Origin of the sequence: Thermopolyspora flexuosa (assembly GCF_006716785.1) — a bacterium.
GTDB lineage: Bacteria > Actinomycetota > Actinomycetes > Streptosporangiales > Streptosporangiaceae > Thermopolyspora > Thermopolyspora flexuosa.
Genome location: NZ_VFPQ01000001.1, coordinates 2640811 through 3100342 on the forward strand (window position 1 = coordinate 2640811; position 459532 = coordinate 3100342).

The 459532-nt window shown below is 72.9% G+C and carries 395 protein-coding genes, 1 tRNA gene, 5 pseudogenes, 3 CRISPR repeat arrays and 3 riboswitches (1 of these 407 cut by a window edge); of the genes and pseudogenes, 187 read left to right on the forward strand and 214 right to left on the reverse strand.

Annotation, left to right across the window (positions count from 1 at the left end; all coding sequences use genetic code 11):
- Positions 1–57: 57 nt before the first annotated feature.
- The 4 genes from FHX40_RS11130 to FHX40_RS11150 form a co-directional block, all read right to left on the reverse strand.
- The gene (locus tag FHX40_RS11130) at positions 58–624 is read right to left on the reverse strand and encodes a rhodanese-like domain-containing protein (protein ID WP_142259536.1); all 567 of its coding nucleotides are present in this window, start codon (positions 622–624) and stop codon (positions 58–60) included.
- 767 nt (positions 625–1391) lie between these two features.
- Positions 1392–1910 carry a GNAT family N-acetyltransferase gene (locus FHX40_RS11135; RefSeq protein WP_229788169.1) on the reverse strand — a complete coding sequence of 173 codons (519 nt, stop codon included), beginning with the start codon at positions 1908–1910 and terminating at the stop codon, positions 1392–1394.
- 104 nt (positions 1911–2014) lie between these two features.
- Positions 2015–2599, reverse strand: a complete 585-nt coding sequence (locus FHX40_RS11140; RefSeq protein WP_142259538.1) for a helix-turn-helix domain-containing protein — start codon at positions 2597–2599, stop codon at positions 2015–2017.
- 458 nt (positions 2600–3057) lie between these two features.
- Positions 3058–4221 carry a coiled-coil domain-containing protein gene (locus tag FHX40_RS11150; protein ID WP_142259539.1) on the reverse strand — a complete coding sequence of 388 codons (1164 nt, stop codon included), beginning with the start codon at positions 4219–4221 and terminating at the stop codon, positions 3058–3060.
- A gap of 106 nt (positions 4222–4327) precedes the next feature.
- Between FHX40_RS11150 and FHX40_RS11155 the strand changes: the two genes are divergently transcribed.
- Positions 4328–5380, forward strand: a complete 1053-nt coding sequence (locus FHX40_RS11155) for a tyrosine-type recombinase/integrase (protein ID WP_142259540.1) — start codon at positions 4328–4330, stop codon at positions 5378–5380.
- Between the two features lie 353 nt (positions 5381–5733).
- On the opposite strand, the gene FHX40_RS11160 is transcribed toward FHX40_RS11155, so the two are convergent.
- From FHX40_RS11160 to FHX40_RS11180, 5 genes are all read right to left on the reverse strand, one after another.
- Complete coding sequence (locus FHX40_RS11160) at positions 5734–6630, reverse strand: RNA polymerase sigma-70 factor (RefSeq protein ID WP_142259541.1); 897 nt, start codon at positions 6628–6630, stop codon at positions 5734–5736.
- A 103-nt stretch (positions 6631–6733) separates the two neighbouring features.
- The gene (locus FHX40_RS11165) at positions 6734–7918 is read right to left on the reverse strand and encodes an NAD(P)/FAD-dependent oxidoreductase (RefSeq protein WP_142259542.1); all 1185 of its coding nucleotides are present in this window, start codon (positions 7916–7918) and stop codon (positions 6734–6736) included.
- A gap of 511 nt (positions 7919–8429) precedes the next feature.
- Positions 8430–8888 (reverse strand): hypothetical protein, encoded by a 459-nt coding sequence (locus tag FHX40_RS11170; protein WP_142259543.1) that lies wholly within the window; start codon positions 8886–8888, stop codon positions 8430–8432.
- 20 nt (positions 8889–8908) lie between these two features.
- A complete protein-coding gene (locus FHX40_RS11175) occupies positions 8909–9319 on the reverse strand; it encodes an RrF2 family transcriptional regulator (RefSeq protein WP_373286846.1) in 411 nt (136 codons plus the stop codon).
- Between the two features lie 250 nt (positions 9320–9569).
- Complete coding sequence (locus FHX40_RS11180; protein ID WP_142259544.1) at positions 9570–10505, reverse strand: sulfite exporter TauE/SafE family protein; 936 nt, start codon at positions 10503–10505, stop codon at positions 9570–9572.
- A 148-nt stretch (positions 10506–10653) separates the two neighbouring features.
- On the opposite strand from FHX40_RS11180, the gene FHX40_RS11185 reads away from it, so the two are divergent.
- Complete coding sequence (locus FHX40_RS11185; RefSeq protein WP_142259545.1) at positions 10654–10986, forward strand: YnfA family protein; 333 nt, start codon at positions 10654–10656, stop codon at positions 10984–10986.
- Positions 10987–11004: 18 nt separating this feature from the next.
- Here the strand turns inward: FHX40_RS11185 and FHX40_RS11190 are convergent, their stop codons facing one another.
- Positions 11005–11691 carry a TioE family transcriptional regulator gene (locus tag FHX40_RS11190; protein WP_142259546.1) on the reverse strand — a complete coding sequence of 229 codons (687 nt, stop codon included), beginning with the start codon at positions 11689–11691 and terminating at the stop codon, positions 11005–11007.
- A 90-nt stretch (positions 11692–11781) separates the two neighbouring features.
- Here FHX40_RS11190 and FHX40_RS11195 point away from each other — a divergent pair, with 90 nt between their 5' ends.
- Positions 11782–12951, forward strand: a complete 1170-nt coding sequence (locus FHX40_RS11195; RefSeq protein ID WP_142259547.1) for an erythromycin esterase family protein — start codon at positions 11782–11784, stop codon at positions 12949–12951.
- A 55-nt stretch (positions 12952–13006) separates the two neighbouring features.
- Here FHX40_RS11195 and FHX40_RS11200 read toward each other — a convergent pair whose 3' ends face one another.
- Entirely contained in the window at positions 13007–13321 is a 315-nt protein-coding gene (locus FHX40_RS11200; RefSeq protein WP_142259548.1) for a DMT family transporter, read from the reverse strand.
- A 35-nt stretch (positions 13322–13356) separates the two neighbouring features.
- Positions 13357–13411, reverse strand: a riboswitch (guanidine-III (ykkC-III) riboswitch).
- A gap of 375 nt (positions 13412–13786) precedes the next feature.
- Between FHX40_RS11200 and FHX40_RS11205 the strand changes: the two genes are divergently transcribed.
- Positions 13787–15616 carry a potassium/proton antiporter gene (locus FHX40_RS11205; RefSeq protein ID WP_142259549.1) on the forward strand — a complete coding sequence of 610 codons (1830 nt, stop codon included), beginning with the start codon at positions 13787–13789 and terminating at the stop codon, positions 15614–15616.
- A 369-nt stretch (positions 15617–15985) separates the two neighbouring features.
- On the opposite strand, the gene FHX40_RS11210 is transcribed toward FHX40_RS11205, so the two are convergent.
- Complete coding sequence (locus tag FHX40_RS11210) at positions 15986–16396, reverse strand: DUF6157 family protein (protein WP_142259550.1); 411 nt, start codon at positions 16394–16396, stop codon at positions 15986–15988.
- 213 nt (positions 16397–16609) lie between these two features.
- Between FHX40_RS11210 and FHX40_RS11215 the strand changes: the two genes are divergently transcribed.
- Complete coding sequence (locus FHX40_RS11215) at positions 16610–17446, forward strand: TetR/AcrR family transcriptional regulator (protein ID WP_211350235.1); 837 nt, start codon at positions 16610–16612, stop codon at positions 17444–17446.
- Here the strand turns inward: FHX40_RS11215 and soxR are convergent.
- Positions 17388–17879 carry a redox-sensitive transcriptional activator SoxR gene (soxR, locus tag FHX40_RS11220; protein ID WP_142259552.1) on the reverse strand — a complete coding sequence of 164 codons (492 nt, stop codon included), beginning with the start codon at positions 17877–17879 and terminating at the stop codon, positions 17388–17390. The two genes, FHX40_RS11215 and soxR, sit on opposite strands and share 59 nt — an antisense overlap.
- A gap of 578 nt (positions 17880–18457) precedes the next feature.
- On the opposite strand from soxR, the gene FHX40_RS11225 reads away from it, so the two are divergent.
- Entirely contained in the window at positions 18458–19114 is a 657-nt protein-coding gene (locus FHX40_RS11225; protein WP_142259553.1) for a lysophospholipid acyltransferase family protein, read from the forward strand.
- Between the two features lie 131 nt (positions 19115–19245).
- A complete protein-coding gene (locus tag FHX40_RS11230) occupies positions 19246–20880 on the forward strand; it encodes a penicillin-binding transpeptidase domain-containing protein (RefSeq protein WP_229788171.1) in 1635 nt (544 codons plus the stop codon).
- Positions 20881–20905: 25 nt separating this feature from the next.
- Here the strand turns inward: FHX40_RS11230 and FHX40_RS11235 are convergent, their stop codons facing one another.
- A complete protein-coding gene (locus FHX40_RS11235) occupies positions 20906–21169 on the reverse strand; it encodes a DUF3040 domain-containing protein (RefSeq protein WP_142259555.1) in 264 nt (87 codons plus the stop codon).
- 134 nt (positions 21170–21303) lie between these two features.
- Between FHX40_RS11235 and FHX40_RS11240 the strand changes: the two genes are divergently transcribed.
- The 4 genes from FHX40_RS11240 to FHX40_RS11250 all read left to right on the forward strand — a co-directional run bounded on the left by FHX40_RS11240 (position 21304) and on the right by FHX40_RS11250 (position 26740).
- Positions 21304–22371, forward strand: coding sequence for an Rv2578c family radical SAM protein (locus tag FHX40_RS11240; protein WP_142259556.1), 1068 nt, complete (start codon positions 21304–21306; stop codon positions 22369–22371).
- 132 nt (positions 22372–22503) lie between these two features.
- A complete protein-coding gene (locus FHX40_RS25060) occupies positions 22504–22644 on the forward strand; it encodes a hypothetical protein (protein ID WP_170198798.1) in 141 nt (46 codons plus the stop codon).
- Positions 22645–22736: 92 nt separating this feature from the next.
- Entirely contained in the window at positions 22737–26081 is a 3345-nt protein-coding gene (locus tag FHX40_RS25785; RefSeq protein ID WP_142259557.1) for a S41 family peptidase, read from the forward strand.
- Entirely contained in the window at positions 26078–26740 is a 663-nt protein-coding gene (locus tag FHX40_RS11250) for a class I SAM-dependent methyltransferase (RefSeq protein WP_142259558.1), read from the forward strand. Before FHX40_RS25785 ends, FHX40_RS11250 begins: the two co-directional genes overlap by 4 nt.
- A 9-nt stretch (positions 26741–26749) precedes the next feature.
- On the opposite strand, the gene FHX40_RS11255 is transcribed toward FHX40_RS11250, so the two are convergent.
- Positions 26750–27409, reverse strand: a complete 660-nt coding sequence (locus tag FHX40_RS11255) for a WYL domain-containing transcriptional regulator (protein ID WP_142259559.1) — start codon at positions 27407–27409, stop codon at positions 26750–26752.
- A 333-nt stretch (positions 27410–27742) separates the two neighbouring features.
- Here FHX40_RS11255 and FHX40_RS11260 point away from each other — a divergent pair, with 333 nt between their 5' ends.
- The 4 genes from FHX40_RS11260 (at position 27743) to FHX40_RS11275 (ending at position 31497) form a co-directional block, all read left to right on the forward strand.
- Positions 27743–29062, forward strand: coding sequence for a glycosyltransferase family 4 protein (locus FHX40_RS11260; protein WP_142259560.1), 1320 nt, complete (start codon positions 27743–27745; stop codon positions 29060–29062).
- 194 nt (positions 29063–29256) lie between these two features.
- A complete protein-coding gene (locus tag FHX40_RS11265) occupies positions 29257–29736 on the forward strand; it encodes a fluoride efflux transporter FluC (RefSeq protein WP_229788175.1) in 480 nt (159 codons plus the stop codon).
- Positions 29733–30089: a fluoride efflux transporter CrcB gene (crcB, locus tag FHX40_RS11270; protein WP_142259561.1), complete on the forward strand. Its 357-nt coding sequence runs from the start codon at positions 29733–29735 to the stop codon at positions 30087–30089. The genes FHX40_RS11265 and crcB overlap by 4 nt, the downstream gene beginning before the upstream one ends.
- A gap of 124 nt (positions 30090–30213) precedes the next feature.
- The gene (locus FHX40_RS11275) at positions 30214–31497 is read left to right on the forward strand and encodes an isochorismate synthase (protein ID WP_229788179.1); all 1284 of its coding nucleotides are present in this window, start codon (positions 30214–30216) and stop codon (positions 31495–31497) included.
- 10 nt (positions 31498–31507) lie between these two features.
- Here FHX40_RS11275 and selA read toward each other — a convergent pair whose 3' ends face one another.
- Positions 31508–32821 (reverse strand): L-seryl-tRNA(Sec) selenium transferase, encoded by a 1314-nt coding sequence (gene selA, locus FHX40_RS11280; RefSeq protein WP_142259563.1) that lies wholly within the window; start codon positions 32819–32821, stop codon positions 31508–31510.
- A 188-nt stretch (positions 32822–33009) separates the two neighbouring features.
- Between selA and FHX40_RS11285 the strand changes: the two genes are divergently transcribed.
- Positions 33010–33909, forward strand: coding sequence for a siderophore-interacting protein (locus tag FHX40_RS11285; protein ID WP_142259564.1), 900 nt, complete (start codon positions 33010–33012; stop codon positions 33907–33909).
- 28 nt (positions 33910–33937) lie between these two features.
- On the opposite strand, the gene FHX40_RS11290 is transcribed toward FHX40_RS11285, so the two are convergent.
- On the reverse strand, positions 33938–35218 hold the full coding sequence (locus FHX40_RS11290; RefSeq protein WP_229788181.1) for an MFS transporter: 1281 nt from the start codon (positions 35216–35218) through the stop codon (positions 33938–33940).
- Positions 35219–35338: 120 nt separating this feature from the next.
- Entirely contained in the window at positions 35339–36223 is an 885-nt protein-coding gene (locus tag FHX40_RS11295; RefSeq protein ID WP_142259566.1) for an NAD(P)-dependent oxidoreductase, read from the reverse strand.
- A 97-nt stretch (positions 36224–36320) separates the two neighbouring features.
- On the opposite strand from FHX40_RS11295, the gene FHX40_RS11300 reads away from it, so the two are divergent.
- Entirely contained in the window at positions 36321–36665 is a 345-nt protein-coding gene (locus tag FHX40_RS11300; RefSeq protein WP_142261712.1) for a winged helix-turn-helix transcriptional regulator, read from the forward strand.
- Between the two features lie 189 nt (positions 36666–36854).
- Here the strand turns inward: FHX40_RS11300 and FHX40_RS11305 are convergent, their stop codons facing one another.
- Positions 36855–37322: a DUF779 domain-containing protein gene (locus FHX40_RS11305; protein WP_142259567.1), complete on the reverse strand. Its 468-nt coding sequence runs from the start codon at positions 37320–37322 to the stop codon at positions 36855–36857.
- Complete coding sequence (gene adh, locus FHX40_RS11310; RefSeq protein WP_142261713.1) at positions 37322–38839, reverse strand: aldehyde dehydrogenase; 1518 nt, start codon at positions 38837–38839, stop codon at positions 37322–37324. Before adh ends, FHX40_RS11305 begins: the two co-directional genes overlap by 1 nt.
- Positions 38840–39681: 842 nt before the next feature.
- Between adh and FHX40_RS11315 the strand changes: the two genes are divergently transcribed.
- Positions 39682–40029, forward strand: coding sequence for a hypothetical protein (locus FHX40_RS11315; protein ID WP_170198799.1), 348 nt, complete (start codon positions 39682–39684; stop codon positions 40027–40029).
- A gap of 54 nt (positions 40030–40083) precedes the next feature.
- Here FHX40_RS11315 and FHX40_RS11320 read toward each other — a convergent pair whose 3' ends face one another.
- Complete coding sequence (locus FHX40_RS11320; RefSeq protein WP_142259569.1) at positions 40084–41310, reverse strand: sigma-54-dependent transcriptional regulator family protein; 1227 nt, start codon at positions 41308–41310, stop codon at positions 40084–40086.
- A 276-nt stretch (positions 41311–41586) separates the two neighbouring features.
- Between FHX40_RS11320 and FHX40_RS11325 the strand changes: the two genes are divergently transcribed.
- The 3 genes from FHX40_RS11325 (at position 41587) to FHX40_RS11335 (ending at position 45165) form a co-directional block, all read left to right on the forward strand.
- Positions 41587–42867 (forward strand): iron-containing alcohol dehydrogenase, encoded by a 1281-nt coding sequence (locus tag FHX40_RS11325; RefSeq protein WP_229788183.1) that lies wholly within the window; start codon positions 41587–41589, stop codon positions 42865–42867.
- Positions 42868–43061: 194 nt separating this feature from the next.
- Entirely contained in the window at positions 43062–44456 is a 1395-nt protein-coding gene (locus tag FHX40_RS11330; RefSeq protein WP_142259571.1) for a MadS family sensor histidine kinase, read from the forward strand.
- Positions 44443–45165: a MadR family response regulator transcription factor gene (locus FHX40_RS11335; protein ID WP_142259572.1), complete on the forward strand. Its 723-nt coding sequence runs from the start codon at positions 44443–44445 to the stop codon at positions 45163–45165. Before FHX40_RS11330 ends, FHX40_RS11335 begins: the two co-directional genes overlap by 14 nt.
- Before the next feature lie 156 nt (positions 45166–45321).
- On the opposite strand, the gene FHX40_RS11340 is transcribed toward FHX40_RS11335, so the two are convergent.
- The 3 genes from FHX40_RS11340 to mdo form a co-directional block, all read right to left on the reverse strand.
- On the reverse strand, positions 45322–46836 hold the full coding sequence (locus FHX40_RS11340) for a VWA domain-containing protein (protein WP_142259573.1): 1515 nt from the start codon (positions 46834–46836) through the stop codon (positions 45322–45324).
- A gap of 13 nt (positions 46837–46849) precedes the next feature.
- On the reverse strand, positions 46850–48094 hold the full coding sequence (locus FHX40_RS11345; RefSeq protein ID WP_211350237.1) for an AAA family ATPase: 1245 nt from the start codon (positions 48092–48094) through the stop codon (positions 46850–46852).
- Between the two features lie 252 nt (positions 48095–48346).
- Complete coding sequence (gene mdo, locus FHX40_RS11350) at positions 48347–49639, reverse strand: NDMA-dependent methanol dehydrogenase (RefSeq protein ID WP_142259575.1); 1293 nt, start codon at positions 49637–49639, stop codon at positions 48347–48349.
- 1088 nt (positions 49640–50727) lie between these two features.
- Here mdo and FHX40_RS11355 point away from each other — a divergent pair.
- Together FHX40_RS11355 and FHX40_RS11360 are read left to right on the forward strand one after the other, a co-directional pair.
- Positions 50728–52107 (forward strand): NB-ARC domain-containing protein, encoded by a 1380-nt coding sequence (locus tag FHX40_RS11355; protein WP_170198800.1) that lies wholly within the window; start codon positions 50728–50730, stop codon positions 52105–52107.
- Positions 52101–52778 carry a tetratricopeptide repeat protein gene (locus FHX40_RS11360; protein ID WP_142259577.1) on the forward strand — a complete coding sequence of 226 codons (678 nt, stop codon included), beginning with the start codon at positions 52101–52103 and terminating at the stop codon, positions 52776–52778. Before FHX40_RS11355 ends, FHX40_RS11360 begins: the two co-directional genes overlap by 7 nt.
- 170 nt (positions 52779–52948) lie before the next feature.
- Here the strand turns inward: FHX40_RS11360 and nrfD are convergent, their stop codons facing one another.
- From nrfD to fdh, 3 genes are read right to left on the reverse strand one after another with little or no spacing between them, the layout of a single operon-like run.
- The gene (gene nrfD / locus FHX40_RS11365) at positions 52949–53953 is read right to left on the reverse strand and encodes an NrfD/PsrC family molybdoenzyme membrane anchor subunit (protein ID WP_229788186.1); all 1005 of its coding nucleotides are present in this window, start codon (positions 53951–53953) and stop codon (positions 52949–52951) included.
- A 5-nt stretch (positions 53954–53958) separates the two neighbouring features.
- Positions 53959–54729, reverse strand: coding sequence for a 4Fe-4S dicluster domain-containing protein (locus FHX40_RS11370; protein ID WP_142259578.1), 771 nt, complete (start codon positions 54727–54729; stop codon positions 53959–53961).
- Complete coding sequence (fdh, locus tag FHX40_RS11375; RefSeq protein ID WP_142259579.1) at positions 54722–57973, reverse strand: formate dehydrogenase; 3252 nt, start codon at positions 57971–57973, stop codon at positions 54722–54724. Before fdh ends, FHX40_RS11370 begins: the two co-directional genes overlap by 8 nt.
- 115 nt (positions 57974–58088) lie before the next feature.
- On the opposite strand from fdh, the gene FHX40_RS11380 reads away from it, so the two are divergent.
- Positions 58089–58829, forward strand: a complete 741-nt coding sequence (locus FHX40_RS11380; protein ID WP_142259580.1) for a GntR family transcriptional regulator — start codon at positions 58089–58091, stop codon at positions 58827–58829.
- Positions 58830–58839: 10 nt separating this feature from the next.
- Here FHX40_RS11380 and menD read toward each other — a convergent pair whose 3' ends face one another.
- Positions 58840–60495 carry a 2-succinyl-5-enolpyruvyl-6-hydroxy-3-cyclohexene-1-carboxylic-acid synthase gene (gene menD, locus FHX40_RS11385; protein WP_142259581.1) on the reverse strand — a complete coding sequence of 552 codons (1656 nt, stop codon included), beginning with the start codon at positions 60493–60495 and terminating at the stop codon, positions 58840–58842.
- Positions 60496–60673: 178 nt separating this feature from the next.
- Here menD and FHX40_RS11390 point away from each other — a divergent pair, with 178 nt between their 5' ends.
- From FHX40_RS11390 to FHX40_RS11400, 3 genes are all read left to right on the forward strand, one after another.
- Positions 60674–61942, forward strand: coding sequence for a class I adenylate-forming enzyme family protein (locus FHX40_RS11390; protein ID WP_189136120.1), 1269 nt, complete (start codon positions 60674–60676; stop codon positions 61940–61942).
- A 179-nt stretch (positions 61943–62121) separates the two neighbouring features.
- The gene (locus tag FHX40_RS11395) at positions 62122–62481 is read left to right on the forward strand and encodes a hypothetical protein (RefSeq protein WP_142259583.1); all 360 of its coding nucleotides are present in this window, start codon (positions 62122–62124) and stop codon (positions 62479–62481) included.
- Positions 62482–62821: 340 nt separating this feature from the next.
- A complete protein-coding gene (locus FHX40_RS11400; protein ID WP_142259584.1) occupies positions 62822–64378 on the forward strand; it encodes an RNA polymerase sigma factor in 1557 nt (518 codons plus the stop codon).
- Between the two features lie 71 nt (positions 64379–64449).
- On the opposite strand, the gene FHX40_RS11405 is transcribed toward FHX40_RS11400, so the two are convergent.
- Positions 64450–64851, reverse strand: coding sequence for a hypothetical protein (locus FHX40_RS11405; protein WP_142259585.1), 402 nt, complete (start codon positions 64849–64851; stop codon positions 64450–64452).
- 143 nt (positions 64852–64994) lie between these two features.
- Here FHX40_RS11405 and FHX40_RS11410 point away from each other — a divergent pair, with 143 nt between their 5' ends.
- On the forward strand, positions 64995–65612 hold the full coding sequence (locus FHX40_RS11410) for a TetR/AcrR family transcriptional regulator (protein WP_229788190.1): 618 nt from the start codon (positions 64995–64997) through the stop codon (positions 65610–65612).
- Between the two features lie 406 nt (positions 65613–66018).
- Entirely contained in the window at positions 66019–66219 is a 201-nt protein-coding gene (locus FHX40_RS11415; RefSeq protein ID WP_142259586.1) for a DUF5999 family protein, read from the forward strand.
- Positions 66220–66438: 219 nt separating this feature from the next.
- Here the strand turns inward: FHX40_RS11415 and FHX40_RS11420 are convergent, their stop codons facing one another.
- On the reverse strand, positions 66439–67071 hold the full coding sequence (locus tag FHX40_RS11420; protein ID WP_142261716.1) for an alpha/beta hydrolase family protein: 633 nt from the start codon (positions 67069–67071) through the stop codon (positions 66439–66441).
- Between the two features lie 82 nt (positions 67072–67153).
- Between FHX40_RS11420 and FHX40_RS11425 the strand changes: the two genes are divergently transcribed.
- On the forward strand, positions 67154–67507 hold the full coding sequence (locus tag FHX40_RS11425) for a hypothetical protein (RefSeq protein WP_142259587.1): 354 nt from the start codon (positions 67154–67156) through the stop codon (positions 67505–67507).
- Between the two features lie 29 nt (positions 67508–67536).
- On the opposite strand, the gene FHX40_RS11430 is transcribed toward FHX40_RS11425, so the two are convergent.
- The 8 genes from FHX40_RS11430 to clsA all read right to left on the reverse strand — a co-directional run bounded on the left by FHX40_RS11430 (position 67537) and on the right by clsA (position 78111).
- Positions 67537–68340, reverse strand: coding sequence for a tetratricopeptide repeat protein (locus tag FHX40_RS11430; protein WP_142259588.1), 804 nt, complete (start codon positions 68338–68340; stop codon positions 67537–67539).
- Between the two features lie 118 nt (positions 68341–68458).
- On the reverse strand, positions 68459–71338 hold the full coding sequence (gcvP, locus tag FHX40_RS11435; protein ID WP_142259589.1) for an aminomethyl-transferring glycine dehydrogenase: 2880 nt from the start codon (positions 71336–71338) through the stop codon (positions 68459–68461).
- Positions 71339–71402: 64 nt separating this feature from the next.
- Positions 71403–71509: riboswitch (glycine riboswitch) on the reverse strand.
- A riboswitch (glycine riboswitch) is annotated at positions 71510–71602 on the reverse strand.
- A gap of 85 nt (positions 71603–71687) precedes the next feature.
- Positions 71688–72308 carry a MerR family transcriptional regulator gene (locus FHX40_RS11440; RefSeq protein WP_189136121.1) on the reverse strand — a complete coding sequence of 207 codons (621 nt, stop codon included), beginning with the start codon at positions 72306–72308 and terminating at the stop codon, positions 71688–71690.
- Between the two features lie 324 nt (positions 72309–72632).
- Positions 72633–73103 carry a bifunctional nuclease family protein gene (locus FHX40_RS11445; RefSeq protein ID WP_142259590.1) on the reverse strand — a complete coding sequence of 157 codons (471 nt, stop codon included), beginning with the start codon at positions 73101–73103 and terminating at the stop codon, positions 72633–72635.
- A gap of 174 nt (positions 73104–73277) precedes the next feature.
- Positions 73278–73958 carry a transcriptional regulator FtsR gene (ftsR, locus tag FHX40_RS11450; protein WP_142259591.1) on the reverse strand — a complete coding sequence of 227 codons (681 nt, stop codon included), beginning with the start codon at positions 73956–73958 and terminating at the stop codon, positions 73278–73280.
- A gap of 5 nt (positions 73959–73963) precedes the next feature.
- A complete protein-coding gene (locus tag FHX40_RS11455; protein ID WP_142259592.1) occupies positions 73964–74479 on the reverse strand; it encodes a double zinc ribbon and FHA domain-containing protein in 516 nt (171 codons plus the stop codon).
- 490 nt (positions 74480–74969) lie between these two features.
- Positions 74970–77477 carry a mannose-1-phosphate guanyltransferase gene (locus tag FHX40_RS11460; protein WP_142259593.1) on the reverse strand — a complete coding sequence of 836 codons (2508 nt, stop codon included), beginning with the start codon at positions 77475–77477 and terminating at the stop codon, positions 74970–74972.
- 4 nt (positions 77478–77481) lie between these two features.
- A complete protein-coding gene (gene clsA, locus FHX40_RS11465) occupies positions 77482–78111 on the reverse strand; it encodes a cardiolipin synthase ClsA (RefSeq protein WP_189136122.1) in 630 nt (209 codons plus the stop codon).
- 245 nt (positions 78112–78356) lie between these two features.
- Here clsA and FHX40_RS11470 point away from each other — a divergent pair, with 245 nt between their 5' ends.
- Positions 78357–78959, forward strand: coding sequence for a class I SAM-dependent methyltransferase (locus FHX40_RS11470; RefSeq protein ID WP_142259594.1), 603 nt, complete (start codon positions 78357–78359; stop codon positions 78957–78959).
- A 15-nt stretch (positions 78960–78974) separates the two neighbouring features.
- Here the strand turns inward: FHX40_RS11470 and FHX40_RS11475 are convergent, their stop codons facing one another.
- Complete coding sequence (locus FHX40_RS11475; protein ID WP_142259595.1) at positions 78975–79658, reverse strand: gamma-glutamyl-gamma-aminobutyrate hydrolase family protein; 684 nt, start codon at positions 79656–79658, stop codon at positions 78975–78977.
- Positions 79659–80186: 528 nt separating this feature from the next.
- On the opposite strand from FHX40_RS11475, the gene FHX40_RS11480 reads away from it, so the two are divergent.
- Together FHX40_RS11480 and thyX are read left to right on the forward strand one after the other, a co-directional pair.
- Complete coding sequence (locus FHX40_RS11480) at positions 80187–81296, forward strand: globin domain-containing protein (protein WP_142259596.1); 1110 nt, start codon at positions 80187–80189, stop codon at positions 81294–81296.
- Between the two features lie 121 nt (positions 81297–81417).
- On the forward strand, positions 81418–82161 hold the full coding sequence (thyX, locus tag FHX40_RS11485; protein WP_211350238.1) for an FAD-dependent thymidylate synthase: 744 nt from the start codon (positions 81418–81420) through the stop codon (positions 82159–82161).
- Positions 82162–82224: 63 nt separating this feature from the next.
- On the opposite strand, the gene FHX40_RS11490 is transcribed toward thyX, so the two are convergent.
- Both FHX40_RS11490 and FHX40_RS11495 read right to left on the reverse strand, forming a co-directional pair.
- Complete coding sequence (locus tag FHX40_RS11490) at positions 82225–83385, reverse strand: amidohydrolase family protein (RefSeq protein ID WP_229788194.1); 1161 nt, start codon at positions 83383–83385, stop codon at positions 82225–82227.
- A 299-nt stretch (positions 83386–83684) separates the two neighbouring features.
- Entirely contained in the window at positions 83685–85832 is a 2148-nt protein-coding gene (locus FHX40_RS11495; RefSeq protein WP_142259597.1) for an anthranilate synthase component I, read from the reverse strand.
- A gap of 616 nt (positions 85833–86448) precedes the next feature.
- Here FHX40_RS11495 and FHX40_RS11500 point away from each other — a divergent pair.
- The 3 genes from FHX40_RS11500 (at position 86449) to FHX40_RS11510 (ending at position 90998) form a co-directional block, all read left to right on the forward strand.
- Positions 86449–88044: a CocE/NonD family hydrolase gene (locus FHX40_RS11500; protein ID WP_229788200.1), complete on the forward strand. Its 1596-nt coding sequence runs from the start codon at positions 86449–86451 to the stop codon at positions 88042–88044.
- A gap of 121 nt (positions 88045–88165) precedes the next feature.
- Positions 88166–90418: an ATP-binding protein gene (locus FHX40_RS11505; protein WP_142259598.1), complete on the forward strand. Its 2253-nt coding sequence runs from the start codon at positions 88166–88168 to the stop codon at positions 90416–90418.
- Positions 90419–90533: 115 nt separating this feature from the next.
- Entirely contained in the window at positions 90534–90998 is a 465-nt protein-coding gene (locus FHX40_RS11510; protein WP_142259599.1) for an ATP-binding protein, read from the forward strand.
- Positions 90999–91230: 232 nt separating this feature from the next.
- On the opposite strand, the gene FHX40_RS11515 is transcribed toward FHX40_RS11510, so the two are convergent.
- The 5 genes from FHX40_RS11515 to FHX40_RS11535 all read right to left on the reverse strand — a co-directional run bounded on the left by FHX40_RS11515 (position 91231) and on the right by FHX40_RS11535 (position 95324).
- Positions 91231–92202 (reverse strand): Ppx/GppA phosphatase family protein, encoded by a 972-nt coding sequence (locus FHX40_RS11515; RefSeq protein WP_142259600.1) that lies wholly within the window; start codon positions 92200–92202, stop codon positions 91231–91233.
- A 57-nt stretch (positions 92203–92259) separates the two neighbouring features.
- Positions 92260–92676 (reverse strand): DUF3592 domain-containing protein, encoded by a 417-nt coding sequence (locus FHX40_RS11520; RefSeq protein WP_170198802.1) that lies wholly within the window; start codon positions 92674–92676, stop codon positions 92260–92262.
- 122 nt (positions 92677–92798) lie between these two features.
- Positions 92799–93917: a 5-methyltetrahydropteroyltriglutamate--homocysteine S-methyltransferase gene (locus FHX40_RS11525; RefSeq protein ID WP_142259602.1), complete on the reverse strand. Its 1119-nt coding sequence runs from the start codon at positions 93915–93917 to the stop codon at positions 92799–92801.
- A 63-nt stretch (positions 93918–93980) separates the two neighbouring features.
- Entirely contained in the window at positions 93981–94781 is an 801-nt protein-coding gene (locus FHX40_RS11530; RefSeq protein WP_142259603.1) for a DUF72 domain-containing protein, read from the reverse strand.
- Positions 94782–94814: 33 nt separating this feature from the next.
- A complete protein-coding gene (locus tag FHX40_RS11535) occupies positions 94815–95324 on the reverse strand; it encodes a universal stress protein (RefSeq protein ID WP_142259604.1) in 510 nt (169 codons plus the stop codon).
- A gap of 256 nt (positions 95325–95580) precedes the next feature.
- Here FHX40_RS11535 and FHX40_RS11540 point away from each other — a divergent pair, with 256 nt between their 5' ends.
- From FHX40_RS11540 to FHX40_RS11550, 3 genes are all read left to right on the forward strand, one after another.
- Positions 95581–96015, forward strand: a complete 435-nt coding sequence (locus tag FHX40_RS11540; RefSeq protein WP_170198803.1) for a MarR family winged helix-turn-helix transcriptional regulator — start codon at positions 95581–95583, stop codon at positions 96013–96015.
- 51 nt (positions 96016–96066) lie between these two features.
- Positions 96067–96558, forward strand: coding sequence for a metallophosphoesterase family protein (locus FHX40_RS11545; RefSeq protein ID WP_142259606.1), 492 nt, complete (start codon positions 96067–96069; stop codon positions 96556–96558).
- A gap of 130 nt (positions 96559–96688) precedes the next feature.
- Complete coding sequence (locus tag FHX40_RS11550) at positions 96689–97288, forward strand: hypothetical protein (protein ID WP_142259607.1); 600 nt, start codon at positions 96689–96691, stop codon at positions 97286–97288.
- A gap of 29 nt (positions 97289–97317) precedes the next feature.
- Here the strand turns inward: FHX40_RS11550 and FHX40_RS11555 are convergent, their stop codons facing one another.
- From FHX40_RS11555 to pgm, 4 genes are all read right to left on the reverse strand, one after another.
- Positions 97318–98031, reverse strand: a complete 714-nt coding sequence (locus FHX40_RS11555; RefSeq protein WP_142259608.1) for a maleylpyruvate isomerase family mycothiol-dependent enzyme — start codon at positions 98029–98031, stop codon at positions 97318–97320.
- 61 nt (positions 98032–98092) lie between these two features.
- Positions 98093–100597: a glycoside hydrolase family 65 protein gene (locus FHX40_RS11560; protein ID WP_229788204.1), complete on the reverse strand. Its 2505-nt coding sequence runs from the start codon at positions 100595–100597 to the stop codon at positions 98093–98095.
- Positions 100598–100792: 195 nt separating this feature from the next.
- A complete protein-coding gene (locus tag FHX40_RS11565) occupies positions 100793–101905 on the reverse strand; it encodes an NDMA-dependent alcohol dehydrogenase (protein ID WP_142259609.1) in 1113 nt (370 codons plus the stop codon).
- Between the two features lie 218 nt (positions 101906–102123).
- A complete protein-coding gene (gene pgm, locus FHX40_RS11570; protein ID WP_142259610.1) occupies positions 102124–103758 on the reverse strand; it encodes a phosphoglucomutase (alpha-D-glucose-1,6-bisphosphate-dependent) in 1635 nt (544 codons plus the stop codon).
- Between the two features lie 599 nt (positions 103759–104357).
- Here pgm and FHX40_RS11575 point away from each other — a divergent pair.
- The 5 genes from FHX40_RS11575 to FHX40_RS11595 all read left to right on the forward strand — a co-directional run bounded on the left by FHX40_RS11575 (position 104358) and on the right by FHX40_RS11595 (position 109254).
- The gene (locus FHX40_RS11575; RefSeq protein WP_142259611.1) at positions 104358–105659 is read left to right on the forward strand and encodes an extracellular solute-binding protein; all 1302 of its coding nucleotides are present in this window, start codon (positions 104358–104360) and stop codon (positions 105657–105659) included.
- A 143-nt stretch (positions 105660–105802) separates the two neighbouring features.
- A complete protein-coding gene (locus FHX40_RS11580; RefSeq protein WP_142259612.1) occupies positions 105803–106711 on the forward strand; it encodes a carbohydrate ABC transporter permease in 909 nt (302 codons plus the stop codon).
- On the forward strand, positions 106708–107571 hold the full coding sequence (locus tag FHX40_RS11585) for a carbohydrate ABC transporter permease (protein WP_142259613.1): 864 nt from the start codon (positions 106708–106710) through the stop codon (positions 107569–107571). The genes FHX40_RS11580 and FHX40_RS11585 overlap by 4 nt, the downstream gene beginning before the upstream one ends.
- A gap of 85 nt (positions 107572–107656) precedes the next feature.
- The gene (locus FHX40_RS11590) at positions 107657–108409 is read left to right on the forward strand and encodes a FadR/GntR family transcriptional regulator (RefSeq protein WP_142259614.1); all 753 of its coding nucleotides are present in this window, start codon (positions 107657–107659) and stop codon (positions 108407–108409) included.
- A gap of 62 nt (positions 108410–108471) precedes the next feature.
- On the forward strand, positions 108472–109254 hold the full coding sequence (locus tag FHX40_RS11595; protein WP_142259615.1) for a CPBP family intramembrane glutamic endopeptidase: 783 nt from the start codon (positions 108472–108474) through the stop codon (positions 109252–109254).
- A 435-nt stretch (positions 109255–109689) separates the two neighbouring features.
- On the opposite strand, the gene FHX40_RS11600 is transcribed toward FHX40_RS11595, so the two are convergent.
- Both FHX40_RS11600 and FHX40_RS11605 read right to left on the reverse strand, forming a co-directional pair.
- Positions 109690–109911 (reverse strand): helix-turn-helix domain-containing protein, encoded by a 222-nt coding sequence (locus FHX40_RS11600; protein ID WP_142259616.1) that lies wholly within the window; start codon positions 109909–109911, stop codon positions 109690–109692.
- Between the two features lie 3 nt (positions 109912–109914).
- Positions 109915–110430, reverse strand: a complete 516-nt coding sequence (locus tag FHX40_RS11605; protein WP_142259617.1) for a DUF2975 domain-containing protein — start codon at positions 110428–110430, stop codon at positions 109915–109917.
- A 253-nt stretch (positions 110431–110683) separates the two neighbouring features.
- Here FHX40_RS11605 and FHX40_RS11610 point away from each other — a divergent pair, with 253 nt between their 5' ends.
- From FHX40_RS11610 to FHX40_RS11620, 3 genes are all read left to right on the forward strand, one after another.
- Positions 110684–110959 carry a DUF1876 domain-containing protein gene (locus FHX40_RS11610; protein WP_142259618.1) on the forward strand — a complete coding sequence of 92 codons (276 nt, stop codon included), beginning with the start codon at positions 110684–110686 and terminating at the stop codon, positions 110957–110959.
- A gap of 138 nt (positions 110960–111097) precedes the next feature.
- Positions 111098–111880 (forward strand): ribonuclease HII, encoded by a 783-nt coding sequence (locus tag FHX40_RS11615; protein WP_142261723.1) that lies wholly within the window; start codon positions 111098–111100, stop codon positions 111878–111880.
- A 188-nt stretch (positions 111881–112068) separates the two neighbouring features.
- Positions 112069–112923, forward strand: a complete 855-nt coding sequence (locus FHX40_RS11620; protein WP_142259619.1) for a universal stress protein — start codon at positions 112069–112071, stop codon at positions 112921–112923.
- A gap of 52 nt (positions 112924–112975) precedes the next feature.
- Here the strand turns inward: FHX40_RS11620 and FHX40_RS11625 are convergent, their stop codons facing one another.
- Positions 112976–113767: an MBL fold metallo-hydrolase gene (locus FHX40_RS11625; protein WP_229788208.1), complete on the reverse strand. Its 792-nt coding sequence runs from the start codon at positions 113765–113767 to the stop codon at positions 112976–112978.
- 452 nt (positions 113768–114219) lie between these two features.
- Here FHX40_RS11625 and FHX40_RS11630 point away from each other — a divergent pair, with 452 nt between their 5' ends.
- Entirely contained in the window at positions 114220–114591 is a 372-nt protein-coding gene (locus FHX40_RS11630; protein WP_142259620.1) for a hypothetical protein, read from the forward strand.
- A 30-nt stretch (positions 114592–114621) separates the two neighbouring features.
- Here FHX40_RS11630 and FHX40_RS11635 read toward each other — a convergent pair whose 3' ends face one another.
- A complete protein-coding gene (locus tag FHX40_RS11635; RefSeq protein ID WP_229788210.1) occupies positions 114622–117552 on the reverse strand; it encodes an FAD-binding and (Fe-S)-binding domain-containing protein in 2931 nt (976 codons plus the stop codon).
- Positions 117553–117873: 321 nt separating this feature from the next.
- Between FHX40_RS11635 and FHX40_RS11640 the strand changes: the two genes are divergently transcribed.
- Positions 117874–118848: an ABC transporter substrate-binding protein gene (locus tag FHX40_RS11640; protein WP_142259621.1), complete on the forward strand. Its 975-nt coding sequence runs from the start codon at positions 117874–117876 to the stop codon at positions 118846–118848.
- 65 nt (positions 118849–118913) lie between these two features.
- On the opposite strand, the gene FHX40_RS11645 is transcribed toward FHX40_RS11640, so the two are convergent.
- The 4 genes from FHX40_RS11645 to FHX40_RS11660 are packed head-to-tail and all read right to left on the reverse strand — an operon-like array spanning position 118914 to position 121690.
- Positions 118914–119945: a YihY/virulence factor BrkB family protein gene (locus FHX40_RS11645; RefSeq protein WP_142259622.1), complete on the reverse strand. Its 1032-nt coding sequence runs from the start codon at positions 119943–119945 to the stop codon at positions 118914–118916.
- On the reverse strand, positions 119911–120249 hold the full coding sequence (locus tag FHX40_RS11650) for a DUF4235 domain-containing protein (RefSeq protein ID WP_142261726.1): 339 nt from the start codon (positions 120247–120249) through the stop codon (positions 119911–119913). Before FHX40_RS11650 ends, FHX40_RS11645 begins: the two co-directional genes overlap by 35 nt.
- A gap of 2 nt (positions 120250–120251) precedes the next feature.
- Positions 120252–121256: a DUF3618 domain-containing protein gene (locus tag FHX40_RS11655; RefSeq protein ID WP_142259623.1), complete on the reverse strand. Its 1005-nt coding sequence runs from the start codon at positions 121254–121256 to the stop codon at positions 120252–120254.
- A complete protein-coding gene (locus FHX40_RS11660; protein WP_142259624.1) occupies positions 121253–121690 on the reverse strand; it encodes a phage holin family protein in 438 nt (145 codons plus the stop codon). The genes FHX40_RS11655 and FHX40_RS11660 overlap by 4 nt, the downstream gene beginning before the upstream one ends.
- A gap of 266 nt (positions 121691–121956) precedes the next feature.
- Here FHX40_RS11660 and FHX40_RS11665 point away from each other — a divergent pair, with 266 nt between their 5' ends.
- From FHX40_RS11665 to egtD, 5 genes are all read left to right on the forward strand, one after another.
- The gene (locus FHX40_RS11665; protein ID WP_229788212.1) at positions 121957–122574 is read left to right on the forward strand and encodes an RNA polymerase sigma factor; all 618 of its coding nucleotides are present in this window, start codon (positions 121957–121959) and stop codon (positions 122572–122574) included.
- A 216-nt stretch (positions 122575–122790) separates the two neighbouring features.
- On the forward strand, positions 122791–124104 hold the full coding sequence (egtA, locus tag FHX40_RS11670) for an ergothioneine biosynthesis glutamate--cysteine ligase EgtA (RefSeq protein WP_229788214.1): 1314 nt from the start codon (positions 122791–122793) through the stop codon (positions 124102–124104).
- A complete protein-coding gene (gene egtB, locus FHX40_RS11675) occupies positions 124101–125420 on the forward strand; it encodes an ergothioneine biosynthesis protein EgtB (RefSeq protein WP_142259627.1) in 1320 nt (439 codons plus the stop codon). Before egtA ends, egtB begins: the two co-directional genes overlap by 4 nt.
- On the forward strand, positions 125421–126131 hold the full coding sequence (gene egtC, locus FHX40_RS11680) for an ergothioneine biosynthesis protein EgtC (protein WP_142259628.1): 711 nt from the start codon (positions 125421–125423) through the stop codon (positions 126129–126131).
- A gap of 31 nt (positions 126132–126162) precedes the next feature.
- Positions 126163–127140, forward strand: a complete 978-nt coding sequence (gene egtD, locus FHX40_RS11685) for an L-histidine N(alpha)-methyltransferase (RefSeq protein ID WP_229788218.1) — start codon at positions 126163–126165, stop codon at positions 127138–127140.
- Here egtD and FHX40_RS11690 read toward each other — a convergent pair.
- The 10 genes from FHX40_RS11690 to FHX40_RS11735 form a co-directional block, all read right to left on the reverse strand.
- Positions 127115–127396: a PLD nuclease N-terminal domain-containing protein gene (locus tag FHX40_RS11690; RefSeq protein WP_229788219.1), complete on the reverse strand. Its 282-nt coding sequence runs from the start codon at positions 127394–127396 to the stop codon at positions 127115–127117. The two genes, egtD and FHX40_RS11690, sit on opposite strands and share 26 nt — an antisense overlap.
- On the reverse strand, positions 127393–127755 hold the full coding sequence (locus FHX40_RS11695) for a spore germination protein GerW family protein (RefSeq protein ID WP_142259630.1): 363 nt from the start codon (positions 127753–127755) through the stop codon (positions 127393–127395). The genes FHX40_RS11690 and FHX40_RS11695 overlap by 4 nt, the downstream gene beginning before the upstream one ends.
- 126 nt (positions 127756–127881) lie before the next feature.
- Entirely contained in the window at positions 127882–128868 is a 987-nt protein-coding gene (locus tag FHX40_RS11700; RefSeq protein ID WP_142259631.1) for a lytic transglycosylase domain-containing protein, read from the reverse strand.
- Positions 128869–128971: 103 nt separating this feature from the next.
- Complete coding sequence (locus FHX40_RS11705) at positions 128972–129463, reverse strand: hemerythrin domain-containing protein (RefSeq protein WP_142259632.1); 492 nt, start codon at positions 129461–129463, stop codon at positions 128972–128974.
- A gap of 81 nt (positions 129464–129544) precedes the next feature.
- A complete protein-coding gene (locus FHX40_RS11710; protein ID WP_211350239.1) occupies positions 129545–130207 on the reverse strand; it encodes a phosphoribosyltransferase in 663 nt (220 codons plus the stop codon).
- A 125-nt stretch (positions 130208–130332) separates the two neighbouring features.
- Complete coding sequence (gene pta, locus FHX40_RS11715) at positions 130333–132408, reverse strand: phosphate acetyltransferase (protein WP_142259633.1); 2076 nt, start codon at positions 132406–132408, stop codon at positions 130333–130335.
- Positions 132409–132559: 151 nt separating this feature from the next.
- Entirely contained in the window at positions 132560–133378 is an 819-nt protein-coding gene (locus FHX40_RS11720; protein ID WP_142259634.1) for an FAD binding domain-containing protein, read from the reverse strand.
- A 94-nt stretch (positions 133379–133472) separates the two neighbouring features.
- On the reverse strand, positions 133473–133937 hold the full coding sequence (locus FHX40_RS11725; protein WP_142259635.1) for a (2Fe-2S)-binding protein: 465 nt from the start codon (positions 133935–133937) through the stop codon (positions 133473–133475).
- On the reverse strand, positions 133934–136213 hold the full coding sequence (locus FHX40_RS11730; RefSeq protein ID WP_142259636.1) for a xanthine dehydrogenase family protein molybdopterin-binding subunit: 2280 nt from the start codon (positions 136211–136213) through the stop codon (positions 133934–133936). The genes FHX40_RS11725 and FHX40_RS11730 overlap by 4 nt, the downstream gene beginning before the upstream one ends.
- 401 nt (positions 136214–136614) lie before the next feature.
- On the reverse strand, positions 136615–137490 hold the full coding sequence (locus FHX40_RS11735; protein WP_142259637.1) for a helix-turn-helix domain-containing protein: 876 nt from the start codon (positions 137488–137490) through the stop codon (positions 136615–136617).
- Between the two features lie 160 nt (positions 137491–137650).
- Between FHX40_RS11735 and FHX40_RS11740 the strand changes: the two genes are divergently transcribed.
- Entirely contained in the window at positions 137651–138397 is a 747-nt protein-coding gene (locus FHX40_RS11740) for an SDR family NAD(P)-dependent oxidoreductase (RefSeq protein WP_142259638.1), read from the forward strand.
- A 211-nt stretch (positions 138398–138608) separates the two neighbouring features.
- On the opposite strand, the gene FHX40_RS11745 is transcribed toward FHX40_RS11740, so the two are convergent.
- Complete coding sequence (locus FHX40_RS11745) at positions 138609–139715, reverse strand: M20 family metallopeptidase (protein ID WP_229788220.1); 1107 nt, start codon at positions 139713–139715, stop codon at positions 138609–138611.
- Positions 139716–140268: 553 nt separating this feature from the next.
- Between FHX40_RS11745 and FHX40_RS25065 the strand changes: the two genes are divergently transcribed.
- The 3 genes from FHX40_RS25065 to FHX40_RS11755 all read left to right on the forward strand — a co-directional run bounded on the left by FHX40_RS25065 (position 140269) and on the right by FHX40_RS11755 (position 141475).
- The gene (locus tag FHX40_RS25065) at positions 140269–140442 is read left to right on the forward strand and encodes a hypothetical protein (RefSeq protein ID WP_170198804.1); all 174 of its coding nucleotides are present in this window, start codon (positions 140269–140271) and stop codon (positions 140440–140442) included.
- The gene (locus FHX40_RS11750) at positions 140435–140827 is read left to right on the forward strand and encodes a DUF4180 domain-containing protein (RefSeq protein WP_142259640.1); all 393 of its coding nucleotides are present in this window, start codon (positions 140435–140437) and stop codon (positions 140825–140827) included. Before FHX40_RS25065 ends, FHX40_RS11750 begins: the two co-directional genes overlap by 8 nt.
- A 225-nt stretch (positions 140828–141052) precedes the next feature.
- Positions 141053–141475: a YjdF family protein gene (locus tag FHX40_RS11755; protein ID WP_170198805.1), complete on the forward strand. Its 423-nt coding sequence runs from the start codon at positions 141053–141055 to the stop codon at positions 141473–141475.
- A gap of 139 nt (positions 141476–141614) precedes the next feature.
- Here the strand turns inward: FHX40_RS11755 and FHX40_RS11760 are convergent, their stop codons facing one another.
- A complete protein-coding gene (locus tag FHX40_RS11760) occupies positions 141615–142358 on the reverse strand; it encodes a B3/B4 domain-containing protein (RefSeq protein ID WP_229788224.1) in 744 nt (247 codons plus the stop codon).
- A gap of 29 nt (positions 142359–142387) precedes the next feature.
- On the opposite strand from FHX40_RS11760, the pseudogene FHX40_RS26055 reads away from it, so the two are divergent.
- Positions 142388–142645: pseudogene (locus FHX40_RS26055) on the forward strand (Gfo/Idh/MocA family oxidoreductase); the annotation flags it as partial.
- A gap of 83 nt (positions 142646–142728) precedes the next feature.
- Here FHX40_RS26055 and FHX40_RS11770 read toward each other — a convergent pair.
- The gene (locus FHX40_RS11770) at positions 142729–143331 is read right to left on the reverse strand and encodes a DUF4396 domain-containing protein (protein WP_142259642.1); all 603 of its coding nucleotides are present in this window, start codon (positions 143329–143331) and stop codon (positions 142729–142731) included.
- 25 nt (positions 143332–143356) lie between these two features.
- Positions 143357–144007, reverse strand: coding sequence for an ATP-binding protein (locus FHX40_RS25070; protein WP_142259643.1), 651 nt, complete (start codon positions 144005–144007; stop codon positions 143357–143359).
- A gap of 76 nt (positions 144008–144083) precedes the next feature.
- On the opposite strand from FHX40_RS25070, the gene FHX40_RS11780 reads away from it, so the two are divergent.
- Entirely contained in the window at positions 144084–145430 is a 1347-nt protein-coding gene (locus tag FHX40_RS11780) for a helix-turn-helix domain-containing protein (protein WP_142259644.1), read from the forward strand.
- 336 nt (positions 145431–145766) lie between these two features.
- Here FHX40_RS11780 and FHX40_RS11785 read toward each other — a convergent pair whose 3' ends face one another.
- Positions 145767–146102 carry a GAP family protein gene (locus tag FHX40_RS11785; protein ID WP_142259645.1) on the reverse strand — a complete coding sequence of 112 codons (336 nt, stop codon included), beginning with the start codon at positions 146100–146102 and terminating at the stop codon, positions 145767–145769.
- Between the two features lie 82 nt (positions 146103–146184).
- Positions 146185–146535: pseudogene (locus FHX40_RS26260) on the reverse strand (hypothetical protein); the annotation flags it as partial.
- 191 nt (positions 146536–146726) lie between these two features.
- On the opposite strand from FHX40_RS26260, the gene FHX40_RS11795 reads away from it, so the two are divergent.
- Positions 146727–148532 carry an alkyl/aryl-sulfatase gene (locus tag FHX40_RS11795; RefSeq protein WP_142259646.1) on the forward strand — a complete coding sequence of 602 codons (1806 nt, stop codon included), beginning with the start codon at positions 146727–146729 and terminating at the stop codon, positions 148530–148532.
- A 181-nt stretch (positions 148533–148713) separates the two neighbouring features.
- Here FHX40_RS11795 and FHX40_RS11800 read toward each other — a convergent pair whose 3' ends face one another.
- The 9 genes from FHX40_RS11800 to FHX40_RS11840 all read right to left on the reverse strand — a co-directional run bounded on the left by FHX40_RS11800 (position 148714) and on the right by FHX40_RS11840 (position 159794).
- Positions 148714–149496, reverse strand: a complete 783-nt coding sequence (locus FHX40_RS11800) for a nucleotidyltransferase domain-containing protein (protein ID WP_142259647.1) — start codon at positions 149494–149496, stop codon at positions 148714–148716.
- Positions 149497–149770: 274 nt separating this feature from the next.
- On the reverse strand, positions 149771–151633 hold the full coding sequence (locus FHX40_RS11805; protein WP_142259648.1) for a tetratricopeptide repeat protein: 1863 nt from the start codon (positions 151631–151633) through the stop codon (positions 149771–149773).
- Between the two features lie 502 nt (positions 151634–152135).
- The gene (locus tag FHX40_RS11810) at positions 152136–152684 is read right to left on the reverse strand and encodes a DinB family protein (protein ID WP_170198807.1); all 549 of its coding nucleotides are present in this window, start codon (positions 152682–152684) and stop codon (positions 152136–152138) included.
- A gap of 386 nt (positions 152685–153070) precedes the next feature.
- A complete protein-coding gene (locus tag FHX40_RS11815) occupies positions 153071–153934 on the reverse strand; it encodes a 3-hydroxybutyryl-CoA dehydrogenase (protein WP_142259650.1) in 864 nt (287 codons plus the stop codon).
- A gap of 318 nt (positions 153935–154252) precedes the next feature.
- Complete coding sequence (locus tag FHX40_RS11820; protein WP_142259651.1) at positions 154253–155629, reverse strand: FAD-binding oxidoreductase; 1377 nt, start codon at positions 155627–155629, stop codon at positions 154253–154255.
- Positions 155626–155883, reverse strand: coding sequence for a hypothetical protein (locus tag FHX40_RS11825; protein WP_142259652.1), 258 nt, complete (start codon positions 155881–155883; stop codon positions 155626–155628). The genes FHX40_RS11820 and FHX40_RS11825 overlap by 4 nt, the downstream gene beginning before the upstream one ends.
- Positions 155884–156007: 124 nt before the next feature.
- Positions 156008–158305 (reverse strand): xanthine dehydrogenase family protein molybdopterin-binding subunit, encoded by a 2298-nt coding sequence (locus tag FHX40_RS11830; RefSeq protein WP_142259653.1) that lies wholly within the window; start codon positions 158303–158305, stop codon positions 156008–156010.
- Positions 158302–159288, reverse strand: coding sequence for an FAD binding domain-containing protein (locus FHX40_RS11835; RefSeq protein ID WP_142259654.1), 987 nt, complete (start codon positions 159286–159288; stop codon positions 158302–158304). Before FHX40_RS11835 ends, FHX40_RS11830 begins: the two co-directional genes overlap by 4 nt.
- Complete coding sequence (locus FHX40_RS11840) at positions 159285–159794, reverse strand: 2Fe-2S iron-sulfur cluster-binding protein (RefSeq protein WP_142261730.1); 510 nt, start codon at positions 159792–159794, stop codon at positions 159285–159287. Before FHX40_RS11840 ends, FHX40_RS11835 begins: the two co-directional genes overlap by 4 nt.
- Before the next feature lie 200 nt (positions 159795–159994).
- Here FHX40_RS11840 and FHX40_RS11845 point away from each other — a divergent pair, with 200 nt between their 5' ends.
- A complete protein-coding gene (locus FHX40_RS11845) occupies positions 159995–160639 on the forward strand; it encodes a TetR/AcrR family transcriptional regulator (protein ID WP_229788228.1) in 645 nt (214 codons plus the stop codon).
- 45 nt (positions 160640–160684) lie between these two features.
- On the opposite strand, the gene FHX40_RS11850 is transcribed toward FHX40_RS11845, so the two are convergent.
- Both FHX40_RS11850 and FHX40_RS11855 read right to left on the reverse strand, forming a co-directional pair.
- Complete coding sequence (locus FHX40_RS11850) at positions 160685–161212, reverse strand: NUDIX hydrolase family protein (protein WP_142259655.1); 528 nt, start codon at positions 161210–161212, stop codon at positions 160685–160687.
- 113 nt (positions 161213–161325) lie between these two features.
- Positions 161326–161787 (reverse strand): hypothetical protein, encoded by a 462-nt coding sequence (locus FHX40_RS11855; protein ID WP_142259656.1) that lies wholly within the window; start codon positions 161785–161787, stop codon positions 161326–161328.
- A gap of 687 nt (positions 161788–162474) precedes the next feature.
- Here FHX40_RS11855 and FHX40_RS11860 point away from each other — a divergent pair.
- The gene (locus tag FHX40_RS11860; RefSeq protein WP_306465681.1) at positions 162475–162732 is read left to right on the forward strand and encodes a WGxxGxxG family protein; all 258 of its coding nucleotides are present in this window, start codon (positions 162475–162477) and stop codon (positions 162730–162732) included.
- Between the two features lie 203 nt (positions 162733–162935).
- Here FHX40_RS11860 and FHX40_RS11865 read toward each other — a convergent pair whose 3' ends face one another.
- Both FHX40_RS11865 and ribA read right to left on the reverse strand, forming a co-directional pair.
- Positions 162936–163811 (reverse strand): inositol monophosphatase family protein, encoded by an 876-nt coding sequence (locus FHX40_RS11865; protein ID WP_142259658.1) that lies wholly within the window; start codon positions 163809–163811, stop codon positions 162936–162938.
- A 2-nt stretch (positions 163812–163813) separates the two neighbouring features.
- On the reverse strand, positions 163814–164470 hold the full coding sequence (gene ribA / locus FHX40_RS11870) for a GTP cyclohydrolase II (protein ID WP_142259659.1): 657 nt from the start codon (positions 164468–164470) through the stop codon (positions 163814–163816).
- A 103-nt stretch (positions 164471–164573) separates the two neighbouring features.
- Between ribA and FHX40_RS11875 the strand changes: the two genes are divergently transcribed.
- The gene (locus FHX40_RS11875) at positions 164574–165353 is read left to right on the forward strand and encodes a creatininase family protein (RefSeq protein ID WP_142259660.1); all 780 of its coding nucleotides are present in this window, start codon (positions 164574–164576) and stop codon (positions 165351–165353) included.
- Here the strand turns inward: FHX40_RS11875 and FHX40_RS11880 are convergent.
- From FHX40_RS11880 to FHX40_RS11900, 5 genes are all read right to left on the reverse strand, one after another.
- Positions 165267–166343 (reverse strand): lysylphosphatidylglycerol synthase transmembrane domain-containing protein, encoded by a 1077-nt coding sequence (locus tag FHX40_RS11880; RefSeq protein WP_142259661.1) that lies wholly within the window; start codon positions 166341–166343, stop codon positions 165267–165269. The two genes, FHX40_RS11875 and FHX40_RS11880, sit on opposite strands and share 87 nt — an antisense overlap.
- Entirely contained in the window at positions 166340–167149 is an 810-nt protein-coding gene (locus FHX40_RS11885) for an SAM-dependent methyltransferase (RefSeq protein ID WP_142261732.1), read from the reverse strand. Before FHX40_RS11885 ends, FHX40_RS11880 begins: the two co-directional genes overlap by 4 nt.
- A gap of 50 nt (positions 167150–167199) precedes the next feature.
- Entirely contained in the window at positions 167200–168324 is a 1125-nt protein-coding gene (locus FHX40_RS11890; protein ID WP_142259662.1) for a glycosyltransferase family 4 protein, read from the reverse strand.
- A complete protein-coding gene (locus FHX40_RS11895) occupies positions 168324–168722 on the reverse strand; it encodes a 6-pyruvoyl trahydropterin synthase family protein (protein WP_142259663.1) in 399 nt (132 codons plus the stop codon). The genes FHX40_RS11890 and FHX40_RS11895 overlap by 1 nt, the downstream gene beginning before the upstream one ends.
- 63 nt (positions 168723–168785) lie before the next feature.
- Positions 168786–169775 carry a zinc-dependent alcohol dehydrogenase gene (locus FHX40_RS11900; RefSeq protein ID WP_142259664.1) on the reverse strand — a complete coding sequence of 330 codons (990 nt, stop codon included), beginning with the start codon at positions 169773–169775 and terminating at the stop codon, positions 168786–168788.
- A 108-nt stretch (positions 169776–169883) separates the two neighbouring features.
- Between FHX40_RS11900 and FHX40_RS11905 the strand changes: the two genes are divergently transcribed.
- Positions 169884–170645 carry a CDP-alcohol phosphatidyltransferase family protein gene (locus FHX40_RS11905; protein ID WP_373286847.1) on the forward strand — a complete coding sequence of 254 codons (762 nt, stop codon included), beginning with the start codon at positions 169884–169886 and terminating at the stop codon, positions 170643–170645.
- A gap of 238 nt (positions 170646–170883) precedes the next feature.
- Here FHX40_RS11905 and FHX40_RS11910 read toward each other — a convergent pair whose 3' ends face one another.
- Together FHX40_RS11910 and FHX40_RS26265 are read right to left on the reverse strand one after the other, a co-directional pair.
- Positions 170884–171123, reverse strand: coding sequence for a DUF3224 domain-containing protein (locus FHX40_RS11910; protein WP_142259665.1), 240 nt, complete (start codon positions 171121–171123; stop codon positions 170884–170886).
- Positions 171038–171283 (reverse strand): DUF3224 domain-containing protein, encoded by a 246-nt coding sequence (locus tag FHX40_RS26265; protein WP_142259666.1) that lies wholly within the window; start codon positions 171281–171283, stop codon positions 171038–171040. Before FHX40_RS26265 ends, FHX40_RS11910 begins: the two co-directional genes overlap by 86 nt.
- A 195-nt stretch (positions 171284–171478) precedes the next feature.
- Here FHX40_RS26265 and FHX40_RS25075 point away from each other — a divergent pair, with 195 nt between their 5' ends.
- Positions 171479–171631 (forward strand): hypothetical protein, encoded by a 153-nt coding sequence (locus FHX40_RS25075; RefSeq protein ID WP_170198808.1) that lies wholly within the window; start codon positions 171479–171481, stop codon positions 171629–171631.
- A gap of 55 nt (positions 171632–171686) precedes the next feature.
- Here the strand turns inward: FHX40_RS25075 and FHX40_RS11920 are convergent, their stop codons facing one another.
- Positions 171687–172430: an SDR family oxidoreductase gene (locus FHX40_RS11920; protein WP_142259667.1), complete on the reverse strand. Its 744-nt coding sequence runs from the start codon at positions 172428–172430 to the stop codon at positions 171687–171689.
- A gap of 132 nt (positions 172431–172562) precedes the next feature.
- Here FHX40_RS11920 and FHX40_RS11925 point away from each other — a divergent pair, with 132 nt between their 5' ends.
- Complete coding sequence (locus FHX40_RS11925; RefSeq protein ID WP_142259668.1) at positions 172563–174062, forward strand: phytoene desaturase family protein; 1500 nt, start codon at positions 172563–172565, stop codon at positions 174060–174062.
- On the opposite strand, the gene FHX40_RS11930 is transcribed toward FHX40_RS11925, so the two are convergent.
- Genes FHX40_RS11930 through folP form a run of 3 tightly spaced genes read right to left on the reverse strand, consistent with a single transcriptional unit; the run spans position 173993 to position 176396 of the window.
- On the reverse strand, positions 173993–174844 hold the full coding sequence (locus FHX40_RS11930; RefSeq protein ID WP_142259669.1) for a GNAT family N-acetyltransferase: 852 nt from the start codon (positions 174842–174844) through the stop codon (positions 173993–173995). The two genes, FHX40_RS11925 and FHX40_RS11930, sit on opposite strands and share 70 nt — an antisense overlap.
- The gene (locus tag FHX40_RS11935) at positions 174841–175542 is read right to left on the reverse strand and encodes a class III extradiol ring-cleavage dioxygenase family protein (protein WP_142259670.1); all 702 of its coding nucleotides are present in this window, start codon (positions 175540–175542) and stop codon (positions 174841–174843) included. Before FHX40_RS11935 ends, FHX40_RS11930 begins: the two co-directional genes overlap by 4 nt.
- Complete coding sequence (gene folP, locus FHX40_RS11940) at positions 175539–176396, reverse strand: dihydropteroate synthase (RefSeq protein ID WP_211350431.1); 858 nt, start codon at positions 176394–176396, stop codon at positions 175539–175541. The genes FHX40_RS11935 and folP overlap by 4 nt, the downstream gene beginning before the upstream one ends.
- A 306-nt stretch (positions 176397–176702) precedes the next feature.
- Between folP and FHX40_RS11945 the strand changes: the two genes are divergently transcribed.
- Positions 176703–177929 carry a serine hydrolase domain-containing protein gene (locus tag FHX40_RS11945; protein WP_142259671.1) on the forward strand — a complete coding sequence of 409 codons (1227 nt, stop codon included), beginning with the start codon at positions 176703–176705 and terminating at the stop codon, positions 177927–177929.
- 2 nt (positions 177930–177931) lie between these two features.
- On the opposite strand, the gene FHX40_RS11950 is transcribed toward FHX40_RS11945, so the two are convergent.
- The 8 genes from FHX40_RS11950 to FHX40_RS11985 all read right to left on the reverse strand — a co-directional run bounded on the left by FHX40_RS11950 (position 177932) and on the right by FHX40_RS11985 (position 188807).
- Complete coding sequence (locus FHX40_RS11950) at positions 177932–180808, reverse strand: DUF5682 family protein (protein ID WP_170198948.1); 2877 nt, start codon at positions 180806–180808, stop codon at positions 177932–177934.
- Positions 180809–180868: 60 nt separating this feature from the next.
- Positions 180869–181978 (reverse strand): ATP-binding protein, encoded by a 1110-nt coding sequence (locus tag FHX40_RS11955; protein ID WP_142259672.1) that lies wholly within the window; start codon positions 181976–181978, stop codon positions 180869–180871.
- Between the two features lie 13 nt (positions 181979–181991).
- Positions 181992–183350, reverse strand: coding sequence for a VWA domain-containing protein (locus tag FHX40_RS11960; RefSeq protein WP_142259673.1), 1359 nt, complete (start codon positions 183348–183350; stop codon positions 181992–181994).
- 8 nt (positions 183351–183358) lie between these two features.
- The gene (locus FHX40_RS11965) at positions 183359–184780 is read right to left on the reverse strand and encodes a hypothetical protein (protein WP_142259674.1); all 1422 of its coding nucleotides are present in this window, start codon (positions 184778–184780) and stop codon (positions 183359–183361) included.
- Positions 184780–185307, reverse strand: a complete 528-nt coding sequence (locus FHX40_RS11970; protein WP_229788233.1) for a hypothetical protein — start codon at positions 185305–185307, stop codon at positions 184780–184782. The genes FHX40_RS11965 and FHX40_RS11970 overlap by 1 nt, the downstream gene beginning before the upstream one ends.
- A gap of 116 nt (positions 185308–185423) precedes the next feature.
- A complete protein-coding gene (gene menB, locus FHX40_RS11975) occupies positions 185424–186299 on the reverse strand; it encodes a 1,4-dihydroxy-2-naphthoyl-CoA synthase (protein ID WP_142259675.1) in 876 nt (291 codons plus the stop codon).
- A 58-nt stretch (positions 186300–186357) separates the two neighbouring features.
- Positions 186358–187410, reverse strand: coding sequence for a Gfo/Idh/MocA family protein (locus FHX40_RS11980; RefSeq protein ID WP_142259676.1), 1053 nt, complete (start codon positions 187408–187410; stop codon positions 186358–186360).
- 212 nt (positions 187411–187622) lie between these two features.
- Positions 187623–188807 (reverse strand): trans-sulfuration enzyme family protein, encoded by a 1185-nt coding sequence (locus FHX40_RS11985; protein ID WP_142259677.1) that lies wholly within the window; start codon positions 188805–188807, stop codon positions 187623–187625.
- 196 nt (positions 188808–189003) lie between these two features.
- Here FHX40_RS11985 and FHX40_RS11990 point away from each other — a divergent pair, with 196 nt between their 5' ends.
- Together FHX40_RS11990 and FHX40_RS11995 are read left to right on the forward strand one after the other, a co-directional pair.
- On the forward strand, positions 189004–189711 hold the full coding sequence (locus FHX40_RS11990; RefSeq protein ID WP_142259678.1) for a 4-carboxy-4-hydroxy-2-oxoadipate aldolase/oxaloacetate decarboxylase: 708 nt from the start codon (positions 189004–189006) through the stop codon (positions 189709–189711).
- Positions 189712–189729: 18 nt separating this feature from the next.
- Positions 189730–190836, forward strand: coding sequence for a 4-oxalomesaconate tautomerase (locus tag FHX40_RS11995; RefSeq protein WP_211350240.1), 1107 nt, complete (start codon positions 189730–189732; stop codon positions 190834–190836).
- Between the two features lie 73 nt (positions 190837–190909).
- Here FHX40_RS11995 and FHX40_RS12000 read toward each other — a convergent pair whose 3' ends face one another.
- Entirely contained in the window at positions 190910–191713 is an 804-nt protein-coding gene (locus FHX40_RS12000) for an NAD(P)-dependent oxidoreductase (protein WP_142259679.1), read from the reverse strand.
- Positions 191714–192064: 351 nt separating this feature from the next.
- Here FHX40_RS12000 and FHX40_RS26060 point away from each other — a divergent pair, with 351 nt between their 5' ends.
- The gene (locus tag FHX40_RS26060) at positions 192065–194515 is read left to right on the forward strand and encodes a PEP/pyruvate-binding domain-containing protein (RefSeq protein ID WP_142259680.1); all 2451 of its coding nucleotides are present in this window, start codon (positions 192065–192067) and stop codon (positions 194513–194515) included.
- Between the two features lie 52 nt (positions 194516–194567).
- Entirely contained in the window at positions 194568–195212 is a 645-nt protein-coding gene (locus FHX40_RS12010; protein ID WP_142259681.1) for a TetR/AcrR family transcriptional regulator, read from the forward strand.
- Positions 195213–195805: 593 nt separating this feature from the next.
- On the opposite strand, the gene FHX40_RS12015 is transcribed toward FHX40_RS12010, so the two are convergent.
- The 3 genes from FHX40_RS12015 to FHX40_RS25080 all read right to left on the reverse strand — a co-directional run bounded on the left by FHX40_RS12015 (position 195806) and on the right by FHX40_RS25080 (position 198269).
- Positions 195806–196534, reverse strand: coding sequence for a hypothetical protein (locus tag FHX40_RS12015; protein WP_142259682.1), 729 nt, complete (start codon positions 196532–196534; stop codon positions 195806–195808).
- 515 nt (positions 196535–197049) lie between these two features.
- Complete coding sequence (locus FHX40_RS12020; protein WP_142259683.1) at positions 197050–197295, reverse strand: hypervirulence associated TUDOR domain-containing protein; 246 nt, start codon at positions 197293–197295, stop codon at positions 197050–197052.
- A 365-nt stretch (positions 197296–197660) separates the two neighbouring features.
- Positions 197661–198269: a MarR family winged helix-turn-helix transcriptional regulator gene (locus tag FHX40_RS25080; RefSeq protein WP_170198809.1), complete on the reverse strand. Its 609-nt coding sequence runs from the start codon at positions 198267–198269 to the stop codon at positions 197661–197663.
- Between the two features lie 42 nt (positions 198270–198311).
- Between FHX40_RS25080 and FHX40_RS25085 the strand changes: the two genes are divergently transcribed.
- Complete coding sequence (locus FHX40_RS25085; RefSeq protein WP_170198810.1) at positions 198312–198929, forward strand: hypothetical protein; 618 nt, start codon at positions 198312–198314, stop codon at positions 198927–198929.
- Here the strand turns inward: FHX40_RS25085 and FHX40_RS12030 are convergent.
- The 8 genes from FHX40_RS12030 to FHX40_RS12065 all read right to left on the reverse strand — a co-directional run bounded on the left by FHX40_RS12030 (position 198910) and on the right by FHX40_RS12065 (position 207572).
- Positions 198910–199161 (reverse strand): hypothetical protein, encoded by a 252-nt coding sequence (locus tag FHX40_RS12030; protein ID WP_211350241.1) that lies wholly within the window; start codon positions 199159–199161, stop codon positions 198910–198912. The genes FHX40_RS25085 and FHX40_RS12030 overlap by 20 nt on opposite strands.
- Before the next feature lie 92 nt (positions 199162–199253).
- Positions 199254–200216, reverse strand: a complete 963-nt coding sequence (locus tag FHX40_RS12035; RefSeq protein WP_142259685.1) for a threo-3-hydroxy-L-aspartate ammonia-lyase — start codon at positions 200214–200216, stop codon at positions 199254–199256.
- Positions 200217–200554: 338 nt separating this feature from the next.
- Positions 200555–201616 carry a sensor histidine kinase gene (locus FHX40_RS12040; RefSeq protein ID WP_142259686.1) on the reverse strand — a complete coding sequence of 354 codons (1062 nt, stop codon included), beginning with the start codon at positions 201614–201616 and terminating at the stop codon, positions 200555–200557.
- A 119-nt stretch (positions 201617–201735) separates the two neighbouring features.
- The gene (locus tag FHX40_RS12045) at positions 201736–202473 is read right to left on the reverse strand and encodes an ABC transporter permease (RefSeq protein ID WP_170198811.1); all 738 of its coding nucleotides are present in this window, start codon (positions 202471–202473) and stop codon (positions 201736–201738) included.
- The gene (locus FHX40_RS12050; protein WP_142259688.1) at positions 202470–203432 is read right to left on the reverse strand and encodes an ABC transporter ATP-binding protein; all 963 of its coding nucleotides are present in this window, start codon (positions 203430–203432) and stop codon (positions 202470–202472) included. Before FHX40_RS12050 ends, FHX40_RS12045 begins: the two co-directional genes overlap by 4 nt.
- Positions 203433–203626: 194 nt before the next feature.
- Positions 203627–204697: an ADP-ribosylglycohydrolase family protein gene (locus tag FHX40_RS12055; RefSeq protein WP_142259689.1), complete on the reverse strand. Its 1071-nt coding sequence runs from the start codon at positions 204695–204697 to the stop codon at positions 203627–203629.
- A 54-nt stretch (positions 204698–204751) separates the two neighbouring features.
- The gene (locus tag FHX40_RS12060) at positions 204752–205978 is read right to left on the reverse strand and encodes an acyl-CoA dehydrogenase family protein (protein WP_142259690.1); all 1227 of its coding nucleotides are present in this window, start codon (positions 205976–205978) and stop codon (positions 204752–204754) included.
- A gap of 157 nt (positions 205979–206135) precedes the next feature.
- Positions 206136–207572, reverse strand: a complete 1437-nt coding sequence (locus FHX40_RS12065) for an XRE family transcriptional regulator (protein WP_142259691.1) — start codon at positions 207570–207572, stop codon at positions 206136–206138.
- Between the two features lie 433 nt (positions 207573–208005).
- On the opposite strand from FHX40_RS12065, the gene aceA reads away from it, so the two are divergent.
- Positions 208006–209316 carry an isocitrate lyase gene (aceA, locus tag FHX40_RS12070; RefSeq protein WP_142259692.1) on the forward strand — a complete coding sequence of 437 codons (1311 nt, stop codon included), beginning with the start codon at positions 208006–208008 and terminating at the stop codon, positions 209314–209316.
- A 167-nt stretch (positions 209317–209483) separates the two neighbouring features.
- On the opposite strand, the gene FHX40_RS12075 is transcribed toward aceA, so the two are convergent.
- From FHX40_RS12075 to FHX40_RS12085, 3 genes are all read right to left on the reverse strand, one after another.
- On the reverse strand, positions 209484–211121 hold the full coding sequence (locus FHX40_RS12075) for a serine/threonine-protein kinase (RefSeq protein WP_170198812.1): 1638 nt from the start codon (positions 211119–211121) through the stop codon (positions 209484–209486).
- 420 nt (positions 211122–211541) lie between these two features.
- Complete coding sequence (locus FHX40_RS12080; RefSeq protein WP_142259694.1) at positions 211542–212009, reverse strand: hypothetical protein; 468 nt, start codon at positions 212007–212009, stop codon at positions 211542–211544.
- Between the two features lie 446 nt (positions 212010–212455).
- Positions 212456–213328 (reverse strand): LysR family transcriptional regulator, encoded by an 873-nt coding sequence (locus FHX40_RS12085; RefSeq protein ID WP_142259695.1) that lies wholly within the window; start codon positions 213326–213328, stop codon positions 212456–212458.
- Between the two features lie 583 nt (positions 213329–213911).
- Here FHX40_RS12085 and FHX40_RS12090 point away from each other — a divergent pair.
- The 5 genes from FHX40_RS12090 to FHX40_RS12110 all read left to right on the forward strand — a co-directional run bounded on the left by FHX40_RS12090 (position 213912) and on the right by FHX40_RS12110 (position 219864).
- On the forward strand, positions 213912–214973 hold the full coding sequence (locus tag FHX40_RS12090; protein WP_244941594.1) for a neutral zinc metallopeptidase: 1062 nt from the start codon (positions 213912–213914) through the stop codon (positions 214971–214973).
- Positions 214974–215278: 305 nt separating this feature from the next.
- A complete protein-coding gene (locus tag FHX40_RS12095) occupies positions 215279–216916 on the forward strand; it encodes an LCP family glycopolymer transferase (RefSeq protein WP_229788238.1) in 1638 nt (545 codons plus the stop codon).
- Between the two features lie 246 nt (positions 216917–217162).
- Entirely contained in the window at positions 217163–218506 is a 1344-nt protein-coding gene (locus FHX40_RS12100; RefSeq protein WP_229788240.1) for a S8 family serine peptidase, read from the forward strand.
- A gap of 50 nt (positions 218507–218556) precedes the next feature.
- Positions 218557–218811 (forward strand): hypothetical protein, encoded by a 255-nt coding sequence (locus FHX40_RS12105; protein ID WP_142259698.1) that lies wholly within the window; start codon positions 218557–218559, stop codon positions 218809–218811.
- Between the two features lie 159 nt (positions 218812–218970).
- A complete protein-coding gene (locus FHX40_RS12110; RefSeq protein WP_306465682.1) occupies positions 218971–219864 on the forward strand; it encodes an ion transporter in 894 nt (297 codons plus the stop codon).
- 69 nt (positions 219865–219933) lie between these two features.
- Here FHX40_RS12110 and FHX40_RS12115 read toward each other — a convergent pair whose 3' ends face one another.
- Positions 219934–220527 (reverse strand): TetR/AcrR family transcriptional regulator, encoded by a 594-nt coding sequence (locus FHX40_RS12115; RefSeq protein WP_142259699.1) that lies wholly within the window; start codon positions 220525–220527, stop codon positions 219934–219936.
- Positions 220528–220632: 105 nt separating this feature from the next.
- On the opposite strand from FHX40_RS12115, the gene FHX40_RS12120 reads away from it, so the two are divergent.
- Positions 220633–222228 carry an MDR family MFS transporter gene (locus FHX40_RS12120; protein ID WP_483409803.1) on the forward strand — a complete coding sequence of 532 codons (1596 nt, stop codon included), beginning with the start codon at positions 220633–220635 and terminating at the stop codon, positions 222226–222228.
- Positions 222229–222256: 28 nt separating this feature from the next.
- On the opposite strand, the gene FHX40_RS12125 is transcribed toward FHX40_RS12120, so the two are convergent.
- The 7 genes from FHX40_RS12125 to FHX40_RS12155 form a co-directional block, all read right to left on the reverse strand.
- On the reverse strand, positions 222257–224917 hold the full coding sequence (locus FHX40_RS12125) for a fumarate reductase/succinate dehydrogenase flavoprotein subunit (RefSeq protein WP_142259700.1): 2661 nt from the start codon (positions 224915–224917) through the stop codon (positions 222257–222259).
- Positions 224917–225618 (reverse strand): ABC transporter ATP-binding protein, encoded by a 702-nt coding sequence (locus tag FHX40_RS12130; RefSeq protein WP_142259701.1) that lies wholly within the window; start codon positions 225616–225618, stop codon positions 224917–224919. The genes FHX40_RS12125 and FHX40_RS12130 overlap by 1 nt, the downstream gene beginning before the upstream one ends.
- Positions 225615–226472, reverse strand: a complete 858-nt coding sequence (locus tag FHX40_RS12135; protein WP_142259702.1) for an ABC transporter permease — start codon at positions 226470–226472, stop codon at positions 225615–225617. The genes FHX40_RS12130 and FHX40_RS12135 overlap by 4 nt, the downstream gene beginning before the upstream one ends.
- A complete protein-coding gene (locus FHX40_RS12140; RefSeq protein WP_142259703.1) occupies positions 226469–227887 on the reverse strand; it encodes an ABC transporter substrate-binding protein in 1419 nt (472 codons plus the stop codon). Before FHX40_RS12140 ends, FHX40_RS12135 begins: the two co-directional genes overlap by 4 nt.
- Before the next feature lie 11 nt (positions 227888–227898).
- Positions 227899–228126, reverse strand: a complete 228-nt coding sequence (locus tag FHX40_RS12145) for a 4Fe-4S dicluster domain-containing protein (RefSeq protein WP_142259704.1) — start codon at positions 228124–228126, stop codon at positions 227899–227901.
- Positions 228127–228167: 41 nt separating this feature from the next.
- Positions 228168–228920 carry a GntR family transcriptional regulator gene (locus tag FHX40_RS12150; protein WP_142259705.1) on the reverse strand — a complete coding sequence of 251 codons (753 nt, stop codon included), beginning with the start codon at positions 228918–228920 and terminating at the stop codon, positions 228168–228170.
- A 195-nt stretch (positions 228921–229115) separates the two neighbouring features.
- Positions 229116–229481, reverse strand: a complete 366-nt coding sequence (locus FHX40_RS12155; protein WP_142259706.1) for a YybH family protein — start codon at positions 229479–229481, stop codon at positions 229116–229118.
- A gap of 99 nt (positions 229482–229580) precedes the next feature.
- On the opposite strand from FHX40_RS12155, the gene FHX40_RS12160 reads away from it, so the two are divergent.
- Positions 229581–230471, forward strand: coding sequence for a LysR family transcriptional regulator (locus FHX40_RS12160; RefSeq protein WP_142259707.1), 891 nt, complete (start codon positions 229581–229583; stop codon positions 230469–230471).
- A 100-nt stretch (positions 230472–230571) separates the two neighbouring features.
- Here FHX40_RS12160 and FHX40_RS12165 read toward each other — a convergent pair whose 3' ends face one another.
- Both FHX40_RS12165 and ptsP read right to left on the reverse strand, forming a co-directional pair.
- Positions 230572–231153, reverse strand: a complete 582-nt coding sequence (locus FHX40_RS12165; protein ID WP_142259708.1) for a P-loop nucleotide/nucleoside kinase family protein — start codon at positions 231151–231153, stop codon at positions 230572–230574.
- A gap of 33 nt (positions 231154–231186) precedes the next feature.
- On the reverse strand, positions 231187–232860 hold the full coding sequence (ptsP, locus tag FHX40_RS12170; protein ID WP_142259709.1) for a phosphoenolpyruvate--protein phosphotransferase: 1674 nt from the start codon (positions 232858–232860) through the stop codon (positions 231187–231189).
- 592 nt (positions 232861–233452) lie between these two features.
- On the opposite strand from ptsP, the gene FHX40_RS12175 reads away from it, so the two are divergent.
- From FHX40_RS12175 to cas2e, 15 genes are all read left to right on the forward strand, one after another.
- Positions 233453–234214, forward strand: a complete 762-nt coding sequence (locus FHX40_RS12175; RefSeq protein ID WP_142261741.1) for a DeoR/GlpR family DNA-binding transcription regulator — start codon at positions 233453–233455, stop codon at positions 234212–234214.
- A gap of 64 nt (positions 234215–234278) precedes the next feature.
- Positions 234279–235229 carry a 1-phosphofructokinase gene (pfkB, locus tag FHX40_RS12180; RefSeq protein WP_142259710.1) on the forward strand — a complete coding sequence of 317 codons (951 nt, stop codon included), beginning with the start codon at positions 234279–234281 and terminating at the stop codon, positions 235227–235229.
- A 62-nt stretch (positions 235230–235291) separates the two neighbouring features.
- Positions 235292–236464: a mannitol-specific PTS transporter subunit IIC gene (mtlA, locus tag FHX40_RS12185; protein WP_142259711.1), complete on the forward strand. Its 1173-nt coding sequence runs from the start codon at positions 235292–235294 to the stop codon at positions 236462–236464.
- A gap of 17 nt (positions 236465–236481) precedes the next feature.
- On the forward strand, positions 236482–236790 hold the full coding sequence (locus tag FHX40_RS12190) for a PTS sugar transporter subunit IIBC family protein (RefSeq protein ID WP_142259712.1): 309 nt from the start codon (positions 236482–236484) through the stop codon (positions 236788–236790).
- A complete protein-coding gene (locus FHX40_RS12195; protein WP_142259713.1) occupies positions 236783–237241 on the forward strand; it encodes a PTS mannitol transporter subunit IIA in 459 nt (152 codons plus the stop codon). Before FHX40_RS12190 ends, FHX40_RS12195 begins: the two co-directional genes overlap by 8 nt.
- Positions 237238–238278, forward strand: a complete 1041-nt coding sequence (locus FHX40_RS12200; protein WP_142259714.1) for a zinc-dependent dehydrogenase — start codon at positions 237238–237240, stop codon at positions 238276–238278. Before FHX40_RS12195 ends, FHX40_RS12200 begins: the two co-directional genes overlap by 4 nt.
- Positions 238279–238305: 27 nt before the next feature.
- A complete protein-coding gene (locus tag FHX40_RS12205; RefSeq protein ID WP_142259715.1) occupies positions 238306–238587 on the forward strand; it encodes an HPr family phosphocarrier protein in 282 nt (93 codons plus the stop codon).
- Between the two features lie 99 nt (positions 238588–238686).
- Positions 238687–240117: direct repeats of the CRISPR family, unit length 29 nt; unit sequence GTGCTCCCCGCGCACGCGGGGATGATCCC.
- Positions 240118–242208: 2091 nt separating this feature from the next.
- Positions 242209–245088 (forward strand): CRISPR-associated helicase Cas3', encoded by a 2880-nt coding sequence (cas3, locus tag FHX40_RS12210; RefSeq protein ID WP_170198813.1) that lies wholly within the window; start codon positions 242209–242211, stop codon positions 245086–245088.
- Positions 245078–246718 carry a type I-E CRISPR-associated protein Cse1/CasA gene (casA, locus tag FHX40_RS12215; protein WP_142259717.1) on the forward strand — a complete coding sequence of 547 codons (1641 nt, stop codon included), beginning with the start codon at positions 245078–245080 and terminating at the stop codon, positions 246716–246718. The genes cas3 and casA overlap by 11 nt, the downstream gene beginning before the upstream one ends.
- A gap of 81 nt (positions 246719–246799) precedes the next feature.
- Positions 246800–247390: a type I-E CRISPR-associated protein Cse2/CasB gene (gene casB, locus FHX40_RS12220; protein WP_170198814.1), complete on the forward strand. Its 591-nt coding sequence runs from the start codon at positions 246800–246802 to the stop codon at positions 247388–247390.
- On the forward strand, positions 247387–248580 hold the full coding sequence (gene cas7e, locus FHX40_RS12225; protein WP_142259718.1) for a type I-E CRISPR-associated protein Cas7/Cse4/CasC: 1194 nt from the start codon (positions 247387–247389) through the stop codon (positions 248578–248580). The genes casB and cas7e overlap by 4 nt, the downstream gene beginning before the upstream one ends.
- On the forward strand, positions 248577–249287 hold the full coding sequence (gene cas5e / locus FHX40_RS12230; protein WP_142259719.1) for a type I-E CRISPR-associated protein Cas5/CasD: 711 nt from the start codon (positions 248577–248579) through the stop codon (positions 249285–249287). Before cas7e ends, cas5e begins: the two co-directional genes overlap by 4 nt.
- Positions 249287–249976: a type I-E CRISPR-associated protein Cas6/Cse3/CasE gene (cas6e, locus tag FHX40_RS12235; RefSeq protein ID WP_142259720.1), complete on the forward strand. Its 690-nt coding sequence runs from the start codon at positions 249287–249289 to the stop codon at positions 249974–249976. Before cas5e ends, cas6e begins: the two co-directional genes overlap by 1 nt.
- A gap of 2 nt (positions 249977–249978) precedes the next feature.
- A complete protein-coding gene (cas1e, locus tag FHX40_RS12240; RefSeq protein ID WP_142259721.1) occupies positions 249979–250941 on the forward strand; it encodes a type I-E CRISPR-associated endonuclease Cas1e in 963 nt (320 codons plus the stop codon).
- Positions 250938–251288 carry a type I-E CRISPR-associated endoribonuclease Cas2e gene (cas2e, locus tag FHX40_RS12245; RefSeq protein ID WP_142259722.1) on the forward strand — a complete coding sequence of 117 codons (351 nt, stop codon included), beginning with the start codon at positions 250938–250940 and terminating at the stop codon, positions 251286–251288. Before cas1e ends, cas2e begins: the two co-directional genes overlap by 4 nt.
- 140 nt (positions 251289–251428) lie before the next feature.
- Positions 251429–253044: direct repeats of the CRISPR family, unit length 29 nt; unit sequence GTGCTCCCCGCGCACGCGGGGATGATCCC.
- A 63-nt stretch (positions 253045–253107) separates the two neighbouring features.
- Here cas2e and FHX40_RS12250 read toward each other — a convergent pair.
- From FHX40_RS12250 to FHX40_RS12255, 3 genes and pseudogenes are all read right to left on the reverse strand, one after another.
- Positions 253108–254111 (reverse strand): annotated as a pseudogene (locus tag FHX40_RS12250) (IS256 family transposase).
- Positions 254074–254334: pseudogene (locus FHX40_RS26270) on the reverse strand (transposase); the annotation flags it as partial. The pseudogenes FHX40_RS12250 and FHX40_RS26270, both read right to left, overlap by 38 nt.
- A gap of 122 nt (positions 254335–254456) precedes the next feature.
- Positions 254457–256985: direct repeats of the CRISPR family, unit length 29 nt; unit sequence GGGATCATCCCCGCGTGCGCGGGGAGCAC.
- Between the two features lie 215 nt (positions 256986–257200).
- Positions 257201–257740 (reverse strand): ATP-binding protein, encoded by a 540-nt coding sequence (locus FHX40_RS12255; protein WP_142259723.1) that lies wholly within the window; start codon positions 257738–257740, stop codon positions 257201–257203.
- Between the two features lie 138 nt (positions 257741–257878).
- On the opposite strand from FHX40_RS12255, the gene FHX40_RS12260 reads away from it, so the two are divergent.
- Positions 257879–259159: an NsdA family TPR-like regulatory protein gene (locus FHX40_RS12260; protein ID WP_142259724.1), complete on the forward strand. Its 1281-nt coding sequence runs from the start codon at positions 257879–257881 to the stop codon at positions 259157–259159.
- 190 nt (positions 259160–259349) lie between these two features.
- On the opposite strand, the gene FHX40_RS12265 is transcribed toward FHX40_RS12260, so the two are convergent.
- Positions 259350–260222 carry a LysR family transcriptional regulator gene (locus FHX40_RS12265; RefSeq protein ID WP_170198815.1) on the reverse strand — a complete coding sequence of 291 codons (873 nt, stop codon included), beginning with the start codon at positions 260220–260222 and terminating at the stop codon, positions 259350–259352.
- Positions 260223–260332: 110 nt separating this feature from the next.
- Here FHX40_RS12265 and FHX40_RS12270 point away from each other — a divergent pair, with 110 nt between their 5' ends.
- Positions 260333–261424 (forward strand): aldo/keto reductase, encoded by a 1092-nt coding sequence (locus tag FHX40_RS12270; protein WP_142259726.1) that lies wholly within the window; start codon positions 260333–260335, stop codon positions 261422–261424.
- A gap of 2073 nt (positions 261425–263497) precedes the next feature.
- On the opposite strand, the gene FHX40_RS12275 is transcribed toward FHX40_RS12270, so the two are convergent.
- From FHX40_RS12275 to FHX40_RS12285, 3 genes are all read right to left on the reverse strand, one after another.
- The gene (locus tag FHX40_RS12275) at positions 263498–264058 is read right to left on the reverse strand and encodes a DinB family protein (RefSeq protein ID WP_142259727.1); all 561 of its coding nucleotides are present in this window, start codon (positions 264056–264058) and stop codon (positions 263498–263500) included.
- A gap of 92 nt (positions 264059–264150) precedes the next feature.
- The gene (locus FHX40_RS12280) at positions 264151–264903 is read right to left on the reverse strand and encodes an SDR family oxidoreductase (protein WP_142259728.1); all 753 of its coding nucleotides are present in this window, start codon (positions 264901–264903) and stop codon (positions 264151–264153) included.
- Between the two features lie 528 nt (positions 264904–265431).
- Positions 265432–265887 (reverse strand): DoxX family protein, encoded by a 456-nt coding sequence (locus FHX40_RS12285; protein ID WP_142259729.1) that lies wholly within the window; start codon positions 265885–265887, stop codon positions 265432–265434.
- An 84-nt stretch (positions 265888–265971) separates the two neighbouring features.
- Here FHX40_RS12285 and FHX40_RS12290 point away from each other — a divergent pair, with 84 nt between their 5' ends.
- Positions 265972–266571, forward strand: coding sequence for a TetR/AcrR family transcriptional regulator (locus FHX40_RS12290; protein WP_229788242.1), 600 nt, complete (start codon positions 265972–265974; stop codon positions 266569–266571).
- Between the two features lie 36 nt (positions 266572–266607).
- Here the strand turns inward: FHX40_RS12290 and FHX40_RS12295 are convergent, their stop codons facing one another.
- Both FHX40_RS12295 and FHX40_RS12300 read right to left on the reverse strand, forming a co-directional pair.
- The gene (locus FHX40_RS12295; RefSeq protein WP_142259730.1) at positions 266608–267036 is read right to left on the reverse strand and encodes a hypothetical protein; all 429 of its coding nucleotides are present in this window, start codon (positions 267034–267036) and stop codon (positions 266608–266610) included.
- Positions 267037–267457: 421 nt separating this feature from the next.
- Positions 267458–267898 (reverse strand): hypothetical protein, encoded by a 441-nt coding sequence (locus FHX40_RS12300; RefSeq protein ID WP_142259731.1) that lies wholly within the window; start codon positions 267896–267898, stop codon positions 267458–267460.
- 261 nt (positions 267899–268159) lie between these two features.
- On the opposite strand from FHX40_RS12300, the gene FHX40_RS12305 reads away from it, so the two are divergent.
- Entirely contained in the window at positions 268160–269683 is a 1524-nt protein-coding gene (locus FHX40_RS12305) for a serine/threonine-protein kinase (protein ID WP_142259732.1), read from the forward strand.
- Between the two features lie 13 nt (positions 269684–269696).
- On the opposite strand, the gene FHX40_RS12310 is transcribed toward FHX40_RS12305, so the two are convergent.
- Positions 269697–270431, reverse strand: a complete 735-nt coding sequence (locus FHX40_RS12310; protein ID WP_211350242.1) for an FHA domain-containing protein — start codon at positions 270429–270431, stop codon at positions 269697–269699.
- Between the two features lie 574 nt (positions 270432–271005).
- Here FHX40_RS12310 and FHX40_RS12315 point away from each other — a divergent pair.
- Together FHX40_RS12315 and FHX40_RS12320 are read left to right on the forward strand one after the other, a co-directional pair.
- Complete coding sequence (locus FHX40_RS12315; RefSeq protein ID WP_142259734.1) at positions 271006–271350, forward strand: SPW repeat protein; 345 nt, start codon at positions 271006–271008, stop codon at positions 271348–271350.
- A complete protein-coding gene (locus FHX40_RS12320) occupies positions 271305–271979 on the forward strand; it encodes a TetR/AcrR family transcriptional regulator (protein ID WP_244941595.1) in 675 nt (224 codons plus the stop codon). The genes FHX40_RS12315 and FHX40_RS12320 overlap by 46 nt, the downstream gene beginning before the upstream one ends.
- A gap of 66 nt (positions 271980–272045) precedes the next feature.
- Here the strand turns inward: FHX40_RS12320 and FHX40_RS12325 are convergent, their stop codons facing one another.
- Together FHX40_RS12325 and rpsD are read right to left on the reverse strand one after the other, a co-directional pair.
- Positions 272046–272762 carry a cysteine hydrolase family protein gene (locus FHX40_RS12325; RefSeq protein WP_142259735.1) on the reverse strand — a complete coding sequence of 239 codons (717 nt, stop codon included), beginning with the start codon at positions 272760–272762 and terminating at the stop codon, positions 272046–272048.
- Positions 272763–272864: 102 nt separating this feature from the next.
- Positions 272865–273479, reverse strand: a complete 615-nt coding sequence (rpsD, locus tag FHX40_RS12330) for a 30S ribosomal protein S4 (RefSeq protein ID WP_142259736.1) — start codon at positions 273477–273479, stop codon at positions 272865–272867.
- An 82-nt stretch (positions 273480–273561) separates the two neighbouring features.
- Between rpsD and FHX40_RS12335 the strand changes: the two genes are divergently transcribed.
- Positions 273562–274383, forward strand: coding sequence for a DUF2470 domain-containing protein (locus tag FHX40_RS12335; RefSeq protein ID WP_142259737.1), 822 nt, complete (start codon positions 273562–273564; stop codon positions 274381–274383).
- Positions 274384–274410: 27 nt separating this feature from the next.
- Here FHX40_RS12335 and FHX40_RS12340 read toward each other — a convergent pair whose 3' ends face one another.
- Complete coding sequence (locus tag FHX40_RS12340; protein ID WP_142259738.1) at positions 274411–275580, reverse strand: ROK family transcriptional regulator; 1170 nt, start codon at positions 275578–275580, stop codon at positions 274411–274413.
- A gap of 168 nt (positions 275581–275748) precedes the next feature.
- Between FHX40_RS12340 and edd the strand changes: the two genes are divergently transcribed.
- From edd to FHX40_RS12360, 4 genes are all read left to right on the forward strand, one after another.
- Positions 275749–277605, forward strand: a complete 1857-nt coding sequence (gene edd / locus FHX40_RS12345) for a phosphogluconate dehydratase (protein ID WP_142259739.1) — start codon at positions 275749–275751, stop codon at positions 277603–277605.
- Positions 277602–278672, forward strand: a complete 1071-nt coding sequence (locus tag FHX40_RS12350) for a glucokinase (protein ID WP_142259740.1) — start codon at positions 277602–277604, stop codon at positions 278670–278672. Before edd ends, FHX40_RS12350 begins: the two co-directional genes overlap by 4 nt.
- A gap of 127 nt (positions 278673–278799) precedes the next feature.
- Complete coding sequence (eda, locus tag FHX40_RS12355) at positions 278800–279411, forward strand: bifunctional 4-hydroxy-2-oxoglutarate aldolase/2-dehydro-3-deoxy-phosphogluconate aldolase (protein WP_142259741.1); 612 nt, start codon at positions 278800–278802, stop codon at positions 279409–279411.
- A 307-nt stretch (positions 279412–279718) separates the two neighbouring features.
- Positions 279719–280639, forward strand: coding sequence for a transglutaminase-like domain-containing protein (locus tag FHX40_RS12360; protein WP_142259742.1), 921 nt, complete (start codon positions 279719–279721; stop codon positions 280637–280639).
- Here FHX40_RS12360 and FHX40_RS12365 read toward each other — a convergent pair.
- From FHX40_RS12365 to FHX40_RS12385, 5 genes are all read right to left on the reverse strand, one after another.
- A complete protein-coding gene (locus tag FHX40_RS12365) occupies positions 280629–281654 on the reverse strand; it encodes a LacI family DNA-binding transcriptional regulator (protein ID WP_142259743.1) in 1026 nt (341 codons plus the stop codon). The genes FHX40_RS12360 and FHX40_RS12365 overlap by 11 nt on opposite strands.
- A gap of 27 nt (positions 281655–281681) precedes the next feature.
- Positions 281682–283307 carry a glycoside hydrolase family 13 protein gene (locus FHX40_RS12370; RefSeq protein WP_142259744.1) on the reverse strand — a complete coding sequence of 542 codons (1626 nt, stop codon included), beginning with the start codon at positions 283305–283307 and terminating at the stop codon, positions 281682–281684.
- 172 nt (positions 283308–283479) lie between these two features.
- Entirely contained in the window at positions 283480–284382 is a 903-nt protein-coding gene (locus FHX40_RS12375) for a sugar ABC transporter permease (RefSeq protein ID WP_142259745.1), read from the reverse strand.
- Complete coding sequence (locus FHX40_RS12380; protein WP_142259746.1) at positions 284382–285383, reverse strand: carbohydrate ABC transporter permease; 1002 nt, start codon at positions 285381–285383, stop codon at positions 284382–284384. Before FHX40_RS12380 ends, FHX40_RS12375 begins: the two co-directional genes overlap by 1 nt.
- 3 nt (positions 285384–285386) lie before the next feature.
- Positions 285387–286682 carry an extracellular solute-binding protein gene (locus FHX40_RS12385; RefSeq protein WP_142259747.1) on the reverse strand — a complete coding sequence of 432 codons (1296 nt, stop codon included), beginning with the start codon at positions 286680–286682 and terminating at the stop codon, positions 285387–285389.
- Between the two features lie 495 nt (positions 286683–287177).
- Between FHX40_RS12385 and FHX40_RS12390 the strand changes: the two genes are divergently transcribed.
- Complete coding sequence (locus FHX40_RS12390; protein ID WP_142259748.1) at positions 287178–288455, forward strand: ABC transporter ATP-binding protein; 1278 nt, start codon at positions 287178–287180, stop codon at positions 288453–288455.
- Positions 288456–288530: 75 nt separating this feature from the next.
- Here the strand turns inward: FHX40_RS12390 and FHX40_RS12395 are convergent, their stop codons facing one another.
- Both FHX40_RS12395 and FHX40_RS12400 read right to left on the reverse strand, forming a co-directional pair.
- Positions 288531–289169: an ACT domain-containing protein gene (locus tag FHX40_RS12395; protein WP_229788245.1), complete on the reverse strand. Its 639-nt coding sequence runs from the start codon at positions 289167–289169 to the stop codon at positions 288531–288533.
- A 181-nt stretch (positions 289170–289350) separates the two neighbouring features.
- Positions 289351–290685 carry a NosD domain-containing protein gene (locus FHX40_RS12400; RefSeq protein WP_142259749.1) on the reverse strand — a complete coding sequence of 445 codons (1335 nt, stop codon included), beginning with the start codon at positions 290683–290685 and terminating at the stop codon, positions 289351–289353.
- A 168-nt stretch (positions 290686–290853) separates the two neighbouring features.
- Between FHX40_RS12400 and pulA the strand changes: the two genes are divergently transcribed.
- From pulA to FHX40_RS12435, 7 genes are all read left to right on the forward strand, one after another.
- Complete coding sequence (gene pulA / locus FHX40_RS12405) at positions 290854–293781, forward strand: pullulanase-type alpha-1,6-glucosidase (protein WP_229788247.1); 2928 nt, start codon at positions 290854–290856, stop codon at positions 293779–293781.
- Between the two features lie 105 nt (positions 293782–293886).
- Positions 293887–295806, forward strand: coding sequence for a carbohydrate-binding module family 20 domain-containing protein (locus FHX40_RS12410; protein WP_211350244.1), 1920 nt, complete (start codon positions 293887–293889; stop codon positions 295804–295806).
- Positions 295752–297863 (forward strand): N-acetylneuraminate synthase family protein, encoded by a 2112-nt coding sequence (locus tag FHX40_RS12415; protein ID WP_229788248.1) that lies wholly within the window; start codon positions 295752–295754, stop codon positions 297861–297863. Before FHX40_RS12410 ends, FHX40_RS12415 begins: the two co-directional genes overlap by 55 nt.
- On the forward strand, positions 297860–298069 hold the full coding sequence (locus FHX40_RS12420; protein ID WP_142259751.1) for a hypothetical protein: 210 nt from the start codon (positions 297860–297862) through the stop codon (positions 298067–298069). The genes FHX40_RS12415 and FHX40_RS12420 overlap by 4 nt, the downstream gene beginning before the upstream one ends.
- 520 nt (positions 298070–298589) lie before the next feature.
- Positions 298590–300215, forward strand: a complete 1626-nt coding sequence (locus FHX40_RS12425) for a TROVE domain-containing protein (RefSeq protein WP_142259752.1) — start codon at positions 298590–298592, stop codon at positions 300213–300215.
- Positions 300216–301355: 1140 nt separating this feature from the next.
- Positions 301356–302939, forward strand: a complete 1584-nt coding sequence (locus FHX40_RS12430) for a TROVE domain-containing protein (RefSeq protein WP_142259753.1) — start codon at positions 301356–301358, stop codon at positions 302937–302939.
- A gap of 598 nt (positions 302940–303537) precedes the next feature.
- Positions 303538–304356, forward strand: a complete 819-nt coding sequence (locus tag FHX40_RS12435; RefSeq protein WP_142259754.1) for a hypothetical protein — start codon at positions 303538–303540, stop codon at positions 304354–304356.
- A gap of 106 nt (positions 304357–304462) precedes the next feature.
- Here FHX40_RS12435 and FHX40_RS12440 read toward each other — a convergent pair whose 3' ends face one another.
- Together FHX40_RS12440 and FHX40_RS12445 are read right to left on the reverse strand one after the other, a co-directional pair.
- Complete coding sequence (locus FHX40_RS12440) at positions 304463–305674, reverse strand: DUF6716 putative glycosyltransferase (protein WP_229788251.1); 1212 nt, start codon at positions 305672–305674, stop codon at positions 304463–304465.
- Between the two features lie 11 nt (positions 305675–305685).
- Positions 305686–306726 (reverse strand): hypothetical protein, encoded by a 1041-nt coding sequence (locus tag FHX40_RS12445; RefSeq protein ID WP_229788253.1) that lies wholly within the window; start codon positions 306724–306726, stop codon positions 305686–305688.
- A 374-nt stretch (positions 306727–307100) separates the two neighbouring features.
- Here FHX40_RS12445 and FHX40_RS12450 point away from each other — a divergent pair, with 374 nt between their 5' ends.
- The 10 genes from FHX40_RS12450 to FHX40_RS26275 all read left to right on the forward strand — a co-directional run bounded on the left by FHX40_RS12450 (position 307101) and on the right by FHX40_RS26275 (position 319030).
- Positions 307101–308438, forward strand: a complete 1338-nt coding sequence (locus FHX40_RS12450; RefSeq protein WP_142259756.1) for an ABC transporter substrate-binding protein — start codon at positions 307101–307103, stop codon at positions 308436–308438.
- 96 nt (positions 308439–308534) lie between these two features.
- A complete protein-coding gene (locus FHX40_RS12455; protein WP_142259757.1) occupies positions 308535–309536 on the forward strand; it encodes a carbohydrate ABC transporter permease in 1002 nt (333 codons plus the stop codon).
- A 74-nt stretch (positions 309537–309610) separates the two neighbouring features.
- Entirely contained in the window at positions 309611–310432 is an 822-nt protein-coding gene (locus FHX40_RS12460; protein ID WP_142261748.1) for a carbohydrate ABC transporter permease, read from the forward strand.
- Complete coding sequence (locus tag FHX40_RS12465) at positions 310429–311865, forward strand: GH1 family beta-glucosidase (RefSeq protein WP_142259758.1); 1437 nt, start codon at positions 310429–310431, stop codon at positions 311863–311865. Before FHX40_RS12460 ends, FHX40_RS12465 begins: the two co-directional genes overlap by 4 nt.
- 26 nt (positions 311866–311891) lie before the next feature.
- On the forward strand, positions 311892–312917 hold the full coding sequence (locus FHX40_RS12470; RefSeq protein ID WP_142259759.1) for a LacI family DNA-binding transcriptional regulator: 1026 nt from the start codon (positions 311892–311894) through the stop codon (positions 312915–312917).
- Between the two features lie 153 nt (positions 312918–313070).
- On the forward strand, positions 313071–314408 hold the full coding sequence (locus FHX40_RS12475; protein WP_211350246.1) for a GH1 family beta-glucosidase: 1338 nt from the start codon (positions 313071–313073) through the stop codon (positions 314406–314408).
- Positions 314409–314691: 283 nt separating this feature from the next.
- Entirely contained in the window at positions 314692–315588 is an 897-nt protein-coding gene (locus FHX40_RS12480) for an aldose 1-epimerase family protein (protein WP_229788254.1), read from the forward strand.
- A 165-nt stretch (positions 315589–315753) separates the two neighbouring features.
- The gene (locus tag FHX40_RS12485) at positions 315754–317094 is read left to right on the forward strand and encodes a class II 3-deoxy-7-phosphoheptulonate synthase (RefSeq protein ID WP_142259762.1); all 1341 of its coding nucleotides are present in this window, start codon (positions 315754–315756) and stop codon (positions 317092–317094) included.
- Positions 317095–317882: 788 nt separating this feature from the next.
- Complete coding sequence (locus tag FHX40_RS12490; RefSeq protein ID WP_142259763.1) at positions 317883–318728, forward strand: hypothetical protein; 846 nt, start codon at positions 317883–317885, stop codon at positions 318726–318728.
- A gap of 128 nt (positions 318729–318856) precedes the next feature.
- Entirely contained in the window at positions 318857–319030 is a 174-nt protein-coding gene (locus tag FHX40_RS26275) for a 3-deoxy-7-phosphoheptulonate synthase (RefSeq protein ID WP_373286849.1), read from the forward strand.
- Between the two features lie 91 nt (positions 319031–319121).
- On the opposite strand, the gene FHX40_RS12500 is transcribed toward FHX40_RS26275, so the two are convergent.
- Entirely contained in the window at positions 319122–320477 is a 1356-nt protein-coding gene (locus FHX40_RS12500; protein ID WP_142259764.1) for a helix-turn-helix domain-containing protein, read from the reverse strand.
- Positions 320478–320529: 52 nt separating this feature from the next.
- On the opposite strand from FHX40_RS12500, the gene FHX40_RS12505 reads away from it, so the two are divergent.
- Together FHX40_RS12505 and FHX40_RS26065 are read left to right on the forward strand one after the other, a co-directional pair.
- Complete coding sequence (locus FHX40_RS12505; protein ID WP_268241015.1) at positions 320530–320862, forward strand: 3-deoxy-7-phosphoheptulonate synthase; 333 nt, start codon at positions 320530–320532, stop codon at positions 320860–320862.
- On the forward strand, positions 320859–320972 hold the full coding sequence (locus FHX40_RS26065) for a 3-deoxy-7-phosphoheptulonate synthase (protein ID WP_268241016.1): 114 nt from the start codon (positions 320859–320861) through the stop codon (positions 320970–320972). Before FHX40_RS12505 ends, FHX40_RS26065 begins: the two co-directional genes overlap by 4 nt.
- A 105-nt stretch (positions 320973–321077) precedes the next feature.
- On the opposite strand, the gene FHX40_RS12510 is transcribed toward FHX40_RS26065, so the two are convergent.
- Positions 321078–321479: a hypothetical protein gene (locus FHX40_RS12510; protein WP_142259765.1), complete on the reverse strand. Its 402-nt coding sequence runs from the start codon at positions 321477–321479 to the stop codon at positions 321078–321080.
- A 395-nt stretch (positions 321480–321874) separates the two neighbouring features.
- Between FHX40_RS12510 and FHX40_RS12515 the strand changes: the two genes are divergently transcribed.
- On the forward strand, positions 321875–322678 hold the full coding sequence (locus tag FHX40_RS12515; RefSeq protein ID WP_142259766.1) for a hypothetical protein: 804 nt from the start codon (positions 321875–321877) through the stop codon (positions 322676–322678).
- 112 nt (positions 322679–322790) lie between these two features.
- Here the strand turns inward: FHX40_RS12515 and FHX40_RS12520 are convergent, their stop codons facing one another.
- From FHX40_RS12520 to FHX40_RS12545, 6 genes are read right to left on the reverse strand one after another with little or no spacing between them, the layout of a single operon-like run.
- Positions 322791–323738 (reverse strand): fumarylacetoacetate hydrolase family protein, encoded by a 948-nt coding sequence (locus FHX40_RS12520; RefSeq protein WP_142259767.1) that lies wholly within the window; start codon positions 323736–323738, stop codon positions 322791–322793.
- A gap of 15 nt (positions 323739–323753) precedes the next feature.
- Positions 323754–324689: a VOC family protein gene (locus FHX40_RS12525; RefSeq protein ID WP_142259768.1), complete on the reverse strand. Its 936-nt coding sequence runs from the start codon at positions 324687–324689 to the stop codon at positions 323754–323756.
- Positions 324690–324703: 14 nt separating this feature from the next.
- Positions 324704–325699, reverse strand: coding sequence for an amidohydrolase family protein (locus FHX40_RS12530; protein ID WP_142259769.1), 996 nt, complete (start codon positions 325697–325699; stop codon positions 324704–324706).
- Positions 325696–326823: an FAD-dependent oxidoreductase gene (locus FHX40_RS12535; protein ID WP_142259770.1), complete on the reverse strand. Its 1128-nt coding sequence runs from the start codon at positions 326821–326823 to the stop codon at positions 325696–325698. The genes FHX40_RS12530 and FHX40_RS12535 overlap by 4 nt, the downstream gene beginning before the upstream one ends.
- A gap of 7 nt (positions 326824–326830) precedes the next feature.
- A complete protein-coding gene (locus tag FHX40_RS12540) occupies positions 326831–327790 on the reverse strand; it encodes a cyclase family protein (protein WP_142259771.1) in 960 nt (319 codons plus the stop codon).
- Positions 327787–328773: a fumarylacetoacetate hydrolase family protein gene (locus FHX40_RS12545; protein ID WP_142259772.1), complete on the reverse strand. Its 987-nt coding sequence runs from the start codon at positions 328771–328773 to the stop codon at positions 327787–327789. Before FHX40_RS12545 ends, FHX40_RS12540 begins: the two co-directional genes overlap by 4 nt.
- A 122-nt stretch (positions 328774–328895) precedes the next feature.
- Here FHX40_RS12545 and FHX40_RS12550 point away from each other — a divergent pair, with 122 nt between their 5' ends.
- The 3 genes from FHX40_RS12550 (at position 328896) to FHX40_RS12560 (ending at position 330844) form a co-directional block, all read left to right on the forward strand.
- Complete coding sequence (locus FHX40_RS12550) at positions 328896–329825, forward strand: LysR family transcriptional regulator (RefSeq protein WP_142259773.1); 930 nt, start codon at positions 328896–328898, stop codon at positions 329823–329825.
- A gap of 135 nt (positions 329826–329960) precedes the next feature.
- Positions 329961–330296: a DMT family transporter gene (locus FHX40_RS12555; protein ID WP_306465684.1), complete on the forward strand. Its 336-nt coding sequence runs from the start codon at positions 329961–329963 to the stop codon at positions 330294–330296.
- A gap of 5 nt (positions 330297–330301) precedes the next feature.
- Positions 330302–330844 carry a TetR/AcrR family transcriptional regulator gene (locus FHX40_RS12560; protein ID WP_170198816.1) on the forward strand — a complete coding sequence of 181 codons (543 nt, stop codon included), beginning with the start codon at positions 330302–330304 and terminating at the stop codon, positions 330842–330844.
- A 75-nt stretch (positions 330845–330919) separates the two neighbouring features.
- On the opposite strand, the gene FHX40_RS12565 is transcribed toward FHX40_RS12560, so the two are convergent.
- Positions 330920–331378 (reverse strand): thioredoxin family protein, encoded by a 459-nt coding sequence (locus FHX40_RS12565; RefSeq protein WP_142259775.1) that lies wholly within the window; start codon positions 331376–331378, stop codon positions 330920–330922.
- 395 nt (positions 331379–331773) lie between these two features.
- Between FHX40_RS12565 and FHX40_RS12570 the strand changes: the two genes are divergently transcribed.
- From FHX40_RS12570 to FHX40_RS12585, 4 genes are read left to right on the forward strand one after another with little or no spacing between them, the layout of a single operon-like run.
- Positions 331774–332796 (forward strand): hypothetical protein, encoded by a 1023-nt coding sequence (locus tag FHX40_RS12570; RefSeq protein ID WP_142259776.1) that lies wholly within the window; start codon positions 331774–331776, stop codon positions 332794–332796.
- Positions 332797–332808: 12 nt separating this feature from the next.
- Positions 332809–333642, forward strand: a complete 834-nt coding sequence (locus FHX40_RS12575) for a hypothetical protein (protein ID WP_211350248.1) — start codon at positions 332809–332811, stop codon at positions 333640–333642.
- A gap of 42 nt (positions 333643–333684) precedes the next feature.
- Positions 333685–333948 (forward strand): hypothetical protein, encoded by a 264-nt coding sequence (locus FHX40_RS12580; protein ID WP_142259777.1) that lies wholly within the window; start codon positions 333685–333687, stop codon positions 333946–333948.
- Positions 333945–334364, forward strand: coding sequence for an RDD family protein (locus tag FHX40_RS12585; RefSeq protein ID WP_211350249.1), 420 nt, complete (start codon positions 333945–333947; stop codon positions 334362–334364). Before FHX40_RS12580 ends, FHX40_RS12585 begins: the two co-directional genes overlap by 4 nt.
- Positions 334365–334495: 131 nt before the next feature.
- Here the strand turns inward: FHX40_RS12585 and FHX40_RS12590 are convergent, their stop codons facing one another.
- Together FHX40_RS12590 and FHX40_RS12595 are read right to left on the reverse strand one after the other, a co-directional pair.
- Positions 334496–336238: an ExeM/NucH family extracellular endonuclease gene (locus FHX40_RS12590; protein ID WP_142259778.1), complete on the reverse strand. Its 1743-nt coding sequence runs from the start codon at positions 336236–336238 to the stop codon at positions 334496–334498.
- Between the two features lie 182 nt (positions 336239–336420).
- Positions 336421–337020: an ABC transporter permease gene (locus FHX40_RS12595; RefSeq protein WP_142259779.1), complete on the reverse strand. Its 600-nt coding sequence runs from the start codon at positions 337018–337020 to the stop codon at positions 336421–336423.
- Between FHX40_RS12595 and cydD the strand changes: the two genes are divergently transcribed.
- The 4 genes from cydD to FHX40_RS12615 all read left to right on the forward strand — a co-directional run bounded on the left by cydD (position 336935) and on the right by FHX40_RS12615 (position 343394).
- Positions 336935–338671, forward strand: a complete 1737-nt coding sequence (cydD, locus tag FHX40_RS12600) for a thiol reductant ABC exporter subunit CydD (protein WP_142259780.1) — start codon at positions 336935–336937, stop codon at positions 338669–338671. The two genes, FHX40_RS12595 and cydD, sit on opposite strands and share 86 nt — an antisense overlap.
- Positions 338668–340425, forward strand: a complete 1758-nt coding sequence (gene cydC, locus FHX40_RS12605; protein ID WP_229788258.1) for a thiol reductant ABC exporter subunit CydC — start codon at positions 338668–338670, stop codon at positions 340423–340425. The genes cydD and cydC overlap by 4 nt, the downstream gene beginning before the upstream one ends.
- Positions 340426–340848: 423 nt before the next feature.
- Entirely contained in the window at positions 340849–342501 is a 1653-nt protein-coding gene (locus FHX40_RS12610; RefSeq protein ID WP_142259781.1) for an outer membrane protein assembly factor BamB family protein, read from the forward strand.
- A complete protein-coding gene (locus tag FHX40_RS12615; RefSeq protein WP_142259782.1) occupies positions 342498–343394 on the forward strand; it encodes a hypothetical protein in 897 nt (298 codons plus the stop codon). Before FHX40_RS12610 ends, FHX40_RS12615 begins: the two co-directional genes overlap by 4 nt.
- 106 nt (positions 343395–343500) lie before the next feature.
- Here the strand turns inward: FHX40_RS12615 and FHX40_RS12620 are convergent, their stop codons facing one another.
- Both FHX40_RS12620 and FHX40_RS12625 read right to left on the reverse strand, forming a co-directional pair.
- The gene (locus FHX40_RS12620; RefSeq protein WP_142259783.1) at positions 343501–344805 is read right to left on the reverse strand and encodes a S1C family serine protease; all 1305 of its coding nucleotides are present in this window, start codon (positions 344803–344805) and stop codon (positions 343501–343503) included.
- Positions 344806–345124: 319 nt separating this feature from the next.
- Positions 345125–346381, reverse strand: a complete 1257-nt coding sequence (locus tag FHX40_RS12625) for a cytochrome P450 (protein WP_229788260.1) — start codon at positions 346379–346381, stop codon at positions 345125–345127.
- A 175-nt stretch (positions 346382–346556) separates the two neighbouring features.
- On the opposite strand from FHX40_RS12625, the gene FHX40_RS12630 reads away from it, so the two are divergent.
- Positions 346557–348044, forward strand: coding sequence for an FG-GAP and VCBS repeat-containing protein (locus tag FHX40_RS12630; protein ID WP_142259785.1), 1488 nt, complete (start codon positions 346557–346559; stop codon positions 348042–348044).
- Between the two features lie 17 nt (positions 348045–348061).
- Here the strand turns inward: FHX40_RS12630 and FHX40_RS12635 are convergent, their stop codons facing one another.
- Positions 348062–349630, reverse strand: coding sequence for an alkaline phosphatase D family protein (locus FHX40_RS12635; protein ID WP_142259786.1), 1569 nt, complete (start codon positions 349628–349630; stop codon positions 348062–348064).
- 220 nt (positions 349631–349850) lie between these two features.
- Between FHX40_RS12635 and arfB the strand changes: the two genes are divergently transcribed.
- Positions 349851–350276 carry an alternative ribosome rescue aminoacyl-tRNA hydrolase ArfB gene (gene arfB / locus FHX40_RS12640; protein ID WP_142259787.1) on the forward strand — a complete coding sequence of 142 codons (426 nt, stop codon included), beginning with the start codon at positions 349851–349853 and terminating at the stop codon, positions 350274–350276.
- A 56-nt stretch (positions 350277–350332) separates the two neighbouring features.
- Positions 350333–350776, forward strand: coding sequence for an NUDIX domain-containing protein (locus FHX40_RS12645; protein WP_170198817.1), 444 nt, complete (start codon positions 350333–350335; stop codon positions 350774–350776).
- 54 nt (positions 350777–350830) lie between these two features.
- On the opposite strand, the gene FHX40_RS25815 is transcribed toward FHX40_RS12645, so the two are convergent.
- Together FHX40_RS25815 and FHX40_RS12655 are read right to left on the reverse strand one after the other, a co-directional pair.
- Complete coding sequence (locus FHX40_RS25815; protein WP_229788264.1) at positions 350831–351046, reverse strand: cupin domain-containing protein; 216 nt, start codon at positions 351044–351046, stop codon at positions 350831–350833.
- Between the two features lie 208 nt (positions 351047–351254).
- Positions 351255–352163 (reverse strand): ketopantoate reductase family protein, encoded by a 909-nt coding sequence (locus tag FHX40_RS12655; protein WP_142259789.1) that lies wholly within the window; start codon positions 352161–352163, stop codon positions 351255–351257.
- Between the two features lie 118 nt (positions 352164–352281).
- On the opposite strand from FHX40_RS12655, the gene FHX40_RS12660 reads away from it, so the two are divergent.
- Positions 352282–353307, forward strand: coding sequence for a zinc-binding alcohol dehydrogenase family protein (locus tag FHX40_RS12660; protein WP_373286852.1), 1026 nt, complete (start codon positions 352282–352284; stop codon positions 353305–353307).
- A gap of 15 nt (positions 353308–353322) precedes the next feature.
- Here FHX40_RS12660 and FHX40_RS12665 read toward each other — a convergent pair whose 3' ends face one another.
- Entirely contained in the window at positions 353323–354228 is a 906-nt protein-coding gene (locus FHX40_RS12665) for a TIGR03619 family F420-dependent LLM class oxidoreductase (protein ID WP_142259790.1), read from the reverse strand.
- 91 nt (positions 354229–354319) lie between these two features.
- On the opposite strand from FHX40_RS12665, the gene FHX40_RS12670 reads away from it, so the two are divergent.
- The gene (locus tag FHX40_RS12670) at positions 354320–355213 is read left to right on the forward strand and encodes a phosphotransferase family protein (RefSeq protein ID WP_229788265.1); all 894 of its coding nucleotides are present in this window, start codon (positions 354320–354322) and stop codon (positions 355211–355213) included.
- Positions 355214–355252: 39 nt separating this feature from the next.
- Positions 355253–355510, forward strand: a complete 258-nt coding sequence (locus tag FHX40_RS12675) for a TFIIB-type zinc ribbon-containing protein (RefSeq protein ID WP_142259792.1) — start codon at positions 355253–355255, stop codon at positions 355508–355510.
- A 69-nt stretch (positions 355511–355579) separates the two neighbouring features.
- Here the strand turns inward: FHX40_RS12675 and FHX40_RS12680 are convergent, their stop codons facing one another.
- The 4 genes from FHX40_RS12680 to FHX40_RS12695 all read right to left on the reverse strand — a co-directional run bounded on the left by FHX40_RS12680 (position 355580) and on the right by FHX40_RS12695 (position 360926).
- The gene (locus FHX40_RS12680; RefSeq protein ID WP_142259793.1) at positions 355580–356416 is read right to left on the reverse strand and encodes a hypothetical protein; all 837 of its coding nucleotides are present in this window, start codon (positions 356414–356416) and stop codon (positions 355580–355582) included.
- A gap of 423 nt (positions 356417–356839) precedes the next feature.
- A complete protein-coding gene (locus FHX40_RS12685; RefSeq protein WP_142259794.1) occupies positions 356840–358486 on the reverse strand; it encodes an ABC-F family ATP-binding cassette domain-containing protein in 1647 nt (548 codons plus the stop codon).
- Positions 358487–358780: 294 nt separating this feature from the next.
- Entirely contained in the window at positions 358781–360133 is a 1353-nt protein-coding gene (locus FHX40_RS12690; RefSeq protein WP_142259795.1) for a 6-phospho-beta-glucosidase, read from the reverse strand.
- 34 nt (positions 360134–360167) lie between these two features.
- Complete coding sequence (locus FHX40_RS12695; protein ID WP_142259796.1) at positions 360168–360926, reverse strand: DeoR/GlpR family DNA-binding transcription regulator; 759 nt, start codon at positions 360924–360926, stop codon at positions 360168–360170.
- Between the two features lie 133 nt (positions 360927–361059).
- Between FHX40_RS12695 and FHX40_RS12700 the strand changes: the two genes are divergently transcribed.
- From FHX40_RS12700 to FHX40_RS12710, 3 genes are all read left to right on the forward strand, one after another.
- Complete coding sequence (locus FHX40_RS12700) at positions 361060–362388, forward strand: carbohydrate kinase family protein (RefSeq protein ID WP_229788269.1); 1329 nt, start codon at positions 361060–361062, stop codon at positions 362386–362388.
- Positions 362389–362583: 195 nt separating this feature from the next.
- Positions 362584–362925 (forward strand): hypothetical protein, encoded by a 342-nt coding sequence (locus FHX40_RS12705; protein WP_170198818.1) that lies wholly within the window; start codon positions 362584–362586, stop codon positions 362923–362925.
- A gap of 182 nt (positions 362926–363107) precedes the next feature.
- On the forward strand, positions 363108–365129 hold the full coding sequence (locus tag FHX40_RS12710) for a hypothetical protein (protein ID WP_142259798.1): 2022 nt from the start codon (positions 363108–363110) through the stop codon (positions 365127–365129).
- A gap of 15 nt (positions 365130–365144) precedes the next feature.
- On the opposite strand, the gene FHX40_RS12715 is transcribed toward FHX40_RS12710, so the two are convergent.
- On the reverse strand, positions 365145–365555 hold the full coding sequence (locus FHX40_RS12715) for a hypothetical protein (protein ID WP_142259799.1): 411 nt from the start codon (positions 365553–365555) through the stop codon (positions 365145–365147).
- Between the two features lie 699 nt (positions 365556–366254).
- Here FHX40_RS12715 and FHX40_RS12720 point away from each other — a divergent pair.
- Entirely contained in the window at positions 366255–366842 is a 588-nt protein-coding gene (locus FHX40_RS12720) for a hypothetical protein (protein ID WP_142259800.1), read from the forward strand.
- A 128-nt stretch (positions 366843–366970) separates the two neighbouring features.
- A complete protein-coding gene (locus FHX40_RS12725) occupies positions 366971–367363 on the forward strand; it encodes a hypothetical protein (RefSeq protein ID WP_142259801.1) in 393 nt (130 codons plus the stop codon).
- A 101-nt stretch (positions 367364–367464) separates the two neighbouring features.
- Here FHX40_RS12725 and FHX40_RS12730 read toward each other — a convergent pair whose 3' ends face one another.
- On the reverse strand, positions 367465–368130 hold the full coding sequence (locus FHX40_RS12730; protein ID WP_170198819.1) for a TetR/AcrR family transcriptional regulator: 666 nt from the start codon (positions 368128–368130) through the stop codon (positions 367465–367467).
- Between the two features lie 113 nt (positions 368131–368243).
- Here FHX40_RS12730 and FHX40_RS12735 point away from each other — a divergent pair, with 113 nt between their 5' ends.
- Positions 368244–369614 carry an MFS transporter gene (locus FHX40_RS12735; protein ID WP_170198820.1) on the forward strand — a complete coding sequence of 457 codons (1371 nt, stop codon included), beginning with the start codon at positions 368244–368246 and terminating at the stop codon, positions 369612–369614.
- Between the two features lie 124 nt (positions 369615–369738).
- Here the strand turns inward: FHX40_RS12735 and FHX40_RS12740 are convergent, their stop codons facing one another.
- The 3 genes from FHX40_RS12740 to FHX40_RS12750 form a co-directional block, all read right to left on the reverse strand.
- Positions 369739–371619 carry a propionyl-CoA synthetase gene (locus FHX40_RS12740; protein ID WP_142259804.1) on the reverse strand — a complete coding sequence of 627 codons (1881 nt, stop codon included), beginning with the start codon at positions 371617–371619 and terminating at the stop codon, positions 369739–369741.
- A gap of 270 nt (positions 371620–371889) precedes the next feature.
- Positions 371890–372390: a hypothetical protein gene (locus tag FHX40_RS12745; protein ID WP_142259805.1), complete on the reverse strand. Its 501-nt coding sequence runs from the start codon at positions 372388–372390 to the stop codon at positions 371890–371892.
- Between the two features lie 197 nt (positions 372391–372587).
- Complete coding sequence (locus FHX40_RS12750) at positions 372588–373220, reverse strand: DUF4142 domain-containing protein (RefSeq protein ID WP_211350251.1); 633 nt, start codon at positions 373218–373220, stop codon at positions 372588–372590.
- Between the two features lie 429 nt (positions 373221–373649).
- On the opposite strand from FHX40_RS12750, the gene FHX40_RS12755 reads away from it, so the two are divergent.
- Together FHX40_RS12755 and FHX40_RS12760 are read left to right on the forward strand one after the other, a co-directional pair.
- Positions 373650–374201, forward strand: a complete 552-nt coding sequence (locus FHX40_RS12755; protein ID WP_229788272.1) for a sigma-70 family RNA polymerase sigma factor — start codon at positions 373650–373652, stop codon at positions 374199–374201.
- Position 374202: 1 nt separating this feature from the next.
- The gene (locus tag FHX40_RS12760; RefSeq protein ID WP_142259807.1) at positions 374203–374880 is read left to right on the forward strand and encodes an anti-sigma factor family protein; all 678 of its coding nucleotides are present in this window, start codon (positions 374203–374205) and stop codon (positions 374878–374880) included.
- A gap of 109 nt (positions 374881–374989) precedes the next feature.
- Here FHX40_RS12760 and FHX40_RS12765 read toward each other — a convergent pair whose 3' ends face one another.
- Together FHX40_RS12765 and FHX40_RS12770 are read right to left on the reverse strand one after the other, a co-directional pair.
- Positions 374990–375760 (reverse strand): hypothetical protein, encoded by a 771-nt coding sequence (locus FHX40_RS12765; RefSeq protein WP_142259808.1) that lies wholly within the window; start codon positions 375758–375760, stop codon positions 374990–374992.
- A 353-nt stretch (positions 375761–376113) separates the two neighbouring features.
- Positions 376114–378090 carry a bifunctional copper resistance protein CopD/cytochrome c oxidase assembly protein gene (locus FHX40_RS12770; protein ID WP_142259809.1) on the reverse strand — a complete coding sequence of 659 codons (1977 nt, stop codon included), beginning with the start codon at positions 378088–378090 and terminating at the stop codon, positions 376114–376116.
- 223 nt (positions 378091–378313) lie between these two features.
- Here FHX40_RS12770 and FHX40_RS12775 point away from each other — a divergent pair, with 223 nt between their 5' ends.
- On the forward strand, positions 378314–380065 hold the full coding sequence (locus FHX40_RS12775) for a bis-aminopropyl spermidine synthase family protein (protein WP_142259810.1): 1752 nt from the start codon (positions 378314–378316) through the stop codon (positions 380063–380065).
- A 466-nt stretch (positions 380066–380531) separates the two neighbouring features.
- Here FHX40_RS12775 and FHX40_RS12780 read toward each other — a convergent pair whose 3' ends face one another.
- Both FHX40_RS12780 and FHX40_RS12785 read right to left on the reverse strand, forming a co-directional pair.
- Positions 380532–381701 carry a TIGR03118 family protein gene (locus FHX40_RS12780; protein WP_142259811.1) on the reverse strand — a complete coding sequence of 390 codons (1170 nt, stop codon included), beginning with the start codon at positions 381699–381701 and terminating at the stop codon, positions 380532–380534.
- Positions 381702–381887: 186 nt separating this feature from the next.
- Positions 381888–382976, reverse strand: a complete 1089-nt coding sequence (locus FHX40_RS12785; protein ID WP_229788275.1) for a phosphotransferase enzyme family protein — start codon at positions 382974–382976, stop codon at positions 381888–381890.
- A 152-nt stretch (positions 382977–383128) separates the two neighbouring features.
- On the opposite strand from FHX40_RS12785, the gene FHX40_RS12790 reads away from it, so the two are divergent.
- Complete coding sequence (locus tag FHX40_RS12790; RefSeq protein ID WP_142259812.1) at positions 383129–383521, forward strand: GlcG/HbpS family heme-binding protein; 393 nt, start codon at positions 383129–383131, stop codon at positions 383519–383521.
- A 36-nt stretch (positions 383522–383557) separates the two neighbouring features.
- Here FHX40_RS12790 and FHX40_RS12795 read toward each other — a convergent pair whose 3' ends face one another.
- From FHX40_RS12795 to FHX40_RS12820, 6 genes are all read right to left on the reverse strand, one after another.
- Entirely contained in the window at positions 383558–383752 is a 195-nt protein-coding gene (locus tag FHX40_RS12795; protein ID WP_142259813.1) for a ferredoxin, read from the reverse strand.
- Positions 383753–383778: 26 nt separating this feature from the next.
- Positions 383779–384990 (reverse strand): cytochrome P450, encoded by a 1212-nt coding sequence (locus FHX40_RS12800; protein ID WP_142259814.1) that lies wholly within the window; start codon positions 384988–384990, stop codon positions 383779–383781.
- A 112-nt stretch (positions 384991–385102) separates the two neighbouring features.
- The gene (locus FHX40_RS12805; protein ID WP_280525113.1) at positions 385103–385942 is read right to left on the reverse strand and encodes a PhzF family phenazine biosynthesis protein; all 840 of its coding nucleotides are present in this window, start codon (positions 385940–385942) and stop codon (positions 385103–385105) included.
- 17 nt (positions 385943–385959) lie between these two features.
- Positions 385960–386955, reverse strand: coding sequence for a PfkB family carbohydrate kinase (locus FHX40_RS12810; protein WP_189136128.1), 996 nt, complete (start codon positions 386953–386955; stop codon positions 385960–385962).
- 80 nt (positions 386956–387035) lie between these two features.
- Positions 387036–388205 (reverse strand): class I SAM-dependent methyltransferase, encoded by a 1170-nt coding sequence (locus FHX40_RS12815; protein WP_142259817.1) that lies wholly within the window; start codon positions 388203–388205, stop codon positions 387036–387038.
- 173 nt (positions 388206–388378) lie between these two features.
- Entirely contained in the window at positions 388379–389311 is a 933-nt protein-coding gene (locus tag FHX40_RS12820; protein WP_142259818.1) for a D-alanyl-D-alanine carboxypeptidase family protein, read from the reverse strand.
- A gap of 426 nt (positions 389312–389737) precedes the next feature.
- On the opposite strand from FHX40_RS12820, the gene FHX40_RS12825 reads away from it, so the two are divergent.
- On the forward strand, positions 389738–390049 hold the full coding sequence (locus FHX40_RS12825; RefSeq protein WP_142259819.1) for a DUF6401 family natural product biosynthesis protein: 312 nt from the start codon (positions 389738–389740) through the stop codon (positions 390047–390049).
- A gap of 141 nt (positions 390050–390190) precedes the next feature.
- On the opposite strand, the gene FHX40_RS12830 is transcribed toward FHX40_RS12825, so the two are convergent.
- Positions 390191–391036 (reverse strand): mechanosensitive ion channel family protein, encoded by an 846-nt coding sequence (locus FHX40_RS12830; RefSeq protein WP_229788276.1) that lies wholly within the window; start codon positions 391034–391036, stop codon positions 390191–390193.
- A gap of 272 nt (positions 391037–391308) precedes the next feature.
- Here FHX40_RS12830 and FHX40_RS12835 point away from each other — a divergent pair, with 272 nt between their 5' ends.
- The 6 genes from FHX40_RS12835 (at position 391309) to FHX40_RS12860 (ending at position 397549) form a co-directional block, all read left to right on the forward strand.
- Entirely contained in the window at positions 391309–392883 is a 1575-nt protein-coding gene (locus FHX40_RS12835; RefSeq protein ID WP_170198821.1) for an SGNH/GDSL hydrolase family protein, read from the forward strand.
- Between the two features lie 84 nt (positions 392884–392967).
- Positions 392968–393408: a hypothetical protein gene (locus FHX40_RS12840; RefSeq protein WP_142259821.1), complete on the forward strand. Its 441-nt coding sequence runs from the start codon at positions 392968–392970 to the stop codon at positions 393406–393408.
- Positions 393409–393467: 59 nt separating this feature from the next.
- A complete protein-coding gene (locus tag FHX40_RS12845; protein WP_142259822.1) occupies positions 393468–394046 on the forward strand; it encodes a GNAT family N-acetyltransferase in 579 nt (192 codons plus the stop codon).
- Between the two features lie 256 nt (positions 394047–394302).
- On the forward strand, positions 394303–395682 hold the full coding sequence (locus tag FHX40_RS12850) for an ABC transporter substrate-binding protein (RefSeq protein WP_142259823.1): 1380 nt from the start codon (positions 394303–394305) through the stop codon (positions 395680–395682).
- On the forward strand, positions 395679–396617 hold the full coding sequence (locus FHX40_RS12855; protein ID WP_142259824.1) for a carbohydrate ABC transporter permease: 939 nt from the start codon (positions 395679–395681) through the stop codon (positions 396615–396617). The genes FHX40_RS12850 and FHX40_RS12855 overlap by 4 nt, the downstream gene beginning before the upstream one ends.
- A complete protein-coding gene (locus tag FHX40_RS12860) occupies positions 396614–397549 on the forward strand; it encodes a carbohydrate ABC transporter permease (RefSeq protein WP_142259825.1) in 936 nt (311 codons plus the stop codon). The genes FHX40_RS12855 and FHX40_RS12860 overlap by 4 nt, the downstream gene beginning before the upstream one ends.
- Positions 397550–397679: 130 nt before the next feature.
- Here the strand turns inward: FHX40_RS12860 and FHX40_RS12865 are convergent, their stop codons facing one another.
- The gene (locus FHX40_RS12865; RefSeq protein ID WP_142259826.1) at positions 397680–399866 is read right to left on the reverse strand and encodes a hypothetical protein; all 2187 of its coding nucleotides are present in this window, start codon (positions 399864–399866) and stop codon (positions 397680–397682) included.
- 164 nt (positions 399867–400030) lie between these two features.
- Positions 400031–402973, reverse strand: coding sequence for a hypothetical protein (locus FHX40_RS12870; RefSeq protein WP_170198822.1), 2943 nt, complete (start codon positions 402971–402973; stop codon positions 400031–400033).
- A gap of 245 nt (positions 402974–403218) precedes the next feature.
- On the opposite strand from FHX40_RS12870, the gene FHX40_RS12875 reads away from it, so the two are divergent.
- Positions 403219–403401: a hypothetical protein gene (locus FHX40_RS12875; RefSeq protein ID WP_142259828.1), complete on the forward strand. Its 183-nt coding sequence runs from the start codon at positions 403219–403221 to the stop codon at positions 403399–403401.
- Between the two features lie 53 nt (positions 403402–403454).
- Here FHX40_RS12875 and FHX40_RS12880 read toward each other — a convergent pair whose 3' ends face one another.
- Positions 403455–403874: a hypothetical protein gene (locus FHX40_RS12880; protein WP_142259829.1), complete on the reverse strand. Its 420-nt coding sequence runs from the start codon at positions 403872–403874 to the stop codon at positions 403455–403457.
- 219 nt (positions 403875–404093) lie between these two features.
- Between FHX40_RS12880 and FHX40_RS12885 the strand changes: the two genes are divergently transcribed.
- The 11 genes and pseudogenes from FHX40_RS12885 to FHX40_RS12935 all read left to right on the forward strand — a co-directional run bounded on the left by FHX40_RS12885 (position 404094) and on the right by FHX40_RS12935 (position 414548).
- Positions 404094–404924, forward strand: a complete 831-nt coding sequence (locus tag FHX40_RS12885; protein ID WP_142259830.1) for a helix-turn-helix domain-containing protein — start codon at positions 404094–404096, stop codon at positions 404922–404924.
- On the forward strand, positions 404909–405280 hold the full coding sequence (locus FHX40_RS12890) for a DUF397 domain-containing protein (protein ID WP_142259831.1): 372 nt from the start codon (positions 404909–404911) through the stop codon (positions 405278–405280). The genes FHX40_RS12885 and FHX40_RS12890 overlap by 16 nt, the downstream gene beginning before the upstream one ends.
- Before the next feature lie 333 nt (positions 405281–405613).
- Complete coding sequence (locus FHX40_RS12895) at positions 405614–406516, forward strand: SAM-dependent methyltransferase (RefSeq protein ID WP_142259832.1); 903 nt, start codon at positions 405614–405616, stop codon at positions 406514–406516.
- Between the two features lie 129 nt (positions 406517–406645).
- Positions 406646–407539: an SAM-dependent methyltransferase gene (locus tag FHX40_RS12900; protein ID WP_142259833.1), complete on the forward strand. Its 894-nt coding sequence runs from the start codon at positions 406646–406648 to the stop codon at positions 407537–407539.
- 220 nt (positions 407540–407759) lie between these two features.
- Positions 407760–408434 (forward strand): annotated as a pseudogene (locus tag FHX40_RS12905) (SAM-dependent methyltransferase); the annotation flags it as partial.
- Between the two features lie 292 nt (positions 408435–408726).
- Positions 408727–409041, forward strand: coding sequence for a DUF397 domain-containing protein (locus FHX40_RS12910; RefSeq protein ID WP_142259834.1), 315 nt, complete (start codon positions 408727–408729; stop codon positions 409039–409041).
- Between the two features lie 374 nt (positions 409042–409415).
- On the forward strand, positions 409416–410207 hold the full coding sequence (locus FHX40_RS12915) for an SAM-dependent methyltransferase (RefSeq protein WP_229788278.1): 792 nt from the start codon (positions 409416–409418) through the stop codon (positions 410205–410207).
- Positions 410208–410368: 161 nt separating this feature from the next.
- Entirely contained in the window at positions 410369–411289 is a 921-nt protein-coding gene (locus tag FHX40_RS12920; protein ID WP_170198823.1) for an SAM-dependent methyltransferase, read from the forward strand.
- Between the two features lie 166 nt (positions 411290–411455).
- Positions 411456–412388 carry an SAM-dependent methyltransferase gene (locus tag FHX40_RS12925; protein WP_229788281.1) on the forward strand — a complete coding sequence of 311 codons (933 nt, stop codon included), beginning with the start codon at positions 411456–411458 and terminating at the stop codon, positions 412386–412388.
- Between the two features lie 163 nt (positions 412389–412551).
- Positions 412552–413475 carry an SAM-dependent methyltransferase gene (locus tag FHX40_RS12930; protein WP_170198824.1) on the forward strand — a complete coding sequence of 308 codons (924 nt, stop codon included), beginning with the start codon at positions 412552–412554 and terminating at the stop codon, positions 413473–413475.
- A 170-nt stretch (positions 413476–413645) separates the two neighbouring features.
- Entirely contained in the window at positions 413646–414548 is a 903-nt protein-coding gene (locus tag FHX40_RS12935) for an SAM-dependent methyltransferase (protein WP_229788283.1), read from the forward strand.
- Positions 414549–414599: 51 nt separating this feature from the next.
- Here the strand turns inward: FHX40_RS12935 and FHX40_RS12940 are convergent, their stop codons facing one another.
- The 5 genes from FHX40_RS12940 to FHX40_RS12960 all read right to left on the reverse strand — a co-directional run bounded on the left by FHX40_RS12940 (position 414600) and on the right by FHX40_RS12960 (position 420712).
- Complete coding sequence (locus tag FHX40_RS12940; protein ID WP_142259838.1) at positions 414600–415004, reverse strand: aconitase X swivel domain-containing protein; 405 nt, start codon at positions 415002–415004, stop codon at positions 414600–414602.
- A complete protein-coding gene (locus FHX40_RS12945) occupies positions 415004–416281 on the reverse strand; it encodes an aconitase X (protein WP_142259839.1) in 1278 nt (425 codons plus the stop codon). Before FHX40_RS12945 ends, FHX40_RS12940 begins: the two co-directional genes overlap by 1 nt.
- A 12-nt stretch (positions 416282–416293) precedes the next feature.
- Entirely contained in the window at positions 416294–417604 is a 1311-nt protein-coding gene (locus FHX40_RS12950; protein WP_142259840.1) for an FAD-dependent oxidoreductase, read from the reverse strand.
- 66 nt (positions 417605–417670) lie between these two features.
- Positions 417671–419398, reverse strand: a complete 1728-nt coding sequence (locus FHX40_RS12955) for a dihydroxy-acid dehydratase domain-containing protein (RefSeq protein ID WP_142259841.1) — start codon at positions 419396–419398, stop codon at positions 417671–417673.
- A gap of 234 nt (positions 419399–419632) precedes the next feature.
- Positions 419633–420712, reverse strand: a complete 1080-nt coding sequence (locus FHX40_RS12960; protein ID WP_142259842.1) for an ABC transporter substrate-binding protein — start codon at positions 420710–420712, stop codon at positions 419633–419635.
- A 307-nt stretch (positions 420713–421019) separates the two neighbouring features.
- On the opposite strand from FHX40_RS12960, the gene FHX40_RS12965 reads away from it, so the two are divergent.
- Positions 421020–421826 (forward strand): ABC transporter ATP-binding protein, encoded by an 807-nt coding sequence (locus tag FHX40_RS12965; protein ID WP_142259843.1) that lies wholly within the window; start codon positions 421020–421022, stop codon positions 421824–421826.
- Between the two features lie 45 nt (positions 421827–421871).
- Here the strand turns inward: FHX40_RS12965 and FHX40_RS12970 are convergent, their stop codons facing one another.
- The 6 genes from FHX40_RS12970 to mtnA all read right to left on the reverse strand — a co-directional run bounded on the left by FHX40_RS12970 (position 421872) and on the right by mtnA (position 429475).
- The gene (locus tag FHX40_RS12970; protein ID WP_142259844.1) at positions 421872–422237 is read right to left on the reverse strand and encodes a hypothetical protein; all 366 of its coding nucleotides are present in this window, start codon (positions 422235–422237) and stop codon (positions 421872–421874) included.
- Positions 422238–422420: 183 nt separating this feature from the next.
- Positions 422421–423434: a methylmalonyl Co-A mutase-associated GTPase MeaB gene (meaB, locus tag FHX40_RS12975; protein WP_142259845.1), complete on the reverse strand. Its 1014-nt coding sequence runs from the start codon at positions 423432–423434 to the stop codon at positions 422421–422423.
- Positions 423431–425659 carry a methylmalonyl-CoA mutase gene (gene scpA, locus FHX40_RS12980; protein WP_142259846.1) on the reverse strand — a complete coding sequence of 743 codons (2229 nt, stop codon included), beginning with the start codon at positions 425657–425659 and terminating at the stop codon, positions 423431–423433. Before scpA ends, meaB begins: the two co-directional genes overlap by 4 nt.
- Positions 425656–427491, reverse strand: a complete 1836-nt coding sequence (locus FHX40_RS12985; protein ID WP_142259847.1) for a methylmalonyl-CoA mutase subunit beta — start codon at positions 427489–427491, stop codon at positions 425656–425658. The genes scpA and FHX40_RS12985 overlap by 4 nt, the downstream gene beginning before the upstream one ends.
- Positions 427492–427639: 148 nt before the next feature.
- Positions 427640–428407 (reverse strand): peptidoglycan recognition protein family protein, encoded by a 768-nt coding sequence (locus FHX40_RS12990; RefSeq protein ID WP_142259848.1) that lies wholly within the window; start codon positions 428405–428407, stop codon positions 427640–427642.
- 51 nt (positions 428408–428458) lie between these two features.
- Positions 428459–429475, reverse strand: a complete 1017-nt coding sequence (gene mtnA / locus FHX40_RS12995) for an S-methyl-5-thioribose-1-phosphate isomerase (protein ID WP_142259849.1) — start codon at positions 429473–429475, stop codon at positions 428459–428461.
- A 237-nt stretch (positions 429476–429712) separates the two neighbouring features.
- Between mtnA and FHX40_RS13000 the strand changes: the two genes are divergently transcribed.
- On the forward strand, positions 429713–430501 hold the full coding sequence (locus FHX40_RS13000) for a Clp protease N-terminal domain-containing protein (RefSeq protein WP_142259850.1): 789 nt from the start codon (positions 429713–429715) through the stop codon (positions 430499–430501).
- Between the two features lie 5 nt (positions 430502–430506).
- Positions 430507–430743: a hypothetical protein gene (locus tag FHX40_RS13005; protein WP_142259851.1), complete on the forward strand. Its 237-nt coding sequence runs from the start codon at positions 430507–430509 to the stop codon at positions 430741–430743.
- Here the strand turns inward: FHX40_RS13005 and FHX40_RS13010 are convergent.
- Entirely contained in the window at positions 430740–431561 is an 822-nt protein-coding gene (locus FHX40_RS13010; RefSeq protein ID WP_142259852.1) for a dienelactone hydrolase family protein, read from the reverse strand. The genes FHX40_RS13005 and FHX40_RS13010 overlap by 4 nt on opposite strands.
- Before the next feature lie 575 nt (positions 431562–432136).
- Between FHX40_RS13010 and FHX40_RS13015 the strand changes: the two genes are divergently transcribed.
- Positions 432137–433306 carry a DUF5925 domain-containing protein gene (locus FHX40_RS13015; RefSeq protein WP_229788285.1) on the forward strand — a complete coding sequence of 390 codons (1170 nt, stop codon included), beginning with the start codon at positions 432137–432139 and terminating at the stop codon, positions 433304–433306.
- Between the two features lie 79 nt (positions 433307–433385).
- On the opposite strand, the gene FHX40_RS13020 is transcribed toward FHX40_RS13015, so the two are convergent.
- Both FHX40_RS13020 and FHX40_RS13025 read right to left on the reverse strand, forming a co-directional pair.
- Positions 433386–433817 carry a hypothetical protein gene (locus tag FHX40_RS13020; protein ID WP_142259853.1) on the reverse strand — a complete coding sequence of 144 codons (432 nt, stop codon included), beginning with the start codon at positions 433815–433817 and terminating at the stop codon, positions 433386–433388.
- Between the two features lie 380 nt (positions 433818–434197).
- Positions 434198–435007, reverse strand: a complete 810-nt coding sequence (locus FHX40_RS13025) for a colicin immunity domain-containing protein (protein WP_170198825.1) — start codon at positions 435005–435007, stop codon at positions 434198–434200.
- Positions 435008–435663: 656 nt separating this feature from the next.
- Here FHX40_RS13025 and FHX40_RS13030 point away from each other — a divergent pair.
- Together FHX40_RS13030 and FHX40_RS13035 are read left to right on the forward strand one after the other, a co-directional pair.
- Positions 435664–437085 (forward strand): dihydrolipoyl dehydrogenase family protein, encoded by a 1422-nt coding sequence (locus FHX40_RS13030; RefSeq protein ID WP_142259855.1) that lies wholly within the window; start codon positions 435664–435666, stop codon positions 437083–437085.
- A 434-nt stretch (positions 437086–437519) separates the two neighbouring features.
- Positions 437520–438182, forward strand: coding sequence for a GntR family transcriptional regulator (locus FHX40_RS13035; RefSeq protein ID WP_211350253.1), 663 nt, complete (start codon positions 437520–437522; stop codon positions 438180–438182).
- Positions 438183–438517: 335 nt separating this feature from the next.
- Here the strand turns inward: FHX40_RS13035 and FHX40_RS13040 are convergent.
- Together FHX40_RS13040 and FHX40_RS13045 are read right to left on the reverse strand one after the other, a co-directional pair.
- Positions 438518–438595, reverse strand: a tRNA-Pro gene (locus tag FHX40_RS13040).
- A 240-nt stretch (positions 438596–438835) separates the two neighbouring features.
- A complete protein-coding gene (locus FHX40_RS13045; RefSeq protein WP_229788287.1) occupies positions 438836–440254 on the reverse strand; it encodes a glycoside hydrolase family 16 protein in 1419 nt (472 codons plus the stop codon).
- Positions 440255–440599: 345 nt separating this feature from the next.
- On the opposite strand from FHX40_RS13045, the gene FHX40_RS13050 reads away from it, so the two are divergent.
- Entirely contained in the window at positions 440600–441448 is an 849-nt protein-coding gene (locus tag FHX40_RS13050; protein WP_142259857.1) for a siderophore-interacting protein, read from the forward strand.
- 20 nt (positions 441449–441468) lie between these two features.
- Here FHX40_RS13050 and FHX40_RS13055 read toward each other — a convergent pair whose 3' ends face one another.
- Positions 441469–446055: a cation-translocating P-type ATPase gene (locus FHX40_RS13055; protein ID WP_189136131.1), complete on the reverse strand. Its 4587-nt coding sequence runs from the start codon at positions 446053–446055 to the stop codon at positions 441469–441471.
- Positions 446056–446268: 213 nt separating this feature from the next.
- Here FHX40_RS13055 and FHX40_RS13060 point away from each other — a divergent pair, with 213 nt between their 5' ends.
- Positions 446269–447846, forward strand: a complete 1578-nt coding sequence (locus FHX40_RS13060) for a phosphodiester glycosidase family protein (RefSeq protein WP_142259858.1) — start codon at positions 446269–446271, stop codon at positions 447844–447846.
- Here FHX40_RS13060 and FHX40_RS13065 read toward each other — a convergent pair.
- On the reverse strand, positions 447843–448310 hold the full coding sequence (locus FHX40_RS13065) for a helix-turn-helix domain-containing protein (protein WP_142259859.1): 468 nt from the start codon (positions 448308–448310) through the stop codon (positions 447843–447845). The genes FHX40_RS13060 and FHX40_RS13065 overlap by 4 nt on opposite strands.
- 291 nt (positions 448311–448601) lie before the next feature.
- Between FHX40_RS13065 and FHX40_RS25505 the strand changes: the two genes are divergently transcribed.
- The gene (locus tag FHX40_RS25505; RefSeq protein WP_211350255.1) at positions 448602–449396 is read left to right on the forward strand and encodes a CHAP domain-containing protein; all 795 of its coding nucleotides are present in this window, start codon (positions 448602–448604) and stop codon (positions 449394–449396) included.
- Positions 449397–449426: 30 nt separating this feature from the next.
- Here FHX40_RS25505 and FHX40_RS13075 read toward each other — a convergent pair whose 3' ends face one another.
- Together FHX40_RS13075 and FHX40_RS13080 are read right to left on the reverse strand one after the other, a co-directional pair.
- A complete protein-coding gene (locus FHX40_RS13075) occupies positions 449427–450827 on the reverse strand; it encodes an NAD(P)/FAD-dependent oxidoreductase (protein WP_142259860.1) in 1401 nt (466 codons plus the stop codon).
- Positions 450828–450939: 112 nt separating this feature from the next.
- Complete coding sequence (locus FHX40_RS13080; protein ID WP_142259861.1) at positions 450940–451743, reverse strand: SigB/SigF/SigG family RNA polymerase sigma factor; 804 nt, start codon at positions 451741–451743, stop codon at positions 450940–450942.
- Between the two features lie 511 nt (positions 451744–452254).
- Between FHX40_RS13080 and FHX40_RS13085 the strand changes: the two genes are divergently transcribed.
- A complete protein-coding gene (locus FHX40_RS13085) occupies positions 452255–453421 on the forward strand; it encodes a glycosyltransferase (protein WP_142259862.1) in 1167 nt (388 codons plus the stop codon).
- Between the two features lie 9 nt (positions 453422–453430).
- Here the strand turns inward: FHX40_RS13085 and sthA are convergent, their stop codons facing one another.
- Positions 453431–454843, reverse strand: coding sequence for a Si-specific NAD(P)(+) transhydrogenase (gene sthA / locus FHX40_RS13090; protein WP_142259863.1), 1413 nt, complete (start codon positions 454841–454843; stop codon positions 453431–453433).
- 242 nt (positions 454844–455085) lie between these two features.
- Between sthA and FHX40_RS13095 the strand changes: the two genes are divergently transcribed.
- The 3 genes in view from FHX40_RS13095 to FHX40_RS13105 are tightly spaced (at most 14 nt apart) and all read left to right on the forward strand, a layout consistent with a single transcriptional unit that may run on beyond the window.
- Positions 455086–456792 carry a PD-(D/E)XK nuclease family protein gene (locus FHX40_RS13095; RefSeq protein ID WP_142259864.1) on the forward strand — a complete coding sequence of 569 codons (1707 nt, stop codon included), beginning with the start codon at positions 455086–455088 and terminating at the stop codon, positions 456790–456792.
- Between the two features lie 14 nt (positions 456793–456806).
- On the forward strand, positions 456807–457886 hold the full coding sequence (locus FHX40_RS13100) for a restriction endonuclease-related protein (RefSeq protein ID WP_170198827.1): 1080 nt from the start codon (positions 456807–456809) through the stop codon (positions 457884–457886).
- Positions 457883–459532 carry the 5' portion of a DEAD/DEAH box helicase family protein gene (locus FHX40_RS13105; protein WP_142259866.1) on the forward strand. It continues 1527 nt past the right edge of the window, so the window shows 1650 of its 3177 coding nt (coding positions 1–1650); the start codon lies at positions 457883–457885; its stop codon lies off the right edge, out of view. The genes FHX40_RS13100 and FHX40_RS13105 overlap by 4 nt, the downstream gene beginning before the upstream one ends.

Consider the following 459532-nt stretch of genomic DNA (forward strand, 5'->3'; position numbering starts at 1 on the left):
GGGTGGTGGTGGCGAAACGGGGCCGGGGGTGCGCCGCGGTGACGGCGGCGGCGCGGGTCAGGCGCGGGGCGCGGGGCAGGCGGCGGTGGTGCCCCGGCCGCGGTTGTAGGGAAGGCGGGCGAGCAGGGCGCCCAGGGCGCAGGTGTCGGTCACGGCGCTGACGACCAGCCCGGCGCCGATCGCGGCGGCGGCCAGGCGCAGGCCGGGCAGCCACAGGTCGGCGACGAGCGCGGCCAGCACGATCGCGCCCGCGGTGAGGCGTACCTGGCGTTCCAGGCTCCACCGCGGCCGGCCGCGGACCACCGGTCCCCCGGCGGCGATCCAGGCGTTCATGCCGCCGGAGAGCACCTTGGCCCCGGACATCCCGGCCTCGCACAGCCGCTTGTGGGCGCGGGTGGCGCGTGCCCCGGACTGGCAGATGAGCAGCACGGTGCCGCCCGCGTCGGCGACGACGCGCCGCAGGTGGTCGTCGACCTGCTCGAGCGGCAGGTTGATCGCGCCCTCGATGTGCGCGGACTCGAACTCGCCGGGGGTGCGCACGTCGACGACGAGCACGTCGGGGTTGGTGGCGATCAGCGCCTGCGCGGTGACGGCGTCGACGTGTGAGGAGTGGTCAGGGTTCATGGCTCCCCCATCTCGAATACCCGTAGGGGTATCTCACTTGCCTGTCTTTATACCCTGGGGGGTACCTGACGGGCAAACGGGACCGGTCGAAACGGCCCAGCCCTTGGTGGGCCGTACGCGCGGTGTGGCCTGTGCGCGCCATGACGGGCACCTGCCGCGGCGGACCGCCGTACCGCGTGGCCGCGCGCAACCCGGGAAGCGCACCCGCCGGTGTGTGGACGTGCTCACCGGTGCCGTCATCGCTGTGCACGCGATCGGCGCAGGGAAAGGTGCGTGAGTCCTGACGCCGGGTGGGGGGACGGGCGCGGCATGCGTACGTGACGCTCTCGATCACCCGGCTCACATCGGCGAGGCCGATCCTGCGGCGCAGGCCGGCCTGCACCTTCCGCGCGCCAAGAAGACGAGTGGCCACCCCGTCAAACCCCGCTGCCGGACCTGGGAGCCACGGCGCAGTCGAGCGCTATCTCCAGAAGCCCTCTCCGGAGGGGCGCACAGGCGGCCACCTGACCGAGTACGGCACCGGAACGCCGCGTGACGGCGGCGAAGACGGGCGGGTGCGGGCGACCGCTCGGTTCACCGCATCGCGTCCGCCCGGCCAGACCGGTCACGCCGCCGGCGAACCGCGAGGCGGGCCTGCGACCGCCCGGCACCGATCGGCGCGCGCAGGCCCGCCCTGTGTGCACGCACACCCGAAGAGGGCCGGGCATCACGGGCGGTTCCGCTCTGCCGCCATGAACAATCCCATCCGGCGGCGCCCCCACGGGTGCCTACACCAGGCGCTTGTAGTAAAAGCCGGCGTCCTCCGGCACGCCGTTCGGGTCGGTCGCATATCCGGGCACCACGCCGTATCTGGTCCAGCCCGCCGAGCCGTACAGGTGATCGGCGGGGCTGCCGGCCACGGTGTCCAGCAGCAACAGGGTGAGCCCGGCCTGCGCGGCGCCCTGCTCGGCCGTGCGCAGCAGGGCGCGGCCGAGGCCCCGGCCGCGCGCGTCGGGGTGGACCATGAGCTTGACGATCTCGCCGCGGTGCGCGGCGTTCGCCTGCGGCGGCAGGGACAGGCTGACGGTCCCGGCGATGCCGGACGGGCCGCGGGCGACCCAGACGGTGAGGCGGCCGTCCGCCACCTCCGGCTGCCGCTCCCGCCACCAGTCGGCGGCCGCGCGGCGGTCGAAGGGCGCCAGGAAACCCACGGACGCGCCGCCGGCGACCACGTCGGCGAGCAGCCCGCCCAGCTCCTCCACGTGGCGGCCGAACTCCTCCGGCGACAGCCGCTCGATCGTGTGCACGGCCCTTCCCCTCTCTCCGGGCTCTGCCTCGCCGCACGGCGAGCGGTCCGCATGCCGCGCGGTACGGCCGGGCGCTCCGGTGCACCCGGCAGGACGCGGACGGCTCATGGGGAGATCACCGCCAGCAGGTAGCGGACCGGGCCGGGACCGGGGCAGCGGAACCGGGTCGGGCCCCACAGGCGGAACCGCAGGCAGTCCCCCGCCTCGACGCGGTGGACGTCGCCGCCGACGGTGACCTCCAGCACGCCGTCGAGCACCCAGATGTGCTGCTCCAGCCCGGGCACGGACGGCTCGTCGTAGCGGATGTCGGCGCCCGGCCGCAGCGTGCCCTCCACCAGCTCGCCGCGCAGCCCCGGGTGGGGCGGCGACACCGACCGCCGGACGAAACCCGACCCCTCGTCCCGCCACACCGGCTGCCGGTCGGCCGCGATCAGCCTCGGCGGCTCCTGCTCCACCTCGGCGAGCAGGCGTGACATCGTCCGCCCGTAGGCCGCGCACAGCTTGTTCAGCAGCGCCGCCGTGGGGCTGATCTGCCCCCGCTCCAGCCGCGACAGCGTCGAGCGGCTCACCCCCGTACGGCCGGCCAGCTCCTCCAGTGACCAGCCGTGTTCCTCGCGCAGCCGTGCCAGCCGCCCGGCCAGCCGCGCCTCCACCTCCGCACCCTGCCCCGCACCACCGCGATCTCCCATATCAGAGAGAATATCCCAGATATGAGAACCACGCTGGCGGGGCCGGGCGGGAGGGCGCTGCGACGGGCCCGCAGTGGCCGTGGCGTGCCGCCGCGACGAGGCGCGTGTCGGCCGGCACGCCGGCGCGAAGTCTCGGGCGAACGCCCGGCGGCGGCCGGCGCGCCACCTGTGAGCACCGAGTGGTACACCACGGCTGGAGAAGGGCGACATCGGCGGCGTGCCGGACGAGGTGCTCGAGGCGGTGGCCCGGGCCCCTGCGCCTGAACCAGGACGAACGCGCATACCTGTTCGACCTCGCCCACGCCGCCCGGGCGACCCGCCGCGTCCCCGCACGCCGCAGGGACGCGCCGATCCCGCCGCGGGTCCGGTGGCCGCTCCACTCCTGACGATGTCGGGTATCGAGGGCGCGCCGGCGCCGCGCCGCCCGATGTCCGCCGTCACGCGGTCCGCTTCGCCGCCTACGGCGTCCCGGGATCGGCCTCGGGAGCGTCGCGGTGTTCCGCTTCGGAGTGCGGCGGGCCGTCCTGGTGCCGGGAGCGGGTGCCGGCGAGGGTCGCGCGGAGCCGGTCGAGTTCGTCGCGCAGGCGCTCGGCCTCGCCGCGGGCGGTGGCGGCGGCCTGCTCGGCCACCGCTGCCGCCGTGACCGCACGCTCGCGTTCCCGCTGGGCCGTGGCGAGCGACTCGCGTGCCTCGGCGAGTTCGGCGCGGAGCCGTTCGGCCTCACCACGGGCCGAGGTTGCGGCCTGCTCCGCCGCGGCCGCCGCCGTGACGGCGCGCTCGTGGTCGCGTTGGGCGGCGGCCAATGCCTCGCGCAGGCGGGTGATCTCCTCGGCGCGGGCCTCGGCGATGCCGCGTGCCTGGTCGCGCTCGGTCTCGGCGGCGCGGGCGCGCTCGCGCTGGTCGGCCAGCTCGCGCCGCGCCGCCTCCAGCTCGCCGGTGCGCGCGGCGAGCTCGTTTTCCAGCTCGGTGATCCGGGCGGTCAGGCGGGCTGCCTGGTCGGCGGCGTGCCGCCGCTCGGCCTCGAGGTCCGCCGTGGCCTGGCGGGCGCGTTCCTCGGCGGCCGCGGCGGCGGCGCGGGCCTCCTCGGCGGCGCGCTCGGCCAGGTCACGCGCCTTGGCGTGCTCACCGGCCTGCTGCCAGGCCTGGCGGGCGCGTTCCTCGGCCCGGTCGCGCTCCTGCTCGGCGCGTTCCCGGTCCCGGCGGGCGGCGTTCACCTGCGCGGCCGCGGTGTTGGCGGCGGCCACGGCGCGCTGCTCGGCGGCCGCGGCGGCGGCGCGGGCCTCCTCGGCGGCCTGCTCGGCGGCCTCGGCCTGGGCCAGCAGGCCGCCGCTCAGCTCGGTGAGCCGTTCGCGCAGCGCGTCCTGGGCGGCCTGCCAGCGCTCGCCCGCCTCCAGCAGCGGGCCGAGCAGTTCCTGGGCGCGCGCCAGCGCACCGGCGACCGGGGCGGCGTGCGCGCTGGTGCGGGCACGGTAGGCGGCCGCGCGGCAGGCGTCACTGCAGTAGCGGGCGCGGCTGCTGCGCCCCGGGAGGGTGTTGGTGCAGCCCGGCCCGGCGCAGCGCGGCGCCGATGGGACCGGCGCGCCGTCGGCGGCGGGCGTCTCGGCGGTCTGCTCCTGCGTCACACCCGCATCATAGCGTTCCGAACGAACGAAACACGCTTGCGTGCGTTCGCGAACGCAGAAATCAAGATCGGTTAGACATTATGAGAATGCCCGTTATCATCGTGTCGTGACGAGCGTGGAACCGGACCGCACCCAGACCCCGCCCACGGGCGCCCTCGTGCCCGTCGCCACCCCGCTGCGCGGGCGCCCGCCCGCGCGCACCGCCCAGGAGCTCGCCGACCTCATGCGCGGGCTCGGCCTGCCGCAGCACGTGCTGGTCCGCACCGCCGCCTGGCTGTCCAGCGACCGGCGCCGCTCACCCCGCACCCACGACGCCTACGCCCGCGACCTGTCCTGGTGGCTCGCCTACCTCGCCGCCCGCGGCGTCGACCCGCTCACGGTGCCCGCCACCGAGGCCGACCTGTACGCCGGGGCGCTGCGCGCCGCCGGGCTCGCCGACGCCACCCGCGCCCGCCGTATCTCCGCCGCCTCCTCCTGGAGCCGCTACCTGGCCCGCCACGGCGACGCCACAGACCCCTTCGCCGGCATGGACCGGCCCAAGGCGCCCAAGCACTCCACCACCCGCGGCCTGTCCCGCGACGAGCTCGCCCGCATGCTCGACCACGCCCGCCGCCACGAGTCGGCCCGCACCTACGCGATCCTCGCCGTGCTCGTCGTCACCGCCTGCCGCGCCTCGTCCCTCATCGGCGCCGACCTGTCCGGCTACGGCAGCGACCGCGGCCACCGCACCCTCGACGCCCCGGTCAAGGGCGGCCACACCAAACGCTGGGTGCTGCCCCCGTTCGCCTGCGAGGCCCTCGACGCCTACCTCGCCGAACGCGGCACCGCCCCCGGCCCGCTGTTCGTCACCTCCACCGGCAGGCGGCTGACCCAGCCGTACCTCCACGAGATGATCAACCGGGTGGCGCGCGCCGCCGGGGTGCCGTTCCCGATCTCCCTGCACAGCATCCGGCACAGCGTCATCACCGACCTGCTGTCCGACGGCACCCCGCTGCACATCGTCCAGGACCTGGCCGGGCACGCCGACCCGCGCACCACCCGCCGCTACGACCGCGCCGCCGGCGCGCTCGACCGCTCCCCCGCCTACCACCTCGGCAGCCGGTTCGAATCCGCGCTGGCCCGACTCGACCAGGACCGGGCCGACCGCGCCGAGCCGTAAACCGCCTACGCGGCCGCCCCGTGACCCGGACCGCACGCCCGGTCTGTTGGGCGGCCCGGGCGACACCTCTCCGCCCCTATCGCCTCCGCCGCGATGGGAGAACCGGCCGTCTCTCCGGCCGCATTCGGCGGACGCGCTGAGCTCCTCACCGGACCAGAGGCTCCCTACTTGGGTGCGTTCCTCCCCGCGGCTTGGCGCTGATCTCCCTGCGGCCGCCGGGCACGCCGCCGAGCCTGCGGGGCCGGGTCTCCCGTACGGTCATCCTGGGGAGGGGCCGGGCGCGAGCCGTAGCCGTCTCCCCGCCCGCACCGAACCCGCCTCTCCTGACCCGTCCGTGCGGCCGCGCCGGTGGGTCAGCGCAGGGTGAGCGGGGTCTGGCGGTCGACGCGGGTGAGCTTCTCCGGATTGCGGACGTAGTAGATGCCGGTGATGCGGCCGTTCTCGACCCGCAACGCCACGACACCGTCCAGCTCGCCGCCGACGCGGACGACGAGCGCGGGGCCGCCGTTGAGCAGGGCGAGGTGAGCGGTGACCACGCCGTCGGCCCTGTCGAGGATGCCGGCGATGAGGCGGACCACCTTGCCGGCGCCGACGATCGGGTGCAGCGCGGCCTGCCGGAGCCCGCCGCCGTCGCCCACCCAGACGACGTCCGGGGCGAGCACGTCGAACAGGCCCTGCAGATCCCTGGTCTCGATCGCGCGCCAGAACGACTCGGACGCCTCCCGGGCCTCACCCAGCGAGGCGGCCCGGCGGGGACGGCGTGCGTCGACGTGCCGGCGGGCGCGGTGCGCGATCTGCCGGACCGCCGCCGGGCTCTTGCCGACCGCCTCCGCGATCTCCTCGTACGGCGCGCCGAACACCTCGCGCAGCACGAAGACGGCGCGCTCGGTCGGCGACAGCGTCTCCAGCACGACCAGCAACGCCATCGACACGCTCTCGGCCAGCTCGACGTCCTCGGCCACATCCGGCGAGGTGAGCAGCGGCTCGGGCAGCCACTGCCCGACGTACGCCTCCCGGCGGCGCTTCAACGCCCGCAGCCGGTTGAGCGACTGCCGGGTGGTGATCCGCACCAGGTAGGCGCGCGGGTCGTCCACCCGTCTCACGTCCACCTCGACCCACCGCAGCCAGGTCTCCTGCAGCACGTCCTCGGCGTCGGCCGCCGAGCCGAGCATCTCGTAGGCGATGGTGAACAGCAGGTCGCGGTGGGCGACGAACGCCGCGGTCGCCGCGTCGATGGCCCGCTCGCCCATGATCCTCTCTCCGGTTCCCGCACGGCCGTACCGCGGCCGCCCGCCTCCTCCGGCCCCGATCCCGCCCCGGGCCGGGGATGTCTCCCCGGCCCGGGGCAGGGGCTCAGCGCACCGGCTGCCTCTCCCGCCGGGTGCGCGCGGGCTGCCGGGTCGCGCCGCCCGCGGCCCGCCGTCCGCGCCGTGCCGCGCCGCGCGCCTCACCGGCCAGCCGCCACAGCGTGCCGCGGCAGACCAGCTCCTTCAACGCCGCCCCCGAGCGCCCGCCGACGTAGGCGCGGGTCGCGGTGTCGTCCCTGCGGCAGATCTGCACGACCCCGGCCTCCCGGCCCAGGCTGATGCACTGGGCGGCGAACCACACCTTCACCGGCGACGGGTCCGTACCCCGGATCCGGGCCAGCACGGTCTCGGCGGCCTGCGGCCCGACCTGCATCGCCGCCTGGCAGCTCATCCGGTACGGCCAGGCGGACGGCGCCGCCGCGTCCCCGGCCGCCACGATCCGCGGATCGTCGACGCAGGTCAGCGTCTCGTCGGTGACCAGGCGGCCGGCCGCGTCGGTGCGCAGCCCGCTGCGCGCGGCCAGGTCCGGCGCGACGAACCCGGCGGCCCAGATCATCACCGCCGCGGGCAGCTCACGCCCGTCGGCGAGCCGTACCCGCCCGGAGGCGACGGCGGTCACCTCGGTGCCCGGGCCGGCGAGCACCCGTACCCCGAGCCGCTCCAGCCGGCGGGCGACCGCGCGGCGGCCGGTGGCGTGCAGCGACGGGGCGAGATCGCCGCCGCACACCAGGGTGACCGGGCGGCCCTGCCCGGCCAGCTCGGACGCGGTCTCGACGCCGGTCGGCCCGCCGCCGACCACGACCAGCGGTGCGGAGACAGGCGTGGTGCGGATGTCCGCCCGCAGCCGGTGCGCCTCCTCCAGGGTGGTGATGGGGCGGGCGAACTCGGCCGCGCCGGGCACGCCCGGATCGGCGCCGACGCTGCCGACCGCGTAGATCAGGTAGTCGTAGCCGAGCGTGTCCCCGTCCGCCAGTGCCAGGGCGCGGCCCGCGGCGTCGATCCGGGTCACGGTTCCGGCCACGAGGCGGACGCCGTCGGCGAGGATGTCCCGGTACTCGACCACCGCGTCGTGGGTGCCGGCGGCGAGCTGGTGCAGGCGGATCCGCTCGGTGAAGTGCGGGCGCGCGTTGATCAGGGTCACCGCCACATCGTCACGCCCGGCCAGGCGGTTGGCGGCGCTCACGCCCGCGTACCCGCCACCGATCACGGCCACCTCGATGGTTCGCGGCATGGTCTCTCCTTCGTCTCAAGGGTTCGACCTGAAGACACCGCGCCATCGACCGGCGTGACAGGGTGTGATGCGGATCACGCACTGCGGCGCGGTCGCGGCAAACGCGGCCACCGCCTCTTCGGTGATCCGGCGTTCCGGGCCTGTCCGTGCGGCGTCGCAACGGCGCTTCGGCGGGTGCGCGGCTCGGGGCGAGCACGACCATGCGCTCCCCATGAATCGCCGGGCGCGGGCGGCCACGCCGCTGTGAACGAGCGGAGCGCGGAGCGCCGGTCGGACCCCCGCCGACACCCGCCCAGCAGGGCATGTTTGCCCGGAGCTTGAGCTGTGGCCCATGCCGGCGTGCCACCGACCGTGACGGCAGTGGTCGTACCCCCTTGGCAGGCGAGGCCTGGCTTGCGGGGACGCCGGCGAGCCGCCTCATCGCCCGAGGCCGCGCCCACGCCGATCGCCGTGCCGTACCGGGTGAGCTCCCGGGCCGCACCGGCACTTGCATGCCGTGCCGCCACGCTCATCACGCCACGGGGCGGCCGGGCCGGTCCCGGCGGATCGCGGCCAGGAAGGCCCGCACGAACGCGTCGCCCTCGTCCGGGCCGTCGAGCCGGTCGGCGAACAGCGCGACGGCCGTGCCGTGGTCGCCGATCTCCGCACGCAGCCGCCGCCAGGTCCGCAGGTTCGGGTGACGTGACCCGGGGTAGGCCTCGGCGGGCTCCAGCAGGCGGATCGCCCGGTCGAGGTCCGCGGCCGTCATCGGGATCGCCCGCACGCCGCAGCGGTAGCCGGTGACCGTGGCGAGCACGACCGCGGGCAGCAGGTGGCCGGTGCCGGCGTTGACCCGGTCGACGACGGGCCGCCCGCCGGCCTGGTGCCCGATGCCGTGGGCGACCGGCCGCCGCCAGGACGGCCCCAGCGCCGCCTCGAACTCCGCGATCTTCGCCGCGATCTGCTCGGCCGTACTCCACCGTTCCCGCACGCGCCGATCATCCCACGGGGCTAGGTCGCGCCGCCCCCGGCCGCCGCGGCGTGGGCGGAGGCGACCACGTCGGCGAGCGTGATCTCGCCGAGCAGGGCGTTCTCGTGGTCGTAGAGGCGTTCCAGGATCTCGGTCAGCGGGGCGGCGGCGCCGGAGAAGCGGGCCGCGGGTGGCTCGACGCCCTCGGTCACCCGGATCACGTCGGCGAGGGTGATCTCGTGCGCGGGGCGGGCGAGCCGGTAGCCGCCCTCCGGGCCGCGCTGGCTCACCAGCAGCCCGGCCCGGCGCAGGTGCAGCAGGATGTTGTCGCAGAACCGGCGCGGGATGTCCTGGTCCGCGGCGATCTTCTCGGCGTGCATGAGCCCGTCGCTCGCCGCCAGGGCCACCATCGCGCGCAGCGCGTACTGGGTCCGGGCGGAGATGCGCATCATGCCGCCCACCGGCACGCGGCGGTACGGCACGGCGCCGGCAGGCCGGCGGTGCGGGCGCGGCGGCCGGGACGGGCGGGTCGCAGTCGGTGGTGGGTGGCTGTCGCGGTCACGGGATCACTCCTGGTCGTCGTGCGGATCGGGCATCCGTGTCGGGTCGGGTGCGGCCGGTGCCGCCGGTGTCGAATGCGGTTCGGCCCGGCTCCGGGGGCGGAACCGGGCCGAACGAGGGGCCGTACGGCCGGGTGCGGGGTCAGGCGGGGGTGGGCTCCTCCGCCTCGCGCCTGCGCAGCTCGGCCTCGATCGCCTCGACCGACTCCTGCTCCTTGTGGCGGCGGTACTCGCGCACCGAGTAGGCGACGGCCGCGGCCCAGATCACCGCGATGGCGACGTACGCGATCGTCTGGACGTTGCCGGGCGCGTCGACCCAGTCGCTGCGCAGCAGGGTGCGGGTGTTGGTGAGGATGATCAGGCCGCCGACCGCCGAGCCGAGGATGCGCGGGGGGATGTGGCGGACCAGCCAGGCGGCGATGGGGGCGGCGATCACCCCGCCGGCGAGCAGCACGGCCACCCAGGCGAAGTCGATGTTCTCCGAGCCGAGGCCGACGAAGAAGCCGATGCTGGCGGCGATCGCGATGAGGAACTCGCTGGTGTCGATGGAGCCGATCACCTTGCGGGGCGGGATGCGGCCGCTGGCCAGCAGGGCCGGGGTGCCGACCGGGCCCCAGCCACCGCCGCCGGTGGCGTCGATGAACCCGGCGAACAGGCCGAGCGGGGCGAGGAACCGCTTGCGCAGCGGCTTGCCGAGGTTGTCACGGCTGAGGCCGAAGGCGGTGAAGCGGACGAGGATGTAGACGCCGAGGGCCAGCAGGATGATCGACATGATCGGCGCGGCGACCTCGGTCGACAGGCTGGACAGGAAGGTCGCGCCGGCGAACGCGCCGAGCGCGCCGGGGATGCCGATCTTGGCGATCACCTTCCAGTCGACGTTGTCGAAGCGCCAGTGGGAGATGCCGGAGGCCAGCGTGGTGCCGATCTCGGCGAGGTGCACGGTGGCCGATGCCGCCGCCGGGTTCGTGCCGATGGCGAGCAGCAGCGTGGTGGACGTGACGCCGTAGGCCATGCCGAGGCTTCCGTCCACGAGTTGCGCGGCGAAGCCGACAAGGCCGAGCAGGATAAGCGATCGCACCACATCCCCTTTCCCGGTTATTCCGACTTTATGGGTAGGAATAATACTCATTACGGGAGTCGCGGACGTCAAGTCACGTTCCGGTCACACCCGGGCACACGCGACCCTGCGCTGCGGCCACCCCTACCCGCCTGGTGCAATGGCCGACGTGACGATCCTGCGTTCCCTTGCGCTCTTCGCCCTCGCCGCGCTGCTGGAGATCGGCGGCGCCTGGCTGGTCTGGCAGGGCCTGCGCGAGCAGCGCGGCCTGATCTGGGCCGGCGCCGGCGTCATCGCGCTCGGCCTGTACGGCCTGGCCGCCACGCTGCAGCCCGACCCGCACTTCGGCCGCGTGCTCGCCGCCTACGGCGGGGTGTTCGTCGCCGGATCGCTGCTGTGGGGCGTGCTCGTCGACGGCTTCCGCCCCGACCGCTGGGACGTCATCGGCGCGCTGATCTGCATGGCCGGCGTGCTGGTGATCATGTACGCGCCGCGCGGCTGAGCCGCGCCGCCCGGCCGGTCAGCCCTCCCGGGCGCGCAGGTAGGCGTGAAGGCCGGCGGCGCCGGCGAGCATCGCCCGGCCCCGGGCGGACAGCCGCTCCCGCCAGCCGCGGATCGCCGACTCCAGCGGCTCCACGCCCCCGGCCGCCCGCACCTGGGCGATCAGCGGGGCGATCTGCTCCAGCAGGTAGCCGCCCCGCCGCAGCTGGTGCACCAGCCGGGCGTCCCGCACGTCGGCCGCGCCGTACACCCGGTAGCCGGTGCGCGGATCGCGGCGCGGCGACACCAGCCCGGCCTTCTCCCACTTGCGCAGCGTGGCGGGCCGCACGCCCAGCCTGCGGGCGAGCGCGCCGATGTGCACCCCACCCGGCTCGGGCGGCGGCGCGGGCACAAGGTCGCGCAGCGCGGCGTCGACCGCCTCGAGGGTGCGGCGGTCCTCCAGCAGCCGGCCGTGGCTCTCGTCGATGAGGCGCAGCGCCTCGTCGACCGCGCCCCGGTTGACCGCCTGCATGATCGCCGTGGCCGTGGCGTGCCCGTGCCCGGCCGCCAGCGACAGAAACGCCCGCAGCGCCGTGGCGTGCAGCGGGGTGTAGACGCGGTGGCCCGCGGCGGTGCGCCCGGCGGGCGGCAGGATGCCCGCGCTCTCGTAGTTGCGCACCGCCTGCGTGGACAGGCCGTGCTCGCGCGCCAGGTCCACCGGCCTCATGGCTGCCTCGACGATTGAAGGTTCACCGCCCCGAACGCCTGGAAAAGCGCGGAAAGTTTACATCGAGGGTTCAACGATACCGTAAAAGGTATGGAAATCAGGGACTCGGCCCGTCCGCTCGACGGCGCGGGCGTATCGGCCTTCCTGCGCTCGCTCCCGGCCCGGCCCGACCTGCTCGGCCTCGGCGAGGCGGTGCACTTCGTCACCGAGCTGGGCGAGGCGCGCAACGAGATCTTCCGGTACCTGGTCGAGCACGAGGGCTACCGCGCGTTCGCCATCGAGAGCGACTGCCTCAAGGGGCTGCTGGTCGACGCGTACGTCACCACCGGCGCCGGTGACCTCGACGAGGTCATGGAGCGCGGCTTCAGCCACGGCTTCGGCGCCTTCGCCCCCAACCGCGAGCTGGTGGCCTGGATGCGCGAGCACAACCGGCGGCACGGCACCAGCCTCCGGTTCTTCGGCTTCGACGGCCCGCTGGAGTACTGGGCGGCCAGCCCGCGCGAGGCGCTCGCCGGCCTGTACGCGCTGGTCGACGGCCCGCCCTGCGCCTGGGACACGATCGACGAGCTGCTCGGCCCGGACGAGCGATGGTCGGACCCGGCCACCGTGATGGACCCCGCGAAGTCGGTCGGCCAGAGCGAGCAGGCCCGGCGGCTGCGGCTGATCACCGACGATCTGGTCACGCTGCTGGAGACCCAGGCGCCGCGGCTGAGCCCCGCGGACCGGGAGCGCGCGGAGCTGTACGCGCGCACCGCCGTCGGCCTGCTGCGCTACCACCACTGGATGGCCGACACCTCCCCGGCCCGGGTGTCCCGGCTGTCGGCGGTACGGGACGCGCTGATGGCCGCCAACCTGCGCGCCATCGCCGCACACGGCCCGGTCCTGGTGTTCTCCCACAACCTCCACCTGCAGCGGAGCCGGAGCACGATGCGGCTCGGCGACCAGGAGCTGGAGTGGTGGAGCGCGGGCGCGCTCGTCGGCGCGCACCTGGGCGACCGGTACGCGTTCATCGCCTCGGCCCTGGGCACGTTCGGCGACGACGCCCCACCCGCGGGCACCCTCGAGGGCGCGCTCGCCACGCTCCCGTACGACCGCGCGCTCGCCGACGCCCGCGCCCTCGCCGCGGCGGTTCCCGGCCCCGCCAGGCGCGAGTCGCCGCACTACGCCTACTTCCCCCTCGACCCGGCCCACCTCGACCTGATCGACGGCGTGCTGTTCCTCAACCGGGCCCGCGTCCCGGACTGGCCCCGGCAGGGGTGACGCCCGGCATCCGCCCGGGCCCGTGCGGTCCGGGCGGCGCCGCCGCAGGGCGGGGTCAGTGCAGCAGCTTGAGCCCGACCACCCCGCTGATGATCAGCGTGAGGCAGATCAGCCGCCCGGCCGTGGCCGGCTCGTTGAGCATGACCATGCCGTACACCGCGGTGCCGACCGCCCCGATGCCCACCCACACGGCGTACGCGGTGCCGACCGGGATCGAGCGCAGGGCGTAGCCGAGGCCGAGCATGCTCGCCGCGAGAGAGATCCCGAACAGCACGGTGGGCCAGGGCCGGGTCAGGCCCTTGGACTCGGCGAGCGCCACGGCCCACGCCGTTTCGAGCATGCCCGACACGATCAGAACGATCCACGCCATGGGTCGGCGACCTCCGCGAGACGGCCTGCGATGATGCCGCGTCGTCTTGTCCTGCCGGGTACGACGCACTCGTCCGGGGCCTGCCCGCGCGGCCGCGGCGGCCGCCCCGACGCTATCACCCGCTATCCCGACATAGAGTGTTCTTTACATGTTGCTGCTAAATCCTCCGCAATCATGACTGGCTTCGGGCGCCGCCGCGAAGGTACGGTGAGACTGCACCACGCTGGGCCACTATGGTGTCTCCCGCCACGGGCGGGAGCGCGACCGCAGGGTGCCGGCGACATACGCCCGCCGGTCCGCAGCAGGTGCGCGGACACGGGCCGGGACGGCGGTCCCGTCCGCCACCACCGGGTGCACACCGGCCGCGCCCGCGGCGCCCGGCGATGACGCCGTCGGCATCGGCATGAGGGAGACCACGACACGATCAGCCGCCGCACGGCGGCCGGGAAGCGAGCACGCGAACGCATGAGTCTGCCGCAGCTGTACATCGTGCTGCTGGTCGGTGGCCTGGTGCTGTTCGCCGGAATCGCCGCCGTACGGACCGCCGGGCGGCTCGGCCTCCCCAGCCTGCTGCTGTTCCTCGCCCTTGGCGTGTTCCTCGGCGAGGACGGGCTCGGCATCCCGTTCGACGACGCCGCCCTCGCCCAGACGCTCGGCGCCGGGGCGCTCGCGGTCATCCTCGTCGAAGGTGGCCTCAGCACGCGCTGGAACGATATACGGCGCATGCTCGCCCCGGCGGGCATCCTCGCCACCCTCGGCGTGGTGATCAGCGTCCTGGTCACCGCGGCGGGCGCCCACCTGCTGCTCGGCATGGAGTGGCGGCTCGCCTTACTCCTCGGCGCGATCGTCTCCTCCACCGACGCCGCCGCGGTGTTCTCGGTGCTGCGCGGCCTGCCGCTGCCCCGCCGCCTCGCCGGGCTCGTGGAGGCCGAGTCCGGGTTCAACGACGCGCCGACCGTCATCCTCGTGCTCGTCTTCAGCGCCGCCGGCGCCCTGCCCGGCCCGCTGGAGATCGGCTGGCAGATGGTCTACCAGATCGCCGTCGGCATCCTGTTCGGCCTGCTGTTCGGCTGGGGCGGCGCCAAAGGGCTGCGGTACGTCGCGCTCCCCGCCAGCGGCCTGTACCCGCTGGCCACGCTGGGCCTGGGCATCACCGCGTTCGCCGCGGCGGGCGCGGCCGGCGCCTCCGGCATCGTCGCCGCCTACCTGTCCGGCATCATCCTCGGCAACTCCGAGCTGCCGCACCGCGCGGCCACCCGATCCTTCGCCGAAGGCGCCGCCTGGCTCGCCCAGATCGGCCTGTTCGTCATGCTCGGCCTGCTGGCCGACCCCAGCGACCTGCCCTCGGCGCTCGTGCCCGGCCTGGTCGTCGGCCTGGTCCTGCTGCTCGCCGCCCGCCCGATCTCGGTGGTGCTCTGCCTGCTGCCGTTCCGCATGCCCTGGCGGTCCCAGGCGTTCATCTCCTGGGCCGGGCTGCGCGGGGCCGTGCCGATCGTGCTCACCACCTTCCCGATCGTGGCCGACGTCCCCGGCGCCTGGCACCTGCTCAACATCGTCTTCGTCATCGTCGCCGTCTTCACCCTGATCCAGGCCCCGTCCCTGACCGTCGTCGCCCGCAGACTCGGCCTCGCCGAGGACGAGCAGGCCCGGCAGATCGGCATCGAGTCCGCGCCCCTCGACGCGCTCGGCGCCGAGCTGCTCACCGTCACCATCCCGCCCGGCTCCCGGCTGCACGGCGTCGAGGTCGGCGAGCTGCGGCTGCCCGCCCCCTCGGCGATCGGGCTGATCGTGCGCGACCGCCGCTCCAGCTTCGTCCCCACGCCCGACACCCGGCTGCGCGAGGGCGACGAGCTGCTCATCGTCACCACGATGGCCGTCCGCGAGGCCACCGAACGCCGGCTGCGCGCGGTCAGCCGCGGTGGCCGCCTCGCCCGCTGGTTCGGCGACGACGGCGGCCCCGAGCCGCCGAAGCGCACCGCCGCGCCGCTCCCCGCCATCGGCTCCACCGCCACCGGCCGCCGCGGCGCCAGGCCGAGCGACGGCCACGGCGACCAGGGCCGGTCCCGGCGCCCGGGCCACCCGCCCCGTCCCGCCGCGCCGCCCACGCCCGGCGAGCGGTCACCGTCCCCGCACATCCGGCCCGACGGCGCCCGTGCCCCGCACATCGCGCATCCCCCGGCCGCCCTGCCCGGCCCGCAGCAGCCCAACGGCACCGGCACGACCCCCTCCGCGCAGGGCCCGGCCGGGGAGGAGAACGAGCCCTCGGCGCGGCCCGCCGGGCATCGTCCCGGCTGACCACGAACCCCATAGGATCGCCAACGACCGTGCCGGGACGTACGGCCGAAAGGGGGCGGCATCCCGACGGTTCGTGGTGGCTCCCCAGCGGCGGGGATCGGCGTCACCCGTGGCGCAGCGGCCCGACCGACCGGCGGCGCGAGAGCCGGCGGGCCTGGTACCGGACGCCACGCCCATCCGCCCCGAGATCATCGGGCGGGCACGACCCGCCGGACCGTGCGCAACGCCGGCCCCCTCGAGGCGAACCTCGCCGCGATCCGCCACGCAGCTCCCACGCCGGAGACGCGGCCACGGTCACCGTCGGCGGCGACGGCGGCGGCGTGGCCGGCCCGTCGCTGCGCGGCACACGGCCCCGCGCCGCGGGTGTGATCAGCGGCGGGAGGTGCGCATCGCCTTCACCACCGTGTAGCCCTCGCCGCCCGCCACAATCCGCCGGTACTCCTCCGACTCCATCGGGCACAGGGCGATCCGCCCCTCGCCGTCGAACAGCAGCCCGAACCCGTACCGCTTGGGCAGCGGCGAGGCGCGCAGGCACGCCCGGCTCTTGGAGAAGAACTCATCCCGCAGCGCGGCCAGCTCGTTCTCGCCCAGCTCGCCGAAGTCGGGCCGGCGGCGCACCCAGATGAGGAACAGCACGTCCTCCTGCGTCAGCCGGTACGGCTCGGCGGCGAGCATCTCGTACTGCAGCGCGGCGACCGTCTTCCTCTCGCCGCTCGGCACGACGGAGGCGTCGACCGGGCAGTCGTCCGCCACGGCGATCAAGGTCCGGTAGTAACCCATCGGCCGCTCCAGGCAATCCGCTGGTGGTCGCTGGTCATCCGGCCGCGCGCGCCGAGCCGTACGGCCCGGCCCAGAGGCACCCCTGGAGCGCGGCGCCGCTCCAGGCTAGACGGCATCCCTGACAACCACTGACAGGTATCCGGACGGCCGGGAACCCCGGCCGGCAACGGAGTAGGGAATTCCGCCGCGGACGGCACTGGGAGAATGAGGGGCGTGACCACGGCGTACAGCGGTGGCGGCGACCCCGGCCGCACCATCGAGCTGCTCTGGGGGCTGCGCGACGCTCCCCGGCGCGGCCCCAAGCCCCGGTTCTCGGTCGCCCAGATCACCAGGGCGGCGATCGACCTCGCCGACGGCGAAGGGCTGGCCGCGCTGTCCATGCGCCGCGTCGCCGAGCGGCTCGGCATCACCGCGATGTCGCTGTACACCTACATTCCCGGCAAGGCCGAGCTGCTCGACCTGATGATCGACACGGTCTGCGGCGAGATCGAGCGCCGCGAGCCGGCGAGCGACCACTGGCGTGACCGCCTCGAGGCGATCGCGCACGACAACCGCGCCCTCTACGAGCGCCACCCGTGGCTGGCCACCGTGTCCACCGCCCGGCCCCCGCTCGGCCCCGGGGTGATCGCCAAGTACGAGTACGAGCTGCGCGCCCTCGAGGGCCTGGGCCTCGACGACGTGGAGATGGACGCCGCGCTGACGTTCCTGCTCGGGTTCGTCGAGTCCTGCGCCCGCGCCGCGGCGAACGTGCGCGCCGCCCGGCGCGACTCGGGCACCGGCGACGGCGAGTGGTGGGCGGCCTACGGTCCGCTGCTCGCCAAGGTCGCCGACCCGGGCGCCTTCCCGGTGGCGACGCGGGTGGGCACGGCGGCCGGGCTCGCCCACGGCGCGGCGTACGACCCCGACCACGCCTACCGGTTCGGATTGCAGCGCGTGCTCGACGGCCTCGCCGCGCTGATCGAGTCCCGCGCGGGCGCAGGCCGGGACGGCGTCAGCGGCAGCAGTCCCCGTCGTCCCCCGGCGGCGCCGGCCGGGGATGCTCCACCATGAGCCGCCGCGGGCCGACGCCCTCGGCGCCGAGCCGGTCCCCGGGGTTCGCCAGCTTGCACGCGCCCAGGCTCAGGCATCCGCAGCCGATGCACTCGGTGAGCGTGTCGCGCAGCCGTACCAGCTGGTCGATGCGGTAGTCGAGCTCGGCACGCCACCGCTCCGACAGCCGCTTCCAGTCCCGGCGGGTCGGGGTGCGCCCGTCCGGCAGGTTCGACAGCGCCTCCCGGATCGTGCTGAGCGGGATGCCCACCCGCTGGGACACCCGGATGAACGCGACCCGGCGCAGGGTGTCCCGGGAGTAGCGGCGCTGGTTGCCCGAGGTCCGCCTGCTGCTGATCAGCCCTTTGGACTCGTAGAAGCGCAGCGCGCTCACCGCGACGCCGCTGCGCTCGGCGAGCTGCCCGATGGTGAGTTCCTTGTCACCTACCCGCATGGGTCCCTCTTTCGACCGGCTTGGGGCCTCCACCTTAGTTGAGGTAGGGAGAGGGAGCGTTTGGGGAGGACTGGAGAGGTGGAGGCGCACCGACCGCGCGCCTTTACAAAGTAGATCACACGGGTGATGGCCACACGCGAGACGGCACGCCGACGCGGCGGGCCGCCGCACCGCGCATCGGCCCGCCGGAGGCTCCGCCCCGTGTTTTCATGCCGCCGCCGACCGGGCGCATGCCCTCCTACCTGGGAAAGCCCGGCCGATCGGGGCCGAAACGGTGAGCTCGGGACGGCGTGGCTGGAATAACCACCGATGAGAGTGAGTTAAAGTCGTGTGGCCGATGTGGTCTGAGTCCCCCGGGCCGCAACCATTGCCTTCACGGAATACCGTTCGGCTGGAGCCGTGTTGTGCCTTTCGCCGAGGAGGCGACCGCCACATCGGCCCCTTGGCGTCGTGCCCCCCGTGACAACGGTCGCGGGGGGCACTTCGCTTCCGGGGGTGCTGCGTGCGCGGCGGAGCCCCGCGGCCCCGCCGGGCACGGCCGTTAGGGTTGACTCGCCGGCCGAGATGGGGAGACACACGTGCTGTACCAGCTCACGAAGATCGTCACTGGACCGTTCCTGCACCTGCTGTGGCGTCCCCGCATCGAAGGGGCCGAGCACGTGCCCGCATCGGGCCCGGCGATCCTCGCCTCCAACCACCTGTCGATCGCCGACTCCACCTTCCTGCCGCTGATGCTGCCGCGGAAGGTCAGCTTCGTGGCCAAGGCCGAGTACTTCACCGGCAACCCGCTCACGGCCATGTACATGCGGGCCACCGGCCAGATCGCGGTCGACCGGGACAGCGCCTCGGCCGCCCGGTCGGTGCTCGAGGCCGCCGCCGAGCTGCTGCGCCGCGGCGAGCTGTTCGGCATCTATCCGGAGGGCACCCGCTCCCCCGACGGCCGGCTCTACAAGGGCAAGATCGGCGTCGCCTGGCTCGCGCTCACCACCGGCGCCCCGGTGCTGCCGGTCGCGATGATCGGCACCGACCGGGTGCTGCCGCCGGGCCGCGCCATCCCGCGCCTCGGCCGCATCGGGGTGCGGATCGGCGAGCCGATGTACTTCACCGGCGACCCGAACGACGCCCGCACCCGCCGGGACGTCACCGACCAGGTGATGCGGGCGATCCAGAAGCTCTCCGGGCAGGAGTACGTGCCGATGTACGCGTCCAGCGTCAAGGCCCGCATGAAGGAGTAGGTCGGACTAATCTGCCCGGGTGCGAACAAACCGGCGATTCGGCTCGTCGAATCTTCATATGTGGCGCCCGGACCCGCGCGGCCGGGCACGGCTAGTCTGCTGACGACACCGAGACCGGGGGGATTCGCGTGGTGCGGGGCCGTACGATCGCGATCACGTCCGTCGCCGTGGTCCTCGTCGCCGGGGCGGGGGCGGGCGGCGCCTACTACCTGCTGCGGACGCGGGGGACGCCGCAGGAGACCGCGCGGGCGTTCGTGCAGGCGTGGAGCAGGGGCGACACCGCCGCGATGCGGTCCTGGCTCGCCGACCCGTCCGTGCCGTACGCGGCGGCCTACGAGCGGCTCGCCAAGGACCTGGGGGTGACCGCCACCGAGGTACGGCTCACCGGGGTGAGCGAGCCCCGCGACGACCGCGCCGACGCCGGCTACACCGCCACGCTCACCCTGCGCGACGGCGGCCGGTGGAGCTACCGGGGGGCGCTCCCCCTCGTCGTCAAGGACCGGCACTGGCGGGTCGACTGGTCCCCGCGCGCCGTACACCCGGCGCTCGACGGCACCAACCGGCTGCGGCTGAGGACCGTCTGGCCCACGCGGGCGGCGATCACCGACGCCTCGGGCCGCCGCATCGACCAGGGCGACGCCGGCGGATCGATCCAGCAGATCGTCGGGTACGTCGACAAGGCCGACGCCAAGGAGGCCAAGCGGCTCGGCCCGCCGTACCGGGCGGGGGACCCGGTCGGCAAGGCGGGCCTGCAGGCGACCTTCCAGGAGCGCCTCGCCGGCCGGCCGAGCCTGGAGATCCAGGTGGTGGGCGAGGACGGCAAGGCCGTCCGCACGCTCGACACGATCAAGGGCGCGCCGGGCAAGCCGCTGCGCACCTCGCTCGACCTGACCGTGCAGCAGGCCGCGGTCAAGGCGGTGGAGGGGCTCGGCAAGCCCGCCTCCCTGGTGGCGATCCGGCCGTCGACCGGGGAGATCCTCGCGGTGGTGAACAACCGGGGCGGGTTCAACCGGGCGCTCGACGGCGCCTACCCGCCGGGCTCGACGTTCAAGACGATCACCGCCGCGGCGCTGCTCAACGAGGGGATCGACCCGGCCGAGCCGGTGACCTGCCCCAAGTACGTCACCGTGGGCGGCCTGAAGATCCGCAACTCCAACCACGAGGCGTTCGGCCGGGTGTCGTTCCTGGAGTCGTTCGCCCACTCGTGCAACACCACGTTCGCCCCGCTCGCGGCCGAGCGGCTCAGCGCGCGCAAGCTGCGCGAGGCGGCCGAGTGGTTCGGGTTCAACCAGACGCTGAAGATCGGCGTGCCGGCGGCGAAGGCGAGCATGCCGGAGGCGACCAGCGACGCCGAGCTCGCCGCCGAGTCGTTCGGGCAGGCGAAAATCACCGCGAGCCCGCTGGTGATGGCCTCCGTCGCCGCCGCGGTCGCGGACGGCACCTGGCGGCCGCCCACCCTGGTGCCCGGGCGCGAGCAGATCGCGTCCCCGCGGCGGCTGCCGGACGGCGTGGCCGAGCGCCTGCGCACGATGATGGCCGCCGTGGTCACCAAGGGCACCGCGAAGGAGGCGGGCCTGCCCAAGGGCACGGCGGGCAAGACCGGCACCGCCGAGTACGGCACCGGCCCCGAGCTCGACAGCCACGCCTGGTTCATCGGCTTCCGGGGCGACGTCGCGTTCGCCGTCGTGGTGGAGGGCGGTGGCGGTGGCGGGAAGGTCGCCGCGCCCGTGGCCGCGCGGTTCCTGCGCGCCCTCGACACCCCGTGACGGCTCCCGGCCCGGCGTGGCGCGGTCAGAGCGCGAGGGCGGCGGCGTCGTGCCGGAAGGCCACGATGAGCAGGGCGGTGATCAGCGTGGCGATCAGCAGCCAGCTCACCAGGATGATGATCGTGGCGCGGCTCGGGCGACGGCGGGCGGCGCGGCGGCGCGCGTTGAGCTCCCGGCGCTCGAGACGTTCGTTGAGAGATTCCAGCCGCGCTGCGAGTCGTGGATCGTCGTCACTCAGGTGACGCTCGATCTGTGCGAGCAATCGCTCCTCCTCCTGCGACCAGGCCATGCCGGACCTCCCGCAACGCAAGGTGTGTAGCGACGTTCTCCCCAAGCAGGAAGATCATTAGCCGTATCCCGACCGGCTATTTACGACCGGTTTTCGTGTTGCGGTCAACGCCGAACATGTGTTCTAATCAAGGCGTGCGCTGGGACAATCTGCGGCCGTCCGGCGCCGCCGAGCCGGGGCCGGCGCCCGCGCTGTTCCCCGAGGGGGCGGTGGCGCGGACCTTCGACGCGCCCGGGTTCCGGGGGATCACGTTCTACGAGGTCCGCGCCCGGTCGATCGTCAACCGGGTGCCCGCGACCTCCCGGGTGCCGTTCGAGTACACGATCAACCCCTACCGGGGCTGCACCCACGCGTGCGTGTACTGCTTCGCCCGCAACTCCCACTCCTACCTCGACCTCGGCACCGGCCGCGACTTCGACTCCAAGATCATCGTCAAGGTGAACGCGGCCGAGCTCGCCCGCCGGGAGCTCGCCGCGCCGCGGCTGCGCGCCGCCGACCCGCGCCCGGTGGTCGCGATCGGCCCGAACGCCGACTGCTACCAGCGGGCCGAGGGCCGCTACCGGCTCATGCCCGGCATCCTGCGCGCCCTGATCGACGCGGCCCAGCCGTTCGGCATCCTCACCAAGGGCACGCTGATCCTGCGCGACATCGACCTGCTCGCCGAGGCCGCCGAGGTCACCCGGGTCGGGGTGGACGTGTCGGTCGGGTTCACCGACGAGCGCGCCTGGCGCCCGGTCGAGCCCGGCACGCCCTCGCCGCGCGCCCGCCTGGAGGTCTGCGCCAGGCTCAACGAGCGCGGCATCGGCTGCGGCGTGCTGATGGCGCCGATCCTCCCCTACCTCACCGACGGCCCGCGCGCCCTGGAGGCCGCGGTCCGGGAGATCGCCGAGGCCGGGGCCGTCCGGATCGTGCCGATCGTGCTGCACCTGCGGCCGGGGGCGCGTGAATGGTTCATGGCCTGGCTCTCCCGGGAGCACCCCCGCCTCGTCCCCCGTTACCTGGAGCTGTACGGCCGGGGCGCCTACGCGCCCAGGGCGTACCAGGAGCGCGTCGCCGACCAGGTGCGGCGGCTGGCCGAGCGGTACGGCATCGGCGCCGCGGCGGCGCGCGACGGGGTGCGCACCGGCGGCCGGGCCGCCTCCCGCGCGGCCGCGCCGTTGCCGTCCGCGGTGTCGCCGGCCGAGCAGCTCACCCTGCTGTGAGTCAGAGAAATGCCGGGAATCATCTGATTCATGATGAAATGCGGCAATTGACCGCTTTCCTGGGGTATCAATCGCGGCGCTGTCCAGGGGGCGCGCACCGCGCCCCGGCCATCCATGCACAGGGGGGAAGGCATGGGCGACCAGCGCAAGAAGGCGAAACTGTCGGGCAAGGCGAAGAAGGCCGCGATCAAGGCGTCCCGGGAGGCCAAGCAGGCCAAGAAGATGGCGAGACGGGCGGAGATGACACCGGAGCCCGATATCAATCGGGACTGACGCGAAATCCGGCGGCCGACACCGATTCGCGACGACCGAACGCGCGTCTATAGTGTGCCGGTGACCGCCTGATCACCAACGCGAGGGAGCCGATGCCCGCCTACGTGCGCTTCCCGACGATCTTCCGGGACCTCGTCGTGTTCGTGTCCGAGGATGATCTGTGGATGGTGCCCGTGGAGGGCGGCCGCGCCTGGCGGCTCACCGCGGGCGTCGCGGAGGCGGGCTACCCTCGGTTCTCCCCCGACGGCCGGCAGCTGGCCTTCGTCGGCCGCGAGGAGGGCCCCGACGAGGTCTACGTGATGCCCGCCGACGGCGGCCCCGCCCGCCGCGTCACCTACCAGGGCGCCCGCTGCACCGTCACCACCTGGGACGACGGCGGCTCGGTGATCTACGCCAGCGACGACGGCCAGCCGTTCGCGGGCCGCAAGTGGCTGTACCGGATCAACCCCGACGACCCCGAGGACGTCCCGCACCGCCTGCCGTACGGCCCGGCGAACTCCATCTCCTACGGCCCCGGCGGCGGCGTGGTGCTGGGCCGCAACACCGCCGACCCGGCCCGCTGGAAGCGCTACCGCGGCGGCACCGTCGGCGACCTGTGGATCGACCGGAACGGCACCGGCGAGTTCACCCGCCTGATCTCCCTCGAGGGCAACCTCGCCTCCCCCTGCTGGGTCGGCGACCGCATCTACTTCCTGTCCGACCACGAGGGCATCGGCAACGTCTACTCCTGCACCCCCGAGGGCACGGACGTCCGCCGGCACACCGACCACGCCGACTACTACGCCCGCAACCTGGCCAGCGACGGCCGCCGCCTCGTCTACCACTGCGGCGCCGACCTGTACGTGCTCGACCCGGAGGAGGGCGAGGCCCGCCACGTCCCGGTACGGCTCGGCAGCTCCCCCACCCAGCGGCAGCGCCGGTTCGTGCCCGCCGAGCGGTTCCTCGACAGCGCCGCGCTCAACCACGACGGCAGCGGCCTGGCCATCACCACCCGCGGCAAGGCGTACTCGTTCGCCAACTGGGAGGGCCCGGTGCTCCAGCACGGCGAGCCCGACGGCGTGCGCTACCGGCTGCTCACCTGGCTCAACGACCGCAAGCGGCTGATCGCCGCCGCGGCCGACGAGTCCGACCGCGAGACGCTCGTGGTGCTCACCGCCGACGGCACCGCCGGGCCGGTCAAGCTCGCCCACCTCGACACCGGCCGGGCCACCAACCTCGCCGTCTCCCCCAAGGCCGACCGGATCGCGGTCACCAACCACCGCAACGAGCTGCTGCTCATCGACCTCACCGCCGAGGACCCCGCCCAGGCGACGATGAAGGTGGTCGACTCCAGCCGCTACGGCCGCATCGACGACCCGGCCTGGGCCCCGGACGGCTCGTGGCTCGCCTACACCTACCCGACCTCGGCGCAGATGACCGCGATCCGGCTGTACAAGGTCGCCACCGGCGAGACCTTCGACGCCACCCGGCCGGTGCTGCGCGACCGCCGCCCCGCCTTCGACCCGGGCGGCGACTACCTCTACTTCATCGGCGAGCGGGTGTTCAACCCGGTCTACGACTCGCTCCAGTTCGACCTCGGCTTCCCGCTCGGCACCCGGCCGTACGTGATCACGCTCCGGTCGGACGTGCCCGACCCGTTCGTGCCGCAGCCGCGCCCGCTGAAGGAGTCCGAGCAGGACGACAAGGGCAAGGAGCCGGGCGGCGGCGCCCAGGGCGAGAGCGCCGAAGCCGCCGACGGCACCGACGGCGCCGCCGAGGCCAAGGGCGGCGACGGGCCGCAGGGCAAGGACGGATCCGGCGGCTCCGCCGAGGGCGGCGACCAGGGCGACGCCGACAAGCCGCTGGAGATCGAGATCGAGGGCATCGAGCGCCGCGTCGCCGCGTTCCCCGTGCCCGAGGGCCGCTACGGCCGCATCGTCGGCATCAAGGGCAAGGCGATCTACTCGATCTACCCGGTGCAGGGCTCGCTCGGCGACGGCTTCTTCTCCGACTCCGACGGCCCGTCGGGCAGCCTGCGCATCTACGACTTCGAGAAACAGAAGCACGACCACTACATCGGCGGCGTCACCGACTTCGCCCTCGGCCCGGACTTCGCCACCCTGCTGTACCGGTCCGACCGCAGGCTGCGGGTGATCAAGGCCGGGGAGACCCCGCCGGACGACGACACCCCGAGCCGCTCCAGCGGCTGGATCGACCTCGGCCGGGTGAAGGTGTCGGTCCGCCCGGACCTGGAGTGGCGGCAGATGTTCCGCGAGGCCTGGCGGCTGCAGAAGGAGCACTTCTGGACCGAGGACATGGCCGGCATCGACTGGGAGGGCGTCTACGAGCGCTACCTGCCGCTGGTGGACCGGGTGAGCACCCGCAGCGAGTTCTCCGACCTGCTGTGGGAGCTGCACGGCGAGCTCGGCACCTCGCACGCCTACGAGATGGGCGGCGAGTACCGGCCGCGCCCGCACTACTGGCAGGGCAAGCTCGGGGTGGACTGGGAGTACCGCGACGGCGTCTACACGATCGGCCGCATCGTCGGCGGCGACTATTGGGACCCGGAGCACACCTCGCCGCTCAACCGGCTCGGCGTGGACGTGCGCCCCGGCGACGCGGTGCTCGCCATCAACGGCCAGCCGGTCGGTCCCGGCAACAGCCCCGGCAAGCGCCTGGTCAACCTCGCCGGGCAGGAGGTGCAGCTCACGGTACGGCGCGGCGACGGCCCGCCGCGCACCGTCACGGTGCGGGCGATCTCCGACGAGCAGCCCGCCCGGTACCGCGACTGGGTGGAGGCGAACCGCGCCCACACCCACGAGCGCACCGGCGGCCGCGTCGGCTACATCCACATCCCGGACATGGGGCCGGAGGGCTTCGCCGAGTTCCACCGCGGGTTCCTCGCCGAGTTCGACCGCGAGGGCCTCATCGTGGACGTGCGGTTCAACGGCGGCGGCCACGTGTCGGCGCTGCTGCTGCAGAAGCTCGCCCGGCGCCGCCTCGGCTACGACTACCCCCGCTGGGGCGTGCCCGAGCCGTACCCGCCGGAGTCGCCGCGCGGCCCGATGGTGGCGATCACCAACGAGTGGGCGGGCTCGGACGGCGACATCTTCAGCCACACCTTCAAGCTGCTCAAGCTCGGCCCGCTGGTCGGCAAGCGCACCTGGGGCGGCGTGATCGGCATCTGGCCGCGGCACCGGCTCGCCGACGGCACGGTGACCACCCAGCCGGAGTTCTCGTTCGCGTTCGACGACGTGGGCTGGCGGGTGGAGAACTACGGCACCGACCCCGACATCGAGGTGGACATCACGCCGCAGGACTACGCGCGGGGGATCGACACCCAGCTCGACCGGGCCATCGACGTCGCGCTGGAGCGGCTGGCGCAGACCCCGCCGCACACCCCCAACCCGGCCGACCGTCCCCGGCTGCAGATCCCCAAGCTTCCGCCGCGGCGATGAGCGACCGCCCGCCTCCCGGCCGTACGGCCCCGCCGGATCCGGTGGCGGCCGGGACGCGGACGGCCGCGCCGCCGTACGTGCCCGAGGTACGGCTGCGCCTCGCCGACGAGGTGTTCGGGCTGTGGGGGCGCACCGGGCGGTTGCCGTACTGGGCGTTCGCGTGGGCGGGCGGGCTGGCGCTTGCCCGGCACGTGCTCGACCATCCCGGCCTGGTGGCGGGCCGCCGCGTGCTCGACCTCGCCTCCGGGTCCGGGCTGGTGGCGATCGCCGCCGCCCGGGCGGGGGCCGCGTCGGTGCTCGCGGTCGACGTCGACCCGCTCGCCGGGTCGGCGATCGCGGCCAACGCGGCGGCGAACGGCGTGGCGGTGAGCGTGCTGGTGGCGGACCTGCTCGACGCGCCGGGCCGCGGCCCGGCCGGGGCGGAGGCGGCCGAGGTGGTGCTCGCCGGCGACGTGTTCTACGAGCGGCCGCTGGCCCGCCGGATGCTGGGGTACCTCGAGCACGCCCGGCGGCGCGGGGCCGGGGTCGTCGTCGGCGATCCGGGGCGCGCCTACCTGCCCCGGGACCGGTTCGTCCGGGTCGCCGTGCACGAGGTGCCCGGGTGCGGCCTGCTCGAGGCCGCGGACACCGTGCCGGTCACCGTCTGGCGCCTGCCCTGAGGGTCGGGCCTACCGGTCGGCGTAGGCGCGCAGCCGGTCGGCGAGCGCCCGCACCTCGGCCCGGAGCGCGTCCGGCTCGACGACCCGGAACGGGAGGCCGAGCCCGGCGAGCAGGTGCGCCACGGCGTCCAGGCGCGCGGCCTGCGTGGTGAACAGCACGCTCTGCCCGTCCGGCGTCGCCGCGAGCGTGCCCGCCGACGGCGGGATGCGGCGCCGCGCCGCCTCCAGGCTCGTGCCGAGCACCACGCGCACCCGGTACGGCGTGCCGGGCGCGGCCGGGGCGAGGTCGCCGGGGCCCGCCGCGGCGTGGATGCGGTCCCGCAGGCCGGCCGGGAGCAGCCGCTCGATCTTGGTGAGCGCGCTGCGGGCGGCCGCCTCGCCCAGCGGCAGGCCGGCCCGCTGCCCGGCGATCAGGCCGAGCACCACGGCCGTGATCTCGTCCCCGGTGAGCATGAGCGGGGGCGGCCGGTGGCCGGGCACCAGCCGGTAGCCGCCGTGGCGGCCCCGCTCCGCCACCACCGGCACGCCCATCTGGACGAGCCGGGTCGCGTAGCGGCGTACGGTGCGCTCGTCCACCCGCAGGTGGACGGCGAGCTCGGGACCGGTCATCCCGGGGTGGGCCTGGAGGAGCTCCAGCATCGCCAAGACCCGGGACACCGGGTGTTGCATGCATCGCTCCTTAGTTATCCGGACGGACCTTGTCCGGATAAACCCTACGGCCGCCGCGGAGTGCCGATGACCACGCGAGCGGCCCGCGGACCGCACCCTCCCGCCAGGTGTTCCTCACCGCCGCAACACAAAGGGAACTGGGCGCGTCTAACCGGCAGAAGATACAGCGAAAAGCGCGATCTGCCGTATCAGGGATATCAAGCAGCAGACGGGTAACTACTCTCCGTGACCGGACGTAATGGATATCCCGCCACGGACGAGGGGCACGCGGGCCGGACGGGGGCACCGCGGGCGGTCGCGGCCGGCTACAAGCGGAAAAAGGGGGCTCCGCACATGAGAAGACGGGGGCGTACGGCCGTGGCCCGCGTTGCGGCCCGGCGGGTGCTGTCGGCGCTGCTCGGGCCGCTCCACCGGTTACGCAGGCGCGGCACGCCTCCCCCGCACGCCGAGACCGTGCGCCTGCTGTTGCTGCACGCCTACGGCATGGGCGGCACGATCCGTACGGTGCTCAACCTCGCCGGTCACCTCGCCCGCGACCGCGAGGTGGAGGTGGTCAGCCTCATCCGCGAGCGGCCCGAGCCGTTCTTCCCGATCCCGCCGGGCGTGCGCGTCACGGCGCTCGACGACCGCCTCGCCCCGCGCGGCCCGGCCGCCCGCCTGCTGTCGCTGCTGCCGAGCCTGCTCATGCCCCGGCACGAGAAGGCCCGCCACCGCTGCACGCTGTGGAGCGACCTGCTGCTCGTGCGCTACCTGCGCTCGCTGCGGTCCGGGGTGCTCATCACCACCCGCCCGGGCTTCAACCTCGCCGCCGCCGCCTTCACCCGGCCCGGCGTGATCCGCGTCGGCCAGGAGCACGTCACGCTCAGGTCGCACCACCCCGACCTGGTCAGGCGCATCCGCCGCCGGTACCGGAGGCTCGACGCGCTGGTCACGCTCACCCGCGCCGACCTGAAGCACTACCGGCGCGAGCTTAAGGGGGTCATGCCGCGCCGCCTGGTGCGCATCCCGAACGCGATCCCGCCGCTCGCCGGGGACGTGTCCCGGCTGGAGGAGAAGGCCGTGGTCGCCATCGGGCGCGTGGTCCGCGCCAAGGGCTTCGACCGGCTGGTGCAGGCCTGGCGGCACGTCGCCGCCGCGCACCCGGACTGGACGCTGCGGATCTTCGGCGCGGGCACGCCGGAGAACGAGAGGAGGCTGCGGGCGCAGATCGCCGAGGCCGGCCTGGAGGGCAAGGTGCTGTTCCTGGGCAGCACCCCGGAGGTGGGCGTCGAGCTCGCCAAGGCGTCGCTGTACGTGGTGAGCTCGCGCTACGAGGGCTTCGGCATGACGATCCTGGAGGCGATGAGCAAGGGCGTGCCGGTGGTGAGCTTCGACTGCCCGCACGGCCCCCGCGAGATCATCACCCACGAGCACGACGGCCTGCTGGTCCGGCCCGGCACCCCGGCGGCCCTCGCCGAGGCGATCCGCCGCCTCATCGAGGACGAGCCGCTGCGCCGGAGGCTCGGCCGCAACGCCCTGCGCACCGCCGAGGCCTACCGGCCGGCGGCGATCATCCCGCAGTGGGACCGGCTTCTCGCCGAGCTGGTCGCCGCCCGGGGTGGTCACGAGCGGAGCGGACGGGAGCCGGCCAAAGCCGCTGCCTTTACTTTGTAGATTTCTAGCCGCGCCCCCTGCCGCCGGTGCCGTACGCCCCCGCCGACACGGTGCGCGAGGCCGACACCGGCGTGGGTTCGGGGCGGAGGACGGTATCGTGAGGGCACGGCTCCCGGGCTCCCCGGCGCCTGACGGCGCCTCTCCCCTCACGAGCCGGGCGCCGGTCACGCGCAGAGGTCCTGTCGGGGGTTGTCGTGCCGGAGGGTCCCGCCGTCCACGGGGACGCCGCCACGCGGCGCGCCGCCGAGCCGCGCTCCCGGCGGCGGGGAGACGGTACGGCGGGCGTGATCGCCGCGGTGTCGGCCGGTGGCGCGATCGGCGCGATGGCCCGGCACGCCCTCACCCTCGCGTTCCCGGCCTCCCCCGGCGCCTTCCCCTGGACGCTGTTCGCCGTCAACGTGGGCGGCTGTCTGCTCATCGGCGTGCTGATGGCGGCGCTCGGCGAGGGCCGCGGGGCCCGCCCGCTGCTGCGGCCCTTCCTCGGCACCGGGGTGCTCGGCGGGTTCACCACGTTCTCGGCGTTCGTCCACGACGTCCACCTGCTGCTCGACGCCGGGCGGCCGGGCATCGCCGCCGGCTACCTGGCGGCCACCCTCGCCGCCGGCCTCGCCGCGGTGGCGCTCGCCGTACGGGTGACCCGGCCGGCCCTCCGGCGCGGGAGGGCGGCGGGATGAGCGTGCTGCTGGTCGGGCTCGGTGCCGCGCTCGGCGCCCCGCTGCGCTACCTGGTCGACCGAGCGGTGCAGAGGCGGTTCCGCCCCGCCTTCCCGTGGGGCACCTTCATCGTGAACGTGGCCGGGTCGTTCCTGCTCGGGCTGCTCGCCGGGCTCGCCGCCGGCCCGGGCACCATGGCGTACGCGGGCGCGGGCTTCTGCGGCGGGCTCACCACCTACTCGACGTTCGGCTACGAGACGCTGCGGCTCCTCGAGTCGGGGAGACGATGGCGCGCGCTGCTCAACGTGGCCGGAAGCGTGGCCGCCGGGCTGGCCGCGGCCTGGGCCGGACTGGCGCTCGGCGGCCTGCGGTGAGCTCCGGTACGGCGGGCCCGCGCGCCGCGGGCGGTGACGCGGCGCCCCGGCACGCTCCCGGATCCCCGGGGCGTCGGCATCCCCGGTGCCGGGCCGCGGCAGGCCGATGAATAAAGTGTCTGGAGTGAGTGTCGCGCTCGGACTGACCCGCCCCCTGCTCGTACGCACCGTCCCGGTCGCGGACCCCGGCGACCTCCTCGCGCGGCTCCCGCAGTCACCGGCGTTCGCCTGGATCCGGCACGGCGAGGGCCTGGTGGGCTGGGGCGAGGCGGTCCGCCTCGAGGTGCCGCCGGGTCAGGACGCCTTCGCCTGGGCGCGTGCCAGGCTCGCGACGCTCTTCGCCGAGGCCCGCATCGAGGACGAGCTGCGCGTGCCCGGGTCCGGTCCGGTGGCGTTCGGCTCGTTCACCTTCGACCCGCGGCGGCCCGGCTCGGTGCTCGTCGTCCCCGAGGTGGTGCTCGCCAAGCGGGACGGCCGGGCCTGGCTCACCACGATCGGCGGGGGGAGCCCCAGCGCGGTGACGCCGCGCGTCGACCCCGGCCGGATCCGCTACGAGGACGGCAGCCTCACCGCCGCCGAGTGGGGTGAGCGGGTGGCCCGGGCCGTGGCGCACATCCGGTCCGGGCGGCTGGAGAAGGTGGTGCTCGCCCGTGACCTGGTGGCGCGGGCCGACCGCCTGATCGACGTGCGGGTGCTGCTCGACCGGCTCGCCCGCCGCTACCCCGACTGCTACACGTTCTCCTGCGACGGCCTGGTCGGCTCCACGCCCGAGCTGCTGGTCCGGCACACCGGCAGCCGCATCGAGTCGCTCGTGCTCGCCGGCACCACCCAGCGCGGCGCCGACGCGGCCGAGGACGCGGCCCGCGGCGCGGCGCTGTTCGCCTCACGCAAGGACCGGCACGAGCACGCCTGCGCGGTCGCCTCGGTGCGCGAGGCGCTCGCCCCGCTGTGCTCGTGGCTGCAGGTGCCCGACGAGCCCGAGCTGCTCGTGCTGCCGAACGTCCAGCACCTGGCGAGCCCGATCACCGGCCGCCTCGCCGACGGGGCCTCGGTGCTCGACGTGGTCGCGGCGATGCACCCCACCGCGGCGGTCGGCGGCACCCCGACCGGCACCGCGCTGGAGCTGATCCGCGAGATCGAGGGCATGGACCGCGGCCGGTACGCGGGCCCGGTGGGCTGGATCGACGCGCGCGGCGACGGCGAGTGGGGCATCGCGCTGCGCTGCGCCGCCGTCTCCGGGAACCGGGCGCGCCTGTTCGCCGGCTGCGGCATCATGGGCGACTCCGACCCGGAGGCCGAGCTCGCCGAGGCCCGGGCCAAGTTCCGCGCCATGCGGTACGCCCTCGAGGGCGACGCCGCCGAGGCGGGCACCCCCGGCGAGCCGGACGGCGCCGCGACCGCCGTGTGACGCCCCGGTCTCACCCGGCGACCGGCGGGCCGTCCCGCCGCGCCTGGGCGGCCACCGCCGCCACGATGAGATCGTCCTGCTCGGGCGGTACGGCGCGCAGGTCGAGCAGCAGGCGGCCGTCGGCGAGCCGGCCGACCACCGGCGGGGTGCCGGTGCGCAGCGCGGCGGCGAGGTGGCCGGGCAGGCTGACCGCGGCGCTGGGCAGGGTCACCCCGGGCGCTCCCCCGCCGCCGACCGTGGCCTGGGACGGTACGGCGTGCGCGTCGATCCCGGCCGCGGCGAGCGTGCGGGCGACCGCGCGGGCGCGGGCGAGCAGCTCCCCGGGGCGGGCGTGCAGGGCCTCGAAGGTGGGGGTGGCGGGGCCGCGCAGGGTGGCCTCGACGGCGGCGAGGGTGAGCTTGTCCACCCGCAGCGCCCGGGCGAGCGGGTGCCGCCGGCAGCGTTCGACGAGGTCGCGGCGGCCGAGCAGCAGCCCGGCCTGCGGGCCGCCGAGCAGCTTGTCGCCGCTCGCGGTCACCAGGTCGGCCCCGGCGCGCAGCGTGGTGGCGGCGTCCGGCTCGCCGGGCAGCAGCGGCTCGGGGGCGAGCAGGCCGGATCCGATGTCGACGACCACGGGCACGCCGATCCCGGCGAGCTCGGCGACGTCCACCGCGCCGGTGAAGCCCTCGATGCGGAAGTTGGAGGGGTGCACCTTGAGCACGAACCCGGTGTCCGGGCCGATCGCGTCGGCGTAGTCGGCGAGCCGGGTGCGGTTGGTGGTGCCCACCTCGCGCAGCCGCGCGCCGGTGGACCGCAGCAGCTCGGGGATGCGGAAGCCGTCGCCGATCTCCACCATCTCGCCGCGGCTGAGCACGATCTCCCGCCCGGCCGCGAGCGCGGTGGCGACGAGGACGAGCGCGGCGGCGTTGTTGTTCACCAGGTGCACGGCCTCGGCCTGCGGCACCGCGGCGGCGAGCGCCGCCAGCGCGCTCCTCCCCCGCCGCGCCCGCGCGCCCGTGGCGAGGTCGAACTCGACGTCCGTGGGCCCGGCGGCCGCGGCGATCGCCGCCACGGCCGCGGCCGACAGCGGCGCCCGGCCCAGGTTGGTGTGGAGCAGCACGCCGGTGGCGTTGACGACCGGCCGCAGCCCGGCGGGGTGCTCGGGCAGCGCCGCCACCGCCGCGTCGGCGACTTGCTCGGGCCGGATCTCCCCCCGCCTGGCCCGTTCCTGCGCCTCGCCGACGGCCTGCTTCACCAGGGCGCGGCCGAGCCGCCGCACCGCCCCGGCGAGCCGCGGGTCGGCGAGGAGTGTGTCGGTGCGCGGCACGCGCCTGCGCGGATCCATGCCCGCCCCTCTACCCCGGGGCCGCGCCGGCCGTACCCGGCCGTGTTCCCCGGTTTGAGAGTCGCCACGGATCGACCTGCGGGGATTCCTCAAGATCATGGGAAAGGTTTCACTGGGAAGTTCAATGAGACGATTGAGGTGGCATCCGGCCGGAGCCGTCAGCGTCCCATCGACGAGGGGAGTTTCCGGTGCCACGTCCGCTGCCCGTCCGCTACGTCCACGTCACCCGGGCCCGCACGCTCACCCCGCACATGCGGCGGGTCACCTTCGGCGGGGACGACCTCGCCGACCTGGTCTGCGACGGCCCCGACCAGCAGGTCAAGCTCTACTTCCCCAGGCCCGGCCAGGTACGGCCCCGCCTGCCCGAGCCCGGCCCCGACGGCGACCCGGCCCGCTGGTACACGGCCTACACCGCCATCCCGGAGGCCGAGCGGCCGTGGATGCGCAGCTACACCATCCGGAACCACGACCCGCGGGCGGGCACCATCGACGTCGACTTCGTGCTGCACGACGGCGACGACGCCGGGCCGGCGACCCGGTGGGCGAGGTCGGCCGGGCCCGGCGACGTGCTCGGCATGTTCGGCCCCTCGGCGGACTTCGCGCGGCCGGTGCCCCTTGCCGCCTCCATCGCGGCCGCCGACTGGCTGCTGCTCGCCGGGGACGAGAGCGCGCTCCCGGCGATCGGCACCCTGGTGGAGGCGCTGCCGCCCGGCCACCGCGCGGTGGCGTTCGTCGAGGTGCGCGACGCGGCCGAGGAGCAGCCGCTGCACACCCGCGGCGAGCTGACCGTGCACTGGCTGCACCGCGGCGACGCCCCGGCCGGCCGTACCGACCTGCTGGTACGGGCGGTGCGCGCCGCCCGCCTGCCGGAGGGGCGGATGTTCGCGTGGCTCGCCGGGGAGGCGGGCGCGGTGCGGGCGCTGCGCCGCCACCTGGTCGACGAGCGGGGCGTGCCCAAGCGGGCGATCGACTTCTCCGGGTACTGGCGGGTGCGGCTCACCCAGGACGACGCCCCCACCGAGGCGGACCTGGCCGACGCCGCCGAGCTGCTCGCCCGCGCCCGGGAGCTCGCCGCCGGCGGCGCGTGACCGGACCCGCGTGCACGTACACGCGCGGTCAGGCGGGCGGGGCCGGGGTGCCCGGGCTCGGCGCGGGCACCCGCGGGTCCGGGGCCCGCAGCCCGCGCACCCCCGGGGCGAGCAGCGCGGCGAAGGTGACCAGCACCATGAGCACGGCGCAGCCGATCAGCGAGGGCCGGACCCCGGCGAGCTCGGCCACCGGCCCGGCGATCATGAGCCCGACCGGCCCGAGCATGAGCGAGCCGAGCGCGTCGTAGGAGGCCACCCGGGACAGGGACTCCGGCGGGACCTCCCGCTGCATGGTGGTCGCCCACAGCACGCCGAAGACGTCGAAGCAGACGCCGGTCAGGAACGCGCCGGCGACCGCCGACCACAGCGGCGCGCCCACCCCGAGCAGCAGGCTCGGCGCGGCCGCGGAGAAGGTGAGCAGCACGCCCACGAAGATCGGCCGCCGCGGCCGGACCCGCATCGCCAGCAGCACGCCGACGACCATGCCGAACGCCTGGGCGGCGAGCACCGCCGACCAGGCGGGGGCGCCGCCCAGCTCGTCCCGCGCGAGCAGCGGCCCGAGCACCCCGTGGGCGGCCTGCAGCGCCAGCACCACGATCGAGAACTGGGCCACCACCACCCACAGCCACTGCCGGGAGAAGAACTCATGCCAGCCCGCCCGCAGGTCGGCGAGCATCGACGACCCTCCGCCGCCGCGGGCGCGGCCGCGCAGGCTGCGGCCGAGCAGCGTGGCGAGCACGGCGGAGACCGCGAACGTCGCCCCGCTCGCCGCCAGCGCCCACCCCGCGCCGAGCAGCGCCACCGCGGCGCCGCTGAGCACGGTGCCGGCGACCCGGGCGGAGTTCTGCCCGAGCCCGAGCAGGGCGTTGGCGGTCTGCAGCCGCTCCGGCGGCACCACGTCGGGGATGATCCCGGTGAGCGCCGGGTAGAGGAGCGCGCTCGCGGTGCCCGAGACGGCGCAGAGCGCGATCAGCAGCGGCAGCGGCGTGTGGCCGGTGAGCATGGCGGCGGCGAGCCCGGCGTAGGCGAGGGCGTTCGCCGTCTCGGACACGGCGATCACCCGGTGCCGGGGCAGCCGGTCGGCGACCACGCCGCCGACGAGCATGAACCCGACCATCGGCAGCGCCTCGGCGGTGAGCACCGCCGACAGGGTGGTGGCGGTGGACCCGGGCAGGCCGAGCACCCCGAAGGCGATGGCCACGGGGCCGAAGGCCACACCGAGCATCGACAGGGTCCGGGCGACCAGCAGCAGCGTGAACGGCCGGTCACGGAGAAGGCTGAGATCCTGCCGCACACCGCTGCTGGACACGAACGCTCCCCGATGGTTTGAGACATGAAGAGTGGAACGTCCCATTCTCCCGCCCCGCGCGCGGTGATCTCACCTGGTTTTCCGCGGGGTTGTGCGGCGGGGAGCGGCCCGGGGCTCGGGTCAGCGCAGCAGCAGGTCGACCACGCCGGCGGTGCCCTCGGCGGCGTGGCCCTCGGCGAGGCGCCGCTCCATCAGCCGCATGTACGGCTCGAGCAGCTCGGTGCCGACGCCCTGCTCCTCGGCGGTGCGCAGCAGGGTGGCGTTGGCCCGGACCATCATGGCGAGGTTGGAGGTCACGTCCCTGGTGTAGTCGCCGCACTCCAGGTGCTCGGCGAGCTCGCGGGCGTACGAGGCGGCCATGCCCGCGACCCAGTCGGCGAGCGGCCCGGCGAGGCGCGCCGGGGGCGTCTTCTCCCGCCGGAACAGCGCGTAGGCGTGGGCCATCCCGGACATCATGCCGAGCATCGCGCTGAGCAGGGCCACGTCGTGCAGCGCGGCCATGCCGGCGTCCTCGCCGACGTGGACGGCCCCGGCCGGTACGGCGAGCGTCTCCCGGTGGGCCTCGAAGACCTCCTTGGGACCGCTGTAGAAGACGTAGGCGCCCGAGTCCGGGACGCCGATCATCGGCGGCACGGCCATGATGCCGCCGTCGAGCAGCCGCGCCCCGCGCTCGGCGGCCCAGGCGGCGCGGGCGCGGGCCTCGCCGGGGGTGCCGGTGGTGAGGTTGACCAGGTCCTTGCCGGAGATGTCGGTGCCGGCGAGGACCTGGTCAACCGAGGCGTCGTCGAGCAGGCACACCACCACCAGGTCCGCGGCGGCCACGGCGTCGGCGGCGGTCGGCGCGACCGTCGCCCCCTTGGCGGCGAGCGGCCGGGCCTTGCCCGCCGTACGGTTCCACACGGTGAGCGGATGCCCCGCGTCCAGCCAGGCGTGCCCGAGCGCGGCGCCCATGTCGCCGAGCCCGAGCAACGACAGGGCCCGCGGGGCCGGGTCGATCGTCGTCATGGCGACTAGGCTGGTCGGCGGGCCCGAGGGCGCTCAAGTACGCACTTTGAAGTGCGTGGTTTCCCGAAGGTAAGCCTCCGGGCGGGAGGGGGTGGCGATGCGGGTCGCGCGCAGGCCCGGCGCGTACGTCTGCGGGATCGACGCGGCGATGGGCGTGATCGGCGGCAAGTGGAAGGTGCTGATCCTGTGGGCGCTCGGGGTGCGCCCGCGCCGGTTCGGCGAGCTGCGCCGCGAGCTGCCGGGGGTGACCGAGAAGGTGCTCGCCGCGCACCTGCGCGAGCTGGAGGCCGACGGGATCGTGCGCCGCGAGGTGTACGACGAGGTGCCGCCGCGCGTGGAGTACTCGCTCTCCCCGGCCGGTGAGGCGCTCAACGAGGCGCTCGGGCCGCTCGGCGCCTGGGGCCGCAGGTACGTGCTCGGCGACGCCGCGGGCGCCCACTGAGGAAGGCCCGTTGAGAAGAAGGGTGTGGGCCCGGCGCCCGCCCCGCGCCGGTGCCAGAAAAGGGAGCCCCACCCGTCGTCTGGTTGCGTGCCCGCACCGTGGGTGCGGGCGGCGCGGGGGCGGGCACCGGACGTCTCGTGCCGGGGCCGTGGCGTGTCGCGTGCCCGTGGCCGCCGGGCCCGCCGGCGCCTAGAGGCCGGCGCCGGTGGGCAGCGGGGGTTCGGCCGCGATGCGGGCGGCCTCCTCGTCGGTGAACAGCCGGGAGCGCAGCAGGAACCGCACGCCCTCGGGGGCCTCGAGCGAGAACCCGCTGCCCCGGCCGGGCACCACGTCCACCGTCAGGTGGGTGTGCGACCAATACCGGTACTGGTCGGCGCTGATCCAGAACGGGGTGTCGTGCGCGACGGTGCCGAGCAGCACGTCCGACGCGCCGACCCGGAACTCCCCCCGCGGGTAGCACATCGGCGCGCTGCCGTCGCAGCAGCCGCCGGACTGGTGGAACATGACCGGGCCGTGCCGTTCGATGAGGCGGGCGAGCAGGCGTTCGGCCTCCGGGGTGAGCCGTACCCGCTCCACGCGGCCCCCGGGGGCCTCCCCTCCTGCGCCTGCGGCGCCCGCCGGGGCCGGCTCGGCCCCGGCGCGCTCCGGTGCGGTCATCAGAAGAAGCCCAGCTTCCGCGGCGAGTAGCTGACCAGCAGGTTCTTCGTCTGCTGGTAGTGCTCGAGCATCATCTTGTGGGTCTCGCGGCCGATGCCGGACTTCTTGTAGCCGCCGAACGCGGCGTGGGCCGGGTAGGCGTGGTAGCAGTTGGTCCACACGCGGCCCGCCTTGATCTCGCGGCCGAGCCGGTAGGCGGTGTTCCCGTCCCGGGTCCACACGCCGGCGCCGAGGCCGTACATCGTGTCGTTGGCGATCTTGATGGCCTCCTCGACGGAGTCGTAGGTGGTCACCGACACGACCGGGCCGAAGATCTCCTCCTGGAAGATCCGCATGTCGTTGGTGCCGCGGAAGATGGTGGGCTGGATGTAGTAGCCGCCCTCCAGGCCGGGCACGGTGCGCGAGCCGCCGCCGGTGAGGACCTCGGCGCCCTCCTTCTTGCCGATGTCGATGTAGGAGAGGATCTTCTCGTACTGGTCGTTGCTCGCCTGGGCGCCGATCATGGTCTCCGGGTCGAGCGGGTTGCCGCTCTTGATCGCCTCGGTGCGGGCGATGCAGCGGGAGATGAACTCGTCGTAGATGGACGAGTGGATGAGCGCCCGGGAGGGGCAGGTGCACACCTCGCCCTGGTTGAGGGCGAACATCACGAAGCCCTCGACCGCCTTGTCGAGGAAGTCGTCGTCGGCGGCCATGACGTCGGGCAGGAAGATGTTCGGGCTCTTGCCGCCGAGCTCGAGGGTGACCGGCACGATGTTCTCGCTGGCGTACTGCATGATGAGCCGGCCGGTGGTGGTCTCGCCGGTGAACGCGACCTTGGCCACCCGCGGGCTGGAGGCGAGCGGCTTGCCGGCCTCGACGCCGAAGCCGTTGACCACGTTGACCACGCCGGGCGGGAGCAGGTCGGCGATGAGCTCGATCACCAGCAGGATGCTCGCCGGGGTCTGCTCGGCCGGCTTGATCACCACGCAGTTGCCGGCGGCGAGCGCGGGGGCGAGCTTCCAGGCGGCCATGAGGATGGGGAAGTTCCACGGGATGATCTGGGCGACCACGCCGAGCGGCTCGTGGAAGTGGTACGCGACCGTGTCGGCGTCGATCTCGCTGATCGCGCCCTCCTGGGCACGGATCGCCCCGGCGAAGTAGCGGAAGTGGTCGATGGCGAGCGGCAGGTCGGCGGCGAGCGTCTCACGCACCGGCTTGCCGTTCTCCCAGGTCTCGGCGACCGCGAGCTTCTCGAGGTTCTCCTCGAGCCGGTCGGCGATCTTGTTGAGGATGTTGGCCCGTTCGGTGGCCGAGGTACGGCCCCAGCGGTCGGCGGCGTTGTGCGCGGCGTCGAGGGCGAGATCGATGTCGGCGGCGGTGGACCGGGCCACCTGGCAGAACACCTTGCCGTCCACCGGCGAGGGGTTGTCGAAGTAGCGTCCCTCGACCGGGGCCACCCACTCGCCGCCGATGAAGTTGTCGTACCGCTTGGCGAAGCTGACGATGCTGCCGTCCTCACCCGGCTTGACGTAGACCACGTTGCCTCCTCGCGGGTTGGCCACCCGCCCGGTGGCCGACTCCCTGATGTGTTGCACGTCACCCTGCGCCCGCGAGGTTGCCGGAAGGTATCCGCCCCGGCACACCCCGCCACGGGGCATGCCGGGGCGCGGCGTGGGGTACGGCGAACCGGCTCCTGTCCCTCGCGGCTCAGGAGGGCCGTGGCGGTACGGCCGGAGCACGGTTCGCCGCGCCCTCCACAACCACATCCCGCACTAATGCGGCATTTTCCAATAAGCCAGGCAATTTACGAACAGCCCACATATCAGATAAAAACCGATGGGGTATTGCGTCGACGGCCTGGTTTCGGGCAACAATAAAGCGGTGCCTTTGGCGCATTCCCGGACCAGAGGCACCCGGGAAAAGGGTGAGGGGTGCCCCGGCGGTATTCGAACCGCGGCACCCACTTCAGGAGTGTGGGAGCAGAAGGATCACCGTATGGGTGCTGAGCCGCAGGAGTGTCCCCTGCACCTCGTTGTCGCTACACGATCGCCTCTCGCACGTCCCCCGCGGACGGCGATCGCCGCGGTGCACCGCCACCGCCCCCAAGAGACCAAGGCTCCCCTTCCCAGCCCTGCGGGTGATCTCCGGTAGGAATCCGATCACCCGCAAGGATCACGGCGCGCAATCCCAACGGCGCGGTCGCCGCGGCGAACAAAGCCGCCCTTCCGCCGCGCGTCCCCGGCATCTTCGTTTCCATGCTCGCCCAGAACTCCCCCGGTCCGAATTTCCGGGATCCACCGACGGGTGGAAACCAGAAACGATATCGCCCCCCGTGGAAAGGATTGAAGGTAAGACCGTGCGCAGTAGAACCCTTTCCTCCTTGGCACTGGCGTGCGCCATGATCGTGACGCCCGCCGTGGCCGCCACCCCCGCCGCCGCCTCGGCCGCGCCCAGCTACCGCGCCTGCTACGACGGGACGTGCAAGTTCACGTTCCGGAGGCCCGTGAGCTTCCGCGTCTCGGCGAGGCTCTTCGGATTCTCCAGGGTGTACGTCTCCAAGCAATACGTCGCCACCTTCGACCAGGACATGGTCGTGGTGCGGGCGGGGAACTCGACGGCATACCTGAGCGAGGGCGGCAGCGGCTGGATCCGCGCCAACCGCAAGAAGAGGCTGTCGTTCCGCGTGCTGGCCATCACCAGCAAGGGCGCCACGATCCGCTTCGGGTGATGGCGCCCTGACGATCCGGCGTCCGCGGCACGGGCGCCGTGGCCATCCCCCGCTTCAGGAGAGCGCTGCCCGGATACGGGCGGCGGCGATGCCGCGGCGGCCGTCGTCCGGGGGCAGCAGCCGGTGGGCGTGCTCGTGGACCGCCACGTCGTAGGGGTGGGCCGTGCCGTACCGGAGGGCGAGGCCGGGGTCGGACGAGGCGAGCACCGCCTCGCGTACCGCGACCTCGAGGTAGGTGCGCCACTCGACGATGCCCGGCACGTCGGACTCGGGCAGCAGCGGCCCGGTGTACGCCTCGACCGCCGCGGCGGTGTCCCCGGCGTCGAGCGCGGCGAGCACGTTCCGGGCGTCGCACTCGATCGGCTCGGTGAGCTGGTAGCGGCGCTGCGCGAGCGCGCCGCCGAGGGCACGGCGCAGGTGGGACACCTGGGCCTTGAGCGTGGCCGCGGTGACCGGCCGGTCGCCGAACAGCGCGGCCTGCAGCCGCTCCGGCGAGAACCCCTCGGGCTCGAGCGCGAGCAGGGTGAGGATCTCCAGCTGGCGCGGGCGCAGCCGCAGCGGCACCCCGCCCCGCCAGGCCCGGCCCTCGCCGAGGCAGGTGAGCCGCAGACCGGCGGGTTCGCGACGTCCGGCGTCGAGCCCAATGGTGGCGAGCCGGGACTCGATCGCCGAGACCAGGGTGCGCACCGTGGACATGGCGAGCGGGTTGGAACGATCCCAGGTGCTCGACAGGTCGAGCACGCCGAGGATGCGGCCGCCCGGGGAGCGGATCGGCGCCGAGTAGCACACCCAGCCGTGCAGCGCGGCGACCAGGTGCTCGGCGGAGAACACCTTCGCCGGCCGCCCGCGCAGCGCCAGGGACAGCGCGTTGGTGCCCATGCCCGTCTCGTCCCACCGGCCGCCGGGCGCGAAGTTCACCCGCTCGGCCCGGCGCCGCATCACCCGGCCGCCGCAGGTCCACAGGATCGTGCCGGACTCGTCGGTGACCGCGGCGATGAACCCGGCGTCGTCGGCGATCGTGCGCAGCTCGTCGGCGAGCTCGAGGACCGGGCGGCGCAGCGGGGACTCCCGCCAGCGGGCCGAGACGTCGTCCTCGACCGGGGCGCTGTCGCGTGCGGGGTCGACCAGCGGCAGGGACCGGCTCCAGGAGGCCACGATCTCGTCGCGGAGCAGCCGGTCCGGGCCGCCGCCGGAGGGCGGCAGGCGTCGCGCCGGCACGTGGCGGGACCATTCGTGTTCCAGCTCGGCGCGCCGCCTGCGAAGGGCGTCGAGACCGATCATGTGCCCCTCTCCGTCGTCCGCCCGATGGTGTCCACCGGCGGACGTCACCGGCGGTTTGCGGGTGATAATGCCGCACATACGCCGTAGGCGCACCTACCCGATCGGACAGGTGCCATGGCCCAATTTGACGGTTTTACGACTAGCCCGAGGAGGTCTACCGTCGAGAGGGCAGCTAATGGACAACTCCTCGCAATGCGTTGGTAACAAAAGGCACCGCCTTCCGGTAACGTGCCATCACCGATGGGGACGGCCCCATCGCAGCACAGGGGGGTTCCTTTGCGGCCTGTTCTGGACGGCCCCGCGGCGGCCGAAGTGGACCATGGCTGGGCGTCCCCCGGCATCCGGGACGCCTCCCTCGAGCTGACCGGCCCGCAGCGTGTGGTGCCCGTCGGCGCGCGCGAGCCGGCGAACCTCGCGAAGTTCCACGCACCCGAGATCGTGTTCGGTCCCGGGTCCCTCGCCGAGCTGGGCCACTGCGCGCTGCGCGTGGGAGCCCGGCGCCCGTTCCTGGTGACCGACCCGGGCCTGATCGAGGCGGGCTGGCTGGACGAGGCGCTCGGCCACCTGAGCGCGGTCGGGCTGCGGCCGGTGGTGTGGCACGAGATCACCCCCAACCCCAAGGACCACGAGATCGAGGCCGCGTACGGCGAGTACGCCGACAGCGGCGCCGACGTGATCATCGGGCTGGGCGGCGGGTCGTGCATCGACGCGGCCAAGGGCGTGGCGATCCTGTCCGGCAACGGCGGGTGCATCCTCGGCTACGAGGGCGTGGACAAGGTGGTGAACCCGATCCCGCCCACGGTGATGGTGCCCTCCACCTCGGGCACGGGCGCCGACGTGTCGCAGTTCGCGGTCGTCACCGACACCGCCAAGCACATCAAGATCACCATCATCAGCCGGACGCTGGTGCCGGAGATCTCGATCATCGACCCCCGGCTGCTCATCACCATGCCGGACTGGCTCACCGCCTCCACCGGGCTCGACGCGCTCACCCACGCGATCGAGTCGTTCGTGTCCCGCGCGCACAACCCGCTCACCGACAACCACGCGCTGCACGCCGTACGCCTGATCACCGAGCACCTGCGGCACTCGGTGGAGCGGCCGCGGCTCGCCGGGCCCCGGCTGGGCATGGCGCAGGGCGCGCTCGAGGCCGGGGTGGCGTTCACCAACGCGATCCTCGGCGCCACGCACGCGATGAGCCACCAGGTCGGCGGGCTGCTCGACGCCCCGCACGGGCTGATCAACGGGGTGCTGCTCCCGCACGTGATCCGGTTCAACGCGGCCGCCGACCCCACCAGGTTCGTACCGCTCGCCGAGGCGGCCGGCATCCGGGACGCCTGGCGCATGCCCCCGGCCGAGGTCGCCGACATGCTCGCCGACCGGGTGCGCGCGCTCGCCGACGCGGTCGGCGTGCCGCGCGGGCTGTCCGCGCTCGGGGTGACCGAGCAGGACGTTTCCCGGCTGGCGGAGACCACGATGCGGGACGCCTGCCTGACCACCAACCCGCGGGACGCGACCCGGGACGACATCGAGGCGCTGTTCCGCGCGGCCCTGTAGACCGGTTCCGGAGACCACCGATCGGAGCCCGATGCGACACCGTGAAGCCGCCCCCTGAGAACGGCCCCAGCGAGAACGGCACCCTGCGGCATGAGCGAGCGAGCCGACCCACCCCGCCCCTCGGGCGCACGCGCCGAGGCGGGCACGACCGCCCGTGCCCGGCACGCCCCGCCGCCCGGCCCGGAAGGCACCCGATGACGTCACCCGCCCTGGAGCCTCCCGCCCGCCCGACCGACCTCGGCGCGCTCACCGGCGTACGGTCCGGCAAACGCTCCTTCTACCCCGCCTACGTCCGCTCGATGGAACGCCTGGAGCGGGCCGTCGAGGCGCTCGACCGCATCTCCCAGGCGCTGGTGCGCTCCTCCGAGGGGCCGCGGGCGCTGGTCGAGGCCGTGGTGCACGCCGCCGCCGACCACCTGCACGCCCGCTGGCTGCTGCTCGCCGTCGCCGACGGCACGCTCCCCGCGGTACGGCCCCGCTTCCTGCTGCGCGACGGCGACCGGCTCATCGACGACGAGGCGCTGCTGCCCGCCGAGGCCCGCGAGCACCTGGCCGTGGTGCGCGACCGGCCCTGGGAGGTGGGCCGGGCCCACACCGGCGACGGCTGGGTGCGCGCCCCGATGTTCCTCGACGGCGAGCCGGTCGGCGGCATCGTGGCCCGCCCCGGCCCCGGGCTGGAGGTGGCCGCCACCGACCTGGCGATCCTGCGCGTCCTCGCCAACCAGGCGGCCGTGGCGCTGTACAACTCGTTCCTGTACGAGTCGGCCAGGCGGCTGCGCGGCCGTACCGAGCGGCTCACCGAGGCCGCCGCCCGGCAGGCACGCGACCTGGCCGCGCGGAACGCCGAGCTCGCCGAGGCCCAGCGGCGGCTGGTCGACGCCATGCACCGCCAGGCGCTCGACGACGAGCGGCACCGCATCGCCCGCGAGCTGCACGACACCGTCGCCCAGCACGTGCTGTCGGCCGGGATGACGATCGAGGTGTGCCGGGCCGACCTGGAGCGCATGGGCCCCGAGGCGCAGGAGGTGGCGCGCCGGCTCGCCCCGGCCAAGGACCTGACCCGGATCGCCGTGGAACGGCTGCGCGGCGCGATCTACGCGCTGCACAACACCTCCGACGAGCCGGCCGGGCCGCTGCCGGAGATGCTGCGCCGGCTGTCCACGGTGCACCTGAAGACCGATCTCACCGTCGAGGTGGTGGTGCGCGGGCGGCAGGTCCCGCTGCCCGCCGAGGCCGAGCGGTCGCTGCTGCGGCTCGTCGGCGAGGCCCTGTTCAACACCGCCGCGCACGCGCACGCCACCCGGGCCCGGGTGCTGCTGGTCTACCGGCCGGACGCGGTCACGGTGACCGTGAGCGACGACGGGGACGGCGACCCCGCCGCGGTACGGCGGCTGCTGCGCCTGGCGCAGACCACCGACCTGGCCGGGCGGCACCGAGGACTCGTCAACATGCAGACCCGCGCCGAGCAGCTCGGCGGGACGCTGGCGATCCGCCGCTCCCGGCTGGGCGGCATCGCGGTGCGGGTGCGCATACCGCTGCCGATACAGGGCCGAGATCGAAACGGAGTGGCACCGAATGACCGGGGGTAAGGCGACGGCGGCGCGGGCGGCCGCGGAGGCTCCGGCGGCCGTACCGGGGCAGGTGACGCACGAGCCGGGGCCGGACGGCGTGACGAGCATCGTCCTCGTCGACGACCACGCGATCGTGCGGCAGGGGCTGCGCGCGATCCTCGACCGCGAGCCCGACCTGCGGGTGGTCGGGGAGGCGAGCACGCGTGAGGAGGCCCTGGCGGTGGTACGCCGCACCATGCCGGCCATCGTGCTGCTCGACCTGAAGCTGTCCACCGGCGCCGACACCGAGGGCCTGGAGCTGTGCGGCATCCTCACCGAGCGGTACCCCTCGGTCGGCGTGCTCGTGCTCACCACGTTCCTCGACGACGCGCTGGTGATGGAGGCCATCCAGCGCGGGGCGCGCGGCTACGTGGTCAAGGACGTCGACACCACCGAGCTGGTCAACTCGATCCGGGCGGTGGCGCGCAACCAGAGCGCGTTCGACCCGCGCTCGGCGGCGGCGATGGTCCGCTCGCTGCGGGTACGGACCCGCCGGCCGGAGCTGACCGACCGGGAGCGGAACGTGCTGCGGCTGATCGCCCGCGGCCTGAGCAACCGCGACATCGGCCGCGAGCTGTTCATCTCCGAGACCACGGTCAAGTTCCACGTCCGCAACATCATGCGCAAGCTCGAGGTCACCAGCCGCGCCGAGGCGGTCTACGAGGCCAGCAAGAACGGCGTCATCTGACCGCGCGGGTACGGCGGGCCGCGCGGCGGCCACGCTCAGCCGGACGGCCCTGCCGTACCCCCGTCGGCCGTGGCCGGCAGGGGCGCCCGGGCATGACCGCCGAGCAGGCCGTACGGCCGGGCGCGGACGGCAGCGCCTCGGCCGTGCGGCCCGCGTTCAGCGGCCGGTCGTCTCGGCCGCCAGGCGGTGGGCCATGCGCTCCAGCCCGGACAGGTCCGACACCACCTGGACCCGGTCGCACATCTCGGCGTACCCCGGCAGGTCGCAGGCGCCCAGCCGCCACGAGTAGCGCGGCTCCGGGGTGAGCCAGATCGTGCGGCGCACCCGCCGGGTGATCTCCTCGAAGGTGGCGAACTCCGGGTCGTTGCCGTTGCCCCGCCCGTCGCCGAGCACGAGCAGCGTGGTGCGCCGGTTGAGCGCCCCCGAGTGCTCCGACAGGAGCGTACGGAACGTACGCCCGTAGTCGGAGGTGCCGTCCACGTCCAGCAGGCCGCCCGCGGGCAGCCCGTCGAACACCAGCCCGAGGGCGCGCTCCAGCGGGTGCTCGGCGAACAGCTCGGTGATCTCCACCGGCTCGTCGACGAACGCGAACGACCGTACCTGGCCGAACAGCGTCTGCATGCCGTGCACCAGGTGGAGGGTGAACCGGGCGGTGGCCCGCACCGACAGCGACACGTCCGCGAGCACCAGCAGCCGGGGCCGGTCCTCGCTCCGGCTGACCGTGATCGGCCGGAACGGCACGCCGTCGTAGCGCATGTTGTGCCGCATGGTCCGCGCCGGGTGCACCCTGCCGCGCCGGTTGGGGTGCCTGCGGTGGGTGAGCGCCCCGTCGAGGGTGCGGGCGAGGCGGCGCAGCGACTCCTCCATGCGCCGCCGCTCCGGCTCGTCGACCCGCTCCACCCGGCCGGGCCCGGGCGGGCCGGGCTTCTCGATCGCCAGCCCGGACAGCTCGGCGAGCCGTTCCAGGTGCCGTTTGAGCAGCTCGGACAGGTTCTCCACGAACCCGTCGACCCGCTCCCCGACCGGCCCGTCGTCCACATCGGCGGACCGGTCGGGCGGGGCGTGGTGGTCCTGGGCGACGCTCAGCTCGATCCCGTCCCGCCGCCCGGTGTCGGGGGCGAGCCGGCCGGGCACCCCGGCGTTGTGCAGCCGGTCGGTGGTGAGCTGTACGGCGGAGCGGTCCCCGCCCGCGATCCCGCCGCCCTCGGACAGCACGATCTCCTCGGTCATCCCGGCGAGGTCGATCTTGTTGGCCTCCTGGTGGAGGTTGTACCGCTGGGCGAGGTCCTGCGGGTCGAAGAAGTCGCGGATGTCGGCGGGCTTGCCGTGGCTGTGGCCCTGCTGCGGCGTCTGCGACGGCTCCTCCGAGACGGTGAACCCGGTCGTCTCGCCGAGGTCGGCCAGGTCGTCGTGCGCGTGCCCGTGCTCCTCGTCGCCGCCCCCGAAGGTGACGCGCCGGAGCGCGAAGAACGCGTCGTACAGCTCGGTGAAGATCTCGTCGTCGCGCCGGTCCTTGACCAACGTGACCCGCAGGGCCTCGCGCAGCGCGTCCCGGTCGGCGAGCAGGCCGGGCTGCGCGGCGGCGCGCATCGCGTCGGCGGCCTCGGACACCGACACCCGCATCCCGGCGAGCCGCAGCAGCCGGACGAAGCGGTGCAGGCTGCTCTCCACGTGCCCGCTCCCGCTACCGGTTCCGGCGCCCGATGGCGGCGAACGCGCGCCGTGCCTGGCCGCCGCCCGCGTCCGTCCGCGGCTTGATGCCCTGCCCGCGGCCGCCGTAGTAGTTCTCGCCGTGCCGCCCGGGCCGGTCCTTCGCCTCCCGTACGGCGGCGCCGTCGACGTCGTCGTCCACGTCGAGGACGTCGGCGCCGTGGTGCCCGCCCCCGTGGTCGTGGGCGTGATCGTGATCGTGCCCGTGACCGTGGCCGTGACCATGGCCATGGCCGTGTCCGTGACCGTGTCCGTGCCCGTGGGCCGCCTCCTCCAGCACGTTCCGGTTGGGGTCGACGAGCCGGGGCAGCGCCTCGAGCGCGAGGCCGATGTCGCGCTCGTACTTGAGCACCACGTTCACCGTGTCGGCGAGCACCTCGGCCGACAGCTCCTGCACCCCGAGTACGGCGAGCGTGCGCGCCCAGTCCACGGTCTCGGAGATGCTGGGGTGCTTGCGCAGCCGCAGCCCGCGCAGCTCGCGCACGATGCGCACCAGCTCCCGGGCGGTCGCCTCGGCGAGCCCGGTCCGCTTGCCCATCACGATCTCCAGCTCGCGTTCGGCGTCCGGGTAGTCGAGGAACAGGTAGAGGCAGCGGCGCTTGAGCGCGGCCGACAGGTCGCGGGTGTTGTTCGAGGTGAGGATCACGTACGGCGGGGTCTTGGCGGTGTAGGTGCCGATCTCCGGGACCGACACCTGCTGCTCGGCGAGGCACTCGAGCAGCACCGCCTCCAGCGCCTCGTCGGCGCGGTCCACCTCGTCGATGAGCAGCAGCACCGGCTCCTCGCTGCGGATCGCCTCGAGCAGCGGCCGGGGGGCGAGGAAGCGGTCGGAGAAGAACACGCTGTCCTGCGCGCCGATGCGCTCCACCGCGGTGGCGAGGTCGGGTGCGTCCGCGATGATCTCGCCGATCTTGTCGCGCAGCAGCTGGGTGTACAGCAGCTGCTTGCCGTAGTCCCACTCGTACAGCGCCTTGCTCTCGTCCTGGCCCTCGTAGCACTGCAGGCGCAGCAGCCTGCGCCCGGTGGCCTTGGCGAGCGCCTTGGCCAGCTCGGTCTTGCCCACGCCGGCGGGCCCCTCGAGCAGCACGGGCCGGTTGAGCCGCGCAAGCAGGAACACGGCCGTGGCGAGCCTGCGGTCGGCGATGTAGCCCTGCTCGGCGAGCCGCTCGACGACGTCCTCGACGGACGCGAACTCGGCGGTGCTGACGTTCTCGGACACGCTTCCTCCGGGTGGTACGGCCGGCGTGGACAGGGTGCGGGAAGGGGTGGGGCGCCGCCGGGCGCGCCCCGGGATGGAACCCGCCGGGGTCCGGGCGGAAGGGGACGCCCGGACCCCGGCGGGGTGCGAGCCGGCCGGCCCTGGGCGGGACGGTGCGCCGGTCGGGCCGGCCGATGGGTCACCGGTCAGGTGGCCGGATGGCCCGCCGCCCGGGGGAGACCGCGGCCCGGGCGGCGGGTACGACGGGGCGGGTCAGCTGAGCAGGTCGTCCAGGTCGCCGTGGAAGCAGTGCTCGACGACCGGCCGCACCGTCTCGAAGGTGCACTCCTTCGGGTTACCCGGGGTGCAGGCGTCGCCGAGCACGTGGTTGGTGACGCGGTCGATGTCGGCGTCGTCGCCGCGGATCACCGGGGAGTTCTCGTAGAACTTGGTGGGGCCCTTGCCGAGCCGGTTCTTGCTGTAGGTGTCCTGCTTGACGTCGACGAAGCGCTCGGGGATGCCCACGTCGCGCAGCAGCCGGATCGCCGCGGCCAGGGCCGCCTCGGCCGCCTTCACCTTGGTCATGCCGTGGGTGTCGATGCCCATCGCCTCGGCGATGTCGGCGAACCGCTCGTACATCACCGGCATGTTGAACGCCCACACGCGCGGCAGCGCGATCGCGTTGTTGAGGCCGTGGTGGGTGTCGTAGAAGGCGCTGACCGCGTGCGAGATCGAGTGGATGATGCCGAGGCCGCCGGAGTTGAACGCCTGGGCGGCGATGTACTGGGCGTACATCATGCCCTCACGGGCGGCGAGGTCCTGCCCGTTCCACACCGCGGTGCGCAGGTGCTGGGCGGTGAGCCGGATCGCGTGCAGCGCGTTGCCGAGGGACGGCTGGAAGTTCAGCCGCGACACGTACGGCTCGGAGGCGTGCGCGAGCACGTCGAACCCGCACTGCGCGGTGTAGTCCATCGGACAGTCGTAGTACAGCGTCGGGTCGTCGATGGCGAGGGTGGCGATGCAGCTCTCGTCGAACGCGACGTACTTGTGCGGGTTCTCCGGGTCGGTGGTGGTGTCGGTGATGACGTACGCCCACGAGGTCTCCGACCCGGTGCCGGCCGTGGTGGACACCGCGATGTGCGGCGGGTTCTTGGGGTTCTCCGACTTGTTGAAGCCCTCGAACTCGTTGATGTTGCGGCCGTCGTGCGCGATCGACACCCGCGCGCCCTTGCAGGCGTCGTGCGAGGAGCCGCCGCCGATGGAGACGAACGAGTCGCACTTGTGCTCCTGGTAGAGCGCGACCGCCTCCATCACGTTGTAGTCCTTGGGGTTGGACTCGACCTTGTCGTACACCACGACCTCGAGGCCGTGGTACTTCATCGACTCGACGATCCGGTGCACGATGTCGGTGCCGCGCAGGCCCGAGGTCATCACCAGCGTCCTGCGGAACCCGAGCTTCTTGGCCTCCGGCCCGATCAGCTCGTGGGCACCCGGCCCCATGAGGGCCCGCGGGAACGGGTGGAACTCCTTGATCGGGAACGGCCTGATGAGTTCTTCGACCTTCATGTTTCGTCCTCTCTGAGCAGAGACGCGCCCAGGTGACGGGGCCGCGGAGAGCCCCGCTCGTGCCGCTGTCGGCACCGGATGCCGCGACCGTAAAGTGACGTCCGTCACGCCCGGAAGATCCCGAAGGCCGATCCCGTACCGTGGGTGACCTTTTCGGTACGGCAGGCGAGGTGGGCACCTACCCGATCGGTCAGGCCCCGGCCCGGCGTACGGGGCGGCGGTTCCGGCCGCGCCCCGGCGTCATGCGACCGGGCCCGAAACCCACGTTCGGCCGCCGGGATACGCTCGCGCCCGGATTCCCCGGGGCGAGCCGGCCGGGACCGGCAGACCACATGAGCATTTCGCCATACCACAGCGTGACGATTTCTCTACGGTCCGTAGATCAACGCTGGCGACGTACGGTTTCCGAAGGAGGCTCGGATGTCCGCTCAGGGATCTCGGACCCTGCTCCGCTGCCGGTCATGGAGCGAGCGGCTGCACGCCAAGGGGTTCACCGGGGACCAGATCGCCGAGGTGCCGGCGCTGCACTACCCGTTCAGCCCGCTGCGGCTGTACCGGCTCGCGCACGGCGGACCGCCACCGGCGTCGCGGACGAGTTCAACGCCCTCGACCCGAGGGGCACGGCCTCGCTGCGCGAGGGCCGCCTGCTGGACTTCGAGCGCCGGCCCGACCGCGGCCGCCGGCCCACCAGGCGCGTCCTGGTCGCGCTCGCCCGCATCCACCAGACCGCTGCCCGGAACCTGGTGACCGAAGCCGTCCTGTCCACCTCCACACCCGGGACCACGAATAACGGAAGCTTCCCCTCATTCATGGCGAAACGGTTTAAACAACCCACAGGTAGGCGGCGCCGGCACCGTTACCACGTGCCGTCAGGAATATGGGTCGCACAGGACATCCGTTGACACGACGGGACTCGGCCGACACCCATCCAGCTCGCGGTCAGCAGCCCCGATTGCAGCCGATTCCCTCTGAGATGTCAGAGGTAACACTTTCGCCACTCTGCGCCGGGCGCTCCCAACGGACAGCAAGCTAGAAGTATGCGGAAAGACCCTTCAGCGCCAAGACACCGATCGCGGTTGGCGCGATGGGTGACGATCGCGTGGATAGTGGCGCTGGCCGCCCTGCTCGCAGGGGGGTTGATCACCTTCTTCTTCGACCCGTTTGGGCTTCCGCCCGACCTATGGGGTGCGCTGGATCAACGGGCCAGCGTGGTGAGCATGTTCATCGGTGCCATCGGCCTGCCCCTCGCCGTGGCGGCCCTTCTACATCAGATGCGCACCGGCACAAAACCTTCCGCCAAGTCCGAATCGTCCGAGCACCCCTCAGGGACTGACGCCAGCGCACCTACGGCGGCGACCACATCGAGATCCACCACCGTCTCTTCCGAGACAAGGCCGCCGGCGAAAGAGTCATTGATCCCACCCTCCCAACCCCGACTTCCGCGGACATCAACGCCGATAAACGCGGCCGATCCTCAGATCAGTATCCCCGGTGACCACTTCGCGTTCCGCGACAACATCATCGAAAAAGCTGTCGGCGTTGAACACCACCATTACCACCCTCCCCGGCCATCTCGGTCACCCGGCCACATTGTCGAAGGTGAAATCCCGCAGAAGCCACGGGGGTTCCAGCCTCGCGAGGAATTACTCCGAAGGCTCGCCGATCTCCTCGGCGGCCCGTCCACTCTACTTAGCGAGCCGCAGAACCGACATGGGAAGGAGAAAGGCACCGGCGGAGCGGTGGCGATCTGCGCAATGGCCGGCATTCCGGGGGTGGGCAAGACCATGCTCGCCGCCTCCTACGCCTGGGCGTGCCAGGACGCCGGATGGCCGGTGATCGCCTGGATACCCGCCGAAACCACCGACCAAATCGTCACCGGCTTGGCCTCCCTCGCCTCCCGGCTCGGCGAACGCCGCCCGGACGATGACACGCCCACGGCCGCCGCCCGCGCGAAGGCTTGGCTGGCAGCCACCACGCACCCGGCGCTGCTGGTCTTCGACAACGCGACCGACGTCGCCGCAGTCCGCTCATGGACCCCGGCCACCGGAGCCACTCGGGTGATCATCACCACCCGCCACGGCGCGTTTCTGCGCGCCTACCAGCCTCTAGAGGTCGAGGTCTTCACCCCAGAACAGGCGATCGCCTTTCTCCGCGAACGCACTGGGCTAACCGATGCCGAAGGCGCCAAAGCCGTAGCCTCCGAACTCGGACACCTCCCCCTGGCCTTGGCCCAGGCAGCTGCAGTGATCGCCCGCCTTCGCATCGACTATGCCGCTTACCTGGAACAGCTGCGAAGCGTCAGGCTAAGTGAAAATCTCACCGCCGAGTCCGGCGACGCCTACCCAACCAGCACCGCAGAAGCATCCTGCTCTCAGTCACTCACGCCGAGGCCACTCTTCCGATCGCCAGCCGGATATTGCCGATCCTTGCGGTTCTATCACCCGCCGGTGTTCCACTGGCCATGCTGAACACCTTGAGTGACGACGCGAACCCCCAACTTGTCGTCCGCAACATGCTTGCCGACCTAGCCGACACCTCGTTAATCACCTTCAGCAAGGATGGCACCACAGCACTGATGCACCGCTTGGTCCAACGCGTACTGCGTGAACGCGCCGCCCACCACAACGAGCTGCTTTCGGTGATAGCTCAGGCCTCCGCCCTGCTCGACGCCTTCGATAACACGCTGCCGGACGGACCACAACTTTGGAAATCCCGCACCGACGTCGAGATGCTGGTCGAACAGACCGACACCCTCTACCAGCACCTACCGAACGATGATGCCCTTACCGAAGACCTGTTGAGGTTACGCGCACGCTGTGGTCGTTACCTGTATGAGCTGGCTGACCTCAGACGGGCAATCCCCCTGTTCGAACGCACCCTGGCCGACCGCGAGCGCATCCTCGGCCCCAACCACCCCGACACCCTGGCCTCACGCAACAACCTCGCCTACGCCTACCGAGCGGCCGGGGACCTCAAACGCGCCATCCCCCTGTACGAACGCACCCTCGCAGATGCCGAGCGCATCCTCGGCCCCGACCACCCCAACACCCAGGCCATTCGCAACAACCTCGCCGCTGCACGTGCACGTGCATCGCGTTGCGGCTGGAGACATCTGCTCGCAAGACGGCGAAGCCGGTGATCGACACGATTGGGTCGGTCACCTATCCCAGGAGGCGTACGGACAATCCCCTCTGAGGGGAGAGATCCCCTAGATCTTTGTCCTGTCATCCGCCGTGCTCAGGCGACGGGGCGCACGTAGACATGTCAAGGGACGCATCAGCCGAGCACAGCATCTAACTGATGTGGTGACTACGGCATCTCAAGAGTTCCATAGATACGCTTCCGCTGCGGAACCACGGTGTAGCGCGGGTCGGCTGCAGAGGCGCGTCCGGCGCGCAGGACGGCGAACCGGGTGCAGATCGCCCCGGCGGTGAGCGCGAGCGCGGAGGCCGCGGTGAGTACGCGGTGTCTCCCGGCGAGCGGGGCGAGCGCCCCGCCTGCGGCGGCGAGCAGGCGGGCGGCGCGTAGCAGGCGTCCCGCGCTGCCGGTGGTGTACGGCTCGGCGACTATGCCGAGCCGGTGGGTGATGGCGTGCTCGGCGGCGAGCTCGATCGCCGCGCCAGCGGTGGCGATGGCTCGGGCGGGTCCGGCCTCGGGACGTGGGACGGTGAGCATGGCGAGCGCACCGGCCCCGGCGAGCGCGCTGCCCGCGAAGAGGAACGGCAGCTCGCGGCGGGCCTCGTGCCAGGCGGGTATGGCGGTGTCGCTCACCAGTACGGCGGTGTAGGTGGCCATGAGCGGACCGGTCACGGCGGCGGCGGCTCCCGCCAGATCCCCGGCGGCCGGGAGCAGGCCGGTGACGGCCGATCCGGCGGCGGCCGCGGTGAGCCCGCCCTGCAGGGCGAGGATCCACGAGCCGAGGCTCATCGGGGAGGTGGGCTTGATCACCCGGAGCATGTTGAGGAAGCGTTCGGGCCGTCCCAGCTCGGCGACGAGCAGCGCCGACCCGGCGGCTCCGGACAGTGCGGCGATGATCCGCGTGGCGAGCGCGAGGCGGTGCCGCCCGGTCGCGCGGGCCGCGGCGGCGAGGGTCGAGGAGGCCCCGGACACGCCGCCGAGGTAGAGGTAGAGCGGCATGTGCGGCTCGTGCCAGACCGGGCGCTTGAGTATCGGCTGCCCGTGGTAGGAGCGGAACTCGGCCTCGGGCACCATCGCATGTTCCGCCGACCGCCGCCGCCCGCCGCGTCCCGGCCGGGCCTCGGTGGCCGGGTCGGCCGCGTGGCCGGGCAGGTCGCCTCGTGGTGGGCGCCGCATCGCGATCACCGCCTGCCCAGGACGGCGAGGGTGGTGACGGTGGCGAGGGTGGCCGCGGCGGCCGCGGCCCAGCGCCACATCTGGGGCAGGTCGCGGGTGGGGACCACGGGGTCGGGTGGCAGGCCGTACACCTCGGGCTCGTCGAGCAGGAGGAAGAACGCGCCCGCGCCGCCGATGCCGTCGCCGGGGTCCTCGCCGTACAGCCGCGCGTTCGCCCGGCCCTCGCGGTGCAGGCGGTCGAGGCGGGCCTCGGCGCGTTCGCGCAGCTCGTCGAGCGGGCCGAACTGGATCGAGTCGGTGGGGCAGGCCTTGGCGCAGGCGGGTTCCAGGCCGCCGCGCAGCCGGTCGTAGCACAGGGTGCACTTGAACGCGCGGCCGTCGCCCTCGCGGCGGTCGATCACGCCGAACGGGCAGGCCGGCACGCAGTACCCGCAGCCGTTGCACACGTCGGCCTGCACCACGACCGTGCCGAACTCGGTGCGGAACAGCGCCCCGGTCGGGCACACGTCGAGGCAGCCGGCCTCGGTGCAGTGCTTGCACACGTCCGAGGCCATCAGCCAGCCGTCGAGGCCGTCGCCGGTCACCGGCCGGTCCGGCTCGATGAACGCCACGTGCCGCCAGGTGCTCGCGCCGAGCGCGCCGGTGTTGTCGTACGAGGTGGCGCGGAACACGAACCCGTCGTCGGGCACCTGGTTCCACTCCTTGCAGGCGACCTCGCACGCCTTGCAGCCGATGCACACGCTGGTGTCGGTGAAGAACCCCATCCGCTCAGCCATCGCCGTCCTCCCGGTAGCGCCGCACCAGCTCGCGCAGGGCCGGGCCGGTCGGGCGGCGGCCCGGGATGATGTCGCAGGTGGCGGCCTTGCTCTCCTGGATGTAGACGTTCGGGTCGAGCGCGAGCGGCAGCAGGTCGTTGGCGACGTCGCCGGTGACGAGCCCGTCGCCGCCCCAGCCCCAGTGGTACGGCAGGCCGACCTGGTGGACGATCCGCCCCTCGATGCGCAGCGGCCGCATGCGCTCGGTGACCAGCACCCGGGCCTCGATCGCGGTGCGTGAGGTGACGATCGTCGCCCAGCCGCCGTTGACCAGGCCGCGCTCGGCGGCGAGCTCCGGCGACACCTCGCAGAACAGCTCGGGCTGCAGCTCGGCGAGGTACGGCAGGGGCCGGCTCATGCCGCCCGCGGTGTGGTGCTCGGTGAGCCGGTAGGTGGTGAGCACGTACGGGAACCGGGGCGAGCGCGGCGGGTTGTACGGCGACTCGGGCCGCGGGTAGACGACCCGGGCCGGGTTGGCCTGCACGCCGTACAGCGGGTTGGCCACCGGGGACTCGTGCGGCTCGTAGTGGGTGGGCAGCGGCCCGTCGGCGAGCCCGAACGGGGCGTACAGCCAGCCCTTGCCGTCGGCCTGCATGATGAACGGGTCGGTGCCGGAGAGCGCCTGCTCGGCGCGGGCGCCCGGCGGCGGACGGTGGCCGGGCGGCTTGTCCGGCTCGCAGTCGGGCACGTCGCGGCCGGTCCAGCGGCCGGCGGCCGGGTCCCACCAGACGCACGCCTTGGCCTCGCTCCACGGGCGGCCGTCCGGGTCGGCGGAGGCCCGGTTGTAGAGGATGCGCCGGTTGGCGGGCCAGGCCCAGCCCCAGCCGGGGGCGATCCACGGGTCGGCGCCGCCGCGCGGCTCGCGGCGGGCGGGCCGGTTGACCTCCCCGGCGTAGCAGCCGCAGTAGATCCAGCAGCCGCACCGGGTGGAGCCGTCGTCGCGCAGCTCGGTGTACGAGGCCAGGGCGCGGCCGTCCGGGCCGATGCCGCCGATCTCGCGCAGCACGGCCGCGGCGGACGGCTCGGCGTGCGGGCCCTCCTCCGGGTAGTCCCAGGCGAGCTCGCGTACCGGCCGGTCGATCTCGTCGTCCGTCATCCGGGCCTTGACGCGTTTGCCGAGGTGGTAGTAGAACCACAGGTCGCTTCGGCAGTCGCCGGGCGGGTCGACGGCCTTCTCCCGCCACTGCAGCAGCCGCTGGGTGTTGGTGAAGGTGCCCTCCTTCTCCACGTGGCTCGCGGCGGGCAGGAAGAACACCTCGGTGCCGATCTCCTCGGTGCGCATCTCGCCGGTGGCGATCTCGGGGCCGTCCTTCCAGAACGTGGCGGTCTCCACGAGGGTCAGGTCGCGGACGACGAGCCAGTCGAGGTTGGCCAGGCCGAACCGCTGGGCGCGGCCGCCGGAGGAGCCGACCGCCGGGTTCTCGCCGATCACGAAGTAGCCCTTGACCGTGCCGTCGATCTGGCCGAGCACGGTGGCGTAGTGGCCGTGGTCGCCGGTGAGCCGCGGCAGGTACCCGAAGCAGAAGTCGTTGTCCGCCGTGGCGGCCTCCCCCCACCAGGCCTTGAGCAGGCTCACCAGGTAGGCGCGTTTGCGGCCCCAGAACCCGGTGTCCGGCCCGGCGCTCGCCAGGTAGGCGTCCAGGGTCTCGTGCCGCCCGGCGTGCGGCATCGGCAGGTAGCCGGGGAGGATGTTGAACAGCGTCGGGATGTCGGTCGAGCCCTGGATGCTGGCGTGGCCGCGCAGCGCGAGGATGCCCCCGCCCGGGCGGCCGATGTTGCCGAGCAGCAGCTGCAGGATGGCGGCGGCGCGGATGAACTGGGCGCCGGTGGTGTGCTGGGTCCAGCCCACCGAGTACACCCACGCGGTGGTGCGGTCCCGTCCGGAGCAGGCGACGACCGTGTCGGCCAGCCGGGCGAACTCCGCCCGCGGGATGCCGCAGGCCCGCTCCACCAGCTCCGGGGTGTAGCGGGCGAAGTGCCGCTTGAGCACCTGAAACACGCACCGCGGATGGGTCAGCGTCGGATCGACGGCCGCCGCCGCGTCGGCCGCGGCACCGCCCGAGCCGTACGTCTCCGCCTCGGCCGTCTCGGCGTGCTCGCGCCCGCGCCCGGCCCCGGAGGCCCCGCCCGCCTCGCCCGGCGGCGGCGCGTCCGCCCGGTGCGCGTACGCCCAGCTCGCCGGGTCATAGGTACGGCCGGCCGGGTCGAACCCGGAGAACAGCCCGTCGAGGTCCTCGGTGTCGCGGAAGTCCTCCGACACCAGGTGGGCGGCGTTGGTGTAGTTGAGCACGTACTCGCGGAACTCGTGCCCGCCGGACAGCACGTGGTTGATGAGCGCGCCGAGCAGCACGATGTCGGTGCCCGCCCGGATCGGCAGGTGGGCGTCGGCCATCGCGCTGGTGCGGGTGTAGCGCGGGTCGATGTGGAACACCGTGGCGCCGCGCGCCTTCGCCTCCATCACCCACTGGAAGCCGACCGGGTGGCATTCGGCCATGTTCGACCCCTGGATGACGATGCAGTCGGCGTTCGCGAGGTCCTGCTGGAACGTGGTCGCGCCGCCGCGCCCGAAGCTGGTCCCCAGACCGGGGACGGTGGCGGAGTGTCATATGCGGGCCTGGTTCTCGATCTGGATCGCGCCGAGGGCGGTGTACAGCTTCTTCATCAGGTAGTTCTCTTCGTTGTCCAGCGTCGCCCCGCCCAGGCTCGCGATGCCGAGCGTGCGCCGCAGGACCCGTCCCTCGGCGTCGGTCTCCTGCCAGGTCCGCCGCCGGGTCGCCACCACCCGGTCGGCGATCATGTCCATCGCGGTCTCGAGGTCGAGGGTCTCCCACTCGGTCCCGTACGGCCTGCGGTACAGCACCGTGGTGCGCCTGCTCGGCCGGGTGACGAGCTGGCGGCTCGCCGCGCCCTTCGGGCAGAGCCGGCCGCGGGAGATCGGCGAGCCGGGGTCGCCCTCGATCTGGGTGACGCGCCCGTCCTTGACGTACACGAGCTGGCCGCAGCCCACCGCGCAGTACGGGCAGATCGACCGGGCGACGTGGTCGGCGTCCTCGGTGCGCGGGCGCAGCGCGTCGGTGTGCGCCGAACGGGCCGCCTCCGCCCGCGGGTCCTGGCCGAGCAGCTGCCGCAGCACCGGCCAGCGGCGGATGCGGGCGCCCGGCCGTCCGTCGCGGCCGGGGCCGGGGGGTCGCTCGCGTCGGCTCATGCGCGCTCCCCTGCCCCGGAGGCCGATCCATTCACCCCGCCTGCGCCGGATTCATGTCCGGACATTACGATTTCGCTGGCCTGATCGCATCCCCCATGACCGCCCGAGGAACACGATGACCTCCGGACTCGAGTTCGACCTCGACCGGTCGAGCCCCGTGCCGCTCTACTTCCAGGTGGCCGAGCAGATCTCCGAGGCGATCCGGCGCGGCGATCTCGCTCCGGGCGCCCGGCTCGACAACGAGATCCGGCTCGCCGACCGGCTGGGTCTGTCGCGGCCCACGGTGCGCCAGGCGATCCAGTACCTGGTGGACAAGGGCCTGCTGGTGCGCAAGCGCGGCGTCGGCACCCAGGTGGTGCACGGCCAGGTCAGGCGCCCGGTCGAGCTCACCGGCCTGCACGACGACCTGCGCCGGGCCGGGCGGGAGCCGTCCACCCGGGTGCTGGAGATCACCACGGTGCCCGCGGACGAGCGGACCGCGGCCACCCTCGGCGTCCCGGCCGGGACCGAGGTGGTGCGCATGGAGCGGCTGCGGTACGCCCGCGGGGAGCCGATCGCCCTGCTGCGCAACTGGCTGCCCGCCGACCTACTCCCGCTCACCGCCGAGTCGCTGCAGCGGCGCGGCCTGTACGAGCTGCTGCGCGCGGCCGGGGTGCGGCTGCGGGTGGCGAACCAGCGGGTCGGCGCCCGGGCCGCCACCCCCACCGAGGCGCGGCTGCTGGAGGACCGCCGCGGCGCCCCGCTGATCACCATGGAACGCACCACGTACGACGACCGGGGCCGGGCGGTGGAGCACGGCTCGCACGTGTGCCGCGCCTCGCACTACTCGCTGGAGGTCACGCTCATCGAGCGCTGACCCCTGGCCGTCAGAGCGCGGCGCGGACCGCCGCCTGGGCCGCGTCGCGCAGCGCGGCGTGCACGGCCGCGTTCTGCGCCCGGTCGGTGCGGGCCTCCACGATGCGCAGCCCCTGGCCCCGGATCGCCTTGGGCAGGTCCTCGATCGACGCCAGCGGCGTGTACGGCGTGCCGGTCGCGGCGGCGAGGTACCCGATGTCCACCCCGTGCGGGGTGCCGAAGACCCGCTCGAACGGGCCGGTGAGCGCGGCCTGCGGCAGCAGCGAGAAGATGCCGCCGCCGTCGTTGTTCACCACGACCAGGCACAGGTCGGGCCGGGGCTCGCGCGGCCCGAGGATGAGCCCGTTCTGGTCGTGCAGCAGCGACAGGTCACCGAGCAGGGCGTACCCGGGGCCGTCGTGGGCGATCGCCGCGCCGATCGCGGTGGACACCAGGCCGTCGATGCCCGAGGCGCCGCGGTTCGCCATCACCCGCAGCCCGCGGCGGGGCCGCATCACCTGGTCGAGGTCGCGCACCGGCATCGAGGAGCCGCAGAACAGCAGCGAGCCGTTCGGCAGGCTCGCGGCGAGGTCCCGGGCGAGGCGGGGCTCGGTGAGCCCGCCGGCGTCGAGCACCCGGTCGATCGCGTCCCGCGCGACCGCCTCGGCACGCCGCCAGGAACGCAGCCAGCCGTCGCCGCCGGCCGCCACCGGGATCTCCACCGCCTGGGCGACCTGGGTCGCCGAGCGGGTGGGGTCGGGCCAGCGGGACAGGTCGGGCGCGACCACGATGTGCTCCTCGGCCCGCTTGAGCCAGGACAGCAGCGGCCGGGACAGGCCGGGGCGGCCGAGCGTGACCACCACGTCGGGCCGGTGCGCCTCGGCGAACTCCGGCATGCCGAGCAGGAAGTGGTAGGTGGAGATCGCGTGGTCGCCGTACCGGCCGCCGCCGTGCGGCTCGGACAGCACCGGCCAGCCCGCCATGCCGGCCGCGGCCACGTACCGGCGCACGTTGGTCGCGCCGTCGCCGACCACGAGCACGCCGCGCCGGGTCGCCGGCACGTGCAGCGCCGCGGACGGCGGGTACCTGCGCACCCGCACCCACGGGCCGGTGGCGTCGCCCTCGAGGGACTCGCACCAGCTGGTGTCGCCGTCGGGGATGAGCGGCTCGCGGAACGCGAGGTTGAGGTGGACCGGTCCCGGGTCGGCGGGACCGAGGGCGCGCTGGTAGGCGCGGGCGGCGAGCGACCGCCAGTACGCCACCTGGCCGGGGCGCTCCTCGGGCACCCCCACCTCGGCGAACCAGCGCACCGCCGAGCCGTACAGCTTGATCTGGTCGATCGTCTGGTTGGCGCCGGTGTCGCGCAGCTCCGGCGGGCGGTCCGCGGTGAGCAGCAGCAGCGGCACGTTGCTGTGGTGCGCCTCGATCACCGCCGGGTGCAGGTTCGCCGCGGCCGTGCCCGAGGTGCAGATCACCGCGACCGGGCGCTCGGAGCGCCGGGCGAGGCCGAGGGCGAGGAAGCCCGCGGACCGCTCGTCGATGCGCACGTGCATGCGCACCCGCGCGTCCTGGTGCGCGGCGAGCGCGAGCGGCGCCGAGCGGGACCCGGGGGCGAGCACCACGTCGGTCAGCCCGCACCGGGCGAGCTCGTCGATGAGGACGGTGGCGAGTGCGGTGGCCGGGTTCACCCGCCCTCCCCGACCCTGCGGGCCGGCCGGAGGGCGACTCCTGGCGGACAGGGAGAAATCCGGCCCACGCTGGTTTTCCCCTCGCCCACGTGACCCTCCTTCGCCGATCGGCCCCTGCGCTCCCTTGCGCGCGGCTCGGCCCGGGGCGGCGCCCCGGCGTGCGCCGTTTCGCGTGCTTATGGCCGCGCCCGCTGGCACTAACCTTACGACCGTGTCGACCCGTCCCGTGCACGCCCTCCTACTCCCTGCGGGGGCGGAGCTGTTCGAGGCGGTCCGGCGGGCGCTGAGCGGCGAGGGCCCGGCCGTGCTGCCGCTCTCCCCCGACCTCCCGGCCCCGGCGCTGCGCTCCGCCCTCGAGACGCTGCGGCCCACCCATCTGGTCACCCCCGACGGGGTACGGCCCTGCCCGGACGGCGTGCCCGCGGACGAGGAGACCGCGGTGATCATCGCCACCTCGGGGTCGACCGGCCGCCCCAAGGGCGTGGAGCTGACCGCGGCGGCGCTGCGCGCCTCGGCCACCGCCTCGCTGCGCCGTATCGGCGCCCGCCCCGGCGACCGGTGGCTGTGCTGCGTGCCGGTGTCCCACATCTCCGGCATGCAGGTGCTGGTGCGCTCCCTGGAGAGCGGCACCGATCCGGTCATCCACCCCCGGTTCTCCGCCGCGGACGTGCTCGAGGCGCTCGCCGCGGGCGGCATCGACCACCTGTCGCTCGTCCCCACCCAGCTGCGCCGCCTGCTCGACGCGGCCGCGGACCGCGGCGGCCTGCCCGCGTTCCGCACCATCCTGCTCGGCGGCGCCGCCGCGTCCTCCCGGCTGCTCGAGGAGTGCGCCGGCCTCGCCGCGCCCGGCGCACGGGTGGTCACCACGTACGGCATGAGCGAGACGTGCGGCGGGTGCGTGTACGACGGCCGCCCCCTTTACAAAGTAGATCTGAAGGTGGGGGACGACGGGCGCATCCGCATCCGCGGGCCGGTGCTGTTCGCCGGCTACCGGCTGCGCCCCGACCTGACCGCCCGCTGCCTGGAGGACGGCTGGTTCGTCACCTCCGACATCGGCGAGCTCGACGGCGGGCGGCTGCGCGTGCTCGGCCGCGCCGACGACGTCATCATCACCGGCGGCCAGAAGGTGGTGGCGGGCGCGCTGGCCGCCCTGCTCGCCGAGCACCCGGCGATCGCCGACGTGGCCGTGGTGGGCCGGCCCGACCCCGAGTGGGGCGAGCGGGTGGTCGCCGTGGCGGTGCCCGCCGACCCGGCCGCGCCCCCGACCCTGGAGGAGATCCGCGCGTACTGCAAGCGGCGCCTGCCCGCCTACGCCGCCCCGCGCGACCTCGAGCTGGTGCCCGCCCTCCCCCAGCTCCCCAACGGCAAGCCCGACCTCGCCGCGCTGCGCCGCGGCGCCCTCCCCGAGCCGGTCGGCGCACCCCTGCAGGACCAGGCCGAACCCTGAGGCTCTCTTTACGAGGAAGCGGGCATGATAACGCCGCGGCGCGACGCCCGGCCGGCCCCACGGCGAGCGCACGGGCCGAGCGCGCGCCGCGGGGGCGGGACGTTCCGGCCGGCGGCGGGGAACTGGACCACGTGCCGCCACGTCACACCGATTGGACGAACCCAGGGGAGGACGCGCCGATGAAACCGACCAGCAGGATGTGGATCTCCGCCGGCCTCACCGGCCTCATCCTCGCCGGAGGCGCGTCGATCGCGGTCGCGGCCTCCGCCGCGCGCATCGACCGGGCGCAGCCGCAGCCCGCGGCCGAGACCGGGCAGGACGGCCGGCCGGCCGGGCCGTCCTCCGCCAGCCCGTCGCCCGGCTCGGCCAAGCGGGAGCGCCCCGCCGGGTCCGGCTCCGCGGCGACGGCGAGAGACTCCGTGGTCTCCCGCGTGATCACGGCCGATCCGGAGGCCGTGCTGCAGTACTGGACCGACGAGCGCATCCGCGAGGCCGGTCCGGCCCCCATGCCGGTGGTCGTCGTCGACCCGACCCAGTAGCCGATCGGCGGGTCGATGGAGCAGGCCGGCTCGGCGGGACGAGCCGGCCGGATGTCAGGGCGCCCGACGGGTGCACGGGTGACGGCCGTGCCTCCTCCGGCGCCCGTTCCCCGTTTGGGCGGACGCGGCGGAGAACGCCGATACGCGTGGGCCGATGGGCCGGTACGGCCAAGCGAAGCCGATCAATGCGACAAATCGCACTAACCCCTCTCTTGGCGCAGTCGGGAACAATCTGCGCCGGAGGGCGTTATTAACACTGGTGCCGCGAACACCGAGCCCTTGCAGTCACCCCACCCGATCACCCACCACGACGGCTCCGTGACCCGGAGGAGGTGTCCTCATGCCCCGATCTGCCGCGGCGACCTCGACCGGGCGTGCGACCGGCCCGACGACCCTCGGCGAACTCCTCGATCGCGGGCGAGCCCAGGGTCACCTTTCGCTGTCGGAGCTACGCGACGCGTTCACGCGGTCCGGCATCGACTCCGCCCAGGCCCGCTCCATACTACGCGAACTCGCCGAGGCGGGCGTCCGCCTCGCCACCGAGACCGAGAACACCGGCGCGGAGGCGCCAGAGATGACCGCCAACACCACCACGACCAGCAGGACCAGGACCACCGCCCGCCGTACCAAGGGGGCGGCGAAGTCCGCCACGACCACGCGGACCGGCGCGAAGTCCGCGGCGTCGGCGGGCGGCGCCGCCGTGCTCGCCGGCCACGCCAAGGCCGCGGGCGGCGGCCGGGGCAGGGCCCGCGCCGAGCGCGTCGCCGCCGTCGACGAGCGGTGGGCGCCGGGCGAGGCCGAGCTCGACGTCCTGGCCGACGACCTCGAGGCCGCCGACGAGGTAACCGCCGTCGACGCGCCGGCCGGTGCCGTGGACGGCGCCGTGACGGACGGGACCGTCACGGACGCGGTGGCCGAGGACGACGTGGTGGCCGAGGACGTGGCGGACGACGCCGGTGACGCCGAGGACCTCGACGACGACACCTCGGTCATGGGCGACTCGGTGCACACGTACCTGAAGTCGATCGGCCGCCGCACCCTGCTCACCGCCGAGCAGGAGGTCGATCTCGCCAAGCGCATCGAGGCCGGCCTGTACGCCGAGTACAAGCTGGAGAACGAGCCCGGCCTGTCCGAGGAGGACCGCGCGGACCTGGAGTGGATCGCCGAGGACGGCCGCCGCGCCAAGGACCACATGCTCGAGGCGAACCTGCGCCTGGTGGTCTCGGTGGCGAAGAAGTACACCGACCGCGGCATGTCGCTGCTCGACGTGGTGCAGGAGGGCAACCTCGGCCTGATCCGCGCCGTGGAGAAGTTCGACTACACCAAGGGCTACAAGTTCTCCACGTACGCGATGTGGTGGATCCGGCAGGCGATCCAGCGCGGCTTCGCGGACTCGGCGCGCACCATCCGGCTGCCCGTGCACGTGCTGGAGATGCTGTCCAAGCTGTCCCGCGTCGAGCGTGACATGCACCAGCAGCTCGGCCGCGAGCCCACTCCCGAGGAGCTCGCCGCGGTGCTCGACAAGACCCCCGACCAGATCGAGGAGCTGCTGCGCACCAGCCGGCAGCCGATCAGCCTCGACTCCACGATCGGGGAGGACGGCGAGACCCGGATCGGCGACCTCATCGAGGACGTCGACTCCCCCGAGGCCTCCGAGGTGGTGGACCGGCAGCTGCTCGCCGCCCAGCTCCGCGAGGTGCTCGACAACCTGTCCCCGCGCGAGGCCAAGATCATGTCGCTGCGGTTCGGCCTGCTCGACGGCAAGCCGCACACCCTCGACGAGATCGGCAAGCGGCTCGGGCTCACCCGGGAGCGCATCCGGCAGCTGGAGAAGGAGTCCCTGTCCAAGCTGCGCCACCCGAGCAACACCCGCCCGCTGCTCGACTGGGCGAGCTGAGCTTGAAAGGCACACCGCCCCGCCCGGGCCGTACCCGGGCGGGGCGGACTCGTCCGTGGGGCCGTCTCCGGTCAGGCCGCCTTGGACGGGACCCGGCGCGGCAGGCGCGGGATCCCGGTGAGGCGGTGCCGCTCGCGCCAGGTGCGCAGGCGGTCGACCTCCGCGGTCCACTTCGCGCCCGCGGGCGTGGCCTTGGCCTTGCGCCGCCGGATGCGGTCGTCGTACGCCTTGGCGCCGAAGGTGGCGCGCTGGGCGGCCTCGGCCGCGCGCAGCGCCTCGGTGAGCGCCCGGTCAAGGGCGACGGCCGCGGCGTGCAGCTCCTCCAGGGGCCGCCGCTCCGCCTGCGCCCGGAGGAACTCCTCCTCGGCGCGCGCGACCTTCTCCAGCAGCTCCCCGTAGCCCTTCCCGACCTCCTGGTCGGCGTGGTAGCGGACCTCCGCCTCCCGGCTCACCCGCGGTCGGAAAAACGCCATCGTCAGCCCTTCCTCACCTGTCGTTCTCGCCCTCCGGCGACGTCGTCGAAAGGTAGCGTACGCCGTCCGGAAAGCGGCCGTGTCATCCGGGCCGCCCCGGCTCCGGGCGGCCGTGCGGCGCGCCGCCCTTTACAAAGTAAGCCATGGGCGGGAGACTGGGCGCCATGCCGGCGAAACGCCCACCGATCCCGCTGTCCCGCGAGCGCATCATCGAGGCCGCGCTGCACATCGCCGACGGGCAGGGGCTGCGCCGCCTCACCATGCGGCGGCTCGGCGACGCCCTCCAGGTCGAGGCGATGGCGATCTACCACCACATCCCCGGGGGCAAGGAGGCGCTGCTCGACGCCCTCGCCGAGCACGTCACCACGGTCACCGTCGACGCCGAAGGCGGTGACTGGCGGGAGCTCGCCCGCGCCTGGGCCCGGGCCTGCCGGGCCGCGCTGCTCGCCCACCCCGGCGTGCTCGCGCTGGCGATGACGCGGCCGCCGCGCGGCCGGGCCGCCGCGGCGCTGCGGGAGCACGTCGACCGGCTCGGCGACGCGGGCCTGCCCGCCCCCGCCGAGGCGCTGCGCACGATCCGCGCGTACGTGATGGGGAGCGTGGCGATCGAGGTGCAGCGGTCGGGCTGGAACGGCGAGGCGGTGGAGTCCTCCGACGAGGCGGTGGCCGCGTTCGAGCGCGGCCTCGACGCCGTCATCGCCGGCCTCGCCGCGGGCCTCGCCCCCGGCGCCGCCTCCCCCGGCGCGGCCACCCCGGTGTGAGGCCCGGCAGGGCCATCCCGGCATGATCCCCGAACCACCCGAAAGGATCATGCGAAACCGGCGTGCGGCCGTGGCCGCTGATCTAGACTGTGCCCCACTCGTGGCCCGGAACGAGGGCCGCCCGGGGCGGGCCGGTGTGATCGCGCACGTCCGGAAGAGGACGTAACCGTTCGTTTATCGGTCCGGCGGCGTGTCGCGCCCGCTCCGTTATCCTGCACGAGGCACCCTTGTGGTTTAGACCACATTGCGGTGACCCCGCGTTTGGGGCGGTGGACGACCCACCCACCGGCGACACGGAACCGTCCAAAGGGACTATGTCGCCACGAAGGTGGACGCCCCACACTGGGAATTGTCAATGTGTGGTACGCCACATTCACCACGGGAAGAGAAGACGGAGGCACGCGCTATGTGCCCGCATGAGCCGCCCTGTCCGCCCGCGGACGCAGCGGACCGCGAGGCAGCACGCACCATCGCCGCCCACCCCGAGCAGGGCTGGAGCCTGCTGTGCAACGGGGTCGTCCTGTTCGAGGACACCGGCGAGCTGCTACCGAACGGCACGATCATCGCACCACACCGGCCGACCGACCTCGCGGTGAACGCCGCCTGACACCACCGAGGCCGACCGCCGGCGGGCCACCCCGCCTGCCGGGCGTTCACCGGGGGACACCACCGGGGGGAGACACGACCGGGGGAACCACCGGGGGCATCTGGACGACGGCGTGCGAGACGAAGGGCACGCGAATCGGGGGCACCCACACGAGGCGGGCCGGAGCGACGCGGCCATGGACACGCGTCCCCGCCTCCCGGGCCTCGCATCGGGGCCCGGTCACCCGTGATCACCGGCCGCGGCGCGGCCTGCCGCGGTGACCCCCGCCAGCCCGTCCACCCATTCGGCGACGATCTCGCCCACGCGCACCGGGTTCCGGGTCAGCTCGTGCCCTTCGCCGGGCAGCACCACCACACGCGCGGCGTCGGCCGCGTCCGGCACCCCGAACGGATCGCGGTCCCCGTTGACGACGAGCACGTCCACGCCCGCCTCGCGCAGCTCCGCGGCCCGCGACCGCTCCGGGCGGCCCGGCGGGTGCAGCGGGAACGCCAGCGCGACCACGCCGATCGCGCCCGCCGCGCGAGCCGTACGGCAGGCGACCCGCGCCCCGTTGCTGCGGCCGCCCTGCACCAGCGGCAGGCCCGGGTAGCGGTCGCGCAGCGCGGCGACCACGGCCAGCCACGCCTCGTCCTGCCGTGCCGCGGATCCGGGGGCGCGCGCCCCCGCGACCCGGAACGGCTGCACGACCCGCGCCACCGTGCCGCCGATCGCCCGCACCGCGTCCCGGACCGCGAGCAGGTCGGCCGACTCCACTCCCCCGCCCGCCCCGTGCGTGAGCACGAACAGCAGCCGCGCCTCGGCCGCCTCGTCGATGTCCACCCGGGCGGGCCCGCGCGCGGTCGCGATCTCCAGGCCCCGGACCTCCACGGGCCGCAAGGTTATCGCCCCGGTTCCGGCCGCGCCACGACCGGGGGTGGCGATCTAGATTGGAGGCGTGGCAGACGATCGCCTCTCCCGTGATGAACTGCGCGCCGTGATCGACGCCCGGCGCGAACTCGGCCCCGAGTACGAACCGGCCCTGGTGGAGTCGTTCCTCGACAAGCTCGAGGACGGCATCGCCGCGAAGGTGCGCGCGGAGGTCGACGCGCGCGTTCCCGAGCGGCAGCAGGCCAGGGGGCGCAGCGACCCGTCCCTGACGATGGCCATGGGCTCGCTCGCCCTCGGCATCCCGCTCACCGGCATCGCGGCCGGCAACGGGGGCCTGACCGGCCTGCTCATCGCCTGGGGCGGCATCGTCGCGGTCAACGCGGTGCACGCCCTGAACCGGCGGCGCCGCGACCGGCGCTGAACCGGCACCCGGCCACCCGCCGGGGCCGCTCAGGCGAGGCCGCGGTCCCGGCGCAGCCGTACCTGGTGGGCGAGGCGCTCGTCCTCGTGCTCCAGGCCGTACCGCCAGACCTGTTCGGCGTCCTCGTCCCGGCCGCGCAGCGGCAGGGTGCGGGCGAGCAGCTCGATGGCGAGGGCGTCGGTCTCCGGGTCGGAGCCCTCCTCGATCGCCCCGGCGAACTCGCCGCAGGCCATGTCGAGGTGGGCGATGCCGAGCAGCACGCGCAGCCGGGGCGCGTCGGCCACGTCCGGCACCTCCAGCGCCTCCAGCAGCACGTCCGCGGCCTCCCCCGGCGCGCCCTCCTCCAGCAGCAGCTCGGCCAGCTGCTGGGCGGCGCGCGAGGCCGCCTTCGGGTCGCCGGTGGCGAGCGCGGCGCGCAGGTGCTCCTCGGCCTCCTTGCCGTCCCCCTCGCGTACGGCGAGGCGGGCGAGCGCGAGGTGCGCCATCGGCAGGTAGGCGGGGTTGCCCACGCCGATCACGGCCTGCCAGGCCGCCCGTGCCTGCTCCCACTGGCCGTCGCGCTCGAACCCGCGGGCGAGGTGGCAGGCGCCCTGCGCGGCGTACTCGGGGTGGCCGCTGGCGAGCGCGGCCCGCGCGGCCTCCCGGGCGCGCTCGTGCTCGCCGCGCTCGTCGAGCACCACGGCGAGCCCCACCGCCGCCTGGGCGTGGTCGGGGTCGTCGCGCCGCGCGGCCATCCGGGCCAGGATCTCCTCGGCGCCGGCGAGGTCGCCGGCCTCCGCAAGCCGCCGGGCCTCGTCCAGCGACTCCCGCGGGCGCAGCTCCTGGGCCGTCATCGAGGTCTCCCCTCCGCAAACGATCTCCAGGATCTTAACGGCGCCCGCGTCCGCCCGCCCGGCACACGCCGATATTCCTCACGATTCACGCGAACCGTGCCGGGCGGGCGGGTCCGGGTCAGTCCTCGAACGCCTGCGGCGGCGGGCAGGCGCACACCAGGTTGCGGTCGCCGTACGCCTGGTCGATGCGGCCCACCGGCGGCCAGTACTTGTCCCGGCGCAGCCGCGCCACCGGGTAGGCGGCCTCGGCCCGGCTGTAGGGGTGCTTCCAGTCGTCGGCGGCGACCGCCTCGGCGGTGTGCGGCGCGTTGCGCAGCGGGTTGTCGGTGCGGTCGTAGGCGCCGGAGGCGACGCGGTCGATCTCCTCCCGGATGGCGATCATGGCCTCGCAGAACCGGTCGAGCTCGGCGAGGTTCTCGCTCTCGGTCGGCTCGATCATGAGCGTGCCGGACACCGGGAAGGACATGGTCGGCGCGTGGAAGCCGTAGTCGATCAGCCGCTTGGCCACGTCCTCGACGGTGACGCCGGTCTGCCGGGTGATCTTCCGCAGGTCGATGATGCACTCGTGCGCGACCAGCCCGTTGCGGCCGGTGTAGAGCACCGGGTAGTGCGGCGCGAGCCGCCGGGCGATGTAGTTCGCCGACAGGATCGCCTGCTCGGTGGCCCGGCGCAGGCCCTCGGCGCCCATCATCCGCAGGTAGGCCCAGGAGATCGGCAGGATCGACGCCGAGCCGTACGGCGCGGCCGACACCGGCCCGGTCCCGCCGGCGGTGAGCGGGTCGCCGGGCAGGTACGGGGCGAGGTGGGCGCGCACCGCGACCGGGCCGACGCCGGGGCCGCCGCCGCCGTGCGGGATGCAGAAGGTCTTGTGCAGGTTGAGGTGGGAGACGTCGGCGCCGAACTCGCCGGGCCGGGCGAGCCCGACCAGCGCGTTGAGGTTCGCCCCGTCCACGTACACCTGGCCCCCGGCCTCGTGCACCCGGGCGCAGATCTCGGCGATCCCCTCCTCGAACACGCCGTGGGTGGACGGATAGGTCACCATGATCGCCGCGAGCCGGTCGCCGTGCTCGGCGATCTTCTTCGCCAGGTCGCCGAGGTCGACGTCGCCGCGCTCGTCGCAGGCGACCACCACCACCCGCATCCCGGCCATCACCGCGCTCGCCGCGTTCGTGCCGTGCGCGGAGGCGGGGATGAGGCACACGTCGCGGTGCCCCTCGCCGTTGGCGCGGTGGTAGGCGCGGATCGCGAGCAGCCCGGCGAGCTCGCCCTGCGACCCGGCGTTCGGCTGCAGCGACACCGCCGCGTAGCCGGTGATCTCGGCGAGCCAGCGCTCCAGCTGCCCGATCAGCTCCAGGTATCCGGCCGCCTGGTCGCGCGGGGCGAACGGGTGGATGTCGGCGAACTCCGGCCAGGTGATCGGCTCCATCTCGGTGGTGGCGTTGAGCTTCATCGTGCAGGAGCCGAGCGGGATCATGGACCGGTCGAGCGCGACGTCCCGGTCCTGCAGGCGGCGCAGGTAGCGCAGCATCGCGGTCTCGGACCGGTGCTCGTGGAACACCGGGTGGGTCAGGTACGGCGTGCGCCGCAGCAGGTTATGCGGCAGCGCGTCCCCGGCCTCGCGGTCGACCGCGTCCACCTCGGGCACGGCCGCGCCGTCCGCAATGCCTGCCGCCTCGGCGAACGCCGCCCAGACCGCCTGAAGGTGGTCGGCCGTGGTGGTCTCGTCGCAGGTGACGCCGACGTGGTCGGCGTCCGCCCGGCGCAGGTTGATCCCGCGGTCGAGGGCGGCGGCGACCACGGCGTCGGCCCGGCCGGGCACGTGGGCGAGCACGGTGTCGAAGAACTGCCCGTGCACCACGCGCACCCCGAGCCGGCGCAGCCCCTCGGCGAGCACCGCGGCGTACCGGTGGGTGCGCCGCGCGATGCGCCGCAGCCCGTCGGGCCCGTGGTAGACGGCGTACATGCTCGCCACCACGGCGAGCAGCACCTGGGCGGTGCAGATGTTGCTCGTCGCCTTCTCCCGGCGGATGTGCTGCTCGCGGGTCTGCAGGGCGAGCCGGTAGGCGGTACGGCCGGCCGAGTCGACCGACACCCCGACCAGGCGTCCGGGCAGCTGCCGCTGCAGGCCGTCCCGCACCGACATGTAGGCGGCGTGCGGGCCGCCGAAGCCGAGCGGGACGCCGAACCGCTGGGTGGTGCCCACGGCGATGTCGGCGCCGAGCTCGCCGGGGGCCTCCAGCAGGGTGAGCGCGAGCAGGTCGGCCGCGACGACCACGAGCGCGCCGCGCTCCTTGGCCTGGGCGGCGATGCGCGGCAGGTCGGGGATCGCCCCGCCCGCCCCGGGGTACTGCACGAGCACCCCGAAGACCTCGCCCTCGGGCAGGTCGCCGGCGAGGTCGGCCTCGCGCAGCTCGATGCCGAGGGGTTCGGCCCGGGTGCGCAGCACCGCCTTGGTCTGCGGCAGGGCGTCGGCGTCCACGACGAACGCGCCACCGCGCCGGGCGACCCGGCGGGCGAGGGTCATCGCCTCGGCCGCGGCGGTCGCCTCGTCGAGCAGGGAGGCGTTGGCGATCGGCAACCCGGTGAGGTCGGCGACCATGGTCTGGAAGTTGAGCAGCGCCTCCAGCCGGCCCTGGGAGATCTCCGGCTGGTAGGGGGTGTAGGCGGTGTACCAGCCGGGGTTCTCCAGCACGTTGCGGCGGATCACCGCGGGGGTGATCGTGCCGTGGTAGCCGAGGCCGATCATCGAGGTGACCACCCGGTTGCGGGAGGCGATCCTCCGCAGCTCGGCGATCGCCTCGGTCTCGGAGACCGCGGGCGGCAGCCGCAGCGGCGTGGCCGTGCGGATCGCCTCGGGCACGGCCGCCTCGAGCAGCTCGGCGAGCGAGGCGTACCCGACCGTGCGGAGCATGCGCTCGCGCTCGGCGTCGTCAGGGCCGATGTGCCGGGTGGCGAACGGCGGTGCGGCGAGTTCGGCAAGCGGTGACCGATCGGTCATCGAGACCTCCTGAGCGGGTCGGATCCGCGCCCCTGGCCGCCGGGACCGGGCGCGTGCGGTTTTCCGTTCCCCCTCTGTCATCGGCACCTGAGAGCTTCATCCCCGGATGGTCGGGGATTTGCACCTTCGGTGAGGTGTGCCCGGCCGGGCGCACCCGCTTTCCAGAGTCGCCTCGCTCACGCGGTACGGCTGCCTGAGAGTTTCCGGGGACGTTGCTCCTTCGGCGCCGCGGCCCGGGGCCGCGGTCTCTCCCGCGTGAGGTCGTCGGCCGTCGGATGTCGGTATGCGGTTGTGTGGATCCGGATACTGCGCGACGGGTGGTGCTGCGCCCGAGGTTACCGCCCCGAGGTTACCCGGTGCGGCGTACCCGCCTGCGCCGGGCCAGCTCGTCGTCGGGGTGGTCGTCCCGCTGCGCGGGGTCGGCCACCGCGCGCTCCCCGGGCAGCTCGGCCAGCGTGCCCTCCACCTCACGCCAGATCCGGCCGAGGGCGATGCCGAACACGCCCTGGCCGCCCTGCAGCAGGTCGATCACCTCGTCCGGCGAGGTGCACTCGTACACGCTGGCCCCGTCGCTCATCAGCGTGATCTGGGCCAGGTCGGCCACCCCCCGGGTGCGCAGGTGCTGTACGGCGGTGCGGATCTGCTGCAGCGACACCCCGGTGTCGAGGAGGCGCTTGACCACCTTGAGCACGATGATGTCGCGGAAGCTGTACAGCCGCTGCGAGCCCGACCCGTTGGCCGCCCGGATGCTCGGCTGCACCAGCTCGGTGCGGGCCCAGTAGTCGAGCTGCCGGTAGGTGATCCCGGCCGCGGCGCAGGCGACCGGACCGCGGTAGCCCATGTCTTCGGGCAGCGCCGAGGGCCGCTCGTCGAACAGCAGACCCTGCTCGCCCGCGCGCTCCCGCGCCGATTCGCGCTGCGCCGGATCGGGCCGGCCGGCCGTCTTGTTCTCGCCGCTGCTGACCGCCACGCGGACCTCCGGCTTTCTCTCATCCCACGGTCTGATCTGGGGGTTCGTGAGCGACAACCGTGGTTTCACATGCACCGTAGGACCGTGACCATCCGCAGTCAACGATCCCGCTCGGCGCGTCGTGAAGCGTAAATACCCGAAATGAGCAATCCACCCGGGTGGCTTTCGCGGTGGTTCCCCCCGTTCCGCGGCCGCTCGCCGGACTCGCCGCCGGGCACGCCGGAACCCCGCGCCACGCCGATCGCCCGGCCGCCCCGCCCAGGGCGCACACCGGGCCCAACCCACGGCTCGCCGCCCCCTGCCGGCGGGCCGTACCGTCCGGCCTCAGCCGGCCCGGCCGAAGTCCTCGGGGGTGACCGTGTCGAGGAACGCGCGGAACTTCTCCACCTCGTCCTCCTGGTCGTCGGGGATGGTGACCCCCGCCTCCCGCACGACCTCCTCGGCCGCGTAGATGGTGGCCCCCGTGCGCAGGGCGAGCGCGATCGAGTCGCTCGGTCGCGCGCTCACCTCCACGCCGTTGGAGAACACCAGATCCGCGAAGAAGATGCCGTCACGCAACGCCACGATGTTCACCGTGCTCAGCCGCACGCCGAGCGCCTCGAGCACGTCCTTGAACAGGTCGTGGGTGAGCGGCCGCGGCGGCGGCTCCTCCGCCTGGGCGAGCGCGATGGCCGTCGCCTCGGTCATCCCGATCCAGATCGGCAGGTACCGATCCCCGTGCGCCTCCTTCAGCAGCACGATCGGCTGGTTCGAGGGCATCTCGACGCGAACGCCCACAACCTCCATCTGCAACACTGGCGACTCCACACTCCCTGGCCGCTCAGCACCTCTCGCTTGCGTCGCGGGAAGCCTTCGCTGGCGGCATTGCCGGTTCGCTCAGCACGCCTGCTTCGCGTTCCTTTCCCGCGGCGGACCTTCGCCGCAATTCAACCTAACACCCTCTGGGGCGATAGTGCCCCGAAGGTTGACTTACCTTCCGAGAACGCCTCGAACCCCCACACGGAGCAAAGCCGTGTGCAGGTCGAGCAGCAGCCCGGCGAGCTCGCGGGCGGACTCGTCGGCCTGGGCGGCGGCGCCGGGTTTACGGCGGCGCAGCAGCGGCGCGATCGCCTGCTCGATGAGGGCCACCTGGCGGTCGGCCGCGGCGCGGATCACCCGCAGGTGCCGGGGCTGGATGCCGAACCTGGCGAGCTCCCCGGCGGCGCGCGCGATCCGCAGCGCCTCGGCGTCGTACCGGCGGCCCTTCGGGGCGAGCAGGCCGAAGGACTCCAGTTCGTCGAGGGTGTCGCCGTCGATGCCCGCCGACCGGAGCAGCTCGTCGCGGCTGAGCCGTACCGGGACCGGCGGCGGCTGGTCGTCCAGCGGCCGGGGCCGCTGGAACTGGAAGGTGCCCTGCTCGGCGTCCTCCAGGTGGTTCTTGATCACCCGGAGGGGCAGGTAGCGGTCGCGCTGCGCGGTGAGGATGTAGCGCAGCCGCTCCACGTCGGCGTGGGTGAACTTGCGGTAGCCGGACGGGGTGCGCTGCGGCTCGATGAGCCCCTCGGCCTCCAGGAAACGGATCTTGGAGACGGTGATGTCGGGGAACTCGCCCTGCAGCAGGGCGAGCACCTCCCCGATGCTCATGTACGCCCGTGCGGCCGCCTCACCCATGGGCGTTACGCCCCTTGCTGCCCGCTCGTGAGGAAGACGAGGCGGAACTTACCGATCTGCACCTCGTCCCCGCCCTTCAGGGGATGCTCCTCGATGCGCTCCCGGTTGACGTAGGTGCCGTTGAGGCTGCCCACGTCGCGCACGGTGAACTGGCCGCCGCGCCGGTAGAACTCGGCGTGCCGGCGGGACACGGTGACGTCGTCGAGGAAGATGTCGCTCTCCGGGTGGCGGCCGGCCGTGACGAGGTCGCTGTCGAGGAGGAACCTGCTGCCGGCGTTCGGGCCGCGGAGCACGACGAGGAGCGAGGTGCCCGGCCGCAGCCCCTCGAGGGCCGACCGATCGGGCATGAGCGACTGCCCGGTGGCCTCCGCGTCCAGCGCTTCGATGCCCGCGATGGAGATCGTCGAGGTGGTGTCGCCGGGAGACTCACCGCGCAGGGCGAGAGGCGACCCGCATCTCGAACAGAAACGGGCATCCCCGGGGTTGGCATGACCGCACTGCGTGCAGTAGACGCTGGGCATCGATCGGCTCGGCCTCCTACCGCGAAGTCGCGGCTACGGTGCTGTGGGCGCGCCTCGCTTCTTCGCTTCTCAAGACTTCCTCAGACTGCGAATGCCGCAACCTACGCTGATGAGGCGCAAAGGTCAAGACGGAGTGCGGAACGACCCTTGCGATGGCCCCAAAGGTACCGCCGGAAAGGGCGGGCGGTCCATGCCGCCGCGCCGCGCACATGATCCTCCCGGCGGCCGGCACGACCGCGGGAGAGCCGAGCGCGCCGGTCGTCGATGACCCTCCGGCGCCGCCCGCCGCAGGAGACCAAGCGTTCACAGCGCTCCTCGTCCGTCGTCCGCATCCGCACCACTTTCATTGATCTTATGACACGGCGGGCGCGTGCAGTATGGGGAACCGGGCGGGTGAATTTCACCACTCGCCGCGGGCCGCGCCGCCCGGCCGGCCGCGCGGCACGCGCGCAATTCCACGCCCCAATTTACCGGCGGTTTCCGGCGGAGGTCAGGAGGATCCGGCGGCCTGCTCGACCACGGCGGCCCAGCGGTCCAGCAGGGTCTGGGCGGCGTCCACGTCGTCGGCCTCGGCCCACAGGTGGGTGACCGCCTCGGCCGGGTCGGGCAGCACCAGGGCCCAGCTTCCGTCCTCCTCCACCACCCGGACCCCGTCGGTGGTGTCGAGGGTGCGGCCCTCGGCGGCCTCCACCACCGAGCGCATCACCGCGCCCTTCGCCGCCCACGGGGTGGGCACGGTACGGCGCAGCAGCTTCGCCTCGGGGATGCGGGCGTCGATCTGGCTGAGCGACAGCCGGGTGCGCGCCACCAGCCCGAGCAGGCGGAGGAAGGCCGCGAAGCCGTCCACGGTGGGGGCGAACTCCGGCACGATGAACCCGCCCCGGCCGTCCCCCGCGAAGATCAGCGCGGGGTCGGCGGAGGCGGCCGAGGTGAGCGCGTCGAGCGCGGTGGAGGTCCACCGCACCTGCACGCCGTGGAAGCGGCACACCTGCTCGGCGACCCGGGTGGTGGTGACCGGGAGGGCGACCGTGCCGCCGCGCCGCTCGGCGGCGACGAGGTCGAGCACGACGAGCAGCGCCCGCTCGTCGCTGACCAGCTGGCCCATCTCGTCCACCAGCAGGATGCGCTCGCCCACCTGGTCGAACCGCACGCCGAACGCGGCCCGGGAGGAGCCGACGAGCTCGGCGAGGCGCTGCAGGTGGCGCCGCCGCTGGGCGAGGGTCTCGGTGGGCGCGGTGTGGTCGAGCCGGTTGTTGACGGTGAGCACCTCCACGCCCACCCGGCCGAGCAGGGCGGGCAGCACCAGCGAGGCGGTGCCCCCGGCGCAGTCCACCACGACCTTCATCCCGGCCTCGCGCACCCCGCTCATGTCCACGCACCGCACCAGCGCGTCGACGTACTTCTCCACCGCGCGCGGCGGGAAGCGCAGCTCGGCGATCTCCCCGGGGAAGGCGCGCCGGTACTCCTGGCGGGAGAAGATCCGCTCCAGCTTGCGCTGGGCGGCCCGGGACAGGTCGGCCCCGTTGCCGTCGAGGAACACGATGTCCACGCTCTGCGGGTCGCCGGGCGTGGTGCGCAGCGCCACGCCGCCCGCGACGTTCTCGGCGGCGGTGTGGAACCGGGTCACCGGGAGCGGGGCGGCCTCCAGGTCGAGCACGTTGATCGCGCCGGCGGTGAGCGCGCCGATCACCGCCCGCTTCAGGGCGCGGGCCGCCCGGGAGGTGTCCCGGGAGGTGACCACGGTGTCGCCCTTCTTCAGCATGGAGGCGTACGCGGTGGCGAGCCGTACGCAGTGCTCGGGGGTGATCTCGACGTTGACCAGGCCGGAGACGCCGCGCGGGCCGAACAGGTTGCGGCGGCCGCGGGACTCCCAGATCACGCTGGTGTTGACCACCGCGCCGGCCTCGATCGTCTTGAACGGGTAGATCTTCACCCCGGAGGAGACGTACGCCTCGGCCTCGACCACGCACTCGTCGCCGACGACCGCGCTCTCCTCGATCCGGGCCGAGCTCATCACGTCGGTGTTCTTGCCGATCACGCAGCCGCGCAGGGTGGCGCCCGGGCCGATGTAGACGTTGTCGTGGATCACCGCGCGGTGCACCAGCGCGCCGCCCTTCACCACGACGTTGCTGCCGAGCACGGTGTACTCGCGCAGCTCGGCCCCGGCCTCGACCTTGGCGTAGTCGCCGACGTAGAGCGGGCCCTTGAGGATCGCCTCGGGGTCGATCGAGGCGCCCTCGGCCACCCACACCCCGGGGGACAGCTCGAACGCGTCGAACTCCAGGCGCACCCGGCCGGACAGCGCGTCGGCCTGGGCCCGCAGGTAGCTCTCGTGGGTGCCGACGTCCTCCCAGTAGCCGTCGGCGACGTACCCGTACAGCGGGGCGCCGCGCGCCAGCAGGCGGGGGAAGACGTCGGCGGACCAGTCGACCGGCCGGTCGGTGGCCACCTCGTCGAGCACCTCCGGCTCCATCACGTAGATGCCGGTGTTGACGGTGTCCGAGAACACCTGGCCCCAGGTGGGCTTCTCCAGGAAACGCTGCACCCGGCCCTGCTCGTCGACGATGATGATCCCGAACTCCAGCGGGTTGGGCACGCGCTTGAGGCCGATGGTGACCAGCGCGCCGTTCTCCCGGTGGAACCGGATCATGTCGGTGAGGTCGATGTCGGTGAGCGCGTCGCCGGAGATGACGAGGAAGCGGTCGTCGCGGAGCCGGTCGGCGGCGTTCCGCACGCTCCCGGCGGTGCCGAGCGGCATCTCCTCGGTGGCGTAGTGGAGCGTCATGCCGAGCTCCTCGCCGTCGCCGAAGTAGTTGCGGATCAGCGCGGCGAGGAACTGCACGGTGACGACCGTCTCGGTGAGGCCGTGGCGGCGCAGCAGCCGCAGCACGTGCTCCATGATGGGGCGGTTGATCACGGGCAGCAGCGGCTTGGGCTGGTTGGCGGTCATCGGCCGCAGCCGCGTCCCCTCACCGCCCGCCATCACGACGGCCTTCAACGGGTCACCCTCCGGTGGTCTGCACCTCGCCGCGCCCGCGGCCGCGCCGCTCGCCGCCCGCGTCCGCATACGCCGCGATGAGCCGGCGTACCTGTACGACATACAACACCCCGGCCCACCAATACAGACCTGTTCCCCAGATGGCGAAGGCCCAGCCGAGCACCCGGGCGGGCTCGGCGTACCAGCCGTCGTGGCCGGCGAGGAACAGCAGCGGGAAGGCGTACAGCAGGCTCGCGGTGCCCGCCTTGCCGACGAAGTGCACCGGCAGCGCCGGGCCGTACCCGAGCCTGCGCAGCACCGGGGGGATCCACAGCAGGAAGGCGTCGCGCGCCACCACGGCGGCCGCGAGCCACCACGGGATGATCCCGCGCAGGGTGAGGCCGGCGAGGGTGGCGAGGATGTAGAGCCGGTCGGCGAGCGGGTCGAGCAGCCGGCCGATCCTGCTCACCTGGTTCCAGGCGCGGGCGAGACGGCCGTCGAGCCAGTCGGACAGGCCGGCGAGGATGAGCACGAGCACCGCCCACACGTCCGCCTGCGGCCCGAGGACCAGCCACAGGAACAGGGGGACGCCGAGCAGGCGGAGCAGGCTCAGCACGTTCGGGATCGTCCACACTCGGTCTTCCGCGCCAGTCACAGCTCGACCCTATAAGGTCCGCTCCGGCGCGCCCGCGCAGGTGAAGGGCGCCGCCGCCGGAGACCCGGGCCCCGGGCGGTCCCGCCGCGGAGGGGCGGGGAAACGGACAGCGATAAAGATCTGCTCGCAAATAAGCACAGCAATGCGCGCGGAGCGGCGATCGACGCAAAGGACGGCAGGGCGACCAGAACAGTTATCTGCGGGAACCAATCCGAAATCGGCGCCGATCCCCCTACCGTACGGCCATGGCGTCGGAAGCAGCCTTCTTCCTCGGACAGTTCCTCCGCTCCCCCGTCACCACGGGCGCGATCATGCCGAGCTCGCGGTACCTGGCGGCGGCGGTGGCCACGCCGATCCTGGAGCGCGGCGATCCGGTCGTGGTCGAGCTGGGGCCCGGCACCGGCCCGTTCACCGCGGAGATCCAGCGCCGGCTGGGCGGGCGCGGGCGGCACATCGCCGTGGAGATCAACCCGCGGCTCGCCCGCCGCCTGGCGGAGCGGCATCCGCAGGTCGAGCTCGTGGTGGACGACGCGGCGCGGCTGCCGCACCTGCTCGCCGAGCGCGGGGTTCCGGCCGCGGACGTGATCGTCAGCGGGCTGCCGTGGGCGTCGTTCACCGCGGGGGTGCAGGCCCGGCTGCTCGACGCCGTGCTCCGCGCGATGCGGCCGGACGGGGCGTTCACCACCTTCTCCTACGCGCACGCCCGCCCGCTCGCCCCGGCGATCCGGTTCCGGCACCGGCTGCACGCCGCGTTCGAGGAGGTGGTGCCGGGCCGTACCATCTGGCGGAACCTGCCCCCGGCGTTCGTCTACCACGCCCGCCGGCCCCGGGCGGCGCCGGTGACCTGAGCCCGGCGCGCGGGGCTATGCAGCGGCCTCGACGAGGGCCGCGAACAGGCCGAGGTCGCCGCCGCGCTCGGGGTGCCACTGCACGCCGACGGCGAACCGGTGTCCCCGCAGCTCGATGCCCTCGACGATCCGGTCGTCGGCCCAGGCCACGGCGAGCACGTCGGCGCCGAGCCGGTTGATCGCCTGGTGGTGCCGGAACGCGATCTCGGCGCGGTCGCCGTACACCTTGCCGAGCCTGCTCGACACGCTCACCGTGAGCGCGTGCGGCGCCGCGGCGGCGTGCCGGTCGTGCCCCACCGTGTCAGGCAGCCAGCGGATGAGGGAGCCGCCCTGGGCCACGTTGAGCACGTGCATGCCGCGGTCGATGGCGAGGATGGGCAGGCCGGCCTCGACGGCGGCGCGGCACAGCGCGAGCTCGAAGAAGTCCCGGTGCGGCTGCGGCTCGGGGACGCGATCGTCCCTGGCCTCGCCGTAGGTGGCCGGGTCGACCTCGACGCCGCCGGCGAGGACGATGCCGTCGAGCCCGCGCAGGTAGTCGTCGATTCCCCCGGTGCCGAGCGGGGGGAGGATCACCGGCGCGCCCCCGGTCTTCTCCACGGCCTGCGCGTACGCGGGCGGGGACAGCACCGCCTCGCGGACCCAGGTGCCCCAGCGGGCGGCTTCGAGGTAGGCGGTGACACCGATGAGCGGTCGAGGCATGGGGTCTCCCAGTGGTTCACGCGCGGAACGCCACCCGGATCTCGGCTCCGGCACGGCGCCTGCCGGGCAACGCACCCATCATGGCGCACACCTTTTCCCAAATGTCACTCTTCTCGCGCTTTTTCCCAGCCCTTTCCCTCGGTTCCCGGCGGGCCGCCGCCCCGGCCGTTCCCCGAGGCCGGGTACGGCCAGGCCGGGAGCGCCCCGGGCCCGTTCCCGGCCCGCGCCGGCCCACCCGGCCGCCGCGGCACGCCGCACCGCCGCCCGAACATGAAACAAGAAAATTAGTCGCCTTTCTTTGTCAGGACGCGTCCCGGTAGCGGAGAGTTCATTCGCGGAATCAGATCCCCCACTACCGGACGCAGAAATTCACCCCGTTTCCCCCTGGTGCGTGCCGCGGCGTTCGGAAACGTGAAAGACTCGCCTCCAGGCGACCGGACGTGCCGGGATGTGAGAGATGTCCGTGATTCAGGCCGCCGGAAATGCACAGGGATCGGATATTCCCGATCGTGGGGGTCGTGGTGTGAAATGCCGCTGCAGCCACATCTGTTGAAGGAGAGCTTCGCGTACCTCGAACCCGTGGCGGACAAGGCCATGGCCTATCTCTACGGCCGCCTTTTCGCGGCGAAACCACAGCTTCGCGGCATGTTTCCCCCGGCCATGGACGTCCAGCGCGACCGGATGTTCCAGGCGCTCGCCCGGATCGTGCGCAGCGCCGACAGCCCCGAGGAGCTCGCCTCCTACCTGGCCGGGCTCGGCCGCGGGCACCGGCTGTACGGCGTGCTCCCCGAGCACTACGCGGCGATGGGCGAGGCGCTGCTCGCCACGCTGCGGCGGTTCGCCGCCGAGACCTGGTCGCCCGAGGTCGAGGCGGCCTGGACGGCGGCGTTCGACCTGGTGGCGAAGCGGATGATCGAGGCGGCGGACGCCGGGCCGGACGACCCGCCCGCCTGGTGGCTCGCCGAGGTTATCGGCCACGAGCGCCGCACCCGGGACATCGCGGTGCTCACGCTGCGCCCGGAGCGCCCGCTCGCCTTCCGGCCCGGCCAGTACGTGAACGTGCAGAGCGCGCGCTGGCCGCGGGTGTGGCGCAGCTACTCGATCGCGAACGCGCCCCGCCCGGACAACACGATCCGGCTGCACGTGCGGGCGCTGCCCGGCGGCTGGGTGTCCACCGCGCTCGTCGCGCACACCCGGGTCGGCGACACGATCATGCTCGGCCCGCCGATGGGCGCGATGGGCCCGCCCGAGGGGGACCGCGCCGTGCTCGCCGTGGCGGGCGGCACCGGGCTCGCCCCGCTCAAGGCGATCATCGAGCACCTCGCGGACAGCGGCCGCGCCCCGGAGATCCTGCTGCTGCACGGGGCGCGCACCGCGGCCGAGCTGTACGACCTGGCCGACCTGTCCAAGCTGGCGGGCCGCTGCCGACGGCTGCGGGTGGTGCCGGTGGCCGAGGAGCCCGGGTACACCGGCGCCCGGGGCCGGTTGCCCGACGTCGTGGCGCGGCTGGACCGGATCGCCGACCACGAGGCGTTCGTGTGCGGCCCGGCCCGCATGGTCGACCTCACCGTGCAGCGGCTCCGCCAGGCCGGCGTGCCGCCGTCGCGGATCCACCGCGACGTCGTCGTACCCGCATAGCCCCAGCCCGCGTGGCACGCCGGCACGCCCCGCCGCCCCGGCCCCCGCGGCCGGGGCGGCGCGGGGGCCGTTAGAGTGGCGGAGCGTGAGCAACGGGGTGGCAGCACGGGGAGGCGACGCGGTGAGCGCCGTGACGAACGCCGAGGAGATCGACGGCATCCGGTTCCGCAGCGACATGACGGTCGAACTGGTCAAGCACGCCGCCTCCGACGCGGACGTGATCTGGGCGGCTCGGGTCTCGACCAAGGGCGAGAGCTCGCTGGAGGAGCTCGAGCGCGACCCGGAGCGGTCGAAGGGGCTCATCCGGTTCCTCATGCGGGACCGGCACGGCACGCCGTTCGAGCACTCCTCGATGACCTTCTACGTGCGGGCGCCGATCTTCGTGTTCCGCGAGTTCATGCGGCACCGCACGTTCAGCTACAACGAGGAGTCCGGCCGCTACCGCAAGCTGCAGCCGGAGTTCTACGTGCCCGCGCCCGACCGCAAGCTGGTCCAGGTGGGCAAGCCGGGCAAGTACGAGTTCGTCGAGGGCACCGAGGAGCAGTACCGGCTCGTCGTCGAGGCGACCAAGCGCAGTTGCCGCCAGGCGTACGCGGCGTACCTGGAGATGCTCGAGGCGGGCGTCGCCCGCGAGGTGGCGCGCGGCGTGCTCCCGGTGAACCTCTACTCCTCGATGTACGCGACCTGCAACGCCCGGGCGCTCATGCACTTCCTGTCGCTGCGCACCCGGCGTGAGGGCTCGGCGTTCCCCTCCTTCCCGCAGCGGGAGATCGAGATGGTCGCCGAGCAGATGGAGGCGCTGTGGGCGCGGCTGATGCCGATCACCTACGAGGCGTTCCAGGCGGCGGGGCGGGTCGCCCCCTGACGCCCGGGCGGGCCGCGCCACCGCCTTTACAAGTAGATCCGGTACGGCGGGCGGCGCGGCGGCCTACAGCCGGTAGAGGCGGCGGGCGTTGCCGGAGCCGATCATGTGGATGATCCGGGCGGCGTCCGCCGGGCTCCACTCGCCCCGGTCGAGCCGGGCCGCGGCGGCGCGGGCGAGGCCGCGGCGGTGGAACACCGCGGCCAGGTGGCACATCTCCGCCACGCCCCGGCACGCCGAGCCGAACAGCACCTTGTGGAACGGGGCGAGCTCGAGCACCTCGCCGATGATCGCGGCCGACCCGGCGCCGGCGTGCGCGAGCGTGGGCCCGACGTCCACGTAGACGTGCGGGAGCACCGCGGCGAGGTGGGCGGCGTGCCGGTGGTACGGGTAGCAGCCGACGAGGATCACCGGCACCCCGGCGGGCCGCACCGCGCGCAGGAACCCGGTCAGCGGCGCGGGGTCGGTGCCGCCCGGGTCGGCCTCCGGGTCGCCGTGGCCGGTGACGATCTGTAGCGGCAGGCCGCGGTCGCGGGCGACGTCCACCGCGGTCCACAGCAGGTGCGCCACGAGCACCGGGTCGGCGAGCGGCGTCTTGGGGTCGGCGAGGCGGCGCCCCGCGGCGGCGATCACGGCCGCCCGGGCGGGCCGGTCCGGGCCGAGGTAGTGGCCGTGGCGGCAGGCGGAGACCGTCTTCAGGCCGACCGCGCGGGCCGACCGCGTGGCGAGCTCGTCGAACAGCCGCCCCAGGTACTCCACGGCCGCCGGGCCCTCCTCGGCGACCGCGCGCTCGACCTCCTCGACGCGCACGATCTCGTCCGCGGCGGCCCCGCCGTACCGGCCCATCTCGGCGAGCGAGAGCATCTCCGGCCCGGCCTCGGCGGTGTCGACGAGGAACGCCACCACCCCGGCCGCGGACAGCAGCCGCCGGTTCACCTCGGCCGCGCCCAGCTCGGCGCGGGCGGCGAGGTAGACCGCCGGGCTCACGTGCGGCTCCAGGCCGAGCACCGGCCCGCACCAGCGGCGGATCGCCGTCCCGGCCGGGCTGTCGAAGTGCGTGGTGCCGGGCGGCGCGGGCGCGCCGGACCGGCTGATCAGCGGCTCGAACTGGGCGCGCACCAGGTCGTCGCGCCGGACCGGGTGGCTGTGGTGGTCGAACAGCGGCGCGAGCAGCGCCTCGCGGACGGTCTCCGGCAGCCGTTCCGCGACCACGTCGTCCGCGGTCAATCCCCCACCTCGCCCTTCCGCCCGTCTCGGCGCGCGGCGGTCGCGCGCCGGTCGCCGGTGCGGAGCGCGGCCGCGCGGGCCCGGTCCGCCGCACGGCCGGTGCGGGCGCGCCCCACGCCGCGGAGAGGGGCCGCCGCGCGGGGGCGCGCCCGCCGAGGTGCTCCGCCTCGGTCCCTCGGGACGACGACTCTACGGGCCCGCCGGGGCGCGGGAGTCCGGGTTGGACGGGTCTTTACGCTGCCCGTCCGCGCCCGCCGCGGGCCCGCCGGCCGCCACCGCACCGGCCGGCGGGCGCGGGCTCAGCCGCGGGCGAGCCGCAGCACGTTGGCGATGATCTTCGCCCCGGCGCCGCCCTTGGTGGTGAGGATCGACTCGGGGTGGAACTGCACGGCGAAGCGCCGGTTCGCCGGGTCCTCGATCGCCATCACGGCCTCGTCGGGCGTGATCGCGGTGACCTCGAAGCCCTTCACGCCGGGCCGCTTGGCGTGCAGCGAGTGGTAGCGGGCCGCGACGAACTCGTCCGGCAGGCCGTCGAGCAGCACCCCGCCGCCGAGCCGGCGCACCCGGCCCCGCTTGCCGTGCTCGGGCTCGGGCAGCAGCTCGAGCGTGCCGCCCGCGTGCTCGACCATCGCCTGCAGGCCGAGGCAGACGCCGAACACCGGCAGCTTGCGGCCGTAGACCACGTCGAGCAGCGCCGAGGTGCCGAAGTCGGACGGCCAGCCGGGGCCGGGTGAGAGCACCACGAGGCCGGGGCCGATCTCGTCGATCATCTCGATCGGGAAGCCGTGCCGCAGCGTGGTCACGTCGGCGCCCTGCTGCCGGAAGTAGTCGGCGAGCGTGTTGACGAAGGAGTCCTCGTAGTCGACGAGCAGCACCTTCATGCCGTCGCCGGGGCGCTCGGTCACGGTGGCGGCCGCGGCCTCCTGGGCCGCCTCCCCGTGGCGGCCGCGCTCCACGGCGGCGAGGGCGCCGAGCAGGGCGCTCGCCTTCAGCTCGGTCTCCCGCTCCTCGGCGGCCGGGTCGGAGTCGTACAGCAGCGTCGCGCCCGCCCGCACCGTGGCGACGCCGCCGCGGATCTGCGCGGTGCGCAGGGTGAGGCCGGTGTTCATCGAGCCGTCGAAGCCGATGTAGCCGACCGCGCCGCCGTACCAGCGGCGGGGGGTGGGCTCGTGGTCCTCGATGAACTGCATCGCCCAGTTCTTCGGCGCGCCGGTGACGGTGACCGCCCACATGTGGGTGAGGAACGCGTCGAGCGCGTCGAACTCGGGGCGCAGCCGCCCCTCGATGTGGTCGACGGTGTGGATGAGCCGCGAGTACATCTCGATCTGGCGGCGGCCGATCACCCGGACCGTGCCCGGCACGCAGATGCGGGACTTGTCGTTGCGGTCGACGTCGGTGCACATGGTCAGCTCGGACTCCTCCTTGACCGAGCTGAGCAGGGTGCGGATCGCGTCGGCGTCCTCGACCGGGTTGGCGCCGCGGGCGATCGTGCCGGAGATCGGGCAGGTCTCCACCCGGTCGCCCTGGACCCGCACGTACATCTCGGGCGAGGCGCCGACCAGGTGCTCGCCGTCGCCGAGGTTGAACAGGAACTCGTACGGCGCGGGGTTGCTGGTGCGCAGGCCGCGGTAGAACGCGGTCGGGTCGGCGCAGGGGGCGTGGAAGACCTGGCCGGGCACGACCTCGAACAGGTCGCCGCGCTTGAACCGCTCCTTGGCCTCCTCGACGACCTTGGCGTACTCCCCCTTCCTCGGGTTCGGCGGGATCTCGTCCGGCACCGGGGGCAGCGGGATCGTCTCGCCGGTGCGCTCCAGGCCGCGCGTGGAGACCCCGTCCACGGTGAACTCGTAGCGGTACTCCTTGCTGGTCTCCCGCTTGCGGTCGATCACCATGATCCGGTCGGGCAGGTGCAGCACGAGGTCGCGCTGGTCGGCGGGCCGCTCCCGGGCGAGCCGTACCGGCTCGAACTGGAAGGCGAGGTCGTAGCCGAACGCGCCGTACAGGCCGAGGTGGGCGTCCGGGCCGGCGAACGCCGCGATCACCTCGCGGATCGCGGTGAACACCGTCGGGCGGCGGCTGCGCATCTCCTCGGGGAGGATGTCCTCGCTCTCCGGGATGTACACCTCGACGTGGTCCTCGGTGGGCTCACCGGTGGGCTTGCCCGCGTTGAGCAGGCAGGAGGTCACCACCGGGAGCACCACCCGGCCGCGGTCGTTGAGCGCCCGCGCGCCGATCCGGCGGCCCCGCGCGACGATCTCCAGGCAGGGATCGACGTACGCCAGGTGCCACCGGCTGTACCGGCCGGGGTACTCCATGCCGGAGGAGAGCACTCCGCCGCGCCGCTCCCCCAGGGTGTCGACGACCTCCTCGAGGACCGACTCCGGCACGTCGCGGACCTCTACCTCGACGCCGACTCCACCCGCGGTGGTATATCCGCTCGTCTCCATTCCGTCACCCCTGCGTCGTCTCGGTGATCGGCTGACGCCTGGATGGCGGACACGAAAAAGGGCCGCCCGTCCAGGCGGCCGTCTGGCTCATGTGGATGCGAAACCAACGCCGCCTAGAAGCGGCGCCACCACTGCCGGTACGGATGGTTTCGCATGGCCTGCATGCTAGCGAGCGGGGGCGCACGCGGCAACACGGACACACCCGCGCCTCAGCGGCGTCCAGCGCCCCGGAACCCGTCGCGCGCCGGGATGACCGCCGGAGGAGTCAAGCACGCCGAAAATACTCTTTTGAGCATTTAGACCAATTTCGTACGGCGATGCCCGCGTTTCCGGGCATGCCGGAACCGCCGGAATGCGCGCGAGTGCGGACCGAGCTCTGATCGGCCGCTGAACCTCCCGCGACCGGCCGCTGACCCCGCGCGGGGGAAGAACAACGGTGCCGGTCCGGCCCGGGACCGTTGCGCGACGCGGACCGGGCCGGCACGGCGCGCGGAGACCGGCCGCCACGGCGGCCACCGGCCCCGGCGGTCCGGCCGGTCGCCCGTTACGACCGGTATATCATCTGTCACAACAGGTATACCAGCGAATGGCAAACGGTCGCCGACGGGGAGGGCCCATGCCAGGGGCGGCGCACCGGGTCATCGTCAGACGCGACCTGCCGGTGCCCATGCGGGACGGTGTGACGCTGCTCGCCGACCGCTACATCCCGGCCGGGGTGGTCCGGCCGCCCACGATCCTCATCCGCTCGCCGTACGGCAGGCGCGGCGCGATCGGCCTCGCCTACGGATGGGCGTTCGCCCGGCGCGGCTTCCAGGTGGTGCTGCAGAGCTGCCGGGGCACGTTCGGCTCCGGCGGCGAGCCCGACCCGCTCGACGAGCACGAGGACGGCATGGCCACGGTGGAGTGGCTGCGCTCGCGGCCGTGGTACGGCGGGCGGTTCGCGATGCACGGGCCGAGCTACCTCGGCTACACCCAGTGGGCGGTCGCGCCGTACGCCCGCGACCTCGCCGCGATGGCCGTGCAGGTCGCCGCCTCGCAGTTCCGCGACGCCGCCTACGTCGGCGGGTCGTTCGCCCTTGAGTCGTCGCTGATCTGGACCACGCTCGCCGCCGGGCTCGGCGGGCCGCTGGGCCGGGCGCGGGCGCTGCTCGCCCCGCACCGCACCCGGCGGGCGGTGCGCACCGGGCGGCCGGTGAGCGAGCTCGACCTGCTGTGCGCGGGGCGGCCGCTGCCGTTCTTCCGCCAGCTGCTCACCCACCACGCCGACCCGTCCGCGCCGTACTGGCGCAAGCGGGACTTCTCCCCCCACGTGGGTGAGGTCGAGGCGGCGGTGACCATGCTCGCCGGGTGGTACGACGTGTTCCTGCCCTGGCAGATCAAGGACTACCTGGCGCTGCGCGCGGCCGGGCGGCGGCCGTACCTCACCATCGGGCCCTGGTACCACCTCGACGTGCGGCACTGGCCGGTGGCGCACGCCGAGGCCGTCGCCTGGTTCCGCGCCCACCTGCTCGGCGACGCCTCCGGCCTGCGCGCCAACCCGGTGCGGCTGTACGTCACCGGCGCGGGCGAGTGGCAGGACCACCCCGACTGGCCGGTGCCCGGCATGCGGCCGGCCCGCTGGCACCTGCAGCCGGGCTTCGCCCTCGCCGAGGCGAACCCGGCGGACTCCGCGCCGGACCGGTTCCGGTACGACCCGCGCTCGCCCACCCCGGTGATCGGCGGCCCGGTGCTCGTCGGCAACTCCGAGCCGCGGGACAACCGGCCGCTCGAGGCCCGGCCGGACGTGCTCGTCTACACCTCCCCGGCGCTGGGTGCGGACGTGGAGGCGATCGGCCCGGTGACCGCCGAGGTGTTCGTACGGCCCAGCCGGGAGCACGCCGACGTGGTGGTGCGGGTGTGCGACGTGCACCCCGACGGGCGGTCGCTCAACGTGTGCGAGGGGGTGCGGCGGCTCGCCCCCGGGGTGGCCCCGCCGGACGCGGACGGGGTGCGCCGGGTGCAGGTGGAGCTGTGGCCGATCGGGCACCGGTTCCGCCGCGGGCACCGGATCCGGGTGCACGTGGCGGGCGGGGCCTACCCGCGCATCGCCCGCAACACCGGGACCGGCGAGCCGCTGCTGCGCGACGGCGGCGCCATGGTCCCCACCGAGCTGGAGGTCTTCCACGACCCGCGGCGGCCGTCGGCGGTCATCCTGCCCGTGGTGCCGCGCTGAGCCCCGCCCGGTCCCGCGGGCGGGCGCGCCGGCGGAAAGTTTCACCACTGTTCCTCGCGCCGAGCAATGACGGTTTGTGATACCGGCTCGGGGATCTGTCCTGACCGGCGACTTTCGGGCGATGCACCGGAAGGGCTTACCTTTTCCCTTCTTGGGTGGATTAGGATTGGTGCCCTCCGCGATTTTCGACACACATCACGATGGGGACGAGGTGACCGGCCCGGATATTCAGCGGTGGGCGGGAAACCTGCCTCCGGACACGTCCGACTTAATCGGACGCGACGGTGAGCTGACCGAAATAACCCGGCTCCTGGCCGGCGCCCGGCTGGTGACGCTGACCGGAATGCGGGGAATCGGAAAAACCTGCCTCGCCCGTGCCGCCGCCGCGCCGGCGCGCCGGCACTTCGCGCACGGCGCCTGGTTCGTCGAGGTCTGCGGCCAGACCGACCCGGAGCTGCTGCCCCACGTGGTGCTGCGCCCGCTCCGCGCCCAGGACCAGTCGGCCCGGCCCGCCGAGGAGGCGCTCGCCGACTACCTCGCGGACAAGCGGATGCTGATCGTGCTCGACCTGCTCGACGCGACCGACGAGCTCACCGGCGCCTGCGCCACGCTGGTGGGGAACCTGCTGCGGGCCGCGCCGTACCTGCACGTGCTCGTCACCGCGCCCGCGCCGCTCGGCGTGCCCGGCGAACAGGTCCGGCCGGTGCCGCCGCTCGACCTGCCCGCGCCCGGCGCCGACCCCCGCCAGGCCGCGGCGATGCGGCTGCTGCTCGCGCGCGCCCGCGCCGCCGCGGGCGTCCCCGACCCGGACGAGGCGGACGGCGGGGCCGGGGGCACGGCCGGCGCGCCCGACGGCCGGTGGGACCCGGACGACCTCGCGGAGCTGTGCCGCATGCTCGGCGGCGTCCCGCTCGCGATCGAGCTGGCGGCCGCCCGGCTCGCCGGCCTGTCCGCGAAGGTCGCGGTGGACGGGCTCGGCGGCTGGATCGCGCGGCACGAGGACTCGCCGGGCGTGATCACCCCGGAGGGGCGGCTGCGCGCCGTGATCGACTGGACCCACGAGCTGTGCGAGCCGGCCGAGCGGCGGCTGTGGGCCGAGCTGTCGGTGTTCTCCGTGTGCTTCGACGCGCAGGCGGCCGAGTACGTGCACCGCGGCGGCGGGGCGCGGGCGGACGCGCCCGTGCCGCTCGACGGGCTGGTCCGGGCCGGGCTCGTGGTCCCCGAACGCGTCGACGCCGACGAGCCGCGCTACCGCGTCCCGGCCGCGGTCGCCGCGCACGGGCGGGAGCGGCTGCGCGAGCGCGGCGAGGAGTCGATCGTGCGGGAGCGGCACCGGGACTTCTACCTGCGCCGGGCCCGCGACGGCGAGGTGGCCTGGGCGGGCCGCGCCCAGTTCGAGTGGTACCGGCGGCTCGTCCACGACCTGCCCAACCTCCGTGTGGCGCTCCGCTACTGCCTGCGCCGCCCGGCCGAGCACGAGCAGGGCCTGCTGATGGCCTGCTCGCTGTGGTACCTGTGGCTCGCCGCCGGGCTCGTCCGGGAGGGCCGCCACTACCTCGAGCGGTTCCTGAAGGTGGCGACCGCCCCGTCGGCGACCCGCACCAGGGCGCTGTGGGTGTGCGCGGCCGTCGCCGCGACCCAGGGCGACCTCGAGCAGGCGCGCAGGCACGCCCACACGTGCGTGTCCCGGGCCGAGCACGAGCGCGACCTCGCCGCCGCCGGGTACGGCAGGCACGTGCTGGGCACGGTCGCCCTGCTCGAGCACGACGACCAGACCGCGATCAACCGGCTGACCGAGGCCATCGGGTGGCACCGCGCCACCGGCGAGCTCACCCCCGGGCTGCTCGTCGGCCTGCCGCAGCTCGCGGTCGTCTACGACCGCGCCGGCGAGCGGCAGCAGGCCAGGGACCTGCTCAACGAGGCGATCACCACCTGCAACGAGGCCGGTGAGCTGTGGGCGCGCAGCATCGCGGTGCACGTGCTGGGCGTGGTGGACTACGGGGCCGGGGATCTCGACGCGGCCTGGGCGCACGCCCGCGACGCGCTGCGCACCAAGCGGGTGTTCGGCGACGTGGCCGGCATCGCGATGTGCCTGGAGCTGCTCGCCTGGGTGTCGGCGAAGCGCGGGGACGCGGTGCGGGCCGCCCGCCTGCTCGGGGCGGCGCAGGAGAACTGGAGCCTGTACGGCCTGTCCCACGCCGGCCACGTCGGCGACATGCCGCAGCACCACGAGTGCGAGCGGATCACGCGGCGGGCCCTCGGCGAGGCCGCCTTCGCGGCGGCGTTCGAGGAGGGCAGAGGGCTCGACCTGAGCGACGCGATCGCCTACGCGCTCGGCGAGGCCGTCCCCGGGATGCCCGGCCGCAGGGGCTAGCGCGGCCCGCGCTCCGGCCGGGCCCGTTCCAGCCTGATGCGGGGAAATACCGGTGAAATCACGTTTCGGCCGCCTTGTGAGGGCATGTCGATAGATGTGCCTTCAAGGAGGTGGCATGGAGGTGATCATCACGGTGCGGCTTCCCCGGGACGCCGCGAGCGTTCCGGTGATCAGGGGTATCCTCAACGCGGCGCTCCGGGTGATCGGAGTCGCCCCGCAGGTTCGTGACGACATCCAGCTCATGCTCGCCGAGGCCTGCACCAACGTCGTGCTGCACGCGCGGGCCGCCGACGAGTACGACGTGACCGCGCGGGTCTGCGAGGACCTGTGCGTGCTCAAGGTGACCGACCAGGGCGGCGGGCTCATCGACGAGTCCGTCCCGGCGGCCGCGGGCCTCGCCGAGACCGGGCGCGGCCTGAAGATCATGGAGGACCTGGCGGACGCCATGCTCGTGGCGAATTTCCCGGAGAGAGGGCTGAGCGTCCATTTGGAAAAGGTCCTGCAGTTCGCCCCGGACGCGCTCGGGGAAAGGCTGCAGGTGGCATCCGCGAATGGGGCGAACACGCACCTGAGGCGGTAACCCGCACACGGCGGGAGGAAACCCGAGGAACGGGGCCGGCACCGCGGGGAAAACGCCGAGCCCGGGCGGGCGGGGGCGACCTGGGGAATTTCCGGCCCGCACGGCGAGGTGACGCGACACCGCGGGGTGTCCGGACGACAGGCAGGCCGTACGGCATCCGGGCGGAAACGGTCCGGCGCGCGCCGCGCCGTCGCGGACGCGCCGCCGACCGCGGGCCGCACGGCCGGTGAGATCAGACGAGCAGGGGAATCGTGACCGCGGCGCCGTTCGCCGGCGCGCCGGTCATGGTGTCGAGGCGGCGCAGGATCACGCCCTCCCGGAGCGCCCACGGGCACAGCTCCAGCTCGGGCAGCTCGAACAGGTCCATGGCGGCGTCCGCGACGATCGCCCCGGCGAGCAGCTGCGGGGCGCGGGCCGCCGACACGCCGGGCAGCTGGGCGCGCTCGGCCGCGGGCATGCGCGCCAGCCGCGCGGTCCACTCGCGCAGGTCGTCCCGGCGCAGCACCCGCTTGACGTAGGGCCCCTCGGCGGAGGGCGCGGCCCCGGTGATCCGGGCGAGCTGGCGGAACGTCTTGGAGGTGGCCACCGCGTGGTCGGGCCGGCCGTACCGCAGGATGCCGCCCGCGACCCGGCCGAGCTCGGCGCGGACGTACCGCCGCAGCCGCCGTACCTCCTCCTCCGGCGGCGGGTCGGCGGTGAGGTGGGTGCGGGTGAGCCGCCCGGCGCCGAGCGGCAGCGAGACGGCGGCGTCCGGGTCCTCGTCGATGCCGGTGGCGAGCTCGAGCGAGCCGCCGCCGATGTCCACCACGAGCAGCCGCCCGGAGGACCAGCCGAACCAGCGGCGCACCGCGAGGAAGGTGAGCCGCGCCTCGGCCTCCCCCGGCAGCACCGGGATCTCCAGCCCGGTGCCGGCGGCGATGCGTGCGAGCACCTCCGGCCCGTTGGCGGCGTCCCGCAGCGCCGAGGTGGCGAAGGCGAGCAGGTCCTCCACGCCCTTGTCCTCGGCGATGCGCAGCCCGTGCTCGATCGCCTCGCGCAGCCGCCGCTCGCCCTCGGCCGACAGCCGCTCGCCGTCCGCCATGTGCTCGGCGAGCCGCAGCTCGGACTTGTGGGAGTACGCCGCCAGCGGGCGGGCGCCCGGGTGGGCGTCGACCACGAGCATGTGGACCGTGTTGGAGCCCACGTCGAGTACGCCAAGTCTCATATGCGCAACGTACTACCCGCGCGCCCGCCGCCGATGTCCCCGGGCGGGGCGCGCCGCCTAACCCCCGAGGACGGCGATCAGGACCCCGACCGCCACGAAGATCAGGCCGAACGCCGCGAAGAGGACGCCGTGCAGGCCGCCCCTGCCCGAAAGCCGGTCGACGCGCACCTTGCCGGGGTCGGCCGGGTCGTAGAGCACGTACACCGCCTCGCCGACGAAGCCCACCGGCGGGAAGGAGGCGAAGACCGACTTCGCCTCGACCGGCGTCCCGTCGAGCGTGGTGAACGCGACCACCGGCCGGTACAGCGTGCTGGAACCGCCGCCCGAGAAACTGCTCAACTCCACGATCCGGCCGGGCACCCGTACCGCCCGGCGCCGGAACCGCCGGGCGTTGACCACGATCCACGTCCCGGCGATCACGCACGCGAGCCCGGAGAGGCCGAAGATGAGAGCGGTCTGGTACGGCTCAGGCACCACCTGCTCACTCCCGATGGCGTGGCGGCGGGTGCCGCCCGTGCCGCGGCAGGGCGGGCACGGCGGGAGGCGGGCACCCGCCGCGGGTCATCCGTCCTGCGGCCCGCCGCTGCCGGCCGCCGTCAGAGTCCGCCCCAGACCTCTTGGGCGGTCTCGACGATGAGGCGGAGCTTGGCGACCTGCTGCTCGTGGGTGAGGGCGTTGCCCTCGACCGTGGAGGAGAAGCCGCACTGGCCGGAGATCGCGAGCTGGTCGATGTCGATGTACTTGCTCGCCTCCTCGATGCGGCGCTTGAGCACGTCCTTCGACTCCAGCTCGCCGCGCTTGGTGGTGACCAGGCCGAGCACCACCATCTTGCCCTTGGGCACGAACCGCAGCGGCTCGAAGCCGCCGGAGCGCTCGTCGTCGTACTCGAGGAAGAAGCCGTCGACGTTGAGCTCGTTGAACAGCGCCTCGGCCACGAAGTCGTAGCCGCCGGAGGCGGCCCAGGACGAGCGGAAGTTGCCGCGGCACATGTGGGTGGTGATCGTCATGCCCTCGGGCTTGTTCGCGACCGCGGCGTTGATCTGCTTGATGTAGCGCAGGTGGAGGTGCTCGGCGTCCTCGCCGCGCTCGGCGATCTGGGCCCGCTGCGCGGGGTCGTTGAGGTACGCGAGGCTGGTGTCGTCGAACTGCAGGTAGGTGCAGCCGAGCTCGCCGAGCCGCCGCACCTGCTCGGCGTAGACCGCGGCGAGGTCGGACCAGAACTCCTCGATGTCCGGATAGACGGACCGGTCGATGGCGGCGGGCCCGCCACGGTAGTGGACCATGTTCGGCGAGGGGATGGTGAGCTTGGGGGTCGCGGTGGTCACCTGCTCGGCGAGGAAGGTGAAGTGGTCCCCGAAGATCGTCTCCTTCAGGTGGAGCCGCTCGCCGACGTGCAGCGCGGCCGGGGTGAACTCGATCACGCCCTGCTCGTTGCGGAACCGCACCTTGATGGTGCCGGGCGCCTTGCCGATGCCGCCGATGCGGTAGATGAAGTCCATGTGCCAGGAGTCGCGGCGGAACTCGCCGTCGGTGGCCGACTTCAGCCCGACCTCCTCCTGCATCCGCACCACGTCCCGGATCGCCTCGTCCTCGACCCGGCGCAGCTCCTGGGCGTCGATGCGGCCCGCGGCGAAGTCCTCCCTCGCCTTCAGCAGGGCGGGCGGACGGAGCAGGCTCCCCACGTGATCGGCGCGGAACGGCGGCCTAGTGCGCATGCGGCTTTTCTCCTCGACGTTCACATAATCCACAAATCGGGTCGAAGGAGGAGCCTAGAAGATTTACCGCCGCGCCGCGAGGGTGGAGATCGCCGGCGTTCGCGTCACCTCGAATCCGGCCGCGCGGGCGATCGCGGCGAAACGCACCGCGTCCCGTACGGCGGCGCCACCGGGGTCGTTGTTGAAATACACGTAGCAGTCCTGGTCGAGCGGCCGCACGCCCGTTTCGCCGGGGCCGGCGGCGCCGAGCCGGTCCACCCAGGAGCGCAGCGCGGCGTCGCCGTACGACGGCCACGGCCGCGCCCGCCCCTCGTGAAAGCGCACATAGGTCCATCCGGCGGTGCGCCACAGCGGGGTGAGCGGGCGGCCGAGCCGGTCCGACCAGCACAGCGCGGCCCCGTGGGCGGCGAGGATGTCGCGGATCTCGTCGGTCCACCAGGAGTCGTGGCGCGGCTCCACGGCCACCCGCGCCCGGCCGCGGAAGCAGGCGAGGCAGGCCGCCAGCCGGTCCGGGTCGGCACGCAGGGTGGGCGGAAGCTGCAGCAGGATCGGGCCGAGCCGGTCCCCCAGGCCCTCGGCGGCGTCGAGGAGCAGCCGTACCGGCCCTTCGGGGTCCTTGAGCCGTTTGATGTGCGTGAGAAAGCGGCTCGCCTTCACCGCCATGACGAAGTCCGGCGGGGTGCGCTCGCGCCAGGTGCGGAAGGTCTCGTGGCCGGGGAGGCGGTAGAAGGCGTTGTTGTTCTCCACGGTGGCGAACGCCGCGGCGTAGTGTTCCAGCCACCGTCGTTGCGGCAGGCCGGGCGGGTAGAGCACGTCCCGCCAGTCGGCGTACTGCCATCCCGAGGTCCCCACATGCATCGGCATGGCCGACGCCCTACCCGCGAAGCGCGGGCTCTGTCAGCTCCCGGGCGCGGGGTTCGCGGTGTGGGCGACGAGGCGGACCGGGCAGCAGGCGGAGCGGGCGAGCTCCAGCGCGGGGCACCGGTGCAGGCGGCGGGCCCAGCCGCCGCGGCGGCGGGTCCCCACGTACACGGCCGAGGCGCGGCTCGCCATGGCGATCTCCGCCAGGGCGTCGGCCGGGCGCCCGTTGGCCACCAGGAACTCCCAGTTGAGGCCGCGCGGCTCGGCCACCTGGACGCAGTGCAGCCAGGCCTCCAGCTCCAGCGCGTCCCGCCACTCGCTCACCACGGCCGTCGCGTAGGGGGCCATGAGCACCATCATCTCGGCGAGCATCGGCTCGGCGCGGACGTGCACGCACAGCAGCCGGGCCTGGGTGTCGACCGCGTCGCCGGCGGCCTCGGTCAGCGCCGCCAGCCCGGAGGACGTGCCGTCGACGCCCACCACGACGATGCCGTTCGCATGGGAGCTGTCCGTGTCACCGCTGATCGGCCGCGGCTTGGAAATCATCCGTATCACGCCCCATGTCGCGCATGCGGGGAAAAATGCATAGCATGCTATATTTCACTCTTCATAGTACGCTGTGGAGTTCGGGAGGGGAATGGGCATGCCGGTCGCGGACCCGAATTCCACCCCGGACGGGGCGGGTACCACGATCGATCCCACTCTTCCCGTGAATTCCCCCGCGACGCAAGGGGACTCACCGGGGAATCACCGGTTACCGGGCTCCGATCCGGGCGGTCATCCGGACACCGCGCCCGATACGGTGACGGACGCCGCGCCGTTCGTCGCCGCGGTGATCGACATCGTCCGCGCGGCACGCCGTACCGGATCGGCGGGCCGCGGCCTCAACGGCCAGGGCATCTCGCTCTCCCAGCTCGTCGTGCTCACCGCGGTCGGTACGGCGGGCAGCCGCGGCGTCTCGGCGATCGCCGAGGAGGCCGGGCTCGCCCAGCCGAGCGTGACGCGCACCCTCGACACGCTGCACCGCCGCGGCCTGGTGCGCCGGGACCGGCATCCGGGCGACGGCCGCAGCACCCAGGTGGCGCTCACCGAGGAGGGCGCGCGGCTGGTCGGCGGCAAGGCGGCGGAGGTCCACACCCGGCTCGCCGAGATCTGGCACGATGTGCCGCCCGAGGCCCGCGAGCACGTGCTCGCCTTCCTGTCCCGCCTCGCCAAGGTCGTGGAGACGCTGGGCTGACCCGGCACGCGCGGGGCGTGATGCGCCGTTTCGACCGGTAAGGAGTGTCCTGTGCGGATCGTCGTCCTGTCCGACACGCACGCGCCGCGCCGCTGGAAGGCGTGCCCGCCGCGGGTGGCGGAGTGGCTGCGCGAGGCGGACCTCATCCTGCACGCGGGCGACGTGTGCACGGCCGCCGTGCTCGACGAGCTCGCCGCGTACGCGCCGGTGCGGGCGGTGCTCGGCAACAACGACGGCCCGGACGTGACCGCGTGGGGCGCACCGGTCACCGACGAGTTCGAGGCCGAGGGCGTGCGCATCGCCATGATCCACGACGCCGGGCCCGCCGCGGGGCGCACCGCCCGCATGCGGCGCCGGTTCCCCGAGGCCGACCTGGTGGTGTTCGGGCACTCGCACATCCCGCTCGACGAGACCGGCGACGGCGTGCGGATCTTCAACCCGGGCTCGCCCACCGACCGCCGCCGGCAGCCGCACGGCACCATCGGCGTGCTGCACGTCGAGGCCGGCCGCCCGATAGCGGCGAAGATCATCCCGGTAACCTGACCGACGCCCCTTCTCCCCCTCCGGGTCATCTGGTTGGGTGGTATCTGGAGGTTTGCTTCGTTCCCCCCATCGGTGTGCCGTGCGGCGAATCGGGCGGGAGGGGGAGCGGAGACGACAGGGGGAGGAACCAATGCTGGAGCTGGTCGGCGCCGTCGCCTCCCTGGGGGTGACGCTGGTCCTGGTGCTGGGCGCCATGCTCGTGGTCTCGGTGATCATGCTGGCGTTCATGGCGGCCCTCATCGCGGGCACCTACCTCACCCCGTCGGCGATCCGCCGCCGTCTCCTCCGGCTGCGCCGGCTCCTCGCCGGCCTCCGGGACCTCCTCGGCGGCGGCCTCCGCGAGCAGGGAGGCGGTACGGCGTCCGGCGGCCCGGCGGTCCCCGCCTCGGGTCCCGCCACCGGGCAGGCCGGTGAACGGTCCTTCGCCCGCACCGCCGCGGGCCCCATGACCGCGCGCGGCACGGCGGGCGACGCCGCAGGGCGGCCCGTCGCGGGCGCCGCGGATCGCCCCGCCGGTACGGCCGGCGCGTCGTGGCCGGCGGCCGCCCCCGCCGCGTCCGGCCGGAGCCCGGAGAGGTTCGCCGGGGCCGGGGTCGGGCCCCTGCCCAGGCGCCGGCCCAAGCTGCCGCCCGCCCCGGCGCCGGAGCCCGCGACCGCGCCGGAGGCCCGCCAGGAGCGGACCGCCACCCGCCCCGGCGCCCCGGACGACGCCGAGCGCCCCGCGGCCTGAGCCGCGCCTCCGCCCCGGGCGGGGCGGTTTCAGGCGAGCACGCGCAGCACCGCGGCGAGCTCGGCGGGAACGGCGCCGCCGGGCAGCCGGCCGACCGTCGCCTCCACGAACATCTGCGGGCTGAGCAGCACCTCGTGCCCGGCGCCGCGCACCAGCACCCCGCCGTCGGCGGACTCCACGCGGACCGCGGCGCCCCGCTCGGCGAGGGCGAACATCCCGACGCGGGTCCGCCAGTGCAGCCGCCCCTCGCGCTCCTCCTCCGCGACCGGCGCCCCCACGTCGTCGGCGTGCGTGGCGTACTCGGAGTCGTAGTGGAAGGTCTGCAGCCCCACCGGGTACGGCCCGACCGAGGTCGGCAGCAGGGCGTCCCGCCCGAGCTCGCGCATGCGCCGCCGGGTCTCGGCGTTCTTCTCCCGCCACTCGGCCAGCACCCGCTCCACGGGCAGGCCGCGCCGCCGCCGTACGCACCAGTCGTTGAACGCGTCGTACCCGCCGGTGACGCCCTCCCGCTCCAGTCGCGCGAACAGCTCCTCCAGCTCGTCGTCGAGGCAGGCGTGGTTGTACAGCTCCTCCCCCGCCAAGTGGGCGAGCACGTCCCGCACCGACCAGCCCCGGCACCGGGAGGGGCGGGCCCAGCCCTCCTCGTCGAGGGTGGCGAAGTACGCGTCGAGCCGGGCCGCCTCGGCGTCGAAGATGGCGAAGGGGTCGAGGTCGGCCAGCGTCCTGCCGGATACGTCCCTCATGACCCGTCCGCTACCCGGCGGCACCCCGCTCACGCCACCGGCGCGACCGGCCCGATCCGGCTCAGGACCCGGCCTCCTGTACGGCCCCGCGCCGCCGCGGCTCGCGGCCGGGCGGCTGGGCGGGCCGCGGGTGGTGGGGCGCGGGCGGGATCGGCCGGCGCACCTCGCGCGGGCCGAGGATGAACCGCTCGCCGTGGTGCCCGATCTCGTACGGCTCGCCCTCGACCAGCTCGTAGACCGCCTCCTGCGGGGTCACCGTGACCCGGATGAGCCGCCCCCGGTAGCGCACCCGGAAGGCGAGCCGGGTGATCGCCGACGGCAGCCGGGGCGCGAAGTCGAGCCGCCCCCGGCTTGCCCGCATGCCGCCGAAGCCCTGCACCGCGGCGATCCAGCCTCCGGCGAGCGAGGCCATGTGCAGCCCGTCGCGGGTGTTGCGGTGCAGGTCGTGCAGGTCGGTGAGCGCGGCCTCGCCCAGGTAGTCGTGGGCGAGCTCGAGGTGCCCGACCTCGGCCGCGATCACCGCCTGGGTGCCCGCGGACAGCGAGGAGTCGCGCACGGTGATCGGCTCGTAGTAGGCGAAGTTCCGCACCTTCTGCTCGAAGGTGAACGCCTCCCCGCACACGTGCATGGCGAGCACGAGGTCGGCCTGCTTCACCACCTGCTTGCGGTACAGGTCGAAGTAGGGGAAGTTCAGCAGCAGCGGGTACTGGTCGGGCTTGGTCTGCTCGAAGTCCCACACCGCGTGGTCGGTGAACCCCTCGCTCTGCGGGTGCACCTGCCGCAGCTCGTCGTAGGGGATGTACATCGAGTCGGCGGCCTGCCGCCACGACTCGATCTCGGTGGGGGTGACGTCGAGGTCGGCCGCGACGTCGGGGTGCCGCTCGGCCACGTCCGCGGCCCCGCGCAGGTTCCGCTGCGCCATGAGGTTGGTGTAGACGTTGTTGTCCGCGAGCGCGCTGTACTCGTCCGGCCCGGTCACCCCGTCGATGCGGAACCGTCCCTGGGCGTCGTAGTGGCCGAGGCCGCGCCACAGCCGGGCGGTCTGCACCAGCAGCTCCAGGCCGGTCTCCCGCTCGAACCGCACGTCCTCGGTGGCGTCCACGTAGCGGAGCACCGCGTCGGCGATGTCCGCGCCGATGTGGAACGCGGCGGTGCCCGCCGGCCAGTACCCGGAGCACTCCTGGCCGCGGATGGTACGCCACGGGAAGGCGGCCCCCGGCAGCCCGAGCTGGCGGGCGCGCTCGGCGGCGAGCGGGAGCGTCATCTGCCGCCAGCGCAGCACGTCGGCCGCCGCGGACGGCCGGGTGTAGGTGAGCACGGGCAGCACGAACGACTCGGTGTCCCAGAAGGTGTGGCCGTCGTAGCCGGTGCCGGTGAGGCCCTTGGCGGCGATCGGGCGGCGCTCGGCGCGCGCCCCGGCCTGCAGGATGTGGAACAGGCCGAACCGCACCGCCTGCTGCACCTCGTCGTCGCCCTCGATCTCGACGTCGGCCCCGGCCCAGAACTCGTCGAGGAACGCCCGCTGCTCGGCGAGCAGGCCCTCCCAGCCGGTGCGCTTCGCCCCGGCGAGGGCGGCCACCACCTGGTCGTGCAGGGCGGGCCGGGACCGCTGGCTCGACCAGCCGTAGGCGACGAACTTCACCAGGCGCAGCCGTTCCCCCGGCCGCAGCACGCAGGCGATGGTGACCCGGCCCACGTCCTCGGTGCTCTCCACCTCGACCGCGGTGGGGGCAGGGCTGTCGATCACATGGTCCATGCCGGCGGCGACGCGCAGCCCGCTCACCTTGGTGCGGTGCACCATGATCACGCCGGCCCGCCGGGCCACGTGCTCCTCGCAGACCAGCGGCGACTCCAGGGCGGCGGCGACGCGTGGGTCCTTGCCGGGCTGGGGCAGCGACTCGTTCGCCACCAGCGCGGACTGGACCACGAGCCGCAGCGGCTTGCCGATCGGCTCGACCTCGTAGCAGATCGCGGCCACGGCGCGCTGGGTGAGCGACACCAGCCGGGTGGAGCGCACCCGCACGGTGTCGTCGGCCGGCGAGGTCCAGGTCATGTCCCGGAACAGGGTGCCGGCGCGCATGTCGAGCACCCGCTCGTGGGAGTGGAGCGTGCCGTACCGCACGTCGAGGGGCTCGTCGTCGACGAGCAGCCGGATCAGCTTGCCGTTGGTGACGTTGATGATGGTCTGCCCGGACTCGGGGTAGCCGTAGCCCGCCTCGGCGTACGGCAGGGGCCGGATCTCGTAGACCGAGTTGAGGTAGGTGCCGGGCAGGCCGTGCGGGTCGCCCTCGTCGAGGTTGCCGCGCAGGCCGATGTGCCCGTTGGAGAGCGCGAACACCGACTCGCTCTGGGCGAGCGTGTTGAGGTCGAGCTCGGTCTCCCGCACGCACCACGGCTCCACCGTGAACGGCGACCCCGGGTGCCGCCGGATCTCCCCCCGGGCGGCCGCATCCCCGGACCGTGCCGTGTCCGTCGACGCGGCGTCCAACGCGGCGTCCAACGCGGTGTTCGACACAGTGTTCGACACGGTGTTCGAACCGGCGTCCTTCGCCCAGCCGTCGCGCACCGATCCTCCCCCTCCGCCGGGGCACCGGACCTGCCAGGCCCTGGGTTGGTCTCCCCCTCCAGGCCTACTGTGCCAGGTCCGGTGCCCGGTCGCGGCGGTTCTCCCGAATCGCGTGTTTCTCCCGCGGCACGGGCGCGGTGGCCCGTGGCGGTACCCGGGCCCGCGGCCGCGGGCCCGGGGCGACGGCCGGGACGGTCAGTCGTCGAAGCGGATCAGGCCGCGGATGTTCTTGCCCTCCATCATGTCCGCGTAGCCCTGGTTGATCTCCTCGAGCGTGTAGGTCCGGGTGATCATCTCGTCGAGCAGGATGTCGCCCTTGCGGTACAGCTCGAGCAGCTTGGGGATGTCGGCACGCGGGTTGGCGCCGCCGAACAGGCCGCCGCGCAGCTGCTTCTGGAAGAAGGTGAGGTCGTGCAGCTTGAGGCTGACCTGCTCCTCGTAGTGCGGGGCGACGGCGGTGACCACGGCCCGGCCGTTCTTGGCGACCAGCGACATGAGCGGGCCGATGTGCGCGCCGCGGGCCACGCCGACGGTGAGGATGGCGACGTCGGCGAGCTGGCCGCGGGTGAGCTCGACGAGCGGCTCGAGGGCCGCCTCCATGCTCTCGGCGACGTGGGTGGCGCCGAGCTTGAGGGCCATCTCCCGCTTCCACGGCACCGGGTCGATCGCCATGATGTACTTCGCCCCGGCGTGCCGCGCGCCCTGCAGCGCGGCCGCGCCGATGCCGCCGATGCCGACCACGACCACGGTGTCGCCGGGCCGGGTCTCGCCCAGGTAGACCGCCGAGCCCCAGCCGGTGGTGACGCCGCAGCCGACCAGCGCCGCCTTGTCGAGCGGGATGTCGTCGTCGATCTTCACCACGGACGTCTCGTGCACCACGCAGTACGGGCTGAAGGTGCCGAGGATGCACATGGTGCTGACGTCCTGGCCGCGGGCGTGGATGCGGAAGCCGCCGCCGATCTCCTCGCCGATCATCAGGTAGGCGCCGAGGTCGCACAGGTTCGAGTGGCCGGTCGCGCACCACCGGCAGCGGCCGCAGGCGGGCACGAACATCAGCACCACGTGGTCGCCCGGCTTCACCGTGGTGACCGCGCTCCCGACCGCCTCGACCACGCCGGCGCCCTCGTGCCCGCCGACCATGGGCAGCCGGACCTGCAGGTCACCGGTGCGCACGTGGTCGTCGCTGTGGCACAGGCCGCTGGCGGCGAGCTTCACCCGCACCTCGTGCGGGCCCGGATCGTCGAGCTCGACCTCCTCGACGCTCCAGTCCGAGCCGTACTCCCACAGCACCGCTGCCTTGGTCTTCATGCTCATCCCTCCGGCTTCGTGCGCAAGCGCCTCAGCGGGCATGCCGGACCGCGCCGCGGCCCGGCCGTAGGCGAACCGCGTTCGGTTCACGGTGCCCGCCATCATCGCCGCTCAGATCACCGGCGGACAAGAGGCAAATCACCGTACGGGAAATATTCCGGAAATATGCCTCCAATCCTGACCTTTCTCTGCGAAAGGCTCGGCCGTGGAACCCGCCCTCAGAGGGCGGCCGCGACCACCTCGCGCGCCTCCTGCTGCACCCGGGCGAGGTGGTCCGGGCCGAGGAAGGACTCGGCGTAGATCTTGTAGACGTCCTCGGTGCCGGAGGGGCGGGCGGCGAACCAGGCGTTCTCGGTGCAGACCTTGATGCCGCCGATCGGGGCGCCGTTGCCCGGGGCCGTGGTGAGCACCGCGGTGATCGGCTCCCCGGCGAGCGTGCCGGCCGTGACGTCCGCCGCGGACAGCCGCGCCAGCCGGGCCTTCTCCTCCCGGGTGGCGGGCGCGTCGACGCGGGCGTACGCGGGCTCGCCGTGCCGTTCGGTCAGCCGCCGGTACTGGACGCTCGGCGACTCGCCGGTGACCGCGATGATCTCGGCGGCGAGCAGCGCGAGCAGGATGCCGTCCTTGTCGGTGGTCCAGACCGAGCCGTCGCGGCGCAGGAACGAGGCCCCGGCGCTCTCCTCGCCGCCGAACCCGAGCGACCCGTCGAGCAGGCCGGACACGAACCACTTGAACCCGACGGGCACCTCGACCAGCCGCCGCCCGAGCTCGGCCGCGACCCGGTCGATCATGCCGCTGCTCACCAGCGTCTTGCCGACCGCGGCCGCGGCGGGCCACTGCGCCCGGTGGGTGAACAGGTACGAGATCGCCACGGCGAGGAAGTGGTTGGGGTTCATCAGCCCGCCGTCGGGGGTGACGATGCCGTGCCGGTCGGCGTCGGCGTCGTTGCCGGTCGCCACCTGATACGCCTCCCGGCCGGCGATGAGCGAGGCCATCGCGTACGGCGAGGAGCAGTCCATGCGGATCCGGCCGTCCCAGTCGAGGGTCATGAACCGCCAGGTCGGGTCGACCTCGGGGTTGATCACGGTGAGGTCGAGCCGGTGGCGCTCGGCGATCTCCCCCCAGTAGCGCACGCTCGCCCCGCCGAGCGGGTCGGCGCCGATGCGCACCCCGGCGGCGCGGATCGCGTCCAGGTCGAGCGCGGCGGGCAGGTCGTCGACGTACGCGCCGAGGAAGTCGTAGCCGCCGGTGGTGTCGGCCTTGAGCGCCCGCTCGTACGGCATGCGGCGGACCTCCTTCAGGCCGCCCGCGATCAGCTCGTTGGCCCGGTTCTGGATCCAGGAGGTGGCGTCGGTGTCGGCCGGCCCGCCGGTGGGCGGGTTGTACTTGAACCCGCCGTCGGTGGGCGGGTTGTGCGACGGCGTCACCACCACGCCGTCGGCGAGGCCGGCGGTCCGGCCCCGGTTGTGGGTGAGGATCGCGTGGGACAGCGCGGGGGTGGGCGTGTAGCCGCCCGCGGCGTCGACGAGCACGGTGACCCCGTTGGCGGCGAACACCTCCAGCGCGGTGGCCCGCGCGGGCTCGGACAGCGCGTGGGTGTCGGCGCCGAGGAAGAGCGGGCCGGTCACCCCCTGCATCGCGCGGTACTCGCAGATCGCCTGGCTGGTGGCGAGGATGTGGTCCTCGTTGAAGGAGGCGGTCAGCGAAGAGCCCCGGTGCCCGGAGGTGCCGAACGCCACCCGCTGCTCGGGTACGGCGGGATCGGGATGCAGGGTGTAGTAGGCGGTGACGAGACGGGCCACGTCCACCAGGTCCGCGGGCTGGGCGGGCCGTCCGGCACGCTCGTGCGCCATCGAAACTCCTCCACGCCGGTTCTCGGGGGTCCTCCGCGCCCGGGTCGCGGTGGCGGAGGATCGGGCTGGACAGCTGTGCAAGCACCGTAGCGGGTCGCGGCGGGGCCGGGCCGCGTGCCGCGCTCTGGCTTCCTTCCCCAGTGTGCGGTGATCCACTCGCCCGGGTTCGCGGGCGGCCTCACCGACCCATGAAGTTCATACCTCTTTATTACCTTTGTCGCTTTTATCGTTGGACGACCGGCGCACGCCGGCCGAGGACCGCCGCGTCCGCGGGCGCCCGGAGGCCGGGCCGGGCGCCTGCGCACCCCTCCCCCATCGCCGCAGGCCGCGGGCATCGGAACCCGCGTTCGGCACGAAAATTTGCGTTGCCTGGTAACAGCTCTACAACGGGGCGTTGACCTTGCGGAAACGCGACTGTAGCGTCAGCGGCGACATCAGAAACTATCGGAATCCTTCCGAAAGTTTCAGAGCGGACTTTCGGGCCCATCCGTCCCCCAACCACATAGAGAGCCTCACCCGCGAGGAACCGTCCGGCACCCCGGAGCACAGCCCGGAGTCCTAGCCGGTTCCTCGATGGGCACGTGAGGAAGGAGAATGCGATGAGGTGGCGTCGGCGCGGTATCGCGCTGTTGGCGGCGGCCTCGATGCTGGTGCTCACCGGCTGTGGTGGCGACAGCGGTGACTCCGGCGGCGGGCAGTCGTCCGGCGGTCAGGTGACCATCGACTTCTGGCACATCGGCACCCAGGAGCCGTTCCGGTCGCTCCGGGTGAAGCAGGCCAAGGAGTTCGAACAGGCCCACCCGAACGTGAAGATCAACGTTCAGGCCATCGAGAACGACGCCTTCAAGTCGAAGATGACCACGGTCTCCCAGACGGGTGACCTGCCGGACATCTTCCACAGCTGGGGCGGCGGCGTGCTCAAGCAGCAGATCGACGCCGGCCTGGTGAAGGACATCACCAACGACATCTCCTCCTGGTCCGACACCCTGACCCGCAGCTCGCTGGTGCCGTACACCTTCGACGACAAGATCTACGGCGTGCCGTTCAGCGCGGGCATGGTGGGCTTCTGGTACAACAAGAAGCTCTTTGCGGAGGCCGGCATCGAGAAGCCCCCGGCCACCTGGTCGGAGCTCCTCGACGCGGTCAAGAAGCTCAAGGCCAAGAACATCACGCCGATCGCCCTCGCCGGCGCCGAGTCCTGGACCGGCCACTTCTACTGGGCGTACCTGGTGCTGCGGATCGGCGGCCTCGAGGCGCTGAAGCAGGCCCAGGAGACCCGCGACTTCAGCGGCGACGCCTTCGTCCAGGCGGGCCAGAAGCTGAAGGAGCTCGTCGAGCTGGAGCCGTTCCAGAAGGGCTTCCTCGCGGCCAAGTACAACACCCCCGACGGCCAGGCCGCCACGGTGGGCAACGGCAAGGCCGCCATGGAGCTGATGGGCCAGTGGGCGCCGAGCGTCCAGAAGGAGACGTCCGGCAAGGGCCTCGGTGAGGACCTCGGGTTCTTCCCGTTCCCGGCGGTCGACGACGCTCCGAACGGTGACGCGAACGCGAACATCGCGTTCGGCGGCGCCGACGGCTACGCGGTCGCGGCGGACGCCCCGCCGGAGGCGATCGAGTTCCTCAAGTCCATCTCCACCCTCGAGTCGCAGAAGGAGCTCGCCGCCCAGGGCGTGATCCAGCCGGTGGTGAAGGGCGCCGAGGAGGCCCTCGAGGACCCGAACCTCCGCCAGCTCGGCGAGGTCCTGGCGAGCGCGTCCGGCTTCCAGCTCTACCTCGACCAGGCCTTCCCGCCGGAGGTCGGCAACCAGGTGAACGACAGCGTGGCCGCGCTGATCGCGGGTAAGGCGACGCCCGAGGAGGTCGCGCAGGCCATCACCAAGACGGCGAAGGAAGCCGAGTAACCCGCGTGGTCGGAATCCGCAGAGGGGCGGGCGGGCGCCAGGACACCCGCCCGCTCCCCGCAGAACAACACCCGCAGCGGTCGGCGTCCCCCTCCACGGGGGGCGCCGACCTCCGGTCGGAACGTCGCCGCCGACGGGCGGGAATGTGGCTGACCATCGTCCTGTTCCTGCTCCCGGGCCTGGTCCTGTTCGGGCTGCTGGTCCTGCTGCCGATCCTGATCGCCGGCTACCTCAGCTTCTTCAAGTGGAACGGCCTGGGCGGTCTGCCCGAGCCGGGCAGCGATCGGTTCATCGGGCTGCAGAACTTCGAGCGCCTGCTCAGCGACGAGATCTTCATGGGCGATCTGCGCCACATGGTGATCCTGATCGTCCTGTCGCTGCTGATCCAGCTGCCCCTGTCGCTCGGCCTCGCCCTGCTGCTCAACCAGAAGATGCGCGGCCGGGCGATCTACCGGACCATCTTCTTCGCGCCCTACGTGCTCTCCGAGGTGATCACCGGTGTGCTGTTCACCATGGTGTTCTCTCCTGAGCACGGGCTCGTCAACAGCCTGCTCACCGCGATCGGGCTGGAGGGCGCGGCCGCGGAGTGGCTCGCCGACCCGGACACGGTGCTCTACTCGCTGTTCGCGGTCATCACCTGGAAGTACTTCGGCTTCCACATGATCCTCTACCTGGCGGGCCGGCAGGGCATCCCGAACGAGCTGCTCGAGGCCGCCGCGATCGACGGCGCGAACGCCTGGCGGCAGTTCTGGCACGTGACACTGCCGCTGCTCGGGCCGACGATCCGGATGAGCGTCTTCCTGTCCATCATCGGCACCATCCAGCTCTTCGACCTGGTGTGGGTGCTCACCCGCGGCGGCCCGGTGCACGCCTCGGAGACGATGGCGGTCACCATGTACATCTTCGGCTTCGAGCGCAACCAGTTCGGTTACGCCAGCGCGATCAGCGTGGCCATGTTCCTCATCAGCCTCGTCTTCGCGCTGGGCTACCAGCGCTGGGTGATGAGGCGGGACACCGAAGGAGCGATCACCACGATGCGAGACCAGCGATGAGCGCCGCGACTCACGCCCGGCCGGCGGGCCCCGGCAGGAGGAAGCTGATCCGGTCGACCGTCCTGCACGCCACGGTCATCGCGCTCGGCGCCTTCATCGTGGTGCCGATCGTCTACGGCGTCCTGGGCGGGTTCAAGGACACCGGCCAGCTGTCCACCAACCCCTTCGGGCTGCCCGACCCGTGGAACTTCCAGAACTACGCCGACATCCTCAAGTCGTCGTTCTTCTGGCGTCCGCTGCTCAACAGCACGTTCATCGCGATCGCCACGGCGCTGCTCGTGGTCGCGGTCTCGGCGATGGCGGCGTTCATCTTCGCCCGCTTCGCCTTCCGCGGCCGGGAGCTGCTGTTCACCCTGTTCGCGACCGGGCTGATGTTCCCGTTCGCGGTGGCGATCCTGCCGCTGTTCGTGCTGCTGCGGATGCTCGGCCTGCTCGACAACCCGCTCGGCGTCATCCTGCCGCAGGCCGCGTTCGGCATGCCGATGACGATCATCATCCTGCGGACGTTCTTCCGGTCGATCCCCCGTGAGGTGGAGGAGGCGGCCACGCTCGACGGGTGCAGCGCCTTCGGCTTCTTCTGGCGCATCCTGCTGCCGATGGCGCGCCCGGCGATCGCCACGGTGTCCGTGATCGCGATCGTGACGAGCTGGAACAACTTCTTCCTGCCGCTGGTCGTGTTCAACGACGTCGACTGGTGGACGATCCCGCTCGGCGTGCAGCAGTTCAACGGTCAGTACACCGAGGACACCGCCCGCGTGCTGGCCTACGTGGTGCTGGCGATGGTCCCGGCGCTCGCGTTCTACTCGATCGCCGAGCGCCAGCTCATCGGCGGCCTGACCGCAGGCGCCACCAAGGGCTGACGACAGGCGGCGGGCGGGCCCCGCGCCGGGCCCGCCCGCCGTACCGCTTAGGCGAGCCCGTCCCGAGAGTGGAAGCCCCTCGACCATGAGCGAACCCCGACAGGCGGCGCACACTCCGCCGTGGGCGCGGCGGACCGAGAAGGTCTCCGTCGTCGTCGCGCGGGAGATCGTGCGCGACATCGTCCGGCAGCGCCTGGCGCCGGGCAGCACGCTGGAGCCCGAGGGCGCGATGCTCCGGCGGTACCGGGTCGCCCGCGCCTCCCTCCGCGAGGCGCTGCGCATCCTGGAGACCCACGGGCTCATCCGGATCAAGCCCGGGCCGGGCGGCGGCCCGGTCGTGGCCGAGGTCGACAGTGGCGATTTCGGCCGCATGGCGAGCATGTTCTTCCAGGCCCTCGGCGTGCGGATCGCCGAGCTCGTGGACACCCGGCTGATCCTCGAGCCGCTGCTCACCCGGCTCGCGGCCGAGCGGCGCGACCCGGAGTGGGACCAGCGGCTGCGCGCGGCGGTGCAGGCCGGGTTCGACGCCTCCGACGCCGACGAGTGGGCCCGGGCCGCCCAGGGCTTCCACTCCCTCATCCTCTCCATGGCGGGCAACCGGCCGCTCAACCTCATGGCGCTCGCGGTGCGGGACATCCTCGCCGACCGGCTCGCCGGCCTCGTCTACGCCGACCTCAACCGGGAGGAGACGCGGCGGGTGCACGCGGCGATCGCCGAGGCGATCCTCGCGGGCGACGCCGACAAGGCCGAGCGTCTCATGCGCGAGCACATGCACGACTACGCCGACACGGTCGCGGTGCACTCCGGGCTGCTCGCCGAGACCGTCGACTGGCGCTGAGGTCCCGCCCGCCGGGCCGTACGGCTCCGCGCGGCCGTCGCCCGCCCACTACGCTCCCTGGCATGCCCACCCGCCGCCTAGAGATCGACACGACCCTCCCCGGCCCCCGGCTGCTCGGGGCCGAAATCCTCGTGGTCTTCGCGGTGTCGCTCGGCGCCTCCGCGCTGTTCTCGCTGATCCGGCTGATCGGCGCGCTCACCGCGCCGCGCGCCCTGCAGGGGCAGCAGGCCGTACTGGTCGGCTCGCGCGCCCCCGGGCGGCCCTGGCTCGACCTCGCCCTGCAGCTCGCGGACATCGCGGTCTCGGTCGCGCCGGTGGCGCTCGTCGCCTACCTGCTCGCCCGCTCCGGCGAGTCGCTGCGCACGATCGGGGTGGACCTGCGCGAGCCGGGCCGCGACCTGCTCCGCGGGGCGGGCCTCGCCGCGCTCGTCGGCGGCACCGGGCTCGCCTTCTACCTCGCGGTGTGGGCCGCGGGGGTGAACCTCACCGTGGTGCCGGGCGCCCTCCCCGACGTGTGGTGGCGCATCCCCGTGCTGCTGCTCGCCGCCGCGGAGAACGGCGTGCTGGAGGAGGTGATCGTCTGCGGCTACCTGCTGCACCGCCTCGGCCAGCTCGGCTGGAGCCCGGTGCGCTCGGTGGCGGTCTCCTCCGTGATCCGCGGCGCGTACCACCTCTACCAGGGGTTCGGCGGCTTCGTCGGGAACGTGGTGATGGGGCTGCTGTTCGGCTGGCTCTACCTGCGGTGGCGGCGCGCGATGCCGCTCGTGGTGGCGCACACGCTGATCGACGCGGTGGCATTCGTCGGCTACGCCCTGTTGCGCGGCAAGGTGAGCTGGCTGCCCTGACACGCCCGCGAGGAAAACGGCCGCCTGTCCTTTTCATCCGGCTATCTTCATCGGATTTCGAGCCATTCGCTTTATCTCCATTTACTTCTTTTTTCGGGTATTACCAGCCATGGGAGCGCTCCCAATAATGCGCACGCGTTCTCTCCCCGTCCGCCGATGGGGCAGGCGGTGATGGCGTGCCGCGCCCGCTCCGTCCGGCCCGCGGCCGGCTCCCGGACGGCAGCTCGCCGAGGCCGCCGGGCAGACCGCGCCGCAGACGGTCCTCGAGACCGGGCTGGCGGTGGTGCGCGACGGCGTCACCATCGTCGGCTCGGGCCAGGCCGGGCGGCCCGGCCCGACCGGCACGGGCCACACGTGTCGCGGGGTGGGAGGCCGCTCGGCCGCCCACCCCGCGTGCCGTCGGCTGCGCGCGGACCGCCGGTGTGGCGGCCCGGCTCACTCGCCCACGGCGCCGTCGGGCTCCCAGCGCAGCAGGTCCCCCGGCTGGCACTCGAGCACCTCGCAGAGCTTGGCGAGCGTGGTGAAGCGCACCGCCTTGGCCCGGCCGTTCTTGAGCACCGCGAGGTTGGCGGGGGTGATGCCGACGCGTTCCGCGAGCTCCCCCACGGACATCTTCCGCTTGGCCAGCATCACGTCGATGTCGACGACGATCGGCATCGGTCAGATCACCCCGTCCAGCTCGGCCCTCATCCGCTCGGCCTCGACGTCGAGGGCGATCGCCTGGGCGAGCAGCATCCGGAGCACGAGCACGATGAGCGCGACCCCCAGGAGTCCCACGGAGACCCCGCAGATGAGCAGGACGATGCCCGGTGCCACGGCGTCCTCCGGGACCCGATGGTTGGCGCTCGCCAGGAAGGCCGCGAGGGCGAACACCAGGACGGCGGCCGCCACGAAGGCCCCGATCACGATGTGCACGTACCGGAACGCGCCGGGGGAGAACACCGTGCCGCGCCGCACCATCGTCACCAGCCTCCACACGCAGACCATGACGACCTCGGCCGCCACGAGGCCGAGGAAGAAGATCAGGACGATCGGGATGCGCAGGTACGCCAGTTCCGGTGGGAGTTCCTCCAGGTCGGTGGCGAGGAGCGGCACGATCATCGCCTGCACGAGCACCGCCCCGGCGAGCAGCGTCCCGAGCACGACCCGCAGCGCCAGCACCGCCAGCTGTCCCATCTCTCCTCCTATCGTAAGTCGATAGGAACCTATCGAATCTCGATAGATCGAGCAAGGGCCGTCCCCAGGTATCCCTCCTGCGCCGTGGTGGTGATCGGCCCGCTCCGGAATCTCGGTGCGGCAGGTGAGTTCGCGTCGCCGGGGGGCAGTCGAAGGGCGCACGGCAACGATGTGCGCCCCGGTGCGGCACGGCCAGGCCCGCGACGGGGCCGTGCCGATGGCTTCGGGCGCGATTCCGGGGGAGGGTCCGCACATGGACACCAAGCGGTGGAGCATGGAGATCGAGATCACGGAGGAAGGGAACGAGACGTTCGCACGCGCGGTGCTGTTCAGCAGGGACAAGGAGCATCTGATCGGCGTGGGCCAGGCCCGCCGGAACCCGGCCGACCCGATGGTGCACGAGATCGGCGACGAGCTCGCCGTCGCCCGCGCGCTCGCCGACCTGGCGAGCAAGCTGCTGACCGCCGCGTCGTCCGACGTCGCGAAGGCGACGGGCTCGCGCGAGCCCGTCCACCTGTCCCTCGTCTGACCCCGTCCCGGGCCGCCGGCCGCAGCAGCCGCCGGGCGGCGGCCCGGGTACGGCCGTCCTCGGGTTTCCCGCATCGGCCGCCGCCGCAGGCCGTACGCTTCGGCGGTGACGCGATCGAGGGTGCGGGGAGGCGATGCGATGGAGGACCACGGCGACGTGCTGCCCGGCACGGCCCCGGCGGGGGCCGCATCGGCGGAGGCCGGCGGTACGGCACGGCGCGCCGCTGACGGCGGCATCGAGCGGGAGCTGCACGCGGCCGGCGCGGAGTGGGTGGCCGGCGTGGACGAGGTGGGGCGCGGCGCCTGGGCCGGGCCGGTGGTGGTGTGCGCCGCCCTCGCGATGCCGGGCCCGCCGGCGCCGCCCGAGCTGCCGGGGCGGGGCGGGCGGCCGGTCCGGCTCACCGACTCCAAGCTGCTCACCGCGGCGCACCGGGCCGCGTTCGCCGAGGTCCTGCCGGGCTGGCTCGCCGGGTACGCGATCGGCGAGTCGGGGCCGGAGGAGATCGACGAGGTGGGGATGACCGAGGCGCTGCGCCGGGCCGCGCACCGCGCGCTCGAGGCCCTGCCGTACCGGCCCGACGCGGTCATCCTCGACGGCCGCCACGACTTCCTCGGCGTGCCCTGGCGGGTGCGGTGCGTGGTGGGGGCGGACCGGCGGTCGGTGACCGTGGCCGCGGCCTCGGTGCTCGCCAAGGTGCACCGGGACCGGCTCATGGCCGGCCTCGCCCCCGAGCACCCCGCCTTCGGCTTCGACGCCAACGCGGGTTACCCGTCCCCCGAGCACCGCCGTGCCCTCGAGGAGCTGGGCCCCACCCCGCACCACCGGCTGTCCTGGTCCTACCTCGACGACCTGCCGCGCTGGCGGCACCTGCGGAAACGCCGCGACCCCCTCGCCGGCTCCGGGCAGCTCACCCTGCTGTGACCGCGCGGCCGGCCCGCCCGCGCGGGTGAGCCCGCGGTCTGGCCGGGCAGCACGAGAGGCATGGCCCGGCGCGGGCCTCGCGGCCACGCCGGGCGCCCGGCGGCCGGAAGGGGGTCGATGACGATGACCGCGGAGCGGGAACCGGACGGCACGCCCGAGGGTGTGCCGCGGGTGGCGCGGAGGCCGGCATGGTGACCTCGCGCGCCCCGGCGAAACCGGTCGTGGTCGGGGTCGACGACACCCAGCACGCGCTGGTCGCCGCCGCGTGGGCGGGACAGGAGGCGGTGGTGCACCGGGCGCCGCTGCGGGTGGTGCACGCGGTCGCCCGGTTCCCCATCGGCCTCGTCCGGGCGGACGCGGACGGCGCGGCGGAGTCCCTGCTGCGCGAGGCCGCCCTGCGCGCCCGGGCCGGACGGCCCCGGCTCGAGGTGACCACCGAGGTGGCGCCGGGACCGGCCGAGGACGCGCTGTGCGAGCGCGCCGCGGAGGCGCGGCTCCTCGTCGTGGGCGGCCGCCGCCTCGGGCCGCTCGCCCGGCTGGTGCTCGGCTCGGTGAGCCGGTACCTGGTCACGCACGCGCCCTGCCCGGTCGTGGTGGTCGGGGCCTACCCGAACCCGCCGCACGGCCGCATCGTGGTGGGGGTGAGCGGCGAGCCCGGCCAGGATGCGGTGCTCGACTTCGCGTTCGCCGAGGCGTCCGCCCGCCGCTGCCCGCTGCTCGCCGTACACGCCTGGTCCCATCCGGTGTCGCGGGCGCCCGGGGACATGCTGCCGCTGCTGTACGACGTCGAGCAGGTCGGCCAGGAGGAGGCGCGGCTGCTCGCCGAGGTGATCGCGGGCCGTGCCGAGCGGTTCTGCGACGTGACGGTCGAGGAGCGCTGCCTGCGGCACAGCGCCGCCGGGGCGCTGCTCGACGCCTCCACCGATGCGGACCTCGTGGTGGTCGGCATGCGGGCGGGCCGGATCATCGGCCACATCCTGGGCTCCACGGCGCACGCGGTGCTGCGGCACTCGCGCTGCCCGGTGGCGGTGGTCCGGCACTGAGCCCGGCGCCGGGCCCGGGTACGGCCTCAGGCCGCGGCGGCCGGGCGGCGGATCAGGCGACGGCCCCGCTCCGGGGCGCCCATCCGGCCAGGTCGACGAAGGGCTCGGCGAAGTGCGCGGGGGCGATCACGCCGCCGCGGGCGCGCACGCGCTCGAGCACCTCGATCCGGGTGCGCACGGCCTGCTCGGGGTCGTCGTCGTAGCAGTAGGTCACCGCCGGGTTGGCGAGCTGCACCGGGTGGTGGAGCAGGTCGGCGGTGATGGTGAGGTCGCCGACCTCCACGATCTGGTGGCCGGGGGTGTGCCCGGGGGCGAGGTGCACCCGTACGCCGGGGATCACCTCCGCCGAGCCGTCGACGATCTGCAGGACGGCGGCGAGGGGGCGGAGCAGGGTGTCACGGGCCCGGTCGTCGGCGGCGTCGGCCTCGGCGCGCTGCACCAGGTGGCGGGCGTTGGGGAAGGCGGGGCCGTGCTCGCCGACCGCGCCGCCGTAGTGGTCGCTGTGCAGGTGGGTGAGCACGACCACGTCGATGTCGCCGGGCGCGACGCCGAGCTCGGCGAGCCGGGCGGGCAGGGCGCCGGGTACCGGGGCCCACCACGCCGCGGGCGAGTCGTGGCCGCCCACGCCGGTGTCCACGAGCACCAGGCGGCCGTGCGCGCGCAGCAGGTGGACGTGGAAGTGGAGGATCCACTCGGTGGTCGGCAGTCCCGTCCAGTCGTCCGGGCGCGCGTTGCGGAAGGTCTCCTCGACGGGGCGGCGCAGCGGTTCGCCCATCGGCCCGACCGCGTCGCAGATCGGGATGACGTCGACCCCGGCCACCACCCGTGCCTCGCAGTGGTCCATCGCGCCATTCTCCCACAGGCGAAAGCGACACAAAACGCGAAATAGGGGTAGTGCCCACAAGTTCCCCATGTGCCGACATTCGGGGCAACATGAATTAATTTCCTGATTTCGCAAAAGTGAGCAATTATGCGCTGACGGCAGAAAATCCGGATATCAAGGTGTTCATTCCTCTATCTCCGGCACGGGGCGTTCACCGGAGCCCCACTACCGTGGGGCGGGTCTTCCCACGAGGAGCGGATCGCGCTGCCGTCCCACGCCGTTTCGCCGGGCGACGGGATTTCCGCGACGTGGTCCCGGCCCGGCGAACGGCGGTGCGGTCCCGGCGGCGGGCGCCGGCGTGCCCGGCGGCCCGCGCCGATTCGCTCCGCCCGTCCCCTCACGCGGACGGGTGCCGTCCCACCCCGGCCAGCCGGCCGGGGCCACCCGACTACGTCGAGAACTGGAGAGATCCCATGGCCGGCCTGGACGCCTCGCTCAAGGAGATGATGGCGATCGACGGCGCGATCGGCGCCGCCGTCGTGGACTACAACAGCGGCATGGCGCTCGGCTTCCTCGGCGGCGACAAGGACCTCGACCTGCAGGTCGCCGCCGCCGGCAACACCGAGGTGGTCAAGGCGAAGCTGCGCACCATGGACTCGCTGCGGCTCACCGACCACATCGAGGACATCCTGATCACGCTCGGCACCCAGTACCACGTGATCCGCCCGGTGTCCGGCCGCAGCGGCCAGGGCCTGTTCCTCTACGTCGCCCTCGACCGCAACCGCGCCAACCTCGCCCTCGCCCGCCATCGCCTCAAGCAGATCGAGGAGCGGCTGGAGATCTGACCGGCGCCCGCGCGGTACGGCCCGCCCGGCTCACCGGCCGGGCCGCGCCGGCGCCGCCGCGGTCCGCCCGTCCGCGAGCAGCTCGGCGAGGTGCAGCGCGCGCACCCCGGCGAGCTGGGAGATCTGGGTGCGGCAGGAGAACCCGTCGGCGAGCACGACGGCGTCCTCCCCCGCCTCGCGGATCGCGGGCAGCAGCTGCGTCTCGGCGATCGCGACCGAGACCTCGTAGTGGCCGCGCTCCATCCCGAAGTTGCCCGCCAGGCCGCAGCAGCCGCCCACCGCGCGCACCGTCGCGCCCGCGCGGGCGAGCAGCGCCCGGTCGGCCTCCCAGCCGAGCACCGCGTGGTGGTGGCAGTGCGGCTGCGCCACGACGGTGAGCCCGCTCAGGTCGGGCGGCGTCCAGCCGGGCAGCCCGGACAGGAACTCGGCGAGCGTCGCCACCGGGGGGATCGGCGCGTCGAGCAGCTCGGCGGCGTCGGAGCGGAGCACGGCCGCGCACGACGGCTCGAGCGCGACGATCGGCACCTGGTCGCGCGCGTACGGCGCGAGCGCGGCGACGGCCCGGCCGAGGATGCGGCGGGCGGCGTCGAGCTGGCCGGTGGAGATCCAGGTCAGCCCGCAGCAGACCGGCCGGTCGAGCACCCGTACCGCGAAGCCCGCGCCGGCGAGCACCCGGATCGCGGCGTGCGCCACGTCCGGCGCGAAGTGGTCGGTGAACGAGTCCACCCACAGCAGCACCGGCGGCCCGTCCCCGGCCACGGCCCCGCCCCGGCGGCCGCGCGCCCGGCGCAGCGAGCGGCGGAACGGCCGCTCGGCGAAGCGGGGCAGCGGGCGGTGCGGGTCGATGCCGCCGAGCCGCCGCACGGCCGCCGCCACCGGCCCGATCCCGAGCAGCCGGTTGACCGCGCGCGGCGCGAGCGCGGCGAGCCGGGACCAGCGGGGCAGCCACCCCATGCTGTAGTGGCTGAGCGGGCGGAGCCGGCCCCGGTAGCTCTGGTGGAGCACCTCGGCCTTGTAGGTGGCCATGTCCACCCCGGTCGGGCAGTCCGCGGCGCAGCCCTTGCACGCCAGGCACAGGTCGAGCACCTCGCGCACCTCCGGGGCGCGCAGCCCGCCGGGCAGCGCCCCGTTGATCGCCTCCTGCAGCACGCGGGCCCGGCCCCGGGTGGTGTCCTTCTCGTCCCGGGTCGCCACGTACGAGGGGCACATCACCTGCCCGGCCCCCGGGGCGGGGATCCGGCACTTGCCGACGCCGGTGCAGCGGTGCACGGCCGCGGCGAGGTCGCCGCCGTCGTGCCGGTACCGGAACGCGACGGGGTGGCGCACCACGGGCGGCGGGCTGAGCCGCAGGTCGCGGTCGAGCGGGGCGGGCCGTACGATCACGCCGGGGTTGAGCACGTCGCCGGGGTCGAACGCGGCCTTCACCGCGGCGAACAGGTCGATCGCCTCGGCCGAGTACATCAGCGGCAGCAGCTCGCCGCGGGCCCGCCCGTCCCCGTGCTCCCCCGACATCGAGCCGCCGTGCGCGGCCACCAGCCGGGCCGCGTCCAGCAGGAACGCGCGGAACGCCTGCGGCCCGTCCTGGCGGTGGAACGGGAAGTCGATGCGTACGTGCAGGCAGCCGTCGCCGAAGTGCCCGTACGGCACGCCGGACAGGCCGTGCTGGTCGAGCAGCTCGTCGAACTCGCGCAGGTAGCCGCCGAGCCGCTCGGGCGGCACGGCCGCGTCCTCCCAGCCGGCGTGCGCGGGCCTGCCCTCGAAGCTGCGGGCGGCGAGCCCGGCCCCGTCCTCCCGGATCCGCCAGATCGCGGCGGCCTGCCCGGGGTCGTCGAGCACGAGCGACTCCAGGGCGCCCACGCCGCGCACCGCCTCGGCCGCCGCCTTCGCCTCCTGCGGGGTGGCGCCGCCGAACTCGACGAGCAGCCAGCCCTCGCCGCGTGGCAGCGGCGGCACCGCGGCGCCGCCCCGCCGGGTGCGCACCACGCCGACCAGGCGCGCGTCGATGCCCTCGATCGCGATCGGCCGGTACGCGAGCAGCGCGGGCACCGCGTCCGCGGCCGACGGCATGTCCGGGTAGCCGAGCACGAGCAGCACCCGGTGCGCGGGCGCCTCGACCAGCCGCACCCGCGCCTCGAGCAGCACGCCCCAGGTGCCCTCGCTCCCCACGAACGCCCGCGCCGGGGCGAACCGCTCCGGCAGCAGGTGCTCGAGCGCGTACCCCGAGATCTGCCGGGGGAACCGGCCGAACTCGGTGCGGGCCACCGCGAGGCCGCGTGCCATCACCCGCCGCACCTCGGCGAGCGTGCCCTCCGCCGCGGCCCCGTCGTCCCCGGCCTCGCGCAGCACCAGGTGCTCGCCGTTCCCGGCGAGCACGTCGAGCTCGACCACGTTGTCCGAGGTGCGGCCGTAGGCGAGCGCGCGGGACCCGCACGCGTTGTTGCCGATCATCCCGCCGATCGTGCACCGGGCGTGGGTGGACGGGTCCGGCCCGAACCGCAGGCCGTACGGCGCGGCCGCGCGCTGCAGCGTGCCGAGCACCGCGCCGGGCTCCACCACCGCGGTCCGGGTCTCCGGGTCCACCGACCGCACCGCGTTCATGTGCCGGGAGAAGTCGAGCACGAGCCCGGGCCCGACCGCGTTGCCCGCGATCGAGGTGCCCGCGCCGCGGGCGGTGAGCGGCACCCCGGCCTCCCGGCACACCCGGAGCGCGGCCGCGACCTCCTCCGCGTCGCGGGGGAAGGCGACGGCGGCGGGCGGCACCCGGTACAGGGACGCGTCGGAGGAGTACTCGGCCCGGCGGCGGGCCGAGACGTCGACCTCGCGGACGCCGGCCGCGCGCAGCGCCCGTGCCAGTTCCTCGGGGGTCAGCGCGATCCCTCCCCCGTGCCGGCGGGGGCCGCGGGATGCGCCGCGGCGGCGTCCCGGCGTCCGGCGCCGCGCGGTGCACAGGGGTAGCGGCAAGTCACGAGTCCAATTCTGCACGTGGCGTCCGCGTGGACCGGACGCGGCCTCCGCGTATCGACCTTCGGGGCATGTTGCCGTGACTGTGACATAAGGGGCGTAGGGTGGTGCCGCGGATAAGCCCTCCTGATCGGCGCCGGATCGCGCCGTACGGGCCGCACCCGTCGCTTTTCAGATTGAGAGGTGCTGAATCCCACTACAGTGAACCCTGCGGCGAAAGCCCTGAAAGAGGGTCATATACCCCAATTCATACGCTACGATCCACCCGTTTCCCCGGTATAGGTCCTGTTGGATGGCACAACGCGTGGCTCTGGAGGCCTCGTGAGACTTACTCGCTACGTCATCGGCGTCCTGGTCTGCACCCTGGTGGCGGTCGCAGGGTGTAGCGGCGACTCGGACGAGGCGCCCGCCGCCGATCTCGAGAAGACGCAGCTCACCGTCGGCACGATGGCGGTCGTGGACGCCGCGCCGCTGGAGATCGCGGTACGTCGCGGCCTGTTCAAGGCCGAGGGCCTCGACGTCAAGCTCAAGACGGTCTCCGGTGCCGCGGAGGCGATGCCGCAGCTGAAGAACGGCCAGCTCGACATCAGCCTCGGCGCGTACATCCCCTTCATCAACGCGGTCGGCAGCGGCGAGTACGACCTGAAGATCGTGGCGGAGGGCTCCCGAAGCGCGCCGGGCACCCACACGATCATGGTGCCGCCGAACAGCCCGATCCGCACCCCGGCGGACCTGAAGGGGAAGAAGATCGGGGTCAACACCAAGTACAGCGCCGCCTCCATGGTCGTGCGTGCCGCGGCCAAGGTGCACGGCGTGACCCTGAGCGAGGAGAAGAACTTCGTCCAGATCCCGCCGCCGGAGTTCCAGAACGCGCTCATGACCGGCAAGGTCCACGCGATCCAGGCGATCGAGCCGTTCACCACGATCATCGCGCAGGCGACCGGGGCGCAGATCATCTACGACACCTCGCAGGGGGCGACGCGCGAGTTCCCGATCGCCGGGTACGCCGCGACGACCGAGTGGACGAAGAAGTACCCCAAGACCCTCGCGGCCTTCCAGCGCGCGCTCGCCAAGGGGCATGACCTCGCCAACGACCGGGCGATCGTCGCCGAGACGATCCCGCAGTACACGACGATCAAGCCCGACCTCGCCCGTGCCGTGAGCCTGAGCATCTACTCGAGCCCGGTGAACCCGACCCGAATCCAGCGCATCCTCGACAACATGCGCGAGTTCGACCTGATGCAGGGCAACGTCAAGCTCGAGCAGATCCTGGTCGACGGGGCCAAGTCCAAGTAGGACCGCACGGGCGGCGGCGCGCCCGCCGCCCGCCGGGGCCGCCGGCACGGACGCCGCGGCAGGGGTCAGCGACCGCGTTCGGCCGCTGTGCTCCCCGCCGCGGCGTCCGTGCTTCCCGCCCCGGGGATCTTGCGGGTGTCGCGGAGTTCCACGTACGGCTCGGCGTCCGGCGGATGGCCCCGCGCGATCCGCCGCGCCCGCTCCAGCTCGGCGTTGAACTCGGCGCCGAGCAGGATCGCCATGTTGCCGATCCACAGCCAGACGAGGAAGATGATCACGGCGGCGAGGCTGCCGTAGATCTTGTTGTACGAGCCGAAGTTCGCCACGTAGAGCGCGAACAGCGCCGAGGCGGCGAGCCACAGCAGCAGGGCGAGCAGCCCGCCGGGATTGATCCACCTGAAGCGCCGCCGCGCGTTCGGCGCCGCCCAGTACAGCAGCGCGAGCAGCAGGCTGACCGCCAGCAGGATCACCGGCCACTTGGCGAGGTCCCAGACCGCCACGGCCTGCGGGCCGAGCCCGAGCAGCTCCCCGGCGAACCGGGCCACCGGACCGGAGATCACCACGACGACCGCGAGCAGGGCGAGCAGCACGAGCGTCACCAGGGTGATCCCGAGCCGCAGCGGCATGACCTTCCAGATCGGCCGCCCCTCGGGCACGTCCCAGATGACGTTCGACGCGCGCATGAACGCCGCCACGTAGCGCGACGCCGACCAGACCGCGGCGGCGAAGCCGCCGAGGGCGACGAGGCCCGCCCCGAGCCGGGCGCTCTGCAGCTCGTTGAGCGCGCCGGTGAGCACTTCCCGCACCTCGCCGGGCACGAGCGCGCCGACCTCGTTGATCACCGACTGGGACAGCGACTCGCCGCCGAGCCCGACGAGGGACACCACCACGAGGATCCCAGGGAACAGCGACAGCACCGAGTAGTAGGTGAGCGCCGCCGCCCAGTCCGGCAGGTTGTCCTCCTTGAACTCCCGCAGGGTGCGCCGGGCGGCCTCCCGCCAGCGACCGGTCCGCGAGGCCGGGCGCGAAGGTTGCGGGTCGCCGCCGGTGGTCACCCCGGCCTCACCGGCCCTTACGGCCGACCGGAACCCTCTCACGCGTCCTCCGCACCGCGGCCTCGGTGCGGGTCGTGCCGGTGGTACGGCCCGCCGTGTGGCTGTGCCTGACGAGGTCCTTGTGCGCGCCCTGCGCGGCGAGCCGGCGGGTGGCCGCCTTGACCAGGCCGTACACCGCGCCCTGGGCCCCGGCGGCGAGCAGCACCTCGCGCCAGCCCCGGTCGAGGTCGCGGGCGTCCGGCGCGTGCTCCTCGCCGCGGGTCCTGGTCCACAGGCGGTTGAACAGCTTCACCGCCACCATGCCGCCGAGCAGACTGACCACGAGCGACAGCATCCGGTACAGCATGCTCACAGCCACCCCCCTCGACGGCGGCCGCCTGCGGCGCGGACGCCGCCCTGCACGAGACGGCCGGGGGTGACGCGACGGGCGCGACGCGGGGTGAAGATCCCATGCCCCGACCGTATATGGAGCCCCGGGGCGATGCGGTGGGAACCGCTCAGCACGCCCGGCCGCCTCCCCACGCCCGGGAGCACGCCCGGCGGGAGGATTCCGCGCCCGGTCCGGACGTCCAGCCCAGGGGCGATACGGCGCGTACCGCCGAACATGCCCGACCTGCGCGGACGACGGCCCATGCCCGGCGAGAACAGGCCACGCCCCGACCGCACGTGCAGCCCGGGAGCGATGCGGCGCGTGCCGCCCGGCATGCCCCGCCGCCTCCCCATGCGCCGGGCCAGGCCCGGCGAGAGCACGCCACGGCCGGTGTGCACCTCCAGGCCGGGGGCGATGTGACGGGTGCCGCCGATCAGGTACCGGGTGGTGGTGCCGAACCGGCCGCGCGTGCCGCGGGCGAGGCCCTCGGCGAGCCCCACGCCCCGCCGCGCCATCATCCCGGTCGCCCCGGTCTGCCGGCCGTACAGCAGCAGCCCGAGCAGCGCGAGCCCGGCGCCCACGGCGACGATCATGCCGCCGCGGCGCGCGGCGCGCTCGTGCTCGGCGATCTGCGCGCCCCGGCTCGTGACCCGGCGGATCCTCGCCTTGCCGATGCGCCCCGCCCGGTTCTCCGCCGGGTGCAGCAGGTGCTGCGCCCGGGCGGCGGCGGTGCTCACCACGCTCTGCGCGACGCCCTTCGCCTGTGCCCTGACGTCGGTCTTGGCGGCGAGCGCGGCCACGGTCTCCCCGAGCTCGTGGCGGGTGCGCTCGATCTCCTCGCGCAGGCTCTCCGGCGAGTCGTCGTACCTGCGTTCGATCTCCTCGGCGGTGCCGGTGACCGGCGTGTCCGGGACGGACGCCGTCCGCTCCTCGGTGGTGGCGGCGCCGGTCCCCGTGCCGCGGTTGGTTCCGCGCGTCGTCATCGATGTGCCCTTTCCTTGATCTCCCGGATGTCCTGCAGGGCGCTGTCGAGCGCCTGCCGGGGCACGGGCGGCCCGGCCTGGCCGACCCGCCTGCGGCCGGCGAGGGCGAGCACGGCGGCCACCACCAGCAGGGCGACGCCCACGATGAGCGCCGCGAGCCACACGGGAACGGCGAGCGCGAGCCCGGCGATCACCGCGGTGACGATGGCCGCCACGCCGAGCAGCGCCACCACCCCCGCGCCGCCGAACAGGCCCGCGCCGACCCCGGCCTGTTTCCCCTTCTCCTTCATCTCGACCGCGGCGAGCCGGAGCTCCGCGCGGATCAGGCCGGACATCTGCTCCGTCGCCTGCCGGACCAGGTCGCCGACGCCCTGCTCGGATGCCCGCGGCGTCGTCTCCACCCGGCCATCCGCGGCCGGTCGTGTCGTCGTCATCGCCGTTCATCCCCTTCCACGGGCTCGCCGTTCGTCCTGCCACCCCGGCGGGCGGGCGGTACGGCCCGGCCCGCACCTGAGGTGAGGTGATTACCCGTTCCCCCAGGCACCGGCCTAAACGCCGGTGCGGCGGCCGGCACGGGCCCGGGCGCATTCCGTTTCCGCCACCCCGGCCGAAAACTCGGCAAAAGTACACAAATGAGGACACAGCGGATTAGGCGGGCAATGCAATGATTGCCACGAATGCCGACCGGGAGGAGGCGACCGTGAAGCTGCCTCCGGACGACGACGTCATCGCGGCCCTGCGCGCGGGTGACGAGGCGACGTTCGCGACGCTGCTCGACACCTGGTCGCAGGGCATGCTGCGGGTGGCGCGGGCGTATGTGTCCACACCGGAGATCGCCGAGGAGGTGGTCCAGGACACCTGGCTCGCCGTGCTCGGCGCGATCGGCGGCTTCGAGGGCCGCTCCTCGCTGAAGACGTGGATCTTCCGCATCCTCGTCAACACGGCGCGGAAGCGCGGCGCCCGCGAGAGCCGTACCGTGCCGTGGAGCAGCGTGTTCGTGCCCGAGCAGGCGGCCGGGGAGCCGCCCGTGGCGCGGCGGGAGGCGCCCGGCCGGGACGGCGGGCCGGTCGCGGACGCGCCGGAGGGCGAGGTGCTCGCCTCCGAGGCGCGCGAGCAGATCTGGCTGGCGCTCGCCGGCCTGCCGCTGCGGCAGCGCAGCGTGCTCGTGCTCCGCGACCTCGAGGGCTGCACCGCGGAGGAGGTCTGCGAGATCCTGGAGATCTCCCCCGCCAACCAGCGGGTGCTGCTGCACCGGGCCCGCATGGCGGTCCGCCGGCGGCTGGCGGGCTACTTCGAGGCGGTCCGGCCCTCGGCGTGACGGACGGCCGGGCCTGGCGACGAGGGGCCGGCCGGCGGGATGACGCGGATCGGCTTCGCCGGCCTGGCCGGGCTCGTCCCCCGCTTCCTCCCGCCTGCCCCAGCCCTCGGTCCGGGTTCGGGAGATCTCCGCGCCCCACCGTAACGGCACGGCGAGTCACCGGTCTGTATCCGCGAGACCGATCCGCGAGACCGATGCGGGCGGAAAGGGGCGCCGATGACGCCGATGACGCAGCCGGTGACCGATGCCGGGGTGGTCCGCGACGCCGCCGACGTGGCGGAGTTCGCGCGGGCCTGCCTGTCGCCCGCGGGCGGCGACCGGGTCGGCATCGAGCTGGAGTTCCTCGTGTTCGACCGCGCGGACCTGCGGCGCCACGTGCCGATCGCGCGGATCCGCGCGGCGCTCGCCGACCGGCTGCCCGGCGGCAGCCGGGTGAGCTTCGAGCCCGGCGGCCAGCTCGAGCTGTCGTCCCCGCCCGCCGCGCTGCCGGACGCGATCGCCTGCATGGGCGCGGACGTGGCCGCGGCCGCCGAGGCGCTCGAACGGCGGGGCCTCGTGCTCGCCGGGGTGGGGATCGACCCGGTGCGGCCGCCGCTGCGGCAGCTGCGGCTGCCCCGCTACGAGGCGATGGCCGCGTACTTCGCCGCCTGCTCCCCCGGCTCGGCCGCCGGCCGGCTGATGATGTGCTCGACCGCCTCGGTCCAGGTCAACGTCGACCTCGGGCCGCGACCCGAGGCCCGGTGGGCGCGGGCGCACGCGCTCGGCCCGGTGCTCGCCGCGGCGTTCGCGAACTCGCCGCTGCGGCTCGGCCGGCCGTGCGGCTGGATGTCCGCCCGGCAGCGGGTGTGGGCGCGCCTCGACCGCACCCGCACCGCCCCCGTGCCCGGGACGGCGGACGGCACCGGTGCACCGGCCCGCGACTGGGCCCGCTACCTGCTCGACGCCCGCCTCATGGTGGCCCGGGACGCGGACGGGCGGCTGAGCCCGGTGCGCGACGGCACCACCTTCCGCGACCGGCTCGCCGCCCCCGGGCCGCCACCCACCGCCGCGGATCTCGCCTACCACGCGACCACCCTGTTCCCGCCGGTACGGCCGCGCGGCTGGCTGGAGATCCGCTACCTCGACGCGCAGGGGCCGGAGGACTGGCCGGTCGCCGTGGCCGTGCCGTACGCGCTCGTCGTCGACGACCGGGCCGGGGCCGCGGCGATGGCGGCGGTGGCGGACGCCGGGCTCGCCGCGGCCGGGCCGTACGGCGGGCCGGGCGACCCGTGGCGGATCGCGGCCCGGTGCGGGCTCGCCGACCCCGCGCTGCGGCGCGCCGCGGACGCCTGCTTCCGGGCGGCGCTGGGCGCGCTGCCGCGGCTGGGCGCGCCCGCCGGCCTGGTCGCCCGGGTCGCCGCGTTCGCCGACCGCCACGTCGCGGCGGGCCGCTCCCCCGCCGCCGGCCTGCTCGCCACCGGCCCGCTGCCCGCGCCGCTCACCCGCCGGCCCGCCGGGGCCACGGGCTCCCGATCCGGAGGCAACCGATGACCGACCGCAAGGACCGCATCGCCGCCGAGCTCGTCGCGGTGCGGGAGCGCTCGCTCGCCTACACCGACGCCGACGACGAGACGCTGATGCGCCAGCACTCGCCGATCATGTCGCCGCTCGTGTGGGACCTGGCGCACGTCGGCAACTACGAGGAGCTGTGGGTGCTGCGCGCGGCGGGCGGGATCGCCCCGCTGCGGCCCGAGATCGACGACATGTACGACGCGTTCAAGACGCCGCGGCGGAACCGGCCGTCGCTGCCGCTGCTGTGCCCCGACGAGGCCCGCCGGTACATCTCCGGCGTGCGCGGGCGGGTGCTCGACGTGCTCGACGCGATCGACCTGGACGCGCCGCACCCGCTGCACCGGGACGGGTTCGTGTTCGGCCTCGTCATCCAGCACGAGCACCAGCACGACGAGACCATGCTCGCCACGCTCCAGCTCTCCGGGCGGCCCGGGCTGGTGCGCGACGGCGAGCCGCCGCCGGGCCGTACCGGAGGGCCGCGCGAGGTGTTCGTGCCCGCCGGGCCGTTCCGGATGGGCACCGACACGCTGCCGTGGGCCTACGACAACGAGCGGGCCGCGCACCTCGTCGACCTGCCCGCGTACTGGATCGACCGGTTCCCGGTGAGCAACGCCGAGTACGCCGCGTTCATCGCCGACGGCGGGTACGACGACCCGCGCTGGTGGACGCCGGAGGGGTGGGAGTGGCGGTGCCGCACCGAGGTGACCGCCCCGCTGTTCTGGGAGCGCGACGGCGACGCCTGGTGGCGCCTGCGGTTCGGGCGGATCGAGCCGGTGCCGCCGGACGAGCCGGTGCAGCACGTGAGCTGGTTCGAGGCCGACGCGTACGCCCGCTGGGCGGGCAGGCGGCTGCCCACCGAGGCCGAGTGGGAGAAGGCGTGCGGCTGGGACCCGGCGGCGGGCCGGTCCCGGCGCTACCCGTGGGGCGACGAGGAGCCCGGCCCCGGCCACGCGAACCTCGGGCACCGGATCGCCCGGCCCGCGCCCGTCGGGGCCTACCCTGCCGGGGCGAGCCCGTACGGGGCCGAGCAGATGATCGGCGACGTGTGGGAGTGGACCGGCTCGTGGTTCCTGCCCTACCCGCACTTCCGCGCCTTCCCGTACCGCGAGTACAGCGAGGTGTTCTTCGGCCACCGGTTCCGGGTGCTGCGCGGCGGCTCCTGGGCGACCGACCCGGCGGCGGTGCGCACCACGTTCCGCAACTGGGACTTCCCGATCCGGCGGCAGATCTTCGCCGGGTTCCGCTGCGCCCGCACCGCCACCCCGGAGGAGGCGGCCGGTGGGGGGTGGGCGTAGATGTGCCGGCACGCCGCCTGGCTCGGGCCGCCGCGCAGCCTCGCCTCGCTCGTCCACGAGCCGGAGTACGGCCTGCTGCGGCAGGCGTACGCGCCGCGGATGCAGCGGCACGCCACGGTGAACGCCGACGGGTTCGGCGTCGCCTGGTACGACCCGGAGCTCGGCGAGCCGGTCCGCTACCGGCGCGCGGTGCCGATCTGGGCGGACGCGAACCTGCCCGGCCTGGCCCGGACCGCGCGGTCGCACTGCCTGCTCGCCGCGGTGCGCTCGGCGACCGAGGGCATGCCGGTGGAGGAGTCCGCGACCGCGCCGTTCGCCCGTGGCCGGTGGCTGCTCAGCCACAACGGCCGGGTCGCCCGGCAGGCGGTGCGCCCGCTCGCCGACGACGCCGAGAGCCCGTGCGACTCGGCGTGGCTCGCCGCCGCCGTGTTCGCCCGCGCCGCCGCCGGGGCGTCGCTCGCCGAGGGCGTGGCCGAGGTGGTCACGCTCGCCGCCGGGAAGGACCCCGAGGCCCGGCTCAACCTGCTCGCCTGCGACGGCGAGTCGCTCGCCGCCAGCGCCTGGGGAGACACGCTCTTCGTGCATCTGGGGGATGGCGAGGGCGTGCTCGTGGCGAGCGAACCGCTCGACGACCGGCCCGGCTGGCGGGCCGTACCGGACCACAGCCTCGTCACGGCCCGGCCCGGCGCACTGCGCGTCGAGCCGCTCTGACCCCGACCGTCCCATCGGCCGAGGAGGACCAGTGCCCGTCACCGAGCCGACCGTGCAGCTGATCGACCATCTCGACCGCGGCCACCTGCGGCAGGCGCTCGAGCGCGACGTGCGCGAGGGCCTGGCCGGCACGCCCAAGCATCTGCCGCCCAAGTGGTTCTACGACGCCGCGGGCAGCGAGCTGTTCGCCCGGATCACCCGGCTGCCGGAGTACTACCCGGCCCGGCGGGAGACCGCGATCCTGCGCGAGCACGCCGCCGACATCGCCGCGCTCGCCCGCGCCGACACCCTCGTCGAGCTGGGCTCCGGCACGAGCGAGAAGACCGTGCTGCTGCTCGACGCGCTGGTCGCCGCCGGGCTGCGCGCCTACCTGCCGGTGGACGTGGACGCGGTCACGCTGCGCCGGGCGGCCGGGCGGCTCGCGGCCCGCTACCCCGGCCTCGCCGTACGGGCGGTGTGCGCGGACTTCGAGCGGCACCTCGCGCTGCTGCCCCGGGAGGGCCGCCGCCTGGTGGCGTTCCTCGGCGGCACGATCGGAAACCTCGCCCCGGACGCGCGCGAGGTGTTCTTCAAGGACCTGCGCGCCGTGCTCGACCCGGGCGACACCCTGCTGCTCGGCGCCGACCTGGTCAAGGACACCGAGCGGCTCGTCGCCGCGTACGCCGACGCGGCCGGGGTGACCGCGGCGTTCAACCGCAACGTGCTGCACGTGATCAACCGGGAGCTCGGCGCGGACTTCGACCCCGGCGCGTTCGACCACGTCGCCGCCTACGACGCGGCGAACGAGTGGATCGAGATGCGGCTGCGGGCCCGCCGGGACATGCGGGTGCGCATCCCCGCCCTCGGCATGGTGGTGGCGTTCGCCGCGGGCGAGGAGATGCGCACGGAGATCAGCGCGAAGTTCCGCCCGGCCGGGCTGAGCCGCGAGCTCGCCGCCGCGGGCTTCACCGTGCGGCGCTGGTTCCTCGACCCGTCCGGGGACTTCAGCGTCGTCCTCGCCGCCGCCTGACCGGCTCGGGCCCGGGCTCGGGCCGGCGGCGGCCGAGCAGCAGGTACGCGATCGGGCCCACCGGCTGGACGAAGATCAGCAGCCACCACAGGGCCCGGCCGCCGCGCACGTCGCGGCCCTTGCGGAAGGCGAGGTCGACCACGGCGGCCGAGGTGAGCGCGCACTCGACCGCGATGAGGCCGAGCAGCGCGCCGCGCTCGGCGCGCGACAGCTCGGCCCAGCGGATCCGCCTGTCCCTGCGCACGGGCGTGCTCACCGGCGGCGGAACGCCTTGGACCGGGCGAGCATGCGGACCACGGCGCGCACGGTGAGCAGCGCGACGACGGCGACGATCTGGCCGCCGAGGATGATGCGGTTGATGTCGACCGCGGGCCGCCAGCGGACCTCGCCGTCCTTGATCACGTACATGCCCGCGGGCGCGGCACCGATGCCGAAGCCGCCGCCGGTCCCCTCACCCGGCTGCTCGCCCTCCTGACGGCCGGTGCCGCCACCGCCCCCGCCGGTGAGCCGTGCGGCGGGGATCACGGTGATCCCGTCCCGGGTGATCGGCTCGCCGAAGACCCGGTTCACGGTCACGGCGTCCTGGGCCTTGCCGAGCAGCTCTATGGTGTCCATCGCGTTCCCTCCGTACGCCTCCGGCAGGCGAGGCGAATGCCCCCTTTCCGCCTTTTCCCCGCAATAACCGGATGCAACGCGCGGGGCGGACCACCGCCGGGACTCCTGAGGCTGCCGAGGAGGGAGTCAGAGCCCCGGCCCGGAGAGGCGGCGGTCGCCCTTGGTGGTGCGCACGAACACCTGCCAGTTGTAGTAGGCGTAGTACGCCCGGCGGTCACGCTTCATCTCGCGGGCGTGCAGCTTGACCGCGTTCACGTACCGCCGCGAGTGGTTGTACCACCACAGGGCCCTGTCGTAGTCGCGGGGCGCTCCCGTGGCGCGCAGGTAGTTCGCCGCCCCCATGATCGCGTCACGGGCGTCGTGCACGTTGCCGCCCATGCCGTACGCGGCCCAGGTGCGCGGCATGAACTGCATCGGGCCCTGGGCGCCGGTGCTGCTGGGCGAGCGGATGCGGCCGAACCTGGTCTCCACGAGCATGATCGCGGCGAGCACCTCCCAGTCCACGCCGAACCTGCGCTCGGCGCGGCGGAAGTGCCGCAGCAGCACGTCGGCGGGCTCGGGTTCGCCCACCCTGAACCGGATCGGCCCGCTCACCGGCCGGCTGAGCGCGAACAGGTCGGCCGTCGCGGTGACGTTGGCCTGGGCGGAGGCGGCGAGCCGGGACGGCAGCCGCCTGCGCACGTTCTCCGCGAGCCGGGGGTTGCGCGCCAGGTGCCGGTAGATGCGCTGCTGGTAGAGGGCGTGCAGCACGACCGGCTCGGGCGGCCTCCCCTTCGCCGGGTTCCCGTCGCGCAGCCACGCGTCGATCGCCTTGCGCAGCTCGGTGTCGGTACGGCGCAGCGCCCGGGCGATGCCGGCGGCCGAGCGGGGAATCGGCTCGTCCGGCCGGGGCAGGTCCGCGTTCGCCGCCGCGTCCGCCGTGGCGCGGGCCTCTCCCCGGCCCGACGAGGCGGTGGGCGCGGCGGAGGCGGCGGGCCGCTCGGCCGCGGACGCGTCCGCGGCGTTTCCGGTGCCGCCGCACGCCCCGGCACCGGCGGCGAGCGCCACGGCGAGCGTGACGGGGAGCACTCTGCGGAGGGGCAGGTCGCGCTGCCGCGATGGCCGTTCTCCCATGGCATGCCAACCTACCCGGAGCGGGCGCGCCGCGCCGGGTGACACGGCGAACCCGGCCGGGTGCGGCGCCCGAAGGGGCCGTGACCGCCGTTACCCGGGCGCCTCAGCGCTCGGCGAGCCGGTCGGCCTCCTCGGCGATCCGCTCGGCGAGGCGGGCGGCCTCCTCCTCGCCCACCGCCGAGGCGAGCAGCGGCAGGTAGATCTCCTCCTCCTTGGCGAAGTGCAGCCGGACCAGCGCGTGCAGGCCGTACAGGGCCCGCTGGAGGGTGCGGCGCTCCTGCCGGGTGGGCGCGGCGAGGAGGCCGTCGCGGACCGCGACCAGCTCGCGGGTGAGCCGCGCGATCTCCTCGTGCTCGCGGCGCAGCGCGGCGATCGCCTGCGGGGCGCCCAACGCCCGCTCCAGCACCGGGTGCAGGATCGCCTCGCGCGCCTGAAGCTGCGGGATGACCCGGTAGAGCAGGAAGTCGACGCTCTCGTCGAGCTCCGTCAGCCCCTGCCAGCCGCCGTGCTCCACGGCCTCCGCCGCGCTGCGCAGCCTGTCGATGCCCGCCGCCAGGCTCCGGCTCCCGTCACCCGTCAGCCTCGTGGTCACCATGCCGAAATCCCCGTTTCTCCCAAACCGGATCCCCCGTCTTCCCGTCCCGCCAGGGCCGCGCCCGCCCCGTCGGTGCCCTCGTCAGGGCCGCCGCCCGCGGCCCCCGGCGCCCGCCGGGGTGCCCCGCAGCAGCTCGGTGACCTCCTCGTCGGAGGTCGGCGAGAAGTCCTCGTACCAGGCGCCGATGGCGAACAGGTCCCGCGGCGTCTCCACGCAGACGACCTGGTCGGCGACCCGGCTCAGCTCGGCGATGACGTCGGGCGAGCCCACCGGGACCGCGAGCACCACGCGCTCGGCGCCGCGGGCCCGGGCGACCTGGCAGGCGGCGCGCGCCGTGCCGCCGGTGGCCACCCCGTCGTCGACGACGATCACCGTGCGGCCCTCGAACGGCGTGGCGGGACGCCCGCCGCGCAGCCGGTTCGCCCGGCCCTCCACCTCGGCGCGCGCCCGCCGTTCCACCTCGGCCATCTGGCCGGGGTCGAGCGCGGCGAGCCGCACGATGTCGGGGTTGAGCACCCGCACCCCGTCCTCGCCGACCGCGCCGTAGCCCAGCTCCCGGTGGTACGGCACGCCGAGCTTGCGCACCACGATCACGTCGAGCGGCGCGCCGAGCGCCTGCGCGACCTCGTAGGCCACCGGAACGCCCCCGCGCGGCAGCCCGACCACGACGGCGTTCCGGGCGTCCACCTCCGCCCGCACCCGCTCGGCGAGCCGCCGTCCGGCGTCCACACGATCCGCGAACATCATTGCCACCCCCCGTAGGCTCCTACCGATCCTGCGCCGGTCCACACCCCCTCACCAGGGTCGAACGCGGGCACCGGGTAGGGCCGAAGGTCCCGCGGTGGCGCGGGCGCGCCGGTACGGCCGGGTCAGGCGGTGCCGCCCGCCGCGGCGGCGGCGCGCTCGATCTCCACCGGGTCGTCCATGACCTGGGCGGCGGTGACCGCGACGGTGGTGACGATGTCCTTGACCGTGGCGCCGCGGGACAGGTCGTTGACCGGCTTGCGCAGCCCCTGCAGCACCGGGCCGACCGCGACCGCGTTGGCGCTGCGCTGCACGCCCTTGTAGAGGATGTTGCCGGTGTTGAGGTCGGGCACGATGAACACGGTGGCGCGGCCCGCGACCTCGCTGTCCGGCAGCTTGGTCCTCGCCACCGACGGGTCGATCGCCGCGTCGTACTGGATCGGCCCGGCCACCGGAAGGTCCGGGCGGCGCTCCTGGACGAGCTCGGTGGCGGTGCGCACCTTGTCCACGTCCGCGCCGCGGCCGGAGTCCCCGGTCGAGTACGACAGTATCGCGATCCGCGGCTCGATGCCGAACCGCCGGGCGGTGTCCGCCGAGGAGATCGCGATCTCGGCGAGCTGCTCGGCCGTGGGGTCGGGCACCACCGCGCAGTCGCCGTACACGAGCACCCGGTCGGCGAGGCACATGAAGAACACGCTCGACACCAGCCCGAGGCGGAGGATCTCGAACGCGGGCCGGATGGTGTGCGCGGTGGTGTGGGCGGCGCCGGAGACCATGCCGTCGGCGAGCCCGGTCTGCACCATGAGCGTGCCGAAGTACGACACGTCGGTCACGGTGTCGCGGGCGCTCTCCAGGGTGACGCCCTTGTGCGCGCGCAGCCGCGCGTACTCCTGGGCGAACCGCTCGCGCAGCTCGGGGTCGAACGGGCTGATCACCCGGGCCCCCTCCACCGCGGACAGGCCGAGCTGGGCGGCCTTGGCCCGGATGCGCCCCTCGTCGCCGAGCAGGGTGAGGTCGACCACGTCGCGGCGGATCAGCACGTCGGCGGCGCGCAGGATGCGCGGCTCCTCGCCCTCGGGCAGCACGATGTGCCGGCGGCGGGCCCGGGCCCGGTCGAGCAGGTCGTACTCGAACATGAGCGGGGTGACCGCGACGGCCCGGGTGATGGCGAGCCGCTGCAGCAGCTGCTCGGCGTCGACGTGCTCGCTGAACAGCCGCAGTGCCGCGTCCACCTTGCCCTCGGCCTCCGGGCTGAACCGGCCCTCGACCGCGGACAGCCGGGTCGCGGTGTCGAAGGTGTCCCGGTCGGTGAGGATCACCGGGACCGGGATCGTCATGCCGCGCAGCAGCCGCTCCACCGGGGGCGGCATGTGCCGCCCGCCGGTCATGATGATCGCCGACAGGTTGGGGAAGGTCGGCGCGGTGTGCGCGGCCACCAGGCCGGGCACGAGCGCCGCGGCCCGGTCCGACGGGATGATCACAGCCGCGCCGTCGGTGTACCGCTCGAGGATCGTGGGCAGCGAGGCCGCGCCCACGATGAGCCCGTTCGCCTCCCGGCCGAGCCCCTCCTCCTCGCCGAACAGCAGCCGCCCGTCGCAGGCGGCGGCGAGGTCGGCGACGCTCGGCGCGCGCAGCGTCGTCGACTCCGGCAGCACGAACACCGGCGTGGCGTGGGCGACGGAGACCCTGCCGGTGGTGCGGGTGACGATGACCGCGAGCTCCTTGGCGTGGTGCTGGGCGAGCTCCTTGGAGGTGAGCTCGACCGCCGCGGAGATCTCGGTGGCGGTACGGCCGAGCCCGCGCACCACGTTGAGCACCGGGGTGCCGAGGTCGGCGGCGAGCCGGGCGTTGAACTCGAACTCGGTCGGGGCGCCGACGTCGGTGTAGTCGGTGCCGATCACCACGACCGCGTCGCAGCGGGCGGCGAGCCTGCGGTACCGGTCGACGATCTCGCCGAGCGCCCGGTCGGTGTCGGCGTGCACGTCGTCGTAGGTGACGCCGGCGCACATCTCGTACGGCAGGTCGATGCCGAACCTGGCGAGCACGGTGGTGATGAGGCCGTCCGGCCGCCCGGAGCGCACCACGGGGCGGAACACCCCGACCTTGCCGACCTTGCGCGACAGCGCCTCCACCATCCCGAGGGCGACCACGCCCTTGTTGCTCCCGGCCTCTCCTGCGGCGACGTACACAGCATGTGTCATGCCCCAATTGTCCTCCCAGGTCAGGCCCGGGCCGGGACGTCACGGGCGTGATTTTGGGAGCACTTCCGACCGTCGCCGCAAGGACACGGCCCGCCGTCCCGCGGCGGGCGCGGGCGGCGGGCCGTGCCTGGGACCTGCCCCGGAGGACGTGTCAGGCCCGGGAGGCGGCCTCCTCCAGGCCGCGGCGGACGAGCACGCGGGCGAGCTGGGCCCGGTACTCGGCGCTGGCGTGCACGTCGGAGTTCGGGCTGAGCCCGTCGGCGGCGCGCTCGGCGGCCTCCTGGATCGAGGCCCCGGACGCGAGCGCCTCCTCCACGGCGGTGGCCCGGACCGGCTTCTCGTGCATGTTCACCAGGCCGACCTTGTCGCCCTGCACGGCCACGCCGACGATCGCCCAGTCGATGGCGCGCTTGGTGAACTTCTGGAACGACCAGCCGCGCGAGGCCGGCTTGGGCACCCGGATCTCGGTGAGCAGCTCGCCGGGCTCGAGCGCGGACTCGAACCGGTCGACGAAGAACTCGGTCGCCGGGATCTCCCGGGTGCCGGACGGGCCGCGCGCCACCAGCGTCGCCTCGAGCACGAGCACGGCGGCGGGCAGGTCGGCGGCCGGGTCGGAGTGGGCGAGTGAGCCGCCGATGGTGCCGCGGTGCCGTACCTGCGGGTCGCCGATCGTGCCGGCCGCGTACCGCAGCAGCGGGAGCTGCTCGGCGAGCAGCTCGGAGGTGGCCAGGTCGTGGTGGCGGGTGAGCGCGCCGATGGCGACGTGGTCGCCCTCGTCGCGGATGTACGACAGGTCGCGCAGCCGGCCGATGTCCACCAGCACCTCGGGCTGGGCCAGGCGCAGCTTCATCAGCGGCAGCAGGGAGTGCCCGCCGGCCAGGAACTTCGCGTCGTCGCCGTACTGTCCGGCGAGTTCGATGGCCTCGTCCACCGACTCGGCCCGCCGATAGGTGAAGGTTGCGGGGATCACGATTGCGCCTCTCCGGCTGTCGGATGCGGATGGGACGGTGACGGGGTCGGGCCGCCGGGGGCCGCCGCCGGGGCGGCGGTCCGGCGGGCCCGGCTCACGCGGTCTCCTCGGCGGCGGCGAGCACCGCCTTGACGATGTTGTGGTAGCCGGTGCACCGGCACAGGTTGCCCTCGAGGCCGGCGCGGACCTGCTCCTCGGTGGGGCGCGGGTTCTCCTTGAGCAGGGAGACCGTCGCCATCACCATGCCGGGGGTGCAGAAGCCGCACTGCAGGCCGTGCTGCTCGTGGAAGGCCTTCTGCACCGGGTGCATCGTGCCGTCCTCGCCGGCGAGGCCCTCGACCGTGGTGACCTCGCGGCCGTCCGCCTGGGCGGCCAGCACGGTGCAGGACTTCACCGACTCGCCGTCGAGCAGCACGGTGCACGCACCGCAGGTGGTGGTGTCGCAGCCGACGTTGGTCGCCGTGAGGTTGAGGACGTCGCGCAGGTAGTGCACGAGGAGCGTCCGGTCCTCCACCTCGGCGGAGGTCTCCTTGCCGTTGACCGTGATCGTCACCTTCACTGTGCAGCCCTCTTTTCGCTACCGCGCGCTTCGTTGATGGCCTTCCAGACCCGCTCCGGGGTGGCCGGCATCTCGATGTGCCGGACGCCGAGGTGGGACAGGGCGTCGACCACGGCGTTCTGCACGGCAGGGGTGGCGCCGATGGTGCCCGCCTCGCCGATGCCCTTGACGCCGAGCGGGTTGACGTCGGTGGGGGTCTCCATGGTGAGCAGCTCGAAGCTCGGCAGCTCGGCCGCGGAGATCATGGAGTAGTCGGCGAGGCTCGCGGTCACCGGGTTGCCCTCGGCGTCGTAGGCCATCTCCTCGTAGAGCGCCTGGGCGACGCCCTGGGCGATGCCGCCGTGCCGCTGGCCCTCGGCGAGGATCGGGTTGATCAGCGGCCCGGCGTCGTCGAGGCTGATGTGCCGCACCAGCCGTACCAGGCCGGTCTCGGTGTCGACCTCGACCACCGCCAGGTGCGCGCCGAACGGGAACGTGGGCCGGCTCGGCTTGAAGTGGACGTCCGCGGTGAGGCCGTCCTCACCGGCGAGCTCGGCCAGGCGCGCCCAGTCGAGCTTGGTGCCGGGCACGCCCTGCACGTGCCAGGCGCCGCTGTCGGTGTCGAGCACCAGGTCGGCCGGGTCGGCCTCCAGCTCCCGGGCGGCGAGCTCGCGCGCCTGCTCCTTGATCTTGACGGCGCACTCGTGCACGGCGATGCCGCCGACCTGCAGCGAGCGGGAGGCGTAGGTGCCGGTGCCGACCGGGATCGCGTCGGTGTCCCCGTGGATCACGGTGACCTTGTCCATGGGGATGCCGAGCTGGTCCTGGACGATCATCGCCCAGGAGGTGGCGTGACCCTGGCCCTGGGTGTGGCTGCCGGTGTACACGGTGGCGCTGCCGTCGCGGTGGATCACCACGCGGCCGGTCTCGCCGTTCGGGAAGTCGAGCGCGGTGACCTCGACGTAGCTGGAGAGGCCGATGCCGAGCAGCTTGGTGTCCCCGGCGGCGCGGCGGCGCTCCTGCTCGGCGCGCAGCTCCTCATACCCCGCGGCCTCGAGCACCCGGTCGAGCGCCTTGACGTACTCGCCCGAGTCGTACACCAGGCCGGTGGCGGTGGTGTACGGGAACTTGTCGGCCGGGATGAGGTTGCGGCGGCGCACCTCGGCCGGGTCCATGCCGATCTCGTCGGCGAAGATGTCGACGAGCCGCTCGATCGTCGCGGTCGCCTCGGGGCGGCCCGCGCCACGGTAGGCGCCGACGGGCGTGGTGTTGGTGAGCACCACCTTCGACCGGATCTGCACCGTCGGGATCTCGTAGACGGCGGGCACCATCAGGGTGGTGAAGTTCGCCAGCAGCGGGCCGACGCGCGGGTAGGCGCCGGCGTCCTGCATGAAGTCCATCCGGTAGGCGAGGATCTTGCCGTCCCGGTTGCCGCCGAGCTTGACCTTGTGCACCTGGGCGCGGCCGTGCTGCATCGCGATCAGGCTCTCGCTGCGGGTCTCGGTCCACCGGACCGCACGGCCGAGCCTGCGGGCCGCCCACGCCACCAGCACGGTGTCACGGTCAACACCGATCTTGGCCCCGAAGCCGCCGCCGACGTCCGGGGTGATCACGCGGACCTTGTCCGGCTCCACGCCGAGGCCGCCCGCGATGATCATGCGGGTGGTCTGCGCGTTCTGGTTGCTCGACCAGACCGTGACCCGCTCGCCGTCCCAGGCGGCGGCCGCGGACCGGACCTCCATCGGCACGGGGGCGACGCGCTGGTTGCGGAAGGTGCGCTCGATCACGACCTCGCACTCGGCGAACGGCGCGTCGTCGAACTCCTCCGGGCCGTTCGGGGCGACGATGTTCGTGCCGGCCTCGGGGAACAGCAGGACCTCGTCCTTGGCCGCCTCCTCGACGTCGACCACGGCGTCGAGCGGCTCGTAGTCGACCGCTACGAGCTCGACGGCGTCCTCGCCCTGCGCCCGGGTCTCGGTGATCACCATCGCCACCGGCTCGCCCACGTAGCGCACCACGTCCTTGGCGAGCAGCGGCTCGGCAAGGGGGTTGTCCGCCGGGGGCGGCGGCACGTCGTCAAGATCGTTCGCCGTGAACACGGCGACCACGCCGGGCGCCTCGGCAGCGGCGGAGACGTCGATGCCGGTGATCCTCGCGTGGGCCAGCGGGCTGCGCACGTACGTCACGAACGCCGCGCCCGCGAGCTGCGGGATGCGTAGATCGTCCACGTACGTGGCGCCGGTGGTGAGTAGCCGTGGATCCTCTATGCGTACCACACGGGTACCAAGAACGCTCATTCAGCCTCCGCACCCAGGCATGCAAGTCCGAAGCGAACCTTGCTCACGATTTTGGGCATGTCAAAGAAAAGGCCATGAAGTGCGGGTACGTCAACCCACAGTAGCGATCACGTGCGATCTTTGACGTTCCCGGGACCCGTCGGCGAGGGCCCCGGACGCCGTGCCCCAGCTTGCCAGACAAATGCCCCAAACAGGTACATAGACACCTGGAAGCGCCGCAAAGGTTCACACCGCGGACCGGTCTCCCGCCTGGTGGAAAACGTGATCCCTGCCACACCGGTCGAGGACTAGGGTGCGGTCATGACCGTCCTGCCGCGCCCCCATGGACCGTTCCCGGCCGCCCTCGGCAGTCCCGCCGTGCCGCGTGACCGGCCGCGCGCCACGGCGCAGGCCGTACCCCGTCAGCTGCGGACCACGCGGAGCGCGCCGGCGGCCGCCCGCTCGGCCGCGGCGCGCCGGGTGAGCCGGGCGAGCGCGGCCTTCGTGGCGGGGTCGGCGGGCAGGTACGCCACGATCCGCTGGCCGTCCCGGTCGGGCAGCCGCAGCGTCTCGTACGCCAGCCGCAGCTCGCCCGCGCCGGGGTGCCGCATCCGCAGCACGCCCGTGCCCGCGGGCGGCCGCGGCGGGCGGCGCAGCCGGTCGGCGAAGCCCGGGCCGGCGACGGCCTCGAGCTCGGCCACCAGATCGGCGAGGTACGGGTCGTCCCGCGGCGCCTCGAACCTGACCTCGGCGAGCTGCTCGGCGGCGACGCGCTCCCACTCCGGGTAGACGGCGCGCGCCCGCGGATCGCCGAACAGGTAGCGCGGCAGGCTCGGCGGATCGCCGTCGAGCAGCCCGACCGGCCCGGCGAGGCGGGCGAACCCGGAGGTGTGCGCGAGCAGCTCGCCGACCCGGTTCACCACCACGGCGGGCCCGGGCTCGAACCGCTCGAGCAGCGCCCGGACGGTCGGCCGCACGGTCCGCACCGGCGGCTCGGCCTGCACGAGGCAGTGCGCCACGCCCGAGGTTTCCTTGCTCAGCCGCCGCAGCTGCACGCGCTGCTCGTAGGAGAGCCGCATCGCGTCCGCGAGCGCGCTCAGCACCTGCGGGGACGGGTGACGGTCGCGGCCCTGTTCCAGCCGCGTCAGGTACTCCACGCTGATCCCCGCCAGCGTGGCCAGCTCGGCGCGCCGCAGACCCGGGGTGCGCCGGCGCGGGCCCGCGGGTAGCCCGACCTCGGCCGGCGTGACGGATTCGCGGCAGGCGCGGAGGAAGGCGCCCAGCTCGTTGCCGCTCACCCCTCGAGTGTAGAAAGCGGCGCCCGTTCCGCGGGGCCGCCGGCGCGCTCCCAGGGTGGCCCTGTCAGGGCCAGTCTCCGCCCGGCCTCCCCGCCGGCGTCCCGGACCGGCAGGTTTGGCGGTGCGGGCGGCACCGCCCGCCGTACCCGAAGGAGACCTGATGGATCTGGGACTGAACGGCCGCACGGTCATCGTCACCGGGGCCTCCGGCGGCATCGGCCGCGAGCTGGCGCGCGCGTTCGCCGCCGAGGGCGCGCACGTCGCCCTCACCTACCACCGCTCGCCCGAGACCGCCGAGCTCCTCGCCAAGGAGATCGGCGAGCGCGCCCTCGCCGTGCCGTACCGGATGGAGGATCCGGACTCGGCACGGGCCCTCGTCGATGCCGTGCTCGGCTGGACCGGCCGCATCGACGTGCTCGTCAACAACGCCGTGCGCTGGCTCCCGCCCGACCCGGCCGCCTCGTTCGAGGCCGTGCCGGACGCGGCCTGGCAGGACATGCTGCGCGCCAACGTCGAGGGCGCGGTACGGCTCAGCCGCCTGGTCGCCCCCGTCATGCGGGAGCGGCGCTGGGGCCGCCTCATCCACCTGTCGTCCACCCTCGCCAGGGACGGCATGGCCGGCGCCGAGTACTACGGGGCGGCCAAGGCCGCGCTGCACGGGTTCAGCCGCTCGGCCGCCTCCAGCCTCGGCCGCGACGGCGACATCCTCTCCAACGTGGTCATGCTCGGCCTCACCCGCACCGAGACCAACGTGCACGTCACCGAGGCGGAGGGTGACCACTTCGCGGCGCTCTCCGCGCTCGGCCGCCTCGCCACCGCGGCCGAGGTCGCCGCCACCGTCGTGTTCCTCGCCTCCGCGGCGAACACCGCGATCACCGGCGAGGTGATCGTGACCGGCGGCGCCTGACGCGGCCCCGGCCCACCCGGTCGTGGCGGCCCGGGCGGCACCACACCGGCCCGCCGCGACCGCCGGGCCGGGCCGTCCGCCGCCGGCGCCGGTGGCCACACGGCCTGCCGCCGCCGGGCTCCCCGACGACCGCGACGGCATTCCTTATATATAGGGTCGGCATTCCCTGTTGTCCTGACACCGGATGCCGTCCGGCCCGTGCCCGCCCTCGTCAGATGGCGGCGAGGTCCCGCAGGAAGCGGGTGAGGGCCCGGTGGTACGGCGCGATCGTGGCGATGTCGGCGTACTCGTCCGGCCCGTGCAGCCCGTCGCCGCCGATGCCGAAGATCACCGCGTCGATGCCGTGCTGGTAATAGAACCGGGCGTCCGCCGCGCCGTGCTTGCGCAGCAGGTCACCCGAGTAGCCCTGCTCCCGGGCGGCCCGCTGCAGCGCGAGCAGCTCGGCCCGGCCGGGATCGGCGCGGTGCGGCGGGTCGGCGTTGTCGATCGTCACGCTGACCCCCGGCTCGCAGAAGCCCTCCAGGTGGGCGGCGATCTCCTCGGCGCTCCGCCCGGTGAAATCGGGATCCTCCGGCGGGAACCGGATGTCGAGCCACGCCTCGGCCTCCGCCGGAACCTGGTTGAACGCCTGGTTGGGCGTGTCGATCCGGGCCACGTTGACCGTGGTCCGCCACTGCTCCCCGTCCGGAATCGGATAGGCGGCGAGCAGCCGATCCACACTGCGCATCACCTTCACCAGCGCGTTATCGCCGTTCCACTGGTAGGCGCTGTGCGCCCCGCGGCCGAGCGCGAGCATCCGGGCCACCACGATGCCCTTCGACTCGTGCACCACGCGCAGCCCGCTGTACTCCCCGATGACGACGAACCCGCCGCGCACCCCCTGCCGCAGCTGATGGGCGGTCCCGTCCCGCCCGCCCACCTCCTCGTCGGTCACCACCTGCAACGCGATCGGGTACGGCAGGCCGTGCGCGAGCTCCCGGAACACCTGGGCGAGCACGAGCGCGGACACCTTCATGTCCTGCGCGCCCCTGCCGTACAGCCGCCCGCCCGCCCGGCGCGGCCGGAACTGCTCCGGCGGCGCCGGCACCACGTCGACGTGCCCGTTGAGGATCACCCGGAACTCCGGCCGCCCGCCCGCCACCGGCGGATACACCAGCGCGCTCGGCTTGCCACCGGACTCGAACCGCTCCACCGTGAACCCCGGCCCGACGAAGTCGAGCACGAACTCCAGCGCCCGCTCCAGCTCCCGCGGCCGATCGGCCGTCGACGGCACGGCGATCAGGCCCTCGGCCGCCTCTAGAAACGCCTCGACATCCACCCCACCATCGTGCCCCTCCCCCACGGCCACGCCGCCGGACACCCGACATCCCCGGACGCCCGTCAGGGCAGGACGGTGGAGCCGCGTTCCATGATGCCGCGCCGGACCCGACCTTCGGGTCCGTGATGTCGTCCTGGACACCTCCATGCGGGCCGTTCCCGATCGTGTTCGTGTCCCACACGAACCCGAAAAGAGGAAATCTCGGAATAGAAAGGGACCTACCGCATTGGGGAAGGCGAGGGGGACGACGGTGGCCGGGCCGGAGAACGCCGATGGACGGCGAACGGAAAACCAGGACGACGGGAAGGATTGTCGCGGAAGAAGTTGTGGGCATGGCCGGGAGCAGGCGTGAGCACGGCCGCCCTCGCGGTGGTCGGCACCGTCACCGATAACGTGGTCAGCCGGTGGTTGGACAGTGTCTTCGGCACGGAAAAGGCGGCTACGGCATCGCCTCCGTCGCCATCACCTGTCACGACGTTGCCGATGCCCGCCGAGAGCACGCCTTCGAACGATCTCACCGGCCATCCGGAGTGCGACGCAGGTGCTTGCCGTCATGGGCGAGCGCGACCGCATGCTCGACTCGCACGGCACCCGCCGCCGCCTGCTGCACGCCGTACCGCACGCGAGGATCGACCTGCTGCCCGGCACCGGCCACGCGATCATCGGCCGGTCCCTGCCGATCCTCGACTTCCTGCGCCAAGTGGAAGGAACCCATCCCCATGTCTGACCTGATCCGGCACGTCCACGGCAGGCGTGTCCTCGTCTACCCCGCCGACGGCCCGCCCCTCGCCACCGGCCCCGCGATCCTCGACGTGATCGGGGACGCCTGGTACCACCAGGCCGAGTGGGTGGTGCTGCCCGCGCAGCGTCTCGACGCCGATTTCTTCCGCCTGCGCACCGGCATCGCCGGGGAGTTCCTGCAGAAGCTCGTCAACTACCGCATCGGCCTCGCCGTCGTCGGCGACATCTCCGCCCACCTCGCCGCCAGTACGGCCCTGCGCGACCTGGTGCGCGAGTGCAACCGCGGTGACCAGGCCTGGTTCCTGCCGACGATGGCGGACTTCGACCGGCGGCTCGGCGCGATCACCGCTGCGGGCGACATGCCGGCCTGATCACCGCGGTACGGCCCGGCGCCTCCGGTGCCCGGATCACACCGCGGCCGGAGATCACGACATCGCCCCATCCCGCATAATGGGGGAAGCACACGAAAACGCGGTCCCGGTTGGTAGCCCGGGACGATCACCGGACGGTGATGGGCCATCACCGGATGGTGATCCCGTATCCGCCCTCCCAGGGTGTCCGGTGTGCCGATTTCGGCATGCCTTCAGGAGGACACCTTGGTCACGTTGTCCGTCTTCTTCGACGCGCAGTTCTGGGTGGGCGTCCTTGAGATCGTCTCCGACGGCGAGGTGCGGGTCACCCGTGCCGTGCTGGGCTCGGAGCCGACCGACGCCGAGCTGTACGCGCTTCTCCTGCGCGAGGGCATCGCGCTGCTGGAGCAGGCCGAGGCGGCCCCGCCCGTCCCGGCCGGCACACGGCAGGTGAAGAGGCCGAACCCGAAGCGCGCCGCGAAGCTCGCCGCCCGGGCCGCCCGCAGGATCGGCGTCCGCACCACCGCCTCCCAGGAGGCGATGCGGCTCGCCCTGGAGGCCCGCAAGAAGGAGGCCGCCACCCGCCGCAAGGAAGAGGAACAGGCGAAACGGGAGCACCGCCGCGAGGTGGCCCGCAGGAAGCGCCTCCAGCGGCGGCGGGGGCACTAGCCGGAGGCCGCTCGCGGGCGCGGGCCGGGCGAGTCCATCGCACCCGGCCTGTGCTCCGGGGGCCGCCCATCGCCTGCCCGGAAGACAGGAGGCACGGACGGCCTTGTCGGGCCGGGGCATACCCCGGCCCGACGGCGGGTCAGCTCGACCGGGCGGCGGTCAGCAGGCGGGTGACGGCGGTGGCGCCGGGGCTGAGCCGGGTGAGGTTGGCGATGAGCTCGTCGGCCGCCGCCTGCAGGCCGTCGACGCCGAGGGCGCCGAGGCCGTCGAGGATGAACAGGCCGCGGGTGGTGGCGTGGGTGATGCGGGTGCGCACGCACTGGCGCCAGTTCCAGCGGCGGCAGGTGACGCCCTTGTCGTCGCGCCAGACGACCTCGCCCGGGTCCGGGTTCTCCACGACCGGCTCGCCGTTCTGCTGGGTGTCGAACGGCTCGTCGCCGCTCGCGCGGACCAGCCGCGCCGGCCCCACGTACGTGTCGAGGTCCTCGCCGCCGATGGGCAGCGCGTGGGCGACGGAGACCGCGTTGTAGGCGTCGGTGATGCGGTCGATGCGGGGCAGGCCCGCCTCGACGCGGCGCAGCAGGGCCTCGGCGCTGGGCCGGGTGCGCTGCGGCTTGGCGCCGAACGCGCGGAAGGCGTCCCGCCACTGGCTGAGATGCTCGAGCTCGTGCGGGGCACGCCCGTCGAGCAGCGTGCGGGCCTTCTCCTCCGCGGCGGCGAGCAGCGCGTCGCTCTCCGCGTCGGACGGCCCGGGACGCAGGCCCTCGACGACGATGAGCAGCGCGGCGTAGTCCGGCCGCAGCTCGCTCACGGCCGGGTCGATGTACGCCTCGGCGAGCCACCTCTCGACGTCCTGTCCGGTCTCCGGCACCACGTGGGTCACGACGCCCCCTTCTCCAGATTGAACTTGGAGTGCAATCTACTGCACTCCAGGGGTGTACGCGAGCCGAAAACGACGCCGACGGAACGGCCGGTGCGCCCTGCGGCCGCCGAGTTGCGTGCGGTCCACCGGCCACCGGCGGGAAACAGGGCGCGCCACCCGCCGACTTCCGCGCGATGCTCGACCGCGAGCGGGCCGACGTCGTGCTCGTCACCTGCGCCGGCCGCTCCCACGACGGGCACATCGTCGCCGCGTTCGACGCCGGCCGCGATGTGATCACCGAGAAGCCGAGGACGACCCGCTGGTGCGTGCACCCGCCCTGCCCGCCCGAGGGCGGGACGGTGGCGCTCGGGCGGGCGGCGCCGCGGGGCGGTCAGTGGTGTCCGTGGATGACCGCGTGCCCCCTGCCCCGGCCGATCAGCCACTTGTTGATCGGCGTGGTGACCAGGAACGCCACGAGCAGGGAGAACGCGAGCCCGCCCCAGAACAGCGGGCTGGTCAGGTGGGCGTCGAACGCGCCGGGGATGAGCAGCAGCACGCCGTTGTCCACGAGCTCCATCACGGCGATGGAGAGGGTGTCCGCGGCGAGCGCGAGCCGCAGGGTACGACGCCAACCCAGCCGTGCGCGGCGCAGGCCGAGCATGGTGAGCGAGTAGCCGAAGACGAACGCCAGCGCGATCGCCAGCACCGCGGTGGGCAGGGTCGGCCAGGCGAGCGCGGACCCGATCACCATGCCGAGCACCTCGCCGACGGCACAGCCGGCGAGACAGTGCAGCGTGGCCGACACGGCCATGCCCCAGGTCACGCCGTTGTGGGTCGCGGGCGCCCCGTGCCCGGCGTGCGCCTCACGTCCGCTCCGGCCATCCGGCGCATGGTCCGCGGGATGCGCGGCGGCTGCGGCCTCGCCGCGGCCGTGCCGTACCGTGTGCTTCCCGTCGCCGATACGCGCCTCGTCCGGCTCGCCTGTGCCGGTCATCGCGACCGCCGTGTGCGCTCTGTGTTCACGCAGGCCCTGAACCCTGCCCCTGCGGGGCATATTCCCCCGATCCCTCCCGGCAGGTCGTGTCACCGCACGAAGTGGTGACCTCGAACCAGGTCGTGGTGCCGTTGCGGTCCCGGGTGAACCCCCAGCGGTCGGCGAGCATGTCCACCAGGTGCAGGCCACGCCCTCCCTCGGCGTACTCGTCGTCCAGCGGCCGCAGGCAGGGTGTGGTGGGGCCGCCGCCGTCCGCCACCTCGACGCGTACCGCGTCCCCGGCCACGAGTACGGCGAGCGCGATCGTGTCGTCCGCGCCCGCGGTGGCGTGGCGCACGCTGTTGGTGGCGAGCTCGCTTGCGAGCAGGGTGACCGTGGGCACGTCGACCGGGCCCTCGGCGAGCAGCTTGCCGAGGTAGGCGCGTACCTCGGCCACGTTTCCGGGGGTCGCCCGGAGTCTGGTCGCCCCCAGGACCGTCATGCCGTCCGCAGGGCGTTGCCGCCGGGACGGGGCGAAGGGCGCCATCGCGAAGCGCCGCAGTGCCCATCGCCGGGCCGCGTCCCACCGCCGGACGCGGCGCAGGGTTCCCTCCGGGTCGATCCCCTTCAAGTCCTGACCTCCGGATCGTCGAGAAAACGTCAACACGCGAGCCCGCACCTGATGTACGGTGCGCATACGTTCGCACCCGCACAGTCACCGAACCCAGGTCGCAACACCACTGGCTCCCCACCTGACATATGGAGGTGATCTCGTGCCCGGCCGCCGCAAGAACCCCGACCGCTACCGCTCCCTGGCCCACTACTTCGGCGCCCGGATCCGCGACCTACGCGACAGCTACGAAGAACGCATCGGCAGGCCGCTCGGCCTCAACGAGTTCGCCGCCCGCACCGGCTACTCCCGCTCCATGATCAGCGCCATCGAGCGCGGCGAGCACCTGCCCGAGAACGGCGACCGGGTCCGCCTGATCGACCACACGCTGAAGGCGGACGGCGAGCTGACCGGCATGTGGCCGTTGGTCCAGCGCCTGGGACGACGCCCCATCGACGAACTGATTGCCGCCGCCGACAGCGGAAATAACCACAGTGTCATCCCCCAAGGTCAGGACGACGACATGCAGCGACGACTCCTGTTCCGACTCACCGGCCTCGGGCTCATCAGCGGTCCCGCGCTCAGCGACGCCGAGGCGTTACGGCAACTGATCGAGAAGGCCATCGGCACCGCCGAGTCGTCCTCCGTGGAGGACTGGGAGGCGGCGTGCCTCGAGCATCAGTACGCGGCCCACACCCATCCTCCGGCACAGGTCCGCGAGCAACTGGTCAGCGACATCGCGGCCCTGCAGTGGAGCCTCGCTCATGCCCGGCCCGAGCACCGGGCCGATCTCCAGCGTTCGATGGCCTGGCTGTCGAGGCTGCACGCCGGAATCCTCACCGATCTTGGCGAGTTCGGCCAGGCGCGCCGGTGGTGGGCGACGGCCCGGCGCGCCGCCGACGCCTCGGGCGACCTCGACATGCGGGTACGGGTGCGCGGGAAGGAGGCCGTACTCGGCCTGTACGCCCACCGCCCGCTCGAGTCGGTGATCTCGCTCTCGCGTAAGGCCCAGCACCTGGCGGGCGGCATGACGTCCACCAGTGTCCTCCAGGCACTCGCCGGCGAAGTCCAGGCGCTCGCGCTGACGGGCCGCGACCAGGAGGCCCAGAAGAGCCTCAAGCACCTGCTCACCCTTGCCGACAAGATCGGCGACCGCCGCGAGTTCGGCTGGCACCCGGACTCGACCTGGTTCGTCGCGAGCTGGGTGCACTCCTTCGGCGGCTCGGCGAAGGCGGCCGAGAAGGCACGCGAGGAAGCGTTCAAGCGCCTCCCCGGCTACCACAACGACACCAACCTCCGCCTCCACCGCAGCATCACCATCGCCCGGGAAGGCGGCCACACCGAGGCGCTCCGCCAGGCCACCGAGGTCGTCTCCAACCTCGCCCCGGCCTACCGCTCCCAATTGATCATGCACACCGCCCGCCAGGTCCAGGAGTACATCCCACCCGCCCAGCGCAAGGGCAGCGCCTTCGACGACTACCGGACGGTCGTCCTCGCCGCCTCGGCATGAGACTCGCTGATCACTCGCCGGGTCTCACTGCAAGCTGCGACGCGTGCCGCCAGGGCGACCACGCGCGGTGCCGCGGGGCAAACGGGCGACCGTACCGTGGCGTCCGCAGGCAGCGGCACGGCACACCCGGCCGGATCGCCGAGACCACCCGACACGGCAGCGGGCTCTCCGCCAGGGGCGGACGGCTCCGCTGAATCACCTGTCCGGACGGCGATCCTTCGACCGCCGCTGAACGGCCGCCCCTGATAGGCGACGCCGAGCCACGACGAGCTGCAAGACGTTGGCTACCGACCGGCATGAGCCCGCCTTAGCGGGCCAGGACGTGGTGAGGACTGCTCAGCCGAGCAGGCCACGAAGGCCTTTGGCCAGGAACAGCAGGGCGAAGACCAGGAGCAGCAGCAAGGTGAGGGCGCCGTTGTGCAGCAGGAGCCAGCCGCGCATCCGGTGAAGTCGTTGTTCGCCGTCGGCACTGAGCGCAGCGGCGTAGGGGGCGAGCACCCCGACGCTTCCGATGACGACGAACACGGCGGCAAGGATGAGCTGCCGGCCGAGGGTGAGGGGTTCGTGGGCGGCGGTGATGGCTCCCCCGGCCAGGGAGGCGAGATTGACCGGGTTGGCGACGATGAGCAGGGCCGCCACTGCGATGATCTTGGGCGGGGTGAGGGTGTCCATGGCGGCGAGCCAACGGGGGTGTTCGCGGGGCCGTCCCTTCCCGGCGGCGTGCGGCCCGGCGGATCCCGACGATGGTCATCGCCAGCAGGAGTACGCCGATGATCAGACTGAGCCACGCTGTCCAGACCGGTCGGGCGTGTCCGGCGGCCCCGGCCGAGCCCAGCAGGGCGATGAGGACGACCAGTACGACCCAGCTCATGATCAGCCAGGTGGCTTCGAACAACAGCGCCTTGGCACGACCGTTGGAGCTGATCAGCAGGGCGATGACGGCCACGACCGGGAACGGCGAGACGATCAGGCCGAGCGTGTAGGGCAGCATGTCGGCCAACGCCTTACCCATGGTCATCCTCCCCCGCGGGTGACGGCTGCGGCTTCGCCGGAGCCGTACGCACCACCGAACAGGCCGGCTCCGCCGTACCCCTGGGACCTGCATGGTGGCCGCGTGCCGAGTCCCGGGCCGCGACCGGCGGTACGAACCCGGCGCACCCACCGCCGAATGTCCTCTACCGGCTGGTGCCCTGGTTACCGGAACCCGATCCGGGACCGCCTGATCGTCACATCGGCCTATGGCGATTTGGCGGTTTCCTGACCTCGTCGGACACGACTGCGGGCAGGGGTGCTTACATGGCCACTCCTCCCTTGCATGACCGGACGGACTTCGACGACGCCGAGCGCGGCTTCATCGCGGAACTGTCTCCCGCCCTGATCAAAGCGGCCGACGGCAGGGTCGTCTGGGACCTCGACGCCTACGCCTTTCTCCACGCCGACTGCCCGGACACCGCGCACCCGAGCCTGTGGCGGCAGGCACAGCTGTGCGCCAGGCACGGGCTGTTCGAGGTGACCGACGGCATCTACCAGGTGCGCGGCCTGGATCTGTCCAACATGACCCTCGTGGAGGGCGAGCGTGGCGTCATCGTCATCGACCCGCTCGTCTCCACGGAGTGCGCCGCCGCCGCGCTCCGGCTCTACCGTGACCACCGGGGCGACAGGCCCGTGACCGGCCTGATCTACACCCACTCCCACGTGGACCACTTCGGCGGTGCCCGCGGCGTCAGCGACGGCACGGGCATTCCCGTCATCGCGCCCGCCCGTTTCGTCGAGCACGCCGTCTCGGAGAACGTCTACGCGGGCACCGCGATGAACCGGCGTGCCGCGTACATGTACGGCCAGGACCTGCCCCGCAGCCCGGAAGGTCAGCTCGGCTGCGGCCTGGGCATGGGCACCTCGGCCGGCACCGTATCGCTCATCCCGCCCACCCTCGACGTCACGCACACCGGCCAGGAGGAGACGGTCGACGGCGTCCGCATCGTCTTCCAGCTCACCCCCGGCACCGAGGCCCCGGCGGAGATGAACTTCCTGTTCCCCGAACGGCGCGCCCTGTGCCTGGCCGAGAACGCCACCCACAACCTGCACAACGTGCTGACCCTGCGCGGCGCGCTGGTCCGCGACACCCGTGTCTGGGCCCGCTACCTGACCGAGGCCATCGCCCTGTTCGCCGACCGGGCGGACGTGGCCTTCGCCTCGCACCACTGGCCCACCTGGGGCCGCGAGCGCATCGTCGCCTTCCTGTCCCAGCAGCGCGACCTGTACGCGTACCTGCACGACCAGACCCTGCGCATGCTGAACCGCGGCATGACCGGCAACGAGATCGCCGAGGCCATGCGGCTCCCGCCCGCCCTGGAGCGGGCCTGGCACACGCACGGCTACTACGGCTCGGTCAGCCACAACGTCAAGGCGATCTATCAGCGCTACCTGGGCTGGTTCGACGGCAACCCCGCCCACCTGTGGGAGCACCCGCCCGTCGAGCTGGCCCGCCGCTACGTCGAGGCCTTCGGCGGCACCGCCGCCGTCGTCGCGTTGGCCGAGCGGTACATCGGCCAAGGCGACCTGCGCTTCGCCGCGACCCTGCTCAACCACGCGGTGTTCGCCGACCCCGGCGACTCCGCCGCCCGCCACCTCCTGGCCGAGGTCTACACCCGCCTGGGCCACGGCGCCGAGAACGCCACCTGGCGCAACTTCTACATGACCGGCGCCAAGGAGCTGACCACCCCGCCGTCGAAGCCCGCGACCAACACCGTCTCACCGGACATGCTCAGCGCGCTCACCGCCGATCAGGTCTTCGACTCGCTCGCCATCCGGGTCAACGGCCCCGAGGCATGGGACGAACACTTCACCATCGACTGGCACCTGACCGACACCCATGAGCACCACCGCACCACGCTGTCCAACGGCGCCCTGATCCACGAGCGGGACCGGTCCGGCGACGGCGCGGACCTGACCCTCCGGCTGACCAAGGATCGCCTGCTCAGCCTGCTCGCCGGAGACACCGACACCGGGGACCTCGCGTACGACGGCGACCTGACGGCCCTCGGGCGGCTGACGGCCGTTCTGGAGGAGCCCACGCCGGACTTCGCCATCGTCACACCTTGACCGGCCGGCACGAACGGCGTCCGTACCATCCGCGATGTCCGTACGCTCCTTGGCGGCGTGGCCGAAGCCGTCGTCATGAGCGGATCATCTCCGGCAACCACCGTTACCCGGCCCACACAGCCGGTGCACTCGAGCCGGAACCGAGCTACGCGGCCGGGCAAGCCCGGCCCTGCCCTACCGGTCAGACGTCAGCGGGAATCTCAGCGAGGGCGGCCTCAAGTTCCCGGTGTGCGAGCTCTCGAGCGCTTCGGACGGCATCGATCAAGGAGCCGGGATCGCCGGTCATCCGCGAGACGATCTCGTCCACCGGCCGCAGTCCAGCCCGGGTGAGCAGGGTCTTCTCATTGGTCGCCCACTCGCCGCGTGCGGCGAGGATCGCGTGCGCGAACTGCGACATCCCCGTGGCGATCATTCCCGCACACTGCGCGAGCCTCCCGTACGGGGCGTGGTTGTGCTCGGCATAGGCAAGGGTGGCTTCACCCTGGCCACGCCAGACCGCCGGAGCGTTCCTCCGCAGCGCCATCGGATACTCGGGCCGGGGCAGCGACCCTCTCAGCACACGATTGAGCGCCAGCTCGGCCACCACCAGGTAACTGGGGATGCCGGCGAGGTGGAACATCAACGGCTCGCAGTGAAACCTGCCCTCCCGGGCCTTCGCAAGCTCGCGTTCCACGACCTCCAGATCCCGGTAGTGGACGTCGACCCGCCTCCCATGGATCGTCAGCCACGCGCCACCGTTGAAGACGCCGCCACCCCAGCCGCCGATCTCCGAAACCTCGCCTTCCCACCCGACGTCGCGCAGCGCCTGCGGGTGGAACTCGCCCCGGTAGTAGACGGCCAGGTCCCAGTCGCTGTCCGGCCGGTTCGTTCCCTGTGCCCGCGATCCACCGAGCGCGACCGCCTTCACTCCGGGGAGCGCCATCAGCGTATCGGCGACCTCATCGAGAAAGCTCGTGCCGTCCATGCCCCGACTCTATTGCGATCATGTTCGCGGTGATCCTGACCTCGCGGAGGCCATCTCGACACCCGCCGCCGATAGCGCGTGCTGCACCATCTGCTCCGCACCCGGCCGCCAACCGCAACCCCATCGACAGGTGGACAAGCGCGCCCGGCCGACCCTGGCCCTGCGCGGCCATCAGGGTGGGTCCCATCCGGCGCACCAGGTGACAGGGTCGGCCGCACGCCGGCACCCGGCATTTCTCGCGGGAAGTGCCGGGTCGGCCGAACGTCTATGACCGTCATCCGGCGGTCTTCGAGTCGAGCCACTCGACGACGTCCTGGTCGGTGACTTCCCGCATCCTCTCCCTCACCCCGTCGGGATCGAACTCGTAGGCCAAGCGGAGCAGTGCCGCAGCCACCTCGATGACCGGTGGACCACCCCCAGAAGGCTGTTCTGCGACAGCGGCCGCCTCGACCAGGTAGGGGACCGCCTCGGCGAAGCGGGCTTCCTCGATCTGCAGGCGGCCGAGCACCATCAGGCTCCAAGCGTGCTCCTCCCGGTAGTCGGACGGACTGTCCTCGGCAAGCCGCCGATTGACCTCCACCGCACGCCGAGCGGCTGCCACCGCCTCCTCATACCGCCCCGCCTCTGCCAGATCGATCGCGAGGTTGTGCAGGGATTTGGCCAGGTCGGGCAGGTAGACGTCCGGATCGGCCGCAACCAGTCGCTCGAAGACCTCCACCGCACGCCGAGAGGCGGCCATTCCCTCCTCACGCCGGCCCAGTTCACCCAGCGCAACCGTGAGATCTTGCAGGGCGTATCCCAGCGGGGGCAGGGCGACGCCGGGGTCGTCCTCGGCGAGCCGCTCACAGGCCTCGACAGCCTGCTGAAGCGCCGCCACTTCCTCCTCTCGCCGACCCAGTTTCTTCAATCGGGTCGCAAGGTGCAGCCAAGACAGGACCCGCTCGCGTGGGTAGAGATCCGGTTTCAGCTCGGCAAACCGGTCAGCAACCTCCACGCGGCGCTGAGCGATGACCAGTCCTTCCTCCGGCCGACCCACTGCCTCCAACTGGTTCATCAGGACGCCCAATGACTCGCTCAGGTCAGTCAGGAATGCATCGGGGTCGCTCGCGGCCAGCCGTTCGCGGATCTCCACGGCACGCCGGGCGGCGGCCACCGCCTCCTCGCACCGGCCAACCTTCTCCAGATCGATCGCGAGGTTGTGCAACGACGTTGCCAGCGCAGGAAGGTAGGTGTCCGGGTCGGCCTCTGCCAGCCGTCCGCGAAGCTCCACCGCACCCTTTCCCGCGGCCACCGCCTCCTCGAACCGCCTCGCATCTGCCAGATCGATCGCGAGGTTGTGCAGCGAAGCGGCCAGGCCAGGCAGGTGAGTGTCCTCATCCGCCGCGGCCAGCCGTACACGGATCTCCACAGCACGCGCCCCGGCGGCCACCGCCTCCTCACCCCGGCCCGCTTCTTTCAGGCTCACCGCGAGGTTGTGCAGTGATGCCGCCAGCTTAGGCAGGTAGGCATCCGGATCGGCCGCGGCCAGCCGCTCGTGGAGCTCCACCGCACGCTCCCCAGCCGCCACCGCCTCCTCACCCCGGCCCAGCTTCTCCAGCCCCACCGCGAGGTTGTACAGCGATGCGGCCAGGCCAGGCAGGTGAGTGTCCTCATCCGCCGCGGCCAGCCGTTCACGAAGCTCCACCGCACGCCTTCCGGCGGTCACCGCCTCCTCACTTCGGCCCAGCTTCTCCAGATCGATCGCGAGGTTGTGCAACGATCCGGCCAGGTCAGGCAGGTAGGCATCCGGATCGGCCTCTGCCAGCCGTTCACGGAGCTCCACCGTACGCTTCCCGGCGGCCACCGCCTCCTCGTACCGCCCCACCTCCGTCAAATCGATCGCGAGATCGTGCAGCAATCTGGCCAGCCGAGGCAGGAAGTCATCCGGCTCGTCCTCAGCAAGTTCCTCGGCGACCTCCACCGCACGTTTCCTGGCGGTTACCGCCTCTTCACGCCGTCCCGCTTCCCGCAAAGCCTCCGCGAACCTCTCCAACCAGTACGCCAGGACGGGGAGGTGCACATCCGGCTCGTACTTGGCACGCTTCTCGGTCGACTCCACTATTCGCCGCCATTGAGCCACCTCCTCGTCTTCCTGCACGGTCCACCTCCCTGCCTGAGCACAAGATCCTTCAACGGGCTACGTCACGCTGGGTTGGCACCGGGAACCTCTGGACTCCGCCGTCTCCCTGCCGCGCCCTCGCGGTCACCGTCCTGCGCATCCGCGTCCGGCCCGACCCCGATGCCTCGCTCCGACGACCGGTGGACGAGATCGCGATGCATGTGTGGGCACCGCGCAGCGGCGAGCCGGACCGAACCCCGAAACGCTCCGCCGGACGCGGCACTGGTGCACGACACCCTGCCTCGCCGCCAACGCCTCGGACGACCGGGACCGCCGGTCCGCACGTGCGCCAGAAAGCCGATGGGCGTCTCACACTCCTGCCGGCCGAATCGGCGATCGGCCGCTTCGCGAGACCCGCGACGCGATCCTCGCGGCGCCAGGTTCCGGCCGTCGGGGCTTGCGGGGTGGGTGGCCGGACCGGCCCCTGCACGCGCCCGCCGTACCCGGAGCCACTCGCCGCCCGTTGCCGCGTCGCGGCTCGTCAACCTCGGCTCGCGTGGCGGAGATGTCGCAGCGTCCCGATCTCCGCGGCGTTCTTCATCAGCTCCACGTTCGCCCAGGCGAGCACATGTCCCAGCGAGAACGACCCGCCGGGGAACCAGCCGGTTCGTTCGGTGGACTCCAGGTCCTTTTCGCTCGGCGAGCCCAGCGCGCCGCTCCAGCGGTCATGGCATTGGCTGAGCCATATGACGGCCGACGTCACGTCGCCCGGCCAGGGCGTCGACGAGGCGGCCTCCGGCCGGTCCAGCTGCGTGGCCGACCCGCCGGACCGCCCGAAACAGTGGGCGTACGCCTGTTCCCACCGCAGGCCGATGTGCCACATCACCCACGCGACCGTCGGCACCGGGGCGGGATCCGGCTCCGGTACGACCCGGTCGGCGTCCTGCGTCCCATCCGGCCGGCGGCGTACGTTCCAGCGGTTCGACGCGGGCTCCCACAGGGCTTCCTCGTCGGTCACGTCCTTCAGGTGCGGCTCCGGCAGCGACCGGGACACACCCAGCTGCCGGCGGAGCCGCTCCGGCTCAGACACCGGCGACCCCCTGGCTCTCGGCGCGGCGCCTCGGCTCTGCAGTGGTCACGAAACGAACGTAGGCGGTGCGAGCCGGAGATGAGAACCGATTTTCCGTGAGATCGCGCCGCGCGGCGTCGGCACGTCGTGGCCGGGTCCGGGGTCAGCCGCTCGCCCGGCGAGGCCGGCATCGCCCCGTCGTACCGGCCGGAAGCGGCCGAGGTGGATCGGGCCACCTTGGTCGGCGGATCGTCTTTGCTCGGCCCCTGCTCCTGATCGTCTCGGCTCCGCTCCTACAGCGAACCAGCCCGATCCACATCCTCGGCTCCCGGTGCGACGACCGCTCCACGGGAGGAGGATCGTCAACAACCGAAGGCGGTCATGACCGGCACAAGGCCACCGGAGTGTTACGCCGAGTAGTCGTAGAAGCCCCGGCCCGACTTACGGCCGAGGAAACCGGCCTCGACCATGCGGCACAGCAGCGGCGGAGCGGCGTACTGGGGGTCCTTGAACTCGGCGTACAGGGAGTCGGCGATGGCCTTGAGCGTGTCGAGGCCGATCAGGTCGCACAGGCGCAGCGGGCCCATCGGGTGGGCGCAGCCGAGCGTCATGCCGGTGTCGATGTCCTCGGCCGTGGCGTGGCCCGCCTCCACCATGCGGATCGCCGACAGCAGGTACGGCACGAGCAGCGCGTTGACCACGAAGCCCGCCCGGTCGGGCGCGGTGATCGCGGTCTTGCCGAGCACCTCGGTGGCGAACACCCGGGTACGGGCGATGGTGCGCTGGTCGGTGAGGAGCGACGGCACGATCTCCACCAGCTTCTGCACCGGGGCGGGGTTGAAGAAGTGCAGGCCGATGACCTGGCCGGGGCGGGTGGTGGCCTGGGCGATGCGGACGATGGGGATGGAAGAGGTGTTGGAGGCGAGGATGGCGTCGCGGCGCTCGACGATCCGGTCGAGCTCGGCGAACAGCGCGCTCTTCACCTCGGGGTTCTCGGTGGCCGCCTCGATGACGAGGTCGCGGTCGGCGAGGTCCTCCAGCTTGGTGGTGAAGCCGAGGCGGCCGCGGGCGGCGTCGAACGCCTCCTGGGTGATCTTTCCGGCGTCGAGGGCGCGCTTCAGCGACCTCTCCAGGCGGGCCCGGCCTGCCGCGAGCGCGTCATCGTCGATCTCACGAATGAGGACGTCGAGGCCGGCGCGAGCACAGACCTCGGCGATCCCGGACCCCATGAGGCCACAGCCGACGACCCCCACTCTCGTAATGTCCGACATATCTCTTCCATCCCTTGCGCGTCTCGTACGGCAATTCGCTTGTCCTGGATTCTTCCGCGCGGGTCCGTCGGCCTCTCTCGCACCCGGCCCCATAACCGGCCCACACCGTCTGAGCTGCGACTACATTCGACGGCCGAACAAGGCGAAGAGACTGCACGAAGACGTTACGATGCCCCGCCGTCGACCGCGACGATCACGAACGTTCCACGCCTCGTCTGCATGGTGATGCCCGATCGGGTGAGATTCTCCCCCCGTTCGCGCCACTCTCTCACCGGTGACGCGGGCGGCCGAAATCAGCTGCGCCGCAGACGCGTCCTGTCACCACACCTTTCCGGGGTTCAGGATCCCCTGCGGATCGAAGATCCGCTTGATGCCGACCTGCAAAGCCGTAACCCGCGGGCCCAGTTCGGTACTCAGCCATGAGCGCTTCAGCATTCCGACGCCGTGCTCACCGGTGATCGTGCCGCCGACCGCGAGCCCGGCCGCCATCACGTCGTCGAAGGCGAGCAACGCGCGGTCGCGTGCCTGCTCGTCGTTCCGATCGAAAATGATCGTGGGGTGGAGGTTCCCGTCGCCCACGTGGCCCGGACAGGCGATGATCACCTTCCTCCGCTCCGCGATCCGGCCCAGCTCCTCGACGAACTCGACCAGACGGCTGCGCGGGACGGCGACATCCTCGATCAGCGTGGTCCCCAGGCGTTCCACCGCGGGATTCACGAGACGGCGTGCCTCAAGGAGCATCTCGGCCTCCTTGGGGTCGTCCGTCTCGGCCACCTCGACCGCACCCGCCTCGCGGCAGATACCGGCCATCTCGGTGACGAGCCGCGCCGCGTCGGCCGCATCCGACTGGGCGATCAGCATCGCCTCCGCCTCCGGCGGCAGCCCCATGTCGCGGTACGCCTGCACGGCCCGGACGGTGACGCCGTCGAGGAACTCCAGCAACGAGGGCTGGATCGACGAGCTCATGATCTTCTCTACGGCGGCCATCGCCGCCGACGGCGACGTGAAGAGCGCGGCCGCGGTAAGGGCGGGCCGGGGCGCGGGCCGAAGCGCGAGGACAGCCTTGGTGATGATGCCCAGCGTCCCCTCCGAGCCGACCATCAGGCCCACCAGGTCCAGCCCCGCCACGCCCTTGGCGGTCCGGCTGCCCAGCGTCACCAGCTCGCCGTCCGCCAACACCACCTCAAGCTGACGCACGTACTGGCGGGTGACGCCGTACTTCACGCAGCACAGCCCGCCGGCGTTGGTGGCGATGTTCCCGCCGATCGTGGACTCCCGCCACGACGACGGATCCGGTGGATAGAACAGCCCCTTCTCCGCCACCGCCTCAGACAGCACCGAATTGACCACACCCGCCTCGACCACCGCGAGGTGGTTGACGGTGTCGATCTCCAGGATCCGGTTCATCCGGGCCAGCGACAGCAGGATCGAACCGTCGACGGCGTTCGCGGCGCCCGAGAGCCCGGTCCGGGCGCCCTGCGGCACCACGGGTACACGGTGGCGGTGGGCGATCCGCATGACACGCTGCACCTCATCGGTGATGCGGGGGCGGAGCAGTACGGCGGGCACGCCCGCGGCGCAGAACGAGGCCCGGTCGTGGCTGTGCGCGGCGAGGATGTCGGGGTCCGTCACGACCGCGTCCTCGCCGAGCGCGCCGACGAGTTCGGCGAGTACCGTCTCCGGGAGCCCGCTCATCGCGCACCCGCTCCCGTCGCCCACGTGCCCCGCACGCACCCGATCGTGAGCGCATCGGCCGCCTGTCCAAGCAGCGGCCGGACCGTGTCGGGGGAAGCGCCGTCGCGCCCGCCGGAGAAGGACGGCCGGTCGCGCAATGGATTCGTCTTCGCGTCGTCGAGCGCGGCGTCGGCGGCATATCCATTGCTACGAAGGACATGCGCCGTCCCGGCTTCGGCGACGGCCGCCCCCACCATGACGGTCCGGTTCCTCACGCTGCCGCCTCCTAGGCATTTGTGCCGGTTAGGTCAGATATTGCCCAACGGATTTCGACCGCAAAGAACCGGGGTACGCGCCCGCGGCGGCCGGGATACCGATCCTGATCCCGGCCGCCGCGGGTCACAGCAGTTTCTCGGGGGTTATCGGAAGGTCGCGGATGCGTTTGCCGGTGGCGTTGTAGACGGCGTTGGCGATGGCGGCGCCGGTGCCGGTGATGCCGATCTCACCGATGCCGCGGGCGCCCATGGGGGCGTGCGGGTCGGGGATGTCGGTCCAGATCAGGTCGATCTCGGGGACGTCGAGGTGGACGGGGATGTGGTAGTCGGCGAGGCTCGCGTTCACGACGCGGCCGGTGCGGGGGTCGAGGACGAGTTCCTCGGTCAGGGCGAGGCCGAGGCCCATGATGATCCCGCCGCGGAACTGGGAGGCCGCGGTGCGCGGGTTGACGATGCGGCCGCAGTCCATGGAGCCGAGGAAGCGGGTGACGCGGACCTCGCCGGTGACGGAGCTGACGCGGACCTCGGCGAACATCGCGCCGAAGGAGTGCATGGAGAGGGTCGTCATCTCCTCCGGGGGCGGGGCGACGGCCTCGGCGACCACGAGGTCGCGGCCGGCCCGGTCGAGGATGTCCGAGTAGCTCTCGTGGCGGGAGGGGTCGTCGAGGGCGGCGAGGCCGCCGTCGAGGGAGCCGACCTGGTCGGGCTCGAGGCCGGTGAGCGGGGAGCCGTCGCCGACGAGCTTCAGGAGCCGGGCGAGGAGTTCGCGGTGGGCGGCGGCGACGGCGGCGCCGACGGCCGCGGTCTGCTGGGAGCCGCCGGCCATGACCAGGCCGGGGAGGCGCGAGTCGCCGAAGCGGAAGGTGACCTGGTGGGGCTCGAGGCCGAGGCGGTCGGCGATGACCTGGGTCTGGGCGGTGGCGGTGCCCATGCCCATGTCGTGGGCGGCGACCTCGACCTCGGCGCGGCCGTCCCGGTGCAGGATGATCCGGGCCGCGGCGCCGGGCGAGCGGACGTACGGGTGGGTGGCGGCGGCGCAGCCCATGCCGACGAGCCACTCGCCGTCGCGTACCGCGCCCGGGGTGGGGTTGCGGCGGTCCCAGCCGAAGCGTTCGGCGCCCGCGCGCCACGCCTGGACGAGGTTGCGCGCGGACAGCGGGCGGCCGTCGAGCGGCTCCTCCCTGGGCTCGTTACGGATGCGCAGCTCGATGGGGTCCATGCCGAGCTTGACGGCGAGCTCGTCGATCGCGCACTCGAGGGCGAAGTTGCCGACGGCGCCGCCCGGTGCCCGCATGCTGGTGTTCGCCATCATGTCCAGGTAGGCCACCTCGACGCCGAGCTTGAAGGTCCGGGCCGCGTACGTGCACTGGGTCGGCAGGATGAACGGCTCGGCGAGGTCGACGCTCCGGCTGGTCGCGGACGCCCCGGTGTGGATGATCGCCTCGAACCGGCCGTCGGCGGTGGCGCCGATCGCGACCCGCTGCTCGGTCATGGCGCGGGAGCCGACCATGCGGAACACGTTCTCGCGGGTGAGCGCGATCCGCACCGGGCGGCCGGCGAGCCGGGACGCGGCGGCGGCGAGCACCTGGTACCACCACAGGCCCTTGCCGCCGAAGCCGCCGCCCAGGTACGGCGCGGTGATGTGGACCTGCTCCTCGGCGATGCCGAAGATCTTCGCGAGCGACCAGGCGCTGTGCACCACCATCTGGGTGGTGTCGTGCACGATGAGCTCGTCGCCGTCCCAGCGCACCGTGGCCGCGTGCGGCTCGATCGCGGCGTGGTTGTGGTACGGCGTGCGGTACACCTCGTCGACCGATACGGCGGCGGCGCGCAGCGCGGCCTCGGCGTCGCCGAGCTCGTGCCGGCCCGGCCCGCCGTAGATCGACGCGTGCGCGGTGCCGTTCGCCACGGCCCGATCCCAGGAGGTGACGGCGGGCTCGGGCGCGTAGGTGGCGCGGACGAGCGTGGCGGCGTGGTCGGCCTGCTCCTGGGTCTCGGCGAGCACGACGGCGATCGGCTGGCCGTTCCAGTGCACCCGGTCGTCCTGCATGACCGGCAGCTGGTCGAAGCCGCCCGCCTTCGGGTCGGTGCCGAAGCCGGGCATGGGGTTCAGGCGGGGCGCGTTCTCGTGCGTCATCACCAGCACGACGCCGGGCGCGCGCCCGGCCTCGGTGACGTCGAGGGCGGTGATACGGCCCTTGGGGATCGTGCTGCAGGCGAGCGCGGCGTACACCATGTCCGGGTAGGCGTACTCGGCGGCGAACCGGATCCGGCCGGTGACCTTCGCCAGGCCCTCGAGGCGCGGCATGGGCTCGCCGATCCGCCGGGCGCGTCCGGGGACGGTCAGCGGGTCGGGGGTGGGCCCTGCCCAGTTCTCGGGCGCGGGTCCGACGGGCGCCCGCCCGTGTGCCGAAGTGGTCATCGGGCCTCCCCTGCGAGGTCGGCGAGTACGGCGGTGATCGTGCGCTCGGCCAGTTCGATCTTGAAGGCGTTGTGCCGCAGCGGTACGGCGGCGGCGAGCTCGGCGCGGGCCGCGGCGCGGAACGTGCCCGGGTCGGCTGGCGCGCCGAGCAGGGCCTGCTCGGCGGTGCGGGCGCGCCAGGGTTTGGGCGCGACGCCGCCGAGCGCGAGCCGTACCGCGGTGATCACCCCTCGCTCCACGCGGAGCACCGCGGCCACCGAGACGAGGGCGAAGGCGTAGCTCGCGCGGTCGCGCACCTTGCGGTAGCCGGAGGCGGCACCGGGCGGCAGCGGCGGCAGCTCGACCGCGGTGATCAGCTCGCCGTGCTCGAGCTCGGTCTCGATCTCGGGGTGGTCGCCGGGCAGCCGGTGCAGCTCGGTGAGCGGCAGGGTGCGGGTGCCGCGGCCGCCGCGCAGGTGCACGACCGCGTCGGCGGCGGCGAGCGCGACGCACATGTCCGAGGGGTGGGTGGCGACGCAGGCGGGCGAGGCGCCGAGGATGGCGTGGTCGCGGTTGTGGCCGTCGATCGCGTCGCAGCCCTGGCCGGGCTCGCGCCTGTTGCAGCGGGAGCCGGCGACGTCGTAGAAGTACGGGCACCGGGTGCGCTGCAGGATGTTGCCCGCGACCGTGGCCATGTTCCGGATCTGCGCCGATCCCCCGGCGAGGATCGCCCGGGCCAGCAGCGGGTAGCGTTCGCGGACGGCGCGGTGCTCGGCCACCGCGGTGTTGCGGGCCGCGGCACCGATCAGCAGGCCGCCGTCCGGCCGCTCCTCGATCGCCGCCGGCAGGCCGGTGACGTCGACCAGCGTGGCCGGGGCGGCGACGTTGCGGCGCATCAGGTCGACCAGGTTGGTGCCGCCGCCGAGGTACGCCGCGCGCGGGGCCGCGCCGAGCCGTACGGCGTCGGCCGGGTCGCAGGCCCGCGCGTAGGTGAAGGGGTTCACGCGCCCTCCCCCTGTGCGGCGGCGTAGGTCTCGGCGATCGCGGCGACGATGCCGTTGTGCGCGCCGCACCGGCACAGGTTGCCGCTCATCCGCTCGCGGATCTCGTCGCGGTCGAGGACGATGCGGTCCGCGGTGAGGTCCGTGGTGACGTAGCTGGGCACGCCGCGCGCGGCCTCGGCGGCCATGGCGACCGCGGAGCAGAGGTGGCCGGGGGTGCAGTAGCCGCACTGGAAGCCGTCGTGCTCGATGAACGCCCGCTGCAGCGGGTGCGGGCCGTCCGGGCCGGCCAGCCCTTCCACGGTGGTGATCTCGCGGCCCGCGTACTGCACGGCGAGCGCCAGGCAGGACAGGATGCGCTCGCCGTCCGCAAGGACGGTGCACGCCCCGCAGGCGCCCTGGTCGCAGCCCTTCTTGGTGCCGGTCAGGTGGAGGGTCTCGCGCAGCAGGTCCAGCAGGGATGTGCGGGGGTCGACGGCCACCCGAACCTCGGCGCCGTTGACCCGCATCGCGATGTGGTCCACTTCGCTCTCGCTTTCCTGGATCGGACGGGAATCACGTGATCGGCCGAGGGTGAGGACAAAGGCATGCGAGTTCCTGGGAATGGCGTATCCTGGACGAAACCGGAACGCCTTTCCGCTTAGGACTCTACGGAACCGCTTCCGCTCGATCAAGGAACGGCTTCCGATTGAGCACGTGGAGGAGCGTCGTGTCAGGGAACGTGCCCCCGGTCGAGGGCGGGCCGGCCGGGCCGGCGGAGCCCGGCGCCCACGCGCGCCGCCGGCGGCTCCGCTCCGATGCCCGGCGCAACATCGACGCGCTGCTCGAGGCGGCGAAGGAGGTGTTCGCCACCACGGGTGTGGACGCCCCCGCCAAGCGGATCTGCGACCTGGCGGGCGTCGGGGTTGGAACGCTCTACCGGCACTTCCCGCAGCGCGCGGATCTGGTCATGGCCGTGTTCCGGCGCGAGGTGGAGGCCTGCGCCGCGAGCGCCGCCGAGCTGGCCGCGGCGTACGGGCCCGGGGCGGCGCTGGAGAGGTGGCTGCACCGGTACACCGAGTTCCTCGCGACCAAGCGCGGGCTCGCCGCCGCGCTGCACCGGATCGATCCGGAGGGCACGGCCCTGTCGGCCTACTTCCGGGAGCGGTTCGAGCCCGTGCTCGGCTCCCTGCTCGAGGGCGCGGCCGCCGCCGGGGAGATCGGCGGCGACGTCACCGCGCGGGAGCTGCTGCACGCGGTCGCGAACCTGTGCGTGCCGCCGCCGGACGAGAGCGTCGGCTACAGCAGGCGCATGGTCACGCTGCTCGTCGACGGCCTGCGGTACCGCGCCGCCGGAGACCGGGAGCGCTCCTGACCGGCCACGGCCCGGGCGCGGTCCGGGCCGGGCGGCGGCCGCGGGTCAGGGCAGGCGGCCGACGTGGGCGAGGGCCTGCCGGAGCAGGACGCCCTGGCCGCCGGTCATCTCCTGCTGGACCGAGGGCGAGGCGGCCTCCTCCGGGGTGAACCAGACCAGGTCGAGCGCGTCCTGGCGCGGGCGGCAGTCCCCGGCGACCGGGACGATGTAGGCGAGGGACACCGCGTGCTGGCGCGGGTCGTGGTACGGCGTGATCCCCGGCGTCGGGAAGTACTCGGCGATCGTGAACGGCTGGGGCGAGGGCGGGACCTGGGGCAGGGCGACCGGACCGAGATCCTTCTCCAGGTGCCGCAGCAACGCGTCGCGGACCCGTTCGTGGTAGAGCACCCGGCCGGAGACGAGCGCGCGACTCACCGTTCCGTCGGCCCCGATGCGCAGCAGCAGGCCCACCCGGGTCACCACCCCGGACTCGTCGACGCGCACCGGTACCGCGTTCACATAGAGGATCGGCATCCGCCCGCGAATGCTCTCCAGCTCTTCCTGGCTGAGCCAGGCGGACGCGGTTTCGGTCATTTCGGTCACCCGACCGATGGTACTGGGCGGGCGCCTCGTCCGTTCCCGAAAACGCCCACAGCCGAGCCGTTCGGGTCACGGACGCGCACGTGTGCGCCCGGGCCCTGACGAGGTCACCCGGACGAGCACTCCGAGACGTCGACGACACTCCCGCCACGCGGTGCATTGATGCCGGCCTTCGTCCCCCATCCGGTGAAGCGGACCTCGGTGATCGTGGGGGAGGTCTCACGGAAGTACTGGGTGACGATCACCCGTCGAGGCAGGCCGTCCGCCCCCGCGTGCACGGTGATGACCACTCTTCTGTCGGCGAACACCTCACCGGCCGGACCCCAGCCGCGGAACCACGGGGAGAGCCTGTGGAGCCGCCCGTACGTGGTCTCGATCCGGTACGGCGAGGTGCGTGACCTCGACCTGGCGAGCAGGGTGCGCAGCAGAGCGGGGTCGGGGACGTTGACGTTGATGGACCCCTCTGATCTGCCGCTGATGGGCGAGCCCTTGGGGACGCGGATCCACTTCCGGCCCGGGGCCAGGCCGCTCTCGTACTCCTTGCCGGACGTGTAGGCGGTGCCTCGCACCCAGATCGTCCGTATCGCGCTTTCGTCTGCGTCCGGCCGGCAGATCCAGTCATTGTTGACCCGCGACGCGGAGGTGGTGGTGATATCGGAGGCGATCACGCCGGAGCGGTCGAACCGGAAGACCCCATGTTGCACGTGACGGAGACCCGGTTGAGCAACCTGCCTCGCGTGATCTGAGTGAACTTCACCCCGCGTCCGGGGACGAACTGCCGCTTGAGCGCGTCCGCCGGCTTGGGCGCCGCCGTCGCCGCGGCGGCGGGGCGCCGAGGCCGGGCGCCACCAGGGCCACCACCACAACCCCGGCAAACCCCACACATTCGATTCATGTCGAATCCCTTCACAAATCCCCTCCCTTATGCGGAAAGGGCTGCGGGAATTCCGGCCCGCGATGATCACGACGGTCTCGCCTTCTCCTCGTCCGGGCGGATGTGCGCGAGGAAACGACACGAGCGGGAAAGGGACGGCCGGACGTCTCGCGGGCACGCCCTCGACGACCCGCCGACGCGGGATCAGGATGCGCAGGTCACCGGCGGTCCCGCGGCCCGGCGCGGGCGACGTTTGAGGTGGGCGGGACGGGTAGTGGCGAACCGACGGGGGACGAAAGATCACCCCGTTGACGGTGCCTTCCGCCCGGAAGGCGTGACAGGCGGTCTTCGCGACGCGAGGCCGCCGGATTGGGGGAAGCCGATGCGTAAGGCATTTACCGGATTGGGCTTGGCGCTTTTCCTGACATTGGTGCCGGCCGCCGCGGCGACCGCCGACTCGGTCGCGGCACCCGTGACGCACAGCCAGGTGGCGGCGCCGGAACCGCAGCAGCGGGACGAGGGCGGCGGCAACGCCGGCCTGTGGGGCCTGCTCGGTCTGCTGGGTCTTGCCGGCCTCGCCGGGATGCGCAAGACGCGGGAGCGCGCCCGGGAACACATAGGCGACCGCGGAATGCACTGACCCCGACCTGACGCGGTACGGCACGGCGCCGCGTAGGCCGCCTGCGCGCCGTACCGCTCCTGAAACGATGAGCGAACGGATGAACGACCGCGTGGAACCAGCACCCCGATCCCCGCCCGGGCGCGGGTGAGGCGACCGCCGCGTACGGAGCCTGCCGCCCGCCGGTGGACGGGGGCGCGGCAGGCTCCGCCGCATGCGGGCACTCAGTCCTGCGCCTTGGCGTAGGCGTCGGCGAGCGTGGTCATGATGTGCTCGCGCAGCCCGGGGCAGACGGCGACGGTGACCGCGGAGTCGACCGTGTGGTCGGCGCCGTCGCGGTCGAGCACCGCGCCCCCGGCCTCGCGGACCAGCAGCACGCCCGCCATGGTGTCCCACGGCAGGTTGGACAGGATGATCGAGGCGTCGAGCTTGCCCTGGGCGACCCAGGCGAGGTCGATCGCAGCGCTGCCGAGCATGCGCACCCGGTGCACCCGCGCGCCGAGCGCGGCCAGCAGGTTGAGCCGTACCCGGTTGTTGTGCTCGGCCCCGGGGCCGACCGCGAAGTCGCCGATGGAGACGACCGCGTCGGACGGCTCCCGCGTCTCGGCGACGTGGATGCGCTCGCCGTCGAGGTACGCGCCCTGCCCGGCCGCCGCGGTGTAGCCGACCTCGAGGAACGGCAGGTCGATCGCGGCGAGTACGGCATTGCCGCCCGACACCAGCGCGAGCGAGACGCCGCACAGCGGGATGCCCCGGGAGAGGTTCGAGGTGCCGTCGACCGGGTCGAGGGTCCACCAGGGGGCGTCGCCGTCCGGGCCGATGCGGCCGTGCTCCTCGCCGAGAAAGCCGATGTGCGGGGTCTCCCGGCTCAGGAACTCGCGTACCGCCTCCTCGACGGCGAGGTCGATGTCGGTGACGATGTCCCGGTCGCCCTTCGCCCGGATCGCGCCGGGCAGCCGGGAGCGGATGATCCGGCGCGCGATGCCGAGCGCCTCGGTGGCGATGCCGAGCAGCTCGGGCAGCGACTGCGCGGGCACCGCCGCACCGGGCCGCGGCTCGGCGGGGACGCCGGAGGGGGGCTGTGTCGGCGGGACGGTCATGCTCAGCACCCCGCGGTGCCCAGGCGGCTGTAGGCGTCGTACCCGTCGAGGTGCGGCAGGTCGTGGCCGAGCCGGTCGCGTTTCGCGGTGAGGTAGCGGATGTTGTGCGCGTTGGCCTCGATCAGCAGCGGCACCCGGGCGGCGACGACGATGCCGTGCGACTCCAGCGCCTTGATCTTGTCGGCGTTGTTCGACATGAGCCGCACCGAGCGCACGCCGAGGTACTTCAGCACCCGGGCCGCGGGGCCGAAGTCGCGCCGGTCCACCGGGTAGCCGAGCGCGGTCGCCGAGTCGACGGTGTCGAGGCCCTGCTCGTCCTGGAGCACGTGGGTGCGCACCTTGGCGACGAGCCCGATCCCCCGCCCCTCGTGGCCGCGCAGGTAGACGAGCACGCCGGCCGGCTCCGCGACGATCGCGTCGAGCGCGGCGGCGAGCTGGTCACCGCACTCGCACCGCATCGCGCCGAAGATGTCGCCGGTCACGCACTCGGAGTGCACCCTGACGAGCACGTTCTCCTTACCGTGCGGATCGCCGTGGACGAGCGCGATGTGCTCGTTCCCGTCCAGCGGGTCGCGAAAGGCGACGGTGCGGAACGTGCCTCGCCGGGTCACCAGATCCGCCTCGGCGATGTGCTCGGCCGCGATGCCGTGCTCGCGCATGTACCCTCCTTGCTTCATTGCCCTGACATAGGACAGAACGGACGATCCGCCGCCGCGGATCAGTTGTTGCGCGTTCGCCTGCCGCCGGACAGGCTGGTCGGCTATGACACACCCCGATTCGGCACCCACGGCCGCCGACGGCGGCACCCCCGGTACGGCGGGCCTCCCGGGCGGCGCGTTCCCCCTGCCGACCGCCACCACCGAGGACGAGCGGCGGCGCGGCGCCACGGTGGCCCTGCTCCCGGTCGGCAGCTTCGAGCAGCACGGGCCGTACCTGCCGCTCGCCACCGACACGGTCGTCGCCTGCACGATCGCCCAGGCGATCGCGCACGCGTACCCGGTGCTGCTGCTGCCGCCGGTCACCATCTCCTGCTCGCACGAGCACGCCGCCTGGCCGGGCACGGTGAGCATCTCTGCGGCCACCCTGTACGCGGTCGTCCGGGACGTGGCCGAGTCGCTGCGCCGCTCCGGTGTCGACCGGCTCGTCCTGGTCAACGGGCACGGCGGCAACTACGTGCTCGGCAACGTGGTGCAGGAGGCGTCCGCGGAGGGGCGGCGCATGGCGCTGTTCCCGCAGGCGGCGGACTGGGAGGCGGCGTTCGCCGCGGCGGGCCTGGAGACCTCGGCGTGGGACGACATGCACGCCGGAGAGCTCGAGACCTCGATCCTGCTGCACGCTCATCCACATCTGGTCCGCCCCGGATACGAAACCGGCGATCACCTCGCGGGCGACCGCCGGCATCTGCTTACCCTCGGTATGGCCGCCTACACCGGCTCCGGCGTCATCGGCCGCCCGTCACGCGCCTCGGCCCGCAAGGGGCAGGACGTGATCGACCACCTCGTCGCGGCGTTCGCCGAGGTCCTCGCGGTGCTCGGCCGCTGACCCCGCGGCCGCCGGTACGGCACGGCCGGAACCGGGATCGCCCGCCGCGGCGGGGCGGGTGCCGCGGCGCAGCAGCAGCACCGCCGCCCCGGGCAGGCTCGCCGCGAAGGCGAGCACGCCGTACACGACCGAGGTGGCGAGCCCCTGTCCGGCGCCGAGCCCGACGGCGCCGAACGCCACCGCGGTGAACGCCTCCCGCGGGCCGAAGCCGCCGACGTTCACCGGCAGGCCCATCACGAGCAGCGCGAGCAGCGCCAGCGGCACGAGCGTGCCCGCCGGGGCGTGCGTGCCCGCGGTGCGCGCGGCCACGAGGAACAGCGTCACGTGCCCGGCGAGCACCGCGGCGGACAGGCCGAGCACGCCCGGCCAGGTGTTCCGGGCGAGCAGCCCGGCGCGCAGGTCCGCGAGCGTGGCCGCGAGCGTGGCCGCGAGCGACCGGGCGATCCTGCCGCCGGGCCGGGACCGCCGCACGAGCACGGCGGCGAGCGCGGCGAGCGCGGCCGTCCCGGCGAGCACGGCGACGGCCGCCCCCGCGCCGGGCAGCAGGCCGCGGGCGAGCGCCGGGACCGGGGCGGCGGCGAGCACCACGGCCCCGGCGGCGAACAGCACGATCTGCCCGGCGGTGCGCTCGAGCACCACCGCCCGTACGGCACGGCCGACGTCGCCCGCGCTCCGCCCGTGGGCCACCGCGCGGTGGGCGTCGCCGAGCACCCCGGCCGGGAGCGTGGCGTTGAGGAAGAGCGAGCGGTAGTAGTCGGCGATCGCGCCCGGCAGCCGCAGCGGCAGGCCGATGCGGTTCGCCACCAGGCACCAGCGCCACGCGCTGAGCACGGTGGTGAACAGGCCGATGCCGAGCGCGGCGAGCAGCGCCGGGACGGTCACCCGGCGCACCCCGGAGACGAACGCGTCGGTGCCGAGCCGCCATAACAGCGCGGCCAGGATCGCCACCGCGCACAGCGTGCGCAGCCACGGCCACGGGCTCCGGCTCATCGGCCACCTCCGCCCGGCGGCAGCGCGAGCAGGTCGTCGTGCCCCACGACCACGCGCAGCCGCCCCGCCGCGCACTCCGCCAGCCGCCGCCGCAGGTAGGCCTCTCCCTCGGCGGCGAGCTCCGGCCGCTGCTCGCAGGCGGCCGCCACCCAGCCGCGCAGCCACTCGGCGACGAGCGCGCGCTCGTCCGGGCCGAGCCGCCACGGGCTGGGCGCGGTCCGCACGACGTAGCCGTGGCGTTCGAACGCGGCGCGGGCGGCGGGCACCGCGTCGGGGCCGAGCAGGCGGCGGCCGCCGTGCTCGCGGCGCTGGTGGTCGTTGAACGCGGCGGCGAGCTCGGCGTCGAACGGCTCGGCCGGGTCGAGCCCCACCCGGCCCACCACGGAGATCGTCAGCAGCGCGGGCAGGCCCGCCGCGGCGCAGGCGTCCGCGAGCGCCTCGACCTCGGCGGCGGTGAGCAGGTCGAGCAGCGCGGACGCGGTCACCAGCGTGGCCCCGGCGAGGCCGGCGGCGTCGAGCCGGGTGAGGTCGCCGGGCGCGGCCGCGGCGGTGACCGGCGTGCCGTCCGCCGCGGCGGCGGGAAGCGCGGTGACCGCGTGGGCGAGCAGCCCGGGATCGTGGTCGTGGAGGATCCAGTGCTGCGGCCCGGGCAGCCGCGGCGCGAGCCAGCGCCCCATCGAGCCGGTGCCGCAGCCGAGGTCGCGCACGACGATCCGGCCGCCGGGCGGTACGGCGGAGGCGAGGTGGGCGCGCAGCGGGCCGAGCAGCTCGGCGGCGCGCGCCGCGGCGTCGGCGGGCTCGCGCAGGGCGAGCCACTCGGGGGTGTACCGTGGCGCGTCCTCTGGGGGCGCGTCGGCTAGCGCAGGAGCCGCTCCAGCAGGTCCGCCAGGTGCCGTGATGTTGTCGCCCACCCGTGCAGCATGCCACGCCGAAGCCGCGCAGAAGTCCGGATTCTTACTCTCAAGGCCGGATTTATCAGCCAGCGGCGCAGCGCGGCGGCGAGCGCGTCGGGGTCGTCCGGGGGCACGAGCAGGCCGGGGCGGAACCCGTCCGGGGTGCGGCCGAGGGTCTCCGGCAGCGCGTCGACCTCGCTCGCCAGCACCGGGATGCCGCGGGCCAGCGCCTCGGTCACCACCATCCCGTACGTCTCGGCCCGCGACGGCAGCACGAGCAGGTCGGCCGCGGCGTACGCATCCTCGAGCGCGCCGCCGGTGAGCGGCCCGGCGAGCCGTACCCGGTCGACGAGACCGCCGGCGGAGATGAGGCCGCGGACGTGCTCGACATAGCCGGGGTCGCGGCCCAGCGGCCCGGCGCACACGCAGGTCCACGGCAGCTCGCGCACCGCGGTGAGCGCCCGGACGAGCACGTCGTGCCCCTTGCGCGGGGTGACCGAGGCGACGCACAGCAGCCTCGAGCGGCCGTCGGTGCCGGGGGCGAGCGGGGCCGGGTCGACGCCGGGGGCGGCCACCCCCACCCGGGCCGGGTCGAGCCCGTGCCGGGCGATCAGCGTGGTCGCGGCCCGCGGGCTGGTCGCCACCACGAGCGCGGCGGCGTGCAGCGTCTCGCGTTCCCGGCGGTCGAGGTCGGCGGCGACCTCGGGCGGCAGCCCGGTCTCGGCGGCGAGCGGCAGGTGCACGAGCACCGCGAGGCGCAGCCGCCGCGCCTGCGGCACCACGATCTCCGGCACGCCGCAGGCCACCAGCCCGTCGACGAGCACGGCCGCGCCGTCCGGCGCGGCGGCGAGCGCCCGGGCCAGCCCGTCCCGCGCGTCGGCGCCGGGCAGCGGCCAGTCGCCGGGGACCGCGGTGCGGTGGACGTGCCAGCCGAGCTCGCCGAGCCCGTCACAGATCCGCCGGTCGTAGACGTTGCCCCCGCTGGGCAGGCCCGGGTCGTCCACGTCCCCGGGCAGGATCACGTGCACCTGCGCGGCGAGGCCCGCCGCCGGCGTCTCCACGGCCGTCTCCGCCCCGTACCCGCGCATCACAGCTCTCGCTCGTAGCTCGCCCACGCCGCGTGGGACTCGTGCAGGGTGACGGTGATGCCGGTGAGGCCGCGGGCCTGCTCGCCGAGGGCGCCCGCGTGCACCCGCTCGGCGAGGCGGTCGGCGATCCACCTGGCGAGGAACTCGGTGGTGGTGTTGACGCCCTCGAACTCGGGCTCGTCGTCGAGGTTGCGGTAGTTGATCCGGTCGAGCACGGCCTTCAGCTCGCGGGAGGCGAGGCCGATGTCGACGACGACGTTGTCGGAGTCGAGCTCGGGGCGGCGGAACGTCGCGTCCACGACGAACGTCGCCCCGTGCAGGCGCTGGGCGGGCCCGAAGACCTCGCCCCGGAAGCTGTGCGCGACCATGACATGGTCACGGACGGTGACGCTGAACAACCGGGTTCCCCCTCTTACCTGCGGTCGGTCGCCGGGCCGACTCGCCCGCCGACGGACGCGAAATCACGCATCCCCGGCGGAACCGTACACGACGCGGTGGAACAGCGCGGGCGGCTTTCCGGTGGCCAGTTTGGGCATCACCTCCGGCAGCTCGGCGAACGCGCACTCCCCCGCGACGAGCGCGTCGAACGCGGGGTCGGCGAGCAGGCGCAGCGCGAGCGCGAGCCGGTCGCCGTGGCTCCGCCGGGTACGACGGGCCGGGGCGACCATGCCGACCTGGCTGGAGCGCACCACCAGGCGGCGGGAGTGGAACGCCTCGCCGAGCGGCACGCTCACCCGGCGGTCGCCGTACCAGCTCAGCTCGAGCAGGGTGCCCTCGACGGCGAGCAGCTCGAGCGAGCGGGCGAGCCCGGCCTCGGTGGCGCTGGCGTGCACCACCATGTCGCACTCGCCGAGCGCCTCCTCCGGGGTGGCGAAGCCGACCCCGAGGGCCTCGGCGACCCTGGCCCGCTCCGGGTTGACGTCGACGAGCTGCACCCGGGTGCCCGGGATGGCGGCGAGCAGCCGGGCGACGCAGCAGCCGACGATGCCCGCGCCGACCACGGCGATCCGGTCGCCGATGAGCGGCGGCGCGTCCCACAGCGCGTTCACCGCGGTCTCCACCGTGCCGGCGAGCACCGCGCGGGCGGGCGGGACCTCCGGCGGTACCGGGGTCACCGCCGCGACCGGCACCACGTAGCGGGTCTGGTGCGGGTAGAGGCAGAACACGACCGCGCCCGGCCAGCCGGGCGGGCCCTGCTCGACCACGCCCACGTTGAGGTAGCCGTACTTGACCGGGCCGGGGAAGTCGCCCTCCTGGAAGGGTGCCCGCATCGCCTCGTGCTGGCTCTCCGGCACCCGGCCGAGGAACACCAGCGTCTCGGTGCCGCGGCTCACCCCCGAGTAGAGGGTGCGCACGAGCACCTCACCCTCCCCGGGCGGGCGCACATCTGCGCGCCGGATCTCGCCCTCGCCGGGAGAGCGGATCCAAAAGGCATGAGCATCGATCCGCATCGGCATTCCCCGCGTTACTTCTGAGCGACGGCATGCCCTCATGGCCGGGAGGCCCTGCGGGCATGCCGCACAGCATAGGGAACACGGAGAAGTTCGCTGGGAGGCGCGGTGACCGTTGTGGATTGGCGTGGGACGAGGGCGTCGGTGTGGGAGCCGGCCGCCGGAGTGGGCGCCCAGGCCGTGCTGCTCACCCTGCTCGCGGTGAGCGCGGGCCTGTATCCGGTGGCGTGGCTCGTCGGCGCCTGCTACGCCCTGGTCGTGTGGGGCCTCCTCGCCGCCGCGATCACCCGCTCGGGCACGCCGCTGGGGCCGGCCGGGCGGGTCACCCTCGCCCGGGCGATCCTCGTCGGCGGGGTCACCGCGCTCGTCACGATGAACCTGATCGGGCGGGAGGCGCCGGTGGCGGTGCTCGTGGCGATCGCCGCGGTGGCGCTCGCGCTGGACGCGGTCGACGGGTACGTGGCACGCCGTACCGGGACGGCCTCGGCGCTCGGCGCCCGGTTCGACATGGAGGTGGACGCGTTCCTCATCCTCGTGCTGAGCGTGAACGTGGCCCGCTCGCTCGGCGCGTGGGTGCTGCTCATCGGCCTGATGCGGTACGGCTTCGCCGCGGCGGCCTGGGTGGCGCCGTGGCTGCGCGCGCCGCTGCCGCCGAGCTTCGCGCGCAAGACGGTGGCGGCGCTGCAGGGCGTGCTGCTCGTGGCCTGCAGCTCCGGCCTGCTGCCGGAGCCGGCCGCGGTCGCGGTCGCCGGGGCCGCGCTCGGCTCGCTGTCGTGGTCGTTCGGCCGGGACGTGCGGTGGCTGTGGCGCAACCGGCCGGCCCGCGCCGTGGTGCCGGCCCCGGCCGTGGCGGAGCGCGCCGCCGCCTGACCCGCGGCGGCCTCACGGCCGGTCGAGGAGGCCCGCGATGAGCGGGGCGATCCGGTCGGCACCGGCCCGGCTGACCGCAGGCCGAACCACGGCGAACGTGTTTCATGTGATTTTTCATAGATTTCACATGACTTGCGCCTAGGCGGTCGCCGGACCCGCCATGATCATTGGTGGGACGCGTGCCCCGCTGCTCGGGGGCGGGGCACGGTCCCGCTCGCACTCCCCCTCGGCGCGCGCGTCAGTCGTCCGCGAACTCGTAGTCGAGGTGGTAGAGGTGCGTGCCGTCCTCGACGCGCAGCCGCCCCTCGCCGCGGATCCCGCGCAGCGCGCCGGTGCCGGAGTCGGCCGGGATGCGCCAGGTCAGCCACTCGTCGCCGCGGTCGCCCATCGCGTCATGCCGGAGCACGACGGTGCCCTCCCGCCCGTCCAGGGTGCCGGTGAACCGCTCGATCCCGACGTATCCGCGGGAGCCCTGCACCCGGGGTGAGCGCGATGAGGATGTCGGTGGTGCTCGTGCCGGTCAGCCCGCCCCGGTAGGTCTTGGTCAGGTGCGCCTGGGAGATCCGGGCGCCCTCCCGCTCGTCGAGCGGCCTCTCGGCCCAGGAGCCGCCGTCGAAGGTGCCCTCGGCGCGTGGCATGCGTTTCCCCTTCCCAGCGGGCGGCCGTGTGCCGCCGTCTCGGTCATCGCACACCACGATCGCGGCCTAACCTGACATCCCCCGTCACCTTTTACCAAGCCGGTGACGATAGACCCTGGTCAAACGGGATGTATTGGCGGATGGTGGAAAACACACCCGAGTCGGCCGTTACGGGCGTGATCGGAGGGCAGCGGGATGAGCAGGCAGATCGCCACGGGCTGGCAGCGCCCGTCGGTCACGGAACTCGAGATGCGGATCCGCCGCCTGGAGGAGCAGGTCGAGCATCTCATGGTGACGGTCGAGGAGCTGCGGCGGGCCGCGAAGGCCCCGGCCGATCCGGTGCGCTGACCCGGATCGCGGGGCGCATGCCGCGGCCCCGCCGCACGCAGGTACCGGCCTCCGGTCAGCCCCGGCCGATGAACGGCATCGTCGTGGCCGTGATGGTGAGGAACAGCACGTTGGTGTCGAGCGGCAGGCTCGCCATGTAGAGCACCGCGCTCGCCGCGTGCCGTACGTCGAACCGCTTCTCGGGCACGATCCGCCCGTCCGCCTGCAGCGCCCCGTGCTCGACCGCCGCGGTCATGTCGGTGGCGGCGTTCCCGATGTCGATCTGGCCGCACGCGATGTTGTACGGCCGGCCGTCGAGCGAGATCGACTTGGTCAGCCCGGTGATCGCGTGCTTCGACGCGGTGTACGCCACGCTGGCGGGCCGGGGCGCGTACGCGGCGATCGAGCCGTTGTTGATGATCCGGCCGCCCTGCGGGTCCTGCTCCTTCATGATCCGCACCGCGTGCCGGGCGCACAGGAACGCGCCGGTGAGGTTCGTGGCGATCACGCGTTCCCAGTCCTCGAGGCTGACCTCGTCCACCGCGCCGTGGGCGCCGATGCCCGCGTTGTTGAACAGCAGGTCCACCCGCCCCCACGTGTCCCGCACCCGGTCGAACAGGTTCGCCACCGACGCGGGGGAGGTCACGTCGCACGGCACCACGAGCGCGTCGGCGTACCCCTCGGCGGTCTCGCGGAGCGCGTCCTCGCGCCGCCCGGCGAGCGCCACCCGGTAGCCCGCCTCGAGCAGCGCGTGCGCGACGGCCCGCCCGATCCCGGATCCGGCGCCGGTGACCACGGCCACCCCACCCGACACGGTCATCTCTCCCTCTCCTCCTGTGACGCGATTGGCACATTCTCGCGCCGAGCCGTACGCGATCTTTCGCCACCCCTCGTGTTCAATGGTCGGAGGCCGTCCGGCCGCACCGGAAGCGAGCGGGAGGGAGGGAGCGGGATGGCGACCGCCGTCGTGGTGGGCAGCGGCCCCAACGGGCTCGCCGCCGCCGTCTGCCTGGCGCGCCGCGGGGTGCGGGTGCACGTGGTGGAGGCGGCGCCGGTCCTCGGCGGCGGCGCCCGGTCGGCGCAGGTCACCCTGCCGGGGCTGGTCCACGACGAGTGCTCGGCGTTCCACCCCGCCGGGGCGGCCTCGCCGCTGTTCCGGGCGCTCCGGCTGGAGCGGTACGGCCTGCGCTGGCGGTGGCCGGAGATCGAGATGACCCACCCGCTCGACTCGGGCACGGCCGGGGTGCTGTGGCGGGACATCCACCGCACCGCCGAGGCGATGGGCGTGGACGGCGAGGCGTGGCTGCGCGCCTTCGAGCGGCTCGGCCGGGACTTCGACGACCTGACGGCCGACGTGTTCCGGCCGATCCTCCACCTGCCCGCCCACCCGGTCACGCTCGCCGCGTTCGCCGCCCGGGCGGTGGCCCCGGCGACCTGGGTGGCGCGGGCGTGGCGCCGCCCGGAGACCCGGGCGCTGTTCGCCGGGGCCGCGGCGCACGCGTACGGCTCGCTGCGGGCGCCGCTCAGCGCCGCGGTGGGCGTGCTGCTGATCGCGGCCGGGCACGCCTACGGCTGGCCGGTCGCCGAGGGCGGGTCGCAGGCGATCGTGCGGGCGCTCGCCGCGCTGCTCGCCGACCTCGGCGGCACCGTGGAGACCGGGGTGCGCATCGAGTCGCTCGACGAGCTCGATGGCTTCGACGTGGTGCTGCTCGACGTCTCGCCGCGGGCCGCGCTGCGCATCGCGGGCCGCCGGCTGCCGCCGCGCGTCGCCCACGCCTACCGCCGGTTCCGGTACGGCCCGGCCGCCTACAAGGTGGACTTCGCGGTGGCGGGCGGGGTGCCGTGGCGCGACGAGTACTCCCGCCGGGCCGGGACCGTGCACCTGGGCGGCACCCTCGAGGAGGTGGCCGCGGCCGAGGAGGCGGTCGCCCGGGGCCGCATGCCCGCGCGGCCGTTCGTGCTGGTGGGCCAGCAGTACCTCGCCGACCCGTCGCGCTCGGCGGGGGACCTGCATCCGGTGTGGGCGTACGCGCACGTGCCGCACGGCCACCCGGGCAACGTCACCGAGCTGATCGTCGACCAGATCGAGCGGTTCGCCCCCGGGTTCCGGATGCGGGTCGCGGCCCGGCACATCCGCACCGTGGCCCGGATCTCCGCGGCGAACCCCAACTACGTGGGCGGGGACATCGCCACCGGGGCGATGACCGGCCTGCAGACGCTGTTCCGGCCCCGGATCGCCCTCGACCCGTACGCCACCGGCGTCCCCGGGGTGTTCCTCTGCTCGGCCGCCACCCCGCCGGGGCCGGGCGTGCACGGCATGTGCGGCTACAACGCGGCGCTCGCCGCGCTGCGGCACCTGCGCCGCGGCGGCCGCACGTGGCGTCAGGCGGCCAGGTCGCGGGCGTACTGCCAGAAGACCCGCTCCACGCGGGCGCCGACCGCGCGCGAGTAGAAGCGCAGCGGGCCGACCCAGCCGATCTGGGTGGTGGTCATCCCGGCGGCGCGCTGCTCGGCGAGGCAGCGGTGGAGCAGCACCCGGCCGATGCCGAGCCCGCGGGCGCTCGGGGCGGTGCCGGTGGGGCCGAACCAGCCGGGGCGGGCGCCCCAGGCGGCGAAGCCGAGGATCTCGCCGTCGCGGGCCGCGTAGTACACGCCGACCGCGTTCTCCACCTCCCAGGCCCACTCGGCGTTCCAGTGCTCGCGCACGAACGCGGCGAGTTCGGCCCGCTCCCCCGGCTCGGCGGAGGCGACGACGACGCCGGGCGGCGGCTCGGGCGTGGACAGGTCGCGGGTGAGGTCGGCGGTCATGTTCCACGCCATGCCGTCATGCTCGTAGCCGAGCCGCTCGGCGAGGCAGGCCGCGGGGGTGGCCCGCACGTCGATGCCCGGCCATGCGTAGCACGGCGGGTTCCCGGCCCACCGGACGCGCCGCACGCCCTCGCCGCGCAGCCACTCCTCGGCCGCCCGCACCAGGGCCTTGCCGTACCCGCGGCCCTGGACCCGGGGGTGGACGGCGATCAGGTCGATGTGCCCGACCTCCGGGTCGCGGTCGTCGACCGAGGTGAACACCACGCCGTCGTCCTCGCCGAGCACGAACGCGGCCCAGCGGCGGGCCGGCGGCGGGGTGGCGAGCCGTACCGGAAGCTCGGGGGCCTCGGGGAGGTCGAGGGTGAGCGCGGCGGCGGCGAGGTCCGCCAGCGCGCGGGCCTCGGCGGGCGTGTGGATGCGCCTCATCGTGCCCTCCCCTCGCCCGCCCGTTCCCAGGTGGCCACGAAGTAGGCCACCCCGAAGGGGTCGGCCTCGTACCGCAGGCGGGCCGTCCACTCGCCGTCGCGGCAGGCGGCGGCCATCGCCTGCCAGGCCGCCCGGCCCGCGACGAGCAGCTCGGCGCAGCGGGCCGGGTCGAGGGCGAGCAGGGCAGCGGTGTCGGCGCGGGCGAGCGCGTCGCGGATCAGCGCGTCGGTCTCGGGGGCGCGCGGGTCGACGTAGCCGGGGGCCTTCTCGCCGCGGCGGGCGCTGCCGTCGGCGGCGACCACCAGCCCGGTACGGCCCGGCAGCGCGGCGATCTTCTCGCCGGCCTCGGCGGCGGCCCGCGCGGACTCGTCGGCGCCGACGCCCTCCAGCCGCCACGGCACCGGGCAGGGCTCGAGCAGGGCGCGGGCGACGGCGAGCGCCACCGGCAGCGGGTCGGCCTCGGGGCGGCGATCCGGCGCGGGGGCGATCCGGCCGGCCGGGGCGGGCGCGTCCGGCGGGTAGGTGCGGGTGGCCGGGGCGGCGCCGAGCACGACGATCTCGTCCACGCCCGACTCGGCCACGTCGCGGACCGCGGCGCGGGCGGCCGCGCGCAGCTCCTCGACCTCGGGCACCGGGTGCCCGGTGACGCCCGGCAGCAGCAGCGGCGCCTGCGGCACGCAGGCCACGGCGACGATCATGCCATCCCCCGCACGGCCCGGACCGGGGGCCGCACGCCCCGGGTCACCGCCACCATGTCGACCACCTGGCGGGTGGGCTTGACGTTGTGCGCACGGAACACCCGCGCCCCCTGCCAGGCGCACAGCGCGCTCACCGCGAGCGTGCCGTACATGCGCTCCTCCACCGGCAGGCCGAGGGACTCGCCGACGAAGTCCTTGTTCGACAGCGACACGAGCACCGGCCAGCCGGTGGCGACGAGCTCGTGCAGCCGCCGGGTCACCTCGAGCGAGTGCCAGGTGTTCTTGGCGAAGTCGTGGCCGGGGTCGATGAGCACCCGCTGCGGGTCGACGCCCACCTCGACCGCGCGCCGGGCCAGCGCGGTGGTGCGCTCGATCACGTCGGCGACCACGTCCCGGTACGCGACGCGGTGCGGGCGGGTGCGCGGCCGCAGCCCGCCGGCGTGGGTGCACACCAGGCCCACGCCGTACTCGGCGGCGACCTCCGCCAGCTTGGGGTCGGCGCCGCCCCAGGCGTCGTTGAGCAGGTCCGCGCCGGCCTGGCACACCTCGCGGCCCACCTCGTGCCGCCAGGTGTCCACGCTGATGATCAGGTCGGGGTGGCGTTCCCGGACCTCGGCGACGAACGGGGCGGTGCGCTCGATCTCCTCGGCCACGTCGACCTCGGTGCCCGGGGCCGCCTTGACCCCGCCGATGTCGACGATGTCCGCGCCCTCGGCGACCACCTCGTCCACGCGCTGCAGCGCCTTCTCCCGGGCGAAGGTCGCGCCGCGGTCGTAGAAGGAGTCGGGGGTGCGGTTGACGATCGCCATCACCAGCGGCTCGTCGCCGAACACGCGGTCGCGCAGCCGCAGCACCGCACCACCGCCGGGTCCAACGGCAGCCTCACCCACGGACTCCCGCCTCCTCGCTCGTCTCGGAAAGCCGTCCCTCGCTCCTGCCTGCCCGCTCGTCCGCGGTCGTGTCCGCGAAGCCTCACCTCCACACCGCCTCGGCCCGGCTCTCTGGGGGCCCTCTTCGCACTCTAGCCCCACCCCTCCGTGAGGTGATCTCCACCCCGAGGCAGCCGGGCGGGAATTCGCACGGCATGTCCCGCTGCTTCCGGTTTCGTGGCCGTGCCGTACGCCCGGAGGCGTGCGGCCGTCGAACGATGAGGAGTTGGTTTGGGAGAGTTGCAGGTCACCTGTGATCCGGCGGAGGTCGGCCTCGACCGGGAGCGGCTGCGGCGGATCGACGCGCATTTCGCCCGGTATGTGGACGAGGGGCGGCTGCCCGGCTGGCTGGTGCTGGTGAGCCGGCGCGGCGAGATCGCCCACCTGTCGGCGTACGGGGCGCGCGACCTCGGCTCCGGCGCGCCGGTCGAGCCGGGCACCCTGTTCCGGATCTTCTCGATGACCAAGCCGGTCGTCTCTGTGGCGCTGATGACCCTGTTCGAGGAGGGGGCGCTCACCCTCGACGACCCGGTCGCCGACTACATCCCCTCCTTCGCCGACCTGCGGGTCTACGAGTCCGGCCCGGCGTCGGCCCCGGTGACCCGGCCGGCGGAGGAGCCGGTGCGGATCTGGCATCTGCTCACCCACACCTCCGGCCTGGTGTACGGCTGGCAGCGCCCGGACGCGCTGGGCGAGCTGTACCGGAACGCCGGGCTGGCGGGCCTGAACCTGCCGGGCGAGAACCTCGCCGACCTCGCCGACCGGGTGGCCGGGCTGCCGCTGCTGTTCGACCCGGGCACCGGGTGGACCTACTCGATCGCGGTCGACGTGCTCGGCCGGGTGATCGAGGTGGCCTCCGGGCTGCCGCTGGAGCGTTTCCTCGCCGAGCGGATCTTCCGGCCGCTCGGCATGGCCGACACCGGGTTCTGGGCCGAGGAGGGCGAGCTGCACCGCGCCGCCTCGCTGTACGCCGTGGGCCCGGACGGGCGGCTGACGCTCACCGACCCGGGGGACGGCATGGCGCGGCGCCCGAAGGTGCCCTCCGGCGGCAGCGGGCTGGTCTCCACCGCCGCCGACTACCACCGGTTCCTGCAGCTGCTGCTGCGCGGCGGCGAGCTGGACGGGGTGCGGCTGCTCGGCCCCCGCACGATCGGCTACATGACCCGCAACCACCTGCCCGGCGGCGCGGACCTGAAGGCGTTCGCGCGCACGCCGTTCGGTGAGGCGGTGCCGGGCGAGGGCTTCGGCCTGGGCTTCGCCGTGGTGCAGGACCCGGTCGCGGTGCGGACCGTCGCCTCGCCCGGCGAGTACCACTGGGGCGGCGCGGCGGGCACCGTGTTCTGGGTCGACCCGGCCGAGGAGATCACCGTGATCTTCCTCACCCAGGCGATGGGGTTCGGCACCCGCCGCATCCGCACCCGGCTGCGCCAGCTCGTGCACCAGGCGATCGTGTCCTGACCTCACGCCACCAGGGACGCCACCGCCTCGGCCGTCGCCGGGTGTGCGGCGAGCAGGCCGGCGAGCGCCGGATGGGTGGCCGGGCCCCCGCCGGCCGGCACGGCCCGCCACCCGGTGCCGCAGCCGAGCAGCCGCGCGACCGCGTCCGTGGCCGCCGGGTGTCCGGCGAGCAGCCCGGGCACCGGCCCGGACGCCGGCGCGGCCGGGGCGGAGGCGCGGGCGGGCCGGGCGGCCCGCGCCGCCGCCCAGGGCGGCGTCCAGGCGTCGAGCGCGGCGAGGTCCGCCGGGAAGGTACGGCCCGCCTCCCGGACCAGCAGCGGCACCAGCTCGGCGGCCTGCGCGCGCAGCGTGGCGATCAGCCGCGGCAGCCAGGGCAGCAGCACCGCGTCCGGGAGCCGGGCGAACGCCTTGGACAGCAGCTCGACGACGAACGGGGTGAGGCCCGGCGCGAGGTCGAGCGCCTGCACGAACCCGCTCACGTACTCCGGCACGGACGGCACGGTGAGCGGGTTGCCGAGCAGCTCGTCGCAGCGCGCCCGCAGCTCCTCGCGCGGCAGCAGGCCGAGCTGGGTCCGGGCGGCCCACAGCAGCGCGGTCTTCGCCGCGCCCTCCGGCCGCGCCTGGCGCACGGCGATCTCGAGCTGGGCGCGGTCGCAGCCGAGGGAGATGGCGAGGTTCTCCAGCGTGACGAGGAAGGAGAGCATCGCCGCGACCTGCCGCACGTTCGCCGCGTCGTCGGCGAACGCGGTGGGCAGCAGGGTGCAGTAGTGCGCGTACCCGGTGGCGACGAACGCCTGGCACCAGGCGGGCAGCTCCGGCCCGGTCGAGCGGTGGTGGGCGAGCAGGCGGCGGATGCGGCGCAGCACCTCGGGGGCGTGGTCGACGGTGCGCTCGGCGGCGAGCAGCTCCACCGCCCGCGCGCCCAGCTCGTCGGCGAGCCGCCGGGAGCCGAGGAACACCAACGCGTCCTCCACGGCGGCGAGCGCGGTCGCCGCGGTGGCCTTGGGGTCGTGCACCGCGCGGCGCAGCCGCCGCTCGAGCACCTGCTCGACGGTGACGCCCTCGTACCCCAGCTCGATGATCGCCCGCTGGTTGCGGCCGATGTCGAGGTCCCAGCTCTCCTGGATGGACCGCTCGCCGAGGCGAAGCTCGCCCATGATCGGGCGGATCGCGCGGTCGGGCAGCAGGTAGCGCAGCATCCACAGCAGCCGCGAGCACGGCTCCAGGTGCGGGTCGGCGCGCAGGTCGAGCAGGGCCCGCTGGATGGTGCGCTTCTGCAGGTCGAGGCCGAGCGGGGCGAGCCGGTCGTGCACGTCGCGGGCGAGCGGCGGCAGCGCGTCGTAGCCGACCTGCCCGGCCCGGTCGCCGCCGAGCATGATCTCGCACAGCCGGCGGATGTCGCGGCGGCCGGGCACGGTGTCCTTCTCGATGCAGGTGACCGCGGCGTCCTGGAAGTCGTACGGGGTCGGCCGGGCCCGGTCGCGCAGGCCGGCGAGCAGGATCGAGGTCTCGAACACGGCGATCGCGTCCGCGGTGCTCGCCTGGTAGCCGTTGCGGCGGGCGAGCCGCACGATCTCCACGCACCAGTCGCGCAGCTCGGCCTCGTCGAGCGGGTCGAGTGCGGGCGGCCCGGTGAGGAAGCCGGACAGCCGGTCGGTCACCGGCTCCGACGCGGCCGGGGCGGGCGCGGCGGTACGGCGTGCCGCCCGGCCGCGGCCGCCGCCCTTGGCCGCCGCGCCGTCCGTGCCGTCCGTGCCGTCCTTGCCGCCGCGCAGCCGGAACGGCGTGACCCTGGTGCGCCGTACCGCCTTGGCGAAGGTCGCCGCGGCGATGGAGACCGAGCCGGGGGCGAGCCCGAACTGGGCCTCGATCGCCGAGTGGCTGGACGGGATGAGCCCGTACAGCCAGCGGGTGCCGGTGCGCGGCGGGATCGCGAACGGTGGCGCGTCGGAGTCGAGGCCGAACTGCTCGACCCGGCTCGCGGCGTGGAAGGCGCCGCACACGTACATGCAGCGCTCGGGGTCGGCGCCGGTGGCGGCGAGGTGCTCGCGGATCCGGGTCCACATGTACCGCTCGCGGTCCTCGTCGACCCGCAGCCGCTCGGTGTCGTCGGGCCGCAGCCGCCGGAACAGGCTGCCGATCATGATCATGACCTGGCGGTAGGTGGCGTAGTCGGCGCCGCTGAGCGGCTGCTCGACGTACTGGTCCCACCACTCCGACCAGTGCCGCACCCGGCCGTGCCGCAGCAGGTGCGCCTCGAGGTCGGCGAACCGGGGCCGCAGGTCGCCGATCTCCACGCCGACGGCGTCCCCGTGCAGCGCGGCCTCCTCGTCCGGTGCCTCCGCGCCGGGCCCGGCGGCGGGGCGTCGCGGCTCCCACTGGAAGACGTGGTCGGCGGACCGGTCGACGAGCACCAGCTCGACGCCGGGCGTCTCGAGCGCGTAGGCGATCGCCTGGTACTCGGCGGACGCCTCGGTGATCGGGGCGACCACGCTGAGCGGCGCCCACTCGGCCGGGAAGCCGTCGATCTCGGCGGCGAACGCCTGGAGCGCCACGGGCAGGCGGCAGTTGCGCAGCTCGTCGAGGAGCGGCCGCATGTCCTCGCACAGCTCCAGGTAGATGACCTCGGGCCGCTTCTCGCGCAGCCGGCGGGCCATCGCCAGGGCGGAGGCGGGCGAGTGGTGGCAGACCGGGAAGATCTCGAGCCGCTCGGCGAGGGCCCGGTCGACGTCGTCGACGATCCCGGTGAGGATCCCGGCGAGCGCGTCGGGCTCGCCGGTGAAGGCCTTGGCGGCGTCGAGGAGCTGGGCGCGCAGCGCGGCGAAGGCGCCGCCGCCGACCGGCCCGCCGCCGGGGCCGGTCGTCAGCGCGGTGTCCATGTCGGTGTCGATGTCGGTGTCCATGCGGGGCAGGTCCGTCTCCGGTGTCCGCGTGCGTGGTCAGGACAGGGTGGCGAGCGCCTGGCGGCCGCCCTCGAGGAACTCCTGCCACGGCCCGCCCTCCCGGCCGCGCGGCTCGACGACGCCGTGCCAGTACTTGTTGAGGATCGCCAGGTCCTCCGGGCTGCGCCGGGCGAGGCAGCCGACGAGCGACCCGGCGAGGGTCTCCGGCCGCAGGGTGCGGTCGCCGAAGAAGTGGCTGTGCAGGATCGCGTCCTCCAGCACGCCGATCTGCTCGGCGGTGGACAGCGACGACTCCAGCCGCTCCTCGTCGCTCTTCGCCGAGGCGGCCGCGGCGCGCAGGTCGGCGAAGCTCTGCAGCAGGATGTCGAGCAGGCTGGGCGGCACCTCGAGCTCGATGCGGTGCCGGCGCAGCAGCTCGGAGGTGCGGAACCGGACGATCTCCGCCTCGCTCCGCTTGTTCGCGACCACCGGGATGCGGACGAAGTTGAACCGCCGCTTCAGCGCCGAGGACAGGTCGTTGACGCCGCGGTCGCGGCTGTTGGCGGTGGCGATGATGGAGAAGCCGGGCTTGGCGAAGACGATGTTGTCCTCGTCGAGCTCGGGGATGGCGACGTACTTCTCCGACAGGATCGAGATCAGCGCGTCCTGCACGTCGCTGGTGGCCCGGGTGAGCTCCTCGAACCGGCCGATCACGCCCTGCTCCATCGCGGTCATGATCGGCGAGGGGATGAGCGCCTCGCGGGACTGGCCGCGGGCGATCACCATCGAGATGTTCCAGGAGTACTTGATGTGGTCCTCGGTGGTGCCGGCCGTGCCCTGCACCACGAGCGTGGAGTTGCGGCAGATCGCCGCGGCGAGCAGCTCGGCGAGCCAGCTCTTGCCGGTGCCCGGGTCGCCGATGAGCAGCAGCCCCCGGTCGGAGGCGAGGGTGACGATGCTGCGCTCGACGAAGGAGCGGTCGCCGAACCACTTCTGCGGGATCTCGCGGTCGAGCCCGTCGGACGGCTCGGAACCGAGGATGAACAGCCGCACCATGCGCGGGCTGAGCCGCCAGGAGAAGGGCTTGGGGCCGGTGTCGATCGACTCCAGGTAGTCGAGCTCGTCGGCGTACTTGATCTCGGCCGGCGCCCGCAGCATGTCAGACATATGGTGATCTCTCCTAACCGAGGCTGAGGAAGGTCTTGAGTTCGGCGACGAGCTTGCGGATGTGCCCGGAGATCACCGGGGTGCCCATCGCCTTGAGCCGGTCGCGGAACCAGGAGTCGACGCTCTGGTGGCCGGAGCTGTTGACCGAGCCGACCGGGATGAAGCGCACCCCGGAGCGGTGCACGGCCTCGAACTCGGCCATCAGCGCCCGATCGTCGTAGAAGTCGGAGATCCACACCATCGCGGTGTTCCGCGGGTCGGCGATCTTCTCGCGGGCGAGCCGCATCGCGACGGTGCCGTCGGTGCCGCCGCCGAGGTCGGTGCGCAGCAGCACCTCGAAGGGGTCGTTCACCCAGGGGGTGAGGTCGAGCGCCCGGGTGTCGTACGCGATCAGGTGCACGTCCACCTTGGGCAGCCCGGCGAAGATCGACGCGAGGATGGTGCAGTTGACCATCGCGTCGACCATGGAGCCCGACTGGTCCACCACCACGATCAGCCGCGCCGGCGTGGTACGGCGGGCGGTGTGGCGGAAGTAGAGCCGGTCGACGTACAGCCGCTGGTCCTCCGGGCTCCAGTTGACGAGGTTCTTCCAGATCGTGCGCCGCAGGTCGAGGTTGCGGAACACCCGCTTGGGCGGCACCGAGCGGTCGATCTGGCCGACGCTGGTCTTCTCCACCTGGGTGCGCAGCACCTCGGCCACCTCGTCCACGTACCGGCGGATGAGCGCCTTGGCGTTGGCGAGCGCGACGCCGGACAGGTTCGCCTTGTCCCGCAGCAGCTGCTCGACCAGGGTGATCGTGGGGGTGAGGCGGCGGGCGAGCTTCGGGTCGGCGAGCACCTCCCGCAGGTGCATGCGCCGGACCAGCTCGCCCTCGAGCCCGGCGAGCACCCCGCCGAGCTCGCCGCGCGCGGGGTGGCCGCGCAGCTCGCCCGGCGCGCAGCCGACCGCGCGCTCCAGCCAGCCGGCGTCCTGCTGCCAGCGGGCGAGCTGGGTCGCCGTGACGTTGCCGTCGCCGGTGGCGAACACGTTGAGCAGCAGCTTCGACACGAGCGCGGCGCGGCGCACCTCGGCCGGGCCGGGCCCGGCGCCGGGCTCGTCCGGCCCGAGGTTCTCCGGGACCATGAGGCCGGGCAGCTCGCCGGCGAGCTCGGGGAAGCGCTGCACCACGGTGTCGACCGAGGTCGCCGGGTCGAGCAGGGCCGCGGGCAGGCCGATGTCGGTGAGCACCGCGACGCTCGCCCGCTCGAGGGACGGCTGCTCCTCGTGGTCGAACAGGTGGGCGAGCAGCCGCCAGTAGAGCACCTGCCGCCGGTTGGCGTGCGGGTTGACGGACGGCGCCGCCGGTGCGGCCTGGGTGGTCGGTTCGCTCATGGTCTCGCTCACCGCCGCAGCAGTCGTCCCGCCCGTTCGCGCAGCACCGCGACGGGGTTGCCGTGCCGGGCGGCGGCCTTGGCGGCCTTGGGGTCGGTGGGGCCCTGCGCCCAGTCGCCGGTGTGCGTCCCGGTCACCCCGCCCTTGGCGCGGACCTGGACCGCGAGCGGCTGCAGGGACCATCGGCCGGCGTCCCAGCGGAGCAGGCCGATGCAGGCCTTCGACCGGGCGACGAGCTTCGGGGTGAGCGGGCCGCACGAGGGCAGCCGGTCGACCGCGACCGGCAGGGCGCCGTCCGGGTCGTCCCCGTCGAGCACGAAGGTGAGCGTGTCGTCCTCGCCGGTCACCGCGGTGTAGCCCTCGAGCAGCACCGGCTCGGCGATGCGCACCGGGTGCCGCTCCAGCGGCGGTACGGCGGGCGCGGTCGCCCCGGCGAGCCCGACCCGGGCGGTGACGAACGGGTCGGCGGGCTCGCCGGCCCGCGCCCGGTCGTCGTGCCAGATAAGGTCCCCGCCGGGGAGCAGGGGGAGGTCGGTGACCTCGAGGGTGAGCCGCCCGGCGAGCGCGCCCAGCAGCACCGGGTGGGCGTCGAACAGCTGCCACAGCGCCGGGCCGACGACCGTGTCCACCTTCGTCGCGCCCACCGCGGTGCGCACCAGGCGGGGCGGGCCGTCGCCCGCCTCGAGCAGCGCGTGCACCTGAAGCTGCACGGCGGTGGGGTGCTCGTGCACGTCCACGCCGAGGACGAGCAGCCGCCCCGACACGGTGCCGGCGGGCTCGGCGGCGAGCGGCGACCGGCCGTCCGGCCCGACGTGGGTGAGCAGCAGCGCCCGCGCCCACAGGTCGGCCCAGCGGCGGGCGGGGATCCGGTCGAGCACGCCGCAGGCGGCGTACAGCTCCGCGGCGAGGCCGTCGGCGAGCACCGCCGCCCGGCGCAGCCCGGGCTCGGCGAGCATCGCCTCGATCACCTGGCTCGAGGCCGCGGCGAGGTCGTGGTCGACGCCGCGCCATCCGGCGACGGCGAGCTCGTGCAGCCACGACCGCAGCCCGGCGAGCAGGTTCTCCGAGCCGTACGGCCCGGCCGCGGCGGGCTCCCGCCACTCCGCGCGGGTCCGGCCGAGCACGGCGTCGAGGCGGGCGAGCAGCGCGTCGTGGACCGCGCCGAAGAGCGCGGTGCGCGCCCCCGCCAGCGCCACGAGGTGCTCCTCGGCCGCGGCCCCGGCGGCGACCTTGGTCACCGCCTCGGCGACCCGGTCGCCGAGCGGGGTGGCCGCCATGGCGGCGGCAAGCGCCTCGAGGGCGGCGACGTGTTCCTCGCCGAGCCGGCCGAGGCCGTGCGCGAGCGCCCGGTCGAAGCCGTCGGCGAGCTGGAGGGCCTCGGTCACGCCCGGCGGCACGGCGCCGGTGAGCTCGCTCCACACGCCCGGCATCAGCCCACCGCCCCCGTGGCCGGGAACCAGTGCATCTCCGGCAGCGGCGCGGTGGTGCCGGGCAGCTCCAGGTAGGCGAGGTGGCGCAGGAAGCGGCTGAACACCGTCTCCGCCTGCGCCTGCTCGGGACGCCCGTTCATCCGGGCGATCAGGTCCGACCCGGTGCTCACCTCGGCGTCCACCTCGACCCGCAGGTAGCGGGCGACCCGGTCCACGCCGTACTGCAGGACGGCCTCGTTGGCCAGGGCGTGCAGGTGCTTGCACGGCGAGCCGCCGAGGCCGCCGCACCACCGGTTGTTGTTCGTGCTGCAGCTGTATGCGTGGGTGCGGGCGGCGATCGACGACACGTACACGCGGCTCTCGTCCGAGCCGCTCGACACGACGCCCTGCAGGCACCCGCCCGCGAGCTCGACGAAGGGGACCTTCGCGAGCTTGCGCGGCCGGGCCGGCGAGACGACCCTCGCCGTGCTGCTGCGCTCCCACGATGACGACGACCACGCCTCCGGCGCGGTCGAATCCGCGATCACTGTTGTCGACCTCCGGGGTTGAGGCGATCAAGTGATCGCGAATGTAGCGGGGCGCCCCGACAAAACCGGGCGCCCCGGAAAGCTCACCTGAAGGCGGGCTCACCGCCCGCGCCGGGTCACGGCCGGCGCGGGAACCTGCCGAAGTCGGGGGTGCGCTTCGCCTTGAACGCCTCGCGGCCCTCCTTCGCCTCCTCGGTGGCGTAGAAGAGCAGGTTGGCGTCGTGGGCGAGCTGCTGGATGCCGGCCATGCCGTCGGTGGCGGCGTTGAAGCTCGCCTTCATCAGCCGCAGCGCGGTCGGCGACATGCGCAGCATCTCGCGGCACCAGGCGACCGTCTCCCGCTCCAGGTCGGCGAGCGGCACCACGGCGTTGACCAGGCCCATCTCCAAGGCCTGCTGCGCGTCGTACTGCCGGCACAGGAACCAGATCTCCTTGGCCTTCTTCACGCCGACGAGCTCGGCGAGCAGCCCGGCCCCGTACCCGCCGTCGAACGAGCCGACCTTCGGGCCGACCTGGCCGAACCTCGCGTTGTCCGCCGCGATCGTCAGGTCGCAGACCAGGTGCAGCACGTGGCCGCCGCCGATCGCGTACCCGGCGACCATGGCGACCACCGGCTTGGGCAGCCGCCGGATCTGGATCTGCAGGTCGGTGACGTGGAACCGGCCCACGCCCCGGGGGTCGGTGGGGTCGGTGAGGTAGCCGGTGTCCCCGCGCACCCGCTGGTCGCCGCCGGAGCAGAACGCCTTGTCGCCCTCACCGGTGAGAATGATCACACCGATGCCCGGGTCCTCCCGCGCGATGACCAGCGCGTCCGACATCTCGATCAGCGTCTGCGGCCGGAAGGCGTTGCGCACCTCCGGGCGGCAGATGGTGATCTTGGCGATGCCGTCCCCGCTGTACTCGAGGCGGATGTCCTCGTACTCGCCGACCTGCGACCACTTCACCGGCGCGTACAGATCCCGCGCGGCGTCACCCGACCCGATGTCCGTCATGGCACCGCAGCGTACTCCACCCGCTCCGGTGCCGTTCATCGGGCTCGGCCGGGGCGGGTCAGCCGATGCCGGGGTGGCGCGGCCGGGGCGACAGCCCGGCGGCGCGGTAGCAGTCGTCGATGAGCGCCATCGTGGCCACCGCGTCGTCGGCGTCGATCGGCAGCGGGACGCCGTGCCGTACCCGGGCGGCGAACGCCTCGAGCTGGTAGTGGTACGTGGTGCGGTCGCCGTGCCGTTCCTCCCGCTCCCCCTCGGGCGTGCGGATCACGATCCGGTTGTCCTGGTGGGCCAGCGGGAAGTTCGGCACGGTCGCCTCGCCGCGCGTCCCGGTCACCGTGATGCTCATGTCGCGCCCGTCGAACGCCATGTGGCAGCGGGCCGTCGCGGTCGCGCCGCCGGGGAACTCCAGATCGGCGTCGAGCCACTCGTCCACCCCGGGCGCGCCCGCCCGCTCCCCCGCGCGGGCCGCCACCACGCGCGGCTCGCCGCCGAGGTACGGCGCGAGCATGCGCAGCGCGTGCAGGCAATAGCAGCCGAGGTCCATGAGCGCGCCGCCGGCGAGCTCGAGCGACCAGCGCGGGTCGTCCGGGCCGGGCCCCGGCACGCGGAAGGCGGCCGTCAAGTGCCGCACCTCGCCGAGCTCGCCGCTCGCCACCAGCTCGCGCAGCCGCCGGTTGACCGGGTGGAACAGGTAGTGGAAGCCCTCCATGAAGGCCACGCCCGCCTTGGCCACGGCGTCGCGCACCTCGGCGGCCTCCTCGCGGTTGGCCGCGGACGGCTTCTCGGTGAGCACGTGCTTGCCCGCGGCGACCGCGGCGAGGTTCCACGGGGCGTGCAGGCCGTTCACCAGCGGGTTGTAGACGACGTCGACCTCGGGGTCGGCCACCACCTCGGCGTAGGAGCCGGCCACCCGCTCGATGCCGTGCCGTTCGGCGAACTCCTTGGCCCGCGTCCGGTCGCGCGCCGCGACCACGACGATCCGGTGCCCGCCGGCCTGCGCGGGCTTGACGATCGCCTCCGGTGCGATCCGCGCGGCGCCGAGCAGCCCGATCCGCAACGGGGCCGCGCCCTCGGACCTCGGCGCACCGCCACCCGCCGGGACATCCGCCATGCCGTACCCACCTCCGGGCCTGCGTCGAGGGACACGTGTACGGCCGACGGGATCGGCGGCTGCGCGCGAGGCCGAGCCACTCCAGGCCGCAAGACGGATATATCGCGAATTTGGCGATGGATCGACCGGTTATGGAAACGGCCTGGTGCCCGGTGCCGCGGTCCCGGCGGTCTTCCGCCAGACGGAAGCCTTCGAGGGGCGGTCCGCCGGAGTCAGGCCGCCCCGGCGGCGGCGAGGGCGCGCTCGAAGTCGGCGACGAGGTCGTCGGGGTTCTCCAAACCCACCGCGACGCGGATCAGCGCGGGCGGCACCCCGGCCTCGGTGAGCTCCTCGTCGCTGAGCTCGAGGGCCCACATGGCGGCGGGCCGTACCGCGAGCGTGCGGTAGCCGCCGAGGCTGGGCGAGCGGCGCACGAGCCGGAGGGCGGACAGCAGCCGCTCGGCCGCCTCGCGGCCGCCGTGCGGCTCGAAGCTCAGCAGCCCGCCGAAGCCGCGCATCTGGCGGACGGCGAGCCCGTGCTGCGGGTGCTCGGGCAGGCCGGGGTGGTTGACCGCGGCCACACCGGGGTGGGCCTGCAGGAAGCGGGCGAGCGCGAGGGCGCCCGCGTTCTGGCGCTCCACCCGCATGACCAGGGTGCGCAGGCCGCGTAGCGCGAGCCAGGCGTCGTACGGCGAGACCACCGCGCCGACGAGGATGTGGGTCTGCCAGATGCGCTCGATCAGCTCGCGGGAGCCCGCGACGATCCCGGCGAGCACGTCGGAGTGGCCGGACAGCGACTTGGTGACGCTGTGCATGACCAGGTCCACGCCGCACTCGAGCGGGCGCTGGTTGACCGGGGTGGCGACGGTGTTGTCGGCCATGGTGAGGATGCCGCGGTCGCGGGCGAGCTCGGCCACGGCCCGCAGGTCGGTCACCCGCAGCAGCGGGTTGCTCGGGGTCTCGAGCATGACCAGGCGGGTGTTCGGCCGCAGCGCGCGGGCGAAGGCCGGCGTGTCGGCCTGGTCGACGAAGGTCACCTCGATCCCGAGCCGGGGGGCGACGTCCCTGAGGAAGCCGAGCGTTCCGCCGTACATGCTGTGCTGGGCGACCACGTGGTCCCCGGCGGAGAGCAGGGTGAGCAGCGTGGTGGAGACCGCGCCCATGCCGGAGGCGGTGGCGAGCGCGGCCTCGGCGCCCTCCGCCTCGGCGATGAGCCGCTCCAGCCTCGCCTGGGTCGGGTTGCCGTACCGGCGGTAGAAGCGCTCGTGCCGGGGTTCGGCGCTCAGCTCGGCGAACTCCTCCGCAGTGGCCGCCGAGAACGGCACCGACGCGTGGATCGGGGGCGCGATCCCGGGCTCGGCGTCGTCGTCGGCGTCGGCGTGCAGCAGCAGGGTTTCCAGCGTGAAGGAGTCGTCCATGAAGGAAGCCTGTCACACATCGCCCCGCCGATCGACATGATTGTTGACAGTGCCAAAATTGTTGACAATATCGGCGACAGGCAGCAAGGTGGGAGCCGGACGCGGGCGGGGACACCGGCCCGCGTCCGCCCGCCCGCAGACCGCATGAGAGGGTACGGGCGTCCGGTTTGGTACCGCAGGTGACGGAGGTGGTGGCATGAGAGGCGTCGTGGTGACCAACCCCGAGCGGGCACCGCTCGACCAGGTCGACGCCCTTGCGAAGTACGGCGTGGCGACCGTGCACGAGGCGCTCGGCCGCGAGGGATACCTCGGGCCGCACCTGCGCCCGGTGAACCGCGGCCACCGGATCGCGGGGACCGCGGTGACCGTGCTGTGCTGGCCCGGTGACAACCTGATGATCCATGTGGCCGTCGAGCAGTGCCGGCCCGGGGACATCCTGGTGGTGACCACCACCTCCCCGTCCACCGACGGCATGTTCGGGGAGCTGTTCGCCACCGCGCTGCAGCACCGCGGGGTGCGCGGCGCGGTGATCAACGCCGGGTCGCGGGACTCGGCCGAGCTGGGCGAGATGGGCTTCCCGGTGTGGTCGGCCGCGATCAGCGCCCAGGGCACGGTGAAGGCCACCGCCGGGTCGGTGAACGTGCCGATCGTGATCGGCGGCCAGGTGATCCGGCCGGGCGACGTGATCCTCGCCGACGACGACGGCGTGATGGTCGTGCCGCGCCAGGACCTGCCGCGCGCCCTGCAGGCCGCGCAGGCCCGCACCGACAAGGAGGAGGCCACCCGCCAGGCGTTCCGCCAGGGCGAGCTGGGCCTCGACCGGTACGGCATGCGCCCGCTGCTGGAGAAGCTGGGCGTCGAGTACATCACCGCCGAGGAATACGCCCGCCGTACGGGCGCCTGAGCCGCGAAGGGAGCTGCGATGGCCGCGACCCCCCACCCGGTGATCGAGAAGGCGATCCGCGAGGGCGTGCGCTGCATGCTCATGCGCGGCGGCACCTCCAAGGGCGCCTACTTCCTCGCCGAGGACCTGCCCGAGGACCCCGCGCTCCGCGACGAGCTGCTGCTGCGCATCATGGGCACGCCCGACCCGCGGCAGATCGACGGCATCGGCGGCGCGACCACGCTCACCAGCAAGGTCGCGATCGTCTCGCGCTCGGCCACGCCGGACGCCGACGTCGACTACCTGTTCCTGCAGCTCGGCGTGGAGGAGCCGACCGTCTCCGACAAGCAGAACTGCGGGAACATCCTCGCGGGCATCGGCCCGTTCGCGGTCGAGCGGGGCCTGGTGCCGGCCGGTCAGGAGACGACCCGGGTGCGGATCCGGATGGTGAACTCGGGCAGCCTCGCCACGGCCACCTTCCCCACCCCGGGCGGGGTCGTGGAGTACCGCGGCGACACGGCGATCTCCGGCGTGCCGGGCACGGCCGCCGCGGTCGACCTGGAGTTCGCCGACACCGAGGGCTCGGTCACCGGGAGCCTGCTGCCCACCGGCAACGTCCGCGACGTGATCGACGGCATCGAGGTCACCTGCATCGACAACGGCATGCCGGTGGTGGTGGCCCGGGCCTCCGACTTCGGCCTCACCGGCTACGAGTCGCCCGAGGAGCTCGCCGCGGACGAGGCGCTGCGCGAGCGCATCCAGTCGCTGCGGCTGCAGGCGGGCAAGCTGATGGGGCTCGGCGACGTCAGCGCCGCCTCGGTGCCGAAGACCACGCTCGTCGCGCCGCCGCGGGCGGGCGGCATCATCAGCACCCGGACGTTCATCCCGCTCAAGCCGCACACCGCGATCGGCGTGCTCGGCGCGGTCACCGTGGCCACCGCGCTGCTGATCGAGGACGCGGTCGGCCACGAGCTCGCGGTGCTCCCCGAGCCGGGCACCCCGCTCAAGGTCGAGCACCCCACCGGCACGTTCGAGGTCGGCGTCGAACTCGACTCGAGCGCCACGCCGCCGCGGGTGCGCCGGTCCAGCCTGGTGCGCACGGCCCGCAAGCTGTTCGACGGGATCGTGTACGCGCGCGGCTGGTAGGCCGCTCGGACGTGCGGTGCCGCCGGGCGGCGCCGGCCGGTGGACCGGCCCGGCCCGCCCGGCGGCACCGTTGTCATGCCTTGTCCTGCTCCGCCTGCGCGGCGAGCCGGACCAGCAGGTCGCGGCTCGCGGTCGCGACCAGCGGCGGAACCCCCAGCTCCTCGAGCATCGCCGCGGCGGCCTCCATCTCGTGCGTCCGCCGTACGGCGTGGCGGTGGCTGCCCTCGACGAGCCGGTCGACGGTGGCCGGACCGGCCGCGGTGAGCTCGTCGATGATGTTCTGGCGCAGCCACTCCTCGAGGCCCGCGGCGCGGGCCGCCTCGAGGGCCTCCACCACGGCGGCGGCCATGCCCTTGAAGAACACGCTGCGCAGCAGCTTGCGCCGGGCGGCGCTGCCCGGCTCGCCCTCGAGCACCCTGACGTTCCCGCCGAGCGGGTTGAGCAGGCGGGCCACGTCCTCGGCGCCCTCGCCGCTGACGAGCATCGGCACCCGCAGGCCCTTGCCCGGCACCGGGGCCATGATCGCCACATCGGCGAAGCGCACCCCGCGCTCGCGTGCGGCGGCGGCGAGGTCGGCCTTCAGACCGGGCGAGGCGGTGTTGAGGTCGGCCCACACCGCGCCCTCGCCGACCCCCTCGGCCCCGGCGAGCAGCGCGTCCATGGCGTCGTGCGCGCTGTTGACGCTGAGCACCAGGTCGGCGCCGCGGGCCGCGTCGGCCTCCCCCGTGCAGGCGACGAGCGGCGGCTCGGCCGGCACCTTGGGGTCGTAGCCGCGCACGGTCGCCCCGGCGGCGGCGAGGTCGCGGGAGATCGCGCCGCCCGCCTCGCCGAGGCCGAGCACGGCGATGACGGGGCCCCCACCGCTGGCTGCTGACATTTCGGCATTCCTCCCAGATACAGCTTCATACGAGTCGTACAGGCTCACCGTATCATTAACAAAATTGGCGACAATTTTTGTAACCTGGTGATTCTGTAGTGAACGTTGCGTTCCCTACCTTTGCGGCGTAGCGTTAGAGAACGAAGCGTTCCTAATCGCGCCGAGGGGGCGGCATGGACCACGGCCGCAAGCCGTACGACCTGGGCCGACGCGGGAGCCGCGGGATAGTGGGGAACTCGCCTGCGGCAGCTGCGGCGGTCGCCGGCAGGCCCGCCGTACCCGCTCGCCCCGGGCCCCGGTGCTCGCGGATGCCCGCCCCGGCGGCACCCCGCCGAACCCGAAGGAGCCGACGTGACGCCACTCGTGGTGCCGCTCACCGCGGTCGGGCGCGACGACCTCGCGCGCGCCGGCGGCAAGGGCGCCAATCTCGGTGAACTGGTCGCGGCGGGCCTGCCGGTCCCCGACGGCTTCGTGGTGACCACCGCCGCCTACGCGGAGCTGATCGACCGGTGCGGGCTCGCCGCGCGCATCCCCCGCCTGCTCGACGCCGGGGACGGCGCGGCCATCCGCGCGGAGTTCGCGGCCGCGGAGATCCCCGCCGCGACGGCCGAGGCGATCACGGCCGCGTACCGCGGGCTGGGCGGCGGCCCGGTCGCCGTGCGCTCCAGCGCCACCGCCGAGGACCTGCCCGGGGCCGCGTTCGCCGGGCAGCAGGACACCTACCTCAACGTCGAGGGCGAGGACGCGCTGCTCGACGCGGTGCGCCGCTGCTGGGGCTCGCTGTGGACCGACCGCGCCATCGCCTACCGCCGCCGCCTCGGCATCGGCCCCGAGCAGGTGCGGATCGCGGTCGTCGTGCAGCGCATGGTGGACGCCGAGGCCGCCGGGGTGATGTTCACCGCCGACCCGGTGAGCGGAGACCGGGACCGGCTCGTGGTCGACGCCTCCCCCGGGCTCGGCGAGGCCGTGGTCTCCGGCCGGGTCACCCCCGACCACTACGAGCTCGACCGCCGCGGCAGGCTGCTCGGCTGGACGCCGGGCCGGGCCGAGGTGGTGGTCCGCGGGGCCGCGGGCGGCGGGGTCGTCGAGGAGGCCGGGAAGGCCACCGGGGAACGGCTGCTCGGCGACGCCGCGCTCGCCGAGCTCGCCCGGCTCGGCGTCGCCGTGCAGGACCGGTACGGCAGGCCGATGGACATCGAGTGGGCGCTCGCGGGCGGCCGGGTCTGGCTGGTGCAGGCCCGCCCGATGACCGCGCTGCCGCCGCCCCCGGTACGGCTCGGCTTCATCCAGCGGCGGCTCGGCGAGATGCTGCTCGACTACCTGCCGCGCCGGCCGTACCCGATGGACATGAGCACCTGGGTGCCGTACGGCCCGGTCGGGATGATGGTCGAGGTCGCCCGCAGCGTCGGGGTGCGCGGCCTGTTCGAGGGCGCGATCGAGGAGCAGGACGGGGTGGTGTACCGCATCCTGCCCCACCGCCCGCACCCCACGCCGAAGGCGCTCACCGCGCCGTTCCGGCTGCTGTACCGGGCCCACCGGTACGACCCGGCGCGGTGGACCGAGGACCCCCGGTTCGCCGGGTTCCTCCGCGAGGTGGAACGGCTGTGCGGGCTCGACCCGGCCGCGATGCCCTGGCCAGAGCTGATCCGCCTGCCGCGGCGGGCGCTGGCCGCGGTGCGGCCGATCACCGAGCTGCGCCGCGACTACCTGCCCGGCTGCGCCCTCAGCGTGCTCCGGATGGTGGTGGCGCTGCTGCCGCTCGGCGCGGTCCGTATGTGGGGTGACCTGCTGGCCGGTGGGCGGACCCGCACCGAGGACGGCAACCGCGCCCTGGAGGCGCTCGCGGCCAGGGTGCGCGAGGACCCGCGGCTGAAGGAGGCGGTGGACGCGCTCGACCTCGATCGGGTGAAGGGGTTCACCGGCTTCTGGGCCGAGTTCACCGCGTTCCTCGCCGAGTACGGCCACCGGGAGACCGGCAGCCCGGTGCTCGCCTCCTCACCCACCTGGGAGGAGGCGCCGGAGGTGGTGCTCGGCCTGCTCAAGGTGCTCGCGGCGGCGCCGCCGTCCCCGCCCGGAGACCGCGTCGGCGAGGCCGTACGGCGGCTGCGCGCCCACCCGCGGCTGCGCTCCCCGCGGCGGTGGGCCCGGATGGAGCGCCGGATCGCCGCGGCGCGCGTCGCGTGGGCGTTCCGCGAGGACACCCACTTCTACTTCACGATGCCGTTGCCGGTGCTGCGCCGCGCGCTGCTCGAGATCGGCGCCCGGCTGCGCGACGCCGGCGTGCTGGAGACCGCCGAGGACGTGTTCCACCTGCGGCTGGAGGAGGTGGAGGCGGCGGGCGACCCGGCCGTCATGCCGCAGGAGCGGCGGGAGGAGCTGGCCGCCACGGCGCGGGCGCGGGCGGCCCGGCGGCAGGAGCTGGCTGGCGTGCGGCTCATCGACCCCCGCGCGGTCTATCCGGACCGCGGTGAGGCGGGGGATGCGCTGGTGCGCGGCACGCCCGGGGGCGGCGGAACGGCGACCGGCCCGGTGCGGATCATCCGCGACCCGTCGGAGTTCGGCCGCCTCGCCGAGGGCGAGGTGCTCGTCTGCCCGAACACGAACCCCGCCTGGACTCCGCTGTTCCAGCGCGCGGCGGCGGTCGTGGTCGACGCGGGCGGCGTCGGCTCGCACGCCGCGATCGTCGCCCGCGAGTACGGCCTGCCCGCCGTACTGGGCACGGTCACCGGCACCGCCGTACTGGCCGACGGACAGGTCGTCACCGTGGACGGCGACGCGGGCGTGGTCAGGAGTGCGTCATGATCGCCGTGTCCCGTGACCGCGCCCTTCGCGAGATCGCCCGTGGAGGTGAACGGTGACCGCCGGGCAGGAGACCGACCACCGCAGGCGGCCGCGCCGCCGCGGCCCCGCCCTCGACGAGGCCATCTTCCAGGCCGTGCTCGACGAGCTCGCCGAGGTGGGCTACGCGCGGCTGACCATGGAGGGCGTCGCCCAGCGGGCGCGGGCGGGCAAGGCGTCCCTGTACCGCCGCTGGCCCACCCGGATCGAGCTCGTCATGGACGCGGTGTACAGCCGGCTGCCCGACCCGTCGGCCCCGCCGGACACGGGCAGCCTGCGCGGCGACCTGCTCGCGCTGCTGCGCGCCAACGCCGAGGCGCTCGCCGGGCCGGCCGGGGAGGCGATGCGCGGCCTGCTCAGCGAGGCGCTCGCCGACTCCGAGGTGATCGCCCGGGTCCGGCGCAACTCGCAGGGGGCGACCCTGCGCACCATGCGGGAGATCCTCCGCCGTGCCGTCGGCCGCGGCGAGATCGACCCCGCCGCGGTCACCGACCGCCGCATGGAGGCCGGGCACGCCCTGCTGCGCTACCACTTCCTCTTCAACGGCACCCCGATCCCCGACCAGGTGATCACCCAGATCGTGGACGAGGTCCTGCTCCCCCTGTTCCGGTCCCCCACGTGCCCGCCGTCCACCGGCCGGGCCCCGGCCGCCGACGGCTAGCCGTACTCGGGCATCGGGTCGGTGACACGCGGCCGCCGGTGCTTGATCGGCAAAGGTTCCCGGATGTGGCGGAGACATCCTCCCCGTCGCATCCGGGGGTCTTGGGCTGACGCTCATGACGCCGGGCTTTTCACCTGCGGAGTCGCCGGCCCAGCGCCCCGGCGGGGACAGCGGTCACGTCACCCGCATCGCCGAGCATCCGGCCGTCTCCCGCCCACCGGCACGGCGGCCCCGATCGCCGGCGCTCCCGGGTCGGTGACATGCGGCGACCGGTGTTCGATCAGGTCTCCGGCCCGGTGGCGACGCCGTGTTCCCCGAACCGGAGGACCCCATGCCGTCCGGCCGTTCCCGGGAGATCCTGCTGCGACGGCGCGAGCTTGTGGCGGCAGGTGTCGCTACATCGCCGAGGAACCCGCCGGGCGCTGCGCGGCGTTGCCCTCGCCGTACCCGTCGCCGGCCTCACCTCGCCGCCGACACGGGACGCGGACGTGCCGGTGCCCGGCACAGCCGACGAACAGACCGGTCAGATCCCGTCCGGAGAACCGCGGCCGTTTCCGGCCACGCTCAGGAGGTCCGGCACCGGCCACCGGCACCTATGAGCAGGCGAGAGCCCTAGCGCGTTTCCGATGGCGGCGCGCCCGGACCAGGCTGTTGTACGCCCAGATCCTCTCGTTGATCTGTTCCGGAGGAAGCCGCGCCGTATCCGCGTCACCGAGGATTTCCCGGCGGGAGACCGTGGCAACCGAAACTCTCTGCCGGTAGTTCCGGAAAATCTGCACCTCACCGTCGGTCGGCCCGATCGGCCAGATGGTCTCCAGGTAGACGTAGTCCATTCCGTCGCGTCGTCCGGAGTCGAGCATGGCCACGTACACGGCCCACTCGCGCAGGCGTTTCGGCAGGCCGCGCAGCACCAGCATGCCGCCGATCCGTTCGACGGCGCTCCTGCGGTCATCCGGCCTCGGCTCCCAGGCAGGCCACTCCCCGGTCTCCCGGAATCGGTGGAAGCGGGCGGCCTCCTGGTCGAGTCCCCAGGCGTGCCAGCGCACCGTGCCGTCCGGCTTCGCGGGGGCCGTGAGCAGGTGACGCAGCCGCCGCGCCGCCTCCGGCGTCAGCACGGTGAGGTCGGCGTGCACCAGTGCGATCGGCGTAGCGGGCTCGGCGTCGAACGGGTTGGGATCCAGATGGGGCGGGCCGATGACGACGATCGTCCCGGGTCTGCGCTGGAAGGACAACCCCCACAGCAGCCGTCCGAGCACGCGGGCGCCGTGGTCGTCCGACAGGATGTGCCAGGTTTCGTGGTAGCGGTTGGTGGAGAATCGCACGCGGGCGTCCGGCCGTAGCGAAATGACCGTGTACTCGCGGCCGTCCGCCCACAGAACGCGGCGATGAAGCTTGAGCCTGTCCCCCGTGTCCCTCGCGGATCGGGGCCTGGTGTGCTTACGCGTCGCCACGTACCACCGTCATTCCCTCTCCTTCGGCCGCATCGCGGCTCATGGAATCGCATTCGCAACGCTCGACGCAACCGATTTGGCACACGGGGACGGGGGCACGGATGCCGCCATCGGCAGTGCGGTCTGCCCGGCCCACTGCGCGCGCTGGACGCTCAACCCGCAACACCGGGCGCACCGACGGCACCGGACGGATGTCGGCGATGGCAGGCCGGATCCCGGCTTCACGGTCACGGCGCTGCCACGCGGGGTCGGCCGGCGAGCTGGGTGCGGGGTCGTACGCGGGGCGGCAACGAACGCCTTGGCGCTCTTGGCCACGGCCACGATCACCTTGCCCCGCACCCGGCCGTGGCCACGCGGTGCCCGCCGGCGGCGCGGTGCCGTACCACCTAGCCTGCGGAATCCTTCCCTTTCTTCGGATGCAGCGCCGACGGCTTGTGCACGGCGCTCTTGCCGCTCTTGTCGCTGCGCACCCGGTACTGCGGGTCCTCAGGCGAGGCGTTCACGGTACGGCCCGCCTCCTCGGTCCGCTCGGTGAGCTTCTTCTCCACCTTGCCCGAGGTCGTGGAGCCGTGGCTCCGCCACGTCACCTCGTCCCCGACGCCGGGTTCCTCTCGCTTCCGTCTGCCGGCCATGCCCCTCGACTACCCGAGGCGGCAGGCGGAACGCGGCACGGCCCTGCCGGGGCGGCCAGGTCAGGTCTCCGCCGAGTTCGCGCAGCCGGTCCCTCAGCCGGGCGAGGCTGCGGTACACGGGCCTTTCCGGGAACCCGGCGCCGTGATCGGTCACCGTGACCACGGCCCTCCCCTCCCTGATATCGGCCCGCACGTACGCGTGGTCGACGCGGGCGTGGTCGGCGACGTCGGCGAGCACCGCGCGGAGCGCGGATCACGCTTGGCCCCGGCCGGTGCGCCACCGGATGCAGCAGGGGCGGACGCGTGGTCACGTCACCGTCGATGGGGCGTGCGGCGCCGTACCGGGCCGGACGCGGGCATGCCCGTCAGGTCCGCGCCGGGCCGCCCCGATCGCGGGTCCGCAGCCAGTCGATGAACATGCGGACCTCGGCCTCCTGGGCCTCGGTGAGGCGCGGGCCGCCGTAGGTGATCGACGGCGGCTCGTCGTCCCGGGGCCGGGCCGGTGGCGTGGCGTACGGGCGGGGCGCAACGTCGGTCATGCCGCGCAGCGCGTTGTCGAGGTCGGCGAGGGCGGCCCGGACGGCGTCAGGACCGGCGGCGAGCGCCCCGTACAGCCGGGGCAGGATCGTGACGAGGATGCCCGCGGCCTTCGCGGTCACGCGCCGGCCGTCGTCGCTGAGGCGCAGCAGGCGGGAGCGCGCGTCCTCGGGGTTCGGCACCTGCACGAGGTGCCCGCGGGCGGTGAGCCGCCGGATCATGCCCGAGACCGTGGTGGGGGCCATGCCGGTGAGCCGGGAGATCCGTCCCGGGGCGATCGGCTCGAAGGTGTGGACCAGCGAGTACAGCCCGAACTCGTCTCCGGTGAGCCCGAGCGGACGCAGATGGTCGTCGAGCAGGCGGCTGGTGAGGTGGGTGACCAGCCACACGTCGAAGAGGAGGGTGCACTCCTCCAAATTACTACTGTCTCGTTCCATATATAGTACGTTACAGCAGTAACTTGGCCTCGGAGGTCTTCCGTGTTGCGATCCCTGATCACCGAACGCGCGCGTGGCGTGCACCTGCTCTGGGCCGTGCTGGCGTACCTTCCGCCGGCCGCGGCGATGTTCGGCCCGATGGTCGTCCCGTGGCCGGGCCTGCTCGGCCGGGTCAGCGAGGCGTGCGGCGGGCTCGCGCCGTTTGACGTCCGCGGCCGGTGGACGGCCGCCGAGGCCCGGGAGATGCTGCACGCCTGCGGCGCGACCGGCCGCGAGGCCTACCTCCACCAGCAGCTTCTCGACCTGGTGTATCCGCTGGCCGTCGGCGCCGTGCTGCTGCTCGCGACCGCCCTCCTGCTGCGCCGGTACGGCGGCCGCGCCTGGCCGCTGCTGCTGCCGGTCGTGGCGATGACCGTGCTCGACTACGCCGAGAACGCGGGCATCTGGTTCATGCTGCTCAACTGGCCCGACCTGAACGCGGCGGTGGCCGACGCGACCGGCCTGGTGACCGGGATGAAGCGCATGACCGGGTTCGCCGCCTTCACCCTGCCCATCGTGCTCGCCGTCATCGCGCTGCCCGGGTACGTGCGGCGGCTCCGCGCCCGGCGGTCCGGCGTCACCCCTCCGCCCGCGGCGGCGCCTACCGGGAACGCACGGTGAGGATCGCCGGGCCGAGGCGCGGCTCGCCGTCGTCGAGCGGCACACACCGCACGCCGCCGCGCCCGCGCAGCCCGCGGAACGCATACGGGGCGAGCACGGCGTCCATCCAGGCGCACGGGTTCGCCGGGCGGTACGCCTGGCACCGCACCTCCCCACCGCCCGAGTCGAGCCCGGACACCGCCCCGGACGTGCAGGCCCCGCTGCGGTCGCGGCGGGCGGCGAGCTCGTCCACCGGAGGCCGCGCAGCACGATGTTGCCCGCTCACCCCTCGCCCCTACCGCGATCGGTCGTCCCGCTCCCTCGGCCGCAGCGCCGACGCGCGGCTCAGCCGCACAGCTCCGCGAACCGCCCGGCGTCGACGTTGCCCCCCGAGATGACGATCCCGACCCGCCCGGACACGTTCTCCAGGCGGCCCGCCAGCAGCGCGGCGAGCCCGGTGGCACCGCTCGGCTCCACGACGATCTTCAGCCGTTGGAAGGCGAAACGCATCGCCTCCCGGATCTCGTCGTCGCTGACGAGCACGATCCCGTCGAGCAGCCTCCGGTTGATGGAGAAGGTCAGCTCGCCCGGGGTCGGGATGGCCTGCCCGTCCGCGATCGTGCGCGGCACGTCGATGGTGACGCGGCGCCCCTCCTCCAAAGAGCGCTTGGTATCGTCCCCGGCCTCCGGCTCGACGCCGATCACCCGGACGTCCGGGTACAGCCCCTTGGCCGCGACAGCGGTTCCGGCGATCAGCCCGCCACCACCGACCGGCACGACCAGCAGGTCGAGGCGGCCTGTCTCCTCGAGGAGCTCGAGCGCCGCGGTGCCCTGACCGGCGATCACGTGTGGGTGGTCGTACGGCGGGATGAGGGCGAGCCCGCGCTCGGCGGCTAGCGCCTCCCCCAGCGCCGTGCGGTCCTCGGTGTACCGGTCGTAGGTGACGATCTCGGCCCCGTACCCGGCGGTCGCCTCCAGCTTCGACCGCGGGGCGTCCTCGGGCATCAGGATCACCGCGCTGGTGCCCAGCTCCCGGGCGGCGAGGGCGACGGCCTGGGCGTGATTGCCCGACGAGTACGCGGCGACGCCCTTGGCCAGTTGTTCCGGCGACAGCCGCGAGGCCGCGTTGTACGCGCCGCGGAACTTGAACGCCCCCACCCGCTGGAAGTTCTCGCACTTGAGGAACACCTCGGCGCCCACCAGCCGGTCGAGCGTACGTGAGCGAAGCACCGGGGTGCGGTGCGCGACGCCCGCGAGCCGTGCGGCGGCGTCGCGAACGTCGTCGAGGGTGACCGGGCGCTCGGCCATGGTGTTCCTCCTTCGCCGGTTCGAGCCCTCCGACCGCCGACGGCGAGGCGCGTGGTATCCAGGCCGCGTCGGTGATCGGGCATCGACAACTGTAGGCGTGGAGCGAACCGCGTGGCGGACGAGGGACGGCCGGCAGCCGGTGTCTCCTTCGCCGCCCGTGGTACCCCCGCTCCTGGCGCGGATGACGATCGCGAACGGCGAGGCCGACCTCACCACCCAAGCGCCTGCGCCCCGACGATGACGTCCGAGTCCGGCTCGACCTGCGAGGATCACCCACGCCGACCTGGGCGGCGGCGAGCCGGAGCGATCTCTCGCGTGCCTTGCCTCGGGTTCTGGCGTCACTCCACCGCGGGCGCGGCGGCGTGCACGAAGAACCCGCCCTCCGGGCGTGTCCCCGCCTCCAGCGTCCCGTCCACCGCGCGCAGGCGTTCCGCCAGCCCGCGCAGGCCGTTCCCCCAGCGCGCGGCGTTCGCGCCCACGCCGTCGTCCTCGACCCGCAGCCAGTTCCGCCCGACGGCCACCGTGACCCGCCGGGCCGACGAGTGCCGTACCGCGTTGGTGACCGCCTCGCGCACGATGTGCCCGAAGACCTCGTGCAGCGCCGGATCCACGTGGTCGACCGCCCGCGGCAGCTCCGCCTCCATCCCGGCCGCGCGCAGCACCTCACGCGCCGAGGCCAGCTCCCCGGCGAGCGTGATCTGCCGGTACCCGGACACGGTGGCCCGCACGTCGGCGAGCGACCGCCGCGACAGCCGCTCCACGTCGCCGATCTCCCGGACCGCCACGTCGAGGTCGCCGCCGCTCTCCAGCAGCCGCCGTACCAGACCGGCCTTCACCGTGATCGTGGTGAGGCTGTGGCCGAGGATGTCGTGCAGGTCACGGGCGACCCGCTCGCGTTCCCGGTCCACCGCGAGCAGGGCGACCTGGTCGCGGGTACGGCGCAGCTCCTCGTTCGTGTCGATCAGCCACACCAGCAGCGCGGTGGCCGTGGTGACCGAGCCGAGGATGACGATGTTGCTCAGCTGCTCCGCGGATCCGCCGGTCAGCAGGGCGCCGACGGCGAGCCCGGCGAGGGCCAGCACCGTCGCGGCCACGGTGACCTCGCGGCGGGCCGTCACCGCGATCACGCACAGGGCGAACACCAGCACCCACGAGTTCGCCAGCCCCATGAGGACGACGAGGAACCCGCCCAGCCCGATGAGGGCCAGGCACAGCACGGCCCGCACAACCCAGGCCTGCCACGACCCGATGGCGACGAAGAGCAAATACGCCATCGTATAGGCGATGCCCACCCCGGTCGCCACGGACGCCGGCCGCGGTTCCAGCTCCGCCAGCGCCCGCGCCCACGCCGGGATCATGAAGGCGCTGAACAGCATGGTCAGCCCCATCGAGATCGCCATGCCCCGCCGATCCCACCGGGACGCAGGGAGGAACAGCCGCTCGCCCAGGCTCGTCAGCGGCCCGCGCCGCGGGGTGTTCGCACCGCGCTGAGCCAGTTGAACCCCTCCTTGCCGAACGCTCAGTTCCGCCCTGAGTCACGCCGGTAGCGGTACGTCACGGCGGCCGCGAGGATCACCGCCCACCCTACGAGCGCCAGCGCGGCCACCGGCACCGACCGGCCCGGCAGAACCACCGACCGGGCGAGCTCGACCAGCCAGTACCCGGGCGTGGCGTGGCCGACGTACGTGAACCACTGGGGCAGCGAGTCCAGCGGTATGAACACGCCACCGAAGATCGCCACCGCGAGCATCGCGACGATGGTGACCTCCTGGACGTTGCCCTTGCCCGAGACCTGCCCGATCAGCAGCCCGAAGATGGCGAACGGCAGCCCGCCGATCCACACCGACGCGACCAGCGCGAGCCACGTGAGGGGTTCGAGCCGTACCCCGCGGACGAACGCCGCGAGCACCGCGACCACGATCGGCGGCGGCAACGCCACCAGCATGCCCACGGTCGCCTTGCCCACCAGGTACCCGGTGCCGGACAACGGGGTCAGCCGAAGCTGCCGCTGCCATCCCGACGCCCGCTCGTTCACCACCTGCGTGCCCACGAGCATGCCCGCCAGCAGCACACCCCACGCCGCCATCGCCGGCAGGATGATCAGCGCGGCCGGATAGGGCACGTTCTCCGGCATCTGCGACTCGAAGATCAGCGCCTCGAGCAGGTAGAACCCGCCCGGAAACCCCAGCACGAACAGCAGCGTGCCGGGATTACGCAGCGCCCTGCGCACCTCCAGCGCCAGATATCCGACCCTCACCGCCGCCACCCCCGTTCACCCGCGAGCGTCTCCCCCGTGGCCGTACCGTCGCCGCCCGCGATGGCGAGGAACACCTCGTCCAGCCCGACCGCGCTCACCTCGATCCCCCGCGCCTGCGGAAACGCGGGCAGCATCGCGTGCAACGTCGCATCGGAATCCGCGCTGACGATCCGCACCTTGTCGTGCCGGACCTCCACGTTCAGCACCCCCGGCAGCCCGAGCACCGCGTCCCTCGTGACCCCGGGGATCACCGCCCGCACGGTACGACCGGCCGCCAGCCTGCGCATCTGCTCGACCGACCCGTCGGCGACCACACGCCCCCGCTTGAGAAAGATCACGCGGTCGGCGTACTCCTCGGCCTCCTCCAGATAGTGGGTCGCAAAGATCACCGTGCGCCCCGATGCGGTGAACTCCCCCATGGCCTGCCAGAAGTCCCGGCGAGTGGCCACGTCCATCCCCGCCGTCGGCTCGTCGAGCAACAGCAGATCCGGGTCGGACACCAACGCGACCGCGAACCGCACCCGCTGCTTCTGACCACCCGACAGCCTGGTCGACCGCCTCTTGGCCAGATCCTCGATCCCGGCCCGCCGCAACGCCTCCCGCACCGAAAGCGGCCTGCGATGCAACGAGGCCACCATGCCCACGATCTCCGCAACGGTGGCGTCATCGAGCAGCCCGCCTTCCTGGAGCATCGCCCCGATGCGCCCTTCCTTGACGGCCTCCCCGGGCGACAGCCCGAACACCCGGACCTCACCGTCGTCCGGCCTGGTCAACCCGAGGATCATGTCCATGGTCGTGGACTTGCCCGCGCCGTTCGGCCCAAGCAGCGCGACGATCTCTCCCGGCGCGATCGAGAAATTCACCTGATCCACCGCATGGACGTCTCCATAGCGTTTGCGCAGCCCGATCACCTGAACAGCCGGGGCTCGCTCGCCCGTTCCTGATATGGGCGCCTTCATATACACAGAATTTCCGATGCGGAATGCGAATACATAGCTCGCGTGTCACGACCTCACCGTGACGACTGTCACGGTTCGCGAGGGACCCGGCCAGGCTGGGCCGTACACAACACCGAAATTGTTTGCGAAAAGCAATAACGGGAATCGGTATGCGTTGCCGATTCCTGACCGTTAGACGTACGGTCCCGCGGTGATTACCACCCTGGGTAGCGGTCCCACCAGTAGGGATCCTTCGGCGGTTCGTACTCTCCCCCGCCGGGGCTCTCGGTGAGTTGCAGGACCAGGTCGCGCGCAAGGGTGTCCATGACCCAGACGAGTTCCAGCCTGCTGAGCAGCTCGACCGGCCAGATGTCGACGCCGTGCAGCGCGCCGAGCAGGGCACCGGTGACGGCGGCGACCGAATCGCCGTCGGGAGCGGTGGCGGCGAAGGTGAGCGCGTCCATCGCCTCCCTGGATGTCACGGCCGATGCCCGGGAGAGGCGGTTCGAGGCCGTGACGTACACGCCGCCGAGGAGGGCTGAGGGGGCGGTGGCGTCGGGGGCGAGGTGGGCGAGGCGGTCGGGGCGCATGGGCGACAGCCGGGCCTCGTCGAACGCCTCGCGGATTCGGGCGTCGAACTCGGCCAGGTCCGGCAGGTGGGGCTGGGAGGCGACCGCCTCGTCGAAGGAGCCGACGGCAAGACACCGGCCGAGCAGGAGCACCGCGGCCGCGGTCGCCCGGTGAGCCTGCGGGTCGCCGTGGGTCAGCGCCGCCACGTCGCGGGCGAGATCGGCCAGCCGGTCCGCGGGCGTGCCCTCCGCCAGGGCCGCCAGGGGGAGGGAGCGGGTGAGGGCGTGGCAGCCGCGGCTGGAGGTGACCGGCCGGTCGGCGGTGGGCTGCTGCGGCTGCCGCAGCGCCGCCACGGTGGCGGGCGCCGAGCCGCGCCGCTCCCGAAGCTGCGGTACCGCGGCGAGCCAGCCGTCCGGCCACCGCTCCCTTCCCTCCGCCCAGTGCCGGTGCGCTTCGTGGACGCCGACGCCCTGCAGGACACCCCACCGGCAGTAGGCGTGCCAGACGACCGACGGCGGATGGCAGATGCCCCGGTGGGCTAACCGTACGGCGGCGCGGATGACGCCCTCGATGGTGAACGCCGCGAGCTGGGTGGTGACGCCGACGCGGATGGGCCCGGACGGCGGGATGCCGCCGGAGCCGACGGCGTCGCCAAGCATGAGTCCCAGCACCAGGCCGCGGACCCGGTTCGCCCACGTGGCAGGCCCGTTACGCATCGTTCGCCTCCCGCACGATCGCCAGGGGAAGGCCGGCCCGCCGCCGTGGGGCCGTCAGCGGACGGGCAGGCCGGTGACCGCGCGGCCGATGATAAGGCGCTGGATCTCGGAGGTGCCCTCGAAGATGGTGAAGATCTTGGCGTCGCGGTGGAAGCGTTCGACGGGGTGGTCGCGGGTGTAGCCGGCGCCGCCGAGGACCTGGATGGCCTGTTCGGTGACCCAGACGGCGGTCTCGCCGGCGACGAGCTTGCTCATCGAGCCCTCGGCCTGGCTGAACGGCATGCCGTGGCGGGCCATCCACGCGGCGCGCCAGGTGAGCAGGCGGGCGATGTCGACGCGGGTGGCCATGTCGGCGAGCAGGAACGCGATCGCCTGGTTCTCGCCGATCTTGCGGCCGAACTGCTCGCGTTCCCGCGCGTAGTCGCGGGCGTACTCGTACGCGGCCCGGGCCACGCCGACGGCCATCGCGGCGACCGTGGGCCGGGTGGCCTCGAAGGTGCGCATGGCCGCGTGGTCGCCGCTGCGCTTGCCCTCGCGGGCCCGGGCGAGCCGGGCGTCGAGCCGTTCCTTGCCGCCGAGCAGGCAGGAGCCGGGGATGCGGACGTCCTCGAGGACCACCTCGGCGGTGTGCGAGGCGCGGATGCCGTGCTTGCGGAACTTCTGGCCCTGGTAGAGCCCGCGGGTGCCGGGTGGCACGATGAACGTGGCCTGCCCGCGGGTGCCGAGTTCGGGGTCGACCGAGGCGACGACCACGTGCACGTTGGCGATGCCGCCGTTGGTGGCCCAGGTCTTCACCCCGTTGAGCACCCAGTCGCCGGTGGCCTCGTCGTACACCGCCCGGGTGCGGATGCCGCCGAGGTCGCTGCCGGCCTCGGGCTCGGAGACGCAGAACGCGCCGAGCTTGACGTCGTCCACGGTGCCGAACATCTCCGGCAGCCACTGCGCCGCCTGCTCGGGGGTGCCGCTGCCGGAGACGGCCGCGGCGGCGAGGCCGGTGCCGACGAGCGACAACCCGATGCCCGCGTCGCCCCAGAACAGCTCCTCGAAGGTGACCGGGATGCCGAGGCCGCTCTCCTCGAACCACTGCTCGATGAAGAAGTCGAGCGAGTACAGCCCGATCTTGGCCGCCTCCTGGAGGATCGGCCAGGGGGTCTCCTCGCGTTCGTCCCATTCGGCCGCGGCCGGGCGGATCACCGACTCCGCGAACCCGTGCACCCAGTCGCGGATCTGCCGCACGTCCTCGCTCGGTTCCGGGCAGAACCCGATCGCGCTGTCGCTCATCGCAATCCCCCCGCAGGTTCCGCGCCCGCCGTCGGGCGCCGCCCGCCCCGCCGTACGGCCCGGCGGTGCACGCCGGGAGCACCGGGCGCCCGGGCCGACGGGGCCGCGTCCGGACTATCCCCCAAATAGGGACGATTAGTCGGCGGCGGGCACGCGGTCAGTCCTGCGAGTGGCGCTCGAGGAAGGTGTAGACGTCGGTGTCGTCGACGCCGGGGAACGAGCCGGGCGGCAGCGCGGCGAGCACGTGCGAGTTGGCGCGGGCCGACGGCCACACGTAGCCCTCCCAGCGCTGGGCGAGCTCGGCGGGCGGGCGGCGGCAGCAGTCGCCGGTGGGGCAGTTCGACTTGGTGCGGAGGGTGGTCTCCCGGCCGCGGAACCAGCGGGACTCCTTGTACGGCACGCCGAGCGTGATGGCGAAGTCGCGCTCCCGCGACGGGTCGACGTGCGCCACGCAGAAGTACGTGCCGGTCGGCGCGTCGCAGTACTGGTAGTAGACCGAGAACCGGTCCGGCGACCGGAACACCTGCCGGCCCGCCCACTGCTGGCAGAGCCGCTGCCCCTCGATCGCGCCCTGCTCGTCGGCGGGGAACACGATCCCGTCGTTCTCGTACGCCTTGTAGATGATGCCCTCGGCGTCGTTGCGCACGAAGTGGCAGGTGAGGTCGAGGTGGTGGGTGGCGAGGTTGGTGAACCGGTGCGCCGCCATCTCGTAGGAGACCGCGAAAACGTCCCGCAGGTCCTCCACCGACAGCGCCCGGTTCTGCTTCGCCTCCTTCAGGTACGGCACGGCCGCCTGCTCGGGCACGAGCACGGCGGCGGCGAAGTAGTTCGCCTCGGTGCGCTGGCGCAGGAAGTCGGCGAAGTCCCGCGGCTTGCGGTGGCCGAGCACGAGGTGGCCGAGGGTCTGCAGCAGGATCGTGCGCGGGCTGTGCATGCCGACCTGCTGGTGCTTGACGTAGATGCGCCGGTTGCGCAGGTCCATGATGGCGCGGACCGAGCGGGGCAGGTCCTGCACCGTGTGCACGGTGTAGCCGAAGTGGCTGACCAGCGCCATCACCATGCTCTGGGAGAGCGCGCCGGAGCGGTAGCCGACCGCGGCGAGCGCTCCGGCCGCGGCCTTCTCGATCTCGGCGAAGTAGTTGCCCTGCTCGCGCATGCGGCGGCGCAGCTCGGCGTTGGCGACCCGCGCCTCCTCGGGCGTGGCGGTGCCCTTGGCGGCGCGCGCCTTCAGCTCCTCGTAGAGGGCGAGGATGTGCTCGAGCACGTCGTTGGGGACCCGCGCGGAGACCTTCAGCTTCGGCAGGCCGAGGCTCTGGTAGATCGGGTCGCGCTGCGCCTCCTCCAGCGCGATCTCGAGCTGGGCCCGCCGGTTGGGCGGCTGCCGGCGCAGCAGCTCCTCCACCGGTACGTTGAGCGCGGCGGCGAGCGACTTCAGCAGCGACAGCTTCGGCTCGCGTTTGCCGTTCTCCAGCAGCGAGAGCTGACTCGGCGCCCTGGAGACGCGCTCGCCGAGCTCGGACAGGGTCAGCCCGCGCTGCTTGCGCAGGTGGCGCAGGCGCTGGCCGAACGCCAGGAGGTCCAGCTCCTGCGTCAAAGAAAGCGGTTCTTCGCTCACCAACGACCCCATGCAGGGATCTTATGCGAAAAATCCTGATTTCTTCTAGCCGGAGGACGGCCTCGGCACCGGCCGAGGGCGGCCCCGGCACGCCGTACCGCCGCCCGCCGGCTCGCACCCCCGGTCCGGCCGTCCCGGCCCGCCCCTCGCCGCCGCACTCCCCCGCCACCCCCCGCCCGCCGCGCCCGCCGACCCGGCCTGGCCACGGCGGATTGATCGACAAAGTGATCGCCGTCACATGGAATTGGTCTAGTCCACAGCAGAAACTTCGCAGTTCTTCTCCGTCGAAGACGGCACGATCTTTCCGATTAGAGAAGAAAGTCCCTCCTTCTGCACTGGTCACCTTGATGTAGTGACTCGCCGGTACACACACTCGAAACAGGCCCCAGGGGACGACCAGAGGGAGTAACCGATGAATGATCGCCTCAAGGTGGCCGCAGACGAGCTGCGGCGAGAGTGGGAAACCGACCCGCGTTGGAAGGGCATCGAACGGACCTACACGGCCGAGGACGTTGTCCGGCTGCGCGGCTCCATCCAGGAGGAGTTCACTCTCGCCCGGCTCGGCGCCAAGCGGCTGTGGCACCTGCTGAAGACCGAGGACTACGTCCACGCGCTCGGCGCGCTCACCGGCAACCAGGCCGTGCAGCAGGTGAAGGCGGGTCTGAAGGCCATCTACCTGTCGGGGTGGCAGGTCGCGGCGGACGCCAACCTCGCCGGCCACACCTACCCGGACCAGAGCCTGTACCCGGCCAACTCGGTGCCCGCCGTGGTTCGCCGGATCAACAACGCGCTGCTGCGCGCCGACCAGATCGCCTGGGCCGAGGCGGCCGACTCGCCGAACGGCGGTGAGCGGCAGACCTACTGGCTCGCGCCGATCGTGGCCGACGCCGAGGCCGGTTTCGGCGGTGTGCTCAACGCGTTCGAGCTGATGAAGGCGATGATCGCCGCCGGCGCGGCGGGCGTGCACTTCGAGGACCAGCTCGCGTCCGAGAAGAAGTGCGGCCACCTGGGCGGCAAGGTGCTGGTCCCCACCTCCCAGCACATCAAGACGCTCAACGCCGCGCGGCTCGCCGCCGACATCTGCGGGGTGCCCACGCTGATCATCGCGCGGACCGACGCCCAGGCCGCGACGCTGCTCACCAGCGACATCGACCCGCGGGACCAGAAGTTCCTCACCGGCGAGCGCAGCCCCGAGGGCTTCTTCCGGGTGCGCAACGGCATCGAGGCGTGCATCGCCCGCGGCCTCGCCTACGCGCCGTACGCCGACCTGCTGTGGATGGAGACCTCCACGCCCGACCTCACCGTGGCGAAGGAGTTCGCCGAGGCGATCAAGGCCGAGTACCCGGACAAGATGCTCGCCTACAACTGCTCGCCCTCGTTCAACTGGAAGCGGCACCTGGACGACTCCACCATCGCCAAGTTCCAGCGCGAGCTCGGCCACATGGGGTACAAGTTCCAGTTCATCACCCTGGCCGGCTTCCACTCGCTCAACTACTCGATGTTCGAGCTCGCCCAGGGGTACGCACACGAGGGCATGACCGCGTACGTCGAGCTGCAGCAGCGCGAGTTCGCGGCCGAGCAGCGCGGCTACACCGCCACCCGCCACCAGCGCGAGGTCGGCACCGGTTACTTCGACCTGGTGAGCACGGCGATCTCGCCCGACTCCTCGACCACGGCCCTGAAGGGCTCCACCGAGGAGGAGCAGTTCGTCACGGCGCACTGACGGTCCTCGGGCTCGCCACACCGCTTCGACCGACGTCGCCATTCTGAGCTGGCTCCCAGGCGACCGGCCCGGCCGGGACTTTCCCGGCCGGGCCGTTTCGCGTCCCGGGCCGCACGGCCGCACCCCGCCCGGCCCGGGGTGGCGCGGGCCCGGGACGGGGTGCGGGCTCAGGCGGGGCCGGAGCCGGACGCCGGCGCCTCCGGCGCGGTGGGGGTCGCGGACGGGGAGGGGCCGGGGTCCGGCGCACCGGTCCCCTGGCCGGGGGTCTGGGTGGGGCCGCCGGTCGGGCGCGGCGCCCCGGTCGGTGTGGGCCTGCCGCACGGGCCGCCCCGGCCCCGGCACCACGGAGGCCGCTCCTCGCCCCTGGTCGGCCGCGGCACGATCGGCGGCCTGACGATCGGCGACTCCGCGATGTCCGGCAGCCACTCGTTGCGCGGCGGCCGGGTGGGCGCGGCGGGCACGTCCAGCGCGGGCGGCCGGGTGGCGCGGCGGCGCGCGCGCGGCGTCCGCTCGCCACCGGGCTCCCCGGCCCCGCCGACCCTGCGGGCCCGGCCGGTCTCGGGCCGGTTCGCGGCGGGCCGCCCGGGCCGCGTGCGGCTCGGCACCGCCCGCGGCCGCACCGGCCGTCCGGTCCGCGTCTCGCCCGCGGGCTCGGGGGTGGCGCTCCCCGGCACCACGTACGGCATGCGCTCGGGGGTGCCCGGCACGAGGTGGACGCGGAGGCCGTCGTTGACCATGACGAGCGTGAACGCGGTGAGCGAGGCGGCGGTGACCGCGGCGAGCAGGGTGTTGCCGCGGCCGCGGTGCCACGTGCCCGCGGGCAGGCCGCGCCGTACCCGGCGGCCCCGGGTGGCGCCGTGCCGCGTGCCGCGGGCCGTCCCGCCCTCGGCGTGCTCGCCGTCCGGGCCGGGATAGGGCACCGGCCGCCACACCCTGCGCAGCACCTCGGCGACGGCGGCGCGCAGGTCGGCGTCGCGGGCGATGCCCGGCGCGCCCACGCCGCCCGCGGCGAGCAGCGCGCCGAGCAGCTCCCGCGCGGTGGGCCGCTCGCCGGGTCGTTTGCGCAGCGCCGCGGTGACCGTGCCGCGCAGCAGGTCGGGCACGGCGCCGAGCCGCGGCTCCTCGAGCATGATGCGGCGGGCGAGCACGTCGGCGTCCCCGGTGCCGAACGGGTGCGACCCGGTCGCCGCGTAGGCGACCACGCAGCCCCAGGAGAAGACGTCGGCGGCGGGCGTGGCCCGGCCCCCGGTGAGCCGCTCGGGCGCGACCCAGCCGGGGCTGCCCATGATCCGCCCCGCCTGCGTGTACGCGGTGGCGACGTCGACGTCGGTCGCGATGCCGAAGTCGATCACGTACGGCCCGGCCGGGGACAGCAGCACGTTGGCGGGCTTGAGGTCGCGGTGCACCAGGCCCGCGTCGTGCACGGCGAGCAGCGCGGCGGCCACGCCGAGCGCCACGCCGTACGCGAGGCCGGGGTCGAGCGGCCCGCGCGCGGCGACCACCTGGGAGAGCGCCGGGCCGGGCACGTACTCGGTGACGAGGTAGGGCCGGTCCCCGTCCATGCCGGCCTCGATGACGGCGGCGGTCTGGAACGGCACGACCCGCCGGGAGAACTCGATCTCCTGGGCGAACCGCGCCCGGAGCGTGGGGTCGAGGAGGTGGACGCTGTGCGGGGTCTTCACCGCGACGAGCCCGCCCTCCGGGTGCTCGGCGAGGTACACCACGCCCATGCCCCCGCTGCCCAGGCGGCCGAGCAGGGGGTATCGGCCGATGACCACCGGATCCCCGGCCGTGAGCGGGCCCACGCCCGGGGGCATGCCGCCGGGGCCTGTTCCGCCACGCGCCATCGGGAATGTCGACCTCTCTCCGGACGGGTGTCCCGCTCTGGACACTCTGGCCCGGCCCGATGCCGTGGGTGGCCTGCCGGTGACAATCGGCATCGAAAGGTAAGCGGATTATCTCCTCAAAGTAAGGTCACGATGTAATGAAAAGCAGTGCTTGATGGCGAAATGCCACCTGTGCCAGACGTAGGCCGAATATCCCCTAGGCGAAGATCGCATCCGGGTACGGCCATCGGCCGCGACACCGGCGTCCAGCAGGGACATCAGGGCACACCAAAGCTCAGGACGCCGGTTACCGGACAACACCGGTAAATGCGGCGAGAAAAGCCCAAAAAAGACGTTGAAGGCAACTCGCCAGGAGCCAGGACGCCGATCAGCGGGACGTCAGAAATAGGACTCGGTCTCGTCGTAGTCCTCGTCCTCGTCCGGGCGCGCCCACCGCGACGGCATGAGCACCGGGATGAACAGCGCGATGCCCAGCATCAGATAGACGCCCGAGGTGAGCAGGGCCTGCATGCCACGGCCGGCCAGGATGAGGTCCTGCGGCAGGTTGCCGGCGACCGGGGCGAGGCTCATCGCCCGGTCGACGTCGAGGACGTACACCACGGTCCAGGCGAGCAGCACGATCGACGGCACGAACACCGCCAACGGCGACACGCGGGTGGCGATGACCACGCCGAGGATCAGGCCGACGACCGCCAGCACGCCCAGGCCGATGAGCACCTGCTGCTGGTTGAGCAAGGTGGGATCCTCCGGGGCCCGCTGCGCGATGGCGTGCCCGGCCCAGCCCGTGCCGACCAGCAGGGCCGCCGTGAGCAGGACGCCGCCCAGGAGGCCGAATACGTGCCGCATCTCCACCACCTCGCGAACGAGCACCCGGGGTGCGCCCGTGTGGCCGCGGCCCCAGTGGCGACAAACACCCCAAACCGCTGGTGTTACGAAAGCCTGGGCAATTCTGCCATCACACCGATCAGGCCGGTAGGAAGATCGACAGGAAGAGGAATTTCCCCGGGGCGCATCGGAGGAACGGCACGGCGGAGCCGTACGGCGTGCGGCGCGGTCCCGGCACAGGCGGTGAAAGTGCGGCAAGGTACGGCCTGCCGCGCGCGCCGTGGCGAGGCATGACCGGATCGACGGGACGGCCTCGGCGCGGAACGGCCGCCCCGTCGGTCACATCCTCCCACCCGGCACCCGGTGGCCTCCGCCGTACCGGCGGACCATGCCCAGAGGGTCTTGAAACGGTCCAAAATCGACCGGCTCCGCGGACCCGCCCCGGGCGGCTCCGGGGGGAGGCGGGGCTAGGCGGCGGAGCCCCGCTCCACGAGCGCCAGGAAGTTCTGCGCGGCCGTGGGGAGCCGGCGCCGGGCGTGCACGATCGCGATCACCTTGCGGATCGGCGGATCGAGCGACCGGATGGCGAGACCGGCCCGCTTCGCCTGTTCGGACAGGCCGCGGTGACCGAGGAGCGCGGCCTGCCCGGAGCGCACCGCCCCGACCCAGCCGATCCGCTCGTCGGGCTCGGGGGCGGGCGCGGGGACCACCCTGTGGTGGGCGAGAAGCTGGTCCAGCTCCCTGCGGCGGGGGGTTCCCGGAGGGGGCAGGATCAGCTTCATCCCGTTGAGACGGGACAACGGGACCGGCTCTGGAAGGTTCCAATCCGCCGCCGCGATGAGCACCATCTCCTGACACTTCACCGGGCGGCCGACCAGGTCGGGGGGCACCGGCAGGTCGGTGAGCCCGAGCTCGGCACGCTGCCTGCGGATCGCGTTGACCACGGCGTCCCGGCCCTCGCACGGGACCGGCACGACGCGGACGGCCGGGTGCTCCTCGTTGTACCTCGGCACCAGGACCCTCGCCAGCCCGGGCTGGAGGGCGGGTGTGGTGGCGATGCGGAGTTCGGCACCGGCGCCGCCGGAGACGCTCGCGGCCAGGTCCGCGATCTGCTGGACCGCGCCCAGCGCCTCGCGGGCGAGACGCACGACCTTTCGCCCTTCCGGCGTCACGACGACGCCCCGCCCGGAACGGGCGAACAGCGTCATGCCGAGCTCGCGTTCCAGATCGCGGATCGCACGGGAGAGCGCGGGCTGCGCGATATACAGCGACTTGGCCGCGTCGGTCATCGTGCGGTGCTCCGCAGTGGCGACCACATATCGGAGCTGCTGCAGATTCATGGAACGAAGCTAGGACAGATTCCCCCGTCGTTTCCGGAACATCGCGGAGATCACCTCGCTCGATTACTCCGCGTAATTAACTGATGCGACATCCGTGACAGGAGGGAAATCGGTACAGTTTTGCCCCAAATTCGGTAAAGATCCGCAGTAGGGATCTCAGAAGGGGGGAAACGACGTGGCGACGAACGGACCTCACCCGCCGCCGCATTCGCCGAATCCCGACTGGAACGGACCACAACCGGGGGGGATTTCCGGTCCGGGCCCTACCGACGGGAACACGCTCTCGTACACGTTCGCGGCGCCGGGCGGTGACCCGCGCCTGACGCCCGGCCCGTCCGCACCGCCGCCGGGCGGCGGCTTCGCGGCCGCGATGCCGCCGCAGGGCCCGCCGCCGGGCATGCCGCCCCAGGGCATGCCGCCGCAGCCGGGTCCCGCGGGCCCCTACGCGCCGCCGCCTCCGCCGCAGGGGTACGGCGGCCCACCCGCGCCGCCACCCGGGCCGCACGGGGCCGGGCCGTACCCGCCGGGGCCGCGGCCGCCCTATCCGCCGCCGGGACCGGTCGGCACGCCGCCCCGCCCGCCCATGCCGCCCCGGCCGTACCCGCCCGCGGCCCACCCCCTCGGCGCCCCGCACCACGCCCGGCGGCGCAGCGGCACCGGGGCGAGCGCGGCGATCGGCGGCTTCCTCGGCGTGCTCGCCGGCATCCTCGTGCTGCTCGTCATCGGCGCGAACCTGCTGGGCGAGGAGGACGGCCCGGACACGGTGTCGGCGCTGCCCACGCCGAGCTTCACGTTCACCCCGCCGACGCCCGCGCCGTACAGCCCGCCGAACATCGACCTGCCGAACCGGACCGCGGAGGCGACGCGGGAGGCCGAGCGGCAGCCCACCCAGGTGCAGCGCACCCCGGCGGTGAACCGGTCGCTGCAGAACAACAGCCTCTACCGCGCGGGCCGCCTGCCGACGGTGAGCTGCCCGGCCGGGTCGGTGAACATCGGCAGCCACGCCCAGGTGAAGAGCCTGTTCCTGCGCACCGCCCGGTGCATGAACCGCGCGTGGGCCACCTCGCTGCGCAAGGTCGGCATCCCGCACATGCCGCCCGGGTACGCGATCGCCGCGGTCCGCGGCCGGGGCGCCTGCGGCGACTACCCGCCGCGCGGCAGCATCGTCCCTTACTACTGCCCGCGCAACACCACGATCTACGCGTCGACCTCGGCGATGACCCGGGGCCTCGGCAACATGCCGGGGTACAGCACGGTCACCTCCTGGCACGGCGCGCTCACCGCGATCATGGCACACGAGTACGGCCACCACGTGCAGTACCTGGCCGGGCTCACCGACGCCTGGTGGCAGCGCACGCTGCAGTCCACCTCGCAGAGCACGCGGCTCGCGCTGAGCCGCCGGCTCGAGCTCCAGGCGACGTGCCTCGCCGGGATGTTCATGCGCGCGGCGGCCCCCAGCTACCCGGTGACGTCGCAGGGCCGGAACATCCTCTACTACTTCCACTCGCGGGTCGGCGACCAGCCGGGGTATCCGCGCGACCACGGCTCCCCCGCCAACAACCTGCGGTGGTTCCGGATGGGGTTCGACCACAACAACGCCCGGCAGTGCAACACCTGGCGGGCCTCGGCCTCGGCGGTCTCGTAGGCCGCGCGGGCGCCGTCACGCGGCCGGCCTGCGGCGACGCCTGACCTTCGGGTTACCGGATGATCGCAAGATATCGCCCTTCCGTCGATGTTGTCCGGATATGAGGGCTAGAATCCTCCCCATTCCGTGAACTCACGGAGACGGTTATCAGGGTTTGGCCAGGTCGGCCGCGTACATCTAGGGGCAAGCCGGGCGCTCCCGGCCGGGCATGCGCGTGCCCGGCCGCCCGCGCCTGGCCCGCCCCGGTGCCCCACAGCCGGCACCCACGGCCGACAGCGCGGCCGCGACACAGTTAGGGAGCGGTGTTGACCACACGCCTTGGGCGAGCACCGGCCGAATCCGCCGAGACCGGCGGCGAGGAAGAGAGCCCGGACCGACCGAAACCGGGCGGACCTCCCCGTTTCGCCAAGGCGCCGACCACCGCGTCCGTCATCGGCTGGACGGCCCTGTCGGCGGTGCTGCCCGGCATCGCGCACCTGCGCGCGGGCCGGCGCCGCCTCGGCCTCGCCATCCTGATCGTCTTCGGCTCTCTCCTCCTGCTGACCGTCACCGCCGCGATCGTGGCGGTGACCCGGGGCGGCCTGGCGGGGCTGGGCAGCTTCGCGGTGAAGGAGAGCACGCTCATCGGCATCACCGTCATCGCGATCGTGCTCGCCCTCGCCTGGTTCGCGCTGCTGTTCCACTCCTACATCTCGCTGCGCCCGCAGCGGCTGCCGCGGGACGGCCAGATCATCTCGGGCATCGCGGTCGGGCTGCTGTGCGTCGTGGTGATGCTGCCGTTCGGCTTCACCGCCACCACCGTGCAGACCGCCCGCGACGTCGCCAACGACATCTTCCCCACCGAGCCGGAGGCGTCCGCCTCGCCGATCCAGGCGCACGACCCGTGGGCCGGGCGGCGCCGGGTGAACTTCCTGCTCATCGGCGGCGACGCGGCGGGCAACCGGGAGGGCGTGCGGACCGACACGATGATGGTGGCGAGCGTCGACACCCGCACCGGCAACACCGTGCTGTTCAGCCTGCCGCGGAACCTGCAGTACGTGCGCTTCCCCAAGACCAGCCCGCTCGCCGAGAAGTTCCCCAACGGCTTCCTCGGCGACTCCGGCCAGGGCCTGCTCAACGAGGTCTGGTACTACACCGAGAACCACCCCGAGGTGCAGCGCGGCGGCCGGTACCGCGGCTGGCACGCGCTGAAGGACGCGATCGGGCACACGCTCGGCCTGAAGATCGACTACTACGCGCTCGTCGACATGTACGGCTTCGCCGCGCTCATCGACGCGATCGGCGGCCTGCGGATCAACGTGCAGCGCGACATCAAGTGGGGCGGCCTGTACGGCACTGCCGGCACGATCCGGGCCGGCTACCGCAGGCTCAACGGCGAGGAGGTGCTCTGGTACGGCCGGTCCCGGGTGGGCAGCGACGACTTCGACCGGATGGCCCGGCAGCGGTGCGTGATCGGCGCCCTGGCGCAGCAGGCCACGCCGAGCGTGGTGCTCGCCAACTTCAACAAGATCGCCGGTGCGGCGAAGCGCATGTTCCGCACCGACATCCCGCGTGATCTGCTCGAGCACCTGGTCCCGCTCGCGCTCAAGGTGAAGAACGCCAAGATCACCAGCCTGCCGTTCGTGCCGCCGACCATCTACACCGGCAACCCGGACTGGCAGAAGATCCGCCGGCTCACCCGCCGGGCGATCGTCGAGTCGGCCCGGTCCGGCCGTGCCGCCCAGGCCCGGGCGACCGCCACCCCGAGCCCGGGCGCCGCGCCCTCCGGCGGCTCCTCGGTGGCCGCGGGCGCCGGGGCCACCCCGTCGGCCACCCCGGGCACGAACGCGGTGGCGAGCGCCTCGCCCACGGCCGCGCAGCAGCAGCGCACCGCGGTGCCGCGCCGCAGCCCGACCCCGAACGAGGGGGCCCAGTCGATCGAGGAGGCCTGCAACCTGACCTGACCTCACCGCGAACCGCACGGCGGCCGGTCCCTCGCCCACCCGGGCGGGCGGGTCCGGCCGCCTCGCCGTACCGGGGCCGCGTCCCCGCAACCGCGCGCCCGCCGAAATTGGCCGCGGATTTTTGCCGGGCTTACACCTTGATCGGCACGCTCGCCGGGTTTCGCCTACTGGACGGCGGCCGGGCGGATGGACGAATCTTGGCTCCGTCCGACTCCCCTCACCTCGTGGTGGTGTCCCATGCGGGTCATGATCCAGTTGCGCCCTGAGCCCGACGTCGTGGCCGCCGTCGCCGACCCGGAGGTGACGACCTCGGCCTCCGACGTCGCCGACCGGCTGCCGGGCGTGGTGCTCGACGAGTCGTTCCCGCCGATCGCCGTGCCCCGGCCGGTGCCCCGCGGGGGCGATCCGCTGTCGCTGCGCCGGGTGGCCTTCTCCATGGCCCCGCAGGACGCCACGGTGCTCGTGCGCGGCGAGATCGGCGACGACGAGATCACCACCCGCACCGCGCTGCTGCCGGTGGCCCACCGGCAGGTGGCGGGCGTGTTCGCCGACCCGGTGATCGCCCCCGGGCTGGTGTGCGCCGGGGACCCGCCGGTCGGCGACTGGCAGCGGGTGGCCGAGCTGCTCGACACCGCCGGGCTGCGCGCCGAGGGCTGCGACGGGTCCGGGGTGCCGCTGGCGATCCTCGACACCGGGATCAACCTCGCCCATCTGCGCGAGGTGCTCGGCCGCGAGGTGCGTCTCGACGCCGAGCGCAGCCTGGTGCCGGAGGGGGTGAGCGAGCGGCCCGGCGAGGCCTGGGTGGACCACGGCACGATGTGCGCGTTCGACGCGCTGATCGCGGCGCCGAACGCGACCCTGCTCGACCTGCCGGTGCTGCTGTCACAGCGCCCGGGCGGGTCGGCGATCGACGGCCTGCTGTCGGACGCGGTGGCCGCGTTCGCGCACCTGCGCACCGTGCTCGAGGCGATGCCGGAGGAGTCCCGCGCCCTGGTGGTGAGCAACAGCTGGGGCTCGTTCTCGCCGCGCTGGGACTTCCCGGTCGGGCACCCGGGGAACTACTCGGACAACCCCGCGCACCCGTTCAACATCATCGTGGGCAGCCTCGAGCAGGCCGGCGCCGACGTGCTGTTCGCCGCGGGCAACTGCGGCCGGGACTGCCCGGACGGCCGGTGCGCCTTCCCCGAGCGGCCCATCGTCGGCGCGAACTCGCACGGCCAGGTGATCAGCGTCGGCGGCGTCGACGTCGAGGGCAAGCGGGTCGGCTACTCCTCGCAGGGCCCCGGCAGGCTCAGCGACCAGAAGCCCGACCTGTGCGCGTACACCCACTTCTCCGGCTCCCAGGTGTACGGCCCGGACTCCCCCGATTCCGGCACCTCGGCGGCCTGCCCGGTGGCCGCGGGCGTGGTCGCCGCGATCCGCACCCGCTGGCCCGCCAGTCGGCTCTCCCCCGCCGAGCTGCGCACCCTGCTCCAGCGCACCGCCGACGACCGCAGCGACATCGGCTTCGACTACGACTACGGGTACGGCATCCTCAACCCGCCCGCGGTGCTCGCCGCGCTGCGCCGCCTCGAGGCGCGGCGGGTCTGAGCCCGTCCGGGCCTCTGGGCAGCGGGGCCGGGCCGGGGTACCGTGAGGGCATGGTCCTGATGACCGTCCGGCTTCCCCGCGACGCGACCCTCGCCGCGGCCGCCCGCAAGCTCGGGCTGTCCGAGGACGACGTCGACGCCGGCTACGGGCTGGTGCCCCTCGACCCCGCGACGGGGCTGTACGGCGTGCGGGTCAGCGACGAGGCGGCGCGCCGGGTGCGCCCCGAGGCCCTGACCGAGGAGGGCGAGGGCGTGCACGCCGACCCGCGCATCGAGCCCTTCGGCCCGCCCCGCCCGGGCACCTGACCAGGCCGGACGCCCGACCTCCCCACGACTCCCCCCGCACGGCGCGCACCGCCCTCCGGAATCCCACGAGGGCGGCCTTTCGCGTGTCGCGCCGAATGGCGAAGACGGGATGCGGTGGTTCGTTATGATCTTCCGCATTCATGGGATGAGGGGGGAAGCGTGCCGTTTCGCGAGCGGATCCGCCGGATGGTGGAGGCGCGCTGGTTCCAGCGGACGATCGTCGCGGTGATCGTGATCAACGCGATCACCCTGGGGCTGGAGACTTCGCCCACGGTGGTCGACCGGTGGGGCGAGGTCCTGTACGTGATCGACCACGCCGCCCTCTACGTCTTCGTGGCCGAGCTGCTCGCCAAGATCTACGTCTATCGGCTGCGGTTCTTCACCGACGCGTGGAACCTGTTCGACCTCGCCATCGTGGTCATCTCGTTCATGCCGACGACCGGCGTGACCGTGCTGCGGGCGCTGCGCATCCTGCGGGCGCTGCGGCTGATCTCGGTGGTGCCGAGCCTGCGGCGCGTGGTCGCCGCGCTGCTCGGCGCGATCCCGGGCATGGCCTCGATCGCGCTGCTGCTCGGGCTCGTGCTGTACGTCGCGGCGGTGATGGCGACCAAGCTGTACTCGCGCACCGCACCGGACTTCTTCGGCGACCTGCCCACGTCGCTGTTCACGCTGTTCCAGATGATGACCGGCGACGCCTGGAGCGACATCGCCCGGGAGGTCATGGCCGAGCACCCGCTCGCCTGGGTGTTCTTCATCGTGTTCGTCCTCGTCTGCACCTTCGTGGTGCTCAACCTCTTCATCGCGGTCGTGGTGAGCGCGATGGAGGAGGAGCACAAGAGGGAGCACTCCATGGAGGACGTGATCCTCGCCCAGATCGCCGAGCTGCGCGCCGAGATCCGCGAGCTGCGCGCCGCGGCGGGGACCGACGGGCGGGAGCTCGCCGACGCGATGGCGACGGCCGCATCGGTGCCGAACGGCGCGTCGAACGGCGCGCACCCGAACGGGAACGGCGGCCGCCGCGCGGGCCGGAAGGATCGCCGCCGCGGCCGCTGACCCGCGCCCGTAGCGCCCGTACGGCACGGCGGCCGGTACCGGTCGCGGCAGGGCCGGGAAGGCCGAGGCTCAGCCGGTGAACGGCAGCGCGAACTGGTCGAGCAGGTCGTTCATCACCTGGTGCAGGCTGCGCTCCTCCTGGTCGGCCCACAGCTGGCCGGCGAGGCGCAGCGCGGCGATGAACGCCGCCGCCATCACCCGGGGCTGGACGCGGGCGGCCGCACCGCGCCCGGGGCGGTCGGCGATCGCGTCGGCGAGCTCGCGCTCCAGGTTCGACAGCATCGCGAGCTGCCGGGCGAGCACCGACGGGTGGCGCTTGGCGAGGCGGATGCGCATGACCGAGGCACGGTCCGGCTCGCCCAGCACCTTCCCCATCTCGTCGACCGCGGCCCGCAGTGACTCCCACGGCGGCAGGTCCGGCGGCTGGGCGCGGACGCGCTCGACGAGTTCCCGGAAGCGCTGCTCCTCCCCGTAGAGGAGCGCGTCCTCCTTGCTCGCGAAGTAGTTCGAGAAGGTCCGGCGGGAGATGTTCGCCGCGTCGGCGATCGCCTCGACGGTGACCGCGTCGAGGCCGAGCTCGGCGGTGAGCCGCAGCGCGGCCTCGTGCACGGCCCGCCGCGTCTCGGCCTTCTTACGTTCCCGCAGACCCAAAGGTCGGTCCATGATCGAGCCAGTGTACTGAGCAAAAGGTTGCACAATGCGCAAGTTTTCCCAATGAGCATATATCCTGGAGTGCGTAACACGAAAAGATCAAGGAGAGGTCACTACGTGAGCGCACCCACGGCCACGTCAGCGCCTCCGGAGCCGATGTCGCGCCGGGAGACGCTCGAAGCACTCAGCGGCCTGCTGCTCGTCCTGTTCGTATCGATGATCAGCGTGACGATCGTGTCGGTCGCGCTGCCGCAGATCGTCGGTTCGCTCAACGGCACGCAGGCGCAGTACACCTGGGTGGTCACCGCCGCCATGCTCTCCGGCACCGCCGCCACCCCGATCTGGGGCAAGCTGGCCGACCTGTTCAGCAAGAAGCTGCTGATCCAGGTCGCGATCGCGCTGTTCACGATCGGCACGCTCGCCTGCGGCTTCGCCCAGGACACCGGGCAGCTCATCGCCTTCCGGGTGATCCAGGGCCTCGGCATGGGCGCCCTGCAGGTGCTGGTCCAGGTGGTGATCGGCGCGATGATCAGCCCCAAGGAGCGCGGCCGGTACAACGGCTACCTCGGTGCCGTGATGGCCGTCGCCACGGTCGGGGGCCCGCTGCTCGGGGGCGTGATCGCGGACTCCTCGGTGGGCTGGCGCTGGTGCTTCTGGGTGTCGGTCCCGTTCTGCGTCGTCGCCTTCGTGCTGCTGTCCAAGACCCTGCACCTGGCCGACCGGCGGCGGCCCGACGTGCACATCGACTACCTGGGCGCCACCCTGATCGCGGCCGGCGTGAGCATCCTGCTGATCTGGGTCACCTTCGTCGACGACAGGTTCGCCTGGATCTCCTGGCAGACCGGCGCCATGGTGGGCGGCAGCGTGCTGCTGCTCGCGCTCGCCACCTTCGTGGAGTCGCGGGTGCCCGAGCCGGTGGTGCCGCTGCGCATCGTCGTCCGCCGGGTCCCCGCCCTGTCCATCCTCGCCAGCCTCGCGGTCGGCATGGCGATGTTCGGCGGCGCGGTCTTCCTCGGCCAGTACTTCCAGATCGGCCGCGGCTACTCCCCGACCGAGGCCGGCCTGCTCACCATCCCGATGATGGCGGGCACCCTGTTCTCCGCGACGATCTCCGGCCGGATGATCTCCCGCAGCGGCGCGGTGAAGTCCTACATCATCACCGGCCTGGTCACGCTCTGCCTCGGCTTCGCCGGGCTGTCCACGATCGACCACGACACGCCGATGTGGCAGATCATGGTCGCCATGGCGTTCGTCGGCATCGGCGTCGGCCTGTCGATGCAGAACCTCATGCTCGTGCTGCAGAACACCGTGCCGCTGCACGAGCTCGGCGCGGCGAGCGGCGCGCTGACGTTCTTCCGCTCCCTCGGCGGCACGATCGGCGTGTCGGTGCTCGGCTCGGTCCTCGCCCACCGGGTCGCCGACGACATCGCCGCGGGCCTCGCCAAGCTGGGCATCAAGGCCACCGGCTCGGCGAGCACCGGCGGCACCCTCAACCTGGACGCCCTGCCCGAGCCCATCCGGGTCGTCGTCCGCACCGCGTACGGCGACGCGACCGGCCACATCTTCCTCATCTCGGTCGGCATCGCCGCCGTCGGCCTGGTCGCCGCCCTGTTCCTCCCCCGGGTACGGCTCCGCGAGACCCTCGACCTCGTCCCGGAGGAGGGCGGTGGCCCGGCGTCCGCCGCCACCGCCCGCTCCGAGACCACGAAGTAGTGCCCCGGCCCGCCGCGCCGGACCGGCCTCAGCCGGCGAGGGCGCGGCGGGCGTACGCGCGCACGTCGGCGTCGGAGTCCGTGGTGGCGTCCCGCAGCGCGGCGGCCACCTCGGGCCGCGCCGCCCACGGGGTGAGCGCGAGCACGGCCGCCTTGCGCACGTCGAGGTTGGCGTCGGCGAGCGCGCCGAGCAGCGGCCCCACCGCCGCCTCCGGGTCGGCAGCCGCCAGGCAGCGCACCGCGCCGACCCGCACCTGCCAGGCCTCGTCCCGCAGCGCCGCCAGCGCCTCGGCCACCAGCGGCTGCCCGATCGTCCCGGCCGCCTCGAGGGCGGCGGCGCGCACCAGCGGATCGGGGTCGGCGGCGAGGGTGCGCAGCACCGGGGCGGGCTTGCCGATCAGGCCGAGGCCGCGCGCCACCTGCACCCGCACCTCGCGGGAGCCGTCGTGGGCCGCCGCGGCCACCAGGTCGGCCTCGTCGAGCGCGACCAGCCCGCGGATCGCCTCGATGCGCACCCGGTGGTCGTCGTCGCCCAGCCGCGCGGCGAACACCTCGCGGCCGCCGAGCCCGCGGGCCCGCAGCACCTGCAGGGCGGTGGCCCGCACCACCGCGTCCGGGCCCGCCGCCCGCTCGGCGAGCCGCCCGGCCAGAGCGGGGTCGGCGGGCAGCACCTCGACGAGCTCCTTCAGCCCGGCCGCCGCGGCCCGCCGTACCGTGCCGTGCTGGTCGCCGAGCGCGTCCACCAGCGCCTCGGCCGCGCCGTCGGGCACGGTCTCGGTGAGCACGGCGATCGCGGCCCGCCGTACCTTGTGGTCGGGGTCGGCGAGATAGGGGCGGAGCCGGTCGAGGGTGGGCTGCTCCTCGGCGAGCCGGTTGAGCTCGAGGATGCGCGGCGACCGGCCGACCGCGGTCCGCTCGGTACGGCGCGCCGTGACCCGGGTGGCGGCGGCGGGCGTGTGCACCGCGATCACCTCGACCTCGCCGGGCACCGGGTCGAACCCGGGCACCGGCACCAGGTACGGCTCGACCGGCCGCTTGACGAACTCGATCGCGCCGTCCGGGCGGCGCCGCACGTTGAGGTGGAACAGCCAGTTGGCGTCGTCCCGCTCGGGCAGGTCGGCCCGCTCGTGGTAGAGGCCCCACCGGCTCTCGGCCCGCACCAGCGAGGACCGGGCGGCGAGCTCGGCGCAGTCGCGGATGAAGTCCACCTCGGCGCAGCGCATCAGCTCGTGCGGGGTGCGCGCCCCCATCGCCGCGATCTCGCCGCGCATGCGCTCGAACGTCTCCAGCGCGATCTCCAGCTTGGCGGCGGTCTTCGGCGGGGCGACGTAGTCGTTGACGAACCGGCGCAGCTTGTACTCGACCTGCTGCTGCGGCGGCCCGTCCGGGTTGCGCAGCGGCCGGTAGATCAGCTCGTGCGCGGCGGCGATCTGGTCCTCGGGCAGCCCGTCGGCGGGCCCGGCGTGGTGGGCCGCGGCGTGCGCGCCGGCCAGGTCGCCGTACACGAACGCGCCGATCATGTAGTTGTGCGGCACGCAGGCCAGGTCGCCCGCGGCGTACAGGCCGGGGACCGTGGTGGCGCCGTTCTCGTCCACCCACACGCCCGAGGCCGAGTGGCCGCCGCACAGCCCGATCTCGGAGATGTGCATCTCCACGTCGTGGGTGCGGTAGTCGTGGCCGCGCCCGGCGTGGAACGTGCCCCGGGTGGGCCGCTCGGTGGTGTGCAGGATGTTCTCCAGCGCCCGGATCGTCTCCTCGGGCAGGTGGGTGGTCTTGAGGTAGATCGGCCCGCGGGCGGAGGCGATCTCCCGGGCCACCTCGGCCATCATGTGGCCGGACCAGTAGTCGCAGTCGACGAACCGTTCGCCGCGGTTGTTCACCTGGTAGCCGCCGAACGGGTTGGCCACGTACGCGCAGGCCGGGCCGTTGTAGTCCTTGATCAGCGGGTTGATCTGGAAGCACTCGATGCCGGACAGCTCGGCCCCGGCGTGGAACGCCATCGCATAGCCGTCCCCGGCGTTCGCCGGGTTCTCGTAGGTGCCGTACAGGTAGCCGCTGGCGGGCAGGCCGAGCCGGCCGCACGCGCCGGTGGCGAGGATCACCGCGCCCGCGGCGACGGTGACGAACCGGCCGCTGCGGGTGTCGAACCCTGCCGCGCCGACCGCCCGGCCGCCCGCGGTGAGCACGCGCACCGGCATCACCCGGTTCTCGATGCGCACCTTCTGGCGGATGTCGCGGCGGCGCAGCACCCGGTAGAGCACCTTCTTGACGTCCTTGCCCTCGGGCATGGGCAGCACGTAGCTGCCCGAGCGGTGCACCCGGCGCACCGCGTACTCGCCGTACTCGTCCTTCTCGAACTTGACCCCGTAGCCCTCCAGGCGGCGCACCATGGCGAAGCCGCGGGTCGCGGTCTGGTAGACGGTGCGCTGGTTGACGATGCCGTCGTTGGCGAGGGTGATGTCGGCCACGTAGTCCTCGGGGGTGGCCTTGCCCGGCACCACGACGTTGTTGACGCCGTCCATGCCCATGGCCAGGGCGCCGCTGTGCCGTACGTGGGCCTTCTCCAGCAGCAGCACCCGGGCGCCGTGCTCGGCGGCGGTGATCGCGGCCATGGTGCCCGCGGTGCCGCCGCCGATGACGAGCACGTCGCAGTCGAGGTGGGTGCGGTCGTCGATCCGCGGGATGTCCATCACAGCTCCTTCACGATGCGCTCGCGGGTGGCCTCGGCGAGGATGCGGACCCCGTCGGAGGTGATCACCGCGATCCGGTGGCCGAGCAGCAGCGCCTCGTCGACGTCGTGGGTGACGAACACGACGGTGGCGGAGGTGTCGCGCAGCACGTCGAGCAGCAGCCGCTGCATCTCGGCCCTGGTCTGCGCGTCGAGCGCGCCGAACGGCTCGTCCATGAGCACCGCGCGGGGCGCGGCGGCGAGGGCGCGGGCGAGCTGGACGCGCTGGCGCATGCCGCCGGACAGCTCGCGGGGCAGCCGATCCTCGGAGCCGGCGAGCCCGACCCGGGCGATCCACTCGCGGGCGGCGCGGCGGCGCTCGTCCCTCGGCACCTTGCGGATGGCGAGCGGCAGCTCCACGTTGCGCAGCACGGTGCGCCACGGCAGCAGCCCGTCCTCCTGGAAGATCATCGCCCGGTCCGGGGACGGGCCGGTGACCTCCGCGCCGTCGGCGAGGATGCGCCCCCGGTACGGCGGCAGCAGCCCGGCGAGCCCGCGCAGCAGGGTGGACTTGCCGGATCCGGAGGAGCCGACGACGGTGAGGATCTCGCCGGGCTCGATCTCCAGGTCGACGTCGCGGAGCACGCCGCCGCGGCCGTAGCCTAGGGTGACCCGCTCCAGGGTGAGCCGCAGCCCGGCGGCGGCGGTGGTGGCCGTGGTCATGCCCGGCCCTCCTTCGCGGCGCGGGGCAGCCACCGGGTGGCGCGGCGGCCCACGAGCTCGATCAGCGCCGAGGTGAGCCAGCCGAGCGCGCCGATGGTGATCATGCCGACCACGGTGGCCGGGTAGTCGACGAGCGTGTACGCCTGCCAGGTGCGGTAGCCGACGCCGAAGTCGCCGGAGATCATCTCGGCGGAGATCACGCAGATCCAGGACACGCCCATGCCGATCGACAGGCCGCCGAACACGCCGGGCAGCACGCCCGGGAGCACCACGTTGACGAGCACGTGCCGGCGGGTGCCGCCGAGGGTGCGCACCGCGTCCTCCCACAGCGTGGGCAGCGCGCGCACCGCGTGCCGGGTGCTCACCATGATCGGGAAGAACGCGGCGGTGCAGGTGATGAACACGATGCCCTGCTCGTCGGTGGGGAACAGCAGGATCGCGATCGGCACCAGGGCGATCGCCGGGATCGGCCGCACCGCCTCCAGCAGCGGGGTGAGCACGTCGCCCGCCCGGCGGGACCGGCCGATCAGCACGCCGACCGTGACGCCGGCGACCGCGGCGATGCCGAACCCGGTGAGGATGCGGATCAGGCTCTGCAGCAGGTCAAGGTAGTAGACGCGGGTGGCGAGCTGCGCGGCGAACTCGGCGGCGATCTCGTCGAGCGAGGGCAGCCGGTCGAACCGCAGCCAGATCCGCGCGTCGGTGACGGTGAGCAGCTGCCACAGCCCGGCCGCGGCCAGCGGCGAGGCGATCCGGATCGCCCAGCCGCGCCACCCGGCGCGGGGCCGGGGCGGCTCTGCCGGGGCGGGCACGTCGAGCCCGGCCCGCGGCCCGGCGGTGCGCACCGCGGTCATCGGCCCTCACCCTCCGCCGCGGCCTTGAGCGCCTCGGCGTACGAGATCGGCTCGGTCTTCGGGTGTTCCTTGCGGTAGGCGTCCGCGCCCTCCTGGGTGGTGAACGGCAGGAACCGGTGGTGCTCGTCGCCGCCGGGGTCGTGCAGCCAGACCGCCTTGTCGGCGAACCAGTGGGTGCCGGTCACGGTGTCCGGGACGTACGCGGCGCGCACCGGGCCGTCGTGCGCGGCGAGCCGCCGCAGCAGGCAGGTCGGGGTGGCGGCGGGCACCGTGGTGGTGCCGGACACCCAGATCTCCGAGGCGGTGCGCGGGTCGGTCACGTCCACGCCGCACACCTCGTCCCGGCCGGTGATGCGGGCCGGGTTCTCGGTGGAGGCGACGTCGGCGTCGTAGCCCGCGCCGTACGCCTTGCGCAGGTAGGAGTCGTTGACGAACCTGCCGAGGTCCACGCCCTCGAAGCCGTCGCCGATGCGCTTGAGGTACGGGATGTCGTGCTCGAGCGCCTTGACCAGCGGCTGTTTGAGCGTGACGTCGAAGGTGGCGATGCCGTTGCGGCCGTTGTAGAGGTAGACGACCTCGGGCGGCAGGCCGGTCTCCTTCGCCACCGACTCGGCCGCCTCCACCGGGTGCTCGTGCAGGTACCTGGTGGCGTCGATCTGGGCGCGTAGGAACGCGTCGACCACCTCGGGGTGCTGCTCGGCGTACGCCTTGCGGACGACCACGCCGTGGAAGGTCGGCACCTGCAGGGCCGAGCCGTCGAACAGCAGGCGGGCCTTGTCCTGGTAGGCGAGCAGCCCCGGCCAGGCGACGAACTGCGCGTACCCCTGCACGCCGCCCGACTCGAGCTGGGAGGCGCCGACCGGCGGCTGGTGGTTGACCACCTCGACGTCGGCGTTGGGGTCGAGGCCGGACCGCTCGAGCGCCTGGACGAGGGTGCCGTGCCCGGCCGAGCCGACGCTCGCGGAGATCTTCTGTCCCTTCAGGTCGGCGAGGGTGCGCGCCTTCGAGCCGGGCGGTACGACGACCATGTTGAGGCCGCCGTGCAGGTTGTAGCCGGTGACCGAGACGAACTCGGTGCGGGCCGACTCGGCCGCGGCCTGGGTGCGCGAGGCGTTGATGAGCAGCGGGTAGTCGCCCAGCGAGCCGATGTCGATCTTCCCGGCGACCATCTTCGCGGTGATCGGGGCGCCGGTGTCGTAGTCCTGCCACTCGACGACGTACCGGTCGCCGAGCCGCTTCTCCAGCAGGCCCAACGAGCGCAGCAGGGTGCCGGCGGTGACGGTGTTGATGGTCTTCGACTGGTAGCCGATGACCACCTTGACCTTGTCGCCGTCGCCCGCCGCGTCCTGCACCGAGCATCCGGCGGCCGCGGCGAGCAGGGCGGTGGCGAGCAGCGCGCGCAGCGTCGTCCTCATCGGGGGTGTCCTCATCGCAGCAGGTAGGGGATGTTGATGGTGATCGCGTCGACCGGGCAGCGCTCGGCGCAGGGCCCGCAGTACCAGCACTCGTCGACGTACATGTACGCCTTGCCGGTCTCCTCGTTGATCGCCAGGGAGTCGAGGGGGCAGACGTCGACGCACAGCGTGCAGCCCTCGATGCACAGGGCCTCGTCGATCGTCACCGGGACCTCGACCCGCTGGTTGACCAGGGGCATGCCTGCTACTCCTTCGTCGTGTCGCGGTGGGGTCCGCGTGGTCAGGCGGGGTGCTCGTCGCCGGAGCGGCGCAGGTGGCCGCGCATGGTGAGGCGGTCGCCGCGGAAGCGGACGAACTCCAGGTCGACCGGGCGGCCGTCGGACAGGTGGGTGAGGCGTTCCACCATGAGCAGCGCCGCGCCGCGGGGCACCTCGAGCACCGAGGCGGTGTGCGGGTCGGCGTTGACGGCCTCCAGGGTCAGCTCGGCCATGCCGAGCGGCCGCCCGGCGATGTGCTCGAGCAGCACGAAGATGTCGTTGTGTTCCAGGTCGGCGTCGAACAGCGGCTCGCCGACGTCGCGAACGAGGTAGGTGAGGTCGAGGGAGAGCGGCAGGCCGTTGAGGCGGCGCAGCCGTTCCAGGTAGACCACCTGCTCGCCGTCGGCGAGGCCGAGGCGCTGCCGTACCGCGGCGGGCGGCTCCATCAGGGTCATGGTGCGGACCTGGTTGGTCACCACGCCGTGCTCGTGCAGCGTCTCGGCGAGGCCGAGCAGCCGGTGCAGGCCGTGCGGGTACTTCTCGGCCGCGATCGTGGTGCCGATGCCCGGGCACCGGTCGACCAGGCCCTCGTCGCGCAGCAGGCCGAGCGCGGCCCGCACGGTGTTGCGGGACGCGCCGAACTCGCGGGCGAGCACCGCCTCGCGGGGCAGCCGCCCGTTGCGGAACCGTCCGCGCACGATCTCCCCGCGGAGCAGGTCGGCCACCTGCCGCGCCCGGTCGGCGCGGCGCCGCCGGGCCGCGGCGAGTCCGCTCATGTCCACCTCCCCTTCTCGGCGGACATAAGCCTATCTATCCGGTAGGGAAAAGGGGATAACGGGTGGATTGCGCCACCTGGCGCATGCGAAATCCCTGATGACGCCGCCTCACCAGGCACGATGCGCCACCGCCGCGGAGGCGCGAGAAGGCCCCGCGCGGCGTCGCGCGGGGCCTTCCCATGGGGCTGCGGCGGCTCAGCCGGCGGGCGTCTCCGGGCGGTCGATGACGCGCTCCCAGGCGCCGTCGGGGCGGCGGCGCGCCACCTGCACCCGGCCGCCGGTGCCGTCGGCGGGGCGGGTCGAGGTGAGGGCGAGGTCGCCGTACCGGATCGTCGGGAGCGGCTCCTCCACCGGGAACGGGAGCGGGGCGTGCTCGAGCATGCCGGCCAGCACCTCGCGGATCGCCTCGCGGCCGACGGTCACCGAGCCCGGCGGGTAGGCGAGCACGGCGTCCGGCGCGTACAGCTCGGCGAGGCCGTCGGCGTCCCGGGCGTTCGCCCGCTCCACGAACAGCCGGGCGATGTCCTCGGGGGTGGCGGCGGGCTCATATGTCCTGGTCATCGTGGGCTCCTGTCGTGCGGTTCCACTCCCCTCCAGGGTGCGGCGACCAGGATCTATAAGTCCAATAGAGGTTTCTTCTCTGATCTAGAATCGATGGTTATGGAGCTGCGGCAGCTCGAGTACTTCCTCGCGGTGGCCGAGGAGGCGAGCTTCACCCGGGCCGCCGAGCGGGTGCGCGTCGCCCAGCCCGGGGTGAGCGCGCAGATCCGCAGGCTGGAGCGGGAGCTCGGCGCGGAGCTGCTCGACCGGTCCGGCCGCACGGTACGGCTCACCGAGGCCGGCGAGGCCGTGCTGCCCTACGCGCGGGCGGCGCTCGCCGCGGTGGCGGGGGCGCGGCTCGCGGTCGAGGAGCTCACCGGGCTGCTGCGGGGGCGGGTCGCGGTCGGCACGGTCACCGCGCACGGGGTCGACCTGCCGGGCCTGCTCGCCGCCTTCCACCGCGACCACCCCGGGGTCGAGATCACGCTCACCACGGCGACCACCGACCGGCTGCTGGACGACCTGCGCGGCGGGCGGCTCGACGCCGCGATCGTCAGCATCGGCGAGGACACGCCACCGGGGGTGGAGATCCACGTCGTCGAGGAGCAGCCGATCGTGGCGGCGGTCGCGCCCGGCCACGAGCTCGCCGGCCGCGAGGTCGTGCCGCTCGCCGAGCTGCGCGGCCACGCGCTGATCTGCCTGCCGCCGGGCACCGGGGTGCGGGCCCGGCTCGACGAGGCGTGCGCCGCCTGCGGATTCGCGCCGCGCATCGCGTTCGAGGCCGCCGATCCGGGGATGCTCGCCCGGCTCGCCGCCCACGGGCTCGGCGTCGCCGTACTCCCCCGGGTCGTCGCCGAGGCGCACGCCGACCGGCTGTGCGTCGTCCGGATCGACCCGCCCGCGCTGCGCGGCCGCCTCGCGTTCGCGTGGCGCGCGTCCGGCCCGGTGAGCCCGGCGGCCCGCGCCCTGATCGCCCGCGCCCGCGCGGTGCCGGTCCACTCGGCGGCCTGACCCGCGCGAGCGTTACGGCCCGGCGCCTCCGGCCGCCGCCTTGGCCGCCGGGTCCGGCGCGCCCACCTGGCCGAGGCGGTCTCGCAGGTACGGCCTCGGCTCAGGGACGCGCCGCGCTCCAGGCGCGCACGCAGCGGTCGATCTGCTCGGCCAGCGGCGGCGCGCCGAGCCGGTTGTCGATCTCGACGTGCGGCACGACCGGCGGCTCGTCCACCCGGATCGCCCGCAGGAAGTTCTCGAAGTTCGCGAGCTTCCCGGCGTCCCGGGCGAGCCCGCGCTCGACGAGCCTGCGCCGCAGGGTGGGCCCGTCGGAACGCACCCACAGCAGGTGCACCTCGCCGCCGCCGAGCTCCTCCACCCACCGCCGCCACGATTCGGCGTCGTGCACCTGGCTGGTGAACGGCCCGGTGAGCATCACCGGGCAGCCGTGGGACCGGATCTCCCGGGCGGTCGCGGTGAGCCCGGCGTACTCGTGCACTTTGACGTGCCGGTCATACCAGGGGCCCTCCCGCTCCCCCTCCGGCCTGCCGTACGCGGCGAGCGTCGCCGCCACGAAGCCGCCGTACACGGTGTCCTTGTCGAGCAGCGCCGGGACGGGGTCGAGCCGGGCGAGCAGCAGCTCGCACACGGTCGACTTCCCCGCGCCCGGCGGTCCGGAGACGATCCACAGCGGAGCGGGCATGCCCCCAGCATCCCAGCAGGCGGCCCCGGCCGGTCACCCGGCCGCCCGCACCGCCGCCCGCGCGGCCTCCGGATCGGGGGCGTCCAGCGCGAGCTCGGCGTTGCGGCGGCACTCGGCGAGGGTGTGCCGGGCGAGGGCGTCCCGTACGGCGGGCACGCTGCGGGCCGACATGGACAGGCTGGTCACGCCGAGCCCGACGAGCACGGTGGCGAGCAGCGGATCGGCGGCGGCCTCGCCGCAGACGCCCACCGGCCTGCCCGCGGCCCGCCCGGCCTCGGCGCACAGCTCGACCATGCGCAGCAGCGCGGGCTGCCAGGGGTCGAGCAGGTCGGCGAGGTCGCCGTGCTGGCGGTCCGCGGCGAAGGTGTACTGGCTGAGGTCGTTGGTGCCGATGCTGAGGAAGTCGAGCCGGTCCAGCAGCCGGTCGGCGTGCAGCGCCGCGGCCGGGACCTCGATCATCGCCCCGACCCGGGACAGCCCGCGGGCGCGGGCGCGCCGGGCGAAGTCGGCCGCCTCGGCGGGGGTGGTCACCATCGGCGCCATCACCCACGGGGTGGTTCCGGTCTCCCGGGCGGCCTCGGCGATCGCGTCGAGCTGGGCGTCGAGCACCTCGGGCCGGAGCCGGGCCACGCGCAGCCCGCGCACCCCGAGCGCCGGGTTGACCTCCTCGGCGAGGCCGAGGAACGGCAGCGGCTTGTCGGTGCCCGCGTCGAGGGTGCGGAACACCACCGGCGCGCCGGCCGGGAAGGCCCGCAGCACCTCGGCGTACGCGGCGACCTGCTCCTCGTGGGTGGGCGGGGTGCGCCGGTCGAGGTAGAGGAACTCGGTGCGGAACAGGCCGACGCCCTCGGCGTCCACGCCCGCCTCGGCGTCGGCCGCCGAGCCGATGTTGAGCAGCAGCTTCACCGGGTGCCCGTCGGCGGTACGGCCCGGCCCGCTCGTCCTGCCGATGCGCTCGCGCTCGGCGCGGGCCTGCCGCTGGATCTCGCCGGCCTCCGCCTCGCCGATGCCGGTGACGATCTCGCCGGTCCCGCCGTCGACCGCCGCCCAGGTGCCGTCGGGGATGCCGGCCGCGCCGGGGCAGGCGACCACCGCGGGCAGCCCGAGGGCCCGGGCGAGGATCGCGGTGTGGCTGGTCGGCCCGCCCTTCTCGGTGACGAGCGCGAGCACGGTGTCCGGGTCGAGGTTGACGGTGTCGGCGGGGGCGAGGTCCTCGGCGACGAGGATGAACGGGTGCCCGGGCGCGGGGATGCCCGGCATCGGCAGCCCGAGCACGGCGGCCACCGCGCGGTTGCGGATGTCGTCGAGGTCGCTGGCGCGCTCGGCGAAGTAGCCGCCCGCGACGAGCAGCGCCGCGCGGTGGTCGGCGCACGCCGCGTCGATCGCGTGCGCGGCGTCGAGGCCGGAGGCGACGCGCCGCTCCACGGACTCGGCGAGCATCGGGTCCTCCGCGATCGCGGCCTCCGCCTCGAGGATGTCGCGCGCCGCCGGGTCGGCCGCGCCCTCCGCCCGCCTGGCCAGTTCCCGGGCGGCCTGTTCCAGGCCGCGCAGCGCCCGGGCGGTCTCGGCCGCCGGGTCGGTGACCGGCGTGGGCGGCGGCAGCAGCGGCGGGGCCGCCATCCGATACACCCGGCCGGCGGCGCGGCCGGGGCTGATGCCGAGCCCGCGCAGCGTCTCGGGGGTCGTCCCGGATGCCGGATCACCCATCTCGCACCGCCTCAAGGTCCTAGGTCGCGGCTGGTCGGGGCCGCCGTCCGGAGCGGCGTCGCCGGTGCGGCCGGTCGCCGCCGGGTGGACGCTCCGCCGGGTGTGCGCGGACCGGGGCCGGGCGGCGTTCCGCCCACGCCGGTCCGTCGTCCGGCGCCGCCTCGCCGCGTGCCCCCGCGCCGCGGCAGGGGTTCCGGCGGGCATTGCCCTGCGTCACCGCCGCGTTTCCGTGTTGTTGCGTTTGGTTTTATACCCGAATGTGTGGAGCGTCAAGGCGGGTTCCGGGCACCCATCCCCACACATCCCAACACGACCGGGCACGCTCGGCAACCCTGCGTTACCTACGGCCCGTAACGCCACCATCACCCGACCGTAACCCGCCATCCACGGCCGCTCCCCCATAACGGTTCCATCACGACATACCGCCACCTCGTGATCACCAGGGGGAGCCGTAAAGGCGCCGCGGCGGCCCGGAGCCGGCCCGCACGGCCGTGCCGTACCGCGATAATGATCATGAACGGCACCCTTGACGGGCCACACATTCGGGTATAAACAAAGCTGAAACAACACGGAAACGGCGGTGAATCACAGAATGTACGCCGAGGAGCGTCAGCAGGAGATCCTGCGCCGGGCCAGGGCGAACGGCCGGGTCGACGTGGTCACGCTCGCCGAGGAGTTCCAGGTGACCACCGAGACGATCCGCCGGGACCTCACCGCCCTCGAGCGCGCGGGCGTGCTGCGCCGCGTGCACGGCGGCGCGATCCCGGTGGAACGGCTCGGCTTCGAACCGGCGCTGTCCACCCGGGACAACGTGATGACCGCCGAGAAGGAGCGCATCGCCAAGGCGGCGCTCGCCGAGCTGCCCGAGGACGGCTCGATCATCATCGACGCGGGCTCCACCACCCGCCGCCTGGTGCAGGTGCTGCCGCTCGACCGGGAGCTCACCGTCATCGTCAACTCACCGCCGCTCGCCACGGCGCTCGCCACCCGCCCCAACCTCAACGTGATCATGCTCGGCGGGCGGGTCCGCCCCCGGACCCTCGCCACCGTCGACGACCTGGCGATGCAGCCGCTGTCGCAGTTCCACGTGGACGTGGCATTCATGGCCACCAACGGCTGCTCGGTGGCGAAGGGCCTCACCACGCCCGACCCGGCGGAGGCGGCGATCAAGCGGGCCATGGTGCGCGCGGCCGAGCGCTGCGTGCTGCTCGCCGACCACACCAAGTTCACCAACACCTACCTGGCCCGCTTCGCCACCGTGGACGAGATCGACGTGGTGATCAGCGACACGGGCCTCAGCGACGAGATCGCGGCCGAGCTGCAGGCCGCGGGCCCGGAAGTGATCCGCGCATGACCGGCCCCGCGTCGTCCCCCAGGCTCACCGCCGCGGCCCTGCGGCACCGATCGGGGGTGGGCTCGTGATCCTCACCGTCACGCTCAATCCGAGCCTCGACCGGACCATCGAGATCGCCGAGCTCACCCGCGGCACGGTGATCCGGGCCGGGGCCGCCCGCCTCGACCCGGGCGGCAAGGGCGTCAACGTGTCGCGCGCGCTGCTCGCCAACGACGTCCCCACCTGCGCCGTGGTCCCGTACGGCGGGGACGAGGGCCGCCGCCTGGTCGAGCTGCTGTCCGACGAGGGCATCGACATGATCATGGTCCCGGTCTCCGGGGCCACCCGGTCGAACATCACCCTCGCCGAGCCCGACGGCACCGTCACCAAGATCAACGAGCCGGGCACCCCGCTCACCCCGGCCGAGCTGGAGACGCTGGCGGCGGCCGTGCTCGACGCGGCCGGCGCGGCCGACTGGGTGGTCGCCTCGGGCAGCCTGCCGCCCGGGGTGCCCACCGACATCTACGCCCGGCTGTGCCGCCGGTTCGCCAAGGCCGGGATCCGTACCGCGGTCGACACCAGCGGACCGGCCCTGGTCGCCGCGCTCGCCGCCGGGCCCGCCCTGGTCAAGCCGAACCGCGAGGAGCTCGCCACGGCCGCCGGCGTACCGGTCACCACCCTCGGCGACGCGATCGACGCCGCCCGCAAGCTGCGCGCGATGGGCGCCCGCACCGTGCTCGCCAGCCTCGGTGCCGACGGCGCGGTGCTCGTCGAGGGCGAGGCCGAGGAGCGGGTCTGGTACGGCACGGCCGAGGTCGCCGAGCCGCGCAGCACGGTCGGCGCGGGCGACGCCATGCTCGCCGGGTTCCTCGCCGCGGGCGCCCGCGGCCGGGACGCGCTCGCCGAGGGGCTGGCGTGGGCCGCCGCCGCGGTGGCGCAGCCCGGCAGCCGCATGCCCCGCCCCCACGACATCAGGCGGGACACCGTGCGGTTCCCGCCGCCCGATCCAGACCTGCCGCTGCGGTCCGGGGGCTGACAGCGGCACACCCCCCACCCCGACCGGAGCCATCACCCGGTCACCCCGGAAGGAGAGACAGGATGGCCTCAGCGTACACACCGGAAGTACAGGGCACCGGAGTCAAGGCCTCGATCCAGCGCCTCGGCGGGCACCTCGCCGGGATGATCATGCCGAACATCGGCGCGTTCATCGCCTGGGGCCTCATCACCGCCTTGTTCATCCCGTCCGGATGGTGGCCGAACGAGACCCTCGCCGAGCTGGTCGGCCCGATCATCACCACGCTGCTGCCGATCCTCATCGGCTACACCGGCGGCCGCATGGTCCACGGCCAGCGCGGCGCGGTCGTCGGCGCGGTGGCGACGATGGGCGTGGTGGTCGGCAGCGACGTGCCGATGTTCCTCGGCGCGATGATCGTCGGCCCGCTCGCCGCGTTCGTCATCAAGCTCGTCGACCGGCTGGTCCAGGACCGGGTCAAGGCCGGCTTCGAGATGCTGGTGGACAACTTCACCGCCGGCATCGTCGGCGGCGCCATGGCGATCGCGGGCGTGCTCGCCATCGGCCCGGTGGTCCAGCAGGTGACGAACGCCGCCGGCTCGGCGGTCGGCTGGCTCGTCGACCACAGCCTGCTGCCGCTGGCGTCGTTCCTCATCGAGCCCGCCAAGGTGCTGTTCCTCAACAACGCGATCAACCACGGCGTGCTCGGCCCGCTCGGCGTCGCCGAGGCGGCGCGGGACGGCTCCTCGATCCTGTTCATGCTCGAGACCAACCCCGGCCCCGGCCTCGGCCTGCTGCTCGCCTACATGTTCTTCGGCCCGCGCCTGCTGCGCGCCAGCACCCCCGCCTCGGCGATCATCCACTTCTTCGGCGGCATCCACGAGATCTACTTCCCGTACGTGCTGATGAAGCCGCGCATGATCGCCGCGGTGATCGCGGGCGGCGTCACCGGCGTGGCCACCTTCATGGTCACCGGCGTCGGCCTCGTCGCCACCCCGGCCCCGGGCAGCATCTTCGCCTACCTGACCATGACCCCGCGCGGCGCCCACTTCGGCGTCCTCCTCGGCATCGTCCTCTCCGCGGGCGTGTCCTTCCTCGTCGGCGCGCTGCTGCTCGGCTTCGGGAAGGCGTCCGGGGACAGGCCGGAGGACGGCGGCGAGCCCGCCGCGCAGCCTGAGCCCGTCGCCGGAGGCGAGACCGCCGCCGGCCACACCACCGCGGACCGCGACGCCGCCCGCACGGACGTGCGCCGGTCGTGAAGGAGGCAGGAAGGACCATGGCGACCATCGACGGCAGCACCATCAAGAAGATCGTCGTCGCCTGCGACGCGGGCATGGGGAGCAGCGTGATGCTCGCCTCCACCGTGCGCAAGCAGCTCAAGAGCCACGGCGTCGAGGTGGTGCACACCCCGGTCAACAGCATCCCGGGCGACGCCGACGTGGTGCTCACCCACGCCGGGCTCGCCGACCGGGCCCGCTCGTCCGCCCCGGGCATCCCGGTCGTGCCGTTCCGGGTCTTCATCGGCGACCCGGCGGTGACCAAGGTCGTCGACGCCATCAAGAAGGGCGGAACCTTCGATGCCTGAGGCAGCGCCGCTGCCGCTCGACCCCCGCGCCATCCGGCTGGACGCGGCCGCGTCCAGCCGGGAGGACGCGATCACCCAGTGCGGCCGGATCCTGCTCGAGGTCGGCGCGGTCGAGCCGCCGTACATCGACAGCATGCTCGAGCGGGAGCGCTCGATCTCCACGTACGTCGGGGAGGGCGTGGCGATCCCGCACGGCACCGCCGAGGGCAAGGACGTGGTACGGCACGACGCGATCTGCGTGCTGCGCTTCCCCGGCGGCGTCGACTGGGACGGCGAGCGGGTGGACGTGTGCGTGGGCATCGCCGCCAAGGGCGACGGGCACGTGCGGCTGCTGTCCGAGCTCGCCCAGATCCTGCTCGATCCCGACCGGGCCCGCCGGCTGCGCGAGGCCACGGAGGCGGACGCCGTACTGCGTCTGCTCCAACCCGCCGAAGAGGAGGCCGATTCGTGAAGGTCGCCAGATTCCACGCCCCGGGGGACATCCGCCTGGAGGACTCCCCCGAGCCGGTGGCCGGCCCCGGAGAGGTGAAGATCCGGGTCCGCAACTGCTCCACCTGCGGCACCGACGCCAAGATCTACCGGTTCGGCCACCACCACATCCGCCCGCCCCGGGTGATGGGGCACGAGATCGCCGGGGAGGTCGTCGCCGTCGGCGACGGCGTGACCGGCTGGTCGGCGGGCGACCGGGTGCAGGTGATCGCGGCGATCCCGTGCGGCGCGTGCGAGGAGTGCCGCCGCGGCCACCTCACCGTGTGCCCGAACCAGGAGTCGATGGGCTACCACTACGACGGCGGCTTCGCCGAGTACATGGTCGTCCCGGCGAAGGTGCTCCGGGTGAACGGCCTCAACCGCATCCCCGACGGCGTCGGCTACGCCGAGGCGTCGGTCGCCGAGCCGCTCGCCTGCGTGCTCAACGGCCAGGAACTGGTCCGCGTCGGCGCGGGCGACGACGTCGTGGTCATCGGCTCCGGCCCGATCGGCTGCCTGCACGTACGGCTGGCGCGGGCGCGCGGCGCCGCCCGGGTCTTCCTCGCCGACATCAACGCCGACCGCCTGGCGATGGCCGCCGACCTGGTCCGCCCCGACGAGGCGATCCGCGCCGGCGACGGCGACCTGGTGGACACCGTGCTCAAGCTGACCGGCGGCCGCGGCCCCGACGTGGTGATCACCGCCGCGGCGTCGGGCGCCGCCCAGGAACAGGCGATCCAGATGGCGGCGCGGCAGGGCCGCATCAGCTTCTTCGGGGGCCTGCCCAAGGACGCGCCGATCATCCGCTGCGACTCGAACCTCGTCCACTACCGCGAGCTGACCATCGTGGGCGCGAACGGCTCCAGCCCGGCGCACAACGCCGAGGCGCTGCGCCTCATCGCCGAGGGCGCGGTCCCGGTCGCCGACCTCATCACCCACCGGCTCCCGCTCGACCGCGTGCTCGACGGCATCGGCATCGTCACCCGCGGCGAGGCCATCAAGGTCACCGTGGAACCGTGACCCCACCCAGGAGGAAGGAAGACGGCCATGCCCGAGAGAAAAGTGACGATCGCCGCGAAGACCGGCCTGCACGCCCGCCCCGCCAAGCTCTTCGTCCAGGCCGCGGCGAAGACGGGCGTACCCGTCCGCATCCGCGTCGGCGACGGCAAGCCGGTCCCCGCCAACAGCATGCTCGGCGTCCTGTCCCTCGGCGCCACCCACGGCACCGAGGTCACCCTCGAGGCCGACGGCCCCGGCGCCGACGACGCTCTCGACACCCTCGCCGCCCTGCTCGGCAGGGACCTCGACGCCGAGCCCACCGGTGCCTAGGGCTAACAGCCTGGATCGACGAGGTTCGGCGATATGTCCGTTTCCAAAGAAGTGCTCGGAAACAGCCTGTCCCCCGGATAAACTCGCAGGTCAGTAAGTGTGCTCCCCGCGCACGCGGGGATGATCCCGCGCCCGGCTCGCCGGCGAAGGAGAACAGGGCGTGCTCCCCGCGCACGCGGGGATGATCCGTCGTGGAGCTGGCCTGGGACTGGGTGCTCTTGTGCTCCCCGCGCACGCGGGGATGATCCCCCGCTTGCGATCTTTTGGGGGTACCCCCCACAAGTGCTCCCCGCGCACGCGGGGATGATCCCTGCTCCCGCTCGGTTCGGGCGGTCTCCATCAGGTGCTCCCCGCGCACGCGGGGATGATCCCTGGTAGGTCTCCTCGCCTTCGGCGCCGGGCGTGTGCTCCCCGCGCACGCGGGGATGATCCCGGCCTCCAGGGCGCGGGCTGATCCCGTCTCGTGTGCTCCCCGCGCACGCGGGGATGATCCGACCGAGAAAGGCGAGGACGCCCCGGTCAAAGCGTGCTCCCCGCGCACGCGGGGATGATCCGCAGCAGGTCACCGTGCTGCATGTCCACGGCGAGTGCTCCCCGCGCACGCGGGGATGATCCGTCCGCGGTCCCCTTGAATTCGGCGATCTTGAAGTGCTCCCCGCGCACGCGGGGATGATCCCTGGCCGCGTTTTTTGAACCAGTCGACGCCGTTGTGCTCCCCGCGCACGCGGGGATGATCCCAGGAGTAACTGAGCATGGCCGTGAAGAAGATCGTGCTCCCCGCGCACGCGGGGATGATCCCGGCTCACCGTCGAGCTGGTTCTCTTGCAGGCCGTGCTCCCCGCGCACGCGGGGATGATCCCGTGGTGGAGATCCACCAGGAGGCCGTCGAGCTGTGCTCCCCGCGCACGCGGGGATGATCCCCGGCGGCTGAAGGCGTCGAACCGGGCGCTCGTGTGCTCCCCGCGCACGCGGGGATGATCCCTCGCGGCAGGCCTCCTCTTGGACCTCCAGGCCGTGCTCCCCGCGCACGCGGGGATGATCCCTTCACCGACCAGTACCTGCTCGCCCGCCCCGAGTGCTCCCCGCGCACGCGGGGATGATCCCGGGATCTCCGGAAACTGGCAGGCCGGGTTCGGGTGCTCCCCGCGCACGCGGGGATGATCCCGACATCGACGGGTGGGAGCGGGAGATTCGCCGGTGCTCCCCGCGCACGCGGGGATGATCCCATCAGCGCCGCAGCGCTGGTGCGCTCCATCGGGTGCTCCCCGCGCACGCGGGGATGATCCCCTTCCTGCATATATGGAAGGTGTCCGGTACTAGTGCTCCCCGCGCACGCGGGGATGATCCCCGGCATCTCCGGCTCCGCGGCCGCGAGTTTGTGTGCTCCCCGCGCACGCGAGGATGATCCCTTGTAAGGGATGTTCACACGCTTGTAGTGTCGTGCTCCCTGCGCACGCGGGGATGATCCCGCCTACGCGCTGGCGCTCCGCGCGTTCGAGGCGTGCTCCCCGCGCACGCGGGGATGATCCCCCCTGTCGCCAATATCGAGCGACCGCGCACACGGGATAATTCGCATGACCCCTGATCGGAAAAATGCTCACTCCGGGCACAGGTCGTGTTTCATAAAACCGACTGCCACCCGTTGATCACGGTGATGACTTAGGACAACCTCGTGCGGCATGCTAGTCATAACGCGTGACCATTCCCTGGTTGCGTTTGAGCTGACGCCCACTCCACGGCATGCCGCAGCCCGTAGGACAGCGGGTCGCAGGCGGGAGTCCGTCCTCCCTGGGCCCTCTTGGCCTTCCGGTGGGCGCCCTAGTTCGCCTTGCTGGGAGTGCACGCCCTTGAGACTGCACCTGCGCAGGCACGCGCGATTGGTCGTGTTGGGGTAGACCCGGCCACCATCACCAGATCCGGGCCTGTCCGGAAACGGCCCCACCCAGGTGTGTCGCTTTGATGCCGCCAGGACCCTGGCGGTTATGGACTGTCACTCGCGCCCGCCGACCATCACCATCGCCAGCACTACCGGTGGCGGCTCTTCTTGCAGGCAGCGGTCTCGGCATGGACTAGCTGGATGCATCGCGCTGCAGCAGGACGAGGGACCATCCCCGCGTGCGCGGGGAGCACTGATTTTCTTCGCTCTGTCCCTCGGCTCGCAGGGGACCATCCCCGCGTGCGCGGGGAGCACGAAATCCCATCCCACGCCGGTTTGATGACCTGGGGACCATCCCCGCGTGCGCGGGGAGCACCCGACGGCCACGTGATCGCTGCTGAACCCGCGGGGACCATCCCCGCGTGCGCGGGGAGCACATCGAGCTGAAGAAGTCGGCCGGCGGCGGCCGGGGACCATCCCCGCGTGCGCGGGAAGCACTCGGTCTGGCCCTGGATCGCGGCGCGCTGGATGGGACCATCCCCGCGTGCGCGGGGAGCACGCCCACTGGTCGTAGACCTTCAGGTCCTTGACGGGACCATCCCCGCGTGCGCGGGGAGCACTTCCGGTCGATGAGGTGCTGGTGGTGCGCCTCGGGACCATCCCCGCGTGCGCGGGGAGCACGTGAGTCATGAGCACCCGCACCATCCCGACCCGGGACCATCCCCGCGTGCGCGGGGAGCACACGCACTAAAAAAGGGGGGGTGTCCGGTGGAGAGGGACCATCCCCGCGTGCGAGGGGAGCACAGCGTGGCGCGAAGCCGTGTCCGTTTTGCCCGGGGACCATCCCCGCGTGCGCGGGGAGCACAGGACGCGCTCAAGATCTCCAGCCCCTCGCAGGGGACCATCCCCGCGTGCGCGGGGAGCACTCCCGCATGAGCTCCCGCATGGGGCTGGGCAAGGGACCATCCCCGCGTGCGCGGGGAGCACTCCCGCATGAGCTCCCGCATGGGGCTGGGCAAGGGACCATCCCCGCGTGCGCGGGGAGCACTGAGCGAGGGCATCCTGCTCATGGAGCCCGAGGGGACCATCCCCGCGTGCGAGGGGAGCACCGGGCCGCGGCCGCCCGGGTTAAGGGCTCCTGGGGACCATCCCCGCGTGCGAGGGGAGCACTGAGTCGCCACGTGAACGCGGTCCGGGCTTTGGGGACCATCCCCGCGTGCGAGGGGAGCACGGCTCGGTCCGCTCGCCCTCGCGGCAGATCCAGGGACCATCCCCGCGTGCGAGGGGAGCACCTGCTCGAGACCGCGCCCGGCACGACCCGCCCGGGACCATCCCCGCGTGCGAGGGGAGCACTACGCGCGCCGGTACGAGCGGATGCGCGCCGCGGGACCATCCCCGCGTGCGAGGGGAGCACACTCGCTGACCTGCACGTTTATTCGTGGCGGCGGCAGTTCTCGAGCAGTTGTCGAGATTTGGACATACCGGACATCGTCTTCGTGGCAGGTCAACTCGCCGTCCAACCCGAGGCCGGTTGAGGAGTAAGCGTGAAGAGGTCGGCTTGATGCCGACATCGTAGCGAGGCAAGCTTGGCGACCCAGAAAGACAGAGAACAACCCATAAGTCCGATTATTGGAAAATGTGAAGCCTGCACTCGTTTATCGCGAGAGCGATCCATGATCTCAATTTCATAAAAGTTTGGTGACTTTAGATGTTCGGTTGCGGCCAATCATATTGGGTTTCGTGGCGTGGAGGGCGGATCAGGGCAAGGGCTGTCCAACGGCTTATCGAGGGCGGCGCGGGCGGTCTGGGCCAAACATGATCGTGATAGTGAGGGCTGGCTGCCACTGTGGCGGCACATGGCGGATAGCGGTGCCGTAGCCGGGCTGCTGTGGGACGGGTGGCTTCCGGCACAGGTGCGCCGGTTGGTGGAGCAGGCGCTGCCCGCGGGGGCCGAGGACGCGCGTCGCCTGGCGGTATGGGCGGCGATGACGCACGACATCGGGAAGGCGACGCCGGCCTTCGCCTGCCAGGTCGACTCGCTGGCCGAGACCATGCGGGCGGCGGGGTTGGGCATGCCGTTCTACAAGGAGTTTCCCGATCGTCGGCTGGCCCCGCACGGGCTTGCCGGGATGCTCCTGCTGCGAGAGTGGCTGATAGAACGGCACGGCTGGGCGAAGCCCGCCGCTTTGCAACTCGCCATCGTCGCCGGCGGACATCACGGCGTGCCCCCTACGCACCTGGATATCCAGCAGGTGACCAGGCGTCCCGAGCTGCTTCGCAGTCCCGAATGCGCTCAGTCATGGCGGGACGTGCAGTGGGAATTGCTTGACTGGTGCGCGGAAGAGTGCGGCGTTCAAAAACGACTTCCGCACTGGCGGTCCGTCAAGCTTCCGCAGCAGGCGCAGGTTCTGCTGACCGGGCTGGTGATTGTGGCGGATTGGATCGCCAGCAATTCAGACTTATTTCCATATTTTCCGGACGCACAGAAGGTCGGTGAGCATGAGCGCGTGTCCGCTGCGTGGCGCGCGCTGGATCTGCCCAAGCCGTGGCGGGCCATCCCTCCATCCATCGAGGACATCTTCTCTGCACGCTTTTCCCTGCCTTCCGGAGCGCAGCCCCGGCCGGTGCAACGGCGCGCGGTGGAGATCGCCCAGGCGATGAGCCGACCAGGGCTGCTGCTCATCGAAGCACCGATGGGAGAGGGGAAGACCGAGGCGGCCTTGGCGGTGACGGAGGTTTTCGCGGCCCGATCAGAAGCCGGTGGATGCTATGTGGCGCTGCCCACCATGGCCACGGGGAACGCGATGTTCCCTCGCCTGCTGAGCTGGCTGGGCAGGATGTTCGAAGGCCGGGAAGGGCGGCAGGCGGTCCATCTGGCGCACTCCAAGGCGGCCCTCAACGAGCAGTACGTCGAGCTGGTACGGGCTGGTCGACGCGCCGTGCGAGGCGTCGAGATCGACGGCGCCCCATCGGAGTGGCGGCCCCGCGCGGACCGGCGGGCGGCGTCAACCGAGCTGATCGCCCACCAGTGGCTGCGGGGCCGGAAGAAGGCGATGCTCGCCGAGTTCGGGGTGGGGACGATCGACCAGCTTCTCTTCATGGGACTGAAGAGCCGCCACCTGGCGCTCCGTCACCTGGCGCTGGCGGGCAAGGTCGTCGTCATCGACGAGGCGCACGCCTACGACACCTATATGAACGCGTACCTCGATCGGGTGCTGTCCTGGCTTGGCGCCTATGGGGTGCCCGTCGTGGTGCTGTCGGCGACGCTGCCCGCACGTCGCCGACGGGAGCTCGCGGAAGCCTACAGCGGCGCGACCACGCTTGCCGAGATCGAGAGCGCCTCCGGGTACCCGCTGATCACGGCCGTCGAGCGCGATCGGCCACCGGTGATCGAAGCCGTTCCAGGATCCGGGCGGGACATCGACGTCCATCTGGAACGGCTCGACGACGATCTGCCCACGCTGACGGAGCGGCTGAGGCGGGAACTCGCCGACGGCGGATGCGCCCTGGTGATCCGCAACACGGTGGATCGGGTGCTGGAGACCGCCGACCATCTCCGCGGCTCCTTCGAGAACGTGCTCGTGGCACATTCACGTTTCCTCGACCTCGACCGGCTGAACAAGGACGCCACGCTGCTCAGGCTCTTCGGCCCTCCGGGCACGGCCAAGCAACGGCCGACGGCCCCATACATCGTCGTGGCGAGCCAGGTCGCCGAGCAGTCCCTGGATATCGATTTCGATCTTCTGGTGTCCGACCTCTGCCCGATCGACCTGCTGCTCCAACGGATGGGCCGTCTTCACCGCCATCAGCGCGGCGAGGGGCAGAGCGAGCGCCCGGAGCGGCTGCGCACCGCACGCTGCCTGGTGACCGGAGCCGACTGGGCGGCGTCGCCGGTCGAGCCGGTGGCCGGCTCGCGGCGGGTCTATGGCCTGTACCCGCTGCTGCGCGCGGCCGCCGTGCTCGAGCCGTACCTGTCGGGGACCGCACCCACCGGCAACGTGGTACGGCTGCCGCACGACATCAGCCCACTGGTGCAGCGCGCCTACGGGCCCGAGCCGGTCGGCCCGGAGCAGTGGCAGGATGCGCTGGCCCGCGCCCGAGAGGCGCACGAGCTGCAGCGGAGCAAGCAGCACCAGAAGGCACAGGACTTCCAGATCAACCCGGTCGGCAAGCCCGGTAGTGCCCTGATCGGCTGGCTGGACGCCGGTGTCGGCGACGCGGACGACACGCGGAAGGGCCGCGCCCAGGTCCGTGACACCCCAGAGTCATTGGAGGTGCTGGTCGTGCAGCGGCGCGCCGACGGGGCCCTCATCACCGTGCCGTGGCTGTCGGATGGGCGTGGCGGGCTGGAGCTCCCCACCGAGTCGGTTCCCGAGCCACGGCTCGCCCGCATCGTCGCCGCCTGCGGCCTGCGTCTGCCGTACCAGTTCTCCGATCCGGAGACGCTGGACCGGGCGATCCAGGAACTGGAGACCCAGTGCATTCCGGCCTGGCAGAGCGAGGACAGTCACTGGCTCGCCGGGGAGCTGATCCTCGTCCTCGACGAAAACTGTCGTACCCGCCTGGCAGGCTACGACCTGCATTACTCCGAAGCCGATGGTCTGAGGGTCGCCCATGCCGAGTGAAGCGTCATTTGACCTGACCAGCTGCCCCTGGCTTCCGGTGCGCCTGCTCGACGGCGGGGAAGCCGAGATGTCTCTCCGCGAGGTCTTCGAGCACGCCGGGAGTGTACGGCGGCTGGTCGGTGACGTTCCCACCCAGGAGTTCGCCTTGATACGCCTGCTCCTGGCCATCGTTCACGACGCGCTTCAGGGGCCGGGCGACATCGCTGACTGGAACGATCTACGAAGCGCAGGGCTCCCGGTCAAGAAGATCATCGCTTATCTCGACGAGTACCGGCATCGGTTCGACCTGCTGCACCCGACCGAGCCGTTCCTTCAGTGCCCGAGCTTGGAGGTAACCGGTGGCCCCCGCCCGCTGGACTGCCTGGTCGCCGATGTGCCCAACGGCCACCCGTTCTTCACCATGCGCGCCCGAGGCGTGACGCGGCTGAGCTTCGCCGAAGCCGCCCGCTGGCTGGTGCACGCCCACGCCTTCGACACCTCCGGTATCAAATCGGGGGCCAAGGGCGACCCCCGGACCAAGGGAGGAAAGGTCTACCCTTTGGGCGTCGCATGGGCGGGCAATCTCGGCGGTGTCTGCATCGACGGCGACACCTTGCAGGAGACACTGCTGCTCAACCTCATCGCCTTCGATACCCACTATCTGCGGCAGGACCCGGACCGTGACCTTCCGGCCTGGCGTCACCCGGTATCCGGGCCGCGTGAGCTGGATCCGATCGAGCTGAGCAGGCGTCCGGCGGGTCTGCGCGACCTGTACACCTGGCAGTCCCGGAGAGTGCGGCTCGTCCACGACGGAGACGGCGTCACCGGAGTGATCCTCGCCTACGGTGATCCGCTTTCCCCGCGGAACATGCACCAACGGGAGCCCATGACCGGCTGGCGGCGCAGCCCGAACCAGGAGAAGAAGCTCGGGCTCGCCCAGGTCTATCTGCCGCAGGAGCACGACCCGAGCCGGAGCGCCTGGCGCGGTCTGGGAGCGCTGATCGCCGGCAACGCGCCGGGGACGGAGCAGCGTGGTGAGGCCGCTTCCAGCATCAGGCCGCGCATTCTCGAGTGGGCGGCCAGGCTGAGCGAAGAGGGGGACCTTCCCCCGGACTTCCTGATCCGGGCGCGGCTGATCGGTGTGGTCTATGGCACCCAGCAGTCGGTGATCGACGAGATCATCGATGACGCTGTGACGATGCCGGTCGTGTTGCTGCACCGTGACCACCGCGACCTGGGGCAGGCGGCGATCGACGCGGTCGCGGACGCTGAGGCCGCGGTGAGCGCGCTGGGCGATTTCGCCGCCGATCTGGCCCGCGCGGCCGGCGCCGAGCACGAGCCCGCCAGGGCGTCGGCGCGTCATGCCGGGTTCGCCGCCCTCGACGGCCCGTTCCGCCACTGGCTTGCCGGGCTGCGTCCAGACCACGCGCCCCGGGAGGTACGGGCCGCCTGGCAGCGGGAGGCCCGCGGGATCATCCTCCGCCTGGGTGACGAGGTGCTGCGATCGGCCGGCGATGCCGCTTGGGAGGGGCGGGTCATCCGCGAAGCATCCGGCGACCGCTGGTTGAACGCATCGTCCGCCGAGGCGCTGTTCCGGGCGCGGCTGGCCAAGGCGTTGCCGCTGGCCGGGGCGGGCTCGGCCGACGACTAGAGAGGAAGGCGAGCATGACGTCACCAAGCCCCACCGCTCAGCGCCGCGTCGACGAACTGGTCGCGCATGTCGTCGGCGAGTATGTGTCCGAGCTCCAGCGGGGCTACCTGGACGATCACAGCGTGGCTGGCGGTCGCGGCCCTGGCACAGCTGCGGCGCGGCGCGGGGAAACTGATCCAGGACGTGCCGGATCTGTGGGGTGTGTGCGGCATCGAGCGCCTGTATGCCGACGAGGACGGTCTGCACCACAACCAGCCCGAGCACGTCCAGCTGAAGGCGGAGAACGCCATGTTCTTGGCGGTGACCCTGTATGCGCTGCATCAGCAGTCGCACAGCAAGGACAGGATGCATCGCCCCGGGGTCGGGCTGGGCACCGCGGTACGCCGTCTGATGCCTGAACACACGATCGATGAGCCGATCCGCCGACGGTTTGTCCGGCTGGGGACGGCCACCGATCTCGAGGCTCTCGCCTACCGGTTGCGCGAGATCGTCTCCCTGCTGCGCCGCGAGGCCATCCCCCTCGACTACGCCCTGCTGGCCTCCCAGCTCTACCAGGCCCAGTTCCCGGACGGGCTGCGTCAGGTCCGCCGGCAGTGGGGCCGCAGCTTCCACACGTACCGAACCGAGTCCTCCTCCAACGGGGAGGTCGAGACCGTGAAGGATGATCGATGAGCCGGACCATCCTGGAAATCCACGCATTGCAGACCGTGCCGCCGAGCTGCCTCAACCGCGACGACACCGGAACCCCCAAGAGCGCGGTCTACGGCGGGGTACGGCGGGCACGGGTGTCCAGCCAGGCGTGGAAGCGGGCGATCAGGCGAGCGTTCCATGACCGGCTCGACCCCTCCGAGCTCGGTGTCCGCACCCGTCAGGTGGCCAAGGCGCTCGCCGAGCGCATCACTGCGCTCGATGGATCGATCGGCGAGCAAGAGGCCTGGTCGCTGGCCGCCGAGACCGTCCAGATCGCCACCGGAACGAAGATCGAGCCCCCGAAGCGCAAGGCGGACAAGGAGGACGCCGAGCCGGTGGCGCCAGAATCGAAGTACCTGCTGTTTCTCAGCGCTCACCAGCTTCAGGGCTTGGCCGAGCTCGCGGTAAAAGCCCGCGGGGCGGGATCCGTCAAGGACTTCTTCAAGGACAAGGGCAACAGGGACCTTGCCCGGCGGATCGCCAACACCCGTCACTCGATCGACATCGCCCTGTTCGGGCGGATGGTCGCCGATGCGACCGACATCAACGTCGACGCGGCCGCGCAGGTCGCGCACGCCATCAGCGTGCACCGGGTGGACATCGAATCCGACTACTACACGGCCGTCGACGACTTCAAAGGCCAGGAGGACGACCGGGGCGCGGGAATGATCGGCACGGTCGAGTTCAACTCGGCGACCCTCTACCGCTTCGCCGCGCTCGACATCGACCTGCTTGGCAGCAACCTCGGCAAAGGCCTGCGCGAGGACGAGCCGGTGAGCGAGCCCGTGCGTCGTGCCACGGAGGCCTTCGTCGAGTGCTTCCTCACCTCTCTGCCCACCGGGAAGATCAACACCTTCGCCAACCACACCCTGCCGGAGGCTGCGATCATCAAGCTGCGCTCCTCACGGCCGATCAGCTTCGTGGGCGCCTTTGAGGAGCCGTGCCGAACCGAGCCGGAGATCGGCGGCTACATGCGGCAGGCATGCCAGCGCCTGGCGGCCTACATCCCGGAGATCGAGCGGGCCTACGGCGTCGGCGAGGACGATCCTTGCTGGGTGCTGCAGGTGGGCCACGCGACCGAGGCGTTGGCCGGCCTCGGCGTCCGGCTTCCGCTCCCCGAGCTGGTGCCGGCGGTCGGGGCGGAGGTGGCGCGACGGCAGGGCGGCGCATGAGTGTCCTGTTGATGCAGCTCGCAGGACCGCTGCAGTCCTGGGGCTCCTCCTCACGATTTGCTCGGCGGTCCACGGAACCGGCACCGACGAAAAGCGGTGTGATCGGGCTGCTGGCCGCCGCTCAGGGGCGTCGGCGAGGCGCCGATCTCACCGATCTCGCCCGGCTTCGCTTCGGTGTCCGGATCGACCAGCCGGGTGTCTCGGTGCGGGACTTCCAGACCGCGCATCACTTCGTCACGGACGCGGCGATGCCGGTGTCCGAGCGCTACTACCTCGCCGACGCGGTCTTCGTGGCCGCGGTCGAAGGCGAGCAGCGGCTCATCCACGACCTGCACCGGGCCTTGCGCACCCCGGCGTTCCTGCCCTATCTGGGCCGACGCTCCTGCCCGCCCGCTCGCCCGATCGACCTGGGAGTACGCGACGACCTCACCCTGGTCGAGGCGCTGGAGCGGGAGGAATGGCACGCGGCCCCATGGCACCAGCGGCGACACCGCGACAGGTACGTCACGCTTGAGGCGTTGGTCGAGGCGACCCCCGAGGACGGGCCCGCCGATACCCTGCGCGACCAGCCAGTGAGTTTCGACCCGCTGCACCGCCGCTATGCCCTGCGTGGAGTGCTGCGGCTGTCCTTCCAGATCCCCAATCCCGCCGCGCGCTCCGCCGCAGTGCCGAGCCATGATCCGACAGCCGTGCTGAGAGGCACCTGATGTACCTCACCCGCTTTCGCATCAACATCGCCCGCATCGGTGCGCGGCGACTGCTCTCCTCCCCGCAGATGATGCATGCGGCGGTGCTGTCGTCCTTCGCCGAAGCCCCGAAACCGGACGCGGACGGCCCGCGCATCCTGTGGCGGGTCGACCGCGACGGCGCGGCCGCCACATACCTCTACATCGTCAGCCCGGCCAGGCCCGACCTGACCCACCTGGTGGAACAGGCCGGCTGGCCGGAGACAGGCCGATGGGAGACATTCGAATACGGCCCGTTCCTCAACCGGCTCACCAAGGGCGAACAGTGGGCCTTCCGCCTCACGGCCAACCCCGTGCACACGGCCCGCCGCAAGAATGACGAACCGACGAAGATCACCGCCCACGTAGGCCTGCGCCATCAAATCGACTGGCTCCTCAAACGCCAGGAACACGCAGGCTTCCGCATCGTGGAGAAGGCACCGGAGCGCCGGCTGATCCCCGAGCTGGACCGGTACGAGCTGCTCGTGCACAACCGGCGCAACCTCGTATTCAGGAAGGGCGGCCAGAAAGATCCGGTCACCGTGGTCGCAGTCACCTACGACGGCCGCTTGGAAGTCACCGATCCGGACGCATTGCGCCGTACCCTCACCCATGGCCTGGGCAGGGCGAAAGCCTACGGCTGCGGCCTGATGACCTTGGGGAAGGCCTAGCCGTGGCGACGGCGGGCCGGCGGGGCGCTTCTTCGCCCCGGGAACTCACTCGAATGGGAGATCGCATCTCATTCGTCTACCTCGAGCGCTGCATCGTGCACCGCGAGGACAACGCGATCACCGCCGAGGACGCCGACGGCATCATCCATATTCCCGCGGCCACCATCGGGACACTGCTGCTCGGACCGGGAACCCGTGTCACTCACCAGGCCATGGCGGTGTTGGCGGACTGTGGAGCGGGAGTCGTCTGGGTGGGCGAACGCGGCGTGCGTTTCTATTCCGGGGGCAGATCGCTCAACCGCTCATCCGCATTGGTCGAGGCCCAGGCCGCAAAGTGGGCCAATCGCCGCACCAGGCTGGAAGTAGCACGCGAGATGTACCGCATGCGCTTCCCCGACGAGAATCCTGACGGCCTGACCCGGCACGAGCTTCTCGGACGGGAAGGGCGAAGGGTCAAGGAGTGCTATCGGGCACATGCCGCGCGGGTCGGCGTGCCGTGGAACGGGCGGATCTACACCCCTGGTTCCTTCGACTCGGGCGACCCTGTGAACCAGGCCATCACCGCAGCGGCCCAGTGCATGTACGGCATCGCCCAGACGACGATCCATGCACTGGGCTGTGCACCCGGTCTCGGCTTTATCCACTCCGGTCACGAGCTTGCCTTCGTCCTGGATATCGCTGACCTCTACAAGACCGAGATAGCCATCCCCATCGCGTTCGGCGTCGCTGCCGAAAGCCCGGAAGACGTGGGGCCTCGCACCCGCCGCGCCATACGCGACCACGTCAACGAAATCAACTTGCTGCGCCGATGCGTAAACGACATCAAACATCTCCTTCTGCCCGACGCGGAAGGAGGCGACCCCACCGGAGACGACTACGATCGCGTCACCCTGCAGAGTGACCACGGCGAAGTCGCGTCCGGCCGAAACTACGCAGGCCACGACTTCTACGAGGTGGAATGGTGACGATCGTCGTCCTTACCAACTGCCCCGTCGGTCTCCGCGGCTTCCTGACGCGATGGCTCATGGAGATTTCACCAGGTGTCTTTATCGGCAACCCGTCAGCGCGCGTCCGAGAGGCCGTGTGGACCGAGGTGCAGGCCTACGCGAACACAGGCCGGGCCCTCCTCGCCTACACCACCGATAACGAACAGGGCTTCACCTTTGAGACTCATGACCACAAATGGCATCCAGTGGATCACGAGGGCCTCACCCTGATCCGTCGCCCCAAGGAAGGAGCCGGCGTTGCCGCTGTTCCACCTCCGTCCGGATGGAGCAAGGCGGCAAAACGCCGCCGTTATGGCAGACGTTAAGCAGTTCGCCTCTTACCCCACCGATGGCCGCACTACCTCCGGCGACTGGCACCCAGGCCGATGAGGTCGGCGATATGTCCGTTTCTGCAAAAGTGCTCGGAAACCGCCTCGTCTCCGCCTAAACTCGCAGGTCAGGAAGTGTGCTCCCCGCGCACGCGGGGATGATCCCTCCCCGCCGGCGGCGAACTCGGTGACCGCGCGGTGCTCCCCGCGCACGCGGGGATGATCCCTGGTCGATCTGCACGCCGTACCACTCGAAACTGTGCTCCCCGCGCACGCGGGGATGATCCGGCCGCCAAGGACGTCGTCAATAATGCGATCCGGTGCTCCCCGCGCACGCGGGGATGATCCCGCCACTGCTGGAGCGAGCCGTACGACGAGCAGGTGCTCCCCGCGCACGCGGGGATGATCCCATCTGGCGCGCCCTCTTCGACGCCGCCAAAAAGTGCTCCCCGCGCACGCGGGGATGATCCGACCACCCTCGTCGGCAACCTGGTGCGGTCCTTGTGCTCCCCGCGCACGCGGGGATGATCCGAATACGTCGGTGCCGCGGTAATCGCGAAAGCCGTGCTCCCCGCGCACGCGGGGATGATCCCGCATCACCCCACTTGGCGCGGCACACGCACGGCGTGCTCCCCGCGCACGCGGGGATGATCCCATCAGCGCAGGTAGTAGCCATCAGCGCAGGTAGTGCTCCCCGCGCACGCGGGGATGATCCCTACTGGATGCGCAGGCTCGCGGGCGCGGTGTGGTGCTCCCCGCGCACGCGGGGATGATCCCTCCGGGGTGCTGCTCCCCGAGCATGGGCGGGGGTGCTCCCCGCGCACGCGGGGATGATCCCCACTCGACCGGCCGGGTGAACGGCGGCCCGGCGTGCTCCCCGCGCACGCGGGGATGATCCCAGCCCTTGGACCTGGCCGACGAGCCAGTTCCAGTGCTCCCCGCGCACGCGGGGATGATCCCGAGGGCGACCACGGCGGCGTGCAGGGCGGGCTGTGCTCCCCGCGCACGCGGGGATGATCCCCTCAAGTTCGGTTTTCAACGAACCGAAACGGGGTGCTCCCCGCGCACGCGGGGATGATCCCTGGCAAGGCGGCCCCGACCCAGCCGACCAAAGGTGCTCCCCGCGCACGCGGGGATGATCCCGCCCTCTACCGCCTCGCCGTGCAGCAAGAGCCGTGCTCCCCGCGCACGCGGGGATGATCCCTGGGCCGCGGCCGGGACGAGGGTGAGGTCGAGGTGCTCCCCGCGCACGCGGGGATGATCCCGCCTTCGGGCCACCTACAGGAAGCGCGCCGGAGTGCTCCCCGCGCACGCGGGGATGATCCCCGCTGGCGGTGGCTCGCCGACAAGGCCACCCGGTGCTCCCCGCGCACGCGGGGATGATCCCGACTAGGCCCGGGATGGTGCGTAGGCCGCCCCGTGCTCCCCGCGCACGCGGGGATGATCCCCCATCGGCGAACGTCGCCGCCAACCTCTGCGCGTGCTCCCCGCGCACGCGGGGATGATCCCGCCACGGCGGGGTCATACCCCACGCGGACGTCGTGCTCCCCGCGCACGCGGGGATGATCCCGACATCGCGCTCGACCTGGGTGACACCACTCCGTGCTCCCCGCGCACGCGGGGATGATCCCGTCGATCTGCTCTCCCGGATCCAGCGCACGGAGTGCTCCCCGCGCACGCGGGGATGATCCCCAGAACCTCGGCCTGGACAACTTCGGTGGCGAGTGCTCCCCGCGCACGCGGGGATGATCCCATGGAGGGCCACGTCCGCTGAGGTGGTGTAAAAGCAGCCACCGCGTGATCCGTTTCCCGCAGGTTAAGCGGTAAGCGACTCAGGAAGCCGCTCTTGGTCCGGTGTGCCGCCGGCAATCACCTGAAGCCGGATCTTGGCCAAGATGTCCAAGCCCATGGAGCGGCGGGATTCGGTCCACTCGCCGGTCTGCTCGGCCAAAACCGCGCCGACCAGCCGGATGATCGCAGCCCGGTCCGGGAAGATCCCCACCACATCCGTGCGGCGGCGGATCTCTTTGTTCAGCCGTTCCCGGGGATTGTCCGACCAGATCTGCCTCCAGATCTCCCGGGGGAAGGCGGCGAAGGCCAGAAGGTCGTCACGGCCCGCATCCAGGTGGTCGGCGGCGGCAGGATACTTGGCTGCAAGGGCGTCGACGACCCAGGCGTGCTGGGTGCGCATCTGCCCGGCCGATGGCTGGTCGAAGATCGTGCGGACCAGCGTGGCGACCCAGGGCTGGGCGGACTTGGGCACCGTGGTGAGCAGGTTGCGCAGACAGTGGGTACCGCAGCGCTGCCAGGCGGCGCCGGGCAACGTGGCGCCGATCGCCTCGACCAGCCCGGTGCGGGCGTCGGAGACCACCAGCCGCACGCCTGACAGGCCGCGGGCGACCAGGCCGCGCAGGAACGCAGCCATCCGGTGCCGTCCTCGCCTGAGGTGACCTCAACCCGCTGCCCGTTGGCGTTGACCGCTGTGGCGATCAGGACGTGCACGTTGATGGTCCGCCCGCCTTCGCGGACCTTCTGGGTGAGGGCGTCCAGCCACACAAACGTGCAGGGGCCGGTGTCCAAGGGGCGGATGCGGAAGGCCTCCACCTGCTCGTCCAGCGTCTTGGCCATGGCCGAGACCTGGCTTTTGGAGATGCCGGAGATGCCGAGCTGCTCGACGAGCTTGTCCATGCGTCTGGTGGACGCCCCCAGAAGGTAGCTGGTGGCGATGACGCTGATGAGGGCCTGCTCGGCACGGCGGCGCTGTAGCAGCCATTCGGGGAAATACGGCCCCCTTCGCAGCTTGGGGATGGCGAGCTCGATGGTGCCGGCGCGGGGTGTCCCATTCGCGTTTGCGGTAGCCGTTGCGGTGGTTGGCCCGCTGGGCGCTGCGCTCGCCGTAGGCGGCGTTGCAGAGGCTGTCCGCCTCGGCTGGCATCAACGCCTCGGCCATGGTCTTCACCATGGTTCGCGACAGATCGGGATCCTGGGCCTGGATCTGCTCTGCAAGCCAGGCGGCGGGGTCCAGGCTGTTGCCGGCGGCCATCGCTTGTCCTCCTTCGATCTTGACCGGGAATCACGAAGGATCTACGCGATGGCCGCTTCGTGTGTCCGGCGGCGTTCCTGTCACCTGGTCAAACTCTTACACCACTTCCGTGGACGCAGCTGGGGATCATCCCCGCGTGCGCGGGGAGCACGGGCCGTTCGAACAGGCGCATGGCGCGGGCGAGGGATCATCCCCGCGTGCGCGGGGAGCACCCGTTCAGCTCGGCGTAGACGGTGTCGTGCTTGGGATCATCCCCGCGTGCGCGAGGAGCACATCGTGCCGAACGGCCCGGCCCGCAGCACCGTGGGATCATCCCCGCGTGCGCGGGGAGCACGTGACACTGTATGAAATCGCCGTAGGCAAACCGGGATCATCCCCGCGTGCGCGGGGAGCACCCGCCCCAATAGATCACCACCGCCCTCCAGGGGGGATCATCCCCGCGTGCGCGGGGAGCACGGCGACCTGTACGGAAGGGCTGTCGGTGCCGCGGGATCATCCCCGCGTGCGCGGGGAGCACTTCGGGGAGACCGCGAGCAAGGAGGGATGGTCGGGATCATCCCCGCGTGCGCGGGGAGCACACCTGGGCGGCGGCTTGGAGTTTGCGGACGGTGGGATCATCCCCGCGTGCGCGGGGAGCACACCGAGGCGACGATCGTCTGCGGACGCTCCGAGGGATCATCCCCGCGTGCGCGGGGAGCACAAGGTCCGTAGCGAGCTGCTGCTTGACGAGCGGGGATCATCCCCGCGTGCGCGGGGAGCACTCCCACCTGGGCTGCGCCTCGACGTCCCCCGGGGGATCATCCCCGCGTGCGCGGGGAGCACCCGACGAGGAGTACGCGGCGACCCTGGAGGCCGGATCATCCCCGCGTGCGCGGGGAGCACTACGCCGTGCTCGCGCTGGTCGGTTCGAGCGGGGGATCATCCCCGCGTGCGCGGGGAGCACAATCCGCGGAGGCGGCCTTCGGCGCGTGCGTCGGGATCATCCCCGCGTGCGCGGGGAGCACAGAGGCTTTGCTGAGCTTGACTAGCAAGAACAGGGATCATCCCCGCGTGCGCGGGGAGCACTTCGCTGCGGCGATCAGCGGCGATCTGGAGGCGGGATCATCCCCGCGTGCGCGGGGAGCACGGCGCCGTCGTGGCCCTGCTGAACGACGAGGAGGGATCATCCCCGCGTGCGCGGGGAGCACCGCCGGGGACGTCGGCGGCGGAGGGGTCGCGGGGGATCATCCCCGCGTGCGCGGGGAGCACGAGACCATGACCCGCCCGCCCACGAATGCGCTGGGATCATCCCCGCGTGCGCGGGGAGCACACGATCCACGATATGCGGCACACCTGCGCCTCGGGATCATCCCCGCGTGCGCGGGGAGCACTCGCGGTGGCACGCCTCAGTCGTCATGATGGTGGGATCATCCCCGCGTGCGCGGAGAGCACCGCAGGCGAGGCTTCATCGGGTCGTAGTCGGCGGGATCATCCCCGCGTGCGCGGGGAGCACGGCCCGGCGGGCGGCCACGGCGCGCTCCAGCCGGGATCATCCCCGCGTGCGCGGGGAGCACGGCCCGGCGGGCGGCCACGGCGCGCTCCAGCCGGGATCATCCCCGCGTGCGCGGGGAGCACGGTTCGAGCATCGGCGTCCCTGAGGCGGCGCGGGGATCATCCCCGCGTGCGCGGGGAGCACGGCTCCTGCGCCGTCGAGGCCGACCTGTCCGTGGGATCATCCCCGCGTGCGCGGGGAGCACGGTTCGAGCATCGGCGTCCCTGAGGCGGCGCGGGGATCATCCCCGCGTGCGCGGGGAGCACGGCTCCTGCGCCGTCGAGGCCGACCTGTCCGTGGGATCATCCCCGCGTGCGCGGGGAGCACGAGGCGACGGCCGCCGAAGTGCTGATCGGCGGGGGATCATCCCCGCGTGCGCGGGGAGCACGGCGACCGGTGCCGCCGGATCCCGCAGTCCGCGGGATCATCCCCGCGTGCGCGGGGAGCACTGGCGCCTCGATCGCCGCCCGGGGGCCGCACTGGGATCATCCCCGCGTGCGCGGGGAGCACAACCCAATCCATCACACCCGCACCCCAAACCAGGGATCATCCCCGCGTGCGCGGGGAGCACCCGACCAGGCCACCCGGGACGCCTTCACCGTGCGGATCATCCCCGCGTGCGCGGGGAGCACTGCCCGGCACCGAAGTTGGTCGTGCTCCCCATGGGATCATCCCCGCGTGCGCGGGGAGCACGTCCCGCAGCACAGCACGAGGTTGGACAGCCGGGGATCATCCCCGCGTGCGCGGGGAGCACCGCACCAGCGCCCGGATCAGGGCGTCCTGCTCCGGATCATCCCCGCGTGCGCGGGGAGCACTACTTGAGGCCGATCTCGCCGTACATCTGCCGCGGATCATCCCCGCGTGCGCGGGGAGCACGGGGTCGAGCCCATGACCAGGCTCGACCTCGCGGGATCATCCCCGCGTGCGCGGGGAGCACTGTCTACCTCACGTTTCGCTTGTGACTCCAACAGGATCATCCCCGCGTGCGCGGGGAGCACGGCATGCCTGGTGGGTCGCTGTACTTGCGTTCGGGATCATCCCCGCGTGCGCGGGGAGCACGCCTTGGCGATGTGGCGGGCGATCCGCTTGGCCGGATCATCCCCGCGTGCGCGGGGAGCACACTTCCTGACCTGCGAGTTTATCCGACGGACAAGCCGTTTCTGAGCACTTCTTCAGATACGGACATATCACCCATGGCCTCACTTCGCCTCGGAGTAGGTATGAAGAACGCGCCCGTTGCAGGACGGCCGATCACGGGATCCGGACACGAACCGGCCGATCCGGGCGCGCCCAGGGGAACGGGTGCGCCCGGTAGCTCGGGTCTCGGGCCTGGTCTCATGCAATCTCGACCGTTGGCGAGGGGGTGGCCCCGTCCTCGTTCGATGCCAGTTCAAACCAGAGGAGGCCGCCCGTCGGCTCTTCGGTGAAGCCCCAGCGTTGTGCCTGTGAGCGGATCAGGTCGATTCCCCGTCCGGACTCGGCGAGCGTGTCGCGTACGCATCCGCAGGCGAAGGGGAACGTTTCCGAGCCTTGGTCCGCGACTTGGATCGTCACCGTCCCGTCTTCGTCTGGCAGCACGGTCACCTCGACACGGCCGGAGCGGGTGTGCACCACCGCGTTGGTGAACACCTCCGACAGCAGCAGCACCGCATCGTCCAGCCGCGGATGCCCGTCGAGCACGAGGCGCAGCCAGCGTCGGGCCTCCCCGACCGTGGCGCGATCGGCCGAGAAGATCCGGGACTCCGGTCGCCACGTCCGGTCCGGCTCCGTCTCCGACGCCGGCCACCGTCCCCGGCGGCAGTGGTTCTCCGGTACGGCCCGCGCGTCATGACCCTCCGGCCCGCCGCCGGATGTGATCTTTTCGGTTTCGGTCATGCCGCACAGAAAATCGGCAAACACCTACATACGGCGGACGTAACCCCGGAATTTCAACGGGACCTTTATCACCGACAACTTCCGCCACTGCGTAATCGTCCGACTACAGTTGTTTCGGCGAACCAGAAGGGAGGACGAATGACCATTATCGGGCGAACACCATTCGACCAGGCCTGTCACGAACGCGGATGGGCGCGCCCAGCGGTCTTCCTCGCCGAGTTCGCCAAGACCGCGCGCCTCATCGGCGAATCGGTCACCATCACCGACCGGCAGTTCCGCCGCTGGCGCGCTCCCAACCCGCCCCGGCCGCATCCCCGTTCCTGGCGGGTATTGCACACCATGTTCGGCGTTCCGCCCACCGAGTTGGGTTTCCCGCCCTACCCGAATGGTGAAACACCCCAATATGGTCCCCTTGCAGCAAATGGCGGGGCGGAGGAAAGCGACGTGAAAAGACGGACATTTGTCACGGCCACCGTGGGTACGGCGGCCGCCGCCGCGATCCCCGGCGCGACCGTCGGCGCGATCGGCAGCGACCACATCCAGGACCTGCGCGCCAGGCTCACCGCCTTGGGCACCCTGGACGACGCCCACGGCGGCGCGGGCGTGCTCCCGCTGGCGATCCGGCATCTGGCCCACATCCGTCAGCTGATCGAGACCGGAACGTACCCGAACTCGATCGGCCAGCGCCTCCACCGGCTCGCCGGCGAGACGGCCGCCCTGTGCGGTTTCCTCGCCTTCGACGCGGGACGGCAGGAGCAGGCCCGGCGCTTCTACGGCGAGGCCCTCGCCACTGCGGCGTTGCTAAAGGACGACGATCTCACCGCCTATTCCCTCGCCCAGCTCGGCCTTCAGGCCACCTACGAGAAGCGCCCGCGCGCCGCGCACGACTTCTTGGAAGCCGCTCGGTACCGCGCGGAAGCACTGGACTCGCCCAGACTTCAGTCCCTGGTCGCGGTACGGCAGGCCCACGCCCTCGCCATGATGGGCGACCACGCGCTCGCGCAAGGTGAGCTGGCCCGCGGCATGCGCCTGTTCGAACGGGCCGGCCGAGGCCGACCTGCCCCCGCCTGGATGGACTTCTACGGCCCAGCTGAGATCAACCTCTACCAGGGCCACCTCTACAAGGCGACAGGCCGTCACGAAGCCGCCACCTCGTACTACAGGACCGCCGTCAATCAGCTCGGAGTCGGGTACGTGCGCAACCGGGTGAACTTCCGCCTCCGGCTTGCCCACACCCTCGCCCTGTCGGGCGAAGCGGAGGAAGCCGCCGCCGAGACCATGACCGTCATCGACGAACTCCCCGCGGTCTCATCGGCTCGCACGCACAAGCTCCTGACCGACCTCCACCGCTCGCTCGGCGCGATCGACTCCCCCACCACCCGCGACGCCGCCGAGGCTCTCGCCACCCGGTTGACCTGACGCCTTGCGCCATTCGCTTTCCTCACTGCGCCGGCCGCAGATTCCCGATTCTCCATCGGGTACAGCCACTTTGGCTTGCCGAGTCAGCCATACATGAAGTTTCATCCCGCACGGTCAGCTTCTGTCGGCTCATTCGGGAAGGCATCACATCCCGTCCACGTAATGGCCGCAATGGCCGGTCACCGTGGCTTCACAGCCAGCCCTCCTGGCGGGCGAGCAGGCGGGCGGTGTGCACGAGGGCGATGACCGGTGGGGCGGCGTGGCGGTTCCAGGAGATGGCCAGTTCGATCGGGGGCAGGTCGTCGGTGACGGGCAGGCAGACGATCTGGCCGGGGAGCTGCAGGCTCACCGACCGGGGCAGGAACATGAACCCGTCCTCGTACAGGTTGAGGTTGAGGTTGCGCAGGCCCGGCAGCGGGTTCTCCCAGATCTCGAAGGTCTCGCCGGTGCTGGTGAGCGCGGCGAGCACCCGGTCGTAGTAGAGGGGCGCGTAGCGGCGCGGGAAGAACCGCAGCGTCTGGCCGCGCAGGTCGCGCAGGGCCACGGACTTGCGCGTGGCCAGGGGGTGGCGGGGGCCGACGACCACGACGAAGTCCTCGCGGCGCAGGACCTCGGTGGCGAAGCCGGCCGGGATCGGCAGGTGCCTGCCGAGCAGTACGTCGAGTTCGCCGTCGGCCGCCGCGGCGACGAGGTCCATGTCCCACGCCTCCCGGGCGTCGACGCGGATTCCGGGATGGCGGTCGCGCATCGCGGCGAACAGCTTCGGCATCTCCTCGAACGCCGCGGTCACGGTGTAGCCGACGCGTACCAGGCCGCGTGACAGGCCCGCGGCCTCGCGGGTGCGTTCGACCATGCGCTCCGCCTCGGCCAGCACCTGGCGGGCCGATTCGACGAACACCTTTCCCGCCTCGGTGAGCCGGGTGGGGCGGCGGTGGAACAGCTGGACGCCCAGTTCGCGCTCCAAATCCCGAATTTGGCGGCTGAGCGGCGGCTGTGTCATGTGCAACCGCTCGGCGGCGGCCTCGAAACTGCCCGTCTCGGCTATCGCAATGACATAACGCATGAGCCGCAGATCAACCGACATACCCGCAAGGTATATCACCTCACCTAATCGGACTTGGACCTCGAAAAACACCGGCGGTCATGATGGTCGCGACGCTGAGGAAAGGACGCATGATGCAGGAATGGAACCCGACCAGGCGGGAGCTCTTTAAGGCCGGGGGCGTCGGCGCCGCCGCGGCCATGTTGCCGTCCACGGTCGCGACCGGGGCCGCCGCCTCCTCTCCCTCTCCGGACCCCTCCCCGGAGCGGGACGGCCTGATCACCAGGGCCATTCCGAAGACCGGGGAGCGGATCCCCGTGATCGGCCTTGGCACGTTCATGACGTTCGACACGGTGTCCGACCGGGGGCGTGAGCGCCTAAAGAGGGTGGCGCAGGAGCACTGGCGTGCCGGCGGGCGGGTGTTCGACGTGTCGCCGCTGTACGGACGGTCGGAGATCAATCTCGGTGACTTCATCTCCGAGATGGGGATCAGCGACCGCGCCTTCCTGGCCAACAAGGTCTGGTCGACCGGCGAGTACCTGTGGGACGACAGCCACGCCGAGTCGAACCTGCGCCGGTCGATGCGGCGGCTGTCGCGGCGGCGGCCGATCGACCTCATGCAGTGCCACAGCCTCACCAACGTGGACGTGGTCGTCCCGCTGCTGCACGCGTGGAAGAAGGAGGGCCGGGTCCGCCTGATCGGGGTCACCCACCACGAGCCGGCCTACTTCGACCTGCTGGCGGACTGGGTACGGCGCGGCGACCTCGACTTCGTCCAGGTGCACTACTCGATCCACACCCGCGTGGCCGAGGAGAAGGTGCTCCCGGCGGCCCGGGAGACCGGGACCGCGGTGCTGGTGAACATGGCGCTGGAGAAGGCGCGGCTGCACGCCGTGGTCGGGAACCGGCCGGTGCCCGACTTCGCGCGTGAGTTCGGCATCGAGACCTGGTCGCAGTTCTTCCTCAAGTGGGTGATCTCCAACCCGGACGTGACCTGCGTCATCCCCGCCACCTCGAACCCGGACCACCTGGCCGAGAACGTGCGCGCCATGCGCGGCCCGCTGCCGGACCCGGACACCCGGGAGCGCATGGTCCGGTACATGGAGGGGATCGAGGGCTTCGACCAGATCGCGAGCATGCCGTGGTACCCGGGCAAGTCGTACCGGGGCCTGGTCTCCCGCGCCCAGCAGGCCATCGACGCCCGTAGCCCCTGGCCCAGCTGACCCACCCCGAATCCGGCACGGCCGACCGCGCGAGCGGTGCCACGGGAGCCGTGACGGAACGCTGACCTGCCGCTCTTCGGGCGGCTGACCGACTCACCCGTTTCGAGCCGCAGAGCCGCAGCACCAGGACGGCCTCCCTTCTCCGGTGCCGTCCACCCGAACACGCACCGGCCATCGACCTGCCCCGATCGTCCAGGTCGCGCCGGTACCGATCCATCCACCCCGCAACCCGCGATCCGCCGGCATGGGCCGGTTTCCCCTCTGCCACGCTGCCGCCGCGGATCGCACCGAGACGGCCGGTACGCGGACGCGTGCTCGGTCTCTGGACAGAGGACGGCCACGCCCGGGCACGGGAAAGCGATCGGCCGGATCCGCAATCGGCCCCCGGGGATCCGGCCGGTATCCCCGGCCTCGCCGAGTCCTTCACCGCCCGTGTGAGCGGGCGAGGCGCCCCCGCGCCCGAAGGCGCCGGGGGCCCGTCACCGGTCCATTCCCGTACGAGGCGGTCGCCTCCGCTGAGGCCCGCCTCGCCGACGCCCCGCGCGGCACGCGGGGGCACGGCCTCGGCCGCCACCGATTCCCTCGCCATGGCCGACGAACGCGTCGTCACCGGGCGCGACGCCGGCGAGGGCCGGTCCGCCGGTGGCGGCCGCAGGCCGGATCGCCGGTAGGGCGTCGGCGTCGGTAAGGGGGGAGGGGTTCGTCCCACCCGGGCGGGCGGGTGGACGAACCCGCGGGCCGTTCGACCGGCTGATCCGGTACACCTACTCGGGCGGATGCGGTGTACCGGGACGTGGCGATCAGCCGGTGCCGGGCCCGCAACGCCGCCGGGCGGGACGCATCCCCCGCCCGGCGGTTCCCCGCCGCTCCCCCGGGTGCCGGGCATATCCCCCTGCAACCGACCCTCGCGATCGCTTCGCCTGACGTTGTCCGGGACGGTGTACGCCCGGGCCACCGTGCCGCGCTCGACGGCCATCCCTGCACGACCGCAGGTCACAGCCGAAGAGTGATGCGAGAACGGCGCTCGCGAGCCGCCCGGTGATGGCCGAGCACCATGCCCAGGGCGACCGGATCGCGATCGGACCGGCACCGCACAGCGCCGGGTATCGCAACCAACAGGACGTCGTCGGCGGATGCCGGGTGCCCTTGGTGACCTCTCGTCCCGATCGCGACCCGGTTGGCGCCCATGATCCAGGCAAGGTCCTGCCGAACCCTGCGACGCGAGCAGCACACCGAACCACTTGGCGAGGTTGCCGATGGTGGCGCCCGTGTTCGTCAGGTCCTGCCGCAGCGTCCCGAGCATGGGTATCGCCGCCATGACCCCACCGGTGGCCACCGCCCGACAGCGGCAAGGTACGGCACGCCGAAGCCGCCGCAGACAGCCCGACAAGCCACCCCAAGGCGACGCCAAACCGTCATACACCACAGGCAGGCCGACACAACCGAACCGGCGACGAGTGCGGCGATCGCGATCCGACCGGCGCCGAACAGCGCCGGCTATCGCAACCAACAGGACACCGGCAGCAGATGCCGCGTGACCTCTGTCAACACTCGCCCCGACGAGCGGCCACCGCCCGCCAGCGGCAAGGTACGGCACGCCGAAGCCGCCGAAGACGGCACGACAAGCCACCCCAAGGCGACGCCAAACCGTCATACGCCACAGGCAGGCCGACACAACCGAACCGGCGACGAGTGCGGCGATCGCGATCCGACCGGCGCCGAACAGCGCCGGCTATCGCAACCAACAGGACACCGGCAGCAGATGCCGCGTGACCTCTGTCAACACTCGCCCCGACGAGCGGCCACCGCCCGCCAGCGGCAAGGTACGGCACGCCGAAGCCGCCGAAGTCGGCACGACGAACCGCCCGAAGGCGGCACTGATCGTCATGCGTCACGGGCAGGTCGGCACGACCGCCTCGGATGAGTGCGGTGATCGTGATGGGGTCGGGCGACGCGTCCGTGACCGACACCGTTGCGGCGAAGCCTGTCGCCGGGGCCGCCCGTGGCCTGCAACCGCGGCACGCCCGCCCCCGTCACACGGTCGCCCGGGCACCCGGCGGGCGCGTGGGCCGTTCAGCCCTGGGACTTGGCGCCGTCGAGGGACTCGCGGATGATGTCGGCGTGCCCGGCGTGCTGAGCGATCTCGGCGAGGATGTGCAGGACCACGCGGCGGGCCGTCCACTTCTCGCCCTGCGGGAACCACGGCGCTTCCGGCAGCGGATGCGCGACGTTCAGGTCGGGCAGGGTGGCGATGATCTCGTCCATGCGGCGCGCCGCGGCCTCGTAGTCCTCGAGCACGCCCGCGAGGGTCTCCTCCGGCCCCAACTCGAACTGGGCGGCGAACTCCGCGAAGTCCTCCTCGGTCATGTCGGCGAAGTTCTTTATCGCCGACGGTCCTTCCAGGATGAAGTTCGCCCACTGGCGCTCCATCGCGGCGACGTGCTTGATCAAGCCGCCGAGGCACAGCTCGCTCGCCGTGGTCCGCATCCGGGCCTGCTCGTCGGTGAGATCGCGGGTGGTGTACCGCAGCAGGTCCCGGTGCCGGGCCAGCGCCGCCAGCAGATCGGCCCGTTCCGGGTCCAGCACGGTCGCCCCGGACGTTGCGGTCCCGCCGTTCGGCCTCTCGACGGTCATGTCTACCTCCTTCGTCGGGTACCGCCACGGTAACGACGGCGACCGACATTTCCGGGGCCGTGGAACCGCCGCTCGCGGGCCGACGCGGAGGGTTATCCGCCGCGGGTACGGCCCGGCCAGTCGGCGTACCTGATCTCGCCGAGTACGGCGCCCTCGCCCGGCACCAGGGAGCCCTCCTCCGGCACGGCGCCGAACAGGCGGGCGTGCGGATCCGTGACGACCTCGCGCGGGTCGTGCCACGTGCGCAGGACCTGACGGAAGAACTCGTCCATGCGGAACCGCTCGGGGCCGGCGATCTCGACCGGGCCGTTCAGCGGGGACTCCACGGCGATCCGGGTGAGCACCCGCGCGACGTCGTCGCACGCGACCGGCTGGAAGGCGACGGGCGGGACGCGGACGGTGCCGTCCTCGGTGGCCGCGTCGGCGATGCTCGGCACGGTCTCGAACAGCTGGGTCGCCCGCACGATCGAGAACGGGATCGGGGACTCCTCGATCAGCCGCTCCTGCGCGGCCTTCGCCCTCAGGTAGCCGCTGCCGGGCAACCGGCCGGTTCCCACGGCCGACAGCGCGACGTGGTGGCCCACACCCGCCTTCTCCTCGGCGGCGAGCAGGGTGCGGGTGGAGGTCTCGAAGAACTCGAGTACCTCCGCGTCCGCGAAGCCCGGCGGGTCGGAGGCGTCGATCACCACCGAGGCGTCCTTCAGCGCCTGCTCGAGCCCGCTGTGGGGGAGGGTGGTGACGCCGATTCCCGGATACGCCGCGATCGCCTCGTGCCCGCGTTCACCGAGCCTCGCCATGACCTTCCAGCCGATCAGCCCGGTGCCGCCGACGACAACGATCTTCATGACGGCTCCCGTCCGCCGAATATCACCTTCTCTCCCCAGCCAACTCCGACCAACCTCGCATCATTGGACGCTAACCCCCAAAATTGAGCAAAGTTCCAATGCATGTGGGCAAAATGATCGCCCCAGAAAAGAGCCGGCTCCCTTTCGATACCGACCTCGAACCACGGCCACGGACACCGACGATCCGCCCGGGTTGACGCTGTTACTCGAGACAGTGATCACTGCGCGCCTCCCCCACGCCCTGCTCGCCACCGTGCGCTACGCAGCGCTCGCCGGCTCCGTCGCGGGCATCGGCCTGATCGCCCCCGCCTCGGGCGGACCGCGATCGAGGCCGACACCCGGTACCACACCAGCGGCACCGCCGACGGCCGCAGGGTGGGCGTCCGGCCCATGAGCCTGCGGGTCGGCCCGGCCCGCGAGGCGGCCTGGTTCACCGGCCCGGCCGCCGTACCGCACATCAAGATCTTCGAGGTGAGCGGCCGCGTCGCGTCGTGAGAGCCCGGCCCGGGACCCCGTGCCGGGCCGGGCTCAGAGCGCGGCGGCGACCGCGGCGCCGATGAACACCGCCTGCAGCACCGTGCGGAGCGGCAGCGGGGTCGGTGGCCTGCCGCGGAGCGGGACGCCGCGGCGCGCCGCCGACACGTTCGCCGGGAACATCGCGGCCATGAGCAGGGCCAGCCCCGCCGCGGCGTACGGCGCGGCCGCCGGGACGAGCAGGGCGACGGCGCCGCCGAGCTCGAGCACGCCGGTGACGGTGACGAGCAGGTGCGGACCCGGCAGGCCGGGGCGGGCCAGCGCGGGCGGGATCATCGCGGCGAGGTCGTCGCGCCAGCCGGGCAGGAAGTGCACCACGCCGGTGACCGTGAACATCACGGCGAGCCCGGCCCGGAGCGCGGGCCGCATGCCGTCCAGCGCGTCGATGCCGGCGATACCGAGCAGGCGGGCGATCACGGTTCCGGCGACGAGGGCGATCAAGGGGGCCATCCGTCCCTCCAATCTTGTCATTGTCAAGATTGAGGTTCGCGACACATCTTGTCAACGACAAGATAGGATCGGATGTGTTGATCTTTGTCGGGGGCAAGGGGGTGCCACATCACCACGTCGGGTTACCACCACGGCAACCTGCGCCGCGCCATCATCGACGCGGCCCTGGAGGCGATCGGCGAGAACGGGCCCACCGGCTGGAGCCTGCGCGGGCTCGCCCGCCGGGCGGGGGTCTCACACGCGGCCCCCATCCACCACTTCCGCGACAAGACCGGCCTGCTCACCGCGATCGCCGCCGAGGGCTACGAGCTGTTCGCCGACGCGCTGGAGCGGGCCGCCGACGACTTCCTCGAGGTGGGCGTGGCCTACGTGCGGTTCGCCATCACCCACCGGCCGTACGTGCTGGTGATGTTCCGGCCCGAGCTGTACCGCGCGGACGACCCGCAGGTGGCCGCGGCGCGCGAGCGTGCGGCGGCCGTGCTCCGCAGCGGTGCCCGCGCCCTGGCGCCGGACGCCGCGCAGGAGCGCGCGTTCACCCTCGGCGCCTGGTCCGCCGTGCACGGCTTCGCCGAGCTGTGGCTGAACGGCGCCCTCGCGGAGAGCGTGGAGGGCGAGGCGGAGTCCCTCGCCCGGACCATGCTCCAGGCGATCTTCCTGCGTGGGTCCCGCGACGGCGCGTCCTGACGCCGCCGCGGGACTCTCCACCCCCGCGTGTTCCGGCTACCACCAGGCGGTGGAGTTGGCCGGACGGCACCGCGACGTCAGATCGGTCACGACGCAGGCGCGGTAGGCGTGACCTTTCTTCCTCCGGTAACCCGGCGTGTGGCCGAGCGCTCGGGCACTGCGGAGGCTGTCGTGGTCCGGCACCCGGTCCCCGTCCACGTCCACCTCGAAACGGATGTAGTCCCCCAGCCTGGCGTGACGCAGACGTCCCCACACGTACGTCGCGCCGTTGCACGTGCCGGCACGAAGCTCGACGACGCGGCCGCCGACCGTGGCCTGCTGCACCGTCCGCACGCCCCTGCACGATCGCTCCGGCTCGTCCACCCAGGACCCGGCCTGCGCGGGCACCGCGGTGAGCGGTACGGCCAGCGCCGCGACCGTGACGAGACCCGCCAGGAAACCAGAGGTACGACCCTTCGCTGACATCCCCTTTTCCCTTTTTCTTCCGCCTGATCCGCTGTCCGGCGAAATGTCGATAACGCCTTCGGCGTCACCATGGGAAGGTGCGCGCCATGCCTTGGAACGCTGCAAACAGGAAGCTTATCGGACAGCGTCGATCGACCGGCCAAGGTGCATGTGATGGCGACATCTCACGCGAGCGGCCGCTTTCGGCCGTGGAAGCCAGGGAAAACAAGCAGGAAATCATCACAAGCTATTGATAAATGCGATTATCCCGACATATTCGATGGCTCGGTGGTCGATGGCCGCGCGGCGTCTCCGTGGCGAGCGCGACCGAGGCGACGCGGCGTGCCGCGCGGGCCGTACCCCAGGAGATCGCCGGCCACCCGCGCGGGTCCCGCGGCGGCGTCGCGCGCTCCGCCGCGGGACCCCGGCCCAGGTGGTCCGGCTACCACCAGGCGGTGGAGTTGTTCGGGGTGCAGGGCTGCGAGTCGCTGGTGACGAAGCAGGCGCGGAAGGCGCGCCGCGAGCCCGACGCGGTCGGATAGGCCGCCGTGTAGTTGCGGTGCCGGGCGAGGCGGACCGAGTGGCCGTCCGGGATCCGGTCCCCGTTGATGTCCACCTCGAACCGGATGCGGTCCGGCAGCCAGGAGACGAAGCCGCGGATACGCCCCCAGCCGTACTGCTTGCCGTTGCAGTTGCCGTAGCGGACCTCGACGGTGCGCCCGGAGATCACGGCGCTCCGCGCGGTCTGGTGGTTGGTGCACGTGCCCGGATCGTCCAGCCACGGGGTGCTGGCCTGCGCGGCCCCCGGGGCGAGCGGTACGGCGAGGGCCGCGACCGTGACGAGACCCGTCAGGAGACCGGCGGCACGCTTCCGTACTGACATACCCTTTTCCCCTTTCTCCGGCTCGGCCGATAATCGCCGGTTAATCCCCGGCGCGACCATGGAAAGCGTGCCGCCGAAACGCGGAAGGCCACAACCAGAGGGTTATAGAGCGGGAGCGGTTGACCGGCGGATGGTAATCTGCTAGCGATGGTTCGCACATTCATTGATCATGGGGTGGATGAATCGCGAAGGAAAAGCAGCGAAATTGACCGGAAATTGGTTCAGGTCAGCAATCGTTCGTCTTTAGCTGGCAAGCCCGAAATGTCGGAAGCAGCGGACACGGCGGGGTGGGCCCTCCGGGTGCCGACCGGCTACCGCGTCGGCGACTGGGAGGTGGTCCGCCCGATCGCGACGGGAAGCTGGGCGAGCGTCTACGAGGGCCGGCGCGTCGGCGACCGGGACACAAGCGATCTTCCCGGCGACATGCCCGATCGGGCCGCGCTGAAGTTCCTGCCGACCGGCACGCTCAGCCCACGGCAGCTCAACCACCTGGCCGAGATGGCCTCCCGCGAGCTGCGGGCGCACCGCAGGCTCCGCCACCACCGGCTCATCCGGTTCCACCACACGCTCGTGGTCGACGACCCGGACCACCCCGAGCTCGACGGCGCGGCCGTCATCGTGATGGAGCGGGCCATCGCCTCGCTCGCCGACCTGCTCGCCCGGGCGGAGGGCGGCCCGGTGCCCGACGCGGCCCGCTACATCGTCGAGATCTGCGAGGGACTCGCCTACCTGCACGACAACGGCTGGATCCACGGCGACCTGAAGCCGAGCAACGTGCTGGTGATGCCCGACGGCTCGGTACGGCTCGCCGACTTCGGCCTCGCCGCCGAGCTCGACGGCACCCACGCGTACCTGCCGCCCGGCGGCTCCTTCGGCTACATGGCCCCCGAGCGCTGGGAGGAGCCGCTCACCGAGCACGGCACCCGCTTCCGCACCGCCTCCGACATCTGGGCCCTCGGCGTCACCGCGTACCAGCTGCTCAGCGGCCGCATGCCGTTCCCGGGCGCCTCGCCGCGGGCCCGCGCGGCCCAGGCCGCACGGTACGCCGCGGGCGACGGCGACCTGCTGTTCCCCGAGTCCGTTCCGCCGGGCTGGCGGGAGTGGCTCACCGACTGCCTCGCGCCCGATCCCGCGCGCCGCCCCGGCGCCGCCGAGCTGCTCGAGCGCGCGCGGCGGTCGGCGGCCGACCCGGACCGCGCCCAGGCCCGGCCCCGGCCGCGCCGCCGCCAGGCGCTCAGCCGGACCCTCGCCCTGGCCCTCGGCGTCGCGCTGCTCTGGCCGATCACGCCCGGCGCCCCGCGGCCACCCGGTCCCGACCTGCCGCTGCGCGCGGACTCCGACGTCCCCGCCGAGTACCGCGAGGCGATCGTCGCCGCGGCGTACTGCCGGGACAAGGTCCCGGAGGTGACCCCCGCGCTGCTCGCCGCGAGCCTGAAGGCGCTGAGCGACTTCGACCCCACGCTCACCGACCCGGCCAAGGACGAGTACGGCATCGCCCGATGGACCCCGCGCGTGCTGCGGCACTTCCTGCCCGAGAGGCAGCGGCCGCAGGCGGACAAGCTGGTCTACGACCCGTACGTGTCCATCCACTACATGGGCACGTACATCTGCACGCTCGCCCCGCGGGTGCTCCACTTCGCCAAGGACCCGGTGGACCGCCAGATCCTCGCCGCCACGATCTTCCAGTCGAACACCCGCGACATGGTCGCCGCCCGTGGCGTGCCGTCCTACGCGCGGTGGTACGCCGACAAGGTCAGGGAGTACCTCCCGCGGTACACGCCGTAGCGCCCGCTCGTGGTCAGCGCCGCCGCGGGAGCCGGGGCAGCAGGTCGAGGTGCTCGGCCCGCACCAGGTCGAACCGGAGCGCCACCGAGACCAGCGCGGCCCGCTGCCAGTCGGCCCTCCCGCCGCCGCTCGGCTCCTTCACCCGCAGCTTCTCGCGGGCGAGGTAGTCGATGTGGAAGTTGACCGCCGCCCGGCTCAGCCCGGCGCACTCCGGATGCCCGGCGAGCCGCTCGAGGATCTGCGGCACCGTGGGGATCACCGGCGACGACGGGTCGCGCAGCCGCGGCTCGCACAGCGCCACGAGGATGAGGAAGTACTTCGCGGTCTCGTCGAGCGGGAACGCCGACAGCGTCTCCTGCTCGCCGGGCACCGCGACCGCCGAGGCGTACACGTGCTGCGGGGCGAACACGAGAAACGAGACGGTCGGGTGCGCCGCGGGCAGGATGACCCGGGAGAACTCGTACGGCACGGGCGCGTTCAGCCGCCCCGGCGGGATTTTGATGAACTCGCCCCCGCCCTCCGGGTTCTCCACGTTGTAGGTGGTGTTCCGGCTCAGATTGCTGATCGTCCAGAAATCGTCCACCGCCCGGATTTTCCCGGCCACCCGCGGCACCGCCGGATCGTCGATGACGATGTTCGCCCGGGCGTCGATCGCGGTACGGCTGCGCCCGAACAGGATCTCCTCGCCGGGCTTGAGCTCGATCACGTCGAACTGCAGCCGATCGCCCGCGCAGGGCTGAATCACCACCGTCCGCATCGTGGCCGTCGCCTCCACTCGCGAACCGAAAGAATCCCCGGCGGAGATTATCAGGCGAAATCCCGCGCCACGGGAAAACGGCGGGCACCGGCGCTCGATCCTGAAAACGAAATTACGATAATTCGTGATAATCCAGCCGCTTTTCGTCCGCTTCACGGCCGGGCCGGGATGCGGGCGGACCACCAACATCGCGGCGGCCGTGGTGGGCGGGCGCCCGGTGAGGCACGTCCGCCATCCGCGGCGGGTCCGGCGAGGCCGACCGGGGTATGCGGCCTCCCGGGCCGGTGCCGCTCACTGCCGCCGAGGTGGTCACGGCCGAGGGGGATCGGCGGCACCGCCCGCCGCGGCGATGGGCCACCCCCGCCGCCGTACGCCACCGGGCGGACGTACCGGCTCGCACCCTCACGCGAGCCCGGCGGCACGGCAGGGTGCGCGGCCGGGCCGTACCGGCCCTCACATGTCCCGATCCGGTCAGGTGAATCTCGCCACAACGGAAATTGACCGGCCGGTCAATCAAGGCGCAAGGTCGAGGCAGGCAGGTCCCCCCGTCGCCTAGGAGGTCGCTATGCAGGCATCACGAACGTCGGACATCGTCGCGCTCGTCGCCGGGCTCGTGGCGGTGGTCGCCACGTTCATCTGGGCCGCGGGGGCGGACGCCGCCGCGCAGCCGCTGCTGATCCTCGGCGCGCTGCTGGTGGTGTCGTCGCTGTGGTCGCTGCTCGGCGCGGGCGGCGCCAGCTCCTGGGTCACCGCCGCGTTCGGCGCGCTGCTGTTCCTCTCCCCCTGGGCGTTCGGCTTCACCGGCGACATGGCCGCCGCCTGGACGGCGTGGATTACCGGGGGCGTCACCGTTATCGTCGGGCTGTGGGCAGCCCTGCAGAGCAAGAGCGGCACTCCGGCGCACGTGTGATCCCGTCGTCCGTCTGGTCCCGGGCCCGCAGGCGGCCCGGGGCCGGCCGCAGGCGCGGCAAGAGCACGGACAACGGTGACGAACGCGACGCCCGCACCCGGATCCTCGACGCCGCCGAGGAACTGTTCGCGGTCGCCGGTTACGAGGCGACCGCGACCGCCGAGATCGCCAAACGCGCGGGCGTCCCCAAAGGGCTGGTCTTCCACTACTTCCCGCGCAAGATCGACGTGCTCGTCACGCTGGTGCAGGAGCGCACCGGCGTCGAGGAGCTCGACGATGACGACGTCGCCGCCGAGCCGCCCCACGACCCGGCGGCGATGCTCGCCCGGCTCGCGCGCCGCGTCCCGCTGCGCGCCTCCCCCGCGATGCGCCGCATCCTGTTCCGCGAGGCCGACACCCACCGCACGGTCCGGGAACGGCTCGGCCACCTCAACCGCGAGATCGCGCGCCGCGCCCGGTTCGCGCTCGAGCTCGCGCTGCCCGGGGCGCGCGGCGACGCGGCCCGCCTGGAGGCCGCCGCCGCCACGTTCGCCGTGGTCCTCCTCTACCAGGAGAACCTCGCCCACCTCACCGGCGAGCGCATCGACCCCGACGTGCTCGCCGACCTCATCACCAAGGCCCTGGGCTGACGTCCGCCGCCCACGGCGGCACGCCGTACCGCGGCCCGGGCCGGAGAGCCGCCCGACCGCCCGGCGTCACGCCCCCGCCCGGCCGGGAAGGCCCGGCGTGGCCGGTGACTCCGGGCCGCCCGGTGCCGCCGGGCCCGTCGCGGTCAGCCGCTCGACGATCTCCTCGGCGGTCAGGACGAGCGCGAAGCCCTTGCGCAGTACGGCGAGCTCGTGCTCGTGGCGGGACTCGTCGTCGGTGGCGGTGACGTCGGAGCCGAAGACGACCAGGTACCCGCGCTCGTAGGCCTGCCGGGCGGTCATGCCGCAGCAGTAGTTGGTGAGCGTGCCGGTCACGATCACGGTGTCCCGGCCGAGGTTGCGCAGGATCGAGTCGAGCGGGGTCTCGTAGAAGGCGCCGTACGAGGGCTTGCGGATGAGGACCTCGTCGTCCCGGTAGCCCATCTCCTCCCAGACCTCGGCCGGCGCCGGGCGGCGCCAGTCGGTGTCGCCGTGCGGCAGGTAGCGCAGCGCGTGCGGGCGGTCGAGCCCGAGGTGGGTGTCGTCGAAGATGGTCCAGATCACCGGGACGCCGAGCTCCCGGCAGCGCTCGACGAGCCCGCGCAGCCGCGGGGCCATGCGGGTGGCGGCCGGCACCCAGAACGGGCTCCACTCGGGCCGGACGAACTCGTCCTGCATGTCGATCACGAGCAGCGCCGAGCGTTCCGCGCGGACCTCGAACGTCGCGCGCCCGTGCTCGTAGGCCTCCTTCGCCCGCGCCGTGACCCATTCCTCGGTGTAGATCATGGCCCACCTCGCCGCATCGCTCGTGTGTTCGATTGAGCACGATAACGCACCGCCCGCCCGTCTGGGTGGCGGCCGCTTCGCCGGGGACGCGGCAGGCCGGGATCAGCGGGAGTAGTGCTCGACGATGAGCTGCTCGTCGACCGGGACCGCGATCTCCTCGCGCTCGGGGCGGCGCAGCAGGGTGAACCGCAGCTCGCGGAGGTCGACGTCGAGGTAGGGGGCGGGGCGCTCGTCGGCGTGGATGCCCTCCGCCGCGGCGACGAACGGCTGCCTGCCGCGCGACCGCTCGCGCACGCTCACCGTCTGGCCGGGCTTCACCAGGTAGCCGGGGTAGCTCACCTTGCGGCCGTCCACGCGGATGTGGCCGTGGGTGACGTACTGCCGGGCCGCGTAGATCGACGGGGCGATGCCGGAGCGCAGCACGAGCGAGGCGAGCCGGGTCTCGAGCAGGGTGACCAGCTCGGCGCCGGTACGGCCGGGGCGGCGCCTGGCGAGCTCCCAGTAGCGGCGCATCGCCCGCTCGGACACGTCGTAGTACCAGCGCAGCTTCTGCTTCTCCAGCAGCCGGGTGCCGTAGTCGCCCATGCCCCGCCGGTTCGTCTTCCGCCCGTGCTCGCCAGGCGGGTACGGCCGGGCCTCGAAGTAGCGCACCGCCTTGCGGGTGAGCGGCACGCCGGCCCGCCGGGACAGCCGGACCTTGGGACCTGTGTAGCGCATGGCGACCTCTTTGTGGTTAGGTAAGTCTTACTTAACTTAGGTAAGCCTAACCTACTGCCAGTTATGCCGTGAGGAGAGCCCAATGCGCCAGCCCGTCGTCGCCGGTCCGCCGACGCCCGAACGCGTCCGCACCCTCGCCGCGCTCGCCGCCCCGACCCACGTCTCGATCACGGGCTCGGCCCTGCCCGCCGGACCGGCGCGCGGCGGCGTGGACGAGCTCGGCCGCCCGGTCCTGCTCGTCAAGCCCGGCGAGCCGCTCCACCTGCTCGCCCCGGGCGACGAGGCCGTGGTCACCGTCGACCTGAGCTGTGTGCGCGACCTCGGGGGCGTCGCGCGCCCGCGCGGGCTGCTGAAGGTGCAGGGCTGGGCCCGGGCCGTGCCCGGGGAGGACGCGCGGAAGGCCGCGATCGCGATCGCCGAGCGCTGCCCGGACGAGGACCTGTTCACCGCGCTGGAGCGGCCCGGTGAGCCGGACGCGCCGCGGCTGCTCCACATCGACGTCGGCTTCGTCGTCCACCTCACCGCGCAGGAGACCGGCGTCCTCGACGCCGAGGCCTACAACGCGGCCGAGCCCGACCCGTTCCTGCACGACGCCGAGCGCCTGCTCCACCACGTCAACAGCGCGCACCGGGACACGCTGGGGCCGGTGGCGGCCCGCCTGCTCGGCCGGCCGGTGGGCGAGGTGTGGCTGTGGGAGCTCGACCGCTACGGGGTCACCTTCCGGGAGGAGACCGAGGAGACCACGCTGATCCGCGTGCCGTGGCCGTCCCCCGCGGCGAACCGGCACACCCTCGAGCACGCCCTGCACCGCGTGCTGTGCGGACGGACCCCGGCGGCCGCGGCCACCTACCACGGCGGCGCGCTGCGGCGGCGCCTGGAGCGCCCGGGCGACCGGGAGCGCTGAGGGCGGGCGCGCCCCGCGCCACCGGGCTCAGCGTGGGGCGTCCACCGCCTCGGCGGACAGCACGTGGTCGATGGCGAGCAGCGCGCAGCCCGCGATGCCCGCGGCCGGGCCGAGCGCGCTGCGCTCGATGCGCAGGCTGCGGGTGGCCAGGGCGGTGGACCGGCTGTAGACGACCTCGCGCACCGCCGACACCAGCGGCTGGAACGCCTCCACCACGTCCCCGCCGAGCACCACCACGGCGGGGTTGAGCAGGTTGACCGCGCTCGCCACCACCTCGCCGAGCAGCCGCCCGGCGCGCCGTACCACGGCCATGGTCTCCGCGTCGCCCGCGCGCACCAGGGCGACCGCGTCGGCGAGCGAGGACACGTCGCGGCCGCGGGCGCGCAGGTCGCGCAGGATCGCGGTGGCGCTCGCCACCGAGTCGACGCAGTCGGTGTTGCCGCACCGGCACAGCACTCCCCCGCCGTCCCGCACCGGGATGTGCCCGATCTCCCCGGCCGCGCCGAGCGCGCCGCGCAGGATGCCGCCGCCCGCGATCACCCCCGCGCCGATACGGGTGGACACCTTCACGAACAGCAGGTCGTCGTACTGGTCGGCGTACACCTTGCGGTGCTCGCCCATCGCGATCACGTTCACGTCGTTGTCGACGAACACCGGCACGTCGAACCGCTCCCGGATGAGCGGCGGGATCGCGATGCCGGTCCAGTTCGCCATCACCCGCACGCTCTCGGTGCGGCCCGCGGCGAACTCCACGATCGCGGGCACCCCCATGCCCACCCCCCACACGTCGGAGGCGGGCCGGTCGCCGAGCAGGTCGGCCCAGATGTCCATGATCAGCGGCAGCACGACGTCCGGCCCCCGCTCCACGTCGATCTCCTGCTCCACGGTGGCGAGCGGCTCGCCCGCCAGGTCGCACACCGCGAGCTGGGTACGGCTCGCGCCCACCGAGGCGGCGAGCACCACGCCGGCCGAGGCGTTGAAGGCGAGCCGTACCGGCGGGCGGCCCCCGGTGGAGGGGCCGTCGGCGCGCTCGACCACGAGGCCGCGGCGCAGCAGCTCGCCGACGCGGAGCGCGACGGCGGGCCGGGACAGCCCCGTGACGCGCCCGATGTCGGCGCGGGTGACGGCCTCGCCGCTGCGGATCAGCTGGAGCACATCTCCGCTGGTGGCGAGGGCGGTGGCGGTTCGTCGCGTCATGACCGGTCCCGAAGAGTCGGTGACGATCAAGTCAACCATATCCCCGGTTCCGTAACGGACGAGCCCCACTTTTGTCATAGGGAATTACCAAAGTCCGCTTGTGCGAAGCGAAACTCGGCGCTAATGTCCCGATCGTCCCTTGTTTCGTGCTTTGGGGGGAGCAGAGCGATGAACCCGACGGTCGCCGAGGTGACCCGCCGCCTCACCGAGCGCAGCCGCGCCACCCGGGCCGCCTACCTGGAGCGGATCACCGCCGCCGGGGAGGAGGCCAGGCGGCGCGGACCCGCCCGCGGCGAGTTGCCCTGCGCCAACCTCGCCCACGGGCTCGCCGCCTGCTCGCCCTTCGACAAGCTCGCGCTGCGCGGCGCGTCCCGTCCCGGCGTCGCGATCGTCACCGCGTACAACGACATGCTCTCGGCGCACCAGCCGTACGAGACCTACCCGCGGGCGCTGAAGGCGGCCGTGCGGGAGGCGGGCGGCGTGGCCCAGGTCGCGGGCGGGGTGCCCGCGATGTGCGACGGCATCACCCAGGGCCGGGCCGGCATGGAGCTGTCGCTGTTCAGCCGGGACGTGATCGCCATGTCCACCGCGATCGCGCTGTCCCACGAGATGTTCGACGCGGCGCTGCTGCTCGGCGTGTGCGACAAGATCGTGCCCGGCCTGCTCATCGGAGCGCTCCATTTCGGCCACCTGCCCGCACTTCTCGTCCCGGCCGGGCCGATGCCGAGCGGGCTGCCGAACAAGGAGAAGGCGCGCGCCCGGCAGGCGTTCGCCGAGGGCCGGATCGGCCGCGACGAGATGCTCGACGCCGAGCTGCGCTCCTACCACGCGCCCGGCACCTGCACCTTCTACGGCACCGCGAACTCCAACCAGGTGCTCGTCGAGGTGATGGGCCTCCACCTGCCGGGGGCGACGTTCGTCAACCCCGGCACCCCGCTGCGGGAGGCGCTCACCGCGGCGGCCGGGCGGCGCGCGGTCGAGATCACCGCGCACGGCGACGAGTACACGCCGATCGGCCGGGTGATCGACGAGAAGGCGATCGTCAACGCGGTGGTCGCGCTGCTCGCCACCGGCGGCTCCACCAACCACACCCTGCACCTGATCGCGATCGCCGCGGCCGCCGGGATCGAGCTCACCTGGGACGACTTCGCCGACCTGGCGAAGGTGACCCCGCTGCTCACCCGCATGTACCCCGGCGGCGAGGCGGACGTGAACCACTTCCAGGCCGCGGGCGGCATGGCCGTGCTCATCGGCGAGCTGCTCGACGCCGGGCTGCTCCACCGGGACGTGCTCACCGTCGCCGGGCCCGGGCTCGACCGCTACCGGTGCGCGCCCGTGCTCAAGGAGGGCGAGCTCGTCTGGGAGGAGCGCGTCGCGGGCAGCACCGACACCGCGGTGCTGCGGCCGGTCGCCGACCCGTTCGCGCCGGACGGCGGCATCCGCATGCTCTCCGGCAACCTCGGCCGCGCGGTGAGCAAGGTCTCCGCGGTCAGGCCCGAGCACCTGGTGATCGAGGCCCCGGCGCTCGTCTTCGACGACCAGGCCGACCTGCTCGCCGCGTTCCAGGCGGGCGAGCTCGACGGACGCGACTTCGTGGCGGTGATCCGCTTCCAGGGCCCGGCCGCGAACGGCATGCCCGAGCTGCACAAGCTCACCGCGCCGCTGGGCGCGCTGCTCGACCGCGGGCAGCGGGTGGCGATCGTCACCGACGGCCGCATGTCCGGGGCCTCGGGCAAGGTCCCCGCCGCGATCCACCTGTCCCCCGAGGCCGCGCGCGGCGGCCCGCTCGCCCGCGTCCGCGACGGCGACCTCATCCGGGTCGACTCCGCCGCCGGCACGCTCGACGTGCTCGTTCCCGCCGCCGAGTTCGCCGCGCGGGAACCCGCGCCGCTGCCCGCCGGGCGCACCGAGGCGGGCTGGACGGGGTCCGGAAGGGAGCTTTTCTCCGCGCTACGCCGTACCGTTGGACCGGCCGAAGAAGGCGCGGGCGTATTCGCCCTGAGCGGTGGAGAAAGTCGCGAATGAGGGTTGACCGAACGAGGCTTAGCGCAGTCCCGACCGAGGAGAGTCCCTGGCTGGTCGCCGACATCGGCGGCACCAACGCCCGGTTCGGCCTGGTCCGCCGGCCGGGCGGCCCGCCGGAGGCGGTCGCCGTGCTGCCCGGCGCCGAGTACGACGGGCTGCCCGACGCCGTAGCCGCCTATCTCGAGCTGTACGGGGGCGGAGTGCGGCCGGGGGCCGCGTGCCTGGCGATCGCCGGCCCGGTCGACGGGGACCGGTACCGGCTCACCAACGCCGGCTGGCACGGATCCGTGCGCGACCTGGGCATCCCGCACGCGTTCCTGCTCAACGACTTCGAGGCGCTCGCGTTCTCGCTGCCCTTTCTCGCCGGGGACGACCTCACCCCGCTCGGGGGCCCGCCGCCCACGGCGCGCATGGTCAAGGCGGTGCTCGGACCCGGCACCGGGCTCGGCGTGGCCGGGCTCGTCCCGGCGGGCGACGGGTGGGTGCCGGTGCCCGGCGAGGGCGGGCACGTCTCGCCCCCGGTCGTCACCGAGCTGGAGATCGCGGTGGTGCGGGCGCTGCGCGCCGACGGCATGCCGTACGTGGACGCCGAGCACCTCATCTCCGGGCCCGGGTTGACCCGGCTGCACCGCGGCCTCGCCCTGGTGAACGGCGTCACCACCGAGTCCCCGCACGCCTCGGAGATCGTCGCCAGGACCGACGATCCGCTGTGCGCGCAGACGGTCGAGGTGTTCTGCGGCATGTTGGGAACGTTCGCCGGGAACGTGGCGCTCACCTTCGGCGCGCGCGGCGGCGTCTACCTCGGCGGCGGCGTGCTGCCCAGGATCGCCGACCGGCTGCGCGCGAGCGACTTCCGCCGCCGCTTCGAGGCGAACCCGGTGCTGTCCGACTTCCTCGCCGGGATCGCCACCTGCCTCATCGTCGCCGAGCAGCCCGCGCTCGCGGGCGCCGCGGCCTGGCTCGCCCAGCGGCTGTCCCACCCCGGCGGCCAGGACGCCGAGGACCCCGTCGGGGCCGTCCGCGCGGGTGACGGCGCGGCGCGGTCGCGGCGGGCGAGGGCGACCTGACGCCCGCGCGCCGGTGCGGAACGTTCCGGCGCCCCGCAGGTGACCCGCCGGCGTCCCGGTCGGCACCCTCGTCCGACAGTCGTCCCGCTCCCCGCGCGCGGCGGGGAGCGTTCCCAAGGGAGATCGCATGAGCCTGCTCGATCTGGCCCCCGTGATCCCGGTCGTCGTGATCGACGACGTGGCGCGGGCGGTGCCGCTCGCCCGCGCGCTGCTCGCCGGGGGCCTGCCCGTGATCGAGGTCACCCTGCGCACGCCGTGCGCCACGGCGGCGATCGAGCGCATCGCCGCCGAGGTCCCCGACGCCATCGTCGGCGCGGGCACCGTGCGCACCCCCGACGACGTGGCCGCCTGCGTGCGCGCCGGGGCGCGCTTCCTCGTCTCCCCCGGCACCACGCCGGACCTGGTCGAGGCGATGCTCGACAGCGGCCTGCCGTTCCTGCCCGGGGCCGCCACGGTCTCCGAGGTGATGGCGCTCGCCGAGCGCGGGCTGCACGAGCAGAAGTTCTTCCCGGCCGAGGCCGCCGGGGGCGTGCCGTACCTGAAGGCGCTCGCGGGCCCGATCCCGGACGTGCGGTTCTGCCCGACCGGCGGCATCGGGCCGCGGAACGCGCCGCAGTACCTCGCCCTGCCGAACGTCGGCTGCGTGGGCGGCTCGTGGCTCACCCCCGCCGACGCCATCGCGGCCGGCGACTACGGCCGGATCGAGAAGCTCGCCCGGGAGGCGGCGGCGCTGCGCTGACCGCCATCGCCGCCGAGCGGCGGGACCGGTGCCGGGATCAACGGGGGCCGGCACCGGCCCCGGCCCCGTGGAGGAAGGCGCGCGGCGATCCCGCGCGCCTTCCTCCACGAAACTTTCACGCTCCTTTCACACCGGCTTTCACGCTCCTGTGGCGCTCCTCCCCTCGCCGGGCGGCCGACGGCGGCCGGCACGGGACGCCCATCCGCACGCCTCCGCGGCGATGGTCTGGAATTTTCTTCGAGAAATCTGCCAGGCTGATGGGCCGACGACCGATCTCTTTCAACCGATTCGTTGCGGAGCTTCCCTCATGTCGTCTCGCTCGCTCGCCCCGGAAGAGGCCGCCTTCTACACCGCGCAGAGCGTCTTCTCCGATCCCGGCGTCTTCGCCCCGCGCTACGCCGACCTGCCCGCCGAGCCGGTACGGCTCGCCGAGGCGGCCCGCGGCCTGTTGATCCACCGTCTCGAGGGCGGGATCTTCGGCTACGAGATCCCGCGCGACCGCCTCCACAAGGACGCCGAGACCCGCTACGTCGACGACATCCTGCGGATCATCCTCGACCGCGACGACGCCCCGCTGCACCGGCCCCGCGCGATCGCCGACCGGTTCGTCGGCGTGTGCCGCGACTTCGCGCTGTTGTTCTGCTCGTTCCTGCGCCACGTCGGTGTGCCCGCCCGGCTGCGTATCGGGTTCGCCGACTACCTCGGCCCGGCCGGTCTCCACTACGACCACGTGGTCACCGAGTACTGGGACGCCGACCGCGGCTGGCTGCTGGCGGACGCGCAGCTGCTCGATCCCCGGGTCGCCGCCGCACACGGCATCGATTTCGACCCCATGGACGTGCCCCGCGACCGGTTCCTCGTCTCCGGCGTCGCCTGGCGGAGCGTCCGCGCGGGCGAGGCCGATCCGGACACCTTCGGGCTGACCGAGGTGGGCACCGGGGAATGGTGGCTCCCCCGCAACGTCCGGCTCGACCTCGCGGCGATCAACCGGGCCGAGACGCTGCTGTGGGACTGGTGGGGCCCCGACCCCGGCCCGTTCGGCACGATGACCGACGCGCTCCGGGAGCTGTTCGACGAGGCCGCCCTGCTCACCGGCGACGAGGTTCCGTTCGCCGCGGCCCGCGAGCGGTTCACCGCCCGCGACGACCTGCGCCCGCCGAGCACCGTGGTCACCTGGGGCCTGTACCACGGCCCGGCCGAGGTGACGCTGCGCTCCGCTAGCGGTTGACCAGCGGGCCCGAGCCGGTGGAGCCGCGCACCACCAGCTCGCACTGGAACACGAGCTCGACGTTGCGCGGCGGCTTGCCGTTGATCTCCTCGAGCAGCGAGGCGACCGCGGCCTGCGCCATCGCGTTGATCGGCTTGCGCACGGTGGTGAGCGGCGGATCGGTGAACGGGATGAGCGGGGAGTCGTCGTAGCCGACCACGGACACGTCCTGCGGCACGGACAGTCCCCGCTCCCGGGCCGCGCGGATCGCGCCGAGCGCCATCAGGTCGCTCGCGCACACGATGCCGGTGCAGCCGCGGTCGAGCAGCGCCCGCGCGGCGGCCTGGCCGCCCTCCACGGTGAACAGCGAGTCCTGGATCAGCTCGTCGCAGTCGGTGACGCCGAGCAGCTGCTCCATCGCCTCCCGGAAGCCCTCGATCTTCCGGATCACCGGGACGAACCGGCGCTGGCCGACCGCGATGCCGATGCGCTCGTGCCCGAGGTCGACCAGGTGCTGTACGGCGAGCCGCGCGGCGTGCCGGTCGTCCGGGGAGATGAACGGGGCCTTGATCGTCTCGTTGTAGCCGTCGACGAGCACGATCGGCAGGCCCCGGTCGATGAGGCGGTGGTAGCGCTCCATCCGGGCGGTGGTGGAGGCGTGCAGGCCGGAGACGAACACGATGCCGGTGACGCCGCGGTCGAGCAGCAGCTCGGTGTAGTCGTCCTCCTGCATGCCGCCCGGCGACTGGGTGCACAGCACCGGCGTGTAGCCGTGCCGGATGAGCGCCTTCTCCAGGGCCTGGGCGAACGCCGGGAAGATAGGGTTGTCCAGCTCCGGCGTGACCAGCCCGATCAGCCCGTTGCTGCGCTGCCGCAGCCGCGGCGGCCGCTCGTAGCCCATGATGTCGAGGGCGGTGAGCACCGCCTGCCGGGTCGCCGCGGACACGCCCGCCTTGCCGTTGAGCACACGGCTGACCGTGGCCTCACTGACCCCTGCTTGGGCGGCGATGTCGGCTAGGCGGGCGTGACCGGTCACGACCAATACTCTACGCACTCCGGGTGGTTACCCGCGGGTCCACCAAGCCGCCGCGTCCGGGGGGATCCGGACCGTGGATCCGTCGGTGGACACCGGCGCGCTGGCCAGCAGCGGCTCGCCGTACGCGGGCAGCTCGACCGGCTCGGGGCCGAGGTTCACCGTGCACACCAGCGTGCCCTCGCCGTCGCCGCCGCTCCGGGCGAACACCAGGGTCTTCGACGGGGAGTCCAGCCAGGTGAGGGTGCCCTCGCCGAGCTCGGGCCGCTCCCGGCGGATGCGCAGCGCGGTCCGGTAGAGCGACAGCATCGAGTTCGGGTCCTCCCGCTGGGCCTCGACGCTGAGCGCGGCCCAGGTGGTGGGCATGGGCAGCCAGGTGCGCTTCACGCCGGGCGGGCTGAAGCCGTACGGCGGCTCGCCGGGCGACCAGGGCATCGGCACCCGGCAGCCGTCGCGGCCGGCGTCCGGGCCGCGCAGCCGCTGCGGGTCCTGGCAGACCTCCTCCGGCAGGTCGAGCACCTCGGGCAGGCCGAGCTCCTCGCCCTGGTAGATGTACGCCGAGCCGGGCAGCGCGAGGGTGAGCAGCGCCGCCGCCCGGGCCCGGCGCAGGCCGAGCGCGCCGTCACCGTACCGGGTGACGTGCCGCTTGACGTCGTGGTTGGACAGCACCCAGGTGGTGGGCGCGCCGACCATGGCGGAGGTGGCGAGCGACGCGTCGATCACCTCGCGCAGCGCGTCCGCGTCCCAGTCGGCCGACAGGTAGTGGAAGTTGAACGCCTGGTGCAGCTCGTCCGGGCGCACGTAGTTGGCGAGCCGCTCGGGGGTGGGCGCCCACGCCTCGGCGACGCCGATCCGCTCTCCGGGGTAGGAGTCGAGCAGCCGCCGCCAGGACCGGTGGATCTCGTGGACCCCGTCCTGGTCGAAGTACGGCAGCACCTGGGTGCCGAGCATGCTGGTCTGCCCGGTGTGGCCGACGTCGGGCAGGCCGGGGGCCTTCACCATGCCGTGCGCGACGTCGATGCGGAAGCCGTCCACGCCGCGGTCGAGCCAGAACCGCAGGATCGACTCGAACTCGGCGCGCACCTCCGGGTTCTCCCAGTTGAGGTCGGGCTGGGCGGAGGCGAACAGGTGCAGGTACCACTGGCCGTCGGCGACCCGGGTCCAGGCGGGGCCGCCGAACACCGACTCCCAGTCGTTGGGGGGAAGCTCGCCGTTGGGGCCGCGGCCGTCCCGGAAGATGTACCGCTCCCGCGCCGGGGAGCCGGGCCCGGCGGCGAGCGCCTCCTGGAACCAGGGGTGCCGGTCGGAGGTGTGGTTCGGCACGATGTCGAAGATCACCTTGAGCCCGAGGGCGTGCGCGTCGGCGATCAGCCCCTCGGCGTCGGCGAGCGTGCCGAAGGTCGGGTCGACGTCGCGGTAGTCGGCCACGTCGTAGCCGAAGTCGGCCATCGGCGAGGGGTAGAACGGGGTGACCCACAGCGCGTCCACGCCGAGGTCGGCGAGGTAGCCGAGGCGGGAGCGCAGCCCCGGCAGGTCGCCGACGCCGTCGCCGTCGGCGTCCGCGAAGCTGCGGATGTACACCTGGTAGATCACCGCGGTGCGCCACCAGCCGGACCGGACGCGCTCCCGGCGTGCCTCGTCGAGCAGTTCGGTCATGTTCTCCCCCGATCTCTCAGGCAGTGGATTTCGGTTGGCACGGCGCGGACGGCACCCGGCCGGATCCCTACGGTGACGCGTTCCGCCCCCGCGGTTCTTCCCGCGGCCTTGCTCGCGGTTGATCTCGCGGTGCCGTACCGCGCCGTGCCCGACGGCCCCCTGGTCACGGCCGTCACGACTTGGTCGCGCCGGCGGTCAGGCCGGTCACGAGATGGCGCTGGACGAGCAGGAAGACGACGGCGGCCGGCACCGCGATCAGCACGGCGGACGCGGTGAGCAGGCCCCACTCCGCCTTGTGCTGCCCGACGAACTGGGCCAGGCCGACGGCCAGAGTGTACTTGTCGTCACCGGTCATGAACGCCGTGGCGTACGCGACCTCGGCCCACGCGGTGATGAACGCGTAGAACGCGGCCACGGCGAGACCGGGCTTCGACAGCGGCAGGATCAGCCGCCAGAAGGTGCCGAACGGGGTGAGCCCGTCGAGGCGGCCCGCCTCGTCGATGGAGACCGGAACCGAGTCGAAGTAGCCCTTCATCATCCACGCGCAGAACGGCACGGCCGAGGTGAGGTAGGCGATCACCAGGCCGGGGAGCTGGTTGATCAGGCCGAGCCCGGCCATGAGGTTGTAGATCGGCACGATCAGGATCGCCACCGGGAACATCTGCGTGACCAGCAGCATCCACATGATCGACCGGAAGCCGGGGAACCGGAACCGGCTCACCGCGTACCCGGTGCTCGCGGCGATGATCACGGCGATCACGGTGGTGAGCGCCGACACGAGCAGCGAGTTCGCCAGCCAGCGCAGGAAGGACGTCTCGGTCAGCACCTGGACGTAGTTGTCGAGCGTGGGGTCGGAGAACAGCTCGACCGTGGTCGACTGCCAGGCGTTCCGCGGCTTGATCGAGGTGAGGATGAGCCAGACCACCGGGAACACCGCGGCGAGGCTCGCTGCGATCAGCGTCAGGTGCAGCGCCGCCGAGGCGAGCGGGCCGCGCCGGAACCGCCCGTACGGCGGGCGGGCGTGGGCGCCCGCGGGGCGGGCCGGCGTGGCGGACGCGGTCGAGACGGCGGCCATCACCACACCTCCCCCTGCCGGTGCAGCGCCCGGCGGTAGACGGCGGCGAGCACGACGAGCAGCGCGAGGATCACCATGCCCCACGCCGCCGACCCGGCGTAGTCACGGATGCCCTCGAACGCCAGCCGGTAGGCGTACGTCACCAGGATCTCGGTGGACCCGCCGGGCCCGCCCCGGGTGACGAGGAAGATCACCGGGAACTGGTTGAAGGTCCAGATCGTGCCGAGCAGGATCACCGTGCTCGACACCGGCCGCAGCCCGGGCAGCGTGATGTGCCGGAAGCGCTGCCACGGCGTGGCGCCGTCCACCTCGGCGGCCTCGTGCAGCTCGCGCGGGATCGCCTGGAGGCCGCCGAGCAGGGCGAGCATCATGAACGGCACGCCCAGCCAGACGTTCACCACGATCACCGAGACCTTCGCCCAGAACGGGTCGTCGAGCCAGGCGATGCCGGGCAGCCCGGCGGCGCGCAGCATCGCGTTGACCACGCCGTAGTCGCCGTTGAGCAGGTACCGCCAGATGAACGCGGACACGAACGACGGCACCGCCCAGGGGAGCACGAGCATCACCCGGTAGAGCGCGCGCAGCCGCATCGGCCGGTTGAGCAGCATCGCCAGCCCGAGCCCGAGGCCGAAGTGGCAGGCGACGCAGACCACCGTCCACACCACGGTCCAGCCGAGGCGGGAGGCGAACTCCGCCGAGGTGAGGATGTCGGCGTAGTTGCGCAGCCCGACGAACTCGTAGCTGGCCGGGATGACGTTCATGCCGATCGTCCGGCCCATGTTCGCCTCGGTCGCGTCGGTGAGCGACAGGTAGACGCCGCGCAGCAGCGGGTACCCGACGAGCGCCGCGGTGACGATCACCACCGGGGCGCACATCGCCCACGCGTACCAGTGGGTGCTCAGCGCGCGCCGGAGCCGGCCCGGCGGCCGGGAGCCGGCGGTCGCCCGCCCCCGGCCGCGGGTCACGGCCGCGGCCGCGCCGTCGGCCAGATCGGTCGTCATCGGCTAGAGGCTCCAGCCCTTGAGCAGGCCCTGGTAGGCCTGCGCGGTCTCCTGGGTCACCTGCTCGGCCGTGGCCTGGCCGTTGGCGAGCTTCTGGTAGCGCTCGAGCAGCGGCTGGAAGAGCTGGCCGCCCTCGGGGATCCACGGGCGGTCCACCGCCTTCTCCATCGGCGCCTTCCACTTGCCGATCATGTCGTTCGCGGCCGCGTCGGGCAGCTCGTAGGCGGAGGCGCGGGCGGGCAGCAGGCCGAGCTTGCCGGCGATCTTCGCCTGGCTCTCCGCGCTCGCCATGAACTGGACGAACAGGTACGACGCCTGGAGGTTCGGCGAGCCGGCGTAGATCGCGTAGGTGTGGCCGCCGGTGGGCGAGCCGGCCTTCACCGAGCCGGCCGGGACCGGGGCGATGCCGTAGTTGTCCGGGTGGTCCTTGAACGCCTTGCCGCTGAGGTTGTCGGCGTTCGACCACGGCCCGTTGAAGATCATCGCGACCTTGCCCTCTTTGAAGGCGGTCTGCACGTTGGTGTAGCTGTCCTGGATGGAGGGCTTGGCCGCGGCGCCGGAGGTGATCAGGTCCTCCACGATCTTGACGCCCGCGGTGCTCTGCGGCGACGCGACGGTGATCTTCTTGTTGGTCACGTCGAGCAGGTCGCCGCCCTCACCGTAGATGAACGGCAGCAGGAAGTAGGAGTCGACGTTGAGCGCGAGGCCGTCGACGCCGGTCTTCTCCTTGACGTCGAGGGCGACCTTCTTGAGCTCCTCGAAGGTGGCCGGCGGGTTCTCGTGGCCCGCTTCCTTGAGCAGCTTCTTGTTGTAGAGCAGGCCGAGGGTGTCGGTCACCTGCGGGACGGCGTACGTCTTGCCGTTGTACTTGCCGGCGGCCGCCGGGGCGGGCAGGAAGTCCTCGGGCCTGTCCACCGCCGGGGTGCCGTCGAGCGGGGCGAGGTAGCCCAGCGAGGCGAACTCGGCGACCCAGCCGACCTCGGTGCGCAGCACGTCGGGCGCGCCCGAGCCGGCCTGGGCGGCGGTCTTGAACTTGTTCTGCGCGTCCGCGAACGGGACGTTGACGTAGTTGACCTTTATCTTGGGGTACTTCGCCTGGAACTCGGCGACAAGCTCCTTGAACGCCGGCGCCTCGGTGGTGGCGTCGGAGGTGTCCCACCAGGTCACGGTGCCGGAGACGGAGGCGGGGTCGACGGTGCTCTGCGCCGGCGCGGCCGAACCGGCGCCCTGGTCGCCACCGCACGCGGAGATCGCCAGCGCGAGCGCGGCGGCCGCCGCGGCCGTGAGGACTCGCCGCATGATGTCCACTCCTTGCTTCGTGCGACGGGGCGAGTGCCCCGTTCGTCGGGTAACCGGACCGTAACAGGGATGCAAGGAGTTTGAAAGATCTTGCGAAAGATCTCTGCAAAGTTGTAACCCTCGCACCGCGAGTCGGACACGAATGGTTCAATCCGACAAAGCACGCGTGGGCTGCGACGCGAAAGTGTCACATCTGTAGCCGCAACATGGCTGATTTCTCACGTCATGTATGGACACAACGGCCCGTAACGCGATGTACTACCTCATCAATCACGTATCCCGCCGGTGGGGAGTAGGTCGCGGGGGTGGGATGGACGGGCGGAAAGCCGATCGGCGTCTCCGGGTCGCGCGCCGGTCCACCCGCGCCTGCTCCGGCCACGTCGGGCGGGGACGTGTCTGTGCCTCGACGTCAAGATCCAGGAGCCAGCCCGGGCGCACCGGCATCGGTATCGGCGGCCCGCGGGCGAGGGAGACAGCCATGAGCGAGGAGACCGGATGAGCACCGTCGTCCTCGACAAAGTCACGAAGATCTATCCGGGTGGATTCTTAGCGGTCGACCGTCTCAGCCTCCAGGCCGGGGAAGGCGAGCTCCTCGTCCTGCTCGGCCCCTCCGGGTGCGGCAAGTCCACGCTCCTACGCATGATCGCCGGGTTGGAGGAGATCACCTCCGGCGACCTCTACCTCAACGGGGAGTACGCGAACCACCTCGCCCCCAGGGACCGGGACGTGGCGATGGTGTTCCAGAACGGCGCCCTCTACCCGCACCGCACCGTGCGCGGCAACCTCGCCTTCCCGCTGGAGATCGCCAAGGCCGATCCGGGACACGTCAAGGAGCGCGTGGTCGAGCTCGCCCGCGGACTGCACATCGACGAGATGCTCGACCGCAAGCCCGGCACGCTCTCCGGCGGCCAGCGGCAGCGGGTGGCGATGGGCCGGGCGATCGTGCGCCAGCCGTCCCTGTTCCTCATGGACGAGCCGCTGTCGAACCTCGACGCGGGCATGCGCACCGAGCTGCGCATGGAGATCGCCGCGCTCGTCCGCGCGCTCGGCGTGACCACCATCTACGTCACGCACGACCAGGTGGAGGCGCTGTCGCTCGCCGACCGCATCGCCATCCTCAACCGGGGCGTGCTGCAGGACGTGGGCACCCCGACCCAGGTCTACAACGACCCGGCCACCGCGTTCGTCGCGTCGTTCCTCAACTCCCAGCAGCTCAACCTGCTGGAGGCGCTGGTGCGCACGCCGCAGAACCAGTTCGTGCTGCTCGACTTCGGCACGCACCGGCTCACCATGCCGTGGAACGACCCGCGCGCGTACGCGGTCTCCCAGCACGTCGGCCGGACGGTGCTCGTCGGCATCCGCCCGGACGCGCTCGTCCCGCTGCCGCCGCACGCCGACCAGGGGCAGTACTTCGCGGGCCGGGTGCGCACCCTCGAGTACCACGGCCACGAGTGGCTCGCCTACCTGGAGGCGGGGCTGCCGGCCGTGCCCGTGCCCGAGCCGCCCGACCAGCGCATCCACGGCAACGGCAACGGGAACGGCAGCGGCTCCCGGGCGAAGGCGCTGCTGCGGCGGCTGCTCATGGGCCGGAGCGAGGAGCCCGAGCCGGAGCCGATCGCCACGTCCGGCACGCACCGCCGGGCCGACCTGATCGTACGGCTCGGCTCCCGCCCGGTGTGGCGGGCGGGCGACCACGCCCGGGTCGCGGTCGACATGTCCAAGATCCTGCTGTTCACCCCGGACGGCGCGCGCATCGACCGGCCGCTGCGGTAGCGCGTCCGGCCACCGGCCGAGGGCGGGCGGACACCGGCGTCGAACCGGCAACGCCGGCGGCGCGGCGGCGCCCGCCTACGCCTGCGCGGGTGTACGGCCGACGGCCGACCGGGCGAGCAGCGAGACGATCTCGACGAGGCGGACCACCCGGTCGAGCTCGACCCGGTGGAAGGCCGCACCCTGGGCACGCGCCACCACCAGGTGCAGCGCCGCCTCGGGGAGCGGCACCGTGATCATGTGCCGGGCGTTCTCGCTGAACGCCGCCGGCCGGGACGGCGGGTCGGCCGGCAGAGGCTCGGCCGGGGCCGCCCAGCTCGCGTACGCGACCCGGCCGGTGGCGGGGTCGGCCGCCGCCGCCCACTCCGCGCTCACCAGGTCGGGAAGCGCGTCGACCAGGGTCTGGTAGGCCCGCTCGGGGTCGGCGGCGACGTGGCCGAGCAGGTCGAACTCGGGGTTCGCGCCCGGCACCTCGCGGGTCGGCCAGGCCCCCTCGACCCGCGCGCCCGGCACCACGCTCACCCGCTCGCGCAGCTCGTCGACCCCGAGCACGCCGGACCAGGAGACGGTGAAGTCGTCCACGGCACGGCCGGCCTCGCGTTCCAACACCGTCACCTGGAGGATGTCCGCGCCCAGCACCCCGAACGCCCGGGCGACCTGCCCCAGCACTCCAGGCCGGTCGGGCAGGGACACCCGGAACCGCAGCAGCATCCCCATCACCTCCTCCCGACAGAGCCTGGCGTATGCATATTTCAGGTATGTGCCTGCTCAATGTCCGGAATATGTCATAACCAAGATCGTGAATACGCGTTTAGGCGCGATTCTTCCCTTGGTTTGACCAATCCATGTGCCGTTTCGCCAGGTCGGGGCCGCTGACGCGGGTGCCGGGCGGGGCCGGTCAGCTCTGGTAGGCGCCCGCGTCCGGGTTGCGGGCCGTGCCGATCGGCCTGCCGGTCATGTCGTGGGCGTGTTCGGCCCCGCCGTACCAGTGGGGGCCGAGCCGCAGGCCGCGGCCGATCGCCGGGGAGCCGGGGCGCAGCCGCAGGTCGGTGATGCCGCGGAAGAGCGGGTCGGCGAGGATCGAGCGGGGGCCGAGCCGGAACTTGGTCTCCCGGCCCCAGTAGACGCCGCCCGCGTCGTCGATCCCGGCGCCGTCGGCGTAGCCGACGACGCCGCCGACCTTGATGATGTTGTTGCGCAGCCGCAGGATGCGGGGCGAGCACCCGTCGTAGCAGGAGACGCCGATGGTGTCGCGGCCGGGCAGGTGCACCGAGTTGTGCACGGCGATGGTGCCGACCACCGGCCCGAGCGCGAGGTGGCGCGGCCCCCGGGTCACCAGGAACGCGGCGCGCTGCCGGACCGAGGTGACCACGTTGTGCGCGAACAGGTTGCCGCTCGCGGTGCGCCCCGGCTCGTGCCCGAGCTCGGTGAACGTTTCGTTGTTCCGCGCGATGTTGTGCACGACGACGTTGCGGTCGCCGTTGTAGATCTCCACCGCGGCGCCGTCGTAGCCGTAGTCGCGGCTGCGCGCGCGGCTGCCGGTGATGACGTTGCCGATCACCAGGTTGTCGTCGCCGTTGAGCAGGATGCCGAACGCGCCGGAGTCGTTCCGTTGCGTCCGGTCGTTCACGCTCATCCGGTTGTTGTCGGCGAACGTGCTGGCGCGGATCACGTTGTGCGCGGAGACCGGCGCGACCGCCACGCCGGCGATGTTCCGGTCGGCGTACACGCCGACCAGCTGGTTGTGGGAGCCGACCAGGTGGAAGCCCGCCCACCGGCAGTCGCTCGCGCGCAGCCCGGTGATGTGCACGTGCGTGCCGGTCACCACCACGCAGTCGCCGCGCCTGCCGCTGATCGTCGGGCGTGAGCCGGTGCCGTACGTCCCCACCGTGATCGGCAGCGCCGCGGTGCCGTGGGCGGAGATGTGCAGCGTGCCGTTCCAGCGGCCACCCCGCCGCAGCAGCAGCCGGTCGCCGGGCCGCAGTGCGGCGCGGCTCGCCCGGGCGAGCGACCGCCACGCGGTGGCCGGGCTCGTGCCGGCCGCGTCGTCCGACCCACGGACGGAGTCGACGTAGTAGGTGCGGGCCAGGGCCCACCCGGGGCGTCCGGCCGAGCTCTCCCCGGTACGGCCCTGCGCGGCCGCGGGCGCCACCCAGATCGGCGCGGCCACCACGGCGACCAGGGCGGCAAGGGCGGCCTCCGGCCGCCGCGGCACACGAACCCCACGCGTCATACGGTTTCCCACCCGCCTCTGTCGTCGGTGCCGGTCGGGGTCACCTTAGCGGCCGGGGCACCATGGGACGGTAAAGCAACTTTCTGGAAGTTTCAGAAATCCCTTGCAAAGATCCTGACCGACGAGTAACTTCCGGGCAACACTCGCGAAACGTTCATCCCCCACGCCGTGAGCCCGAAGGCGGTGCGCATGGTCGCGCTCTCTCGAGTTCTCGCAAGGCTTGCCGTCCTGGCGGTGCCGCTCGCGCCGGTGGTCGTGGCGACGCCCCCGGTCTCCCCCGGCCTCGCCCCGGCCGGGTACGCCGCGGCCCACGCCCACACCCACCCCCCTGCGGGCCCGGTCGCGGAGACCGGCGGCCCGGCCCGCGCGTCCACCGGCGCGGCGGCGCCGCCGCACTACCCTCGGTCGCAGAACGACCGTGACGGCAGGCGAGCGGACGAGGGGGCGCCGCCCGGGAACGTGGACCGGACCGACGTGGACCTCACCAGGGCACGGGCGCAGTGGATCGACCGCGCCACCGTGGCCTGGCGCACCGACGTGTCCGGCGGGTCACGGCACTACCTCGCGTACTCCCCCAGGGGCGACATCCGCCACGCCGGCGGCGAGCTGCGCGGGGACATCCGGCTGATCCGGCTCCGCCCCGGCACGCCCACCGAGGCCCAGCGGCGGCGATACCCGCACCTGTTCGGCGGGGCGGAGCCGTACGCCGCGCTGCGGGTGGACCCGCGCGACGCGGGCCGGGTGACCGAGGCCCTGCGCGGGCAGGTGGTCGCCGTCGCGCGGGACGCCTCCGGGCGGCTGCGCGCCGCCACCGGCGTGCAGCTGCCCGGCGTGCTCGACGACGTGTACGCCGCCGCGGCGAAGGAGCCGCTCGGCTACACCGGGGACCGGCTGGCGGTGTGGGCGCCGACCGCGCGCAAGGTCGAGCTCGCCCTGTACGGCTCGGCCACCGGCGCGAGCCGTACCGTGCACCCGATGCGCCGCGACGACGCCACCGGCGTCTGGTGGATCCCCACGCCGCGCTCCTGGCGGGGCCGCCACTACACGTTCCTCGTCACCGTGTTCGCCCCGGCCGCGGGCCGGATCGTGACCAACGAGGTCACCGACCCCTACGCCCTCTCCCTGTCCGCCGACTCGCGCCGCGGCCGCCTGGTCGACCTGTCCGACCCCGCCCTCAAGCCGCCGGGCTGGGACGCCCTGCGCAAGCCGGAGCCGCGGCCGGCCACCACGATCTACGAGCTGCACGTGCGCGACTTCTCCGCCTCCGACGCCACCGTGCCGGAGCACCTGCGCGGCACCTTCGCCGCGTTCACCCGCGACGGCGCGGGCATGCGCGAGCTGCGGCGGCTCGCGCGGGAGGGCCTCACCCACGTGCACCTGCTGCCCGCGTTCGACTTCGCCACCGTGCCCGAGCGCCGGGCCGACCGCACCGAGCCGGACTGCGACCTCGCCGCGCTGCCGCCGGACTCCGAGCTGCAGCAGGAGTGCGTGGCCCGCACCGCGGCGACCGACTCCTACAACTGGGGCTACGACCCGCTGCACTACACCGTGCCGGAGGGCTCCTACGCCACCGACCCGGACGGCGACGCGCGCATCCGCGAGTTCCGCGCCATGGTCGCCGCGCTCAACCGGGCCGGGCTGCGCGTGGTGATGGACGTGGTCTACAACCACACCCACGCCGCCGGGCAGGACGCGCGCTCCGTGCTCGACCGCATCGTGCCCGGCTACTACCACCGGCTGCTCGAGGACGGCGCCGTCGCCACCTCCACCTGCTGCCCGAACACCGCGCCCGAGCACACGATGATGGGCCGCCTCGTGGTGGACTCGGTGGTCACCTGGGCCCGGCAGTACAAGGTGGACGGGTTCCGTTTCGACCTGATGGGCCACCACCCCAAGGCGAATATCCTCGCCGTGCGCAGGGCGCTCGACGCGCTGACGCCCGCCAAGGACGGTGTCGACGGGAGGTCGATCATCCTGTACGGCGAGGGCTGGGACTTCGGCGAGGTCGCCGGCGGGGCCCGGTTCGAGCAGGCCACCCAGGCGAACATGGCCGGGACCGGGATCGGCACGTTCAACGACCGGCTGCGCGACGCGGTGCGCGGCGGCGGCCCGTTCGACGAGGACCCGCGCGTGCAGGGCTTCGGCTCCGGCCTGGCGGGCGACCCCAACGGCGCCCCGGCCAACGGCACGCCCGAGCAGCGCCGCGCCCGGCTGCTCCACCTGCAGGACCAGATTAAGGTCGGCCTCGCCGGCAACCTGAGGGACTACGCGTTCACCGCCTCGGACGGGCGGCACGTCACCGGCGCGCGGATCGACTACAACGGCTCCCCCACCGGCTACACCGCCGCGCCCGGTGAGGCCGTCACCTACGTGGAGGCGCACGACAACGAGACGCTGTACGACGCGCTCGCGTTCAAGCTGCCGCAGGCCACCGGCATGGCCGACCGGGTGCGCATGCAGACGCTGTCGCTCGCCACGGTGCTGCTCGGCCAGGGCACCGCGTTCGTGCACGCGGGCGGCGAGCGGCTGCGGTCGAAGTCGCTCGACCGCAACAGCTACGACTCCGGCGACTGGTTCAACCGGCTGCTGTGGGACTGCCGGGCGGGCAACGGCTTCGGCGGCGGCCTGCCGCCGCGGGCCGACAACGAGGCGAAGTGGCGGTACGCCCGGCCGCTGCTCGCCGACCCGGCGCTGCGGCCCGGCTGCGACGCGATCGAGGCGGCCCGGGACCGGTTCGGCGAGCTGCTGCGCGTCCGCGTCTCCTCGCCCGCGTTCGCCCTCGGCTCGGCCGCCGAGGTGCAGCGGCGGGTGTCGTTCCCGCTCAGCGGCACCCCCGGCGAGATCCCCGGCGTGATCACCATGCGCATCGACACCACCGGCCTCGACGCCCGGTGGCGGTCGATCACCGTGGTGTTCAACGCCACGCCGGACGAGCAGCGCCAGCAGGTGCCCGCGCTCGACGGCGCCGCCGTGGCCCTCCACCCGGTGCAGGCCGCCTCCGGCGACGACGTGGTACGGCGCGCCGCGTTCGACCCGGCGGGCGGCGTGCTCACCGTGCCCGGCCGCACCGTCGCGGTCTTCGTCGAGGCCGCCTGACCCCTCCCCCGAGCCTCCGCGCGCCGCCCCGGCGCGCCCACCGGCGGCCGTGCCGTACCCGCGGCCCGGCCGCCGGCGCAACCCCCGTGTCCTCCGGAGGCGCCCGTGAGAATCCGTAAACGCCTTGCCGCCCCGCTCGCCGCGCTGCTGTCCGCAGCGCTCGTCCCGCTCACCGCCACGCCCGCCGCGGCCGCGCCCCCGGGCGGGCGGGACGTGATCGTCAACCTGTTCATGTGGCCGTGGGACTCGGTCGCCGCCGAGTGCACGGACGTGCTCGGCCCCGCCGGGTACGGCGGCGTGCAGGTCTCCCCGCCGCAGGACTCGCTCAAGCGCTCCGGCGACCACCCCTGGTGGGAGATCTACCAGCCCGCCGGGTACACGCTCACCGGCCGCATGGGCGACCGGGCGGCGTTCAAGCGCATGGTCGACGCCTGCCATGCGGCCGGGGTGAAGGTGTACGCCGACGCGGTCATCAACCACATGACCGGCCAGGGCGCCACGTCGTACGGCGGAGCCTCCTTTACAAAGTACAACTATCCCGGGACCTACTCCCCGGCCGACTTCCACCGCTACCCGGAGCACTGCGGCAACGCCGACAACCTCATCCACGACGGCGACTACACCGGCAGCGCCCGCAACGTGCAGAACTGCGAGCTGGTGGGCCTGGCGGACCTGAACACCGGCAGCACGTACGTGCGCGACCGCATCGCCGCCTACCTCAACGACCTGACCGGCCTCGGCGTGGACGGCTTCCGCATCGACGCGGCCAAGCACATCGCGCCGGACGACCTCGCGGCGATCTACGGCAGGCTGAACGGCTCGCCGTACATCGTCCAGGAGGTGATCCCGGGCGCCGGCGAGGCGGTGCGGCCGGACCAGTACACCGGGATCGGCGACGTGCTCGAGTTCCAGTACGGGCGCTACCTGAAGGAGAGGTTCCGCGGCGGCATCGCCGACCTGCGCACCTTCGGCGAGACCTGGAGCGGCATGCAGCCGTCCGGCAGGTCGATCACCTTCGTGGCGAACCACGACACCGAGCGCAACGGCTCCACGCTGTCGTACAAGGACGGCGCGGCCTACACGCTCGCGAACATCTTCCAGCTCGCCTGGGACTACGGCACGCCGCAGGTGTACTCGGGCTTCGAGTTCACCGGGTACGACGACTCGCCGCCGTCCTTCGCCGATGGCCGGGTCCGGCCGGTCACCTGCGGCGGCGGTGGCTGGCACTGCCCGCACCGCTCCCCCGCGATCCGCGGCATGGTCGGCTTCCACAACGCGGTCAAGGGCACCCCGGTCGCCAACTGGACGGCCCCGACCGGCGACGTGATCGCGTTCAGCCGGGGCGCCAGGGGCTGGATCGCGATCAACAACGGCGCCGCGCCGTACACCGGCACCTTCCCCACCGGGCTGCCCGCCGGAACGTACGGCGACGTGATCGGCGGTGCCGCGGTCACGGTGACCGGCGCGGGCACGGCGACCGTCACCGTGCCGGCGAAGGGCGCGGTCGCGATCCACGTCGGCGGCCCCGCGCCCGCACCCGCCGTGGCGGTCGGGTTCAACGTCGAGGCCACCACCTACTGGGGGCAGAACGTGTACGTGGTCGGCAGCGTCCCCGCCCTCGGGAACTGGGACCCGGCGAACGCGGTGCCGCTCTCCCCGGCCACCTACCCGGTCTGGCGGGCGAGCGTGAACCTGCCGCCGGCGACCACGTTCGAGTACAAGTACATCAAGAGGAACCCGGACGGCACGGTGACCTGGGAGAGCGACCCCAACCGCCGGTACACCACGCCCGCCTCGGGCGCCGTGGCCCTCAACGACACCTGGCGCTTACCCCGGGACCGGCCAGGCACACGCGCAACGGAGATTTCACAACGGCGACGCGGACCGTTCAGATCGCGCACCCCGTTCCGCTTCCGGGCGGTCGTTAGCGTGCCATGCGCACTGCGGACAAGCCTCCCGAGGAGTTCACGTTGCGAGTCCTGGCCGTCATCCCCGCCCGCGGAGGTTCGGTGGGCGTGCCGCTGAAGAACCTCGCCAAGGTCGGCGGCACGCCCCTGGTCGCGCGGGCCGTCGGCGCCTGCCTGCGCGCCGAGCTGATCGACGAGGTCGTGGTGAGCACCGACCACGCGGGGATCGCCGAGGCCGCCGAGGCGGCGGGCGCGCGGGTGGTACGGCGGCCCGCCGAGCTCGCCGGCCACACCGCCACCAGCGAGTCGGCGGTCGCGCACGCGCTGGCCCAGGTCGCCGGGCCGGACGGGCCGGAGCGCGGCGAGGTGGAGGTGGTCGTCCTGGTGCAGTGCACCAGCGCCTTCATCTCCCCCGCCGACCTCGACGCGGCGGTCGCGCGGGTGCTCGCGGGCGACGCCGACGTGGTGTTCTCCGGGCTGGAGACCCACGAGTTCGTGTGGAGCCGCGCGGGCGAGGTGGTCAGAGGGGTCAACCACGACCCGGCGCACCGCCCCCGGCGGCAGGACCGCGAGCCGCAGTACCGGGAGACCGGCGCCTTCTACGTGATGCGCGCCGACGGCTTCCTTGCGCACGGGCACCGGTTCTTCGGCCGGGTCGCGGTGCAGCCGGTCCCGGCGCGGCACGCGATCGAGATCGACACGCCGGAGGACCTGGAGATGGCGCGGGCGCTCGCGCCGTTCGTGGACGAGCCGCAGCCGATCGACGTGGACGCGGTGGTGACCGACTTCGACGGGGTGCACACCGACGACCGCGCGTACGTCGACCAGGACGGCCGGGAGATGGTCGCGGTGAGCCGCGCCGACGGCATGGGCGTCGCGCTGCTCAAGCGCGCCGGGGTGCGGCTGCTCGTGCTGTCCGCCGAGCGGAACCCGGTGGTGGCGGCGCGGGCGCGCAAGCTCGGCGTGCCGGTGCTGCAGGGCCTCGCCGCCAAGCACACCGCGCTGCGCGACTGGATGACGATCGAGGGCCTCGACCCGGCGCGGGTCGCCTACGTCGGCAACGACGTGGGCGATCTGGACTGCATGGCGATGGTCGGCTGGCCGGTCGCGGTTCCGGACGCGCATCCACGGGTGCGGGCCGCGGCCCGGGTCGTGCTCACCCGGCCGGGCGGCGCCGGGGCGGTGCGGGAGCTGTGCGACCGGGTGCTCGCCGCCCGGACCGGGACCGCGCCCGCCGAGGAGGTCCCGGCCGATCGCCCGGCCGCGGTGACCGCCGTGCCACGCCAGGCGCCCCGGCCCACCGGCGGCGCGGTGCGCATCGGCGGCACGCTCGTCGGCCCCGGCCACCCGGTGTACGTGGTCGGCGAGATCGGCATCAACCACAACGGCGACCTCGACATCGCCCGCCGCCTCATCGACGTCGCCGTCGAGGCGGGCTGCCAGGCGGTGAAGTTCCAGAAGCGCACCCCGGAGATCTGCGTGCCGCCGGACCAGCGCGACCGCATCCGGCAGACCCCGTGGGGCGAGATGACCTACCTGGAGTACCGCCGCCGGGTCGAGTTCGGCATGGAGGAGTACCGGCGGATCGCCGCGTACTGCGCCGAGCGCGGCATCGACTGGTTCGCCTCGCCGTGGGACGTGCCGTCGGTGGAGTTCCTGGAGCGGCTCGACGTGATCGCGCACAAGGTGGCCTCGGCGTCGGTCACCGACCACGAGCTGCTGCGCGCGGTCGCCGCCACCGGCAAGCCGGTGATCCTCTCCACCGGCATGTCCACGCTCGAGGAGATCGACCGCGCGGTGGAGATCCTCGGCACCTCCCGGCTGGTGATCCTGCACGCCACCTCCACCTACCCGCTGCCGCCGGAGGAGGCGAACCTGCGTACGATCATCACCCTGCGGGAGCGGTACGGCGTGCCGGTCGGCTACTCCGGCCACGAGCGCGGCCTGCAGATCTCGCTCGCCGCGGTCACCCTCGGCGCGGTCATGCTGGAGCGGCACATCACCCTCGACCGCACCATGTGGGGCTCGGACCAGGCGGCGTCGCTGGAGCCGGCCGGGCTGGCGCACCTCGTGCGCGACGTGCGCATCATCGAGACCGCGCTCGGCGACGGCGTCAAGCGCATCTACCCGGGCGAGCTCGCCCCGAAGGCCCGGCTGCGCCGCGTGACGGTGTGACCTCGGTGATCACGCCGTCGGTGATCGTCCCGGTGCGGGACGCCGAGCCGTACATCGGGGACACGCTCGCCTCGCTCGCCCGCAACGCGCGGCCGGGCCGCCCCCGCCCTCCGCAGCCCACCCCCGAACCGTCCCCGCCGCCGCGGGCGGCCGACGCCCTCGCCCGCCTGCGCCGCCGCCTCGCCCCAGAGGGCTGGGGAGAATAGTTATTGATCTACCGCCGGATTACCGGTAAGGTTTTCCGGCGTGTCCGGGGATGCGGAGGTTTCGACCCCTTTCCGCACGCGTGTGCCCACGCGTACGGAACGGCGTCGGCGCCTTCGCCGTCGCGGCACACCGGCGCCATCGCCTGGATGACGATGTCATCCCGCTCCGGGCGGCGGCCGGCTCGGCGGACGCCGCCGCCGTTCGTCCGGGGTGGGACGGGTACATGGCACCTCCCGGTGCGCAGACAGCGGATACTTCGTGGTTCGACTCCGCGCAGGCCCACCCCTTGGGCCTGGCCCGTGGGGGCACTCCGCCGTCGACTTGATCTCGGGAGGGCGACCCATGACGGGCGCGCCCGGGGCGAGGTCGGCCGTTCGAAGCCGGTCCCGGCCCGGGCTCCCCGCCCGCGCCGCCCGACCGGCACGGCGGCCGTCCGCCTCGCCCCGGCGCCCGTACCGGTCCGCCCCTTCCCCGGCCGGGTGGTTCGCGAGCGATGAGGAAAGGGGGCCTTCGCCGGTCATGGCGAAGTTCAATTCGCCGGCCACCCGGAGGGTGTCGGCCTCGCCGTCCGCCGGGGCGGCGGCGACCAGCCCGGTCCGGACCGAGGCGGTCCCGTCCACCATCACGTACGAGGGCGCGCCCGGATACGCGCGGGACGCCAAGAGCGACCTGTTCGTGCTGGCCGTGTCGAACATGGTCGGCGAGGACGCCTTCTACGAGACCGCGGACGAGCGCGACGAGCGGTTCCGCGGGCTCGTCCACCGGGTGGCGGTCGAGGACGTCGACTGGCTCGCCGGTTTCCTGCCGTGGCTGCGCACCGAGGCGAACATGCGCTCGGCCCCCATCGTCGCCGCCCTCGAGGCGGTCCGCGCGCGGCTCGCCGCGGGCCTGCACGGCCGCAACCGCGAGCTCGTGGCGAGCGTGCTGCAGCGCGCCGACGAGCCCGGCGAGGCCCTCGCCTACTGGACGTCCCGGTACGGCCGTGCCGTACCCAAGCCGGTCAAGCGCGGCATCGCCGACGCGGTGCGGCGGCTCTACACCGAGCGCGCCCTGGTGAAGTACGACAGCGAGGCGCGCGCCTTCCGGTTCGGCGACGTGATCGAACTGACCCACCCGGCGCCCGCCCCGGACAAGCCGTGGCAGGGCGACCTGTTCGCGCACGCCATCGACCGGCGCCACGACCGCGACAACCCGATCCCGGCGTCGCTGCCCCTGCTGCGGGAGCGCGCCGAGCTGCTCGCGCTGCCGGTGGCCGAGCGCCGCGCCGCCCTCGCCGACCCCGACCGGCTCGCCCGGGCCGGCCTCACCTGGGAGGCGCTCGCCGGCTGGCTGCAGGGACCGCTCGACGCCGCCGCGTGGGAGGCGATCATCCCGTCGATGGGATACATGGCGCTGTTGCGCAACCTGCGCAACTTCGACCAGGCGGGCGTGCCGGACGAGGTGGCCGAGCGGGTCGCCGCGAAGCTGGCGGACCCGGAGGAGGTGGCGGCCTCCCGCCAGCTCCCGTACCGGTTCTTCTCGGCCCACCGGGCCGCGCCGTCGGCGCGGTGGCGGCCGGCGCTGGAGCGGGCGCTGGCACTCGCGACCCGCAACGTTCCGGAGCTCCCGGGGCGGACGCTGGTCCTCGTCGACACCTCGGGGTCGATGACGTGGTACACGGTTTCGCTGCGGTCAACGGTCATGCCGGTGCACTGCGCCGCGCTGTTCGGCGTGAGCCTCGCGGTACGCGGGGCCGAGGTGGACCTGTACGGCTTCGCCGACGGGGTGTTCGCGCACCCGATCGACCGCGACCGCGGGGTGCTCGAGCAGGTGGAGGAGTTCTCCCGGCGCATCGGCGAGGTCGGCCACGGCACCCGGATGGTGGACGCGGTGCGGGCGACCTACCGCGGCCACGACCGGGTCGTGCTGCTCACCGACATGCAGACGATGAGCGGCCGGTACGGCGCGGGCGTCGCCGACGTCGTCCCGCCGGACGTGCCGATCTACGGCTTCAACCTGACCGGCTACGCGCCCGCGGCGATGCCCACCGGCCGGCGCAACCGGCACGAGCTCGGCGGCTTCTCCGACGCCACCTTCCGGCTCATCCCGCTGCTGGAGGCGGGCGAGAACGCGACCTGGCCCTGGCGGCCCGGCCCGGAGGCATGAACCCGCGATATCGCCGCCCACGTCGCGCAGCGGCCCGGGCCGCTGCCTCGGTCGGCGGCGGCCGTGGTCGCCTGGCTGATCTCCGCCGCCCCGCCTCCGGCAGGCCACCGGCAGAGCGGCGGCCGGCCGGGGGCCGTTGCCGGGCATGACCCGGTCACCGGGGCCGTCGGCGGGAGGGAATGCGGCCCCGGCGCATCCGTGCCCGGCCGAAAGGGCACGCCAATGGAAAACAATCGGGCGAAAATCGGATGCGCCAGGGAGATCCACGGCGCTAACGTCGTCATCGAAAAAGCGCTTCCCGGTGCGCAGGTGACGGGTACTTCTGGGACCAGAAGGTCGCAGGTTCGAATCCTGTTCACTCGTCCGAGTGGTAGCTCAGTGTGGCAGAGCATCTGGCTATTCAACCCCCGCCACCGCCCTGAGCTCGGGGAGTCGCGCGACGGCGCCCGCGCCTTCGGGGAGCGGGCGCCGTCGTGCTGTTTCGCGCCGCCGCGCGACACGCGTTTTCCCGGGTACGGCCCGGCGACCGGCACCGGGCGGCCACCGCCGTTCTCGCCCCGGCGACGAACGCACGATGGCCTGCGCGGACGCCCGCGCCCCCCGAGCCCGGCCCCGCGACTCTTGCCTGCGGCGCCGACCGGCGATCCCCCACGGTGAACGCGGTGGAAAACGTCCGATCCCGGCCGGCCGAAAAAACGGATGCGCGAAGCCGGCCCCATCCGTAAAGTGATCAGCGTGCCCCAGGTGCGAAGGCGCCGGTTACTTCTCCTTCTTGAAAAACAAACCGGATGCCGACCCGAACTCTGGGGCACCCCATCCGGTTGACGACGACTCGAAACCTCGCCCCGAGGCGCGGCGGCGAACGGAATCATCGGGTCACGTATTCGAATCCCGGTCCACCGGCGGTTCGGACGGTGCCCGAGAAAAACGCCGTTCGCACGCCCCGGACTCGGGACGGGAAATGAGCATGGCACCTCCCGGTGCGAAGACCGCGGTTACTTCGTGGTTCGACTCCGCGCAGGCCCGCCCATGGGCCTGGGCCCGTTGGGGGCGTAACCGCGGTCGGCCCGATCTCGGGAGGGACCACCGCCCTCCCTGCCATGTCACCGGCGACGACCAGCGGAAAGGAGGGCTTCAGCGATGGCAAAGTTCAACAAGGTCGGCACCAAGGCGTCCGTGTCCAGCCCGGTCCGGACCGAGCGGGTCCCGTCCGGCCGCACGCACGAGGGCGCGCCCGGGTACGCGCGTGACGCCAAGAGCGAGCTCTTCCTGCTGGCCGTGTCGAACATGGTCGGGGAGGACACCTTCTACGAGCGGGCGCACCACCGCGACGCGCGGTTCCGCGACCTGGTCCACCAAGTGGCGGTGGAGGACGTGGAGTGGCTCGCCGGGTTCCTGCCGTGGCTGCGCACCGAGGCGAACATGCGCTCCGCGCCGATCGTCGCCGCGCTCGAGGCGGTCGCGGCCCGGCTCGCGCTCGGGCTGCACGGCGGCAACCGGCGGCTCGTGGCGAGCGTGCTGCAGCGGGCCGACGAGCCGGGCGAGGCGCTGGCGTACTGGACGGCGAACCACGGCCGTGCCGTACCCAAGCCGGTGAAGCGGGGCATCGCGGACGCGGTGCGCCGCCTGTACAACGAGCGTTCGCTGCTCAAGTACGACGGTGACACGCGCGCCTTCCGGTTCGCCGACGTGATCGAGCTGACCCACCCGGCGCCGGCTCCGGACAAGCCGTGGCAGGGTGACCTGTTCGCGCACGCCCTCGACCGGCGCCACGAGCGGGACAAGCCGATCCCGCGGTCGCTGCGCGTGCTGCGGGAGCGGGCCGAGCTGATGGCGCTGCCGGTGGCCGAGCGCCGCGCCGCCCTCGCCGACGTGGACCGCCTGGCCCGGGCCGGCATCACCTGGGAGGCGCTCGCCGGCTGGCTGCAGGGACCGCTCGACGCCGAGGCGTGGTGCGCGGTGATCCCGTCGATGGGGTACATGGCGCTGCTGCGCAACCTGCGGAACTTCGACCAGGCGGGCGTCCCGGACGAGGTGGCCGAGCGGGTCGCGGCGAAGCTCGCCGACCCCGGCGAGGTGGCGCGCTCCCGGCAGCTGCCGTTCCGGTTCCTCACCGCCTACCGCAACGCGCCGTCGCTGCGGTGGGGGCACGCGCTGGACCGGGCGCTGCGGCTGGCGACCGGCAACATCCCGGCGTTCGGCGGGCGCACGCTGGTGCTGGTGGACACCTCGGCGTCGATGTCCTGCGGCGCGGTGTCGGCGCGCTCGTCGGTGCGGCCGGTGGAGGCCGCGGCGCTGTTCGGCGTCGCCCTCGCCGCCCGGGGCGCGAACGTGGACCTGTACGGCTTCGCCGACGACGTGTTCGAGCACGGGGTGGTGCGCGGCGGCTCGGTGCTCAAGCAGGTCGACGAGTTCTGCAGGCGCATCGGCGAGGTCGGCCACGGCACGCGGATCGCCGACGCGCTGCGGCGGACCTACCGCGGCCACGACCGCGTCGTGGTCTTCACCGACATGCAGACCATGACCGGCCACCACGGCCTGGAGGTCACCGACGCGGTCCCGGCGCACGTGCCGCTGTACGGCTTCAACCTGGTCGGCTACAAGCACGCGATGATGCCGACCGGCGCGCGCAACCGGCACGAGATCGGCGGCTTCTCCGACGCGACGTTCCGCCTGATCCCCCTGCTGGAGGCGGGCGAGAACGCGCGGTGGCCGTGGCTGTGACGCGCGCCCGCCCCGGGTGCGCGCCGGATCGGCGGGCCGCCTGAGGTAGCGCCCTCACAAGGAGCGCCCCTCCCCCGGACACCGGGGGAGGGGCGCACCCATGTCCGCCGGGCGGGAGGCATCGAAACGCCCGGGGCCCGCGCCGGTACGGCGGCGCGTATGGAAAGGCCCACCACCCGATATCGGACCGTGCCCGTTCCGTGTCCGCTTCATGTCCGTCCCGTGGCTGATTCGTGGTAATTCCGATCCGGCCTCCGGCACGCGAACGGAAGCCGTGACAAAAGTCACTTGTCCCGGCGTACCCGGCATCCCGCCACGCCGCCCCGCCACCGCCCGGATGCTCCCCTTCGCGGCGGCCGCCGGCAGCCCGCCGTACCCCCGCTGACCTGGTATTCTCCGCCTGCCCGCAAGCGGAGACCCGACGACCGCCGGCCGTCCGGCCACCTGCTACCATGACCGCCGTGCCGTCCGATCATATCCGCGCAATTCGCGAATACGGTCCGGACGCAGATAACGCGACGCAGCACGCGGTCGCCGGTCAAATTCCTGACACGCGGCTTACGCGGGGTAAATCAGGTAGGCGAACTCAATAAATAAAATGGAGGCCGGTGTGAGCCAGACGATGGCGGAAGGAACACCGAGAACCCGCGCCCAGATCAAGGAGCGCACCCTTCGCACCGACCGGTGGTGGCGAAGCCCCCTGGTGGTATTCCTGGCCCTGACGCTCTGGCTCCTGTACGGCCTGGTCAGGACCAGCTCGCAGAAGTACTACTTCGTGGAGGGGTACGGCTACCTGACCCCGTTCTCCTCCCCGTGCGTGAGCGCGTCCTGCGTGCCGGGCGCCCGCCACTTCGGCACCTGGCTGCCCGAGTTCCCGCCGCTGCTCCCCTACGGCATCCTCGCGCTCGGCTTCCTGCTCGGCTTCCGGCTCACCTGCTACTACTACCGCCGGGCCTACTACCGGGCCTTCTGGCTCTCCCCGCCCGCCTGCGCCGTCCGCGAGCCGCACGGCAAGTACACGGGCGAGACCCGGTTCCCGCTCATCATGCAGAACCTGCACCGCTACTTCTTCTACGCGGCGGTGGTCATCTCGATCGTCAACACCTACGACGCCGTCGTCGCGTTCTTCGGTGACAACGGGTTCCAGATGGGGCTGGGCAACCTGATCCTGCTCGGCAACGTCGTCCTGCTGTGGTGCTACACCCTGTCGTGCCACTCCTGCCGGCACATCACCGGCGGCCGGCTCAACTCGTTCTCCCGGCACCCGGTCCGCTACCGGATCTGGACCTTCATCTCCCGGCTCAACGCCCGGCACATGGAGCTCGCCTGGATCACCCTGGGCACGCTGCTCATCACCGACCTCTACATCGCCCTGCTGTCCGCCGGCGTGATCAGCGACCTGCGGTTCATCAACTGACCTCCCGCCCTTCCCGGGCACACGAAACGGGGCGGCACCGGAACCCGGTGCCGCCCCCGCTTGTGTCCGCGGTTCTCCTACCGCCCGCGACGGGCGGGCGCGGCTCTCAGCGCAGCGCCCCGAGGTACCGGCGCATGCGGCGCCTGGCCCGGTAGCCCGCCCGCAGCACCCGCGGCGGCACCTCGAGGCGCAGCCGGGCACGGCGCCGGGCGGCCGCGTGCGCCGGGCCGTCGAGCAGCGAGCGGGCCGGCACGAGGCGCCCGGTCCGGGCCTGCGCCACCAGGGCGGCCATCCGGGCGACCGCGTCGCAGGCGGACGGGTCGTGGAAGTAGTTCGCCCGGCACCAGCCCGCGTCCGGGGTGCGGAAGCGCGCGTCGACGAGGTCGTCGAGCGTGCCGAGGCAACCGCTGCCCTCGAACACCACGTTGATCATCTCCGCGCTGACCCCGAAGTCGGACAGCACGAGCAGCGGGACCTCGTGCCGGATCGCCTCCAGCGCCGCGGTGGAGCTGACCGTGACGAACCCGGCCGCGGCGGCGAGGTGCTCGTGCATCGGGCCCGCGGCGAAGGTGAGCAGGCCGTCGCGGACGCGGCCCGCGGCGACCAGCGACCGCCACAGCCGCTCGTACGGGTGGCGCTCGTTGTGGGTCTGCCGCTCCCCCGCCCGCGCCCGCAGCTTGACCACCACCTCCAGGTCGGGCCGCCGCTGCGCGAGCTCGGCGAGCGCGAGCAGGATGCGCTCGCGCTCCTCCCGCCGCCGCGGCACCTTCGCCTGGGTCGCGAAGATCACCTTGTTGCGCGGGCCGGCCACCTCGCCCCCGGCCGCGCCGTCCGGCCGCGGCGGCGGGTCGAGGTACGGCAGGCGGGCGAGCGCGACTGCGCCGCGCGCGCCGAGCTCGGCGCCGATCCGGGTGAACTCCGCCACCTCCCGCCCGCTGTGCACGATGAACAGGTCACACCCGCTGCGGTACAGCCAGGCCTTCTCGGTGGCGGGGATCGAGATGCCGGGCAGGCCGGTGACGAACACCGGCCGCGGCACCAGGTCGCCGAGCACCTCGGCGACGAGCACGTCCACCACCGGGCCGGTGCACGCGGCGAGCACGATGTCCGGCCGCATCCGCCCCGCCGTACGGCGCAGCGCCCGGGCGGGCAGCACCGGCGGCGCCTCCGGCGTGCGGGTGCCGCTCACCGCGGCGCGGATCTGGTCGGGTGACGGCGCGATCGGCGTGCGGACCACGGTGAGCCGGGTGGTCCAGCCGGCGGGCAGCGTGTCGAGCAGACCGGCGGCCCACTTGAGGTAGGAGTCCGAGTCGGCCACGGCCAAGACCTTCAATCGGTGACCCCCGGGTGGTGTCGGGTGAACATCTGCAGGTGGGAGCGGAGGTCGGGGGTGGCGAGCGGGGTCCACCAGTCGCCGGGCACCTCGACCGCGTCCACCCGGACGCCGCGCGGGGCGAGCAGCACGCGCAGCGACGTGACCGCGGTGGACGGCAGGCTCAGCACCCGCTGGCCGGGCGCGAGGGCGCGCAGGGTCATCTCGACCGGGGCGCCCGCCGGGCGCAGCGCGATCCCGGGCAGGTCGCCGATCCGGGCCAGGTCGGCGGGCTCCTCGCGACGGTGCGGGTAGTACGCGATCGGTTCCCGTTCGCCGAGCCGCGCCAGCCAGTCGAGATACCGGTCGCGGCGCACCAGGCCGTTGCGCACCAGCGAGGTGCCGAGCACGACGGTGCGCTCGGGCGGCGGCGGGTGCTCGACGGGCTGGGCGCGCAGCCAGCCGAAGTCGTGGGTGCGGATGGTCGCGCCCCGGTCGGCGGCGGCCTGGCGCAGGCGCTCGGGCACCGGGAGGGCGGTGAACACGGTGAGCCGCCCGGCCCGCGCCGCGGCGCGCAGCCGGGCCGCCGCAGCCCGGCCCAGCGTGCGCCGGGCGAGGCCGGCCCGGGCGCGGGCGCGCAGCAGCGGCGGGCGGTGGTCCGCGACGAGCAGCTCGAGCAGGTGCACGGTGGCGAGCCCGTCGTCGACGAGCACGACGTGGCCGGGCGCGCCGGTGAGCCAGGTGACCTGGACGCGTCCGGAGAACGCGTCGCCGAACACCCAGGTGGCGCCGCGGCGCGGGCGGGGCATGCGGCCGTCGGCGGTGGCGAGCTCGAGGCCGTCGGGCAGGTCGAGCCGCCGCAGCTCGGCCCGGGTACGGCGGAGCGCGGCGAGCCCGGCCCGGCAGACCACCCGGGTGCCGGGGCCGACCAGCCCGGCGTGCCGCGCCTCGACCACGCACAGCAGTTGCAGCGGGGACTCCGCCCAGGCGACGGCGGGCCGTTCCTCACGTACGTGGCGCGGTCCGCCGTCCGCCACGCCGGTCACCGAAACGTTCACGACCGGCTCACCGTAACCCGGGGTGCTGACGGCAGCCGGAACGGCGGATGAACGGGCGGTCAAGCGTTACTCTCGGCCATGTTTTGACCTCCTGGGGTGGGAGCGCTCCCAAACATCCGTTTGCGCCCTTTGATGCTGTTTGCAGCTGATTGTCCGCCTTATGAGCGCGCACGGTAACAGTTCTGTTTCGGCGTATTGACGCAGCCATTGCTCATCCGCAACCCTTCGTGGGAGCGCTCCCAAGGAGCCCACGACCTCCGAGGGAGCGCATCACGCCGGCCGTGTGTTCGGGGGCCCGGCCTGCACTTCGACTTGCAATCCCAGGAGTCAGCACCCCTGACCACCACCTCGGAACCACCTGAGAGGGGTTCGGAATGAAGCACACCTGGCGCCGCGGCAGGTTCCTCGCCGTGGCCGCGGTCACCACGGCCGCCCTGGCACTGTCGGCGGCTTGCGGTTCCGGCGACTCCGGCAGCGGGGGCACCGCCTCGGGCGAGCCCGCCGAGAAGGTCACCATCACCGTCCAGACCTTCGGCGGCGGCAAGAACTTCGGGTACGACGAGGCCATCGCCAAGTGGAACCGCGAGAACCCGAACATCCAGATCAAGCACGTCAACCTGACCGACCAGTTCGAGCAGGTCTACTGGCCGCAGATGATCCAGTGGCTCCAGGCCGGGAACGGTGCCGGTGACGTGATCGGCATCGACGAGGGTGGCATGGGCCTGGCGAAGGCCCACCCCGAGTGGTGGGTCGACCTCGGCGAGTACGGCCTCGACAAGCGCAAGTCGGACTACGCCGAGTGGAAGTGGCAGAACGGCATCGACAGCTCCGGCAAGCTGTTCGCCCTCGGCACCGACGTCGGCGGCATGAGCATCTGCTACCGGCGCGACCTGTTCGAGAAGGCCGGCCTGCCCACCGACCGCGAGGAGGTCAGCAAGCTCTGGCCCACCTGGGACGACTTCCTCGAGGTCGGCAAGAAGTTCAAGGAGAAGGTCAAGGACGCCGCCTTCGTCGACGGCACCAACACCATCTACAACGTGGTGCTGGTGCAGGAGGCCGCCAAGAACGGCAACGTCACCTACTTCGACACCAGCAACAACCTCATCGTCGACAAGAACCCGGCGGTGAAGACCGCGTTCGACTACGCGGTGAAGCTCAGCCAGGAGGGCCTGACCGCCAAGCTCCGCAACTTCAGCGAGGAGTGGAACACCGGCTTCAAGAAGTCGCAGTTCGCCACCCTCGGCTGCCCGTCCTGGATGCTCGGCGTGGTGAGCGGCAACGCCGGTGACGAGCTGAAGGGCAAGTGGGACGTCGCGGCGGTGCCCGGCGGCGGCGGCAACTGGGGCGGCTCCTGGCTGGCGGTGCCGAAGCAGACCAAGCACCCCAAGGAGGCCGCGATGGTGGCCGACTACCTGACCGGCAAGGAAGCCCAGGTCAGCGTGTTCAACTACGCCGGCAACATGCCGAGCAACACGCAGGCCCAGCAGGACCCGGCGGTCCAGGGCGCGAAGGACGAGTACTTCAACGACGCCCCCAAGGGTGAGATCTTCGCCAAGTCCGCCGCCGAGCTGCAGCCCGTCTTCCTCGGTGTGAAGCACACCCAGGTGAAGAACGCGGTCGAGCAGGTGATCTCCGCCGTCGACGACGGCTCGGTGCCCGCCGACCAGGCCTGGCAGAAGCTCGTGGACGACGCCACGAAGGCCGCGGGCTGATCCCCGCTCCTCCTGGCGCGTCTTTCCGAACAGGTCCGGCCCGCCATCGGGCACCCCGGTGGCGGGCCGGGACCTGCCTCTCGCGAAAGGTAAACCATGAGCCTGCACACCGACTACTCCGGGCCGTACGCCCAGGCCCATTCCGGGCCGCAGGTCGTCCCCCCGTCTCCGCGAGGCTCCCGGAACGACTCCCCCGGTGCCGTCCGGCGCCTGCTCTCCTGGCTCGACCTGAAGGCGTCCCCCTACCTGCTCGTCTCGCCGTACTTCCTGCTGTTCGCCGTCTTCGGCCTGTTCCCGCTCGCCTTCACCCTCTACTACTCGCTCTTCGACTACGAGCTCACCGGCGAGCAGGAGTGGGTCGGCCTCGGCAACTACACCGAGCTGCTCGCCGACGACCAGTTCTGGAAGGTCGTCGTCAACACGCTCGCGATGTTCGTCATCGCGACCGTGCCGCAGCTGCTGCTCGCGCTCATGCTCGCCAACGCGCTGAACAAGCGGTTCCGGGGCCAGCTGTTCGTGCGCATGGGCGTGCTGCTGCCGCTCGTCACCTCGGTGGTCGCGGTCTCCGTCGTCTTCACCCAGCTCTACGGCCGCGACTGGGGCATGGTCAACTGGATTCTGAGCTGGTTCGGCATCGACCCCATCGACTGGAAGGCCGAGCGCATCCCCTCGTGGCTGGCGATCTCGACGATGGTCGACTGGCGGTGGACCGGCTACAACGCGATCATCTTCCTCGCCGGCATGCAGACCATCCCGCGTGACCTGTACGAGGCCGCGGAGATCGACGGCGCCTCCAAGCGCCGCCAGTTCTGGCAGATCACCATCCCCATGCTCCGGCCCACGATCATCTTCGTGGTGCTCAACTCCACCATCGGCGGTCTCACCCTGTTCGCCGAGCCGGTGATGTTCTACGGCGGCCGCATCCAGGGCGGCTCGGACAACCAGTTCCAGACGGTCGCGATGTTCATCGTGGAGAAGGGCTTCAACAACTTCGAGTACGGCTACGCGTCCGCGGCCGCCTGGCTCCTCTTCCTGATGATCCTCGTCGGATCCGCCATCAACTTCATGCTCATCCGCCGGATCGGGGGTCGCAAGTGACGACGCTGACCGTGCGCCGGAACGGCTCCGGCGCGAGAAGAAAGCAGACCCACCGCGGCGGAGCGGGCTCGCGGATGTGGGACGCGACCCTGCTCACCAAGGTGATGCTGGCCTTCACGATCATCCTGTCGGCCTTCCCGATCTACTACATGATCGTGATCGCCACCCGCACCAACTCGGACGCGGTGGACGTGCCCCCGCCGCTGCTGCCCGGTGGCAACCTCGGGGAGAACATCGTGCGCGTCCTCAACGACCCGGACGCGCAGTTCGTCACCGGACTCACCAACTCGGCGATCGTGGCCGTCTCGGTCACGGTGTCCGTGGTGATCATCTCCACGATGGCCGGCTTCGCCTTCGCCCGGCTGCGGTTCCGCGGCAACCGGGTGCTGCTGCTCGCCGTGCTGCTCACCATGATGGTCCCCATCCAGCAGATGGGCGTGGTGCCGCTCTACCGCGTCATGGTCGAGCTGGAGTGGACCGGGCAGCTCAAGGCGGTCATCCTGCCGTACCTGCTCAACGCGTTCGGCGTGTTCCTCATGACCCAGTACACCGAGCAGGCGGTGCCCGGTGAGCTGGTCGAGGCGGCCCGGGTGGACGGCGCCTCCACCCTGCGCATCTGGTGGAACATCGTGTTGCCCGCGGTACGGCCCGGCATGGCGGTGCTCGGCATCAACACGTTCATGATCACCTGGAACGACTTCATGTGGCCGCTGATCGTCCTGGCGGGCAACCCCACGGTCCAGGTCGCGATCCGCAACCTCAACGCCCAGCACTCGACCGACTACGTGATGATCTTCACCGGAACCACGTTGTCGGTCCTGCCGCTCATCATCGTATTCCTCGTCTTCGGCCGTCAGATCATCGGCGGCCTCATGGAAGGTGCGGTCAAAGCGTGACAACGCAGGAAGCACATCCCAAGACCGGTGTCACCGAGCTGAAGTTCCCGGCCGGCTTCGTCTGGGGCGCCGCAACCTCGGCGTACCAGATCGAGGGCGCCACCGCGACCGACGGCCGGGGACCCTCGATCTGGGACACCTTCGTCCGCCAGCCGGGCCGGGTGGTGAACGGCGACACCGCCGACGTGGCGGTCGACCACTACCACCGCTACCGGGACGACGTGCGGCTCATGGCCGACCTCGGCCTCACCGCGTACCGGTTCTCGGTCTCCTGGCCGCGGATCCAGCCGGCCGGCCACGGCCCGGTCAACCAGGCGGGACTCGACTTCTACCGGCGGCTCGTGGACGAGCTGCTCGAGAAGGGCATCGAGCCGTGGATCACGCTCTACCACTGGGACCTCCCGCAGCCCCTGGAGGACGCGGGCGGCTGGCCGGAGCGTGACACCGCCCAGCGGTTCGCCGACTTCGCCGCGCTCGTGCACGACGCGCTCGGCGACCGGGTCCGCAACTTCAGCACCGTGAACGAGCCGTGGTGCGCGGCGTTCCTCGGGTACGCCTCGGGCGAGCACGCCCCCGGCCGGCGCGAGCCCGCGGCCGCCGTACGGGCCGCCCACCACCTGCTGCTCGGGCACGGGCTCGCGGTGCAGGCGATCCGCGCGCAGAACCCGAACACCCGGATCGGCGGGTGCGTGAACCTGTACGCGATCTCCCCGGCCTCCGACAGCGAGGCGGACCTGGACGCGGCCCGGCGCATCGACGGGCTGCAGAACCGGTTCTTCCTCGACGCGATGCTCAAGGGCGAGTACCCCGCCGACGTGCTGGAGGACCTGCGCTCGGTGTGCGAGCCGGACCACATCCGGCCGGGCGACCTCGAGACGATCGCCACGCCGTTCGACCTGCTGCTGATCAACTACTACAGCCGGTTCACGGTGTCGGGTGTGTCGGGAGGCGCCGCCTCGGCCTCGGCCGCGCCCACCGGGGCCGGTTCGCCGTGGGTGGGCAGCGAGCACGTCTCGTTCGTCAACGGCGGCCGCCCGGTGACCGCGATGGGCTGGGAGATCGACACCGACGGCCTGCTGGAGATCCTGCTGCGGCTGGTCAAGGAGTACCCGCCCATCCCGCTCGTCATCTCGGAGAACGGCGCGGCGTTCGACGACGTGGTGACCGGCGACGGCGCGGTGCATGATTCCGAGCGGCTTGCTTTCATCGCCTCGCACCTGCGCGCCTGCCACGAGGCGATCTCCAAGGGCGTGCCGCTCAAGGGGTATTTTGCCTGGTCCCTGCTGGACAACTTCGAGTGGGCCTGGGGGTACGGCAAGCGGTTCGGACTGGTCTACGTCGACTACGAGACCCAGGAGCGGATCCTCAAGGACAGCGCCCTGTGGTATGCCGAAACCATCCGGCGTAACGGTTTGTCACTTCCGGCAGAATAGGTCACACGACAAGGAGGGGCAGGGTCTTGGCCAACGGGCAGCGCCGCCCGGGTCAGCGGCCGACGCTTGAGGCGGTCGCGGCCCGAGCCGGGGTCGGACGCGGCACGGTTTCGCGGGTGATCAACGGCTCGCCGAAGGTGAGCGAGCGTGCTCGCGCCGCGGTGCTGCGGGCCATCGAGGAACTCGGCTACGTTCCCAACCGTGCGGCGCGTACCTTGGTCACACGGCGAACCGACACGGTCGCGCTCGTGGTCTCCGAATCCGAGCAGCGGGTCTTCGACGAACCGTACTTCGCGGGGGTGATCCGCGGCATCGGCTCGGCGCTGTCCGAGACCGGGCTGCAGCTCATCCTCGCCATGGCACAGACGCGCGAGGAGCACGCCCGGCTCGAGCAGTACCTCACCGGACAGCACGTCGACGGGGTGATGCTGATCTCGCTGCACGGCGCCGACCCGCTGCCCGGCAGGCTGGAGGAGATGGGCGTGCCCACCGTGGTCGGTGGCCGGCCCGTCGGCATCACCCCCTACAGCTACGTGGACATGGACAACCGGGCGGGTGCCCGGCAGGCGGTCAAGTACCTGATCGGCAAGGGGCGCAGGCGCATCGCCACCATCGCCGGACCGCAGGACATGGGCGTGGGCGTGGACCGGCTCGCCGGTTACCGCGACGCGCTGATCGCCACCGGGGTGCCCGAGTGCGTCGCCTTCGGCGACTTCTCCCAGGAGAGCGGCGCGCGGGCGATGCGTGAGCTGCTCGCCAGGGATCCGGACATCGACGCGGTGTTCGCGGCGTCCGATCCCATGGCGATGGGCGCGATGCACGTGCTCAAGGAGTACGGCAGGCGCATCCCCGACGACGTGGCGGTGATAGGGTTCGACGACTCCAGCGCGAGCCGCCTCTACAGCGACCCGCCGCTCACCACGGTCCACCAGCCCACCGAGGAGATGGGACGGCAGATGGCGCACCTGCTGGTCGCCCGGATCAACGGCGAACCGCTGGAGCAGCCGGTCGTCATACTGGACACCCATCTGGTCATCCGCGGCTCGGCCTGACGCCGCGCCACCAGGTCGACGCCCACGGGGGTGCACGGGGGCGGGAGCGCTCTCACGATGTGGGAGCGCTCCCAACGCACCCCGTTGCGGTGGGCACAGCGCCTTGAGTCCCGGCAGCGCCCGCCGGCGATCCCCCAACCCGCAGGAGTCACCGTGAACGCAACCCACCGGTTCCCGCCCGGCATCATCCTCGGGGCCGCCACCTCGGCGTACCAGATCGAGGGCGCGGTCGACGCCGACGGGCGCGGCCCGTCGGTCTGGGACACCTTCGCCGCGACCCCCGGCAAGGTCGCCGGCGGGGACACCGGCGAGCCGGGCGCCGACCACTACCGCCGCTGGGCCGAGGACGTCGAGCTGATGGCCGAGCTCGGCCTGCAGAGCTACCGGTTCTCCATCGCCTGGCCGCGCATCCGGCCGGACGGCACCGGGCCGGTCAACCGCAAGGGGCTCGACTTCTACCGGCGGCTCGTCGACGGGCTGCGCGAGCGCGGCATCCGGCCGATGGCCACCCTGTTCCACTGGGACCTGCCGCAGGCCCTGCAGGACAAGGGCGGCTGGGAGAACCGGGACGTGGCGTCCTGGTTCGCCGACTACGCGCAGATCATGTTCGACGCGCTCGACGTGGCGGACTGGATCACCGTCAACGAGCCAAAGACCGTGGTGGACGCCGGGTACCGGCACGGCATCCACGCGCCCGGGTACCGCGACGACGCCCGGGCGTATGTCGCGCTGCACCACCTGCTGCTCGCGCACGGGCTCGCGGTGCGCGCGCTGCGCGCCTCGGGCGGGGACCGCCGGATCGGCCCGGCGCTCAACCTGAGCCCGGTCTACCCGGCGGCCGACGGCCCGGAGGCGGAGTCCGCGGCCCAGGCCGACGCGGTACGGCACGCCGACGGCCTGGAGAACCGGCTCTACCTCGACCCGATCCTCACCGGCCGCTACCCGGAGGACGCGCTGCGCTGGATCGCCGGGCGCAGCCCGATGCCGGAGCGCATCGCGGACGGCGACCTGGAGATCATCTCCGCGCCGATCGACATGCTCGGCGTGCAGTACTACTCGCCGCTGTACGTCACCGCCGACGGCGAGCGCGCCTTCCGGCACCCGCGGTCCCAGGCGTGGTGGCAGGAGATCCACCCCGAGGGCCTGTACGACCTGCTGCGCCGGCTGGCCCGGGACTACGGGAACGTCCCGCTGGTCATCACCGAGAACGGCATGCCCGCCGCCGACGAGGTGGACGCGGACGGCGCGGTGCACGACCCGTACCGGGTGGCGTTCCTGCGCGACCACCTCGACGCGGTACGGCGGGCGGTCGCCGACGGGGTGCGCGTGGTCGGCTACCACGTCTGGTCGCTGCTCGACAACTTCGAGTGGGCCGAGGGGTACCGGGAGCGGTGGGGCATCGTCTACGTCGACTACCCCACCCAGCGCCGGATCCCGAAGGACAGCGCGCTCTGGTACCGGGACCTGATCCGCGACCGGGTCCTCGGCTAGGCCGCTCCGAGCCGGGGGCGTCGCCGGTGACCCCCTTCCCCCCGTCCCGGCGGCGCCCCCTTTCCATGCGCATGCCGTGCCGCCGGGCACCGTTTGGCGGACCGGTTGAGAGATGTCAGGATCCAGGTATGCGGAAGGCCGACCGAAAGGTTGACGCGCCCGGCGCGGCTCCCTAGCGTATACGATCATGGGAGCGCTCCCACCTCGCGGGAGCGCAGCGCTCCGCCCGTCCCGTCGACGCCCTCCCGGCCGTGGCATGCGGCCGGCCGACGAAAGGATCCTGGTGAGCTCCGGTTCCCTCCGTTGCGGTGACCTGCACGCCGAGATCAGCACGCGTGGCGGCGCCCTGCGGGTGCTGCGCGCGGGCGAGCGCGACCTCGTCGTCTCCTGGCCCGAGGACGGCCCGATCCCGTTCTACAGCGGCACCCTGCTCGCGCCGTGGCCGAACCGGGTCGCCGACGCCGTCTACACCTTCGCCGGGGAGCGGTTCGAGCTGCCGGTCACCGAGCCCGAGCGCGGGCACGCGCTGCACGGGCTGGTGGCGGAGGCGCCCTGGGAGATCGCCGAGCCGCCCGCCGAGGGCGACGGCCAGGCGTCGGTACGGCTCACGCACACGATCGAGCCCACCCCGGGCTACCCGTTCCGGCTCGCGCTCGCCGTGCTGTACACGCTCACGCCGGACGGGCTCACCACCACGCTCACCGCGCAGAACGTCGGCGACCGCCCCGCCCCGTACGGCTGCGGCCCGCACCCGTGGCTGCTCGCGGGCGACGGGCCGCTCACCGGCTGGGAGCTGGAGCTGCCGGCGGACCGGGTGCTGCTCGTCGACGAGCGGCTGGTGCCGCGCGAGCTGACCGACGTGACCGGCACGCCGTACGACTTCCGCCGGGCGCACGCGATCGGCGACACCGCGATCGACCACGCGTTCACCGGGCTCGCCGCGGACGCCGAGGGACTGGCCCGGGTACGGCTGCGCGGCCCGGCCGGCGGCGTGGAGATCAACTGGGATCCGCGGGTGCTGCCGTGGGTCCAGGTGTGCACCGGCACCGGGCTCGGCCACCGCGGGCTCGCCGTGGAGCCGATGACCTGCCCGCCCGACGCGTTCAACTCGGGCACCGACGTCATCGTGCTCCAGCCCGGCGAGAAGCACGAGGCGAGCTGGACGATCGTGCCCTTCTGATCCTTTCGGTGTCCCGGCAAACCGGTGGTGAGGGAATATCCACAAGCGCATGACGGGGCGCATTTCCGGTGCCGGGAGTGCAATAACCTGATGTGTCGTGACCGAGCGAAACACCATTCCTAGCGCGCCGGGGACGAGGCGGTCTCGGCCGGTTGAGGAGGCCATGTGACCGCGGACGCCATCGATCTCGACGCCTGGCGCAAGCTGCCGGCGGCGCAGCAGCCCGACTGGCCGGATCGTGCCGTGCTCGACGAGGTCGTCGCCGAGCTGTCGACCCTGCCTCCCCTCGTGTTCGCCGGGGAGTGCGACCAGCTCAAGGAGCGTCTCGCCGCCGCCGCACGAGGCGAGGCGTTCGTACTCCAGGGCGGTGACTGCGCCGAGACCTTCGCCGGCGCCACCGCCGACGCCGTCCGCAACAAGCTGAAGACGCTGTTGCAGATGGCGATCGTGCTCACCTACGCGGGCAGCGTCCCGGTCGTGAAGATCGGGCGCTGGGCCGGGCAGTTCGCCAAGCCCCGCTCCAAGCCGGTCGAGGTGCGCGACGGCGTGGAGCTGCCCGCCTACCGCGGCGACATGGTGAACGGTTTCGAGTTCACCGCCGAGGCCCGCACCCCCGACCCGCGGCGGCTGCTGCGCGCGTACCACTCCTCCGCGGTGACCCTCAACCTGTGCCGCGCCTTCACCAAGGGCGGGTACGCGGACCTGCGCCAGGTGCACGCCTGGAACCAGGACTTCGTCGCCGAGTCCCCCGCCGGGCAGCGCTACGAGCGGCTGGCCAAGGAGATCGACAAGGCGATCCAGTTCATGCACGCCTGCGGCGCGGACTCCCCCGAGTTCCACACCGTGGAGCTGTACTCGTCGCACGAGGCGCTGATCCTCGAGTACGACCGCGCGCTCACCCGCATCGACTCGCGCACCGGCCTGCCGTACGACGTGTCGGCGCACATGGTGTGGATCGGCGAGCGCACCCGCCAGCTCGACGGCGCGCACGTGGAGTTCTTCAGCCGCATCCGCAACCCGATCGGCGTGAAGCTCGGTCCCACCACCACACCGGAGGACGCCCTCGCGCTGATCGAGCGGCTCAACCCGCACAACGAGCCGGGCCGGCTCACGTTCATCACCCGCATGGGCGCCTCCCGGATCCGGGACGTGCTGCCCACGCTGGTGGAGAAGGTCGCCTCGAGCGGCGCCAACGTGCTGTGGGTCTGCGACCCGATGCACGGCAACACCTTCGAGGCGCCGAGCGGCCACAAGACCCGCCGCGTCGACGACATCTTCGACGAGGTCGCCGGGTTCTTCGAGGTGCACCGCTCGCTCGGCACGCACCCCGGTGGCATCCACATCGAGTTCACCGGCGACGACGTCACCGAGTGCATCGGCGGCGGCGACCCGATCGACCTGTCCGACCTGAGCCTGCGGTACGAGACGGCGTGCGACCCGCGCCTCAACCGCAGCCAGTCCCTCGACCTGGCCTTCCGCGTCGCCGAGCTGTACCGCTCGGCCTGATCCAGGCCGACCAGAGAGTCACGGCCCGGGGCGGCCTCCGCCGCTCCGGGCCGTCGCGTTTCCCGACCCGCCAATGGCGTCGAACGCGACGCAGGTGCGCTGCACGAGGGAACGAGCTCCTGAACCTGCCGCCCGATACGCATAAACCTGCGATCAGGTAGGTCGGGCGAAGCCTGCACGACGTCCGTAGCGTGACGCAGCGATTCCCGGTGGTCACTGTCGCGGGCGAGGGTGATGGCTCATGAAGCCGTGGCGGACGCCGGGGATATCGCAGGCGGGCAGCCGGTTCGCTGAATCCCGCCCGTGTGCCTCACCGCCTTAGCCTCGCCGCCGTACGAGCGCCCGGCGCAATCGAACGCGATGGATCGCCGCCGTTACTTTCTGTGATCAACCACTCCTGGCGCCTTTGGGACAACGACAAACCATCATCATGTCGCCTCAGGCTCACAGCATGCCACCGACGCAGCACTCGCCAGGGATATACGGACTCCACAGATCACCAGATCAGGGCCAGGCCGGCCTCATCAGAGGTACCGGAACGGCTTCCGCCGGACGCGTACCGAACACGATCGACGAGTCGGCTCGGAGCGATCCGACAGGATCAAGATCGGATTTTCGGTCAGACCATTTCCCGCGCGATCCGGACACGATGCGCAGTCCCGGAACCTTCTTTGTAATCTGTTCGTTATCAGATCACGCGAGCCCGCATTGAACACAAATATCTTGAAGACCGCCGGCCACGGCGATATTTGTGGAGATGCGGCCGTGACCGCAGCGACCATTCGTCGATGTCCGCACAGGAGCGCTTCATGACAGAGGCAGCCGACTCCTCATCGGGCAAGCGAAACGAGAGGAGTCGTTCCTTCGGCAAGAGACTCTTCCTCACGTTGGTCGTGCTCCTTGCCATAGCCCTCTTCGGCGCAGTGACCTATTCCCCGCCAAAGTCTGAGCTGTCCTTTCAGCCAATCGCGCTTCCGGTGAAATTCATCTGGGAAGACGGGGACGTCAAGATAGCCGGCGAGCAGAGCATCATCACTCCCATCGGCAAGATCGCGATAGACGCGAACATAACCCTCGGAGAGCCGAACGAGAATTCGTTTTATGTCACTCTCCGTGACAAACGGCGGTCCGTCGACTACGTATACCGGGTCGACTCCGGCACCGGCTCATTTGTTGCCATCGTGAACGGAACGACTCAAATCCAGGTCGAAGATCGTCACGTCACGATCGAGGTGATCGAGGGCGAGACGAAGACTGTAACGTTCCAGAAGGTGCAGCCCTCGACGAAACGTGTCCAGACCGACAGGGTCGGTCAATGGACCTCCTACGTGGCCACCAGGTGGAATGAGTATTGGGACACGGGGTGGTACCAGCCGTTCGCATTGGCCCGTTGGGCTTATGACGACTCCACCATCGGTGCGGTTCCACCGTTGGGTTTCTTGTGGTTCCTCGTCCGCCTCTGTTTCGCGATCCTCCTTGGGCTGCTCGACCTGCTGATACTGGGGGTCTGCCTTCTCGCGGCCATCGCCTTCATAGTCGCTGGACCCGTGGCGGCGAACATCGTGTACGGCATAGCGGGCCTACTGCTGGTCTTGATCCTGCTGCTCGTCGTGGCCGTCATCAGATCGCCATGATCATGTCGGCCAACGCCCCGCATCGTCCTGCAGGCGGTGGAAGGCCAGGCGGCGTGTTCGGCCCGGAGGCCGTGTCGTCTGTCTTCTCCGCCGTCAGGGACGGCCGCGGGCGTATCCTCGCCGTCGTAATGCGGCAGCCACTCGACACCGGGTGTCGCCGCCCCGAGTGCATCGGCGGCGGCGACCCGATCGAGGTGTCCGACCTGAGCCTGCGGTACGAGACGGCGTGCGACCCGCGCCTCAACCGCAGCCAGTCCCTCGACCTGGCGTTCCGCGTCGCCGAGCCCTACCGCTCGGCCTGATCAGGCCGACCAGAGCGTCACGGCCCGGGGCGGCCTCCGCCGCTCCGGGCCGCTTTTCGTTCGCGTCGAGTTGCTGCCGCCGGCGGCCCGGTCACAGCGACGAAGAGCTGCCGAGGACGGCCGCCCGGTAGTCGTCGAAGGCGCTGCCCTTACGCTGGTCGGGCGGGACGAGTTCCTGTACCTGGCGCGCGGTGTGCATGATCACCTGCGAGCGGTAGGCCGGGGCGAGGCCGGAGATGGTCTCGGTGGCGAGACGCAGCGCCTCCTGGTGGCTGCCGTTGCGCGCCAGCGCGATGGCCTGGTGGAGGCGGAGATTGATCGCGTTCTGATAGGCGGGCAGCCGCCTCGACGCCTCCTCGCGCGCCTCGTCCGCCGCCCGCGCCGCCCCGCCGTACGAGTGCACCCAGCTCGCGACGAACCAGAGCGAGTCCGGGGTCCACCCGAGTCCGTCGTCGCGTTCGCCGATCTTGTCGGCCACGGCGTACAGACGGTTCAGCCTCTGCCGGGCCTCGTGATCGCGGCCCATCACCGCGAGGGCCTGAGCCTCGGCGGCGAGTGTCTGGAGGACACCGATGGACACCATGTCACCCGCCATCCGCTGGGCCTCACGCGAAAGTGAGATCACCGACTCCGGGGAGCGATGGTCGTACAGCCCGTAGATCGCTTCGTTACCGCGTACCCGCACCCGCGTTTCCAAGTCGCCTGAGGCGTCGGCGGCACGCCGGGCGGTGGTCCACCACCTCCGTGCCGCGGCATACTGCCCGAGGCGGGTGAGCGCATTGGCGTACAGGACGGACATGTACGCCATGGAGCGCTGCAGGTCGGCCTTGTGCTCGGGCTTGGCCTGCGCGAGTGACCATTGCAACGCCGCCAGATCGGCGGTCAGGCCATCGCGCACTTCGGCAGGCGGGCGGGTGGCAAGCGCATGCCGATGCGCTCTGCCGACCGCCTCCCAGTCTTCGACGTGGGATGATTCCGCGGTGCCGATGGCCTTCTCGACCAGTTGCCGTAATGCCTCGGCGTCATTGAAGGCAGGGCCGGCAATCAGGCCGAGACCGGTAAGGCGGAACAAGAGTCGTCGCTGCATGTCGTCGTCCTGACCTTGGGGGATGACGCTGTTGTTATTTCCGCTGTCGGCGGCGGCAATCAGTTCGTCGATGGGGCGTCGTCCCAGGCGCTGGACCAGGGGCCACATGCAGGTCAGCTCGCCGTTGGCGTTCAGGGTCTGGTCGATCAGGCGGACCCGGTCGCCGTTTTCCGGCAGGTGGTCGCCGCGCTCGATGGCGCTGATCATGGAGCGGGAGTAGCCGGTACGAGCGGCGAGCTCGTTGAGGCTGAGGCGCCTGCCGGTGCGGTGCTCGTAGCTGTCGCGCAGGTCGCGGATCCGGGCGCCGAAGTAGTGCGCCAGGGATCGGTAGCGTTCGGGGTTCTTGCGGCGGCCGGGCATGGATCACCTCCGGATTGCGGGCGGCTTGCCAGCGGTGATGCGACCTGGGCGTATGACCGTGCGGCGGCGATCGTGTACGCACAGTACACGGACATGGGCGTACGTGTTGGCGGTTTCTTGGGAATCAGGAGGTCGAGCCTTGGACCAAGGCATCGTGAGGCAACGAGCCGGGCCTGCCGCCACAGCCCCGGCGCCAAGGGTCACCGTCGCAAGCGGCGAGAGCGTGGCAACGCCCGGCCGTACAGGAGCCCTCGCCCACGTCTGTAGATCGCATCTTCACGAGGTCGCCGGGTTCTTCGAGGTGCACCGCTCGCTCCGCACGCACCCCGGTGGCATCCACATCGAGTTCACCGGCGACGACGTCACCCGAGTGCATGGGCGGTGACCCGATCGAGGTGTCCGACCTGGTACAAGACCGCGTGCGACCCGCGCCTCAACCGCAGCCAGTCCCTCGACCTGGCGTTCCGCGCCGCCGAGCCCTACCGCTCGGCCTGATCATGCCGACCAGAGCGTCACGGCCCGGGGCGGCCTCCGCCGCTCCGGGCCGTGTGTCCCGCCCGGTGCGCGACCGGCCGATCGCGCGCCACCGGGGGCGGCCGCTCAGACCACTGTCGAGACGCCGAGCACGACCGTCCGGTAGTCGTCGAAGACGCTTCCCGGGCGCTGCGCGGGCGGAATGAGTTCCTGAACCTGGCGCGTGGTGTGCACGATCACCTGGCTGCGGTACGCCGGTGCGAGGTCGTCGACGGTCCGGGTGGCGAGACGCAACGCCTCGCGGTGGCCGCCTTCCCGGGCGAGCGTGATGGCCTCATGGAGACGGAGGTCGGCCGCGTTCCGGTAGGCGGGCAGCCGCCGCCTCGCCTCGTCGCGTGCATCGGCCGCCGCCGTGGACGCCCTGCCGTACGAGTGCACCCGGCTCGCGACGAACCAGAGCGAGTCCGGCGTCCAGCCGAGTTCGCCGCGCCCGCCGGCCAGGTCGGCCATGACGTACCGGCGCTTCACGTCCGGTGTGCTTCGTGGTCGCGGCCCGTCACCGCAAGCGCATGAGCCATGACGGCGGTCTCGAGGACGGCGGTGGTTCGTGTAGCCGCCATCCGCTGAGCCGCGCGCAACATTGTGGGTCACCGACGGCGAGGAGCGGGACCGTAGAGGCCGAAATCCGCCTCATCGCCGGTGGCTCAACGGACGAAATAGAACGCATTCTGTCTCAGATTTCCCAAGTGTCTCATCATCCCCAGTGAACACATACTTCTGAAATTCTCGCCGGGGCTCGTTCGTTCACAGGTCACCACGGTCTGCATCAACATGAATGGTCCTGCATTTTCTTCCGGGGAACTTCATGAGGACGCGGCCGTGGAGCGCAGAGATCAAGATCGATGTCTGCAGAGGAGCCCCCTATGGAGGAGACTCTCACCCGGTCTCCGGTCGAATCCCCGGGACCGTTACGCGGTCTCGTCCTCGCCGTCTTCCTGCTCGCGGTCCTGTCCATCGCGTCGGCCTGCTCGTCGGGAAACGCCGAGGTGTCTTTCCAGCCCGCGATGCTTCCCGTGAAACTCACGTGGGAGAACGGCAACGTCAAAGTGTCCGGAGAACGCGGTATCGTCACGCCCATCGGGGTCATCGGGCTGAACGCGAACGTGACGTTCGGGGAGCCGGACAAGGATTCGTTCTATGTGATCTTCCGCGACCGTCGGCGCTCCGTCGCCAACGTCTACGTGGTGAACGGCGGCGCGGGGTCCTTCCAGGCGATCGTCAACGGGCTGACACGCTTCCATCTTGAGGATCGTCGCTTCGTCATCGACGTCATCGACGGCGAGACCAAGACGATCACCTTCCAGAGGGTGCCATCGGCGCCGCAGGACGCCAAGGCCGGTATGGCTGGTACCTGGACGCCCGGCATCGTGGACAGATGGAACGAATACTGGGAGACGACGTGGCACGAGCCGTTCGAATGGGCCCGGTGGGCCTATGACGACTCCACCATCGGGGCGGTGCCGCCGTTCGGATTCCTGTGGTTCCTGGTCCGGCTGGTCCTCGCGATCGTGCTCGGGCTGATCGACTTGATCCTTCTCGTGCTCTGTCTGATCGCGGCGCTGGCGTTCGTGATCGGCGGATCCGTGGCGATGAACATCGTCTACGGCCTCGCCGCCCTGCTCGGCATCTCGATCGCGGTCGGCGTCGTCAGAACTGTGCTCCTGTGACGGGCCACCGGTTCCGGCCACGAGGCCTGGCCGTCCCTTCGGGGATCGGGACGGCCAGGCCCGATGGGCGACGTTGCGGAGACCTCGGGTGTGAGGAGGCCGCCGCTTCCGGTCAGGGCCGGGTCCGGGGGCGCTTCCTCGCCGGCGGGATGGGCACCTGCTCGACCCCGGCGACGACGGTGTTGCGGATCGAGCCGATGCCCTCGACGGTCAGCTCGACCACGTCGCCGGGCCGCAGCGGCGGCGGGTCCTGCCTGCCGCGCACGCCCCACAGCTCGGCAAGGCAGCCGCCGTTGCCGCAGGTGCCGGAGCCGAGCACGTCGCCGGGCCGTACCCAGGTGCCGCGCGAGGCGTACGCGACGAGCTCCTCGAAGGTCCAGCTCATGTTCGACAGCAGGTCGCGGCCGACCACGGTGCCGTTGACGGACGCGGTGAGCGCGAGCCGCAGCAGGCCGTCCGCGTCGCGGTACGGCTCCAGCTCGTCGGCGGTGACGAGCCACGGGCCGAGCGTGGTGGCGGTGTCCTTGCCCTTGGCCGGGCCGAGGCCGACCTGCATCTCGCGGACCTGGAGGTCGCGGGCCGACCAGTCGTTCATGATCAGGTACCCGGCGATGTGCTCCCGGGCCTGCTCGGGGGTGAGGTCCCGGCCGGCCCGGCCGATCACCGCGGCGACCTCGAGCTCGAAGTCGAAGACGGCGCAGCCGGGCGGCACCGGCACCTCGTCGTCCGGGCCGACCACCGCGTACGGGTTGGTGAAGTAGAACGCGGGCGCCTCGTACCAGGCGTCCGGGATCGTGCCGCTGGGGTCCTTGCCGCGGCGCATGCCCTCGACGTGTTCCTCGAAGACGGCGAAGTCCCGCACGGTGGGCGGCTCGAACGGCGCGCACAGCCGTACCTCGGCGAGCGGGACCGGGTCCTGGGCGAGGCTCTCGGCCTCGCCCAGGCGGTCGTCGCGCAGCAGGTCGAGCACCCCGACGCCGTCGGGGAACGGCCGGACCGAGTCGGCCTCGACGATCCCGGAACGGGTACGGCCCTCGTGAGTGAAGGTTGCGATGCGCATGGGATCAGACGGGGATCAGACGGGCGGGGCGACGAACACGCCGCGGTCGACGTCGTTGAACGACTCCCGGGTGATGACCTCGTCGATCTGGTTGGCGGTCCCCCACTGGTCGCTCACCTCGGGCTTGGTGAAGTCGTGGACCTGCGGGTGCCAGGTGTCCTCGTCGAGCTCCTCCAGCTCGGTGGTGTACTCGACCGTGTTGCCGTGCGGGTCGAGGAAGTAGGAGAAGGTGTTGTCCCCGGCGAGGTGGCGGCCCGGCCCCCAGATCATGCGGACCCCGGCGCGCAGCAGCCGGCCGGTGCCGTACATGAACTCGTCGACGCCGCGCAGCTCGAAGCTGATGTGGTGCAGCGAGACGTGCGGGGCGCGGGCGATGGCGAGGCTGTGGTGCTGCGGGTTGCACCGCATGAAGTGCATGACGTCGCCGATGCGCGGGTGGCCGAGGGTGTCGGAGAGCGCGAAGTCGAGGTGCTTCTCGTACCACTCGCGGGTGCGGTCGATGTCGGGCGAGTTGATCACGACGTGCGACAGCCGTACCGGGATCGACTCGCGCGGCTCGATCTTGCGGTGCTGGCGGGTGGCGACGTCCGCGGAGACCTCGACGGTGCGGCCGTCGACGTCGAAGAAGCGGAAGCCGTACCCGCCGCCGGGGGTGGTGATCTCGCCCGGCTGGGAGATGAGCTGGACACCCGCCTTGCCCAGCCGCTCGGCGAGGGCGTCGACGTCGGCGGGGGTCGCCGCGCCGAAGGCGATCAGGTCGAGCCGCTTCTCCTCGGCCTTGCGCAGCCGGATGATGTACTGCTCCGGCGAGCCCTCGGCGGCGAGGAAGCTGAGCCCGCTGTCGGTGGCGACCTCGGTGAGGCCCCACACGCCCGCGTAGAACTCGCGCTGCTTCTCGAAGTCGGGCACGGCGAGGTCGACGTGCCGTAGGTGGGTGATGAGTCGTGCCATGACCGTCCTTGTGGCTAGTCCTTGAGGTCGAAGAGTCGGAGGGCGTTGCCGCCGCGGATCGCGTCGAACTCGTCGCCGTCCGGGAAGGCGGCGCGCAGCCGGTCGAGCGGGTCGGTGACACCCATGTCGAAGGGGTGGTCGGAGCCGAGCACGACCTGGGAGACGCCGACCGCGTCGATGAGCGCGCGCAGCGCCTCCGGCCGGTAGACGAGCGAGTCGAACCAGATGCGCCGCAGGTACGCGCTGGGCGGCTCGGCGCAGACGCGGGCGTCCGGCCGTACCTCCCAGCCGTGGTCGGCCCGCACGATGTACGTCGGCAGGTAGCCGCCGCCGTGGGCGGCGAGCAGCCGCAGGTTCGGGTGCCGGTCGAGCACGCCGGAGAAGATGAGGTGGGACAGCGCGACCGCGTTCTCCACCGGCTGGCCGACGATGTTCGACAGGTAATAGCGGTCGAGCCGCTCGTCGAGGGTGCAGCCGAACGGGTGAAGGAAGATCACCGCGCCGGTGTCCGCGGCGTGCGCCCAGAACGGGTCGTACGCCGGGTCGGACAGCTCGCGCCCGGGCGCGAACGAGGAGATCATCACGCCGCGCAGGCCGAGGCCGAGGGCGTGGTCGAGCGCCTCGACGAGCAGGTCGGGGTGCTGGAGCGGGACGATGCCGAGCCCGTGCAGCCGGTCGGGGGCCTCGGCGCAGTGCGCGGCCACCCCCTCGTTGGCGAGCCGGAACACGGTACGGGCGAGGCCCGGGTCGGCCCAGTAGTGGTAGTGGGACGGCGACGGGCTGACGATCTGCACGTCCACGCCTGCCGCGTCCATGTCCGCCAGCCGTGCCTCCACCCGGGTGAGCCGCGGGATCAGCTCGCCGATCACGCGCCGGTTCACCTCGACGGCGGCCGGGCCGTTACGCCGCGCCTCCAGGGCGAGGTGCGCGGCGTGGCCGGGGAAGTCGGCGACGGCCCGGTCCACCTCGGGGAGCAGCACGTGGGCGTGCACGTCGATGGTGGGGGTCACGGCCGCTCCGAGACGATCGCGTTGATCCGGCCCGCCACCGCGGCGACGTCCGCGTTCGGGTCGCGCTTGAGCTGCCACTCGGTGATCTGCAGGGACCCCTCGACCACGGCGCGCACCCGCGGCAGGCGGCGCTCGGTGAAGGCGTCGAACAGCGCCTGGTCGAGCCGGTCGGCGGCGAGCAGCAGCTCGGCGAGCACGACGGCGTCCTCCAGGCACTGGGCCGCGCCCTGGGCGAGGGTGGGCGGGCAGGCGTGCACGGCGTCGCCGATGAGCACGACCCGGCCCCGGTTCCACGGGCTTTCGACGAGCAGCGTCTCGAACCAGGTGTAGTTGATCCGGTCCGGGTCGGTGATCGTCTCGCGGATCTCGGTCCACGGCCAGCCGTACCCGGCGGCGAGCTCACGCATGATCCTGGGCTTGTCCTCGTCGGTGATCGACTCCCGCGGCCGCGGGTCCTCGACGAGGTAGGCGTACATGGTGTCGGGGCCGGTCGGGCAGTAGCCGGCGATGTAGCAGGGGCCGCCGTAGATGAGGTCGGTGCGCTCGATCCCCTCGGGGCGGCGGGTGTGCACCCGCCAGATGCCCATGCCGACCGGCCGCGGCTCGACGTCGATGCCGATCATGCGGCGGATCGTGGAGCGGATGCCGTCGGCGCCGACGACGAGGTCGTAGTCGCCGGTGGTGCCGTCGGTGAAGGTGACCCGCACGGACTCGCCGAGGTCCTCGAACGACTCGACGGTCACCCCGTAGCGGCTCCGGGCCCCGGCGTCGGTGACCGCCTTGGCGAGGATCCGGGCGAGGTCGGGCCGGTACATGCCGACCGTCGCGGGCAGGTCGGCCCCGCCGGTGCGGGAGTCGGGGACCTCGGCGAGCAGGGTGCCGTCGGGGGCACGGAAGCCGAGCGAGTTGAACGGGAACCCGTGCGCGACGACCTCGTCCCAGACGCCGAGGTCGCGCAGCACGCGCAGGGCGTTGCCCTGCAGGGTGATGCCGGAGCCGAGCGCGGTGATCTCCGGCTTGATCTCGACGACGTCGACGGACACGCCGGCGCGGGCGAGCAGGATGGCGAGGGCGGGGCCGGAGGTGCCGGCACCGACGATGAGAACGTTCCCTACTGCGGGCATGGCGGCCTCACTTGATCGCGAGGGGGTTGATGGGGGAGCCGACCGCGCCCGTGATGGGCAGCGGCGGGGCGACAAGGAAAAACTCGTAGACGCCGTCGGCGGCGCAGTCGTCGGCGAGCGCGTCGAGGTCCCACATCTCGCCGACGAGCAGGCCCATGTGCGGGATGACGACCTGGTGGAGCGGCTGGAAGGCGTTCTCGAACTCGTTGGGCCGCACCTCGAAGCCCCAGGTGTCGGTGGCGATCGCGGCGATCTCGGTGCGGTGCAGCCACCCGGCGGTCCAGAACGACAGGCCGGGCGCGGGGCCTCCGGCGTACTCGCCCCAGCCCTCCCGCTTGGCCCGGGTGAGCTGGCCGGTGCGCACGCACACGATGTCGCCGCGGCCGACCTCCACGCCGTGCGCCTCGGCGGTGGCCTGAAGATGCTCCTCGGTGATGGCGAAGCCGTCGGGCAGCTCGCCGTTCTCGCCGAACACCCGGCCGACGTCGAGCAGCACGCCGCGGCTGGCGACCGGCGAGGCCAGGTTCTCGATGCCGGTGACCTTGTCGCCGTCGGTGGTGACGACCTTGTCGGCGGGGCGGCCGTTGTAGGCGACGCCGTGGTCGAAGATGTGGCCGAGGCCGTCCCACTGGGTGGCGCACTGCAGCGGCATGATGATCATGTCGTCGGCGCCGCCGATGCCGTGCGGCATGTCCCGGTCGCCGTGCACCACGTCGAGCCCGGTGCCGAGCATGACGTGGACCGGGTTGTTGCGCTTGCGCCAGCCGCGCTGCGGGCCGTCGGCCTGGAACCGCATCGCCAGGGAGATCGAGACGCCCTTGCGGACGAGGGAGGCGGCCTGGCGGCGCTTGGCCCCGTCGATGAAGTTCACCGTGCCGAGGACGTCGTCCTCTCCCCAGCGCCCCCAGTTGGAGTACTTCTTGGCGGCCTCGGCGACCGCGGCCTCGGCGCTGATGCGCTCGGTCATCCTTCCTCCTCCGCGACGCACCGGTTGCGCTGGACGCCCAGCCCGGTGATCGTGCCTTCCATGACGTCGCCGGGGCGCAGCAGGCGGCCGTGGTGCAGGCCGTTCCCGGCCGGGCTGCCGGTGAGCACGAGGTCGCCGGGGAGCAGCCGCACGGTCTGCGAGACCGCGGAGACGATCCGCGCGACGTCGAAGATCATGTCCTTGGTGGACTCGTCCTGCATGACCTCGCCGTTGAGCCGCAGCGTCACCTGGAGGTCGCCGGGGTCGCCGACGAACGCGGCGGGCACCAGGTACGGCCCGAGCGGGGTGAACGTCGGCGCGTTCTTGGCGCGCAGCCAGTCGGCGCCCATCTCGCCGACGTCCTTGCGGAACACCGCCTCGCGGGCGGTGATGTCGTTGGCGATCGTGTAGGCGGCGACGTGCTCCAGCGCCCGCTCCCGGCTCACCCGGAACGCCGGGCGGCCGATCACCGCGGCGAGCTCCAGCTCCCAGTCCGGCTTTTCGCACCAGGACGGGATGACCACCGGGTCGTACGGGCCGGTGATCGAGGAGGGCAGGCCGAGGAACACGTACGGCTCGCCCTCGGCGGCGCGGCGGTCCATCATCGCCGCGGCCTCGGCGCGCACCTGCTCGGGCGGCCTGCCGTTCGGCGGCTCGTGGGCCACCACGAGGTCGATCACGTGGGTGCGGTAGTTCGCCCCGGCCTGGAACAGCTGGCGGGGCTCGACGGGGGCGTGCACCCGCAGCGCCGACCACGGCAGCCACTCCCCCGCGGTCGACCGGGCGGCCTCGGTGAGCAGCGGTAGCACGTCGTCCCAGCGCTCCAGCAGCGCACGGGTGGTGGGTTCGGGCAGGTCGAGCTCGGGCACGGTCCGCAGGTCGAGGACGCGCCCCTCGGCGACGAGGCCGGGGAATGCCGGACCGTCTCCGGCCGAGAAGGTGCCGAGCGCGAACGGGCCCGCAAAGGACGGAGATGTTTCCACGACGTTTCCCTCCGATTGCGGTGCCCTTAACCTTGGACCATCCGCACCGATCAGGGAAATCGATTCTTAGGATCACCTTCATCCATCCGGTGGATGGTGGGGTGGCCGGAGCGAGGGCTGCCGTGAACCTGGAAAGGCTCGACCTCAACCTGCTCGTCGCGCTGCGCGCCCTGCTGGAGGAACGCCACGTCACCCGGGCCGGCGCCCGGATCGGGCTGAGCCAGCCCGCGATGAGCGCCGCCCTCGCGCGGCTGCGCCGCCACTTCTCCGACGAGCTGCTCGTGCGCAAGGGCAACCGGTACGAGCTGACCCCGCTCGGCGCGGCGCTGCGCGACCCCGCGGCGAACGCCTACGCGATGCTGGAGCGGCTGTTCGCCGCGCGCACCGGCTTCGACCCGGCCACCGAGCGGCACGAGTTCACCGTGCTCTCCTCCGACTACGGCGTCGCGGTCTTCGGCACCGCGCTCGCCCGGGCCGTGCAGAAGGTGGCGCCCCGCGTGACGCTGCACTTCCGGCAGGTGACGCCGGATGTGGTGGAGAACCCGGAGACCGGGCTCGGCGGGGTGGACGGCATGCTCATGCCGCACGGCATCATCAGCGGCCTGCCCGCCGTGGACCTGTACGAGGACGAGTGGATCTGCCTGGTCGCGGCCGACAACCACGAGGTCGGCGAGCGGCTCACCATGGACGACCTGGCCCGGCTGCCGTGGGCGGTCTACCAGCGCGCCTACGACACGCCGGTCACCCGGCAGCTGTCGATGCTCGGGCTGGAGCCGCGGGTGGAGGTGTCGGTGCCGAGCTTCCAGCTCCTGCCGTCCCTCGTCGCGGGCACCCGCCGGGTCGCGATCCTGCAGCGGCGGCTCGCCCACCAGCTCCGGCACGTCGCGCCGGTGCGCATGCTGCCGTGCCCGTTCCCGGCGGTCACGCTGCGGGAGGCGCTGTGGTGGCACCCGGTGCACACGCACAACGCGGCCCACGCCTGGCTGCGCGGCATCGCGGCCGAGACCGCGGCCACGCTGCCGCCCCTCGGCACGCTTCCGCCGCTCGACTGACCGGCCCGGCAGGCCGTACCGCAGGCGTCATCGACGCACGAAACACCCTTGCATCCACATAGCAGATGGCGCGTGAGGAACCGTCACTTCTCGGCGATATCCGGCTCTTGTACATTTGTACATGTACATCTGTACATGAGGGGGATCGCATTGCCGTTCGTGTTCCTCACCCTGGCGATCTGCGCGGAGGTTCTCGGGACGACCCTGCTCAAGCTCAGCTCGGGCTTCACCCGGCTGTGGCCCACGCTCGGCTCGCTCGGCGCGTACGGGCTGTCGTTCGCGCTGCTCGCGCAGGCGCTGCGCGGCATGGGGGTGGGCGTCGCCTACGCCATCTGGTCCGGGCTCGGCACCGCGCTGATCGTCATGATCGGCGTGCTGTTCCTGCGGGAGCCGGTCACCCTCGTCAAGGTCGCCGGAGTGGCGCTCGTGGTGGCCGGAGTGGTGACCCTCCAGCTCGGTGGTGCACATTGAGCCATGTGCGACGCAACCCCGAGGAACGACGACGCCGCATCATCGAGGCGGCCTGCGAGCTGATTCCCGAGGTGGGCGTGGCCGGGCTCACCCATCGGCTCGTCGCCGCCCGGGCCGGCGTGCCGCTCGGCGCGACCACCTACTACTTCCGGTCGCTCGACGAGCTGGTCGAGGCCGCGCTGACCGCCGCGGCCGAGTTCAACACGGCGATCCTGCACGAGTGGGGCGAGGCCCTCGCCACGGGCTCGGACGTCGCGGACACGCTCGTCCGGCTCGTCGGCGACTACCTGCAGGACCACGTGCGCATGCGCACCTGGAACGAGCTGTACGCGGCGGGCGGCCTGCGGCCCGAGCTGCGGCCGCTCGCCCGGCAGTGGAGCGACGGGCTGACCGACCTGCTCACCAGGCACGTCGGCCCGGCGTCCGCGCGGGCCGCCGCGGTGTTCATCGACGGCGCGCTGCTGCACGCGCTCATCCACGACCGGCCGATCGACACCGCGACCCTGCGCCGGTCGCTCTCCGCGATCCTGGGCGCCCGCCCGGCGTGACGGGGCACGGCGGCGGCCATGCCCCGTCGCAACGGTTCCCCTGGCGGGGAGGCGCGGGACCGCGCCCGCGGACGCTCAGACGCCCCTGGTCTCGCCGTCGAGCTCGGCGGCGATCTCGGCCCGGATCGCGTCCATGTCGAGGGCGCGCACCTGGCCGATCAGCTCCTCAAGCGCGTGCGCGGGAAGGGCGCCCGGCTGGGCGAACACGACGATGCCGTCGCGGATCGCCATGATCGTGGGCACGGCGGTGATGTCGAAGCCCTCGGCGAGCCCCGGCTCCGCCTCGGTGTCGATCTTGCCGAACTTGATGTCCGGGTGCTTCTCCGAGGCCTCCTCGAAGATCGGCGCGAAGCTCCGGCAGGGCCCGCACCACGAGGCCCAGAAGTCCAGCAGGACGATGCCCTCTTCGGCGATCTCGTTGAAGTTGGACTCGGTTACCTGGATCGTCGCCACCAGCGACTCCTGTCTGTATGCGTTGCGTTCGAGTGTGCTGCGCTCGAAGGCATAACCCTTACCCGTGCGCGCGCATTCCATCCTTCCGTACGGCACGCCCACGCGAGCGAGAACGCCCGATTCCGCTGACCGCGAACCGACCGCCGGTGGCCCGGGCACGGCCCCGGCCGCCGCCCGCGGCGGTGGCGATCCTTCACCGGCGGCGCCGGTGTCCGTGCCGGGCGGGCCGGCCGTCCCGCCGCCCTCCCCCGAGCGCGCTCACCATGCCCGGCGAATCCGAATCCGGAAGATTCACGGCAGAGCGCCTGTTTTTCGTACTTTCACCCACTTTCTCGCATCACAGATATCAAACGCCCAATTATGCGGGAGTTGGACAATCCGGCACGAATACCTCTTGCCATCGTCTCGCCCACCAAGAACACGAATGCCCATTTTTCCCTGCATTCCGCCTGTACAGTGCTTTACTCTTCGATGCCATGGGTTTCTCCGGGATGAAGACCGACCAGGCCCGTGACCTCGCCGCGGCGCTCGATGTCGCCGGCGGCGCGCTGAGCATCCAGGGCGACGCGATTCGCCGGCTTCTGGAACGCTGGGACGGGGACACCTCGCGGTTGGCTTCGTTTCCGAGCCGTGCGTCCTGGGCCCAGGACCAGGCCAAGGACATCCGCCGCCGGGTCGGCCTGCTCGAACAGGATCCCGAGGGCGTTCTCATGTTCGCGAGCATGGCGGGACTGCTCGACACCTGGCTGTCCATCAAGGACAGCCCGCTATATCAGCGATACGAGCAGATCCAGCAGATCAAGAAGGACGTCACGACCCCGCTCCAGGTACTCAAGATACCCACCGCGATCGAGGCCGCCCTCCACCTCTACAAACGCTGGGATCAGGGGAGGAACGTGGCCGCCGCACGCGCCCTCCTCGAATTCAGCCGCTGGTGGGGCGACGCCGACCGGATAAAGGCCCACCGGAAGGAGCTGCTCCGGGAACTGCTCAAGGCCCAGCGAATCCGCAACTGGTACAAGGAGCCGTGGAAGTGGCAGCAGGCCGTGCGCAGCGTGGCGCAGCGCCTGCGGATCCCGAAGGCGGACAAGCTGTTCACGAAGGCGCCGGGGACGGGATTCCTCGCCCAGCGGGTGCTCCTTCCCGCGAACATCGTCACCGGGCTCAAGGAGGCGATCAGCCCCACCCACGACGGCGCACGGGGCTGGGTCGACCGGGGCATGGGCCTGCTCCAGGCCGCGGGTGCGGGAGCCGTACTCGGCGGCGCCAGCGTCGCCACCGCGCTCGGCGCCTCCGCCACGGTCGCCGCCGCCGTCCCCGTCGCGGGCTGGGTGGCCCTCGGCGTGGCCGGCACCTACTTCCTCGGCAGCTGGGTCTGGGACAAGTGGGGCGACGACATCAAGAAGGGCGCCGGCGCGGCCGCCGACTGGGCCCGCGACAAGGCCGGGAAGGCGCTGGAGAGCACGAAGAACTTCGCCAAGAAGTTCAAGTTCTGGTGATCTTCACGTTCCGTGAGCGAAAGGCAGGAGTGCGTGCCGGACATCGACATGGAATTGTCCGAGTTCCGTCAGGAGCTGGCCGACGCGCTGGCCGAGGGCGGCACCCAACCCCTTCTCCGCCTGACCGACGAGGAACTCGCGGTGCTGGATCCCGTGCCGGACGACGAGACGATCGTCGCCGCCCCGCACCTGTCCGCCCTCGGCGAGGAGCAGCGCACCTGGGTCATGGCCACCGCGCTCCGCTCACTCGTCGCGCGTGAGGTGGTGGAGATCACCAACATCGAGGAGATCGACGCCATGCTGCGCCGGCCCGACGCCGACCGGACGGCCAAGGTGGACATGCGCATCCGCCCGGAGGTCGACCTCGTGCTCACGTTGCGCCGTACCGCCGAGCGCGCGGTGGCCGTCCGGCGGGAGACCGCGGACGGAACCGCGTACGCCTACGTCCACATCCACACCCCCGACCTGCTCCTCCTCGAACGGGTCACCGCGGGAGGAATGCACCTGTTCACCCTGGCGGCCAACACCGGCGACGTCGCGACCATGCTGCGCGCGTTCGTCGACCCGTTCGGGGTCGCCGACCGGGACGGCCCGGAGCACGAACTCGATCCCGCCGCGCTCGACCGCGACCACGTCGGGCCGCTGGCCAACGTCATCGACAACGCCAGGGTCGTCGGTCATCTCGTCCTGCTCGGCAGGGAGCCCGGGCCGATGCTGCTCACCTACGGCACCGACAGCGCGGTCTGGACCGTGATCGTGGACAGGCCGCACGCCCCCACCGGGATCCGGGCGCAGGCGGTGGGCGCGGAGACGCTCACCCGCCGGTTGGCCGGCCTGCTCGTGTAGGGCTCGTGAGGGATTCGCGACACGGAGACGACGGGAGGCGCTGTGGGCGATCGGGTTGCGGAGTGCCGGGCGGACATGCAGGCGATCCACCAGGCCGCCAACGAGATCGAGAACGCGCTGGAATCGGTGGACGCGCTGTGCGGGCCGGACGTATGGTCGGGGCCGGCCGGTGAACGGTTCCGTGAGGAGTGGCAGGGTCACCGGACGGCGATACGGTCGGCGCTCGACTCGATCCGGGAGCAGACGGACACGATCATCGCCAGGGTTCAGCGGGAGGAGCGGGAGAGGGAGGAAGCCAGACGGTGACCGGGAAGCTGCGGCCCGCGAGCGAGGCTCGTCGTGCGTTCTCCTCGGCGGTCGACGCGATCCTCTCCCTGGCCGGCGGCCTCGCCGGGGCCGCCGCCCTGTCCGTCGACCCGGCCGAGGGGACCGTCCGCCTCGGCGAGCCGCGTTTCTGGATCGCGCTCGCCGGGATCGCGCTGGGGGTCTCGTTCTGCAACCACGTCGTCCTCACCGCGCTCGGCCTGGCCAGCGTCGGAAAGCTGCTCACCGGGACGCGCCTCGTCCGGGAGAGCGACGGGGCCCGGCCCGGCCTCCTCCAGATGGTGCGGCGCTGGCTGTGGGGGTTCTACTGGATGCTGGTGATCGTGCCGATCTCGGTCGCCTCGATGAGCGACGTCAACCAGGAGGACATGGCGGGCCTCCGGCTCGTACGCCGCTGACGCGGTCGCACTCCCTTCCCGCACGCCCTCGGCGGCGTCCCCGCCGGTACCGACGGGTCGTACCGGGCGGGCGGTCTCGCTCCACCCCCGGGGTGGCGGAGCGAGACCGTGGCGGCGTCCCACCGGCGCGGTCAGCGCCGGCCGCCCCGCAGGGACAGGCCCACGAGCACCGGGTCGTGGTCGGAGGAGCGGAACGCGTCCGGCCGGTACAGGCCCGGCGGGTTGAACTCGGTGTTGTAGTCGAGGATGCGAGGCTCGTCGGCGTTGATGTGCCAGATCGTCGCCCCGGTGACCCGCCGGAGCAGCCCGCGGCCGACGAGCACGTGGTCGAGCTCCCCGGCGAGGCCCTCGAACACGTAGCTGTAGCGCAGGCGGGCCGGGACGTGCCGCTTGGTCACGCTCACCAGGCCGCCCGCCTCCAGCGTTTCGACGGGGTCCTCCTCCGCGTAGGCGTTGAGGTCACCGAGCACCACCGGGTTCGGCGTCCGCAGCGTGGCGATCAGGTCGAGCACGGCCCGCGCCTGGCGGACCCGCTCGGCGTTGAAGCAGCCCTGGCCGTCGCCCTGGTCGGCGTCGGGGCCTGCGGCGCCGTCGCAGCCCTTGGACTTGAAGTGGTTGACGATCAGGGTGAACTCGGTGCCGCCCCGCCCGGCGGGCCGGAAGGTCTGGACGAGCGGCGGGCGGCGGAACACGGGGTCGTCCGACGAGCGTGCCGGGCCGACCGGGGTGAGCCTGGCCGGTCTGTAGACGGCGGCCACCTGGATCTGGTCGGTGCCGGGGTTCGGGTGGGCGAGGGCCGCGTACGTGCCCGGGCCGAGCTCGGCGTTGAGCGCGTCGACGAGGGCGTTCAGCGCGACCTGACCGTTGTTCTCCACCTCCATCAGGCCGATCACGTCGGCGTTGAGGCCCTTGACGGTGGCGACGAGCTTGGCGAGCTGGCGGTCCCGCTCCTGCTCGGTGCTCGCGCCGCGCGAGCCGATCGTGGTGAACCAGTTGAGCGTGTTGAGGCTCGCCACCCGGACGTCGCCGCCGACCCGGTCCGGTACGGCGGGGCGGGGGTTGGTGCGCAGGAACCCGACCGGCCGGGTGGGGTGGAGCCGGTACGCGCCGAAGCCGTAGCCGAGCACGCCGGTGACGCCGGCCACGGTGTCGCCGAGCCGTACCGGGCGCGGGACAAGGTGTGGGACGGTGGCGGGGTTCTCCGCGGTGGAGCCGTCGTCGATGAGCAGGGCGCGGCGGGCGTTGCGCGCCGGGTCCACGCCGGGGCGGTCGGTGGGCTGGTAGAGGCGGCCCTCGGCGGAGACGGTGATCTCGCCGTAGCGGCCCAGGTTGTAGTGCTCGGTGACGGTGAGCGGCTCGGGGAAGGCGAGCAGCATGTTCTCGACCGGCTCGAAGGTGACGCCGTCCGGCCGCGGCAGCTCGTACCGGAGCGGGGTGATGCGCCCGGTGCCGCACACGTCGACGGCGGTCACCGGGGACAGCTCGGTCCAGCCGTTGAACTCGACGGCCCGGCCGGTGACGAGCACGCGGTCGCCGACCTTGACGTCGCGCAGGCCGGTCCCGGCGTAGGCGAACAGGCCCTCGGAGGTGCGCGGGTCGGCGTCCGGGGTGGGGTCCTGGAGGAAGAACCCGCGCAGCTGGTCGTCCCGCTGGAAGTCGCCGGTGACGATGCCCTCGACGCGCACGGTACGGCCGGCCAGCGGGGTGGCGTCGCCGCTGCCCTGCACCTCGGCGATCTCGTGGGTGGGCGGGACCGCGCACGCGTCGGCGGGGGACGCGGCGGCCGGGGACGCGGCGGCCGGGGACGCGGTGAGGGCCGCCGTCACGGCGACGGCGGTGAGGGTGGCGGATAACGCCCGGAACGTGAGACGCATGCCGGGAGCCTAGATCCGGATGGCCAGGAACAATCGGCATCACGCCGCACAACGAATGAATTCAAAGCAAATTTGACAATTGATGTCGACAGTGGTCGATGATGACTGTGTGCCGCTGACGTGGCGAGGGCCGAATTTCGCCTTTTCCGGCGATCGCGCCGCGGCCGGCTCGCCGGTTCCCGTCACCGGGCCCGGGCCGTGCCGAACCGCCCGCGGGCGGCGAGCTCGACGGTCGCCGGCACGGCCACCGCCTCGGCGGCGAGCAGCGAGATCGGCACCACGAGCCGCACCGGGCCCGCCTCGAGCGGGCTCGCCCCGCCGAGCAGCACGCCGACGAACGCTCCGGGCAGGGCGACCAGGCCCACGGTGCGGGTCTGGTCGAGCGCGGGCACGAGCGCCTGGGCCGCCGCCGGGCGGCAGATCTCCAGCGCCGCGGCCCGGGGCAGGAGACCGAGCGCCGGCGCGGCCTCCGCCTCTCCCCTGCGCCGCCCCTGACGCGGGGCCGTCGATCCCTCGTGCGAAGGGGTCCGGATTTGGCGGGCGGGCGCCGACGTGACGTAGTTTCGGGCTGGGGACCCGGAACCGGGACGGGCCACCCGCCCGGATACGGTCGATTCAGAGCCATGACGAGGCGCCGGGACGACCGGTGATGGGGGGCGTCCGCGCCGGTCGCCGAGCGCTGCTTTTCGAGGGGCGATGCACAAGGATCTGGTACGGCTCGCGCGGGCCGAGCAGGCCGTCCGCCGCCACCTGGCCGTCTGCCTGGGCGCGGCCGTGCTCACCGGGCTGCTCGTGCTCGTCCAGGCCGAGCTGCTCGCGGGGGTGCTGTCCGGCCGGTTCGCCACCGCCGTGCTGTTCCCGCTCGCGCTGGTGATCGCGGTGCGCGGGCTGCTCACCTGGCTGCAGGGGATCGCCGCCGGGCGCACCGCCACGGAGCTGAAGTCGGCGCTGCGGCACCGGCTGCTCGGCCGGCTGCAGGAGCTCGGCCCGGCCCGGCTCACCTCGCACCGCTCCGGCGAGCTGATCACGCTCACCGGGCGCGGGCTCGACGGGCTCGACCCGTACGTCACCGGCTACTTTCCCGCGGTGGCGGTCGCCGGGGTGGTGCCGCTCGCCGTACTGATCCGCATCTTCGCCGCCGACCTCGGCAGCGCGCTGATCATCCTGGTGACGCTGCCGCTGCTGCCGCTGTTCGGCGCGCTGATCGGCATGCACACCAAGGCGGTGACCGAGCGGCAGTGGCACGCCCTGTCGCGGCTCGGCGGCCACTTCCTCGACGTGGTGCGCGGCCTGCCGACGCTGCGGGCGTTCAACCGGGCCCGCTACCAGGCCACGGTGATCCGCTCGGTGGCCGACGCGCACCGCTCGGCCACGATGCGCACGCTGCGGGTGGCCTTCCTGTCCGCGCTCGCCCTCGAGCTGGTGTCGTCGCTGTCGATCGCGCTCGTGGCGGTGCCGATCGGGCTGCGGCTGCTGTCCGGCGCCATGGACCTGCACGTCGGCCTGCTCGTGCTGCTGCTCGCGCCCGAGGCGTACCTGCCGGTGCGCATGGTCGGCGTGAGGTTCCACGCGGCGATGGAGGGCGTGGCCGCCGCCGACCAGGCGTTCGGCGTGCTGCACGAGCGGCTCGACGGCGAGGCCGCCCCCAAGGACGGCACCCCCAGGCCCGCCACCCCGGACGGGCATGCCGCGCGGGGCGACGGGGCGGTCCCCGAGATCCGGCTGGAGAACGTCACCGTCCGCTACCCCGGCCGGGAGGACGCCGCGCTGCGGGACGTGTCGCTCACCATCGCCCCCGGCGAGCGGGTCGCCCTCGTCGGGCAGAGCGGCGCGGGCAAGAGCACCGTGCTCAACCTGCTGCTCGGCTTCGTCACCCCGGCGTCCGGCCGGGTGCTGGTGGACGGGGTGGACCTGCGCGAGCTCGACCTGGAGGCGTGGCGGGCGCGGCTCGCCTACGTGCCGCAGCGCCCGCACCTGTTCGCCGCCACGGTCGCCGACAACATCCTGCTCGGCTCGGACGGCGGGCCGGACCGCGACGCGCGGGTGCGCGCGGCGGCCGCGCAGGCGCAGGCGGCCGAGTTCGTCGAGGCGCTCCCCCAGGGGTACGACACGGTGCTCGGCGAGCGCGGCGCCGACCTGTCGGCCGGGCAGCGGCAGCGCGTCGCGCTCGCCCGAGCGTTCTGCCGCCCCGGCGCCAAGGTGCTGCTGCTCGACGAGCCGACCGCCCGCCTCGACGGCCGCAGCGAGGCCGCGATCGTCGCCGCCACCGACCGCCTGGCGCGGGGCCGTACCGCGGTGATCGTGGCGCACCGCCCGGCGATGATCGAGCTCGCCGACCGGGTGGTCCGCATCGAGGACGGCAGGATCGTCTCCGACGAACCGGCACGACGGCAGGCCCAACCGGCCGCCGACCCCACCGGTGAGGTGCGATGAACCAGCGCGAACCGATCGACGGCGCGACGCGCGAGCCCGTACGGGACGGGCTGCGCTCCCTGATCGACCTGGCCGGGATGCACCGGCGGCTGCTGCTCGCCGGGCTGCTCGCCACCGCCGCGGACCTGGCGTCGCTCGGCCTCATCGCCGCCTCGGCGTACCTGATCACGCGGGCCGCCGAGCAGCCGCCGCTCACCGCGCTCAGCATCGCGATCGTCGGGGTGCGGGCGTTCGCCACCGGCCGCGGCGTGTTCCGGTACGGCGAGCGCCTCGCCGGGCACGACGTGGCGCTGCGCGCCCAGGCCACCACCCGCGAGCGGCTCTACCAGGCGCTCATCCCGGCGCGGCCGCCCGGCCAGCGCGGCGCGGACCTGCTCACCCGCATGGTGGACGACACCGACGCGGTGCAGGACCTGCTCGTGCGCGTGCTGCTGCCGGGCGTCGCCGCGGCCGTCACCGGGGTGGCCGCGATCGCGATCGCCGCCTTCCTGTACCCGGTGGCCGCGGTCGTGCTGCTCGCCGGGCTCGCCGTGGCCGGGATCCTGCTCCCGGGCCTCGCGACCGCCGCTGCCACGCGCTGGTCGGCCCGGATCGCCCCGGCCCGGGCCGAGCTCGCCGCCCGGGTGGCCGACCTGGTGCACGGCGCGGCCGACCTCGCCGCGTACGGCGCGAACCCCGGCGCGCTCGCCGCCGCCCGCGCCGCCGACGCCCGGCTCGCCCGGCTGGAGCGCGGCCAGTGGTGGATCAACGCGACGACCTCGGGCGCGGGCATGCTCGTCCAGGGCCTCACCGTGGTGCTGGTGACGCTGCTCGCCCAGGCCGCGGGCGTGGACCGGGTGGCGACCGCGGTGCTCGCGCTCAGCGCGCTCGTGGCGTTCGAGCCGGTGCTGCCGCTCTCCGCCGCGGCCGAGCGCCTCACCGGCATCGTCGCCGCGCTGCGGCGGCTGCGCGAGGTGCGCGCCACCCCGCCCGCGGTGACCGCGCCCGCCTCCCCCGCCCCGCCGCCGGAGCCGCCGCTCACCGTCGAGGTGCGCGACCTCGTGGTACGGCACGCCCCCGGCCGTGCGCCCGCGCTCGACGGCGTGAGCCTCACGCTCACCCCGGGCAAGCGGGTGGCGCTGGTCGGCCCGAGCGGGGCCGGCAAGAGCACCCTGCTCGCCGCGCTCATGCGCCTCGTCGACCACGAGTCGGGGCGGATTTTGATCAACGGGATCGACGTGCGCGACCTCGACCCGGAGGACGTCCGGGCGCGGATCACCGGCCTCACCCAGGACCCGTACGTGTTCCGCGCGACGCTGCGCGACAACCTGCGCCTGGCGGGGCCGGAGGCCGGCGACGAGGAGCTCGCCGAGGCGGTACGGCGCGCCCGCCTGGAGGAGTGGGTGGCGCGCACCGGCTGGGACACCGAGCTCGGCGAGGACGCCCGCACCGTGTCGGGCGGCCAGCTGCAGCGCCTCGCGCTCGCCCGCGCCCTGCTCTACAACCCGCCGGTGCTGCTGCTCGACGAGCCCGCCGAGGCGCTCGACGAGGTCACCGCCGACGCGCTCATGGCCGACCTGCTCGACGTCACCCACGGCCGCACCACCCTGCTCGTCACGCACCGGCTGCGCGGCCTCGACCAGGTGGACGAGATCGTGGTGCTGGAGCACGGCCGGGTCATCCAGCGGGGCCGCCACGAGGACCTGGTGGCGACCCCCGGCTACTACCGCGACCTGTGGCGGGCGGAGGAGCTCACCTCCCGGCCCGCCCGCTGAGCCGGCCGCCCGGCGAGGGCCGTCACGCGCGAGGCTCGCGGGACGGGGCGGCGACGACCGCACCCCGGATCCGGGTTACCGAAGACCGATCACACCGTCGGCACCAGCACGGCCCGCGATCTTTTTTCCTGTGGAACGGCATACGGCCACCGGTATGGCGGGAATAGATTCCTGTTAATCATCAATCGCGGCGATGCCGACACACAGAATCGGTCAAAAATGATTCTTTGCACAATCTGGCCACGAGGGTCGCAGGGGCCACAACCGCGACTCCACGCCCGGACGAAAACCGGAAACGGGCGGGCGGCGATGCACGCCGATACCGCGGCCGCCGTCCTCTCCCCCGGCGCCCGACCATAGGCGCGGCGGCACCGGAAGCTTCCGTCTCATGGCCGCGGAGAAAGGCCCTCATCGGTGTGGACAATGATCGGGAAGTGGACGCGGCTGGTGCTGTCGTGCCTCGTCTTTCTCGCGATCCCCGGTGCTGCGGCCGGGTCACACGTGATCATTCCGGCGGAAAAGGGACCGCCCGTCTCCTCGGGGGTGCTCACCCGCCTGTGGCGGGAGGATTTCCCCGACGTCTGGTCCGACGCCCTGCTGCTGGACGACGTCCTGGTGGTGGCCCATGGCAGCCGGGTCGAAGGCAGGGACCCGGCCACCGGGCGCACGCTGTGGGCCTTCGGCACCCCCGGCGTCGCCGCCCCTTCGGCTCCGAAGCGGCGGCTGAAGGCCGCGGGCGACCTGGTCGTCGGCGTGGCCACGCACTGGGAACCCGAAAGCGACAGCCTGGTCGTCTTCAACGGCCGGACCGGGGTGATCCTCTGGGATCTGGCGACCGGCGGCCGGGGACCCGATGCTCCGGTGCCCCCGTACCGTTTTCTCGGCGCCGGCAACGGCCGGGTGGTGCTCCACCTGCCCGGCCTTCGCCTGCTGCGCGGCCTCGATGTGACCGATGGGCGACGACGCTGGGAGTCACCGCTTCCCCCCGGTTGCCAGGGCCGGTCGGCGGACGCGGACGAGCGGGTCGTCGCGGTCCTGCTGGCCTGTGGCGACCAGGCCCGGCTGCGGGTCCTTGAGCCGGCGACCGGCCGGGTGATGTGGGAACGCGAGGTCTTCCCGCTGGGCGAACCCTCGGTCACCGTGCGGGGAGGAACGGTCGGCCTGGCGGGCAACCACGTCCTCACCGTCTACGACGGCGAGGGGCGCAGGCTCTATGAGGGCCTCCTCGACTGGAACTGCGACTGCGCGCTCACCGTCTCCGACACGGCCCTCCTCGTCCTCCGCAACGATCCGGAGACCGCCGCCACCGTGGCGGATGCGGTGGACCGGCGCACCGGCCGCGTCGTCCGGCTGGCCGGCGGGTGGAACACGTTCCGGAACGGCTGGGTGGTCGGCGAGCGGATCTACGCCACGCGACGGCTCGGCGACCTGCTCCACGGCAACCTCCTCGTGGAGGTCGACCCGGAAAGCGGAGGACAGCGCCCGGTCGTGGCGCTGCCCGACCACCTGTTCATGGTCGCGATGAACCGTCACATCCTGCTCGTCGAGCCCCGGATCACCAACCCCGAGCACAATCGGTCGCTGGCCGCCTATCGGGTGACCCCCGGCGGGACGGCCGGCCCCGGTACCGCACTGCCCGCGGGCGTCGCCCCCGGCGACTGGCCGGAGGCGTGCGCCCTGATCCCGCCGGCGGCGCTGCGCACCGAGGTGCCCGGGGCGCGCTACACGGCGGTTCCCCGCCCGGCGCCACGCGAACTCGGGGTGCGCGCGCCCGCGGGCTGTGACCTCATCCCGCAGGACACCCGCCATCCGATCCTCAGCGTCAGCGTGCTGTGGGTGGCGGGCACGGAGGACGAGGCGGAGGATGTCTTCAGGACCGCGATGGCGAACCTCCGTGTCGAGGACGACAAGGCCGTCACGCTGCGGTCCGGCGTGCGGCTGTACACGGACAGGGACGTGGACACGGCGATCGTACGGGTGGAGCGGATTGTGCTGCGTGTGGACGGCACACTCGGCCGAGGCCTCGTCGAACGGCTCGCCCGCCAGGCGGCCCGAACCCTGCGGGCGGTGAGATGAGCGATCCGACGGGCCCGGAGTCCGGCAAGACCGGCGGACCGTCGGTGCGCGACTCCACGATCGGCGGGGACAGCATCCAGATCGGTTCCGCGCGGGACGTGATGATCATCTCCGGCGCGGACCGCGACGCACGGAATTCCCCTGCCCGCAGGCGCCGGTGGATTCGGCCGCTCCTCGCGGGCGGCGCACTGCTGCTCGCCGCCGCCGCGGCGGGCACCTGGCCCGCACCGATCGACCTCGGCCGCGACCTGGCAGGCATCCCTGCCGTCACCGGAACGGTCGTCTCGACGATCCAGCCCGGGGACCGCCTCGCGACGGCGACCGACCTGTCGCCCGCCGAATACGCCCTCCTGGCCCGCGACCCGAGCATGCCGCACCTGACCAGGCTGATGGCGTCGCACCGGGCGGCCCGCATCGGCGAGATGACGGCGATCGCCATCCTGCAGGGGCGACGCTCCAACCCGGTGCGGATCATCGACGTCCGGCCCCGGATCCTCAGGTCCGGGCCGCCACCGGAGGGGGCCTGCGTGACCGTCGCCATCGCGGGCGGCCCGAACGAGTACACGATCGAAGTGGACCTGGACCGGCAACGGCCCGACGGCGGCAGATCGCGTTACCTGCCCGAGAGCATCGACCTGTCGTACGGCGAGCACGCGACCGTCGAAATGCTCGTCAGGGCCCGGCGACGCTGGTACGAGTGGGACATGGAGGTCGTCTACGCCGCGGGGTCCGGCACGCGGCTCGAGAGGCTGTTCCTCCGCGGGCCCGACGGCGAGCCGTTCCGCGTCACCGGGCCGGCCCGCAGGTACGCCGCCGTCTACAACGATCCCAGCCGCATCTCGATCGGGTACCGGCGCGTGGGGACAAACCGGTCGTGCGATCCGGCCGGGTGAGTACGGCCGTGCCGCGGCGGTCCCCGGCTCGTTCCGGCGGGCCGGCTCGTGCCCCGGCTCGGCCGGCCGACCGGACCCGCCGGGAGCGGCTCCGCCGCGTGGGCGGTCAGTCCGCGGTGCGCTCGGCGAGGGTGACGGTGGCGGTCTGGGTCTGGTCGTCCCGGACGTAGGTGATGGTGACCCGGTCGCCGGGCTTGAAGCCGCGGATCATGCCGACCACGGCGTCCGCGTCGGCCACGTCGCGGTCGTTGATCCTGACGATGCGGTCGCCCTGCCGGAGCCCGGCCTCGTCGGCGGGGCTGCCGTTCTCCACCGTGCTGATCACCGCGCCGTTCGTGCCCGCCGCGTCGGCGAGGCTGACGCCGAGGTAGGCGTGGGTGGCCCGGCCGGTGGTGATGAGCTGGTCGGCGACCTGCTTGGCGGTGTTGCTGGGGATCGCGAAGCCGACGCCGATGTTGCCGTCGCCGCCGTTGGTGATGATCGCGGTGTTGATGCCGATCACCTGGCCGGAGGAGTTGACCAGCGCGCCGCCGGAGTTGCCGGGGTTGATCGCGGCGTCGGTCTGGATCGCCCCCGCGATCGTGCTGCGCGTGCCCGACCTGCCGAACGAGGGCCGGTCGTCGCCCACGGGGATGGTGCGGTTGAGCGCGCTGACGATGCCCGCGGTGACCGAGCCCTCCAGGCCGAGCGGGCTGCCGATGGCGAGCACCGGCTCACCCACCTCGAGCCGGTCGCTGTCGCCGAGGGTGGCCGGAGTGAGGTTCGACACCCCCTCGGCTCGGATCACGGCGAGGTCGGTGAACGGGTCGGTGCCGACGACGCTCGCCTCGGCCGACCGGCCGTCGCTGAAGGTGACGGTGATCCGGCCGCCCCGGCCCGCGCCCTGGATCACGTGGTTGTTGGTGAGGATGCGGCCCTCGGCGTCGAGGATCACGCCGGAACCGGTGCTCCCGCCGCCGACGCCGCGTACCTCGATCGACACCACCGACGGCTGCACCGCCCGCGCCACGGCGGCGAAGTTCGTCACCGCCGCGTTCCCGCCGTTGCCGGTGGTGGCGGGCGGGACGCTCACCGCGGGGCTGGAGGCCGCCACCGGCGTGGTGCCGCCTCCGGCGTTGGTGGCGACGAGGGCGCCGGTGACGCCGCCGCCGATCGCCATCGCCACCATGGCGAGGCCGACACCGATCTTCTGCCTCCCGGTCATGCCGCCGCGGGGAGGTGGCGGCACGATCTCACTTCCGGCGAAGTCGTACACCCGGGTGTTCCCGTCCCCCGCCGATCCGGGCCGGTACCCGCCGAAGCCGAACGACCCCTCACCGCCGCCCGAGCCCGACACCGCGGTGGGAAACACCGAGGTCGCGCCGGACGGATCGTCGTCCGGAACGTTCCCGCGCGGGTCACGAATCGTCATCTCTTCCCCCAGAAAATGCCCATGCTTTCGCCTGCTCGGCGGCAGAGTGGCGCGCCGGCATTCGCCGGCGCATAACCAAGGTGACACATCGCCGATAAGGCGGCGCTAAGCGAACCGTGATGCCGCCGGCGCACGGGTCCGCGCCGCCGGGAACGGCCGGAAAGCGGCGTAAGGTGATCGCGGGGAAAAGCCCCGGCGCGGAATTCCCCCGGATTCCGGTACGGCACGGCCGGGCACGCCCGTACCGGCCCCCGGGACCGTCCGGGGCCGGCCGGCGGCCCGGCCGGCGGGATCGCCTGCGGGCTCGCGGCCCGCGGGATCAGCCCTTGCCGAAGGTGAAGGGCTGCCGCTTGACGGCGTTGTCGAAGTTCGACAGCAGCAGCTCCGGCTCGCCCACGGTCCGGATGTCCGGGATGCGGGTGAACAGCTCCCGGAACATGATGGTGATCTCCTTGCGGGCGAGGTTGGCGCCGAGGCAGAAGTGCGGGCCCGGGCCGCCGAAGCCGACGTGCGGGTTGGGCGACCGGGTGATGTCGAACCGGTCGGGGTCCTCGAAGACCTCCTCGTCCCGGTTCGCCGAGCCGTAGAAGAGCGCGACCTGGTCGCCCGGCTTGAGGGTCACGCCGCGCAGCTCGGTCTCCTGGGTGACGTTGCGGCGGAACTGGATGATCGGCGACACGTACCGGACCATCTCCTCGATGGCGCCGCCGATGTAGCGGTCGAAGTCGCTGAGCAGCAGCTCGCGCTGGTCGGGGTTGATCGTGAGCAGCCGCAGGCCGTGCGCCATGGTGTTGCGGGCGGTCTCGTTGCCCGCGACCAGCAGCATGGCGAAGAACGAGCCGAGCTCCTTGTCGGTGAGTTTCTCGCCGTCGACGTTGGCGTTGACCAGCGCGGAGATCAGGTCGTTGCGCGGGTTGCGGACGCGCTCGTGGCCCAGCTTGATCACCATGCGCTGCAGCTCGAACAGCGCGTGCACGTTGCTCGCCGCCATGCGGATCGTGCGGCCGAGGCTGGACCGGACCCCGGTGTAGGCGGTGGAGACGTCGACGTGCCGGTGGACCTTCTCGCGCAGCTCCTCCGGGATGCCCATCATGTCGCAGATCACGGTGATGGGCAGCCGGGCGGCGACCTGCTCGACGAAGTCGCGCGGGCCCTCCCGCAGCACGTCGTCGACGATCCGGGTGGCCGCCCGCTGGATGTCGTCGGTGAGGTCGTTGAGCATCTTCGGGGAGAAGGCGCGCGAGACGATGCGGCGCAGCCGCGCGTGCCGCGGGTCGTCCATGTTGACGATCGAGTCCCCGAACACGGTCTTCACCCACGCGGGCGGCGGCGGGCTGGTCACCGCGGGCTCGCTGCTGAACACCTTGGGGTTACGGCTGATCTCGACCACGTCGGCGTGCCGTACCACCGCGTAGAACCCCTTGCCGGAACGCAGCATGGGGATTTTCGGCTCGGAGAAGTAGACCGGGCGGTCCATCGCCCGCAGCCTTTTGAAGGCCTCGTTCCGCTCGTCCAGCGGCTTCTTCCAGAACGCGATATCCGCCAGGTCGAATCCTGGTTCCACTACCGTCGCCACCCTCCTAATCCTGGCACGGACCCCGGCCGGTCCGCCGTACGACACCGGTGGCATCCGGCACATCACCGCGTTTTTGCGCACATGTGCGCCGCAGCGGCGGGGAGTTCAGGTTCATGACGCGCGCATGTCATCCCGCCGTGGACCGTATGTCCGTTTTCCTGGGGACGATCCGGGCATGAGCATGCCTCGTGCCGTCCCGCGCGCGCTCCTCGCCGCCGCCCTCACCGCCGCCGTCCCGTCTCCCGCCGTCGCCGCGCCCGTCCCGGCCCGCACCGCCGAGGCGCCCGGGTGCCGCGGCGCGGTCCCCGGCGACCTGAACGGCGACGGTTTCGCCGACCTCGCCGTCGCCGCGCCGTACGCCACGGTGGACGGGCGGGCGCGGGCCGGGACGGTCACGGTGTTCCTCGGCTCGCCGGAGGGCCTGGTCGAGGCCGCCGTGCTCGCCCAGGGGGACGGGGTGCCCGGCGAGCCCGAGACCGGCGACTCGTTCGGCTCGGCGCTCGCCTTCGGCGACTTCGACGGCGACGGGTGCGCCGACCTCGCGGTGGGCGCGTCGGAGGAGTTCCACGGCCGGCCACGGCGGGACGCCGACGGCAACGGCGTGGTCCACGTGCGGTACGGCTCGCGCGACGGCCTGGCCGGGGCCCGCACGCTCGACGTGCGCGGCCTGGGCAGGCGGCCGGGCACCGACCGGTTCGGCGCCGCGCTCGCCGCCGGGGACCTCGACGGGGACGGCGACGACGAGCTCGCCGTGGGCGCGCCCGGGCTCACGGGCGGCGGCGGGGTCGCGATCTACGGGCTGTCCCGCCGCGACCTGCGCGGCCGGGGCCTGCTCGTCACCAAGCGCACCGGGTGGGTGCGGCGCCCGGCGCTCGCCACCGACCGGTTCGGGGAGGCGCTCGCCACCGGCGACTTCGACGGGGACGGCCGCGCCGAGCTCGCGATCGGCGCCCCGGGCGAGGGCGACCCGGTGTCCGGCGCGGGCGGCGTCACCGTGATCTCCCCGACGGCGCGGCGCGCGGCCCACTTCGACCAGAACACGCCGGGGGTGCGCGGCAATGCCGAGCGCTGGGACGGCTTCGGGTCCGCGCTCGCGGCCGGCGACTTCGACGGGGACGGCCGCGCCGACCTCGCGATCGGCGTGCCCGGGGAGGGCGTCACCCCGCTGCAGCGCGGCATGGACTACGGGGACGGCGCGGTGAACGTGCTGTACGGCTCGCGCCGCGGCCTGACCGCGGCCCGCGACGAGCTGTGGACGCAGGAGGTCGCCGGGATCACCGGCAGGGCCCGGTACCACGACCGGTTCGGGTCTGCGCTCGCCGCGGGCGACCTCAACGGCGACGGCGACGACGAGCTGGTCATCGGCGTGCCCGGCGAGGGGGCGGTGCAGGTCCTCGCGGGCACCCCGTCCGGGGGCCTCACCCGCGACCACGACCTGCTCATCACCGGGCCGCGCCTCGGCGGCTTCGGCGCGGCGGTCGCGGTCGGGGCGTTCACCGGCGGCAAGGCGGGTGACCTCGTCGTCGCGGCCCCGCTCGCCGGGCGCGTCGAGCTCTTCCGGGGCACGGCCCGGCCGGGGCCGTACCCCGGCGTGCGCCGTACCTCCACCGTGGTCGCCCGCGGGCCGGAGGCGGCCCTGCCCGGCCACCGGCTCGCCCCCTGACGGGCCGGGGCGGGCGCTCAGGCGAGCACGCTCTGCCCGGAGGGCACGGTGAAGGCGGCGGAGGTGCGGGCCGGGGCGCCGCGGCGGCTGACGTAGTCGAGGGTGCGGAACTCGGCGCGCAGCTCGTCCGGGCCGACCCGGCACACGATGTAGCCGCGGCGCTGGTCCACGTACGCGATGTGCGGGTTCTCCACGCGGAGCGCGGCCATGCGGACGTGGTCGCGGTAGCCGTCCCCGTCGCTGGAGATCGAGGAGGTGACGAGCTCGACCGCGACCCGTGGCGAGTCCGGGTCGTCGAAGTCGAGGCGCAGGTCGGCGGCGTGGTGGATGTGCGCGTCGCCGGTGAGCACGACCGGGTTCGACGCGCCGGAGGCGTGGATGCCCTCGAGCAGCCGGGCGCGCTCGGCCGGGTAGCCGTCCCAGGAGTCCATGTTGAGCTCGCGGCCCGGGCCGAGCCCGACGTCGTGCCGGGCCATGATGACCTGCTGGCCGATGAGGTTCCAGCGGGCCCGCGAGCGGCGCAGACCGGCGAGCAGCCAGTCGCGCTGGCCTGCGCCGAGCAGGGTGCGCCCGGCGTCGAGCGCCTCGTCGCAGCCGGCCCGCAGGCCGTCCAGGCACGCCTGGTCGTCCCGGAACTGCCGGGTGTCGAGCAGGTGGAAGGCCGCCAGCGACCCCCACGCGACCCGGCGGTGCAGCCGCATGCGGTCGCCGCGCGGCACGGAGGAGCGGCGCAGCGGCAGGTTCTCGTAGTAGGCGCGCATGCCCGCCCGCCGCCGTGCGGCGAAGTCCCGCGCGCCGGTGCTGGAGACCGGACCGGCCCAGTTGTTCTCCACCTCGTGGTCGTCGAACACCACCAGCCAGGGCGCGGCCGCGTGCGCCGCCTGCAGGTCCGGGTCGGTCTTGTACTGGGCGTGCCGGACGCGGTAGTCGGCGAGCGTGCGGCACTTGTCCCCGGCGTGCCGCCGTACCAGGCCGCTCATGCCGGTGTAGCCGCCGGGCGCGTACTCGTACAGGTAGTCGCCGAGGTGCACCACCAGGTCCGGCTCCTCCTGGGCGAGCCGCCGGTAGGCGGTGTAGTACCCGTGCTCGTAGTGCGCGCACGAGGCGGTGGCGAAGGTGAGCGCGCCGAGCGTGCCGGGCGCGGGCGCGGTCCGGGTACGGCCGGCCGGGGAGATCTCGCCCGCGGCGCGGAACCGGTAGAAGTACTCCCGCCCCGGCTCCAGCCCGTCGAGCTCGACGTGCACGCTGTGCGCGTACTCCGGCCGCGCCACGGCCGTGCCCGACCGCACGATCGACCGGAACCGCTCGTCGGCGGCGAGCTGCCAGGCCACCTCCACCGGGCGGTCCGGCATGCCGCCGCGGCCGCTCTCGTCGAGCGGCCGGGGCGCGAGCCGGGTCCACAGCACGATGCCGTCGGGCGTGGGGTCCCCGGAGGCGACGCCGAGCGTGAACGGGTCGGCGATCCGGGATTCGCGCCAGAGGGCCACCGTGCCGTGGCCCGGCGGGATCGCCCCGTACGGCAGGAGCCCGCCCGCCGCGGCGACGGCCCCGGCGAGGAACGTTCTGCGTGACGGATGCGGCTGCATGGCTTCAGTGCAGGCGAGCGAGCTGACCGCCGCCCGTTGCCCTCGTGACCTGCGCGTCACGCCCCGATGAACACTGCCGCCGCGGCGCGAGGCGCGCGCCGGCCGGTTCCCGCGTACCCTGCCGCGGGTCGAACGCCCGGCGACGCCCGGCCGTACGTCCGATAACCGTTTGCCCTCCCGGCTACGCTGGAAGCGACAGATCAGGAGGAACCACCCGCAGATGCCCGGCCCCATCACGGTCACCACGTCGATCGTCATCCCCGAGCGCGAGCTGGGATGGCGGTTCTCGCGTGCCTCCGGCCCGGGCGGCCAGGGCGTCAACACCACCGACAGCCGCGTGGAGCTCAGCTTCGACGTGGCCGCCACCACGGCGCTGAGCCCGGAGCTGAAGGCGCGCGCCCTGCGGCGGCTCGCGCCCCGGCTCACCCGCGGCGTGCTCACGGTCGTCGCCGCCGAGCACCGCTCCCAGCTGCGCAACCGGGACGCCGCCGCGGACCGCCTCGCCCGGCTGCTGCGCGAGGCGATCGCGCCGCCGCCCAAGCGCCGCCGCCCCACGAAGCCGTCGCGCGAGGCCGTCGAGCGCCGCCTCGCCGCCAAGCGCCACCGTTCCGCGGTCAAGCGGCTGCGCCGGGACGTCCACGACTGACCGGTTTGTGCCACCCCCGTGACGGCGGGATCCGGCCGGCGGGGACAATGGGCGGCATGGCGCTCCGCCCCAGCGTCCGGGCGCTCGTCCTCGACGGGGACCGGCTGTTGTTGTTCCGGCGGACGGTACCGAACCGGCCGCTGTACTGGAGCGTGCCGGGCGGCCACGTCGAGCCGGAGGACGCCACGCTGGAGCACACCCTGCACCGCGAGGTTCTGGAGGAGCTCGGCGCGACGGTCGGCTCGGTGACCCCGCTCACCACGCTCACCTGCGCACACCCCGAAGGGCTGAAGACCCACCACGTGTACGGCTGCCGCCTGCTCACGCTCGACCCCGCGCTGCGCTGCGGCCCGGAGTTCGCCGACCCCGACCACGGCATCCGCGAGCTGGTGCGGGTCCCGCTGCGCCCCGAGGAGATCACCGCGATCCCGCTCGTGCCGCACGAGCTCGCCGTCTACCTCGCGGCCCACATCACCCGGCTGCCCGAGCTCATCGGCTAGCCCACGCGGACCGGCCCCGCCCGCCGGGGCGGGCGAGACCGGCGGCGGCCCGCGTCAGCGGGCGCCCTGCGCGTAGTTCTCCATCTCGCTCGAGAAGTCGTAGGCGATGTACGGCTCGTCACCGACGACCCAGGCGTCGTGCCCGGGCGGGATGACGGCGATGTCACCGGCGCCGATCTCGCTCTCGGTGCCGTCCTCCATGCGGACCCGGATCCGGCCCCGCACCGTGTAGACGGTGTGCCGCACCTGGCAGGTGTCGGTGCCCGCCACCGGACCGACCGACTCCGACCAGCGCTACCCCGGCTCCAGGGTGAACACGGCGAACGTCAGCCCGGTCAGCCGCGTGATCTCGATGTGCCCCCGTGGGAAGTCCCGGCGCTCGTCGGGCTTCTCGACGCTCTTGACCTCGATCATGACGGCCCCCCTTCCGTCACCTCTCAGTCTTCACCCGTTTCACCAGGGGGACAAATCGGGCGTTTTACCCGTTCTGCGCCGGTTCCCGGGCGGCGAGCTCGGCGACGAGACGGGCCACGGCCGGGGCCGCCACGCCGTGCCGTTCCGCGGCGCGCAGCACGGCGCCGCCGAGCGCGTCCAGCTCGGTGGGCCGCCCCGCCTCGGCGTCCCGCTGCATCGACGACTTCATCTGCGGCGGCAGCCCGTCGAAGAACGCCAGGATCCCGCCGGGGTCGAAGACGGCGCCCTCGGCCGCCGCGACCGCGGTGATCTCGCGCAGCACGGCGACCAGCTCGTCGCGGTGCTCGGTGCGGACCACCCCGGCCGGGGCCATGTGACAGGTGGTGAGCAGCGCGAACGCCGCGAGGAACGTCAGCTTGTCCCACAGCATCACGGTCTCGTCGTCGCGCACCGTGACCTCGAGACCGGCCTCGCGCAGCCGCGCCGCGAGCTCCGCCACCCGTTCCTCCGGGGCGGTGGCGGAGCCGAGCTCGAAGGTGAGGAACGGGCTGGTGTGCTCGATCCGCCCCGGCGCCGTGCGCGCCGACTCGACCCGCACCACGCCCGCCACCACCTGCTCGGCCGGGTAGCGGCGGCGCAGCACCGCCATGTGCTCGAACCCGTTGAGCAGCGGCACCACCAGGCCGTCGCCGAGCGCGCCGGGCGGCACCCGCTCCAGCGCGGCCTCCAGCGAGGTCGCCTTGGTCGTCACGAAGCAGACGTCCACCGGCCCGGACAGCTCGGTCGTCGCCGCTACGGGCACGGTGAAGTCGCCGTACTTGACGCTGCGCACGCTGAGCCCGCCGGCCCGCAACGCCTCGGCCGTACGCTCCCCGGCGACGAACTCCACCCGCGCCCCGGCCCGCACGAGCAGCCCGCCGAGCAGACCGCCCACCCCGCCGGGCCCGACCACCGCCGCCGACAACGCCGCCATCCGCCGCTCCCTTCCAGCTCCGCCGTACGCCGGTACGGCTACGACCTTACTTACGGCGGCGCGCACCGGGACCTTGGCCCTTGCCCTGCGCGCGTGGCGGGCGCCTATCGTCGGAGGCATGAGCGTGGTTCCCGACGAGATGGACGCGTGGGTGGTCGAGCGTCCGGGGCCGATCGAGGACGGCCCGTTGCGCCTGGTGCGGCTGCCGGTGCCGAGCCCGGGGCCGGGCGAGGTGCTCGTCGAGGTCGAGGTGTGCGCGGTGTGCCGCACCGACCTGCACCTCGCCGAGGGCGACCTGCCGCCGCGGCGGCCGCGGACCGTGCCCGGGCACGAGGCGGTGGGCCGGGTCATCGCCCACGGTCCGGGCGTGAACGGCGGGCCCGAGGTGGGCGCCCGGGTCGGGGTGGCGTGGCTGCGCACCACCTGCGGCACCTGCCGATACTGCCGGCGGGGCGCGGAGAACCTCTGCCCGGCGTCGACGTACACCGGGTGGGACGCGGACGGCGGCTACGCGCGGTACCTCGTCGCGCCCGCCGACTACGTGTACCCGCTGCCGGAGGACCAGGACCCGCGCACGCTCGCGCCGCTGCTGTGCGCGGGCATCATCGGGTACCGGGCGCTGCTGCGGGCCGAGCTGCCGGAGGGCGGGCGGCTCGGCATCTACGGGTTCGGCGCCTCGGCGCACCTCACCGCGCAGGTGGCGATCGCGCAGGGCGCGACCGTGCACGTGCTCACCCGGTCGAAGGAGGCCCAGCGGCTCGCCCTGGAGCTGGGCGCGGCCTCGGCCGCCGGCGCGTACGACTCGCCGCCCGAGCCGCTCGACTCGGCGATCCTGTTCGCGCCCGTCGGCGACCTCGTGCCGGTGTGCCTGGAGGCGCTCGACCGGGGCGGCACGCTGGCGATCGCGGGAATCCACCTGACCGACGTGCCCCGGCTCGACTACCAGCGGCACCTGTTCCAGGAGCGGCAGGTGCGCAGCGTGACCGCGAACACGCGGGCGGACGGGCGGGGGTTCCTCGAGTTCGCCGCCCGCCACCCGCTGCACGTGGAGACCGTCGCCTACCCGTTCGAGGAGGCCGACCGGGCGCTCGCCGACCTCGCCGCCGACCGGGTCAACGGCGTCGCCGTGCTCGTCATGTCCTGACGCGGTCCGGAACGCTCACAGGTCCGGGCGCAGCGCCTCCAGGGCCTCCTCGGCGAGGCGCATCGCCGCGACCGCGTCCGCGTCCGGCGAGCCGATCTCGGGGTTGAAGTTGAGGTCGTGGAAGACCTCGGTCACGCCCTGCTCGGCGAGCGCGGCCACGTCGGCGCGGATCTCCTCCCAGGAGCCGGTGAGCGGCTTGCGGCCGGGCTCGCCCGACCGGCCCGGCCGGGTGACGCCGCGCACGATGAACCGCAGCGACTCGGGGTCGCGCCCGGCCTCGCGGGCCGCCTCCTTCACGATCGCGATCTGCTCGCCGATCGTGGTGAGGTCGACCCGGCTGGAGCTCACCCAGCCGTCGGCCAGCCGCCCGGCACGGCGCAGCGCGGGCTCCGCCGTACCGCCGAGGATGATCGGGGGCGGCGGGACGGGCTTGGGGTCGAGGTGGGCGGGCGGCAGGCGGTAGAACTCGCCCTCGTGCGCCGCGATCCCCTCGGACCACAGGGTGCGGAGCACGGTCAGGTACTCCTCGGCGCGGGCGCCGCGCCGCTCGAGCGGCACGCCCGAGGCGGCGAACTCCTCCGGCAGCCAGCCGAGCCCCACGCCCGCGTCGATTCGTCCCCCGCTGACGTGCTGCAGCGTGGCGAGCTGCTTGGCGAGCAGCGCGGGCGAGAAGAACGGCAGGTTGAGCACGGCGACGCCGAGCCGGATCCGGCTCGTCACGCCCGCCAGGTAGGCGAGGGTGACGATCGGGTCCTGCACGCTGCGGTAGACCGGCGGCATCGCGTGCTCGGCCGGGAACAGCAGCCGCTGGAAGGTCCACAGCGAGTGGTAGCCGAGCTCCTCGGCCCGCCGCGCGATCGTGATCATGTTCTCGGGCGTCGCCCACGAGCCCGACACCGGTACGCCAAAGCCGATCCTCATGAGGCCACCCTACGGACCCCGGCGGTGCCGCCGCCGGACCGTGCCACGGTACGGCACGGCGGGTCAGGTCGCCCCGCACTACAGTGTGGGGGTGCCCGACGCGTACTCCCCGCTCGTCCGCGCCCTCGCCGAGCTGGCCGGACCCGGACCGGTGACGGTGCTCAAGGAGGACCGGGTCGTCGTGGTGCGGTCGGGCGACGTGGTGGCCAAGGCGCACGAGCCGGACGCCGACCCCGGCGACCTCGGCGTACGGCTGGCCACGGCGGCGCGGCTCGGCGACGTCATGCTCCCGCCGCTGCGCCCCATCCCCGAACGGGTGGCCGGGCGGCTGGTCACGCTCTGGCCCGCGGGCCGGCCGGTCGATCCGTCCGATCTGGCGGCGGCGCCCTGGGAGGACGCCGGGCGGCTGCTCGCCCGGCTGCACGCCGTACCGGTGGACGGTCACCTGCCCCCGGCGGGCGGGCCGCTGCGGCTCGCCCGGACCATGGCACGGCTGGAGCGCGCCGCCGGCGGGGCGGCCGGGGCCGTGGTGCGCGCCGCCCACGCGGGGCTGCCCGCGGGCGGGCTGTGCGGCACGACCGGCCCGGACGGTACGGCACGGCGGGCGCTCACCCACGGCGACTGGCACCTCGGCCAGCTCGTGTGGCACGGCGGGCGGTGGCGCCTCATCGACGTCGACGACCTCGGCGTCGGCGACCCGGCCTGGGACCTGGCCCGGCCCGCCGCCTACTACGCGGCCGGGCTGCTCCACCCGGAGGTGTGGCACCGCTTCCTCACCGCCTACCTCGAGGGCGGCGGCACCGCGGTCTCGCAGGCGGATCCGTGGCGGGAACTGGACGTGCCGGCCCGCGCGTTGACGGTCCAGCTGGCCGCCCGCGGCGTGCTCCGGGCGCAGGAGGAGGGCCGTCCGCTCGACGAGGCGGAGGAGGCCTTCGTCGCCTGTTGTGCGCGGATCGTCCGGATGACCGGCGCCCCGACGACGTAGAGTGATCACTGGTTTCGGCCGACAAAGGAGACCAGCGCGATGCAATGCCCGAAGTGTCACGGCCTCATGCGGACCTTCAACCGCAGCGGCGTGACCATCGACCAGTGTGAGAGCTGCCGTGGCATCTTCCTCGACTACGGCGAGCTGGAGACGCTGACCCGGCTGGAGAGCCAGTACATGCAGCAGTACGCCCCGCCGCCTCCGCCGCCGGCCCACGGGCCGTCCTGGGGTGGCCACCACTACGGCTACCACGGGCACCGGCACCGCGGGCTCATGGGCCTGCTCTTCTCGAGCTGACCCGCCCGAACCGCCGATCACGCCGGCTCGGCCGGAGCACCGGTCGGCCGAGCCGCGGATCGCGGGCGGTCAGCGGGGGTAGTCGCGGGGCCGTACCGTCCGGGTACGGGCGTTGCCGCCGGGCACGGGGTGGAGGGTGAGCGACCAGTTCCGCCAGCGGATCGTGTAGCCGCTGTAGACGGTGCGGAAGCGCAGCGTTCGCTCGAAACGCTCGAAGGTGCAGTTGCGCGTGAAGGTGCGCGCCGACCGGTCCCAGTCCGTCCCCGTGGTGAAGTAGACCCGGTACCTGCCGTCCCGGATGTTGTTGATCTGGTAGGAGCTGCGCTTGCGGACGTAGACGCTGAGCACCTTGGTCTTGCCCTGGGTCAGGGTGACGACCGCGTCCCGCTTCAGGCCGTTGCGGATGCGCAGGTGGCCCCGGCCGCCGCGGCCCCCGTTGCGGATGAAGGTGCCGTTCGCCAGGCGGCGGTTCCGCCGTTTGGGCACCTTGACGTCGATCGCCGGGGCGTCGTAGTCGAGGATCTTCAGATTACGGGCGGCGACCCTCAGGTTGTCGATCGTGCCTTTGCCGACGCGGGTGAGCAGGGCCGACGGCGTGCACAGGGAGTGGTCGGCGACGTCGGGCCGCAGCCGGAGGAGCCGGAGGTCGAGGTCGGCGAGGTGCCGGACGTACTCCACGTGCGCCAGCGCCGCCTCCGGCGGCGGGTCGAGGTCCCGCAGCCTCCGTACCGCCTCCGTGACCGCCTCCTCCGTACGCCCGAGCCTGCGGTCGAGCGTGTCGACCGAGCGCGCCTTGAGCAGGCTCGCGAGGCTCGACCGCACCGGCTTCAGCGCCGCCTCGAGTTCCGCGCGGTAGCGGTCCGGCGACAGCCAGGTCGGGCTGGGGGTCGCGGACGGCGTCGCCACGGGCGACGCGGTGGCGGGCGTGGCCCGGCCGCCGGATCCGCCCGCCGTACCGTCGCCCGACCCGTTTCCCGGGGTGCACGCCGCCAGGGCGCACACGCATGCCAACGCGATGGGGGTGAATCGCGAGTGCTGCACTCCATCAGCGTTTACGGCACGTCGAATTATGTCAATATTCGCCCCGCTATATGGTTACAGGGTGCGGCAATTTAGCCGTTGCGCATCCTTGCCGCCGCGCAGACGAGCCGGGCCGATGACGGCGACCGGTCGTATCCGCCCTGGCCTCCGCCTCGGGCCCGGACTCCCTGCGCGTTCTATGAATTCTTTGCAGACGGCATTTTTGCTCCCTCGTATCGATGCGCTTCGAAACGCCACCGGAATCACATCCGGACCGGATTTCCCGGGCGAATTCGCCCTCCGGCGGTGTCACCATGGGTCCGGCGGATCGATTTCCACAAGGCCGTCCTCCCGCGTGAGGCGCAGCCAGCGGGTGACGCCGATCGAGGCGAGGAACGGCAGGTCGTGGGAGGCGACGACCAGCGCGCCACGGTACGCGGCGAGCGCCTCGACCAGCCGGTCCACCGCGGGCATGTCGAGGTTGTTGGTGGGCTCGTCGAGCAGCAGCAGCCGCGGCGGCGGCTCGGCGAGCAGGAGCGTGGCGAGCACCGCGCGCAGGCGTTCCCCGCCGGACAGGGCCGACGCGGGCAGCTCGGCCCGGGCCCCGCGGAACAGGAAGCGGGCGAGCTCCATGCGGATCCGGTTCACCGGCGCGCCGGGCGCGGCTGCGCGCACGTTCTCCAGCACGCTGCGCGTCTCGTCGAGCACGTCGAGCCGCTGCGGCAGGTAGCCCACGCCGTCGATGGTGACGCGCACCGTGCCGTCGGCCGGGGCCAGCTCGCCCGTGATCGTGCGCAGCAGCGTGGTCTTCCCCACCCCGTTCGGGCCGAGCAGCGCGATCCGCTCCGGGCCGCGGATGGTGAGGCTCACCGGCGGATGGCCCGCCCGGGTCGTCACCTCCTCCAGCACCGCGACGGTACGGCCGGCCGGGACCTCGGTGCGGGGCAGCTCGACGCGGATCCTCGGATCCTCGCGGGCCGCCTCCTCGGCCGCGGCGAGCCGCCGCTGCGCGGCCTCGAGCCGGTCCCGGTGCAGCTCGCGCAGCCTGCCCGCGCTCACCTGGGCCTCGCGCTTGCGCGCGTTCATGACGATCTTCGGCTCGCGCTTGTTCGCGTACATCTTGGCGCCGTACCGCGACCGCCGGGCGATCTTCGTCTCGGCCTCGACCAGCTCGCGCCGCTGCCGCCGTACCTCGGCCCCGGCGTTGCGCAGCTCCCGCTCGGCGGCCTCCCGCTCGGCGGCGAGCGCCTCCTCGTAGGCGGACAGGTTGCCGCCGAACATCCGGATCCGGCCGCGGGACAGGTCGGCGACCTGGTCGACCCGGTCGAGCAGCGCGCGGTCGTGGCTCACCAGGACCATGACGCCGCGCCAGGCCGCGACCGCGTCGTACAGCCGGAACCGGGCGTCGAGGTCGAGGTTGTTGGTGGGCTCGTCGAGCAGCAGCACCTGCGGCCGCCGCAGGAACTGCGCGGCGAGCCCCACCATGACGGCCTCGCCGCCGGAGAGCGTGCCCAGCGGGCGGTCGAGCCCGACGTGCGCGAGCCCGAGCCGGTCGAGCTCGGCGCGCGCCCGCTCCTCGACGTCCCAGTCGTCGCCGATCACCGCGTACCGCTCGGCGAGCTCGGCCTCGGACAGGTCGCCGCGCTCCAGGTCGCGCAGCGCCCGGCGTACCGTCTCGATGCCGAGCAGCTCGGCGACGGTCCGGCCCACGTCGAGCGGCAGACGCTGCGGCAGGTACCCGACGTCGCCCGCCACGTGCACCGAACCCGACACCGGCCGCAGCTCCCCGGCGATCAGCCGCAGCAGCGTCGACTTGCCCGACCCGTTCGCCCCGATCAGCCCGGTACGGCCCGGCCCGAACGCGACGTCGAGCCGGTCGAACACCGGTGTGCCGTCCGGCCAGGAGAACGACAGTTCCGTGCAGACAATGGCAAACGAAGAAGAAGACGAAGACACTGCGCGGGCCTCCTCGGCATTCCTGCGATGACGGACGGGGAACGGCGGAGACACCGCGAACGCGCCACGGACGGAATGCCGGGATCACCCGGGAAACGGGAAACCGGGGAAGCGCGCAGAGAACCATGCCGAGGTCTCAGGCGACGCCGCGGTCGACGGCATGCGTCGCGCGGCGGTCGCGGTGCCGGACCTCAGCTCTCCACGCGGGTGCTCCCCTCGACGACGACAGGTCGCCGCCGACGTTACCCGCGGCGGCGGCCCGGGGCAACGGGTTTTCCGGTCCGCGCCGGCGCGTCACCGCCCGCTCGAGACCACGGCGGCGAGCTCCGGGATGCGGGCGCGGTAGGCGTCGAGCAGGGCGCGAGCCGTACCGACCGAGTCGACGAGGGGGTGGAGCGCGAACGCGGCCACGGCGAGGCGCGGCGAGCCGGTGAGCGCGGCCTCGATCACGGTGCGCTCGACCTCCTTGACCTGCTGGAGGAGGCCGAGGAAGCGGCCGGGCAGGGGCCGGGTGGCGAGCGGGCGGACGCCGGAGCCGTCGACGGCGCACGGCACCTCGACCACGGCGTCGGCGGGCAGGCCCGGTACGGCCGTGCCGTTCCCGACGTTGAGGATCATGGTGGCGGGCTCGCCGCGCGCGAGCGCGGCCATGAGCGCGAGCGCGACGCCCTCGTACCCGCCCGCCTCCAGGTCGGCCTGGTCGCGCTCGCCAGCGTCGGTCGCCTCCCGGGCCTCGGCCATGTAGGAGGCGTCGCGCTCCCGGCGCACCCGGTGCCACTCGGCCAGGGCCCGGTCGGGCCGGTCCAGCGCGGCCGCGTAGAAGCGTTCCTGCTGGTCGAGGAGGAGCTCCCCCCGGGTACGGCCGGCCGCGGTGATCCCCGCGATCGCCTCGCGGGTGAAGTAGTAGTAGTACAGGTACTCGTTGGGGATCGCGCCGAGGGTGCGCAGCCACTCGGGGCCGAACAGGCGGCCCTCCTCCATGCGGCGCAGCGCCTCGTCGTCGGCGAGCAGCCGGGGCAGCACGTCCTCGCCGCCGTGCTCCAGACCGGTGAGCCAGCCCAGGTGGTTGAGCCCGGCGTAGTGCGGGAACGTGCGCGCCGGGTCGAGGCCGAGCGCGGCGGCGGCGCGGCGGGCCAGGCCGAGCGGCGAGTCGCAGATGCCGACCACGCGGTCGCCGAGCACGCCGCGCATCGCCTCGGTGATCATCCCGGCCGGGTTGGTGAAGTTGATCACCCAGGCGCGGGGGGCGAGCGCGGCCACCCGCTCGGCCACCCGCACCGCCACCGGGACGGTCCGCAGGCCGAACGCGATGCCGCCGGGACCGACCGTCTCCTGGCCGAGCACGCCGTGCTCCAGGGCGACGCGCTCGTCGGCGGCGCGGGCCGCGAGGCCGCCCACCCGGATCGCGGAGAAGACGAAGTCCGCGTCGCGCAGGGCGGCGTCGAGGTCGGTGGTGGCGTGCACCGCCGGGGCGTGATCGTGGCCCGCGGCGAGCCCGGCGAGCACGTGCCCGATCGCGGCGAGCCGCTCGGCCGACACGTCGTACAGGGCCACCTCGTCGATGCGCGGCTCGCCGGTGTCGCGCAGCAGCGCGCCGTACACGAGCGGGACCCGGAACCCGCCGCCGCCGAGCACGGTCAGCTTCATGCCGCCCGCCCCGCCTGGTGGCCCGCCGTACCGGTCACGCGAACAGGACCTCGGCTCCGGCGGCGCGGCAGGCGTCGAGGGTCGCCTCGTCCGCGCCCTCGTTGGTGACGATCACGTCGATCTCCTCGGGCCCGCACACCCGCAGCGCGCCCGAGCCGGGGAACTTGTTCCGGTCGACGAGCAGGACCGTCTCCCGCGCCGCGTTGATCATGGCGCGCTTCACCGGCACCTCGGCGAGCGTGGTGTCGACGAGCTGCCCGTCCGGCCGTACCCCGCTCGCGCCGAGGAAGACGCGGTCGGCGCACACCTGGCGGAGCGCCTCCTCGGTGAGCACGCCGACGAGCGAGTGGTAGGCGCGGCGGACCATGCCGCCGAGCAGCAGCAGCTCCACCGTGTCGTCGCCGCGCAGCACGTCGAGCACGGCGAGGCTGGAGGTGACCACGGTGACCCGGCGGCCCCGCAGGTGGCGGGCGAGGCGCATGGTGGTGGTGCCGATGTCGAGCAGGACCACGTCGCCGTCGCGCACGAGCCCGGCGGCGCGCGCGGCCACGGCCTCCTTGTCCTTCTCGTCGACGCCCGCCACCGCCGAGAACGGCAGCGCCAGATCGGCGTCCACGTCGGCGAGCGCCCCGCCGCGGACCCGCCGCAGCGTGCCGTCGCGGTCGAGCACCTCCAGGTCGCGGCGGATCGTGGACGGGCTCACACCGAGCTGCCGGGCCAGGTCGCTGACGCTGGTCGCACCGGCCTGGCGGACCCGGCGCATGATCTCGGCATGCCGTTGGTGCTGGAGCACGTGCGCATCCTACATTCATATCCGCGCAGAAACGAGCAGCATAGAGCAAACGTGATCACGATCGACTTGCTATCGCGCCGGGAGACCGTGCAGGATTGCGCACGTCTCGCTCTGCCGAGGAGGACCCAAGCCGGTGTATGCACAGGCGTACGACCCACTCGCCGATCTGCGAACCCCCGACGCACCGGAGTTCGACGTCTTCCTCGCGGGCACGGTTTTCCTCGACATCGTGTTCACCGGGCTGCCCCACATGCCCGCGGCCGGGACCGAGGTGTGGGCCGAGGGCATGGGCTCGTGCCCGGGCGGCATCGCGAACCTCGCCATCGCGACGAGCCGGCTCGGGCTGCGCACCTCGCTCGCGGCCGCGTTCGGTGACGACGACTACGGCGACTTCTGCTGGCGCACGCTCGCCGAGCAGGAGCACGTGGACCTGTCGCGGTCGCGGCGGTTCGAGCACTGGCATTCGCCGGTGACGGTCTCGATGGCCGTGGACCGCGACCGGTGCATGGTGACGCACGGGCACCCGCCGCCGATGCCGACCTCGGAAATGATCGGCACGCCCCCGCGCTCCCGCGCCGTGATCGTGGCGCTGTCGCTGGAGGAGCCGCTCGGCGCGCCCGGCCCGGACGGCTCGTGCGGGTGGGCCGAGCTCGCCCGCCGCCAGGGCGCGCTGATCTTCGCCGACGTGGGCTGGGACCCCTCCGGCACCTGGTCGCCCACGCTGCTCGACCAGCTCGCCTACTGCCACGCGTTCATGCCGAACGCGGTCGAGGCGATGGCGTACACCGGCACCGACAGCCCGCGCGACGCGCTGTACGCGCTCGCCGACCGGGTGCCGCTCGCCGTGGTCACCGACGGGCCGAACGGCGCGATGGCCATCGACTCGAGCACCGGCGAGGAGGCGTACGTGCCCGCGCCCCGGGTGACCGCGCTCGACCCGACCGGGGCCGGTGACGTGTTCGGCGCGGGCATCGTGCTCGGCACCCTGTGCGGCTGGCCGCTCACCGACCGGCTCGCGTTCGCCGAGCTGTGCGCGGCGCTCGCGGTGCAGGAGTTCGGCGGCTCGCTCGCCGCGCCCGGCTGGGGCGACATCGCGGACTGGTGGCACGAGGTGCGCGCCGCGGCCGGCCGGGGACGGGCGTACAACGACCTGCTGGCCCGCCGGTACGCGTTCCTCGACCGGCTCGTGCCGACCGTGCCGGTGGGCGCGGTACGGCGCGCCGCCGCCACCATCGCCCGCAACGCCGACGTCGGCAAGGCCGCGCAGCCGCCGGAGCCGCCCGGCGCGAAGCCCTCCGGTACGGCGGAGGCCGCGAACCCCGGCGGCGACGCCGCAGGCGCGCCTGCCACGGACGGCACGGCCGCGGCAGCCGGCACGGGTGACGCGAGCCCGCAGCCCGAGGCACCGACGGGGGCACCGTCCGGTTCGCCGGGGCCCCGCCCCACGCCTCCGTCCGCATAGACGTACCACCACCCCTCGGCCGACCTCGCGGCGGGCGCAGGCGATGCGTACCACCCCACGGCCGCGGCACGCCGACCTGTCACCCACCGCCCCGATTATTGCACGATCGGTAATGAAGAGGTAACGTTCCGTCATCGCGACCGGCGAACCGGACCACCTCCCGGTTCCAGCGGCAGAAGAGAGGAGCGCGACTACGTGAGGAACACCTCGAGGATCGGCATCCCGGCCCTCGCCGCTGCGGCCTGCCTGGCGGGTGCGGCCCTCGTCACCGGGGCACCGGCGAGCGCCGCGCCCGCGGCGGCTGCCGTTGCCGCGGCACCGCAGGGGAACGCCCCGAGCTGCGTGGTGGTCTGGCAGCGGATCGGCAATGTCACCAAGACCGGCTACGCACGGAACGACTGCAGCCGCACGCTGCGCCTGAAGATCGTATGGGCGCACGGCGCTGACGGGTCCTGCCACACGGTCCGTCCCGGAGGAACGATCAGCAGCAAGGTCCCACGCGGCCCGCGCACCTTCGACGGCGCGAGCCTCTGCTGACCCGGTTCATCCGCCCGTCGTCGGTCGTCGCGTGGCGGCGACCGGCGGCCGTGCGTCGCCCGCCCTCCCGTCCGACATTTCCGCCCTTGCCATTCCTTCTGGGCGCAACGGGGCGGGAACGTACGGTCGGCGGGTTAAGGTGATGGCCCGATCGCCGACCGCCGCCGGAGGGGGTGGATCGCATGGGCTCGCCCGTTCCTCCGGGGACCGGGCCGCTGTCACCGGACTTCTCCGGGCTCGACCCGGAGCAGATGGAGCGGTTCATCGCCGAGCTGGACCGCGGACGCGGCGTGATCGGCGAGAACCTCGAGGCGATCCGGCGCGAGCTCGCCGCGGTCGGGATCTTTCCACCCCAGCTCAACCGGATCGCGGAGCTCGCCCGGTGGATCGACGAACAGCTGCCGGATCTGCGGCGACGCGCGCGGCTGGCGCGGGAGACGGCCAAGTGGCCCGGATGGGCACCCGTGCTCACCGGCCTCGTGGCCTACGACGAGAAACGCATCCTCCCCGCCGCCGAGGCGCAACGGCTCGGCCGCGCACTCGCCGAGCGGTACAACCGCATCGACCCGGACCCGCCGCTCGGCTTCGCCCCCGGCCTGGATGAGGAGCTGCGGCGGATCGTGGCCGAGCTGCGGGAACACGCGCTCGACCCGGACTTCGCGGCGGCGTTCTTCGGCGCCCTCGGCCCGCGCCGTACCGTGGAGCTCCCGCGGCGGCTCCGGCTCGGCCTGCCGTCCGGCGACGAGGCGAAGGCGATCGAGACGGTCAGCATCGCGTTCGGCTCGGCGGTGGCCGGTGCGGCGACCTCGCCCGGATTCCGGGCGGTGGACGAGGCGGTACGGCGGCGCCGCGACGACCACGAGGAACGCCAGGCGATCGGCGACCTGCTGTCCGCGGGCCGGTTCCCCACCGAATGGCTCGCCAAGGTCGCGTTCACCCAGGTGCTGGCGTACGGCTCGCGCGACCCCGCCGCCACGCTCACCCCCTACCTGAACGCCCTCGCCAAGGATCCGGCCGCGGCCCGGCTGGCGCTCGCACTCCCCACCAGGGAGATCGCCCTGTTTCCCGCCCTGCCCCTCACCCCGTTCGGAACGAGCCGATCCGACTCCCGCCCCGACCTCGCCACCTACCTGCGGTGGCTCACCACCCGGGTGGGCCGGGACGCAGAAGCGGCCGACGCGTTCGGCCGCGTGCTCGCGGCCGCCTCCGGCGCCTACGACGAGGCCGACGGCCGGCACAGCGAGCCCGCCGCACGGTTCGCGTTCACCGTCATCACCAGGGCCGACGAGTGGAAGGTCCCGCCCGCCATGCGCGTCCACCTCGCCGAGATCGCGGGCGCGTACGCGAGCGAGATCGCCGAGGGCGCCGATCTGGGCGACGACAACCAGCTCCAGCCCAGCGCGTTCGGCCCCGTCGCCTCCCGCATCCCCGGCCTCTCCCCCGCCTTCCGGCTCAGCCCCGCGGACACCTACCGCTTCCTCACGACCTTCGCCGCCACCGACACCGACCTCGCCCCCTTCGAGGCCGGCCTGGGCAACCTCGCCCGCCGCCTCGTCGACCACAACGTCCCGCTGCTCCGCCGTACCGGCGATCCCACGCAGCTCAGCGCCGTCTTCGCCGTCCTCGGCAACGTCCGCGGCTTCGAGCTCGCCGCCGCCGAGGCCGTACGCGGCCCGCTGGACGAGCGGAGGGCCGCAGGCGCGGACGCCGTGAGCGTCGGCGGCGGCGCACTGTTCGGCGTCGTCGGCCTCGCGATCCCCGGCGGCATCACCGGCCAGGCACTGTGGACCGCGCTGAGCACGGGCTGGTCGGTCTACGACACCTACAAGCCCGACCCGCCGAAGGGCACGGACCACCTCATGGCGACCGACCGATTGGAAACGCTCGGCCGCAGACACGCCGTGGCCACGGCCCTGCTCCAGGCCGGCTTCCGCCCCCAGGTCTCCCCCGGCGCCTACCAGGCCGCCTGCCCACCCGGCGTGGCCATCGCCGACGACCAGGGCAACCTCCGCCCCTTCGCCGACATCGCGAAATCCGGCGAGCCCGGCCTCCAGGCCCTCGACCGCTGGTTCATCGCGAACGGCCTGGGCGGCACGGACAAGCTGGCGCTCGGCGAGATCGCCAACAACGCCGCCAGCCGGTTCGACGGCCAGAAGCAGGTCGCGCAGTTAAGAGCGAGAAGTCTCGGCGACCGGAAACCCTGATCACGGCCCCGACGTTCACGACGTCGGCAGGCACTCGGTCTCCCCACGTACGACGTACAGGCCGTACCCTGGGGATTCGAATATGAGAATGGTCTTCGTGGTCTTGTTGACCACCCGTATCGGCTGTCCTTGCGCGTCCGCCGAGATCAACTCGTAGGGGGCGACGGCCTTGAGCGAACCGAGCATCAGCGTGTTGAGGGCCTCTGGGTCGGTGTGATTCGCGAGATCACGGCCGGTGGCCGCGAAAGTCTGCCGTGCCGCATCTTCCCCGCACGAGATGTTCTTTCCGCCCGGGTCGGTGATCGTGACGTCCTGCGCGTTTCGTTCCTTCAGCAGCGCCAGGATATGGCTCTTGAGCGCCCTACCCGCCTCGTCGACCGTGGGACCGTCGGCTGAGCACGCGGCAAGCAGCAGGACAACGACCACGGGTGCGACCCGACGTGCCCACGTTGTCCTGCTTTGACCCGCCATCGCCCGCTTGCGCCTTCCCATCCAGCCCAACAAAAGTCAGATTTCCCCTGCAGCGCTCGCCCTCATCATGGCAACGAGAGCCACCGAACCCAAGCCGATTGCCGAATACATTTGGCGACCGCCGGATGTCTCAGGTCAGCATGACGACATAACGCACAAATGACCAATTTTGGGGCCAGTGGGCCACGCTGTCGGTTGTCAACCGGAACGGGCCATCACCTTCACGAGGGACGAGATCGGTCGCCTCGTCCACCCTAAGGAATACGGAGGCACACAAGGAATGCGGAAGGTGCCCACCGGCCTTCCTGATCACGCGCGGCCTGCCCGTTGCTCAGGACGATCACCCGGAGGCGTAGGTGATCGGAGAGAGCGGTCTCGACCCCGATCAATGCCACCAGGGCTTCCGAGTGCTTACCACGGGTGGACGGGGGCCTCTCTGAGCGGAGCGCGGGCGGCTCACCGGCTCGTTATGGGCAGGGCGACGCATGGTCCGGACGCGCCGCCGGACTGACGCGGGCGGTGATGCGCGGCAGGTGCTGTTCGCTTTCGGCGTTGCCCTTTTTCACCGGCTCGGGCGGGCCAATTCGGTTGAATGGAACGGCCGGGTCGGTACGCCGTGCCGTACCGATCCGGTCCGGCCGTCGGGAGGACGATGTGAGCGAGCACCAAGCCTTCTGGATCGACCACGAGTACGACCGGGAGCACGCACCCGACGGAACGAGCCGGTACGACGCACACGTCCGAGCCAACATCGACGAGTTCGCCGGAGCGTGGGGCGACATCGCACCGGTCGCCTTCGCCTGCACCGCCTGGCGGCTCGCCACGACACCGTCGCTGTCCCCCGGCTTCGTACGGTGGCACCGGCGGGTGCTCGACGCGATCTGCGTACGCAACGGCTGGGACGGCACGCTCACCGTCCAAGCCCACCTGGTCTCGCCGCGGCCGGCCGCGCTCACGTGGTCACGGGACTGGTGGCGGGACCGCGGATGGCAGGACTGGCCGGAGATCTTCGGGCAGTTCGTCGACCCGACCGACCAGGACGTGGCGAAGGTCCCCTACCTGCGGACCACGCTCCGCATCGACGCCCCGGTCCCCTTGGACGACCTGCCCGCCGCACCGGACGGGCCCGACGAGGACGTCGAGGGTACGGCCCGGCGCGCCGTGATCGTGCTGGTACGAGAGCTGAACGACCTCATCTCCCCGATCATCCGCCAACTGGAGACATTCCCCGGCCGTTCCTGAACCCGTGTCCTCGTCTCGCCCGCGGATCGCCGGGTCGACGGGCGGTGAGTTCCGTCGCGATCGGCGGTCATCACGGATGACAGGCGCGGTGGGTGAATGCCAGACGCGAGCGGCCGTGACGGGTGGAGATGATCGCGATGGATGACGGCTCTCTCCCACCGCATTTCCTGGGCGCTGGGCTGCCGGCCTCGTTTCGGCGGCGGATCGTCACCATCGGACCGCACGGGCACCGGCGCTACGACGAGTCGGAGTGGCGGGACGCGATCGTCGTGGTCGGGCGAGGGCACGTCGACGTGCTCTGTTCGGACGAGTCCGTGCTTCGCTTCGGGGAAGGGGATGTGCTGTGCCTCGCCGGGCTGCCGGTCCGCGTCCTGTGCAACCCCGGGGCGGATGACACGGTGCTGGTCGCCATCCGGAGACGGCGGCGGGGCGTCCGGAGACCGCCCGGGCTCGTCGTCGAGCTGATCACGAGATTTCTGGCACGGGTTCCGCACCGCATTCTCCGGCCACGGCGTCGATGAGGATGGTCCGATCCGCGTCCCCGACGCGGTACCGCCGACGTGCACGTCGTCTCGCAGCGACCGACATGACCGAGAAAGCCGCCGTCCCGGGCGGGCGCGCCTCAGGCAGACGGCGAACCGGACCGGCCCGCGTCATGGTCGGGCTGATCAGCCACAGGGGCCGGGGCGACGAAGGTGCCGCAGAAGACCGCGGCGAGGTGCCTGGCGAGGCGGTCGACGGGCCAGCGGCACTGGTCGAGCAGGGTCTCGATGACCTCGAAGGAGGTGAGGGCGAGCATCATGTCGGCGGCGGTGTCGACCGTCCAGGGGGGCGCCAGGCGCCCCTCGTCGTGGAGGCGCTCCGCGATGCGGCGGCAGGCGGCGTGACGGGCGCGCGTCGCCTCCTCCCAGTGCTGGGCGGCGTCGGGGTCGGTACGGCTCACGCGCTGGATGGCCCGGACGATCGGCATGATGCGGGGCAGTATCGAGACCATGCAGCGGGCCCACTCGTCGAGCATGGTGAGGGCGTCGGGGGCCTCCCAGACCGGGCGCAGCACCACGTCGAGGCCGCCGGCGCCCTTCAGGTCCTCCACCAGGCCGTTGATGAGGCTCGCGCGGGACGGGAAGTGCAGGTAGACGGCTCGCCGGCTGACACCGGCGCGCTCGGCCACCGCGGCCATCGTCAGCGCCTCGACACCGCCCTCGTCGATCAGCTCCCGGGCCGCCTGGAGCAGCGCGGCCACGGTACGGCGGCTGCGGGCGTTCTGCGGTGCGCCGATGGATGCCACGACACCCCCATGAACTACACAGTGCGTGTAGTTCCAACTTGCCGGAACTTCACCCTGTGTGTAGCTTATCGAACTGCACACGCTGTGAAGTTTCGGCTTGGTCGGGAGATGTCGTGCCCGAGAGGAACCGCTGGAGCGTCGTCGTCGGACTCGGGCTGGTGGTGTTCATGGCCACGCTCGACGCCACCGCCGTCGCGATCGCACTGCCCGCGATCGAGCGCGGGTACGGGGTCACGACCACCGTCACCGAGTGGGTCGTGCTGGGCTACCTCCTGCCGCTGATCGCGGTCAGCCTGCCGGCGGGACGGTGGCTCGACGGGGTCGGCCTGCGCGGTGCGCACGTGTTCGCGACCGCCGGGTTCGGGCTGAGCAGCCTCGCGGCCGGGCTCGCCCCCGGGATCGGGTGGCTGGTGGCGGCCCGGGCCGTACAGGGAACGTTCGCCGGAATCCTGTTCGCCCTCGGCCCGATGATCGCGACCCGGGTGGTGCGGCCCGAGGCACGTGGCCGGGCGGTGGGCGTGATCACCTCGCTCGGCCCGCTCGGCGCGGTGAGCGGCCCCGTCCTGGGCGGGCTGATCGTCGACGGGCTCGGCTGGCCGTGGATCTTCTACCTCAACCTGCCGGTCTGTCTCGCCGTCATCCTCATCGGATGGGCCGGGCTGTCCCCGGACCGGCCGCTCGTGCCACCCGGGCGTACGCTGCTCGCCGAGGCCGTCGTGCTGGGCGCGGCCCTCGTCGCCGGCATGCTGGCGCTGTCCCTCGCGGCCGGGCGGCACCCGGCCTGGCTCCTCCTCGCCCTCGCCGCCGTGCCGCCGCTGATCGTGTGGGCGAGGATGGAGGGAAGCCGCGGCACCCGCGCGCTGATCCGCGCCCCGGGGGTGGCGGGGCCGCTGGTCACCGTGATGCTGATCTCGATGGCGGCCGCCGCCGTCGAGTTCACGGTCTCGTTCCACCTGCAGCGGGTGGCGGGGCTCGGCCCTTCGGCTGCCGGGATGACCCTGCTGGCCTTTCCCGCGGGCATGGTCCCGGCCGGGCTGCTCGCGGGGCTGCTGGTGGACCGGTGGAGCGCGGCCGGCACGGCCCGGCTCGGCGCGCTCGTCCTCGCCGCCGGTCTCGCCCTGCTGGTCCCGCTCGACGCGACATGGTCTCCGGCCGAGGTGCTCTGGCGGCTCGGCATCGCCGGGTGCGGGGTCGGCCTCACCAACGGCCCCGCGGTCACCCTGGTGATGACCCGTGCCGCCGGAGACCTGCTCGGCACGGCCGGGGCCGCCCAGAGCCTCGCCCGGCAGCTCGGCTTCGCCGTCGCCCCGGCCCTGGTCACCACCGTCTGGGCCGGGTACGGCTACGCCCCCGCCGGGCTGCGGGCCGCGATGCTGCCCGTCACGGCCGCGGCGGTGCTCGCGCTGGTCGCCCTGGCCCGGTCCCGCACCGCCCGCCCGGCGGAGGACGACCTCGCGGCACGGCCCTCCGCGGCGGACGCCTGACCGCGCCCGCCACGGTCACCCCGCGAGGAGGCGGCGGCCGGGCGATCCGCCCGGCCGGAGCCCGGAACGGCCCGCCGTACCCGCGCGGACCGTTCCGGGTGAGGAGTCCGATGCCCCGGCGGGGTCACTCCGCCGGGCGCAGGATCGGGCGGAGGTTCTCCAGGACGGCGGGGTCCTCGATGGTGGACGGGACGGGCTCGTCGCGTCCGTCGGCGATGGCGCGCATCGACTTGCGCAGGATCTTGCCCGATCGGGTCTTGGGCAGCGCCGGGACGACGTCGACGTGCTTGAACGAGGCGACCGGGCCGATCTCGGCGCGGACCGCGGCCACCAGTTCCTCGCGCAGCCGGTCCTCGTCGACGTCGGCGCCCGCCTTGAGCACCACGAGGCCGCGCGGCACCTGGCCCTTAAGAGAATCGTGTACGCCGATGACCGCGCACTCGGCGACCGCGGGGTGGGCGGCGAGCACCGCCTCCATCGCGCCGGTGGAGAGGCGGTGGCCGGCGACGTTGATCACGTCGTCGGTGCGGCCCATGACGAAGAGGTAGCCGTCCTCGTCGATGTAGCCGCCGTCGCCGGTGAGGTAGTAGCCGTCGTAGCGGGAGAGGTAGCCGCCCACGTAGCGGTCGTCGTCGCCCCAGAGCGTGGGGAGCGTGCCGGGCGGCAGCGGCAGCCGGATGCAGATCGCGCCCTCCGTGCCGGGCGGCACCTCGTTGCCCTCCTCGTCGAGCACCCGCACGTCGTAGCCGGGCACGGGCACGGTCGGCGAGCCGGGCTTGATCGGCATCGGCTCGAGGCCGCGCAGGTTGGCCGCGATGGGCCAGCCGGTCTCGGTCTGCCACCAGTGGTCGACCACCGGCACGCCGAGCACGTCGCTCGCCCAGTGGTAGGTCTCCGGGTCGAGCCGCTCGCCGGCGAGGAACAGGGCCGTGAAGCACGACAGGTCGTACCCGGCGAGCAGCTTCGCCTCGGGGTCGGCGCGCTTGATCGCGCGCAGCGCGGTCGGGGCGGTGAACAGGGCCTTGGCCCGGTGCTCGGAGATCACCCGCCAGAACGCGCCCGCGTCCGGGGTGCCGACCGGCTTGCCCTCGTACAGCACGGTGGTGGCGCCGATGAGCAGCGGGCCGTACACGATGTAGGAGTGGCCGACCACCCAGCCGACGTCGGAGGCGGTCCACCACACGTCGCCGGGGCCGATGTCGTAGATGTTGCGCATCGACCAGGCGAGCGCGACCGCGTGGCCGCCGTTGTCCCGCACCACGCCCTTCGGCCTGCCGGTGGTGCCGGAGGTGTAGAGGATGTACAGCGGGTCGGTGGCGGCGACCGGCACGCACTCGGCCGGGGCGGCGTCCCGCAGCGCCTCCTCCCAGTCGACGTCGCGCTCGCCCATCGCGGCGCGGGCCTGCTCGCGCTGGAACACCACGACGCGCTCGACCTGGTGGGAGGCGATGGCGAGCGCCTCGTCCACGATCGGCTTGTACTCGACGATCCGGGTCGGCTCGATGCCGCAGGAGGCGCACAGCAGCACCTTGGGCTTGGCGTCGTCGATCCGTACGGCGAGCTCCCTGGGCGCGAAGCCGCCGAACACCACCGAGTGCACCGCGCCGATCCGCGCGCAGGCGAGCATCGCGATCACGGCCTGCGGGATCATCGGCATGTAGATCACGACGCGGTCGCCGGTGCCGACGCCGAGGCCGCGGAGCACACCGGCGAACCTCGCCACCTCGTCCCGCAGCTCGGCGTAGCTGAAGGTGGCCTTCACCCCGGTGTACGCCGAGTCGTGGATGAGCGCGGCTCGCTCCCCGTTGCCCGCGGCGACGTGCCGGTCGAGCGCGTTGTGGCAGGTGTTGAGCGTGGCGTCGGGGAACCAGCGGTAGAACGGCGGGCGGCTGTCGTCGAGTGCCCGGGCCGGCGGCTTCTCCCAGTCGATCGCCGCGGCCGCCTCCAGCCAGAACCCCTCGGGGTCGGCAAGGCTTCTGCGGTAGGTGTCCTGATACGCGCCCACGTGTGCTCCCTCGGACCCGGCGCGACGCGACGCGGCGTGGCGGGCGCTCGGCGCCTTCGCCTGCCGCCGGACCTCGTCGCTGACCTGACGTTTCTCCCGCCGTCATAACCGGGGATCGGGCCGTTGTCCATGAATCGGCCGTCCGGAATCGGTCAACGGCGGCGGTGATCGGTGAACGGCGGCGGTGGTGAGGCCGGCGGCGGGTGCCGGGCCGTGAGCGGCACGGGTGGGCTCGATCGGGGCTCCGGCCCGGGGGAGGTCGCCGGGCCGTCAGTGGCCGCCGTGGGAGTCGGCGTTGCGGAGCTCGCCGTCGTGCGCCATCACGTGCTCGCCCTGGATGGTGCCGCCGATCTTCGCCTGCAGCTCGGGCAGCAGGGACTCGGGGGCGACGCCGATGGCCCACTGGTTGCCGACGAGCACCGATCCCCAGCCCTGCTCCTCGGCGGCCCAGGCGCGCATGCTCGTGATGTCCGGGAACACGTTGAGGAAGTAGCGCTGCTTGCCGGCGTTGCAGTAGCCGGAGGTGATGTCGGCGCCCTTGATCTGGATCTTCGGCTTGCCGCAGCCGATCGCCTCGGCGAGCTCCTCGATCGTGTACACCTTCGGCTCCGGGATCGCGGCCGCGGCCGCCTGGGTGGCGTTGTGCCCCTCGTGGGCGGCGTGCGAGCCCTCGTCTCCGCCGCAGGCGGCGACGGCGAGGGGCAGCGCGAACAGCGGCGCGAGAAACCGGACACGCTTGGCGACGAGGCCGGGCTGGGGTCGAAGACTCATCGACGTGTTCTCCTCCGCGATGCGGGTGGGGGGAATCTGCTCGGAGGTACGCAAAGGTCACGGGTCGGGTTCACGCGGGCGGGCGAACCGGCCCGGAAACGCGGCGTGGGCGGCCCGTGCCTCCACGGGCCGCCCACGCGGCGGAGTCCGTGCCGTGCCGTCCCGAGCCGGTCAGCCGAGGCCGTGCCGTACGGCGGTCACTTGGCCGGGGCCGGCGGCTGCGGGAGCTGGCTGTGGTCGACGAGACCGGTGCTCTCCAGCAGGCGCATGTGCTTGAGCACGAAGCTGTTGGCGGTCTCGGCGAACGCCCGGATCTGGTCGTTGCGGGTGCCGGCGCGCACCTGGGCGATGGTGGCGAAGACGTTGCCGTGGGCGAGGCGCAGCCGGTTGGCGAAGACCCGGTCGAACTCCTCGCCGGGCGCCGCCGCGGTCTCCTCGGCGAGCCACTGCTTCTGGCTCTCGCTCGGCTCGCTCGGCAGCACCACGCCGAGCTGGGCGGCGAGCGCCAGCACCTGCTCGTCGAGCTTCTGGTGGTCGGCGGCGAGGATCCGGCCGACCTCCTTGACCTTCTGGTTGTTCGACTTGGTCTGCGCCATGTTGCCGGAGGGGATCTCCCACAGACCGGCCTGCCGGATCTTGAACAGGAAGTCCTGGTCGGCGGTGGTGAGCGGGCCCGAGGCGGTCTGCTTGATCACCTCGGGTTCCCCGCCCGCCGCCCCGCTCGCGGGGGCCGCCTTGGGCAGGATCACGATGATCGCGACCGTGGCGACGACGAGAAACGCGGCGACCAGCAGCAGCTCGACCGCCTTTATCCGATTCGTGCCGTCCACGAGTAACCACCTCCGCTATAGCCGCTGTCGGCGCCGGTGCCCCGCCCGTGGCGGCGGGCCCGGCCCCGCGGGTGTCGTACGCCCTCCGGCCCCGGCCGAAAAATCCGCGCCGGACGTTGAGACGTTCCGGCCGTCGGTGCGTATCACTGGTCGAGTCCGTCGGCGGCCCGCACCGCCGAGGGGGACGCGGCGACCGGAGGGGCGCCGCCCGGGTGCGGGCCCGCCGACGGGGGACGCGTCCCGGCACCGGCCGGGGCGTCGTTCGCGACGCCGCACCACGGTCACCTCCCTCACGCGGAGTGGGCCGTGTCGGAGTGAGCTACGAAGGGGGACCGATGACGGTTCAAGCAAACCGTTGGAAATTTTTGACGCAACCAGTGTTGCGGATTTTATGTATGTGACACTCGAGTTGCTGGCACTATGTGGGGCGTGCAGCGCTACCGCAGCATCAGCCCCCAGGGGCGGACCGCCGACAAGGACCCCGAAGAGCAGCTGATCACCGCGCTCTACCAGGAGTTCCGCGGCCCCCTGCTTCGCAACGTACGCAGACTCACCGGCGGTGACCTGCAGTGGGCGGAGGACGTCGTGCAGGAGACGATCTTCCGCGCCTGGAAGAACGCCGGCAAGCTCAACCGTGAGCCCGGGCTCCTGTGGGCCTGGCTCATGACCGTGGCCAGGCGTATCGTCATCGATGGACGGCGCCGCCGCAGCGCGCGGCCGCCGGAGGTCGAAGCCGACGGCCTGGACAACGCATGGGTTCCGGACGCCTCCGACTCGACGTTGTCGTCGATCGTGGTCTCCGACGCCCTGCTCTCGCTTTCCGAGGAGCACCGTGAGGCGCTCATGCAAACATATTTGAAGGATCGGACCATCAACGAGGCGGCGGAGATCCTCGGCGTGCCCCCGGGCACGGTGAAGTCCCGCGTCTACTACGCTCTCCGGGCGCTGCGTGCCGCGTTGAAAGAGAGAGGGATGCCCTGACATGTACTCCCCTCCTCAATTCGATCCTCACTACGAGGTAGCGGCCTACGCCCTGGGCATCCTCGACCCGGCGGACTCCGAGGCCTTCGAAGCACACCTCGTCGACTGCATGGAATGTCAGGCCGAGCTGCTCGAGCTCCACGAGGTCCCGGCGGCGCTCGACCTGATCAAGGGTGGTCCGGTGGACGCGGTCGCCGCCGCGCCCCAGCCGCGGCGGGGAGGCGAGGCGGCCGTCGCCTCGCTCCTCGACCGGGTGGCCAAGCGGCGGCGCAGGCGCACCCGGACGCTGTGGCTCGCGGTCGCCGCCGCGGTGGTGGTGACCGCCGTCACCCCGGTCGCGGTGCGGCAGTTCTGGCCCGAGCCGGGCGGCCAGACCGTGGCGCAGACGTTCCGGGCCGCGAGCCGGAACGTCCAGGCCTCCATCTCGCTCACCCCCAAGGAGTGGGGCACCGAGGTCTCCTTCGAGCTCACCGGCGTGAAGGGGCCGCTGCAGTGCACCCTCGTCGCGGTCTCCACCTCGGGTGAGACCGAGACCGTGGCGAGCTGGAAGGTCAACGCGGGCGAGGCCGACGAGCCGCTGCGGATCACCGGCGCCACGTCGTTCGAGAAGTCGGCGATCAAGCGCTTCGAGTTCCGCACCAACAACGGACCCGATCTGCTGGAGGTCCCGGCCTCCTGAGGACTGTGGGCTCCGCGCCGCCCGCACCTTCCGGGCCGCGGCGGAGCCGTACCCGAAGCCCCCGGGTCCCGGTCACGGCGCCACGCGCCCGGCCGGGGCCTGCGGGGCTTCAGCGTCTCACCTCGTTCCTGCCGCGGCGGCGCACCTCCCGGCGCAGCGACGCCCAGAACTCGGCGTCGATCGCGCCGTCCGCGGCGAGGTCGCCGATGAGGTCGGTCCTGGCCTTGGTCTTGGGGGCGCCGAGGCTCGGCCGTACCTGGACCGGGCCGGCGCGGCGCTCCAGCGCGGAGCCGGTGCGGAAGGTCGCGACCAGCCGGATGACGAGCCCGAGGCCGACGAGCACGAGACAGGCCGAGTAGCTGAGGATCACCCACAGCGCGGCGGGCCGGCCCGCGGTGAGGCCGTGCACGATCGCGATCGGCCAGCACAGGTACGCCATGCTGTGGGCGAAGCGCCACATCCAGGGCTGGCCCCGGGTGGCGAACTTGGCCCGGAACACCCCGGTGAGGGTGATGGCGAGCCAGCTCAGCGCCGCGATGGTCCCCAGGTCGACCGCGACCCGGTCGGACGAGAAGGGCAGGAACGCGTTGACGAACGCGGCCTTGCCCATGGCCACCTTGAGGATGACGTGGGTGCCGAGGAAGGCGAGGCCGGCCATCGTGATCATCCGGTGGGCGATCTGCAGCAGGATGCGCAGCCGGATCGTGAGCACGAGGCGGTCGGTGGCGGCGAGTCCCACCATGACCGTCAGGCTCAGCGCGATGAGGGCGAACGGCCCGGAGTAGAACTCGAGGAAGTCGCGCACCGCGACCAGGAACGCGATGCCCTGCAGGATGATGCCGACGACCAGCACGGCGGCCGCCGACGCCCCGATCAGCACGAGCGGTCTGCTCCTGTGACGCGGGGCGAACGCTTGTCGCATCTCCTTCATCCCGTCCTCGCGAGAGAGGGGACCGGCTGTGGGGGGTGCCTGCCGTTGAGGACCTGGAACCAGCGCACCAATGACACTAACGCCACTTCGCTATCTCTGGTACTGGATAGTTCCAAGTGACAAGGTTTTCACGCTTGCGCATGGTTCAGCATCCCCCGCCGGGTGAGGCGACGGGAATCATGAGGCAGGCTCATGAGAGTGTAACGGCACCGCCCTCGTCGCCCCGCGCCCACGACTTCCGTCGCCACCCAAGAATGGGATGAATGCGACAAACTTACTTAATTTCGCATCAACCTGAAAAGCTAGTTGTTTGCCCCGCTCTCCCGTTTCCGTTCGCGCAGCCAGAACAGGAACAGCACCACAAGGAAGATCATCAAGGCGCCGATGCCGCCGATCAGCGCGCCGACACGCTGGTCGGCGGCGAGCGCGAGGGTCTCGGCGGCCCGTCCGCCGCCCGCCGCCCCCTCCGGTGACCCCCACATCAGCCCGAGCTGGAAGTACCAGCCCTCCCCCACGACCGGCCCGTCCATGAGCGCCGCGGCGAGCAGCAGGTGCACCGGCAGCCCGGCGATGAGCAGCCGCAGCCGGTTCCCCGGCTCCAGCGGTACGGCGGGCGGGTCGGCCTCGAGCACGAGCCGGAAGTAGCAGAAGCCGACGCCGAGGAAGAGGGCCACGGTCGCCACGTGGCAGGCGTAGCTCCACTGCGCCAGGACGAACCAGTCGGTGAAGTAGAACAGCGGCACCGGCAGCGCGTACGCGACGAACCCCGCCGCCGGGTGGGTGAGCCACCGCCCCGCGCCCTCCGGCCGGGCCAGGCCGAGGACGGTACGGCCGAGCGTGATCGGCGCGGCCGCGGCGAGCAGCAGCGGCGCGGCCACGGTGATCGCGAGGAACTGGATCGCGTGCACCGAGAACATCACCCGGCCGTACGCGCCGACGCCGCTCAGCAGCACGAACGCGAGCACACCGAGCCCGCCGTACCAGCACAGCGCGCGGCGCGCCGGCCAGGCCGTGCCGGACCGCCGCAGCCGGCGCACCCCGGCGGCGTACAGCAGCCCGGCCCCGGCGAGCGTGAGCAGCAGGAACAGGTCGGGCCGCACCTCGGTGAGCAGCCTGGCACCCTGTAGCGGCGGCACGTGGTAGCCGAGCTGCAGCGCGATCCACGACGTCTCGGCGTCGTCCGCGGGCGGCGGGGTGCGGGACAGCGCCACGGCGAGCCCGATCGTGCCCGCCATGACGACGAGCTCCCCGGTGGCCAGCCGGAGGAACGGCCGCCGGGTACGGCCGGCCGTGACCGCGGCGACGGTGCGCCGCCGGTGCATCAGGCCGAACCAGCCGAGCGCCGCGAGCAGCACCACCTTGGCGATCACGAGCTGGCCGTACCGCGAGGTCCACAGCAGGGAGAGGTCCTCCAGCCGGGCGGCGATGTTCACCAGCCCGGAGGCCCCGGCGGCGACGAAGCAGCCGAGCGCGAGCGCGCTGAACCGGGTGAGCGCGGCGGGCAGGATCTCCCGGGCGTCGCGCAGGTGGAGCAGGATCGCGGCGAGGCCGCCGACCCACGCGGCCACCCCCACCCCGTGGACGATCATGCTCGACACCGCCAGGTCGTGGTCGGCGGCCGAGGCGGAGTGCCCGGCGTACAGCGGGGGCACGAGCGCGACGAGCGCCGCGAGGAGCGCCACGGCCGCGCCGCGCAGCCGGGTGACGCGGCCGCACGCGAGCGCGATCGCCATCGCGAGCAGCACGACCATCACCGTCGCCCGCATCTGCGCGAACGACGCGGCCAGCTCGACCAGGCCCTCCTGGCCGGCGAGCTCGCCGAGCGGCACCCCGAGGATGTCGGCGAGGGTGAGCACGAGCAGCAGCGCGGCGCAGGCGGCCCAGCCCAGCGCCCACCGGCCCGCCGCGCGCACGCAGCGCACCGCGACCGGCGCGAGGCGTACCGAGCGGGCGGGCACGAGCACCGCGGCGGCGAGCAGCGTGCCCGCGGTCATCACCCCGCAGGCGTCGAGCAGCAGCCGCACCACCGGGAGCGACCAGGTGACCAGCGGCCCCGCCGTGGGCAGGTCCACGATCGCGCGCGGCGGTCCGCTCAGCCCGAACAGCAGGGCCGCCACCAGCACCCCGGCCCCGCAGGCGAGCGTGGCCAGGGCCCACAGCGCGATCCGGGGCCGCCCGCCGGCCTCACCGGGGGACGCGCCCGCGGCGCGGGCCGGCACCGGCCCCTCGTCCGCGACGTGGACGCCGGCCCGCTCGGCCGGGGAAACCTTCGACACCATCACACCTCCAACGCACCGCCGCCCTCGCCGGGGCGTCACCGGTGGATACGCGGCGAAGGCCGGTTCCGGCACAGCCGGAATCCGCGGCCCGGTACGGCACGGCGCGACCGGCCCGGCGCTGATAAAGTGACGCGTCCTGTCCGGCACGCCGCCGCCACGGCGCGCGCGGGCCGTGCGCGCAGATCTTCGCCCGATCCGTACGTCCAGCCCGGGGGGAGCCCGCATGCAGGATGACCGGCCGACGCCCGACGACCCGCTCGCCGCGGTCGCGCAGGTGATCGCGGGCTTCGGTGTCGGCGGGCGGCCGCTGCGGGAGGCGGTGGCGCGGCTCACCGAGCACGAGCACACCCTGGCGGCGCTCGTCCGCGACACGGGGCTGTCCCGCCGGACCGTCGAGGAGCTGCTCGCCGCGATCGGCCCCGACCTGGTCCGCACCGGCGGCGCGGAGCCCGCGTTCACGATCGCGCCCGGCAGGCGCGCCGCCTACCGCGCGCTGTGCCGGTACGACCACCTCGCCGCGACCCGGCCCGCGGACCCGCTCGCCGCGCGCATGGCCGCGTCGGCCGAGCTGGTCGCCCGCATGGCCGAGCTGGTCGCGGCCGCGCCGGTGGCGCGCAAGGCCCTCGACCACGTCGCCGCGACCCCGGAGACCACGGTGCGCCGCGCGCTCTGGCTGGAGGCGACCTTCGACCTCGCCGGGCGGCGCCTGCTGTGCGTCGGCGACCACGACCTCACCTCGCTCGCGGCCTGCCAGGTCGTGCCGGACCTCGCCGTCACCGTGGTCGACATCGACGAGCGCATCCTCGAGTTCATCGACCGCCAGGCGGCCCGGCTCGGCCTCGCCATCCGCTGCCTCTGGGCCGACCTGCGGTTCGGCCTGCCCGCGGGCGCGGCCGAGAGCTCCGACCTGGTCGTCACCGACCCGCCGTACACCCCGGAGGGGGTGCGGCTGTTCCTCGCCCGGGGCCTCGCCGGGCTGCGCGACCGGGAGAACGGCAGGCTCGTCATGGCCTACGGGTACGGCGAGCGGCATCCCGCGCTCGGCCTGAAGGTGCAGCGCGCGGCCCAGGACCTTCACCTCGCCTGCGAGGCGATGCTGCCGGACTTCAACCGCTACGTCGGGGCGCAGGCGATCGGCTCGACCAGCGACATGTACGTGTTCCGGCCCACGGCGAGGACCTGGCCGCTGCTCGAGGAACGTCCCGGCGCGGCCCGCACCCGGATCTACACGCACGGGCCGCAGTCCCTCGAGGCGTCCGGCGCCCGGCTCGACGACGCCGTGATCGACGCCCTGGTGGCCGCCGCGTCCCCCGCCCCGGGCGAGGACGCGAACCCCGGTACGGCACGGCCGGACGCGCCGCCCGCGGTGACCGCGGTGACCGGCCCGGGCCTGCCCGCCGGCCACCCCGCGCTCGCCGGCGCCACCCGGCTCGACCTCGGTACCCTGCTCACCGAGGGCGCGCCCGGCAGGACCCTGTCCCGGCCGGACGCGACCGTCGCCGCGGACCTGACCGAGGACCCCGGCCCCTGGCTGCTGCGGGTGCTGCTCGCGGTGAACGCCGCCCGGCTCGCCCTGCTCGTGCCGAACAACCACCCCGACCTGGCGAACGCCGAGGGCCAGCGCACCCTCGCCGACCTCGTCGGCGCCAAGTACACGCTGCGGTTCCGCCGCAGCACCCCGACCCCGAGGCTCGCGATCGTCGAGGCGACCGCGGTCCGCCCCGGCCCGGCCGACCCCGCCGCGCCGCTCCGGCACGGCCTGCTCACCCGGGCGCACGGCAGGCTCGGCAACGTCTGGCGCGAGGCGCTGATCCGGGCCGCCCGCGACGCCCGGGGCCTGACCCTCACCCGGAACCAGGCCCGCGCCGCGGTCGAGAGGCTCACACCGGACCCGGACCTGCTCGCCCTCCGCCTCGTCGAGCTCCCCCGCCACCGGATCCGCGAGCTGCTCGCCACCCCGTTCCCCGACCTGTGAGCCGCCCCGCCCGCCGGGTACGGCGCGGCGGGACGGCGTGCGGACGGCATGCGGACGGCATGGCGGGCGGGCCCGACGGCTCTGCCGCCCCTCTCGGGCCCGCCCGCACCGGTGCCGGTGACGCGTGATGCGAAATGGTCCCTTATGTCGCCTTCGGCATCCCTCCTCGCGTTATTCCGCCCTTGACCGGTCGGCTCTTTCGGAACGGCCGCACGGCCGTTCCATCCGGCCCCGCCCGCAGCATGCGACACATTCGGGAAATCGTTTCGGCAGCGCGTTTCACATCAGGTCCGGGCCGGGATCCGCGGGTATTTCGCCAGTCGTTTCCGGACGGTCCTGGAAATGTTTTCCGGCGCCGGTCCGGAGTACCGGCACGAGGGTCCCTCGTCACTCTGCGTAGCCGGTGGCCCGTTGCCGGTCCGGCCTGCGGGGGCGCGTGGCCGGACCGGGGCGGCGGTGCGCCGGATCAGTAACCGCCGCCCGAGGAGCCCGAGCCGCTCCCGCTCGTGGAGGTCGTGCCGCTCCCGCCCGCCGGGTCGCCCTTGCGCGCCGGGCGGATGATGCCGAGCAGCCCGTGCTGCGCCTTCTGGATGCCGGCCGAGTACCACACCGCGTCCTCACCGCCGAGCCGGGCGGAGCCGCGCTCCAGGTCCCACAGGCCCTCGATCGCGACCGGCCTGCCGTTCGGCAGGCGCAGCGTGCCGAGGTGACGCCCGGTGCGCGGGTGGAAGGCGTTGATCCGCCCGTCGCCGAAGTTGCCGATGAGCAGGGCGTTCGAGAAGCTGCCGAACCGCTTCGGGGCGAGGATCATCGCCCACGGGGCGTTGAGGTGGCCGCGGCTCACCATGCGGCGCAGGAACCGCCCCGACGCGCTGAACGCGCTGACGAAGCCCTTGCCCCTGCCCGCGACCGACTTGCCGGTCCGCGGGTCGCGCAGGGCGTAGGCGACCATCACCACGTCGCCGACGACCTCGACGTTGTAGGCGTGGTAGTTCTTGGGCAGCAGCGGGTCGCGGAACGCGCGGCGCCCCAGCTTGAGCTTCTGGAAGTCGGCGTCGAAGACGTCGATGCGGTTGTTCGCGAAGTCCGCGGCGAGCAGGAAGTTGCCGCGGTTGGTCTCCATCAGGGCGAGGCCCTTGTAGTCGGCGTGCCGGGTGAACGCCGCGATGATCGCGTTCTTCGGGTCGGCCTCGGGGGTGAACGCGCTGATCACGCCGGCGGCGCTGGCGAAGATGTGGGTCGCCGGGCCCTTGCCCGCCGGGCCCTGGACGACGAAGTCGTCGGTGGGGTTGATGACCTGGCCGGTCGGGCGGCCGCCGGGGACCGCGACCTCGACCTGCTCCTTCTTGATCGTGCCCACGCCGCCGGTGTAGAGCGTGACGGTGCCGCTGCCGGCGTTCGTGACCGACAGCGACTTGCCGAGGGAGATGCCCCAGGGGTTGACGAGCTTGGGATCGGTGAGCTTGGTCTTGCCCGATATGTCCGATACAAGGGGAATCTCGGCGTAGCGGGTCACGGGCGTCGTGCTCGTCGCCGACCCGCCGCTCGTGCCTCCCGTTGTCGCGTGCGCAGGGACCGTGCCGGTGATGCCCAGGACGAGTGCCGCAGCGCAGAGCGTGACGATGCGTGGCCGCATCTGGCCTCCTGTCTCGTCGGCATGCGCTTTTTCAGTTCGCACGAGAGGGTGCACATGCGCGTGGTTTCGGTGCTCCGCGCGAACCTCTTACGCCGCGAGATACGCCACCGCCCGCGGAGTGGTTCAGCCCGATTCCCAGAGAATTCTCAGAAACATTCTCCGGCCGCCGCGGCACCGGCCGCCGGGTTATCGGAGCGCACCGCACAGATAACGCTCGGCGAGTTCACACGTCCCCGCCGTGTACCCGGCGCCGAGCTCGCGGGCGATGTCGACGCCGGTATGGGTGCCGATCCAGGCGACCAGCAGCAGCCGGCGGAACAGGATGAACGTCCAGATCTCCGCCTCCTCCTCGCGGCTCAGCTCGTGCACCGAGCGGTAGCCGCGCACCCAGGAGTCGATCATCTCCGGCACCAGGGGGTGGTGCTCGATGAAGCTGAGCGCGGCGGCGAGGTCGTACAGGTACCAGCCGAACCCGCAGTCGTCGAAGTCGATCACCGCGACCGGGGCGTCCCCGGCGGTGGGGTCGCCGTCCACGAGGAGGTTGGCGAGCCGCAGGTCGGCGTGGATGAGCCCGTACCGGTCGGGCCCGCGGCCGTAGCGGGCGAGCCGCTCGCGGAGCACGGCGTCGAGCCGGGAGAGCACCGCGTGGGCCTCGCGGTCCACGCCGACCCCGTCCTGCCACCGGCCCCAGCGGGCCACCGAGCCGAGCGCGGCGTCGTAGTCCCAGTGGAACCGGGTGAAGCCGGGCGGGCGCCGCCAGGCGCGGGCGTGCAGGTGCATGCGCGCGGTGATCGCGCCGAGCGACGCGAAGCCCGCGACCAGCCACTCCTCGGGCGGCTCGGCCCCGGGCAGGAACTCGAACATGACGCAGTGCCGTACCCCGCCGTCCGCGTCCGGGTCGGGCACGCTCACCACCCGGGAGCCGTCGCGGGCGGGAAGCACCGCCGGGGTGCGCACCCCGGCGTCCCGGCGCAGCGCCTCCAGCCAGGCGAGCTCGGACTCGATCGCCGCGCGCGAGTGGTAGCCGAGCCGGTGCACCCGCAGCACCGCGCTCCCCGCCCCACGGCCGCCCGAGCCGTTCCCCGGGCGCAGGCCGTCCACCCGGAAGGTGGCGTTCTCCGAGACGTTGAGCAGGCTCACCCGGGCGTCGGACGGAGCCCCGTAGCGGGCGAGCGCACGCCGCGCCACCCGCTCGACGCGGGCGAGCACCTCGCGCCGCGACAGGTCGTGCTCCCGCGTCGTCTCCAGGCCGCCGATCGGGTCGCGCCCCGCCACACCGCCTCCTTCGCTCCGGGTCCGCCGCCTGCGGACGCTCGCGGGCGAGCAGCCTAGTACCCGCGCCCGGGGAAGATCGGCGGCGGTACGGGAGGGGCGGCTCGCCGGGCGGGCCGCCCTCGTGGCAGTCTTCGCGGTATGGCGGTCGCCCAATGAACCTCGAGCTCGCCCTGCGGATGTGCGAGGTCGCCGTGCGGGAGGCGCGTCGCCTCGGCGCCCTCGTGTCCGTGGCGGTGGTGGACGGCGGCGGGCACCTGGTCGCCTTCCAGCGCATGGACGGGGCCGGCATCGCGGGCCCCGAGCTCGCGCCCGCCAAGGCGTACACGGCGGTGGCGCTGCGCCGGGACACCGCCGAGCTCGCCCCTCTGGCCGTGCCCGGCGGCGAGCTGTACGGCCTGCCGCCGCGCTTCGCCTGCCTGCCCGGCGGCGTGCCGCTGTGGGACGCCGACACCGTGGTGGGCGGTGTCGGCGTCAGCGGCGGCTCCCCGGAGCAGGATGTCGCCTGCGCCCGGCTCGCCGCCTCGCTCTGGGAGGATCTGCGGTGACGACCGCCCCGGCACCCCCTCGCCGGGGCGGGGCGGTCACTCGTGGAGCTTGAGCGCGCCGGACGGGCACATCTGCACGGCCCGGCGGACCTTGTCCGCGAGCTCGGCCGGCGGCTCGGGGTCGAGCAGCACGACCGTGCCCTCCTCCTCGTGCTGGTCGAACACCTCCGGAGCGTTCAGCGCGCACATCCCCGCCGCGATGCACACATCGGTGTCGGCGCTGATCTTCATCGACAAACGCCTCCTGATCGAATCCGTCACCAGGTGACCGGCAGCCGGTGCACCCCATAGATGTTCATATCAGTGCGCATGGGCACCTCGCCCGGCGTCACGGCAAGGCGCAGGTCCGGAAATCGCCGGAGCAGCGCCGGGAGGGCGATGCGCAGCTCGATCCGGGCGAGCTGCTGGCCCAGGCACTGGTGCACGCCGTGGCCGAAGGCGAGGTGCGGCGCGGGCGGGCGGCGCACGTCGAGCTCGTCGGGACGGTCGAACCACTCCGGGTCCCGGTTCGCCGCGGACAGCGACACCGTCACCGTCTCGCCCGCCCGGATGGTGTGCCCCTCCAGCTCGACGTCCTCGAGCGCGGTGCGGGTGGGCCCGATGTGCACGATGGTGAGGTAGCGCAGCAGCTCCTCGGCCGCGGTCCCGGCCGTCTCCGGGTCGTCGCGCACCGCGGCGAGCTGGTCGGGGTGCTGCAGCAGCGTGAACGCGCCGAGGGCGATCATGTTGGCGGTGGTCTCGTGCCCGGCGATGAGCAGCAGGGACGCCACCCCGGCGATCTCCTCCTCGGTGAGCCCGCCGGAGGCGACGAGGCCGCTGAGCAGGTCGTCGCCGGGCTCGTCCCGCTTGTGCCGTACCAGGTCGGCAAGGTAGGCGATCAGCCCGTCGAGGGCGACGAGCTTCTCCTCGGGGCCGCGCTCGAGGCTGAGCAGCGTCGCCGAGTCCCGCTGGAACCGCTCGTGGTCCCGGTACGGCACGCCGAGCAGCTCGCAGATCACCAGGGACGGGATCGGCAGCGCGTACGCCCGCACCAGGTCGGCCGGGGGCCCGGCGGCCGCCATCTCCTCCAGCAGCCCGGCGGCGATGCGGGCGATCCGCGGCTCCAGCAGCCGCATCCGCCGCACGGTGAACTGCCCGGTGAGCAGCCGCCGGTACCGGGTGTGCTCGGGCGGGTCCATGCGGAGGAACATCCCGGGCGGGAAGCGCAGCAGCGACAGCTCTCTCGCGGACCGGCCGACCGGCACGTGGGTGAGCTCGGCGCGGTTGCTGAACCTGGGGTCGGCGAGCACGGCCCGCACGGTGGAGAACCGGGTGGCGAGCCAGCCGAGGTGCCCGTCGGGGTAGGCGAGCCGGAGCAGCGGCGCCTCCTGCCGCCAGCGCCCGAGCTCGTCGGGCGGGTCGAGGGGACGTTGCCGGGCGGTGGGGAAGGTCACCGCCTCGGCCGTCGGCCGACGCGTTGTCCTCGTCATGACGCACTCCTCGCCGATGGGCGGGTGAACACCCGGTTACCTGCCCATCGGCGGGCGTCCCACCATCCCGGCACGCGGGTTTTACTCACCCGGACGTCCCCGGCGACCCGGGTCAGACGAGCAGCTCGCCGCGGGCGACGGGTACGGCCGAGCCGCCCACCTCGACCGCGTCGATGCGGTCGCCCTCCCCCAGCACCCGGGCGTACAGCGTCGAGGGGCGGTTCACCTCCGCGCCCTGGGAGATCTCGATCTCCTCCCCGTACGCGATGCGGCCGTGCCGGGCGAGGTGGACCGCGGCCGGGCCCGCGGCCGACCCGGTGGCCGGGTCCTCGGTGACGCCGATCGCCGGGGCGAACAGCCGGGCCTTCCACCGCGTCCCCGAGCCCGCGACGCAGTACACGCCGACGTCCCCCAGCGCGGCGAGCGCGTTCAGGTCCGGGCGGAGCGCGGCCACCCGCGCCGGGTCGTCGAGCACCACGTACACGAACCGCGGCCCGTTGACGTAGAGCTCGACGGGCAGCTCGGCCCCGGCCACCCCGAGCGCGGCGAGCACGTCGCCCGCCCGATCGTACGGCCCCCAGGTGGGGATCGGCTGCCGCATCCGCCCGCGCCCGAGCCGCCCCGGCCCGTCGCCGCCCGCCTCCCGCTCGAAGACCACCGGCACCGGGCCCGCGCCGGTCTCGAGCACGACCCGCTCGCGCCCGTCCCGCTCGGCGAGGAAGTGGGCGGCGCCGAGCGTGGGGTGCCCGGCGAACGGCAGCTCGGCGGCGGGGGTGAAGATGCGGATGCGGGCGTCGCCCTCCCCCTCGGCGGGGAGGATGAACACGGTCTCCGACAGGTTCATCTCCCGCGCGATCGCCTGCATCCGGTCCGACGGGATCGCGGCCGCCTTCGGGAAGACCGCGAGCGCGTTGCCCTCCAGGGGCGTGTCCGTGAATACGTCCAAAATCACATAAGGGTGCACGGTGATCAAGCGTTCCGGCTCGCCGTATCCCGGTCAAGCTCCGCGAGCAGCGCCTCGATCTCGGCGCGGGACGGCATCGAGGTGCTCGCGCCCTCCCGCTGCACCGACAGCGCGGCGGCGGCCGCGGCGAAGCGCAGGGCCTGCGCGGGCGGCCTGCCCTCGGCGCGGGCCACGGCGAGCGCCCCGGCGAAGGTGTCGCCCGCGGCGGTGGTGTCCACCGCCTTGACCTCGACCGCGGGCACGTGCAGCCGCTCGCCGTCGCGCGAGCCGTACAGCGCGCCCCGGGCGCCGAGGGTGATCACCACCTCGGGCACCCGCTCGAGCAGGGCGTCGAGGGCGCGCTCGGGGTCGGCGACGCCGGTGATCGCGGCGGCCTCGTGCTCGTTCGGCACGAGCACGTCGACCGCGCCGAGCAGCTCGTCCGGGAGCGGCCGGGCCGGGGCCGGGGTGAGGATCACCGAGACCGGCGAGCCGCCCCGCGCCCCGTCGCGGGCGTGCGGCCGGGGACCGGCCCCGACCGTGTACGGCTCGGCGTCGCCGCCGCCGATCGTCTTCGCCTCCCGCGCCGCGGCGACCACGGCCTCGAGCGGCAGCTCGAGCTGGAGCAGCAGCACGTCGGTGCGGGCGATCGCGGCGAGCTCGGCCTCGGTGGGCCCGGTCATCTGACCGTTGGCGCCGGGCACGACGATGATCGAGTTGCCGCCCTCGTCGTCGACGACGATGTGCGCGATGCCCGAGGGGCCGGGCACGGTGCGCAGGTGGCCGACCTCGACGCCCGCCGCCAGGAGGGTCTCGCGCAGCCGCGGCCCGAACGCGTCGTCGCCGACCGCGCCGATGAAGGTGACCGGCGCCCCGGCGCGTGCCGCGGCGATCGCCTGGTTGGCGCCCTTGCCGCCGGGGATCATGCGGAAGGCCCGCCCGGTGACGGTCTCCCCGCGCCCGGGCGCCGCCGCCACGTAGGCGACGAGGTCCATGTTGACGCTGCCGAAAACGGAGATCATCTCAGCCACCTGCCCGCTTCGTCGTCATCGACGAGGCAAGCGTACGGCCCCGCCCCGGCGTGGCGGGTGATCCCGCAGGTTCAGACGGCGGGCCCGGTGGCGGGCACCTCGTCCCGCGGCCCCGGCCAGGCGGGCGCGGCGGGCGTGCGGGCCGCCGGAGGGCAGCCGCGTACCCGCAGCCCGTCGCGCCAGCGCAGGATCGCCTGCTCGTCGGCGTACGCGACGGCGCGCAGCATGTTGCCGCCGTCGAGCCGGTCCACGGTACGGCACAGCCGCCGCCGCAGCCGCGGCGGGAGCCGGGTGGTGCCCGCCTCGACGGTGTCGCCGTAGAACGGCGCGAACGACACCCCGGCGAACCCGGTGCGGCCGAGCAGCACCGGCAGCGTCTCGGACGTGTAGAACATCAGGTGGTTCTTGGTGAACCCGTTCCACGCGTCGCCGTCGGCCTTGAGCAGCAGCGAGTTGGCGTTGACGGTGAGGATGAGCAGCACCCCGCCGGGCGCGAGCAGCCGCCGGAACCGGGCGAAGTCCTCCAGCGGCCGGGGCAGGTGGGCGAGCACCGACCACAGCGTGATCACGTCGAAGCCGCCGCGGGCGATCTCCGGCACATCGGCGATGTCGCCGTGGTAGGCGCGCGCCCGGGTCAGCCGCTCGTTGGCGAGCTTCACCGAGTCCGGGGACAGGTCGATGCCGACGGCGTCGAAGCCGCGCTCTTCGGCGAGCTCGAGGAACAGCCCGGCGCCGCAGCCGAAGTCGAGCAGCCGCCGCCCGGCGCCGTCCCGGAACAGGTCGCCGAACGCGTCGAGGGTGAGCCGGTAGCGGCGCTGCCGGCCCGCGGCGTAGTCGCCGGTGAGGAAGCCGCTGTAGTTGCCGGCGTACAGGTCGCCGAGCCGTTCCGGCCGGATGCCGGGGTTGCGGTAGAGGAACCCGCAGCTCGGGCAGCGCACGACGTGGTAGGACCAGCGGGTGTTGCGCGCGTTCCTCCGCTTGGCCCCGCTGGGGGCGAACAGCGGCTGCTGGCGGCTCTCCCCGCACAGCATGCAGCTCAGGTACTCCTCGATCGGCCCGAGCGGGACCCGCGCCCGGTACTCGTCGAGCGAGATCACCTCCGCGGTGCGCAGCCTCTTGCGCCAGCGCAGCTCGCGGACGAGCCACTCCCCCGGCCGCACGTAGATCCGCTGGCCGCGGGGGATGCGGTCGTAGCGCGTGCCGTACACCAGGCGGCCCAGGATCCGTGTCGCTCCGGCCATCGCCCACCTCGCCGTTCACCTCGACGTCCACGCCCCCGGCGTGGTGGGCCCAGTCGTACCCTCAAGGGCGGGGAAAACGCTCTTGGGCACGCCCGGAGTTGTGATCTCCTGCCTCGGCGTTTGCGATCGCTTCACGGCGCGTACGGCGAGCCGGTACGGCCCGCGGGCGCGGCTCAGCGGTCGCCGGCGCGGTCCGCGGCCCAGTCGAGCAGCGCGCCCGCGGTGGCGAAGCGGCGGGCGGAGCTGGTCTCGCCGAGGATCACGCCGACCAGCCGGGAACCGTTGCGGTCGGCGGCGAAGGCGAGGGTGTACCCGGCGGCGTTGGTGAAGCCGGTCTTGACGCCGATTACGCCGGGCTCGCCGAGCAGCCGGTTGGTGTTCCGCCACCAGTAGGCGCCGTGGGCGTCGGTCTCGGGCACCTCGTGGTACCGGGTCGAGGTGATCGTCTTGAGCGTGGGGTCGGTGAGCACCGCGGTGGCGAGCCTGGCCTGGTCGCGGGCGGTGGAGTACCCGCCGCCGCCCGTCGGCATGCCGTCGGCGTTGACGTAGCGGGTGTCGTGCATGCCGAGCTCGCGGGCCGTGGCGTTCATCTTGGCGACGAACGCGTCGACGCCGGGGCCGTAGGTGCGGGCGAGCACGTGCGCGGCGTCGGCGCCGGACGGCAGCAGCAGCGCGTGCAGCACGTCCTCGACGGTGAGCCGGTCGCCCGCCTTCAGGCCGGCGACGGCGGCCCCGCCGCGTGCCGCGTACCGCACGTCCTCGGCGGTGACCTCGACGGTGTCGGTGGGCTTGGCCTCCTTGAGGACCACGTAGGCGGTCATCATCTTGGTGAGGCTCGCCACGGGCATGCGCGCGTCGGCCCGCTTGCCGTAGTGCTCCCGGCCGGTGGTGGCGTCCACCAGGTAGGCGGCGCGGGCGTACACGGCGGGGGCGTCGGCGGGCGTGAGGGTGCGGACCGTGGCGGGGACGTCCGCGGCGGCGGGCACCGCCTCCGGCACCGCCGCGGGCGTGGCGGCGGAGGCGGGGGCGGCGGTGGCGACGACGCCGGCGGCGAGGGCGGCGCCGAGCAGGGCACGGGTGATGCGGCCGGGGATGTGCGTGGGCATGAGGGCTTCGCTCCTTGGCTTCCATGCCGCCTGCCGGGATGGAACGCGCCGGGCCGTACGCCCTCCTGACGCCGGGCGCTGTGATCGACCGTGGAATGCGCGAACCCGGTTCCGCGCTGCGCGGAAGCGGCGGCCGGGCGCCGTCCCGTGACTTGCCTCGGTGGACGACGCGCTCGGGCAACGAACGCCGACGGACCGTCAACGGCCCGCCACACGTGACCCCAAAGTTAGCAAATCGGTATAAACCGCGCAAACAGTACAAACAGCACATCAAGCCGGGGCCGCGGAGCCCCGCGGACGCCGCCCGCCACGCGGCGGCCACGGATCCCCTGCGCGGCCGGGCGTCCCGTGCCGACGGCGGCGGAGGCGGCCGCGAAACCGGACCCTGCGCAGGTCAAAGAGGGTCTTGCCCGCTATGGTGTACCGGTGCTCTACCCGGAGGGATGGTCGGCCGCACCGCTGCGCTGGGCGATGGAGACCGTGGGCGCCCGGCAGCTCGCGCTGCTGCCGGAGCACCCGGGCCTGCTCGCGGCGGTGGACCAGCACGTGGCGGCCCTGCGCGAGGCGATCGAGGTCAACGAGGAGACGCTCGGCGACTACCTGCTCGGCTTCGTCGACGAGCTGCGCGAGCGCAACTGGACGTTCACCGGCGAGCCCGACTTCGCCACCCTCCGCCTCACCGCGATCTGCCTGCTCGCCCGCGAGCTCGGCTACCTCGACGACGAGCTCCCCGCCTGACCCGCGGCGCCGCCCGGCCCGCGCGGGCCGTACCCGACGGCCGCCCGGACACGACAAGGCCGGAGCCCCGAGGTTCGAGGCTCCGGCCCGGGCCGGGTCGCGGTATGGAGCGGTGCGATGGTCGCGGCGGGATGTCCCGGATCAGGTGCCGGGGCGGCGTCCGCCGGGGCGCCGCGTCGCTCCCGGCGTCCCCGGGGTCGTACCCGGACCCGTGGTGCTCGTGTGCGTCGTCTCCGGCGTCTCCTCCCCCGGCCGCTGACCGGTGGGGACGTGCTCGGCCGCGTCCTGGCGGCCCCGCGTGTACGCCTCGGCGTGCGCGCGCATCTGCGGCGCCTGCTCCTCGATCCTGCCGAGCCAGCGCTCCCAGCGCTGCTGCATCGGCCGGATGAGCCCGCCGCCGACGCCGATGGCGATGACCGCGCCGATGGTGGCGAGCACGGTGATGAGGATCGGGGTGGTGACGGCCGTGGCGATGCCGACCTGGTTGAGCGCGGCGATGATGCCGAGCGCCCAGATGAACACGGCGGCCGCGACGCCCACCCAGCGGCCGTACGAGGTGCCGCCGAGCATGCCGGTGATGATGTCCTTCACCGCGCCGGCGATCGCCCCGGCGATCACCAGAATGATGATCGCGACGATGGCGAGCGGCAGCCAGGCCACGACCGCGGTGAGCAGGTTGGAGACCGCGTTGGGACCGAAGACGTTGAACGCGAGCTGGAGCGTGATCAGGATGATCGCGTAGAACACGATCCGCGCGATCAGGCTGCTGGCGTCGTACCGGCCACCCTGGAGCATGCGGCCGACGCCGCTGCGCTCGACGGCACGATCGAAGCCGACCCGTTCGAGGACCTTGTCGACGATCTTCTCGAGTACCTTGGCGACGATCCACCCGATGATCAGGATGAGCACGAAGACGACCAGCCTGGGGACGAACAGCACGATCGTCCGCCAGAGGTCCGCAAGACTCTGCCCGATGTCGATGCCCACAGTTTCCTCCCGGCTGGTCGGAGCGGCTCTCCTCGGCTACCCGGACGATCCAGGATCAATCAGGCCAACACGGTGCACACGGCATGTCTTTGCCGGATCATGTCCCGCGATCTCCCATGCCGGAACGCGCGTCGCGCCGCCCGGCGGGCCGTACCACTCGGGCCGGTTCGCCCCGTCCCGCGGCGATTCGGTACGGCGGGCCGTACCCGTCGGCCGGACCGGATGCCGCCGAAACGGCCGGACCACCCCCGCGGACCTGGGATGATCCTGCTGTGATCGACCGAGTCTCCCCGGCCGACACCACCCGCCGGGCCCTCATGCGCTACGCCCTCGCGGCCGGGGTCGCGGCCGGTACGGCCGGCCTGCCCAGCGCGTCGGCCGCGCGCTTCCCGGCGGCGGACGGCCGCAGGCTGGTCCGCCCGAAGGTGGCGCGGCTGGGCGACTCGATCACGCAGTTCGCCGAGTCCGCGCGCATCAGCGGCACGGCCGTCCTGCACCGCCGTACCCGGGGCGCGATGACCTGGGTGAAGACGCTGTTCCCCGCCTACAACGACGACACCTGGCACCATCCGGAGGACACCCGGCACCGCCGCTTTCTGCGCGGCTCGAACAACGGCGTCGCCGGGGACCACCTCACCTACCTCGGCCCGGAGAACCCCGGCACGCTCCGCCGGTGGGCCGAGGAGGTCGCCCCGATGCGGCCCGACGTGGTGCTGCTGTCGGTGGGCACCAACGACATCAACTCCTACCTGCCCGCCACCGCGATCCAGCGCGACCTGCGGCGGCAGATCGGCGAGATCACCGGCACCGGCGCGATCGTGATCGTCACCACGATCCGGCCACGCGGCGCGGTCGGCCGCTCCGCCTGGGCGGCCCCGGATCAGGCCTCCGACGTGCGGTACGCGACCCGGCGCGCGGTGAACGACTGGATCCGCTCGCTGCAGAGCGGCCGGGTGCTCGTCGCCGACGTCAACGCCTACCTGGAGGACCCCCGGTCGCGGGGCGGCGCGGGCGGCGACTGGCTGCCGGAGGTCGCCCCGCCCGACGGGGTGCACCCCGGCCCGCCCGCCGCGTGGGCGGAGGCGCAGGCGCTGCTGCCGATCCTGCGCACGCTGATCCGGGACGACAACGTGTACGGCGAGGATCCGGCGGAGGCCGGCAACCTGCTGCCGAACGGCGCCTTCGTCGGCACGTCCGGGCTGGTCGGCTGGGGCGCGAGGGGGCACTGCGCCACCGGCTGGGCGATCAGCAGGCAGAGCGGGGACGCCTGGGTCGAGGCCTACACGGTGGTCGAGGACGGGGTGACCAAGCAGGTGCTGGAGATCACCCCCGGCTACCACGACACCACGTTCGTGCTGCGCACCGAGCCGCGGCTGCTGCCGCTCACCGACGTGGAGGTGGGCGAGTGGCTGCGGTTTCACCTCGCCCAGGAGGTCTCCGCGCACGCCGGGTGGCTGGCCTACAGCCCGCGGCTGCTGCTCGCCCGGCAGGACCGCACCTGGAGCATGATCGCCGGCGCGCTCGAGACCGCCTCCGGCGAGCGGCTGCCCGAGGTGGCGTGGTCCGGCTGGCCCGCCACCCACCCGGTGCGCCGGGCGCCGGAGGACGCGGCCGTCGCCTGCTCGGTGCTGATCAAGGTGGCGGGCGGTGTGCCCGGCCGGCCGGTGCTGCGGTTCTCCCGCGCCCAGCTGCGCCGGGTGCCCGATCCGCGGGTCGCCTGGCACGCGGTCACCCCGGACACGAACCGGCACGGCCTCGTGCCGCCGGTCAGCACCGACCTCGCCGACCCCGTTCCCGCGGAGCGGCTGGACGCCGGGTACCGGCTGAGCCGGAGGGACGCCCAATAACGGGATATCCGACAACATTTGCCGTATCACCGACGAAACCGCCGCCGATATAACTGATCCCTCTGTTCTGTGGAGGAAGTCGGAATGCGGGTACGGGAGCGGCGCACCGGGCGCCTGGTACTGGCGGCCGGGCTGGCCGCGATCGTGGCGGGCCTCGCGATGGGGCTGGCCACCCGGGTGCTCATGCGCCTGGTGGGCCTCGCCATCGGGCACGAGGGCGAGTTCACCTGGCCGGGCACGGTGGCGATCGCGGTGCTGTTCATGGTGCTCGCCGTACCGGCCGCGGCCACCGCCGCCGCGCCGCGGGCGATCCGGGCCGCGGGACGGTGGCTCACCGCGGCGGTCGCCGGGCTGGGCTGCGCGCGGAACGGGATCACCGACGCGCAGGCCGTGGTGCTCGCCGAGGAGGGGCGGATGTGGCTCATCGCGGCGCTGATCGTCGCGTTCGGCGCGGCCGTCGTCGCCTTCGGCCGGCTCGCCCAGCACGCCGCGCTCCGCCTGGCGGATCGCCGGCCCGCAACGTGACGATCTCCATGCGGTGCCCGGCTCCCACCTGTACGGGTGGGTAGGCAAGGATACGTCCTATGGCCCAGGCAAAACTGAACACCGGACGGATCGAGCTCGTCCCGCTGTCGGACGAGCATCTGGAGCACGAGGTCGAGCTCGACGCCGACCCGAAGGTGATGCGGCTGCTCGGTGACGGCCGCCCCCGCAGCCGTGCCGAGGTGGAGAAGGACCACAAGGAACGGCTCGCGATCGCCGAACGCGCGCCCGGCCTGGGCTTCTGGGCCGGTTTCGTGGGCGGGGAGTTCGTGGGCCTGTGGGCGCTGGAGCCGCCGCACCGTCCCGACCAGGGCCCGGTCGAGGGCCAGGCCGAGCTCGGCTACCGCATCATGCGCCGCCACTGGCGCCAGGGACTCGCCAGCGAGGGTGCCGGGGAGCTGCTCCGGTACGCCTTCGAGGACCTCGGCCTCAACCGGGTGTTCGGCGAGACCATGGCGGTGAACACCGGCTCCCGCGCGACCATGGCCGGGCTCGGCATGCGGCACGTGCGCACCTTCCACCTCGAGTGGGACGTGCCGCTCCCCGGCAGCGAGCACGGCGAGGTCGAGTACGCGATCACCCGGGAGGAGTGGCTCGCCCGCCGGGCGGACCAGGCCTGACCCGTCCCCCTGCCCCTCCGCACGCCGCCGCGACGCCGTCCGGTGCGCGCGCACGGGCCGCCCGGCCGACGGCGGTACGGCGGGCCGCCCACGGGGCGGGCGACCGCGGCCGGCCACGGGAGGGGCGGGGCGCCCCCGCCGCCGCGGCCCCGACGGCCGGCGCCGTACCCCGGCGTGCCCACCGGTGATCACGTGATGCCATGATCCTCGCACCGAGGGTATGCATGCCTGGGGCGACGTGTGCCGGAGGGGAGGCATGCCGAGGGGATTCATCGCCGCGCTCGTGGCGGCCGCCGTCGCGGTGCTCGGCACCGCGTGCGGCGGGGCGGACGAGGACCGCGACACGATCACGGTCTGGACTCAGGAGAACCTCCCCGACCGCATGGCGGTGCAGCGCGAGCTCGCCGACGCCTTCACCCGCAGCACCGGGGTGCGGGTGCTGCTCGTCGGCGTCGCCGAGGACCAGTTCAGCCGGGTGGTGCGGTCCGCGGCGGCGGCCGGGCGGCTCCCCGACGTGATCGGCGCGCTCCCGCTCGCCTCGGTGCGGGAGCTGGAGGCGAACGACCTGCTCGACACCGAGACCCCCGGCCGGGTGGTCGAACGGCTCGGCAGGGACACCTTCCTGCGGCGCGCGCTCGAGCTCGGCTCGGCGGACGGCAGGCTGCTCGCGGTCCCGAGCGACGCCTGGGTCCAGCTCATCCTCTACCGCGAGGACCTGTTCGCCCGCGCCGGGCTCGACCCGCCCGACAGCTACGCGCGGCTGCGCGCCGCCGCGTCCCGGCTGCACCGCGGCGGGACCGCGGGCGTCGCGCTCGCCGTCGGGCCGAGCGACACCTTCACCGCCCAGACCTTCGAGTACGTCGCGCTCGCCAACGGCTGCGAGCTGGTCGGCCGGGACGGCCGGGTCACCATCGGCGACGCCCGCTGCGAGCATGCCTTCGCGTTCTACGCCGAGCTGGCCCGGCGGTACTCGGTGCCCGGCACGCAGAGCCTGAACTCGGTGCGGGCCACGTACTTCTCCGGGAAGGCGGCGATCGCGATCTGGTCGTCGTTCATCCTCGACGAGCTCGCCGGGCTGCGTTCCGACGCGCTGCCGAGCTGCGCCGAGTGCCGGGACGATCCGGGCTGGCTCGCCCGGCACACCGGTGTGGTCACCGCGCTGCGCGGGCCGGACGCCGCCCATGCCGCCCGGTACGGCGAGATCGTGTCCTGGGCGATCACCCGCGAGGCCGACCGGGACAAGGCCGAGCGGTTCGTGACGTACATGATGGAGGCCGGGTACGAGCGCTGGCTCGGCATGGCCCCCGAGGGCAAGATCCCGGTGCGCACCGGCACCCGGGACGACCCGCGGCGGTTCGCCGAGGCGTGGGACCGGCTCCCGGCGGGCGTCGACCGGACCCGGCCGCTCGACGAGGTCTACCCGCGGGCGCTGCTCGACCGGCTGCGCGCGAGCGTCGAGCACATCGAGCGGTGGGGCGTCGAGCAGGGGCAGGGCAGGCTCGTCGGCGCCATCATGGGCGAGCTGCCGGTGCCGCGGGCGCTGAGCGCGCTCGTCGAGGGCTCGCTCACCCCGCGCCAGGCCGCGGCGCAGGCGCAGCGTGACGTCGAGGCCGTCAAGCGCGGGATCCGCGAGTGAGGCGCGGGCGCGGCCGTACCCTGCGGCAGCGGGAGGCCAGGACCGGGCTCGCGCTGATCTCCCCCACGTTCGTGGTCACGCTCGTCGTGGTCGTGCTGCCGCTGCTGTGGGCGATCATGCTCGCGTTCCAGGAGGCCCGGCTCATCAACATCCGCTACACCGGCATGTTCGGCCGCTACTCGCTCGACAACTTCCGGTACGTGCTCGGCGAGCCCGGCTTCTGGAGCGGCCTCGCGGTCACCCTGGTCTACACGGTGGCGGGCACGTTCCTGTCGATCGCGCTCGGCCTGGTGGCCGCGCTCGCGCTCGCCGGCCCGCTGCGCGGCCGCACGCTGGTCCGGGCCTCGGTCCTGCTGCCGTACGTGGCGCCGGTGGTGGCCGCCGCGTTCGTCTGGCAGGTGATGCTCAGCCCGCAGTACGGGATCGCCAACGAGCTCGGCGTGCGGCTGCTCGGCTGGGACCGGCCGATCGGCTTCCTCACCCAGGCCAAGGGCGAGCTGCTCGGGGTCACCGTGCCGGTGGCGCTGCTGACGGTGATCGCGTTCGAGGCGTGGCGGTACTTCCCGTTCGCCTTCCTGTTCCTGCTCGCCCGGCTCCAGGCGGTGCCGCGCGAGCTGCACGAGGCCGCGCTCGTCGACGGGGCCACGCCGCTCCAGCGGTTCCGGTACGTGACGCTGCCGCAGCTGTCGCGGGTGATCGCGCTGCTCGCGGTGCTGCGGTTCGTGTTCACGTTCAACAAGTTCGACGACGTCTACCTGCTCACCGGCGGCGGCGCGGGCACCGAGATGGTGAGCATCCGCGTCTACAACCTGCTCACCGCCCGCGACGACATCGGCGCCTCCGCCGCCCAGGCCGTGGTGCTCGCGCTCGTCCTCGTCCTGTTCCTCGGCGTCTACCTGCGCTTCTTCGCCGGTCCGGAACGGAGCGCCGAATGACCGCCGGCGACCGCCGGGCCGCGCGAGCCGTACCGCCGTCGCGTCCGCGGCGGCCGTACCGCCGGTGGACCCGCGACCGGGTGGAACGTACGGCACTGCGGCTGCTGCGCCCGCTTGTCATCGCGGCCCTGCTGCTCGCGACGGCGTTCCCCTTCTACTACATGGTCGTCCTGTCGCTGCGTGACGTGCAGGCGCTCATCCTCGACCCGGGGGCGCTGTTCGTCCCGCCGGACGAGATCACCCTCGACACCTACCGCCAGGTGCTGACCCCCGAGGAGGAGGGCGGCCAGGGCTTCGTCGGCTTCATCCGCAACAGCGTGATCGTCTCGGTCGCGGCGGTCGCCCTCACCCTGCTTATCTCGATCCCGGGCGCGTACGCGGTGGCCCGGCTCCGCTTCCTCGGCCGCCGCCAGGTCCACTTCCTGTTCCTGGCCGTGTACCTGTTCCCGCCGATCGTCCTGGCGATCCCGCTCTTCGTCCTGTTCAGCCTGCTCGGCCTGCGCGGCTCGCTGCCGGGCCTCGCCCTCGTCTACATCTCCCAGACGCTCCCCGTCACCGTCTACATGCTCCGCAACTACTTCGAGACCGTCCCCCGCTCCGTCGAGGAGGCCGCCGCCATCGACGGCTGCGGCCCGCTGGCCACGATCTGGCGGGTCACCCTGCCCCTGTCCCGCCCCGCCCTCATGGCCACCGGCCTGTACGTCTTCATGATCGCCTGGAACGAGTTCCTCTTCGCCCTGCTCTTCCTCGTCGAGGACCGCGACCGCTGGACCGTCAGCCTCGGCCTCTCCCAGCTCGCCGGCGCCATCGAGGTCCCCACCACCGTCCTCATGGCCGGCTCGGTCGTCCTCACCCTCCCCATCGTGATCGTCTTCTTCGCCTGCGAGCGCCTCATGACCGGCGGCCTCACGATGGGCGCGGAGAAAGGCTGACCCTCGAGAGCGGCGAGGGCGCGCCGGGAGAACACCGCATAGGGACGCCGTTTCGACAGGATGCCCCGTATAGCCGCCTCTGATGCGGTATCGCCCGGCAACAGGTCACTCGCTGAGCGGCGGTCCGGCTTCACCACAGGTCGTCCCAGCTCCACGGCTCAGCGGGGCTCCCGTCGGGTTCTCGCCCAAACCTGAACCGCTCCTTGTGATCGGCAAGCTTCATGAACGTGGCAAATCGCCCTGTCGGAGGAAGCCGGTTCGCCAGCACCGCAACCTGCTCATCCGCCCCCACCCTCGCCAAACCGTCCAACAGCCGAGCCACACCGAACGGATTGCTCAGATCGGCCTCAGCAGCCGGATCACGCGCAATCATCGCCGCGACCTGCTCATCCGCCCCCACCTCCGCCAAGCCGCCCAGCAGCCGAGCCACACCAGACGGGTCGGCGAGACTCACCTCGGCAGCAGCCTGCCCCGCCAACACCGCAACCTGCTCAACCGCCCCCACCCTCGCCAAGCCGCCCAGCAGCCAAGCCGCACCGAACGGGTCGCTCAGATCGGCCTCAGCAGCCGGATCACGCGCAACCATCGCCGCGACCTGCTCAACCGCCCCCACCCTCGCCAAGCCGTCCAACAGCCAAGCCACACCAGACGGGTCGCTCAGGAGGGCATGAGTGACAGCCCAGTGGGCGGCGCGATGGTCAGTAGGGTGCACGCCGTGCATTAGGGAGACGAGGGCCGCTCCGCTGGAGGGATCGCCTTGAGCGGCGGCGTTCTTTAGCAACTGAGCCGCGTCGCGATACAGGCCTCGATCTAGGGCGGCGTGGCCAAGGGCCGCTTGATCGGCGAGGAGGGCGTGAGTGGACGCTGCGGCCCAGAAATCGACTGGGGGAATCTCTTCGGCGCGGGTACGGCGCCCATGTTGCTCTAGGTAGTCGGCCAGCCGGTACAGCGGACCCTGCCCGCTTGCCGAGGGCGGGGTGGGGCCGGTGCCGGCGCGACGGTTGCGCTGGTTGTGAGGTGCACCCGCTTTGACAGGGATCAGGATGCCTGGGATGCCGTTACAGGGCTTTGTGACATAGTCCAAGGCGCGCTCCAACCAGCCTGTACCGGTCAGCTCCCTTTCGGTGTCGGTGAGGTAGCCGGGAGCCGCAGCGGCCAAGAGCGCCAACGGTAGGTGCGGGCCCGCTCCCAGGCGGCGGGCGTCCATGGCGGCGTGGATCAATGCCTTGGTTGCGGGCGGGGCGTGGGTGTAGCGATCCATCAGCACCGGTACGCCGGTCAGGTACTGAGTGATCTGGCCATCAGTGGCGTTTTGAGCAGCCTCGTGCAGGCGTGGATCCTGATCGATTCGCTCGGCCAGCGCCTCCAGGTCAGAACCGGTGAACGCGTCTGGGACGCGGATGCCGTGACCGACCAGCAATTCCCGAGCCTGGGCGTGGTTATCCGGGCCGGTGTGGGCGGTCAGAGCGTCCCAGTGGTCTGGCCATAGCGTGGCCAGTACGAGGACCGGCCCGCGCTGGGGGTCGCGCAGCAGTTCGCGGAGCCCGGCGGCCACTCGTTCGCCGAGAGTGGCGCCTGCGAGGTAGAACTGAGCATCGTTGAGCCACACCACTGTGTAGGGCCTGACTCGTTTCAGGTCGGCCAAGGCGGCGTCGGGGCGGGTGGGGTCGATGGGGTGCCACAGACGCCATGGCTCGTCGCGGTCGCGCAGGAGATTCAGGGCCTCCCAGCAGGCGCGGGTCTTGCCCGTGGCGGAGCCGCCGACCAGGACGGCGATGGAGCTGGTGCCCGGGGCGGCTCGCTCAACGACCTTGCGCAGACGGCGGTCGTGCTGGCGCGGTACGTACAGCGGCAGTGGCGGGAGGTTCATCTCCTCGCCGATGTCGATGGCGCGGTGGACTTCCAGCTGGAAGGGGTCGGTCACCTCCGCCAGCGGGCGGCCGGGCCTCATGTCTTCCAGGACCGTACGGGCCTGACCTGCCTGCGTGTGGGTACGGGTCGCGTTCGCGCGGCGGCGAGCCTCGACCTCGTAGGCGTCACGCCACCGCTGCTCGTCGAACAACGAGGCCATCGCCGGGTCGCCGGACAGCCCTGCACGTTCGGCCTGCACCCGTACCGCACGCACCAGTCGCAGCAGTGGATCTAACTGCTGGGGGAAACGAACTCCACACAGCCAATCCCCGACCGTGGCCGGGCGGACACCGGCAGCCTTGGCCAGGGTGCGGTCGGACGGTTGACGTTGGAGTCGGTCATTGCGGAACGCGGCCAGCTCGGCGATCAGTGCCGCGAAGTCCCCGTCCAATTCACCGCTCGCCATCACACCCCGTTCCTCTCGCCCGCTCACACCACGCGGAGGCGTCCACCATCCGGCTGGACACCGGGGGCGGCACACCGTCCCCGGTTGCTCACCCTGGATCCGTGATCAGGCCTTCTCGCCGGGATGTGCCTCGACACGGTGGCCACTGCGATCGAGTGGCTTGATCACTGCAGGTCGTCCCAGCTCCACGGTTCGGCCGGGCTCCCATCGGGTTCCCGCCCGAACCGGAACCGCTCCCTGTGGTCGTCGATGTCCAGGAACTCATCGAACCGGCCCGCGGCGGGTAGCCGCCGGACCAGTAAGGCGGCCTGTTCGTCCGCTCCCAACGCCTGCAGGGTGCGAAACAGGACGATCCCACCAAGCGGGCTGTCGAAACAGACCTTCGCGGCGGGATCACGGTCCAGCAAGACCGCCACCTGTTCGTCCGCCCCCAACGTCCGCAACCTGTTGAGAAGGCGTGCCACGCCGAGGGCGTCGTCGAGATCAACGTGAGCAGCGGGGTTACGGGCCAGCAACGCCGCAACCGCCTCATGTGCGCCCGACTCCCGCAACGCGTCCAAGAGCCAGTCCACACCGGAGGCATCGTGGAGAGCGAATTCACCGACGATCCGTTCGGTCAGCACCGCGGCCTGCTCTACCGCCCCCACCGCCCGCAAGCCGTCCAGCAACCTGACCAGGCCAAAGGCGTCACGCAGCTCAACCCGAGCCGCCGGGTCACGGGCCAGCAACGCCGCCACCTGCCGATCCGTCCCGAACTCCTTGAGTACGGCCAGCATCACCGCGGTACCGGCGGCATCCCGAAGATCAAACTCCGCCGCGATGCGCCCGGTCAGCACGGCCACCTGCTGATGCGCCCCTATCGCCCGTAGCTTTTCCAGCAGGGTGGCCACATGATGGGCCTCGCCGATATCGACCCGAGCCGCCGGGTTGCGGGCCAGCAACGCCGAAAGCCGCTCAGCCGCCCCTGTCGCCCGAAAGCGCTCCAGCAGCCACGCCACGCCGGAGGTATCACGTAGATCGAACTCAGCGATGATCCGCCCGGCCAGCACCGCGGCCTGCTCTTCCGCTCCCACCTTCCGCAGGCTCTCCAGCAGCCAGGTCAGGGCGAACCCGCTACGGATGTCCACGCGGGCGGCCGGATCGCGCGCCAGCAAGGTCGTGACCCGCTCATGCGCCCCTAACTCGCGCAGGTGGTCCAGCTGCCAGGCCACTTCGATGGCGTCACGCACGACGGGCTCGGATCGATCCAGTACCCGTCCTAACAGGGCGGCCTCCTGCTCAACCGCCCCGGCCGCCCGCAGACTGCGGAGCAGCGCGAGCACGCCACCCGAACCGCTGATGTCGACCTGAGCGGCGGGATCGCGGGCCAGCAGCGCCGCAAGCTGCTCATCCGCCCTTGCCTCCCGCAAGCCGTCCAGCAGCAGGCTCACGCCGTCCATGTCGGTGAGAGGAACCTGGGTGGCGACCCAGCCGGCAGGGCGACGATCGGTCGGGTGAACGGCGTGCATGAGGGAGACGAGGGCGGCACCCGCGGAGGTATCGCCCTGGGTTGCGGCGTTCTTCAGTAGTTGCGCGGCATCGCGGTAGAGCCCTCGGCTGCGAGCGGCCCGGCCGAGGGCGGCCTGGTCGGCACGAGGGGCGTGCGCGGCGGCCGCGGTCCAGAAATCGATCGGCGGGATCTCGTCCGCGCGGGTGCGGCGTCCGTGCTGCTCGAGGTAGTCGGCGAGCCGGTATCGCGGCCCATGCCCGTCGGCGGGACCGGTACGGGCAGAGGCGAGGCCCGCGCGACGAGTGCGCCGGTTGCGAGGGGTTCCGGTCTTGATCGGGACCAGGATGCCGGGGATGCCGTTGCAGGGCGTTGTGACGTACTCGAGGGCACGTTCCAGCCAGTCTTCGCCGGTCTGCTCCCACTCGGTGTCGGTGAGGTAGCCCGGGGCGGCGTCGGCGAGCAGGGCGAGCGGCAGGTGCGGGCCCGCGCCCAGGCGCCGGGCGTCCATGGCGGCGTGGATCAGCGCCTTGGTTATCGGTGGTGCGTGGGTGTAGCGGTGCATCAGGACCGGCACACCGGCCAGGTACTGGGTGATCTGGCCATCGGCTGCGTACCGGGCGGCCTCACGCAGGCGAGGGTCCTCGGCGGAGTGCTCGGCCAGGGCCTTGAGGTCGGTCTCGGAGAACGCGTCCGGGACGCGGATGTCGTGCCCGTCCAGCAGCTCTCGGGCCTGGGCATGCCGGTCCGGATCGGTGCGCGTGGTCAGCGTGGCCCAGTGGTTCGGCCACAGCGTGGCCAGGACCAGCACCGGCCCGCGGTCGGGATCGCGCAGCAGTTCGCGGAGGCCGGCGGCGACGCGCTCGCCGAGCGCATCGTCGGCGAGGTAGAACTGGGCCTCGTTCAGCCACACCACGGTGTACGGGCCGACCTTGCCGATGTCGGCCAGGACGGCGTCGGGCCGGGTGGGGTCGATGGGATGCCAGAGGCGCCACGGCTCGTCGCGGTCGCGCAGCAGGTGCAACGCCTCCCAGCAGGCCCGGGTCTTTCCGGTGGAGGAACCGCCGACCAGTACGGCGAGGGCGCTGGTGCCGGCGGCGGCTCGTTGCACGACCTGGGCCAGCCGACGGTCGTGCTCGCGCGGTACGTACCTCGGCAGTTGCGGCAGGCCGGTCGCATCGCCGACCTCGATGGCGCGGTGGACCTCCAGCTGGAAGGGGTCGGTCACCTGGGCCAGCGGCCGACCCGGCCGTAACCCCTCCAGCACGGTGTGGGCCTGCTCGGCCAGAACGTGGGTGCGGGTCGCGTTCGCGCGGCGGCGGGCCTCTGCCTGGTAGGCGTCGCGCCACCGCTGCTCGTCGAACAACGAGGCCGCGGCCGGATCGCGGGAGAGCCCTGCGCGTTCGGCCTGCGCCCGCACCGCGCGCACCACCCGCAGCAGTGGCTCGATCTGCTGAGGGAAACGGGCTCCGCGCAGCCAGTCCCCGACCGTGGTCGGACGGACGTCGGCGGCCTTGGCCAGGGTACGGTCCGAAGGTCGGCGCTGGAGGCGGTCATTGCGGAACGCGGCCAAGTCGGCGATCAGTGCCGCGTAGTCCCCGTCCACTCCACCGGTCGCCATCACTCGGCTCACTTCGCCCGCTCGTGCCAACGCGGAGGTGTCCAGCCCCTGCCTGGACATCAGGGGCCGCAGGCCGCCCCCGGGCACTCACCCTAAATGCACAACCAGCCAGTTTGATCACGTGTGTCCAAACTGCGATGCGACTCCTGCTGGACGGCCGGTTGGACAAGCAGTCTCGGCTTCGTCCATGCGGTGCGGCCCTCCACGAGGGCCGGCCATCGGCTCGTTGACCACGGGAGGCGCGTGTGAGTCTCGCGGAGATCTTGGGGCTGCTGCTGGCGATGTCGGTTGCGCTCAACGTCGCGAGCGGGGCGTACCTGATCGCGCGGGCGGCCGGGGTCGGCAGCGCCCAGGCGGTTCTCACCGGTGCGGGCGCTGCGGCGACCTTTCTCGGGCTCTTTCTCGCGGGTGTCGCGGCCTACGGGTGATCTCGGCACAGGGTGGCCGGAGCCCGCCGCCCCGAGGCGGAGGGGCGGCGGGCTCAGTCGGCGGGTCTTGGGGCCGGGATGGGGTAGCCGTTCGGGTCGGTGAGGGGTGGGTCGAAGGACTTGGGTTCGTCGGGCCAGGCGTTGAGGACGGCTCGGACGAAGGAGATCACGGCGTGGTCGTCGCCCTGGTAGGACCAGCGGGCCTTGCGTCCGGCGGGGGTGACGCGGAAGGGATGTCCGTCGGAGTTGACGGTGATCTCCAGGCGGGTGGAGGGGGTGGGGCCGGGGCGGCGGACGGACAGGACGGGTTCGCGCCAGCGGATGGGGTTGTACTCGTTCTGGAACAGGCGCAGGCGGACGTGGCGGTACACGCGGGTGCGGAGTCCGTGACCGGCGAGGAGGTCGCCGAGGCGTTCCAGGCGCTTGAGCCGGTCCTGCTCCTTGCGCTCGGATTGGGGGACATAGAAGGGCATATGCAACCTCTGATGACGGCATTTCTTGGCTTTGCCGCCACAGCATGCCGCCTGGCCGCTACTCTTCGTAAGCGAATGGATACCGCTTTTGCCGGTGCGGAGAACGCCGCCGTACGGCCCGCTGGCGCGGGAATGCAGGGCAGGGTGTGACGGCGGCGAGGGAACGCACGGGAAGCGGCGGGAAATCCGAATACGGTCGTCGAGTCAGGGAGTCCCCCCATGCCCTCGCCTCGCGAAATCGACCCTGCCGCGAGCCCGCTCGCCTTCTTCGGTTCAGAGCTGCGGCACTACCGCACGAAGGCGGGTCTCACGATCGAACAGCTCGCAGAGAAGATCAACTACTCCACGTCCCAGATCAGCGCGGTCGAGACCGGCCGGCGTCCCCCAACGCGTGAGTTCGCCAAGCTCGCCGACGATGCCCTCGGTACGGACGACGCACTGACGCGGCTGTGGCCGCTCACCCGTAAGTCACCGTTTCCCGTCTGGTTTCACCGCTGGGTGGACATCGAAGAGACCGCACACACGCTCAAAACCTGGCAGCCGCTTCTCGTCCCAGGACTGCTCCAGACGGAGAGCTATGCGCGGGCGATCATCTCCCAGCGCCCCGACCTCACACCTGAGCAGGTCGATACCATTGTCGCCGCCCGTATGCAGCGGCAAGAAATTCTCACAAGAGAGAAGCCGCCGCTCTTCATCGTGCTGCTGGACGAAGGCATCCTTTTCCGCCAGGTCGGCACTAAGCGAATAATGCGCGAACAGCTACTCGCGCTGCTTGAGGCCGCGCAACGTCCGAGGATCACGCTCCACGTCGTTCCTATTGCGTCGCAGGCTCTACTCGGGCTCGGGGGCGCCTTCGTGATTGCCAGCCTCTCCGGGGAATCGGATTACGTCTACGTGGATGGCATCAGCGAAGGCTACGTTACCGATCGGGATCGCGACGTAGAAGTGGTCGCCAACATGTACGAGGCAATTCGCTCTCTCGCCCTCCCTATGCCCGCAAGCCTAGACTTGATAGCCAAGGTGGTGGAGGACAAATGGACAGAGACCTGAGCCGCATCAAGTGGCGCAAGGCCCGGCGTAGCAGCGACAACGGCGGTGACTGCGTTGAGGTCGGTGTCTGGCGCAAGTCCAGCTACAGCAGCGCCAACGGTGGCGACTGTATCGAGGTCGCGGTCATCGACAGGACGAATCCCAACTTCAAGGGGACGGAAGACCTGTTCGCCGAGGCCGCGCACAAGGCCGAGTACGACCGCCTCTACGTGATCCGTGACTCCAAGAACCCCGACGGCCCGAAGCTCTACTTCACCCCGGCCGAGTGGGAGGCGTTCCGCCTCGGCGTGATCGACGGCGAGTTCGACGACCTCGCCGAGGAGGCCGAAGCCGCGGCGCGGAAGCGCGCCGAGTAGCTCGGCGGCCCGCGACGTTCCCGGGGCGGGCGGCGCGCACCCGCCTACCGCCCCACGTGTCCGACCTCCATCCTGAGCCGCGGGAGCGGCCTGGCACGGCGTGCCGCCCACGCCACCGGCGTTGCCACCTGGACACGTCGGTCTTTCGCGCGCTGCGGAAACACGACGCTTTCGTAACGCATTGTCGTACTGCGCCTGTCTGGTGGTAGAAAGAAGATCACCATTAAGGACAGCCGCTTTGACCGAAATGCGGCCAGGGCGGAATGGCCACCTTAGCCGGAAGCCCCAGGTGGGGAGGTCGTCGTGTCGCAGAGTGATGCGGATAGTGCGGGTTTGTCGGGTTCTGGCCTCGATGAAGAGCAGCGGTTCCCGATGGGCACGGCGCCCGATGCCGCCGAGCAGCCACCGGCGCCGGGGATCGACATCACAAAACCGCATGTCGCCCGCATATACGACTACTTTCTGGGCGGCAAGCACAATTACGCCGCTGACCGGGAGGCCGCGGCGCAGCTCCTCCGGGTGATGCCGGCCGTCCGGGCCGCGGCCCGGGTGAACCGGCGGTTCCTCATCGAAACGGTGCGCTGGCTGGTGCAGGAGGCGGGCGTACGGCAGTTCCTCGACATCGGCTCCGGCCTGCCCACCCAGCAGAACGTCCACGAGGTCGCCCAATCCATCGACAAGGACGCCCGCGTCGTCTACGTCGACAACGACCCCCTGGTACGGGTCCACGCCGAGGCGCTGCTGGCCACGACACCCAACACCATCGTGCTCGAGGCCGACATGCGCGATCCGGAGGCCCTGCTCAACCGGCCCGAGGTGCGCGAGCACCTCGACTTCTCCCAGCCGATCGCGCTGCTCCTCGTCTCGATCGTCCACTTCATCCAGGACACCCAGCAGGCCTACGAGGCCGTGAAGACCCTCCGCGACGCCCTGCCGTCCGGCTCGTACCTGGTCATGTCCCACGGGCTCAACGACGAGAGCATCGCGGACACGCTGGACGAGGCCGTCGCCATCTACAACCGCGCCAACTCCGGGGTCACCCTGCGTACGCGCGACGAGATCGCCCGGTTCTTCGAGGGGTGCACCCTGATCGGCAGCGGCCTGAGCCCGATCGTCGATTGGAGCATCCATGGCCCGCTCGGCGACGAGCAGGAGGGGCGGATCGTCTCGATCAACGACATCCCCCTCCTCCGGGGCTTCCCGCTGTTGTGCGGCGTGGGCCGAATCGAAAGCTGACCGCGGCGGCGGGGGCGGACGGCCGTTCGCCGCACCCGCCGCCCGACCACCGAGAACAGACCAGAACACCCGGCCCGGCCGCGGCGAGGGAGGCCGCCGACCGGGATCGCCGACACCGAGGAGGTCTCCGTGGCACAGCAGGACACCGGCAGCACGGGCGCGCCGGGCGCCGAGCCCGTCGAGCGGCCGCCCGCGCCCGACATCGACATCAGCAGGCCGCACGTCGCCCGGATGTACGACTACTTCCTAGGCGGCAAGAACAATTACGCCGCCGACCGCCTTGCCGCGGAGGAGGCTCTCAAGGCGACGCCGGAGGTACGGCTCGCCGCCCGGGCGAACCGCCGCTTCCTGATCAAGTCGGTGCGCTGGCTCGCCCAGGAGGCGGGCATCCGCCAGTTCCTCGACATCGGCTCCGGCTTGCCCACCCAGCAGAACGTCCACGAGGTCGCCCAGTCCGTCGACAAGGACGCCCGGGTCGTCTACGTCGACAACGACCCCCTCGTCCGGGTCCACGCCGACGTTCTGCTCGCCACCACGCCCAACACGATCGTCCTCGAGGCCGACATGCGGGACCCCAAGGCCCTGCTCAACCGGCCCGAGATCCGTGAGCACCTCGACTTCACCAAGCCGGTCGCGCTGCTGCTCGTCGCCGTGCTCCACTTCGTCCGGGACGACGACGAGGCCTACGCGATCACCGACACGCTGTACGAGGCGCTGCCGCCCGGCTCGTACGTGGTGCTCTCGCACGTCATGCTCCCCGAGCACCTCAGCGAGGGGCAGAAGGAGACCCTCGCCACCTACAACACCCGCACCGCCACCGGGCTCACCCTGCGTACCCGCGACCAGATCGCCCGTTTCTTCCAGGGGCTCACCCCGATCGGCAGCGGCCTTTCCCTCATCGCCGACTGGAGCATCGGCGACTCCGACCGCGACTCGTACGGGGACGACGTCATCTCCATCGACGAGATCCCCGCGTTGAAGGGCTTCCCCCTGATGTGCGGCGTGGCCCGCGTCGACCGCTGACGCGACGGCGGCGGGTACGGCCGGCCACATGCCGTACCCGCCGCCCGACCACGACAGAAGACAAGAGAACGAATGCACCCGGCCCGGCCGGGGCGAGGGGGGCGCCGACCGGGATCGTGACACCGAGGAGGTCGTCGTGCCGCAGCAGAGCGCGAACGGCGCCGAACACGAAGACCGGTTCCGGGCGGTGACCGAGCAGGGGGAGGACGAGCAGCCGCTCATGCCCGACATCGATGTCACCCGGCCGCACGTCGCCCGGGTCTACGACTACTTCCTGGGCGGCAGGAACAACTACGCCGCCGACCGGCAGGCGGCCGAGCAGGTGCTCTGGTGGACTCCGGAGGCACGGCTCGTCGCGCGGATGAACCGGCGGTTCCTGATCGAGTCGGTGCGCTGGCTGGTGAAGGAGGCGGGCGTACGCCAGTTCCTCGACATCGGCTCAGGGCTGCCCACCCAGCAGAACGTCCACGAGGTCGTCCAAGCCGTCGACAAGGACGCCCGCGTCGTGTACGTGGACAACGACCCGCTCGTGCGCGTGCACGCCGAGGTGCTGCTCGCCACCTCACCGAACACCATCGTGCTCGGGGCTGACATGCGGGACCCCAAGGCCCTGCTCGCCCGGCCCGAGATCCGCGAGCACCTCGACTTCACCAAGCCGATCGCGCTGCTGCTCGTCGCCGTGCTCCACTTCATCCGGGACACCGACGAGGCCTACGCGATCACCGACACGCTGTACGAGGCGCTGCCGCCCGGCTCGTACGTGGTCATCTCGCACGCCATGCTCCCCGACCGGCTCACGGACGCCCACCGGGTGAGCCTCACCGCGTTCCACCGCGTCACCCCCATGGTCACCCTGCGCACCGGCGAGGAGATCGGCCGGTTCTTCGACGGGCTCGTCCCGGTCGGCAGCGGCCTCTCCCTCATCGCCGACTGGCACATCGGCGAACCTGGCGGCGAGACGCGCGCGGACGACATCGTCTCCGCCGAGGAGCTCACCGCTCTGACGCATCGGCGAGAACAGGTGCGGATGAGACCACAGATGGCGATGAGACCACAGCGCGCCGCAGGAGGACTACGTTACGGATCGAGGCGGCGACGTGGCGACCATCGCAGGCCGTACACGGTGATCCGCCGCCTCGTCTCGCCATGCCCAGGAGACAGGACCGTTAGCCGAAGGTGGAGGAGCAATGAACACAGACCCGCGCCGCGTGACGTGGCGGAAGTCCAGCCACAGCAGGGGCGACTGCGTCGAGGTCACGGTCATCGACAAGACGGATCCCAACTTCAAGGAGACGGCCGATCTGCTCGCCGGTGCCGCGCACAAGGCCGAGTACGACCGCCTCTACGTCATGCGCGACTCCAAGAACCCCGACGGCCCCAAACTCTACTTCACCCCCGCCGAGTGGGAGGCGTTCCGCCTCGGCGTACTCGACGGAGAGTTCGACGACCTCGCCGAGGAGGCCGACACCCCGGCCGACGAGACCAAGGCAAAGGCCCAATAGCCCTCGGCTGCCGACATTCGTCGCGGGGCGGACGGCGACCCCGATTCCGCCCCACGTCCCCTTGCCGTCCCGACCGGTACGGCTCCCGCCCGGCGGGCATGACATCGACCTTTACCCGGCTTCCGCCATCCGCGCCCTGATACGTCCGGCCGGTGGTAGAAAATGATCAACCATCAGGGCCTCCGAGGACGCCGGCATCCGCACCGGAAGTCATGGCCCGTGAGCCCTTGACGCCGCGGGAGGTCGCGATGTCACAAAGCCAGGCCGATTCCCTGGGCGCTGCGCCAAGGGAGCGGAGCGAGTTTCCGGCGGATGACGCCGCGGAACTGCCGCCCGCTCCGGAAATCGACACCACCAAGCCGCACATCGCGCGGATGTACGACTACATCCTGGGCGGCAAGAACAACTACGCCGTGGACCGGGAGGCCGCGGAGAAGGTTCTCGCGGCCAGCCCACACGTACGTGTCGGTGCGCGGGCGAACCGGCGGTTCCTCATCGACGCGGTGCGCTGGCTGGCGCAGGAGGCCGGCGTTCGTCAGTTCCTCGACATCGGCTCCGGCCTGCCCACCCAGCAGAACGTCCACGAGGTCGTCCAGGCCATCGACCCGGACGCCCGGGTCGTCTACGTCGACAACGACCCTCTGGTGCGCGTCCACGCCGAGGCACTGCTCGCCACCGACCCCAACACCATCGTCCTCGAGGGCGACCTGCGCGACCCGCAGGCTCTGCTCAACCGTCCGGAACTGCGCGACCACCTCGACTTCTCCCAGCCGATCGCGCTCCTGCTCGTCGCCGTCCTCCACTTCATCCAGGACACCCAGCAGGCCTACCGCATCGTCAAGACCCTCTGCGACGCCCTCCCGCCCGGCTCCTACCTCGCCATCTCGCACGTACTCAAGGACGAGAAGCAGGAGGGACCTGCGGCCCAGGCACGCGCGATGTACAGCCGCCCCGGCTTCGGCGCGGTCCCCCGTACCAAGGACGAGATCCTCGGTTTCTTCACCGGCCTCACCCCGGTAGGCGACGGCCTCGTCCACCTCGCCGACTGGACTGTCCCCGGCAAGTCGATCGACCACGCAGGAGACCGCAAGGTTGTCGCCGTTGACGACCCGGCCGCGCTCCGGAGGCTCTCGGGTATGTGCGGCATCGCCCGCATCGATCGCTGAGGACGGTGCTGCCTCCACACGGCGGCTTCCACAGCGCAAGGTTCAGGCGTCATGGCGCACATGACCGCTCGGCGGTGAATAATGATCACATCTGAGGTCGCCGATATTTCCGGTACGTCCGGAGCATCCAAGAAGGCGCCGTCTCGAGCCGGGAGGTCGTCGTGTCGCAGAGTGATACGGGCAACGTGGGTTCGCCGGGTTCCCTCGCCGAGGACGAGCAGCGGTCGTCGGCACCGGCGGAGCAGGTCGAGGAGCGGCCGCCGGCACCGGAGATCGACATCTCCAAGCCGCACGTCGCCCGGATCTACGACTACTTCCTGGGCGGCAAGAACAACTACGCCGCCGACCGGGAGATGGCCGAGCAGGTCCTCAAGGTGTTCCCGGAGGCCCCGATCGGCGCCCGGATCAACCGGCGGTTCCTCATCGAGACGGTGCGCTGGCTCGTCCAGGAGGCCGGTATCCGGCAGTTCCTCGACATCGGCTCCGGCCTGCCCACCCAGCAGAACGTCCACGAGGTCGCCCAAGCCATCGACAAGGACGCCCGCGTCGTCTACATCGACAACGACCCGCTCGTGCGCGTGCACGCCGATGTTCTGCTCGCCACCAACCCGAACACCATCGTCCTCGAGGGCGACCTGCGCGATCCCCAGGCCCTGCTCAACCGGCCCGAGCTGCGCGAGCACCTCGACTTCTCCCAGCCGATCGCGCTGCTCCTCGTGGCCGTCCTCCACTTCATCGAGGACACCCAGCAGGCCTACGACATCGTCAAGACCCTCTGCGACGCCCTCCCCTCCGGCTCCTACCTCGCCATCGTCCACACCCTGAAGGAAGAGACGATGGACCAGGCGAGCGCGATCTACCGGCGCGCCAGCCTCAGCGGCCATCCGCGGACCGAGGAGGAGATCCGCGGGTTCTTCGCCGGCCTCACCCCCGTGGGCCGCGGCCTTGTCCGCATGGCGGACTGGACTCCCCCCGACCGGCCGAACGGGCTCACCGAGGGCAACAACGTCGTTTCGCTGGGCAACTCCGACGTACTCAGAAAACTTCCGGGAATGTGCGGCATCGCCCGCATCGACCGCTGAGGACGGCACCTTCCGCGTCACGGCGACCTCCCGCGAGTACGTCCTTCAGGCGTTTTGCCGCCACACGGCCACCCGGAGCCGGATAATGATCAACATCTGAGATAGCCGATTTATCCGGTACATCCGGAGCGCCACAGAAGGCGTCACCTCGAGCCGGGAGGTCGTCGTGACACAGAGCGAGACGGGCAACGTAGGCTCACCGGGCCCCCTCGCCGAGGACGAGCAGCGGTCGTCGGCAGCGGCGGAGCATCTCGAGGAGCGGCCGCCCGCACCCGACGTCGACATCACCAAGCCGCACGTCGCCCGGATGTACGACTATTACCTGGGCGGAAAGCACAACTACGCGGTCGACCGGGAGGCCGCCGAGCAAATGCTCAAGTTGTTCCCCCAGGGACGGATCGCCGCCCGGATGAACCGGCGGTTCCTGATCGAATCGGTGCGCTGGATGGCACAGGAGGCGGGCATCCGGCAGTTCCTCGACATCGGCTCCGGGCTGCCCACCCAGCAGAACGTCCACGAGGTCGCCCAGGCCGTCGACCCGGACGCCCGGGTCGTCTACGTCGACAACGACCCGCTCGTGCGGGTGCACGCCGAGGCGCTGCTCGCCACCGAGCCGAACACGATCTTCCTCACCGGCAACCTGTGCGAGCCGGAGGACCTGATCAACCGGCCCGAGCTGCGCGAGCACCTCGACCTCTCCCGGCCGGTCGGGCTGCTGCTGGTCTCCGTGCTCCACTGCGTCGAGGACGACGACCAGGCGCAGCGCATCGTCAAGACCCTCTCCGACGCCCTGCCGTCCGGCTCTTACGTGGCCATCTCCCACGCCCTCCAGGACGAGTCGACGAAGGAGCAGTGGGCGAAGGGACGCGAGATCTACCAGCGCGCCCAGGCCAGCGGGCGGGTGCGGACCCGGGAGGAGATCACCGCCCTCTTCACCGGCCTCACGCCCGTGGGGTGCGGCGTCGTCCACATATCCGAATGGACTCCTCCGGAGGGCTCGCCCGCATTCGAGGGCGGCGGCAACGTGGTGAGCCTGGACGACCCCGATGTGGTCAAGACCGTGCCGATCATGTGCGGCATCGCCCGTATCGACCGCTGAGTACGGCGGTCTTCCGCGTCACGGCGACGTCGTAAGTCCGTTCTTCAGGTGTTATGCCGCACCCAACCGCCAAGCGGTGAATAATGATCAAATCTGAGATCGCCGATATATCCGGTACATCCGGAGCGCCAAGGAAGGCGCCACCCCGAGCCGGGAGGTCGTCGTGACACAGAGCGAGACGGGCAACGTGGGCTCACCGGGTCCCCTCGCCGAGGACGAGGAGCGGACGCCTACGGCAGCTGCGGAGCAGGTCGAGGAGCGGCCGCCCTCGCCCGAGATCGACATTTCGAAACCGCACATCGCCCGGATCTATGACTACATCCTGGGCGGCAAGAACAACTACGCCGTCGACCGGGAGATGGCCGACCAGGTCGTCAAGGTGTTCCCCGAGGCCCCGATCGCCGCTCGGATCAACCGGCGCTTCCTCATCGAGACGGTGCGCTGGCTCATCCAGGAGGCGGGCGTGCGCCAATTCCTTGACATCGGCTCCGGCCTGCCCACCCAGCAGAACGTCCACGAAGTCGCCCAGGCAATCGATAAGGACGCCCGCGTCGTCTACGTCGACAACGACCCGCTCGTGCGGGTGCACGCCGAGGCGCTGCTCGCCACCGACCCGAACACCATCGTCCTCGAGGGCGACCTGTGCGATCCCCAGGCCCTGCTCGTTCGGCCAGAGCTGCGCGAGCACCTCGACTTCTCCAAGCCGATCGCGCTGCTCCTCGTGGCCGTCCTCCCCTTCGCCGAGGACAACGAGCAGGCCTACGACATCGTCAGAACCCTCTGCAACGCCCTCCCCTCCGGCTCCTACCTCGCCATCTCGCATCCCCTCAAGGAAGAGTCGACGGAACAGGCGAGGGCGATCTACCGACGCGCCAGCCTCAGCGGGCGTCCGCGGACCGAGGAGGAGATCCGCGGGTTCTTCGCCGGCCTCACCCCCGTGGGCTGCGGCCTTGTCCGCATGGCGGACTGGACGCCCCCCGACCGGCCGAACGGGCTCGCCGAGGGCGACAACGTCATATCCATGGACGATGCCGCCGTGGTCAAGAAACTGCCTGGAATGTGCGGCATAGCCCGCATCGACCACTGAGAAACGGCACCTTCCCGCCATGACGGCCTCCGTACCCCTGGCGTTCAGCCGCCCCGCCACCGGATGGCCGCTCGGCGGGGCTGGTGATCGACATCCGTGAAGGCGGATACATCCGGTACGTCATTGAAAAACAAAGGCCGTTGTGGCCGGGAGTCAGCCGGGAGGTCGTCGTGTCGCAGATCGAGACGGGCAATGTCGGTTTACCGGGTTCCGCGCCGGAGCAGGCGGCGCAGGAGGCCGAGGAGCGGCCGCCCTCGCCCGACGTCGACATCACCAAGCCGCACGTCGCCCGGATGTGGGATTTCTACCTGGGCGGCAAGCACAATTACGCCGTCGACCGGGAGGTCGCCGAGCAGGTCCTCAAGCTGATGCCGGAGACCCGGATCGGCGTTCGCCTGAACCGGCGCTTCCTGGTCGAGACGGTGCGCTGGATGGTTGAGGAGGCGGGCGTACGTCAGTTCCTCGACATCGGCTCCGGACTGCCCACCCAGCAGAACGTCCACGAGGTCGCCCAGGCCATCGACCCGGACGCCCGGGTCGTCTACGTCGACAACGACCCACTCGTGCGCGTGCACGCCGAGGCGCTGCTCGCCACCGACCCGAACACGATCTTTCTTACGGGTGACGTGCACGACCCCAAGGCCGTGCTCGACCGGCCCGAGCTGCGCGAGCACCTCGACCTCTCCAAGCCGGTCGGCCTGCTCCTCGTGGCCGTCCTCCACTTCGTGGACGACAACGAGCGGGCCTACGAGATCGTCAGGACCCTCTGCGACGCCCTCCCGTCCGGCTCCTACCTCGCCATCTCGCACGCGCTCAAGGACGAGCGGACCGAGCAGGCGACCGCGATCTACCGGCAGAACAACGCGGGCGGGCGTCCGCGGACCGAGGAGGAGGTCCGCGGCTTCTTCGCCGGCCTCACCCCCGTGGGCTGCGGCCTCACCCGCATCGGGGAGTGGACTCCCCCCGACCGGCCGAACGGGCTCGCCGAGAGCGAGAACGTGGTGGCCCTGGGCGACCCCGCCGAGCTCAAGAAACTGCCGGGAATGTGCGGCATCGCCCGCATCGACCGCTGACCTCGCCCGCGACGCCGCCCGCCGCCCGGGGGTACGGCGGGCGGCCGGTCGCTAGCGGTGGACGATCACGAGGCCGCGGTCGCCGTCGACCGTGACCCGGTCGCCGGTGCGGATCACCTGGACCGGGTCCTGGTCGAGGTCGGTGACCGCGGGCACGCGGGTGACCACCGCGCCGAGGGCGGACTTGGTGGAGACGGTGGTGAACACCATCGCCAGCGGCGCGGTGCCGAGCAGGCGGGTGCTCTGGAAGAACCCGGACCAGCCGGAGGAGCCCTTCGCGCCGGGGAACACGAGCACCTTGCCGGTGAAGCAGACGCCGCACAGCTCGTGCCGCCGCTCGATGATCGTGCCGGTGGCCGGGTCGATGCCGCCCCAGCCGGAGATGGTCTCGTGGGAGACGAGCGCCTCGCCGGTGACGACGCCGGGGACGATGCCGCGGCCGCGCAGTTCGATCATCACAGCTCCCCTCGCCAGACGCCGGTGACGGCGGCGTCCACGCACTCCTCCAGCGTGCCGAACCACGCCTCGATGCCGAGGATCGCGGGCAGGTAGTGGGCCTGCTTGGCCGAGTCGGTGGCGAACACCCGGGTGCCCTCGGGCGCCACCCGCGACATGGCCGGGCAGGAGTCGGTGAGCACCCTGCCGCCCGCCCGCTCGATGATCTCGGTGTAGCCGCTGCGGTCGGCCATGGTGCGCAGCGCCCGCGGCGCCATGATCCACAGCTCGGTGCCGGGGTTGAGCCGCCGCCCCTCCAGCAGGTGGGCCACCTTGGCGATCTGGTCGAGCGAGGCGTGCGGGCAGCCGAGCAGCACGAAGTCGACGTCGGTCGACTCGCCCTGGTTGTTCAGGGTCTCGTAGACGTGCCGGCGCTCCCGCTCGCCGTACACGATCTTCTCGGACGGTACGGCACCGCCGAACGCGGCCTCGAGGGTCGGTGCCTCGGGGGTGATCCCGGGGATGTGGTAGAGCTCCACGCCGCCGGAGGAGGCGGTGGCCGCGCCGAAGTGCTTGAGGTCGGTCAGGTCGGGGTGGCCGAGGGTGCCGGTGACCACCGGCCGGTTCTCCTGCACCACCTCGCCGACGAAGTACCCGAACATGCCCCAGTCGCGGAACGAATCGACCGGCACGGCCGCCTCGATCAGGTGGGTGCCGAGGCGGTTCTCGTCGAGGTGGTTGCCCCAGCAGGGGATCTTGCCGGTGAGGCTCGCCGCGCCGGTGGAGGCGGTGCCCTCGCAGTTGGTGCGGGCGCCGAGCACCGAGTTGGCGTAGACGACCGCGGAGGACTCCATCCAGGCGCAGTGCTCGCCCCGCACCGGCAGGTTCCCCACCTGGTACGGCGTGCAGGTGGCGAGGATGTTCACCCCGCGCGGGCCGTAGAACGCCTCGGCGTCCTGCTGGATCCGGACCAGCTCGGCCGGGTACGGGGTGACGCCGAGCGCGTCCTCGCCGAACCCGTGCTGGAGCTGGCAGGTGGGCACCCGCATGTGCGGGATCTCGAAGTCGCCGTCACTGTCGAGGTTGATCACGGCGAAGGCCTTGTGCCAGCCGTACTCGCGGACGAGCTTCGCCTTCGCCGGTGTCGGCTGGGTCATCGTCCCGGCGACGTTGCGCACATTGCACAGCCGCTCGGCCCCGAGGGCCTCGCCGTACCGGACCAGCAGGTCCATCGCGGCGGCGACGGCCGGGCCCTCGGCGCCGTCGAGCATCGCCTTCTCGTCGTCGGCCAGCCTCATCCGCGCCTCCCGTCACGCGTCGACGTTCTCGTGCACCCGCTCCCGCAGCGCGGCGATGTCGATCTCGTGCACGCTGCCGCCGCCCGAGGCGAGGTCGAGCGCGTGGGCGGCGGCGAAGCCCATCGCGGCGCACGGGCCCATGACGCGCACGCTCGACAGCGCCGCGGCGTCGCCGTCCACGCACCGCCCGGCGGCGACCATGTTGTGCACGCCCGGCGCGAGCAGGCTGCGCAGCGGCACGTAGTGCACGTGGTCGGGGCCGAACTCCTCCCACACGTAGCCCTCGACGCGGTCGTGCAGCTCGATCGGCCAGGAGGTGCGGGCCACGGCGTCCGCGAAGCGGTGGCCGGAGCGCACCTCGTCCACGGTGAGCTGGTGGACGGCGGCGAGCCAGCGGGTCTGGCGGCGGCCGGGGAAGCCGTAGGAGCGGACCCGGGCCTCGCCGAAGGTCTCGGGGAACTCGTTGCGCAGGAACTCCACCACCCGGTCGGCCTGGGCGCGGCCCTCGAGCTGGGCGCGGGAGGCGCGCACCGCCTCCAGCGGGGCCTCGACGTGGGTCATGTTGAGCACCGCCCAGTCGCGGCCCTGGAAGAAGAACGCCAGGCCCTCCAGGCGGGGCAGGTCGTACCGCTTGGCGTTCGCCTTGATCGCCGCGACGAGCTCGGCGGGCTCGGGCCGGTGCTCGGGGCGGAGGTTCTCCACCCGGACCTGCTGGGAGCCCCAGATGGTGCGCTCGGGGATGCGGCACGGCAGGCCCGCCTCCCAGGCGAGCGCGGCGTCGCCGCTCGCGTCGACGAAGCCCTCGGCCCGCACCCGGACCCTGCCGTGGCGGGTGGCGAAGGTGACCGCGGCCAGGCGCCGCTCGCCGGTGGCGGCGTCGACGTCGCTCTCCACGGCGAGCACCGAGGCGCCGAGCACGACCTGGATGCCGAGGTCGTAGACGAGGTTCTCGATCCACCGGCCGAGCACGACCTCGTCGTACGCCACGGTGATGGTGTGCCGCCGGTTGTAGGCGATGTCGCCGGTCTTCTCCAGGTCGGCGAACATCCGGTCGAAGATGCCGTGGGTGAGCCGGTGGTACTCGGGGGCGTTGCCGTACACGCCGCAGAACAGGCCGATCAGCGAGTTCACGCACTGGCCGCCGAGGACCGGCAGCGCGTCGGCGAGCACCACGCTGCGGCCCAGCCTGCGGGCCTCGATCGCGGCGGACAGGCCAGCGATGCCGGCGCCGACCACGCAGACGTCCGCGGTCAGCTCCTCGGCCGGGTCGCCGGCCGGCTTGGTGACGGTCTTGACCTTCAGCTCGGTGAGCTCGTGGGGCATCGGTTCTCCAGGCGGGTACGGCACCGCCGTGCCGTACCACGGGTCGGACGGGGGCGGGACGGGTGGTCAGGCGGTGGGCAGGGCGTTGCCGCGCAGCGTGGCGCCGCGGGGCAGCGGCTCGACCGACCGGGCGTAGACGGACAGCCAGCTCGAGCTGTCGCCGGGCGTGCGGTGCGGCTCGCGCTCCCGGATGCGGCGCTCCAGCTCGGCCTCGTCGACGAGCAGGTCGACGCGGCGGGCGCGCAGGTCGATGGCGATGCGGTCGCCGTCGGCCACCACGCCGAGCGGGCCGGGCAGCGCGCCCTCGGGCGACACCTCTCCGACGACGATGCCCTTGTTCACCAGGCCGGAGAGCTGGCCGTCGGTGATCACGGCGACCTTGCCGGTGAGCCCGGCGCCGTCGAGGGCGAACACCGGCTGGGAGGCCATGCCCATGCCGGGGTTGCCGACCGGGCCGAGGCCGCGCAGCACGATCACGTCGCCGGGCCGTACCCCGCCGGACTCGATCGCGGCGATCGCGGACGGGGCGTCGTCGAACACCCGGGCCGGGCCCTCGAAGGTCATCGGGCGGTCCTCGTCGGCGGACAGCTTGACGATCCCGGCGCCGGGGGCGAGGGTGCCGCGCACCACGACGATGGTCGGGTGGTCGCAGTACGGGTTCGACCGCGGGCGGATGACGGTCGCGTCGCGCACCTCGGCGCGGGCGACGCGTTCGGCCATGGTCTCGCCGGTGATCGTGACGGCCGAGCCGATGACCGCGTCGCCGAGCTGCTTGAGCACGGCGAGGGCGCCGCCTGCGTCCTCGAACCGCTCGATCGTGTCCGGGCCGTTGGGGCGGACCGCGGCGAGCGGGCGGATCGTGTCGGCGTAGTGCTCGAAGAGGGCGTAGACGTCGAGGTCGAGGCCGGCCTCGCGGGCGATCGCCTGCAGGTGCTTGACCGTGTTGATCGAGCCGCTGATCGCGAGCGCGGTCATCACCGCGTTGGCGAACGCGTCCGGGGTGAGGATGGTGCGCGGGCGGCGGCCGGCGAGCACGGCGTTCACGATCGTCTCGCCGCTCGCCCGGACCGCGCGCCACATCGGCTCGCTGTTCGCGCGGACCGGGGTGGTGCCGGGCAGCGTCATGCCGAGCGCCTCGGCGACGATGTGCATGGAGTTCGCGGTGCCCATGCCGGAGCACACGCCGGGGCTGGTGATCGCCCGCTCGCTCATCCGGCACAGGTCCTCGACGGTGACGCCGCCGAACTTGAGGTGGTTCGACTTGAGGAACACCTCCTCGATGTCGACGTGCTCGCCGTTGTCGAGGTGGCCGCTGCTCTGGTAGCCGCAGGGGAGGACGAGGGTGGGCACGTCGATGCGGGCGGCGGCCATGAGCTGGCCGGGGGTGGTCTTGTCGCAGGAGGCGAGGCAGACCATGCCGTCGAGCTGGGCGCCCTCGACCACCGCCTCGATGTCGGCGGCGAGCAGGTCCCGGCCGGACAGCACGTAGCCGCCGCTGCCGCCGCGGCTCATCAGGAAGTCGGTGGGGGCGACGGTGCGGATCTCGAACGCCACTCCCCCGGCGGCCTCGATGGAACGCTTCACCTCGGCGGCGATCGGGTCGAGGTGGCTGAAGCAGGGGGCCAGCCCGGACGAGGAGTTCACCACGGCGATCTTCGGCTTGGCCAGGTCGGCGTCGGTGAGGCCGAGCGCGAACCATTGGGCGCGTCTGGTGGCCCAGCGCGGGGTGCCGACGGGGAGATCGCTGCGGAGGGCGGGGGCGTCGCCCGCCACCGGGTGGCCGTTTTGTTCCATTTCACTCCAAATGTGGCTGTCTATCGCGTTGTAAGGGTGACGCCTGCGGGGGCGCTCGTGCAGCCCGGCTTCCGTTTATCGGAAGGCTTGTTGCGGCCGTGCCGTACCGGTGCCCGGGCCGTACGGCGGGCCCGCCCCGGGTGCGCGGAGCGGGCCCGCACAGACCGGGGAGGCGGCCCGGCGTCCCCACGTGCCGCCGGCCCTTCCGGCCGTCTCCCCGGCCTGCCCGTGCGCTCAGGCGTTCGGCAGGAAACTGTTGTCGAACCAGGGCTTGGGGTCCGCGCCGCCCGGCACCATGCCGGCGTCGGCCAGCTCCTTGTACCCGGCGGCCCACCGCTCCTCGTTGGTGACGAGCAGCTTGTCCGGGCCCTCGTCGCCGAGCCAGCTCTCCCGGGCCATCTGCAGGCTCTGCTTGGCGATGTTGTCGTCGTTGAGCGTGCTGAACGAGTACTTGCTGCGCAGCACCTTGATCGTCTCGTCGAGGCTCTCGTCGGCGACCATCGCGGCCACGGCGTCGCGCAGGCCGGCCATGAACTTGCGGATCGTCTCGCCCTTCTCCTGGAGCGCCGACTTGGTGGTCGCGTAGACCTGCGAGTCGGCCTTGACCCACTCGGCGGGCTCGAAGACGCCGACGTCCGGGTTCTGCGCCTTGAGGATGTTGGCGGTGTCCGTGCTCACCACGTAGCCGACGATCCGGCCCTGCTCGACCAGGTTGAACGTGCCCGGGGTGAGGCCGACGACCTGGCGCTTGACCTTGCCGGGGTCGATGCCCGCGTTGGCGAGCACGAGCGAGACCACGTTGTCGCTGGTGCCGCCCTCGGACGGCACGCCCATGGTCTTGCCGACCATGTCCTCGGGCTTCTCGATCGGGTGGTTCTTCTTGCTGTAGACGAACCGCAGCATGGTCGTGCGGTTGAGCGTGCCGATGTTGACCAGCGGCTGGTTCGCCTTGGTCACCGCGGCCATCAGGTCGATCTGGCCGATGCGGGTGACCAGGCCGACGCCGGACAGCAGCGTCTGGATCGCCTGCGCCGAGCCCTTGGTCGCCTGCAGCTCGACGTCGAGACCGTGCTTGGCGAAGTAGCCGCCGGCGACGCCGAGCAGCTCGGGCGCGAGGGAGAGCGTCTCCAGCGGCAGGATGCTGAGGTAGGTGACCTTTTCGTTGCCGCCGCCGCTACCGCCACCGCTCGAGCCGGAGTCGCCCGAGCCGCACGCGACGAGCACGCCGGAGCCCACCGTGGCGGCAGCGAAGGCGAGAGCGGAGTTCTTGAGGAAGGATCTGCGGTCGAAGAGCTGGGGGGTATTGATTCGCACGACCGGCTCCCTGGTTCTCACTGTTCACGGACTTCACACGGCGAGACCGTTGGAATGAGATTTGCGTCACCTCGCCCCGGCGGCTAGCCGCCTTCCCGCATAGTGGAAGGATCCGTGAATCCGTCTCGTGCCCGAGCGCCCCTTTTTTACGGTTTTCCCCTTAGTAACCCGCAATATCGGTGGTTAGTTAGCTTAGGCTAAGCTAATCCTGATTGCCCTCGCCAGGGGTCGTCACCCGTACCCCGCGAGTCCCAGAGGGCTCGCCACGGCCGCGGTCACCGCGGGGCGCAGGACGGAAGGGACGTACATGAGCAGGTTGCGCGCGACCGACCTCACGCTCGCCTACGAGCAGCGCGTGGTGGCCGAGCACTTGGGTGTCGAGATCATCGACGGGTCGTTCACGGTCATCGTCGGGCCGAACGCGTGCGGCAAGTCGACGCTGCTCCGGGCGCTCGCCCGGCTGCTCAAGCCGCGCGCCGGCATCGTCTACCTCGACGACAACCCGATCGGCGACCTCCCGGCCAAGCAGGTGGCGCGGCGGCTGGGCCTGCTCCCCCAGACGCCGATCACGCCCGAGGGCATCACGGTCGCCGACCTGGTCGGCCGCGGCCGGTACCCGTACCAAGGGCTGCTGCGGCAGTGGTCGCGGGAGGACGAGCGCGCGGTGACCGCCGCGATGGAGGCGGTCGGCATCGCCGAGCTCGCCGACCGGCCGGTCGACGAGCTCTCCGGCGGGCAGCGGCAGCGGGTGTGGCTCGCGCTCGTGCTCGCCCAGGAGACCCCGATCATGCTGCTCGACGAGCCGACCACCTACCTCGACATCGCCCACCAGATCGAGGTGCTCGACCTGTGCGCGCGGCTGCACGAGGAGGGCCGCACCCTCGTCGCGGTGCTGCACGACCTCAACCACGCCTGCCGGTACGCCACGCACCTGATCGCGATGCGGGACGGCAGGGTGATCGCGCAGGGCGCGCCGAGCGAGATCGTCACCGCCGAGCTGGTCGAGGAGGTGTTCCGCCTGCCCTGCCAGGTGATCACCTGCCCGGAGGCGGGCACCCCCCTGGTCATCCCCGCCGACCGCCGGCGCTCGCTCGCGGTCGCCGAGTCGGCCTGACCGGTACGGCATGCCGCCGCGCCGTACCGGGCCGGCGCGTGGCGGTCAGATGACGAGCTCGCCCTCGATGCGGCGCAGGTGGTGCCGGGCGAGGGCGAGGTTGGCGCGCTCCCGGTCGAGGACCAGGTAGAGGAAGACCGAGGTGCTCGCGTGCGAGGCCCGCCGGATCACGTGGTACTGGCGGGTGAGCGAGATGAGCATGTCCTCGACCTCGTCGTCCATCTCCAGCGCGGCGAGCGTCTGCACCTTGGCGCGCACCACCTCGGTGCTCCCGGCCGCCGCGAGCTCGATGTCGAGGCCGTCGCCACCGCCTGCGGAACCCAGGCACATGCCGGTCTCGAAGTCGACGAGTGCCGCGCCCAGCGCCCCGTCGATCGCCATGATTTCCTTCAGGGCGGTGTTGATGTCCATCCTCGGCTCGCTCGCTTTACCGACGATCTACTTGTGACTGATGTGAAATAACGTACCGTTTGACACGCTGTGGAGTGAAGATCGCCATTTGCGGCGTGGATCCGGGCCGGGCGCGGGCGCTTCGCGCGCACGCCGCCGCGGCCGCCCGCAGGTGACGGCGCGGGCGGCCGATACGGCTCGGCCTCAGCGGCCGGTGCCGTAGAAGGCGGCGAGCAGCCGGTCGGCGGCGAGGGACGGGGTGAGCGTGCCGTCGAGCACCTCGCGCTCCACCTGGGCGGAGATGGCGCGCACCTCGGGGTGCTCGTGCAGCGCGGTCATGAGCCGGTCCTGCACGAGCGCCCAGGTCCAGCCGACCTGCTGGCGGCGGCGCTTGGCGGTGAGCTCGCCCGACGCCTCCAGGGCCTCCTGGTGGCGTACGATCGTCCGCCACAGCTCGTCCAGGCCGGTGCCCTCCTTGCCGCTGCAGGTGAGCACCGGGGTCTGCCAGGCGCCCTCGCCGGTGCGCAGCAGGCGCAGCGCGCCGGCGAGCTCGCGCGCGGCCTTGCGGGCGTCGGCCTCGTGCGGCCCGTCCGCCTTGTTCACCGCGATCACGTCCGCGATCTCGAGCACGCCCTTCTTGATGCCCTGGAGCTGGTCGCCGGTGCGGGCGAGGGTGAGCAGCAGGAACGTGTCGACCATGTCGGCGACCGCGGTCTCGGACTGGCCGACGCCGACGGTCTCCACGAGCACCACGTCGTACCCCGCCGCCTCCACCACGACCATCGCCTCGCGGGTGGCCTTCGCCACCCCGCCGAGCGTGCCCGCGCTCGGCGAGGGGCGGATGAAGGCGTTCGGGTCGACGGCGAGCCGGGTCATCCGGGTCTTGTCGCCGAGCACGCTGCCGCCGGTGCGGGTGGAGGACGGGTCGACGGCGAGCACGGCGACCCGGTGGCCCTCGGCGGTGAGCCGTACCCCGAGCGCGTCGATGAACGTCGACTTGCCCGCGCCGGGCACGCCCGAGATGCCGACCCGCCGCGCCTTGCCCGCGAGCGGGGTGAGCTCGACGAGCATGCGCTGGGCCATCTCCCGGTGGTCGGGCCGCTTCGACTCGACCAGGGTGATCGCCCGGGCCACCCAGGCGCGCGACCCCTCGCGCACCCCCTGGACGTACTCCTCGACCGAGGGGGTGCGCGGGCGTCCGGTGGTGCCGCCCGTCATGCCGTGAGCTCACCGTGGCCGAGCCGGGCGCTCAGCTCCTTGAGGAGGTCGAGGGCCGCGTCCGCGATCACGGTGCCCGGGGGGAAGATCGCCGCGGCGCCCGCGGCGCGCAGCGCGTCGAAGTCGGCGGGCGGGATCACCCCGCCGACGACGATCATGATGTCGTCCCGCCCGGCCTCGGCGAGCGCGTCGCGCAGCGCCGGGACGAGGGTGAGGTGCCCGGCGGCGAGCGTGGACACGCCCACCACGTGCACGTCGGCCTCGACGGCCTGCCGCGCCACCTCCTCCGGGGTCTGGAACAGCGGGCCCACGTCGACGTCGAACCCGAGGTCGGCGAACGCGGTGGCGATCACCTTCTGGCCGCGGTCGTGGCCGTCCTGACCCATCTTCGCCACGAGGATGCGCGGCCGGCGGCCCTCGGCCCGCTCGAACGCGTCGCACGCCTCGCGCACCCGACGGATCGACTCCGCCTCGCCCGCCTCCTCCCGGTACACACCTGAGATGGTACGGATCGGGCTCTCGTGGCGGCCGAACACCTTCTCCAGCGCGGCCGAGATCTCCCCCACCGTCGCCTTCGCCCGGGCCGCCTCGACGGCGAGCTCGAGCAGGTTCGCGTCGCCCGCCGCGCCCCGGGTGAGCGCGTCGAGCGCGGCGGTCACCGCCCCCTCGTCACGCTCGGCGCGCAGCCGGCGCAGCTTCTCGATCTGGGCGGCGCGCACCGCGGTGTTGTCCACCTTGAGCACCTCGACCGGCACGTCGTCGGCGACCCGGTACCGGTTGACGCCGATCACCGGCTGGCGGCCGGAGTCGATGCGCGCCTGGGTGCGGGCGGCGGCCTCCTCGATGCGCAGCTTCGGCAGGCCCGCGTCGATCGCCTTCGCCATGCCGCCGGCCCGCTCCACCTCCTGGATGTGCGCCCAGGCGGCGCGGGCGAGCTCGTAGGTGAGCCGCTCGACGTACGCGCTGCCTCCCCACGGGTCGATCACCCGGGTGGTGCCGGACTCCTGCTGGAGCAGGAGCTGGGTGTTGCGGGCGATCCGGGCGGAGAAGTCGGTGGGCAGCGCGAGCGCCTCGTCGAGCGCGTTGGTGTGCAGCGACTGGGTGTGCCCCTGGGTGGCGGCCATCGCCTCGATGCAGGTGCGCACCACGTTGTTGAACACGTCCTGCGCGGTGAGCGACCAGCCGGAGGTCTGGCAGTGCGTGCGCAGCGACAGCGACCGGGGGTCCTTCGCGCCGAATCCCTTGACGATCTTCGCCCACAGCAGCCGGGCGGCGCGCAGCTTGGCGACCTCCATGAAGAAGTTCATGCCGATGCACCAGAAGAACGACAGCCGCGGCGCGAACGCGTCGATGTCGAGCCCGGCGTTGATGCCCGCCCGCAGGTACTCCATGCCGTCGGCGAGCGTGTAGGCGAGCTCGAGGTCGCAGGTCGCCCCCGCCTCCTGGATGTGGTAGCCGGAGATCGAGATCGAGTTGAACTTCGGCATGTTCCGGGAGGTGTAGGCGAAGATGTCGGAGATGATCCGCATCGACGGCCCGGGCGGGTAGATGTAGGTGTTCCGGACCATGAACTCCTTGAGGATGTCGTTCTGGATGGTCCCGGACAGCTGCTCGGGCTTCACCCCCTGCTCCTCGGCGGCGACGATGTAGAGCGCGAGCACCGGCAGCACCGCGCCGTTCATCGTCATCGACACGCTCATCTTGTCGAGCGGGATGCCGTCGAAGAGCTGCCGCATGTCGTAGATGGAGTCGATCGCCACCCCGGCCATGCCGACGTCCCCGGCGACCCGGGGGTGGTCGGAGTCGTAGCCGCGGTGGGTGGCGAGGTCGAACGCGACCGACAGGCCCTTCTGCCCGGCGGCGAGGTTGCGGCGGTAGAACGCGTTCGACTCCTCCGCGGTGGAGAACCCGGCGTACTGGCGGACCGTCCACGGCCGGGTCGTGTACATCGTCGGGTACGGCCCGCGCAGGTACGGGGCGATGCCCGGATAGGTGGCCAGGCCGTACTCGCCGGAGGCGGTGATCTCCTCCAGGTCGGCGGCGGTGTACAGCGGCCGGACCGCGATCCCCTCGGGGGTCTCCCAGGCCAGGTCCTCGGGGTCCTTGCCGGTCGCCTCGCGCACCGCGCGCGCCCAGCGCTCCCCGTCGACCGGCGCCCGCCCGGCACCGGCGAACAGCTCGACCTCGGAGAAGTCCGGAATGCGTGCCGAGGTGCCGGAGCTCATCGCGTCACTCCCAGGTCGTCGAGGGTGGTGTTGAGTACGTGGATCGCGTCGCAGCCGGTGTACACGTTGCCGTCCACTCCGTCGTAAACATCCCTGCCCGCGAGCCAGACACGTATCGCCCCGGCCTCGCGCAGCGCCGCCGCCACCGCCGCGGCGTGCTCGGCGTACAGCGCGTCGCTCGAGCACAGGCAGGCGACCCGCGCCCCGCTCTCCCGGAACGCCTTGGCGATCGCCGCCGGGTCGGTGCCCGGCCCGGCCTCCACCGTGGCGATGCCGCCGGCCTGGAACAGGCTGGCGGCGAACGTCGACCGGGCCGTGTACGCGGCGATCGGGCCGATCGTGGCGAGGAACACCTTCGGCCGCTCGGGCAGCCGGTCGCAGGCGTCGCGGAGCCGTTCGAACGGCTCGGCGTAGTACACCCGGGGCAGCCCACCCGCCGTCTCGGGTCGCGGCGGGTACGGCTCGCGCTCCGGCAGCCGCTCCTCCAGGTTGGGGAACTCGCTCACCCCGGTGATCGGGTCGCGGCGGTGCGCGATCGCCTCGGCGCGGCGCGCCCAGGTGCCGGCGAGCCGCCGCGGGATCAGCTCGTCCAGCGCCGCCATCGCGCCCCCGGCGCGCTCGATCTCCTGGAACCACTCCCAGGCCTTCTCGGCGAGCTCGACGGTGAGCCGCTCCACGAACCACGAGCCCCCGGCCGGGTCGATCACCCGGCCCACCCCGGACTCCTCGATCAGCAGCAGCGAGGTGTTGCGGGCGATGCGCCGGGAGAACGCGTCGGGCAGGCCGAGCCGCGCGTCGAACGGCTGCACGGTGACCGCGTCCGCGCCGCCCACGCCCGCGGCGAAGCAGGCCACGGTGGTGCGCAGCATGTTCACCCACGGGTCGCGCACGGTCATCATCGGCGAGGAGGTGACCGCGTGCTGGCGCTGCGCGCCGTGCTCGGGCGCGCCGCACGCCTCGGCGACCCGCGCCCACAGCAGGCGGGCCGCGCGCAGCTTGGCGATCGACAGGAACTGGTCGGCGGTGACCGCGTAGCGGAACTCGAGCTGGCCGAGCGCCTGGGCCACGCTCAGCCCGCCGTCGGTGAGCGCGCGCAGGTAGGCGACCCCGGCCGCGATCGAGCAGCCGAGCTCCTCGGCGTGGCTGCCGCCCGCGTCGTGGTACGGCGTGGCGTCCACGGTGATCGCGCGCAGCGTGGGGTGGTCGGCGGCGCAGCGGCGCGCGAGCCGTACCGCGAGGTCGAGGCCGGCGCCGTCGGGGACGGTCCCGAGCCGGGCGCGCAGGCCGATCGGGTCGGCGCCGAGGTTGCCGCCCGCGGGGACCACGCCCCGCTCGGCGAGCAGGCGGAGCAGGGTCTCGGCGGCCTCGGCGGTGGCCACGCCCGCGTCGAGCACGACGGGGGCGAGGTCGAGGTGGACCTTGTCGAGCACGGTGGGCAGCGCGGGCGGGTCGAGCGCGCCCTCGCCGAGCACGAGCCACAGCGAGGTGACGCCGTTCTCCAGGTCGGTGAGCACGGCGTCGCGGGTGACCGCGGGGTCGGGGTGGGCGTGCCGCTGCCGCACGTCCCAGCCGGTGACGACCCCGCCCTCGGGCCGGGCTCCCCGGGTGTACGGCGGCAGCCCGGGCAGACCGGCCGGTCGGTCGGGCAGGTCGTCGATGTCGTAGAGGGGGCGCAGTGTGATCCCGTCGTAGGTGTGCGTGGCGAGCGCCTGTTCCGGATCGGCCACGCCGACGGATTTGCGCAGTACCGCCAGCGCGAGCTCTCGCCAGCGGTCCCTGGTGGCCGGCGGGAAGTCGGCGGCGAGCTGAAGGTCCTGGGACGGCACTGTCATGCCTGGATAGTAGGCACGTCCGAAACCCCGACCGACCGCGGGGTCGGTTTCCGGCCCGTCCCGGCAAATGCCCTCATTTCAGCGGCACTGTCCGGGTATTTCGTCCGATTTTCCAGCTCGCCGCCTGTTATATCCGGATGCTGTGCGGTCAGACCTCGGCGAAGGCCGCGTTCCAGCTCTCCGGCCCCACGATGCCGTCCACGGTCAGGCCCCGGTCACGCTGGAAGGTGATCGTGACCTCGCGGGTCTGCGGGCCGTACGCGCCGTCCACCTCGAGCTCGTAGCCGAGCTCGCATAGCCGCTGCTGCCAGGCGCGCACGTCGTCGCCGTACATCACCGGCGGGTAGCGCAGCAGGCGGCCCGGCCACGGCGGGGCGCCCGTGCCCGGTCCGGGCTGCTCCTCGCCGACCGGGCGGGGTGCGCCGCGCCGTACCCAGGCGTAGAGGCGCTCGCCGGGGCACTCGGTGGCGTAGCCGTCGCGGTGGCCCTTGATCTCCTGGCCCGCCCCGCCGACCTGGCGCAGGTACTCGATCGCGTCGCGGATGCCGTGGAGCATGGCGTCCGTCGGCTCGACGAGGCCGGACGAGCCGACGAGGCCCAGCACCGCGTAGTGGCCGGTGTTGAGGCCGGGTCCGTTGGCCGCGGGTAAGCGGTTCGGCCCCCTGCCCACGAAGACCTTGCGATGCGGGCAGACCGCCAGGTTGTAGCCGATATCGATCCAGCCGTTGCCGTCCATGTGGCCGTTCTGGATCTGCCGCACCAGGGCGGCGCACTTGGCGTGGTCGTCGAGGATCGCCGGGTCGACGCGGCTTCCGGTGTAGTGGACCTTGACCCCCTTGGTGGACCGCAGGGTCGTGTAGGAGCCCTTGGGAGGACGGGCTCCCCATTCCTGGCGCGACACGAGGTCGATGCTCACGGGGATGTCTCCTATATCGGGGGAATATATCTACTCTACGTGACGAGGCGATTACGAAACAGCCTTGTGTCGACGTTCCCCATGTGGCACGGAGGTGAGGGTTTCACCGCGATCGAGGCGGATCACCCGGCGGTCGGTGACGATCGCGGTGATGAGATCGTGCGGGGTGACGTCGAAGGCCGGATTGATCGCCTCGGTGCCGGGCGGCGCGAGCCGTACGCCCCGGACCGCGACCACCTCGGCCGCGCCCCGGTCCTCGATCGCGATGGCGTCCCCGCTCGGGGTGGCCATGTCGACCGTGCTCTCGGGGGCGACCACGATGAACGGCACCCCGGCCCGCCGCGCGCCGAGCGCGAGCGCGTACGAGCCGATCTTGTTGGCGGTGTCGCCGTTCGCCGCGATCCGGTCCGCGCCGATCAGCACGGCGTCGGCGTACCCCTGGGCGAGCAGGTACGGCCCGGCCGCGTCGACGACGAGCCGGTGCGGGGCGCCCATGCGGGCGAGCTCCCAGGTGGTGAGCCGCGCGCCCTGCAGCAGCGGCCGGGTCTCGAGCGCGATCGCCTCGGCGAGCACTCCCCGCTCGTGCAGCGTCCGCACCACGCCGAGCGCGGTGCCGCGCTCGACCGTGGCGAGGCCGCCGGTGTTGCAGATGGTCATGACGCGCACCGGCGTGGGGGCGAGCTCGGCGAGCAGGTCCGCGCCGTACTCGCCCATCGAGCGGCAGGCGGCGATGTCGTCGTCGCGGATCCGCAGCGCCTCGGCGAGCACGGCGGCGAGGTCGGGCAGATGGGCCGCCGCCCGGTCGACGCCCCAGGCGAGGTTGACCGCGGTCGGGCGGGCGGCACGCAGCCGGGCGACCGCCTCGGCCGGGTCGGCGCACGTCGCCGCGGCGAGCGCGACGCCGAGCGCCCCGGCCACGCCGAGCGCGGGCGCACCGCGTACGGCCAGCCGGCGGATCGCGTCGATCAGTTCGTCGACGGTCTCGATGCGCAGCGTCACACACTCGTCGGGCAGCCGGGTCTGATCGATGAGCTCGATGGCTCCGTCGACCCAGTCGATCGTGCGCACGAACGCGACGTTACCAACATTCCGGACACCGGGTCCGGCGAAGCGCCGGGCCCTTTCCGGCTCCGGCCACCTCGGCTTTTCGTGGAGCGGTCCGTGCCGGAATCTTTCACCGCGCGGCCTGTCCGTGTTCGCCACGAGCGTTCCGGCACGCCGAGGACGCAGGGGGCATGTTGGGGTTACAGTGTGCGTGTAACCCGTTTATAACCCCAATATGTAACCCCAGAGAGGGCCGCGGTGATGCCGAAGATCAACGTCTATCTGCCGGACGATCTGGCGGAGGCGGTCAAGGCGGCGAACATCCCCGTCTCGGCCGTGTGCCAGCGGGCGCTCGAGCAGGCGGTTCGCCGAGTGACGGCGATCCGGGAGGTGGCGATGGGCGACCTGGAGGACCGCGACGCCACCGAGCTGCTCGGCCAGTGCACCCAGCGCACCCGGCAGGTCCTCAAGCTCGCCGTGGAGCGGTCGCGGGCGGCCGGAGCGCCCGGTGTCGGCACCGAGCACCTGCTCGGCGCGCTGGTCGCCGAGGGCACCAACCTCGCCCTGCACGTGCTGCGGGCGATCGACATCGACCCGGCTCGGATCGAGGAGGCCCTGGCCACTCACGGCGGGAACGGCGGCGCGGCCGCCGCGCCCGATTCCGGCGTGCCGGACGGCGCCCGGCGCTTCACCCCCGACGCGGCCAACGCCCTGGAGCTCGCCGTCACCGAGGCGACCGCGCTCGGCCACAACTACGTGGGCTGCGAGCACCTGCTGCTCGGCCTGATCGCCGAACCCGACGGTGCCGGCGGGCGGATCCTGCGCGGGCTCGGCGCCGAGATGCGCCTGACCCGCCGGGCGGTCACCGCGGCCCTGGCCGGATACGTCCACCTGCGCGCCCAGACCGGCGCGACCGCCGCCGCATCCCCCGGCGCGGGCGCGGCCGTGGCCGCCGGCGTACGGCGGGAGCTGGCGCCGCTGCTCGAGCGGCTCGAACGCCTGGAGCGGCACGTCGGCCTCCCCGTCGCGGACCCCGGCGACCCGGCCTGACCGGCGTGACCGGGGTGCGCAGGGCCGCCCTGCTCATCGCCGCGGCCTGCGGCTTCGCAGGCTGGCTGTGGACCGGTGTGGCCGACTGGGCGGCGGGGGCGACGCTCACCTTCCCCGCCCTGGCCGTACTCGCCGCCGCGGCGTTCCGCCGGTCCAAGCGGCGCCGCGCCCGGCCGCCGGTACGGCACGGCGATCGATCAGCCGTCAGCGCGAGCGGCCCGGGTGGTCGGCCGCTCGTCTAGGGCTCCTCGGGGGCGACGCGGGAGCGGATGAGGGTCACCACGCGCGCCAGTGCCTGGACGGTCGGGTGCCCGGGCCGGTCCACGTAGCCCTCGGTGAGCACGTGGTGGGCGTCGGGCGGGAGCCCGTGCGGGTTGCCCGGTCCGGAGTCGATCTCGATGAGGTCGAAGGCGGCGCCGAGCACGCGGCGCAGCCCGATGAGCCGCTCCGGCGGGCACCGCCGGTCGTGGGAGAAGCGCAGCCCGGCCACGCGGAGCTCGCCGCGCCGCGCGCGGGCCCGTACCTCGGCGAGTTCCCGGGCCGAGCAGCCCGGGTCGCGGCGGGCGGCGCCGGTCGGGGCGAGCGGGAGGGTCGGCCCGCTGAGCACGGCGGCGAGTACGGCGGGCTCGGTCGCGGCGGCGAGCGCGAGGCCGCCGGAGAAGTCCATGCCGATGACGCCGACGCCCTGGTGACCGGCCTCGCCGTGCAGGTGCTTGGCGAGTGCGCGCAGGAAGCCGGCGACCGGCCGCTCCGCGTCGCGGGCGAGGGCGCGGAACTCGCGGGACAGGCAGACCCGGGCGGTGGCGAGCACGGCGGAGGCGGTCGTGCGCGGGCGGCCGGGGACCCCGACCAGGGCGGGGACGACCACGGTGAATCCGGCCGTGACCAGCCGGTTGCCGAGGGTCAGCACCTCGGGGGTCACGCCCGGCAGCTCGGGAAGCAGCATGAGCCCGGGGCCGGAACCGCGTCGCAGGATGGGGCGGGTGATGCCGTGAGCGGTGAATTCCTCCCTTGTCCAGCCGTCGAGGGAACGGTCTATCGCCTCGCCGTGTTTCGCCATGCGCACAGACTAATGCGCACCACCCGCGAATCGTTATATCGGAAATTACTCGCCATCCTCACATTCAGGACAGCCAGCGGGAAATGTAATTCCTTATCAGGATTCATCTTCACTCGCGGTCGCGGCCGACGAAGGAGTGTCGCGGCCCGGCCATCGACATGTTCTCGCAGATCAGCACGATCAGCAGACGGCCGATCGGCGATACCGGCCCGTCGGCCGTCACGCGATTTCAGGTTTTCCTTGCCCGGCCATCTCGGGCGCGTCCGCGCTTGTCCGCAATTATCGGCTGTCCTTAACCGGTGCCCGCAGGGACCCGGACCGGCAGGTCCGTAACTCGATAATCGGCCCGCCGCCGATCCTCGTCCACGGTGAAGCGGGCGATGCTCGTCGCGATTTCCGGCGGCGTATCCCCGGTGTTTTCCCAGGGCCGGAAATCATCGGCGTGCGGCCCACCCGCGGCCACCTCTCCCCTCCCCGCGTCCCGGTCCACCGCCCGAACCGCCCCGCCGGACACCCGCGGCTCGCCGTACTAATGCGTTCGACGCGGCGAGCCCGGGCGCAGGATCATGGATGCCATGTCGCAACCGAAGCAGGCGCCCCTGGACGCCGCGTCGCTGCCCATGCGGATATGGCTCGACGACACCGACGACCCGCTGGACGTGATCGACGCGCTCGCGATCTCCCCGTTCGCGGCCGGCGAGCTGCCCTGGGCGATGTCCGCCCAGCTTGAGCGGGTACGGCCGGACGCCCCGCTGATGCCGGCCGACGCGAGGCTGCTGCGCGTCAGCATCCAGCGCAAGGGCAACGAGTCCCGGCTCGCCTGCGGCGACGGCTGGCTGCTGCGCGCGGTGCGGCGCTGGGACAGGACGGCCTCGGTCCTGGTGACCGCCGCCGCCGAGGACGTGGCGCGGCGGGTACTGGAGGAGAGCATCCGCGACGCGACCGAGCCCCCGCCGGTGACCGACCACGTCACCATGGGCTTCCTGCACTGGTCGGGCGGCGTCCTCCAGCGTTCCCACCGGCCCATCACCGCCCCGACCTGGGAGTCCATCCGCGGCAACTACCCGCGGTCCGCGCAGGGCGAGCTGGACCGGCTGTTCACCCTCACCCCCTCCGAGTCGATGGGGCGGTTGCTGCTGCTGCACGGCCCGCCGGGCACCGGCAAGACCACCCTGCTGCGCACGCTGGCGCGCGAGTGGCACTCGTGGTGCCACACCGACTGCGTGCTCGACCCGGAGAGCCTGTTCGGCGAGCCCGGCTACCTGATGGAGGTGGTCCTCGACGACGGCGGCAGGGAGGAGGACCGGTGGCGGCTGCTCGTGCTCGAGGACTGCGACGAACTCATCCGCGCGGGCGCGAAGCAGGTGACCGGCCAGGGCCTGTCCCGGCTGCTCAACCTCACCGACGGCCTGCTCGGCCAGGGCGGCCGCATCCTCGTCGCGATCACCACGAACGAGCCCATCTCCCACCTGCACCCCGCGGTCACCCGGCCGGGCCGCTGCCTCGCCGAGATCGAGGTGGGCCGCCTCTCCTACGAGGAGGCCGTGTCCTGGCTGACCTCGCGCCCGGCGACCGGCGCGGACGCCGAGGGCTCGCCGAACGGCGAGGCGCCCGCGGTCTCCCCCGCCGAGCTCGTCACCCGCGTCCCGGCCCAGGGCGCGACCCTCGCCGAGCTGTACGCCCTGCTCGCCGGACGGCCCATCGGCCGCAGCACGGAACCCGAGGAGACCGGGCTGTACCTGTGACGGCCCGCCGTCGAACCGGCGGCGTGGCGGCCCGTCGCCACGCCGCCGCCAGGCCGGCCGCCGCGGGTACGGCCCCGGCTCAGCCGGACCGACGGCAGGCGCCCAGCTCCTCGACCACCAGGCCGAGGCCGATACCGAGCAGCCACACGTCCTTCGCCAGCGCCGTGCCCTGCTCGGTGGGCCGCAGCGTGTGCTCCTCGCGCATCCCCGGCGTCCGCAGGTAGAGGCCGAGCAGCCCGCCCGCGAACGCGCTCAGCCCGGCCCCGGCCAGCAGGCCGGGTACGAACGGCACCAGCAACGCCGTACCCAGGGCGATCTCGACCTTGGAGAGCAGCCGGGTGAACCGCACCGGGTCCATGTTCTCCAGGAAGGGATAGGTCCCCTTGGCCATCGCGTGCAGCTCGGTCGCCGTCTTCTCGTCCGCACGGGCCTTGCCGAGACCCGAGTTGAGGATCACCGCCCCCGCGGCGAGCCGGCCGGGCAGCTGGTGCGGACGCGCGAACAGCCTCATCGCATTCCCCTCTCGACGGTGCCTCCCATGACCACCGCCCCTACCCGCACCACCCGTAGGTAGCCGGGCACCGGATGAATTCGGGGGGCACCGCCCTGGCGGCGCTGTTCGCCTCCGTCAACGCTCGGATCGGTCGCTCAGCCGACCTTTACGCGTCACCGCCCCGATCACCGCGCATGCCTCTCGAGTGCCTGCGGCGCGCGACCCCCGCATTCCGCGGCGGACGACACGGCTATGAGGCTTGGCGAACCCGGGCCTTCCGGGCTCCGGCCGGTCCGCGGCGCTACCTACCGTCGCCGGCCCGGCTCCGCGGTCGGGACATGCCGCCGGGCGAAGCCCGAAATAACCTCATCATCGTCATCGAGGGGACACGGCTGGAGTCAGCGCAGCTCCTCCAGCCGAAGCAACGCGTCGTTCACAATGCCCCACAATAGGTGGTCATCAAGATCCCGCGGACAACGGATCTCAGGGTCGGGCACGTATTCGTCGAGAGCATAGAACACGTCATGGAGAATCCGCTCGAACCGCCCCGCCACCCTTTCGCCCGCGATCAGTGCGTTGGTCCGGGCCTGCAACCATGCCCGGCGGAACTCGGGCCCCGAGATATCTCCCGCGACATAGCGCCTCATCAACTCCAGCTGCCTGGCGGTATTCGTACCAGGAGCCACCTGCGAGGGCGCCCGCCATGCGGTCCACAATGGAGGGTATTCTCTTGAGACCGCAAGGGGCCCGGGCCTGCCGGTTCTTCTTGCATATCTCGCGAATCCTGCCTTGGCTTCGTCGATTCCCCGCCCCACGCAAATGTCAACGAAAACCGCGCTCCCGGCCACGAGCGAATATCCGTCATCCGTGAGGAGGATCGCTCCTGACAGGTCAGCGAGGACCACCAGCGCGTTAACAGGTTGACCAGGCGGGCTGTCGATGAGATGCCGATCGGTCAACGGTACCTGCACACCGTGCGGATCCACATCGTCAGCCGCGTCCAGTCGCACGACCATCCCGTGACCGACCCTGATGAAGCGCGCCGCCGACTCGATCCGGTTCGCGAGATCTCCTTGTGTGATCGCCGACTCCGGAATCGGGGCGACGACCTTGTCGCCATCCGCGATCCACTCGGCCCGGAAGCGATACGGGCTCGCCAATATCCGGCCGGTGAGACCGGTCTCCGGGCGGGATGATCGTTCGTTCACGTTCTCCACCACACTGATCGCCGATTTTCTCCGCGGCGAGCGACGCCGCGGATCAGGTCGTAACGAGCGGTCAGGGTGCGTGCGGCGCTTGCGGTCGATGGTGCGGGACGTATGGACCCCGGCCCTCCACCATCCGGCCCTACGTCTGTGAAATATCGCCCACATCATGATCAAGGTATGTCACGATGTCAAGGAAATATCCTGAATCATCCGCACAAGGTGACATGGATCGGCAGGCAGCACGATCGACATCAATCTTCGGGCTCGCCGTCCGAGACGATCGGAAAACATCATGACGGCCATCCGTAAGGCCGCTTGCGGCCGGTCGGCCGTGCCGGTTGCCGGCCGTTCCGTTCCGGGCCACGCCGGGCGTCTCGCCGCTGAAATCCGACGCCCGCAAGACCATCGGGTGGGCCACCGGCCGTTTCCACGGACGCACGGTGCGCATCGGCCACGTCCCGTAGGAGGAATGTGCGGTGGGCGGCCGCCATCCTGCACGGCGTCGCAACGCGCCGAATATGACGCGATCGGAGGGCTTCGGCCCGGATCGAATGGTTCCGCGAATCACAGTGCGGGGGCGAGGCACGCGTGACGCCGCATGCCCGGCGTTCGCATCGATCATCCTCGGGTAGGGCCCAGCCGGGAGGTGGGCAATCGTGTCGGATCGGCCGGACACCTATGACGTGATCGTGCTCGGCGCGGGCCCGGTCGGCGAGAACGTCGTCGGCCGGGTCGTGGCGGGCGGCCTCACCGCGGCGATCGTGGAGAAGCGCCTCGCGGGCGGGGAGTGCTCCTACTACGCGTGCATCCCGAGCAAGGCGCTGCTGCGGCCCATGGATCTCGCCGCCGAGGTGGGGCGCATGCCGGGCCTGAGCCTCGGACCTGTCGACGCCGCGGCCGTGCTCGCCCGGCGCGACGAGGCGATCGGCCACCTCGACGACGCCGAGCAGGTGGGCTGGATCGAGTCGGTGCCGGCGGCGTTGTTCCGCGGGCACGGCAGGCTCGCCGGGCCGCGCCGGGTCGAGGTGACCGGCCCCGACGGCGGGGTGCGCACGCTCACCGCCCGGCACGCGGTGGTGGTCGCGACCGGCAGCACGCCGAGCGTGCCGGACGTGCCCGGGCTGCGCGCGGCGCGGCCGTGGACGAACCGGGAGGCGACCACCGCACGGGAGATCCCCCGGCGGCTCGTGGTGATCGGCGGCGGGGTGGTCGCCTGCGAGATGGCGCAGGCGCTGCGTTTCCTCGGCGCGGCGGCGACCGTGATGCTCGTGCGCGGGCGGCGGCTGCTCGGCCGCACCGAGCCGTTCGCGGGCGGGCTGGTCGCCGCGTCGCTGCGGGACGCGGGGATCGACGTGCGGTTCGGCGAGTCGGTCGCCCGCGTGGAGCGGCCCGCGCCCGGCGGGCCGGTGACCGTGCACACCACCTCGGGCGCGCGCCTGGAGGCCGACGAGATCCTCGTCGCCACCGGCCGGGAGCCCGCCGTACGCGACATCGGGCTGGAGACCGTGGGGCTCTCCCCCGGCGGGCCGCTCGAGGTGGGGGACGACCTGCGGGTGACCGCGGTGCCCGAGGGCTGGCTGTACGCGGCGGGGGACGTCAACGGGCGCAACCTGCTCACCCACATGGGCAAGTACCAGGCGCGGGTGTGCGGCGACGTGATCGTCGCGCGGGCCAAGGGCCGGCCCGAGGACGCCCCGGGGCTGCGGGCCGTGGCCGACGCGCTCGGCCCGCCGCAGGTGATCTTCACCGATCCGCAGGTGGCCGCGGTGGGCCGTACCGAGGAGCAGGCCCGGGCCGAGGGGTTTCCGGTGCGGGTCGTCGAGTACGACATCGGCAACGTCTCCGGCGCCTACCTGCTCGGCGACGGCTACACCGGCCGGGCCAAGGCGGTGGTGGACGAGGAGCACCGGATCCTGCTCGGCGTCACCTTCGTGGGGCCCGGGGTCGGCGAGCTGCTGCACGCCGCCACCGTCGCGGTCACCGCGCGGGTCCCGCTCGACCGGCTGTGGCACGCGGTGCCCGCATTTCCCACGGTGAGTGAAATCTGGCTTCGGCTATTGGAGGAGTACGGCCTTTGACGCCGCGGCCGTGAGCCGGCCGCCGAACCGCCAAGGCCGATTCCGGCGGGCGCGGGCGCACGATTTTCCCGCCTCTCCCCCGCCCACGGTACGGCTCGCGCGCTTTGCCGGCGGGGCGGCCGTGCGGGCGCCGTGACGAGGAGCGGCGGGGGTTTCACCGGGCGGTGAGCAGGCGATTACAAAAAGCAGAAATGCCCGGATATTGGATCCCAGGAACGTTTTTCAGAGAGAGTGCCCTCTCGCCCTATCACGCGGCGATTGCTGGCATGATGGATCGCAAGCCCCGGCGAGCAAGGCACTTCCGTCCGGAGCGCGTTCTCCGGCGTGGTCGCGTGGCGCCGCCACGGGCGGCACGGATTGTATTCACCCGTGGTATCGACAGGAGGACCGGTCGATTGTCCATCGGCGAGACCCATCGCACGCTCCGTGACGAGGTGGCCGATCAGTTACGGCGCTGGATTCTCGACGGCACGCTCGCCCCTGGGGCCCGGCTCGCCGAGGGCGCGCTGTCGAACCGGCTGGGCGTCTCCCGGCTGCCGGTGCGGGAGGCCTTCCGGCGGCTGGAGGCCGAGGGGCTGGTGCAGACGATCCCGCGCCGGGGCGTGCGCGTGGTGCAGTTCGACGCCGAGGAGCAGAGCACGATCCTGGAGATCCGCCTGTCCCTCGAGCTGATCGCGATCCGCAAGCTCACCGAGCGCCGGGACCCCGGCACGCTCGCCGAGCTGCGCCGGGTGCTGGAGGCGGGCGACCACGCGGCCGCGGTCGGCGACGACGAGACCCTGGCCCGCCTCAACGCCGAGTTCCACGACCTGGTCGCCGCGGGCACCGGCTCCAAGGTGCTCGGCGACCTGATCCGCTCCGTGCGCAACCAGGCCCGGCAGTTACGCGCCGGCCGTACGGGCGCGCCCGCCGACTCCTGGCCGGAGCACGCCGCGGTGATCCGCGCCGTGCTCGACGCCGACGCCGAGATGGCCGCCCTGCTCATGCGCCGCCACCTGGTCGCCCGCCACGAGGCCGCCGTCCAGGACGGCACCCCACCCGCCCCGGCGCCCGCACCGCCCCACACCTTCAGGCCGGCGCCCCACCCGGCCTCCTGACCGGTCCCCGCGGCCGGTGCTTCTCAGAGCCGAAGATCCTTGCGGCGTTGCCGTACGGCACGGCCTCGCCGGTCTCCTCGGGCGGCCCGAGGTCGTCGCGGATCGCGCGATGTCGCCGGAGATGCCGGGCAGCCCGGGCCGGCCGGTCGCCGCCGGACACGAACCGTCGTACAGGATGCCGCCGCCGGGGGACCCGGCCGCCCAGCCCGCCCTCGAAGGCTTGAGCCCCAAGGTCGTGACCACGTGGACGGGGGCGTGGATCACTCGCATGCGATCGGTGTTTCCCCGCGGAACAGGAAAAGGCCGACCGCGTATCGCGACCGGCCCTTCGCCGCTGGTCGGGACGGCGAGATTTGAACTCGCGACCCCTAGACCCCCAGTCTAGTGCGCTAACCAAGCTGCGCCACGTCCCGCCGCCGGGGGCGTCCCCGGCATCCGAGCACGTTGTGCTCGGGAGAAACATTACCACGCGCGCGGCCCTGCCGTGGCCGTGGCGACGCTTCCGCGATCTTCGTCGTCCCGGCTCCCGTACGCGGACCGGCCCACGCCGGCCGGTTGCCACCGGGCCGGACGTGGGCCGGGAGGAGGAGGGGTTCGGCCGGGCCCGGGTGACCCCGGGCCGCGGACGGTGCGTACCTGGCTCAGGAGCGCACTCAGTTCGAGAAGGTGAACCAGTTGAGGTTGACGAAGTCCGCGGGCTGGCCGCTGGAGAACGTGATGTACACGGTGTGCTTGCCGGTGGTCGGCGCGATGTTCGCCGGGACCGTGCGCCAGCTCTGCCATCCGCCGGTGTTGGCGATCGCGAAGTCGCCGATCGGGGTGGCGGTGGGGCTGCCGAGCCGTACCTGGACGAGGCCGCTCACCCCGGCCGGGGCGCCGGAGGCGACGCGGGCCTTGAACTGCGTCACCGGTGTGGTGCCGAAGTCCACGTTGTCGTAGCGCAGCCAGTCGCCGTTGGCGATGCCGCCGACGTTACGGCCGCCGCCCTCGTCGGTGGTCGGCTCGGTGAAGGTGCCCTGCTGGGCGCTGAAGTCCTCGGCCTGGATGGTCGAGCGGGCGTTGAAGCCGCCGCCCGGGTTCGGGGTGGGCGTGGAGCCGCCGCTGCCGCTCTGCCACACGCCGACGTAGTCGACGACCATCGGTCGGCCGGGCACGGTCGCGGCGGTCGGGGTGGTGCGGCCCGCGACCCCGTCGGGGAAGCCGCCGCCGATCGCCACGTTGAGCAGCAGGAAGTATCCGGCGTGGCTCGTCATGTTCGACCAGGTGGTCGCGTCGAGCTGGTTCTGCCGGACGGTGTGGTAGAGCTGGCCGTCGACGTACCACCGCAGCTCGTTGGGGCTCTTCGAGGTGTCCCACTCGAACCGGTAGGTGTGCATCCCGGCCTGGCAGGTCGTGCCGGGGCACTCCCGGCTGCCCTGGATGCCGTCGTACTCGTTGCACGGCCCGGCCGGCGCGACGCCGCAGTGGAGCACGCCCCAGACCCGGTTGAGCCCGTTGACGTTCTCCATGATGTCGAACTCGCCGATGCGCGGCCAGTTCCAGTAGTCGCCCCGGTACGGCGAGCCGAGCGCCCAGAACGCGGGCCAGTAGCCGAGCGCGGCCTCACCGGTCACGTTCGGCATCTGGATGCGGGCCTCGATCCGCAGCACGCGGCCGGGGGCGGGCTTGAAGTCGGCGCGCCGGGTCTCGATCCGGGCCGAGGTCCACTCGCCGGAGGCGCTGCGCAGCGGGGTGATGCGCAGGTTGCCGTTGCCGTCGAGGCTCACGTTCGCCGGGTCGGCGGTGTACCGCTGGATCTCGCCGGTGCCCCAGTTGTTCGGGCCGCCCGGGTAGGAGTGGCCGGTGTCGAAGATCCAGTTCTCCGACGAGGGCAGCGAGCCGGCCGGGCCGTTGAAGTCGTCGGCCCACACCAGCGACCAGCCGGAGTAGGTCGGCACGGACGCGTTCGCCGGTGTGGCGACCGCGAACGACGCGAGCAGGGTGACCGCCGCGGCGACGAGCGCGGCGAGCGTGCGCCGGCGCCACCGGGGCGCCGAGGCGGGATGGGGATGGATGGGGACACGCATACTCATGCCTCTCTGGGTGGGGGGATGGAGGCAAAGGCGGGTCCGGTACGGCGGAGCACGGGCGCCCGTGCCCGCACGAGACCCGCCCGAAAACGACGCGTCGCCGAGGGCTCACCCCGCTCTTCCGCGCTGCGGAAGATCGAGGAAACGCTCTCTTAACCGGAGACGGTAGAGTGCGCAAAAACGGCTGTCAACAGCAAAGTAAAGTTTGTTGTCGGATCTGAGAGCGCTCTCTCACCGGAACCGTTCCAGGGTTGTGCGCGCTCCGTGGGCGTGATCTAGCCGAACAGTGACTTAGGCTTACCTAAAGTGATTTAGGTGCGCCTAAGAAGCGCAGTTCAGGGAGGCCGGATGACGGAGAGACGAGCGCCCAGGCCCAGGCGGGCCTTCCGCGGCGAGGTCCGGCGGGCCGAACGCCTCACCCCCCACCTGGTCCGCGTCGTGCTCGGCGGGGACGGGCTGCGGGAGTTCGAGGCCGGCCGCTACACCGACCACTACGTGAAGCTGCTGTTCCCGCCGCCGGGCGTGACCTACCCCGAGCCGATCGACCTCGAGGCGATCCGCTCCGGCCTGCCCCGTGACCAGTGGCCGCGCATGCGCACCTACACCGTGCGCCGCTGGGACGCCGCGGCCCGCGAGCTCACCATCGACTTCGTCTACCACGGCGCCGAGGGCCTCGCCGGGCCGTGGGCGGCCGCCGCCACGCCCGGGGACGTGCTGTGGTTCGTCGGCCCCGGCGGGGCGTACGCGCCCGACCCGGAGGCGCCCTGGCACCTGCTCGCCGGGGACGAGAGCGCGCTGCCCGCGATCGCCGCCGCGCTCGAGCGGCTGCCCGCGGACGCCACCGCCCACGTGTTCGTGGAGGTCGCCGGGCCCGAGGACGAGATCCCGCTCGACGCGCCCGCCGGGGCCCGCGTCACCTGGCTGCACCGCGACGGCGCCGCGGTCGGCGACCGGCTCGTGGCGGCGGTGCGCGCGCTGGAGTGGCCGCCCGGCGAGCCGCACGCCTTCGTGCACGGCGAGGCCGGGTTCGTCAGGGAACTGCGCCGGTACCTGCGCGTGGAGCGCGGCCTGCCGCTGGAGCGGCTGTCCATCTCCGGCTACTGGCGGCGCGGCACCGACGAGGACGGCTGGCAGTCCTCCAAGCGCGAGTGGAACCGGCGCGTGGAGGAAGAGGAGGCCGCCGCCCTCGCCTCCTAGCCGGCCGCGGGGCGCGCCGGTCAGGACGCGCCCGCGGGCAGGGCCGCCGCCGGCGCCGCCTCGACGGCCGGCGGCCCCTCCGGCGTACGGCCGGGCTCGGCGTGGCCCGCGTGCAGGCCGGGGAGCAGGCGCCGCAGCAGCCCGGGCAGGAACCGGGACGCGAGCATGGCGGCCGCGATCGCGGACAGCGCGGCCGCCCAGGCCGGCGGGTCGAGCGGCACGCAGCCGAAGAACAGGCTCACCGGCGGGATCTGCACCACCGCGGCGAGCAGCGCCGCCGAGCCGAGGGCGGACAGCAGCGCGCCCCGGTCCCGGCCCCCGGCGGCGAGCGTCTGCGCGAGCTGGGTGCCGACGAGCGCGACGAGCCCGACGGTGCGGGCGCGGGCGGCGGGCCCGGTGAGCCGGGCCATGGCCCAGCCGAGGATCGCGCCGAGCGCGGTGACCGTGGCGCGCGTGGTGATGTCCCGGGTGAGCGCGCGCCCCAGCGAGGTCTCCGGCCCCTCCTCGAGCAGCGCCGCGGCGACGTCCTCCGACGGCGCCCGCACCGCGATCGCCAGCGCGGGCGCCAGGTCGGTGAGCAGGTTGACCAGCAGCAGCTGCCGCGCGGTCAGCGGGGTCCGCCCGGTGGTGAGCGCGCCGACCAGGGTGAACGCGATCTCGCCGAGGTTGCCGCCGACGAGGATGGCGAGCGCCTCGCGTACCGAGGCCCACATCGCCCGGCCCTCCACCAGTGCGGAGATGATCGTCTCCAGCCGGTCGTCGGCGACCACGAGGTCGGCCGCGGCCTGCGCGGCGCGGGTGCCGCCGCCGAGCGCGATGCCGACGTCGGCGAGCCGGATGCCCGCGGCGTCGTTCGCCCCGTCCCCGGTCATCGCCACCACCCGGCCGATGCGCTGGAACGACTCGACGACCCGGACCTTGTGGGCGGGCGTGCACCGGGCGACCACGTCCACGGTGGGCAGCAGCCGGTCGAGCTCGTCGTCGGACAGCTCGTCGATCTGGGTGCCGGTGAGGATGTGGTGGCCGACGTCCCGGCCGGTGACGTGCGCGGCGATCGCGCCCGCGGTGCTCGGGTGGTCGCCGGTGAGCATGACGATCTGCACCCCGGCGTCGGTGAGCCGGGCGATCGCCGGGGCGGCGGCGTCCCGCACCACGTCGGCGAGCCCGAGCAGCCCGGCGAACGTCAGATCGCCCGCGGCCCCGCCGGCGAGCAGCTCGGCGGCGCGCTCCTGCCCGCCCTCGCCGGTCAGCGCGGCGAGCTCCGCCGCGGACACGTGGATCTCGCCCTCGGCGACGGCGAGCACCCGGTGCCCGGTGGCGGCGAGCCGCTCGACCTCGGCCTCCACCTCCCTGTGGTCGAGCTCCCCGCCGAGGCCGGTACGGCAGCGCGGCAGCACCACCTCCGGGGCGCCCTTGACGCACACCAGGACGCGGTCGCCGACCCGGCCGAGGGTGGCGTGGAAGCCGCGGGACGGCTCGAACGGGATCTCCACCAGCCGCTCCCAGTCCCCCCGGTCGACCCCGGCCTCGGCCGCGCCCTCGTCGACCGCGGCGTCGGTGAGGTGCGGGTGGCTCTCGTCGTCCCCCGCGTACGGCGTGGCGCGCAGCGCGACGGTGAGCACCCGCCGCAGCGGCTCGTCGAGCTCGGCGAGCGGCCGCACGTGCCGGCCGTCCGCGACGTGGGTGAGCCGCATGCCGCCCTCGGTGAGGGTGCCGGTCTTGTCGAAGCACAGCACGTTCACCCGGCCGAGCGCCTCGATCGTGCGGGGGTCGCGCGCGTACACGCCGCGGGCGGCGAGCCGCCGGGTGGCGGCGAGCTGGGCGGCGCTGACCAGCAGCGGCAGCCCCTCGGGCACCGCGGCGACGGCGAGGCTGATCGCGGTCTCCAGGTTCACGCGCAGCGGCAGCCCGCGCAGCGCGCCGGACAGCGCGGAGGCGAGCGCGGCGCCGAGGGCCACGGGCGTGGTCGCCCGGGTGATCGCGGCGAGCCGCGCCTCCACCCCGGTCACCGGCGCCGCCCCGGCCGCGGCGGCGAGCGCCCGGCCGGTCTCGGTCAGCTCGCCGACCGCCACCACGACCGCCTCGCCCTCCCCGGCGGCGACCACGGTGCCCTCGTAGACCATCGACCGCCGGTCGGCGACCTGCGCGGCGGGCACCGGCCGGTCGGTCTTGGCGACCGGCAGCGACTCGCCGGTGAGCGCGGACTCGTCGGTCTCCAGCCCGTCGGCCGCGATGATCCGGCAGTCGGCGGGCACCAGGTCGCCGGAGCGCAGCACGATCACGTCGCCGGGCACGAGCTCGGCGGCGTCGATCCGCCGCTCCCGGCCGTCGCGCCGTACCGTGGCCTCCACCGTGCCGCGGGCCGCCATGCGGGCCACGGTGCGCTCGACGGCGACCCGCTGCACCCCGCCGACGAGCGCGGACGACAGCATCACCAGGCCGATCAGCACGGTGTCGGCGAGGGATCCGATCATGGCCGAGCCGATCGCGCCGACCGAGAGCACCGGCGCCATCGGGTTGGCGAGCTCCGCCGTGACGGCGCGCACGATCGCGGGCACCGCCAGGCGGCGGCCCGCCGTACGGGGCCGGGCCCGGCGCCGGGCCTCGTCCTCACCGAGCCCGCGCTCGGTGGTGCGCAGCGCGGCGAGCACGGCCGGGACCGGCATCGCGTGCCAGGGGGTGACGGGCAGCGGCGGCGGTGGCGGCACCCGCGCGGCCCGCCGGGCCTGCCACACGCCGTACCCGAGGGCGAGCACGGCCGCCCCGGCCACGGCGATCTGTGCCCGCGCGGCCACCCGGTTCCGCGGCCCGACGAGCGCGGCGAGCGCGCCCACGCCGCTGCCGGACCGGGCGAGCGTCACGCCGCACTCCCCCGCCCGGCGGGCGTACGGCACGGCGGTGACCACCGTGACCGCGGTGCCGATGCCGTCCCGGCTCGCGATCACGTGTGCGCCCCACGGCGGCGACCCGTCCGGGCCGCCGATCCCGACCCCGACGTCCGCGGCGGCGAGCGCCCCGCCGTCGCGGGCGACGAGCAGCACCACCGCACCGGCCTCCTGGAGCGCGCACACCGACGCGGCGAGGCGGTCGCCGCCGGGCACGGTCTCCACCGGTGGCCCGGGCAGGTCCACTCCCCCGCCGGCGAGCACGAACCGCAGCCCGGCCCGCCGGGCCGCGGTCACCAGGGCGTGCGCGCGGTCGTGCGGGCGGCGCACCACCGAGGCGAGCGCGTACAGGCGGCGGTCGCGGGCCAGGCCGAGCACGGCCAGCGGGCCGGTGGCGGCGAGCCGCCGCCGCTCCCGCTCGCCGCGCCGCCCGGCCAGGTCGAGCAGCTCGACGGGCCCGAGGGCCCAGCCGTCCTCGGTGCGCAGCACGGCCCGCCCGCCCGGTACGGCGGCGGCGCCGGGACCGGAGCCGACCGCCCGGTGGCGGAACTCCTCGGGGTCGAAGAGGGCGTGGACGCGCTCGGCCGCCTCCTCGGCGTCGGCGCCGGGCAGCACGACCACCTCGCCGATCGACGGCTCGGGCGACAGCAGCACGTCGGCGTCGGCGACCACGGTGTCGACGCGGTCGAGCCGGCGCAGCACGTCCGGCCGGGTGACGACGGCGCCGCGCCGGGCGAGCACGGTGCCGAGCTCGGCGGCGAACCCCTCCTGCCCGGTCGACGCCGCCTTGGGCAGGGCGGCGAGCCCGACCTGAAGGCCGCGCCGCAGGTCGCCCGCGAGCAGGCCGGCGGTCGTGCACGCGGCGGCCGCGGCGAGGGCGTGGTGGGCGTGCCGCTCCCGCATGCCGATGCCCAGCGGGCAGGCCCGGGCCGGCGCGGCCTGCCAGGCGCGGGCCCGCTCCGGCGTGCCGCACAGCTCGGGCTCCCGGAGCCGGAACGCGGCCTCCTCGGCGCGCAGCTCCCGCCACTGCACGAGCCGCCCGAACACGTCGGCGGTGAGCCCGGCCATGCCGGGGGCGAACGCCTGGGCGGTGGCGACGGCGAGCGGCAGCAGGTGGACGGGGACCGCGGCGGCGGCGATCCGGCGCAGCGGCGGCACGGCGTCGACGAACCCGATCGCCGCGGGGATCTCGGCGGGCAGCGGCGTCCACCGGGTGACCCGCTGCACCGCGGTCAGCGCCAGGCCGAGGGCGTCGGCGACGAGCATGAGCACCGGGGATATCCGCACCTCCGGCCCGCCGCCGTCCGCCTCCCCCGGCGGCCCGTCCGGCTTGTCCTCCGCCTCCGCCACGATCGCCACCAGCTCGGCAGGGTCGGTGTCGGGATCGTGCAGCGCCACGATCACGCGGCCGAGCGGAGCGTTCACGCTCGCCCACGCCACGCCGGGGTGGGCGGCGAGGGCGGACTCGATCGCCTCGGCGCGGGCGGGGGTCATCGACGCGCCCGAGCGCAGGTCGATGTGCACGCGGCCGTCGTACCGCCGGACCCGGCGCGCCAGCCCGAGGCCCTCCTCGACGGCGGCCGGGACGCGCCGCGCCGCCCGGACCACGCCGACGGGCGCGCTCACCAGCGCGGCGGTGCCCGCGACCGTGAGCCGGATGGCGCCCGCGAGCACGCTCCCCGCCGACGGCACCGGCAACCTCAGCGTTCCCCCCAGTCCCATGACCACCCCGTCTTCTGTATCCCTCGGGCGTCGCGGGCATGCGCCCCGGCTGCGCCAAATGTCGGCCAAGGCACCGCGTGCGGGGCTTTCGCGCCGCCGGATCGGATAAGGCACGGACACCACGTGTAGTCACGTAGAGTAACGAATGTTGACGGAGAGGAACATCCGCCCGGGGCCGCGCCGTGCACGCCGCGCCGGGCGCCGGGGGTGGTCATGCGGGTCGCGGGCCTGATCGCGGCGGGTGTGGCGGTGTCGGTGTGCTGGGCCGGGCCGCCCCCGCCGGCCGCCGCCGTGCCGCAGGCCGCGGCGGACCCGGTGCCCGCCCCGATCCGTGACTGGCCGGGCGAGGAGGTCGCCGAGGGCATCACCCTGTACCGGGGCACGCTCGGCGACCCGTCCGGCCCGGGCCGGTGGGCGGTGACGGTCACCGAGCCCGGCGGCAAACCCGACCGGCTGCTCACCCGCGACGCGGCCACCGCGCTCGCCCGGCGCCTGGACCGGGCCGGGGCCGAGGCCACGGCGGAGCCGATCGGCGCGCCGGGGTACGCGGGCGTGCCGCGCGGCCCGCTCGGCTGGCGGGTGCGCGCCGGCGTGTTCCGGGAGCGGGCCGCGGCGCAGGCGCTCGCCGACCGGCTCACCCGGGCCGGGTTCACCGCCGTGGCCGAGTCGGCGCGGCAGGACCCGGTGGAGCTCGACCCGTACGGCGGGCACAGCGCGGTGGTGCACGTCGCCGTGATCGACCCGGCCCGGTACACCGGCGAGATCACCGCCACGTACGGCAGGGCCCTCGCCCGCCGGGAGACCACGACCGCGATGGCCCGCGACGGCGGGGCGGTCCTCGCGGTGAACGCGGGCTACTTCGTCATGCACGACCGGGACGGCCTGCCGGGCGTACCGGCCGGGATCGGCGTGTACGACGGCCGCCTGGAGAGCCTGGCCACCAACGGCCGGGCCGCGCTGCTGCTGCCCGGCGGCCGCCCGCGGATCGCCCGGCTGACCACCGAGCTGACCGTCGCCGCGGGCGGGCGCAGCCGCGAGATCGACGGGGTCAACCGGTCGCCCGGCCTGATCCGCAACTGCGGCGGCGTGGGCGGCGACTCCCCCACCGAGGAGCCGCGGCACGACGTCACCTGCACCGACCCCTCGGAGATCGTGCTGTTCACCCCCGCGCTCGGCCGGAAGACCCCGGCCGGGAAGGGCGTCGAGGTGGTGCTCGACGGCGACGGCCGGGTGATCCGGCATCGCACGCGCGGCGGCCCGGTCCCCGCCGGGCGGCGGGTGCTCGCGGGCATCGGCGAGGGCGCGGGCTGGCTCACCACCCACGCGAAACCCGGCGCCCGGCTGAAGATCCGGCAGCGGGTCCTCGACGAGGACGGCCGCCCCGTCGCGCTCGGCCGCGGCGACGTGGTGAACGGCGGCCCCGAGCTCATCCGCGACGGGCGGATCCACGTCGACGTGGCCACCGACGGCGTCTACCGGCCGGAGGAGCCCGACTTCCTGTACCGCTGGGGCATCCGGCGCGGCCCGCGGGTCATGCTCGGCATCGACCGCCACGACCGGCTCATCCTGCTCGTCGCCGACGGCCGCCGCCCCGGCTACAGCGACGGCCTCAGCCTGCTGGAGGGCGCGCGGTTCCTGCGCAAACTCGGCGCGGTGGAGGCGATCAACCTCGACGGCGGCGGCTCGGTCACGCTCGCGGTGCACGGCGAGCTCGCCAACCGCCCCTCCGACGCGAAGGGCGAGCGCACCGTGGGCGACGCCATCCTCTTCCTCCCGCCTGCCGGGCGCTAGCCGTCTCCGCGCGGCTCCCGGGGTGCGGCCGTACCCTCCCGCTTCTCGAGCGCGGCGAGGGCCTCGGCGAGCACGGCCGCGATGTGCCCGCCGCCCTCCGGCGCGGGGACCTCGCGGAAGCCGTGCTCCCGGTCGTAGGCGATGTCGAGCCCGCCGTCGACGAGCCGCCGCGCCCACCGCAGCGCGGTGTTGATCTTCACCTGGGGGATGTCGGCGCCCTGTGCGATCGCGGACAGGTTGCGCAAATTGGTGGCGGGCCCGCTCTGGTAGTGCGCCCGGTCGAGCTTCCACGGGATCGCCCGGCCGTGGTCGAGCATCGGCTTGGCGAGCCCGGCGGCGCGCTTGGCCTGCAGGATGCCGGACTCGCTCACCCCGAAGTGCGCGGCGAGCTCCGCGACCGTCCGGCCCTCGGCCACCAGCCGCGCCAGCTCCGCCCGATCGATCTTGGGCTTGCGCCCCGCCATGTCACCGCCCACGTGCTCGCCCGCGGGCGGGTCGCCGCCCGCGCACCTTCCCTCTCCCGCGGAGAGGACCTGTCGTGCAGGGAGGGTAGCAGCGGCGGGATGCGACCGGCGGCGGCCCGGCCACACCGGCCTCAACCGTCGACTGTAATTCCCTTTTTGCCGGACTCACGGGATTTTCTCGACCGCCTTGTTACCCTCCCCTTGCCGCGACTTTGACCGGCGCGCCGTGGCCGCCGGTGAGCGGGCCCCGCCCGTGCGGGCCCGGCGGGAGTGGGGAGGCCTGACAACCGGATGGATCCGATCGCCAGAGAGCTCCTCGAGGTCGTCCGCGCCGAGCTCGGCTACCGGGAGAAGGCCGGGCAACGCACCAAGTACGGCGAGTGGTACGCCGAGCACGTCGCCGGCGGGGATCCGCAGTTCAAGACCGGCGCCTGGTGCGACATGTTCATCGCCTGGGCCGCCCACAAGGCGGGCGTGAGCGAGTACGTCGGCACGTTCGCGTGGACGCCCTCGCACGCCCGGTGGTTCCAGCGTCACGGGGCCTGGTCGGACCGGCCGGAGCCGGGGGCGTTGGTCTTCTTCGACTGGGGTGGGTCGAAGAAGATCTCGAAGATCGACCACGTGGGCATCGTGGAGCGGGTCAAGGGCGACCGCATCCACACGATCGAGGGCAACGTCGACAAGGTCTGGCTCAAGCGCAAGGTCCGCGACGAGAGCAAGGTGGTCGGGTACGGCCTGCCGCGCAAGGTGAAGGAGTACCTCGACCAGACGCGGATCTCCTGGCCGGAGCGCGTGGTGGACCTCGGCCGCCAGGGCGAGCCCGGCGTCACGCTGTTCGGCGCGCCGATCGAGACGCTGACCGTGGTGGCGCTGCTGGCCGCCGTCGCCGGGACCGTGCTCGTCGCGGCCCGCACCCGGCTGCGCCGCCCTTTCCGCCGCCCGTCCCCGGCACGGGGACGCCACCGCAGGACGGCCCGGCCGCAGGAACGGCCCGCTCCCCCGGTGGCGGCCGACGCGCCGGCCGTACCGCCGGACCCGTACCGGGACGCCGACGCGCTGCTCGACGAGCTCACCCGGACCCGCTGACCCCGCGGCCCCGGGCCCGGGGACCGGCGGTCACGACCGGCCGGCGCGCACCCGTTCCGCCTGGCGCGCCCGCTCCTCCCGGGCCTCCGGCGCCGGGGCGGCCTGCGGCGCGCCCGGCCCCTTTGCGGCGAACTCGAACTCGCGTCGCGGCTCGGTGAGGGCGCCCATCGAGACGATCTCCCGGCGGAAGAACAGCGCGAGCGTCCAGTCCATGAGGATGCGGGCCTTGCGGTTGAGCGTGGGCATGCGCGACAGGTGGTAGGTGCGGTGCATGAACCAGGCGGGGAAGCCGCGCAGCTTCATGCCGTAGACCTGGGCCACGCCCTTGTACCGGCCGAGGCTCGCCACCGACCCGGCGTAGGAGTGCCGGTACGGCTTGAGCTCCTCGCCGCGCAGCGTCGCCACGAGGTTCTCGGCGAGCCGCCGGGCCTGCCGTACCGCGTGCTGGGCGCTCGGCGCGGTGGTCGCGCCGGGGTTGGTGAGGTCGGGTACGGCGGCGCAGTCGCCGGCGCTGAACGCGTACCCGGCGCCCTCGACGGTGAGCATCGGGGTCACCCGCACCCGGCCCTTGGCGTCGAGGGGCAGGTCGCAGGAGGCGGTGAGCGGGTTCGGCTTCACGCCCGCCGTCCACACCAGGGTGTCGGCGTCGAACTCCTCGCCGTCGCTGAGCACGATGTGGTGGTCGACCGCGGACTCCAGCCGGGTGTTGAGCCGGACGTCGATGCCGCGCCGCCGCAGCTGGTGCAGCGTCCACTCGGCCATGTCCTCGCCCACCTCGGGCATGATCCGCCCGGTGGCCTCCACCAGGTACCAGCGCAGGTCGCAGGTGCGCACCCCGTCGAAGTAGCGGCAGGCGTCGCGGGCCATGTCCTCCAGCTCGGCGAGCGCCTCCACGCCCGCGTACCCGGCGCCGACGAACACGAAGGTGAGGGCGCGGCGCCGTACCGCCTCGTCGGTGGTGGAGGCGGCCAGATCGAGGCAGCCGAGCACGTGGTTGCGCAGGTGGATCGCCTCCTCGACGGTCTTGAACCCGATGCCGCACTCGGCGAGGCCGGGGATCGGGAGCGTGCGGGAGATCGACCCGGGGGCGAAGACGAGGTAGTCGTACGGGATCTCGCGCGGCGGCCCCTCCTGGAGCTCGACGTGCACCCGGCGGTCGCCGAGGCAGACCCGGGTGGCGCGGCCGCTGACGATCTCGCAGCGCGGCAGCACCGCGCGCAGCGACACGACCAGGTGGCGCGGTTCGACGTTGCCCGCCGCGGCCTCCGGCAGGAAGGGCTGGTAGGTCATGTAGGAGTCGACGTCGACGAGGGTGACCCTCGCCTCGCCGACCCGCAGCAGCCTCTGCAGCCGCAGCGCGACGTACGTGCCGACGAATCCGCCGCCGACGATCACTATTCGGGGAACGGTCCGGGAGGTTCGGTAGGTCATGGGCCGCCCCCTACCCCCATATCGCGCGCCGACTCGCGCGGGCCCGGGCGGTACGGCCGGCACGCGGCGGCCACGCGGCGCGGGGCACGTGGGCCCCGGCGGCGCGGCCCGGTCAGGTGCCGTCCCGCTCGGCGGGCGCCTCGGCCATGAGCTCGTTGCGGAGCTGGTCGAGCACCTTGCGGAGGATGCGGGAGACGTGCATCTGCGAGATGTCGAACTCCGCGGCGATCTCGGCCTGGGTCATGTTGCCGAAGAAGCGCAGCAGCAGGATGTTCTTCTCGCGCGGCGGCAGCTCGTCGATGAGCGGCTTGACCGCCTCCCGGTCGACGAGCGTGGCGAGCTCGTCGTCCTCGTCCGGGATCACGTCGCCCAGCGCGGCCGCGTCGTCGTCGGCGCCGAGCGGGGCGTCGAGCGACAGGGTGCTGTAGGCGGCCGACGCGTCGAGGGTGAGCAGCATCTCCTCCTCGGAGATGCGCATGCGCTCGGCGAGTTCCGCGATCGTGGGGAATCTGCCCAGCTCCTGGGTGAAGTCGGCGACCAGCCGGTTGAGCTCGGAGCGCCGCTCCTGGTACAGCCGGGGCACCCGCACCGCCCAGGTGCGGTCCCGGAAGTGGCGCTTGACCTCGCCGGTCATGGTGACCATCGCGTAGCCGCGGAAGCTGTGCCCGAGGCTGGGGTCGAACCCGTTGATCGCCTTCATCAGGCCGACGTAGGCCGCCTGGAGCAGATCCTCCAGAGGTTCGCCGCGGTGCAGGTAGCGCCGGGCGATGTCCCTCGCCATCGGCAGGTGCATCTCGACGACCCGCTCGCGGATGCGCATGCGCCGCTCCTCGCTCACGCCGGGCTCGTGCATCTCGGCGAGGAGCTCTTCGGCGGTGGGTTCGTCGAGTAGCAGTACGGCACGGTCCTCGGTCATATCCACTCCCTCGTGCGTGCCACGGCGAGGCGGAGACCGGCGACCGGGGGGTTTGGCAGGGTTTTCCGCTAGGTGGAGCACGCCGACGCCTCGCGCCTCGGTCCGAGGGCGAGGCCCTCTGCTGGACCTCTTGAGTCCGATACTTGCCCAGAGGTGACCGGTTTTCCACCTATGAATCGCCAGTAATGGTGATGCGCTCCTTTGGCGAGGCGCGCCGAGGTCAAGGACGTGTCAGCGCCGGACCAGCGGCGGGTTACGGCCCGCCGGGCGCCGCGGCCCTGGTCACGCCCGGCGCGGGCCCGGCCCTCCCGCCCGGCGGCGGGCACGAGGACGGGCCGCTTCGCCGCCGACCCCCCGTAGCGGACGAAGCATCACTGTCCGGAATTTCCGATGTGGGCAGTTTGGGGAGATGCTACCCGCGGTATGGCTAATCAGGCGCACTGCCTCGAGGCACACCCCCCGGCGCGCGCGGCCCAAGGTTTGGGTCCCCTGAGCACCTGAGGTGTGTCACATGCATATCGCCATCGTCTCCGCCCACGAACTGCCTCCGGAAACCCCGGCCATCGCCAGGGAACTCAGCCGCGGCCACCGGGTCACCGTCTACACCCGCCGCTACTCCCCCGAGCTGCGCGATCGCGGACGGCTCGCCCCCGGGGTCACCGTCGAGCACGTGCCCGCCGGGCCGGCCACCCGGCTGCCCGAGGGCAAGCTGCTGCCGTACCTGTCCGACTTCAGCGCCGGGCTGCAGGAACGCTGGGGCCGGGAGCGGCCCGACGTCATCCACGCCCACTCGTGGACCGGCGGCCTCGCCGCCATCGCCGGCGCCGACGCGCTCGGGGTGCCGGTCACGCAGACGTTCCATTCGCTCGGCGGGCGGAACGACGAGGACGAGAGCGCCGGCGACGCCCGCGGCGGCCCCGACCCCGAGGTCCGGATCCGCCTGGAACGTGCCATCGGCCGCCGCGCCAGCGCGGTGATCGCCTCCTGCGCGGGCGAGGAGTCCGAGCTGATCCGCATCGGCGTGCCGCGGCGCAACATCGCGATCGTGCCCGGCGGCGTCGACGTCGAGCGGTTCCGCAGGCGCGGCCCGGCGTACCCGCGCGGCGAGCGGCCGCGCCTGGTGCACGTCGGCAGGCTCACCCCCGCGGGCGGCGCGGGGACCGCGATCCGCGCCCTGGAGGCCGTGCCCGGCGCCGAGCTGGTGATCGCCGGCGGCCCGGTCACCGGCGACCTCGAGTCCGACCCCGACTACCGGCGGCTGCGCGCGCTCGCCGAGGAGGTGGGGGTGGCCGACCGGGTGACCTTCCTCGGCCGCGTCCCGCACGCCGCCATGCCCAAGCTCATGCGCAGCGCCGACGTGGTGCTGACGCTCCCGCAGGCCGTGCCCACCGGCATGGTCGCCCTCGAGGCGATGGCCTGCGGCGTCCCGGTGATCGCCTCGGCGGTCGGCGCCCACCTCGACTCGGTGGTGGACGGGGTGACCGGGTTCCTCATCCCGCCCAGCCGGCCGGCCACGCTCGCCCGCCGCGCCCGCGAGGTGCTCGCCGACCCCACCCTGCGCACCGCGCTCGGCTACGCCGGCGCCGACCGGGCCCGGTCCCGCTACTCGCTCGAGCGCATCGGCCAGGAGCTGGTCCGCGTCTACGAGGACGTGCGCGCCGCCCGCGCCTGCGCCTGACCGGCGGGCTCAGCCCCCGGCGCCCGTGAACCGGGCCATGCGGCGCAGCTTGTTGGCCGCGTCGAGGGCGGCGACCTTGTACCCCTCGGCGAGGGTCGGGTAGTTGAACACCGCGTCGACCAGGTAGTCGACCGTGCCGCCCAGTCCCATCACGGTCTGCCCGATGTGCAGCAGCTCGGTCGCGCCCGCGCCGAAGATGTGCACGCCGAGCAGCGACCGGTCCTCGGGCGAGACGAGCAGCTTGAGCATGCCGTACGTGTCGCCGATGATCTGCCCGCGGGCGAGCTCGCGGTACCGGGCGACGCCGACCTCGTACGGCACGTGCTCCCTGGTCAGCTCCTCCTCGGTCCGGCCCACGAACGCGATCTCCGGGATCGTGTAGATCCCGATCGGCTGCAGCGCGTGCATCCCGGTCACCGGCTCGCCGCACGCGTGGTGGGCGGCGAGCCTGCCCTGCTCCATCGAGGTCGCGGCGAGCGCCGGGAACCCGATCACGTCACCGACCGCGTAGATGTGCGGCACCGCCGTACGGTAGTGCTCGTCCACCGCGATCCGGCCGCGCGCGTCCGCGGTGAGCCCCGCGTTCTCCAGGCCGATCCCGTCGGTCATGCCCTGGCGTCCGGCCGAGTAGAGCACGGTGTCGGCCGGGATGCGCTTGCCGCTCTCCAGCACGATGATCGCGCCGTCCGGGTGGCGCTCCACCGCGGTCACGTGCTCGCCGAACCGGAAGGTGACCGCGAGATCGCGCAGGTGGTACTTGAGCGACTCGACGATCTCCAGGTCGACGAACTCGAGCATGCGCTCCCGCCGCTCGATCACCGTGACCTTGGTGCCGAGCGCGGCGAACATCGAGGCGTACTCGATGCCGATCACTCCCGCGCCGACCACGACGAGCGTGTCCGGCACCCGCTCCAGGGCGAGGATGTCGTCCGAGTCGATGATCGTCCGCCCGTCGAACTCCACGCTCTCCGGCCGCGCCGGACGGGTCCCCGTGGCGATGATGATCTTCTCGGCGCTGACCTTGGTCTCCCGGCCGTACTCGTCGACCACCCCGATCGTGTGCGGGTCGAGGAACCGGCCGGTGCCCTGCAGCAGCATGATCCGGTTGCGCAGCAGCTGGCTGCGGATCACGTCCACCTCCCGGCCGATCACGTGCCGGGTACGGGCCATCAGGTCGGCGACCGTGATCTCCTCCTTGACCCGGTAGCTCTGGCCGTACAGCTCGCGCTGGTGATGCCCGGTGAGGAAGAGCACGGCCTCGCGCAACGTCTTCGACGGGATCGTCCCCGTGTTGACCGACACCCCGCCGATCATGTTCCGCCGCTCGACGACCGCCACCCGGCGTCCCAGCTTGGCGGCCGCGATCGCCGCCTTCTGCCCGCCCGGCCCCGAGCCAAGCACCACAAGGTCAAAATCCGGCATAGACCGAGTGTGGCGGCCAAACCCCGCGGACGGGAACCCGTGTGCGGAACCGCCGGGTTACGGGAACCTCACCCGCCCCCGGGATGAGGCGGTGACCAGGGCCGACGTGTCCCGGACACCGGCGCCGCGCGGTCACGCCGCGATGAAACGCGCCTGCCAAGACCCCTGATCATGTTGTGTTATTAGTTCACAACTGATCTAATGGTCGTCTGACGCCACTAATTCCCCCTCCTGGAGGACACATGGATGGGTCCGTCGTCGGCAACCCGCACGTGATCCGGCTGTCGGCGGGCCTGCTCGACCGGCCCGGGAACGCGTGCCCCCACCACGCCGCGGTCAGGGCACGGCCACAGCTGCGCCCACGGCGGGGCGAACAGCGCCGTTACGCGCCCTGGGAGGACTTCCCGCTCGGGCTCGTGATGGAGATCCTCGACGCCGTCGAGCACGACGGTGTCCCCCTCGACCGGGCGATAAGGCAGACCCTGGCGTCCTGCCGGAAGCGGGTGCACCCCGGGGTGGCCCGCTGGGTCGCCCACGCCGCCGAGAGCTACCTCGAGGTCGCCGAGGCCCTGGCCGACCAGCTCGCCCGCGAGGGCGTCGACCTGCGCCCCGCGCCCGCCCCCAGGGTCGTGCAAGGGGGCCGGTCCGTGGCCGAGCTGCGCATCCTGACCGCCTGGGGGCGATGGTACGAGTCCACCGACGGCGCCGTGGTGGAGTTCCGGCGGCTGCGCATGCGCGGCCCTCGCGGCACCCCCGACCAGGCCTCCACCCTGGCCATGGCCTACGTCGCCGGGGTCGGTGACCGCGTGGAGGACCCCCGCGACCTCTACACCGCGATCCCCGTGCCGGTCGTCGCGGACCTGCCCCGGCCGCGCCGGGTCCGCGTGGTGGAGGTGGGCCTCACCACCGGTACCGAGGCCGTCCTGGTCGACGGCGACCCCGCCGGCATCCGCCGGGACTACCGGAGCAAGGCCATACCGGCCGCCCAGCGGCTGCTCGACGGCGGTGCCCCGGCCCCGGGGCGGGACTGCGCCGCCTGCCGGGTGCGGCCGTCCTGCCACGCCCTGCCGGTCACTCCCGGCCTGCTCGGCCTGGGCGACCGCGGAACCCACCGCAGGACCTGGTCGATCACCACCTCGCGCCGCTACGAGATCTGCCCCGCGCAGGCCCACCTCCAGGAGCTGTGGATCCCCGGCGAGGAGACCTCCTCCCCCGCCGCGGCCCGCGGCCACGCCGTCCACCGCTGGCTCGCCGCCGCCCACGCCCGGGGCCGGGCCTGCACCCTCGCCGACCTCCCCGAGCCCACCGCCGCCGACTGCGGCATCGCCGACGAGGTGCTCGACCGCGCCGACTACCAGGAGGCCCGGCCGTACCTGCTCGCGCACCTCGAGGTCTGCCCCCTCGCCGACCCCGACGGGGTGACCGACATCCGCACCGAGCCCACCGTGGCCGCCTTCGACCCGATCTCCGATGTCGTCGTCCTCGCCGTTCCCGACCTGCTGCGCCGGGTGCACGGCCGGCTGCGGTACCGGGAGGTGAAGACGTCGGTGCACCCGCGCGGCCTCACCCCCGAGAACGCCCTCGCCGCGGTCCCCCAGCTCGCGCTCGCGGTCTGCCTGATCGCCTCCGGCGCCTTCGGCGACCGGGACGGCCTCGTCGAGCTCGAGCGGCTCCACCCCGGCGGCGCGGAACCCCTGCTCGTCCTCGACGCCACCGACCCCTCGGTGGTCGCGGCGGCCCGCGCCGTCGTGCACGACCGGGTGGCGCGCTGGCACGCCGACGTCGACTTCGCCGCCACCCCGGGCTGGTGGTGCCGCTACTGCCCGGTCTCCCGCTGGTGCCCCGACGCCTCGGCCACCCTCGAGGACCACGCCGAGTTCACCAGCCCGCGCGCCGACGCCCTCGCCGACCTGGCCACCCCGGACGACACCGACGAACCTCCGTTCTGACCCGAAAGGCGCCCATGCACCCACTCGCCAAACCGGTCACCGCCGCCCTCCGCGCCGGATACGCCTGGAGCGTCCGCCGCGAACGGCCGGAGGCATGGCGGGAGATGGCGCGGATGACCGGAGTCATCATGCACCACCTCGGCCCGGGACGCGGGCCGACCACCCCCGTCGAGCTCGCCGCCCGCCTGCGTAAGCCGCTCGGCGAATGGATGCCGGTCGACGACCCCGACCTCGCCGGGCTGGTGATCCTCGATGCCGACGACCGGCTCACCCCCGACACCTACGACATCGGCTGCGACTACACCGTCGAACTCCTCGACCCCGCGGCGTCGGCATGGCTGCCGCGGTGGCGCACACACCGGGCCGAACAGGTGGAGAACGCGGCCTTCCAGCGCCTCGTGTCCGGAGACGATGAGACCTACGCGATCGGGCGGCGCTTCCTCGTGGAACACCCGGCAGGGGATGGCAACGAGATCCTCCGCCTCCTCAATGAACTCGGCATCCCACGACTGGTCGAGTACCGGGAGATCGGCGTAGACCGCCAGTGGCGGGGATGGTGGTGGGGCTGCCCCGTCTGCCGCTGGCCAATGAGCGTGTCCGCCTCTGGGGTTGTGAGCTGCCGGTTCCGTCCGCACGGAGCCGTCTACTCGCTGCTGCCCGGCCGGAGGCCGCGGCTTCAGCCCCAGCCCGGGGCCCCTGCCGCAGGACCTGCCCGTCCCGCTGAGGGCGCGGTTTGCGTCGATGAGTCGATCTGGCGGCACATCGTCGTCCCGGGCGTGGTGGAGGTACGACTGCGCGACCGCCTCGCCAAGCTGCCCGGCGTGACGGCCGACCTGTATCCGCTCAAAGACACCTACGACATCGCGGTCCGGCGTACGGGTGAGGCCACCTGGTCGTACACGCTCGACGTCAAGGACTACGCATCGCCCGCCGCCCTCGCCGCCAAGCTACGCGAGCGTCCGGTGGAAGCCGAGTACATCGTGGTGCCCGACTATCGCAGCCCTCGGCTGACGGAACTGAAACGGCTGCTGCCCGGGATGGAGATCGTCACCGAATCCGGGATCTACCGGCAGATCAAGAGGGATCTCACATGAGCACACGACCTCAGGTCATCTCCTGCGCCTTTGCCTTGGCCGAGGCGTTCTTCGGCGTTTGCGACATCGACCACGCTCAGCTGCTCCTCACCGGCCGGATCGATGCCTGGCCCGAGTACTGGGACCTAGGCGAGGAGGACCGAGCCAGGGTCTGCGCGCTACTGCGGCACCGCGGTGACGATCTCGCCAGTCTTGAGGTGTTCGCCAAGGCCGTATCCGAGCTGGGCGGCACGACCAAGCTCAACGGCTATCGGGTCGACGGGGACCACGTGCTACCCATCCACGGGGTAGACCCTCGGCTCCACGCCGACCGGCTGCTGAAGGAACTCAACAAGCAGCACAAACCACACACTCTCCCCGTAGCGGAACCGGGCCGGTATTACACCACCTTGCGGACCACGCCCGACAGGACTGAGAGCCTGATCGACCTGACCGGGATGACGGCTCCGCACCGTGATCCCGTCACCTTGCGAACCGCGCTCGCGGTCTCACAGGTCGAGCTGTCCGCCGACGAGCTCGGCAAGATGGCCGCACGCATTGACGAGGCCCGCGGCGACACCCACCGCCAGGCACGACTCAAGGCCCTCTTCGAACACCTGCCCCGGTCGCTGACTATCCGCGCCGGAGGCGTGATCCAGTCCCTCATCGCCCCCACGGGATACGGCAAGAGCGTCCTGATGGAGGTGACGGGCACACTCGCCGTCGAGAAGGGCGTGCCGACCGCCCTCGTCGTGCCCACCCGGGTCGCCGCGCTCTCCCTGGCGAAGCGGATCGAGGAGAACCTGGCCCTGCTCGGGATCAACGGCATCTGCACTCCGCTGGTCTCCCCAAAGGACGCGATGGCCGACGCCGAGAGGCTCGCCGCGATCGGTGACGCGTTCGGCGATTGGGCCTATGAGCGGCTCGCGTACGGCTGTGCCCTGCCTGCCGCGACCGAGAGCGATGTGGCGGTCGACACCTGGGTGCCCGGACATGAGCCCTGCCGTGACCTCCGGCTGCGACACCGCCATGGGCGTCGACATGCCTGTCCGTGGCGGGACGGCTGCGGCAAGTTCCGCCTCATGCGCGAGGCGGTACGCGCCGACGTGATCGTGACCGCGCACGCAACCTTCTTCAACGGCCGGATGCACATCCCGATTCGCACCGAGGCAGGCGTCAGCGACCGCATGGCGGTGGAGGAGCTCGTGATGCGTCGCTGTCAACTGATCATCATCGACGAGGTCGACCAGTTCCAGCGCGCGGTGATCGGTACCAGCGCCAAGCAACTGGAGCTGGCGAAAGGACGTTCCATCACCGCCCTGCACCGGCTCGACGAGGAGTTCCGTGCGATCTTCGGAAGCGTATCCCCAGAGTCGGACGCCGAGGTCAGGGCAATCCTTTCCGAGCTGCGCCTGCTGTCAGAACAGTACATCGCCAACCTGGCCAAGTCCTGGATGGCCCCGGCCTTCTCCGACCGGCGTCACCGCACGGCCCGTGGTCACCGTACCGACCGCTGGCTCGTGCCGCGCCGCCACGATGCCTGGCTCACCGCACGGTTGCTCGGCCTGCCCGAGAAGTCCGAGGAGGGGCGGGACGTCGAGCGGGACGAGGTCGAAGCTCTACATGTGCTTTTCGACGCTCCGGACGCGCGGGAGGTAGCCCCGCTG

Bases quoted from the DNA above. Each gene is read 5' to 3' on its own strand.
- FHX40_RS11300 (WP_142261712.1), top strand. From the start codon at position 36,321: ATGCGGGTCGCGCGCAGGCCCGGCGCGTACGTCTGCGGGATCGACGCG.
- FHX40_RS12040 (WP_142259686.1), bottom strand. From the start codon at position 201,616: ATGGCGATCTCGATGGGGCTGACCATGCTGTTCAGCGCCTTCATGATC.
- FHX40_RS12820 (WP_142259818.1), bottom strand. From the start codon at position 389,311: ATGCCCACGCACATCCCCGGCCGCATCACCCGTGCCCTGCTCGGCGCC.
- FHX40_RS11250 (WP_142259558.1), top strand. From the start codon at position 26,078: ATGAGCGACCGCCCGCCTCCCGGCCGTACGGCCCCGCCGGATCCGGTG.
- FHX40_RS11255 (WP_142259559.1), bottom strand. From the start codon at position 27,409: ATGCAACACCCGGTGTCCCGGGTCTTGGCGATGCTGGAGCTCCTCCAG.
- FHX40_RS11955 (WP_142259672.1), bottom strand. From the start codon at position 181,978: ATGTCTGACATGCTGCGGGCGCCGGCCGAGATCAAGTACGCCGACGAG.
- FHX40_RS11390 (WP_189136120.1), top strand. From the start codon at position 60,674: ATGGCCGCGCCCGCTGGCACTAACCTTACGACCGTGTCGACCCGTCCC.
- FHX40_RS12610 (WP_142259781.1), top strand. From the start codon at position 340,849: ATGATCGGGAAGTGGACGCGGCTGGTGCTGTCGTGCCTCGTCTTTCTC.
- FHX40_RS12520 (WP_142259767.1), bottom strand. From the start codon at position 323,738: ATGCGCATCGCAACCTTCACTCACGAGGGCCGTACCCGTTCCGGGATC.
- FHX40_RS12430 (WP_142259753.1), top strand. From the start codon at position 301,356: ATGGCAAAGTTCAACAAGGTCGGCACCAAGGCGTCCGTGTCCAGCCCG.
- FHX40_RS12535 (WP_142259770.1), bottom strand. From the start codon at position 326,823: ATGCCCGCAGTAGGGAACGTTCTCATCGTCGGTGCCGGCACCTCCGGC.
- FHX40_RS11130 (WP_142259536.1), bottom strand. From the start codon at position 624: ATGAACCCTGACCACTCCTCACACGTCGACGCCGTCACCGCGCAGGCG.
- FHX40_RS11600 (WP_142259616.1), bottom strand. From the start codon at position 109,911: ATGCCGATCGTCGTCGACATCGACGTGATGCTGGCCAAGCGGAAGATG.
- FHX40_RS12710 (WP_142259798.1), top strand. From the start codon at position 363,108: ATGGGCTCGCCCGTTCCTCCGGGGACCGGGCCGCTGTCACCGGACTTC.
- FHX40_RS13075 (WP_142259860.1), bottom strand. From the start codon at position 450,827: ATGACCTACCGAACCTCCCGGACCGTTCCCCGAATAGTGATCGTCGGC.
- FHX40_RS12870 (WP_170198822.1), bottom strand. From the start codon at position 402,973: ATGGCGACCGGTGGAGTGGACGGGGACTACGCGGCACTGATCGCCGAC.
- FHX40_RS13065 (WP_142259859.1), bottom strand. From the start codon at position 448,310: ATGGCGGGGCGCAAGCCCAAGATCGATCGGGCGGAGCTGGCGCGGCTG.
- FHX40_RS13055 (WP_189136131.1), bottom strand. From the start codon at position 446,055: ATGGGACTGGGGGGAACGCTGAGGTTGCCGGTGCCGTCGGCGGGGAGC.
- FHX40_RS12205 (WP_142259715.1), top strand. From the start codon at position 238,306: ATGCCCGAGAGAAAAGTGACGATCGCCGCGAAGACCGGCCTGCACGCC.
- FHX40_RS12850 (WP_142259823.1), top strand. From the start codon at position 394,303: ATGCCGAGGGGATTCATCGCCGCGCTCGTGGCGGCCGCCGTCGCGGTG.
- FHX40_RS11925 (WP_142259668.1), top strand. From the start codon at position 172,563: ATGGCGACCGCCGTCGTGGTGGGCAGCGGCCCCAACGGGCTCGCCGCC.
- FHX40_RS11430 (WP_142259588.1), bottom strand. From the start codon at position 68,340: ATGACGGCCCAGGAGCTGCGCCCGCGGGAGTCGCTGGACGAGGCCCGG.
- meaB (WP_142259845.1), bottom strand. From the start codon at position 423,434: ATGACGGGCGGCACCACCGGACGCCCGCGCACCCCCTCGGTCGAGGAG.
- FHX40_RS26265 (WP_142259666.1), bottom strand. From the start codon at position 171,283: ATGCCACGCGCCGAGGGCACCTTCGACGGCGGCTCCTGGGCCGAGAGG.
- FHX40_RS12280 (WP_142259728.1), bottom strand. From the start codon at position 264,903: ATGAAGATCGTTGTCGTCGGCGGCACCGGGCTGATCGGCTGGAAGGTC.
- FHX40_RS11655 (WP_142259623.1), bottom strand. From the start codon at position 121,256: ATGACGACGCGCGGAACCAACCGCGGCACGGGGACCGGCGCCGCCACC.
- FHX40_RS12570 (WP_142259776.1), top strand. From the start codon at position 331,774: ATGGGTTTCTCCGGGATGAAGACCGACCAGGCCCGTGACCTCGCCGCG.
- FHX40_RS12620 (WP_142259783.1), bottom strand. From the start codon at position 344,805: ATGACGATTCGTGACCCGCGCGGGAACGTTCCGGACGACGATCCGTCC.
- FHX40_RS13000 (WP_142259850.1), top strand. From the start codon at position 429,713: ATGCCGAAGATCAACGTCTATCTGCCGGACGATCTGGCGGAGGCGGTC.
- FHX40_RS11740 (WP_142259638.1), top strand. From the start codon at position 137,651: ATGGATCTGGGACTGAACGGCCGCACGGTCATCGTCACCGGGGCCTCC.
- FHX40_RS12665 (WP_142259790.1), bottom strand. From the start codon at position 354,228: ATGAGGATCGGCTTTGGCGTACCGGTGTCGGGCTCGTGGGCGACGCCC.
- FHX40_RS12080 (WP_142259694.1), bottom strand. From the start codon at position 212,009: ATGCGGCACGTATTCGGCCTCCTGGGCGGCGTCCTGCTCACGGCGGCC.
- scpA (WP_142259846.1), bottom strand. From the start codon at position 425,659: ATGAGCTCCGGCACCTCGGCACGCATTCCGGACTTCTCCGAGGTCGAG.
- FHX40_RS13100 (WP_170198827.1), top strand. From the start codon at position 456,807: ATGCACCCACTCGCCAAACCGGTCACCGCCGCCCTCCGCGCCGGATAC.
- mdo (WP_142259575.1), bottom strand. From the start codon at position 49,639: ATGAAGGTCGAAGAACTCATCAGGCCGTTCCCGATCAAGGAGTTCCAC.
- FHX40_RS13050 (WP_142259857.1), top strand. From the start codon at position 440,600: ATGACGGAGAGACGAGCGCCCAGGCCCAGGCGGGCCTTCCGCGGCGAG.
- FHX40_RS12125 (WP_142259700.1), bottom strand. From the start codon at position 224,917: ATGGACATCCCGCGGATCGACGACCGCACCCACCTCGACTGCGACGTG.
- FHX40_RS12915 (WP_229788278.1), top strand. From the start codon at position 409,416: ATGTACGACTACATCCTGGGCGGCAAGAACAACTACGCCGTGGACCGG.
- FHX40_RS12450 (WP_142259756.1), top strand. From the start codon at position 307,101: ATGAAGCACACCTGGCGCCGCGGCAGGTTCCTCGCCGTGGCCGCGGTC.
- FHX40_RS12190 (WP_142259712.1), top strand. From the start codon at position 236,482: ATGGCGACCATCGACGGCAGCACCATCAAGAAGATCGTCGTCGCCTGC.
- FHX40_RS12745 (WP_142259805.1), bottom strand. From the start codon at position 372,390: ATGAGTCTTCGACCCCAGCCCGGCCTCGTCGCCAAGCGTGTCCGGTTT.
- FHX40_RS11525 (WP_142259602.1), bottom strand. From the start codon at position 93,917: ATGCGCACTAGGCCGCCGTTCCGCGCCGATCACGTGGGGAGCCTGCTC.
- FHX40_RS12035 (WP_142259685.1), bottom strand. From the start codon at position 200,216: ATGGCCGAGCGCCCGGTCACCCTCGACGACGTTCGCGACGCCGCCGCA.
- FHX40_RS11710 (WP_211350239.1), bottom strand. From the start codon at position 130,207: ATGTTCGCGGATCGTGTGGACGCCGGACGGCGGCTCGCCGAGCGGGTG.
- FHX40_RS11400 (WP_142259584.1), top strand. From the start codon at position 62,822: ATGCCCCGATCTGCCGCGGCGACCTCGACCGGGCGTGCGACCGGCCCG.
- FHX40_RS11840 (WP_142261730.1), bottom strand. From the start codon at position 159,794: ATGCGGGTCAACGGCGCCGAGGTTCGGGTGGCCGTCGACCCCCGCACA.
- FHX40_RS11880 (WP_142259661.1), bottom strand. From the start codon at position 166,343: ATGAGCCGGAGCCCGTGGCCGTGGCTGCGCACGCTGTGCGCGGTGGCG.
- FHX40_RS12325 (WP_142259735.1), bottom strand. From the start codon at position 272,762: ATGATCTACACCGAGGAATGGGTCACGGCGCGGGCGAAGGAGGCCTAC.
- FHX40_RS12885 (WP_142259830.1), top strand. From the start codon at position 404,094: ATGCCCTCGCCTCGCGAAATCGACCCTGCCGCGAGCCCGCTCGCCTTC.
- FHX40_RS12155 (WP_142259706.1), bottom strand. From the start codon at position 229,481: ATGACCAGGACATATGAGCCCGCCGCCACCCCCGAGGACATCGCCCGG.
- egtC (WP_142259628.1), top strand. From the start codon at position 125,421: ATGTGCCGGCACGCCGCCTGGCTCGGGCCGCCGCGCAGCCTCGCCTCG.
- FHX40_RS12395 (WP_229788245.1), bottom strand. From the start codon at position 289,169: ATGGGGATGCTGCTGCGGTTCCGGGTGTCCCTGCCCGACCGGCCTGGA.
- FHX40_RS13085 (WP_142259862.1), top strand. From the start codon at position 452,255: ATGCATATCGCCATCGTCTCCGCCCACGAACTGCCTCCGGAAACCCCG.
- FHX40_RS11980 (WP_142259676.1), bottom strand. From the start codon at position 187,410: ATGGCGGATGTCCCGGCGGGTGGCGGTGCGCCGAGGTCCGAGGGCGCG.
- FHX40_RS11210 (WP_142259550.1), bottom strand. From the start codon at position 16,396: ATGGGTTACTACCGGACCTTGATCGCCGTGGCGGACGACTGCCCGGTC.
- FHX40_RS11650 (WP_142261726.1), bottom strand. From the start codon at position 120,249: ATGCTGTACCGGATGCTGTCGCTCGTGGTCAGTCTGCTCGGCGGCATG.
- casB (WP_170198814.1), top strand. From the start codon at position 246,800: ATGTGTCCGAGCTCCAGCGGGGCTACCTGGACGATCACAGCGTGGCTG.
- FHX40_RS11615 (WP_142261723.1), top strand. From the start codon at position 111,098: ATGGAGGACCACGGCGACGTGCTGCCCGGCACGGCCCCGGCGGGGGCC.
- FHX40_RS11175 (WP_373286846.1), bottom strand. From the start codon at position 9,319: ATGATGCGCATCTCCGCCCGGACCCAGTACGCGCTGCGCGCGATGGTG.
- FHX40_RS11515 (WP_142259600.1), bottom strand. From the start codon at position 92,202: ATGAGACTTGGCGTACTCGACGTGGGCTCCAACACGGTCCACATGCTC.
- mtlA (WP_142259711.1), top strand. From the start codon at position 235,292: ATGGCCTCAGCGTACACACCGGAAGTACAGGGCACCGGAGTCAAGGCC.
- FHX40_RS12565 (WP_142259775.1), bottom strand. From the start codon at position 331,378: ATGGAATGCGCGCGCACGGGTAAGGGTTATGCCTTCGAGCGCAGCACA.
- FHX40_RS12305 (WP_142259732.1), top strand. From the start codon at position 268,160: ATGTCGGAAGCAGCGGACACGGCGGGGTGGGCCCTCCGGGTGCCGACC.
- FHX40_RS11900 (WP_142259664.1), bottom strand. From the start codon at position 169,775: ATGCGGATCGATGCTCATGCCTTTTGGATCCGCTCTCCCGGCGAGGGC.
- FHX40_RS12425 (WP_142259752.1), top strand. From the start codon at position 298,590: ATGGCGAAGTTCAATTCGCCGGCCACCCGGAGGGTGTCGGCCTCGCCG.
- menB (WP_142259675.1), bottom strand. From the start codon at position 186,299: ATGACGGACATCGGGTCGGGTGACGCCGCGCGGGATCTGTACGCGCCG.
- FHX40_RS13060 (WP_142259858.1), top strand. From the start codon at position 446,269: ATGCGGGTCGCGGGCCTGATCGCGGCGGGTGTGGCGGTGTCGGTGTGC.
- FHX40_RS12890 (WP_142259831.1), top strand. From the start codon at position 404,909: ATGGACAGAGACCTGAGCCGCATCAAGTGGCGCAAGGCCCGGCGTAGC.
- FHX40_RS11875 (WP_142259660.1), top strand. From the start codon at position 164,574: ATGACACACCCCGATTCGGCACCCACGGCCGCCGACGGCGGCACCCCC.
- FHX40_RS12385 (WP_142259747.1), bottom strand. From the start codon at position 286,682: ATGCGGCGAGTCCTCACGGCCGCGGCGGCCGCCGCGCTCGCGCTGGCG.
- FHX40_RS12655 (WP_142259789.1), bottom strand. From the start codon at position 352,163: ATGGCGGCGTTGTCGGCGGCGGTGGTCGGGCCCGGCGGGGTGGGCGGT.
- FHX40_RS12160 (WP_142259707.1), top strand. From the start codon at position 229,581: ATGGAGCTGCGGCAGCTCGAGTACTTCCTCGCGGTGGCCGAGGAGGCG.
- FHX40_RS12775 (WP_142259810.1), top strand. From the start codon at position 378,314: ATGCAGGATGACCGGCCGACGCCCGACGACCCGCTCGCCGCGGTCGCG.
- FHX40_RS12690 (WP_142259795.1), bottom strand. From the start codon at position 360,133: ATGAAGCTGACCGTGCTCGGCGGCGGCGGGTTCCGGGTCCCGCTCGTG.
- FHX40_RS11590 (WP_142259614.1), top strand. From the start codon at position 107,657: ATGAGCGAACCCCGACAGGCGGCGCACACTCCGCCGTGGGCGCGGCGG.
- FHX40_RS12675 (WP_142259792.1), top strand. From the start codon at position 355,253: ATGCAATGCCCGAAGTGTCACGGCCTCATGCGGACCTTCAACCGCAGC.
- pta (WP_142259633.1), bottom strand. From the start codon at position 132,408: ATGACACATGCTGTGTACGTCGCCGCAGGAGAGGCCGGGAGCAACAAG.
- FHX40_RS12000 (WP_142259679.1), bottom strand. From the start codon at position 191,713: ATGTCAGCAGCCAGCGGTGGGGGCCCCGTCATCGCCGTGCTCGGCCTC.
- sthA (WP_142259863.1), bottom strand. From the start codon at position 454,843: ATGCCGGATTTTGACCTTGTGGTGCTTGGCTCGGGGCCGGGCGGGCAG.
- FHX40_RS11330 (WP_142259571.1), top strand. From the start codon at position 43,062: ATGACGTCACCCGCCCTGGAGCCTCCCGCCCGCCCGACCGACCTCGGC.
- FHX40_RS12795 (WP_142259813.1), bottom strand. From the start codon at position 383,752: ATGAAGATCAGCGCCGACACCGATGTGTGCATCGCGGCGGGGATGTGC.
- FHX40_RS12050 (WP_142259688.1), bottom strand. From the start codon at position 203,432: ATGAAGGCGCCCATATCAGGAACGGGCGAGCGAGCCCCGGCTGTTCAG.
- arfB (WP_142259787.1), top strand. From the start codon at position 349,851: ATGCCCGGCCCCATCACGGTCACCACGTCGATCGTCATCCCCGAGCGC.
- ptsP (WP_142259709.1), bottom strand. From the start codon at position 232,860: ATGGGTGATCCGGCATCCGGGACGACCCCCGAGACGCTGCGCGGGCTC.
- FHX40_RS11850 (WP_142259655.1), bottom strand. From the start codon at position 161,212: ATGACCGAAACCGCGTCCGCCTGGCTCAGCCAGGAAGAGCTGGAGAGC.
- crcB (WP_142259561.1), top strand. From the start codon at position 29,733: ATGAGCGTGCTGCTGGTCGGGCTCGGTGCCGCGCTCGGCGCCCCGCTG.
- FHX40_RS12940 (WP_142259838.1), bottom strand. From the start codon at position 415,004: ATGATCGAACTGCGCGGCCGCGGCATCGTCCCCGGCGTCGTCACCGGC.
- FHX40_RS11605 (WP_142259617.1), bottom strand. From the start codon at position 110,430: ATGGGACAGCTGGCGGTGCTGGCGCTGCGGGTCGTGCTCGGGACGCTG.
- FHX40_RS11165 (WP_142259542.1), bottom strand. From the start codon at position 7,918: ATGCCGCGAACCATCGAGGTGGCCGTGATCGGTGGCGGGTACGCGGGC.
- FHX40_RS13045 (WP_229788287.1), bottom strand. From the start codon at position 440,254: ATGAGTATGCGTGTCCCCATCCATCCCCATCCCGCCTCGGCGCCCCGG.
- ribA (WP_142259659.1), bottom strand. From the start codon at position 164,470: ATGCGCGAGCACGGCATCGCGGCCGAGCACATCGCCGAGGCGGATCTG.
- FHX40_RS12865 (WP_142259826.1), bottom strand. From the start codon at position 399,866: ATGGCGAGCGGTGAATTGGACGGGGACTTCGCGGCACTGATCGCCGAG.
- FHX40_RS12165 (WP_142259708.1), bottom strand. From the start codon at position 231,153: ATGCCCGCTCCGCTGTGGATCGTCTCCGGACCGCCGGGCGCGGGGAAG.
- FHX40_RS11990 (WP_142259678.1), top strand. From the start codon at position 189,004: ATGAGAGGCGTCGTGGTGACCAACCCCGAGCGGGCACCGCTCGACCAG.
- FHX40_RS11505 (WP_142259598.1), top strand. From the start codon at position 88,166: ATGCACCGGAAGGGCTTACCTTTTCCCTTCTTGGGTGGATTAGGATTG.
- FHX40_RS11160 (WP_142259541.1), bottom strand. From the start codon at position 6,630: ATGGGCGAGCGGGCCATCGACGCGGCGACCGCGGCGTTCGTCGCCCAC.
- FHX40_RS12315 (WP_142259734.1), top strand. From the start codon at position 271,006: ATGCAGGCATCACGAACGTCGGACATCGTCGCGCTCGTCGCCGGGCTC.
- FHX40_RS12020 (WP_142259683.1), bottom strand. From the start codon at position 197,295: ATGGCCGGCAGACGGAAGCGAGAGGAACCCGGCGTCGGGGACGAGGTG.
- FHX40_RS12435 (WP_142259754.1), top strand. From the start codon at position 303,538: ATGGAGGCCGGTGTGAGCCAGACGATGGCGGAAGGAACACCGAGAACC.
- pgm (WP_142259610.1), bottom strand. From the start codon at position 103,758: ATGGCGCACGAGCGTGCCGGACGGCCCGCCCAGCCCGCGGACCTGGTG.
- FHX40_RS25505 (WP_211350255.1), top strand. From the start codon at position 448,602: ATGGATCCGATCGCCAGAGAGCTCCTCGAGGTCGTCCGCGCCGAGCTC.
- FHX40_RS12660 (WP_373286852.1), top strand. From the start codon at position 352,282: ATGAGCGTGGTTCCCGACGAGATGGACGCGTGGGTGGTCGAGCGTCCG.
- gcvP (WP_142259589.1), bottom strand. From the start codon at position 71,338: ATGACCGATCGGTCACCGCTTGCCGAACTCGCCGCACCGCCGTTCGCC.
- FHX40_RS12815 (WP_142259817.1), bottom strand. From the start codon at position 388,205: ATGGCCGGAGCGACACGGATCCTGGGCCGCCTGGTGTACGGCACGCGC.
- FHX40_RS11865 (WP_142259658.1), bottom strand. From the start codon at position 163,811: ATGACCGTCCCGCCGACACAGCCCCCCTCCGGCGTCCCCGCCGAGCCG.
- FHX40_RS13095 (WP_142259864.1), top strand. From the start codon at position 455,086: ATGGATGGGTCCGTCGTCGGCAACCCGCACGTGATCCGGCTGTCGGCG.
- FHX40_RS12970 (WP_142259844.1), bottom strand. From the start codon at position 422,237: ATGGACATCAACACCGCCCTGAAGGAAATCATGGCGATCGACGGGGCG.
- FHX40_RS12260 (WP_142259724.1), top strand. From the start codon at position 257,879: ATGACCATTATCGGGCGAACACCATTCGACCAGGCCTGTCACGAACGC.
- FHX40_RS12375 (WP_142259745.1), bottom strand. From the start codon at position 284,382: ATGGCCGCCGTCTCGACCGCGTCCGCCACGCCGGCCCGCCCCGCGGGC.
- FHX40_RS11200 (WP_142259548.1), bottom strand. From the start codon at position 13,321: ATGGCGTGGATCGTTCTGATCGTGTCGGGCATGCTCGAAACGGCGTGG.
- FHX40_RS11920 (WP_142259667.1), bottom strand. From the start codon at position 172,430: ATGACCGTGTCGGGTGGGGTGGCCGTGGTCACCGGCGCCGGATCCGGG.
- FHX40_RS12060 (WP_142259690.1), bottom strand. From the start codon at position 205,978: ATGAGCGACAGCGCGATCGGGTTCTGCCCGGAACCGAGCGAGGACGTG.
- FHX40_RS12910 (WP_142259834.1), top strand. From the start codon at position 408,727: ATGAACACAGACCCGCGCCGCGTGACGTGGCGGAAGTCCAGCCACAGC.
- FHX40_RS11470 (WP_142259594.1), top strand. From the start codon at position 78,357: ATGGCGTCGGAAGCAGCCTTCTTCCTCGGACAGTTCCTCCGCTCCCCC.
- FHX40_RS25785 (WP_142259557.1), top strand. From the start codon at position 22,737: ATGCCCGCCTACGTGCGCTTCCCGACGATCTTCCGGGACCTCGTCGTG.
- FHX40_RS25060 (WP_170198798.1), top strand. From the start codon at position 22,504: ATGGGCGACCAGCGCAAGAAGGCGAAACTGTCGGGCAAGGCGAAGAAG.
- FHX40_RS12380 (WP_142259746.1), bottom strand. From the start codon at position 285,383: ATGACGACCGATCTGGCCGACGGCGCGGCCGCGGCCGTGACCCGCGGC.
- FHX40_RS12135 (WP_142259702.1), bottom strand. From the start codon at position 226,472: ATGACCGCGGTGCGCACCGCCGGGCCGCGGGCCGGGCTCGACGTGCCC.
- FHX40_RS11235 (WP_142259555.1), bottom strand. From the start codon at position 21,169: ATGGCCTGGTCGCAGGAGGAGGAGCGATTGCTCGCACAGATCGAGCGT.
- cas5e (WP_142259719.1), top strand. From the start codon at position 248,577: ATGAGTGTCCTGTTGATGCAGCTCGCAGGACCGCTGCAGTCCTGGGGC.
- FHX40_RS12335 (WP_142259737.1), top strand. From the start codon at position 273,562: ATGCGCCAGCCCGTCGTCGCCGGTCCGCCGACGCCCGAACGCGTCCGC.
- FHX40_RS12265 (WP_170198815.1), bottom strand. From the start codon at position 260,222: ATGCGTTATGTCATTGCGATAGCCGAGACGGGCAGTTTCGAGGCCGCC.
- FHX40_RS11195 (WP_142259547.1), top strand. From the start codon at position 11,782: ATGGAAATCAGGGACTCGGCCCGTCCGCTCGACGGCGCGGGCGTATCG.
- FHX40_RS11580 (WP_142259612.1), top strand. From the start codon at position 105,803: ATGTGGCTGACCATCGTCCTGTTCCTGCTCCCGGGCCTGGTCCTGTTC.
- egtA (WP_229788214.1), top strand. From the start codon at position 122,791: ATGACGCCGATGACGCAGCCGGTGACCGATGCCGGGGTGGTCCGCGAC.
- FHX40_RS12455 (WP_142259757.1), top strand. From the start codon at position 308,535: ATGAGCCTGCACACCGACTACTCCGGGCCGTACGCCCAGGCCCATTCC.
- cas7e (WP_142259718.1), top strand. From the start codon at position 247,387: ATGAGCCGGACCATCCTGGAAATCCACGCATTGCAGACCGTGCCGCCG.
- FHX40_RS11930 (WP_142259669.1), bottom strand. From the start codon at position 174,844: ATGAGGCGCATCCACACGCCCGCCGAGGCCCGCGCGCTGGCGGACCTC.
- FHX40_RS13020 (WP_142259853.1), bottom strand. From the start codon at position 433,817: ATGAGGCTGTTCGCGCGTCCGCACCAGCTGCCCGGCCGGCTCGCCGCG.
- FHX40_RS12300 (WP_142259731.1), bottom strand. From the start codon at position 267,898: ATGTCAGTACGGAAGCGTGCCGCCGGTCTCCTGACGGGTCTCGTCACG.
- edd (WP_142259739.1), top strand. From the start codon at position 275,749: ATGAACCCGACGGTCGCCGAGGTGACCCGCCGCCTCACCGAGCGCAGC.
- FHX40_RS26275 (WP_373286849.1), top strand. From the start codon at position 318,857: ATGCGGCAGCCACTCGACACCGGGTGTCGCCGCCCCGAGTGCATCGGC.
- FHX40_RS11415 (WP_142259586.1), top strand. From the start codon at position 66,019: ATGTGCCCGCATGAGCCGCCCTGTCCGCCCGCGGACGCAGCGGACCGC.
- cydD (WP_142259780.1), top strand. From the start codon at position 336,935: ATGCACAAGGATCTGGTACGGCTCGCGCGGGCCGAGCAGGCCGTCCGC.
- FHX40_RS12145 (WP_142259704.1), bottom strand. From the start codon at position 228,126: ATGCCCCTGGTCAACCAGCGGGTCGAGGTCCCGGTGACGATCGACGAG.
- FHX40_RS12615 (WP_142259782.1), top strand. From the start codon at position 342,498: ATGAGCGATCCGACGGGCCCGGAGTCCGGCAAGACCGGCGGACCGTCG.
- FHX40_RS11770 (WP_142259642.1), bottom strand. From the start codon at position 143,331: ATGACCGGCACAGGCGAGCCGGACGAGGCGCGTATCGGCGACGGGAAG.
- FHX40_RS11985 (WP_142259677.1), bottom strand. From the start codon at position 188,807: ATGGACGACTCCTTCACGCTGGAAACCCTGCTGCTGCACGCCGACGCC.
- FHX40_RS12500 (WP_142259764.1), bottom strand. From the start codon at position 320,477: ATGCCCGGCCGCCGCAAGAACCCCGAACGCTACCGATCCCTGGCGCAC.
- selA (WP_142259563.1), bottom strand. From the start codon at position 32,821: ATGGATCCGCGCAGGCGCGTGCCGCGCACCGACACACTCCTCGCCGAC.
- FHX40_RS11795 (WP_142259646.1), top strand. From the start codon at position 146,727: ATGGCCACTCCTCCCTTGCATGACCGGACGGACTTCGACGACGCCGAG.
- FHX40_RS11660 (WP_142259624.1), bottom strand. From the start codon at position 121,690: ATGACGACGACACGACCGGCCGCGGATGGCCGGGTGGAGACGACGCCG.
- FHX40_RS12150 (WP_142259705.1), bottom strand. From the start codon at position 228,920: ATGAGCGGACTCGCCGCGGCCCGGCGGCGCCGCGCCGACCGGGCGCGG.
- FHX40_RS11860 (WP_306465681.1), top strand. From the start codon at position 162,475: ATGCGTAAGGCATTTACCGGATTGGGCTTGGCGCTTTTCCTGACATTG.
- FHX40_RS12590 (WP_142259778.1), bottom strand. From the start codon at position 336,238: ATGCGTCTCACGTTCCGGGCGTTATCCGCCACCCTCACCGCCGTCGCC.
- FHX40_RS11610 (WP_142259618.1), top strand. From the start codon at position 110,684: ATGGACACCAAGCGGTGGAGCATGGAGATCGAGATCACGGAGGAAGGG.
- FHX40_RS11565 (WP_142259609.1), bottom strand. From the start codon at position 101,905: ATGAAGACCAAGGCAGCGGTGCTGTGGGAGTACGGCTCGGACTGGAGC.
- FHX40_RS12725 (WP_142259801.1), top strand. From the start codon at position 366,971: ATGATCGCGATGGATGACGGCTCTCTCCCACCGCATTTCCTGGGCGCT.
- FHX40_RS11800 (WP_142259647.1), bottom strand. From the start codon at position 149,496: ATGGACGGCACGAGCTTTCTCGATGAGGTCGCCGATACGCTGATGGCG.
- FHX40_RS11695 (WP_142259630.1), bottom strand. From the start codon at position 127,755: ATGGACACCATAGAGCTGCTCGGCAAGGCCCAGGACGCCGTGACCGTG.
- FHX40_RS12400 (WP_142259749.1), bottom strand. From the start codon at position 290,685: ATGACGCGTGGGGTTCGTGTGCCGCGGCGGCCGGAGGCCGCCCTTGCC.
- FHX40_RS11395 (WP_142259583.1), top strand. From the start codon at position 62,122: ATGAAACCGACCAGCAGGATGTGGATCTCCGCCGGCCTCACCGGCCTC.
- FHX40_RS11360 (WP_142259577.1), top strand. From the start codon at position 52,101: ATGCTGAACACCTTGAGTGACGACGCGAACCCCCAACTTGTCGTCCGC.
- FHX40_RS11595 (WP_142259615.1), top strand. From the start codon at position 108,472: ATGCCCACCCGCCGCCTAGAGATCGACACGACCCTCCCCGGCCCCCGG.
- FHX40_RS12950 (WP_142259840.1), bottom strand. From the start codon at position 417,604: ATGCCCCACGAGCTCACCGAGCTGAAGGTCAAGACCGTCACCAAGCCG.
- FHX40_RS12175 (WP_142261741.1), top strand. From the start codon at position 233,453: ATGTACGCCGAGGAGCGTCAGCAGGAGATCCTGCGCCGGGCCAGGGCG.
- FHX40_RS13080 (WP_142259861.1), bottom strand. From the start codon at position 451,743: ATGACCGAGGACCGTGCCGTACTGCTACTCGACGAACCCACCGCCGAA.
- FHX40_RS25075 (WP_170198808.1), top strand. From the start codon at position 171,479: ATGAGCAGGCAGATCGCCACGGGCTGGCAGCGCCCGTCGGTCACGGAA.
- rpsD (WP_142259736.1), bottom strand. From the start codon at position 273,479: ATGCGCTACACAGGTCCCAAGGTCCGGCTGTCCCGGCGGGCCGGCGTG.
- casA (WP_142259717.1), top strand. From the start codon at position 245,078: ATGCCGAGTGAAGCGTCATTTGACCTGACCAGCTGCCCCTGGCTTCCG.
- FHX40_RS12090 (WP_244941594.1), top strand. From the start codon at position 213,912: ATGCCGCCCCGGCCGTACCCGCCCGCGGCCCACCCCCTCGGCGCCCCG.
- FHX40_RS11550 (WP_142259607.1), top strand. From the start codon at position 96,689: ATGCTGGAGCTGGTCGGCGCCGTCGCCTCCCTGGGGGTGACGCTGGTC.
- FHX40_RS11455 (WP_142259592.1), bottom strand. From the start codon at position 74,479: ATGCCCAGCGTCTACTGCACGCAGTGCGGTCATGCCAACCCCGGGGAT.
- FHX40_RS12275 (WP_142259727.1), bottom strand. From the start codon at position 264,058: ATGACCGTCGAGAGGCCGAACGGCGGGACCGCAACGTCCGGGGCGACC.
- FHX40_RS11620 (WP_142259619.1), top strand. From the start codon at position 112,069: ATGGTGACCTCGCGCGCCCCGGCGAAACCGGTCGTGGTCGGGGTCGAC.
- FHX40_RS11495 (WP_142259597.1), bottom strand. From the start codon at position 85,832: ATGGAGACGAGCGGATATACCACCGCGGGTGGAGTCGGCGTCGAGGTA.
- FHX40_RS11820 (WP_142259651.1), bottom strand. From the start codon at position 155,629: ATGAGCGGGCTCCCGGAGACGGTACTCGCCGAACTCGTCGGCGCGCTC.
- FHX40_RS12780 (WP_142259811.1), bottom strand. From the start codon at position 381,701: ATGCGGCCACGCATCGTCACGCTCTGCGCTGCGGCACTCGTCCTGGGC.
- FHX40_RS12285 (WP_142259729.1), bottom strand. From the start codon at position 265,887: ATGGCCCCCTTGATCGCCCTCGTCGCCGGAACCGTGATCGCCCGCCTG.
- FHX40_RS25070 (WP_142259643.1), bottom strand. From the start codon at position 144,007: ATGCGCACCGTACATCAGGTGCGGGCTCGCGTGTTGACGTTTTCTCGA.
- FHX40_RS12505 (WP_268241015.1), top strand. From the start codon at position 320,530: ATGACCGTGCGGCGGCGATCGTGTACGCACAGTACACGGACATGGGCG.
- FHX40_RS12085 (WP_142259695.1), bottom strand. From the start codon at position 213,328: ATGAATCTGCAGCAGCTCCGATATGTGGTCGCCACTGCGGAGCACCGC.
- FHX40_RS11530 (WP_142259603.1), bottom strand. From the start codon at position 94,781: ATGCCGATGCATGTGGGGACCTCGGGATGGCAGTACGCCGACTGGCGG.
- FHX40_RS11295 (WP_142259566.1), bottom strand. From the start codon at position 36,223: ATGACGACGATCGACCCGGCCCCGCGGGCCCTGTCGTTGCTCGGGCTC.
- FHX40_RS12790 (WP_142259812.1), top strand. From the start codon at position 383,129: ATGAACCTCGAGCTCGCCCTGCGGATGTGCGAGGTCGCCGTGCGGGAG.
- FHX40_RS12370 (WP_142259744.1), bottom strand. From the start codon at position 283,307: ATGACCGAACTGCTCGACGAGGCACGCCGGGAGCGCGTCCGGTCCGGC.
- FHX40_RS11995 (WP_211350240.1), top strand. From the start codon at position 189,730: ATGGCCGCGACCCCCCACCCGGTGATCGAGAAGGCGATCCGCGAGGGC.
- FHX40_RS11405 (WP_142259585.1), bottom strand. From the start codon at position 64,851: ATGGCGTTTTTCCGACCGCGGGTGAGCCGGGAGGCGGAGGTCCGCTAC.
- FHX40_RS12105 (WP_142259698.1), top strand. From the start codon at position 218,557: ATGGTCCTGATGACCGTCCGGCTTCCCCGCGACGCGACCCTCGCCGCG.
- FHX40_RS12945 (WP_142259839.1), bottom strand. From the start codon at position 416,281: ATGAGGCTGGCCGACGACGAGAAGGCGATGCTCGACGGCGCCGAGGGC.
- egtB (WP_142259627.1), top strand. From the start codon at position 124,101: ATGACCGACCGCAAGGACCGCATCGCCGCCGAGCTCGTCGCGGTGCGG.
- FHX40_RS12555 (WP_306465684.1), top strand. From the start codon at position 329,961: ATGAGGGGGATCGCATTGCCGTTCGTGTTCCTCACCCTGGCGATCTGC.
- FHX40_RS11585 (WP_142259613.1), top strand. From the start codon at position 106,708: ATGAGCGCCGCGACTCACGCCCGGCCGGCGGGCCCCGGCAGGAGGAAG.
- FHX40_RS12490 (WP_142259763.1), top strand. From the start codon at position 317,883: ATGTCCGCACAGGAGCGCTTCATGACAGAGGCAGCCGACTCCTCATCG.
- FHX40_RS11575 (WP_142259611.1), top strand. From the start codon at position 104,358: ATGAGGTGGCGTCGGCGCGGTATCGCGCTGTTGGCGGCGGCCTCGATG.
- FHX40_RS11510 (WP_142259599.1), top strand. From the start codon at position 90,534: ATGGAGGTGATCATCACGGTGCGGCTTCCCCGGGACGCCGCGAGCGTT.
- FHX40_RS12800 (WP_142259814.1), bottom strand. From the start codon at position 384,990: ATGACGAGGACAACGCGTCGGCCGACGGCCGAGGCGGTGACCTTCCCC.
- FHX40_RS11815 (WP_142259650.1), bottom strand. From the start codon at position 153,934: ATGTCGGACATTACGAGAGTGGGGGTCGTCGGCTGTGGCCTCATGGGG.
- FHX40_RS12965 (WP_142259843.1), top strand. From the start codon at position 421,020: ATGAGCAGGTTGCGCGCGACCGACCTCACGCTCGCCTACGAGCAGCGC.
- FHX40_RS11205 (WP_142259549.1), top strand. From the start codon at position 13,787: ATGAGTCTGCCGCAGCTGTACATCGTGCTGCTGGTCGGTGGCCTGGTG.
- FHX40_RS11370 (WP_142259578.1), bottom strand. From the start codon at position 54,729: ATGGCTGAGCGGATGGGGTTCTTCACCGACACCAGCGTGTGCATCGGC.
- FHX40_RS12985 (WP_142259847.1), bottom strand. From the start codon at position 427,491: ATGACAGTGCCGTCCCAGGACCTTCAGCTCGCCGCCGACTTCCCGCCG.
- FHX40_RS12130 (WP_142259701.1), bottom strand. From the start codon at position 225,618: ATGACCACGGCCACCACCGCCGCCGCCGGGCTGCGGCTCACCCTGGAG.
- FHX40_RS11535 (WP_142259604.1), bottom strand. From the start codon at position 95,324: ATGATTTCCAAGCCGCGGCCGATCAGCGGTGACACGGACAGCTCCCAT.
- nrfD (WP_229788186.1), bottom strand. From the start codon at position 53,953: ATGCGGCGCCCACCACGAGGCGACCTGCCCGGCCACGCGGCCGACCCG.
- FHX40_RS11140 (WP_142259538.1), bottom strand. From the start codon at position 2,599: ATGGGAGATCGCGGTGGTGCGGGGCAGGGTGCGGAGGTGGAGGCGCGG.
- FHX40_RS12840 (WP_142259821.1), top strand. From the start codon at position 392,968: ATGCGGGTACGGGAGCGGCGCACCGGGCGCCTGGTACTGGCGGCCGGG.
- FHX40_RS12880 (WP_142259829.1), bottom strand. From the start codon at position 403,874: ATGCCCTTCTATGTCCCCCAATCCGAGCGCAAGGAGCAGGACCGGCTC.
- FHX40_RS12100 (WP_229788240.1), top strand. From the start codon at position 217,163: ATGATCCAGTTGCGCCCTGAGCCCGACGTCGTGGCCGCCGTCGCCGAC.
- cas6e (WP_142259720.1), top strand. From the start codon at position 249,287: ATGTACCTCACCCGCTTTCGCATCAACATCGCCCGCATCGGTGCGCGG.
- FHX40_RS11700 (WP_142259631.1), bottom strand. From the start codon at position 128,868: ATGGGAGAACGGCCATCGCGGCAGCGCGACCTGCCCCTCCGCAGAGTG.
- FHX40_RS12140 (WP_142259703.1), bottom strand. From the start codon at position 227,887: ATGAGGACGACGCTGCGCGCGCTGCTCGCCACCGCCCTGCTCGCCGCG.
- FHX40_RS12760 (WP_142259807.1), top strand. From the start codon at position 374,203: ATGTACTCCCCTCCTCAATTCGATCCTCACTACGAGGTAGCGGCCTAC.
- FHX40_RS12770 (WP_142259809.1), bottom strand. From the start codon at position 378,090: ATGGTGTCGAAGGTTTCCCCGGCCGAGCGGGCCGGCGTCCACGTCGCG.
- FHX40_RS11890 (WP_142259662.1), bottom strand. From the start codon at position 168,324: ATGCGCGGGTACGGGGCGGAGACGGCCGTGGAGACGCCGGCGGCGGGC.
- FHX40_RS12360 (WP_142259742.1), top strand. From the start codon at position 279,719: ATGTCGTCTCGCTCGCTCGCCCCGGAAGAGGCCGCCTTCTACACCGCG.
- FHX40_RS12195 (WP_142259713.1), top strand. From the start codon at position 236,783: ATGCCTGAGGCAGCGCCGCTGCCGCTCGACCCCCGCGCCATCCGGCTG.
- FHX40_RS12390 (WP_142259748.1), top strand. From the start codon at position 287,178: ATGAGCACCGTCGTCCTCGACAAAGTCACGAAGATCTATCCGGGTGGA.
- cydC (WP_229788258.1), top strand. From the start codon at position 338,668: ATGAACCAGCGCGAACCGATCGACGGCGCGACGCGCGAGCCCGTACGG.
- FHX40_RS12630 (WP_142259785.1), top strand. From the start codon at position 346,557: ATGAGCATGCCTCGTGCCGTCCCGCGCGCGCTCCTCGCCGCCGCCCTC.
- FHX40_RS11730 (WP_142259636.1), bottom strand. From the start codon at position 136,213: ATGAGCGTTCTTGGTACCCGTGTGGTACGCATAGAGGATCCACGGCTA.
- FHX40_RS11190 (WP_142259546.1), bottom strand. From the start codon at position 11,691: ATGAGGCCGGTGGACCTGGCGCGCGAGCACGGCCTGTCCACGCAGGCG.
- FHX40_RS12810 (WP_189136128.1), bottom strand. From the start codon at position 386,955: ATGATCTCCGTTTTCGGCAGCGTCAACATGGACCTCGTCGCCTACGTG.
- FHX40_RS11475 (WP_142259595.1), bottom strand. From the start codon at position 79,658: ATGCCTCGACCGCTCATCGGTGTCACCGCCTACCTCGAAGCCGCCCGC.
- FHX40_RS11785 (WP_142259645.1), bottom strand. From the start codon at position 146,102: ATGGACACCCTCACCCCGCCCAAGATCATCGCAGTGGCGGCCCTGCTC.
- FHX40_RS12540 (WP_142259771.1), bottom strand. From the start codon at position 327,790: ATGACCGAGCGCATCAGCGCCGAGGCCGCGGTCGCCGAGGCCGCCAAG.
- FHX40_RS11500 (WP_229788200.1), top strand. From the start codon at position 86,449: ATGCCAGGGGCGGCGCACCGGGTCATCGTCAGACGCGACCTGCCGGTG.
- FHX40_RS11950 (WP_170198948.1), bottom strand. From the start codon at position 180,808: ATGGACACCGCGCTGACGACCGGCCCCGGCGGCGGGCCGGTCGGCGGC.
- FHX40_RS11410 (WP_229788190.1), top strand. From the start codon at position 64,995: ATGGGCGGGAGACTGGGCGCCATGCCGGCGAAACGCCCACCGATCCCG.
- aceA (WP_142259692.1), top strand. From the start codon at position 208,006: ATGAATGATCGCCTCAAGGTGGCCGCAGACGAGCTGCGGCGAGAGTGG.
- FHX40_RS12645 (WP_170198817.1), top strand. From the start codon at position 350,333: ATGGCGCTCCGCCCCAGCGTCCGGGCGCTCGTCCTCGACGGGGACCGG.
- FHX40_RS13015 (WP_229788285.1), top strand. From the start codon at position 432,137: ATGTCGCAACCGAAGCAGGCGCCCCTGGACGCCGCGTCGCTGCCCATG.
- FHX40_RS11935 (WP_142259670.1), bottom strand. From the start codon at position 175,542: ATGATCGTCGCCGTGGCCTGCGTGCCGCAGGCGCCGCTGCTGCTGCCG.
- FHX40_RS11260 (WP_142259560.1), top strand. From the start codon at position 27,743: ATGAGAAGACGGGGGCGTACGGCCGTGGCCCGCGTTGCGGCCCGGCGG.
- FHX40_RS11705 (WP_142259632.1), bottom strand. From the start codon at position 129,463: ATGGTGACCACGAGGCTGACGGGTGACGGGAGCCGGAGCCTGGCGGCG.
- FHX40_RS12460 (WP_142261748.1), top strand. From the start codon at position 309,611: ATGTGGGACGCGACCCTGCTCACCAAGGTGATGCTGGCCTTCACGATC.
- FHX40_RS25080 (WP_170198809.1), bottom strand. From the start codon at position 198,269: ATGGAACGAGACAGTAGTAATTTGGAGGAGTGCACCCTCCTCTTCGAC.
- FHX40_RS11625 (WP_229788208.1), bottom strand. From the start codon at position 113,767: ATGGACCACTGCGAGGCACGGGTGGTGGCCGGGGTCGACGTCATCCCG.
- FHX40_RS12860 (WP_142259825.1), top strand. From the start codon at position 396,614: ATGACCGCCGGCGACCGCCGGGCCGCGCGAGCCGTACCGCCGTCGCGT.
- FHX40_RS12340 (WP_142259738.1), bottom strand. From the start codon at position 275,580: ATGACGCGACGAACCGCCACCGCCCTCGCCACCAGCGGAGATGTGCTC.
- FHX40_RS25065 (WP_170198804.1), top strand. From the start codon at position 140,269: ATGGGCGAGCGCGACCGCATGCTCGACTCGCACGGCACCCGCCGCCGC.
- FHX40_RS12350 (WP_142259740.1), top strand. From the start codon at position 277,602: ATGAGGGTTGACCGAACGAGGCTTAGCGCAGTCCCGACCGAGGAGAGT.
- eda (WP_142259741.1), top strand. From the start codon at position 278,800: ATGAGCCTGCTCGATCTGGCCCCCGTGATCCCGGTCGTCGTGATCGAC.
- FHX40_RS12115 (WP_142259699.1), bottom strand. From the start codon at position 220,527: ATGGACCGACCTTTGGGTCTGCGGGAACGTAAGAAGGCCGAGACGCGG.
- FHX40_RS12515 (WP_142259766.1), top strand. From the start codon at position 321,875: ATGGAGGAGACTCTCACCCGGTCTCCGGTCGAATCCCCGGGACCGTTA.
- FHX40_RS12055 (WP_142259689.1), bottom strand. From the start codon at position 204,697: ATGCGTAACGGGCCTGCCACGTGGGCGAACCGGGTCCGCGGCCTGGTG.
- soxR (WP_142259552.1), bottom strand. From the start codon at position 17,879: ATGCGGGTAGGTGACAAGGAACTCACCATCGGGCAGCTCGCCGAGCGC.
- FHX40_RS11830 (WP_142259653.1), bottom strand. From the start codon at position 158,305: ATGACCACTTCGGCACACGGGCGGGCGCCCGTCGGACCCGCGCCCGAG.
- FHX40_RS11480 (WP_142259596.1), top strand. From the start codon at position 80,187: ATGCCGCTGCAGCCACATCTGTTGAAGGAGAGCTTCGCGTACCTCGAA.
- FHX40_RS11555 (WP_142259608.1), bottom strand. From the start codon at position 98,031: ATGAGGGACGTATCCGGCAGGACGCTGGCCGACCTCGACCCCTTCGCC.
- FHX40_RS12255 (WP_142259723.1), bottom strand. From the start codon at position 257,740: ATGACCGAAACCGAAAAGATCACATCCGGCGGCGGGCCGGAGGGTCAT.
- FHX40_RS11965 (WP_142259674.1), bottom strand. From the start codon at position 184,780: ATGCCGGGCGTGTGGAGCGAGCTCACCGGCGCCGTGCCGCCGGGCGTG.
- FHX40_RS13010 (WP_142259852.1), bottom strand. From the start codon at position 431,561: ATGGCGAAACACGGCGAGGCGATAGACCGTTCCCTCGACGGCTGGACA.
- FHX40_RS11305 (WP_142259567.1), bottom strand. From the start codon at position 37,322: ATGACCGCACCGGAGCGCGCCGGGGCCGAGCCGGCCCCGGCGGGCGCC.
- FHX40_RS11320 (WP_142259569.1), bottom strand. From the start codon at position 41,310: ATGATCGGTCTCGACGCCCTTCGCAGGCGGCGCGCCGAGCTGGAACAC.
- FHX40_RS12845 (WP_142259822.1), top strand. From the start codon at position 393,468: ATGGCCCAGGCAAAACTGAACACCGGACGGATCGAGCTCGTCCCGCTG.
- FHX40_RS11630 (WP_142259620.1), top strand. From the start codon at position 114,220: ATGGCCGGCCTGGACGCCTCGCTCAAGGAGATGATGGCGATCGACGGC.
- FHX40_RS12635 (WP_142259786.1), bottom strand. From the start codon at position 349,630: ATGCAGCCGCATCCGTCACGCAGAACGTTCCTCGCCGGGGCCGTCGCC.
- FHX40_RS11960 (WP_142259673.1), bottom strand. From the start codon at position 183,350: ATGAGCGAACCGACCACCCAGGCCGCACCGGCGGCGCCGTCCGTCAAC.
- FHX40_RS11750 (WP_142259640.1), top strand. From the start codon at position 140,435: ATGTCTGACCTGATCCGGCACGTCCACGGCAGGCGTGTCCTCGTCTAC.
- FHX40_RS12295 (WP_142259730.1), bottom strand. From the start codon at position 267,036: ATGTCAGCGAAGGGTCGTACCTCTGGTTTCCTGGCGGGTCTCGTCACG.
- FHX40_RS12270 (WP_142259726.1), top strand. From the start codon at position 260,333: ATGATGCAGGAATGGAACCCGACCAGGCGGGAGCTCTTTAAGGCCGGG.
- FHX40_RS11380 (WP_142259580.1), top strand. From the start codon at position 58,089: ATGACCTCCGGACTCGAGTTCGACCTCGACCGGTCGAGCCCCGTGCCG.
- FHX40_RS12525 (WP_142259768.1), bottom strand. From the start codon at position 324,689: ATGGCACGACTCATCACCCACCTACGGCACGTCGACCTCGCCGTGCCC.
- ftsR (WP_142259591.1), bottom strand. From the start codon at position 73,958: ATGGGTGAGGCGGCCGCACGGGCGTACATGAGCATCGGGGAGGTGCTC.
- FHX40_RS11335 (WP_142259572.1), top strand. From the start codon at position 44,443: ATGACCGGGGGTAAGGCGACGGCGGCGCGGGCGGCCGCGGAGGCTCCG.
- FHX40_RS12955 (WP_142259841.1), bottom strand. From the start codon at position 419,398: ATGGAACAAAACGGCCACCCGGTGGCGGGCGACGCCCCCGCCCTCCGC.